Genomic DNA, 457,458 nt, shown 5'->3' on the forward strand with positions numbered 1-457,458 from the left:
GAAAACCTGCGGTGGTAATGCCGCCCGGCGTGGGATGGTTCGACATGGATGCCGTACCGGTGGCGACCTGCCAGAACGCGGGTGACCCGGCCGGTGGCGCGGGCGCACCCCGTGCCGGGAGGGCGGCTTCGACGAGGAGGGGCAGTGCCTATGCAGGCTCAGCGCAGGCCACCGCGCACGGAGCGGAGCCAGACCCGGGACGACCGGACCGGCGGCGGCATGACCGGGGCGGCCACGCCCCTGACGATCTGGGCCGCCGCCGTACTGCTCGGCCGGATCGGTGCCGGCGACGACGACGTCGAGGACGAACGGCACATCCTGCGCGGCATCGAGTGACTGCCGGCCGCGTTGTTCACAGCCAGCCGCGCCGCTTGAAGATCAGGTAGAGGGTGCCGCAGACCAGCAGCATCAACAGCAGCGCGAACAGGTAGCCGAAGCGCCAGTTCAACTCCGGCATGTGGACGAAGTTCATCCCGTAGACCGTGCCGATGAGCGTGGGAGCGAACAGGATCGCCGCCCAGGACGAGACCTTCTTCAGCTCCTCGTTCTGCGCGTAGCTGGCCGCCGTGAGGCTGCGCATCTCCTCGTTCTGTTGCTGCGAGACCAGGGTGGCGTTGACGGTGAGGATGTTCTGCAACAGGTGCCGGAAACCGTCCACCCGCTCGACCACCTGGGTCAGGTGGTCGGTCACGTCGCGCAGGTAGCGGCGCAGTTCCTCGTCGCCGCCGGCACTGCCGGCGCCGTCGGCCAGCGCGTCGAGCACGGTGAGCAGCGGGCGGGCGGCCCGCTGGAACTGGATGACCTCACGGCTGAGGCCGTAGATGCGCCGGCTGGCGTTCGGGTCGCCGCCGAACACCTGGGTCTCGATCTCGTCGATGTCGTTCTCCAGTCCGGCCACAACCGGCGCGTACCCGTCGACAACCTGGTCGAGGATGGCGTACAGAACCGCCTCGGGGCCCCGCGCGAGCATCTGCGCCTCGGTCTCCATCCGCCGCCGCACCGCGGCCAGATCCGGTGCCTCACCATGCCGGACGGTGACCACGAAGCCCGGCCCGATGAACAGGTGCAGCTCGGAGAACTCGACCTCCTCCCGCTGGTCGTCGTAGCGGGCGGCGCGCAACACCACGAACAGCGTGTGCCCGTACCGTTCCAGCTTCGGTCGCTGGTGGGCGTTGATCGCGTCCTCGACCGCCAGGTCGTGCAGCCGAAACTCCCGGGCCAGCGAGGTGACCTGGTCGATGTCGGGCCGGTACAACCCGATCCAGGCCATCGCGCCATCCTGCTCCTGCAGGCAGCGGTACGTCTCGGCGAGGCCGGACGGCGAGGCGAACCGGTGCCCTCGGATGTAGACCGCGCTGTCCACCAGGCCGCCGGCGGGCGGGGCGGACGACTCCGTGGGTGGCGGCACGCCGACCCTTGTCACGTACTCGTCGAGTTGGCGACCGAAGCCACCACCGGGGCGGGAGCGACGGCCACCGACCATGCGCTGTCCCTCCCCCGGTGACGTCTGGTCCGGCGCGTTCCCGCCAACCCGGGGCGCTGCTTCCCCGCTGCCTCCGACCCGAAACCCGTCGACGGGCCGCCCGTGGGGTGCCCGGCCAGGGTGGGTTCCGGGCACCGGCGGACGGATGCGGCCCGCCGGGCGGATACTCACGGAGACCATGGGCGGGATGACGGGGGACACGCCGATGGAGGTCGACAGGCGCGCCGGCCGGCTGCGGGAGTGGCTGCTCGACGCCGGCTCGGAGCAGGCCGTGCGGCACCCGGGCCCGCACCGGCGTCCGCCGGAGCACCGGCGCCACCCGTGGTGGAAGGTGATGTGCCTGACCGGCGTCGACTACTTCTCGACGCTGGGTTACCAGCCGGGCATCGCGGCGCTGGCCGCCGGGGCGCTCTCGCCGCTGGCGACCCTGGTCCTGGTGCTGGTGACACTGCTGGGCGCACTGCCGGTCTACCGACGGGTGGCGGTGGAGAGCCCGCACGGCGAGGGCTCGATCGCGATGCTGGTGCGCCTGCTGGGCTACTGGCCGGGGAAGTTGCTGGTGCTGGTGCTTCTCGGGTTCGCGGCCACCGATTTCATCATCACCATCACCCTCTCGGCCGCCGACGCGACCGCGCACATCGACGAGAACCCGTTCTGGCCGAGCGGGCTCAAGGGGCACGAGGTGCTGCTCACGCTGCTGCTGGTGGCGCTGCTGGGCGCGGTGTTCCTCAAGGGATTCACCGAGGCCATCGGGATCGCCGTCGTCCTGGTCGCGGTCTACCTCGGGCTGAACGCGGTGGTGATGGTCGACGCGCTGTGGCGGGTTGTGACGCACCCGAGCGCGGTCGGAGACTGGGCCACCACGCTGACCACCGGGCACGGCGACCCGTGGATGGTGGTCGGGCTGTCGCTGCTGGTCTTCCCGAAACTGGCGTTGGGCCTGTCGGGTTTCGAGACCGGGGTGGCGGTCATGCCGAGCGTGCGAGGTGACCCGCAGGACTCGGAGGATCGCCCGCTGGGCCGGATCCGGGGCGCACGACGGCTGCTCACCACCGCTGCGGTGATCATGAGCGTCTTCTTGATCACCAGCAGCGTGACGACCACCGTGCTGATCCCGCCGGAGGCCTTCCAACCGGGCGGGCCGGCGAACGGCCGCGCGCTGGCCTACCTGGCACACGAGCACCTCGGGGAGGTGTTCGGCACGGTCTACGACCTGTCCACCATCGCCATCCTCTGGTTCGCGGGGGCGTCGGCGATGGCCGGGCTGCTCAACCTCGTGCCCCGCTACCTACCCCGCTACGGCATGGCGCCGACCTGGGCCCGAGCCGTCCGGCCGCTGGTGCTGGTCTTCACCGCGGTGGCGTTCCTGATCACGGTCGTCTTCGAGGCCAGCGTGGACGCGCAGGGCGGCGCGTACGCCACCGGAGTCCTGGTGTTGATCACTTCGGCGGCGACGGCGGTGACGCTCGCGGCGGTGCGGCGGCGTCAGCGCGGACGCATCATCGCGTTCGGCGCCATCGCGGTGATCTTCGTCTACACCACGCTGGCGAACGTGGTGGAACGCCCCGACGGTGTCAAGATCGCGGCCTTCTTCATCGGCGGGATCATCGTGATCTCGCTACTCTCCCGGCTGTCTCGGGCCTTCGAGTTGCGGGTCGACCAGGTCGAGCTGGACCCGGCCGCGGCCCGGATGATCGATGAGCGCGCCGGACGGCGGATTCGCCTCATCGCTCACGAGCCCGACCACCAGGACGAGGCCGAATACCGCGCCAGGCTGGCGGAGGCCATGGCGGACAACGACTTCCCCGACGACAGCGACGTCATCTTCGTCGAGGTCCACGTCACCGACCCGTCGGACTTCGAGACCGAGCTGATGGTCCGCGGCAGCATGGTGGACGACCGCTTTCCGGTGCTCAGCCTGGCCAGTTCCTCGGTGCCCAACGCGCTCGCCGCCCTGCTGCTGGAGATCCGTGATCGGAGCCGTCGGCGCCCACACATCTACTTCGAGTGGACCGAGGGTGGCCCGGGCCGCAACGTCCTGCGGTACCTGGCGTTCGGGCAGGGTGAGATCGCCTCGGTCACCCGGGAGATCCTGCGTCGCCAGGAGCCCGACCGGCGCCGCCGGCCACACGTGCACGCCGGCTGACCGGTGGGCCGGGCACCCTGTCGCGGACGGTGAGCGTGGTCATAACCACTGGACGACCCACCCGTTCCTGCTGTTAACCTCGGCCCAGGTCATGAGCGCCAGCGCGAAGCCCCGGCTCGCTGGCCGGCAACCCTCCTCCGCGGTGGGGTGCCCCGGGTGAAGACCAGGCACCGGCACGACGTCGGTGCAAGCGTGGCCTGGCACCCAGGTCAGCACAGACCCGGGAGAACCATGCGCATCCTCAGCACCGCCCCACCGACCGACGTCGCGGAGCCCCGCGCCGGTCGCCCCTCGCCGGCACTGACCCGGCGACGGCACGTGGACATGATGCGAATGTGCAGCGCCGCCTGTCGCGGCACCACGCACTAGCGCAAACCTCTTCCCGAACCCCCTTCACCGGTACGCCCATCGGGCGCACCGTCGGCGACGCACGCTCGTGCGCGCCGAGACGCGACCTTTTCGGAGACACCCGTGCGATTTCTTCCTGCCCTGACCCGCGCCACCGCCCTGGGCGCGGCCGCGATCCTGGTCGCCACCGCGCTCACCGCCTGCGGCGACGACAGCTCGTCCGACGCCACCGCCAACCCGTACGGCCTGGCGCAGCCGGGCGTGCTGCGGGCCGGCACGCTGACCGACGCCCCGCCGAACGTGTACCTCAAGGACGGCAAGTTCACCGGCTTCGACAACGACCTGCTGACCGCCGTGGCCGGCAAGCTCGGCCTCAAGGTCGAGTTCGTCGGCACCGACTTCTCCGCGCTGCTCTCCCAGGTCAACAACCGCAAGTTCGACGTCGGCAGCTCCTCGATCACCATCACCGAGGCGCGGAAGAAGACCGTCGACTTCGGCAACGGCTATGACTTCGGCTACTTCGGCCTGGACGTCCCGGCCGGCTCGCCGATCACCGGCTTCGACCAGCTCGCCGGCAAGCGCGTCGTGGTGGTGCAGGGCACCGTCCAGGACGACTACGCCACCGGCAAGCAGCTCGACCCGGTGCGGGTGCCGGACTACAACGGCGCGATCAACCAGCTCAAGGCCGGCACGGCCGACGCGTGGATCGCTCCGGCGGAGATCGGCGAGAAGTCGGCCACCGACAGCAACGGCAAGATCACCGTGGCGGCCAAGCAGCTCAGCCCGGCACCGACGGCGTACGCCGTCGCCAAGGGCAGCGACAAGCTGCGCGAGGCGCTGAACAAGGGCCTCGACGAGGTCATCGCGGACGGCACCTGGAGCCGGTTGCAGGCGCAGTACTACCCGGGCCGGCCGATCCCGGCGGACTTCAAGCCGGGCAGCGGAACGGTGCCGGCGCCGTCGGCGTCCGCGTCGGCCGCGTCCTGAACCGGTGACGAGCGAGCAGGGCGGTAGGAGAGGCGACCGATGGATCCGTTGAGCACCCTGTGGGAGACCTTCTTCGACTGGGACGCGATGCGCGAGGCGCTGCCCGAGATGCTGACCGTCGGGTTGCCGAACACGCTGATCCTGGCGGTCTCCGCCGCCCTGCTCGGCTCGGTGCTGGGCCTGCTGCTCGCCGTCGCCGGCATCTCCCGCAGCCGGTGGTTGCGCTGGCCGGCGCGGGTCTACACCGACGTGTTCCGGGGGCTACCGGCAGCGGCGACCATCCTGCTGATCGGCGTCGGGTTGGCGCCACTGGGCATGCAGGTCTGGGGACCGGACCCCTACCCGCTGGGAATCCTGGCGCTGTCGCTCATCGCGGCCGCGTACATCGGGGAGATCTTCCGCTCCGGCATCCAGTCGGTGGAGGCCGCCCAGTTGGAGGGCGCCCGCGCGCTCGGCTTCTCCTGGGCCGACGCGATGCGACTGGTGATCATTCCGCAGGGCATCCGGCGGGTGCTGCCGGCCTGGGTCAACCAGCTCATCGCGCTGATCAAGGACTCCAGCCTGGTCTACTTCCTCGGCCTGGTGGCGAGCCAGCGCGAGCTGTTCCGGATCGGGCAGGACTACGCGGCCACCACCGGCAACGAGTCGGCGCTGCTACTGGCGGGGCTCTTCTACCTGGCACTGACCGTCCCGCTGACGCACGTCGTCAACTGGATCGACCGGCGGCTGCGCAACGGTCGGCCCGCCACCGCACCGTCCGACGAGGACGACGAGGACGACAGCCCGTCGGCGCTGTCCGCCACGACGGAAGGGAACCGGCGATGACCACCGGCACGACCACCTCGGTCAGCCTCGACGTACGCGACGTGCACCTCGCGTTCGGCCCGAACCGGGTGCTGCGCGGCGTCGACCTCACGGTGCCGCGCGGCGCGACGGCCTGCGTGATCGGCCCGTCCGGGTCGGGCAAGTCCACCCTCCTGCGCACCATCAACCGACTGATCGAGCCGGATCGCGGCGACGTGCTGCTGGACGGGCGCAGCGTCCTGAGCGACGACCCGGACGCGCTGCGGCAGCGGGTCGGCATGGTGTTCCAGCAGTTCAACCTCTTCCCACACATGAGTGTGCTGCGCAACGTCACCCTCGCGCTGCGCCGGCTCCGCAAGCTCGGCGAGGACGAGGCGGAGTCCGTCGCCCGGGCCCAACTGGAGTTGGTGGGCCTGGCCGCCAAGGCCGACGTGCGACCCGCGCAGCTCTCCGGTGGTCAGCAGCAGCGGGTGGCGATCGCGCGGGCGCTGGCGCTGCGGCCCGAGGTGATGCTCTTCGACGAGGCGACCTCGGCGCTCGACCCGGAGCTGGTCAAGGGCGTGCTCGGAGTGATGGCCGACCTGTCCGCGGCGGGCATGACCATGGTGGTGGTCACCCACGAGATGGGCTTCGCGCGGCAGGTCGCCGACACGGTCGCCTTCATGGACCGGGGCGTGGTGCTGGAGGCCGGCCCACCCGAGGCGATCTTCGAGCGGGCCGGGCACCCTCGGCTTCGCCGGTTCCTCGCCCAGGTGCTCTGAGCCGCGCCGGCCGGCGCGCCGCTGACGATCACTCGTTGGGCCCGCGTCCCAGCAGCCGGATCTCCTCGTTGTCCAGTGCGGCCTGGATCTCCTGCAGCACAAGGTCGTCGATCTCCCGGTTGTCCCGCAGGCGGGTGACCTCGCGCCGCTTGTGAGCGAGGACGCGAAGGCGCAGTTGGCGCTCCAGGCGGCGCTCCTCGGCGGTACGCCCGCAGCTCTCGTCGACGTCCTCCAGGTGCCTCTGGTACTCGGCCTGCAACCGCCGCACCGACTCCTCCCGGGCACCGATCTCGGCGGCGATCTGGGGCAGAACGGCCAGGCCTGCCTCGGTCGCCCGCCGTCGGGCGTGCCGGGCCTCCTCGACGCGTTCGGGGTCGCCGGCCAGCCGGGCCCAGCGCACCACCAGCGGCAGGGTGGTGCCCTGGAGAAGCATGATGAGGATGATCACCAGTGCGGTGACGAAGATGATCAGGTCGCGTTCGACCACCGGTCGACCGGCGACCGTCACCGTCGGGACGGCCAGTGCTGCGGCCAGCGACACGGCGCCCCGGAAACCGGACCAGCCGGCGACGGTTCCCACCCGCCAGTTCGGCGGCCCCTGGCCCGGGTCCGTGATCCGGCGGCGCCGCAGCCTCGCGGTCTGCGCGGTCAGGTAGACGAAGGCAAGTCGGGTGCCGAGGACGACCAGGGTGACCACCAGCACGATCACCAGAGCCCGCTGGGGTGAGGTGCTGGTGATGCCCCGCACCGCCCGGGGTATCTGCGTGCCGAGCAGAACGAACAGCCCACCGTTGATCAGGAACGTGGAGAGGTCCCAGAAGGCGTACGCCAGCACCCGGGACCGGGCGCGGATCACCCGTGGGCCGGCGTAGGACAGCACCAGACCCGCGACCACCACGGCCAGCACGCCACTGGCGTGCACCAGATCGGCGAGCAGGAACGCGGCGAACGGCGTCAGTACACTCAACGCGCCCTCGCGCAACGGGTCGTCGAGCCGCTTGCGGACCAGCACCACGGCGGCCCCGACCAGCAGACCGGCGACCACACCACCGACACTGGCCCCGACGAACTCCTCGCCGATGCCCAGCATGCCCGGCTGTGCGGCGCCGGTGAGCAGGCCCACGGTCACCGCGAAGATCACCAGGGCCGTACCGTCGTTGATCAGGCTTTCCGCGTGCAGGGTGGTGAGGAGTTTGCGAGGCAGCCGTTTGGCCAGGCCGGTGACCGCGGCGGCGTCGGTCGGTGCGAGAACCGCGCCGAGCACCCAGGCGGCGGCGGGGTTCACCCCGAACGCCTGCGCGGTGAACGACACCGTGACCATGGTGAGCACCACCAGCACCACGGCGAGCAGCCCGATCACCGGCAGGTTGGCCCTGATCTCGCGCAGGCTGATGGTGAGGCTCTCCCGGTACAGGATGGCCGGCAGGAAGATCAGCAGCACCAGTTCCGGTTCCAGGGTGAGCTCGGACAGCGGTGGCGCGAGCCCGAGCAGCACCCCGAACACGATGAGCAGGACCGGCGGGGCGACCCGGTACCGACCGCCGAGGGTGGTGCCGACGATGACGGTGACGCCCAGCACCACGATCAGGATGAGCACCTCCACGGCGCACTCCCCTCGATCGTCCGCCGACGGTGGACACGCCGGTGGTTCCATCTGACCCCACCCGCCGGTTGGTTCCCCCGAAAACCGGCAAGTCGCCGTGGGCGGGGAGCGGCGTCAGGACGAGGGGACGGCGGCGCGGCCCCGGGCGGTGACCGCGCGGGCGGCACGCAGGTGCCCGGCCGCTTCCTCGTCACGGCCCATCGCCCCGGCCAGGTCGGCGAGGTGCCCGGCCACCGGGCCGACGGTGAGCACCCCGCTGCCTGCGGCCACTTCGCCGGCGGCCGGCAGCAGCTCGACGTAGACCCGTTGCATCGTGACCCGGTCATCGAGGACGCGCGCCGCCCGGCCGACGAGGCAGAGTCGCACCTCCCGCAACAGATCGTGCGGCCCGTCCGGAAGAGTCCGCACGGCGGCTGCGGCAGCGTCCCGGTCGTTCTCGGCGAGCAGCAGGAGGGGCCGGACCCACGGCTCGTGCGGACCCCAGTCCAGGCCCGCCCAGTCCACACCGCCGGGCCCGGGGATCGGCCGGTCCGCACCGCCCGGCCCGGGCATCGGCCGGTCGCCGCCAGCGGCCTCGGCCAGACGCAGGCCGAGCAGGGCGAGCGGGAGCAGCCCGCGGGTCAGGCCGGGCATGTCGTCAGCGGTCAGCCGATCGGCGGCCGCCCGGTACGCGTCGGCAGCCGCGGACGACTCGCCGTCCAGCGCCAGGCGCAGCGCGGCGTACCACCGGGTGAAGACGCCGACCAGCGGCAGCTCGTACCGTTCGGCGAGGCGGTCGGCGGCGCGGGCGTGCGCGTCGGCGCCGGGCCGATCGGCCAGCGCGCAGCCTGCCTGGACCAGAACGAGATGGCCGAGCACCTCGAAGGTCACCAGCTGGTGCCGGGCGGCCAGGTCGACCAGTTCGGCGCCGATCCGGGCCCGTTCGGCAGCCAGACCGACGCGCTGGAAGGCGTGCATGAAGCGGGCGTTGAGCGCGAAGGCCAGCAGCCCAGGGTCGCCGACGGTCCGGGCGATCGTCTCGGCCTCGTCCGCCGCCCGGCGGCCACGATCGGTGGTGGTGCCCCGCAACTCCAGCGCGAGGGTGCTCAGCAACCGGCTGCGCTGCGCCGAGCCGGTCGAGCCGAGAGCGGTCAGGGCGTGCTCGGCTGATCGGACGATCTGCCCCGAGAGCAGGTCGTCGTCGTTGCGCGTCCAGATGGCGGGCACGTCGAAGCCCGCCAGCACCTCCTCGACCAGCAGGGGGTTGCCGACGGACTCGGCGGCGGCGATCGCCTCCGCTCGCCGCCTCCGCGCCTCGGCCAGCCGGCCCGTCACGGCCAGCGCGCGTCCCAGACCGAGCAACGCGGACAGCCGCTCGCGCTGCTCGACGCCACCGGCGCGGTCGTACGCGTCGATCGCCTGCCCCCACAACCGGGCCGCCTCGTGCGGGTTACCGCCCCGTTCGGCCTGCTCGGCGGCCGTGCGGGCGTACGCCGCGGCGCGGCCGGCGGCGACCGGTCCACCCGCGTGCAACAGGTGGTGCGCGAGCGCGGCGGGCTCGATGGGATCGCGTTGTCGCAGCACCTCGGCCACGGCCGCGTGCCAGGCGGCGCGGCGGGGCCCGGACAGGTCGGCGTAGAGCGTGTCGCGGACCAGGATGTGGGTGAAGCGCAGCCGACCGTCGATCTCGCGCTCGGTGAGGAAGCCGGCCTGCAGGGCACGGTCCACGGCGTCCAGCACGGTCGCGGAGTCACCGGCCAGCGCGCTCAGCACCTCCGGGTCGAGGTCCCGACCGAGCACGGCCGCCTGCCGCAGCACGGTACGCGTCGGCGCGGGCAGCTGCGCCAACCGGTGCCGGATCACGTCGCGCACCCCGGGTGGCACCGCCGCCAGTGCCGCCTCCCCCTGGCCCGCGTACAACTGGGCCAGCTCGCGGACGAAGAACGGGTTGCCGCCGCTGCGGTGGTGGATCAACCGGGTGGTGGCCGGGTCCAGTTCCGCCCCGACGACGGCGCGGGCCAACTCGCCGGTCGCCGGCGCGGACAGCCCGGCGAGATACTCCCGGATCGGTTCCAGCCCGGCGGCGCGGGCCAGGGCGGCGGTCAGCTCCGGGCTGATCTCGGTGGCCCGGTAGGTGCCGAGGACCAGCACCGGCCCGGTGGCCGGTTGCGGGCCGGTGAGCAGGGCGGTCAGCAGGTCCAGGGTGTCACCGTCGGCGCGGTGCAGGTCGTCGAGGACCAGGAGCACCGGCCCACGGTCGGCGACCGCCGAGACCAGCGACGCCACCGCCCGGTGTCGGCGGAACCGTGTCCCGGCGGGGTCAGCCGAGCCGTCGGCCGGCCCGGCGGCCTCGATGGCGTCGGCCGGCCCAGCGAGCGCGTCGGTGACCTGGGTCCACGGCCAGGCCGCCGGGGCGCCCTCGTACTCCGGGCTTCGTCCCCACGCCGTGGTCCAGCCCTCGGCGGCGAGCCGACGGGTCAGGGTCTCGGCCATCGCGGTCTTGCCGGCACCCGGGTCACCGCTGAGAAGTGCGAGGGTGGGCCGGCTGCGTCGGGACGCGGCCTCGGCGGCCCGCCGCAGCCGGTCCAGTTCCGCGTCGCGGCCGACGAACGGGCGCCGCCGCGTGCCCAATCCGGCGAGGTTGGTGGTGGCGGCACCTTCGAGGGCCGGGGTGAGGTGCGGCGCCTGGGCCAGGATGTCCCCTTCCAGCCTCCGCAGCTCGGGCCCCGGGTCCACGCCCAACTCGGTCACCAGGACGCTCCGGGCCTCGCGCAGCGCGGCCAGCGCGTCGCCCTGCCGGCCGGCGCGGTACCGGGCCACCGCGAGCAGCCGCCAGGCGTCCTCGCGCAGCGGATGTCTGGCCAGGTGGGCCGGCAGGTCGGCGGCGGCCTCGTCCGGCCGGCCCAACGCCAACAGCGCCTCCGCACGCCGCTCGACGGCGAGCGACCGCAACTCGTCCAGGCGGTTGATCTCCGCGACCGCCCAGGCCTCGTTCGCGCAGTCGGCGTACGCCGGCCCGCGCCAGAGCCCGAGTGCCATGTCCAGCGCGGCCAGGGCCGGCGCGGGACGTCCCGCCGCCAGCAGCCGGCCCGTCTCGCCGACCGCCGCCTCGAACTGTCCGGCGTCCACCGCGTCCGGGCCGGCCCGCAGCACGTACCCGGGTGGCTCGGTGACCAGGATCCGGGGCGGCTGCCGGGGCGGTCGATCGGGCTCCAGGGCCCGGCGCAGGTCGGCGACGAAGGTCCGGATCGCGCCCACCGCGCCGTCCGGCGCGACCTCCCACAGGTCGTCGACGAGACGATCCACCGGCACCACCCGACCGTGCGCGATCAACAGCCGGGCCAGCACCAGGCGCTGCCGGTGCCCCCGAAGCGGGACCGGGCCGCGCGCGGTCGCGGCGGTCACCGGCCCGAGTACGCCGAAGGTCACCGCGACCGGCGCCGTCAGCTCCCTGGTCATGGCATCAATCTAGGCGCGTCGGTCGGCCCGTACTGATTCGACGCTGACCGTCTGCTGATCACCAGCCGGCAGGCTCGACGACGTACGACGGCGACGGGCCACCGCCCCAGCCGGAACTGCTCACCAGGAAGGCTCCCCGTGGACCCCAGGATCAACGGATTCGACTACCGGCGCGTCACCGTCGCCGACGGTGTGACGCTCAACGCCGCCGTGGGCGGTTCCGGGCCGGCGATCGTGCTGCTGCACGGCTTTCCGCAGACCCACCTCATGTGGCGGCACGTCGCGGCCGACCTGGCCGCCGACCACACCGTGATCTGCCCGGACCTGCGCGGCTACGGCGACAGCGACAAGCCCCTCGACACCGACGGCAACGGGTACGCCAAGCGCACCATGGCCGAAGACGTCGTGGCGCTGGCCGGCGCGCTCGGCCACGAGCGGTTCGCCCTGGCCGGGCACGACCGGGGTGCGCTGGTCGCGTTCCGCGCCGGTCTCGACCATCCGGCGGCGATCAGCCAGCTCGCGCTGCTCGACGTGCTGCCCACCCTCGACATGTGGGACGTGTTGCACGGCACCTCCGCCGCGATCGCCTTTCACCTGTACCTGATGGCGCAGCCGCCCGGTCTGCCCGAGGAGCTGATCGGCGCCAGCCCCGACGCCTTCTTCGGTCATTTCCTGGACGTCTGGACCCGTGACCCGGCGGCGCTGCCGGCGGACGTACGGGCCGTGTACCTGCGTGCGTCCCGGAACGCGGTCACCTCGATCGTCGCCGACTATCGGGCGTCGGCCGGGATCGATGTCGCCCACGACACCGCCGACCGGGCGGCCGGTCGTCAGCTGCGGATGCCGGTGACCGTGCTGCAGCAGGACTGGGGCGCGGCGCTGGGCTATGACGCAGCCGGAGTGTGGCGGGCCTGGGCGCCGGACCTGGAGCACCGGACGGTCACCTGCGGGCACTTCATGGCCGAGGAGGCGCCGGCCGAGGTGGTTCGCGCGCTGCGCGCCCTGCTCGCCCGCTGATCGATCGGCGGCCCGACCACGCCAATCACCCTGGGTAAGATATCCGACATTTCTCGTCGTGGGTGATCTGGCCGGTCGGGCCGCCGCACTCCGTCGACCTACCGCTCATCCCACGCACAATAAGGCCCTGACCTGCGGATATGCGACCTTACACCAGGTGGACGCTAAGGGGTCATCGGTGATACACAGGCAGATATCGGCAGCCAACGGTGGCAGGCCGGCCACCTCCTCGACCATCGCCCGTTCTCCGTACCGCCGCCCACGGGCTCCGCCGCCGGACCTCATTCCGGTGGCGACTCTGCACACGGCACCGGCCACCGATCGCTGGCGATGGTCTTCGACCAGGGAGTTGCCGTGGGATATCTGCGTATCCGGTCCCGCCATCAGCCGTACGAGGTGGCTGTCCTCGTCGCGGCACCGGTCTGCGGCGTTCTGATGTTGACCCTCAATGTCCGGCCGATCTCCGTTCAGACGTCCATGCCGACGCCTGTCCAGGTCGCCTGGGAGATCGGTCTGATCGCGGTGGGTGTGGGCGGGTTGCTGGGCATCCTGTGGCCCGGCCGGCTCTCCACCGGGCTCGGCATCGAACTCGCGTCGGTCCTGCAACTCGGCACGATCACCGGGATGTACGCGGTGGCCCTGGTGGCCATGTCGGGCCGACAGTCCGTCGCCGCGACGTCGTTCATCCTCGCGGTGACCGTCGGATCGCTGTGGCGGGCGGCGCAGATCGCCGTCGACCTGCGCCGTCTGGCCCGGGCCTGCGAAGGCGTGAGCATCGAACAACTACAGGGGAGCGTTCCGTGATTACCTCACCGGCGCCCGCCGCACCACCCTGGGTGCAGGTCGCGCTCAGTGTGTTCGGCATCCTCGGCGGCTCGACCGGTCTGGCCGCCATCGCCACCGTCGTGGTGCAGCGGGGAAAGTTCAAGGCCGACGCGGCCGACACTCTCACCGAGGCGGCCCTGACCCTGGTGCAGCCGTTGCAGACCCGGATCACCGAGTTGGAGGGCGAGGCGCTGCACGCCCGCTCGGAGCTGGGGATTCTGCGCGAGCAGGTCAACCAGTTGCAGTTCGTCGTCCGGGTGCTCACCCGGACACTGGACCGCTGGAGGGCCGCGATCCGCGCGCCCGACGCCACCCTGCGCAAGGTCCGCGCGACCGTGGCGGAGACCGACCGGTCGCTCGAGAATACTTGATCGGCGCCGCCCAACGGTCTGGTCCCGCAGCCACGGCACCTCAGTGGGAGCCACGGAGACGGGCGGCGAGTTCACTCACGGCCGCCCGGAAATCGGGGTCCGACTCGCCCGGATGGTGGCCGCGCACGGGCGGTGGACGGCGCTCCCCCGGCGGCGGCAGCAGGTCCCGTGGGTCCCGCAACCGCCGGTCGACCCGGTCGGCCGGGTCGGCAGGGTCCGGCGGCGGATCGCCGGGTCGGTGCGCGGCGAAGATCCAACCACCGACGGGGTCGGTGTCCCGCCACAGGTTGAGCCACCGCCACCCGACCCGCTGCCCCACCTCGCGCAGCACCTCCTCGTTGAGATACGCCGGGAAGAGCCGGGCGTACAGGCGGTCCAGCGGCGACCCGTAGGTGAGCAGAGCGACCCGCTGACGCACCTGCGGGGGCAGCCGCAGCACCGCGAGGGCCAGCAGCACCGAGCCGTGGCTGTGCCCGCAGAGCAGCACTCCGGTGTGTCGCGCGGCCAGTTGGCTGATCCGGTCGGCCAGCTCCGGCACCGCGCGGTCGGCGTAGCTCGCGGGCGCGAACGGGTGGGCGGCCCGGGGCCAGAAGGTGCCCAGGTCCCACAGGATCCCGACGTGCCGACGGAACCAGGCCGTCCGGTAGGCGAAAACACCAGCCGCCAGCAGCGCGAGGAGCACCGCGGCGACGAGGTAGGCGCCCCCCGCCAGCCCCATTCCGACAGCTCCGGCCGGCAGCCCGACGAACTGCCACGCCAGCTCGTCCGGTTCACGCCCGGTCCCCCCGAGCAGACTCGTGGCCAGCCCGATCACCGCGAGAGCCGCGTACGTGGCGGCCAGCAGGCTCAGCCACTCGGTGAACCGCGCCCGAGCGACGGCCTTCGTGACCCGCCGGAGCCGCCCAACCGCCTCCATCGGAACGGCCGGGAAGTCGCGGGTGATGATCGCCGCCGCCGCGCGGCGCCGACGTCGCTGCGACAGGAGGGTCATCGCACCGCACAGCAGCACCGCCGCGACCACGTGCAGGAAGAAGGCCAGCAGCGTCCAGCGGTACGGCAGCGGCGGTCCACCGGTACCGCGGTAGCCGCCGAGCAGCTCCCCCGTCTGATAGACCAGGCCGGCGGAGAGCGCGCCGGCCAGGCCGACCGCGAGGGCCGCGATGACCGCCGCGCCCAGTCCGCTCGGCAGGGCGGACCGGCCGCCCGCACGACCGGGGTGCCACAGCACCAACCCGCTGAGCACCACCAGCAGTGCCATCTGGCCGAACAGCGTCCCACCCGCGATCCCGTCGTAGCCGGGGAGCCCGGCTGACGATGGCCAGCCACGCTCGTCGCGTGCGACGGTGACGAGGGTCGCCACCGTCAGACCGGCCGCCGCCACGCCCGTCGCGCGGGCGCTCCGGGTGGCCGTTCGCGCGGTCGCCGCCCGGTCGATCAGCCCCGGGGCGGCGAGCAGGCCGACGCAGGCCAGCAGCACCGCCGCACTGAACGCCAGCAGCAGCGTCGTCCCGAGCGTCGCGCCGCCGGCGCGACGGGCCGTGAGCAGCATGAGATTGAGGACGGCGAGCGCGGCGGCGACGTGGATCGCCCGCAGCCGCCCGACCAGCGGCTCCACGGCCCACAGCGGGTTGCCGGCCGGGCGGGACCGACGGGTGCCGAGCAGCCGGAGGAACGCGAGGGCGGCGATCGGCAGCAGCGCCAGCACGGCCAACCGCTGCCCGACGGGCCGGCCGTCGAGCCCGATCATCGTGTCGAAGGGTGCGCGGCAGCGGCCCAGGCCGAGACACCGCCAGGCGATCAGGTCGAGGGCGACCCCGGCGACGGAGACCACGTACAACACGGTGAGGTTGAGCGCGAGGAGCCGGCACAGCACGGTGACCCTGGCGGCGCTGCGGCGATCCGTCGGCCGCATCCACACCGCCACGTTGCTGAGCATGAACGGCAGCAGGAAGACCATGGCGAGGGTCCGGGCCACGGTGCCCGAGGGCAGGTCACCCCACCGGTACGCCTCGAGCGTCACCCCGTCCGCGTCGGTGTCGTCGGAGGCGTCGGCGCGGTGGAAGCCCCCGCGGTCGTCGCCGGCGACCTGCCTAACCTGTGCCCGGTCGAGGACGACCGCGGGCTGTGCCCCGGACACGCCGTGCACCCGCAACTCCACCACGTCGGGCCTTCGCGGTGGCTCGCCGTGGCGCCGTGTTCCCTCAGGCATCGCGGCAGCTACCCATGCCGCCGTTGGTCGGGCGCGTCGCCCACCAGCGCAGCCGGGCAAGGGAATACTCCAGCACCAGCGCGAGCGCCCAGAGCGCCTCGCGGGCCGGGGCGACGAACGCCCCGACCTCCAGGAACGACGTCCGGTGGGGGTTGTCCCGCCGCTGGAGCAGCCGCCCGGGGAGCCCGTTGGTCATCGCCCCCCTTCCCGGACGTCGCCTGCCGCACCAGTCGTACCACCCGGACGACCGGTCCCGGGCGGGTTCCACCAGGCCCCGCCGCGTCAATCAGCGGGCGTTGGCACACACCGGTGCACGGTCACCTGGTGCCCGCCGACGTCGGCGCGCTGGCCGCGAGCAGGCCGGTCGCCACATCCCAGAGCCGCTCGGCGTTGCCCGGATCGACCGCGTACGCCGCCACGCCGCTGTAGTCGGCGGGCCGCTCGGTGACGACCGGGGCCTGGGCGCAGTCCTCGAAGTAGCGACCGCCGACGCCCTCCAGCAACGGGGACGCGGCGAGCAGCACCGACGTGGCGGCCCCCTGCTGCGGGGTCTTCTGCCGTTCCTTCGGGGTACGCAGCCCACCGGTGTGCTTCTGCAGGCCGGTGGCGATCGCGCCCGGGTTCAACGCGTTGGCGTGGATGCCCTCGCCGGACCAGCGGCGGGTCGCCTCGACGGCGAGCAATGCCTCGGCGCTCTTGGACTGCCCGTACGCCAGCAGCGGGTCGTACGGCCGGAACGCGAAGTGCAGGTCGTCGAAGATCACCGGGGAGAAGAGGTTGCCGCTGGAGCTGACCGACACCACCCGGGCGCCGCCGGCAGCCGCGAGGGCGTCGTGCAGGCCGACGGTCAACGCGAAGTGCCCCATGAAGTTGGTGGCGAACTGCATCTCCCAGCCCTCGGCGGTGCGCTCCAGCTCGGGCAGCGCCATGATCCCCGCGTTGTTGACCAGGATGTGCAGCGGCTGGTCCCAGCCGGCGACGAACCGACGTACCGAATCCTGGTCGGCCAGGTCCAGCTCCCGGACGGTGACCCGGTTCGCGCCGATGCTGGCCGCGATGTCGGCCGCGGCCTGCTCGCCCGCGGCGGTCCGACGTACCCCGAGCACCACCTCGGCCCCGGCGGCGGCGAGCGAGCGGGCGGTCTCGACACCGATACCGGCGGCCCCGCCGGTGATGACGGCCCGCTTGCCGGTCAGGTCGACCCCGGCGACGACCTCGTCGGCGGTCGAGGCGAAACCGAAGGGAGTCCTGATCTGCTCTGTCATTGCTGCCCCGTCTCTCGATCACGCTTACCCAGACACTGTCACTCGGCCGGCGGGCGCTAGCCGGGTTCCTGGTTTTCCTGGTAGTGGCAGGACCAGGATGGGCGGCCCGTGAGCGCTCCTAGGATGGGCGGGTGAGCACGGCCGGCCCGCTCGGCGAATTCCTGCGTGCCCGGCGCGATCTGATCGGTCCGGGCGACGTCGGACTGCCCGCCCACGGCCGTCGGCGGGTGCCCGGTCTACGACGTGAGGAGCTGGCACTGCTCGCTGGTATCAGCGCCGACTACTACCTGCGACTGGAGCAGGGCCGTGACCGGCACCCGTCGACGCAGGTGCTCGACGCGTTGGCCCGGGCGCTGCGACTGGACGCGACCGCTACCGAGCACCTGCACGGCCTGGCCCGGCCGGCGCCGACCCGTCGCCCAGCCCCGCGGCCGGAGCGGGTGCCGGTGGGCATCCGGCAGCTCGTCGGCTCGTGGACCGGGACACCCGCCTTCGTGCACGGCAGGCACCTGGACGTGCTCTTCGCCAACCCCATGGCCACCGCGCTGGCGCCGATCTTCCGGGCCGGAGTGAACCTGCTGCGCGCGGTCTTCCTGGACCCGAGCGTGCCGACGCTCTACCCGGCCCTGACGGCGGTCGCGGCCAACGCGGTGGCCGGCCTGCGCGCACAGGTCGGCGCCGATGTCGACGACCCCCGGCTCACCGAGTTGGTCGACGAGTTGACGGCCGGCAGCGAGCGGTTTCGGCGGCTGTGGGCCCGGCACGACGTCACCGACCGCGCGGGCGGTGGATCACGGGTGTTCCAGCATCCCCGGGTGGGCGAGTTGGAGCTGCGCTACGAGAAGCTCGGCATCAGCGGCACCACCCAGTCGCTGATCGTCTATCACGCCGAGCCGGGCAGCCCGTCCGCGCGCTCGCTCGCGCGGCTGGCCCCGACGGCGGTGGGCAGCGCGGCCCAGTACCCCTGACCGGGCCGGGCTAGCCGGCGGTGGCCCGCTTGGCGACCACCACCGCGATCCCGTCGAGGACGCGTTGCAGGCCGAACTCGAAGGCGTACTCCGGCCCGTACGCGGCGCCGTGCTGCTGCCCGGCCGCGGTGCCGACCCGCGACGCGGTCGGGTAGCTGCCGGCCGTCATGAACGTCTCCAGCCAGGGCGCGTGCGACTGCCACCACTGGCCGTCGGTCATGCCGGTCTCACGCTCCAGGTCCACCAGCTCCGACGCGGCCCGCGCGGCGCTCTTCACGTGACCGAGGACGAGCGTGAGCACCGCGTCCATCTCGACGTCGGTGAGCCCGATGTCGACGACCGCACCGAGCTCGTAGTCGTACTTGGCGATCAGGTGCGGGCCGAGCACCGGCCGGGTCGTCTCGGCCCGCAGCATCCAGGGATGCCGCTGGTAGAGCGCCAGATTGTCGCGGGCGATCCGCTCCAGGCGGGCCCGCCAGTCTCCCTCGACGGCGGGGCGCGGCATCTCGCCGTACACGGTGTCGATCATGACGTCGACGAGTTCGGCCTTGCCCGGCACGTAGGTGTAGACCGACATGGTGCCGACACCCAGCGCCTCACCGACCCGGCGCATGGTCAGTGCGTCGAGGCCCTCGGCGTCGGCGATCTCGATCGCCGACCGGACGATCCGGTCGACACTGAGCCCGGGCCCGGCACTGCGGCTGGTCGGCTCCCGGGTGCGCCAGAGGATGGCCAGGCTGCGAGCCGGGTCCGCGGTCGCCTTGCGCTCACTCGCCATGGTGCGGCAATCCTAACAACGCGGGCGTACGCCGTACGCCGCGCTCCGGCCCGGCAGACGGTCAGTCGGTCGCCGGGGCGATCGATCGCAGCCAGCGGTAACCCGCCCCGAGCGTGGCCGCGAAGGCGATCACCACGGCGTACGACCAGGCGTCCGCGCCGGCGGTCAGGTCACCGAAGCGGTGGGCGAGGAAACCGACGAAGGTGGCCATGCCCAGCCCGGTCACCGCGGCGACCGCACGCAGATCGGCCACCACCGCCGCGTACGCCCCGGCGGCGACAGACATCACCAGCGTCCGGGCCGGCAGCTCCGCCGGGGAGAACAGCGCGCCCGCGAGCAGCGCCATGCCGATCATCACCACCCATCCGATCGCCACGCTGACCCCGGTCGGCGTCGACCCACCGACCATTGCGGTCCCTTGCTCCCGATCGACAACCACAGCACGCCTCCGGCGAGGGCGACGGCCCGTACCTCGGACCCGCCGAGGGCCATCGAAGCGTGGGGCATCCGGTGCCGGCGAGGGCGTTCACGCGTCTGCTACACGGATGGACGCGATTATGACGCCGCGTTCACACGCGTCCTCGACGGTCGCCACTCGGACCGGTCAGAGACCCTCGCGGGCGTCGGACAGTGCCGGACCGGCGGCGGCGGGCACCAGGTGTCGCACCTCCGGTCGGCCGTCGGTCAGCTCGCGGGCCCGTTCCTCGGCCTCGCGATCCTCGCCCGTCAACCGGCCGCCGTGCTGGCGCAGGTGCTCGTCCCAGGACGGCACGACGTACACCTCGACGAACCGGTCCGTCGTCTCGGCCGGCCGGAACAACCCCCAGCGCATCGCGCCGGTCCGCTGCCGCGCGCCGCGCACCAGGTCCATCGCCGCCAGGAACGGCTGTTCCCGCTCCGGGCGGACGGTGTACTGCACCATCACCAACACCGGTCCCACCCACGGGTCCGGCTCGCGCGCCAGGTGCAGTTCCGGCCAGTAGGAGGCCGGTTCGCGGTTCACCGACCGCAGGTCCGGCAACGGCCAGATCTGACTTGTCACGGTGCCGACCAGCATCAGCGCCGCCGCCACGAGGTAGGCGAGCAACAGCCCGCCCATGTCGGCCACCAACCCCCAGAGGAGCGCGCCGACGGCCTGCCCGCCGGCGAAACACACCTGGTAGACGGCCAGACCTCGGGCCCGTACCCAGGTGGGCAGGAAGAGCTGCATCTCGGCGTTGACGTTGGCCAGCACGGTCACCCAGGCCATCCCGGCGGGAAGCAGGGCGATGAGCACCAGCGGCACCACCCGCACGGTGCCGACCACGGTCAGCGCCACGGTGAACACCACCCCGGCGATCAGCAGGAGCTGGTTCGCCGACAACCGGGTGCGGATCACGGCCAGCAGCACACCACCCGCGATGGCACCCACCCCGAGGGCGGCCAGCAGCAGCCCGTACCCACCGGAGCCCAGCCCCAGCCGCCGGCTGGCCACCAGCGGCAGCAACGCCCACAGCGCGCTGGCCGGGACGACGAAGACCAGCGCGCGGCGCAACAGCCGGCGCACGGTCGGCGAGTGACGTACGTAGCGGCTACCGGCACGCAGCGCGGCGGTGAACCGCTCGGGCACCTCGACCGCGCGGGCGTTGCCGGGCCGCCAACGCCACAACGCGTACGCGAAGATCAGGAACGCGACGGCGTTGAGGCCGAAGACCGGGGCGACGCCGGCGCGGGCGATCAGCACGCCGGCCACCGCGGGCCCGACCGCCCGTGCCACGTTGACACTGATCGAGCCGAGCGCGGACGCCGACCGTAGCTGGCCCTGTGGCACCAGCTCCGGGATCACCGCCGCCCAGGCCGGCAGGGTGAGCGCCTGTCCGACCCCGAACGCGAAGGTGAGGGTGAGCAGCAGCGCCGGAGGCATCCGGTTGGTCAGGGTGAGCAACGTCAACGCCACCGCCACCGCCACCAGGAACAGCTGCACGGCGATCAGCAGGTGCCGGCGGTCGAAGTTGTCGGCCAGCACCCCGGCGGGCAACGCCAGCAGCAGCACCGGCAACAGGCTGGCGGTCTGCACCAGCGCGACCAGGGTGGAGGCGTTGGAGTGGTGGATCAGCAGCCACTGCGCGCCGACGGTCTGCATCCAGGTGCCGATGTTGGCGGCAAGCAGGGCCAGCCACAGGTTGCGGTAGACCGCCGTCCGCAGCGGCGCCCACGCCGAGGCCGGACGGTCGTCGGGCCCCGCTGCCGCCGTCACCACCGCCCGTCCGCGCGCAGCACGCGCTCACCGGAGACGTAGAGGTCGTCAGGTTCGAGCAGCAGCAACCGGACGACCTCGGGCGCGACCTGTTCGGGCAGGGCGTACACCTCGTCCAGGAACTCGGCACCGACCCGTTCCTGCAGGCGGGTCGGCATTGGCCCGGGATGTAGCTGCATCACCTTGACCCGGTTGCTGTGCTGGGCCTCGGCCAGGGAGTCGACCAGGCTGCTGCCGTAGCTCTTGGTGGCCCGATACACCGGGATGCCCGGTCGGGGCGCGGCCAACGCCAGCGCGCCGACGTACACCACGTTCCCGTGGCCCTGACGGTTCAGGTGCTCCACCGCCTCCCGGAGCAGGTACGTGATGCCCAGGACGTTGATCTCCACGGCCCGCCGGATGTGCTCCACCGGAAGGTCCATCAGGTCGCCGCCCGCCCACATCGACGCGCAGGCCGCCACCCCGTCGATCGTGCCGTAGCGCCCGACCACCTCGGCGAACCCGTCGCGGACCTGCTCGTAGGAGGAGACGTCACAGACCGCCCCGTCGCACCCCAGCTGATCGGTCGTCGCGGCGACCTCGGCCGGCACGTCGCCGAACACCACCACATGGTGCTCGTCGACCAGCAGCCGGGCCACCGCGAGGCCGAGCCCGCTGGTCCCGCCGACCACCACGAAGGTTCTGGCACCCATGTCTCTCCCGCCGCCGCCAGGACAGGCCACGCGCGTCGCGTGACGGCACGTTCTTCCCGTTTCCGAACCCCGCACACCCATTCGGCCGGTAGTGCTGGGCATACCTCGAAGAGTGGATTTGGACGGCTGGGGCGACCAGGTTGTCGCGATTAGCGTCTCCGGTATGACCCCGGAACCCCCTCGTCACCTGGCCGAGGCGCTGCGCCGCCGTGGCTGGCTGATCTCCGCCTGGCCATGGCGGGCGCTGGCCTACCTCGTCAGCACCGTGCCGATCGCGGGCCCGCTCGCCGTCGGGCTGCTCATCATCGGCGCACCCCTGCTGCCCGCCGTCAACGCCCTACTGCTGCACGACCGGCCACCCGGCATCGCGCTGCTGCTGTTCCTGGTGGCCGGCAGCGTCATCCTGGTGGCGCTGGCGCCGATCGTGAGCTACGGGGTGGCCGTCGTCGAGCGATGGCGGCTCAGGCTCGTCGACAGTCGCCCACTGCCCGCGTCGCCGTGGCCGGGCCTGGTCGCCCGCTACCGCAGCGCCGCGACCTGGCGGGAGGTGGCGTACCTGTTCTGGCTGGGCGGGTTCGCGCCGGTCGCGTACTGGGTCTTCCTGCTGCTGGTGCTGCTCGACCTCGGGATGGTCACCAGCCCCTGGCTGGTTGGCGACGCCGAACCGGTCGTCATCTGGCGCCCGATCGAAACCACCGGCGAGGCCATCCCGTACGCATTCGTGGCGGTGCTGCTTCTGCCGGTCCTGTGCTACGTGGCAGGTCTGCTCGCGGCCACCCAGGCCGCCGTAGCCCGGTGGGCACTGGCCTGGCCGGTCGACGCGACGGCGCTGCGCGAGGTCGCCCGGTCCCGCACCCGGCTGGTCGGCGCGTACGAGGCCGAACGCCGGCGCATCGAGCGCGACCTGCACGACGGCGCCCAGCCCCGGCTGACCAGCCTCACCCTCCAGCTGGGGCTGGCCCAGCTGGACGTACCCGAGGACTCCCCCGCCTCCCGACCGCTCGCGGTGGCGCACGACCAGGCCCGGGGCCTGATGGTGATGCTGCGGCAACTGGTGCACGGCATTCGACCGCAGAGCCTCACCGACCTCGGCCTGACCGGCGCCGTACGCGAGCTGGCCGACGCCGCCACCATCCCGGTCACTGTGCACGCCGACCCGCACGACGAGTTGCCGGAGATCGTGGAGACCACCGCCTACTTCGTGGTCTCCGAGGCGCTGGGCAACGTGGCCCGGCACGCCGGGGCGACTCGCGCCGGCGTACGCCTCACCCGGGCCGGCGGTGACCTCGTCGTCGAGGTGACCGACGACGGTCACGGCGGCGCCGACCCGGCCCGGGGCAGCGGCCTGACCGGGCTCGCCGACCGGGTCGCCGCCGTGGACGGCCGGCTGCTGCTGTCCAGCCCGCCCGGCGGCCCTACCCTGGTCCGGGTGGAGCTGCCGTGCCGTCGCTGACCCGGGTGGTGCTCGCCGAGGACGAGGTGCTGCTGCGCGAGGGTCTGGTCGCCCTGCTGACCCGCTTCGACTTCACCGTGTGCGCCGCCGTCGGGTCCGCGCCGGAACTGCTGGCGGCTGCCCGCGACCACCGACCGGACCTGGTGCTGACCGACATCCGGATGCCGCCGGGCCGCCGCGACGACGGGCTGCGCGCCGCCGTCGCGTTGCGCGCCGAGCGGCCCCACCTCCCGGTCGTGGTGCTCAGCCAGTACGTGCAGACCGGGTACGCGGCGGCGCTGCTGGACAGCGGCGACGGCCGGCGGGTCGGCTACCTGCTCAAGGACCGGGTGGCCGAGGTCACCGAGTTCGTCGACACGCTGCGGCGGGTCACCGCCGGCGGCACCGCCATCGACCCGGACGTGGTACGGCAACTCCTGCACCGCCCGCGTGATCCGCTCGCCGCGCTGTCCGCCCGGGAACGCGAGGTACTGGCGCTGCTGGCCGAGGGGCGTTCGAACGCGTCGATCGCCGGCCGACTGCACGTCAGCGAGGCGGCGGTCGGCAAGCACGTCGGCAACATCCTGCTGAAGCTCGACCTGCCGCCCAGCGACGACACCAACCGTCGGGTGCTCGCGGTCCTCACCTACCTGCGGGCCGACCCGGTGGGCTGACCAGCACCGGGCCGAAATCGGGCACGACCGCCCGGGGCGTAGATTCGATCAGCGGTACCGCTGTCACTCAGGGCGCGGACCGGGAAGACAGGGGTCAGGCATGGCGGAGGCGCTGCGGGTCGGTCTGCTGGGGTACGGGTTGGCAGGCCGGGTGTTCCACGCACCGCTGATCGCCGCGACCCCCGGGCTGCGTCTGGACGCCATCGTGACCCGCGATCCGCAGCGGCGCGAGCAGGCGCGACAGCACTTCCCGGACGCCCGCCTGGTCGACGACGCCGACGAGTTCTGGCGTACGCCGGACGCGTTGGACCTGGTCGTGGTGGCCACGCCGAACCGGCAGCACGTGCCGATGGCCCGGGCGGCGCTGGCCGCCGGGTTGCCGGTCGTCGTCGACAAGCCGCTGGCCGCGACGGCCGCGGAGGGCCGCGCGCTGATCGACGACGCGACCGAGCGTGGGGTGCCGCTCACGGTGTTCCAGAACCGGCGCTGGGATGGCGACTTCCTGACCGCCCGTCGCCTGGTCGAGCAGGGCGAGTTGGGGCAGGTGCTGCGCTTCGAGTCCCGGTTCGAGCGTTTCCGTCCGACGATCAAGCCGGGCTGGCGGGAGCTCGCTGGTCCCGAGGAGGCCGGCGGTGCCCTCTTCGACCTCGGCGCCCACCTCATCGACCAGGCGGTGCAGCTGTTCGGCCGGGTGGACCGCGTCTACGCGGAGGTGGACCGTCGCCGCGCGGGTGCGGCCGTCGACGACGACGCCTTCGTGGCGTTGACCCACGCCAACGGGGTGCACTCGCACCTGTGGATGGGCGCGGTGACCGCTCAACTCGGGCCCCGGCTGCGGGTGCTGGGTGACCGGGCCGGCTACACGACGTACGGGCTGGACGTGCAGGAGGCGGCCCTGCACGACGGCGGCCGACCGGACCAGCCGGGCTGGGGCGAGGTCCCGCCGGAGCGGTACGGCCTGCTCGGCGTCGACGGCGACCTGCGGCCGGTGCCGACCGAGCCCGGCGCGTACCAGAGCTTCTACGCGCAGGTGGCCGCGGCGCTGCGGGACGGCACGCCGATGCCGGTGGACCCACGGGACTCGGTCGCCACCGTCGAGTTGATCGAGTTGGCGCATCGGTCGGCGGCCGAGGGCGTGGTGCTGCCGGTCCCGAGCGCCTGACCGGCGCCGGCATCAGTGGTACCCGCCAGGGTGCGAGCGTGGGCGGTGATCGCGCCGCTGCTGCCCGACCGGCCCGTGCTCTCCTCAACGCTCGGGATGTCCCCGGTGCGCCGCCCACTCGGGCGCAAGGATCGACATCACCGTGGCGTCAATCCAGTCGTCGCCGTCGCGCAGGACCTGCCGCAGCACACCCTCGACGACGAAGCCGACCTTCTCGTACACCCGCCGGGCCCGAGGGTTGAAGGCGAAGACCTCCAGCGAGATGCGGTGCAGGCCGAGCGTCTCGAAACCGTGGCCGACGACCAGGCGTACCGCCTCGGTGCCCAGGCCGCGGTCGCGGCCGGCGGCGGTGAGCAGGGTGCGGAAGTTGCAGCTCCCGTTGGCTGGGTCCCAGTCGTTGAGGACCACCTCGCCGACGCAGGCCCCGGTGGCGCGGTCCACGACCGCCAGGTCGAGTCGGTCGGTCTGGGCGTTGCGGCTGCCGTACCAGGAACGCATCCGCTCCTCGTCGGGAGCGTCGTCGGCCGGGCTGCCGGTCAGCCGGGCCACCTCGGGGTCGGCCACCGCCGCCCGGAAGGTGGCCAGGTCGTCGTCGACGAAGGGACGCAGGATCACCCGCTCGCCGATGAGGGTGGGCTTGATTGAGAAGTCAGTGGTCGCCTGGTCGCTGGGCATCGACTGATCCTCGGCGTGACGCCGGCCACAGGCAACCCGTTTCCGGCTGTCGGCCGTCGGCGTCGCCGGGGCAACTGTCCCGCCACCCGGGCTCCTGAGGCGCACGCGAAAACCAGTGGAGCCGCGCCGCCGCGGCCATTACCGTGCTGCGGAACCAGGTCGTCTAGGCAAGGACGTGCCGTTGTACACCCTGTGAGACCTCCCGAGCGCTGATCTCGCGCGTCGCGCATGTGCGCCGCGCTCCTTCTTGCTGCGGACTTCTCACTGGAAACCGGTGTACCTCTGTGCTCATACATTGGGCCGTCGTGCCCACCTGCCTGCCACTCGTTCATCGCCGTTGCCACGCGTGCGCGTCCGAACGCCTTCGGCCGAGCGGTAAGTTCCGCGTCAACGCCAACCACAAGCTCCTCGACGCCTGGCTTCTCGCGCTCTGCACCGCTTGCGGGGAGACGGCGAAGCTCACGGTCCTGGAGCGGATGACGGTGCGCTCCATCCGACCCGAACTGCTGGACCGGCTGCACGACAACGACCCTGGCCTGACCGCTGAACTGCTCCAGGATCCGGCCGTGCAGCGCCGTAATCGATTCGACCTCGACTGGGACGACGCCTGGCGTCTCGACACCGGCGGATCAGATCACCTGGACCGCGACATGATCGACGTCGCGGTCCGCTTCGCGGCACGGATCCCGGTCCGGCCGGCGCGACTGATCGCTGAAGGTTGCCTTCTGTCGCGCGCCGAGGTCGACAGACTGATCACGGAAGGGAAAATCGTGTCGGCAGTCCGGCTGGGCGGCAAGCTCTCCGGCGACTTCACCTTCACGCTCAAGCGCTGAACTTCCTCGGCGACCAAGGGCCTGTCCGGCATGATCAGCCGGGCAGGCCCATCCGCGTCCTGCTCCGAGGAGGCGTCGTCCGGCCCCGGCCTGACGGCGGGGACACGGAACGCACGCGCTATCCCTTGATCAAGGAGAAGCGGTGACTCACGAGCCGTACGCCGTTCTGGCAGGGTGACGCGCGAGCGCCTTCGGTGGATGGGGGCCGAGCGCCGGGCCGGCCGGCGGCCGCGCCGGGCTGGAGCCCAGGAGCGTTGCCGGCCCGGCCCGGTGCCGGATCAGCGCTGCTTCAGCTCGCGCCAGGAAGGGTGGGTGCCGCGCCACGCGTCGGCGAGAATGGCCGCCGAGGCCCGGCTGGGGCACTGCTGCACCCGCTCACGACCCGACGCCCCACCGATCTGGGCGCGGACCTCCCAACCCTGCCCGTCAGTACGGATATACACGTCCCTGCGCCCGCGCGGGGTCGTGTCTCCGTTCCACCAGTGCTCCTCCACCTTCATTCGCCGACCGTATAGCAATTCCCGCGCCGAGGGTACGGCGCAGGAGGGCTCATACTGGGACAAGGGCCACATTCCAGACGTATTTCGGGCCAAGCGTTGGCAGTTCGAAACCACAACGGCGGCGCTCCCCCCTCCTGAGTTGCAGATCAGGAACGCCCTACCCACCATCCCTGCCGATCAAGAGGTTCGCGTCACGGAATCGCGCTCCCGATGACGCAAAACCTCTTGATCAACACCCAGAACGGGGGCGGGGGCGCAGAACGGGGGTCAGGGATTGGTTGTGAGCAGGTAGTCGTCGGCTTCGGGGCTCCACCGTAGGTCGAGCACGCCAGCGGTGGCGGCGGCCTTGCAGAACTGGAGGAAGCTGCGGTAGCCGAGCTTCTTCTCGCTGAAGTCGGGACGGGCCCGGCGCACCTGGTTCTTCAGGCCGGACAGGGCCACCGGGTTGCCGGCGCTGCCCAGGTCCGCCACGACGCCCCGGAGCAGGCCGAACGCCACCTCCCGGTCGCCGTGCTCGGGCAGCGAGACCTCGGGGTCACCCTTCGCGGGACCCTCGGCCAGCTCGATCACGTTGCGTTCGGCGAGATGGCGCAGCAGTTCGCCGAAGGTGCGGAAGCCGTAGTCGGACTCGCTGAACGTCGGGTCCTTGCGCAGCAGGGTGCGCTTGAGTCGGGAGGCGGTGACCTCACCGTTGGCGCTGCCCTGCAACCCGGCGACCGACTGGGCGACCAGCACGGCGAGGGTGTCCACGTCGCGGCCGGGCTCCTCCCCCGCCGGCCTGCGGCCCACCTCCGGCTCGTGCTCCCGCTCCGGCTCGGGCGGTCGCTGGTCCGGGCCGGCCTGCCGGCCGGTGGGACGAGCGCGCCGGCCACGGGCCGGTGGGATGTCCACGCCTTCCAGACGGTCGTAGTAGAGAAACTCGTCGCACGCCGGTGGAAGCAGCGCCGACGTCGACCCCTCGACCCCGACGCCGATGACCCGCTTGTTCAGCTCGCGAAGCTTGTGCACCAGCGGAGTGAAGTCGCTGTCACCACTGCAGATCACGAACGTGGAGATGTAGTCGCGCTCGAAGGCCAACTCGATCGCGTCCACGGCCATCTTGATGTCGGCGGCGTTCTTACGGGACGCGCCCATCCGTTGCGGGATCTCGATCAGCTCGACGTGGGACCGGGTGAGCATCCGGCGATCCTCGTCGAAGTAGGACCAGTCGGCGTAGGCCCGGCGCACCACGACCCGCCCCCGCTCGGCCAACGCGTCGGCGATGGGCCGGAAGTCGAAGGCCCCGCCGTCACGGTGGTCGCGTGCGCCCAACGCGAGGTTCTCGTAGTCGAGGAAAAGGGCGATCCGGTCTTCTTGATCCACGCGAATCAGCCTACGCCGGCCGCGGGCAGGCTGGTGGCAGGCGACGCGCGACACCTCAACTCGACGACCGTCCATTTCTTGCGGGCTGATTGTCGCTTCTTTTCGCTGTTCGATTGCCGTCTTGCAACGCAGTGTTCGGCGCTGGCATCATAACGATCAATGTCGGGCGTCGGGGGCGCCGGGCGGACCTCCCACCACCACCCACTGAGGAGGGTCACCGATGTTTCGGACCATCATGCCGGCACGGGGACGCCCAGGCCGGCCGGCCGCCACCGCAGTCGCGCTCGCGACCGGCCTCACCATGCTGGTCGTCGGCCCGAGCGTGGCCGTCGCCGGCCCATCCGTGTCCTCCGGCGCGACGCCGGTGGTCACCCGGGCCGCCCTCGATCCGGCGCTGGTCGCGGGGCGCGGCGCCAACGTCGACTTCGTCGAGCAGGAGGCGGAGAACGCCCGCACCACCGGCGAGATCATCGGACCTGACCGGTCCGCCTACACGCTGCCCGCGGAGGCTTCCGGCCGCCGGGCGGTCCGACTCGCCCCCGGCGAGTACGTGGAGTTCGTCCTGCCCAGCGCGGCGAACGGGATCACCGTGCGGTACAGCATCCCGGACGCACCACAGGGCGGTGGGATCACCGCCCCACTGCGGGTCGCGGTCAACGGCAAGCACGTGCGCACCATGACGCTGACATCCGAGTACTCGTGGCTCTACAACCAGTACCCGTTCTCCAACGACCCCCAGGCCGGGCTGCTGCACCCGGACTGGTGGATCACCGAGTGCCAGTGCGTGCCGTCGGCCACCACGCCGTACCCCAGCATCAGCACGCCGTTCCGCCCCAGCCACTTCTACGACGAACAGCGGCTCCTACTCGGACGCACCTACCGGGCCGGTGACAAGATCCGGCTCACCGCGCCGCCCGGCAGTGCCGCCGCCTGGACGGTCATCGACCTGCTCGACTCCGAACTGGTCGCGCCCCCGCGCGTCCGGCTGCTCGCCGCGAACGTGCTGGCCTTCGGCGCGGACCCCACCGGGCGGCGGGACTCCGCCGACGCACTGGACCGGGCCATCGCCTTCGCCCGGCGTACCCACCTGACGGTGTACATCCCGCCGGGCAGCTACCAGGTCAACCGGCACATCATCGTCGACGACGTGACCATCGAGGGCGCCGGCAGCTGGCACACCATCATCAAGGGCCGCGAGGTGGCCCTGCCGAAGCCCGCGCCGGACGGCTCGGTGCACACCGGCGTCGGGTTCTACGGCCGGGACGCCGCCGACGGCGGCAGCCGCAACGTCCACCTCTCCGGCTTCGCCATCGAGGGCGACGTCCGGGAGCGCATCGACACCGACCAGGTCAACGCGATCGGTGGCGCGATGAGCGACTCGACCGTCGACGGGCTCTACCTGCACCACACCAAGGTGGGCCTGTGGTTCGACGGGCCGATGCGGAACGTCCGGGTCACCAACAACATCATCGTCGACCAGATCGCCGACGCACTCAACTTCCACACCGGTGTGACCGACTCCGTCGTCGCGCACAACTTCGTCCGCAACACCGGCGACGACGGCCTGGCGATGTGGTCGGAGAAGACGGCGAACGCGCGGAACACGTTCGACCACAACACCGTGCAGTCGCCGACACTGGCCAACGGCATCGCCATCTACGGCGGTACGGACACCACCGTCTCGCACAACCTCATCGCCGACCCGGTCCGCGAGGGCAGCGGCATCCACGCCGGTTCCCGATTCGGCGCCGAGCCGTTCACCGGGCACCTGCGGTTCACCAGCAACACCACCGCCCGCGCCGGCACGTACGAGCTGAACTGGAACATCGGGCTGGGCGCGATCTGGATCTTCGCCCTGGACCGGAGCATCGACGCGAGCATCCAGGTGACCGGCGACACGTACCTCGACAACACGTACAACGCGATCATGCTGGTCAGCGACTGGCCGGTGAAGGACCTCTACTCGATCACCAACGTGCAGTTCCGGAACATCCGGGTCGACGGCACGGGCACCTCGGTGGTCAGCGCCCGCTCGGCGGGGTCGGCCTCGTTCGCCAACGTGGACGCGCGCAACGTCGGCGCGGTCGGCGTCAACAACTGCGGCTCGTTCCACTTCACCCCGGCCGGTTCGGAGTTCACCCTGACCGATCTCGGCGGTAACGACGGCGGGTGGCTCGCCCCGTGGCTGCTGCCCAACACCATCACCTGCGACGACCGGCCACCCGTGTCGCCGCCCCCGCCTCCGGCGAGCTGGTGAACGTGGTGGGCGGCCCGAGGAGTCGGGCCGCCCACCGTCGTCAGCTGCCCAGCCGCTGCCGGGCCAGGAACTTCGGCACCACCATCCGCCACGCCTCGGTGACCAGCTCGGTCATGTACCCGTGGTCCAGTCGTGCAGTGTGGCAGCACACCCAGTGGAAGCGCAGGTCGGCCTCTCCCGGCAGGAAGAACAGCTCCGGCTCGGCGGCGACCAGCGCGGCCCGCTCCTGCTTCGGGAACCCGAAGCCCATCGTTGCCTCGTCCCGTGAGAACGCGACATAGACGATCGACCCGACCCGGAACTTCACCCTGTCCCGGATCAGGTGCTCGCTGCTGCGCGGCAGCGTCCGAGCGAGAGCCCGCACGTCGGCGACGGTGACCATGTCCCGACCGTAACGGGCGGCCGGTCCGCCCGGCGACCGCGACCGGCGGACCGGGCCGCCGTAACGTCAGCGCTTGCGGGCGTACGCCAGCGGCACGCTCATCGGCTGCCCGTTCCAGCTGCCGAGCAGGGTAGGCCCGGCGGCGTCGGCAGCGCCGGGCCGGCGGACGACGACCAGCTCGACGGCATCGGTGCTGATCAGCGCGGCGTCCTCGTCGACCACCCGTCGCACGGCCCCGACCGGGGGCACGGCGGCGTCCCCGGCGTCGCTGACGACGACCGTCACCGTCGGCTCACGCACCTCGCGCCGGCCGTCGACCTCGAAGTACTGCTCGGCCTGGCCGGTGCCGGCGAGGATCGCGTGGGCGAGCGCGGCGGCGTACACCGGGTCGGCGCAGGCGTCGTACACCCAGCGCGTGCCGAGCACCGAATGCTCGGTGGTGCCGACCAGCCATTCGTCGGCAGCGTGCAGGGGCGCGGCACGGTAGGTGAGCGGGACCTGATGGACCGGCCCATCGGCGGCGCCGACCAGCATCGTCTCGATGCCGACCTCGCCGGTCGGGTCGTCGAAGCGGTATGCGCCCCGGCTCACCAGATCGACGCCCGCCGGCCCGGCGAACCAGGGTCGGCCGGGCAGCCAGGCCGCCAGCAGGTCGAGCTTCGTGGGACGCAGGGTAGCCCGGTGCAGCAGTGCCATGACGGCAGCCTAGATCAGAGGCCGGTACAGGGGTTACCGCCCACCGTGCAGGCCTCTGGTTCCCTGGCCTTCGGCCGGTTGTCCCGCACGTCGAAGTGGAATGTCTGCGACCCTCCGGCCGGTACGGCCGCCCCGGTGAAGGTGACCGCCTGGCCGGCCTGTCGCCAGTCCGCGCCGTCGACGTCGTCGACGGTGCTGCCCTCAGCGAGGTTGACCACCACGACCCAGTCTCCCACCGGTGTACCAGCAGGGTTGGTGACCACGACTCTGCCGGTGTAACCGAACAGCCGGCTGGAGTCGGTGTCGTAGCGGGCTGTCAACGGCGGCGGGGCCGCCGGTGCCGACGTGGCGGGCCGCGACGGCTTCACCGACGGGCTCCGGCTCGGGCGCGCGGTCGTCGACGCGACCGTCCGCGACGGGCGCACCGAGGTCGTCGCCTGTGGCGTGGCGGCGGGCGCGGAGGCCGTCATGGACAGCGACGACGACGGCGCCGAGCGCGGCGCGGCGCTGTGGTTCGACTCGGCCGGCAGTGCCACCCACGCCGCCACTCCTCCGACGACCGCCACTGCGACCAGCACCGCGACTATCTGGCGGCGACGCTGGCGGGCGCGGGCGGGCCCTTTGCCGAACGCGCCGATCAGCGGCAGTTCGGCGGTCATCCCGCCGTCGCCGCGGCGGAGGTCGACCTGCTGGAAGGCGAGCCAGTCGAGAATGGCCGGCAGCCGCACGGTCAGCGCCTGCCGGAGCTGCTGCTCGCGTGGTTCGTGCTGCTCGGCGGACCACGCGCCGTGCGTCGTGACCTCCCGTACCTCCAGCCGGCAGCCCTGCTTCGTGGTGGTGACCACGCAGGTCAGCTCGCTGAGCCGGCCGGCCTCGTCGCAGGCCAGCACGAGGAGTTCCGGCACCTGCCGCTCGGTCACCTCGACCTCGACGTTGGCCTCGAAGCCGGGCAACCCGGCCGTGTGCAGCAACAGCCGGTCCGGTACGCCCTCCACCGTCTCGGCCTCGGCGAACCACCGGCCGAGCAGCTCCCGATCCGTCAGTGCGAGCCAGACCCGGTCGGGCGGATGGGACAGGTCGACCTGCGCGCCGATCTCGATCACGGCGAGACTCTAACGGGTTTCCCGCCCGGCCTGTCCCACCCGCCCGTGCGGACTGCCGGTGCCCTGGTCAGCCCCAGCGGGTCGACCGCTCGACCGCCGCGGCCAGCGCGGCCCGGGCGCCCGCACTCACCTCGGCGACCACCTGGGCCGCCGGCAGGTCCCGGGCCAGCGGGTGCGCCTGCCCAGCCCACAGGTTGGCGACCGACGCGTCCCCCTCACGCCGGGCGGCGGCGAGCAGCGGACGCGTCAGGTTCAGCACCTGGGGGTAACCGCTCGGTGCCGCCGCGTCGTGCTGGCGCAGGAAGTCGTTGGCCACGCCACGGGCCCGCTTGCCGGTGTACGACCGAGTCAACGCCGTCGGCGCGGCACCGGCCACCGCCGCCCGGTGCATCGGCGAACTGCCCGCCTCCGGGCAGCGCAGAAAGGCCGTGCCGAGCTGTGCGGCGGCGGCACCGGCGGCCAGCACCGCGGCCACCGCAGGCCCGTCGACGATGCCGCCCGCGGCCACCAACGGCCGGTCGCAGCGGGCGGCGACCAGCCGGAGCAGCGGCAGCAGCGCGTAGTCGTCGTCGTCCGGCAGGCCACCGCGATGCCCACCCGCCTCGGTGCCCTGCACCACCAGCGCGTCCACGCCGAGTTCGAGGGCTGCCGTCGCGGCGTCCGGGCGGGTGATCGTGGCCCACACCTCGGTGCCCCGCTCGCGCAGGGCGGCCACCGCTGCCCGGTCGGGCAGCCCGAACACGAAGGACACGACCGGGACCGGGTCCGCGAGCAGCGCGGCCAACTTCTCCGGGTACGCGTCGTCCCCGCCCACCGGCTCGCCCAGGCTCACCCCGCGCTCGGCGGCCTGCGGGGCGAGCCGTTCGGCGTACGCCTGGATGGCGGCCTCGTCGACGACGCCGGGGTCGGGCAGGAAGACGTTGACGCCGAACGGCCGGTCGGTGCGCGCGCGAACCTCAGCGACGTCGGCGACCAACCGCGCGGTGTCGATCATCCCGGCGGCCAGGAAGCCCAGCCCACCGGCCGCGGAGACGGCCGCCGCGAGCGCCGGCGTGGACGGGCCGCCAGCCATCGGGGCGGCGATGATCGGGTGACGCAACGTGGACAGCACGGACATGCACCCATCCTGCCGCACCGCCCTGTTCGCTCACCGGCGCGCGGTATGCCTCCACCGCAGCACACCGGCCACCCCGAGCAGCGCCAACAGTGTCCCGGCGCCGGCGGCCAGCGGCCAGGTCCGGTTACCCGCGTCGCTGGCCTCCCCGGCGGCCGGACGGACCGCCGGGGACGTCGCCGAACCAGCGGACGCTGTCGGTACGGCGCTGGCCGTCCCGGCCATGGCCGGGTAGCGCAGGATCGTCGGACGGGTACCCGGCGGCTGGTCGGCGGATTCCGAAACGGTGAGCAATGACCGGCCGTCGCGACTGTAGGTGATCGACTCGCCCTGGGGTTCGTCCGGCAACGGGGTGATCCGCGGCGTGCCGGAGGTCAACGCGGCGACCACATCGGCATCGGGCACGTCGTACTCGAAGGCGTCGGCGTAGCTGCGCAGCACCACCCGACGCCCGTCCGGCGCGCTCGCCGCCCCGGTGATCACACCGCGCCCGAGGAACGAGAACGGGTTGCTGGTGCTGGTCGTCGGCAGAGTGACCTGCCCGACCGAGGCGAGCGGCGTCGTCGCGCCCGGCCGCAGCGCGGTGGTCGGCGTGTACAGGAAGACGGTGCCGCTGCCACCCTTGGTGATGATCAGCGGCCGGCCGGCCGCGTCGAGCAGCAACGCCTCCGCGTCGTGCGGGCGGTCCGGGTACGACAACCGGTGCAGCACCGGCTGGTCCGCCCCCGGCGCGAGCCGCCACACGGCGATCGTCGGTCGGGAGCGGTCGTTGTCGCCGATGTCGGCGACCCAGATGGTGCCGTCCCGGCCGATGGCCAGGTCCTCGGTGTCGCGAGGCCGGGACGGATAGGCGACCGTCCGGACCACCGCGCAGCGCTGGTCGAGGAAGAAGATCCGGCGACGGGCCTCGTCGTCGGCGCCGTCGTTGATCACCACGTACCCGTCGTCGGTGGCGGCCATCCCGGAGATCTCGCGGAGCCGGTCGTCACGCACCTGACACACCGGCGTGCCAGCCGCCGCCGCGCCCGCCGCCGCACCCGGCGTCAGTGCCACGGCCGGTGCCACCACACCGGCGAGCAGGGCGGTCAGCGCCGCCCCCGCACGGGCACGCCGCCCCCAGGTCAACCGCCCGCGTACCCGCATCGTCCACCCTCCTCGTCGCGGCCGTGACCCGGCCACCCGCCCATCCTGGCCGATTCCGACCACCGGCGGTGGTCATCACGGGTACGCGCCCGCAGCCTCTGTCGATGTAGTCTCGCCCCGCCTGATTCCGGATCCGAAGGGGTGGACATGTCCGCGACCGTCACCTCCGTGGCCCGCCGGTTCGGACAGCTGCCGCGCGGCCTCCTCGGCCGTCCGAGCAGGGGCGCCGCTGTTGTCTGGGTGCCGCTCGCCGCGGTCATCTGTGGCCTCTTCAGCGGCGCGTTGGCCAGCCGGGCGGCCTGGGAGACCTCTCGACCCCAACCCGACCGGGCCGAGGCCGCCACCATCCTGACCACGGTCTTTCCCGGGCACGACCTCGACGAGATCGACACCCCGCCCGCGCTCTTCGTCGTCTACGGGCACGCGCTACGCCTGAACACCGTCAAGACGCTGTTGCTCGGTGACGGCGGCGAGTATCAGGAGAGCGCCACCGGGGCCGCCGCTTTCGGAGCGCCGCCGGTGCCCGCCGAGCAGATCGTCGCGGTGGCCCGGGAACGCCTGACCGGTGCCGGCTGGCGGGTGTACGACCCGCAGGTGTCCGATGGCATCAGCTGCGCGGACAAGACGTGCGCCACCCCGCAGGCGATCACCGACACGACCCTGATCGCCCGACGTGGCGACACCATCCTGAACGCCTCGGTCTCCTCCCAGACAGCCGTCGACGCCACCTACCTGGCGGTCGAGGTGCATCGCGCGCCACCGCCGGCGGTGGTCCCCGCCGGGGTGCTCGGCACGCTGCTGGGCGCGGTGGCCGGTTGGCTGGTCTTCGGCTGGGCCAGCCGACGCACCGAGGGACGCCGTAGCCACGGCGCGGTGAACGTCCTGTTCGGTGTGGCCACGGTGTTGTGGTGGCTGCCGGTGCCGCTGGTCGCCCCGTCGCTGCTGCACCACCACCTCGGCGAGCCACACCCGGCCTGGCACCCGTTCTGGGAGTGGCTGGGCCAGCCGGCCGCCTCGCTGCTCTTCGTGGTCGGCGCGGTGTCCGCGCTGCTGGCACTGGGCCTGGCGGCCCTGCCCCGCCGAGACCGATCCCCCGTCACGCTGGCCAGCTGACGCGCCCACTCACCACATGGAATCGACGCCCGTCGAACCGTCGTGCGTTCCATCGCATGGTTGATCCCTCTCCTCGGCGGTCGTCCAAGGCCTCGGCCGGCGGAGGGTTACGCGCCGGCCGGCGCCCGGGTACGGTCCAGAATTGCCACGATCAATGCGTGTGCGGACGACGGCGGGCTCCTGTCCGGCACCGTCCGGCACACGGAGGGGAGCCCAGGTGCGGATCAGAGCGTGGTTGTGCGTCGCGGCGATGCTCGCCGCGGGGGTGGTGGCCGCCACACCGGCCGCCGCCGCGGCGGCCGACAGCGCCACCGTGGTGCCGATCCAGGTCACCGGGGACCCGGCGAAGCGGTTCAACCTGGTGCTGCTCGGTGACGGCTACACCGAAGCCGACCTGCCCACCTTCCGGTCGCACGTGGATCGGCACCTCAACACGTTGTGGACGATCGAGCCGTTCAAGTCCTACCGCAGCTACTTCAACGTCTACGCCGTGGAGATCGTCTCCGCCGAGTCCGGCGTGGACTGTGATCCGGGCCTGTCCGCGCCGCAGCGGAACACCGCGTTGGGCATGGGCTTCTGGGGTGGCTGCAATCCGGCCAGCGTGCAGCGGCTGTTGACGGTCAACGGCGCCGCGGCGAACGCGTACGCCGACCTGGCCACCGGGACCAACCGGGGTAACCGGCAGCTGATCGCCCTCGCCAACAGCGGCACGTACGGCGGCGCGGGCGGCAGCAACGCCACCGCCTCCGGGGGCAACGCGCTCTCCGCACTGATCAGCCCGCACGAACTCGGGCACTCCCTCGGCGGGTTGCAGGACGAGTACGACTACTACGGCCGTGGGGTGCCCGGCGACACGTACACCGGGCCGGAGCCCGACTCGGCACACCACACGGTGCTGACCGAGCAGCAGATGCGCGAGACGCGGGCCAAGTGGTGGCGCTGGCTGGGCGAGCCCAGCGAGGCCGGCGGGAAGATCGGCCGCTACGAGGGTGGGTTGTACCTCCAGCACGGCGTGTGGCGGCCGAGCCAGCACTCGATGATGAAGTCGCTGGGCTTCTACTTCGACCAGGTCGGCCGGGAGCAGATGACCGAGCGGATCGCCGACCGGGTCGGCATCATGCAGGGCGGTACGGCCACCGAGCAGCCGGTCGGCGCGGACCGGGTGCTGTGGGTGGACACCCTGCACCCGGTGAGCCACGCGCTGGCCGTCACCTGGTCGGTGGACGGCAAGGCGGTGCCGCGTACCGGTAACGCCCGTCACCTCGACCTGCGCAAGCTGCGGGTGGCACCCGGTCGGCACACGGTCACCGCCACGGTGACCGACCCGACCCCGTTCGTCCGCGACCCGGCGATCCGCAACTCGGCCGCGCTGACCCAGACCCGCTCCTGGACCGTGGACACCGGGGTGCGCACCCCGCCGGTGGCGGCGCCACTGGCGATCACCGGGTCCACCGCGACCGACCGACCGGTCGGCGCGGGTGACGTGGTGTACGTGCAGACGAGCCAGCCCACCGATCGCGTCCCGGGCGTCCGCTGGTCACTCGACGGCCGGCCGGTGGCCGACGCCGGCAACGATCGGGACCTGGACCTGGACACTCTGCGCCTGTCGCAGGGCACCCACCGGCTGACCGCACGGGTCAGCGACCCGGCGACCCGGGAGGCGGTGACGCGCACCTGGACGGTCGACGCGACCAGCCCCGACGTCGGGTACGCCCTCTCCGAGCCGCTGCTCACCCTCACCCGACCCGGCCGACCCACCGAGTACGTGTACAACGGCCCGTTCACCATGGGGTTGACCGGCACGGACGACAGCGCCGGGCAGGTCACCTCGGAGTTCCGGCTCGACGGCGACGGGTGGCACAACTACTACGGCTGGCCCACCGACGCCAGGTCGCCCTTCCTGTTCACGGCCACCGGCACGGATGTGGACGGCCTGGTCTACGGCAACCTCGGCTCGGGTGGTCTGTCGCTGTCCCCGTTCGCCGAACGGTCCCCTGGCTACGGCAGGCACACGATCGAATACCGGGGCATCGACGCGGTCGGCAACGTCGGCGCGGCCCGCGCATTCGTGGCCACGCTGATCCCGCCACCGCCGGCCTGCACCCGGGTGGTCTCCGGCCGGCACGCCGGCACGCTGGTGGTCACCGCCGGTGTCACCTGCCTGCGCGAGGCGACCGTGTCGGGCGGGGTCACCGTCCGGCCTGGCACCACCCTGGTCGCCGAGCGGTCCTCGATCGCCGGGAGCCTGGTATCGGCCGGTGCCACCGCCGTCGAGCTGCTGAACACCGACGTGCGGGGCGCCGTGACGCTGACCGGCACCACCGACCACGTCACGGTGGTGGGGGCACGGGTGACCGGTCGGCTGGCGTTGGTCAGCGCAGGCACCGAGACGGCGCCCATCCTCGCCGGCAGCCGGGTGGGATCGCTGGCCTGTTCCGGACCGGCCCCGGTCGATCTCGGTGCCGCCACCATCGTGCTCGGTGCGACCTCCGGCCGGTGCCACCTCGGGTCGAGGCCTGCGGCCTGACACCGCCTGCCCACGTCGGGGGGTCGGCGCGGGCCGGCGCTCGCGCCGCCTCTCCCCCGGGCTCCCGCGCCGGTTCGACGCCCTGGCCAGGCAACGGCCGAGAAGAACGACCAGATCGTGGCGCTCAGGCGTGACTGGAACGGTGACGGGTAGGCAGCGGCCCGGCGGCATGTCGACACCCGCCGGGCAGGAGGCTGCGATGAGCACGTTCCCGGACGACCAGGACGACCTGGCTCCCACGCCGGAGGCGGACGCCCTGGAGCAGCGGCAGGATGCCGTCGACTACGGGCCGCCGGACCGAATGTCAGGTGATGTGGACCCGGAGGCGTCCGAGGCCGATCTGGCCGAGCAGGGATCCCTGCCGGCGGGCACGCTCGAGGACGTGACGTCGCTGCCGGCCGACGCCAACCCGGCGGACGCCCTCGAACAGCGCCAGGAGATCCCCACCCGCGACGAGGGCCGGCGAACGTGACCCTGCCCGGGCACGGCCGGCTGAGCCGCGCCCGGCAGGGTTCAGTCGAGTTGCCGCAGTCGGCGGTTCCACCAGCCCGGCCGGCGACGCGCCATCTCGCGCAGCCGCCAGTGCTCGGCGTGCTGGCCAACGATGAACAGCGGCACCAGGCCGAGCGCCAGCAGCGGCAGGTAGCGCGGCGCCGAGCGGTTCTCGCGCAGGAGTGCGCCCAGCGCCGCCGCTCCCGACACGTACAGGATCGGGTTGTAGTACCGCATCAGATCCGGCCCCAGCCCTTCGCACTCGCGCAGCCAGGGCAGCCCCAGCCGGGTGCGTCGGTGCGGCCATCCCTGCAGGTGGGCGATCACCGCGGCCAGCCCGGCCCCGTTGCAGACGGCGAACACGACATCGCCGGACGCCGGACGGGTGCCGGCCGCACGCCACACCGTTCCCGCAGCTAGGGCCCACAGCCCGGCGGCGGGCACCGGGCCCAGGACGGAGGCCGTCGGCATGCCGACGCCGGCGCCCAGCTCGAAGAAGACGTGCGCCGCCAGGCCCGCCGTGGCGAGCCTGGTCAGCGGCCGGCGGCCCAGCGGATCCACCCACCCGATGCGATACGGCCCCACGACAGACTCCTTCCGCGGTACGGACGCTCAGCCGGTGACGCTTGCCCCGCCGACTCAGCCGGTGACGACCTGCCAGAGCAGGAAGGCGTTGAGCGCTACGACCAGCAGCGCCACCAGGGACGCGGCGGCGGTGGTGAGCGGGTGGTTGACCAGGTTGCCCATCAGGTCGTGGCGGCGGGTGAAGGCGACCACCGGGATCAGCGCGAACGGGATGCCGAAGCTGAGGATCACCTGGGACAGCACCAGCGCCTGGGTCGGGTCGAGACCGATGGCGAGCACGGCCAGAGCGGGCAGCAGGGTGACCAGCCTGCGCAGCAGCAGCGGAACCCGCCGCCGCAGGAAGCCCTGCATGATCACCTCGCCGGCGTAGGTACCGACGCTGGTGGAGGCGAGCCCGGAGACCAGCAACGCGACCGCGAACCCGAACGCGGCGGCGGTGCCGATGGTCTGACCGAGACCGGCGTGCACCCCCTCCAGGCTGTCCGCGCCAGCCGGGCCGCCGCCACGGAAGCTGGCCGCGGCGATCAGCAGCATGGCGAGGTTGACCGCGCCGGCCGCGCTCAGGGCGAGCAGTACGTCGGTGCGCTGGCCGCGGAACAGTGTCCGACGCTCGGTGTCGTCGGCAGCGGGGATGCGGTCGCGGGTCAGCGCGGAGTGCACGTAGATGACGTGCGGCATGACGGTGGCGCCGAGGATGCCGGCGGCCAGCAGCACGCTGTCGGTGCCCTGGAGCCGAGGTACCAGACCGGCCATGGCGGAGCCGGGATCGGAGCCGGAGGCGAGCAGGTTGGCGGCGAAGGCCAGGACGATCACGCCGAGCAGCACGGCGATGGCGATCTCGAAGGCGCGGTAACCGCGCGAGCGCAGGGCGAGCACGGCGAACGCGGCCGTGCCGATGATGATCCCGCCGGGCAGCAGGGGGATGCCGAAGAGCAGGTACAGGGCGACCGCGCCACCGATCACCTCGGCCAGGTCGGTGGCCATGGCGACCAGTTCGGCCTGCACCCACATGGCCCGGTTCACCGGCTTCGGCAGGCGTTCCCGGCACAGCTCGGGCAGGCTGCGCCCGGTGGCCAGACCCAGCTTGGCGGTGAGCGTCTGCACCAGCATCGCCATCAGGTTGGCCACCACCACGACCCAGACCAGCAGGTATCCGTAGCGGGCTCCGGCGGCGGAGTTGGTGGCGAAGTTGCCGGGGTCGACGTAGGCGACGGCGGCGACGAACGCCGGTCCGAGCAGGATCAGCCGTCCGCGTACCCGACCCCGGGCGCGGGCTACCTGTAGCGGCGTCGCCCTCGATGTCGTCAGTTCGTTGGTGACCATCGAACACCTCCCGTCCGCACGGATCGCGTGCTCTCCCCTTCCCGACCTGGTGACCCGTGGGTGCCAACCCCTGGCCTGCCGGTGCCAACGTCGCGACCCGTTCGGGTGACGTGCCGCGTCGCCCTTGACACCGGTGCCACTCCCGATAAAGCTGTCTATTAGTCCTACTGTCGTAGGACAACAGAAGGGATCATCACGAGTGATCGAGTTCGTGTTGGACAGCCGGTCGAAGGTGAACACCTACATGCAGCTCGTGCAGCAGGTGAAACAGGCGCTGCGGGTTGGCCTGCTGGTGCCGGGCGACCAGTTGCCGAAGGTCCGGGACGTCGCCCAGTCGCTGGCGATCAACCCGAACACGGTGCTGAAGGCGTACCGCGAGCTGGAGATCGAGGGTCTGGTCGGTGGCCGGCCGGGGGTGGGCACGTTCGTCCAGCGCACCCTGGCCGGCGCGTCCCTGCCCAACCAGGCCGAGTTGCGCGAAGACCTGGTGGCGTGGCTGCACCGGGCGCACGCCGCCGGCCTCACGGCCGAGGACGTCGTCGCCCTGGTGGAGACCACGCTGCGAGCCACCCTCGCCGACGACACCCCGCAGAAGGAGCCCGCGTGAGCGAACGCGAACGAGCGAACCATCAGGCACAGCAGCGAGCGCTGGCGCGGCCGCGAAGCGGTGGCGTGAGCGGGACGAGAGGACAGAGGATGGACATGGTCTTGGAGGCCGACCGGCTGGGCAAACGGTACGGCAGCACCTGGGCATTGCGGGACTGCTCGCTGCACCTGCCGGCCGGCCGGATCGCCGCGCTGGTCGGGCCGAACGGCGCCGGCAAGAGCACCCTGCTGCACCTGTCCGTGGGGCTGCTCAAGCCCGACGAGGGCGCGGTACGGGTGTTCGACAGGTCGCCGTACGGCGACACGGAGGGCCTCGCCGACATCGGGTTCGTCGCTCAGGACACCCCGCTGTACCGGGACTTCACCGCCGCCGAACTGGTCATCGCCGGCGGCAAGCTGAACAAGCGGTGGGATGCGGCGTTGGCCCGCCAGCGGCTGGCGCAGCTCGGCATACCGCCGGACCGGCCGGTCGGGAAACTCTCCGGCGGGCAACGCGCCCAGGTGGCGCTCGCCCTGGCACTGGCCAAGCAGCCCCGGCTGTTGCTGCTCGACGAGCCGGTCGCCAGCCTCGACCCACTGGCCCGGCGGGAGTTCCTCCAGTCGCTGATGGGCAGCGTCGCGGACTCGGGCACCACCGTGCTGCTCTCCTCGCACCTGCTGGCCGACCTGGAGCGCGTCTGCGACTACCTGATCGTGCTCAACGCCTCCCGGGTGCAGCTCACCGGCGCGGTCGACGACCTGGTCGCCGAGCATCGCCAACTGGTCGGCCCCCGGCACGACGGCGGCGCTATCGGGGGCGTCGCCGCCGTGGTCCGGGCCAGCCACACCGACCGGCAGTCCACACTGCTGGTCCGCACCGACGGGCCGGTCACCGATCCGGCCTGGACGATCCGCGAGGTGAGCCTGGAGGACGTCGTACTGGCCTACCTGGCCGACGGCACCACGCAGACCAGTCACAGCGAATGGGGGGTCCCGGCATGATCTGGCTGACCTGGCGGCAACACCGCAAGCAGGCGTTCTACACCCTGCTGGGGTTCGCGGCGCTCGCCGCCCTGCTGGTGCCGATCGGCCTGTCGATGCGGCACAGCTTCGCCGACCTCGGGCTGGCGGACTGTGCACGCCAGCTCGCAAGCACCGACGTGGCGGCGGCGACCCGGGAGACCTGCGACGCGGGCTTCCGCCGCTTCACCAACCGGTACGGCAGCCTGAACCTGGTGGCCGTGCTGCTGATCACCCTGCCGGCGCTGGTCGGCCTGTTCTGGGGTGCCCCGCTGGTCGCCCGCGAGGTGGAGCACGGCACGCACCGCTTCGTCTGGACCCAGGGCGTCGGCCGCACCCGCTGGGCGCTGGTGAAGTTCGGGCTGGTCAGCGCCGCCGTGATCGTCCTCGCGATCGGCTACGGGCTGGGCATCTCGTGGTGGGTCGACCCGCTCACCCAGGCCACGCACGAGGGCCGACTCGGCATGATCGTCTTCGACCTGCAGGGCATCGTCCCGATCGGATACACCCTCTTCGCGGTGGCGCTCGGCATCTTCGCGGGCACCGTGTGGAAGCGGATGCTGCCCGCCATGGGCATCACCCTCGCCGGGTTCATCGGCGTACGGGCGGCGGTGGAGATCCTGGCCCGACCGCACTACCAGCCCGCCCGCACCAAGACCTTCCCGATCGAGGGAGACGGGCCGCCGGTGATGAGCTGGGGTGACTGGATCCTCACCCAGGGCGTCCGGAACCCGGACGGGACGATGATCGCGGAGGACACCCGGATCCAGTGTCCGCCGGGCGGCAAGGGGCCGGACGGTCGGGTCTGCGGCGCCGAACTGGGCCTCGAGCCGGGCGCGTACAACTGGCAGCTGTACCAGCCGGCGGACCGGTTCTGGCTGTTCCAGAGCATCGAGACGGGCATCTTCGTCGCCCTCGCCCTGCTCCTGCTCTACTTCGCCGTGCGCCGGGTCCGCCGGATCGCGTAGCCGGATGACGGGTGCTCGTCGGGGCGCGGGGGCCTCGGCGATCACCCGTCAGCGCGGGCCCTCGACGGTCAGCGACAGCCAGGCCGCGAGGTCGTGCAGCTCGTCGTGCACGGCCCGGGTCACCTCGGGGGTGAAGGGCACATCCTCATGGATGGCGTGCACGGTGAGCAGGCCGTGGCGGCGGTCGGCCGTGGCGTCCACCTTTCCGACCAGCCGATCGCCGTGCAGGATCGGCAACGCGAAATAACCCCACCGTCGACTGGCCTTCGGCTTGTACATCTCCAGCACGTACTCGTACTCGAAGAGCTCCGCCAGGCGGACCCGGTCGTGCACCAACCGGTCGAAGGGCGACAGCAGCGCCGTGCGCCCGGTGAAGGGCTGCCCGAGCGCGGCCGGGTCCACCCGCCACACCCCCGGCACACCCTCGACGACCGCCGGATCACCGGCCGCACCGACATCCGCCGGCTCGCCGGGCACGACCACCGCCCTCTCCCGGGCGATGCCCAGCGCCCGCAGCCGCCGCTCGTTGCGGAGCAGCAACGCCTGCTCCAGCGGGACCACGGGGGTGTCGGGCGGGTAGACCCGCTCCGCCACGTCCCACAGCCGCTGTCGGCCCTGACGACCGGCGATGGCGACCTCGCCGCGGGCGCCCAGGAACTCCAGCATCTGCGTGACGTTGCGGTTGTTGGTCCAGCCGGACGACGGCCAGGGCACCGAGCACGTGTCCGGGATGTCGCGGGAGAGCAGTGGCCCGCAGCCCCCGAGCTGGTCGAGCACGTCCCGCCGGAACGAGTCGTTGCCGCGCAGCCACGCGCGCTGCCGCTCCTGACTGGGCCAGGCCGCCATCGCGGCCAGATAGAGCCCGAGATCGTCCATCGGACGCACCATCGCCTGGTGCTCGAAGAGCGTCCGGTCGCGTTCGAGGGCCTGGCGCAACTGCGCCGGCTGGTACGACGAGCCGAGCCGGCTCCAGCAGACGAGGTCGGCGCTGGGCGCGACGGCGGCCGTCGGGTCGATCTGCACGAGGGTCAGCTGCCGGACCACCGTGAGCAGGTCGGTCGGACGCGGAGCGGCCAGCAGCTGGGCATGGATGGCGATCCGCCGCGCCTGGGCCCGATCGAGTTGGTGCACGACCACGTCGTCGAGCCTAACGGCGACCCCCGACAGTGCGCCGGTCGCCGAAGTCGGATTCCGGCGCGTCGCCAACGCGACTCAACGTGCCCATCCGCTCACGCCCAGTGCTCCGATGTGGACGCCAGGCCCGGGTCGGCCGGGCCGCAGCGATGGGAGCCCACGCGTGAAGTCCAGAATCCTCCGTCGGGTCGGCGCGTCGGCCGTGGCGCTCGCCTGCGCCGTGCTGGGCGCGGTGGTGCTGCCGGCCACTTCGGCGACCGCCAGCCCGATCCGCAACGCGACCGCCTGGTCGGTACTGCTGTGCAAGTTCAGCGACAAGCCGGCCGAGCCACAACCGCCGTCGCACTTCGCCAACTTCCTCACCGCGGCCGGCGTCGGCACCGGCGGGGTGGCGGACTACCTGGCCGACCAGTCCGGCGGGCGGGTGTCGCTGGCCGGTTCGGTGGTCCGAGGCTGGTACACGATGCCGTACACGCTGGCGCAGTTCCAGACGACCGACCGGTGGACCCGGATCCAGCGCTGCGTGGACACGGCGGCGGCCGCCGGCTACGCGGTGCCCTCCGGCAACCGGATCGCGGTCATGCTCAACGACTGGGTGGACTCCGGCGCGGCGGGCGGTCGGGTGCTGCTCGACCCCGGCGCCTGGAACGTCGGCTTCGCCGCGCACGAGATGCTGCACGGCTACAACCTGGGCCACTCGTTCTCCAACGACACCACCTACCAGAACGCGCCCTGGTCCCAGCCGGGCGAGTACGACGACCCGTGGGACGAGATGAGCGCCATGCACATCTACGCGTTCAACACCGCGAACTACGGCACCAGCGCGGTCGGGCTCAACGGGCCCCACCGCGACGAGTTGGGCTGGCTGCCGAAGAACCGGATCTTCACCATGGCCGCGGACGGGGTCGGCTCGCGCAGCCTCACCCTGGCGCCGCTGGAGGTGCCCGCCGCGAGTGGCCCGCAGCTGATCCGCATCCCGTTCGACCCGGCCGACCTGTTCCACTACTACACGGTCGAGTTCCGTCGCAAGACCGGCTGGAGCGCGGGCATCCCCGCCGACACCGTGCTGCTGCACGAGGTCCGCAACGGCACGCCGACCCTGCTGCGCACCGGCCCCGGCGGCGGTCCGGCGCAGTCGCTCAATGCCAACGGCGTACAGATCGGCGTGAACTGGGTCTCCGGCAACGCCGCCTCGGTGACCGTGACCACCGATGTGGTCAACCGCTGCCTTCAGGGGTACGTCTGGCGCGAGGCCCGCGCGGGCGACCTGGTCTGCGTCACCGGCGCCACCCGCAGCCAGGTGTGGGCGGACAACGCGGCGGCGGCGAGCCGCTGGGTGAACGGCCCGTACGGCCCGCACACCTGCGTCGCCGGCTACGTGTGGCGCGAGGCGTTCGCCGGGGACGACGTCTGCGTCACCGGGGCACAGCGCACCCAGGCCGCCGCGGACAACGCCGCCGCCGCGTCCCGGCGCAACCCGGCCCGGCTGGTGTCCGGCCCGAACACCTGCGTCAGCGGGTACGTCTGGCGCGACGCCGACCAGTCCGACTACGTCTGCGTGACCGGCACGACCCGCTCCCAGGTGCTGGCGGACAACGCGGTCGCCGCGAGCCGCTGGGTCAGCGGCCCGTACGGCCCGCACACCTGCGTCGCCGGCTACGTGTGGCGCGAGGCGTTCCTCGGCGACGACGTCTGCGTCACCGGGGCACAGCGCAGCCAGGCGGCGGCGGACAACGCCGCCGGCCCGGGCCGGGTACTGCGTCCGGCCGGCTGACCGACGGCGCCCCCGGTGGCCGGGCCACCGGGGGCGCAACCGTCGGCGTCGACGCGCGAGGGAGCCAGCCGGGGGTACCCGGCGACCGAAGGGGTACGGAAGGGCCGATCGACTAGGTTCGGCGACATGTCGGTCTCATTGGACGGGCGGCGGTTCGCCGCCGTGGCGGATGTGGTTGCCGGAGAGGTGGGCACGGAGACCGTGTTCGCGTACCACGAGCGCGCTGGCGAGGTGTGGGCCGAGTACGCCGGGGGGTCCATCCGGCGCGGCCACCTCGTCGGCACCCGCGACGGTGACCGGCTGGACTTCCGGTACGTCCAGCTCAACGCCGACGGCCAGACGTCCTCGGGGCACTGCGTGTCCGAGGTGATGGTGCTCGGCGACGGCCGGCTCCGGCTGCACGAGACCTGGTCCTGGGAGTCCCGGCCGGGCAGCGGCACCAGCGTGGTGGAGGAGCTACCACCTGGGCCAACCCCGTGATCCACTCGACTTCGCCGATATCGGGATCACGGCACCGGCGCGCGCAGCGGCAGAAGTCGCGACTACGCAGGGTCGGCGGTGCCGACCTGGCCTGCCACGCCGACGTTCAGCGGGTCGGCCAGCAGCTTGTCGAAGGCCAGTTCGGCGGCACCGATCAGGACGGCGTCGCGGCCGAGTGCCGCCGCGCGCAGCCGAAGGTGCTCGCGGGAGGCCGGCAGCGGCATGGCGTCGAGTCGCCTGCGGACCACGTCCGCTCCGGCGGTGAAGATGTCGCGCAGCGAACCCCCGAACACCACGGCGTCCGGATTGACCACGTTGACCAGGTTGGCCACGCCGAAGCCGAGCCAGTCGGCGACCCGCTCGACCGCCTCCCGGGCGGTCCGGTCGCCGTCGGCCGCCGCGCGCAGCACCTCGGCCACCGCCGCGCGGTCACCGGGATCCCGGCCGGCGTGCCGCAACAGCGCGGCCTCACTGATCTCGGTCTCCCAGCAGCCGCGTGAGCCGCAGCCGCAGGGCAGTCCGTTGGGGTTGACGACCATGTGGCCGACCTTGCCGCTGTGGCCCCGGTGGCCGATGACCAGCCGGCCACCGACGATGATGCCGGCGCTGATCCCGACGTCGCCGTGCAGGTAGATGAGGTCGTCGACGCCCGCTGCCACGCCCCGTACGTGCTCGGCCAGCCCGGCGATGTCGGCCAGGTCACCGGCCACGAAGCCCGGGCAGGTGGTCAGTTCGGCCTCGAGCGCGGCGCCGAGGGTCGCCTCGACGCTGGCGACCCGGATCTCGCCGTCCGGGTTGCGGGTGGTGTCGGTCACCGCGACCGCGCCGCCGACCAGCAGCGCGTCGGGGGCCACCGCGCGTTCCATGTCGCGGACCAGGTCGGCGAGCGGCCCGACGGCGTCGACCGCCGACATGCCACTGGGCCGGGCGACCTCGCGCAGGTCGAGGATGCGCCCGCCGAGGCCGACCCGGGCGGCACGCAGCCGGTCCGCGTCGATGCTCAGGGCGTGCGCGTAGACCCGGTCGGAGCGAGGGCTGACCACCAGCGAGGGGCGTCCGGCGCGACGGGCCGTGGTGGGTGCCTCCTCGGTGACCAGGCCGCTGGCGACCAGGTCGGCGGCGAGGGCGCCGATGGTGCTGCGGTTGAGGCCGAGTCGACTGGTCAGCTCGGCCCGGGACGTTGGCCCGTGCAGGTGCACGTAACGCAGCACGGCGCCGAGGTTCTGCCGCCGGATCTCCTCCTGGCTGGCGCCGGGCACCGACGGCAGCGGGGATTCGGCGTTGCGGCCGACACCGGCTGGCCTGGACCGGTTGGGTGCTTCCACGGTCAGACCTCCTTCCGGGTCGTTGCCGGGTGGTGCGGGGGTACCAGGACGACGATGGGTCCCGGAAGAGAAGATCCGGGACCCATCGGCGTTGCTGCCTACCGTGTGGTGATTACTTGGTGAGCGGCGCGAGCTTCGGGTCGTTGGCGTACGCCTCAGCCGCGTTCGCCTTGGTGACGGCGACCGGCGGGAGCAGGTACGTGTCGACGACCTTGCTGCCGTTGTTGTAGGACTTGGTGTCGTTCACCTGCGGGGTGTTACCAGCCTGGAGAGCCTTGACCATGTTGATGGTCTCCTTCACCAGGTTCCGCGTGTCCTTGTTGATCGTCATGTACTGCTCGCCAGCCACGATCGACTTGACCGACTCAACCTCGGAGTCCTGACCGGTGACGATCGGGGTCGGCTTGCCAGCACCCTTGACCGAGGTCAGGATCGCGCGGGCCAGCGTGTCGTTCGGGGAGAGGACGCCGTCCAGCTCCTTGCTGCCGTAGGTCGAGGTCAGCAGCTGGTCCATGCGGGCCTGCGCACCCTCGGCCTTCCAGCCCTGGATGGCGGTCTGCTTGACGTCCTTCTGACCCGAGGCGACAACGACGTTGCCCTTGTCGATCTCCGGCTTGAGCACGCTCATCGCGCCGTCGAAGAAGACACCGGCGTTGTTGTCGTCCGGCGAACCGGAGAACAACTCGATGTTGTACGGGCCGTTCGGCTTCTTGGCCTTCATGCCGTCCAGCAGGGCCTGGCCCTGGAGCTGGCCGACCTTGAAGTTGTCGAACGCGACGTAGTAGTCGAGGTCCGGCGTGTTGGTGATGAGCCGGTCGTACGCGATGACCTTCGCGCCGGCCGCGTGGGCCGCGGCGACCTGGGTCGACAGCTGCGCGGCGTCGGTCGCGCCGATGACGATGACCTTGGCGCCCTTGGTGGTCATGGCGGTGATCTGGGCCTGCTGGTCGGCAACCGTGGTCGACGCGCCGGCGTACTGCACGTCAGCCTGGAAACCGGCCTCCTTGAGACCGTTGCTGAACAGGTCACCGGCGAGGACCCAGTTCTCCGAGGTCTTGGCCGGGAGGGCCACGCCGATCAGCGAGTTGGCCGGGAACCCCTTGGCGGCCTCGCCGCTGGAGCCGCTGTCACCGTCACGGCCGGAGCCGCAGCCGGCGAGGGCCAGCATGGCGGCGGCGCTGATGGCCACCACCGACGTGCCGAAGAATTTACGCATGGTGAGGACTTGCCTTTCTAGATGTGAGACGGGTGGAGAGGTCGGTGGCCGTCAGCCGGACACCGCTGCCTTGGCGGGCTCGCGCTCCGCGTCCGGCGGTGAGGCGGGTGGCGTGGAGTCCTCGCGACGGAACGGTCGCATCAGACTTCCGATGATGGAGAACCGCCCCTGGCTCTTGTTGTAGACGTCGATCGCGACGGCCAGCAGCAGGACCAGGCCCTTGATGATCTGGACGCGGTCGGTGCCGACGCCCATCAGTTGCAGGCCGTTGTTGAGCACGGCCATGACGAGACCACCAACGATCGAACCGCTGATGGTGCCGATACCGCCGGAGACGGCCGCGCCACCGATGAAGACCGCGGCGATGGCGTCCAGTTCCCAGCCGTTGCCGTCCTGCGGCCCGGAGGCCGCCGAACGGGCCACGAAGATCATGCCGGCCAGCGCGGCCAGGACGGACATGTTCATCATGACGAAGAAGTTGACCCGCTTGAGCTTCACACCGGACAGCTCGGCCGCCCGGGAGTTGCCGCCCACCGCGTAGATGTGCCGGCCACCAGCCGTGTTGCGGGTGTAGAAGGAGTACGCGATGACCAGGACCAGCAGGATGATGCCGGAGATCGGGAAGCTGGTGCCGACGCGACCGCTGGCGAAGCGCAGCGCGGCGAAGGCGATGACCCCGACCATGATGGCCATCCGCAGGATCGAGATCCACATGGGCGCCGGGTCGGCGTCCATCGCCCGACGGGTCTTGCGGGCCTGGATCTCGCGCCACACCACCGCCACCGCCGCGACCAAGCCGAGCAGCAGCGTGGCGTTGTTGTAGCCGGTGTTCGGACCGAACTCGGGCAGGAAGCCGGAGCCGATCTCCCGGAAGCCCTCCGGCACCGGGATCGTGTTGGCGTTACCGATGTACTGGTTGCCACCGCGGAACAGCAGCATGCCGGCCAGGGTGACGATGAACGCCGGGACGCCGATGTACGCCACCCAGAAGCCCTGCCAGGCGCCGATGATCGCGCCGATCGCGAGGCCGAGCAGGATGGCGACGGGCCAGGGCAGCGACCAGTCGGCCATCGACTTGGCCACCAGGATGCCCGCGAAGGCGGCGACGGAGCCGACCGAGAGGTCGATGTGCCCGGCGACGATCACCATGAGCATGCCGATGGCCAGAATCAGAATGTACGAATTCTGCTGGAACAGCGCGATCAGGTTGTCCGACCGCAGGGTGAGGCCGTCGGTCAGGATCTGGAACAGGACGACGATCGCCACCAGGGTGAAGATCATCCCGAACTGGCGAGCGTTGGAGGTGGTGCCTCCGAACAGGTTCTTCTGAAGGTCCTTCAATCGGCTCATCGTGTCAGCATCTTCTTCGTCGAGGTCATCTGCTTCATGAGGTTTTCCGGGGTGGCGTCGGCCCGGGCGATCTCGCCCGTGATGGCGCCTTCGAACACGGTGTAGATGCGGTCGCAGAGCCCGATCAGCTCAGGCAGCTCCGAGGAGATGACGACGACGCCCTTCCCCTGGTCGGCGAGCCGCTGGATGATGCCGTAGATCTCGTACTTCGCACCCACGTCGATGCCGCGGGTCGGCTCGTCGAGGATCAGCAGGTCCGGGTCGGTGAACATCCACTTCGCCAGGACGACCTTCTGCTGGTTGCCGCCGGAGAGCTTCGAGACGCTCTCGTCGACCGTCGGGGCCTTGGTCCGCAACTCCTTGCGGTACGCCTCAGCCGCCTGGTACTCCTCGACCTCGCTCAGGACGCCGTGGTGCGAGATCTTGGACAGCTTGGCGGCCACCGTCGACGACTTGATGTCGTCGAGCAGGTTGAGGCCGATCGCCTTGCGGTCCTCGCTGACGTACGCGAGCCCGTTGTCGATCGCGTCCGCGACCGACTTCAGGACGATCTCCTTGCCGTCCTTGATGATCGTGCCCGACTCGAACACCCCGTAGGAGCGGCCGAAGACACTCATCGCCAGCTCCGTGCGGCCCGCGCCCATCAGGCCGGCGAAGCCGACGATCTCGCCGCGACGCACCACGAAGCTCTCGTTCTTGCAGACCTGCCGCTCGGCGGAGATCGGGTGCCGGACGTTCCAGTTGCGAACCTCGAAGAAGACCTCGCCGATCTTCGGGGTGTGGTCCGGGAACCGGCTGCTCAGCTCGCGGCCGACCATGCCCCGCACGATCCGGTCCTCGTCGACCCCGTCCGCCTTGACGTCCAGGGTCTCCACGGTCCGGCCGTCACGCAGGATGGTGATCTGGTCGGCGATCGCCTCGATCTCGTTCAGCTTGTGCGAGATCATGATCGAGGTGATGCCACGGGACCGGAAACCACGCAGCAGGTCCAGCAGGTGCCGGGAGTCGGCCTCGTTCAGCGCAGCCGTCGGCTCGTCCAGGATGAGCAGCTTCACGTCCTTGGCGAACGCCTTGGCGATCTCCACGAGCTGCTGCTTGCCGACCCCGATGTCCTTGATCAGGGTGTCCGGGTCTTCCTCGAGACCGACCCGGGCCATCAGGTCCAGTGCCATCCGGTTCGCGGCCTTCCAGTCGATCGCGCCCCGCTTGCGCGGTTCGTTGCCGAGAAAGATGTTCTCGGCGATCGACATGCCCGGAATGAGCGCGAGCTCCTGATGGATGATCACGATTCCGGCGTTCTCGCTCGCCCGGATGTCGGAGAACTTGCTCTCCGAACCCTGGTAGACGATCTTGCCGTCGTAGGTGCCGTGCGGGTAGACCCCGCTGAGGACCTTCATCAGCGTGGACTTGCCCGCGCCGTTCTCGCCGCAGATGGCATGGATCTCGCCGGCGCGAACCACCAGGTTGACGTCGGAGAGGGCCTTGACTCCGGGGAACTCCTTGGTGATGGAGCGCATCTCAAGGAGGATCGGCACGTCGCTCATCGCTTGTACCACCTCACCAACGTCATCGGTTGCCTCCGGAAGGTTGAACCTTCACTTGGTTTTGTTGTTGACGGCAACGTATTGCGGCGGCGGGGCCATCCGCAAGGCGAGGGACTGTTGAAAATGTAACAATCCGGCAATATAGACGTGGCACAGTGTTCGCTCGTCACAGCGCCCCCCGCAGCCCCTCCCGGAACCCCGGACCGGCTTGCGACACCCCTCGTCGACCACCGACAGCACAGTGATCGACTGCGACCGCTGCCACAGCTCCGCCACCAGGCACGACCCGCTGCGGGCCGGACGAACGGTAGCGCACCGCCCGCCCCGCCCCATCGAATGATCTTGATCGGGCTCCCGTTCCGGAGCCGCACACAGGAACGCTCCGGCGGCCCCGGACCGCTGTGTGACCCACGCCTCTGCCGGAGGAACGGATCGACCAGGATCACCTGCCAGCATCGGGCGGCCGGAGGCGGATCAGTGCCTCGGCGTCCCATAAGTGCAGATCACGGCCGTACGCCATGCCGGCCCACGCCGGAGCCGACCGGTCAGCTGGGGCGCAGCACCACCTTGATCACGCCGTTCTCCCGGCGGTCGAAGCGGCGATAGAGATCGGGAGCGTCGGCGAGGGTGGCGTGGTGGGTCACGATCACGCTGGGCCGGGCGCGGCCCGCGACGACGAGGTCCCGCAGCAGCACCGTGTAGCGGCGGTCGTGGGTGCGGCCGAACCGGACCGCGACACCCTTGCTGAACAGCGTCCCCCAGGGCGCGACCAGATCCTCGCGGCCGTTCGCGCCGGCGCGGGGGTGCGGGTCCCTCTCCGGGTACACACCGGCGACCGCGATCGCACCGGCGGGGTTGACCAGCCGGGCCGCGTCGGAGATGACCTGGTCCGGGCGTTCCCGCTCCGGGCGTTCCCGATCGCGGGCCTGGAACCCGACCGCGTCGATGACCTTGTCGACTCCACCCAGTTTCTCCTCGCCGAGCGGTAGCCCGGCCCGGGCCCGGTCGGCGCGGATCTGCTCGACCGGGTCACCGCGGCGGAAGTCGATCGGCACCGCGCCGATCTCGCCGGCCATGTCGAGCCGGGCGTCGACGCCGTCGACGCAGTACACGACCCGGGCACCTCGCAGCAGCGCCGAGTAGGCGCCGAGTAGGCCGATGGTGCCGGCACCGAACACCGCCACCGTGTCACCGGGCTCGACCCCGGCGAGGGTCGCGGCGGCGTGCCACCCCGTGACGAACGCGTCGGCGAGCAGCACGAAGTCGTCCTCGTACGCGTCCCCTGGCTCGCCGGGCACGGGTACGCAGTTGGCGTCGGCCCACGGCACGCGCAGCAGGTCGGCCTGGGCACCCCGGTACGGACCCATGCCGGCGTAGCCATACGCGGCGCCCGGCCCCTCGGCCCGAACCCGCAGGCAGGCCGCCGAGAGCCCTCGGGCACACATCACGCACGTCCCGCAGAACAGATGTGTGGGGATCACCACGCGCGTGCCCGGCCGGACGGTCTGCACCGCGCTGCCCACCTCCTGGACCACGCCGAGCGGTTCGTGGCCGAGCACCAGCCCGGGCTGGGCGTCGGTCCGTCCGTCGTACATGTGCAGGTCGGTGCCACACAGGGCGGTGGAGGTGATCCGCACGAGCGCGTCGGTCTCCGCCTCCAGCGTCGCGTCGGGCACCTCCCGCACCGCGACGGTCCGGACGTCCGTGTAGACGACGGCTCTCATCCCGGCCCTCCCGTTCGGCATCGGAACAGCCGGTCTTCCCCCGACTGGGCCGTTCATGCCCCCGGGCCGGGCCAGAACACGCTCACGCCGGTGCTATCTTAGGGCGCCTAAGTTGTTTCCTAAGGAGGCAAGGTTTCGTATGCCACGGCAGGGTCTGACAAGCGCGCGCGTCTCGGCCGCCGCCGCCGAGCTGGCGGACTCGGTCGGTTTGTCGCGGTTGACCATTGCGGCCGTCGCCCGGCACTTCGGGGTCTCGGACGCCGCTCTGTACGTGCACGTCCGCAGTCGCGACGCGTTGATCGAGCACGTCGCGGTCCGGGCGGCGGCCGCGTTCGCCGACGAACTCGCGATCGCCGTGGCTGGTCGCGCCGGCCACCAGGCCCTCGTCGGGTTCGCCGACGCCTGGCGCGCGTTCGCCGTCACGCATCCGGGGCAGTACGCCGCGACCCAGCTCCAGTTACCGCCCGAGGTCGGCACGAGTTCGGCGGGGCACCTGCGGCTGATCGAGCTGAGCTACGCGATGCTGCGCGGGTACGGGCTCGACGAGCCGGCCCTGACCGACGCGATGCGATTCGTACGCAGCACCTTTCACGGCTTCGCGAGTCTCGAAGCCGCCGACGGTTTCGGCCATCCCCGCGCTGTCGACGCGTCGTGGTACTCGATCCTCGACGCGGTGCACACCACTCTGAGCAACTGGCCAACCGCAGAACGGGAGCAGAAGTGAGCAGCCACGATCAGTACCTCGAGTCGGCCGACGGGACCCGCCTGGTGGTTCGGCGCCTGGGTGCCGGCGACCCCGTCGTCCTCGTGCACGGCTCGGGTGGTGGGCTGCATTCATGGGCCGCCGTCGCGGAGCACCTCGCCCACGACCACGAGGTATGGATGCCGGCGCGACGCGGATACGGTCCCAGCGACGTCCCGCCCGGCACCAAGTCCTTCAAGGACGAGACCGCCGACCTGATCACCGTCATCGAGGCGGCACGTCAGTCCTCCGGCACGCCGGTCCATCTCGTCGGAGCGTCCTACGGAGCGACCCTGGCGTTGCACACCACATCGGCCGATCCGCGCGACGTACGCTCGCTGGCCATCTTCGAGCCCCCGCTCTTCGCGGCCGGAGCGGAGATCACACCCCTGCTCGACCGGTATCGTTCCGCCTTCGAGCGCGACGACGCCGAGGCGATGGCAGCGGCGTTGAACGACGTGACACGGGTTCCGGCGGAGATTGTCGCCGCCTTCGCTGCCGCAGCCGGCGACCGGAGGCCCGACCCGGTCGAGGCACGGCGTTCGGCGATTGGCTGGCTGCACGATCTTGAGGCCCTCGCCGAGGACAGCACGGACATCGCCCGGTGGTCCGCGATCAGCGTGCCGACCCTGCTGCTGGCCGGCGTCGACACATGGGAGCCGATGCCCACCACGATGCGCACCCTCGCGACGACGATTCGGGCGGCGCGCCACGTCGTCTGGCCGGGCCAGTCGCACTTCGTGACCATGACGGCACCCACTCTGGTCGCCGACGCTCTGCGCCAGTTCTTCGCCGAGATCTCGGCGTAGCCGAACTCGCCGGCCGTCGTCCGCTCGCCGACGGCGGTGGCCGGCGATCCACCGGCGCGAGAGGCGGTTGCCGCACCACTCAACCGACCCCGCGCGATGTGTCGCCGGCCGCCGCCGCGGAAGATCACCCACCAGCCGATGCGCGACTCTGCCGCACCGGCTGGTGGCCTGCGTCTACTCGGACACCTGAGCGCTCTGCTGCTGGCGGAACTGTTCGACCGGGAGGCCGCCTCGACCCCAGTTCTCGGTCTCGACCTCGTCGATCACCACGAAGGTCGACGTCAACGGCTTGTGCAGGACGTCGCGCAGCAGCTCGCTCACGCCCTTGATGAGGGCGGCCTTCTCCTCGGCGGTCGCGGCGGACGCGTCGGGCGTGCTGCCCTCGCGGGTGATCTGGATGGTGACGATCGGCATCGTCTGCTCCTTCTCCGGGGTTGGGACGGGGTCAGTGACCGGCGTTCTGGCCGCCGTCGACGTGCAGGATCTCGCCGGTGACGAAGGGCGCCGACTCGAGGTAGACGACAGCGTCGACCACGTCGCTGGTCTCGCCCATCCGGCCGACCGGGTGCAGGCCGGCGAGTGTCTGGTGCGTCTCGACCGGGTGCATCGGGGTCTTGATCACGCCGGGCGCGACGGCATTGACCCGGACGCCGCGAGCCGCGTACTCGATGGCCAGCGACTTGGTCGCCGAGCTGAGGCCGCCCTTCGTCAGCGACGCGAGCACGGACGGGACGTTCGAGTTGGGCTGGTCGACGAAGCTGGTCGTGATGCTGACGATGTGCCCGGCGCCGGTGGCCAGCAGGTGCGGCAGGACCCGCCGGGTGAGGTGGAAGAACCCGGCGAGGTTGATCCCGGTGACCTGGTCGAAGTCCTCGTCGGTGTAGTCGGTGAACGGCTTGGCGACGAAGACGCCGGCGTTGTTCACCAGGGTGTCGATGCGCCCGAAACGGTCGAGGGCGGCACGAACGACCCGCTCTGCCGTGTCCGCCTCGGCGATGTCGCCGCGAACGGTGACGATCTGCGGGTCGTCGGCGACGCCGATCGAGCGCGAGGTCGCCACGACGCCGTACCCGAGCTTGCGGTAGGCGTTCACGAGGTCGGCGCCGATGCCCTGCGAGGCACCGGTGATCACAACGACCTTCTGTCCCTGACTGGTGCTCATGAGAACCACTTCCTGACTGGTGGGGGCCTGGCGGCCCTGACCTCGACGGCCCGGCTCGACGACCACTAGACGACTGGTCTACTAAAAGCTAGCCGACCGGTCGTGTATCGTCGAGGCATGGGACGCACGAGTGACGCGCGGAACAAGATCCTGGACGCGGCCGCCACGCTGATCGAGCAGCGCGGCTACTCGGCGCTGGGCGTGGCCGAGATCTGCACGGCGGCGGGCGTGCCGAAGGGCAGCTTCTACTACTTCTTCGAATCCAAGCAGGCGCTCGCCCGCACCGTCATCGACGAGCACTGGGCCACCCAGCGCCGCCAGTGGGAGCAGTTGCTCGGCAGCGGGCACGACCCGCTGCGACGGCTACGGGACCTGTTCGAGGCCACCGAGGAGGTCCAGCGCGCCGGCCAGCAGAAGGCCGGCGTGGTCACCGGCTGCCTGTTCGGCAACCTCGCCCTGGAACTCAGCAACCAGGCCGAGGAGATCCGAGGTCGACTTCAGGAGATCTTCGAGGAGCAGATCAACCTCATCGAGCGGGTGGTCGTCGAGGCGAAGGAGCGTGGCCTGGCCGGCCCGTCGGTCGACACGCGGGACGCCGCCCGGTCCATCGTCGCCCAGATCGAGGGACGGGTCCTGCTCGCGAAGCTGCTCAACGACCCCGCCCAGCTGGAGACGCTGTGGCGCAACTGCCTGGACCTCCTCCAGGTGCCGGCGGAAGCGCGGACCGCGACCCACTGAGGGGCGGTGTCGACGCGCGCGGGGACGTAGCATCGGCGAGGCACGATGTTCAGGCGGCCCCCGCGACCGGATCGGGCACACGCGACATGACGACCGAGCAGACCTCTCCCCCGCGTACCGGCGTCGGCATCACGGCCAGCGGCCTGGGCCAGAGCGTCCGGGACGGCCGCCGGATCCTCGACGACGTCTCGTTGGCCGTCGAGCCCGGCGAGATGGTCGCGATCATCGGCGCCAGCGGCGCCGGCAAGACCACCCTGCTGGAGACACTCGCCGGGATCCGGCGACCGCTGTCCGGCACCGTGTCGTACGACGGCCAGGGCGCAATCGGGTACGTCCCGCAAGACGACATCATCCACCGGGAGCTGCCCCTGGACCGCACGCTACGGTACGCGGCTCGGCTGCGCCTGCCACCGGGGACCGGCCCGGTCGAGGCGGCCGACCGGGTCACCGAGGTGCTCGCCGAGCTGCGGCTGACCGAACGGGCCGCCGTCCCGGTGGGCCGACTCAGCGGTGGTGAGCGCAAACGAGCCAGCATCGCCGTCGAGCTGCTCACCCGGCCCGGCGTGTTCTTCCTCGACGAACCCACCTCCGGGCTGGACCCGGCGATTGCCGTGGAGCTGCTCCGGGTGCTCCGCGCCCTCGCCGACGCGAGGACCACCGTCGTGCTCACCACCCATCAGATCACCGACGTGGACCGCTGCGACCGGGTCGTCGTGCTGACCCGCCAGGGGCGTCTGGCGTTCACCGGCACGCCGGCCGCCGCGCGGGAGTTCTTCGGGCTGCCGTCCCTCGCGGAGGTGCACCTGCGACTCGACGAGGAGACGGACCCGGCGGCCTGGCCCGACCGCTTCGCCGCGTACCGCCACGGCGACCCGCCGGCCCGCAGGGCTGAATCGGGCGCCGGCAGGTCGGAGCGCCGGCAGGTCGGCCGGCTGCGCCAGTGGGCCGTTCTCACCGTGCGCGACGCGGAGGTCGTCGTCCGCAATCGGCTGACCCTGGCGATCCTGCTCGGCTCGCCGCTGATGGTGCTCGGCATGTTCGCCCTGCTGTTCCGTCCCGGGGCATTCGACCCGGCTCAACCGAGCCCGAACGTGACCGTGATGATCCTGTTCTGGATCGCGTTCGGCGGCTTCTTCTTCGGACTGACCTACGGGTTGCTGCAGATCTGCACCGAGCTACCGATCCTGCGCCGGGAGCGGCTGGCGGGTGTCCGGCTGGTGCCGTACCTGATGGGAAAGGTCGCGGTGCTGCTGCCGCTACTGGCCCTCGTGGACCTGGCCCTGCTCGGGGTGTTGCGCGGGATCGACCGGCTGCCACCGGTCGACGGCCCCGAGTTCGCCGCCCTGTACGCGACCCTGCTGCTCTCCTCGGCGGCGGCACTCGCCCTCGGCCTGCTGTGCTCCGCGGCCGTGTCCGACGCGGCCCAGGCGACACTCATGCTGCCGATGCTCTGTTTCCCGCAGGTGCTGTTCGTCGGTGCGATCCTGCCGGTGCCGTCCATGGCGGTCGGCGGGCAGTGGCTCAGCTACGCGATGTCGAACCGGTGGGCGTTCGAGGGGCTGGGGCACACCGCCGGGGTGGAACGGCTCTGGCGCGACGGCGGCTCCCCGCTCGGCCCGCCGCTGCTCGAGACCTACGGCGACAGCTTCTCCCGGCCGGTGTGGGTGAACTGGCTGGTGCTCGGCGGCTTCGTGGTGCTCTTCCTGGGTGCCACCTGGGCGGTGCTGGTCCGCCGGGGTGACCGTGGCACGACCTGAGCCGACGCAGCACACCTCCCCGACGGCACTGCCCGGATACCCGGCCACCGGCCGGATCGACGAACTGCGCGCCACCGAGTACCGCCACCTGGACCGGGACGGACGGGTCTACCTCGACTACGCCGGAGCCGGGGTGGTGGCGCAGGCCCAGGTACGCGAACATCACGATCGATTGCTCGCCGGCCTGTACGGCAACCCCCACTCGGAGAACCCGACCAGCGCGGCGGCCGGCTCGCTGGTCGAGTCGGCTCGGCGCACGGTGCTCGACTTCTTCCGCGCCGACCCGGCCGAGTACGCGGTCGTCTTCACCCCGAACGCCAGCGGCGCCTGCCGGCTGGTCGGCGAGGCGTACGACTTCGGCCGGACGGCGCCGTTGGTGCTGACCTGGGACAACCACAACTCGGTCAACGGCATCCGCGAGTACGCCCGGGCGGCCGGCGCGGCCGTGCGCTACGTACCGCTGAGTGGGCCGGAGCTGCGGATCGCCGAGTCGGATGTGGTGACGCTGCTCGACGCCGGCCGGAGCGGGCTGGCCGGGCGGTGGGGTCGGGTGGGTCGCCGAGGGTTGTTCGCCTACCCGGCGCAGAGCAACTTCTCCGGCGTGCACCATCCGCTGAGCTGGGTGGAGGTGGCTCACCAGCACGGGTACGACGTTCTGCTCGACGCCGCCGCCTTCGCGCCGACGAACCGGCTGGACCTCAGCGTCGTCCGGCCGGAGTTCGTGTGTCTGAGCTGGTACAAGCTCTTCGGCTATCCGACCGGGGTCGGCGCGCTGCTGGCCCGCCGCGACGCGTTGGCCCGGCTGCGCCGGCCGTGGTTCGCCGGCGGCACGATCCGGGCGGTCAGCGTGCAGGGCGACTGGCACCGGCCGATGGACGACGAGTCGGCGTTCGAGGACGGCACGCTCAACTTCCTGAGCATCCCGGACGTGCAGTTCGGGTTGCGCTGGCTCGACGCGATCGGGGTGGACCTCGTCCACTCCCGGGTCGGCCTTCTCACCGAATGGCTGCTGGAGCGGCTCACCACCCTGCGGCACGACAACGGTCGACCTCTGACCGAGGTGTACGGGCCGGCGACGGGAAAGGGGCGCGGCGGCACGGTGACGTTCAACCTCCGTGACCCGAATGGCGACCTGGTCGACGAGCGACTCGTCGCGCGGGAATCAGCGGCGGCCGGCTTCTCCCTACGTACCGGCTGCTTCTGCAACCCGGGCGCGGGGGAGGGCGCGTTCGGGATCAGCCGGGAGTCGGTACGACAGCGACTGCTGGCGCGGGTCGACACGATCGACCAGTACCTCACCGCGCTGCGCCTGCCGACCGGCGGCGCGGTCCGCGTCTCGTTCGGACTGGCCTCCAGCGCGACCGACGCGGAGCGCTTCGTCGCCTTCGCCCAGTCGACCTACCTGAACCGTGACGTCGGCGCCGCGTCACCTCTGCCACCCCGGCTGCGCTGTTGACCATGGCGCGCGGGGTGCCGTCGGCGTTCAGCTGACCTGGGCCACCGGTGCCGGGCGGTGCTTGATCTCCTCCATGAAGGGGAACCGGGCGGTCAGCTCGGCGACCGTCAGCCCGGCCCGCCAGGCCGAGGCCACCTGGGCGACCTGCGCCAGATCCATGACGTCGCCTCGCGCGAGGACCTCCCCCGCGACCCGAAGGTCGATCATGAAATATCGGGCCTGCGATCCCAGCTTCACGCAGACCACGCCCTGCTCGGAGTGCAACTCGGCGCAGGTGAACCGGCTCCGCCCCCGCTCGGGCGCGCTGACCTGGCCGACGTCGAGCCCGAGGCGGGTAGCGGTTTCGATGAGCGCGGGGGCCAGCCCACCCCGCTCGACCAGGTCCGGGTAGAGGCGCACACCCAGCGCCGTCGACGCGTCGCTCATGACTGACTCCCACTTCCTTGTGACAGAGACCAGCAGCGCGCAGGTTACGGAGAGGTTTCCGGCACGCCTCGCCATCCTGTCCCGCGTGGACGCCCCACGGCAATAGGAAGGGTCGATTCGACCGCTATCGAGTAACACCGGCCCGCGCCTCGATGAGCGCGTCGGCGACTCTTCCGACGGGCTGCGGCCGTCCATCTCGGAGGCATGGATCGGTGTCACGCCGTGGTCGGGCCGCGCCGGCCCGGCAGCCCGCCCCGTACTGGCCGGCATCAGGCGGTAACGGACGGTCGGTGTATTGGAAACACTCTTGACAGAAATCCATCATATCGACATGCTTCGTTATAGAGAGCGCTCTCCATTTCTCCGGCACGCACCCTCCGCCACCCCCTCGCTGAGGAGCCTCCCGTGTTCACAGCCCGCCCCAGACTCCGCTTTCGCCCCCTCGTGCTCGCGGCGGTCGCCCTCGTCGCGACCGCCGCGGCGCTCGTCTTCCCGGCACAACCCGACCGCGCCGAGGCCGCCATCGGCCCGATCACCTGGCAGGACGAGTTCAACTCCCCGGCCGGTACGCCCGTCGACCAGAACAAGTGGCGCTTCGACATCGGCGGCAGCGGCTGGGGCAACAACGAGCGGCAGTACTACACGAACAGCACCAGCAACGCCGTCCACGACGGGCAGGGCAACATGGTCATCACCGCCCGCCGGGACAACCCCAACAACTACCAGTGCCACTACGGGCGCTGCGAATACACCTCCGCGCGACTGCTGACAGCGGCCACCTTCACCCAGACGTACGGGCGATTCGAAGCCCGGATCAAGGTTCCGCGGGGTCAGGGCATCTGGCCGGCGTTCTGGATGCTCGGGACCGGCGGCGGGTGGCCCGACGCCGGCGAGATCGACGTCATGGAGAACATCGGCCGGGAGCCCAACACCGTCTACGGCACCGTGCACGGGCCCGGCTACTCCGGCGGCGGCGGCATCACCGGCAGCCGCACCCTCGGTGCACCGCTCGCCGACGGCTTCCACACCTACCGGGTGGACTGGGAACCGAACGTGATCACGTGGTATCTGGACGGGGTCCAGTACCACCGGGTCGATCCCGCCCGGCTCGGCGGCAACCGCTGGGTGTTCGACCACCCCTTCTTCATGATCCTCAACGTGGCGGTCGGCGGTAACTGGCCCGGCTACCCGGACGGCACCACACAGTTCCCGCAGCAGATGCTCGTCGACTACGTCCGGGTATCCAGCTACACCTCCGGTGGAGGCGACCCAGCTCCCGGCACCAGCCGGATCAGGGGAACGCAGAGCGGCCGGTGCATCGACATCCCCGGCGCCAACCCGGTCGAGGGCGCCAAGCTGCAGATCTGGGACTGCAACACCACCGCGGCGCAGAGCTGGACCTTCGCCGCCGACGGGACCGTCCGCGCGATGGGCAAATGCATGGACCCCGCCTGGGCCGGCACCGCCAACGGCACCGAGGTCAACCTGGTCAGCTGTAACGGCAACCCGGCGCAACGCTTCACCCTCAACGCCTCCGGCGACCTGGTCAACGTCAGCGCCAACCGGTGCGTGGACGTGCGGGACGCCAACCCCAACAACGGCGGCAAGCTGCACCTGTGGGACTGCATCGGCGCGGCCAACCAGAAGTGGACCCGCATCTGACGACGCCGACACGAGCGAGCGGGTGGGCCGTCCGAGCACAGCTTCGGGCGGCCCACCCGCCGCATGCCGCCCCTCCGCCACCCACCGGGCGAGCCCGGATTCTCCCGATGACGCGGCGCGCCGAGTCATGCCCGCTATGTTCGGATTAATCCAGAATCCAGCATTTCCGGGAGTGAGTTCATGTCCCACCACCTCGACACCCCCCTCGCCGCCCAGGGCGGCCAGCTCTATATCGACGACCTGTACGTCTTCAACGGCGACCGCGCCACGGTCTTCGTCATGGACGTCAACAGCTCGGTGACCAGGGCCGACATCAAGCGCGGCTTCCACGCCGAGGCGCGCTACGAGATCAAGATCCACGTCAACCGCGGGGAGATGGAGGAGCTGACCTACCGATTCGCCTTCGGCGAGCCGGACGGCGACGGCAAGCAGGCCCTCCAGTTGTACGAGCTCACCGGAGCGGATGCCCGCGACGACGCCGCGATGGGCACCCCCATCGCCGAGGGGCGGACCGGCGAGGTGTCGACCGGCGCCAACGTCCGGATCTGGGCCGGACGGATCACCGACCCGTTCTTCGTCGACCTCGACGAACTCGCCACCATCAACGGTGCGGTCAAGAACGGTTCGAAGGTGGACCGGTCAGCGTGGCGAGTCGACCAGGCCAAGAACAGCTTCGCCGGCACGACCGTCGAGTCGATCGTCCTCGAGGTCTCCCATGACGAGCCACTGCTGCGTGACGGCACCGAGATCGGCGTGTGGTGTCGCACCCTGCTGGCCACCGACGCCGGGGGATGGCGCCAGATCAACCGCGCCGGCCACCCGATGATGTGGCCGATCTTCTGGCCGCACGACACCGACTTCTCGGACCCGGCCAACTTCCGACACCCCGGCAGGGACCTCGCCGAGGACGGAGAGGAGATCGCCAACGCGGTCGCGGGCGTCGTCGCGGCGAACGGCACCGCACCGGACCCGCAGGCGTACGGCTGGAGCGTCGCCCGGCAGCTCTACCCCGACCTGCTGTCGTACACGGTCGGCACGGCCGCGAACTACGGCTTCGCGGTCCGCAACGGCCGCACCCTGGCCGACAACGCCCCCGAGGTGATGTTCTCCCTGATCCTCAACACCGGCACCACATCCGGCCTCACCTCGGACGTCACCAAGGCCGCCCGCGCCGCCGCCTTCCCCTACGTGGTGCCAGCCTGACGGCGGCTACGCCGCACGACGAAGCAGGCTCCAGTACCCCACGCTCGGCCGCATGCCGAAGGCCCGGTTGGCCCGCAGGATGGGCTCGTTTCCGTCGTCGTTGTGAGTGGTCACGGCCCTGGCGCCCGAGCGGTACGCCTGGTCGAGGGCGCCGGCCTTCAGCGCCGTCGCCACGCCCCGGCCGCGCCAGGCCACGGCGACCCCCGTGTAGACGGTGTACCAGTCGCCGGTGCCCGCCTGCGGGGTGACCACGGTCAGCCCACACGGCGGCACGCCGGGGGCGTCGCGCACCTCGGCCACCAGGACGGTCGCATCGTCCGGGATGACCCGGCGGGCGTGCGCGAGGTCCACCTGCTGGCCCTCAGCGCCGGGCACCGGCAGGCCGGGCAGCGTACGGCCGATGCACTCGACGATCGCGGCCTCCTCGGCCTTCAGGTCCGCGACACGGACCTTGACGCCGGCGGCATCGGCGGTGCGGGCCGCTCGCTCGGCGAGATCGTCGCCGTGCCCGGGGAGGTCGAACCGCCAGCCGACGCTGTGGCGGTTGACCACCAGGCCGTACCGCTGCGCGAACCGCCGACCACGGTCGAGGTCGTCGCGGAGCGTGCTGGTCACCACGTGTTCGGGGCCGAGGTGACGCTCCGCCCAGCCGGTCAGATCGGCGGCCAGGGCGGTGCCGACACCGCGCCCGCGGTCGGCTTCCGCGACGGCCACCAGCGCGGAGACCGTGCCCGGAAACGCCGGTTCCGTGGTCAGCTTGCCGGCGCCGACGATCACTTCTGAGCGCTCGGCGACGACGGCGTGGTGGATCTGCCCGGTTTCCGCACTGGCCAACTGGTCGAGCAGCCGATGCCGCTTGTCACCGCCTGCGGCGAGGACCAGCAGGTCGGTGGCGGCGGCGATGTCAGCCGTACGCAGGGGACGGATCGTGACGTCCGCCGGAGCTGTGTGCGCAGTCACGTGATCGGAAGCTACCGTGCGCGGCCGTCCTACCAGCAATGATCTGCACCACGCCGACGCCGACCCGCCGGAGAACCGGGCGACCGGAACGGAAACGGACTGACCTCGTCGGCGCGGTCGAGGTCAGTCCGTGGGAAGCGGTCGGCTGTCAGCCGTGGATGTCACGGGGGTCGCGGCTGCGGGGGTAGGTGTTCTTCTCCCCGATCGTGCCGTCCTGCTTCTTGATCACATGCTCGACGCCACGGTCGGCCGCCATCTCGCGGCCCTGGGCCTGCGCGTCGGCCTTCCCGTCGTGCGTACTGCTGGCGCGCTCGCCGCCCTCGGGCCTGTTCTTCCACTGCCCGTCCTCGTGGTACGTCTCGACGTCGCCCTTGACCATGACCGGCTCCTCCCTGTGCCTGGACTGTCCCCCGGATCAGTGCCCCGAGCCGGGCCGGGCAAACCGGCCGTCCTCAGGAGACGGCCGGCCGGCAGTTGTTGCTCGTCCGCTTGACCGTGTATTCGCGCTCGTCGGTGGTGATGCCCGACGGCGCCCCGTCGAAGTGGGTCTCGACCTTGTCCCAGCCCCGCCGCTGCTCGTAGTGCAGGTGCGGTGCGCCGGAGTTGCCGGTGCTGCCGAGTCGCCCGATCTGGTCACCCTGGGCGACCTTCTGACCGACAGTGACCAGCGGAGGTTCGAGCATGTGCAGGTACTGCGTCTCCCACTTGCCGCCGTGGTCGATCTTCACCCAGTAGCCGCCGCCGCGCCCCCGTGGGCCGTCCGGGTTCTCCGGCGTACGGCCGCCCAGCGACCCGTTGATTCCCGCCACGGTGACCGTCCCGGCGTAGGACGCGAGTACCGGCCGACCCCATGCCTCACCCTCGGTGGGGAACAGATCGACGTCGTAGTCGTCGTGGCCGGGGTAGGTGCCGAGCTGCCACGTCTCGCCGCAGGTGACCGGCATCTGGAAGAGCGGACGCGGCCCCGGCGGTCGCAGCATCGGCACGACGACCAGTGCGACGCCGAGGACGGCCGCCACCGCGACGAGCGCGAGCAGGACGCGGGCGGCGCGACTCCGGGGGCGGCGGTGGGAGCGGGCTCTGGTCGGGCGGCCGGTCGTCACCGGGCCGAGCATGGCAGATGCCGGCAACGCCCCGGCTCCGGGTCGGGCACCCGCGCGGGTTACATTGCAGTCGCATCGCAAAGGGGGTACGGTCAGATGCAATGCAGTTGTATTGCAATGAGAGTGGGCTCCCATGCACGTGATCGCGTTGTCCGAGGCGACCGCCGACATGATCAACCTGGTCGGCGGCAAGGCGGCCGGGCTGGGCGAGATGATCCGGCACGGCGAACGGGTCCCCGCCGGTTTCTGCGTCACCACCGAGGCGCACCGGCTCGGCGTCGTCCCGACGGCCGAGGTCGTCGCCGCGTACGAGCGGCTCGGCGCGGGCCCCGTGGCGGTGCGCTCCAGCGCCACCGCGGAGGACCTCCCGGACGCGAGCTTCGCCGGGCAGCAGGACACCGTCCTCAACGTCACGGGCACCGCCGAGCTGATCGCCGCGATCGAGAAGTGCTGGGACTCGCTGCACACCGACCGCGCCACCGCCTACCGCGACGCCCGCCAGATCGATCACCAAGCGGTGCGGATGGCCGTCGTCGTGCAACGCATGATCACGCCCACGGTGGCGGGGGTGCTGTTCACCGCGAACCCGCTGACCGGCCGCCGCGACGAGATGGCGATCGACGCCGCTCCGGGTCTCGGCACGACCGTGGTGGACGGCGCGGCAACCGTGGACCACTACGTCCTCGACGGCATGACGCGAAACGACACGGGATGTCTGACGTCCACGCACCTCGCCCGACTGCGCACCACCGGTGAGCGGTTGCAGGATCACTTCGGCTGCCCGCAGGACGTGGAGTGGGCGATCGACGCGGACGACGTGCTGTGGTTGTTGCAGTCGCGGCCGATCACCAGCCTGTTCCCCCTGCCGCCGGCCACCGACAAGCCCCTTCCCCGCGTCTACCTGGAGTTCGGGCACGTCCAGGGCATGCTGCAGCCGGTGACTCCGATGGGCATGGCGACCCTGCGGGCGCAGATCACCGCGATGCTCGCCGCGCTCGGCGTCCGGGTCGAGATCGTCGACATCGGCGGGCGCCTCTACGGAGACCTGACCGACCTGGCCAGGAGCAGGTCGTCGCGCAGACGGTTGATCAAGCTCATGGCCGTCGACTTCGGCCCCCGGGCGCAGGCGGTGATGCAGCACGTCCTGGAGGATCCGCGATTCGCCCCGACCAGCGGCGGCACCGGGCGCGGCGCGGCGCAGGGGGCGGCGTCGCTGCGGACGGCCGGCCGCGCGGTGGTGGGGATCGTGCGCGCACTGGCCCGCCCCGAGACGGCACGGATCCGGATGTTCGAGGCGATCGAGCAGATGAGAGTACGGTCGGCGGCTCCCGACGACCTGCGGACCGCCGCCGACCGGCTGCGCTTCCTGCAGGCGCGGGACGCCGGAGACAGCGCCGACGCGATCATGTGGCCGATCGTCGCGGGCATGCTCGCCGCCGCGCTGCCGGCCGCACTGCTCAAGGGTGTCGCCGGCCCGGACGAGATCCACGCCGTGCTGGGCGGGATGCCGCACAACGTCACCATCGACATGGACCTAACGCTGTGGCGACTCGCCCAGGGCGCGGGCGACCACCGCCAACTCCTGCTCGACACGCCGCCGGACGAGGTGGCCGCACGCTATCTGCGCGGAACGCTGCCCGACATCGGCATGACCGCCTTCCTGGACGCGTACGGTCACCGGGGCGTCGCCGAGGTCGACCTCGGCGTGCCACGCTGGGCCGAAGATCCCACACCGGTCTTCGCCGCGCTCGCCAACTACCTGCGCGTCACCGACCCGCGACAGGGCCCCGACCAGCGCTTCCAGCGGGCCGCCGCAGCGGCGGAGACGGCGCTGGAGGAACTGGTCACGCGAACCCGCCGTCGGCGGCCGGTACGCGGTCGATTCGCGGGATTCCTGCTGCGCCGGGCCCGGTCGTTGGCCGGCCTGCGCGAGGCCGGCAAGTTCGCCGGGTTGTACCCGCTGCGGGAGACGCGCCGGCAACTGCTGCTCATCGGGGCCGACCTGACCGGCCTCGGGCTACTGGAGCAGCCCGACGACATCATGTTCCTGACCCTCGACGAGGTGCACACCGCCGTACACCAAAATGTTGATCATCGCGGCGTGGTCACCTCCCGTCGGGCCGTGCACCGCCGGGAGCTGCGCCGCCGGTCGGTTCCGGTGGCGTTGCTGTCCGACGGCACGGACGTCGAGACGGTCCTGCCGGCGGCGCCCGCCAACGACGGGACGCTCGTCGGCGTGGGTGCGTCAGCGGGCCGGGTGACCGGCCCCGCCCGGGTCGTCCACGACCCGGCCACCGCCCACATCGAGCCCGGGGACGTCCTGGTCGTCGCGACCACCGACCCGGGATGGACCCCGCTCTTCCTCACCGCCGCGGCGCTGATCAGCGAGACCGGCGCGATCATGGCACACGGCCCGACCGTGGCCCGGGAGTACGGCATCCCCGCCGTCATCTGCGTGCCGGACGCCACCCGGACGATCTCCACGGGTCAGCTCGTCACCGTGGACGGCGGCGCCGGAACCATCACCGTCCACTGACCGTTCCGCCACCACCGAGAAGGACGACCATGACCGACACGAAGGCATCGACGAGAGCGCGGGTGGGCCCGCTGCTGCGGCGCGCGGCCGAGGCCGAGGCCGCGATGTGGCGCAGCCTGTACCTGTGGGCGCGACGGCGTCCCCTGCCGCTGGGGCCCGGCGACGAGCCGTTCGGCTACCTCGGGGTGGTCAAGCCGATCCTCGGCATCTTCATCGGCCTGTCGGTGGTCGAGATTCCGATCTTCGACCTCATTGTCACCCACGTGGTGCCGTGGCGGCCCGCCCGCTGGATCGTGCTCGGCCTCGGCGTCTGGGGTCTGCTCTGGATGATCGGCCTGTTCGCCAGCATGACGATCCATCCACACGTCGTGGGTGACCGGGGCCTACGCGTGCGGCTCAGCTCGGGCATCGACATCTGGATCCCGTGGACGGACATCGAGGCACTGCGCAAGCGCTACCGCTCACTGCCCTCCAGCAAGTCCGTCCAGGTCGAGCAGGAGGGCGACCGTCAGGTCCTGCACATCTCGGTCGGCAGCCAGACGAGCATCGACGTCCTGCTGCGCCGGCCGACGACCTTCGACCTGCCGAAGGGCCGGTCGACGCCGATGAACGAGCTGCGGCTGTACGCCGACGACCCGGACGGTCTCCTCCGCAGCGCGCGAGGAACGCCCGCGAGCAACACCGTCAGCCGGTAGCCGCCGCGCTGACGCGGCGCCCGGATCACCCACTGTGAAACGATCGAGGCCATGCCCAAGAAGGTCGATCACCAGGAGCGACGCACCCTCATCGCGGACGCGTTGATGCGGGTCGCCGCGGATCAGGGCCTGGAGGCCGTCAGCCTCCGTCACGTGGCTGCGGAGGCCGGCGTGTCCGCCGGCATGGTCCAGCACTACTTCCGCACCAAGGACGAGATGATGGCGTTCGCCTTGAGTGTGGTCCGGGAACGCAGCCAGATCAGGGTCACCGAAGCGATGGCGCGACTGGGCGAGGACCCCTCTCCCCGGCTGCTGCTGCGTACGTTCATCGCGGCGCTCCTGCCGCTCGACGAGGGGACCCGTGACGACGGGCGGGTGGCGCTCGCGTTCCTCGCCTACACGGCGGTGCGACCGTCAGCCGCGCCCAGCCTGCGCGAGGACACCGCGCAACTGACCAGCTTCATCGCCAGCGTCCTGCCCACGAAGGACGCCGCTGCGGCGTCTGGCCTGCTGGCGCTGATGGAAGGGCTCGGCGTCTACCTGCTGGGCGGGCAGTACACCCCCAGGCAGGCGTTGGACGCGTTGGACGCCCACCTCGACCTGCTCTTCGGCTGATCGGGCGCAGGTAAGCGCGTTGGCCCCCGACCGGGGTGGCGTACAGACCACAATGAGCCGATGAGTCGCGGCCCTCGGTCCCGGCCGGTGCTGGTGGAGGAGGCTCACCGGGCGACGACCTTCGAGATCTTCTTCGACCTGGTGCTGGTTTTCGCGCTGACGCGGCTCATCGGCTTCATGGCGGAGTCGCTGGGACCGCTCACCCTGTACCAGGGGCTGCTGCTTCTGCTCTGGTTCTGGTACGCGTGGAGCTGCTACACGTGGCTGGGCAATCAGGTCCGTGCGGACGCCGGCCTGGTGCGAGCCGGCATGACCGTGGCGATGGCCGCCATCTTCGTTGCCGCGCTGGTGATTCCCGAGGCGTGGCAGCGCCACGACGGCGCGGTGAATCCTCCGGTGACCCTGGCCGTCGCCTACGCCGCCGTCCGAGGGCTGCACCTCGCCCTCATGCTCTACGCCTCGTCCGGCGATCCGCAGTATCGCCGGCAGACGCTGCGCTTCGCCGCGTCCACCACCCTCGCCTGGCTTCCGCTGTTCGTCGGGGCCGCGCTCGGCGGAACCGCGCAGACCGTGCTGTGGACGGTGGCCTTCCTGATCGACTACGGCGGCGGTCGGATCGCCACCGCCGCCAGCTTCGGGGAGGTCCGCAGCGGGGCGCACTTCGCCGAACGCCACGGACTGGTGCTGATCATCGTGCTCGGCGAGTCCCTGCTGTCGGCGGGTGGCGACGCCGATTCCATGGTGATCCGCTGGCCGGTGCTGGTGGCCGCGCTGTTCGGCTTCGCCGCGACGGTGTGCCTGTGGCGGCTCTACTTCGTGGACGCCGCGCCGGCCGCGGCAAGGGCGCTGAGCGACGCGCCGCAGCGCAGTCGGGACCGCCAACGCCTGGCGTCGGACGCGTACACCCTGGCCCACCTGCCGCTGGTCGCCGGGGTCGTCTACTTCGCCCTGGGCATCCATCTGTGCCTCGGCAGCCTGACCGACGGGACCCAACCCGGGGACGGCGGTGCGGCGTCGATGGGCTGGGCCCCGGCGATGGTGCTCTACGGCGGGGTGGTGCTCTATCTCGTCGGCCGGTTCCTGTTCCTGCGGCTGACCGTGCACACGTCGCCGGGCCAGCTCGTCGCGGCCGGCATCCTGCTCCTGCTGCTGCCCGTCGCCCGGTTCCTTCCCGCGCTGCCCGCCCTGGGTCTCCTCACCACCTTCCTCGCCGTACTGACCTGGTACGAGCGCACGGCCTGGTCCGCGCGAGCCGAGAACCGGTGACCGTGCGCTCGTCGAGCCGTCGGATCCGTCAGCGTGCGGTGGGGGCGGCCCGCGCCTTGCGGCGGCGCAGCTCGTCGGCGGAGACGAGCCAGGTGGAGTTCGTCGCGCCGAGGCCGAGGAGCACCTGGTCGAAGGCGTTTCCGTCGTTGTCGTCGGTGTAGCAGAGGCTCACCTCGCCCCAGGGGGACGCGGCGACGGCGAGGTGCTCCTGCCGACCCGTCGTGGTCTGGCTCAGCGCCTGCGCCGCCAGTCGGCCGTCGAAGGTGCCGTCCGGGTTGAGGCCCCGGGCCCACACGTCCGGACTGGCGCCGGACGCCGTCCAGCCCACCACGACGTTGTCCTCGTCGTCGATGCCGACGCCGGGCGCGACGGCCCCGGTTCCGGTGGAGACCTGAACCTCGCCGTGCCGGGCGGTGCCGGCGGCGGTGAACGAACGCGCCCAGACACCTCGGGTGCCGGTGTGGTCGGATTCCCACCCGACGGTGAAGTCGCCGGCGAAGGTCGCCGCGACGGAGGCCCGCCGCTGCTGCCCGCCGCTCTGCGCGTTGGCCGTCCGCCGTGACAGCACCACCGCGCCGTTGGAGCGGGCCAGCCGGGTCAGACCGATGTTGTACGAGCCGTTCGCGTCGGCGTCCTCGTCCCAGACCACCAGCGCCTCGCCGGACGCCGACACCGCCACGTCGGGGCGGTGGTGGGCGCCGGTCGTCTGCGAGGCCGTCACCTCGTACGCCTTGGTGGTGGCGGCGGTGAAGCCGGCGGCCCTGACAGTGGCGGGAGCGGTCCCCTGCACGTCCTCCCAGACCACGGTGAAGCCGACCGCGGCGGCGTTGGTGGGCGCGCCGTCCGGGTCGACCGCCACCTTCGGCCAGATCTGCTGTCCCGCGTCGGAGGCGTTGGCCTGCCCCGAACCGAGCACCGCGCCGCTCGGCGAGACCACCCGGTACTGAATGTTGTAGACGCCGTTGCCGTCGCCGTCGGCGGCCCAGACCACCACCGCGTTGCCCTTGTCGTCGAGCCCCACGTCGGGGCTGATGTGCCGCCAGGCGGCCCCGCTGGTGCCTCCGGTAGACAGCTTCAGCTCGTAGCCGGGCGTGCCGTCGCGAAACAGGCGCAGGTAGATCTCGCTGTGGGTGTCGTCCTCCGGAGCGGTGCTGTCCCGGTCGTCCTCCCACACCACCGCGACGTGACCGTTGCGGTTCATGGCGATGGCGGGCAGGTCCTGGTCGCCGGTGGCGACGCTGTTCGCGGTGGTCCAGGTGACCGCCTCGGCGGTCATGGCGGTCGGGGCTGGCACCACGTTCGGGACCAGCAGGGACGCGGTGAGCAGTGCGGTGATTGCGGTCATGGTGGCTCTCCCCTACCCGGCCTGCAGGCCGGGCTGGCCGTCGAGGATGACGAACGAGCGCACGGTGGACGCCGCCGCGCCGTGCTCGGTCACCGTGTTCACCGCGCGGAAGTCCGCGCGGACCTGGCTGCGGCTGATCGTGGTGCGGACGTAGCCGCGCCGGTCCGAGTAGAACTTCAGGTGCGGGTTGGCCGCCGCGTTCGGCACGGTGGTGCTGCCGCTGCCGTTGCCGGTCGAGCTGATCGAGGTGCAGACCAGCTCGGTGCCGATGGTGGCCGAGGACGGGTTGGCGTAGTCGGCCTTCAGCTCGTTGGCCCACGACCGGTGCACGTCGCCGGTGAGCACCAGCGGGTTGCGCACCCCACGCTGCTGCCAGCCGGTCTGGATCCGACTGCGGGAGGCCCGGTAGCCGTCCCACGCGTCCATGCTCGCCGCCCCGTTCGCGTCGAGCTGCTGGGCGAAAAAGACCTGCTGACCGAGGATGTCCCAGGTGCCGTAGTGCTGGGCCAGCCCGTCCAGCAGCCAGCTCTCCTGGGTGGCGCCGGTCAGCGACCGGGAGGCCAGGTCCGCGTCCGCGCAGACCTTCCAGCCGTCACCGCAGGCCTGGTCGTCGCGGAACTGCCGCGTGTCGAGCATGTGGAAGGTGGCGAGCTGACCCCACCGGACGCGCCGGTACAGCGGGATGCTGTTGCCGTTCGCCGCCGAAGCCGGCCGCAGCGGCATGTTCTCGTAGTAGGCCCGGTACGCGGCGCTCCGCCGGGCGGTCCACTGCGCGGCGGTCAGCGTCGGGCTGCTGTCGTTGCGGACCATGGTGGCGTAGTTGTTCTCCACCTCGTGGTCGTCCGGCACGACCAACCAGGGCGCCGCCGCGTGTGCCGCCTGCAGGTCCGGGTCGGACTTGTAGAGCGCGTAGCGGCGGCGGTAGTCGGCCAGCGACACGATCTCGGCGCCGACGTGTTGCCGTACGGCGGAGGTGTTGACGCCGCCCTCGTAGATGTAGTCGCCCAGGTGCAGGATCAGCCCGGGATTGTCCTCGGCCATCCGCCGGTACGCGGTGTAGTAGCCCGCCTCGTAGTGGGCGCAGGAGGCGAAGGCCATCACCAGGTCGCGACCGAAGCTGCTCGGTGCCGGGGCGGTCCTCGTCCGCCCGACCGGGGAGATCTGACCCTGGGCGCGGAACCGGTAGTAGTAGTCGGAGTCGGCGGCGAGCCCGCCCGCGACCACGTGCACCGAGTGCGCGTCGGCGTAGCGGGCGACCACCGACCCGGACGCGACCAGCGAGGTGAACCGGTCGGTGGTGGACACCTGCCACTCGACGGTCACGTCGGCGTTGGCCATGCCGCCCTGCCCATCCGCGTTGAGCGGTGACGGTGCCAGCCGGGTCCAGAGGACCACGCTGTCGGGCGCCGGATCACCGGACGCGACACCAAGTTTGAAGGGGTACGGCACCGCGGCTCGGGCACCCACTCGGGGTGTCACCGCGATGCCGCCGGCCACGAGTCCACTGAGGACGAAGATGCGACGGCTCAGCCTTGTCATGAGCCATACCCTCGGAAACGTCGATGAACGGCGATGGGTGTGGCGCGGAAGCCGACATGACGGAATGCTGTCCGCACCAAGGCGGTCAGGTGAGCGGTGACGGGGATTCGGCGCCGGGGACCGTCAGCATCGGCGTACCGGACCCGTCCGCCGGGACACTCCAGACGTCGGGTTGGCCGTCGCTCTGGCGCAGCGTGTACGCCAGTGTCCCGCCGTCCAGCCAGGCGGCCTGGTCGTCCACGCTGTTGGTCTCGGCGGTCGCGGTGACCCGCATGGTCGCCAGGTCGAGGACCGACAGGCGCCAGCCCTTCGCCGGATCGGCGTCGATCGCCTCCTTGAACGCGACCCGGGTGCCGTCCGGTGACAGCGACGGGCACTCGACGTTCTCCTTCAACGTCTCGACCGTGCGGGCGGCGAGGTCACCCCGGACGAGGTACCTCCTGCCGCCGGTCGACATGGTCGCGTAGAAGCGGTTGTCGTCGGCGGTGAAGGTGACGCCCCAGTAGTTGACGTCCGGGTTGCGGTAGCCGCGGCCGTCCCGCGTGATCGCGAACTCTTCGAGCGAGGCCACCGTGGCGCCGGTGGTGGTGTCGAGGATCCCGGTGCGGGTGGAGAAGCCGCTGGAGGTGTAGGAGTCGCCACCGACGAACGTCGTCCAAGAGACCATCCGGCCGGAGGCCGAGACCCGGGCCCGGTTCGGCAGGCCGGGCACACTGACCGCCCGCGTCTGGCGCAGTGCCGCGTCGAGCACGACAACCTGGTACGACCATGCCGTCTCCGGTTTCAGGCAGACACCGGTACCGGCCGCGGCGTACACCCGGAGGCATTCCAGGCCGGAGACGATACGCGGCCCGGCGGGGTCGGTCGTGGCGACGGTGGAGACATGCCGGTCGGTGATCGCCAGCAGGCGCGGGCCAGGTGCCAGGGTGACCGCCTGCTGGCCGGTGACGGGCGGGGGCGTCCGGGCAGGTTCGGCCGCGGTGGCCACGTAGCCGGCCGCCACGCTGCCCAGCAGCACGGCCGAGGCGACCAGCACGCCGAGCTTCGCTCGGGTCGACATCGCGGTCATCGGGGCACCTTCCGGGTGGTGAGTCGGGACGGAGAGGCCAGCAGGAGCAGCGTGGCGACCAGGACGCCGGCGACGGCGAGGGCCGCCGCGCGGATCGCGTTCTCCGGCCCCCACGCCTGCCAGGCGAGACCGAACAGGACGGAGGAGACGAGGTACGCCAGGGCCTGCCCGGTCTGGACCAGCGCGATTCCGGTGGTCCGCAGCCGTGCCGGCAGCACCGGGCCGGCGAGCGCGATGAGCACGCCGTCGGTGGCCGCGTAGAACGCGCCGTACAGCGTCAGGGTCAGGGCGATCAGCGGCCAGCCGTCGACCGGGCCGGCCAGCAGCAGGTACGTCGCGCCGAGGGCTGTGTATCCGCCGATCACCACCGGCAGTCGGCCGATCCGGTCGGCGAGTACGCCGAGCGGGGCGGCGAGCACCAGGTAGGCAAGGCTGGTCCCCACCGCGAGCAGCGGAAACCAGCGCAGGCCGAGGTCCTCGCGGCGCTGCAGCAGCAGGTAGACGAAGCCGTCGCCGATGGTGGCCAGCCCGAGCATCGCCGCGGCCAGCACCAGCCGGCGGGCGGGTCCGCTGCGGAGCAGGCCGATCGCCTCGCGGACGGAGACCTTCGGGTCGTTCGGGCCGTCCGTCGCCGCACCGGGCGGCCGCTCGCGAACGAAGAGCACCAGCACCACGACGGCCAGGGCGGCGATGCAGAAGCTGGTGACGAAGACCGCGTCGTACGACTGCCCGACGACCAGCAGGACCGCGAACGCGGCCAGCGGCCCGAGGAAGGCACCTACGCTGTCCATCGCCCGGTGCACCCCGAACGCACGACCCAACGCCTCAGGTGGCGTGGAGAGCGTGATCAGCGCGTCGCGCGGCGCGCTGCGCACACCCTTGCCGAGCCGGTCGACGGCGATGACGGCGCCGATCGCCGGTATCGACCGGCCGGCGACCAGCAGACCGAGCTTCGCGACCGCCGAGAGCGTGTAGCCGACACCGGCGATCAGCTTGCGCCGTCGGAACCGGTCGGCAGCGAAACCACCGACGATCCGCAGCAGCGCGGTGGCCCCGGTGTGTACGCCGTCGAGCACGCCGAAGGCCACCGGACTGAGCTGCAGGCCCAGCACCAGATAGAGCGGCAGGACGGCGGCCACCATCTCGGCGGAGACGTCGGTGATCAGACTGACCGTGCCGAGGGCGACGACGTTGCCGCTGACCATCGCGAACCGTCGGCGCCGTGGCCCGGATTCGGGTGGTTCGGCGACCGGTCGGGAGACGGTCGACAGGTACACGAGCATCTCCTCGGATCGACGGCTGACGGTCAGCCATCGTCCGTACTCATCGGACCGCGCACAACGGACCCCGCGTGGCGGCCGGGCGAGGTACGGGTGAACGCACCCCCAACACCGAGGTGTTCGCCTGCCGGGACGCACTGTTCATCCACTCGTCGCCGGCCGGCTCATCGACCTTCCTACATTCCTTGCGCTCTTCCCCCGATACGAAGGAGTCCGGAGTGGACATTCGATTCCCCCGTCCGTCGGTGACACTGGGGGCGGTCGCGGTGCTCGTCGCCGCCACCGCCACCGTCGTCGTGACCGGCGCTGGCGCGGCGTCGGCAGCGAGCGTGACCTTCACGCCGGTCGCCGACACCTACGTCCAGAGCGACGCGGCCTCCACCAACTACGGCACGTCCACGCAGGTCGTGGTGGACAACTCGCCCGTGCGACGCTCGTTCCTGCGCTTCACCGTGAGCGGTGTCAGCGGCACGGTGACCAGCGCCAAGCTGCGACTGCGCACAATCAGCGGCAACAGCGGCAGCGACGCCGGTGGCACGTTCCGCCGGATGTCCAACACGACATGGTCGGAGACCGGCACCACCTGGAACAACCAGCCGGCCATCGACGGAGCCACGCTCGGCACGATCGGCGCGGTCAGCGGCAACACCTGGTACGAGGTCGACGTCACGGCCGCCGTCACCGGCAACGGCACGTACAGCTTCGGTGCGACCTCCGCCAGTGGTGACGGCGCCTACTACGACACCCGCGAGAGCGGAGCCGACGCCCCACAGTTGGTGGTCACCACCGGCACCACGACGCCCCCGTCCGGGGACCCGGTGTTCGTCGGTGCCGGCGACATCGCCAACTCCGGCTCCGGCGACAGCGCCACCGCGACGCTGCTCGACAGCATCCCGGGGACGGTCTTCACCACCGGCGACAACGTCTACGACGACGGCACCGCGTCGCAGTTCAACAGCTACTACGAGCCCACCTGGGGTCGGCACAAGGCGCGCACCCGTCCGTCGCCGGGCAACCACGACTACAACACCTCGGGCGCGACCGGCTACTACAACTACTTCGGTACGTCTGCCGGCCCGAGCGGGCGGGGCTACTACTCGTTCGACCTCGGCAACTGGCACATCGTGTCGCTGAACTCGAACATCAGCATGTCGGCGGGCTCGGCGCAGGAGCAGTGGCTGCGCGCGGATCTGGCCGCCAGCAGCAAGCCGTGCACCATGGCGTACTGGCACCACCCGCTGTTCACGTCCAGCTCCAACCACGCACCCTCGACGTCGACGCGTCCGCTGTACAAGGCGCTCTACGACAACAACGCCGACGTCGTGGTGTGGGGGCACAACCACGTGTACGAGCGGTTCGCCCCGATGAACCCGGCCGGTGACGCCGACGCCAGCCGGGGTCTGCGCAGCTTCGTCGCCGGGATGGGCGGTGCGAGCCACTACAGCTTCGGCACCATCCAGCCCAACAGCGAAGCCCGCAACAGCTCGGCGTACGGGGTCCTGAAGTTCACCCTGCACGCCAGCAGCTACGACTGGCAGTTCGTGCCGGTTGCCGGACAGACCTACAACGACAGTGGCACCGGCACCTGCCACTGACCGCGTGATCCCGCTGCGCCGATCGCGGCGCAGCGGGATCACCCCCGACCTCGCCGATCTTGCACTTCCTGTTCCCGCTTTTGCCGCATAAGCCGCAACACGTCAACACAAAGTGCAAGATCGCGGATCGGTTCCGCTCCAGCGTCAGCGGGCCGCGCCAGCGCGGCGCTTGTTGTAGACGTCGAAGGCGACCGCGACGAGCAGGACGAGGCCCTTCACCACCGACTGTGTCGACTGGTCGATGCCCATCAGCTGCATGCCGTTGCTCATCACCGCCATGATCAGACCGCCGACCATCGCGCCCACCACGGTGCCCACCCCACCGGTGACCGCCGCGCCGCCGATGAATGCCGCGGCGATCGCGTCCAGCTCGAACATGTTGCCGGCAGCGGGCTGCGCGCCGTTGGACCGCGAGGAGTAGATGACGCCGGCCACCGCCGCCAGGAAGCCCATGTTAACGAACATCCAGAAGTTGACGGTGCGGACCTTCACCCCGGACAGTGCCGCCGCGGACAGGTTGCCGCCGATCGCGTAGACCTGGCGACCGAAGACCGTACGCCGGGTGAGCAGGCCGTAGACCAGCACCAGGACCGCCAGGATGATCAGCACGATCGGCAGGCCACGGGCGTGCGCCAACTGCCAGGCGAAGTACATGAGCACCGCGCCGACCAGCACGACCCGGGCGACGAACAGCGGGAACGACTCGACGGGCTGCTGGTAGCGGATGCGGGCCACGCGGGTGCGGAAGCCGCTGACCGCGTACCCGGCCACGGCCACGGCGCCGATCAGCAACGTGAAGGCGTCGAAGCCGTTCCCGCCGAGCAGGCCGTTGAGGAAGCCCGCCGCGACCTGCTGGTACTCGGAGGGGAACGGCGACAGCGAGATGTTGTCGAGTACCCGCAGGGTGAGACCCCGGAACAGCAGCATTCCGGCCAGGGTCACGATGAAGGCCGGAATGCCGGCGTACGCCACCCAGAACCCGTGCCAGGCGCCGACCGCGACGCCGACGACCAGCGCGGCCACGACGCCGACCCACCAGGGATAGCCCTGCTGGATCACCAGGACTGCGGACACCGCTCCGGTCAGGGCGACGACCGACCCGACCGACAGGTCGATGTGCCCACCGATGATCAGGATGACCATGCCGATCGCGAGGACCAGGATGTACGAGTACTGAAGGACGATGTTGGTGATGTTGCCGGGGCTCAGCAACACCCCGTCGGTCAGGATCGCGAAGAGCCCGACGATGACGACCAGGGCGACGTAGATCCCGCTCTGCCGCAGGTTGTTCAACACCAGCGCCCGCAGGTCGCTCGTCCCGCTGTGCAGGGCGGCGGCGGGTGTGCTGTCCGGGGGCGTCGGGCGCTCCGTCGAAGGGGTCTTGATGCTGGTCATCCGACGAGCTCCTTGTCCTTGGTCATCAGCTCCATGAGGCTCTCCTGAGTCGCCTCGGCCACCGGCATCTCGCCTGTGATCCGGCCGGCGGCGAGGGTGTAGATGCGGTCGCACATTCCGAGCAGCTCCGGCAGCTCGGAGGAGATGACGATCACCGCCTTGCCGGCGGCCACCAGCCGGTTGATGATCGTGTAGATCTCGTACTTGGCGCCGACGTCGATGCCCCGGGTGGGTTCGTCGAGGATCAGCACGTCCGGGTCGGTGAACAGCCACTTCGACAGGACGACCTTCTGCTGGTTGCCCCCGGAGAGCTTGCCGACCACCGCCATGACGCTGGTCGTCCTGATGTTCATCTCCTGGCGACTCGCCTCGGCAACCTTGATCTCCTCGTTGCCGTTCACCCAGCCCAGGCGGGACAGCCGGTCCAACGCGGCGGCGGACACGTTGCGCCGCACGTCGTCGATGAGGTTGAGGCCGTACCGCTTGCGGTCCTCGGTGACGTAGGCGATGCCGTTGTCGATCGCCTCGGCGACGGTACGCGCCTGCACCTCCCGTCCGCGGACGAAGAGTCGGCCCCGGATGTCGCGCCCGTAGGACTTACCGAAAACGCTCATCGCCAGCTCGGTCCGGCCGGCGCCCATCAGACCCGCGATGCCGACGACCTCACCGGCGCGTACGGACAGGCCGACGCCCTCGACGACCATCCGGTCCTGGACCGGGTGCCGCACCGTCCAGTCCTCGATGCGGAGGACCTCCTCGCCGGGGGACGACTCGCGGTCGGGGTAGAAGCTGTCGAGGTCGCGCCCGACCATGCCCCGGATGATCCGCTGCTGGCTCACGTCGTCGGATTTCATGTCGAGCGTCTCCACCGCGCGCCCGTCCCGGATGACGGTGGTCGAGTCGGCGATGGCGGTGATCTCGTTGAGCTTGTGCGAGATCATGATGCAGGTGATGCCCTGCTCCCGGAGTGCCCGCAACAGGTCGAGCAGGTGAGCCGAGTCGATGTCGTTGAGCGCGGCGGTCGGCTCGTCCAGGATGAGCAGGCGCACCTTCTTCGACAGCGCCTTGGCGATCTCCACCAGTTGCTGCTTGCCGACACCGAGCTGGATGACCGGGGTCACCGGGTTCTCGTGCAGCCCGACGGAGGCCAGCAGCTTCCCCGCTTCGGCGTTGGCCAGGTTCCAGTCGATGAGCCCGCCTCGGCCGCGTCGCTCGTTGCCGAGGAAGATGTTCTCCGCGATCGACAGGTACGGCACCAGGGCGAGCTCCTGGTGGATGATGACGATGCCGTTGGCCTCGCTGTCGCGGATGCCACGGAACTGCACCGGTTTGCCGTCGAAGAGGATCTCACCGTCGTACGAGCCGGACGGGTGGACACCGGACAGCACCTTCATCAGGGTGGACTTGCCGGCGCCGTTCTCGCCGCAGATGGCATGGATCTCTCCGCGGCGCACCGCGAGGGTGACGTCCTCCAGCGCGGTCACGCCGGGGAAGGTCTTGGTGATGCGACGCATCTCGAGGATGGTGTCGTCCATGGTCACTGTCCTCCGTCAGGTCTGGACGCGGTACGCCCAGGCGTCAGGCCCGGCGGATGACCGCCGGGCCCGACGAGTGGCTTACTTCTTGGCCTGACCGGCGGCGACCTCTTCCGCCGTCCAGTAGCCGGAGTCGATCAGCGTAGCCTTGATGTCGTCCTTGTAGACGGTGGCGATCGGCAGCAGGTACGCCGGGACGACCTTGACGCCGTTGTTGTACGTCTGCGTGTCGTTGGCCTGCGGCTGCTTCTTCTGCAGGAACGCCTCGGCGGCGTTCACGGCCTGGTCGGCCAGCAGGCGGGTGTCCTTGAAGACCGTGGAGCTCTGCACGCCATCGTTGATCAGCTTGATCGAGGCGATCTCCGCGTCCTGACCGGTCACCACCGGGAGCTTCTTCGCGCCGCCGCCGTAGCCGGCGTTCTGCAGGGCGGTGATGATGCCTCGGGAGATGCCGTCGTACGGCGACAGCACACCGTCGACCTTCGAGCCGTCGTTGTAGCTGGAGGTGAGCAGGTTCTCCATCCGCTTCTGCGCGGTCTCCTGCTGCCACCGCAGGATGGCCACCTGCTCGGGGGTGGTCTGCTTGGACTTGACCCGCAGCGTGCCGTTGTCGATGAACGGCTTCAGCGTGTCCATCGCACCGCCGAAGAAGTACTGGGTGTTGTTGTCGTCCAGGGAGCCCGCGAACAGCTCGATGTTCAGCGGCCCCTTGGCCGTGCCCTTCGAGCCGTCCTTGTTCAGCAGGCCGAGACCGACGAGCAGCGCGGTGCCCTGGGCGACGCCGACCTTGTAGTTGTCGAAGCTGACGTAGAAGTCGACGTCCTTGCTGCCGCGGATCAACCGGTCGTAGGAGATGACCGGGATCTTCGCGGCCGCAGCGGCCTGTAGCTGGCTGCTGAGCGCCGTGCCGTCGATCGCCGCGAGGATCAGGACGTCCGCGCCCCGGGTGATCATCTGGTCGACCTGCTGCGACTGCGTGGGGATGTCGTCGCCGGCGTACTGGAGGTCGACCTTGTAGCCCTTCGCCTCCAGCTTCGACTTCACCGCGTTGCCGTCGGCGATCCACCGCTCGGACGTCTGGGTCGGCATCGACACACCGATGGTCAAGTCGCTGGGCTTGTCGCCGCCGGTGTTGCCACCGCTGCCCGCACCCTCGCCACTGCACGCCGCCAGGCTCAGCGCCAGCACCGCGCCGCCGAGAGCAACCAGGAATCTCCTGCCCACGGGCCTCTCCTCTCTGGACTCCCCCGTCGACTGCCGGGGCCAACTGTCATCTTTCGGGTAGTGTTAGCGCTCACATAGGGCACGTCAACACCTGATCCGAAATACCGGTGTCACGGTCTCGTAACGGAGGCGCTGTGGCAAGCGGGTCGGCGGGAGCGCTCCACTCGAAGCGCAGGTCGCGGCGACTCGCCGCCCCCGGCGGCTGGCCCACACAGACCGGTGCCCGCGGACGACGGCGTCGTCCGCGGGCACCGGCACTGCCGGAGGATCAGGTGGGCTGCCGCGACCGGGTCGGCCGGCGGAGCCGCCCAGCTACCGCTGCGACCACCGCTGGTTCGCCGCCGCGGTACAGGTCCAGAGGATCACCGTGGTGCCGTTGGCCGTGCCGTTGTTGTTGACGTCCAGGCAGAGCCCGGACTGCGCGGCGCTGATCGTGCCGTTGGCGTTGAGGGTCCACCGCTGGTTGGCCCCACCGTTGCAGTCCCAGATCTGCACCCGGGCGCCGGCCGTGGCGTTGACCGGCGCGTCCAGGCACTTGCCGAGAGCCTGCAGGGTCTGCCCGTTGACGGTCCAGCTCTGGTTGGCGGCGCCGTTGCAGTCCCAGATCACCGGCTGGGTGCCGTTGCTCGTGTTGCTCTGCGGGACGTCCAGGCAGCGACCCGAGGCGGCACTGACGAACGCCTTCGACGTCGGCGGCGTGGTCGTGCCGCCACCACTGACCCGGAACACCACCGTGCCGTGCCCGGGGACGCTGGCACTGATCGCCCCGCTGCTGGAGCTGGTGCCACCGGTCCACGCGTCCACCAGCGTGAACGACGTGCCGGACTTGCCGACGGCGGCGGCCGTGGTGGAGATCGTCGTCGTCGAGGAGCCCTGGTTGAACAGGGCGACGGCGACGTCACCGTTGGCGAGCCGCTTGGCCAGCACCCGACGCGTCCCGTCGAACGACACCTGCGTCCCCTGCAACCCGAGCGGGTCCTGGTTGATCGCGATCAGGTTGGCGTTCTTGAGGATGGTCTGGGTCGCGGAGTCCATGTTCCGGACGTCGTTGCCGGCGATCAGCGGCGACGCCATGACCGCCCACATCGCGAAGTGGCTGCGCATCTCCGTGTCGGTCATGCCGCCGCGACCGACCTCCATCATGTCCGGGTCGTTGAACCCGCCTGGGCGCGCGTACGACGCCAGCGGAACGGTCACGTTGATGATGTTCTGGATGCCCATCGGGTAGCCATTGGTCTGGCCGGTGTTCCACGCGTTGGTGATGTCCTCGGTGGTGCGCCACATGTTGGCCACGTCGCCCCAGTTGCGCTGCGGGCCGGTCTTGGCGTGGATGCTGTTGGAGTTGATGCTGTAGACGATCGGTCGGCCGGTGGCGGCCAGCGCGTCACGCATCCGGGCGAAGGTGGCCACCTGGTCGTCGATGCTGCCCTCCGGCGAGCACCAGTCGTACTTGAGGAAGTCGACACCCCAGGCGGCGAACTGGCGCGCGTCCTGGGCCTCGTGGCCTCGGCTGCCGGTCGCGCCCGGGTAGGCGCCGAAATACTGTGCGCACGTCTTGTCGACCGGCACCTGGTAGATGCCGAACTTCAGGCCCCGGGCGTGCAGGTAGTCGCCGAGCGCCTTCATCCCACTGGGGAATCGCCCCGGGTCCCCCTGGAGGTTTCCGGAGGCGTCCCGGTTCGGGTTGAACCAGCAGTCGTCGACCACGACGTACTGGTAACCCAGGTCCCGCATCCCGCTGCTGACGATCGCATCCGCTGTCTGCCGGATCAGCGTCTCGTTGATGTTGCAGCCGAAGGAGTTCCACGAATTCCAACCCATGGGTGGGGTGCGCGCCACCCCGTTGTCCAGTGCCTGCGCCGCTGGGGCGCGGAGGCCGACCAGAGCGCCGGCGAGTAGCAAGCCGGCCGCCAGCACGCTTCCCCAGCGACGACCTCGGGTGATGCGGTTCATCGAGCCTCCTTGTCGGCGGCGCCCGCCCATGACTACGATCTCTGGCCGGTAGGGCGATAGTTGGACGCCAATTGTTGTTAGCGCTAACAGAGACGTCCATCATGTTACGGCGGCATTTCCTGAGGTTCAATACCTTCCCACTCCCGCATCGCACAGCATCGATAGCCGATGACGCTGATCGATTGAGATGCGTCTTATCGACTGGGCAGAACCGGCATCGAGATGAGGTGATGCGTTGGCGCCCACCATCCGGAACGCACCGGGTGGCCGAGCATCGACCGGCACCCACCAGAAACGGGCGGTGACGTTGGCGGGACCCGTGCGAGCGGTTGCGCCGGGTGAGTTCTGGTTGGCCCCGGCCGTCAGCGCGGCGGTGGGGCGACGCTCTCGCGGGCGACCAGGGCCGGGGCGATGGTCTGCCGCAGCGCGCCGCCGGTGCCCGACTCGATCTGGGTCAGCAGCATCTGCAGGCTCGCCCGCGCCACCGCGTCGAAGTCCGGGCGGACGGTGGTCAGCGGCGGGATGAAGTATGCCGCCTCGGGCACGTCGTCGAAGCCGACCACGCTGATGTCGTGCGGGACGCGCCGACCGAACTCGTGCAACGCTCGCAGCACGCCCAGCGCGAGATGGTCGTTGGCGGTGAAGACCGCGGTCACCTCTGGCATCCGCGCCAACATCTGCCCACACCGGTAACCCGAGGCGGCGGACCAGTCCCCCGGCATCAGCGGCGGCGGATCCACCCCAGCCGCCAGCAGTGCCTCCCGCCAGCCGTCGATCCGGCCGACGCTGTCGAACCAGTCGGACGGCCCCGAGACGTGCCAGACGGTGCGATGCCCGGCGTCCAGGAGGTGCTGGGTCGCGGCCCGGGCACCCGCCACCTGGTCGACCGTCACCAACGGCACGGGCCGACTCGGGTCACCGTCGACGGTGACCAGCGGGACATCCTTCGGCAGGCGTTCCAACGCCTCACCCGCCGACTCCACGGGTGCGATGACCACGATGCCGGCGACCCGGTGCGAGAGGTGCCGCTCAACGGCGGCGGAGATGGAACGGTGGTCCAGGTTTCGTACGCTGCCGACACTGACCGCGAAACCCTCTGCCGCGGCGGTCTGCTCCAACGCGGCCAGCAACGAAGCCGGACCGTAGAGCGTCGTGTTCTGTGCGACCACACCGATGACCTGCGATCGACCGGTCACCAGGGCGCGAGCCGCGCCGTTCGGGCGGTAGCCGAGTTCGGCGATCGCCGCCCGCACCCGCAGCCGGGTCTGCTCACGGACGTTGGGATGCCCGTTGAGCACCCGCGACACCGTCTGATGGGAGACACCGGCCAGACGAGCGACGTCCGTCATCGCGGGACCGTGGACCGCCATTGCACTCCCCCCGCTACATCTCCGGCCCGCGGCCCGTCGACGTCGACTGGAGCGGCCCGGCCCGATCCCCCTCGCTCAGCCACCACGCCGGTGCTGAATCCCAGGTGACCAGCGCTGGATCGCCGATAGTCTACGCCAGCTACCGCCCCGGACACGGCACGGCTTTGCGGGGACTGCCGGACGCCACGACGCCACATGCCCCATGCTCCCGCGCCGAGCATTCAGCCGATCGGCGTGCGGCACGACCGCGGGCGGCACCCGGACCTGCTCCACGCTCCTGGACAGAGCGTGGAGCAGGTCGGCAGGGACATGACGTGGTGGTGCGGCCTTCACGTGCCGGACATGTACACGCTTGCCGGCGTCACCCGTCAGGCCGATCGCCGTGTGACTGGTGTCACGGGGTCGCCAGGTCGAACCGCCGTACCGTGACCGCACCGCCGAGCGCCTGGGTCGCGTGGTTGAAGATGGCGAACCGGTAGCCCATGAAGAACTGCCAGTTGTTGGCCAGGGTCAGGGCGTTGCCGAACGAGGTGAAGGTGACCCCGTCCGTGCTGTACGAGAAGCGGGCCTGTCGGCCGGAGCCGGGTCTGATGTCGGCGTTGGCGCGCAACCAGATCCGGCCACCGGAGACGGCGGTGCTCGCCACCTCGCTGCCGGTGCTGGTGGTGTTCCAGCTGCCGTCCATCGTGAGGCCGTTCTGCATGACCAGGCGTGTGATGCCGTTGTCGCGGCGGACCCCGATCCAGGCCGACGAGTTGCGCAGCACCGCCAGGCCGGTGCGGTCACCGTCGCGCATCGTGGAGTAGTCCAGCTCGATGGTGGCGGTGGAACTGGGCCCCTGGATCCGGTGGGTCAGCGTGTTGCGCGCGGCGTACAGGTCGCCGGTGACGGTGGCGGTCTGCAGGCGCAGCCCGTTGTTGACCGACCAGTTGTTGTTGTCGGGGTTGTGGTTCCACTCCCACTGCGGCCCGAGAGTGGTGCCGGCGAACGTGTCGGTGCCGGTGAGCGGCTTCACCGCCCGCGGCGGTGCGGGCAGGTTCGGCACCGGGTACGAGCTGCCCCAGGCGCCGTTGACGGTCTGCACCTGCGGCCAGCCGTCGCTGGTCCAGGTGATCGGGGCCATCGCCGGCATGCGGCCACCGGGGTAGGCGTCGACGAAGGCCATGTAGTACCAGGCGCCGTTCTGGGTCTGCACCAGCCCGCCCTGGTGCGGCACCCCGCCGCCGGAGATCGGGCCGGGCATGTTGAGCAGCACCTGACGCTGCTCGTACGGGCCGAAGGGGCCGTTTGTCGACTTCAGCACGTACTGGCCGTTGGCGGGGCGGGTGAGCCAGATGTAGTAGGCGCCGTTGCGCTTGTAGAACCGGGCGCCCTCCAGAGTCCCGATGCTCGACGGCGTCGTGTACACCTGCTGGGCGCGGACCTGGGATCGCCCGTCGGCGGACAGCTGCGCGACGCTGATGGTGCCGTTGCCGTACGCCACGTACATGGTGTCGTTGTCGTCGATCAGCATTCCGGCGTCGTAGTAACAGTTCGGAATGGTCGCGTGCCGGCTCCAGGTGCCGTCGACGGCGGACGCGGTGTAGATGTGGGTCTGCGCGAAGTCGATGCACCCGGCCCAGTAGAACGTCCGGTTGCTCGGCCGGAAGTTCAACGTCGAGGCCCAGATCCCGTTGACGTACGCCCGGCCGCCGCTCATGTCGTACTTCGACCCGAAGTCCAGCCGGGGTACCGAGTGACCGGCGAACTCCCAGTTGACCAGGTCGTACGAGCGCAGCACCGGCGCACCCGGCGAGTAGTGCATGGTGGACGCCGACATGTAGTAGACGTTGTCGACCCGGATGATGTCGACGTCGGCGAAGTCCTGCCACACGACCGGGTTCGGGTACGACGTGCCGGGGTTGCCGCCGCTGACGGCGACGAGCTGCCACTGCTGGTTGTTGCCACCCCAGTCGTCGTACTGCACCACGTTCCCACCATCGGCGGTCGAGGCGCTCTGCACCTCGACCGCCTTGTTGCTGTTCCGGTTGATCAGCCGCACGTAGCCGCCGGCCGAATCCGCCAACCGGAACTGCTGGTTGGTGCCGTTGCCGTCCGCCCACTGCACCACCGCGGCACCATTCGCGGTGGAGAAGTTGTAGATGTCGAGCACCTTGCCCGAGTGCCGCGACTTCAACCGGTAGTAACCGCCACCGGAGTCCACGAACTGCCACTGCTGCCACGCACCGTCGTTACGCGTCCACTGTGTGATCCGCGCACCGTCGTTCGTCGCCTGGTTGTACACGTCCAGCGCCTTACCGCTGTTGCGGTTCACCAACACGTACCAAGCGTTGGTGTCCACCGTCGCGGCCGACGCGGCCGTCGGTGCGACCGCCGCGAGAGCGCCGCCGACCACCACCGCGACCGCCGCGGCGGCGACGCGCGACAGCCACCCACGCCCCCGCACCGGTGGTGCTACCCAGGGAACCCGACCGATGGCAACCATGATCCTCCTTCGACGAAGTGAACCGAACGGTCTGGGTCGGTATCCGCGGCACCGGGCGGCGTGCCGAGCTGGCCGAATCGCAGAATGTGATCGCTAACATCACCGCCCGTGGCGTGCGGCACTGATCTGCCGGGCACGGGAAGAGAGATGATCGCGGCCGGGCCAGCCACAGACATCGACCGTCTTGGTTATAGACTGTGAGCGATAACACGCCCTTAGTCAAGACGTAACCCACACGGCTCGTGGTCGTGCTAGGCCGGCACGCAGACGGGTGGCCGGCCCCTGCCCGAGGGATGCAGGCAGGGACGGACCACCCGTCATGGACGCGGCGGGGCCGCGTGGGTCAGAAGCCGCGGGCCAGCCGGTAGTAGGCCTGGTTCCAGCGGATCTCGTCGGCGAAGCGGCGAGGCTCCGTCTCGGCGTCGATGACGACGAGTTCGGTGCGGCTCATCTCCGCCAGGTCGTGCAGCTCCTCCACGCCCACCGCCTGCGACAGCACAGTGTGGTGCGGGGCGCCCGCGGTGATCCACGCCTCGGCCGAGACCGGCAGATCGGGGCGCGGACGCCAGACAGCCCGGGCGACCGGCAGCCGGCGCAGCGGCTGCGGCGGGGACACCACGTCGATCTCGTTGGCCACGAGCCGGAAGCGCTCCCCCATGTCGGCCAGCCCGAGCACCACGGCCGGACCGGGCGCGGCGTCGAACACCAGCCGGACCGGGTCCTCCCGGCCACCGATGCTCAGCGGATGGATCTCCACGTTGGGCACGTCGGAGGCGATGGTCGGGCAGACCTCCAGCATGTGGGCGCCGAGCACCAGCTCGTTGCCCGGGGTGAGGTCGTAGGTGTAGTCCTCCATGAACGACGTGCCGCCGCTCACGCCCACCGACATCGCCTTGAGGGTGCGGACCAGGACCGAGGTCTTCCAGTCGCCCTCGCCGCCGAAGCCGTAGCCGTCCGCCATCAACCGTTGCACGGCGATGCCCGGCAGCTGACGCAGCCCCCCGAGGTCCTCGAAGTTCGTCGTGAAGGCCCGGAACCCGCCCGCGTCCAGGAAGGCGCGCATGCCCAGCTCCAGGCGCGCGGCGTACCGCAGCGAGTCGTGCTGCTCGCCGCCGGGCAGCAGCTCGCCGACGATGCGGTAGGTGTCCTCGTACTCCTTGACCAGGTCGTCCACCTGCGCGTCGGTGACCTCGCCGACCACCTCGACCAGGTCGTTGACGCCGTAGGTGTTGACCGAGACCCCAAACCGCAGCTCGGCCTCGACCTTGTCGCCCTCGGTCACCGCGACGTCGCGCATGTTGTCACCGAAGCGGGCCAGGCGCAGCGACCGCATCGCCGACCAGCCCAGCGCGGCGCGCGCCCACGCCCCGACCCGGGTGGTCACCCGCGGGTCGCTGACGTGCCCGGCCACCGTCTTACGGGCCACCCCGAGACGAGTCTGGATGTACCCGAACTCGCGGTCGCCGTGGGCGGCCTGGTTCAGGTTCATGAAGTCCATGTCGATGTCGTTCCACGGCAGCAGAACGTTGGCCTGGGTGTGCAGGTGCAGCAGCGGTGTCTGCAACGCATCCAGACCGGAGATCCACATCTTGGCCGGCGAGAACGTGTGCATCCAGGCGATGACCCCGACGGCACCCTGAGCGGCGGCGTCCCGGCAGACCTGCAGGATCTCACCGCTGTTGGTCAGGACGGGCTTCCAGACCACGCGGGCGGGAATCTGCGGCGAGTCGTCGAGCGCGGCCGCGATCTGACGGGACTGCTCGGCGACCTGCCGGAGCGTCTCCTCGCCGTACATGCCTTGGCTGCCGGTGAGGAACCAGATCTCGGGTTCGGTGTGTGGTGCCATGGGGTTGCCTTCCGCGAGAGGGGCGGTCACTTGTAACGGATTCCGATGAGGCGCTGCAGGAGGATGAATGCGAAGAGCAGACCCCCGATCACGATCTTGGTCCACCAGGAGTTGAGGCTCCCGTCGAAGGTGATGAGGGTCTGGATCACGCCCAGGACCAGGACGCCGAGCACCGTGCCGAAGACGTAGCCCGCGCCGCCGGTGAGCACGGTGCCCCCGATGACGACGGCGGCGATGACGTCCAGCTCCATGCCGACGGCGATCAACGGCGCGCCGGAGAGGGTGTAGAAGGACAGCAGGATCCCCCCGATCGCGGAGCACAGGCCGCTGATCGTGTAGACGGCGATCCGGGTCCGCCCCACCGGCAGGCCCATCAGCAGGGCCGACTGGGGGTTGCCGCCAATGGCGTACACGTTGCGGCCCAGCCGGGTGTAGGCCAGCGTGTACGCGGCGACGGCGAGCACGACGAAGGCGATCAGCACGCTGATCGACACGAAGTTGCCCCGGGGGTCGCCGATCCGCTCCTGCGACATCCTGGTCCAGAACCCGTCGGTGATCGGGATGGACGAGCCGGAGATGAACGTGCACATCCCCCGGGCGAAGAACATCCCGGCGAGCGTGACGATGAACGGCTGAATCTCGAAGAAGTGGATGACGCAGCCCATCAGCAGGCCGAGCGTCGGACCGATGAGCAGGGCGATGACGAGCACCAGCGCCGCCGGCAGCCCCTCCTGGAGCAGCCAGGCCGACACCATCGCCGTCATGGCGACGACGGACCCGACCGACAGGTCGATGCCGCCGGTGAGGATCACGAAGGTCATCCCGATCGCGACCACGAGCAGGAAGCCGTTGTCGATGAAGACGTTGAAGATGACCTGCACGTTGGAGAACGCCGTGTACTGGGACACGCCTATGCCGTACATGACCAGCAGTAGGGCGAGCGTGGCCAGCACCGGCACCTGCCGCCTCGGCAGCCGCAGCCAGCTCGGGCGCGCGGTGAGCGATCCAGTGGTCATGCCGGGACCTGCTCCTTCGGCTTGTCGGCGATGGCGCTGGGCGGCGGTGCGTTGCGCCTACGGCGGGCGAACCGGGCCCGGAAGGCCGGCGCCTGGATGAGGCAGACCGCGATCACGACGACCGCTTTGAACAGCAGCGCGGTCTGCGGGGAGATGTTCATGGCGTACACCGTGGTGGTCAGGGTCTGAATGATCAGCGCGCCGACGATCGTGCCGCTGAGGAAGAACCGGCCGCCCGCGAGGGACGTGCCGCCGATGACCACCGCGAGGATGGCGTCGAGCTCGACCCAGAGGCCGGCTGCGTTGCCGTCGGCGCTGGAGACGTTGGCCGTCATCATGAACCCGGCGATGGCGGCGCAGCCCGCGCTGAGCACGTACGCGAGGAAGATGACCCGGCCGGAGCGGATGCCCGCGAGTCGGCTCGCCTCGGCGTTACCGCCCACCGACTCGACGATCATGCCGAGTGCGGTGCGGCGGGTGAACGCGGCGACGAGCAGGGCCGCGGCGAGGGCGATGAAGATGGCCAGCGGCAGGGTCAGCAGGTGGCCCAGCCCGATCGCCCGGTACGGCTCGGAGTTGATGGTGATGATCTGACCCTCGGTGATCAGCTGGGCCAGCCCTCGGCCGGCCACCATCAGGATCAGCGTGGCGATGATCGGTTGGATTCCGATCACGGCCACCAGCACCCCGTTCCAGGCGCCGAGCACGAGCGAGACCCCCATCGCCATCGCGAGGGCGGTCAGGACCACGGTAAGGCTGTTCTGGTCGGGCTGCTTGCTGATGTACATGCAGGCGATCGCGCCGCTGATCGCGCAGAGCGAACCGACCGACAGGTCGATGCCACCGGTCGAGATGACCAGGGTCATGCCCAGCGCGACGAGGATCAGCGGCGCGCTCAGCCGCAGGATGTCGATCGGCGTGCCGTACAGGTGCCCGTCCTTGAGCTCGATGGACAGGAACCCGGGCCGGTAGATCGTGTTCGCGGCGAGCATGACGACCAGCACGGCGGCGGGCCAGAACAGCCGGTGACCGGTCAACGTCCGGTAACGGTCCATGGTGGCGTTCATCGGTCTGCCTCCTCCCGGTGGGACCCACTGGCGATGGTCTGCATGATGCGGTCGGCGTCGAGGCTGTCGTCGTTGGCGAGCTGCGCGACCATCTGCCGGTCCCGCATCACGGCCACCTTGTGGCTGAGGCGCAGCACCTCCTCCAGCTCGGCGGAGATGAACAGCACCGCCATGCCGCCGTCGGACAGCTGCGTCACGAGCCTCTGGATCTCGGTCTTCGCGCCGATGTCGATGCCCCGGGTCGGCTCGTCGAGGATCAGCAGTCGCGGCTCGGTGATCAGCCACCGGGCCAGGAGCACCTTCTGCTGGTTGCCACCGGAGAGGTTGCGTACCGGCACCTCCGGATCCGACGGCCGGATGTTGAGTGCCCTGACGTACTTCTCGACCAGCTCGTCCTGGCGACGACGCGGGATGGGCCGCAGCCAGCCGCGGGCAGCCTGCATGGCGAGGATGATGTTCTCGCGGACCGACAGGTCGGCGACGATGCCCTCCGCGCGGCGGTTCTCCGAACAGAAACCGACGCCATGCTCGATGGCCTGGGCGGGGGTACGCAGGCTGCTCGACGTGCCGTCAACCGCGACCTGCCCGCCGTCGGTCCGGTCGGCGCCGAACAGCAACCGCGCCACCTCGGTCCGCCCGGAGCCCAGCAGGCCGGCCAGGCCCACCACCTCGCCAGCGTGGATGGTGAGGCTGAACGGCTCGACCGCGCCCGCCCGGCCGAACTTCGAGACCGCCAGCAGGGGCGTGCCCTCCTCCAGCGCGGCCAGGTCCCGCCGGGAGTGCTCCTCGATGCCCTCCAGGACGTCGAGCTCCTTGCCGATCATCTTCTCGACCAGGGAGAGCTGGGGCAGCTCGCCGGTCGGGAACTCGCCGACGAGCCCACCGTTGCGCAACACGGTGATGCGGTCGGCGATCTCGTAGACCTGATCGAGGAAGTGGGTCACGAACAGGATGGCGATGCCCTCGTCGCGCAGTTGCCGCATGATGCGGAACAACTGCGCCACCTCGCCGGCGTCGAGGCTGGACGTCGGCTCGTCCAGGATCAGCACCCGGGCCTTGATGTCGATCGCGCGGGCGATGGCGACCATCTGCTGGATCGCGAGCGAGTACGACCCGAGCGGGGCGCTGACGTCGAGGTCGAGGTCGAGGCGGGCCAGCAGGGCCCGGGCACGGCGACGGACCTCACCCCAGCGGACGGCACCGAGCAGCCGGGGCTCGCGGCCGATGAAGATGTTCTCCGCCACCGAGAGGTTGGTGCAGAGGTTGACCTCTTGGTAGACGGTGCTCACCCCGGCGGCGGTCGCCTGCATCGGCCCGGTGAAGGACACCGGTTCACCATCGAGGGTGATGGTGCCGTCGTCGGTGTCGTAGACGCCGGTCAGCACCTTGATGAGGGTCGACTTGCCGGCGCCGTTCTCGCCCATCAGGGCGTGCACCTCGCCGGGAAAGAGCCGGAAGTTGACGTCGTGGAGTGCGCGCACCCCGGGGAAGGACTTGCTGATCCCGGTCATCGTCAGGACCGGACGGCTATCCGTCATCCCATCAGACCTCTTCTGGGTTGTCGACGCGGAAGGGCCGCTGCGCCCCCGCGCGCCCGCCCGGTCGTCCCTGCGGTCGCCCGGGCGGGCCTGGTACGGGGTGGTCGCGGGCCATGCCCGGTCCGTTGCGGGTAGGGGGCGACGCAGCGGGGCCGCCACGCGAGCGCGGCGACCCCCGGCGTCGGTCAGTACTTGCGGTTGGGCAGAGCCTCCTTGGCCTGCTCCTGGGTGAAGGTGGTCTCCTCGGTCTCGATCCGAGCCGGCACCTGCTCGCCCGCGTGGACCTTCTTCGCCAGGTCCATCAGCTGCGGGCCGAGCAGCGGGCTGCACTCCGCGATGAAGTTGAACTTCCCGTCGGCGAGGGCCTGCATACCGTCCTTGACCGCGTCGACCGTGATGATGGTGATGTCCTTGCCCGGCACCTTGCCGGCGGCGGTGATCGCCTCGAGCGCGCCCAGGCCCATGTCATCGTTGTGCGCGAACAGCACGTCGATCTTCGGGTTGGCCTTGAGGAACTGCTCCATCACGGCCTTGCCACCGGCCCGCGTGAACTCACCGGTCTGCGAAGCGATGACCTTCAGGTTCGGGTTGGCGGCGATCGCCTCGGCGAAGCCCTTCTTGCGGTCGTTCGCGGGGGCCGCACCGGCGCTGCCCTGCAACTCGACGATGTTCACCGGGCCCGACGCGGTCTTCTTCTGCTCGACCAGCCACTCACCGGCGAGCCGGCCCTCCTTGACGAAGTCCGAGCCGAGGAACGTCTTGTACAGGGACTTGTCGGCCGAGTCGACCGAGCGGTCGGTGAGGATGACGGGGATGCCGGCGTCCTTGGCCTCCTTGAGCACGGTGTCCCACCCGGACTCCACCACCGGCGAGAAGGCGATCACGTCGACCTTCTGCTGGATGTAGTTGCGGATCGCCTTGATCTGGTTTTCCTGCTTCTGCTGCGCGTCGTCGAACTTCAGCTCGATCCCGGCCGCGGCGGCGGCCTCCTTGATCGAGGTGGTGTTCGCGGTACGCCATCCGCTCTCCGCACCGACCTGCGAGAAGCCCATCGTGATCTTGCCGTCGTCCGCGGACCCGCCGCCGCCGGTGTCACTGTTGCCGCAGGCCGCCACGCCACCGACCAGCAACGCGCTGGCGAGGACCGCGACAGCGCGCCACCGAACGGACTGCGTTCGCATCTTTCCCATCGAATCTCCTTGGCTGGATGTGGTGGGTAACCGCGCCAACCGCCGGGGTGCGACAGAGCGGTGTACGCGGGTGGTGCGTGCTGGTGCGTCGTGGTGCAGACCGGCGGGTCCCGGATGACCGGGGAAGGGGTCAGGAACCCGCCGGTGCGACTGGTTGTTGGCCGTAGACGTTCTGGTAGCGGTCGTAGAGGGCATCGATGTCGGCCCGCGCCATCGGCACCGGCTGCCCGAGGGTGCGGGCCAGATGCGCGGTACGGGCCACGTCCTCGCACATGACCGCGGCCTTGACCGCCGCACGGGCGTCGCGTCCGATGGTGAAGACGCCGTGGTTACGCATCAGCACCGCGGGTGAGCGGTGACCGGCGAGCGTGGCGACGATGCCCTTGCCGATGTCGTCGCCGCCGATCAGGGCGAACGGACCGACCGGGATCTCCCCACCGAACTCGTCGGCCTGGGCGGTGAGGTGGCAGGGGATCGCCTCCCCACAGGCGGCCCAGGCGGTCGCGTACGAGCTGTGCGTGTGCACGACCCCACCGACCTCGGGCATGGCCCGGTAGACGTACGCGTGGGCAGCGGTGTCGCTGGACGGGGCGAAGTCGCCCTCGACGAGAGCGCCGTCGAGGTCGCACACCACCATCGTGTCCGCCGTGAGGTCGTCGTAGCTGACGCCGCTCGGCTTGATGACCAGGAGGTCCTGGCCAGGAACCCGCGCGGAGACGTTGCCGGAGGTCCAGGCGACCAGGCCGTAGCGGGTCAGCTCGGAGTGCAGGCGGGCCACGGTCTCGCGCAGCTCGCGGATCTGTCGGGTCACCTCGGTGTTCACGCAACGACCTCCAACACGGTCTCCTGGGCGGCCCCAGCGCTCTCGACTGCCGCGTTGCGGATCGCCCGCAGCCGGAGCATGACGTCGTTGCCGCCGCGACCGAAGTGGTCGTGCAGCCTCCGGTACTCGGCGTAGAGCGCGTCGTAGGCGCGCGCCCGCTCGGGATCCGGCCGGTAGACGGCCTCGTGCACCCGGCCCATCGCCTGCGACGCCTCGTGGACCGAGGGATATTCGCCGGCGGCGACGGCGGCGTGGATCGCCGACCCCAGCGCCGGCCCCTGCGCGGAGCCGATGATGTTCAGTGGCCGCTTGGTCACATCGGCGTAGATCTGCATCAGCAGATCGTTGTTGGTGAGACCGCCGGCGATCACCAGGTCGTTCACCGCGACTCCCGCCTCGACGAACGCCTCGATGATCATCCGGGTGCCGTACGCGGTGGACTCCAGCAGCGCCCGGTAGATGTCCTGTGGCCGGGTGGCCAGGGTCATTCCGACGATCATCCCGCTGAGGTCGTGGTTGACCAGCAGCGAGCGGTTGCCGTTCCACCAGTCCAGCGCGATCAGGCCGTGCCCGCCGACCGGTTGGCTCGCGGCCAGCTCGGTGAGACGTTCGTGCGAGGCGATGCCAGCCGGGGCGGCGTGCTCGACGAACCAGCCGAAGATGTCGCCGACGCCGCTCTGCCCGGCCTCGTAACCCCAGGCGCCGGGGCTGATGCCGCCGTCCACGACCCCGCACATCCCGGCCACCTCGGCAAGCTGCGCGCCGTTGACCACGTGGCAGGTCGAGGTACCCATGATCGCGACGAGCCGGCCGGGCTCCACGGCCTGCGCGGACGCCGCGGTGACGTGCGCGTCGACGTTGCCGACGGCCACCGCGATCCCCTCCGGCAGGCCGGTCCAGGCGGCGGCCCGTGCGGTGAGCGTGCCGGCCCGGGCGCCGAGGGGCAGCAACGGACCGTCCAGCTTGGCCACGAAGTCGCCAAAGCCCGGGTTGAGCGCGGTCAGGAAGGACTCGGAAGGGTACTGGCCGTCCTGCAGGATGCCCTTGTACCCGGCCGTACAGACGTTGCGGGTCTCGGTGCCGCTGAGCTGCCAGACGATCCAGTCGGCTGCCTCGATGAAGCGCTCGGCCCGGTGGTAGACCTCCGGGTCCTCCTCCAGCATCTGCAGGCCCTTGGCGAACTGCCACTCGGCGGAGATCTTGCCGCCGTACCGCCCGATCCACGGCTCGGCCCGCTCGTGGGCCAGCGCGTTGATCCGGTCGGCGTGCGGCTGCGCGGCATGGTGCTTCCACAGCTTGACCCAGGAGTGCGGCCGGTCGCGCAGCTCGGGATCCTCGCAGAGCGGGGTGCCGTCGGCGTCGGTCGGCAGCACCGTGCAGGCGGTGAAGTCGATGCCGATGCCGACGACCGCGGCGGGGTCGACCCCCGCGGCCGACATCGCCGCCGGGACGGCGTACCGCAGCACGTCGCGGTAGTCCTCCGGATTCTGCAGGGCCCAGTCCGGGGGCAGCGGGCGACCTCCCGGGAGTGCCGCGCTGATAACTCCGTCGCCGTACTCGTGCACCGCGGTCCCGAGTTCGGCACCATCACCGACCCGAACCACCAGAGCTCGCCCGGACAGGGTGCCGTAGTCGACACCGACGACGTAGCGGTCGTCAGCTCCGTCCACACGGTTCATGTTCACCTCCACCGTTAACGGGGATAGTGTTAACGCTCACATCCAGACTCGTCAAGACATCCGGCCGCAACAGCTCCGTAACGGAACGCGAGAGTACAACCGACTCGGGCGCGTCGATATCGGACCGGTGCAAAATGCGCGATTCCGGCGCCTGCCCCGCCGCGTGGTGACCGCAGGGGCGCCGTGCGACCCAACCGTCGACCGGGCACCCGCCAGGCAGGGCCACAGGTGCGGCCTCCCGCGTGGCCGTCCGAATACGACGGCGGGGCGACCGGCGGTCATGTCAGCGATAACATCACCGGAACCGCCACACCCTCATGATCAGATCTATGGAAGAGCCGCCCGCCGCTGCCGGGCTCAGGGCTGAGCGCCCGGCAGGCCAACACGGGCATCACGCGGCCGGACAGCAGAGCCGTGTTATCGATAACATTCGACGTTTCAAACCCCTCGCCCGACTCGTCATCCCCGCGCGTCGTGCGCCCGTGCGCCCCACGCGCCGTGAGCCTCCTCGCGTCGTGCGCGCGACGCGGGCACCCCGCGCGCCGTAGGACCCCGCGCCATGAGCACCCGCGCCGTGGGCAACCCGTGCGTCGTACGCATGCGCGCCCCGCGCGTCCCGTGACGTTCGTGCGCCCCGTCCGCCGTAGGACCCGAACCGCCGTACGCAGGAGCCGGAGTCCTGTTGATCGACTCGTGTTCCCTGAAGTCGTGGTATCCCAAGCGCAGCGACAGGCCGACTTCACGGAATCCGAGTAGATCATGCGCTCACGCCAAGCCGGGTCAGCGCCTCGGGCGGCCACGCGACACCATCGTCGGGGCGCGCGGCACAGACAGCAGGCGCGCGCGGCACGGACGACCGACGGCCCGACCCACAGGGCCGGACCGTCGGTCGCGATGGCTGGACGTGGAACGCCTGTCGGATCAGGCGGCCCGGTTGCGGTTGTACAGGGCCTTGGCCCAGAGGAAGCAGAGCACGCTGATGACGACGCACCAGACGACCGAGATGATCCCGTTGGCGCCGATTCCGGTGCCGAGAAGCAGGCCGCGAAGTGTCTCCATGACGGGCGTGAAGGGCTGGTAGTCGGCGAACCACCGCACCGGGGTCGGCATGGAGTCGGTGGGGACGAACCCGCTGCCGAGGAACGGCAGGAGCACCAGCGGCATGGGCAGGTTGCTCGCCGTCTCGACACTCTCGCTCACGAGGCCGAGGGCGACCGACAGCCAGGTGAGCGCAAAGGTGATCATGGCGAGGACACCGATCGCGGCGAGCCATTCGACCGGGTTGGCCGTGGGCCGGAACCCGACCAGCAGTGCCGCGCCGATGACGGCCGCGATGCCGAGCATCGTCTGGATCAGGCTGCCCAGCACGTGGCCGGTGAGGACCGACGGTCGGAAGATCGCCATGGTACGGAACCGGGCGATGATGCCCTCGGTCATGTCCATGGCGACCGAGATGGCGGTGCCCTGCGCCGCGCTGGCCACCGTGATCAGCAGGATGCCGGGGGTGACGTAGTTGGCGTAGTCGCCGCGGTCGCCGGAGGGGCCGAGGCCGGCGCCGAGCGTGCCACCGAAGACGAAGACGAAGAGCAGCAGGATGATGACCGGGATGCCGACGAGCATGAGGGTCATCGACGGGTAACGCCGCATGTGCAGGAGGTTGCGCCGCAACATGGTGCTCGAGTCGCGGACGGCGAGGGAGAGGGTGCTCATCGCGCTGCGGCCCTTTCGTGGTCGGGTCGGCCGGCCCGGGCATCGGGCTGGCCGGTGAGGGCGAGGAAGACGTCGTCGAGATCGGGGGTGTGCACGGAGAGACCGTCCACGCTGATCGAGGCGCGGTCGAGCTGGTCGAGCAGGGATCGCAGCGAGCCGACCCCGCCGTCGCTCGGCACCTGGAGAGTGAGCGCCGTGTCATCCCGGGTGGCGGTCGCGAACGTACGAGACGCCAGGTCGAGCCCCTCCTGGTCGGCGAACTGCAGCACCACGTGGCCGCCCGGGATGAGGCGCTTGAGCTCGTGCGGGGAACCTTCGGCGATCAGTCGGCCGTGGTCGAGGAACGCGACTCGGTCGGCGAGTTGGTCGGCCTCCTCCAGGTACTGGGTCGTGAGCAGGATGGTGACGCCCTCAGCGGCGAGTGCACGGATGATCTGCCACATCGCGCGGCGGCTGCGCGGGTCGAGGCCGGTCGTCGGCTCGTCGAGGAAGATGACGCGAGGTTCACCGACCAGGGTCATCGCCAGGTCCAGCCGCCGGCGCATACCGCCGGAGTACGTCGCCGCCGACCTGCCTGCCGCCTCCGCCAGGTCGAACTGATCGAGCAGGTCGGCGGTCCGTCGCCGCCCGGTCGCCTTGTCCAGGTGACACAGGTCGGCCATCAGGTTCAGGTTCTCCCGCCCGGTGAGCAGGTTGTCCACGGCGGAGAACTGACCGGTGACGCCGATGAGTCGGCGTACCGCGTCGGGCTCTCGGGTCAGGTCGTGGCCGAAGACGCGGGCGTGGCCGCTGTCGGCGTTGATCAGGGTGGAGAGGATCTGGACGGTGGTGGTCTTGCCGGCGCCGTTGGGGCCGAGCAACGCGAAGATCGTTCCCTCGCTGATCATCAGGTCGATGCCGTCGAGCACGACCTTGTCACCGTAGGACTTTCGCAGTTCGCCGGCGACGATCGCGGGCTTCATGGAGCTGGTCATGGTCTCCTCATTTGTGGACGGTGTCGTGGCGGATCAGGCGCGGCGGATCATGATGTCGCCGTAGGAGGTGTTGGCCCGGACCTCGACCGTCTCGTCGGTCTGTGCCGGGCTGTCGGTCGTCTCGAGGGCGTTGTGCACGCGGCCGTGCTTGGAGCTGACGTCGAGCCAGGCGGCAGTCCCACGACGGACGCCGACCTCGATGGCCCCGAACGAGGTGTCCAGCTCGATCGACCCCCGCACGATCTCGCCCAGCCGGACGTTGCCGTACGCGGTGCGTGCCGTCACCGAGGCCATCGGGGCGTCGACGGTGATGTCGCCGTACGCGGTGTTGACCCGAACGTCGCCGCCGCTCCGCCCGATCCAGCAGTCGCCGGAGGAGTTCTTGATCTCGGCGGCGCCGTCGACGGCACCGATGCGCACCTTGCCGGACGAGGCTTTCACCCGGGCCGAACCCACGACGCGCTCCACCGCGATCTCGCCGTGACTGCTGTCGATGTCGAGCGGCCCGGTCTCGTCGAGCCGGACCCCACTCCCGGTCTTGATACGACACTCGCCAAGGCGACCCTCGCAACGGAATGCCGCCCACGCCGACTCGGCGTGCACCCGCGACCCCGTCGGCAGCTCGATCAGGACATCGACCGACGGTCCGGACCCGAAGCCGTAGCGGCGCCAGCTCTTCGGCACCCTGATCAGCAGTTGCCCGGCGGTGTACTCGACTGTCGTCTGGTCCGCGGCGCTCACGTCGGCCTTGCTCGACGGGTCACGCGGTCGCACCGTCACCACCGTGTCGGCGCGGTCCGTCGCGGCGATCCACGCGTCACCGACGGGCAGCTCGAGCTGGACGGAGATCGGTTCTGGCGTATCGAAAAAAGGCATGGTGGTCTCCCGGAAGGTGGTCGGCGAATGTCGCCGCTGGTCAGCGGCGCGAGGAAAAGGGGGACGGTGAGTTAGCGGGCCCAGCCGGTGAAGTGCTGGCCGGAGCGCGGCTCCACCCGCCGGGGCGGGCGACGCTCCGTTTCGCCCGCCCCGATGGCGCCGGCGACAGCTCGCACCAGCCAGGCGTTGACGGAGAGCCCGGCCCGCCCAGCGGCCTCCTCGACGCTGGCCTTCAGGTGGTCGGGGAGCCGGAGGTTGATCCGCGAGGTGCCGCCCTCGTCACCCTCGGGCGCGGCCACCGGCACCGGCAGCGTCGGCGGGCCGCTGGCCGCGCCCCCCTCATCGGCCGGAGGGCTGGCCGGCAACACCACGAAATCGGGCTCGCGCCCGCGCAACCGGACGTGCACCGAGCCCGGTGCGAGCTCACGGGTGATCTCGTCGGCCGCGTCGGACAGCGCCTCGAGCAACGTGAGACGGGTGGCCGCCTCCAGCTGCGTGAAGAGCCGTTCGGCCAGCACCCGGGCTTCCGGTTCGACGCCCTCCGCAGCCACGGCGAACTCGTTACGCAGGTTCTCGACGTAAGACCTCAGCTCCATGACACCATCATGGCACCACTTTGGCTCAGCATGCAACACCTTGGCTCACGGCGGTGCCATCAGATCAGTCCCGCTGCGGGTCGTCGGACGCTCGCAGATCGCCGAACCTGCGGCGGACCAGGGAATTCGCCTCCTCCTGGGTCAGCCCGGCGGCCACCAGCAGGTCGCTGACAGTCGTACGAATCTGCGCCACCACGACGGCACCGGAGAAACCAACCCCCTCCCGGTACGCGTGGCCGGCCACCTGAACCGCCCGTAGCGCCTGCTCGCGCGCACGCTTCGGCTCATCACCGGCGGCGAACTGCCGCTTGAGCAACCGGACGGCCTCGGCGAGATCGGCCACCGCCCGCGGCAACGGCTCCGGAACCGGTTCGCCGTCCTCGATCAGCGTCACCGACCGACGGATCAACGTCCCGCTGTTGCGCATCGCCCGGTCGATCGGCTCTGCTGCCCGCACATAGTTCCCGGTTGGCCCCCGCCGTTCGTGCCAGTGCACCGGCGACAGGGTGCTGGCCTCCCGGGCGCCCTGGGCCGCCTCGACGAAAGCCTTCAGCTCATCCTTGCTCTGCCGCAGCTCGCTCCGGGCCGTACGCGCACGGGTGGCATCACCATCGGCCAGAGCGCCGGCGGTGGCGTCGAGCTGAGCGGCGAGGAGGTCCAACGCCGGCCGCGCGGCCCGGTTGAGCACCCGCAGCGGGTTCAGCGGCAGAAGCACGGCGGTAACCAGGAGTGCCACCCCTCCCCCGAGGAGCGCGTCCATGAACCGAGGGATCTCCAGATCGCGGACCGACGGGCTGAGCGTGGCGATGAGCACCGCCGTCGCCCCGGCCTGGATCACCACCGCCGCGCTACCGGCAAGGAACAACGCCACCACGATCGCCAGCACGACGATCAGTGCGAGTTGCCACCACCCGGTACCGATCACCACGAGCAGCAGGTCACCGACCAGCACCCCGACGGTGACGCCGACGATCAGCTCGACCGTGCGGCGCAGCCGTTGACCGACCGACGCGGCGAGGGTGGAGACGGCGGAGATCGGCGCGAACACCGGCTGCGATATGTGCACCAGTTCGTGCGCCACAAACCAGGACAACGCCGCCGCCAGGCCAGCCTGCACGGCGAGGCCGCCGAGGGCCCGTACCCGAGCGAACCGGTCCCGCAGCGTGGCCACCGCGCGGTCCCGGAGCCGGACCAGGGTCGCCTCCGGCCCATCTCGAACGCTGTGACCGGCCCGCGCCAACGCGCGCCCGACCGCTCCGCGCCGACCGGCAGCGACCATGGCGGCACCTACCCCACCGTGACCGGATCAATCCTTCCCACCGCCGGTGGATCGACCTCGAGCCGACAGCGAGGCGATCCAGACGTCGACCACGCCGAATGTAGGCTGCCCCACCGTGACGTTCGTTCGGCTGATCGAGGAGCACAGAGACGAGCTGACCGCCCACTGCTACCGGATGCTCGGCTCGTTCCACGACGCCGAGGACGCGGTGCAGGAGACGTTCGCGCGAGCCTGGCAGAGCCAGAACCGGTACGAGGACCGCGGCACTCTGCGCGCCTGGCTCTACAAGATCGCCACCAACCGCTGCCTGACCATGATCGAGGGCCGGGGTCGCCGCCGGGAGCTGCCGACCGACCTCACACCGGGGGCCGCGCCCGTGGCCGAGACGGCGTGGCTCGGGCCGTATCCGGATCGGCTCCCCGGAGCCGTCGAACAGCGGGATCCGGCGCAGCGGCTGGTCGAGAGCGAGCACCTGGAGCTCGCGTTCGTCGCGTCGCTGCAGCGCCTACCCGGCCGACAGCGGGCCGTGCTGCTGCTGCGGGAGGTGCTCGGCTACCCCGCCGCCGAGGTCGCCGACCTGCTCGGCACCTCGACCACGGCGGTCAACAGCGCCCTGCAACGGGCCCGCCGGGTGGTGGACGCGCTACGGCCGACCAGCAGCCAGCAGGTGGAGCTGAACGGCCTCGGCGACGAGAAGGTACGCGAGCTGGCGCGGCGATACGTGACCGCGTGGGAGCGGGCCGACATCGAGGCCATCCTGGCGATGCTCACCGACGACGCCCGGTACTCGATGCCGCCATTGCCGCAGTGGTACGAGGGCCGCGACGCGATCCGGCAGTTCCTGCTGGACGGCCCGTTGTCGCTGCGGTGGCGGTTCGTCCCGACCTACGCGAACGGGCAGCTCGCCTTCGGGACGTACCTCTGGAGCCCGGAGGCGTCCGTCTTCACCGCGGCGGCCCTGGACGTCGTCGCGCTGCGTGGCGCCCGGATCGCCGAGGTGGTGTCCTTCCTGACCCCGGAGACCCTGTCCCTCTGCAGCTTGCGGACGCAGCTCGACCAGGACGGAGAAAGTTGGTCGGCGCGCGGCGATGAGTTTGTCGGTCCACCCGGGTTGTAGAGGTGAGCCCAACCGACCGACGAGGGAGCACGATGGCCGACGACGAGACCCAGATCCGTGAGCTGATCCAACGGTGGACGCGGGCGGTCCACGCCGGTGACCTGCCCGGCGTCCTCGCCCACCACTCCGCGGACATCGTCATGTACGACGTCCCTCCGCCGCATCAGGGGGTCCGGGGCATCGAGGCGTACGAGCGGACCTGGCCAGACTTCTTCCGATGGCAGGCGTCGGGTGCCGCCTTCGAGCTGACCAGCCTCGACGTCACCGCGGGCGACACCGTCGCCTACGCCACCGCGCTCCTGCGCTGCGGCACTCCGGACGACCTCGCCAAACGGCCGGAGCTGCTGCTGCGCCTGACCCTCGGCCTGCGCAAGGAGAACGGCTCGTGGGTCGTGGCCCACGAACACCACTCGTTCGCCGATGACCGCGGCTCGGCCGACCGCGAGACCTCCGAGCGCGATGTGCGGGCGCTGCACCACCGCTGGTACGAGGCCACCGAGGCGAAGGACCTCGACGGGATCATGGCACCCGTCGCCGAGTCCGTCGTCTCGTACGAGCACGAGCAGCCGCTGGAGTACGTCGGCCGGGACCAGGTTCGCGAGGTCTGCGCGAACGGTCTCGACGTCAGCACCGGGACCGTCACCTGGACCGTTCCGGAGCTGGCGGTCATCGTCAGCGACGACCTGGCTGTTTCGTGGGGCCTGAACCGGATGACCGCGCAACAGCCGGACGGCGCCACGATCGTGAGCTGGTCCCGGGGCACCCGGGTGTTCCAGCGGGCCGAGCGGGGCTGGGAGATGATCCACCAGCACGTGTCGTTCCCCTTCGACCCGGACACCGGGCTGGCGAGGACCGACCTGACACCCGCCCGGGCGCACTGAGTCCTCGCCAGCCGTCGCCAACCGCGCTCAGCGCGGCGAGCGTCAACTGGCGCGGGACGCCCAGACCGCCGGTCGGAGCGTCGAGTGAGCGGTCGCCGCCTGCTGTCTGCCGCGATTGAGGCCGTCCGGTTCGGGTAGACCGCGGTCTGCCGCCGTCGGGTGGCTGTCCCGGCGTCTGATGGCGGGCTGGCCTCGGGCGGATCGCGTGACAAGGGGCTGCCCAGACGCCTCGGGGGGACGTCGGATGGATCAGCGCGGTTGAGCGGGCCGGACACCTCCGGCGGCGTGGTGGAGCTGCGGGTGCACGGAGTCTCCGGCGCGAGCGCCGGACAGGTGCTGGACCTGCAGGAGACGGCGCAGGTCGCGGGTGACCGCAACGGGGGCTTCTACCGGCCGCGCCCCCGGTGTTCGGGCGTGCAGGGGGTGACGCTGGAGGCGTACCGCTGGGGTGACCTGCCCTCCGGGACCGTGGCCCGCACCCTGGCGGTCGTCTTCCTGCTGCCGTTCATGCTGGTCAACGTGGCGATCTGGATGCGCCCGGCGAATCCCGGTTCCGAGTCGACGGTCAAGTCACTGTGCCGGTTGCTGGCGCTCACACTCACCGTGCTGTTCGTGCTCGCGATCGCGGGCGTCACCCTGGATCTGATCGGCTGGAAGTGCCTGTCCTCGCCACGCTGCCAGGCCGGGCGCAGTTGGTTGTCCTGGTTGGGCGGGCGGCCGGTCGGAGCGCGTCTGGCGGTGCTCGCGCTCATCCCGGCTGCCGCGATCGGCCTGGTCTGGCGGATCAGCAACCGCCCGGGACGGACGTTCGAGGCGTTTCGCGCACCGGACCAGGCCATCTCCGGGTCTCGGCTCGGCACGGTCGGTCAGTGGGACGCCGAGCCGCTGGTGGGCCGGCTGCGCTCCATCCACGTCGCCGCCGCGTTCGCGACACTGGACCTCACCCTGCTGCTGGCCCGAGCAGCCGGCGGCGCCACGGCCGCCACAATCGCGCTGACGGTGACCACCGGCGTGGTCCTGATCGGCTGCGTGGGCCTGCTCTGCACGCCCCCGGTGATCGACCGGGCCGCCGACGATCAGCGGCTCGACGGGGTCACCCGCACGCTTCGGACCGCCGCCATCGTCCTGACCATCGTCGTCGTGGTCTACGTGCTGAGCAGCCCGCAGCCGTGGCACGAGGGGCGTCAACTTCCCGGCCACGACACCGCCCTGACCGGGTTGTTCGTCGCCCAGACGACGCTGTTGGTGGCCCTGGGCGTGGTGCTGCTCTGGCACCGGGAGCGAGGAGCCACCCCGCTGTTCGGGCTGGGCGCGCTCGTGATCGCGGCCACCGGGATCAGCCTGGCGGTGGCGTACTCCGCGGAGTTGATCTACCGGGTGGCGGACTTCCTGGATCGTGACGTGCCGACCGGTGAGGGCATCGCCACCGGCCCGCCCGCGGCGTACACCTGGGCGATCTACGGCTTCTTGCGCGCGGTGCTGGTCACCCTGGTCGTCGCGGGTCTCGTCATCCTGATCTCCCGCCGCGGCCGACGCCGGGCTGCGGCAGCGATCGTCGCGTGCGACTACCCGAACCCGCCGCCGGAGGCCGGACCCCGACTACGACAGGTCCGAGACGCGATCGCCCGCGCCCGGTTCACCGAGAAACTGGTGCCGCTGGCCGTGCTCTACGGCTGCCTCGCCGGACTCACCACGGCCACCACCACGGTCGGCCTCCTGGGGCAGTTCCCGAGCGACGTCATCGAGCGGAACCTCCAGGTGCCGGCGGACGCGGTCACCTTCGGCATCGCGTTCGGCAGTTGGTTGATCGCGGCGCTCATCCTCAGCCTGATCATCGCAGGCATCTTCGCCTACCGGACCGTCCCGTTCCGGCGGCACGTCGGCGTCCTCTGGGACCTTGGCACCTTCTGGCCCCGGGCCGCCCACCCGTTCGCGCCACCCTGCTACTCCGAGCGGGCCGTGCCGGAGCTGGCCCGCCGAATCACGTACCTCGTCGAAGGCGGCAACGCGGTGCTGCTCACCGGGCACAGCCACGGCTCGGTTCTGCTCGCCGCGACGGTGCTCCAGTTGCCACCGCAGATCGGCAACCGGGTCGCCCTGATCACTCACGGGTCACCGCTGCGCCGGCTCTACGGGCGGCTGTTCCCCGCCTACGTCGACGACGCGGCACTGCACGAGATCGGCCGCCGGGTCGGTTGGCGGTGGGTGAACCTGTGGCGCGACACGGACCCGATCGGGGGCTGGATCTTCTCCGCGCACCGGTCACCCGCGTTGGCCACCACGTTCGACCCCACGGCAGCGGTGGACCGCCGACAGCGCGATCCCCGGGACGTGGTGACGCCGCCCAGCGACAGCGTCCCCCCGCCCATCCACGGGCACTGGCCGGACAAGTCCGCCGAGCCGTTCACCGATGTGGTGCGGGAGTTGGTGCGGCGCCTCGGTGAACGGACCGACCGGCCCGTCACACCGCCGTAGCCGACCGGGTCACTTCCCGCGGCTCGCCCGCGTACGCCAGTCGTCGAGGCGCGTACCGGCGATGCGGGCGCCATCGGCGGGGACGAGCGAGCGTTCGCCCAGTTCGGCGCCGAAGTATCTGGCGTCGGGATCAGCCACCACCGAACGCGGGTCTTGCCGCGCCGCGAGCACGGAGCGGCCCAGTTCGTCGAGGCGGAACTGCTCTGGACCGGCGACCTCGACCACACTGCTCGTGGGCGCGCCCACCACGACGTCGGCCACGGCTGCCGCGACGTCGTCCGCCGCCATCGGCTGGATGAGCACCGGCGCCAGGTGAACAGTTTCGCCGTCCGTGGCGGCGTCGATGATGCCCTGGACGAACTCGAAGAACTGCGTGGCGTGCACCAGTGAGTACGGGATCCCGGACGCGACGATGAGCTTCTCCTGGGCGACCTTCGCTCGCATGTATCCGCTGTCCGGGATCCGGTCGCAACCCACGATGGAGAGCGCCACGTAGTGGCCCACCCCGGCGTCCGCCGAAGCGGCGAGGAGGGTCCGGGTGGACGTCTCGAAGAACTCCAGCACCGCGGCGTCCTCGAACGACGGCGAGTTCGACACGTCGACGACGACGTCGGCACCGCTGAGCGCCTCGGCCACTCCTTCGCCGGTCAGTGTGTTCACGCCGGTCTTCGGTGAGGCCGGCACCGTCTCGTGACCCTGGGCGGCGAGGCTGTCCACGAGCTTGGAACCGATGAGGCCGCTGCCCCCGATGACGACGATCTTCATGATCGAACCAGTCCTGTCTGTGCTGGGTTGAGTCGTGCTGTCAACCAGTACAGACGGAAACCGTGCCCTGCTGCAGGACAATCGGCGGACGACCGCCCTGCGATAAGGACGACAGCCACTCGGCTGCCCTGGCCGCTTCCGCCGCTTCCCCGCGCCGGCAACCAAATGCCGCCATACGACACGCCTGGGGCGGTCGTGACGGCGAACCAATGCGGGAAATGCGAAACCAACAATCGCGAACGCGAAGCGGAATCCCATTTGCACTGAAGACGATTACTTATTCTTCCGTTTTAGGCGCATATGCGCGGTTGACGTGATGTGGTGGTCACCGCGCTTGTCGGCGCCATACAGGCCGTATCGCGCAGGACGCGGCTCGCGAGACGTCTCCTGCGAGTAGTTCCCACGGAGGGTGTTCTGTGACAGTTAAACCCAACCTTCGCCTACGGCGGCGGGTGGTCTTGCCTTCGCTCGCGGCTGCCGCAGCCGCGACCGTGGCGGCCAGCTTGCTGCTCTTCAGCTCGACTGCGGCCAATGCTCAGGAGGCACCGGTCAACCTGGGGACTGCGGCTGACTTCTCCGTCCTGGCCGGGGCCGAGCCCACCAACACCGGCCCCAGTTTCCTGGCCCAGAGTCTCGGACGGTTCCCGGGAAACACCGCGTCGGGCTTCGAAACGGCAACCATCGGCGGCGAGGTCCACCTCGGCGACGCGGTCGCTCTCCAGGCGCAGAGCGACCTGACCATCGCCTTCAACGACGCGGCCGGTCGGACCCCGTTCACCAACCTGCCCGCGGAGCTCGGCGGCAACACGCTCAACGAGGGGGTCTATCGGATCGGGGCCGCCCAGCTGACCGGGCCGTTGACGCTCAACGGCCAGGGTGACCCGTCGGCCGTGTTCATCTTCCAGGTCGACTCCTCGCTGACGACGGCGTCGAACAGCAGCGTCGTTCTGATCAACGGTGCGTCGGCCTGCAACGTGTTCTGGAAGATCGGCAGCTCGGCGACGATCGGCACGGGTACCACCTTCGTGGGCACCATCATGGCTCAGGCGGCGATCACGATGGCCACGGGCGCGACCCTCCAGGGCCGCGCGCTGGCACGAACCGCCGCCGTCACCCTCGACACCAACGTCATCACCGCACCGCTGTGCGCTGGGCCGACCGGCCCACCCGGACCGACCGGCCCACCCGGACCGACCGGCCCACCCGGACCGTCTGGCCCACCCGGGAGCCCTGGTGCACCTGGTAGCCCTGGAGCCCCAGGTAGTCCCGGAGCACCCGGCAGCCCCGGAGCGCCTGGAGCGCCCGGAGCACCCGGAGCACCCGGAGCACCCGGAGCACCTGGTGCGCCCGGTAGTCCCGGAGCACCCGGAGCACCTGGTGCGCCCGGTAGTCCCGGAGCACCCGGAGCACCTGGTGCGCCCGGTAGTCCCGGAGCACCCGGCAGCCCCGGAGCACCCGGCAGCCCCGGCGCCCCTGGCAGCCCGGGCGGCAAGGCCCCCATCCTGCCGGTGACCGGCGGAGGCGTGGTCCCGACCATGACGGGCGTGGGAAGTGCCATGGTCGTGCTCGGAGGGCTCGTGTTCTTCCTCGCCCGGCGTCGACGCCAGGAGTCCTGATCGGTGGCCCGGCCGGTGACCTGCCGGCCGGGCCCCACCATCCCGTCCACCGTCGGCCCACACTCAGCTAGAGGTGGGCCGACGGTGGCGTGTGCGAACTTGGCGCCTCCGCAAGCATTTGCCGGAGCCGTACACCCCGTGGATCAGGATGCGGCGCGGTGCGCTCATCGCGGCAGCGTACGTCGCGGAGGAAAATCGCTTGTCGTGCCCGGCGGGCTCCGCGAGAGTGACGTCCATGACGTACTGACGGACAACACCCCTTCTGCTCCACGCCACCGGTGCCGACTCCCGGGGGGCCGTGCTGCCGTCCGTTCCTACGTTCTCCGCGATAAGTGAGCATTCTTGTCCCAGCACCACTCCCCTCGGGAGTCCCTGCCCCCGTCCGCCCCTGCCACCGTCACGGTGTTCGCCTCCCCCGCGAGCTGGATCGAGTCCGAAGCGCTCGCACAGTGCCAGCAGGTGGCCGCCCTCGACGGCATGATCCACGTCGCCGCGATGCCGGACCTGCACCCCGGCAAGGGCGCGCCCATCGGTGCGGCCATGGCGTCGACCGTGCTGTACCCGTTCCTGGTGGGCTCCGACATCGGCTGCGGCATCGCCGTGTTCCCCATCAAGCTCAAGCGTGTCGTACCGGAGCGGCTCGTCTCCCGGTTTCCCGACCTCGACCGCGCCCTGGATCCGGAGCAGGACGCCGACGACCCGGCCTGGGCCGTCGTGCAGGGTGACGTTCCGGCCGGACACCTGGACGGTCTCGGGACGGTGGGCCGGGGCAACCACTTCGTCGAGCTGGCACGCGTCGACACCATCCTCGACTCGGTCCAGGCGAGTCGTCTGGGGCTCGATGCTGACGATCTCGTCCTCATCGTCCACAGCGGCTCCCGTGGTCTGGGCGAGCGGATCCTGCGGGCACACACCGAGGTCCACGGTGCCGGCGCCGCCCCCGATCCGGATGCCTACCTGAGGATGCACGACGACGCCGTGCGCTGGGGTTCGCTCAACCGCAGGGTGCTGGCCGCCCGGGTCGCGTACGCGCTGGGGGCTGCGCCCTCCGCACCGATCGTCGATCAGTGCCACAACCTGGTCGAGGTCCGCGACGGGGTCTACCTGCACCGCAAGGGTGCGGCGCCGGGTGACGGCCGCGACGTGCTCGTCGCCGGCACGCGGGGCACGGCGTCCTACCTGGTGGCCGCCCACGCCGGACCGGACGCCAACCATTCGGTGGCGCACGGCGCTGGCCGCAAGATGTCGCGCGCCGACGCCCTGCGGCGGGGCCGGGCCAAGCACACGGTCGAGGAGCTGCGCCGCACGCCCGTGGGCTCGCTGGTGGTGTGCGGCGACCGGCAACTGCTCTTCGAGGAGGCGCCCACGGCGTACAAGCGCATCGAGCAGGTGATCGCGGACCTTGTCGAGCACCAACTGGCCACGCCGGTGGTCCGCACGACTCCCCTGGTCACCTACAAGACACCCGATCTCGGGTCCACGTCGCGGCCGGACCGGCGGGGGCACCGCGGCAGGCGGGGGCGGTCGTGAGCGTCCTCCTCCTGCTGTCCGCGGGGCGTGGCCCCCAGGAATGCGCATGGGCACTGACCCAGCTACTGCACCGCCTCAACGCGGACGGCACCGGCCAAGGCCTGACGATCCAGCAGGTTCAGGCCGTGCCGGGTGACCGGCCCGGGACCTACCGATCGGTGCTCATTCAGATCTCCGGTGCTGGCGCGTACGCGTTCGCCGCCTCCTGGACCGGAACGCTGTGCTGGCAGGCACCCAGCCCGTACCGGGCGAGCGCCGGCCGAAAGAACTGGTACGTCACCGCCCAGCCGCCCCGATGCGACGCCCAGCCGATGACGTTCGCGGAGGCGGACGTCGACATCGTCGCCTGTCGTACCGGCGGGCCGGGTGGTCAGCACCGGAACAAGGCCAGTACGGCGGTACGAGCGACGCACCGTCCTTCGGGCATCGTCGTCGTGGTGGATGAGGAGCGGCAGTTCAGCCTCAACCGCCGTATCGCACTGCGTCTGCTGCGGCAACGCATCGAGCACGGCGACGAGGCGGCGCGGCGGGCCGTCATCACCGCCCGGTGGCGCATCCACGACGAGCTGGTACGCGGCGATCCCGTACGGGTGGAACGTCCGGAGCCTCAGCGACACGGCCGCCGGGGCTAGCGCGGGTCAGACCTCCAGCACCGCGTCCGCGAAGGCCCGCGGCGCCTCCTGCGGCAGGTTGTGCCCGACACCGCCCCCGACGGTCCGGTGCTCGTACTGCCCGGCGAACTGCTTGGCGTAGACGCTGGGATCCAGGTGCGGCGCGCCGTTGGCGTCCCCTTCCAGGGAGATGCTGGGCACCGTGATCTTCGGCTTTCCCGCCAGACGCTTCTCCACCTCGTCGTACTGTGGCTCGCCAGCGGCGAGGGCCAGCCTCCACCGGTAGTTGTGGATCACGATGTCGACGTGGTCCGGGTTGTCGAACGCCGCCGCGCTGCGGTCGAACGTCGCGTCGTCGAACATCCACTTCGGGGACGCGGTCTTCCAGATCAGCCTGGCGAAGTCGCGCCGGTTCCTGGCATACCCTTCCCGGCCGCGCTCGGTGGCGAAGTAGTACTGGTACCACCACGCGAGTTCCGCCTTCGGCGGCAACGGCACCTTTCCCGACTCCTGACCGTCGATCAGGTAGCCGCTCACCGAGACCAGCCCACGGCAGCGCTCGGGCCACAGCGCGGCCACGACGTCGGCCGTACGCGCACCCCAGTCGAACCCGGCCAGCTTCGCGGTGTCGATTCCCAGGGCGTCCATGAGGGCGATGAGGTCGAGCCCCATGGCCGCCGGTTCACCGTTTCGCATGGTGTCGTCGGAGAGGAACCGGGTCGTGCCGTAGCCCCGCAGGTACGGCACCACGACCCGGTAGCCGGCATCGGTGAGCAGCGGCACGACGTCGACGAAGCTGTGAATGTCGTACGGCCAGCCGTGTAGGAGGACCACGGCGGCGCCGTCCGGCGGCCCGGCGTCCACGTACCCGACGTTCAGGACCCCGGCGTCGACCTGTTCGACGTCATCGAACGATGCCATCGCACCGGCCCCTTCTTCGGCTCTGTCCCTGGCGAGTGCGGCGCGCGCGTGCCGGACAACCTCGAAGCGTAGGGATCACCGACGGGCACGAGGGCGGGTTACCGAAGGACCGGACCGCTGCTGGCCGGGTGGGTAAAATGCGCTGCGCCGCGCGGCCGGATGCACACCGGGGACGAGGCTCCTGATGGGCGAGGAACCGCGGTCACCCCGCGGCTCGTAGGGTGAGGGCATGGCTGAGCGACCTCTGACCCTGATGGCGGTACACGCCCACCCTGACGACGAGGCGACGAGCACGGGTGGCGTCCTTGCCCGGTACGCGGCGGAGGGGATCACCACGGTGCTCGTGACCTGCACCGACGGGCGGTGCGGTGACGGCCCCGGCGGGGTCAAGCCGGGCGATCCGGGGCACGACCCGGCCGCTGTGGTGGCGATGCGCCAGGCCGAGTTGGAGGCCAGCTGCGCGGCGTTGAAGGTCACCCACCTGGAGACCCTGGGGTACGCCGACTCCGGGATGATGGGCTGGCCGACCAACGACCTGCCGGGCGCTTTCTGGACGACGCCGGTGGCGGAGGCGGCGGGCCGGCTCGCGGAGCTGATCCGGCAGTACCAACCGGACGTGGTCGTCACCTACGACGAGAACGGCTTCTACGGCCACCCGGACCACATCCAGGCTCATCGGATCACCATGGCCGCCGTCGAGATGACGGACATCCCGGCAAAGGTCTACTGGACCACCGTGCCGCGCACGGCGTTCGAGGAGTTCGGCCGAATCATGCAGGAGCTCGGCGTCGAGTGGGCCGAGCCCGACGCGGCGACGGAGCCGGGGCCGCAGCTCGGCCTGCCCGACGACGAGATCACCACCTGGGTGGACACGCGCGGCTACGGCGCGCAGAAGTTCGACGCGCTGGCCACCCATGCCAGTCAGACCGAGAACATCTTCTTCCTGCAACTGGGCCAGGAGCGATTCACCGAGCTGATGGGCATCGAGACCTTCCTGCGAGTCAGTGACCGGACCGGCGCGCCGACACCCGAGGACGATCTCTTCGCCGGCCTGCGCTGAATCGCCGGCCCGCGCTGAACCGCCGGTCTGTTCCCGTGGCGGTGCCACACCCCCGGCCCCCCATCGTGCTGGACTGCGCCACCGGCTCCCGAAAGTTTCGACAGCGGAACGTTCGGGGCTCCGCAGCTCACGCGAAGAGTTTCCGGAAGTTTTCAGCGTTGACGCCTGGACATCGACCGCTTTAACGTTTCGAGCAGGTTTCCGGTTTCCGGCCGGAACTACCGGCTCCACCCCCGACCGACCCGACCCCGGGCCCCTCGCAATCCGACCCCCGCTCTCTCCGCCCGTCAGCACCGGACCCTCGATTTTTTGATCGACACATGTCTATTTCATGGTGTGGAAAGGAAGACACGTGAAGCTGAGACAGTGGACGACCGTCGCCGGGGTCGCCGTCGCGACCGCCGCGGCTCTGAACACGGTGCCGGCCACCGCGAGCCGGCCGTACGACCCCATGGCGCAGAGCCTCGCCACCCTCGGCCAGCGCCACGGCCTGCACATCGGCACCGCGGTGAACTCGGATGCCCTCAACGACGCCGGTGACCCGCAGTACCGTCAGTTGGTCTCCTCCGAGTTCTCCTCGGTCACCGCCGAGAACGTGATGAAGTGGGAGAGCCTGGAGCCCACCCGCGGCACCTACAACTGGGCGGCGGCCGACCAGCTCGTCGAGTTCGCCAAGCGCAACCGGCAGAGCGTGCGCGGCCACGTGCTGGTCTGGCACAACCAGCTGCCCGCCTGGCTGACCAGTGGCGTCGCCGACGGCTCCATCAGCAAGCAGGAGCTGCGCGACCTGCTGCGCAAGCACATCACCACCGTTGTCAGCCGCTACAAGGGCAAGATCTGGCAGTGGGACGTGGTCAACGAGGCGGTCAGCGACCCGTGGGACACCCCGTCGACCCTGCACTACAAGGGCTTCTGGGCACAGAACCTCGGGCCCGGCTACATCGCCGACTCGTTCCGCTGGGCGCGGGCCGCCGACCCCAAGGCCCTGCTGTTCTACAACGACTACAACATCGAGGCGTTCGGCTCCGGCAACCCGGCGGACGACAAGACCCAGTTCGTCTACGACATGACCAAGGGCCTGCGGGCCCAGGGCGTGCCGATCGACGGCGTCGGCTCCCAGGGCCACCTGGGCACCCAGTACGGCAACTACGACACCCTCCAGGTAACCGCCGCGCTGAAGAAGTTCGGTGGGCTCGGCGTCGCCACCGCGTTCACCGAGGTCGACGTCCGCAGCCAGATGACCGAGGGCGTCCAGGCCGGCAACTCGGAGGAGATCAACCCCCGACTGCAGGCGTCGGCAGCCAACTTCAGCGTGCTGATGAAGGCGTGCCTCGCCGTACGCAGTTGCCTGTCGTACACGGTCTGGGGTTTCAGCGACAAGTACTCCTGGGTGCCGGACTGGTTCGACGACCCGCCGGAGGGCCTGGCCACCATCTACGACGAGAACTACCAGCCCAAGCGGGCGTACCACGAGCTGAAGTCCGACCTGATCTTCGCTGGACCGCCGTACGTCCTGCCGCGCATCGCACCCAAACCGCGCCGCTGACCCGAAGGCTCGACTGAACCGACGGCGCGGACACCGCCAAGGGGGGCCGTGTGGGGCTTCACGAAGCCCACACGGCCCCTACGTCAGCACGGACGTCGGAATCCCACTCACGTTCAGCCGTCCCGCCGAGCCGTACGGACGCCATCGGGTTACTGGAGCCGGTTCTACCGGCTTATCGATGGTGTTGGTGTAACTATGGCAGGCGTGCCAACTGCGAAAACTGCCATGCCTGCGATCTCGCCGCTCACCGGCGACCCCATCAAGCGGGCCGATGCCGAACGGCTCGCCGGAGTGCTGAAGGCATTCGCCGATCCGGCTCGGCTCCGACTGCTCAGTCTGATCCAGTCCGCGCCGGAAGGTGAGGCGTCCGTGAGTGACCTCACCGCGGCGCTCAACCTCTCCCAACCGACCGTGAGTCATCACCTTCGGATCCTCACCGAGGCCGGCCTGCTGGAGCGTGACAAGCGCGGGGTCTGGGCGTACTACCGGCTGGTGCCCGCCGCGATCGCGCAGATCGCCGACCTGTTGACGCCGCCCCGAAAACGACCGACGAAGAGGGCTCGCTGATCCGGCAGGTCGCCGACTCGGCGTCTCCCACACATCACATCCGCTCAGGGGTTCGGATGCCGAGCAGGTGCAGCCCCTGCCGCAGGGTGCGGGCTGTCAGCTCGGCCAGCAGCAGCCGACTCTGCCGCAGCTCTTCCGGCGCACGCAACACCGGGCAGCGCTCGTAGAACACGTTGAACGCGGTCGCGAGCCGGTGCAGGTAACCGGCAAGGTGATGAAACTCGAGGTTCCGCTCCACCTCGCCAACGATCCCGGCGAAGCCGAGCAACTCGACCGCCAGCGCCCGCTCCACCGGCTCGGCGAGCACGATGGGCGTGTCCGGCCGCGCGGACGCCCCGGCCCGCCGGAACACCGACCGGATACGGGCGTACGCGTACTGGAGGTAGGGCGCCGTGTTGCCGTCCAGGGCGAGCATCCGCTCCCAGTCCAGGACATAGTCCTTGGTCCGATCGGTGGCCAGGTCGGCGTACTTGATCGCGCCGATACCGACCGCGCGACCGATCTCGGCGGCGGCCTCCGCGTCCAGGTCCGGGTTTCTGCTCCGGGCCAGCTCGGTGGCGCGGGCGACCGCCTCCTCCAGGAGCCCGACCAGTTTCACCGACTCGCCGGCCCGGCTGCGCAGCATCCGCCCGTCCGCGCCGAGGATCGAACCGAAGCCCAGATGCTCGGCCCGGGCCGGCGGGCACAGCCACCCGGCCGCTTCGGCAACGGCGAACACCATCGCGAAGTGCTGCCGCTGCGGCAGCCCGACGACGTACAACAGCCGGGTCGCGCCCAGCTCACCGACGCGCTGCCGCAGCGCGGCCAGGTCGGTGGCCGGATAGCCGTACCCGCCGTCGCTCTTGCGCACGATCAGCGGCAACGGCTCGCCGTCCCGGCCGGTGAACCCGGGCGGAAAGACACAGTCGGCCCCGCCGCTGGGCACCAGCATTCCCAGCCGGTCCAGGTCGTCGACGACGCCCGCGAGCAGGTCGTTGTAGGCGCTCTCACCCCGGAAGTCGTCCTCGGACAAGGTCACGTCGAGCAGGTCGTACACGGTCAGGAAGTACCGCTCGGACTGCGTCACCAGCAGCCGCCACAACCGCAGTGTCCGCTCGTCGCCGCTCTGCAGGGCGACCACCCGCAGCCGCGCCCGTTCCCGGAACGCCTCGTCGGCGTCGAACTTCACCCGGGCGGCCCGATAGAAGGTGTCCAGGTCGCCCATCGACAGATCACGCGCCGCCCCGGCCTCGCCAAGGTCGGCCAGGTGCTCGATCAGCATGCCGAACGGTGTCCCCCAGTCACCCAGGTGATTGACCCGCACCACCCGGTGCCCGAGCCAGTCCAGCAGCCGTACCGCCGCGTCACCGATGACGGTGGAGCGCAGATGCCCGACGTGCATCTCCTTCGCCACGTTCGGCGCCGAATAGTCGACCACCACCGTCTGCGGCGCCGCCGTCGACGGCACGCCGAGCCGGGCGTCACCAGCCACCTCGGAGACCATGTCGGCCAGTGCCCGCTCGGCAACGGTCAGATTGAGGAATCCCGGCCCGGAGACCTCCGCCGACACGCAGACGTCGTCGAGCACGGCGTGCTCCAGCACCGCGGCGGCGATGTCGCGCGGCGGGCGGCCGAGCCGCCGAGCCAGCGCCAGCGCCGCGTCGGACTGGAAGTCCGCGCGCGGAGACCGCCGCACGAGCGGGTCGACCGGGCCGCCGGCCACCGCCGCGAACGCCGGTGCCAGCCGGTCGGACAACAACATTTCAAGATCCATGAGGTACGCCGATCTCACTCGGACCCGCGCCGTCACGCGAGCCGTTGAATGGGGAGATGTGGGCGGACCGAGGACGACCAACTAATGACCGGCGGCTCGATCCGCCGGTCGCAGGGAACAGGTCAGCGCGGGCGGGCGACGGATCGCCGGCGTCGCCGCGCACCGACCTGGACGTCACACGACGGCCCGGTGCACGAAACGATCACGCTGGTCATGCGGGCAGCCTAACGGCCCGTTCGGTGTGACGACACCCCGTTTCCCGCCGGTCCGGTCGACGTCCGCCGGTTGCGTGTGGTCGTTTCGGACGGCTCGTCGCAGGGAACTGCCGGGGGATGGACGAGGGGTGCACATGAGCCGACAGACACCGCTACCGCCCGCCCGAACGCGGAGGCTGCTCGCGCTGATCCCGCTGCTCGGCACCATCGCGCTGGGGACTGCCTGCGCCGCTACCGAGGACTCACCCGATTCAGCCCCGTCGACCCCCACACCGACGACCGCGTCAGCGTCAGCGTCAGCGGACCCGACCGGCCAACCATCGCCGAGCGCGAGCGTTCAGGCCACCATCCCGACGTCGGCCTTCGTCGAGTTGCCGCCCGAGCTGCGAAAATCTCCCCGACGGGTGACGCCCGTCGCTGATGCCCTGCCGAAGCTGTGTGGCAACGAGTTCGGCACCGGCGGGCGACAGGTCACCGCGAGCGCGGCGATGACCGTCACCTACCGGAAGGCTGACGAGCCGCCGACCAACGTGCCGCAGGGAATGATCCACCAAACCATCTTCACCTTCGACGGCGACGGCGCCTCGGGGTACATGGGACGTCTGCGCTCCGCCGTCCAGGCGTGCCCCTCCTACGACCAGTCCGGCAACCCGGTCACCGTGAAGGGCCAGGCCCTGCCCGACGTCGGGGACGAGGCGCTGCTGCTGACCCGGACGTGGGCCGAGACGAGCCTGAACGGGGAACGCACCGGCGGCACAGCGTCCAGCCAGATCGCCGTGGCACGCGTCGACACCACGGTGACGGTCTTCGACGACCAGGGGTGGGAGGGCACCAGCGGTAACCCCGCCATCATGGACCGGGCCATCCGCGACGGCGTACGAACCATCGACGCCTGGCAGCGGTAGCCGGCGACGCCGGGTCCACCGATCGGCCCGGCCCAAGGTCGGATCATGGACAGGAGGACGCGGGTCGCGCTCGCATCCGGAGACTGGTAGCTCGGGTCCACAACGAAGCTACCGACCTGGATGTGGCATCTGATGAAGGTTCCTCCCCCGGGCAGCGGCACGCACCGCGCCGGCCCGCCCCATGCCGGCAAACTGTTCACCGACCGGGAGACCGAGTCACAGGCGTTCAAGTCGACGCTGACCCGCTTCCGCCGCCTGCTCGACAGCGAGGACGAGGCCGGGACCGCCCGCCACAACGTGCTGACCTTCTACGGCCTGGGCGGCATCGGCAAGACAGCCCTCTCCGAACGGCTGGAGGCCTGGGTCCGTCACGACCTCCCCCTCGTCAACGGCTGGGGGCCACCTCCGGCCACCAAGGTCGACGCGACCGCTCGCATCGACCTGCACGGCTCGGCCGGCCGTATGGACCTTCCGGCGGCCCTGCTCGCGTTACGGGCCGGCGTTGCCAGGATCCGTCGCCGTTGGCCGGTGTTCGATCTGGCATTCGCGGCCTACTGGTCGGCCATCCGTCCGGGCGAGCCGCTGCCCCGCTTCCGGGGGCGCGACGAACTCGAGAACTCCGTCGCGGAGACAACGGGCGAGGTGCTCAAGGACCTCGGCTCCCTCGCCGACCTCGCCGGTGGCACGGCCACCGCGCTCGGTGTGCGGGGCGTGCGCAAGGTGGTCGGCGAACTTCGGCGCCGACGCGATCTCCGGCTCGCCGTCGACGCGTACGCGGGCTTCGAGGACTTCCTGCTCCGCTGCGCCGACGAACCAAGCCCGACCGAGCCCCGGCCGGCCCTGGCCTGCGAGCTCGCCGCGGCGCTGTCCTGGGAGCTGGCCCAGATCGCTCCGTCACCGCTGGTGACGGTGTTCGTCGACACCACCGAGCGGCTGGCCCTGGACCCGCGTCGGGTCTCCGAGGAACACCTCAACCGGATGGTCCACGGCATGCCGAACGTCTTGTTCGTGCTGACCGGGCGCGATCTGCTGGACTGGTACGACGAGACCCGGATCGGCCTGCCCCATCGCGGTCCGTGGACCTGGCCAGGGCTCGTACCGGGCGCGCCGGTCAATCCTCGGCAGCACCTCGTCGGCAACCTCTCCCCCTCGGACACCCGAGCGTTGATCCTGCGTGGACGCGAGCAGCTCGCCCTGCCGATGAGCGACGACGTGGTCGAACACCTGGTCCGGTCGTCGGCGGGACTACCGCAGTACCTCGAACTGGCCCGTCAGGTCGCGATCTCGATCAAGGATGCCGGCACTGGACGAAGGGTCGAGGCCGCCGACGTGACGGGCTCGCTCGGCGCCCTGGTGATGCGCATCCTCGACGATGTTCCCGCCGACGAGCAACGTGCCATCCGGGCGGCATGCCTGTTCCGGGTCTTCGACACGCATCTGATGGCCGCCGCCGCGGATGTCGACCACGGATGTGCCGAGCGTGCCGTTCGGCGTCCAATGATCGACCACCACCACGGCGACCGCTTCCCGTACCGGATACATGACGCCGTCCGGGAGGCGATCCGCCGTGCCGATCACCAGATCGCCGGCGGTTGGTCCGAGCGCGACTGGGAGTTGGCCGCCGGCCGGGCTGCGGCGGCGGTCCGGCGTCTGCACGACGACGCCAAGGAGCGCGAGGACAATCGCGAGGTTCTGGACCTGGTCGGTGTCGCCATCGTGCTGGTGTGCGAACAGAACACGACGCTGGAGCCGGCGCCGAGTGAGAACTACGCGGACTGGCTGTCCCGTGCCATCGTCTTCAGCCCGTCCGTGCAGGGCCTGCGGTCCCGGGTGCCGGCATCGAGCCGCACCGAGTACGGCCGCCTCGTCCTGAACTTCATCGCGGCCAAGTCCATCGAGACGCCGGTGGAGGAACGGCTGAGCCTACTGCGCGAGATCTTCGACTCCGATCATCCCCTCCGGGCACCCGCGGGCCGGCATCTCGGCTACACCCTGCGGTTGCGGCACCGCTGGGACGAGGCACTCGCCGTCTTCGACGAGCTGGTCGCACGCAAGCCCACACCACTACACCTGGGCCAGCGTCCACAGGTCCTGAGTCTGGCCCGCCGTTTCACGGATGCTCACGAGGCGGCCCAAGGGCTGCCCGTGCAGAGCTTCATCACCCGGGTCGCGGAGTACGCCCACGGTCGTCCGGAGCGCTACTTCGCCGAGGTCCCCGACAAGATGGAACTACTGCGCGGCGCCGGCCGCCAGCGGGAGTACCTGGAAGAGGTCGGCACGCTGCTGATGCGACGGGCGTTCTTCCGCGGCGACGTGGACGACGACGAGATCGCGGACTTCGGCGATCAGGCGGACCTCTCCGGTCACCTGATCGCGACCCGCTCCGCACTGCTGACCACGGTTCTGCTGCGCAGGTCCGACCCGACCGACATCTCCCTGGCCATCGACCGGCTGCGAGTCCTCGACGAGGCGTCACTGGGCGAGATCGGGTACCGCTACGCATTTGCCGAGACCTGCGGCGCACTCCTGGCCGGCGATCGGGACCGTCTGGAACGACTGCGGGACGAGCTCAGCCGACTGAGATCGCGGAGTCGTTCGATGATCCCGGTCGAGTGCCTTCTGGAGTCGGCTGGTCTGCCACTACCCGATCAGCCAACTCAGTGGCTCGAACCAGCCGAGGACGTCGTCCGGCGCTGGGCCGATCACTTCGCGGCGTACGCGGCACGCCACGAGTGATCGCCGGCGGCAGCGCACCGATGCGATGATGCGGCCCGTGATCTCCTCGCCTTCGAGTCCGCTCGACTTCCGCGGCGTACGACGTGCCTACGACACGGTGGCCGAGGACTACGCCACCCATCTGCCGGACACCCGTGCCGAGGCTCCGCTCGACCTTGCCATGATCGACACGTTCGCCGAGGCGGTGACGTCGGACGGCCACGCGCTGGTTCTGGACGCCGGGTGCGGCTCAGGCCGGATGAGCAGGTACCTCACCGAGCGCGGGTGCCTGGTGCGGGGCATCGACCTGTCTCCGGGCATGGTCGCCATGGCCCGACGCGATCACCCTGACCTGGTGTTCACCGTGGGCTCGCTGGCCGACCTTCCCTACCCGGACGACCGGTTCGCCGGCGTGCTGCTGTGGTACTCCACCATCCACACACCTCCCGCCGGGCAGGCGCGCGTCTTCGCGGAGGCGGCCCGGGTCCTTCGCCCGTCCGGCCACCTGCTCGTCGGATTTCAGGCCGGCGAGGGTACGCGTGACGTGTCTGGGGCGTACCGCCGGTTCGGCCACGAGGTCCACCTTGAGCGTCACCTCTACACGGCGGACCAGGTCGCCGCCGAGATCGAGGCCGCAGGCCTGCGCGAGGAGTGCCGCCTGGTGCGGCGTGCTCGGGGCAGGGAGCGCGACGATCAGGCGTTCCTGCTGGCCAGAGCCCATTGAGCAGCGGTCACGGCGGCGGTCCGCTGCCGACATGCAGGTCAACGGCTCAACGCGACGTACAGCCCCAGGCCGAAGTTCACGACCAGGATGATCGCGCCGACGACGGCGAACCAGCGCTGCCATGCCGTCCATCGGACCGTCCTCTGGGACTCGACGAGGCCCGCCTCCTCCACCCGGGCCGCAGCGATCCTCTCCCGCTCACTGTCGTCCCGGCGATCCGAGGTGACGGTGGCGCTGAACAGGGCGACATTGGCGCGTAACTCCTCGGTGAGGATGTGCAGCGCCCGCGTCATCGAGTCGATCGAGCCGTTGATCTTTCGCAGGTGCTCATCGTGCCCCTGCAGACGCTGCTCGATCCGGCCCGCGTCGAGACCGCGGTTGTAGGCGGCCGCCAACTCCTCGGTGCCCTCAGGGCTTGTCATTGTGGTCTCGCCGGCCACGATGATGCGACACCGACCCCGCGCGAGGGTGCGACCCCGTGGCGGGCAGTTGGAAGGGTCGGGTGCCGAGAGATGGTGCTCCTGAGATGCATGACGGGACCTCCTACTGACCACCGCGCCACCCATGGTCGATGCATCAGTCGTACCACTCGCAGGCTGCGGATGCCACTGCTTGGATCTGGCAAAACCGCAGGTCAGAGCGCATTCGCAGGCCCACGCGCGAAGCACGGGTGCCGGACACCGGCCGGGTGGCTGTCGATTTGCCGACAGGCACCTACGAACGGGCGATACGCAACCGCTCCTCGGTGGCCCGTCGCCGGGCCTCCTCCTCCATCCGCTGTTCGGCGGCGACCGCCCGGGCCTGCGCTTCCGCGAGGTAGGCCCGACGGTTGCGGGTCACCCCGACGACGACCGCCACGAGCCAACCGGCGTGCAGCACCGTCGCCCCGTTCATGCCGTCCGTCGCTCCTCAGCGAGAGGTCGCGGTGTCCTGGTGCGGAAGCTGGGGATCCTCGCTCCGGTTGGCGTCGTAGCCGGCGGCCTGGAGGGCGAACAGTTCGGCGTACCGGCCGCCGGTGGCAACGAGGTCGTCGTGGGTGCCGGCCTCGACCAGCCGACCGTGGTGGAGGACGAAGATCCGGTCGGCGTGGCGGACGTTCGCGAGCCGGTGCGTGATGAGGATCGTGGTGGCTCGGCCTCGGCGGTCGCGGATGGCCTGGAACAGGGCATCCTCGGCTCGGGGGTCGAGGGCGGAGGACGGCTCGTCCATGATCAGCAGTTCGGCGTCGCGCAGGAACCCGCGGGCGGCGGTGATGCGCTGCCACTGCCCGCCGGAGAGGTCCTGGCCTCTCGCGAAGGTCCGGTCGAGCAGCGTCTCGTACCCGTGCGGAAGCTCGTTGATCATGTCGTGGGCGACCGCGCGGGCGGCGGCGGCCTCGATGAGGTCCTGCCGGGCCTCGGTGTCGACGTCGCCGATGGCGATGTTCGTCGCCGCGGTGAACGGCCACTTGTGGTATTCCTGCGTCACCACCGCGATCCGGGCCCGCAGCCCGGCGACGTTCCACTCCGGCAACGGTCGGCCGTTCCATTCGATGCTCCCCTCGGTGGGGGCGCGGAGGCTGGCGATCATCGCGGCGAGGGTCGTCTTGCCCGAACCGTTCTCCCCGACGAACGCGACCGTCTGACCGGCGGTGATCCTCAACGTGACGCCGTCGACGGCGGGGTTGTCCCGGTCGGGGTAGCGCAGGCTCACCTCGCTGACGGTCAACTCCCGCAGCCGTTCCGGACCGGCAGCGGCGTCGGGTCGCGTGGCGTCCGGTAGGTAGGCGCCGGCACGGGTCATGAAGCCGGTGTAGTCGCCGAAGTGCTGGCCCTCGGTGTAGACGTGGTCGACCTGGAAGGTGGCGATGGCCAGGGAGCGCTGCGCGGACTGCACCGCGATGACGCAGGTCGCCGCGGCGGCGAGCGGGATCTGCCCGTCCAGGAGCAGCAGGCCGAGCAGGGCGTAGACGGTGCCCGTGGCGAGACCGCCGACGATCGCCCCGACCGTGGTGGTCGTGGTGACCCGACGGGCCAGAGCGAGTTGGATGTCGGTCTCCACCTGCATCACCCGGTCGTACTGATCGAGCAGGAACCCGCGCAGCCCGTACGAGCGCAACTCCGGGGCCGAGGCCCGTTCGGCCATCAGCTTGTGCAGCAGCCACAGTCGACGCCTGCGCACCGAGCCGGCGGTGTACGTCTGGTACCGCAGGTGCCCGGCCCGCAACGACGCCCACGCGTTGGGCACCGTGGCCACCAGCAGTGCCAGCAGCAGCAGCGGGTGGATGATGACGACGGCGGCCGCCACGGCGAGCAGCCCGGCCAACCCGGCGAGCAGGTTCATCGACGCCTGCACCAGCCCGATCGTCGACTCGGTGCCCCGGGAGGCGCGTTCCATGTCGTCGGCGAACGCGTCGGCGTCGAACGCCTCCAACCGCACCGCCGTGGACACCTCGAACAGACCCCGTTCCACCTCGCGGCTCACCCGCGGCGTCAGCCCGTTCTGCGCGTACCCCGTGGCGATGCCCATCCCCGCACGCAGCGCTACCGCCGCCGCCAGCACGGCCAGCGCGGGCAGCGCCGCCCGCACCTTGTCCGCGGTCGGCCCGCCGGCGAACAACTCCACCAACACCCGCTGCGTCGCCAACAACCCGAAGGCCGCCATCACCCCCGCGCCGACCGTCGCCGCGGCCACCACGCCGGTACGGAGTCGGTCCGCCCGCCAACTGATGCCCAGGGCTGTCCGCACGAGCCGGGGCAGCTCCGCGAACACGGCGAGGACACCGGCCTCCGCTCGCGCCCGCACCCCCGTCTCCCACCACATCTCCCGCAGCTCCGGCAACACCGACTCCGCTCGCCCTGGGCGGGGTTCGCCGGGTGACGTGCGCGGGGTCCGTACGGTGGCGGCCTGGATCATGGACGTACCTCCCGGGCGGCGGAGCCGTCGCCATCTCGGCTGTGCAGCCAGCGTGGCGGGTTTCTGGAGGATTGGACCACCGGGACGTAGCTGTAGGCAATCGTCTACGCACTCGCAGTCACGATTGCTGCCTGGCCGCCACGGCGGCGGCCCGGCGATCACTCCTTGCGCAGGCTGTCCAGACGCGCCTTCAGCGCCGCGGCGATCTCGCCCGCCGCGAGGATCTGTTCCGGCGTGAGGGCATCGACGAAGAGTTCACGAATGGCGCGCAGGTGCGGAAAGGTCGCTGCCCGGAAAGCCTCGGCTCCGGTCGCGGTGAGCAGCACCTCCGCCCCTCGGGGGACGGTTGCGCACTCCTGGCGGCGGATGAGGCCGCGCCGCTCCATCCGACCGAGGTGGTGGGAGAGTCGGCTCCGCTCCCAACCAATGTGTGCCGCGAGTGCGGAGGAACGCATCGCCTGGTCCTGCGCCTCACTGAGAGCGAGCAGCACGGCGTAGTCCCCCGTCGAGAGCGAGGAGTCGCTCTGGAGACGGGACTCGAGCCGGGAACCCAACGCTGTTGTCGTCTCGATGAAGTCCCGCCAGATCCGTAGCTCCTCAGCGGTCGGGAGTTGACGCCCTCCCCGCCGGCCGGCTGTGGCCTCCGTCATCTCACTCTCCTGGAATTGACGTGTCAATCGCCAAGTTAGCATCATTGACACATCAACAGGTAGATCCGCTGCCGCGGGTCACCGGCGGGAAGAACGGGGAGGGGACGATGACAGCAGCAGACTTCGAGCTGGGGCTCAATTCGTTCGGGGAGGTGGCCACCGACGGCGGCCGGGTCCTGAGCGACGCCGAGACCGTGCGACTACTCGTGGACGAGGCACGACTCGCCGAGTCGGTGGGACTCGACGTGTTCAGCCTCGGTGAGCACTACCGGGAGGGCCACAACGACTCCGCCACGCCCGTGCTGCTCGCGGCAGCCGCGACGGCGACCGAGCGGATCCGCCTCGGCACCTCGGTCACGGTGCTCAGCACGAACGATCCGGTACGGCTCTACCACGAGTTCGCCACCCTCGACGCCGTCTCGAACGGGCGCGCCCAGATGGTTCTCGGACGCGCGTCGGCGACTGAGTCGTTTCCACTGTTCGGCTACGACCTGGCCGACTATGAGCGCCTGTTCGAGGAGAAGCTGGACCTCTTCCTACGGCTGCAGCGGGACGAACCGGTCACCTGGTCCGGTACGGTGCGAAGCCCGCTGACCGAGCAGCGCCTGCACCCACGAATGCAGCCTGACGGCATCCCGACCTGGATCGGTGTCGGAGGAAGCCCGAACTCGGTGATCCGCGCCGCCCGGCACGGACTTCCGCTCATGCTCGCGATCATCGGCGGTCGCCCCCAGCGCTTCGCCGGCCACGTCGACCTCTACACCAGGGCGCTCGAACAATTCGGGCATACCCCGCAGCCAATCGGGCAGCACTCACTCGGCCTGGTCGCAGACACCGACGAGGAGGCGGTGGAGACGTGGTGGCGATACTGGCAGCCGGTCGTGGCGGCCCTTGCCGCCGAACGCGGCTTCTACAAACCGGACCGCGCGCGCTACGAGGCCGAAATCGACCACGGGGCGCTCTTCGTCGGGTCACCCGAGACAGTGGCGCAGAAGATCGCGACAGTCGCCCGCGACCTGCGGCTGAGCCGCTTCGACCTCAAGTACGACATCATGCACCTGCCCCGCGAGGCACGCGCGCGCACCATCCAACTGCTGGGCAGTGAGGTCGCGCCGCGGGTCCGCGAGTTGCTCGCGAAGGAGCCCAACCATGTCTGATCTCATGTTCGGCCTCGACACCTTCGGCGACGTACCGGAGGACGACTCCGGCACCGTCGTTTCCCACGCCGCGGCGATCCGGCAGGTCGTCGACGAGGCGGTGCTCGCCGACGAACTCGGCGTCGATGTCATCGCCCTGGGCGAGCACCACCGACCGGAGTACTCGGTGTCGACGCCGGAGACGGTGCTGGCGGGGATCGCCACCCGTACCTCACGGATCCGGTTGGCCTCCGGGGTGACCGTGCTGAGTTCGGACGACCCGGTCCGGGTGTTCCAGCGCTTCGCCACGGTGGACGCGCTGTCGAACGGCCGCGCCGAGGTCATCCTCGGTCGCGGCTCGTTCACCGAGTCCTTTCCCCTCTTCGGCTACGACCTGCGCGACTACGACACGTTGTTCGAGGAGAAGATCGAACTGTTCGTGAAGCTGCTGGACGAGAAGCCGGTCACCTGGAGCGGCACCCTGCGTGCCCCGCTGGAGAACGCCGACGTCTTCCCGAAGACGGAGTCGGGGCACCTGACCACCTGGGTCGGTGTGGGTGGCTCGCCGCAGTCGGTCGTGCGTACCGCCCACTACGGCCTACCGCTCATGCTCGCCATCATCGGCGGGGCTCCCGAGCGCTTCGCGCCCTACATCGACCTGTACCGGAGGGCGGCCGAGCAGCTCGGTACGACCGCGCACCCGGTCGGGATGCACTCGCCGGGCTTCATCGCCGACACCGACGAGGAGGCCAAGGAGGTGTACTGGCCGCACTACCGGGTCATGCGGAACCGGATTGGCAAGCTGCGCGGTTGGCCGCCGATCCGGCGCGAGGAGTTCGACTCCGAGGTGGAGAACGGTTCCCTCTACATCGGCTCGCCGGAGACCGTGGCCCGCCGGATGGCCCGTGCGATCCGCAGCCTCGGCGTCGGCCGGTTCGACCTCATCTACACGGCCGGAGCGCAGCCGGTGAGCGCCCGGATGCGCGCCGTCGAACTGTACGGCGACAAGGTGATTCCCATGGTCCGCGACCTGCTGGCCTGATCAGCGCGTCATACCGAGAGGAAGACATGAACGACAACGACCGGAGCCGGCCCCAGACCCTCGGTGTCCTCGGGGCCGGCAAGGTGGGCACGGTGCTCGCTCGGCTCGCCGTCGCCGCCGGCTACCGGGTGCTGGTCGCCGGCTCCGGCGATCCGGCGAAGATCGCCCTCACCGTCGAGGTGCTGGCGCCGGGAGCGGCGGCAACCACCGCGGTCGACGCGGTCGCCGGCGCCGACATCGTCATCCTCGCCCTTCCGCTGGGCAAGTACCGCAGCGTTCCCGCCGAGGCGCTGCACGGCAAACTTGTCGTCGACGCCATGAACTACTGGTGGGAAATCGACGGCATCCGCGACGACCTCACCGACCCACGTACGTCGTCGAGCGAGATCGTCCAGGCGTTCCTGTCCGGCTCCCGCGTCGTCAAGGCGTTCAACCACATGGGCTACCACGACCTTGAGGACGAGGCGCGGCCGGCTGGAACAGCCGGCCGCAAGGGCATCGCGATCGCTGGCGACGGCGCCGCTGATCTCACCGCGGTCGCGACCCTTGTGGACGCGCTCGGCTTCGATCCGGTCGTCGCCGGCCCTCTCGCCGAGGGGGTACGGCTCGAACCGGGCAGCGAGTTGTTCGGCGCCAACGTGAGCGCCGACGAGGTGCGCGCTATGCTCGACCGCTTTCCCGAGTCGGAGCGTGGACGGACCATTGCCGCCGCCCGAGCCTCGACAGCGAACGAGGCGGCCCAGCCATGAGACTCCGGCAGGGCGTCGCTGGCCGCGCGACCGGCTGACGCCGGGACCCGTCAGGGTCGGCGGTCGTCGGCGAAGGCCTGACGGGGGTGGAGGAGCTGCCCTCGCGCGTACTCAGCATCGAAGACGGTGGGGCCGAGCGCCTCGATCGCGGCGGCGCGAATCTTGGCGAGGTCGGCCGCGTCGTCCGGGTCCGGCACCTGGCCGAGCGCCGCGAACGCGGCGTCCGCGACACCGATCATCCGCGCCGCCCGCGAATGATCGCCCTCGGCCGCCGCGAGTGCGGCACCGGCAACGCAGACGTACGGGACGAAGTCGGCCCAGTCGTTGCGGAACACCCGCTCACGGTTCTCGGCGAACAGTGTCCTCGCCGCATCGAGATTGCCCAGCCCCAGCTCACAGAACGCGAGGTTGTGATACTCGGAGTTGACCATTTTGGGCTGGTCGAGCGTCTCGTTGAGAGCGATGCTCTCCCGGTACAGGTCCCGAGCGCGAAGCAGGTCGCCGGACATGCGCGCGACGCCGGCCAGCACGTGCCTCGGCCGTTCCTCGAGGCTGCGGTCGCCGGAGCGCAGCGCCACCTCGAGAGCCTCCCGGGCCCGGGCTTCCCCGCCCGGCAGGTCGCCGCCGCGGATGGCGACCCGGGCAAGGCTGTACCGGGCCTCCACCTCGCCCGCCGGGTCGCCAGCCGCCTGGGCCCGCTCGATCTCGGCCTCGCTCATGCGCACCACGGCCGCGGTCTCACCACGCCGAAAGGCCGAGCGCACGCTCTCACTGAAGGTCATGATGCCTCCCACCCATGTGTCTGATCACCGCCGTGACGCGCGACAGCCTCGCCCGTCAGCGCGCTTGGAACACGGTCCAGGTCTCCACGAGCGCGAAGCCCATCGACTCGTAGAGTGGCCGGCCCATCGCGCTGCTCTGCAGGTAGGCGGCGTCCGCGCCGGCGGCGATGCCGTCCCGCAGAACCGTCTCGGTGAGCACCCGACCCAGGCCACGGCCCCGGGCGGACGGTACGACGGCGATGTTGAACACGCCAACCACGCCAGAGGTCCGCATCCCGAGCCCGGTGCCGGTGGGGCGGCCGGACTCCTCGGCCAGATAGCCGGTGAAGGGTGCGGCGTCGAGCACACCACCGCCCATCAATGAGCCGAAGACACCCTCGGGAGCCTCGAAGCTCTCGGTGAGGGTCTCGGTGTAGAGGTCATGCTCGGCCGCGCTGACCTGGCGCACGGACGGTCCCTGCGCTGCACGGGACCGGAACACGATGTCGGCCGCGTTGCAGGCCAGCATCGGCAGATCACTGCGTTCGAGCAGCCCGTGTCGAGCCGCGAGATCGGTGACCTCGTCGCCCGCCTCGCCACGCACCATGATCGACCAGTGCGCGGCCTGCCTGCCGACCTCGGTCGCCATCTCGTCGAGCGACCCGAGATCCGGCTCCGTTGTCGTGTCGTAGGCCGCGTTGAGCGTCGCGATACCAGCGTGGGTCACCGCCGCGCGAGCGGTGCCCCGCTCGGCGTACCAGCCCTTCGGGGTCACCTCGCAGAGGATCTCAATGGCGTCGAAGTACGCCGCCGCCATCCGATCGGCACTGATGTCCATGAATGCCCCCTAGAACGGTCGGTCTTTCTAGATCGACAACGTAGCCACTGGTCACGCGGGTCGGCAAGTTGTGGGGCACGAAGAAGAAAGAACGATCGGTCTGATAGGAAGGACGTGATGATGCCGAATCCCAGGCGATCAACCCGATCCCGAGAGCCCGGTGCGCCACGTTCGGCCGCAATGCGCGCTGGGTGGCCGGTCTGTGCTGAGGACGCGCCGTCCGGGTCTCCGGCCCGATGTCGTGCGGCTCCGCGCACCGATCAGGAATCGAGAAGCCCGACGGTGTCCTCCGGCCTAGCCTTTTCCCAGATGGCCGGCAGCACGCCGGACCTGACCCACGAGAGGGAGCCCGAGAATGTCCGCGAACACCTCCACGACCACGTCCGACGGCTTCAGCCCCGAGGAGCGGGCCGCGATGAAGGAGCGCGCCAGCGAGCTGCGCGCCGAGGGCAAGAAGGGTGCCAAGAAGGCCGACGGCCTGCAGGCGGTCCTCGACCGGATCGCGCAGATGGAGCCGGACGATCGTGCGCTCGCCGAGCGCGTACACGTGACGGTGACCGCTGCCGCCCCGGATCTGTCGCCGAAGACCTGGTACGGGATGCCCGCCTACGCGAACGCGGACGGCAAGATCGTCGTCTTCTTCCAGGACTCCGGCAAGTTCAACTACCGGTACTCGACCCTGGGCTTCCAGGACACGGCCAACCTCGACGACGGAGATCTGTGGCCGGTGGCGTACGCGCTGCAGAAGTGGAGCCCAGAGGTCGAGAAGAAGGTCATCGAGCTGGTGCGGGCCGCGGTTTCCTGACTGCGCCCACCGTGTCCCTCATCGCGCAAGGACCGCCTCTAGGGTTCATACATGTCGATCACGGACTCAGCATTGGCCATCGAAGCGGCGCAGGCCGGAGCTGAGGTCGTCCGCTCTCAGTACGGATCCTCGCTGGCACGGGTGCAGAAGACTGGAGGCGACTTCGCCACCTCAGCCGACGTCGAGGCGGAGAAGGCCATCCTTGACGTCGTGCGCACGGCGCGTCCGCACGACGTGGTGGTGGCCGAGGAGAGTGGGCGTACGGGCACCGCCGGTAACGGACGTACGTGGCTGGTCGACCCGTTGTGCGGAACGTTGAACTACGCCGTGCAGAGCATGCTGACCTCGGTCAACGTCGGGCTGCGGACCGGGACGCACGTCGCGGTGGCCGCCTCGGCGGACCCGTTCACCAGAGAGGTGTTCTGGACCGACGGCAGCGCCGCGCATGTCCGCCGTGATGGTCGGGACGAGCGACTTGCCCCGTCGGCCGAGTCGAGGCTGGTCGACGTCAATCTTGACCCGCCCTTCCCGCACCGGAACGTGTTCCTGGCCGCCCGGATGCTGGCCGACGATGGCTTCATCGAACAGTTCCGCCCACGGGTGGTCTCCACCACCCTGGCCGTGGCCTGGGTCGCCGCCGGTCGCCGCGCCGCCTACGTGACGGATGGCCACCACCTGGGCGACAGCGTTCACTTCGCGGCCGGAATCGCCCTCTGCGAGGCGGCCGGTTGCGTGGTCACCGGGATCGACGGCCAGCCGATTCGCGCCGGTGGGAACGGTCTCGTCGTGGCCGCCGACGAGCGGACGCATGCTGCTCTGCTGACTCTCATCCGGCAACAGCGCACCGGGAGGGATTGAGCCGGTTCTCTGACTCTCGGCGGCTCAGGACACGCGGACTCACCGCAAGCTCCGCGCGTGACCACAACCACCAGGTGGCGTGCGGATCGGCCCGCAACGGGATACTGGCCGCTGTGACGATCAAGGCGCTGATCTTCGACTTCGACGGTCTGCTGATGGACACCGAGACGACGCTGCTGGAGAGTTGGCGCTGGGAGTGGCGGCGGCACGGCCTGCGGCTCGACCTGGCAGGGTTCTTCGCCGACCACGGCGGCGATGCGAACGAGCCGCGTTACGCCGCGCTCGAGGCGGCGGTCGGGCCAGCCTACGACCGGGCGTCCAGCCACGCGCTGCGGATGGCGTACCGGGCAGAACTCAACTCGGCGCTCACGCCGGCGGCCGGCATCGTCGGGTGGCTGGACCGGGCCGCGCAGTTGGGGCTGCGGCTTGCCGTGGCGAGCAGTTCCCCGATCAGTCACGTAGGCGCCATGCTGGATCAGGCAGGGCTGCGGACGCGTTTCGAGGTGCTGGCGACCGGCGAGGAAGTGCCCGTACACAAGCCTGATCCGGCTGTCTACCTGCTGGCACTGGATCGGCTCGGGCTGCCTGCGGATCAGGCCGTCGCGTTCGAGGACACCGCGCACGGCGTGGCGGCGGCACATGCCGCTGGGCTCCGCTGCGTCGCGGTGCCGAACCCGCACGCCGACCACGCCCGCTTCACGGCCGCGGATCTGCTGCTTCCCAGCGCCGCAGACCTGCCCCTGGACGCGCTCCTGGACAGACTGGCTCCGCACGCGAGCAGCTTGACATGAAGTGCGGTTTAGGTTTTAGGGTCCCGTTCTGGATCACGTCGCGGCTCGGAAGACCGATCGGCGGCTGATCCGTCCCGCCCGGACGTTGGTCACCTCGTCGCTGTTGTCGGAAGGATCCTGATGAACCTGCCACGCCTTCTCCGCCCGCGCACCGTCGTGAGCGCACACTGCGATCTCCCCTGCGGGGTCTACGACCCGGCGCAGGCGCGCATCGAGGCGGAGTCGATCAAGGCGATCGCCGAGAAGTACCAGGCCAGCGACGATCCGGAGTTCCGGACGCGGTCGCTGATCATCAAGGAGCAGCGGGCCGAACTGGTCAAGCACCACCTCTGGGTCCTGTGGACCGACTACTTCAAGGCGCCGCACTTCGAGAAGTACCCGCAGCTACACGCGCTCTTCAACGAGGCCACCAAGCTGGCCGGCGCCGGGGGCGCGAAGGGAGCCGCCGACCCGGCCGTCGCGGAGCAGCTTCTCGGGAAGATCGAGGAGATCTCGAAGATCTTCTGGGAGACCAAGCAGAGCTGATCCGCCGGAACCGGGCGGTGCCTGCCGCCCGGTTCGCCACACCGTGTTCAGGAGGACCGCATGGCGTCGCGCACTGACCTCGTCGAGGAACTGATGAGCCGTTTCCCGCAGGTGCCGCGAGAGGCGGTCATCAAGGAGGACCTGCTGCGTGGCGGACTGGCCTTCGACGACGATGCACTGACCGACAACGAGAACGGAGACGTCAAGCCGAAGTCGTACTTCATCTTCTCGTTCGATCACCGGACGCTGCCGGAGTTGGGGACTGCCGCGCTACGCCGGCCGCCCGAGGAGATCGTGCTCAGCGGGGGGTCGTACGAACTGCGCCGCACCGTCGTCTCGGTCCGCATCAACCCCAGCTCGCCGTATCGCGTCCGCACCGACGGCGACGGCCGACTGCGCCTCTTCCTGGACGGGCGATCGATCGCCGATGTCGGACTGCCCCCGATGCCGGCCTACTACCGTCACACGCTCGCCAACGGGAAGTCGGTGATGGAGGTCGCCCCGACGATCCAGTGGGGCTATCTCATCTACCTGACCGCGTTCCGGGTCTGTCAGTACTTCGGCGCCAAGGAGGAATGCCAGTACTGCGACATCAACCACAACTGGCGGCAGCACAAACAGGCTGGTCGTCCGTACACCGGAGTCAAACCCGTAGAAGAGGTGCTGGAGGCTCTGGAGATCATCGACCGGCACGACACCGACCGGACCTCGCAGGCGTACACCCTCACCGGTGGCAGCATCACCTCACAGGTCGACGGGCTGGCCGAGGCGGACTTCTACGGCCGGTACGCCCAGGCGATCGAGGAGCGGTTCCCGGGGCGGTGGATCGGCAAGGTGGTCGCCCAGGCGCTGCCCCGAGCCGACGTGCAGCGATTCCACGACTACGGAATCCGGATCTACCACCCCAACTACGAGGTGTGGGACAAGCGGCTGTTCGAGTTGTACTGCCCGGGCAAGGAGCGCTACGTCGGTCGGGAGGAGTGGCACCGCCGCATCCTCGACTCCGCCGAGGTGTTCGGCCCGCGCAACGTGATCCCGAACTTCGTGGCGGGCGTCGAGATGGCCGCCCCGCACGGCTTCACGAGCGTGGACGAGGCGATCGACTCCACCGCCGAAGGGCTTCGATACTTCATGTCGAGAGGGATCACACCGCGGTTCACCACCTGGTGCCCCGAGCCCACCACGCCGCTCGGTCGGGCCAACCCCGAGGGAGCACCGCTCGAATACCATGTCCGCCTGCTTGAGGTCTACCGGGCGACCATGGACGCCCATGGCCTGTCCAGCCCACCCGGATACGGTCCGGCCGGGCCCGGTCGAGCGGTGTTCTCGGTGAGCTCCTTCATGGACACTCTGCCGTCGACGCAGTCGTGACGGGCGCCACCGGGCAGGGCGGGAGCGACGATCTCCGCCGCTTCCGCCACGCGCTGGCTGGCTGCTAGTGCGGTGTCCACGAACGTTCACCGGGTGTCCGGTGGTGGTTGTGGATCCTCGCCGTGTGGGCGAGCGACTCCCCTCCGGGTGGTGGGGCGGGCCTGCGCGGGCCAACTGATCCTCGCGCCGCCCGTGGGCGGCGGGGGTCACGCCGGGACTGGCCGGCACCGGGAAGGTGCCGTCCGGCTCGACGGTGCGTGAGCACCCCAGGCAGCACAGGAGCGGCTGTTGTGGGGGTGGTGGGTCCGCCGCCCGGGATACGGGTGGCGATGGTGGCAGCCGCGACCAGGTCACGGTGCCCGCAAAACCGGCAGTGCGGGCAGGACAGGGTCCGCCCACGGGGTTTCGGTACCCGCCGCTGGCAGGCAGGGCAGGTCGAGGACGTGCCACGTTCGTTCACGAGGCGCAGCGTGATGCCGGCCAGGGTGGCCTTATCGGTGAGGACCTGCAAGAGCCGGCCGATCTGCCACTGCCGCAACCGCAGGTTGTGCCGCCGCCCCGCCGCAATGTCGAGCACGCCGCGGGGGTCGCCGACGTGCAGCACCCCAACCCGCTGACCCACCGCCCAGGACACGACAGCGCGGGCGGCCTCATGCTGGGCCTGGCGGACCCGCCGTCCATGCCGGCCCTCCACCATCCGGGCGCGGCGCCGATACGTGCGCCACCGCCGCAAACCCCGCTGACCCGGCTTCGGCGCCCGCCGGGCGACCGCCCGGCGGCGGGCTTTCGTGTCAGCCAGATGCATGCGGTGCTCCGCCCGGATCGCCCGCCCCGACACCAGCAACCCCGCACCGTCCGGGCCCGCCACCGCATACGGGTGGATGACCCCCAGGTCCACCCCGGCGATCCGGCCCGGGTCCGGTCCCACGCCGGCCGGATAGGTCGCGACCGGAATCTCCGCACTCACGTCCAAGAACAACCGGCCGCCCTCACACAGCAACGTGATCGAACGGACCTGCTCCACCGGGTACGGCACCTCCCGCGCCAACCTCACCCACAACGGCGACGCGCCCTTGCCCATCGGGATCCGGACCCGACGCCCGTCCACGGCGAACGTGCCGTGATACCAACGCACCGGCACCAACCCCCGCCGCCGACGCGGGAACCCCGCCGACACGTCACCGGCCTTACGTCGCTTCGCCGCCGCGAACCACGCGTCGGAGAACCGGCGCAACACCGACCGGGCCCCCGTCGAGTCCAACTCGCCGAACGTGCCCGGCCCCGAGGCCGCCAACTCCCGACACAACTCCTGATAGCCGGACAACGGCGCGTCCCCGCGGCGACGCCGCCACGCGTTCACCTCCAACACACACGCCCACACATCACCACCCGAACGCAGCAACCCGAAACACCGCCGCCGCTGCCCTGGCGTCACCCGCAACGCCACCCGCGCGGTGCGATACACCACCCGAGGCGCGGCAGGATCCCGACGACGAGGCACCACCAAACCCAACACCATCGGTACGACAAAACCCCCGACCGCCAACCCGGCAAACGTTAGTGGACACCGCACTAGCTGGCGTACGTCTCGAACTCACCGACTCGCGGGGCGCCGCCCGAGCTGTCGATCCTGAAGGTGATCTTGCTCAGCGAGGTCGCGGCGAAGGCGATGGAACCGGCGCCACTGCCGGAGGCCAGGACGGCCCCCGTGTCGTGGTTGAGAAGCTGCCACGACCCGATCGATCCCTGGGTCCCCGACGGCTCGCGGATGATCACTCGGGAAACCCGGGTCGCGGAACCCCACTTGATCGAGATCGAGCCGGTCGATCCGACCGGCGACCAGTAGGTGCTGATGTTGCCGTCCCGCACGTTGCCGTAGCTCGTCCCGCTGGCCTTGCTGGAGCCGTCGGCGCCCGCGCCGAGGCTGAGGTTCGTCCCGCTGGGCGGCGGGGTGGTCGGCGGTGGCGTGGTCGGCGGTGGCGTGGTGGGCGGAGCCGTCGTCGGCGGCGGGGTCTGCGGTGAGCAGCTACCGTTCGACACCTGCAGGCCCGTGTTGGCGCCCACCGTCTGACGAACGACCTCCGGCACGCAACTCGCCCCGTCGAGGCTGTACGCGTACGGGATGCTGACGCTGGTGTTGGACGTCGGGTTGGGGCCGGCGGGGTAGTTCTCGCTGCCCGGGCTGGACCAGGTCACGTTGTCGAACGTGTTGCCGCTGACCTGCCAGTACCCGCGCTCGTTGGTGTAGAACGTGCCCAGGACGTCCTTGGAGTTCCGGAAGTAGTTGTTCTCCACCCTGGCCTTGGCCCCGGCCCGCGAGTTGATGCCCGACTCGTGGAGGCTCACGTAGTGGTTGTTGTAGATGTGTGCCGTCCCGCCGCGCAGCAGCGGCGTACGAGAGTCGATGTTCTCGTAGAGGTTGTGGTGGTACGTGATGAAGCCGTTCGAGAGGTCACTCTCGCTGGACCCGACCAGGCCGCCGCGCCCGGAGTTGCGCAGGATGCTGTAGGACAGGGTGACGTACTGGGTGTTGTCCTTCATGTCGAAGAGACCGTCGTACCCTTCGGACTCCCCGCCCGAGGCCTCCAGGGTGACGTGATCGACCCAGACGTTGCGGACCGTGCTCTCCATGCCGATGGCGTCTCCGCCGTTGGACGTGGGCGAGCCCGACTTCTTGACGTTCCGGACGGTCACGTTCTGGATGATGATGTTGCTGGAGTCGCGGATGTGGATGCCGAGCTGGTCGAAGACGGCTCCGCTGCCGACCCCGATGATGGTGACGTTGCTGATCTGCTTGAGCTCGATGACGCCGTCCGCGGTGTTGCAGCTCGCACCCGACACCTTGCTGGTGTTGCCGTGGTTGATGGTCCCCGTGACCTCGATGGTGATCGGGGTGCTGCTGCTCGCCCGACCGCACAGCGCCGCATGGATCGCCGTCCCCGTGGTGGCCCGCACCGTCTGCCCACCCGCGCCGCCGGTGGTGCCGCCGTTCTGGGTGGCGTAGCCGGTGGCGCTGCCGACCGCCGCCGACGCCTCGGGGGTCGGCAGGGTCACCCCGATCGCGATCCCAACGGCTGCCGTAGCCAGTGCCGCCTGAAGTCGTAGCGTGACTGGTCGTCTCATCTCGCCTCACCTTCGCATGATTGTGCCGGCGCCTGCGGCGGTCGTCGCGACCGCTCGCCCCTTGGACGCGAAGTCGGCACAGAAATTGGCGTGCATCAATTGCAATACCAGCAACGACATGGCTGTCGCCCTGGTCATCGCGGGGAGTCGTCGTGCAAGCGCATGCCCCATGGTGGCAATGCTCGATATGCGATCGCCCGGCCCGATGATGAAACATCGATGTAACGCAATCGTAGGAAAGCGGTTTCCCTCAAGGCAAGGGTTAGCGCTTGCAGGTTTGTTGCATTGCCCACGGAGGCCCGACCAGGAGGCGGCGCCTCCCGGGTTGGCCGGCCGCGAGGGCGAAGGCGGCGGAGCGGTCGGCCGCGGGCAGTCCCGGCTTGTCGCCCGCGCGGTATTGACACGGCCCGAACTGCCGCCGATGCTCTGCTAAATCAGTTTAGCGACTCACATTGCTCCACCCACCCCCGCCCAGAGATCGCTGACTGAGCACCGTCCCGAGAGAGGACCCCGCATGAGACTGCGAAAAGGACTGGCTCCGCTCGTCGCCACCCTCGTCCTGGTTAGCGCCTCCGGCACGGCATACGGCAGTGCGAGCGGCAGCCCGGGCACTGAGGACGGAATCCGCAGCATCACCCCGATCACCACCGTCTACACGTACGGCCAGAAGGTCTCCGCCGTCGCGATCGAGTACGGCGCGGCGGTCAATCCGCGCACCGTCGACACCGCCACGTTCTCGGTGGCCGACACCATCTACAACTTCCGGTTCAACCCCATCGAGGACCTACCGAAGCTCGCCGACCGGACCATCACCCACACCTACACCAACGGCGTACCGGGCACACGTACCGACCACCGGTCGGCACCGGGCAGGTACGTCATCGTCGAGCTCGACCCGGCCGACGTGGGCGGCTCGACGGTCATCGTCTCCAAGTGCCCGACCTTTCTCTGCACCGTGAAGGTCAACCCCGAGCTGCCGACCCGGGTGGTGCAACGCCGAGACGTCCACGGCCAGCCCGGGCGCGGGGTCGGCAAGGGGCCGGTGCTCGCCAGGGCCACCCCTCGTCAGTCCCGCCCGGTCACCGAGAAACCGGTCAACGAACTGGTCGACTCGTTCACCTACGGCTCGTTCCTCAGCGGCGGAATGGTGCTGCCCTACCACTACCACCTGCCGAAGAACTACCAGCCCGGACGCAGGTACCCGCTCATGGTCGTCCTCCCCGGTCACGGGATGGGCTGGGACGGCGACAACCTCGGCGTCCAACTCGCCGCCGACGTCCCGGCGACCGCATGGCTCCAGCCACGGTGGACCGGCACCTCCGAGGACGTGATCGTCCTGGCACCCCAGCACCAGCGGGTCGGCGGCGCCGCCGAGGCCGACCTGCTGATCAAGCTGCTCGATCAGTTCGTCGGCCAGTTCGCCGTGGACACGCGCAGGGTGTACGCGACCACGGTGTCGTACGGCTCCCAACTGCTGTGGGCGGCGTTCGCCAAGCGACCGGACCTGTTCGCCGGTGGGCTGGTGACCGGCGGCTTCCCGGTCAACGCCACGCAGGCGACCGCCATCGCGGCGGCCGAGGTGCCGATCTGGATCACGCACGGCGAGCACGACCACCTGCTCAACGTCACCGGGGCGCGAAACTCCTCGACGTTGCTGCGGCAGGCGTACGAGGCCCGGGGTAAGACCCCGGAGCAGGCCGCCGACCTCGTCCGCTACACCGAGTACGCCGACGGGGCCTTCTCGTTGCCGGACTACCACGCGGCGTTCGGTCCGACCTATGCGGACAGCGGCATCCTGCGCTGGCTGCTCGACCAGACCAAGGGTGCCAACGCGGGCGACTGACGCCTCAGCAGAAGGTGCGGGGCTTCTCGTGCGTCGACTCGCCGCCGTGGAGCCCCGCGCCGCTGCTGACGATGCGGGGTCAGCCCGCGTATCGGGTCATCGACCAGCGTCGCCGGGGTCGGGCTCACCGCGAGAGGATGCGCTGCCGACGAGCGCGGACTCCTGGACCTCCTGCCGGCCCTCCTCCCGGGCTCTGGCGAGCAGCCCGGCCAGCCGCCGCCGGCGGCGACGGGTCGCCACCCGAAGGCCGACGATCAGCGCGGCGAGAAGACACAGCAACGCGAGCTGCGCCCACGGCACGACCCAGGTGGTGACGGTGGCGGAGGCCGGCCGGAGATCGGCGCCGGCCTGGCCGTCGCCGAGCAGGGCCGGAGACGTGGTGACGGTCGTACGGAGGCGACCCAGCGCCCAGACACCGTCGGCGCGGGTCTCCACCTCGCGACTGCCACCCGGGAGCATCTCCTCGACAGCACTGGTGACGTCGTGGCTGGTCCGGCCAAAGAGGTCGGACACCGAGACGCGGCCCGTTCCGCTGACCCAGACGTTGCCGTCGTTCTGCACGGTGTAGCGGACCCGGACCGTGCCACCGGCGAAGGGGTTCCACGACGGAGCGTACGTCGCGCTGAGGCCGTTGACGGGCAGGGCTGCCTGGGCGGTTCCGTTGACCCGCACCATGACCCGGAAACCCACTCGGCTCTCGACGTTGACGGTGCCCCCGGTGCTGGTGACGGTCGCGGCGATGCCGGCCGGGTGGTCACCCGGCGTGGCGCCCTTGGGCACCGTGATCGTGAACGGCACCACCTTCGTCTCGTTGGGGCCGACGGTGACCCTCTCCTGCACGTCGATCCAGGTGCCGCCGTCGACCGAGGTGCGGTCGGAGGACAACATGTTGAACCGGCCCTTGTCGGTGAGGTAGCCGTCGGCGGCCTTCAGGGAGAAGGCGACAGCGTTGCGGCTGAAGTTTCGTACCGCCAGGTGCTCGGTCCGGGCCTCCCCCGGGTCGAGGCTCGCGTTGATCCACCGGCGTTGGTCCGGACCACTCGGGGTGGCCGGCTGGACCGTCCAGGTCAGGGCTTTCGGGTCTGGTTCCGCCGCCGCCGCGGCCGGCGCAGCCGCAACCGTGAGGGTCGTGACAGCCAGGATGGTGAGCGCCCGGCGCAGCGGGGAGACGGTCATGAGACGACGGCCCTTCGACACGGGGCCGGCGGGGGCCTGTTTCCAGGCCCCCGCCGAGCCACTACTCGAACAGTGAGAGCGTGAGCGTGGAGCTGTACTCGCCGGCGGCGACCTCGGCCGGGGTCCGCAGGTACAGATCGGCGTTGACGGAGTACGAGTCGCTGGCAACGGCCTCGGAGTCGAAGGCCGAGACCAACAGCTCCTGGTCGACGAGGCCGACGTTGTTGCCGGGCAGGGTCTCCTCGTCGAGGGCGGTCACGACCTCCTCACCTTCGGTGACCAGGCCGGTTTCCCCGCCGTCGAGCAGGCGTGGCTTCCAGCCGAAGTGGTCGGCGGTGATGGGTGCCTGACCGGTGCTGCCGGTGAAGTCGGTCGCGCTGCCGAGCACCGCCCAGGCGGCGCCGTCGGGCACCTCGTCGGCGACGCGGGTGTCGGTGACCGTCACCGTCGGCAGCGTACCGACGAACTGGCGAACCAGCAGGGTCGAGCCGTCCTCGGACAGCGCGACGGCGTCACCGGCGATCGACAGGGCGAGTACGCCCGGTTCCCTGATCTCGTCGATGTCGACCGTCACCCGCACGCTGGCGTCGTCGCCGGGCTCGGCCATCGCGGGCGACGGCGACACCGCCGCGCCGGACAGGACGGCGCCGACGGCGCAGGCCGCGAGCATCTGCCGCCGTTTATGTGTGTTCATGTGACCTCCGTTGTCATCCGTGATTGATGTGCCGGGTTGGTGGGTCATCCGCCGCAGGTGCCGGCAGGGTGCTCGACGGTGCGCACGGTCGTCACGTCCCTGCCACCGATCACCCCGGTCACCCGGACCGTCGCCGAACCAGCCGGAACAGACACCGCACGCGTGTTGAACGACTGATACGCACTCGCACCCGGCGCCACGGCCGCGAACGACCGCTCACCGTACGCAGTCTCCAGCGTCACGCCGACCGACCCGTCATGGTCGTTACGCGCCTGCACCGCCACGTACACCTTCCCGCTCAGGCACCGCGTCGAAGCGGTGACCGTGACGGGTAGCTCGGACTGGCCGGTGGCCGCTTCGAAGGCCCAGGAGTCGAGCTCGAAGAGGTCGGCGCCCGTCGGGCCGGTGACGGTGAAGTAGACGTCGTGCACGCCGGTGACGCCCTCAAGCTCGGCGGTCACCTCGGCCCACTGCCCGGACGGGGCGTCGACCGGGATGGTGCCGACAACCGGGCCGGTGACGTCGTCCAGCCGCACCTGGATCTGCGCGCCGGCAGTGAGCGCCCGCACCCGCGCCGTGACGCTCTGCGCGCCGTTGTCGCCGAAGTCCACCGACGACAGCGCGGTCCAGTCGCCGTTGTCGATGTCGCGTACCACCAGGTTCGGTGCCGCACCGCCGAACTGGGCGGAGTTGCCGTCGACCTTCGCGGTGGCGATGCCCTTGCTCCAGCCGAAGGTCTCGGCCTCGAAGAGGCGGTACGGATCGAAGTTCCGGACCTGGTTCACGCCGGCATAGGTACCGACGACCTGCTGGATGGTGCCGTCCGGGTTGAAGGCCAGCTCCTGGATGTGCGGGCTGCGGTACCCCTGCGTCGTGTTCCCGTTGATGCGCTTGTTCAACGTCGGGGCGTGGTAGGTGAAGTAGTACTTGCCCTCGAACTGGAACACCGACTGGTGGTTGTTGCCACCGGTGCCGGCGCCGAAGAACTGCGACTGGTTCGGGAAGAGCACGCCGGCGTAGGTCTCCTTCGGCCACGCCATCGGACCGTCGGAGATCATGTAGCCGATCTGGCCACCCCCGGGGTAGCCCGGCAGTGGCGTCTGGGGGCCGCCGAAGTCGTTACCGCCGAAGTGCGAGGAGTACGAGAAGTAGTACTTTCCCTCGCGCTTGAAGACGTGACCGGCCTCGAAGGCGACCGGGGCGTCGACCACCGCGGCCGTTCCCTGGGTCGCGACCATGCTGTCGTCGAGTTCGATCGAACGGATGTTCTTCGGGTTGTTGAAGCGCTCGGCCGGCGGCATGCTCGTCGACGCGGGACCACCACCGAAGTAGAGGTACGGCTGGCCGTTGTCGTCCACGAACGGGGCCGGGTCGAACTTCCACGCCACGTCCTCAGCGCCGGGGGTGCCGCCATTGATCAGTGTGCTCGTGCGCTCGCTGGTCCACGGACCGAGCGGCGACGCGCCGGTGATCACGTTGCTGGAGCCGCCACCGTTGGCGTAGTAGAGGAAGAACTTCTCCTGACCGTTCACCACCTTCTTGGTGATGCCCGGCGCCCACGAGTTGGCGGTGAACGGCGCCACCCCGTTCGGGCCGGCGACCTGGATCTCGCCGTGGTCCGTCCAGTTCACCAGGTCCTCCGAGGAGATCACCGTGATCTGGTTGATGTCGCCGTAGTTGATCCCCGGCGAGACGCCGGTGGCGGGGTTGGGGGCGTAGCCCTGGGTGTCGTTGGTCATGTACATGTACACCCGGCCGTCGTGCACGAAGCCGAAACCGTCGGCGCCGAACTTGTGCCCGATCAACGGGTTGTGCTCCCCGGGCAGCTTGCCGACGACCTCGATCGTCTTCGACGCCGGTGCGGGCGGCGCCGCGCCGACCACCGAGACGTCATCGAGCTTGAAGTCCATCAGGTGCAGGTCCGGATCGGTGGACGGCGTGCTCGTCCAGGGGGTCTCGAAGAAGAGCCGCGCCGTCGACACGACCTGCCCCGCCGGGATCGTGAAGGTCCCGTTGAACTGTGCCCACTGACCCTTCGTCGCCGTCACGCTGACGAGGTTGGTGTAGGTGCCACCGCCGTAGTGCATGGTGGCGAAGAACTGCTTGGTGGCCGGTCCGCTCGGGTTCTCGTACTTGATGCGGGCCGTGAGGGTGTAGGCCTGGCCGGCCTGCACCTTGCCGCTGAGGTCCTGCATCGGCCCGGAGCCGGTCGTCGTCCGGCTGGTGACGAGCGCGGCGTTCGCACCGGCGTAGGCATCCGACGTGGCCGACAGCTGGGCGCCGTCGGTGGCGTTTCCGTTGTTGACGAACCAGTTGGCCAGGCCCTCCTCGAACCCGCCGTTGACGATGAGATTCGTGTCGGCGGCCTGGGCAGGTGCCGACCCGGCTCCGAACGCCGCGGCCAGCAGCAGACCGACCGTCGCGATCGCCGCGACCCTTCCTCGGGTCGCCCGTCGCCTTCGTTGTTCCACGAGACATCCTCCTTCAACTCTGACGTGCGGTCATCGGTGTGCGGGGGATCGATGAATAGGCGTTCCTGGGTGGTCCGGACATCAGGGGCCACTGCCGCCACCGGCTCGACGCGGCCGGCGGCGCGGGACAGTTCCTGCTGGTCCGCGCCGCGCGGCCGGTCGCCGGTGGCTGGTAGGCGGTCGGGGTTATCCGCCGCAGGTGCCGGCAGGGTGCTCGACGGTGCGCACGGTCGTCACGTCCCTGCCACCGATCACCCCGGTCACCCGGACCGTCGCCGAACCAGCCGGAACAGACACCGCACGCGTGTTGAACGACTGATACGCACTCGCACCCGGCGCCACGGCCGCGAACGACCGCTCACCGTACGCAGTCTCCAGCGTCACGCCGACCGACCCGTCATGGTCGTTACGCGCCTGCACCGCCACGTACACCTTCCCGCTCAGGCACCGTGTCGAAGCGGTGACCGTGACGGGCACCGCCGCGAGCACTCCGAGGCGGGTCAGCTGATAGCTGAGTGCCCGCTCCGGCGCGTCGATCTGGTTCTGGGTCCCGAGCTGTCCGGCCCGCGCGGACCTGGCCGCCGCCAGTGCGGACTGTGCCGCAGCCCAGGCGTCGGCCGGGTAGTGGCGCCCGTCCAGGGTCTCCGCGTGGGCGATCGCGGCGTCGAGGGCACCGGTGTCCAGCGGCCGCGCCTGCGCGGTGAGCGTGTCGCTGAGCAGGTAGTGATCGAAGTCGACGCGCCCGCCGGTCTCCTGCGTCGCGTAGTTGAACAGGCCCACCCGGTGACCCATGAAGTGCGCGAGGCTGCCGTCCAGCGTCTGCGGGCCGACGCGGTTGCCCAGCCGGGTCCACTGCTGCCCGTCGAGGCTGTAGTAGAACGTCGTCCACAACTGGCCGACCGGCGAGGCGAAGTCGAGGTCCGCCTTCACGTGCACCTCGGTCGCGTCAGCCAACGCGACGGTCGTGCCCGGCACGAAGGTCTCCAGCGTCTGTTGGTCGAGGTCGACCGCGAACGGCTGCGACCGGTTGACGACGCCCAGGGTGTTGACACCGCCGACGCGTTTGACCGCCACGTACGAGAATCCGCGGTTGTAGGCCGCCAGGCCGGCGACGTCCCCGTTCTTCATTCCGGAGATGTCCATCCGGGTCTCCACCGACTGCCGTGGCCCGAACGTCCGCTGTGAGAGCGTGTTGCGGGCCTCCTCGAACCAGGCCAGCTCGGCCCGGTTGGACAGCTTCGTGTAGATGTACTGGCCGGTGACCACCTTGCCGGCCGTCAGCCGCAGCCATCCGTCCCGGTCGGTGAGCGACCAGTAGCGGTTGTCGGGGGCGTGGTTCCACTCCCACGCCAGGTCCAGCCGCGACCCGTTGGGGGCGATCTCGGCCTCGTCCAGCGGCGCCGGGATCGTCCACTGCTCGTCCTGGTACGCCTTGTGCGGCGCGTCGTTGGCGAAGTCGTCCGAGGCGACGATGCTCTTCTGCCGCTCGAACGCCTCCTCCGCCGGGCTGAGCCGGATCGGCTTGTCGAACAGGCCGTTGACCGGAACGACCCCGTTGGTGCCGAACGTCGGCCACCCGTCCCGCCAGGTGGCGGGGATGAGCGCCGGGATCCGCCCGATCGGGAACGTGTCGCGGAAGAACATGCCATGCCAGTCGGTCCCGCCGCCGGCACGGCTGATCGGAACGAGGCTGCCCTGCGCGAAGCCGTTCGAGTTGAGTACGCCGCGCGCCTCGTAGGTGTTGACCCCACCGGCCGAGGTGTAGCGCCCCAGCAGGTCCTTCGAGCGGAGCATGACGACCTGGCGGCCCTGCCCGGATGGCCACGTGATGATGACGGCGTAGTACCAGCCGTCGATGTGGTAGAACTGCGCGCCCTCGAACAGACCGCCGATGAACGGCTGGCCGGCGTAGTTGCTCGCCGTGAAGATGTTCGGGTAGTCCTGCTCGATCGCCGTCAGACCGGCGTTGAGGCGTACGGCGCTCGTGCCGCCGGAGCCGTAGAAGATGTACGGCGTGCCGTCGACGTCGAAGAAGAGTGACGGGTCGTGCAGGCCACGGCCGAGGGCGGTGCGCTGCCAGGCGCCGTTCTCGATGTCGTCGGTGCGGTAGAGGTACGCCCCGTTGAGGTTGTTGGTGTTGAAGGCGACGTAGAACATGCCGTCGTGGTAGCGCAGCGACGACGCCCACTGACCCTGGCCGTACGAGTTCTGGCCGTTGCGCAGGGAGAAGGAGTCGCCGATGCTCGCCCGGTCGAAGACGTAGTTGACGATCTCCCAGTTCACGAGGTCGTACGACTTCATGATCGGCGCGCCCGGGCTCAGGTGCATCGTCGTGCTGATCATGTAGTAGATGTCCCGGCCCTCGTCGTTCTCGGCGGCCGGTACTCGCTCCACGCTGATGTCCGGCACGTCGGCGTTGAGCAGGGGCACCGAGTACGTGCCGGCGCCGGTGTCGGTCGAGGTGTACGACGATCGGGGCGTCCATCCCTCGGCTGCCTGCGCGACGGCGGGTGTGGCCACCAGGCCGGCACCGACGACGACGGTGACCAATGCGAACGCACACAGTGGGTGGGGCCGACGCGGGTGCACTGTGGAGGCGAACACCTTCAGCGCTCCGACGGCACGGTGGACGGCATCGTTCAGGCAGTTCAGAGGGGATGTGCGGGCGAGACTGGGAACACGCGAGCGGATCGACACGGCCAAGGTGGGCTCCAAGCGCGAGAGCGGCGTGAAGGCCATCGTGTTATCGCTAACAAAGCCTGTCAAGACAATCAATGAAACGTGCCCGAAGTGTCCCCGTAACACCGTGGACCCACCAGAATGGACTGAGGTGCCACGGGTGGGAGCGCGGCCATGGATCAGCAGGCAGGCGACGCTGGCCCGGAGGCAGCTCCGTCTCAACCTCGGCGGGCTCCCCGGTGCCGTCCTGACGACACCGGGGAGCCGAGCGCGGGCCGGTCGCCTCAGGTGTCGAGGCAGGAGAGCATGGCGGCCGTGAGCCGGTTGGCGCGCTCGTCGCCCACCCCGCGCATCTGGTTGACCACGTAGCCGAATCCAACCTGATGCTCGGCGTCACCGAAGGCCAGATTCCCGCCGGCGCCGTCGTGGCCGAAGCTGCGCTCACCCAGCAGCGGTCGGGCCGGCGGCGAGTGCAGCAGAAAGCCCGTGCCCCAGCGTTGCCCGGTGTCCGGCGGCCCGTGTCGCTGCTGGCCCCGCGAACGGACCGCGACCGCGTCGTCCACCGACGCCGCCGAGAGCAGGGGTCCACCCTGGATGTCCGACACGCAGGCCGCGTAGAGGCGTGCGAGGCCGTCCGCGGTGCTCACCGCGCCGGCGCCGGGGACGCCGGCCGCCCGGATGGCGGGGTCGTTGAAGCTGACCAGGCCGTCCGTGTCGGCGGGAAAGGCGAACGCGCCACCCATGGTGATTCCCCGTTCGGCGACCGGGTCCACGAACGGATCGGCCTCCGGAGGTGGCGCCAGGCCCCAGGCGACACTGTCGCTCTCGACGGCGGGAAGCCCGAGCCAGGTGTGCAGGCCGAGCGGGTCCGCGACGGTGTCACGGAAGAACGCGCCGGGCAGTTGGCCGGTGATACGGCGGATCACCTCACCGATCAGCCAGCCGTAGGTCATCGGGTGGTAGCCGTGGGCCGTGCCCGGCTGCCACAGCGGGGCCTGCGCCTCGATCGCCTTGATGACCGGGTCCCAGGCCAGGACCTCGTCGAGGGTCAGGGGTCGGTCCAACGCGGGCAGGCCGGCCTGGTGCGTGAGCAGCCAGCGCACGGGGATGTGTGCCTTGCCGTGCTGCCCGAACTCCGGCCAGTAGCGCGTCACGGGAGCGTCGAGGTCGAGCCGGCCCTGCTGGACCAGCAGGTAGGCGCAGATCGCCAGGATACCCTTGGTACAGGAGAAGACGACGACCGGCGTGTGCGCCTCCCAGGGCCGTCCGGTGCGGGTGTCGGCCACCCCGCCGTACAGGTCGACGACCTTGCGGCCCTGTACGTAGACGGTGGTCGCGGCGCCGACCTCTCCGTGAGAGGCGAAGTTGTCGCGGAAGACGTCGGCGACGCGCCCGTAGCGTTCGTCGACGTCGCCGTGGATCTGCGGCTGTGCAACCACTGCCTATCCCTTCACTGATCCCTGGATCAGGGCCTTGATGAACTGTCGCTGGAAGATCAGGAACACGATGAGGGTGGGAGTGAGGATCAGCAGCGATCCGGCGCAGAGCAACACCAGATCGGTGCCCCACTGGCCCTGGAACGCGCCGAGCGCCCCGGCCATCGTGCGTTTGGTGGCGTCATCGACGAGGACGATGGCGAGGAGGAACTGGTTCCAGGTCCAGAGGAACAGCAGAATCGTCAGCGAGGCGATGGCCGGCCGGGCGAGCGGCACCTGGACCCGCCAGAACAACTGCCAGGTGCTGCTGCCGTCCACCCGGGCCGCCTCGGACAGCTCGACCGGCACGTTGGTGAAGTGCGCCCGCATCCAGAACACCGCGAACGGCATGTACAGCCCGATCAGCGGCAGGATGATGGCCCAGCGGGTGTTGAGCAGGCCGAAATCCTGCATCTGGTAGTAGAGCGGGGTGACCACGGCCTCGAAGGGCAGAGTCAGACCGAGGAGGAGGAGGCCGAAGACGAGCCGACCGCCGGGCACCCGGAGCTGACCGAGCCCGAACCCGGCCATGGTGGCGATGAGCACCGACACCGGCACGACACCGGCCACGATGAGCAGGCTGGAGCGCAGCAGAGCACCCATGTTGGCGGCTGTGAAGGCATCGGCGAAGTTTCCCCACTGCGGGTCGGACGGCCAGGCCAAGCCGCTGGGCACGGTGCCACGGGGCTGCAACGCCGCCGAGAGCATGCTCACGAACGGCAGCAGGGTGACGAGGATCAGGGCGATCAGGAAGACCCGGCCGGTCACCTGTTCACGTCGGCTCAGGTTCACGGCTTCTCCCCGCGGGTGAGTCGCTGGATCGGCAGCACGCACGCCAGCACCAGCAGCATGAGGACGACAGCGAGCGCCGAGGCGAGCCCGACCTGCCGCTGCGAGAAGGCCAGCCGATAGATCTCCAGGCCCGGCACGGTGGTCTGGAGGCCAGGACCGCCGCTGGTGGAGATGTAGACGATGTCGAAGCTGGCCAGAGCGGCGATGATCGTCACGGTCAGGCAGACCCCGATCTCCTGGCGCAGACTGGGGAGGGTCACGGCGAGGAACTCGCGGACCGGCCCGGCGCCGTCCAGACGGGCGGCCTCGTAGAGCGCCGGATCGATCTTGCTCATTCCGGTGACCAGCAGGATCGTGCAGAGGCCGAGCAGGACCCAGGCGCCGATCACGCCCACGGCAGGCAGCGCCGTGTCGAAGTCGCCCAGCCACGCGCGGGCGACGCCGCCCAGGCCGACCGCACGCAGCACCTGGTTGATCAGCCCGTTCGACGACAGCAGCCAGCTCCACGCGATGCCGGCCGCCACCAGGGGGATGACCTGTGGCAGGAACAGGATCGTCCGGACGACGGTCCCGAACGTGCCGGTGGTGATCCGGCGAACCATGCTCGCCACCAGCAGCCCGAGCGCGACGGGGATGAAGCTGAAGAAGACGATCAGGATGACCGCGTTGGCGATGATCTTCAGCAGGTCGCTGTCGGTGAAGACGGTGACGTAGTTGTCAAGGCCCGCCCAGCGGGCCACGCCGATGCCGTTCCAGTCGTAGAGCGAGTACTGCACGGTCAGCGCGAGGGGGCGTAGGACGAACACCGCGTACATCACCAGGGCGGGCAGGACGTACAACCACGCGGTCCCGGCCGCGCGGGCCCACCGGAATCGGTGAGCCCGCGCGGGGGTGGGACGGGCGGGACGATCCGCTGACGACACCCGATCGCCCCGCCCGGTTGGTGCGCTGCCGAGGGCAGACGTCATCGGGACAGTTCCTTCTCGTACTCCGCCTGGACGGCCTTCACGTACCCCTCCGGCGTCTGCTGGCCGGCGACGAGCTTCTGCAACTCCGGCGTGATCGCGGCGGCGAAGATGCCACCGGTGGCGTTCGCGGTGAAGTCCACCGCACCGTTCTCCGCCCCGAGCTGCTGCGACGCCTTGAGGGTCTCCGCCAGGACGGTGTTGGGGGCGGCGGCCGGCACCGGCAGGTCACTCGGGCCGCCCGGGCTCGATCCACCGACCGTGACCGCGATCTCGCGCGCCTTGGCGTTGGTGTGGACCCAGTTCAGGAAGAAGGCGGCGGCGTCCGGGTTCTTGGCCTTGGCGGAGACGCCGAACGTGTTGGGGGCGGACATCGCCACGTGCTTGCCGCCGGCGGTCTCGGCGGGGAAGAGGAAGAAGCCCACGTTGCCGGGCATCGACTTGTCGAGGTTGGCCGACTCCCAGTCACCGTTGAACATGAACAGGCCGTTGCCCTTCTGGAACTCCCCCACCATGCTCGCGTAGTCCAGAGCGTTGGCGTCCTTCGGGAAGTAGCCGGCCTGCGCCCACTTCTGGATGGTCTGGGTGGCCTTCAGAGCGGCCGGCGTGTCGAACGTGGCTCCCGGCTTCTGGAAGATCCAGTCGGCGACCTGGGTCGGGTCACCGAACTGGTTCTGCAGCGCCTGGTGCGGGAAGTTGATCCCCGCGGTGTTCTTGTTGAACTGCATGATCGGCTGGACCCCTCCGGTCTTCGCCTTCGCCAGCAGTTGCTCGAACTCGGCGACGGTGGCCGGCGGCTGGGTCATGCCGATCTGACTGGCCAGCTTCTTGTTGTAGAAGACGCCGGTGACGCTGTAGCCGAGCCCCATCCCGTACAGCGAGCCGGTGCCGCGGGTGTTGTCACCGACACGCAACTGCATGAGCTGCGAGGCCGGGAACCTGTCCCAGCCGTACGCGGTGAAGTACGGGTCGAGGTTCTTGAGCAGGTCGTCCTTGACCAGGTCGACCATGGTGGGGAGTCGGATGATGTCGGGCGAGTTGTCCGACGCCATCACGCGCGGCGCGTTCTCCACGATCACCGTGAACTGGTCCTCACGGATGTTGAACTTCACGTTCGAGTGCTGCTTGGAGAACTCGTCGGCCAGCGCCTTGGCCAGGGGGAAGCCGGTCTCGGCGTACATCTCCAGCGTGATCGGCGCGGTCCCGAGTTCGGTTTTGACGTCGGCGTCGGACTGGGCGGTCGACGACCGGCCCTCCCCCGGCGCACTGCAGGCCGTCGCGGTCAACCCGACCGCCAGCAGCGACGCGAGGATCACCGCTCTACGTCGCGGGATCTTTGTCAGCAATTCTGCCATTTCATGACTCCTTGACATCTCCGCGCGTCCCGCGACCCATGGCCGCGTGACGGCTCCACCGGGACCGCCGCGACGGGGGACAGCCACAACGTGCACGTCGTGACCGGTCGCCCGAGCACAGCGCCCGTACCGTCATCAAAATGAACCCGGCACGGCCACCGAAGGCGCCCTTCGAGGCACCAAAAGTGGTCGCTAAACTGATTTAGCAGAGCATGCGCGCGGCGCGGGAAGCTGTCAAGGACAACTTGGCAACGGTGCGGAAACACCGAGTTCACGCCACGCCCGGCATGACCGGCGCCGACCCCCGCGCGGCGACGCATCATGATGGGCAAGAGCGGCGCCTGTGGCACCGCGCCTGATTCGGAGGACAGATGGGCAGCAACAGAGCAACCCTTGCCGATGTCGCGCGGAGAGCCGGGCTGTCCAAGACCGCCGCGTCGATGGTGCTCAACGGCAGAGAGGGCACCCGGCTCTCGGCCGAGGCGCACCAGCGCGTGTTCGCCGCCGCCGAGGAACTCGGCTACCGGCCCAACCTCGCCGCGCGCAGCCTACGTACCCGCAAGACGGCCACCATCGCGTTCGTCTCCGACATCGTCGCCACCACCCGGTTCGCCGGCGGTCTCATCCGCGGCGCCCTCGACGCGGCCCGGGAACGGGACCACGTGCTGCTCATCACCGAGACGCAGGGCGACGCCACATTCGAGCAGTACGCCATCGAGGCCGTCCTCGACCGACAGGTCGACGGGGTGATCTATGCCGCGATGGCCACCAGACGGCTGACGGTGCCCCCGGCCATCCTCGGCGGCCCGGTGGTGCTGCTCAACGCCACGAGCGCCGACGGCCTGCCCAGCGTGCTTCCCGACGACGACCGGGCCGGCCGTTCGGTCGCCACCGCGCTACTCGAACACGGCCATCGCGACGCGATCGCGCTCATCGGCCGCAACCGCCTCAAGGAAGACGATCCGGAGGTCTCGCTCGCGGCGCGGGCACGTCTGCACGGCATCCAGCAGGTGCTGGGCGACGCCGGCGTCACACTCCTGGCCGAGTGCTTCTGCACCGAGTGGTTGCCCGAGCACGGCTACGCGGCCATGCGTTCGCTGCTGAACAAGCCGAAGCGACCCAGCGCGATCATCTGCATGAACGACCGGCTGGCCTTCGGCGCCTACCAGGCGCTCGGTGAGGCGGGGCTGACCGTCCCGGACGACATCTCGGTGATCTCGTTCGACGACGACCCGATCGCCGCCTGGCTGCGGCCCAGCCTCGCCACCACGGCGTTGCCGCACGAACAGATGGGACGCCGAGCGGTCGAACTGCTCCTGGACGGCGGCGCGACCGAGTCGTCGCTCGTCCCGATGCCCCTGCGCCGGCGTCGGTCCCTCGCCCCTCCGGCCGGGTGACCACCGACGGCCAACGCCACCACCTTGGCCTGACCTGATCCGCCGCTAAAACGGTTTAGTGCTAGGTTTCCGGCCATGCTTCGTCTACCCGACCACTGGGTGTGGGACAGCTGGTACGCGCGGGACGACAACGGCCTCTGGCACGTGTTCTTCCTGCGCGCGTCCCGTGCCCTGCACGACCCGCACCGCCGCCACCACCGCGCCACGATCGGCCACGCCGTCTCGGCGGACCTGCGCTCGTGGCGCCTGGTCGCCGACGCATTGGTTCCCGCCGACGCTCCCAGCTGGGACGACCTGGCGACCTGGACCGGCTGCACGGTCCGTGGGCCGGACGGACGCTGGTACCTGTTCTACACCGGGGTCGGTCGCGCCGAGGACGGCCTTGTCCAACGCATCGGCCTGGCCGTCTCCGACGACCTGACCACCTGGCACCGGCACGGCACCGAGCCGATCGTCGAGGCCGACCCGACCTGGTACGAGCTGCTCGACAGGGACCAGTGGTACGAGCAGGCCTGGCGTGATCCGTGGGTGTTTCCCGATCCCGACGGCGAGGGCTGGCACATGCTCATCACCGCACGCGCCAACACGGGACCGGCGAACACCCGTGGCGTCGTCGGCCACGCCACGTCCACCGACCTGGTCACCTGGACCGTTCAGCCACCGCTGTCGACACCGGCCGGGTTCGGCCACCTCGAAGTGCCCCAGGTCGCGGTCATCGACGGGCAGCCACTGCTGCTGTTCTCCACCGACGCCACCGGCAGCGCCCGGCGCGACGACCACCGGATCTGGGTGGCGACCGGCCAGAGCCTCCTCGGCCCGTGGGACATCGCGTCCGCCCAGCCGTTCACGCACCCACACCTGTACGCGCCCCGGCTGGTCCCGGGTCCCGCCGACGACTGGTCGCTCATCGGTTTCCTCGACCACGTCGACGAGACGTTCGTCGGGGAACTCACCGACCCCATTCCCGTACGGTACGAGGCATCGACCGGGCTGATCGTGGACACGGCGAGGACGGTCGCGGAACCGTGACCGCGCAGGTCCGGGCCGAGGGGAGTCGCCCCGGCCCGGACCTGTCGGTGTCCAGTTCCCAGGTCAGCTCCGCAGCTGCCACTGCTGGTTCGTGCCGCCGTTGCAGGACCAGAGGATCAACTTCGTACCGTTCGCCGTCCCGGCGCCGTTCGCGTCGAGGCACAGACCCGACTGCACTCCCGTGATCGTGCCGTTGGCGTTGATGTTCCACTGCTGGTTGGCCTGGCCGTTGCAGTCCCAGATCACCACCGTGGTGCCGTTGCTGGTGCCCTGGCCGGAGGCGTCCAGGCACTTGGTGCCGTAGACCATGAGCTGCCGGCTGGTGGTGTGGGTCCACCGCTGGTTGGTGGCACCACTGATGCAGTCCCAGATCTGGGCCTGCGTGCCGTTGGTCGTGCTGGAGCCGCCGATCTCGGCGCACCGGCCCGACTGGACGCCCACGATCTGGACGTTCTGCGGGTTGGTGCTGCCGCCGCTCTGGACACCGGCGGCGTTGATCACCGTCTGCGCGCCCGACGGCCAACTGCCTCCGGTGACCGTGACGTTGCCGTTGACGACGTTGCCGCGGTCCCCGTTGGTCACGTTCGTGCTGTTGTTGGTCGACCAGTTGTTGGTGACGGTGAAGTTGCCCATGTTCTCCGCGTACCAGTAGTTGGCGGTGGCCCAGGTGCCGGTGGAGGAGAACACGTTGTTGCGGGCGGTGTAGTAGCGGGAACCCTCGTCGAAGTAGAGGCCGAACCAGCCGTTGGTCCGCAGGCAGTAGTTCTCGTTGATGGTCCCGCCCGGGTTCGCCGAGAGCGTGTAGATGCAGCCGCCGTCGGTCATCTGCTGCATGACGTCGTGCACGTAGTTGCCGATGACCTGGTTGTTGGCCGCGGTGGTGGCCGTCGTGTACCGCGGCTGGTAGTTGTACAGGCCCCGGTTGGCGTAGTGCTCACTGCCGCCGGCGTCGTTGGCGCCCCAGCCGTACCCGACCGACAGGCCGGTGTACGGCATGTTGTAGACCTCGTTGTGCGAGATCAGCGCGGTGTTCACGTAGGTGGTCAGGATCGAGACGACGCCTCGGTACTCCAGGCCGAGATCGTGCACCCGGTTGTTGCTCACGGTGATGTTCCGGTTGACCATCCGCTGGTCGCTGGGGTGGTGGGCGTCGGCGCGTACGCCGCCGACCACGATGCCGCCGGCGGAGTTGCGGGCGATCTCGGAGCGGGTGACCGTGATGTTGCTGGCACCCAGGCCGACGCCGCTGGCGTGGGCGTTGGCGTCGTTGCCGATGCCGATCGCCGTCTGCCCGAGGTTGACGAACTGGGAGTCGCTGAAGGTGATGGTGTTGGCGGCGGAGACCTGCACGGCGGCGGGCATCTGGTTCCAGTTCGGCCGGGTGGCCTCGAACTGGGGGCAGCCGGCCTGGCAGGAGGTCAGCGCGTCCGACGGACGGGCCCAGGTGCCGGTGATGTGGGCACCGGTCTGCTGGTCGGCGAAACCGTTGCTGCTGCTGGGGCCGAGCCAACTGGTGCCCGTGAAGGTGATCCCGCTGAACGAGATGTGGTGCGCGGGCGCGTCGTAGGTGCCGCCGACGTTGACCAGGGACTGCAGTTGCGGCAACTCCACGCTGACCGAGCTCATGCTCTGCCCGGCGAGCGGGATGTAGTTGAGCTGACCGTTGCCCGGGTTGAGATACCACTCCCCCGGCGAGTCCAGGAACTCGTACGCGTTGGTCAGGTAGAACGGGCCCGCGCGGTGCGGGCTGGAGAGGGTGTCGAACCCGAAGGTGTTGTTGTTCCAGGCGGGCTGCTGCATCGTGAGGAAGTTCCCGCTGATGCTCTGCACCGGCGAGTACCGGTCGGTGAACGAGCCGACGCTCTCCACCTCGACCCGGTTCTGGTTGCCGAGGTTGTTGAGGTAGGCGAGCGCGCTGTTGCTGAACCGCATGCCGGTGGTGGTGAAGGTGAAGTCGGCCCGGTTCACGGCGGTACGCGCCCGCGTGGCGACAGCCCCGTTGACGTAGAGCTGACGGCTGTCGAGCCCGGCCCCGACGTTGGCTCGCCAGATGTTCTTCCCGGAGTCCGCGAGCGACCAACCGGTGACCGCCCGGGCTCCGGTGATCGTCGGACGTGCCGAGGCGGCCGCCCGCCAGATCACCTGGTACCCGTTGTTACCCGAGTCGGCCGCGGTCAGCCGCATCGGCGACGACAACCGGTACGCGCCGTCGGCCAGTTCCACGACGATGTCACCGGACATCGCGGCGTTGCGCGTCCGGACCGCGGCCTGCGCGCCGGTCAGGGAGCACGGTTGGCTGGCCGTGCAACTGGTGCCGGTGCCGGAGGGCGACGCGTAGAGGGTGGTGGTGGCCGCGTGGGCCGGGGACGCCGAGGCGGTCACCGCGACCAGCGCGGTCAACGCTGTCGCGGCGGCGCCGGCCAGCATTCGCCGCAGCGGCGGAATGGACGAGACGGACACGGGACGGTGCTCCTGACATGAAGAAGGGGTGGACGGAGGAAGTGGCGCCCGGTGGCGGTCAGCCGAGGATCTCCCGGAGGTGGCGCAGGCCGTCGGTGGCGAGACGGTCCTGCGAGGGGGCCAACGGACGCCAGATCGCCGCGGCGGTGGCGATGGTCTCGTTCTCCGCCGTGAACGACTCGATGCAGATCGCGCCCTGGTAGCCGGTGTCGCGCAGGACGGTGAAGAAGCGGGGCCAGTCGAAGTGGTCCGTGCCGGGAGCACCCCGATTGGTGCCGCTGACCTGGACGTGCTTGATGTGCGGGCCAGCGAGGGAGAGGGCCGCGTAGGGATCGGCCTCCTCGATGTTCATGTGATAGGTGTCGATCATGATGCCGACGTTCGGCGGCAGACCGTCGATCATTTCGACCGTCTGCTCGATCGTGTTGACGACGCTCGTCTCGTAGCGGTTCAGCGCCTCGACACCGATGCTCACGCCCCATTCGCCTGCCTGCTCCGCCACCGGGGCCAGGGCCCGCCGGAAGTCGGCGTAGCAGGCCGCGCGAGCCGCCGGCGACATCCGCCAGGTGCGGCCGACCGCGGCGTACACGGGACCGCCGACACACGGCGCGCCCACGGCCGCCGCGCTCGCCACGCACCCCGTGAGGTACGCGACTGTCGACTCCACGACGGCCGGTGCGGCGTCCACCAGGTCCCGTCCGGGCGGGGTGACCGCGCAGACGCCGGCAGCGACGAGACCGTGCGCCGCCAGCAGGTCCCGGGTACGGACCGGGTCCCAGTCACCGGGCTGCTCGATCGGCAGTTCGACCGCGTCGAAGCCGAACGAGGCGATCCGCGGGATCAGCTCGGCGAGGGCCTCGTCGTCGACGGGCGAGGTCCAGACCCAGGGGTTGACGCCGATGGCGTACACCGGAACCTACTTCCAGCGCTGCGGGTATCCGGGCAGGTCCGTGCAACCGCACATCGCGTAGTGCAGCGGCGGCATGCTCGGATCGAGGTAGCGGTCGAGGTTGTCCTGGGTGATGGTCGGCTGTGGCAGCTTCCACGGGTTGGACACCTGCTGGCCGTCGAGGATCTGCAACGCCGCGATGACCGGCGTACGCCACTGGTAGGTGGGGTAGGTCGGCGCGATCGCGGTGAGGTTCTTGTCCTTCCAGATTTTCAGGAAGTCGAGCTGGTCCTCGCCGTTCATCGGCGGCACGGGCTTGCCCGCGTCCTGGAACGCCTCGACCGCCGCGACGGCCACCGCTCCGGCGTCCATCCAGACACCGTCGATCGTGCCGTACCGCTGGATGTAGTCGTCGACGATCTTCTTGGTCTTGGCCGGATCGCCGTCGGTGAACTCGACGCCGACGACGTCGACCTTCGCCTTGTCGAACGCCACCTTCGCCGCCGACCAGCGGGTCTCCAGAACGTCGACGCCCGGCAGGATCCGCAGGGCGAGGACCTTCCCGCCCGGCTTCATCTTCTGACTGACGAACTCGGCGCCGACGTGGCCGAACCCGTAACCGCCGATGGGGTTGATGAACGTCACCGGGCACTTCGTGTTGACACCACGGTCGAAGACGACGACCGGCAGGCCCGCCTGGCAGGCCGCCTCGACGGCCGGGGTGAGCGTGGCGGTGGTGTTCGGCGAGACGATGAGCGCGTCGCAGCCCTTGCCGAGCAGGTCGTTGATGTCCGCGATCTGCTTCTGGTCCTTGCCCTCGGCGTCGACGTGCACGAACTCCTTGATGCGGCTCCGTTGCGCCTCGACCTCGGCCTGCATGGTCTTGAACCCGACCTGCCGCCAGGGGTTGTTCAAAGCCGCGTTGGAGAAGCAGATCTTGTGCGGACCGTTCTTCTTGAACTTGGCGGTGTCCACCAGCGTCGGGTTGAGTACCTGCTCCCACGGCTTGTCGGCGGGACCGGTCGGCGCCGCGTCGAGCAACGCCAACTCGGCGTCGTAGTCGGCCTGGACGAAGAACTTCGACTGCTCCCCGGTGCCGGAACCGGCGGCGGAGGCACTGCCCGAAGGGCCGGCGGCCGGCTCGTCGGTAGCGCAGGCAGTAAGGGACAGCAGGGTGACAGCGGCCAACGCCGCCATGGAACGTCGCACTATGGATCCCCTTTATCTCGACGAAGAACGCGTTGCCGAGACCGCCACGGCGAGCAGGATGATCGCGCCCTGGACGGTCGATCTGAGGGCGCCGGAGACGCCGTAGAAATTCATGAGGGCGAACAGCAGTTCGAGGGTCAGCGCGCCGAGCATCGCCCCGACGACCGCGCCACGACCTCCGCCCAGCGCGACACCACCGAGGACGACCGCGGTGATCGCGCCGAACTCCAGCCCCGCGCCGGCCTGGAACGACACGCCGCTGTAGCCGCCCAGGAGGATCGCCGCCACCGCCGCCGCGAGTCCGCTGAGGATGAAGGCGGTTGTCCGGGTACGCCAGACGCGTACCCCGCTCAACTCGGCGGTGCGGGGATTGTCGCCGACGGCGACCAGCGTCCGGCCGAAGTCGGACCGCATCAGCAGCACGGCCACCGCCGCCAGGACCAACAGGACCAGCAGGGCGTACGGCACACGGCCGAACACCGGCACGTCCTCGAACGCCCGCCGACCGAAACGCCGGAACTCCTCGGAGAGCCCACCCTTCGGGGCACCGTCGGACCACAGGTACACCGCGCCGACGAGGATCAGGAACATGCCGAGGGTGGTGATGAACGACGGCACCCGCAGACGTGTCGTGATCAGGCCGTTGACCAGCCCGACGAGTGCTCCGAAGGCGAGCAGGAGCAGCACCACCGGCCAGGTGCGCGCCGGGTCGCCGTCGATCAGCCGGGCGGCGACGACCACCTGCGCGGTGACCAGCGAGCCGACGGAGAGGTCGAACTCGCCGGAGACGATCACGAAGTACTGGCCGGCGGCGAGCAGGATGATCGGTGCCGAGCGGCCGAGGAAGGACATCAGCGACGGCGGCGCGAGGAAGTCGGGCTGCCGGATGCCGACGAGCACCAACAGGACCGCGAGAATCGTGAGGATCGGCAGGACGCCACCGGGTTGAACCCGCGGGAGACGCAGCGGCAGCGAACGGCGCTGGACGGTCTGCATGGCTAGGACCCCGCCTTTCGCATTGCCCGGCGGGCGTAGACGGCGACCGCGGCGATGATGATGGCGCCCCGGATCACCTGCTTGAAGAAGGCGTCGACCTCGAGCTGGTTGAAGATGGCGTCGATGCTGGCGAGCAGCAGCACCCCGCCGACCGTGCCGACGACGCCGCCGCGCCCACCGGCGAGCGCGGTCCCGCCGATCACCACGGCGGCGATCGACTCCAGGTCGTAGAGGCCCTCGGTGCCCACCCGGGGGGCGCCCGAGCCGAGCCGGCTGGCGAGATAGATACCGGCGAGCCCGGCACACATCGAGCACAGCACGTGGGCGGTGACGAGGATCCGGTCGTTGCGGACGCCGGAGAGCCGGGCCACCTCCGGGTCTCCGCCGACGGCGACCAGGTGGTGGCCGAACCGGGTCCGCGAGAGCGCGAACCAGGCCACGCCGGTCACGGCGACCAGCAGCAGGAACGACAGTGGCACCGGGCCGACGCGCTGGTAGCCGAGGGACTGCACGAGCGAGGGTGAGGTGGTGCCCGCCGGGCCGTCGTAGCCGTTGTCGAGGTACCCCTTGAGGAGCAGCCCGACGCCGAGGGTGGCGATGAACGCGTTGACCCGGAGCTTGGTGACGAGCAGCCCGTTGAGCAGGCCGACGCCGGCGCTGACGGCGAGCGCCAGGCCGATCGCCGGCACCAGCGCGCCGTCGCTGCCGTTCATCGTCTCGGCCGCCACGAGTGTGCTGAGGCTGATCACGTACGCCACGGAGAGGTCGAGCGAGCCGCCGAGGATGACCAGGGTCTGGCCGACGGCGACGAGCCCGAGCCCGGCCGCGACGTGCAGCAGGCTCACCGTCGTCGACTGGTTGAAGAGCTGACCGCCGTCGATCAGGACAACCAGCCAGCCGATCGCGAGGGTGAGGGTCAGGGCCACGAACACGCCCGGTACCGGGCGGCGGGCCGGCAGGAGCGACAGAGCGCTCATGCGGCGGCCTCCCGCACGGTGCCGACCGCGAGGGTGACGACGTCCTCCTCGGTCGCGCCGGCGGGCAACTCGCCCGCGATACGGCCGTCGCGCATGACGATGATCCGGTCGCTCATCCCGAGCAGCTCCGGCAGGTCGGACGAGATCATCAGCACGGCCGCGCCGTCGCGGGCGAGGCGGCGGACGAGGTCGTGGATCGCGGATTTCGCACCCACGTCGATGCCCCGCGTCGGTTCGTCGAAGAGCAGGATCCGCGGGTTGAGCGCGAGCCACCGGGCCAGCACGACCTTCTGCTGGTTGCCGCCGGACAGAAAGCGGATCTCCTGGTCGTCGCTCGCGGCGCGGACCTCCACGGCCGCGAGCAGCTCACGGACCCGAACGGTCCGGGCGGTACGACCGGACCGAGCGGCGAAGACGGCCCGGCTGGCGAGCAGCGCGTTGTCCAGCACCGACTGGCGGGGAACGATCCCCTCGCCCTTGCGGTCCTCGGTGACGTAGGCGATGCCGGCCCGCATCGCGGTGTGGGGCGAGCGCAGCCGGACCGGCCGGTCGTCGAGCGTGACGTCGCCGGTCGTGAACGGGGACACCCCGAAGATCGCACGGGCCAGCGCCGAGCGACCGGAGCCCTGCAGCCCGCCGATGCCGAGCACCTCGCCGGCGCGCAACTGGAGGTTGACGTCACGCAGCTTCCGGTTTCCCGCGTCGCGCAGGGTGAGCCGGACCGGACCGCGGTCCTCGGGTGCGGCCCGGTCCGGGTAGTAGCTGGACAGTTCCCGGCCGACCATGTGCCGCACCAACTCGTCGGCGCTGGTGTCCGCGGTGTCCACGGTGGTGACCCGGCGGCCGTCCTTGAGAACGGTGATCCGGCCGGACAGGTCGAAAACCTCGGTGAGCCGGTGCGAGACGTACAGCAGGCCGATGCCCCGATCCTGGAGTCGGCGCACCAGCCCGTAGAGCAGCTCGACCTCATGGTCGGCCAGCGCGGCGGTCGGCTCGTCCATGATCAGCAGCCGCGCGTCCAGGGCGAGTGCCTTGGCGATCTCGACGACCTGCTGCTGCGCGACGCCCAGCTGCCCCACCCGGGCGTCGGCCGGCAACGTGGTCTCACCGATCGAGGCGAGCAGTCGCGTGGTGCGGTCGAGCATCCCCCGACGGTCGACCAACCCGCGGCGGACCGGCTCGTGCCCCAGGTAGACGTTCTCCGCGACGGTGCGCTCCGGGAGCAGGTTGAACTCCTGGTGGATGATGCCGATGCCGGCCCGCTGCGCGTCGCGCGGACCACGGAACGTACGCGGTTCGCCGGCGAACTCGACGGTGCCCTCGTCCGGGACGTACGCGCCCGAGACGATCTTCATGAGGGTGGACTTTCCGGCGCCGTTCTCACCGACAACGGCGTGGACCTCGCCCGGTGCGACATCGAGGTCGACACCGTCGAGAACGCGTACGCCGAGGAATGACTTGCCGATGTTCCGAAGGGTGAGTAGCGGCACCGGCCGCGAGTCTGACATCCCGAGAGCCCTCACAGATAGTAGTTATCGACAAGATTCAATGCCACACTACGGCGGCTTCGAGGCGCCGGACAACAAACTTTCGTAGCAACGGCGAAGACTTACGTTCTTGCGGTGCAAACATTCCCTTGACATCGACGAAACATCACACGTATGAAGATAGATGTTTGGATGCGGGTCCGCAATCCTCGATCAAGCCCGACTGCCAGGCCGGGCCGCGATCGGCAGGCGGTGCCGCAGCGAGGGAGCCGAGCACGGGCGCCGTCCACCGGGCAGGACGTCGGACGTTCCATCATGAATTGACAGCCATCGATCTCTAGCTCATCCTGACCTCGTAGACCACGGGACGAGAACCACAGCCATCGTCACACTGTGTGACGTCCTGCGGGTCTGACTGCCGTTTCGGCGAACGGCATGAGGACGGACCAGCGCGCTCGCACCCCCTCACGCGTCCAGGTTCAACCTGACGCGTCGTAGGGCCCGTGGTCGCAATCCCTACGCCCGCCCAACCTAGGAGACGGCATGCGTCGTAACACATTGCTCATCTCAGTGATCGCCGGCCTGTTACTGGCGCTCGGACTCGCCCCACCCGCGTCGGCGGCCCCCGCCTTCCGCGCCCTGTTGTTCACCAAGACCGTCGGCTACCGGCACGACTCGATCCCCGCCGGGATCTCGATGTTCCAGCAACAGGCGGCAGCGAACAACTTCGAGCTGGTGCAGACCGAGGACTCGAGCGTCTTCACCCCCACCAACCTGGCGACCTTCGACGTCATCATCATGTTCCAGACCTCCGGCATGGTCTGGACGTCGGCGGCCCAACGCCAGGCGATGGAGGGTTATCTCGCCAGCGGCAAGGGCATCGTCGGCGTCCACAACGCCACCGACATGGGCATCGAGGCCGAGTACCCGTGGTGGGACCAGACCATCAACGGCGGCGCCCACATGCCCGAGCACTCCCCTGGAGTGCTGCCCGGCACCGCCATCGTCGCCGACAAGCAGCACCCGTCGACGGCCGGTCTGCCGGATCGCTGGAACCGCAGCGAGGAGTGGTACAACTTCGACGCCAACCCACGCGGCAACGTGCACGTTCTGGTGACCGCCGACGAGCGCACGTACAACCCGGGGTCCCGGGCGATGGGCCCGGACCATCCGATCTCCTGGTGCCGCAACGCCGGCGGTGGTCGGGTGTGGGCGACCGCGATGGGCCACGCCATCGAGTCCTACAGCGAGACGAACTTCCGCAACCACGTCCTGGGCGGCGTCCGGTGGGCCGCCGGCAACGCCGCCGGGGACTGCGGCGGCACCGTCTGGGGCAACTTCGAGAAGCGCACTCTCGACGACAACACCGTCGACCCGATGGCGATGGCCGTTGCCCCGGACGGCCGAGTGCTCTACGTCCAGCGCGGCGGGCAGGTGAAAATCTTCAAGCCCTCCACCAACAGCACCGTGACCGCCGCCACGCTGAGCGTCTACACCGGCGGTGAGGACGGTCTCACCGGCATGGCGCTGGACCCCAACTTCGCCACCAACGGGTACGTGTACCTGTACCACTCGCCGTCGAGCAGCACGACCGACGTCAACCGCGTCTCCCGCTACACACTCACCGGCGACACGCTCAACCTGTCCACCGAGGCCCGGATCATCGACATCCCGGCGTACCGTGACCGCACCTTCCCGGAGCCCGGCCACACCGGCGGGTACATCGAGTTCGGTCCGGACGGCAACCTCTACATCGGCACGGGTGACGACACGCCGCCGAACCTCGACCCCAACTGGCAGGGCTACGCCCCGCTGGACTGGCGGTCGGGCAAGTCCAACCTCGACGCCGCCCGGACCGCCGGCAACACCAACGACCTGCGCGGCAAGTTGCTGCGCATCCGCCCCTCGGCCAGCGGCGGCTACACCATCCCGACCGGCAACCTCTACCCGCAGGGTACGGCGCAGACCCGGCCGGAGGTCTACGCGATGGGCTTCCGCAACCCGTTCCGCTTCTCGATCGACCCGGCCAACGGCTGGGTCTACCTGGCCGACTACGGGCCGGACCGCAACCCGCCCACCACCAACCGTGGCCCGGAGGGCCTGGTCGAGCTCAACGTGATCAAGTCGGCCGGCAACTACGGCTGGCCGTTCTGCCACGGCGACAACCAGCCCTACGCGCCCTTCAACCCGGACACCGGCGTGGTCGGTGCGAAGTTCAACTGCAACGCACCGGTCAACAACTCGCCCAACAACACCGGTCTGGTGAACCTGAAGCCGGTCGTCGCCCCCAACATCTGGTACGGCTACGGCACCTCACCGACCTTCCCGGAGCTGGGCTCCGGCGGCTCCGCGCCGATGGGTGGGCCGGTCTACCGGTACGACCCGGCGAACCCGTCCGCGACGAAGTTCCCGCCCTACTACGACGGCGTGCACTTCTTCTACGAGTGGTCGCGCAACTACGTCAAGGAGGTGCACTTCGACTCGGCCACGGCGGTGACCCGCACCAACCCGTTCCTGCCCGGCGGGGGGTTCAACAAGCCGATGGACATGGAGTTCGGCAAGGACGGCTCGCTCTACCTGCTGGAGTGGGGCACCAACTTCGGTGGCGGCAACAGCGACTCCGGGCTCTACCGGATCGACTACATCCAGGGCGGCCGGTCGCCGATCGCCAAGGCCGCCGGCACCCCCACCAGCGGTAACGCACCGCTGACCGTCCAGTTCAGCAGCGCAGGCACGGCCGACCCGGACCCCGGCAACACGCTCAGCTACCAGTGGACGTTCGGCGACGGCACCACCTCCACGGCGGCCAACCCCTCACACGTCTACACCGCCAACGGCAACTACACGGCCCAGTTGAAGGTCACCGACAACACCGGCAAGACGGGCTTCGCCAACGTCCAGATCACCGTCGGCAACACCGCCCCGGTGGTCACCATCACCACACCAGCCAACGGCGGCATGCTCACCTTCGGTGACCGGGTGCCGTACCAGATCACCGTCTCCGACCCGGGGGGTGCCGCGATCGACTGCACCAAGGTCTTCCTCAACCCGGCGCTCGGTCACGACGACCACGCGCACGAGACCACGGAGTACCCGGGCTGCTCGGGCACCATCTCCACCGACCTGCTCGGCGGACACCCGGACGGCGCCAACCTGTTCTACGTGCTGAACGCGCGGTACACCGACAATGGCGGCAGCGGGGGTGCGGCCCCGCTCACCGGTACCGCGCAGGTGATCCTCCAGCCGAAGCACAAGCAGGCCGAGTACTACAGCAGCCAGTCGGGTACCCGGGTCGTCGACCAGGCCGGCGCGGAGAGCACCAAACGCGTCGGGGACATCTCCAACAACGACTGGATCGCGTTCACCCCGATGAGTCTGTCGGGTATCACGAACGTCAGTTACCGGCTGTCGTCGCCGTCCGGTGGCGGCTCGATCGAGCTACGCGCCGGCTCGCCGACCGGCACACTGCTGGCCACCACACCCGTGCCCAGCACCGGTGGCTGGGACAACTACCAGTCCACGCCACCGGTGAACGTCGCCGCTCTCGCCGGGACGCAGACGCTCTACCTGGTGTTCAAGGGCAGCACGAACAACTGGTTCGATCTCGACTCGCACACCTTCGGCGGCTCGGGCGTCGGCGTACCCACCACCGGCGGTGGCCTGGCGGGCAAGACCTGGACGGTCACGGCCCAGCACAGCGGCAAGCTGATGGACGTCAGCGGTGTCTCGACCGCCGACGGCGCCCAGATCACCCAGTGGGCGGCCACCGGCGCCAACAACCAGAAGTGGCAGGCCGTCGACGCCGGTAGCGGTGCGGTCTACCTCAAGGCGGTGCACAGCGGCAAGTGCGTCGAGGTGGTCGGCAGCTCCACGGCGGCGGGTGCCTTCCTCCAGCAGGCCACCTGCAACAACGGCAACCAGCAGAAGTTCACCGCCACCGCGACGGGAACCTCCGGGGTGTACACGGTGCGGAATGTGCTGAGCGGGCTGTGCGTGGACGTCAACGGTGCTGCCACCACCGACGGCGCCCGACTGTTGCAGTGGACCTGCCACAGTGCCGCCAACCAGCAGTGGCGGTTCACCCTGGCCTGACGATCCGCCGCAGTCGCGGTAGCCAGTGACGGTCCGGTCGGGACCGGCCTCCGACGAAGGAGCCGGTCCCGACCGGGGCGTCGCCATCAACCGAGATGGAGGCCGTCGCGCTGCCCGGGCGGCGCGGCGAGCAACCCCGCCGCCACCAGCGCGTCCCAGAGTTCCTCCGCCACGACGGCCTCGGAGCGTCGTACCGCCTCCGCGGCCTGCGGGCCGTTGCGCACGCCGACGACCGTCGACACCACGGCCGGGTGCCTGCGGACGAAGGCGAGAGCCGCCTGCGGCAGCGTGACACCGTACGTCTCACAGACCGCGGCGATCCGCCGCGCCCGCTCGATCAACTCCGCTGGTGCCTGCTGGTAGTTGTAGACCGCGTCAGCCGGTGGCCGGTCCCGCGACAGCAGCCCCGAGTTGTAGACGCCCGCGATGACCACACCCACCCCTCGGCTCTCGGCGGCAGGCAGCAGGTCATCGGCCGCACCCTGCTCCAGCAGGGTGTACCGCCCGGCACACATCACCACGTCGACGTCGGTCTCCCGCACGAACCGAGCCAGCATCGCGGACTGGTTCATGCCCGCGCCGATGGCACCCACGACGCCCTGATCACGCAGGTCGACCAGGGCGGGCACGGCCTCGCGGGCGGCCCACTCCCAGTGGTCGTCGGGGTCGTGGAGGTAGACGACGTCGACCCGGTCCAGTCCCGTGCGGTCGAGGCTGGCCTCGATCGAGCGAAGGACGCCGTCGCGGCTGAAGTCCCACACCCGCCGGTGACGTGCGGGAACATCGAACCCGTCGGAGTCCCGTAGGTGCGCGTCCTGGGGCGACGGCACCAGCAGCCGTCCGACCTTCGTCGACACGACGTACTCGTCGCGCGGCCGGTTCCGCAGCGCGACGCCGAGGCGGCGCTCGGACAACCCGAGCCCGTAGTGCGGCGCCGTGTCGAAGTACCGGACGCCGGCTTCCCACGCGGTGTCGACCGCCGAGCCGAACTCCTCGTCCGTCGTCGCCCGGTACAGGTTGCCCCCCTGGGCCGCGCCGAAGCCCAGCTCGGTGAGGCGTACCTCCGGGCGACGCGACAGTGCTCGCGCCCTCACGACGCCTCCAGCCCGTAGACGCGGCGTGCCGTGTCTCCCCAGACCTGTGCCTGGCCGGCCGGGTCCTGGTCCCCCAGCAACTCGGCCAGGGCCTCGACCCACCCGAGGTACGAGCTGGCGAGCAGGCAGACCGGCCAGTCCGAGCCGAACATCAGTCGGTCCGACCCGAATGCGTCGAGCGCGTCCTCGACGGCCGGTCGGAGGTCCTCCGACGTCCAGTGCGACCGGCCTACCTCGGTCACCAGCCCGGAGAGCTTCGCCGTGGTGTTGGGTGCGGCCGCCAACGCCCGCAGATCGCGGGTCCACTCCGCCAGCTCCGGACGGCCCAGCGCGGGCTTGCCCAGATGGTCCAGGACGAAGCTCACCTCGGGCAGGTCGTGCGCCAGACGGGCGGCCATGGGGAGCTGGTGCTGGCGAACCAGCAGGTCGAAGACCAGGCCGGCCGCGCCCACGGCCGCGATCCCCCGACGGACATCCGGGCGGTCCAGGTACGCCGGGTCGGTCTCGCTCTGCACGAGGTGCCGAATGCCGACGAGGCGTTCCCCGCCTGGCGCGGCCCGCAGGCGTCCGATGCGGGTGGCGACGTCAGCGGCGGTCAGGTCCACCCAGCCGATGACCCCACGGACGAGGGTGTCCTCGGCCGCGACGCCCAGCAGGTCCACCGTCTCCGCCTCCGAGGCGATGGACTGCACCACCACGGTCGCGGTGACCCCTGCGGCCCGGGCCAGCGGCGCGAGGTCCACGGGCTCGAAGTCGGCGTCGATGGCCGCCATCGTCACGGGGTCGATCCACGGCTGCGGGTGCCGTGCGCGGACCCAGAGGTGGTGGTGTGCGTCGACGATCCCGGAACGTCCGGGCTGCTCCCCCGTCATCGGCCCAGCCAACCGCCGTCGACGGGCAACACGATCCCGTTGACGTAGTCCGAGGCGGCCGATGCCAGGAACACCGTGGCACCGCCGAGATCGTCGGCCCGGCCCCACCGGCCGGCCGGGATCCGGCCGAGGATCGCCCGGTTGCGGTCGGGGTCCTCGCGCAGCGCCTGGGTGTTGTCGGTGGCGATGTAGCCGGGCGCGATGGCGTTGACGTTCACCCCGTGGGCCGCCCACTCGTTGGCCAGCGCCTTGGTCAGCCCGGCCACGCCCGACTTCGACGCGGCGTAGCCCGGGACGGTGATGCCACCCTGGAAACTCAGCAACGACGCGGTGAAAATGATCTTCCCTCGGCCGCGCTCGACCATCGTCCGGCCGATCTCCCGGCTCAGGACGAACTGGCTGCTCAGGTTCACCTCGATCACCTGGTCCCACATCTCGTCCGGGTGCTCCGCGGCCGGGGTCCGGGCGATCGTGCCGCCGTTGTTCACCAGGATGTCGACCGGCCCGAGGGCGATGATGTCGCGGGCCAACCGGTGCACGGCCGCCCGGTCACCGAGATCCACCCGCAGCGCGGTGAACCGGCGGCCGGCGGCGCGTACCCGGCGTTCGACCTCGCTGCCCTCCGATTCGAGCTGAGCGGAGACGCCGACGACGTCGGCACCGGCCAGGGCCAGGGCCTCGGCCATGGCGAGGCCGATACCGCGCCGCGCCCCGGTCACGACAGCGGTCTGGCCGGACAGGTCGAACAACGCCGTCACTGGTTACCCTCCCGAACATCGAGCAGCACCTTCATGACGCCGCCACCCTCCAGCGCCGCGAAGGCCGCGCTGGCCGCCTCGACCGGCTCGACCCGGGAGATCAGCTCCCCGGCCGGAATCTCACCCGAGGCGACCAGCCGGATCGCCTCCACCATGTCGTCGCGCTGGTACAGCCGGGCGCCGAGGAGTTCCAGCTCGCGCCAGAAGAACCGGTGCAGGTTGACCTCCCGGGGCTGGGGATGGATCGCCACCATGACCAGCCGCCCGCGGGTGGTGAGGACGTCGACCGCCGTGGTGACGCCGGCCGGGGAGCCGGACACCTCGAAGGCGATGTCGGCGCCCGCGCCGTCGGTACGGTCGTTGACCAACGCCACGACATCGGTCGATCGCGGGTCGACGGCCTCGATCCCGATCCCTTCCGCCACCTCGCGTCGGAACGGGTCGGGCTCGACGAGGAGCACCCGCGCGCCGCGGCCCCGCGCGACGGTGGCGATGAGGACCCCGACCGGCCCACCGCCGACCACGACCACCTGGTCGTCGGCGGTCACGTTCCCCCGGCGTACGTCGTGCACGGCGACCGCCACCGGCTCGACGAGCGCCGCGTGGTCGAGGGGCAACTCCTCCGGAAGCGGCAGGACCAGCTCCACCGGCACGGTCCAGGAGGACTGCATGGCACCCGGTGAGTCGATGCCGAGGAAGTTCATCGCGTGGCAGACGTGGGAGTTGCCCCGCTGGCAGGCCGCGCACCGTCCGCAGGGCCGGGTCGGCATCACCGTTACGGCCTGACCGATGTTCCAGCCGGTCACCTCCTCGCCGACGGCCGCGATCCGCCCGGACATCTCGTGCCCGATGATCGCGGAGTCGCCGACCCGGGCATCCATGTCCCCGTGGTAGATGTGCAGGTCGGTGCCGCAGATCCCGGTGTACGCCACCTCGATCCGTACCTGGCCACGACCCGGTGACTCCGGATCACGGTCCTCGATTCCGAGGTGTCGCGCCCCCCGGTAGACGACTGCCTTCATCGTTCCTCCGTCTCGACGGTCGGTACGTCGGTCGTGCCGACCGGGCAGGGTCGTGGGTGCACCGCCATCGCGATGCACCCACGCCTCCCTGTTCTGGTGGTCAGCTCAGTGCCGTGCGGTCGGCGACACCTCGTTGCGGGAGTTCAGCGACACGACGGGCACCTGGCGGGCCGGGAAGACGCCGTCGACCCCGGCCAGCAGCCGCCGTCCGGCCCGCTCCGGCCGGACGTTGGGGCTCTCGGCCGTGTGCGCCTGCGGGCGGTGGTTCGCGGTCCGGATTCGCTCCTCGTCGACGCGGACACCCAGGCCGGGTGAGTCGCCGAGGACGAAGGTGCCGTCCTCGACGTGCAGGTCGATGGAGACGCCGACCGGTGGACGCAGGTCCTGCAGCTCGCTGGTCAGGTGGTTCGGCACCGAGGTCGCGGCGTGCAGCAGCCCGACCGGGCTGTTGCCGATCGGGCTGACCGGCAGGTCGTGGGCGTGGGCCAGGGCGGACGCCCGCAGGAAGTGGGTGACCCCCCAGACGGCCGCCATCTGCACGATGTCGACCGCGCCGGCGGCGATCAGCGGACGGTACTGTTCGAGCCCGGTGAGGTTCTCACCGGTGGCCACCGACGCGGAGACGCCTCGGCTGACCGCGGCGAGACCCTCGGCGTCCCAGCGCCGGACCGGCTCCTCGATCCAGATGAGGTCCAGGGTGCGTTCGATTTCGCAGACATGCCGGACGGCCTGCTTGCGGGTCCACGCCTCGTTGACGTCGAGCATCAGGCCCGGCCGCCGGCCGTGCCCGGCGTCGGTGAGGACCTCCTTGACCAGGCTCAGGCGGTGTCGATCGCGCTCGATGTCGAGGCCGCCCTTGAGCTTGGCCGCCCGTAGGCCGTGGCTCGCGTAGACCTCGTACTCCGCGACGAGTTCGTCGTCGGTGAGCCCGATGTCCAGCCCGGACGCGTAGGCGGTTACCCGCCGGTCTCGCCCGCCCAGCAGCCGCCACAGCGGTTCACCGGCGGCCTGTGCCTTGATGTCCCAGAGGGCGGTGTCCAGAGCGCCGATGGTGCCGAACACCGGCCCGGCGTGGCCCGCCTTGAAGGTGTGCCGCAACATGCGGTCGTACAGGGACGTCACGGCCCGGGGGTCTTCGCCCTCGATAGCTGGGAAGATCCGCTCGATCTCGACGTGCGGCCCGAGGCCGACTCCCGAGATGCCCTCGTCGGTGTCGACGATGACGATCGAGACCGGGACCACCCCGTCGGCGAACACCCCGTTGGCGTCGCCGACGGGTCGCCCCCATTCCTGGACCGTGGTGAGCGTCCGATATCCCGTGATCCGCATGTCAACCCTTCGTGGAACCGGCGGCTACACCGTCGGCAATTTGGCGCTGGAGGAACAGGTAGACCAACAGGACGGGTATTGCCGCGATCAGCACCCCGGAGGCGAAGGTGGGGATGTTGTCGGAGTACTGCCCGCGCAACGAGGTCACCCCGATCATGAGCGTCCGGTGATCGGCCGACGGCATCATCACCAGCGCCATGAGGACGTCGTTCCAGCAGAACAGGGCGTTGAGGATGCCGACCGACAGCAGCGCCGGGGTGCCCAGGGGCAGCATGATCCGGCGGTACACGCCGTACACGGTGTTGCCGTCGATCCGGGCCGCGTCGACGATCTCCGGCGGAATGCCCTTGTAGTAACTCGTCATCAGGAAGACGGTGAAGGGCAGGAACTGGGCCACGTAGACCAGGATCAGGCCGGGGTACGTGTCGATGAGCGCGGTGTCGGCCATGATCCGAGCGAGCGGCACCATGATCACCTGGAACGGGATGAAGAGCCCCGCGAGGCAGCCCAGGAACAACGCCGACGAGCCGCGGAACCGCAGCTGGCTCAGGGCGAAGCCGGCCATCGACCCGAACAGCAGCAGCAGGAGGACCGACACCGTCACCACGAACAGCGAGTTCACGAAGTAGCGGCCCATGCCGACGCTGGTCCACGCCGCGCTGATGTTCTCCCAGCGCAGGGCGTCAGTCAGGCCGAACCGGTCGAGGATGTAGTCGCGCCGGGCCTTCATCGCGACATTGGCGGTGAACAGCAGGGGGTAGATCGTCGCCAGGGCGAGCAGCGACATGGGGATGGCGATCAGCCACCGTCCCAGGCGGAGGCGAGACATCAATCCTCCTTTCCGGATCGCTCGAGCAGTTTGATCTGAAGAAGCCCCACGACGAGCATGATCATGAAGAGGATCGTCGAGGCTGCCGACGCGAGAGCCGGACGGTTCATCTGGCCCTGCTGCTTCCAGATGTAGAACTCCGGTAGGTACGTCGACCCCTCCGGGCCGCCGCTGGTCATGACATAGAGGAGGCCGAACATCGAGGTCAGCATCCCGATCATCGTGGTCACGAAGACGAACTGGATGGTGCGCGAGAGGCTCGGGACGATCACGTGCCAGACGATCTGGCGGAGCGTCGCCCCGTCCACCCGAGCGGCGTCCAGGAGCGCGGCGTCCAGAGTGGCGAAGCCGGCGAGGAACACCACCAGGGCCATGCCGAAGGTGGCCCAGATGTGCACGCCCACCACCATGAACATGGCGAGGTCCGGATCCCCGAGCCAGTCCACCGGACTGACGCCGAACGACCCGAGGACGGCGTTGAGGGGGCCGTCGAAGGCGAGCAGCAGGTTGAAGATCGCGCCGACGATGACCGGCGAGAGCACCGCGGGAAAGAAGTAGACGCTGCGGTAGAAGCGGTGGCCCGGCACCCGAAGGTAGATGAACGTCGCGAGCAGACCGGGGATCGCCACCGCCACCGGAAGCAGCAGCACCAGCAGCCCGACGTTGCGCAGCGCGGTCTGGAACAGCGGATCGTCGAACAGCTCGCGGTAGTTGCCGAATCCGACCGTCGTCCCGTTCTGCGCACCGTCGCCGGTGAAGGAGAAGTTGACTCCGAGGATCAGCGGGTAGAGCCGCAGCGCCACGATGATCAGGACGGCCGGAGCGACCAGGATGTAGGGGGCGAAGCGTTCGGCCCCCAGGCCGCCGCGGGGGCGACGGGATCGAGCGACTCCCTGTTCCGCGGAGGGCTTGACCGCCGCCCCGCCGGCCCGTCCGGCCTGAACCGGACGGACCGACGGTTGCGTGTTTCCGATCTGCACGAGGTCAGCCCGCCTGGTCGGAAGCGGCCAACTGCTTCACCACCTCGTCGACGGTGATCGAACCGCTGAGGAGTTGCTGAGAGAGCCGCCCCATCAGGTCCAGCGTCTTCGACGACAACGCCACGTGCAGAGCGGGCTTGCCGCTCTTCAGCTCGCTGACGATCGTGGTGACCGCCGGCCCACCCTGCGACACGTCGATGGTGGTGTCGGCGGCGATCGCGCCAGCATCCGCGTAGAAGGCCTTCAACGCGTCGGCCGAGCTCAGGGAGCGCACCAGGTCGGCGGCCATCTTCGGGTCCTTCGTCCACTTGGCGACCGCGTAACCGATGCCACCGTCGTACGGGAGGCTCGGGGTGGTGCCGGCGGTGACGACCGGGGCCTTCATGACGCCGAGCTTCTCCGGAGTGAGGAACTCGTTGAAGTCCTGCCAGTGCCCCACGTCCGACATCAGACCCATGACGTGAGCGGCCTTACCGGACTGGAAGAGCGCGAAGGAGTCGTTGAACATCGCGGTCGAGTTGGCCCCGTCGCTGTTCATCTTCTTGTCGCCGGCCTCCTTCCAGAGCTGGAAGAGCCGCTTGACGTTGGGCGAGTTCCAGTCGCGCTTGCCGGCGATCCAGGCGTCGTACTCCGCAACGGTCAGGGTGGTCGACCCCAGGCTCGAGAGCCAGAACTGAATGCCGACGCCCTCCTTGTTGCCGAGGGCGAAGCACTTGGCGCCGGCCTTGGCAATGGCGGCGCAGTCGGCGGTGAACTTGTCCCATGTGGTGGCCGGGCTCGCCGGGTCGAGGCCGGCCTTCTCGTAGATCGACTTGCTGTAGTAGATGGGGTAACCCTGCAGCGTCACCGGGCCGGCGTAGATCTTGCCGTCCTTGGTGAACGCGTCCCAACCGGCCAACCGCTGCTTGTCCTCGGCCACGTAGTCGTTGAGCGGCACCAGCGCGTCCACCCGGTCGCGGATCTGGCCACCGCCGTTGAACAGCATGACGTCCGGGCCCTTGCCGGACTGGATGGCCGCACCGAGCAGCGTGTAGTACTGGTCGAAGGGCTGCGCGACGAACTCGACCGCGACATCGGGGTGCTTCTTCTTGAAGTCGGCCTTCGCCTTGTCCAGATAGGATTTGGCGAACGCCTCGCCGGACTTCCAGTCCCAGACGATCAACTTGCCGTCCGACCCGCTCGACGAGCCCGAATCGCTAGCACTTCCACAGCCGGCCACGGCAAGTCCCACAACGAGGACGGCCGACCATATTGCGCGCTGTCTCATCAGTTGTCACCTCTGAAAGTGGGGTGGCCGACGGGCGCGCCGCCGTGCCAATGTTGACCGGAACGTAACTCGTATGACGTGTGACGTCAATACTCGGCCGTACACTGAGCCAGACGTCGTGCCACGGCGAGCCATTCGGAGGGGACATGACGCCAGCGCAGGAGACAGCCCTGAATAGTTCGGCAACCCCGGCGTGGGTGCGTCGACCGACCAACCTCGCCAGAGCGGTCACCGCCGAGCTGGTGGAGCGCATCGTCCGTGGCGTACACCCGTCCGGGACGTCCCTACCCCCCGAGCCGATCCTCTGCGAGACCTTCTCCGTGAGCCGGACCGTCGTCCGGGAAGCGGTGAAGATCCTCCAGGAGAAGGGGTTGGTGCAGGTCCGCCAGGGCGCCGGCACCATGGTCACCCCACCGTCGCACTGGGACATGCTCGACGAACTCGTCCTCGCGGCGACCATCGCCGTGGACGACAGCCTCGCCATCCTCGATGACCTCGTCGTCACCCGGCGGGTGCTGGAGTCCGACATGGCGAACGTCGCCGCGCGCCTCGCCGACGAGGAGACCATCGACCGGCTGCGGGCCATGGTGGACCGGATGGACGAGCTCGTCGACGACCACGTCACGTACCACGACCACGACCGGGCCTTCCACGACACGATCATGCAGGCATCCGGGAACCGCATCGCTCGTGGCGTCGTACGCGCACTGGAGAGCCAGGTCATCAACACCGCCCGCTACATGGGCCGGACCGAACGCGCGCTGTGCGTGGCGTCCAACCAGGGCCATCGACGCATCTACGAGCGCATCGCCGCCCATGACTCCAACGGCGCGGCCGAGGCGATGTTCACCCACATCACCGAGGCCTGGCTGGTCCGCCGCAGTGGCTCGGGCAGCCCGGTTCGTCTCCAACGCTGACCGTTTCCGCAAGGCGGGACGGCGCCCACCCCAAGAGGTACGGGAGCAGGCGCCGCCACCGGAGGCCGACCAGTCTTACGAGAACTGGGCGAAGAACCTCCAGATCTCACCCTTGGTCCAGGTGGTGATGCCGCTCTCGGCGTAGGTGCCGTCGACCGGGCCCGGCATGTGACCGTTGTCGTACGCGGCCCACTGCACCGGATACCCGGCTCTGCAGCCGGAGTAGGTGGTCGTGATGTGCGTACGGCTGCCAGCCCCCGGCTCGGGCGGGTTCTGGGCGGTGCAACCGTTGTTGCGAACGAACGTGTCGCGCAGCGCCCTGCCCTGGGAGATGTTCAGGACGTTGTCCGAGATTCCGTGCAGACCGAAGTACGCGATCGGCTGCGTACCGCCGCTGCAGCCGCTGATCTGCGCGCCGGAGATGACCGCGACGGCCCGGAAGACGGTGGCCCGCGCGCAGGCGACGGCGTAGCTCATGCCGCCACCCCAGCTGAAGCCGAGCGCGAACCGCTGCCTCGGGTTGACGCAGAGGCTGCTCTCGATCCGGCTGATCATGTCGTCGACGAAGGTGATGTCCTCGCCGCCGGAGTTGCCCCAGCCGTTGCCGAATCCCTGGGGCGCCACCAGGATCGCGCTGTTGTTCGACTGCTCCTGCTGCCCGTAGTAGGACCACGCGGTCCCGCTGGTGCCGCCGGAGGAGATCTCCTGCATGGTGCCGCCCCGCCAGTGGAAGGCGAAGATCAGCCGGTAGGGGTTGCTGTTGTTGTAGTTGGCGGGCACCCGCAGGATGAACGTCCGGCTCTTGCCGTTGCTCTGGATCGTGTGCGTGCCGCTGGCCAGCGTCGGCGCCTTGCCGCACCCGCTACCACCCGACGGCGGTGGGTTGCTGCCGTCGACGGGAACGAGTTGCCACTGCTGGTTGGCGCCGCCCCAGTCGGCGTACTGCACGACGTTTCCACCGTCGGCGGTGGACGCGCCCTGCACCTCGACGGCCTTGTTGCTGTTCCGGTTGATCAGCCGAACGTGGCCACCGTCCGAGTCGGCCAGCCGGAACTGCTGGTTCGTCCCGTTGAGGTCCGACCACTGCACGATCGCGCCGCCGTCCGCGGTGGAGAAGCCGCTGACATCGAGCACCTTGCCCGAGTGTCGGGACTTCAGCCGGTAGTAGCCGCCACCCGAGTCCACGAACTGCCACTGCTGGTTGGCGCCGTTGTTACGCGTCCACTGGCTGATCCGCGCGCCGTCGTTGGTGGCTGACGCGTACAGGTCCAACGCCTTGCCGCTGTTCCGGTTCACCAGGACGTACCAGGCGTTGGTGTCCACGGTCGCCGCCGCCGCAGGTGCCGCGTCGACCACGACGAGCATGCTCGCCGCCATGACCCCGGCTGCCGCCGCGGCCAGCCCTGACCGCCAGCCACGTCTCTGTGGAGAGGCGGGACGAGCCTCACCGATGGCCTTCATGGTCCACTCCTTCGATCGGGGTCACCCACGAGCAGAACGCCCGCGCGTGCCCTGGCGTGCGTGCCGGCGTCTGGTGGTGGCGTCAGCACGTCTGGGGGTGTTGTGCGGGCGACTTGCGGCCAGCCACGCGCGTCGTTGGCGATGCCACGAACCGGGCTCGAAGCAGGCCCGCGCCGACCGCGCGGTGCGACACCCTGGCTCCCGGCAGCCACGTGGCCCGCGGGTGAAAATTAGCGCTAACGACGTCATACGTCAAACGATTGGTATCGATCGGATCCATTGACCGGCATCGAATCCACGGCCACCAGCCTGCGGAGCTGGATCGACTCTCTGGAATTGATCGTCGCGGCGGAGCGGACGACTTGACGGCGTGGATGTTATCGCTCACAGTCGATGAATGGAGACGAGGCGCGTGCGCTCGCTGACCGGGCGAGCCGCGCTGGTCGCGCCTCGCAGCATCACGTCCCAGGGCAGGCCGACGGTCGCGTCCGACGGTCGGCGGGGGCCGGGCGAGAGCCGCCGACGTTCCCCTTCGGCCGCGGATGGACATCCGCCGAAATCCCTGGACCTGACGGTTGTGGCGGCCCGCCCCGTCACTGCGGGCCGCCACGCTTACCACCTACCTCGTGACGGTCGCTATCCGATGCGGACCAGTTGCCACTGTTGGTTGGTGCCACCCCAGTCGGCGTACTGAACGACGTTCCCCCCGTCAGCGGTGGACGCGCCCTGCACCTCGACGGCCTTGCCGCTGTTGCGGTTGATCACACGCACGTAACCATCGGACGACGCGGCGAGCCGGAACTGCTGGTTCGTGCCGTTGCCGTCGCTCCACTGCACGATCGCCGCGCCGTCGGCGGTGGAGAAGTTGTACACGTCCAGCACCTTGCCCGAGTGTCGGGACTTCAGCCGGTAGTAGCCGCTCCCCGAGTCCACGAACTGCCACTGCTGGTTCATACCGTTGTTCCGCGACCACTGGCTGATCCGCGCCCCGTCGTTGGTAGCCGAGGCGTACAGGTCCAATGCCTTGCCACTGTTCCGGTTCAGCAGCACGTACCAGGCGCTGGTGTCCACGCCGGAGCCCGGCGTGGGCGTGGTGGGCGGGGTCGAGCCGGCGTTGAGGGCATCGAGGACGGCGTTGTACGCGGCCTTCTTGTTACCCGACCGATCGAAGAGCAGGGCGTCGTCGGATCCGCGCCAGGAGTCGCTGTCGCGGATGCCCCACACCGTGATGCCGTTGCAGCGCGCGACGGCCAGACAGGCGCGGGTGACCGAGGCGAAGATGTTGGCCTGGTTGCCGCCGGTCATGACGTCCAACTCGGTGATCTGCACATCCACGCCAAGATCGGCGAAACGCTGCAGATTGGCCTGGTAGTCCCCGGCCAACGTGGTGCCCAGGTGCGACTGGAACCCCACACAGTCGATCGGCACCCCACGCGACCTGAAGTCCCGCACCATGTTGTAGATGCCGGTCGACTTCGCGTTGATCCCGTCGGTGTTGTAGTCGTTGTAACACAACTTCGCACCCGGATCCGCCGCCCGCGCCGCCCGGAACGCCGCCTCGATCCAGTCGTTACCGGTGCGCTGCAGGTTCGAGTCACGCCGCCCGCCACTACCCCCGTCAGCGAACGCCTCGTTCACCACATCCCACGAGTGAATCCTGCCCCGGAAATGCGTCGCGACCTGGGTGACATGGTTGATCGCCGCGCTACGCAACGCACTACCCGACAAGCCCTGCGCCCAACCCGGCTGCTGCGCGTGCCACAACAGCGCATGACCCCGCACACTCATGCCATTGGCCTGCGCGTGACTGACCAGACGATCACCACCGGTGTAGCTGAACCGACCCTGCTGCGGCTCGGTGGCGTCCCACTTCATCTCGTTCTCGGCCACGACACTGTTGAACTCGCGGTTCAGGATTCCGACGTACTGACTGTCGGAGAGCTTGCCCGTCGCGACGGCGGCGCCGAAGTAGCGGCCCTTCTCGGCCGCCGCCGCCTTCAGGGTCGTTCCAGCGCCGCTGGCCATGGGGGCGAGTGCCGCCGTCATACCCGCGGTGAGTGCGACGGCGAGGGCCGCCGTCGCCAGCAAAGTTCTCTTGGGTTTCATGTCGTTCCTTCTCAGTGGTTGCATCGGTGGTGGTGATGTGCCACTTCGCTCAGGACAGCCTCTCCGGGACGGTCATCCAGGCCGCCCGGTACCGGCGCACGCAGCCCAGGAAGGCTGGCGCCGGCATCTGCTGAGCCCTGAGGTGACGTCCGCATGCCCTGGGGGGACGCCGTGATCGGAGGTACGACCAGCGCGGTTCGCCCGGTGAACCACGGGAACGGTCATCCTCTATATCGAGAGTGAGCGATAACATGTCGTTCGTCAAGACGTAACGAGCCCTTCATGCCAATCGCTCGGAACGCCTCGTTTCGCCCCGTAGTGGCCGCCCAACACCGGACCGTCTCCACCCGTGGCGCGACCAGCGGACGAGCCGCACCGCACTGACAGCGGGCGGCTCGACGGTAGTTCTGTTATCGCTCACAGGCGTCGGGCACGAGCAATCGACGGTCGCCGCAGCTCACGAGCACCCGGCGGCCGAGTGCCCTGCGCACGGTCGTCTGACACCTGCCCGACGTCGACGAGAACGTGCGCCGGCCACCACAGGGTGGTGACCGGCGCACAGGGTGTTCCGGCGCTGTCGCCAGGGTCAGCGGTATCCGGCGGTCACCACGTTGGCCTGCACGGCGTTCTCGGTCGCGTCGGACGGATAGCCGGCGACCATGGCCCCCTCGTAGAAGGTGCCGGCGCTCAGGTTCGCGCCGCCGTCGGGCTTGCAGCAGTCACCGCCACTGCCCAGGACGATCGCGCCCTGCTTCTTCATCGGGCTGTATCCCGGCGGAAGCGCACCGTCCCACAGCGTGTAGAGGCTGCCGGACTGGGCGTTGCTGCCCTTGATGGCGAAGCGGGTCGTGCCGTTGTTCTTGAGTGTCGCGGTGACGAACTTGCTGGTGAAGGAGCGCTGGTTCGGGTTCCAGGTCTGGCTGCCGCCGGGGAAGAGACCCCATTCCAGGTCTGCCTGCACCCAGGGGCCGGTGCCGGAGCAGCCGCCGAACCAACACTGCGTGCCGAAGTTGATGGCGTCCATCGCCCCGGCGGCGTCGGCCTTCCTCGTCGTCTCGCTGTTGCCGTAGTCGAAGCAGCAGCCGTTGTTGACGTGGGTTCCGCTGGTCACCATGTACATACCCTCGGGAGCGGCACCCGTCGGCACTCCGGTGAGGTGCCCGTCCCGCCAGTAGCTGTTACCAGGGTTGATGTAGAGCGAGTACGCCTTCGCGCCTCCCACGGTCAGCGACTCCGACGTGGCGATCGCGGGCCTGCTCTGCGGGGAGCCCGGAACCACGCTCGATCCCTGGTACCAGAGGTCGTTGCCGCGCCCGGACTGGTCGAAGACGACGGTGATCACGCACGTCGTGCCGGCGCAGAAGGAGTCCTGCGTCGCCGCGTTGGCGGTGCCGCCCGCGCCGGACAACCCGATGTTGCGGGTCGCGTTGTCGGACGAGCGTCGGACCTGGTAGAGGTTGCCGGCGTACGCCGCATAGAGTGCCCGGGTCGTGCTGTGTGCCGCTATGCACGGGGTGCCGCCGGAGGCGTAGATGTCGCACGGGCGCGTACCGGTCGGCGGCGGGGTGGTCGGCGAGGTCCACTGCTGGTTCGCGCCGCCGTGGCACGCCCACAGGTGGATCTTGGTGCCGTTCGCGGTGCCGTAGGCGCTGGCGTCGAGGCAGAGACCGGACTGCACGCCGGTGATGGTGCCGTTGGCGTTGACGTTCCACTGCTGGTTGGTCTGGCCGTTGCAGTCCCAGATGATCGCCAGCGTGCCGTTGGCGGTGCCCTGGCCAGAGGCGTCCAGGCACTTGGTGCCGTACACCGTGAGCTGCTTGCTCGATGTCCAGGTCCAGGTCTGGCCGGCGCCTCCCTGACAGTCCCACAGTTGCGTCTGCGTGCCGTTGACGGTGCTGGAGTTGGGAACGTCGAGGCAGCGACCGGACGGGGTGCCGATGATCGGCGTGCTCTGCCCCGGCTCGATGGCGGCCACCGATGACGGCGCCGCGGCCGCCTCGGCGGCGGGAGACGGGGTGCCGGGTGCGGCGCCGACGCCGACGAGGACGCCAACGAGGGCACCGGCCAGGAGGGTCAGACGTCGGGCGTGATGGCGTCTCGGAACGTGCTGGCGGGCCTTTCCTGGCCCACTACGGGACGGGGTTCGCACGAGGTGGCTCCTCGGGGTCGTGGGAAGCGCGGGGCTGGTCGACGCGCCACGGGCGGGTGGTGGCGGGCAGCGGCGGCGAATCGATTCGCAGCGATCGTAGGATTGCCAATACATTGATGTCAATAAATGGAATGGGCGGGAGATGCGCTGGCCGTCGGGCGGACGGCCAGCGCATCACCTCCCCCGAGCCCCTACCGACCCAGGACCCGCCACGTCTGGTTCAACGGGCTGCTCTGGCCGGCCGGGTTGCACGTCCACTGGTGGATCGGCGCCCCTGCGGCCGTGGAGACCGTGCTGACATCGACACACTTGCCGCTGTGCCGGGCGACGAGTTGGTAGTCGTGCGAATCGTTGCCCGCGTAGGTCACCTTGCGGAGGGTGAACTGCTGGTTGAGGCCGTTCAGGCAGGTCCACTGGTGCACGGCCGCGCCGTCCGCGGTGGACACACCGCTGACGTCGAGGCACTTGCCGCTCTGCTGGTTGACGACCGTGTACGTGTTGGCCACGCCGGCGACCGGGCGGAAGTTCCAGAGCTGCTGGTCACCGCCGTCGCAGTAGTTCTGCCGTTGGACGTTGCCGTCGGCGGTGACCAGGCCGGCGTTGTCCAGGCACTGCTGCGAGTGCTGGGCCACCGCCACCGACTGGAAACTACCGTCCGACGGTGGCAGCAGGGTGACGGTGTAGGTGTCGGTCTGGTTGGTGTACGGCAGGGTCACGGTGACGTTGTTGTTGGACACACCGACCAGGCTGTTCGAGACCGTGATCGGCCCCTGCACGGCGCCGCCGCCGTTGTGGGGAATGCGCTGGGTGAGGACCCGGACCTGGTTGTTCTGCACGATGCCGCTGGTGGTGTCCAGGCGTTGCAGGTTGACGGTCAGGTTTCCGGTGGTGCGGCCACCGCCGATGAGCACCTTCGCCACGCCGGTCGCCTTCGTGGCGAACGCGTCGTACGACTGGCTGGGGGTCACCGACGCGATCTGCCCGGTCTGGGAGGCGTAGTAGCGGTAGTTCCACCACTCGCCCTTGGGCTGGTGCTGGCCGGCCGAGTTACGGATCAGCAGGTTGCCGAGGTCGTTGTGCAGGCTGCCGCCGCTGGCCCAGTTCGCCCGCAGGCCGTCGGCGCGGGCGCGCTCCAGCCGTGCGATGTACCAGGCGCCGTCGGCGGGATTCTGTTCGTCGGGAGCGCCGTACTCGTTGATCTGGTACGGGCGCGGGTGGGCGATGCCGCGCGGGTCGAGGGTGGCGTTGGCGGCGGCGACGTTGGCTACCGGGTCACCCGGCAGCGAGTGCCAGCTGATGATGTCCGGCACCGTGTTGGTTGAGTGGACGAAGTCCAGGTACTGGTTCCAGAAGGTGTGCGTGGTCGACGGTACGCAGGCGCAGCTCGGCCCGACGATGGGCTGGTTGGGGAACTCCGCCCGAATGCGCTGGTAGGTGCGGCGCCACAGTTCGAGGTACTGCGAGATCGGGCGGTTCCAGAAGATGGTGATGTTGGGTTCGTTCCAGATGTCCCACTGCACGGACAGCCCGGACGCCCGGACGTCGTTGATGAGCCGGGTCAGGAAGTTGTCGTAGTCGGTCCAGTTGCCGTTGTCGCCGGGAAAGCGGGAGATCCCAGCGCCGTCCGCACCCCACAGGTCGTGCGGCAGGAGAATGAACTGACCGCCCAGGGCAACGGTCCGACGTGCCTGGGCGAGGGTGGAGTTCCAGCGACGGTCGTAGGTGCCGCCGACCCAGCCGCTCCCCGGGAGCTGCGCGCCGCCGGCGCGCATGTACTGGAACTTGACGTCTCGGTAGAAGTGGTCAGCCGGACCGCCAGCGTTCTCAGTCATGCCGTAGATCCAGCCGGACGCACGGTAGGTCGGCGTACCACTGGTCGTGGAGAAGTTGACGCTGATCGACTCATCGGCGGCCTGGGCCGGAGACGCGGCGACGGTTACGGCGGCGGTGGCGGCGAGAAGGCCGACCACGAGTCGGGCGACGATCGCGTGGGCTCGTCCTGACCTGCCGCGGGACGGGGTTTTCACGGGCGGCTCCTTGGTGGGGCGTGGGGGACGCTCTCCGGAGGGCTGCGCTTGCGAATCGATTCGCAGGGATCGTAGGACCGGGGACTGAACCGTGTCAATGAAGTGACGACGGGATGAAGCTGGTGTTTCCCGGCGATCCTCTCGGCGCGGCTGACATCTCTTGACCACGAGGCATGGACGGACCTATCTTCGTGCGAACCGATTCGTCGAATCGATTCGCCTCATAGTTGGACCATGTGCCAGCTCGCGACGGTCAACCCGCACACCCCACCCGACGATCGACTTGAAGTGAGGCACACATGACCGGACTCAGTCGGCGGCGGCGCCTGGCCGCCGTCGCCGTGATAGCGCTCGCCGCAGTGGCAGGCAGTGCCTGCTCGTCGTCCGCCGACAGCCCTACCGGCGGTGGCGCCTACCTCGTCTGGGACCCGTATCCGCAGTTCGCCGACGACTCCGAGTGGGTCGCGCTGCTCAAGAAGTGCGGTACCTCGGCAGGCGTGACGGTCGAGCGGACCGGCTACGACACCACCGACCTGACCAACAAGGCGCTGCTCGCCGCCCAGCAGGGAAACTCCCCGGACGTGCTGATCGTGGACAACCCGGTCATCTCCACACTGGCCGAGGCCGGCGCGCTCACCACCACCGACGACAACAAGCTGGACGTCTCGGCCATGGCGGCGAACCTGCTCGGCGCCGGCCAGAGCGAGGGCAAGACGTACGGCGTGCCGATCGGGGCGAACACCCTCGCGCTCTACTACAACAAGGACCTGCTCACCGCCGCCGGCGTCGATCCGGCCACCATCAAGGACTGGGCGTCACTGACCGCGGCGCTGGCCACGGTCAAGGCCAAGGGGAAAAAGGGCATCACCTTCTCCGCGATCGGCACCGAGGAGGGCAGCTTCCAGTTCCTGCCCTGGTTCTGGGGATCGGGAGCCCAACTGACCAGCCTGGACTCGCCGCAGGCGGTGTCCGCGCTGACCCTCTGGACGGACTGGCTCAAGCAGGGCCACGCCCCGAACTCGGTCATCAACAACACCCAGACCACGAGTTGGCAGGAGTTCGCCACCGGCGACTACGCGTTCGCCGAGAACGGCACCTGGCAGCTGGCCAACGCCGAGAAGCTCGGCTTCTCGTACGGCACCATCGCGATCCCGGCCAGCGCGGGCGGCCCGGCACCGGCGCCCACCGGTGGTGAGTTCGTCTCCATCCCGGTGCAGAAGGACACCGGCCGGTACGAGACGTCGCAGAAACTGGTCGCCTGTCTGACCAGCGCCGACAACCTCCTCACCACCGACACCACGCTCTCCTACGTCGCACCCGTCGCCGCCGTCCAGGACCGGCAGGCGGCTGCGGACCCCAAGCTCAAGGTCTGGGTGGAGGCGGTCCGGGCAGCCAAGGGGCGCACCGGCGACAACCTCGGCACGAAGTACCCGAAGATCTCCGAATCCCTGTGGACCGCGGTGCAGGCGGCCCTCAGCGGCGGGAAGTCGCCGCGCGAGGCGCTGACCGCCGCGCAGGCCGCGGCCACGACCAGGTAAGCGCGCCGAACCGACACCATGCTCCCCACGACACAGCGCTCCCCCTCCGCACGAGACCAGGGTGAGGCGGCGACGGCCGCCCCACCCGGGCCTCCCCCGTCCCGCGTACGTCGGCCCAGCCGATGGCTGGCGTGGGGCTTCCTGGCGCCGGTGACCGTCTACCTGGTGGCCTTCTACGCCTACCCGCTCTACCGCAATGTCGAGTTGAGCCTGCGTGAGTACACCGTCCGCTCCTTCGTGCAGGGTGGCGCGCCCTTCGCTGGCCTCGACAACTACCGCACAGTCCTGACCGACCCCGCCTTCGGGCCGACGCTCGCGCACACCCTGGTCTTCACCGCCGCGTCGCTCGCCCTCCAGTTCACCATCGGCATGGCCCTGGCGCTCTTCTTCCACCAGCACTTCCCGCTGTCGCGCACGCTGCGGGCGTTGATCCTCGTACCGTGGCTGCTGCCACTGATCGTCTCGGCGTCGACCTGGTCGTGGCTGCTCAACAGCGATTCCGGGCTGGTCAACGCGGCGCTCGGCGTGGTCGGAGTCGACCCGGTCAACTGGCTCACCTCGCCGGGCTGGTCACTCACCTCAGTGATCATCGCGAACGTCTGGATCGGTATCCCGTTCAACCTGGTGGTGCTGTACAGCGGCCTACAGGCGATCCCGGTCGAGATGTACGAGGCGTCCGCCCTCGACGGCGCGACGGGATGGCAACGATTCTGGTCGATCACCTTCCCGCTGCTGCGCCCCGTCTCCGCGATCACGCTGCTGCTGGGGTTGATCTACACCCTCAAGGTCTTCGACATCATCTGGATCATGACCAGGGGCGGCCCGACCGGCTCCTCGGCCACACTCGCCACCTGGTCGTACCGACTCGGCTTCGGCAACCTGCTGCCCGAGTTCGGACCGGGTGCGGCCGTCGGCAACCTGCTCATCGTGATGGCCCTGATCGCCGGGCTCATCTACATCCGGATCGAGCGGAGGCAGCAGCTGCGATGACCACCTCAACGCCTCGGGCCTGGTGGAAGACCGGCGTCGGCCTGGTGCTGACCGGGCTGATGCTCTTCCCCGTCTACTGGATGATCAACGTGTCGTTCACCCGGGACCAGGACATGCGGGCCAGTCCGCCGCACCTGATCCCGACCAACGGCACGTTGGACGGCTACCGGGCTGTGCTCGACCAGCAGCTCCCGTACCTCGGCACCAGTTTCCTGGTCGGCCTCGGCACGGTGGTGCTGACCGTGGCGTTGGCCGCCCCCGCCGGGTACGCACTGGCGAAGCTCCGGCCACCCGGCGGCCCGGCGCTGAGCTTCGTGCTACTGATCGCGCAGATGATCCCGGGAATCATCATGGCGATGGGTTTCTACGCCATCTATCTCACCATCGGTGTCCTGAACACGGTGCCCGGCCTGATCCTGGCCGACACGACGCTGGCGGTGCCGTTCGGCGTGTTGATCTTCACGGCCTTCATGTCCGGAATTCCCGACGAACTGCTCCAGGCCGCCGTGGTCGACGGCGCCGGTCGGCTGCGGACCTTCTGGTCGGTCGTGCTGCCGATCAGTCGCAACTCGATCGTCACGGTGTCACTGTTCGCGTTCCTGTGGTCCTGGTCGGACTTCATCTTCGCCTCGACCCTCGCCGGTGGCGGCGACCACCAGCCGATCACCCTCGGCATCTACCACTACATCGGCAACAACAACCAGCAGTGGAACGCCATCATGGCCACCGCTGTCGTCGCGTCCGTCCCGGCCGCCGTGCTGCTGGTCCTGGCCCAGCGGTACGTCTCGATGGGCGTGACCGCCGGCGCCGTCAAGGACTGACCCCCCGCACCACAGAAAGGCACCCGCCACCCATGACCGCCGCCCCGTCCGGTCCGGAGTTCCCCATCCAGGACATCCCGTTCAGCTACCGCGGATCCTGGTTCAACATCTCCCCGGTGGTAGCCGAGAAGACGTACGCCGACGATCTGCACCTGGTCTCCCACCAGACCGGCCTGCATCCTGTTCTGCGCCTCGCCCCCACGGTCGTCGGCAGCACGGTCGTCGCCACGCCCGCTCTGCTGACCTGGCGGAACGGCACCGACCGCATCGAGGCCGTCTACGACGGGCCGGAGACGCTGCGGATCCGGGGTCGGCGGCTCGGCCTGCGGGTGGCCGCTGCCGCGCGCACCCTCACCCCGTTCAGCGGCACCTACCTGTACCTCGACCCGGCCGACGGGTCACACGTGTTCACCTCGTACGAGACCGGCCGCCGCTACCGGATCACGGTGCTCTCCGGTGCTCTTCAGCGGACCGACGGCGTGGAGGCGCTCGGCACGGCTGACCGGTCTGTGGACCTCGCCGGCGACCAGCCCTGGGAGATCGCGATCGAGGAGTACGCCACCGCCCGCCGCCCGTACGCCGGGTCCGTCACCTTCGACCGGTTGTGCCGCGACCGGGTCGCCGACTTCACCGGGTTCGTCGACGCGGTCGCGCCGTGGCGCGGTACGGACACCCCGGCCGCTGAACTGGCCGCATACGTCCTGTGGTCAGCCACCGTCGCCCCGGCGGGCTTCGTCACCCGGCCGGCCGTCCTCATGTCCAAGCACTGGATGGACAAGGTCTGGAGCTGGGACCACTGCTTCAACGCGATCGCCCTGGCGGCCGGCGAGCCGGAGCTGGCCTGGCACCAGTTCCACCTGCCCTTCGACCACCAGGACGAGGCCGGCGCGCTACCCGACTCGATCGCTCACTCCGAGGTCCTGCACAACTACGTCAAGCCCCCCATTCACGGCTGGGCCCTACGGCACCTGCGCCGACGCCTTCCCCAGCCGCCGGACCGGGCGGCGCTCGCCGAGACGTACGACCGGCTGGCCCGCTGGACCCGGTTCTGGCTCGACGCGCGCCGGGCCCCCGGCCACGATCTGCCCCACTACCAGCATGGCAACGACAGCGGCTGGGACAACGCGACCACCTTCGACGACGACCGCGTCCTCCAGACGGCCGACCTCGCCGCGTTCCTGGTCTCGCAGCTTCGCTGCCTGGCCGACCTCGCCACCGAGCTGGGTGAGCCCGCCGAGCGGTGGTCCCGGGAGGCCGACCGGATCCGCGGGGCCATGCTCCGGGACCTGTGGGACGGCGAACGGTTCACCGCACGCAGCCCTCTCACCGGGCAACGGCGGGCGAGCCGCAGCCTGCTCGACCTGATGCCCGTCGCACTCGGGGCCGACCTGCCCGCGCCGGTCGCCGCGGCACTGGCTCGGGGCGTCGAAACCCACCTGACCACGCACGGGCTGGCCACCGAGCCGACCGAATCGGCCCGCTACCTCGCCGACGGTTACTGGCGTGGCCCGATCTGGGCACCCTCCACCGTGCTGGTCGAGGATGGACTACGGCGGGCCGGGCAGACCAGGATCGCCGACGACATCAGTCGACGATTCCTCGCGCTGTGCGAGAAGTCCGGGTTCGCGGAGAACTTCGACGCCGAAACCGGTGCCGGGCTCAGGGACCGCGCCTACACCTGGACCGCCAGCAGCTACCTCATCCTCGCCGCCGCCCAGGAGGAACGGCGAGCCATGGGTGGGTAGCCGCACCGACTGGGCAGACCCGGCCGGGGCCGCGTTTCGGGCTTGAGCCGGGTCAGCGGGACCAGACCGGGCCGGTGCTGGAGCGCAACGAGATGGGCGGACTGTACAGCCGGTGGCGGGGCACAGCCCCGGGCTCGGCGATGATCTCCAGCAGCAACGACACGGCCTCGGCGCCCATGTCGACCATCGGCACATCGGCGGCGGTCAACGGTGGGCGGAAATCCTCCGCCCAGTGCTGGGCGGCTACGCCGGTGACGGAGAAGTCGCCCGGCACGGACAGGCCGGCGCTGGTCAGTGCACGCTGCATTCCGGGTAGCGCGGCCTCGTTGATGGTGGCCACGGCCGTGACGTCCGGATGTGTCGCGAGTAGCTGTTCCACGCACGCCTCGCCGGCTGCCGTGTCGTCGCCGCAGCAGACCTCCACGCCGGTCAGGCCGCGCTCCTCCGCCGCCGCGCGGAAGCCGGCCAGCGCTCGATGGCTGGGGCCGTAACCCGCGGCCACCAACTCGGCGGAACGGTTCACGAGAGCCACGTGTCGGTGCCCCAGATCGGCCAGATGGTGCACGCACCGGGCGATCAGCCCGGCGTAGTCGATGTCGATCCAGCTCATGCCGTGCGGCTCGGCGGTCCGCCCGATCGTGACGAACGGCAGACCGGCCTTGGTCAGCCGAGTCACCCGGTCGTCCTCCAACCGGATCTCCATCAGGACCACGCCGTCCACCCGTCGCCCGGTGACGATCCGCTCGAACGACCGGTCATGGTCTCCACCAGACGGGGACAACAGCACATCGAGGTCATGGCGAGCGGCCGCCTCGACGACGCTGGCGACGAAGCCCAACTGCATGTCGGTCAACCGCTGGCTGGCCGGAGGGATCACCAGCCCGAGGGTGCGGGTGCGTCCTTCCTTCAGGGCGCGGGCGCTGGCGTTCGGTCGGTAGTCCAGCTCGTCGATGACCGCCTGGATCCGCTGCCGGGTCGCCTCCGACACCGTCCGCTTCCCGCTCAGCACGTAGGACACGGTGCTGCGGGACACCCCCGCCCGGCGGGCGATCTCCCCGATGTTCATCCACCGCCCCCGGATCGCTCCCTGCCCCGACTCGGGGACGCACCATGCTCGCTGACAAGCATATCCGTCCTGGATCCCGCCCTCGGCTCAGGAAAGGCTGGCCGAAGGAGTCCCGAATGCTTTCCCGGAGCCGTGTGAGCGCCGCCGCCTTTCACCGCTGCGACGATAGGCTTTCTGACTCGGCAAGGCGTCCCCGTGAGCCATCGCTCAGTGGCCGGCCTGACGGGTGGAACACGGGTCGGGGAGGGATCGGCCCCGTCGCGGCGAGAGATTTCTGCGGGGCCGTGTCGATCCGCGGGCCGCTCGTTCGACGTGGGGGTGCGAGGGCCGAGGCGGCCCGGCCGGATGAGGAGAACACGATGCCGAAGTACATGCTGATCATGCGGGGCACCGATGAGTCGAACGCGGCCCTGTTGGCCGGGTTCGAGGAGCTGGCGGCCTCGACCTACCAGTACATCGAGGACCTGATCAAGGCCGGCGTGTTCGTGGCGGCCGAAGGGCTGGACGATGCGGGTCAGGGCGTCGTGGTCGACTTCAGCGGCGAGACCCCGGTGGTCACGGACGGGCCGTACGGAGAGACAAAGGAACTGTTCGGGGGCTACTTCCTGCTCGATGTCGCCTCGAAACAGGAGGCGGTCGAGTGGGCCAAACGGATCCCGGCGGTCACCGGGTCCAAGATCGAGGTCCGGCGGGTGGCCGGCGACGACGAGATGCCGGAGGGCACCGCGGGGTCCGTCGAGGAACGGGCCCGGCGCGAGATCAACGGCCAGATCTGATGGGTACGGCCAACGTCGAGGCCGTCTGGCGGATCGAGTCGGCGCGGATCGTCGCCGCGCTGACCCGGTTCACCGGCGACTTCGCTCTGGCCGAGGACGCCGCCCAGGAGGCGGTGGCCCAAGCGCTGGTGTCGTGGCCGCTCGCCTCTCCGGCCAATCCGGCCGGCTGGCTGATGGCCACAGCCCGGCGGCGGGCCATCGACGCGATCCGCCGCCGGACCGCCCTCCAGGACCGGCACGTCCTGCTGGCGGTCGACCCGGCGGTCGACGAAGAAGTCGATCTCGACAAGATCGACGACGACGTCCTGGCGCTGATGTTCGTCAGCTGCCACCCGGTGCTCTCCCGCGAGGCCCGGGTGGCGCTGACCCTGCGCGTGGTCGGCGGCCTGTCCAGCGAGGAGATCGCCCGCGCGTTCCTCGTACCCGTGCCGACCGTGCAGGCCCGCATCACCCGGGCCAAGAAGACGATCGCGGCGGCCGGGGTGCCGTTCGAGCTGCCGCCGGCCGGCGAGCGCCGGGACCGGCTGGGCGGCGTGCTCAGCGTCCTCTACGTGATCTTCACCGAGGGGTCGACGGCCACGTCGGGTGACCGGCTGCTGCGCCCCGACGTCGCGTACGAGGCGATCCGGCTGGCCCGCTCGCTGGCCGCGCTGCAGCCGGACGAGCCGGAGGTGCACGGCCTGCTGGCGTTGTGCGAGCTGACGGCCGCGCGCTTCCCGACCCGGACCGACCCGGACGGTTCGCCGGTCCTGCTGGAGGACCAGGACCGGCGGCGGTGGGACTTCGCGGCGATTCGCCGTGGGCTGGCCGCGCTGGTCAAGGCATCGACTCGCGGCCTCGGCCCCTACGGCCTGCAGGCCGCGATCGCCGCCGCTCACGCGTCAGCGCCTTCGGTCGAGGCGACCGACTGGGACCGGATCGTGGTGCTCTACGAGGCGCTCGGCCGGGTCGCGCCCTCGCCGGTTGTCGAGCTCAACCGGGCCGTCGCCGTGGCCATGGCCTCGGGTCCGGCGCAAGCCCTGGCCATCGTGGACGAGCTGATCGCCCTGGACCGGCTGCCCGGTTCGCACCTGGTTCCGACCGTACGCGGGGAGCTGCTGGCCCGCCTCGGCCGGCGACCAGAGGCGCGCGCCGAGCTGGAGCTGGCGACCCGGCTGTGCGCCAATCAGCGCGAACGCTCGGTGCTGTTGCGAAAGGCGGCCGCGCTGGGCTGACTTCTCCAACCCGGCCAGCCGGGAATCGAGCGCGGCCGGATGCCGTCGATCGCGTCGGCCAGACGGCCAGGCGCAGCGGTGGCTCCCGGCCGTGCGGCGGGGTGTGAGCGTGGACAGCTCAGGCCGAGGCTTGGCTGATCGAACTCAGGTGAGGCAATGCGGCCTACGTGGCCGTGTCGCCCAGGGCTACCAGCACGTCGCGAAGGGCTTCGATGGCGGCGCGCGTCGTGTGCGGTGGCACGTCGCGTAGTGCGGCGGCCTGTGCGGCGCTGGCCGCGCGTACCGCCTCCTCGGCCACCGTCACGCCACGTGTCGAGAGCCGCACCCACGAGCTACGCGCGTCGGACGGGTCGGGGTCGCGCTCGATCAGGTCCGCGGCGGCGAGGCGGCGCAGCACGTTGCTGGTGCCGCCGGAGGTCAGGACGAGCCGCTGGGTCAGCACCGACGGACGCAGCCGGTAGGGCTGCCCGGACGCCCGGAGCACGGCGAGGATGTCGTACTCCGCCTTGGTCAGACCCAGCCGCGACAGCTCCGCCTCGACGGGCGCGCTGAGCAGTGCGGTCAGCCGGGCGGCCCGTTTGCTCAGCTCCAGTTCGGTGCCGACGACGCCGGGCAGCTCCCTGCCCCACGCATCGGCGATCTCGTCAACTGCATCCCTGGCCACCAGCACAGTGTACTTGCACCCAGAAAGCTTTACAGGTAGCTTTTCCAAAAGCTTTGAGGGGAGCAAAATGGATATCTGGATCAAGGGTGGCCATCTGGTGTCGGGGCACCGTGCCGACATTTTCATCGAGAACGGCGAGATCATCACGGTCGGCACCGGCCCGGTCGCGGACGGGGCCGAGGTGATCGACGCCGACGGGCTGGTGGTCGTGCCCGGTTTCGTCGACGGGCACCGTCACGTCTGGCAGGCGCCGCTTCGCGGGATCGGCCCGGACATGACGTTGCCCGACTATCTCGCTGACGTGCTCGGCCGAGCCCTTGACGGCTACGGGCCCCGCGAGGCCCACCACGCCACGCTGCTCGGTGCCGCCGAGGCCCTCAACGCTGGCATCACCACCGTCTTCGACTGGAGCAACGCGACCCGCACCCCGGAGCACACCGACGCCGTGCTGGACGCCTACACCACCGCCGGAATCCGCGCCGTCATAGCGCACGGCAACCCGGACGACGAGCGGGACGTGCGACGGGTCGCAGCCCTGCGCGGCCGGGTCACCGGCGCACTCGCGATCCTGGGCACCGATTACGGCCCATGGGACGAGGCCGTACGACAGATAGAACTCGGCCGGCAGCTCGGCCTCGTCGTCTCCATGCACGCCAGCGGCGGCCACAACTCACCACTGCGCCGCATGGACCACGCCGGCCTGCTCGGCCCGCACCTTCAACTCGTACACGTCAACAACATGACCGACGACGACGCCAAGCTGCTGGCCGACAACGGCGTCGGCGTCACCGTGACCCCGATCGTCGAAGCCACGATGGGCCATGGCGCCTCCGCCTTCAGCCGCTTCGCAGACGCGGGCGGCCGGGCTGGCCTCGGCACCGACGTCGTCGTCAACGCCCCGACCGACCTGTTCGAGCCGATGCGCGACACACTCCGATCACACCGCGCCCACACCGGCACCATGCACCCGGCCGGCAGCATCCTCGCCGCCGCCACCATCGACAGCGCAGGTGCCATCGGCCTCGGCGATGTCATCGGAACGGTCGCCGCGGGCAAACGCGCCGACCTCGTCCTGCTCGACGGCCTGACACACCTGCTCGGCACTGGTGACCTCACGGGTGCCGTCGTGACCTCACTCGGGCCCGCCGACGTACGCACGGTCGTGGTGGACGGATGCGTCGTCAAACGCGACGGCCACCTCGTCGGACTCGACCTGGCCCAACTACGTCGTTCGACCGCCGAACTGGCCCGACGCGCGAGGTAGACCCGGCGGGCCAGCGCAAACCGCGCCTCCTCCTTGACATCGCGCTTCAGGAGCAGTCGAATCGGTGGTCGTAGGGGCGCTCTGGGCAGGATGCGCAGACGAAGATGTAAACGCCTCCGGCGTCGCCGAGCATCAATCCGGTCGGGTTCTGAAGCGTGCGCCATGGATGCTCGTCCGGGCTGCCGAAGTCCCAGTCGATCATCGCGGGCCGGTCCTCCAGCGGAACCCAGCGATGCTCGTCGCCCCGGCTGAACTCCCAGCTGGCGACGGTGAGCAGGTGCTCCATCCGCACCCCGCACCCGCACATCGGCCAATCAGGCAACTGCGTCCAGCCGGGGTAACCGCCGACCTTGATCCCAGAGGCCACCGACAGGTCGGTGTCATAATCCCAGCCGTGGTCAGCCTCGACTCGGCGTGCCGCTTCCTGGACCTGTGGCCGCACCTCGTTGGGCAGGTCGTACGACGGGTACTCAAGCACCCGCTCGGGATCGATGACGCACGCGTCGGGCACATACCATGCCGCGGCGTCCTCGTGCGGTGCCGGCATTGTCGTCAGCCGGGGCCCGACCGCCGATCGTCGCCGCCATCTCACGTGAGGCTTCGGGGCGTCCCAGGGATCATGGTCGAACGGGCACCACAGCACCTGCAACACGTCCGAGCCCGCTGGGAACGGCAGGTCGGACACGTCGTCGGCGAGCAACTGCAGGACCGGCACGAGCGGGACGGAATGCTCGGCGGGATGGTCGTCCAGACCTCCACCGTCACAGGTCGGCCAGGGCTCGTTCGCCGGCCACAGCAGCGGCCCACCCACCGAGCTCTGCTCCGCCGACGGCGAGCCCTTGCGCGGATGCAGCCGGGTGGTGATCCGCGCAAACGCCTGCAACTGCGGGAAGACCGCGCCCATGTCGATCGGAGCCGGCGGGGTGGTGTGCACGGCCGAGATCGTACGGGCTCGCAGCCTCCCACCGTTCAAAGGCCGTCGCGACGTCATCAGCCGCTGACCGTTGTCCCCGGATGGCAGCCGTTCGAGGGCGTGGCTCCGCCCTTGCGGTTCGGGTCGGCGAGAGCGTCCCAGTCGTCAGCGTTCATCGGCGCCGGCGCCCAGTGCGGCAGGTAGAAGGGTCGTCGTGGTGGGTCGGCCACCGTGAACGGCTTGAACGCCGGGTCCGCGATCACCCGGTGGACGAACTCGGCCGTCGACATGTCGAACTGGTGCCACGGATCGGCTTCCCGCCGTGCAACAACAGGCCACCGGTCGGGCGTCACCGAGCGGTCCGCCAGCCAGTAGTACTCCCCTCGGTCTGATCGCTGCCCCACTGGATCAGCCCCGAGCCCTTGTCGGGCTCGTACATCTCGTACGGCTCCCACAGCCGCGCGGACTCATGCCCGCTCGCCCACTCACGACAGGAGGCCCACGTGCGAAGCAGCGGCTGCGCGTGGTCGTCGGTCGGCCGTAAGAGGTCCAGGTACGCGTAGAACGCCCCCGGGACGAACCGTCGGCACAGCTCCTTGAAGTCCGTCGGCAGCGTGAGGCCCAGCTCGGCTTCCACCTCGGCCCAGCTGACACCGTCCTCGGGCTCCTGGTGCCATCCGGTCACGTCGATGATCCGACCGATCCACGTCGGCTGATCGTCCACGGCCAGCAAGGTAACAGCAGGGACGGACAACTCCTCGCCGGTCGTCACCCGTCGGCTGACACGGAGGTGGCGTGGGGCGGGCCGAACCGCCCGGCCCACCCCAGGCCACCTGCGCCGTCAGGCCCGCATGAACTGGCTCACCGGCAGCGGTCGGTTCACCACCCGCATGTCACCGATCCAGCCGTAGAAGCCCTGCTCCACGATCCGGTCGTAGTGATACGCCCCGACCAGCCACGACTCGTTCGACGTGGCCAGGCCGATCGCCGGGGTGGACGGGTTGCGCAGCAGCTCGGCGCCGTCGACGTACAGGGTGGTGGTCTTCCCGTCGTTGACCACCGCGACGTGGAACCACGCGTCGGCGGGCATCTCGTGGCCCCAGTTGCTGGAGATGTCGTTCTGGTTGAGCGGGAAGACGGCCCACTGCAACGCCATGCCGTCCGACAGGCTCAGGGTGGCGATCGGCTCCGACGGGTCGCCGCCGGTCTTGCCCGCGTCCCGACCGGCGCCGAAGCGGCTCAGGATGCTCATCCACGCGTGGTTGCTCGCCCGGACGTCGGCGGGCAGCTTGACGAACGCTTCGATGGTGTAGCCGTTGCGCAAGGTCTCGGCGTTGAGCGGGGCGCCGTCGACGGTCCGCAGGTACGCGCCGCGTGCCGGCTTCTTGGCACCGTCGAAGCGGAGGCTGGCGTGGGCCGGCTGGTCGGGGTGGTGCTCGCCGGACCAGCGCAACGCCTCCGGCGCACTGCCGGCAAGGGTGACCCGGGTGAGATGGTTCCCGCGTCCGGAGAGATCCTCGATCCGGTCGCCGTCCGGCACCGCGACACCGTCGCCGCGCCCCCTGTCGAACCGCCAGTAGGCGAGCGTGCCGGGGACCAGCATGGTGGCAGGGTTGCGGGGCGCACGAGGCGGCACCGGGTCGAACCCGGCGAACCGCGCCGCGAAGTCGACCCCGATGCTGAACCGGTTGGTTGCGTCGGTCAGCTCCATCTCGCGCTGCTCCAGGACGTTGCGCTGCTCGGGCCGCTGCCCCAGGATCCACGGCGAGAGGGTCTCCACGTCGATCGTGTTGCGTGCCAGGTCGAACTGGTAGAGCCGGATCATCGCGCTGCCGCCGTAGTAGCGGTCCTGGTAGTTGGTGATGTGCAGGTGCACGTCGTGCTCGGCGGCGTTGCGCAGCACGGTCCGTCCGGGCGGCCAGTAGTGCCCGTTGAGGGTGAGGAAGATCTGGTCGCTCTCCGCGACGAGTTCGTCCCAGAGCCGCTGACCGTGCCCGGAGAGCGTCGCCGCTCCGCTGTCGTCCGCGTACACCATGTCGTGGGTGGTGAGGATGACCGGAGTGCGCGGATGCGCGGCCAGGACCGACTTCGCCCAGGCGAGACCGGCGTCCGACGGACGCCAGTCGAGCGCCAGCAGCAGCCACTGCCGCCCCGCGGCGGTGAAGACGTGGTACGTGTTGTAGCCGTCCTTGGTCGCCCCGCCGTACGTCGGCAGCTTCCGGAACCGCTGCGGCCCGAACACGTCGAGGTAGGGGCTCGGCCCCCGCTGGTCGGTCGTGGACGAGTTGATGTCGTGATTGCCGGCGAGCACGCTGTACGGCACCCGTCGACGGTCGAACGCCTCGAACACCTTGCCGGCAGCGGCGAGCTCGTCGGCGCGCGCGTTCTCCACGATGTCGCCGAGGTGAGCGGTGAAGACGATGTTCCGCTCCGCCTGGTTGTCGATGATCCAACGCAGACTCGCCGCCAACGGCGCCGGGTCACCGCGGTCGGCGTCGAAGAGGTACTGCGTGTCCGGGATGACGGCGAGCGTGAAACGAGACAGATCGGGGTCGGGCCGACCGTCGCCCTGCGCACTCGCCGACGCGGGGGCCTGTGCCCCGACGGTGCCGGCGGCGACCAGACCGGCACCGACCAGGCCGGCGCTCTGAAGGAATCGGCGCCGACTCGGACCTTCTTGCATGGACTGCTCCTCAGATCGGGTGATGCTCCAGGCTCAGTACGCCCCCCGACCACGAACGTTGATCATGGCGACCGGCAACGCCGGCCGAACTCCCCGTGAATCTCGGCTGAGGCACTGGCTGCTCCGGATCCCGACGACCTTGGTTGACGCGGCGAGCCATCGGCGGAGGACTGCTGCCTCTGCCTCCCAGTCCACCTGCTTCGGTCGGTTGCCGAGAGCAGGCACCCGGCCGTCAGCCCAGGATCGTCGCGGCCTGGGCCGGGCGGATGACCGCCTTTCTCCAAGGCGCTGTCCCGGGTGGACGTCACGCGGGTGACCATGCCCTTGTGGTCGAGTTCGAGCGCGGTGACTCCGAGCGGCATGCCCGAGCGGCCGTCACCGCCGCGCGCAACTCGGGATCGTTCATCACCAGCCACACCGCTGACGACGCACCAGGGCTTAGCCCGTCGCGCGGGTGCGTCGCGCGGCGACGTAGCGGCGGATCTTCTCGGAAGTTCCGCAGTCGTCCATGCTGCACCAGCGGCGACTGCGGTTCTTGCTCTCGTCGTTGAAGAGAAAGCGACAGCCTCCACATCCCTTGATCCGGTCCAGTGCGCCCGTGGTGAGAAGCTGGACCGCCGCGTGCACCACCGGCCGCAACGGCCGGGCAAGCGTCTGGTCGTCCTGCCACGTCCATCGGAACGTGCTTCCGCGGTCGAGCCGTGCGTGACCGAGCGCGTCCGCTTCGTCGTCTCGCAGCCGGGCCAGTACGGACGTGCTCGGGCTTTGGCCGGCAGCCACTGTCCGGAACACCTCGTCGAGATCGTCACGGATGCGCAGCGATCGCGTGAAGGCGGCGTGAGCACCGCCCGGATCGTCAAGGGACAGCCGGCGCAGCGCCTCCGCCTCCGGCTCGCTGAGTGCGCCCGCGTACGCGCCCCAGGCGACCAGCTCGGGGTAGCCGGTCAGCACGTCGTCGTCCGGGGGGCCGACGGGCGGACCGGCACGGGTGTTGATGAAGTCCAGGGCGAGGTTGCCGCCCACCAGGCGCATCCGCGTTACGCCCGCAAGTGTTTCCATCGAAACTCACTTTACCAGTTGACCCGCATCGAAGGACGCCACTAACGTGTTTCCATCATAACTGGTTTGACCGGTAACGACGGGAGAGTCTGATGGAACGCGGGCGGGCAGTGGGGGCGCTGATCGGCTTGTCCGGCGGGACGTTCCTCTACACCACCGCCGAGGCGCTGCCGATCGGGCTGCTGCTCCCGATGGCGGTGGACCTGGCCGTCTCGCCGCCGCAGGTGGGCATGCTCGTCACCGCGTACGGCGCGGTGGTGATGGTCGCCTCGGTCCCGTTGACGGCGCTGGTCCGCCGGGTCCCTCGCCGACGGTTACTGTCGGCGCTCCTGGTCGGCTTCGTCGTCAGCAACGCCATCACGGTGCTCGCAAGCACCTTCACGCTGCTACTGACGGCCAGGATGGTCACCGCAGCGACCCATGCGCTGTTCTGGGCGGTGGTGGTGCCGGCCGCAGCCGAGCTGTTCCGACCCGCACTACGCGGGCGGGTGGTCGCGGTCGTATTCGCCGGCGGCACCGCCGCGTTGGCCCTGGGAGTGCCCGCAGGCACCTGGCTGGGCGAGCGCGCCGGGTGGCGGGCCTCGTTCCTGGCGGTGGCCGGGCTCGGCGCGGTCGTGCTCGTCGTGGTGGCCACACTGCTGCCCTCGACGCGGCCGGAAGAGGGACACGCCGCCCGGGGTGCGACGCCCGACGTCCGACGCTTCTGGCTGCTGGTGGCGGTGGCCGTCCTGGCGACCGCCGGCGCCATCGCCGCGTACACCTATGTCGCCCTCTTCGTCACCGAGGTCAGCGGATTCTCCGCCTCGTCGGTCGGGGCCATCCTGTTGACGCGCGGCATCGCCAGCGTGCTCGGCATCCTCGCCATCGGCGCGATACTGGACCGCGGCCCGTGGCTCGCGCTGGTCACGACCGTCGCACTGCAATCGGCGGCACTGCTCGGGCTTTACACTTTCGGCCAACGGCCGTCGGTGTCCGTCGGCCTGATCGCCCTGGCCGGACTGGCGTTCGCCGCGTTCACCGCGGCGCTCGGCGGCCTCGTGCTGCAGGTGGCGCCCGGGCGCTCCGACCTCGCCGCCGCAACGGTCTCCGCCGCGGTCAACGTCGGCATCACCGCTGGCGCGTTCGTTGGCGGCCTCGCCCTGCCGAGCCACGGCGTGCGCAGTACGGTGCTGATCGGCGCCCTGCTCGGCGTCGTCGCTCTGGTGCTGGCTCTCGGCGAACGACTCATCCAGCCAACGGCCGGCGCACCGGAAGGACAACGCCGTGCAGAGCCGATCCCGTTGGCGCAATGACTACCATTGCCAGAATGCCGATCACGGCCCGTACGGTGCGGCTGCTCACGCCGCTGGCCGCGCTGCTGTTCCTGGGCCTCGCACTGCTGATCCGCGCCGTCGACGACGGGGCACTGCGCCAATACTCTGGCACCGCGCTGTACGCGTCGATGGTCTGGGCCGCGATGCTGTTTCTGAGGCCGCAGATGGCACCGGTGCCGGCCGGGACCGCCGCCACCGTCTTCTGCTGGATGGTAGAGCTCGCGCAGCTGACCGGAGTACCGGCCGAACTGTCGGCGCGGAGCCTGGCCGCGAGGCTGGCGCTGGGTGTGCAGTTCGACCCCGTCGACCTGGCCTGGTACCCGGCCGGCGTGGCTCCCCTGATGGTGCTGCACCATCTGGTACGCGCCCGCAACTTCCGCGCGACGTCCCCCCGGCGGCCGTCCGAGTTGATGCCGCGCGGCGTTACAGAGGTTGAAAGGTCAGGATTACCGCGTTCGAGATCGAGGGTCAGACCGGTGGGCCGAAGTAAGGATTGACCTCGCCGGGGTGACCCGGACGTCAGGATCGGTGCGGCTGGGCCGGCGCAGGCTACAGAGCGCTGCTCGGCCCCAGAAGACCGCTCTGACGCTGATCAGTTCCGCACCCTCGAGAAAGCCGAGGGTGGTCGTCCGCGCCGGCCAGCTGGTCGCCCAATCCACCATGTGCGCAGCCGGTACACATGCCATCGAGCCCACGGACGTGCACCGCGAGGATCGCCTGGCGGGTCGCGCGCGATCACATCGACTAGCTGCGAACCGGGTGGCCTCTTCGGCACGGACGCGCTACTGCATCAATTCCATTTGATGTAATCTGCTGATTGTGGCTTCGTCGAGTCAAGCTCCCCCACAGTTCGTGCGCTTGGCCGCCCATCCGCTGCGGTGGCGGCTGCTGACCGAGCTCGCTGACAGCGACTACCGGGTCCGGGAACTCGTGGCGCTGGTGGGTGAGCCGCAGAACCTGGTCTCCTACCATCTGCGGCTACTGCGTGACGGCGGGCTGGTCACCGCCGCGCGCAGCAGCTTCGACGGCCGCGACAGCTACTACCACCTTGCCCTGGAACGCTGCGCCGCCGCCCTGGCCGATACCGGCGCCACGCTGCACCCGGCGCTGCGCCGGCAATCGTCACCGCAGATTCCCCCGGTGGAAGACCTGCGGCGCTCGCCCCGCGTCGGCGTGCTGTTCGTGTGCACCGGCAACAGCGCCCGCTCAGTGATCGCCGAGGCCCTTCTGCGATACCGCACCGGCGGCCAGATCGAGGTGACCAGCGCCGGCAGCCAGCCCAGGCCCCGTCTTCACCCCAACGCCGTACGGCTGCTGCATGACGAGTTCGGCATCGACATCACCGGTCAGCGCCCCCGGCACGTGGACTCGTTGGTCGGCCGCCGGTTCGACCACGTGGTCAGCCTGTGCGACAGGGCACGCGAGGCCTGCCCTGATTTTCCGGACCGTCCCCGGCGGGTGCACTGGAGCATCCCCGACCCCGCCACGGCCGGCGACACCGACCAGGCCAGCTACCCCGCCTTCCAACAGACCGCAACCAACATCGACCTCCGCATCAGGCACCTGCTGCCTGTCCTCAGCGCCACCCGCTCTTGAAGGAGATTCAGTCGTGACAACGTTCGAGCAGTACGCCAGCGTCCGTTACCTCGTTGATGACGTCCAGACGGCCGTCGACTTCTACACCACCCACCTTGGCTTCACCCTGAACACCAGCGCCGCACCCGCCTTCGCCGACGTGGTGCGCGGCCCGCTGCGGCTGCTGCTGTCGGGGCCAGCCAGTTCCGGCGCCCGCGCTACCCCTAACGACGCCACCAGTCCGGGCCGTAACCGCATCCACCTCACCGTCGAGGACCTGGCCGACGAGATCGACCGACTCCGCGGCGCGGGACTCGTGTTCCGCAGCGAGCCGGTCTCCGGGCCCGGCGGGCGTCAGATCCTGCTCGCCGACCCCGCCGGTAACCTGATCGAGCTGTTCCAGCCCGCCCACAGATCCCCCGCCACACCAACCACCTGACCGCACCCCGCCATGAACGAAACGCCGGCGTGCGTGCCGATTGTCAGCGGCTGGGACGGGCGCGTACGGCGCACGGGAACTTGGTGCTCTCTACAGAGCAGACCCGAGCTTTGCATTCGTGTCCGCTGCGGTCAGCCAGTGCGGCGTGAACGGCCTTGTGCCGGTCAGAGCGGTCTGTCAAGATCCGCCGATGGATCACGTAGAGGTGGCAGAGATCGCGCCAGGTGAGTATTCCTTGTCGCTGGAGGCAGGAACCACCGACGTGGATGACTTGATCTCGGAGCTTGGCCACGAGCCCAACGGTTACTTCTGGGAAGGGATCGTTGAACTGCTCCTCACGACCGAGGCGCCCACCCTTGAAGGTCGCTTTTCGTCGGATCCAGAGGGCGGCGCCTTCTACGCCACCAGCAACGACCGAGTTGCGCTCGATGACTTAGCTGTCCTGCTCCGTGCGGTCGCGGCCGACAGGAATCGCCTGCGGCAGCTCATGGCGTTCGCCGAGGCCAGCGGTTTCGAATTTGACGACTAAACCGCCACGACGGCCGCAGGATCCGGTGCACTGCCATCGGCGGTTCCGCCTCCTGCGGCGATGTCTGCGTAATCAGTAGAGCCACCGGTCGAGCACTGCTGGCCAGAAGTGGGTCCGATGGTCGCCGTCCCCGAACGCGGGCGGGTCAAGGGCCGTGATCCGCTCCAACAGCTCGGCGAGTTCCGTGAGTGCTTCCTCTTCGGCCTGTCCGTCCTCGTCCCAGCGGCTGATGACGGTCGAGCTGGTCAGCCAGCCACCAACCATGTGCAGCGAACACAGCCAGTGGTTGATCGTCGAGTTGACGAACCAGGCACTTCCGTCCGCCGACCATGCCTGCACCTCACCGGTGCCCGGCGCAGCGCCGTACACCCAGTCGAGGTCGTCGGAGTTCGCCAACCGGTACATCGTCGGCTCTGCCTGGAATGACACCGCCTCCACGAGGCCATCGATCAGCGGTACGCCACAGGAGAGCAGCGCGGCCTTCTGCGGTCCGGGAAGCCTCCACCTCGCCACGTCCAAATCGGCGGCACGCACCACCCGGCCAGCACCAGCCCAGGCCGTGACCGCTTCGAACGCGGGAGGCAGCGGGAGATCCTCATCGGGCACGTCAATGAGGGTAGTCCGGGCCGGATGAGTGCCGTTGTTGGAGGTTATCTGACGCTGAGCGAGGCGACTGGGTCGAGTTGCACCCAGACCGCCTCGGGTTCACCGAACCGTGGAACGGGCTCTACAGCACCTGATCGCCGGGCACGCCCGGCATCGCAGCAGGTCAACACCGGTTGCTCGACACACACTCACATCGGCCATCCCAGACGGTGTCGGTGCGGTCAGTGGTTTTCGGCGTAGTGGGAATGCACGGCGGGTTGTCCGGTGTAGTTGGCACCAGCACGATCGTCGGCGCCGAGGTAGCCTGGCACGCTGGTCAACCACCGCACCACCGTCCCAGAGACAGCTCCGCAGACTGGCCCCCGACCAGCGGCACGTCCGGATGCCGAGCCTGCGATCGTTGTATCGGAAATGAACCTGCCGGGCTCCCACGCCGACTGAATAGGCGAAGGAGGGCCGATGAGCGATGAGTTGCTGGTGGTCCGCTGTCAGCTGGGTGAACGGGAGGCGTTCGCCGAGCTGGTGCAGGGCTGGCATCCGGCGGTCGAGCGGTACGTCGGGCGGATGCTCGGCGGGTCCGACGACGACGTGGTGCAGGAGATCTGGCTGGCTGTCTTCAAGGGGCTGCCGAGGCTGCGGCAGCCGGACCGGTTCACCCCGTGGCTTTTCGCCATCGCCCGGCGGGCGGTGATGAACCGGCTGCGGGACGCGTACGCCCGCCCGGATCCCGAGCCGATCGACGACATGCCGGGTGATGACGAGGCGGAAGGTGTCGTCAACCGGGAGGTGCTCGCCGGCGCGCTGGCGGCGCTTCCCGCTCGGGAACGGGAGCTGCTCTTCCTGTTCTACCTTGAGGATCTGCCGCTGGATGCCTGCGCGCAGATCTGCGCCGTACCCGTCGGCACCATCAAGTCACGGCTCAACCGGGCACGCAAGTTGTTACGCCTTGAACTGGTACGGAAGGGGTACGAAGCATGACTCCGGAAGAGGTGATGGCGCGACTCGACGCGCCGTTGTCACTGCGCAAGCGGGTCGGCTACCTGACCCTGGCTCTCACCGGTCTCACCGGGAGCGCCCTGATCGGCCTGCTCTGGGCCACCGAGCCCGGGCTACCGCTGCGGACGAACGTGGCCTTCGCAGTCCTGGTGGCGATCGGCTTGTGCTGGGCGGCGTTCGGCGGCTGGGCCGTGACCCGACGAACTCCGCTGTTCGCCCGGGATCGGGTGATCGCCGGCTGGCTCGGCGTCGGCGCCTGGCTGGCATTCACCGTTGGCGCGTTGATCATCACCCTCCTGCGGCACAGACTGGAGCCGACGCTGCTGGGCATTGTGCTCACGCTGGGTGTGGTGGCGGCCTTGAACCTGCGGGCCGCCCGCCGGGCGAGAGCGGCGCTGGTCCGCCGCAGGACCGCGCTGGGCGGGACAACGACACGCGATGAGTGAGCGGTCGAATCCCCGGCCATCACCAGCCCATGGGAGAAGCACCTGCTGACCGAGCCAGATCGACCGGTGGGGGCAGGCGGATCGCCTGCCCCCACCGGCGGCAGTCAGACCAGTCGGCGGCGAACCCACCAGAGGGAGAACAGGGACAGCGCGGCCGTCAGCGCGAACAGCACGCCGAACTCCCGCCACTGCAGGTGCCAGAACGTCGAGCCGGGCACGTAGATCACCTTCAGACTGAGGTTCTGCTTCTCCAACCACCTTGGGCACGTCTCGCGGTCACGGAGTGCCCCCGGACCGCACTGGGTCATGTCCGCCGGACCCCTGAACTCCGCTCCGGTCGCGGTGATCGCGGTGCTCGACATGACCCAGTCACCCCTGCGGTCCGGCTCGACGTGCAGCGTCATCTGCCCGGTGTCGGGGTTCATCGAGATCCCGTAATCACCGTCCACCTGCAGGGGGCTGACCGTGGTGACCGACTGGGCCAGCCAGGGGCGCACCACGAACGGCGCGGCGATCTGGAGGCTGACGACGACCAGCAGGGTCACCGCCATCGCGGCGAGGGTCCGCCGCAGCAGCAGCCCGGTGGTGACACCCACGACGAAGGCCAGCGCCGCGTAGCCGACCGGCACCATCCCCCGAGCCGCGAACACCAGCGGGTTCATCCGGTCCGCCGAGGCCCCGTCGATCGGCTGAGCCCACGCGGTCAGCACCAGGCTGAGCAGGCCGGCACCGAGCGCAGCGGCCCCGCCGCCGACCGCCAGCTTGACCAGCAGCCAGCGGCCGCGGCTGACCGACTGGCTGAAAACCATCCGGTACGTGCCGGACTCCAGCTCCCGGGCCACGAGCGGCGCGCCCCAGAAGATGCCCACCAGGGCGGGCAGCAGGTACAGGGCCGCGATGGCGGCGAGATGGAACTCGCTCGCCCATCCCGGTTGCAACGCCCGGAGGAAGGCGTCGCCGGCGGCGCGGCAGGCCTCGCCCTGGCAGCCGGTGTATCCGGTCTGCGCGGCCAGGTCCGTCACCTCAGCCCACGTCAGCGCCAGACCGCCCAGGACCAGCAGCAACAGGGCGCCGGTCGCGACGGCCGGGGTCCGGAACTGCCGCCAGGTCATCCAGATCATCGCTGTCCCTCCAGCACCCGATCCGGCCCGTTGCCGGCGGCTCCGCTCATGTACGCCAGCACGATGTCCTCAAGATTCAGCTGGTCGACCTGCCAGGTCGGGTCGACGATCGGTGCGGTGCTGCGTACCACCAGGGTCGACTGCACATCGGTGTGGCTCTGCTCCACCAATGCTCGCCCGGCGCCCAGGTCGGCGGTGTCGCGACGCTGCCCGACCAGGCGGTGGTGGGTGGCGAGCAGGTCGTCCACGTCACCGGCCACCCGGACCCGGGAGGCGACCAGCACGATCAGGTAGTCGCAGACCCGTTCCAGGTCGGCGACCAGGTGCGAGGACATCACGACGCTCAAGCCCTGCTCGGCGGTCAGCTCCATCAGTCCCTGCAGGAAGTTGCGCCGGGCGAGCGGGTCGAGTGCCGCCACCGGTTCGTCGAGCAGCAGCAGATGGGGCCGCTTCGCTGCGGCGACGGTCAGGGCCAACTGGGCGCGCTGGCCACCCGAGAGCCTGCCCGCCTTCTGTGCCGGGTCCAGACCGACCTGGGCGATCCGCCGCTCGGCGAGCGCACCGTCCCAGGACGGGTTGAGGTGCGCGCCCATCCGCAGGTGGTCCGCGACAGTCAGACCGGCATAGACCGGGGTGTCCTGCGCGACGAACCCGACCCTCGGCGACCCGCTGACCGGCCGCACGCCGAGCACCTCGATCCGCCCGGCGGTCGGGTCGAGCAGCCCGCAGGCCAGCTGCAGCAGCGTGGACTTACCGGCGCCGTTCGGCCCGACCAGGCCCACGACGTGGCCGGCCGGAATGTCCAGAGTGCAGTCCTTCAGAGCGGGACGCCGTCCGTAACGCTTGGTCAGACCGTCCGCGATCAGCGCGCTAGTCATGCTCTGGCCTCCGAAAACGCACGAAAACTGCTGAGGAACAGCGCCTCGATGCTCTCGTCGTCCAGGCCCGCCTCCCGAGCCTCGGTCAGCCAGCGCGTCAGGTCCTGCCGCAGCGGTTCGTGCTTGCTCAGCGAGTCGCTGCCCAGCGTGCGGGTGACGAACGTGCCCAGCCCCGGCCGGGCCGTGACCAGGCCCTCGTACTCCAGCTCGCGGTATGCCTTGGACACCGTGTTCGGGTTGATCGCGACCCGGGCCACCACCTCCTTGACGGTGGGCAGCTTGTCGCCCTCGTTCAGGACGCCGAGCCGGAGCGCGTGCCGCACCTGTCGGATGAGCTGCATGTACGGCGCAACCCCGGACCGCGAGTCCAGGTGAAACTCGATCACCTCGCCACCCCATTCCACTAGTTGCCTAGCACAATAGGTCCATCGGTGACCTGCTCGCTACCCGTTGGCGGATCCCGTCGAACCCGAACCTCCGCAGCCGGTGACTCCAGCGGCTGTCCCGCCACCGTTGATGGCTAGTGAACGACGCCGGGCGGTGTCTTGTGCCCCAACTGTGCCCCGAGCGCCTGCCGGGCGGCTTCGCCCATGGGGTCGTCACGGGTGGGCAGCCCCTGGACGGTCGGCAGCACCTCCTCCCGGAAGACGCCGTGCAGCCGGCGCAGTTCCCGCGCCGGATGCTCGGAGTCGTCGACCCGCACGTCCCACAGCGGATACGGCTGATCGCCGATCACCGTCACGGTCGCCGACCGTGCGCCGTGCCGGTCGCCGCCGGCCTCCTCGCCGGCCTCGATGGCCAGCACCAGCCGCTCCGCCAGGTCGAGTTCGCCACTTTCCTCGAACACCCGGACGATCTCCGCGAGGGTTTCCGGACCTACCAGGCGGTTGCCCTGCGCCGCGTAACCCGGCCCGACGCGATGCCCCGCCCAGTCCTTCGCCCGGGAGCCAGTGAAGGCGTGCGAGCGGCCCTGGCGGTCGACCATGCCAACCTGTCGTACCTCCCGACCCGGGTCCCGTGCCAGCAGCTCGGTCAGGACGTCCTGCGGCGAGCGACCCTCGCCGAGCAGCGGCAGGCCGTCGTAGGCCAAGAACGGGTTGGGGGTGGCCTGGGTGGCCACCGCACCACTGCCCGAGTGGACGTGTGCGACGAGCTTGCCGACAGCGGGTCTGGCCGTCAGGGCTCCCACCCCGAGCTGGCCGGTACGCGGACACCGTGCGGCGATCGAGAAGGTCACGCCCGGCAGGTACCCGGCCGAACGCCCGGCATACCGGAGGCCGCCTCGGCTTCTGTCACCGCCTCCGTCACTAGGACCCACGCACTACGGATCGGCTTCCCGGCGCTGGTTCACCACCGACCTGCCGTAATAGGCGGTTGTAAGTGGTAGTCGCCGGCCACCCGGCACACCGCTGGCCCGGGCGTTCGATTGGCGGCGGATCAGTGCCTCCGGGCGCGGCGTCAGGCCGGCCCGCACTGCGCTCAGAAGCCTCGAAAGACGCCGTCCGGGCCTGCCGACCGCGCAAACTCAAAGAAGTCCATGTTGGCGATCGAGAGGTTGTTCTCGATCGCCTGGACCTGCCGTGGCAGCGCCCTGAACGGTCCTGTCTCGTCCCCTTCGTTCAGATTGACGACGAGCAGGGGACGCTCCGACAGCGAAACGGTGATGGCGTCGACGACAAACACCACCGGGTGCCTGTACTGATGCGGGTAAGCGCGAGGATAGCCGGCCGCGATCGCCGTACCGCTGAGGCCAACCAGCGCTCGGTCCTCGACGAACTCGACACCGGCTACGAAGCCCTCTTCGGTGGGGCTGACGATTTCGTCCTTGATCTGCTCCCACACATCGTCGTCGCGGAAGTCCGCACGTACGACCGGAACGGACCATGTGTCTGGCAGATCAGCCACGGCCAAAGCATAGCGAAACCGGGCCCTCAGCCGGTCGCGATGGGTGGCGCGCCACGCTGCGTAAGGCGGGGTCTACAGCAGAAGAGGCTGACGGAAACGGCTTGCCGGATAGGCAGCACCGCTGCCATCCTCCGCCGTGATGACGACACGGAACGAACTTCTGGACTTGCACGACCAGCAGGTGCGGGGCACCATCGCCTCCCGGCTGCCGAACAACTGGAAGCCGTCGCGGGACGGCCCCGTCCTGCAGATTGCCACCCCCGCGCGAGGACTCGCCTTCGCCCAGGACCTCGATGGCCTCGGCGTCGAAGAACTGGACGCGCTCATCGGTCGCGTGCGTGACCGCTCCGCAGCGCGCGGCCAGGCGATCGAGTGGAAGACGTACGGCCACGACCGGCAGGATCTCACCGAGCGGCTGCGGCTGGCCGGGTTCGCGCCGGAGGACGAGGAAACGGTCGTCATCGGTTTGGCAGACGACCTGACCGCAGCCGGCGAAGCCCCCAACGGCATCGCCATCCGCGCGACGACCGACCTGACCGATCTGCACCGGATCGCGGTCATGGAGTCCGAGGTCTGGGGCGCCGATTGGTCGTGGCTGGCCGATGACCTACGCGACCGCATCGAATCGGCACCGGAGAACATCGTCGTTATCGTCGCGGAGGCCGCAGACGAGCTCGTGTCGGCCGCCTGGCTCGTCATCATCCCCGGCACCGAGTTCGCCGCACTGTGGGGTGGATCGACCCTTGTGCAATGGCGCCGAAAGGGCATCTACCGTGCGCTGGTCGCCCGGCGCGCGCAGATCGCCGCCGACCGGGGCATCAAGTACCTCCTGGTCGACGCGTCCAAGGACAGCAGCCCCATTCTTCAACGACTGGGGCTACACGCGGTGGGCACCACCACTCCGTGGGTATGGAGTCCGACCACCTGAGCGGGATACTCGCACAACAGGTTCGCGGCAAGTCCCCGGCTGCACCCGTTCCGGCCCTCGGCGGAAGCATCACGCTTCGTGCTGTGCGTGTCTGCGCGTCGACCGAGCTAAGCGGACGGTTGTGGGTTCCGAGTGAGGAGGCTGAACCGTGGGTATCGCGTGGCGTAACTCGCCGGAAGAACTGGTCGGGCTGTTACGCCGGCACGGCCTGACTCCGGAGCGGGTGGACAACGTCGAGGCGGCGTGGAAAGCGTTCCGCGAGTTTCTTGCCCAGCCGGTCGACGGCCTGGAGCCAGGGTCGGACAGCGACGCCGATGGCTTCATCGTTCAGTGGGGGCGGTACAGCTGGCACGACCGGCTTCCCAGCCTGAGCTTCACCCGACAGTTCGCCGTCGACGTGCGGGAAACCTGGACCGAGACCGACTGGTACCAGCCAGAATACTGGCAGGTGAGCCTGGACCTGGTCTTCCCAGACGCACCCGCGCTCGCCGATCTCGACCGGCTCAACGTGCGAAACACCGGGTTCGACTTCAACCCACCCGGTCCCCAACGTGACCATGCGATCGGTGAAGCGGAGTGGGAGGTGCAGCACTGCCCCACCGTGCAAGCACTGTGGGCGAGCATCCCGTTGCGCAGCGCCGTCACTCTCGGCCGTGCAGACTAATCACCCGAGCGCCGCAGCACATCCGGATACGGATGCCGGCGGGTATCTTCGCCGGCATGTCGCTGCCTGATCTGATTCCGATAGCGCACGAACCGGGGTACCACACCGACCGGGTAGGGCGATACGCCGACGGTCAGTTCTACGCGGGGATACACGGCGCGCATCGCGATGATGGCCATGCGTCGGATCCGGACCGGGAACGGATCCGCTGGTACGCCTACCTGCACCTGTTCGACGTCGACGGCCGCCACCGCCGGTCTGACATCTCGCTGGTGGCCACAGCTCCTTATCTACGAGGTGAGCTTGGCGACCAGGCCGAGGCCCGCTTGGCCGGCCTGCTCGATCAGCTACCTGAACGGCAGTACGGCGACATCGCCATCCAACTGTTTCGCGTGGTCCATGACGGTGTCACGTTCGGCTTGATTGACGAGTCTGACGCTGAGCGAGGCGACTGGGTCGAGTTGCATCCAGACGGCCTCGGGTTCACCGAACCGTGGGACGGGCTCTACAGCACCTGATCGCCGAGCACAGCCAGGTTGAATACGGTGATGATCACGAGCCGTTGGACGTACAGCCTCTCCGATAGCGCTGTCGTTGGCTACCAGTGCTCGCCTGATCGAGCGCGGGCGCCCGAGGCGGGAACGTGCTCGATCGTTGCGTGCAACGACGCAAGGAGCTGCAGCCGGTCCGCGTCGGTGCTGCCCGTCTCGGCGGTGAAGACCAGCATGAACGGGCCGGGACTGCCCGGCAGTGGGTACGTGTCCCAGTCCAGGACGATGTCGCCGACCCCGGGGGCCCGGAAGGTCTTGGTGCCGCTGACCGACTCGCGTACGTCGTGCCGGGCCCACAGCCGCCGGAACTCGGCGCTGCGGATGCTCAGCTCACCGACGATCGCGGTGGCGCGGGGATGGGTGGGGTCGGTGGCGACGGCGGCGCGCATCATGCCGATGTAGTCCAGGGCCTGCCGCTCCCACTCCGCGCAGCTCCGCTCGCCGGTCAGCGTGTCGTCGAACATCATCAGGAGCATGTTGAGCCGGTCGGGCGGGTAGGCGTCCGGGGCGCCGAGCAGCGCCTCCGCCATCGGATTCCAGGCGAGCAGGTCGAGGTGCCGGCCGAGTACAACCGCCGGGGTGTCCATCACCCGCAGCAGCCGCCGGGTGCTGTTCGGCACCCGTTCCGGCTCGCGGTTCACCCGGACGGGCATCGGCCGGCGGGCGGCGTGGGCCAGGGCGAACAGGTGCCGGCGTTCCTCCTCGTCGAGGCTGAGCGCGCCGGCGAGCGCGTCCAGGACGTCGTCGGACGGGCGTACCTCCCGGCCCTGCTCCATCCGCTGGTAGTAGTCGGTGCTCAGCCCGGCCAGCAGGGCCAGCTCCTCGCGCCGCAGCCCGGTGACCTTGCGCCGGCCGCCGGGCTCCAGGCCGACGTCGCGTGGACGCAGCCGGCCGCGCCGGGCGCGCAGGAAATCTCCGAGCTCACGAGCGTACGGACGAGGGCTGCTCATGCCGCAAGTGTGCCGCGGCGCCGACCGCCGAAGGTAGGTCGCTCAGACCTAGGCAACCGAGAACCACCGAGCCGTCCCCGATCGCTCCTAGCGTCGTGGGTCCAGCGCAGCGACACTTCCAGGAGCAGCAGATGACCGGATGGACCGCCGACCGAATCCCCGACCAGCGCGGCCGGGTCGCCGTCGTGACCGGCGCGAACTCAGGCCTCGGCCTGGTCACCGCCACGGAACTGGCCCGCCACGGCGCCCACGTCGTGCTCGCCGTCCGCAACACCGCCGCCGGCAAGGAGGCCGCCCGCCGGATCGGCGGCGACGTCGAGGTCCGCGAGCTGGACCTGGCCTCCCTCGATTCGGTACGCGCGTTCGCTGCGAAGCTGGTCGCCGACCACCCGGCGATAGACCTGCTGGTCAACAACGCCGGGGTGGTGCTACTCGGCCTGCGCCGCACCTCCGCCGACGGCTTCGAGCTGCACCTCGGCACCAACATGCTGGGCCACTTCGCGCTCACCGGCCTACTGCTGGGCAACCTGGCTGGGGCGAGGGAAGCCCGCGTGGTCAGTCTCAGCTCGATCACCCACAGGAACGCGCACCTCGACCTCGATGACCTGATGTTCGAGCGTGACTACCGGGCATCGGCCGCCTACGGCCGGTCCAAGCTCGCCACCACAATCTTCGGCATCGAACTGGACCGCCGCCTGCGCACCGCCGGATCGTCGATCGTCAGCGCGCTCGCCCACCCCGGTCTCACCCGCACCAACCTGACTCCGCGTGCCTGGGAGCACCGTGGCCGATTTGGACAGTTGATCGCGGGGCTCGGCCTGCTGGTCACCCAGCCGGTGGAGCAGGGCGCGCTGCCGCAGTTGCGCGCCGCGACCGAGCCCGGTGTGCGGGGCGGCGAGTTCTTCGGTCCGTCCGGGCTCTGGGAGACACGGGGCCAGGTCACCGAGGCCCGACTCAGCCGGGAGGCCGCCGATCCGGCCGTCGGCAAACGGCTCTGGGCGGCGGCCGAAGAACTGACCGGCGTCAGCTACCTCTGAACCCGACGGTCACCGGCAATCCGAGCGTCTCGAACGGCTACCCGTAGAAGGCACTCGGGTCGCTGGCGAGGGAGGCCTTGACATGGGCACTCCACTCGTCGGCGATCACCTCGATCCGGTCCTGCTCGAGCCCGTCCAGCGCGGTCCGCACGACCACCGCCGGATCCACCTTCGGCCCCTCGTAGTCAAGGGACATGTCGGTATCCGCGGCACCCAGGTGCAGGGCGGTCACCAGCGTCTTGTGGGGTGCGAGCTCCAGGCGTACACCGTTGGTCAGGTTCCACTCGGCCGCCTTCGCCGCACCGTACGCGGTGTGCCCGCCGTAGTTGAACCACGACATCGCGGACAGCACGTTGAGGATCGCGCCACCGCCGAGCCGAGGCGCGAACGCCCGGATCATGCCGAGCGTGCCCCAGAAGTGGGTGTCGATCTCGCGCCGAACAGCGTCGAGGTCGCCGGTGACGAGATTGGTGACGGTGTCCACGCCGGCGTTGTTGACCAGCAGCGTGACGTCCGGCGCGGCATCGGCGGCGGCAGCGATCGAGGCTGGATCGGTGATGTCCAGGCGCAGCACGTGTGCACCCGGAATGTCGACGAGCTCGGGGCGGCGAGCGGTGGCGTACACCTTGGCGCCCCGCTCCAAGAGCTGGCTTGCGAAATGCCGGCCGAGGCCGCGGTTGGCCCCGGTGACCAGGGCGACTGCTCCAGAAATCTGCATGCGACGTACGCTAAAACCTGACGTTGATGTCAGAGGCTACGGATTGTGGCGGGAGTCACCATGCGCATCGGCGACCTGGCTGCCAGCACGGGCGTGAGCGTGCGCGCCCTGCGCTACTACGAGCAGCAGGGGCTGCTCGCCTCCGACCGCAGCCCCCGTGGACAACGCCGCTACCCGGACGAGGCGGCAGATCGGGTGCGGCTGATCCAGCAGTTGTACGCGGCCGGCTTATCCAGCCGCACCATCGCTGACCTGCTGCCATGCGTGACCTCTCAGGTCAGCACGCCGGAGTCGCGGGCCCGGTTGGCCGCCGAGCGGGACCGGATCGACGCCCAGATCGCCCAACTGAAGGCGGCCCGCGACCGGCTGGACGCAGTCATCACGTACTCCACCAGCCCGCAGAGCGGCTGCCGCGTCGAGGCCGATCCGCCCACGGCCTGAGCCGTCAGGCCAAGCTGAGACCCCGGCCACCGAAGCTCGAACTCCGGAGCGTCACTGTGTCCGTCGCACACTCTTTGACCTGCAGGTGACTACGGGGTCAGTACGACCCTGCCGAAAACCTCGCCGGCGTCCATCTTCCGGTGCGCCACTACGGCGTGCTCCAGCGGCAGCACTTCGTGCACCACCGTCTGGAGGTCGCCGCGATCCGCGGCGGCGAACTGCTCCATCCGGACGGCATTTCGAATGGGCTCCGCGATCGTTGCAGCGCTGAAGGTGGCGAAGGACATCGACTTCTGGAATGCGGCCATCAACCTCGTGCCGAAGTCTGCCGGCGGCTGGCCCCCGACTGCGCCCACGACCACGAGTCGACCGTTGGGGTTGAGCCTGTCGAAGAACGAAGGCATCTCTTGACCTGCTACAACGTCGATGATGACGTCGTAGCTCGCGGGATCGTCCGGCCCTCCCACTCCGGAGCGGTCCAGTAGGTGGGTCGCACCGAGGTCGCGCAGCCGACGGCCACGTTCAGGAGAGGAGGTGGTGACGGCCACGGCGCTGGCACCACCGCGGTTCGCGAGTTGGACCGCCATGATCCCGATGCTGCCGGCCGCGCCGCGCACCAGCACGGTCTCGCCCGGAGAGAAGTGGGCTTGGGAGAGACCGAAATGGGCCACGACCCCGGAGCTCCCGAGCGTTACGGCGTCGACAGCGGAAAGGCCCGCCGGGAGGGGTACGACCTCCGCGATAGGCGCAATTGCCTGCTCGGCGTAGCCGCCGCCCGTACCGGCGAACGCCCACACACGCCGCCCGACCCATACGGGGTCGACGCCGTCGCCCACCGCGGTCACCGTTCCCGCGACCTCGCCGCCTGGGATATGCCCCTCCCGGAAGCCGTAGGCGGCGAGAGCACCGGTTCGGATCATGACGTCAACGCCTCCGACGCCGATCGCCTCGATGGCGACCAACACCTGTCCCCGAGTCGGAGTCGGGCCAGGTATGTCGACGACGGCAAGCCCCTCGGGAGCCCCGAACCTCTCAATCGCGACTGCCTTCACAGGTGTTCCTCCGTGAGCTGGACCAAAAGCCGCCGTGAGGCGACCCTGCTTGATTGGGACGCTAACGGACGCCGGCGTCCGTTTAGCTAATATGAGAGAGTGGTTAACCGTCTGCCTCAGAAGCTGCGTTCGGACGCCCTCGACAATCGTGAGCGCATCCTCGACACGGCTCGGGCGGTATTCGCCGCCGAAGGCCTGGACGTACCGATGCGCGCGATAGCCCGGCGCGCGGAGGTCGGCCCCGCCACCCTGTACCGCCACTTCCCCACCAAGCAGGCACTGGCCGCTGAGGCCTTCACCGAACAGATGTACGCGTGCCGCGCCATCGTCGAGGAAGGGCTCGCCGACCCCGATCCGTGGCAGGGCTTCTGCCGCGTGATCGAACAGCTCTGTGAGCTGCATGCACGGAACCGGGGCTTCATCACGGCGTTCACCTCGACCTTCCCCCGCGCCCTGGATCTCGCCGCAGGACGCGAACGCGCGCTCAGCTCGCTCGCCGAGCTCGCGCGCCGCGCCAAGGACACCGGCGCGCTGCGGCCCGACTTCGTCCTGGACGATCTCATCCTCATACTGATGGCGAACGGCGGCCTGCACAGCACATCGACAAACGCTCGGGTTGCTGCCTCCCACCGCTTCGCCACACTCGCGATCCAGGCGTTTCGTGCTTGATTGGCCTCACTGCGGTGCCCCGTGGTCCCGGCGAATTCAGCCCACGCCCACGAAAGCCGTGTCGAGGTCGGGATTTGCTTTCCGCATCGGGCCGTCAGCGCCGTCATCGGCGGATCCCGACACCTGAGTCGATACAACCTGCCATTCCGGCGGCACCACCCTCCACGACGTTGCCGGTGCCCTGACATGCCTCCGGAAAGGGTCAGATTGTGGCCCCTTCCCCGACCATGGCCGGTGCAGCCGCGGTCGCCTTCGGTGCCCGACGTCCGGGCATCCACCAGTTGGCCTTGCCGCACAGTTCCATCACCGCGGGGACGAGGACCATCCGGATGATGGTGGCGTCGATGAGCACGGCGACGGCCATGCCCAGACCTCCCTGCTTGACGGCGACGTCGGGGCCCAGCAGGGAGGTCGTGAAGACGGCGATCATGATGGCGGCCGCAGCCGTGATGACCTTGGCGGTCCGCGCCAGCCCGCGAGTGACGGCGATCCGGGTGTCGCCGGTACGCTCGTACTCCTCACGGACGCGCGAGATCAGGAAGACCTCGTAGTCCATCGACAGGCCGAACAGGACCGGGAACATCATCACCGGCACCCAGGTCGTAACCGGCATCTCGGTGGGGAAACCGAGGGCCGGGCCGAACCATCCCCATTGCACGATCGCGACGATCACGCCGTAGGCGGCGCCGATCGACAGCAGGTTCATCACGGCGGCCTGCAGTGCGATCGTGACCGACCGGACCAGGATGATCAGCAGCAGCAGGGACAGCACGATGACGACCGCGATCATCAGGGGCAGGCGTGAGCTGGTGTCCTCGGCGAGGTCGATCGTGCCGGCGTTCGGGCCGCCGACGTAGATCCCCGCGCCGCCGGCGGCCGTGGGCAGCACGTCGTCGCGGAGCTCGTGCACCAGGGCCGCGGTCGCCTCGTCCTGGTATCCGGTCTGGGGAAAGGCCATGAAGGTGGCGGCCTGTCCGTCGTTGCTGACCCGAGCCTGGGTGACGTAGGCGATGCCCTCGGTCTTGCTGACCGCCTCGATGACGGGCCGTAGATCGGCGTCCCTGGAGTCGATCGGGGTGGCGAAGATCAGGGGTGCGCCGTAGCCAGGACCAAAACCCTCCGAGATGATCTTGTGCGAGGTGTAGCTGCTCCTGTCACGGGGCTGGACACTTGCGTCGGGCAGGCTCAGCCGCATCGACAGCGTGGGGGCGGCCAGCACCAGCAGGGCCGCGCCGGCCAGGACTGCGGCGACGAGCGGCTTGCGCTGCACCACGCCGGCCCAGCGTTCGGCGAGGGTACGACGCTCGCGCGACGGGACGCCGTCGGGCTCGTGGCGGCGGGACCTGCGACGGGGCAGGCGCAGCGAGTTGATCTTGTGGCCGGTGAAGCCCAGGAACGCCGGCAGCAGGGTCACCGCGGCGATCATCGTCACCAGCACGATCACCGACGTGGCGACGGCCACGCCGGTCATCAACCTCTGTCCCATGACGACCAGGCCCAGCAACGCGATCACGACGGTCGTGCCGGCGAACAGCACCGCCTTACCTGCGGTGGTGATGGCCTTGACCGTGGCCCTCTCAGGAGCGTCCCCGTCCTGCAGGCTGTCCTTGTACCGGGTCACGATGAACAGTGCGTAGTCGATGCCGACACCGAGCCCTACCATCGCGGCGAGGATCACGGTGAAATCCGGCGAGGGGACCACGTGCCCCACCAGCTTCATCAGGGCGATGCCGCCGAGGATCGCCACCAGCGCGGTCACGATCGGCAGGCCCATCGCCACCAGCGACCCGAAGGCGATGAACAAGATCACCGCTGCCGCCAGGACGCCCACGCTCTCGCCCGGACCCTGCGGAGGTGTCTCAGCCTTTTCCGCCTTCTCCCCGCCCAGCCCCAGTGTCACGCCGCCGCCGGAGGCTTCCTTGACCGTGTCCACCAGAGGCTTGACCTCGGTCTTCGCCACATCCTTGTCGGTCAGCGGGATGGTCGTACGGGCGATACGACGATCTTGTGTCACCAGATTCTGGTCGTCGTACGGCGAGGTCACCGGCCCGGTAATGGGTGAGGCGTCCAGGGCGGCGATGATCTTCTCGATCTTCTCCCGGGCGGCGGGGTCGTCGATCCCCTTCTCCGCCTTGATCGCGAGAGTCAGCGTGTCCCCTTGCTGCTCGGGGAAGTGTTTCTCGATCAGCTTTTGCGCCTTGGCGGAGTCGGAGCTTCCGCCGGAGAAGTCGTTGTCGGGGGCGGCTCCGTAGCCGAAGCCGACGATCGCCACGGCGATTACGCCGACGATCCAGGTCAGGAGGACCAGGCGGCGGCGCCGGTAACAGAACCGGGCTAGTCTCGCCAGAGTTCCGTCCGTACGAGGCGTTTCGGTAGTCATCATCTTCCTCAGGTCGCCGTTAACCATCTATTTATTCCGGCATCGAAAATGCGCGTCAGCCGATGACGGCTGGGCTGTACCGGTGGACCAGGGCAAGGAGGTCCGACTTGAGACCGTCCGCGAACCCGCCGGGCCGACGAGCGGCGCGGGCTGGATCAGTGGCCATGACCTGCGCTTTCGCCGCGCGAGCCGCCGAATGGCGTCGTGACGCCGTCGTAGCGGAGCCGCAGCATCATGCCCTGATGCGCGTGGGGCAGGTTGTGGCAATGGTTCATCCAGATTCCGGGATTCGTGGCGCGGAATACGACCTCCCACGTCTCGCCCGGCCGGACGTCGAATGTGTCCACCCACAGCGGGCTGCCCGTCGACGGCGTCCCGTCCCTGCTCAGGATCAGCACGGAATGGCCGTGCAGGTGCCAGGGGTGCGTTTCCAGGCTTCGGTTGACGACGCTGAACCGAACGATGTCGCCTTCGGTCACGAGCTGGTCGGGGATGGAGGGGTGGCCTCGGCCGTTGACGGTGTGCGCGTACGCCGGTCGGCCGTCGACCATGGCCACTCCGCGGTCGAGGACCATGGTGAAGTGCCGGTCGGCCTTGCGGGTGCCGAACGGCACGGCGGCCGGAACTCCGTACCGCAGCAGGTCAAGCTCCGGCAAGCTGGACGTGCCCTCGATGCGCCCTTCATCGGGGGCGTCGGCATGCGGGCGCAGGCGCAGTCCGCCGTCACGATCATCGTCGACGACGAGCGCCACGGGCGCGTCCGGCATCAGGAACACCAGGTCGAATCGCCCGCCTGCGGGCAGGTGCAGTCCGACGTCGCTGACCTCGCCAGGCTGGTTGATGTCTCGGCCGTCGACGGCCACCATCCGGAACGGGGTTCCGGCGAGGACGATCCGGTGCGGATCCGAGTCGGTGTTGATCAACCGCAGCCGCACGGGTGCACCGGGTGGTGCGGGGTGTTGGGTCTGGCCGTCCCTGCCCGCGACCACGACGGTGCCGTCGAAGGTGTGCACGGGCAGGGTCAGGTCCACCTGCTCCGCCGCGGAGTGGCCGTCGGCTCGCTGTCCGTCACGCGGTTTCACGACGAGGGTTCCGTACAGCCCCTTTTGCACGCCGACGTGGGACGCGTAATGGGTGTGGTACCAGTAGGTTCCCACCTGGTCGGCGCGGAACCGGTAGACGAAGTCCTCACCGGGTCCCACGGCCATCTGGGTCACACCCGGCGCACCGTCCTCGCCGCACGGTACGTCGTAACCGTGCCAGTGCAGGGTCACGCCACCCTCGACGTCGGCGTTGCGCAGCCGCACCTCGATCAGGTCACCCTCGGCCGCGGTGATCGCCGGGCCCGGGACCTCGCCGTTGTAGGTCCACGCGTCGATCTCTCGTCCGGACGGAAGCCGTACGGTGGCCTTCCTCGCGGTGAGCACGTGCCGCCGCACCATGCCACCCGGCGCCGGTGAGCCGGAACCCCGTAGGTCGGCTATCGACACGGCCGCTCGGGACGAGCGCCCGGAGCCGCCTCCCGTGGTCACCGATTCGGCAGGCAGGAACGACAGCCCGGTGCCGGCACCGGCCGCGGTCACCACGACCGCGCCACCGGTCCAGCCGAGGAACCGGCGGCGCGAGATCGCGCGTCGACCCTCCGGTGCCTGAACGACGCCCGCATCAGCGGTGTTCTCGGCAAGAGGCGCGACCACACGCGCGGTCAACAACGCGCCGGCGCACACGAGCGAGATCGTGATCAAGGCCGTGCTCAAGGTGAGCGGGTACCCGACCAGGAAGGTCACCACCAGACCGGCCAGCGCCGCGTAAGCCGCGGTGAGCACCGAGACCACGCCGCGTGCCGACCCTCCAACGCCTCGCCCCCGCCTCGCCGCGAGCAACTGCGGGCCGGCGAGCAGCACGGCGACGGACCCGGCGGCTGCCAGCATCGGCAGCCCCAGTAGCACCTTCTCCTGTACGAACCACCAGCCCCGGCCCGCCAGTATCGCCACGGTGACCACCCGGACCAGCGTCACGAGCACCGCCGCGACGAGGACGGCGAGCGCCAGCCGGGTGCGCCGGAGCACCAGGGTGACGCCGGCCGCGAACCACAAGGCGATGCTCAGCAGCGCGACGACGTGGTCCAGGATGATCCACAGCCCGGTGGTCATGGCGCCTCTCGCGCCGGTGCGGCTGGCCCGGCCAGCTGCCTGGCCTGGCGGATGATCCTCCCGGTCACCGCCACGATGGCGAGACCGTTCACCGCGTGCAGACCGAAGACGAGCCCTCCGGCGGTCGAGCTGCCGCCGGTGCCGTCGAGCGCGGTGGCGATCGCCTTGATCACGAACTGGACAACCGCGAGCCCCGCGACAAGGCCGCTCATCCCGATGAGCCGTCCGGGCATCCGGGCTATCGCGGCGACAACCGTCACCAGAACCGCGATCAGGACGACTCCGCCGCCCAGCATGCGGTGCCCCCGGAAGGACTCGTCGTGGGGTGCCGTGTCGAACGCGCCGCTGGCAGCCAGGAAGAACTGCGCGACGACGGCCAGCATCAGCAGGGCCGCCAGGCCGGCGAAGAATCTACGCATGGCGCGCTCCTCGATGTGAGCGGAGGTAATCGTTCATGGCGATGATCGTCGCGGCGGTGCGGCTGCCGCCGCCTCTGACAGCGGACGGCTTCGGCTACGCAATTGGGCGTAGCCGGGTCCTGTCTCGCTACGCCTGCCGGCGTAGCAGGTCGCGCGCCTGCGCGGAGTGCCGCCTGTGCGGGAGAAACTAGGATCACGGCATGAGACAGCGGGCCGTATCGTTTCCCTTGCGCGTGATCGCGCAGGACGTGGTGCTCGCGCTCTTCATCACCGTGATGCAGGTGCAGGGCACTGTCGCCCGCGTGGCCATCGAAGGGGCCCAGCGTCCGCTCAGCGCCTTCGGAAACCTCGGATTCGCGCTGCTGGCGGTAACTGGCCTGGTCCTGACCGTCCGCCGCCGGTGGCCGGTTCCGGTGTTCGTCACCGTCGCACTCGCCAGCTTGGTGTACTACAGCCTCGACTTTCCGGACGGGCCCGGCTGGCTTGGACTCTTCGTCGCCCTCTACACCCTCGCCGCGTACGGTGACGGGCGCCGGTCGCTGGTGGTAGCCAGCGCGGGTACCACGGTGCTCGCCGTCGCATGGCTGGTCGCCGCGGCCGACATCGAGCCCCGCGCCGCCATCGGCTGGGTGTTCTTCCGGATCGGCGCGTCGGTCATGAGCGCAGCCCTCGGCGAGTCCGTCCGGTCCCGGCGGGTCATCGCGGCCGAAGCGCAGGAACGCGCCGAGCTGGCTGAACGGACACGCGAGGAGGAAGCGCGAGCGCGGGTCGACGCCGAACGGCTCCGGATCGCACGCGAGGTTCACGACACGGTTGCTCACGCCATAGCAATCATCAACGTCCAATCCGGTGTCACCGCGCACGTACTAGACAAGAGGCCGGAAGTGGCACGCGAGGCGCTGCAAGCCATCGAGCAGACCAGTTCCCGTGCGCTGCGAGAGATGCGGGCCATCCTCGGCGTACTCCGTGACGACAACGACGAGCGCGCGCCCTACCCGGGGCTCGGGCAGATCGACGAACTCACCGCCAAGGCGCGCGATGCCGGACTCGACATCAACCTCGAGCAGACCTCGCCCGCGACGCCGTTGCCCAGCGCGGTGGGAAGTGTCGCCTACCGAATCCTGCAGGAATCGATCACCAACGTGATCCGCCACGTCGGCCCGACCCGGGTGACGGTAGCGCTGAACCCAGGAATCGACGCCTTGGAGATCCGGGTGACCGATGAGGGCCGCCGTGCCGCCCCAGGCGATGACCCCGCCGGCCCGCACCTACCGGTCCAGCATCCGCCCGGCACCGGCAGCTCGGCCAGGACCGGCCGCGGGATCCTCGGAATGCGGGAGCGCTGCCAACTGCTGGGCGGAGAACTCGACGCCAAACCGACTCCAGGCGGAGGGTTCGAAGTCACGGCCCGGCTGCCCCTCGCGCCGACCGGGTCGCGCCTGTGAACGCGTCGGCCGCGTCCCCGTCCACCAATGCCCCGATCAGGGTGCTGCTCGCCGACGATGAGGGTCTCGTGCGATCCGGGTTCAAGGTTCTGCTCGACGTCGAAGACGACGTCACGGTGGTGGGAGAAGCCACCAACGGCGCCGAAGCCGTCGAGCGGGCCCGCGCCACCCGCCCCGACGTCGTCCTCATGGACATCCGCATGCCGAGGCTGGACGGGATTCAAGCCACCGCCCAGATCACCGAGACGCACGGGTTGGAGCAGGTCCGAGTCCTCATCCTCACCACCTACGACACCGACGAGTACGTCTTCGATGCGTTAGAAGCCGGCGCCAGCGGCTTCCTGCTCAAAGACGCCGGACCGGCCGAACTCCTGCATGCCATCCGGGTGGTCGCCGCCGGAGACGCGCTGCTCGCGCCGCGGATCACCCGACGCCTCATCGGCCAGTTCACCGCGCAACGAACAGCTACCCGGACCGCGGAGGACCGGCTCGCCGTGCTGACCCAGCGCGAACGCGAAGTGCTGGCCCTGGTGGGACAGGGGCTGAGCAACAACGAGATCGGTACCGAGTTGTTTCTCAGCCCGGCCACCGCGCGCACCCATGTCAGCCACGCGATGGCGAAACTCGGTGCACGTGACCGCGCGCAACTGGTCGTCATCGCCTACCAAACAGGACTGGTCAGCCCCGGCAAGGCATGAAAGCGCGCTACGGGCGGAGCCGTGCACCGCGTCCGCGTCCGAATTCAATCGTTCCCGGTAACCGCTCTTCAACAGATCCGGGCGCCTGCGGCGCGCCAACTACCGTCACGGTGTCTGACGTGTGGATTGCAACAGATGCGCGCAACCGATCATGGTGGAGAGCCGTGGCTACACTGCACCACCATGCGCTCCGCCGAGATTCTCGACCAGCTCGACACCGCGGCCGGAGACTTCAGGTTTCCGGACCTGGGCCACGGCTACTACTACGCGGTCGATGCCCGGCTTCACGCCTACCGCGATGCGCAGCGATGGGCGCTCATCATTGAGGCGTTGGGATACTCGCCCAGGGCTGGCAACCTCATCGACGTCCTTCACGTCTTCGGCAACTGTCTGACCGAGGGCGAACCGGGCTACGGCACCGAAGACTTCCTCAGCCGGGTCGACAACTGGGACGAGATCGAGGACGTAGACGAGCCCGAAATCTACAGCGGAACGTCGATTGTGGTGCGAGGGCGGCGGATCGCGGTAGCCGCCGAGAGGGGCGAGGAACTGGTTGACGTGCTTCGCCGGCTCGTCCCGGACCACCGGGAACTGCTCCTGGCCGACGAAGTCGAGCTGCGACGGCGGATCCCGGCCGACATCCCAGAGATCATGCGACTGGATCGGTGGCATCACCCAGACCTTCTCCAGGACACACTTCCCAGTCAGTCAATGACCTTCTGCCAGCTCGCCGACGTGCTGACGACAGGCGACGTGCGACGGTACGCACCAGACATGCCACCCAACACGCACTGGTCCAACTGGCCAGAGTCCGGGAACCTGTAGCCGGGCCGATCGCGGCAAAAGAGTGCGCCGCCAGCGATTCGTCATGCCGTGCGGTTGTGGGCTTCGGCCAGATTCTTGATGTGGGCCGCACGCCGCTTCAGCAGCTGTCGCAGATACGGCGCGATCAGCACCCGGGTCACCGCTGCTCCCAACGGTCCCATGGGTGCGCTGATACTCAGGCGGTCAGTCATCTTCGTTCCGCCGCAATCGAGGTCCTGGAAGTGGTGCTCGTGACGGAGGGCGCTGAAAGGACCCTGTGTCTGCTCGTCGACAAAGCGGTATGGGCGTTCATAGACGGTGATACGGCTGGTCATGCACCAGCGCAGACCGAGATGACGAGCGCGGAAGGTGACCTCGTCCCCGAGGGTAAGGTGGCGCCGGCCCGTGCTGGTTGTGGCCGTTTCCTGGCTGCCCTCTAGGGATGCGGCGTGAACGTCTACGTCAAGTTCCAGGTCGAACACCACGTGCGGGGCAGCGCCGATGACGGACTCGATCTCAATCAGCGTCGGCACGTCGGCAGCCTAGATCACCACGACAAAGCCAGCAGAGGGTGCTTGCTCCCCTGACTGGTCGAAGCGCCCGGTCGGCGGCAGAAGAGGATGCCTTGCCGCCGTCAGCGAACGCATATGACACCGGAATCGAGGCGATAGGGTGGCGCGGTGTTCTCCGTCGGCAGGCGTGACTCGATCCGGGAACAGTTGCTCGCCTTAGCCGAAGATGATCCCGCCGTCGTCGGGGCCGCCATCACCGGATCCCACGCCGTCGACGACGGCGACCGATGGTCGGACATCGACTTGGCGTTCGGTATCGAAGGTTCGCTGGATTCAGCGATGCATCGCTGGACTGAACTGCTCTACCGTGACTTCGCCGCCGTTCATCACTGGGACTTGCCGTCCGGCTCGGCGGTCTATCGGGTGTTCCTGCTTCCCGAAATGCTCGAAGTGGACATCGGGTTCACCTCGGCTGCGGAGTTCGGACCGCACGGTCCGAACTGGCGTACCGTCTTCGGGCATCCCGCACCGGCGAAGGAGGATCCGTTCCCCTCTCAGCGGACTCTGGCCGGGTTGGGATGGCACCATGCCCTGCACGCGTGGATATGCATCCAACGACACCGCTGGTGGCAGGCCGAGCAGTGGATCAGCGCCCTACGCGGCCAGGTTCTCGCCTTGGCCTGCTTGCGCCTCGGCCATCCCACCAGCTACGCGAAAGGCGCCCACCTGCTTCCCTCAGAAGTGACCGCGCCGCTGAACACCACCCTGGTCCGTGCGCTCGACGAGGCCGAGCTCACCCGCGCTCTCTCCGCAGCCACGGCTGCTCTGATCGCGGAACTCATGCTCGCCGATGCAGCTCTTGCAGCCCGACTCGCCTCCATCCTCAGCGACCTGCGCGTCGATAGCCGCCCACCAGGCTCAAGCATTCCGCTCTGCTAGCGGCTTTCGCTCATCGGCTACTTGTTTCATTGACCTACGACCGCGGCCCGGCCAGGCTTCGGATGTGGCGCCCGGGCTGTCGCTCACTCATCGGCCGCGCACGCGCTCGATGCGGCATGTGAGTGCGTCATGGTCGGATGATGCGGGGTGCGCCGAGGTCTTGATTATCGATGTGGACGTCGGCACGCTCATGCGGTCTGCAGGCTTTGAAGTAGATACGTTGCGCGTCCACGTAGCGGCGGATGCTCGGGTGTGCGGGATCGGGATGTGTTCCGTCGCGCATCGCCATGCGCTTTGCTGTCTCGGCAAAAGGCACGTCCAAGAATATCGACAGGTCCCAGGCCGTGACCAGCTCGTCGCGGAGCAGAAAGAGTCCGTCGACGATGAGTACGGCCCCTGGCGCGGCAACAAGCGGTTCAGGGTAGAGAGGGGCATCGGTGGCGAGGTCGTGTGCGACGGGCCGGTAGAGCCGTGTGCCGCCCGGGCGGAAGGGTTCGAGGACGTCGCTGCGGAACCTCCGATAGTTGAAGGCGTTAAGCCAGAAGCCCTCCGGTGACTCCCGTCCTCGTTGGTATCGGACCGCTCGCGGATTGTGGAAGTCGTCGAGGGAGATCCGAACGACAGGGCGGCCGGACGCGCGGACATCGGCGGCAAGCGCATCGGCGAACATCGTCTTACCGGATGCATCCGGACCATCGACCGCCACGCGAGCACCAGCACCGGTTTGTGATGCGAGAATCAAGCCCGCAACCTGCCGGATGACGTCGCATCGCTTGGCTGGACTGGTCACCCGGCAACAATCCCATGCTGACCTTCGGCCGGCCCGCAACCGCTCATCGACACGAGTGGACGCCGCCCTACCGCCTCCGCGGGGGCGCCAATGCTGACGCCTTCGGACCCGCCGAAAGGTCGCGACGATGGATGCGCTCACGGTGGACGGCACCAACAGCAGCCTGGACGGGCCGGAGCCGTTGCCTTGATTCCGGTTACGCAGCCCCGCGTCGCCGTACGTGCGGCGGTGGCTCAGTGGCCACGGAACGCCTCCTCCAGCCACCATGAGCCGCGCGCCGCGCAGACCTTGGCGTCGACCACCAGCGGCTGGGTACGGAGACCAGCGAGCCAGCGGCGTACCGGCCCGAGATCGTCGACGGTTCGGACGGTCAACCCGTCGCAGCCGTAACCGCGGGCGATCGCGGCCAGGTCGGTCTCCGGGAAGGTGACCGTCTCCAACGGGTGCCCGTCCGGGCCGAAGTGGTGCACCTCGGCGCCGTACGCCGCGTCGTCGTAGATCACCACGAGGAGGGGTAGCGCCAGTCGGACGGCGGTGATCAGTTCGGCCGCGGACATGACGAAGCCACCGTCGCCGACCGCGGCGACGGTGAGCCGGTCCGGCCGGGCGACCGCCGCCCCGAGCGCACTGGCCAGGCCGAGCCCGACCGACTGGAACGCCTGGGTGAAACAGAACCCGGCCACGTCCGGCACGTCGAGCCACATCGACGGGTAGCCCATGAAGTTGCCGGAGTCGACCACCACCGTCCGGTCGGGTGGCAGCAGGTCGTCCAGGGCGGCCGAGAGCGTCCTCGGGTCGATCGTCGCCGGGGCGCCGGCCCGCGCCGATCCACCCTCGTCCCGGTACGGGACCGTCCGCCACCGGCCGTGGTCGCGAATCCGTTGTGCCAGCTCCGGCGTACGCCAGCCGCCGGTCCCGGCGTCCACAGGCCCCGCGGAGCCGGTACCCAGCCGACCGAGCACCGCCTCGGCGACCGCCGCCACCTCGCCGGCCACCGTCAGGTCAACCGGGCGGTTCACCCCGAACGCGGCCGGGTCGTGGTCAACCTGGACGACGACGGCGGAAGGCGGGATCAGTTCGCCGTGCCGGGTGGTCCACATGTTCAGCGTGCTGCCCCACGCGACGACCAGGTCCGCCGCGCCGATCAGCTCGGCGGCGAGCGGGGTCGCGAAGCCGCCGGCCACGTCGATGTTCCACGGATTCCCTGCGAACAGTCCCTTCGCCGCGGCCGAGACCGCGAGCAGCGCGCCGCACGCGTCGGCGAGCCGGGTCAGCTGTTCCCCGGCTGCTCGGGCGCCCCGACCCGCGATGAAGACCGGTCGACGTGCGGCCTGGAGCGCGGCCAGCAACGGCTCGACCTGCGGGGCGGTGGCCGGGGTCGGCACGACCGCAGGGACCGGGCCGGACCACGGTTCGATCACGCTGCGCTGCACCTCCAACGGGAGGCCCAGCACCACCGTCGCGCCCCGGGCGGCGGCCCGGTACGCCGCGCCCGCGTCCTCGGCCGCGTGCGTCGCGCGTACCCTATGGAAGTCGGCCCCGACCGAGGCGGCGAGCGCCGGCAGGTCGATGAAGAAGTTCGACCGGGGCGCGGTCGCCTCCGGGGCCAGGACCACCATCGGGGTACGGCTCTTCGCAGCCTCGGTAAGGCCGGTCAGCGCGTTGGTGACGCCCGGACCCTGGTGCACCGAGAGCATGCCCACCGTCCCGGACGTGCGGGCGTACCCGTCGGCCATGCTCGCCGCGCCGCCCTCGTGAGCCGCCGCCACGAACCGGGCGCCGGCCGCCACAAGCGCGTTCGTCACATGGAAGTTGCCGCTGCCGACCACCCCGAAGACGTACCGTGCGCCGTGTCCGTACAGAACCCGCCCGACCACCTCGGCTACCCGCATCGGTGGCCCGGTCCTACCGTTCGACCAGCGCGAGGACCCGACACGGGCTGCCGGACCCGGAGACGATCGGCAGCGGTCCGGCGATCACCACCGCGCCCGTCGCCGGCAACTGCACCAGGTTACGGAGCTGGGTCAGGCCGTACTTGTCCTGGCCGAGCAGGAACGAGTGGCACGGGAACGGCGGATCGAACGAATGCGCGGCACCCGCGTCGGTCCCGACCGTCTCCACCCCGACGCCCTGGATCGGCGACTCGTCGGCCAGCCAGCGGGCACACTCGACGGAGATACCCGGGGTACGCCCGGCGTTGGCGTACCGCTCCGGGTCGTCGCCGTACGCGTCCCAACCGGTGCGGTAGAGCAGCCAGCCACCGGTGGGCAGGGCACCATGCTCCGCCTCCCACGCCTTGATGTGCTCGATCTCGAGCAGGAAATCAGGGTCGTCGGCCGCGTCGGCGGCGTGGTCGATCACCACCGCCGGGGCGATCAACTGGCTCACCGGGACCTGCGACACGTCCGCGCCCTGTTCACCGGTGACCCAGTGCACCGGGGCATCGAAGTGGGTGCCGGTGTGCTCGCCGGTGGAGAAGTTGTTCCAGTACCAGGCCGGACCGCGATCGTCGTACCGGCTGATCTCGCTGAGCCGGAACGGCCAGGTCTGGCCGAACTGCTCAGGCAGACCCAGGATCGGGGTCTGGTCCGAGAGCGGAGCGGTGAGGTCGACAACCTGGATCCGGCCGCTGGAAAGAGCGGCGACAAACTCCTGCAGCACCGTCATGCGGTGACGGTACACCGCACTCCCGCTCCACCATGGACTTCCGGACGGGGCCGTGTCGGCGGCGCTGGCCCTCGTCCTACCGGGGCCCCGCACGGTCACGCACCTGCCCAGCGGCGTGAGCACGCACAGCCGGACCCATGTCCGGCTGTCATTGACTCCGCAGTGGATGGCACATCGAGGCCGTACGGGGAATCGAACCCCGGTGCGCGGTTTTGCGGACCGCTCCCTCACCACTCGGGCACACGACCAGGTCTGATCTCGGTAGGCGCCCGCTCTATCCGCTGCGCTACGCGGGCATACGTGGGAGCGGAGAGATTCGAACTCACTCAGCGCGAACGCACCGGGGTTACAGCCCGGCCCACCTCACCATCGGTGGCGCGCTCCCTTGGGGTGGCTGGCCGGTACTGACCCGGCATCTGCGGGACCACAACCCGCCGCTCTACCACTGAGCTACAGCCACAACTACGGCCCGAAGGCCAGTGCCCGTGGAAGGTGTCGAACCTCCGACCCCCTGGGTGTAAACCAGGCGCTCTTCCGTTGAGCTACACGGGCTTGGCTCCCCTGCCTGGACTCGAACCGGTTAACAGCCGGCCGCTCTACCTTTGAGCTACAGGGGAATGGCAGCGCGGACGGGACTCGAACCCGCAACGTGTCCCGGGTGAAAGCCGGGCGACTCTTCCATTCGTCCACCGCGCCAGGTGGGTGCGTGCCGCGAGCTGGGATCGAACCAGCGGCCTACGCCTTGTCGAGGCGTTGCTCTCCCGCTGAGCTACCGCGGCGGGAGCGGGGGCGGGATTCGAACCCGCGGTCTCCGGCTTATGAGGCCGGCGAGGACGACCGAACTCCTCTACCCCGCAGTGCCGCCCGAGGGAATCGAACCCCCGCAGTCCGGAGTAAAAGTCCGGAGCCCGGCCATCAGGCGCGAGCGGCGTGAACGTCCCCCGGGCAGGACTCGAACCTGCGACATTCCGATTAAGAGTCGGAAGCTCTACCAACTGAGCTAAAACGGCGCATGGCGGGGCGTAAAGGAGTTGAACCCTCGGGCTTTCACCCGGTGCCGGTTTTCGAGACCGGTTGCGGACCTGTTCCGCACTACACCCCATGAGTCGGGTACGAGGGAATTGAACCCCCGGCCTCCGCGTCCCGAACGCGGCGCTCTCCCAAGCTGAGCTAGTACCCGTTGAGTCGGGATAGCCGGATTCGAACCGACGACTTCCGGTCCCCCAGACCGGAGCGCTACCTGACTGCGCCATATCCCGTAAGAGCCCCCGACTGGAATCGAACCAGCGACACCGAGATCCGTAATCTCGTGCTCTATCCACTGAGCTACGGGGGCAAGATTTGTTGCGTGCCGACGGCTGGATTCGAACCAGCGGCCCCCGACTTATCAGGTCGGTGCTCTACCCAGGCTGAGCTACGACGGCTTGGCGGAGGGACCGGGATTCGAACCCGGGCCGGGTTTCCCCGGTCTGCCTTAGCAGGGCAGCGCCATAGACCGCTCATGCCACCCCTCCGTGCGCGCTGACGACGGGACTCGAACCCGCGGCCTTCCGGCTGACAACCGGATGCTCTTGCCACTGAGCTACGCCAGCATGTACCGATCGGCGCTGTCCCGGGAGCGACCCGGGTTCCGGGGCTAAGGGGCCCCGGCCAGGCTGGGCGCGACCTGCGTACCATCGCGCCAATCGGTGAGTGGAGACGGGCGGAATCGAACCGCCGACCTTCTGAGTGCGAAACAGATGCTCTACCAACTGAGCTACGACCCCAAGATGTTGCTGCGTGCGCTCGGGGAGAGTCGAACTCCCACGCCTTTCGGCACCGGCTTCTGAGGCCGGCGTGTCTACCAGGTTCCACCACGAGCGCGTGATGTGCGTGCGTGCCGACCCCGGTGTCGAACCGGGGGCCTTCCCGTTATGAGCGGGACGCTCTGACCACCTGAGCTACGTCGGCGAGAGAGCCACCGGTCGGACTCGAACCGACTGCCTACGTCTTACGAGGACGTTGCTCTACCAGGTGAGCTACGGCGGCATGGTGTGGAGCCGGCGGCCGGGATCGAACCGGCCCGCTCGCGCTTACAAGACGCGCGCTCTACCAACTGAGCTACGCCGGCAGGGATGTGGCGGGGCCGCACCTTGCGGGCCTGATGGACGGGGCGTCTTTCAGGCCATCCGCGATACTTCACCCCGGCTGCCGCAGTGCCGGTCAAGCCGGCCTGCCGCCCTGGAAAATAGCCACCTAGCGATCTTCGGGGTGCGGCCCCACCTGCGAATTTACTGCGTGCCCCCGACAGGATTCGAACCTGCCCTACACGGCCCCTCAGACCGTCGCCTCTACCACTGGGCTACGAGGGCTCACGCTGGGAGCGGAGGACTCGAACCTCCAACCTTCCGGGTCAGAACCGGATGTGCTGCCAGATTGCACCAGCTCCCATCGGGACCGGCGGACCGCGGTGGGTCCGCCGGCCGGGTCAGCGGTGCGCCAGCGACCCCCACGCGGGCACGAGCGGGCTGATGCGGAGCACCATGCCGGCCTCGGCCGGGGTCCGGTCGACCTTGCGCTGGTTGCAGGGCGCGCACGCGCTGACGGTGTTCCGCCACGTGTTCTGCCCACCCCGGGAGCGGGGCAGGATGTGGTCGACCGTCGCGGCCGGACCCGAGCAGTAGCCGCACCGGCGGCCGTCGCGGGCCAGGACACCACCCTTGGACCAGGCGGGGCCCTTCGTGTACCGCCACCGGGTGACGACGTACCGGATGAGCCGGACGACGCGGGGCATCGGGAACACGCCCAGGTGGCGGTCGGGCTCCGCTTCGTGGATCTCGGCGACCCTCCGGCACAACATGCGGATCGCGTGAGCGACCGTGACCCTGTGGAGGGGTCCGAGGTCGGCGTTGATGACGAGTACGGCGTCCACCAGATCCCCTCCCTTCTTCCAACGAAACTCGGTGTACTTGACAGGTGACCTGTCAAGACGGTGATGTTGCAATCGTCGAGCGGCTACCGGGACTTGAACCCGGATCTTCGCCATGGCAAGGCGACGCTCTGCCGTTGAGCCATAGCCGCGAGTCAGTTCGGTTCGAGGTCGTAGTCCTTGGCGAACCGCACCTTGGAGACGTGGCCGTTTTTCGCCGGGGCCAGACGCAGCGCCAGGTATACCCGGTTCAGCTCGGAGCAGTAGAACCGAAGAACTCCGACCCCGCTTCTTTGTGTGAAAGACCGACGTGTCCGCCGAGTGTTCACCACGGCCGCAGGGCATCCTGCTGCGTAGGCCGTACGGGGTTCGAACCCGTAACCTCCTGGCTGAGAACCAGGTGAGCTGCCAGCTTGCTCCAACGGCCCCTGTTGCACCCCATGGTCCGGGACCGGGGTGTCGAACCCCGTGTCTCTCGCTCCCAAAGCGAGCGGGTCATCCGTCGCCCTCGTCCCGGGAGTGTTGCCCCCGGCCGGCCCATGGAGGCGCCGGCCGGAGTTCTTTCTACGCCATCCACTGTGGAGTTGAGAATTTGCTACGCCGCCGGCCGCAGCCGGGACGAAAAGCAGGGGCGGCAGGACTCGAACCTGCGACCTTCGGTTTTGGAAACCGGCGCTCTACCAGTTGAGCTACGCCCCTATGAAGTTGTTCGGGTAACAAGAAAGCCGCCCTATCCCTGTCGGGGTGGGCGGCTTCGCAGCTTTCGCTGGCGCTATTCGCGCCGCCACCCTGGCTTCCAGTTCTGCTCGCTCGCGCAGAGGTCGTGGGCTCGCCCGATCGAGGGCAGCACGACACCGCCGCGCGGCATGTACCGCGTGGTTTCGGTGGATGCGTACTGCAACACGGGGAGCTCCTCGGGTTGGTCGGTTTGACCTTGCTCATTGAAGGTAGGCGCGGTGTCCACCATTGGCAACGGATATTCCGACGAGGACGGTGTGTGCGACGGGCAACGGGCTGGCACCGGTTGCAGCGGCGGTAGTTCAGGCCGCCCTGTGCTTGCTTGCCGTAAGTCCACTCGGCGAGGTGGCACCCGGCCCACGTGATGTTCCCCTACCATCTCAGCCTGTCGCCGGTTCCTCCCCCGATTGCCGAAGGACCGCCTTGCCTTCCGTGCCGAGTTCTTCCCGCTGGTCTCGCCGACCGGCCCTTCTCGTCGGTGGCACGGTGCTCATGCTGCTGGTTGCCTCCGTGCTCGTTGTGCTGTCACGCGAGGATGGCGAGTCCCCGGATGTCGCGGGAGGAGGCCCCTTTCGACTGGCGCCTGCGTGGGACGTGGAGGTCAACGGCCTGCCGGTGGCGTACCACTCGGACACCGGCACGGTTCTGCTCTGGGCGTCCGACCCGGAGTTGGAGCCGCAAGGACCGCACTTCCTCTCTGCACGTGATGTCCGCACCGGTGAGCTGAAGTGGCGGAGCGGCCCGGAGGGTTGGGACGTCAGCATCGACTACCTGCGCGGCGGCAAGCTTTCGACCTCTGCCGTGATCGTCCAGTCAAATCCCAACCGTGGTGCTCCGGGGATCGCCGCCCTGAGGGTGACCGATGGCGCGGTCCTCTGGCAGGTCGAGACACCCGGGCAGTTCTCGCGGCCGACGGCCGTGGCGGCGGACGCCCTCGCCGTGGTGTGGAATGACACCACGGTGCGGGGAATGAGCGCCTCGGACGGCCGTACTCTCTGGCAGAGCGCGGCTCCCGCCGGCTGTACCGCCGATGAGGTCGCGGCGGACGGCGATCTCGCAGCGATCGAGTACGTGTGCGGGGACCGGCGCCACGTCCACCTTGTTGGCGCGACCACCGGTCAGGTGCTCTGGCAGCGTGACGTGTGGAACCTGGGAGAGGTGACCAGCGACAACCTTCGGGTCCAAGGCGATGCGGTCCTGATCCGGAATGCGGAGCGTCTACAGGTTCTCAACCGTTCCGGCGCGGTCCTTTTTGAGCAGACGTCGCGCGACATCGGCGATGTGCGTTTCGTCGCCGATGCCAATCTCGCCGTGGTGAGCCATCGCGACCAGGCGAAGCACGACCTTCTCACCGCTGTTGATCTTAATAGCGGGGCGGTCCGCTGGCAGCAGCCCCTGGCAGTCGCCAGCCTCGTCCGCTCACGCACGGCGGTGTATGCACTGAGCCGCCTGGAGCCGCTGCTACCGATCGGGCTCGCGGCGATCGTCCCGGCGAACGGGCGGCACAGTGTGGCAATGACTCACCTGATCGGCGCCGACTACGACAGCCTGGTCGCACTGGACGACGGATTCGTCGTCACCTACTTCTGGGTGGGGCGTCAGGCGCATCTCGCGGGCCATCGGATGCAGCCCCAAACCGCGCCAATGGGAGCGGCCGGTGGAGCGCCGGATGAGGAGTGGCCCGACGGCTGTTCGGTGCTGGATCCGGCGGAGTTGACCGTTGCGGTCACCACCGTCACGTACACCGCGCGCCGGGATGACGGCCACGTCTCCTGTCAGTATCGACCCTCCTCCGTCAGCGCACCCGTGATCACGGCCGGCGTGGCTTGGGTAGGGGTTGATACGGAGCAGTCCGTGCAGCTGATGGACCGTCTTACCCGCAGTCGCGAGGCCACCGCACTTCCCGGTATCGGGGACCAGGCGCTTGAGGTGATCGAGGAAGGCGAGAACGAGCGGAAGGTTCAGGTCTACTTCAGAGTCGGCCGGCGGATCGGCCTGGTCTCCCTCCCGGACGACACCGAGCGGGCGCGAGCCCTGGCGCGGAGCGGTGCCGCGCGGTTGGGCTAGCAGGGTGTGACGACCATGCATCAGACGAATCAATGGTGGTGTCGATGGCTAGGAAACGGTCCGGTAACAGGGCGGCGAACCAGCGCCCGAGGGACGCCGAGGAACCCGGAATCCTCCGCCGACACGTGGGTAAGGCGCTGGCTGCCGCCGGTGTCATCATCGTCGGAGCGGCGACGACGCTGGTGACCGGCATCGCAGAGGGCGCCGCTACCTGGGTCGTTGGCCGTCTGCCGGCGAGCGAGACCAGCAGCACCTCCGGGCCACCGGGATTGTCGCCGGAACCGTTGACGGTGGCCGTGACCACCGACATCGGCAACGCCGGGGACCGTTTCGCGCTCGCCTCCAAGCTGACAGACGGACCCGCGGCGGTCGCGCTGATGGCTGGCGATCCCAACGACTCCTGGCCGGCCTTTCTCGACGAGCACGGCGGCGCACCGGTCGGCTCGCTGGCGGTGAAGATGGTGTTCACCGGCCAACGCGACCCCCAGGTACGTGTGACGGACATCCAGGTGTCCAGGGCGGAGAACCGACCGGTGCTCAACGGCAGTGTCATCGAACTGAGCATCCAGGGCGAGGCGGAGAGCATCAAAATGTCCGCGAACCTCGACGAGGCCAGGCCACGGATCTTCGGTGAGGACGGCAAGCCATACTTCTCGAGTGGCGGCAACATCGACCTGAAGAAGGGCGAGCAGCAGACCCTCCAGCTCACGCTCACCGCCGAGGAGCGATTTCATCGATGGAGCTTCGTCATCGACTACGTCGATGAAGAGGGCCAGCCGCAGCGCGTCTTCGTCGATCGGCTGGGCCGGATCTCACGGTCAGCGCCCACCAGCGAGCTGTTCACGCTGACCGGCCCGGCTAATGGTTACGGCACGACGTGGGTGGAGAACTTCCCTTTCGAAGGCTTCCGCCAGCGGTGAGCACGTCACCGTAGGCACACCATGATGTCGCTCGTCAGCTCGGTCGAGGGTCAGTCAAGGAAGGATCTCGACGTACCCGTCGCTGCCGTGCACGCGGATCCGCTGCCCATCGGAAATCAGCCGGGTGGCATCCAGGACACTGACGACAGCCGGCAGGCCATACTCGCGTGCGATCACTGCGCCGTGTGTCATCAGTCCTCCGACCTCCGTCACCACTCCTGCGATGGCGACGAAGAGGGGCGTCCAGCTCGGGTCGGTGTGGGCGGTGACGAGGATGTCACCCGGTTCGAGATCAGCCTGGGCCATGTCCCGGATGACGCGGGCGCGCCCTTCGATGGTCCCTGCGGAAACCGGCAGGCCGATCAGGGCGCCGGTTGGCACGTCGTCGCGCCGGTACGCCCCGGTGATGACTTCGCCATCCGATGTCAGCACCCGGGGCGGCGTGAGCGCGTGGTACGACCGGAACGCGTCCTTGCGCTGCTGGATCAACGTGTCATCCACCTGGTTCGAGCGCACAACGTCGTGGAACTCCTGGAACGTGAGGTAGAAGACGTCCTCCTTCTCGCGGAGCACGTTGGCCCGCACGAGGCGCTCGGCCTCTTCGAGCAAGGCCTGCTTGTAGACGTAGTAGCGGCTGATGATGCCGTACTTCGGGTACTCCCGGTAGCCGATGAAGGTCCGGACCCGATCGATCATCCGCTTCGTCTCGTCGGCCTTCTGCGTCCCGTCCGGCAGAGCCCGCAGGCGTTCAAGCACCTCCTGCGCCTTCTTCTGCGCCTCCTGCCGTCCATGTTCGAAGCGCCGCTTGGCGGCACCCGGCTCGAAGTTCCGGACGTTGTCGAGAATCGCGGGCACGAGCGTGGTGGGGCGCTCGCGCCAGCGTGGCCTCGTGATGTCGATCTCGCCGACGCAACGCATGCCGTACCGGTCGAGGTAGGCCTCGATGGCGTCGCGCGCGTCGGTCCCGCCCGCGAGCTTCGGCAGCTCGTCCAAGAAGCCTTCGTCCTCGACGCCCTGGAGGAACGCCACCACCTCCGGATGCGGGCGGATCACGTCCGCGACGTCGAGCAGCGCCAGGCCCATCTCCGACGTGATGTTGCCGGGGGCGGACAGCGTGAGGGTGTCGGCCGCGTTCTTCTCACCCAGCCACTCATACAGCTTGTCGTTGAGCCACCAGGTGGCCTCCATCCCGGCCATGATTGCCTGCATGTTCAAGGGGTCACCGAGGACCCGCTTGTGTTCCTGGAAGGCCGTCAGCAGGAAGTCGAACAGCGCCGGTCCGGTCTTCGCCCGGATGTCGCCCCGCAGGGCGGCGATGGACGCCTGGCTGCGCTCGATCAGCTCGGTGACGATGGTCGGATCGGTGTCGATCGGGGCGGGCGAGCCGCCGGCGCGCGGCCCCGCCAGAGGCTGGTCGGGGACCGACGAGACGACGTCAATCCGGTCGATCACGGTCTCCAGCGCGTCCCTGGTCAACGGATCGGACCTCCCCGCGTTCTCCAGGAGACCGGCGCGGCTCGCGGGCGTGGCCAGGTGTCGGGTGACATCGACGAACAGTCTTCCGCCGGCCTCGTGCATCGGCGCCATGGCCGTCAGCTGCCACATGGAGTAGCCCAGTGGCTTCATGGGGTCGGTCATCATCTGCTGATGACCGACGGAGAGGTAGACGTGATTCTCCCGGTCGTGGGCCGCCGGGATGGGAAACAGCGTGGTGATCGGCCGGCTCTGCACGATCTGGAAGTCATCGTCGACCAGGCACCATTCGATGTCCTGCGGGCGGCCGAAATGCGCTTCAATCCGCCGCCCGAGCTGCACGAGCCGCACGACCTGCGCATCCGTCAGCGCCGGCTGCTCCTGCTGCCGCGGGTCGATCGCCACTTCCTGCGTCCCGCCCGTCGGCAGGGCGTGAACGGCACGCTGTTTGGTGGCGAGCGTCTTGGCGACGATCTCGCCGTCGCGCACCGTGAAGACGTCCGGGTTCACCAGGCCGGAGACCAGGGCCTCGCCGAGGCCGAAGCTGGCGTCCACGGTGGCGACCTTCCGGTTGCCCGTAACGGGGTCGGCCGTGAACAGGATGCCGGCCGCATGCGAGAAGACCATTTGCTGTACGACCACGGCCATCAGGACCTTCCGGTGGTCGAAGCCGTTGCGCAGCCGGTAGGTCACGGCCCGCTCGGTGAACAGCGATGCCCAGCACCGGCTGACCTGGTGGAGGATCGCCGCCGGTCCCACCACGTTCAGGTACGTGTCCTGCTGGCCCGCGAAAGAGGCCGTCGGCAGGTCCTCTGCCGTCGCGCTGGAACGCACGGCGTAGGCGGCATGCTCGTCGAGCCGGCCAAGTGCCCGGGTGATCGCCGCCGCCAGATCGCCCGGGATGGCAATCCCTTCGATGCCCCGGCGGACCTCCGCGCTGAGCGTGCCGATCGCCTTCCGGTCATCCGGGTTCAGGCGCGACAGCTGATCGAGCCGATCGCCGATCGACGGCGTTTCCGCCACGATCCGCCGGAAGGCGGCCGTCGTCACGCAGAACCCGGCCGGCACCTGGATGCCGTCGATCCGCGACAGCTCGCCCAGGTGCGCGGCCTTGCCGCCCACGACCGCGACCTGTGTCTCGTCAACCTCTTGAAGATCCAGAACGTACTGCTCGATCACTACGTCGCGCCCCGATTTCTCGACGGTGTTAAGTCCGGCCGCCGATTCTGCGGCACCACCCGGGTCTTGCGGCAAGGCCCCCTATGCGCTATATGTTAGAAGTGGCAGGGAGGACGACCTCCTTGCCTTTGCTTTTGTCGTCCTCCGTGAGCAGCGGTTTTTCGACCGCCTGAAGCGCGTCGAGCACCTCCTGGAGTGCCGGTCCCCGCAAGCGCCTGCGTCAGACTGCGCATCGACACGGCATCGCGGTGATCGGCTCGGAGATGACGGAGATCGCGATTACCACGAGGACCAGCAGTGCCTGTTCGCGCGCCGGTGAAGACCGGGCCGATGACAGCTACCCGAGAGTGTCCCGGGTGCGTGCCGCGATGCGGGTGGTGGTGCCTGCGGGTCCGCTGACCACGAGGAGGTAGTCGGCCATGTGCCCGACCACCCAGAGGCCCATTCCTCCCGTTTCGACAGCGGCGGTCGCTCGGCGCGCGGAACGTAGTGCGCAGTGTTGAAGCCCAGCCCGTGGTCGGTGACTTAACAGGTGAGCTGGCCGTCGAGCAGCAGGCGTATGCACCTCTGCCGCCCGTAGCTTCCTGATAGGCACCAACCTGACTCGGCGGGGTTGCGGAAAATAGGAGCGTCCACTTCGCCGGCAGCCCGATGTCCGGTCTCAGGACCTCCGTGACAAATCGGTATCAGGACTCGGGTGACACCTGGCTTGGGTTGGCCGGGGCCTCGGCGATCAACCACGATGAGCGAGTGATCGAGCGGGGAATCGAGCAGCGACCGATCAACGTCGTCCGTCGGCGCGTGATGGCAATCGTGCTCACCGGCCTGGTCGTCGTTGCGGTGCCAGCCGTGCTCGTTGCCCGGCGCAATCCGTGGCACTACGTACACCTGATGCCGTTCGGCCGGTCGTCAGTCGTGGCGACCGTGCTGTTCGCAGCACCGGTGCTGTTCGGCATCGCGGCGTGGCTTGTTCTGCAGCCAGCGCTGGCGCGGGCGGTGGCCGTGGTTTCCGCAGCCCTGGCGTTGGTGGTGCCTTGTAGTGGCCTCCTACTTTTCCCGGGGCCGTCGCTCTACGGCCTCCACGGCGTGGAGCCACACGGGGACAGCGAAGTCGTAGCCCTCTCCCCAGGCGGTTCGTTCGAGGTGGTCCTGCTGCGCTACCACGAATTTATGACAGGCTTCGATGTCTTACGGGTGCGATCACGGGTTGGACTGAGGAGTCGGGAAGCCAACCAGGACCTCGCATGCTTCGCCACGCCGTTCGATGGGCTCGGCCCCGAGGACACCTTCGATGCCGCTCGATTCGTGAGCAACCACGAGATTGAGGTCCGCACCGAGGCAGGCCAGCCCTGGAGGACAACGTTTGACCCGGACACCCTCCTAGCCGCCTCCATCCTGTCCCACGGCTGCCAATAGACGGCGATCTAGCCGCACATGTCACCCACCTCCCGAGACTGATTTGTCACGGAGGTCCTGAGACCCGACATCGCCGGCAACCGTCGCTGTAGTGGAACTTCTCGTCACCCGGCCGCAGGATGCTCATCGGGTCCAGCCGAGGAATCGGTATGCAGGTGGCCGGCGGGAACGTGGGCCAGGTCCTGGGCAGCGTCGACGAGATGGGCGGCCAGGTAGAGAGCCAGTGACACCGGGGCGCGGTCGGGGCCTCGACATGCATCGACAACTATTTGCGCCGCTTCGAGTGGGGCAGTCGTCGGCATGCTTGGGTGCGGACGGGCCTCGCCAGCAAGATCGTCTCCCAGATTTCTCCCGACGACCATCGTGGCGCAGCAACTCTACGAGGCGGCACCATGCGTGTCGGACAGGCCGGCATGACGCGAGCCGCCCGCCCCTTCCTGCGCAGCCCGCTCGATCTTCGCCCGGTACGCCTCGCGGGCCGCCGTGTCGATCTGCTCCTCGTACTCAGGCCTCAGCCCGGTGCGGCCATCGAGTTGCTCACGCAGGATGTCGGCGTGTCCGGCATGCCGGGTGGTCTCCTGAAGGACGTGGATCATGATGTCGAACAGCTTGACGTCCGACCGCGACCACCACGGCACGTGGCCGGGCGCGTCGAGGGAAAGCGCTTGAATCGTCGCGTCCGCATGCCCCCAGGCACGCTGATAGAAGTTGATGATCTGCTCGCGGGTCTCGCCCGGGGCCACCCACAGGTCGCTGCCGTCCGCGTCCTGCCATCGTCCAAGCTCATCCGGGGACGGGCGGCCGAAGACCTCACCGAAATACCAGGCCTCCAACGTCGCCATGTGCTTCACCAGGCCGAGGAGGTTGGTCCCCGTCGCTGTCAGGGGACGCCGGATGTCGTACTCGGACAGGCCGTCGAGCTTCCAGACCAGTGCCTCCCGGATCCCCCTGAGCCGGCCATGCAGGCAGTCCTTCGCGAAATCATCGATCATGGGACACGAGCTTGCCATCCGACAGCGAGCGGAGCACTTCGGGGACCTCACAGCGCCGTGGTTCGTAACTCGCCGACAAGAATCCGAGGACGATCCGCAGTGCCAGGCCCGAGGTTCAACCCAGGCGCCTTGGTGCTCCGCTTCGGCACGTCTTCATCGAGCAGTGCGAGGCCGACGTCTAGTCAACGCGACCGGGGCGCCGAGGCGCATCGCGCACGGTCGCGGCATGAGCGCGCACCACGGCGGCCCGATCGGCGGAACGTATCTCAGCGGATAGCGGGTCGGGTGGCACCTTATGTGGGACCGCGGGGTGGGGCGAGCCGTTGCCGAGGCAATCGAGGCCGCTGGTGCTTCACGGGTGTGGGGCAGACTGATCGCATGGGCATCCCCTACCCGTGTGTCTGTTGCGGCTACCGAACCTTGGGAGAACCGCCGGGCTCACACGAGATCTGTCCGGTGTGCCGGTGGGAGGACGATGTTTACCAGTTACGTTGGCCTTATCGGGCGCGAGGTGCGAACAAATCCTCGTTGATCGACGCACAACGCAACTTCGGCATGTACGGCGCCTGCGACGAGGAAGGCCTCAACGAGCATCGGGCCGACCCGGCCGACTACAGCCGAGAACCGCACTGGCGGACGATCGACCAGCGGGACCGTTTCGAGCCAGCCGGTGGCGCCTTGGCGGGATGGCCGGACGATCGGACTGTCCTGTACTGGTGGCGCCAACGCAGAGGCCGGGCTTGGTGGGGCGACGAGCAGGCCGTCGATCTCCCCGAACCAATGGACGACACCGAGCCAACCGCCTTCTCCGAGGCAGTCCGCGCAGTCGCAGCCGTGGCAGTCCCCGCCGATCCGGACAACCTCTCCGGCATGGCGATCGACTTTGACCATTACCTTGCCCGGTGCCCTTCGATCCGGGAGGTGACCGTGACCACAGCTACCAACTGGGACCAGCAGATCACTGCTGTCTGTATTGCCGAGCCAGCGACATCACCCGCCCGGGTCGCACAGCAGGTCGAGCAAACCTGGCTACGCGACCTGCGATACGGCCACTGGGAAGTCCACCGCCTACGCACCACGGCGGTCTCTGTCGAACTCGACGTTGCCACCCGCGTCGATGAAGACGGTTACTACATCACAGGACTAATCGTCGTGCGGTGGTCGCCGGCCCGGGGCAAGGACCGCTCCTGAGAGCAGGCTTGCGCGATGTCTCTCCCACTCGCGGTGGCTGATGGAGACGCTGTCGGCATCCTTAACTCGGCACCCCAGGGCAGCACCCGAACCGGCGCGACGGAACGCTGCGGGCGCGCCTCGCGGCATGTGCGGACGCTGTCGGTGCGCTCAGTGGTTTTCGGCGTAGTGGGAATGCACGGCGGGTTGTCCGGTGTAGTTGGCACCAGCACGATCGTCGGCGCCGAGGTAGCGGTACGGGAGTCGGACGTCACGACGACCGGTGCAGCTGATCCGGCGGCGACGGGAGTCGTAGGAGAACCCGGCGGCGCGGAGCCGGGCGGTGAGGCGCTGCCCAGCGGGTCGCCCGTCAGGAAGCCGAATGCTGGACAGGTCCAGGTCGGCCACGAGCCGGCCGGTGGGAGTCAGCCAGCCGGCCGCCCGGGTCAGAACGGCGAGCTTGTCTCCGACGTAGTGCAGTCCGTGCAGACAGGTGATCAGATCGAACGTCCTCGTCGGTGCCCAGTTGGCCACGGAGGCGCAGACCAGCTCCAGGTTCAGGGTTGGTGCCGGTACGGGATCAAAGGCGTCGACCAGGTCCACCCCGACGAGGGCTGCCCGCTCGGTCAACCCTGCCAGGCGCAGCTCTCCGGCAGCCTGGATCAGCGCCCGACCAGCGCCGCAGCACAGATCCAACCAACCAGCGACCGCCGAGGGTTCGGCCCAGCCGGCGCCGGCAAGGCCGGCGGTGAGAACGTCGAGAGGGTTGAACCCCAACTCCCGGGTGTAGCTGTTGACCCCGGACAACTGCCGCTCCCGGTTCATGGCGCAGTTGGCCACCACGGCCGACTGCTCCAAGTCGTCGCTGCCGAGCAGGTCGAAACTGGCACGCTGGTCAACCACACCGACATCATCCCAGGCGCAGCTCTTCAGGCCGAGCCCTCAACCAGCGGCATGAAAGTGCGTTGCGTCCTGAGTGGGTGGTCGGCGTGAGCGCGCCCGCGATGATCGTTGGGTTGGCGCAGGAGGTCCCCATGATCGAGTGGCTTGACGATGTCTGGTCTCGGGCACACGCCGTGCAGATTGTCGAAGGTGGTGAGGACAGGGGTCCTCTTGCCGGACGTGAAATTATGGCCGAGCTCCGGGATGCCGGGTCGGTTGACACGGCGCGCGTGTTGACCACGACGGGTCGCTTCATCGGTGACATCTGTCGTTGTCACGGTGGGCCGACGGTCGTGCTCCGCGATGTGGCAGGCGAGGTGCTCGCCAGCGCTGGTTTGCATGGCCACGGCTCGGTCAGTTGGGAGCGGTCGCGATTCCGTAACGACCTCGTCGTGGCAGATCCTAGGGCGCTCCACCTGTTTCTGGCGGGGCTCGGTGTACCGGATCAGCTGACGTCATTCCTGGCGCCCTTGGCCGACCTGCTGAACCTGCAGGAGGGCCGCCCGCAGTTCCGGCCCACCGGGCGAGAGGGCAAGCGGTACCTGATTGAGCGTGGGGTTCCTAGCGTGCTGCATCCCGTGTTGGTCGCCGCCACCGGTCAGCAATGCGGCGAGCTGTCCGATACGCACGTCGACGATGTCCGTCGACGGCTCACCGCCGCCACGCCCTCAGCCACCGGCAGGGCGGTGATCCTGCTGTCCTGGCTGGGCCGGCTCCCCATTCCGGCAGAGGCATTCTGGGGCGAAGGTGTCCTGGTGCGGCAGTTACTCGCCGATCTCGCACTGCCCGACATCGCGGCAGCAGCTGCCGAAACCCGCACCGGCGACGTCGCAACGGGGGTGGTCAACCTGGTCATGCACTCCGGCGACGACGGCACGCTGGCCACCGCCATCGGTCCGACGCTGCGTCAACTGTTCCCACCGGCACCTGCGCCGAAGACCACGCGCTAGCCGTCAATCATCCGGTCGGCGAAACTGCTCGCGGACGCAGGCCGCCTATCCGCCATCAGGTGCGCGACCGAGCGCTCCGCCGCTCAGCGGCAGATCAGTGCCTTCACAAGGGCAGGGCGGCCACGCGGGAGTGGACCACCGAGCCGGGGACGGCTCCACCCGACGTGCACGACTTCGCGCATGGCGGATGCAGCGGAGTCCCGACGATCCGGCTGAGCCGGGACCGTAGCTGCTTAGCAAAGGCAAAGAACTCAGGACCAGCACGCGGGCCATAAGATTCGCTTCTATGGTCCGCACCACGCCTCCGCGTCCCCTAGACATCACCGCACTCTTCCCCGAACTGCGGGAACATTCCGTCACGGCTACCCGCCTGCATCCCCGACCCGGCGCTCCGACCGTTACGGACAGCTCGGTCGGCGGACCGCTGCTGTGGCCGGCCGACGAGGTATGGCCGGTCTGCGACGACGCCGGGGCGCACGAGCCATGGGGCCTGACGACCCCGGCCGCCCTGCACCGCAGGCGGGAGATCCTCGCGACCGCAGAAGCCCGGGAGCCGTTGCCGGGCGGGGACTTCTTGACTGTGGAGGAGCGGGCCGAGCTCGATGCGGCCGATGCTCTGGACTTGGACGACCTCATCGAGGATCCGATCCCGTTGGTCCCGGTCGCACAGCTGTACCGACAAGATATCCCGGACTACGCCGGTCCGGACGGCACCGACCTGCTCCAGGTGCTGTGGTGCCCGGTAGACCACTCGGACCGGCACTACAGCCCTCGCGTCTTCCTCTACTGGCGCGACAGTTCCGCCGTCGGCCCACTGCTCGAAGCGCCTCCCGAGCCGCCGGTGATCAGCGACATGTACCTGCCGGTTCCGTGCGTGGTGCACCCCGAGCAGGTCCGCGAGTACCAATACGCCGATCTGCTCCCCGATGACCTACGCGAGCGGCTCGACGAATGGGATGACGACGAAGACGAGAGCCGTCCCCACTATCAGACCGACTTGTCGCTGGCGCCGGGATGGAAGGTCGGCGGGTACGCGAACTGGTCACTGACCGATCCGTACCCGATGGATTGCGCTGCCTGCGGCACCACGATGACCTTGATTCTCACCGTGGACTCAGGCGACTGGAACGGCATGCATTGCAGCTGGCGCCCGTCCGAGGAGAACCCGACCGCGTCGCCAGACATCGTCGGTGTGCAAATTGGGCGCGGCTACTCGCTGTACACCTTCCGCTGCCCCGAATCATTCGATCACCCCCCGGCCACCGCTGTGCAGTGACGCGGCTGCCCTCCATGGCTTGCCAGCCTCCGAAACGCACTCAACTCGACGTGAGTGGACGCCGCCGGACTGACGACCGGGAGCAAACTGGCTGACCTCTTCGCTGGCACCAGTGCTGACCCAGCCGCATCGGCCGATTGGAAAGCACGCTCACGCGCGCCGCGCCTTGTCAGCGGCATGAGCGCGTGTCGGCTCAGTCGGCTGGGGAGCCCCACATCGCGGTCATGGCAGCGATCCGCGCGGTAACCGCGTCTGGAGCGACGAGTTGGTGCAGATGTCCACCGGGCACCTCGGCTACGTCCCAGCCGCGCTTGCGCGACTCCTGCGCCATGCGGCCGTACGGCGGCCGAACAGCAGATACCCGCATGGCCGATGGTCCCAGCCGGCGGGGACAGGAATTTGTTGCTCGTAGTAGCTGATGGGGAGCCTCGGCTGCTCGGCCGAGACGGCCCACCTGGTCTGCGGATCGGGGAACAGCGTTGCGACGTCTTTTTCGTTCCACCACGTCGTCCACTGCGGCAGCCGGCCCCGCGTGACCTTCGTCCGCAGGTAGGCCAGCCGCTCGGGCGATGCGGCGGGCGTGGATCCGGCCCGCGGGGGCAGACGGGCATCGACGAAGAGACACCCGACGACCGGACGCCGCACCGCCTGCACGACAACCGGAACCAGCAGGCCGGCGTTGCTGTGCGCTACCAACACGATTGGCTGACCCCGCGGTAGGTGGGAGAGGCTTTCGTTGATGGTCGCGCTGACTCGCGGCCAGAACGGTGGGTCGTCTCCGTCGACCACGTCGATCAGTGACGGCACCACCGTCTCGGCACCCAGAGCTTCGAGCCGGGCCGCCACGGGCGTCCACGTCCGAGGACCCAGCAACAGGCTGTGCACCAGCACGAACCCAGGCATCACCCGTTCAGCATCGACGACGCTGCCTGCCGTCCGCTACCCGAGCCGTCCATGCCGAATGGAACAGAATCGCACCCGCATCTCCTCCTAGCACGCAGCGCCCGCTCGTCGGCACGACAGGGCGGTGCCGGACGCGCGGTCAGCGGCAAACCGGATGCCGGACGGGAGCTGTCGGGACGGTCGCTGGGTGGACCGCTTACAGATCCATCACGTAGACCCGGACCTGGCGGCCGGTGTCCGGCTGCACGGTCTCGCGTTCCAGCGTCATGCCCAGCTTGACCATCACTCGCGCCGACGCCTCGTTGCCGACAACGTGGATGCTGACCAGCCGTCGCAGTCCGAGCCCGGCACGAGCGTGGACGACCACGGACTGGGCCGCCTCGGTGGCCAGGCCCCGGCCCCAGTGCGCGCGGCCGAGCCGCCAGCCGATCTCCACGGCCGGCATGATCTCGGGCAGGAAGGTTGGCACCGCCAGCCCGGTGAAACCGGCCAGCTCGCCGGTCTCCTTGATCTCCACCGCGTACAGGCCGAAGCCGTGCTCATCCCAGTGCCGCTGATAGGTGGCCAGGCGCTCCGCGGTCGCGGCCCGGTCCAGGGTGCGACCGTCATGGATGTAGCGCATCACCTCGGGCTGTGCGTTTACCGCGGCGAAGCCGTCCAGATCGTTGCTTTGCCAGCGGCGCAACAGCAGCCGAGGAGTTTCCAGGGACGTGGCATCAAGGGAACTGGTCATGTCAGGCACGTCCCTTCGTAGCATTCCGGCGCTAACGGGGCGATGGATTATCCAGCCGGGAAGCTGCCGGTCAGCCGAACTAGTCTGAAGGGGTGCCGATTCGGTCGGACCAGGTGCGAACGCCAGGGTCACGTCCGCGCTGGTGGTGTGGGAGACGGCCATCGTCGGATCCGGTTTGATGTTAGGCGGCAATCTGGGTCGGGTCTGGATGGTTGGTGGTGTGTTGGTCTGGCTGGACGGTGACGAGGCGGGCTTTGGCGAGTAGTTCGATGCCCATGTAGCGGCGGCCTTCGGTCCATTCGTCGGTCTGCTCGGCTAGGACCGCGCCGACGAGGCGGATGATCGCCGGTCGGTTGGGGAAGATTCCGACGACGTCGGTGCGGCGGCGGATCTCCTTGTTCAGCCGCTCTTGCGGATTGTTCGACCAGATTTGGCGCCAGATCTCGCGAGGGAATCCGGTGAAGGCGAGGAGGTCGTCGTGGGCGTCGGCGAGGTGTTCGGCGGCGGCGGGGAACTTCGTGTCGATGGTGGTCACGACGCGGTCGAACTGGGCTCGGACGGCGTCGGCGTCGGGTTGGTCGAAGATCGTCCGGACGAGGGTGCGATCCACGGCTGGGCCGACTTGGGGACCTTCGTGAGCAGGTTGCGCAGGTAGTGGGTGCGGCAGCGCTGCCAGGCCGCGCCGGGCAGGGCGGCGCCGATCGCGGCGACCAGGCCGCGGTGGGCGTCGGAGATGACCAATTGGACACCGGACAGGCCGCGGGCGGTCAGCGACCGCAGGAACGCCAGCCAGCCGGCGCCGTCCTCGTCGGAGGCCACGTCCAGGCCAAGGACTTCGCGTTGTCCGTCAGCGTTGACGCCGACGGCGATCAGCGCGTGGACGTTGACGGTGCGCCCGTGCTCGCGGACCTTCATCGTCAGGGCGTCCATCCACACGAACGTGTAGTGGGCGGCGTCCAGCGGCCGATTGCGGAACGCCTCGACCTGCACGTCCAGGTGCGCGGCCATCTCCGACACCTGCGACTTCGATAGCTGCCGGATGCCGAGTTGCTCCACCAGCTTCTCCACCCGACGAGTCGAGACGCCGAGCAAATACGAAGTCGCCACGACCGAGACCAGGGCCTGCTCGGCCCGCCGGCGATGCGTCAGCAACCAGTCCGGGAAGTAGCTGCCAGAGCGTAGTTTCGGGATCGCCAGGTCGATCGTCCCGGCGCGGGTGTCCCATTCCCGCACCCGGTATCCATTGCGGGAGTTGACCCGCTCCTCGCTGCGTTGCCCGTAGCCGGCGCCGCAGACCGCGTCCGCCTCGGCGGACATCAACGCCTGCGCAAACGTCTTCACCATCGCCTGCAACACGTCCGGCGACGCGCCCTCGATCTGCTCGCGCAGCAGCTCAACAGGGTTCACACTCTCAGATGCGGCCATCGCGTTCTTCTTCCTTCTCTGACTTGGTCGTCTTGAAGGATCACGCGATGGCCGTCTCCTATCTACGCAACACGCCCATCACGGGCAAGTCGTACACCACTCCCGTGGACGCAACCAACGCCAGCAACAGTTGCCGGGACATCGCTACTGGTCAGCGGCATGGCCGCGACACGATCGGTTGAGCTCTTCGGAAGGGCGACCACTTCGCCGGTCTGCACCCAATCTGCTACCAACGCAAGCCCCAGCCGCTCCACCCAGTCCTTACCGCGCCGACCTGCTCGCACTCCCCCACCAGCCACCATTGACAGCGCTCGACGTCTGCCCGGGAGCTGTTGAGTACTCCGCGGTGGCCGTACCCACTCTGAGCTGGGCAAACGCATAGTCGTAGGCAGGGGTGGGTGTAGTTGAAGGCCGTTCGACCTCGGCTGCCGACGGCGCCGGCTCCCGCAGCCAGATCGGTCGAGTGGGCAACGCGCTCAGGGGCACCGCGCCTTGTCTCCGGCATGAGCAGATATGAGCCGGACCAGCGGCGTAGCTCGCACCGGCGGGCACTGGGTTCTACCGTCTCTGCCTACGGTGCAGGTTCCAGTACGACGACCGGGATCTGGCGGGTGGTATTCCGCTCGTAGTCGGCAAAGCCTGGATACGCGGCCTTCTGCGCGCTCCAGATCCGTTCCCGCTCGTTCCCGGCGGCAACTCTGGCGACCAACTCGAACTTATCCGTACCGATCTCCGCTTGGGCCTGCGGATGAGCGAGCAGGTTGTAGTACCAGTCGGGATTACTGGGCGCACCGCCCTTGGACGCGAACACGGCGTAGCCGCCGTCCACCTTCTGGTACATCACCGGGTTCACGCGAGGCTGGCCGCTCTTGGCCCCGAGCGTGTGCAACAGCAGCAGCGGCGCGCCAGCGAACTGACCGCCCACCTGCCCACCGTTAGCGCGAAACTCAGCGATGATCTTGTCGTTCCAGTCGCTCATGCCTTCTCCTTGCCTCCGCGCACCGGCTCCTTAAACACGATTCTGACAGTCTCAACCGGGGGCGTGACACTGCGAGCACGCACCAACGAGCCCGGCGGCGACAATGCGTAGCGCTCGGTTCGCGGCAGGCGCGGACGTCGAAGGCTGCGATGTTTGGCTTCCGTGCGGCCGAAGGTGCTGGCTGGCTCAGCGCTTGCAGGTCCTCGGGCCGTGCAAAATTCCGGTGCCGATGGGTACAGCGGTGGCTAGCGTACGCAGATGAGCACTATCCCGATGGCCGGACTGCGGCTGCGGTTCTTCACCGATCCGGGCGAGTTCCTGGCCGCTGCGGGTGACTACCTGGGCACCGATCCGGTCGTCAGCACAGTCGTGACCACCGTCGCGCACCGGCTGTTGTCGCAGCGGGCCGAGGGGATCTCGCAGCCCGACCGCAACTGGTGGCTGGTGGTCAGCGATGATTCCGGCGCCGTGGTCGGTGCCGGGATGCGCACCGCGCCGTATGCCCCCTACCCGCCATTCCTGCTGCCCATGCCCGACGAGGCGGCCGTTGCGCTGGCCCACGCATTGCACGAGCGCGAGGAGGAGGTACTCGCGGTCAACGGAGCCCTGCCTGCCGTTGAACTGTGCGCCGCCGAGCTGGCCCGGCTCGGCGGGGGTCGAGTCCAGGTCACCCAGCACACGCGGCTGCACGAACTCGGCGAGCTGGCGTGGCCGCCACCTGTGCCTGGCGGCTTGGTGGTCGCGACCCAGGACGACGTGGGACTGGTCACGCAGTGGTTCGCCGGATTCATGGGCGACGCCGACGAACAGGCGGGTCGCCCGCGCGGTACCAGTGCGCACGAAGTGCCCGACCGGTCGGAGATGCTGCGCCGGCTCCAGGCCGGACGGCTGTGGTTCTGGGTCGACGAGACTGGGGAGCCGGTGCACCTCACCGGAGCCAACCCACCGGCGTTCGGGGTGGCCCGCGTGGGCCCGGTGTACACGCCGCCGGCCCAGCGCGGGCGTGGTTGGGCCAGCAACGCGGTCGCCGAGGTTTCCCGTCGAATCCAGGCCGAGGGCGCGCGGGTCTGCCTGTTCACCGACCAAGCCAACCCGACCTCGAACAAGATCTACGCCGCCCTCGGCTACCGGCCGGTCGTCGACATGGCCAACCTTGTCATCGTCCGCTGACGCCGAATGCATCGCGGCTACTTATCTAACTAGATCTACGACCCGTGCCCGGCCAGGCTGGGTCGAGGTAGCTGGCGGGTTCGCTCTCTTCGCCGCTGTCCACCGGATCCGGGGGTAAGCAGCACAGGCGAGGCTCCCGCTCGGGGCATCGGATCTTGGTCGACTGCGGTCTTACCTGGAGCCTCGCCTTCATCGATCTTCGGGCTCGCCGCACCCCTGGGCTGAAAGGTATTTCACGGTGGTCCACATCATGTTGTAGGTGCACCGGTAGGACGACGACGGCGCTGCCATGTCGACCAATCCTGGTTGCCCCTAACCTAATTCACGTTGTCGGTCACCGCGATCAGCTGCGGAGGGTGAGGTCGTTGGCGAAGCTCAGCCGGCGGCTGGTGGCCCATGGCACCGCGTGTGCCTGTCAGTTTGTCCGCTCGGCCGGCACCCGGCCCATAGCCTGGCTTCATGACCGAATCGGACGGGCAGTCGCAGAGCGTCCGCACGGTGATCGTGGCCGGTGCCGTCAACGTCGCTGTCGCCGCGGCCAAGGTGGTTGCGGGTCTACTCTCGGGTTCGGCGGCCGTGCTGTCGGAAGCCGCGCATTCGTTCGCCGACACCACAACCGAGGTGCTGCTGTTCGTGGCGCTGCGTCGTGGCGGCCGCCGGGCCGACCCCGGGCGCCCTTTCGGCTACGGTCGGGAGAGCTACATCTGGGCGCTCCTCGCCGCGGTCTTCACCTTCGTCAGCGGTGCCGGCTTCTCCATCACCCACGGCGTGCACGTCATCGCATCGGCCAAGGAGACTGGAGATTACACCGTCTCGTACGCGGTGCTGGTCGTCTCCTTCGTCCTGGAGTCGGTGTCCCTGATGCGGACGGTGCGGCAGGTACGGCGCCGGGCCAAGCGCTGGGGCATCAGTCCAGCTAGGGTCCTGCGGCGCACGCCCAACACCGCCATCAAGGCGTTGTTCCTGGAGGACAGCGCCGCCCTGATCGGCCTGGGATTGGCCGGTGCGGGCCTGGGCCTCGCCGAGCTGACCGGTGACCCGGTTTGGGATGGCATCGCATCGGTCGCCATTGGTGTACTGCTCCTCGTGGTGGCCACCATTCTGGCCCGCAACAACCTCGCCCTGCTCGTCGGCCGGTCAGCAAGGGAGCCAGTTCAGGACGAGATTCGCCGGGAACTGGCCGCCCTGCCCAACGTGCAAGGCATCGTGGAGCTGCTGACCCTGCAGCTCGGTCCCGACGACATTCTCGTTGTCGCGAAGATCGATTTCGCCGACCAAGTCAGGGCCGCCGACATCGAGGACGTGGCCGACGAGGCCCGACGACGGCTCACCGCGCGTAACCCGGCGATCCGGTTCGTCTTCCTCAACCCGACGGGCGCCGGCTCCTAACCCGCGGGCAGTTGAGGATGGACCATTGACGACCTGGCCAAGGAGCGACCGGCGCAGTCAGGCAGCACCTGGCGACGTAGCGCGAGCGGCAGACGCCGACCATTTGAACCGTGAGAGGTCCGAGCTCGTCGCAGCAACCGTGGCAGGCTGCCGTGACGACATGCGCCGCTGATCCCCGCATTGAACTCCTGAAGTGCTTTCAGTGTGGCCAGGAGCAGGTCGAGGTCGGTACTGCCGGGTGACAGGTCCGAGACCTGGGTATACGACCTGCATTGTGGACCGGCGAGTGGGCGGACCACCGGACCGGCCGCCATGAGTCAGCCCCTGAGCCATAGCCCGGGGGCACCCTCTCGTCACGCGGCACCGGTAGCGGTCGGCCCAACTCCTCAACTGGCCAGCAGGCCCGCTCGATACCGCCAATCAGGCCACTCAGCCGGGCGGGTCCATAGCCGTCCGCATCGAGAACCAGCCGCGCTGCTCCCAATGTAAGCCGTCCATACGGATAAGCCCGTTACCAGCTACTCCGGCAACGGGCTACTGACCTGCTCAAACTGAGGGTGGGCGATGCTGGTATCGAACCAGCGACCTCTTCGGTGTGAAACAGGACGCCGCACCGACTCTGACGTGCGGCAACGTGGAGCCGCAGGCAGGGGTGGGTGCAGTTGAGCGCCGTTCGATGCCGTTGGACGCAGTTCAAGGCCGTTCAGGGCACCCCGCTGCTCCCAACCTGCTCCCCCCACCGGGCTCGCACCGGGCCGCCGACCGATCGTGAGCTGCCAGCCCAGTGCCTTGGTTGGCACCAGCGCTGGCTCCCGCAGCCGCATCGGTCGATCGGGGACTACATTGTTTCCCCAACGCTGTCCGTGGTGAGCGTGCGCAACGCCCTGGATGGCACGACGATCGGTCCCACCTCGGTGCAGGGCGTGACGGTGAATCCGCTGATCGGCTGGTGCCTGACCTACCTCTACAACTTCACCGGCCACCCCGCTATCTCGATCCCCGCTGGTTTGTCCAGCAACGGCCTGCCCGTCGGTGTGCAGATCGCCGGCAGAGGGTGGGCTGACCGTGCCGTCCTCGCGGCGGCCGCCGTCATCGAACGCCGACGGCCCTGGGCCTGCCTTCGCGGAAATTGCGCTCTTTCGATTTCTCACGCGGGCGTCCGCTACCTACCGGATCCGGCCGGGTTGCTCAGCCGGCGGGGGACCGGCGCGGGGTCCACGCCCCGGCCCGGTGGATTGGTGTGGAGCAATCTGGGAGATGCGGGGCCTCCCGAACTTTGCCAGAATTACCGTCGTTGTCAGACGGTTGCCCGCCTCGCCGCGCGTCACCCGCCGGCTCCGCCGCAAAGGAAATTGATCGTGTCGAGGGCACCTCTTGGCGCAATTTCTTGGGCCGCCGTCGGGATGTTTTCCGGTGGCCTTCTGCCCGGCGCAACATTGCTCTGCTCGCTCGGTTGAGCAATTTCTGTGAACGGTCGGAATGGTCCGTCGACTGCACGGCCGAATGGTTCTCGGCCCGTCGGCTGGGACGCTGTCAGCGTTGCTTCAGCGCCGGCCGGTCGACCGGCCGGCGGCGGTGCGCTCGAGCGTGCGCAGCAGCAACCAGTCCAGCAGTCGATCGGGCAGTAGCCGGGAAGCGGTGACGACGCTGCCGGCCTGCGCGCCCACGGCGTACCGGGTGCGGGGCCGACGGGCCGTCAGCGCCGCCAGGACGGCGCGGGCGACGGTCTCCGGCGGACTGCCGTGCCGCGCGTGGTTCTCCGCGAGGGCCCGGCCGTAGCGCAGGAAGGTGTCGCCGTAGTGCTGCCGGGCCACCGGGGGCAGCTCCGCGTACGCGGCTTCGACGTCGCGCATCAGCACGGCGGGAAGCTCGGTGGCAATGGCGCCGGGCTGGACCACGCTGACGTGCACGCCCGACGGCCGCAGCTCCCGCCGCAGCGCGTCCGACAGCCCTTCCAGCCCGTGTTTCGCGGCGCTGTAGGCCCCGATGAAGGGCGAGGCCACCCGACCGGAGACCGAGCTGACGTTGACGATCCGGCCGCGGGCGGCGCGCAGCAGCGGCAGGAACGCCTGCGTCACCACGAGCTGCCCGGTCAGGCCGACCTCCAGTTGGTGTCGGAAGTCGGCGGCCCGCATGTGCTCCAGCGGGGCGGGAAGCACGATCCCGGCGCTGTTGACCAGGCCGTACAGCTCACCGTCGGCGAGGTCAGCGGTCACCTGGTGTGCCGCTGCCTCGATCGATCCGGCGTCGGTCAGGTCCAGTCGGAGCGGGATCAGGCCCAGGGTGCGGGCCTCGTCGGCGTCCCGTGCCGCCCGCACCGCCGCATAGACCCGGAAGCCCTCGCTGCTCAGCCGGACCGCTGACACCGCGCCGATGCCACGGGACGCGCCGGTCACGACGACCGCGCGGCCGTTGCCGGCGGTAGGCGCCGCTTTCATGTCATTTCCCTTCCCCATGAGTGGGCGTCGACGGGGGGTCGTTGCCGCCCGTTCCAGGTGTCGTGCGTCGGCGTCAGGGACAGTGCGGGGGATTTCCAGGAAATCGCCAGGTGTATTTCTCGCCGGTCCGGAGATAAATTTATCAAGGACACTGTGATGAACGCCAGCTCCCCTCTACCATTCCCTTATGGAATCGACCGACTGTGCCGTCGTGATCGGCGCCAGCATCGGCGGGCTCGTCGCGGCTCGCGCCCTCAGTGACACCTACGCGCGGGTCGTCGTCGTCGACCGCGACACGCTTCCCGACCAACCGGTGACCCGCCGAGGAGTCCCGCAGGGGCGACACCTGCATGCCCTGCTCGCCGGTGGCCTGCAATCCCTGGAACGGCTCTTCCCCGGCCTGCGGCGGGACCTGGTCGCCTCCGGCGCGCCGATGGGGGACCTGCAGGGCGAGCTCTACTGGTACAACGACGGGCACCGGCTCTGCCCGGCCACCACCGGTCTGACCATCCTCGGCGCGAGTCGCCCGCTGCTCGAACACGCCATCCGGGCCCGGGTGGCGGCTCTGCCCGGCGTGGAGATCGTCGAGCGGTGCGAGGTGCTGGGTCTTACCACGACGCCCGACCGCATGCGGGTCACCGGCGTACGGATGCTGCCCGTGGGAACGGATGCGACGGAGCAGCGCGTCCCGGCCGACCTGGTGGTGGACGCTGGTGGCCGCGGCTCACGCAGCCCGGTCTGGCTGGAGGCGTTGGGTTACCAGCGTGCGCCAGAGGAGACGGTGCGCATCGACGTGACCTATGTGACCCGCTACTACCGGCGCGAGCCCGGTCACCTGCGGGGCAACTTCGGCGCGGGCGGAGGCGCGTATCCTGGCGTGCCGCGGGCCGGCGGGGTGTTCGCCCAGGACGGCGACCGGTTCGCCCTCTCGCTGACCGGGATGCTGGGCGAGGAGCCGCCGACCGACGACGCCGGCATGGCCCGGTACGCCGACAGCCTGCCCGCTCCGCAGATCGCTGAGATCATCCGGTCCGCGACTCCGTTGGACCCGCCCCGCAAGATGCGGTACCCGGCCAGCACCCGGCGGCGCTACGAGCGGTTGCGCCGCTTCCCCGAGGGCTATCTGGTCATGGCCGACGCCCTGTGCAGCTTCAACCCGATCTACGGCCAGGGCATGACGGTCGCCGCGATGGAGGCGTTGCTGCTGCGGCGGCTGCTCACCGCGGGCACTGGTCAGCTGGCGAAGCGGTTCTTCCGGCAGGCAGCGGAGATCATCGACAATCCGTGGTCCATCGCGGTCGGCGCCGATCTGCGCTTTCCCGGGGTGCAGGGGCGGCGCCCGCCGCTGCAGCGCCTGACCAACGCCTACATCGGTCGTTTCCACGCCGCGGCTACCCGCGACCCCGCCCTGGGTGCGGCCTTCCTGCGGGTCATCAACCTGATCGATCCACCGACGCGGCTCTTCGTGCCCGAGGTGGTGGCGCGCGTCCTCCGTGCCTCCCGGCAGCGCCCGGCGTCGGCCTGAACGGCCGGACGACCCGGATCGACGGCCGGGCGGACGACGGGTCGGGCACGGCTCAGGGCGACGGCGGTCCGGCCGCCTCCAGGGCGGCCTTGAGCCGGACCAGCGTGTGTCGCATCGTCTCGCGGTTGTGCTGCTGCCGGTCACGGACCCCGGAGGTCAGCGCACCGATCCGGCGTCGAGCCGGGCCGCGGTGGTCCTGCCAGGACTGGACGACCTCGGTCCCGCTGCCGTCCGGCGCGGCGACCAGGTCGAAGCGCCAGGTGGAGACCAGTCCACCCAGCCGGACGTCGAAGGCGAAGCTGTACCGTGTCAAAACCCCGTTCATGGCCGGACCTGGCACTTTGAAGATCGCGTCAAGCTGCCCGGTGGTACTCGTCGATCGAACCGCCGAGGCGTCGCCGGCGTCGTACAGGAGCATCCATCGCGATGACGACAGCCGGATCAGGGTTCGGCGGCAACTGCTGCCGGCCTTGATGCGGGCGGTGATCATTGAAGTGGTTCACGTACTCGCCGACCATGGCGAGGGCGTGTCGTTCGTGGTAGATCAGCAACCGGTCGGTGCATTCCTCGCGCAGGCTACGGCCCCAGCGTTCGATGAAACAGTTCGCCCGTGGTGTCCGCGGCGGGATCTTGACCGCCTCGATGCCCTCGGCGGCGAACACCTCATCGAACGTGCTGGTGTACTTGCCGTCGCGGTCGCGGATCAAGAACCGGAACCGGCTGGTCCGCACGCCGAGGTCCATGACGACGTTGCGGGCTTGCTGGACCACCCAGGTACTGTCCGGATGCGCGGTGATGCCGAGCAGGTGTACGCGGCGGGTGGCGACCTCCATCACGACCAGCACGTACAGCCGCTTGAGCAGGATCGTGTCGACGTGGAAGAAGTCGATCGCCAGCAGGCCGTGGGCTTGGGCGCGCAGGAACGTTCGCCAGCTGGTGTCTATCGTTCGCGGTGCCGGGCCGAGCCGCCGGGCGGCGAGGATGCGGCGGATGGTGCCCGCGCCGACGTGGTGGCCCAACTGCTGTAATTCGCCTTGGATGCGGCGGTGCCCCCAGCGCGGGTTGTCTTGTGCCAGCCGCAGGACCAGGTCCCGGACCTCGTCGTTGACCGGTGGCCGGCCGGCCTTATGCGGATGGGTCCAGTGTCGGCGGAGCAGCCGCCGATGCCAGCCAAGCAGCGTCGTTGGGGTGACCAGCCGGTGGGCCCGGACCGCTGTAGGTAGTAGCCGGGCCAGGGCGGACAGGATCGCCCGGTCCGGCCAGGACAACCGGGCTGGCCCTTGAGCTGTCGCCGCAGCACCGCCACCTCATGGCGCAGGGCGAGGACCTCGGCCAGCACCGCGGTGTCGCTTCGGATCAGCAGGCCGAGAGCACCGACGAGCCGGATCATCATCAGGTACAGCAGTCGAATCATCACACCGATGGTCGTTACCGTGGACCGGTAAATTCCAGCTCACCGTCTGTGCGACAAGTTCTGGCACGGTACAGGTTGGTCGGTCGCTGACCTGCCCGTCGCCGAGTTCGATGACCCGCCATACGCCGTCCGTTCGCAGGGCGAGGTCCACGATGACGAAGGGCAGGCCGAGCCCGGCGATCAACGGTGCGACCGGGGCCAGGTCGACCTCGACTGGCGCCGAATCGTTCGGGCTGTCGGGATGCGCTCCGCGTGCTTTTGTCCGCGTCCCGAACAGCGGAATCTCAGGATCGTCGGCGTGTTGCGGTGGCCATGCCGGGCAAGCCGCGCCAGCCAGCGTCGGAGCCCCGAGATCACCGTAGAGGTGCGTACTCCCTGACCTGCTTGTTCAAGGGTTAAGTCCAGATTCTGTTTGGTGCGCATGTACCCATCAGAGGTAGAACAGCGGCTCGTTTGACCCGTGTCCGTACGCTCGCGAATGTTTCGAGCACTATCGGGAGGACGATCTATGTCGATGTCACGGGCCGCGAGTGGGGACTTCGCCCGCATGCTCGATGCCACTGTCGGTGCCCTTCGGGCGGTGAGCCCACCGCCGGAAGACGAGGAAGCCTCCCGGCAGCGGCGGATCGGCGAGGCAGCGGATGGCCTGGTCTGTGCCGAGTTTGGTGCCGACGGTCGGCTTTCGTCGCTTGCCGTGGATCCGCGCTTAATGCGCCTGAGCTCCGCCGAGCTGTGTGACCGGATCGTCGAGGCGGTCAATACGGCGATCGACTCCATGCGTAGTGGCGCCTCCGCGCCGGGCGCTGCGGACCTTACGCAGCTCACCGAGCAGCTGCAACAGGTCCGGGATACGGCGGTGCCGCGGCTGAGCACGTTTCTGCAGACATTGACCGAGGCGCAGGCCCGGATGTCCGGCGGGAGTGCTAACCGGTGAACGGCTTCGAGGTGGAGCCCGCGGCCCTGCGGGCAGGCGGTGATCAGGTGATCGCCGCGGCCGAGCGGTTCATCGGGCAGCTGGAGAGTTTCGAGGCGCAGATGGCCGGCTACGGCGAGCCCTGGGGCGGCGACGACATCGGCTCGCTGATCGGGGTCGTGTACACCGGGGTCTCGGCCTGGGTGCTGGACTGCATCGGTGTGGCTGCCGAGGAGATCGGCGCGGCGGGCAGCGATCTGACCGTGATGGCCGACAACTACGAGTCGGTTGAGCACGAGACCGCGAACGCGATGCGCGACATCCTCGGAATTCTGGGGTGAGGGATGGGACTTCAGCTGCCGGGTGAGCTGGTCACCGCCCTCGGTTGGATCGGCTTTTCCTGGCCGGAGGGTGACGAGGAGAAGCTGTTCGAGATGGGGCAGGCCTGGATCAACTTCGCCGGGACGGTCGCCGACGCCTCTGGGGAGGCTGGCGCGGCCGCTGCGGCGGCGATGTCGCAGCAGAGCGGCGAGGCGATGCAGGCGTTCGCCCAGTGGTGGGCGAAACCGGAGAGCGGGCCAGGCACCCTCCCGGACTACGCGCAGGCGGCGATGCTGGTCGGCACCGGCCTGATCATCTGCGCCGGGATCGTGCTCGCGTTGAAGATTCAGATGATCGTGCAGCTGGCCATCTTTGCCTTCCAGGTGGCGCAGGCCATCGCAACCGCGGTCGTCACCTTCGGCGCGTCGCTGGCTGAGATCCCGATTTTCCAAATCATCACGCGGGAGATCGTCGGTCTGCTGATCGACCAGGTGATTGGGGAGCTGATAAGTGGCTAGCCGGGGCAGGGAGGGTGGCCGAAAGCGAGGTGGCGCGGCCAAGCCGAAGGAGGGCAACCTCGTCGGCGCGGCGGTGAAGAAGGCCTCCGCACCCCCGGTGAGGCGCAACAATGATCTTCCCGAGGTCACCATCCGGGTCCAGCGCAAAAGCACGCACCACCGCACCGACTTCGACCGCAAGATGGCCGCCTTGAAACGGCTGAGCGATCAGGGAAAGCTGTTCAAGCAGGCGAACCCGGTAGCGCGCGACACCAGCATTACCGGCGGGTTCAAAGACCGGATCATCCGGAAGATCCACAACAAGTACGTCAAGAACAACAAGGGCAGCGACGCGCAGAAGGCCAAAGACCGTGAAGCGGCCGAGCGGATGAAGCAACGGGTGCGCGACCAGAACCCCGATCATGTCTGGGAGCTGCAACTTGGCGGTCCTGACGAGGTCAGTAACCTGAAGCTGATGGACGCCGACACAAACCAGGACATCGGCACCCAGATCCGGGTGCAGATCATGAACCTGCCGGACGGCACGCCGATCCGAATAGAGGTAGTGGATTGAACCCCGATCTGCGGGAACTCATCGAAGAGCTGCGCGCCGACCTGGTGGCGGACGAGGACAACACCGTCAGCTGGGGAGAGATCAGCGCGGGCGCGCCGACCGACAAGATTCCGGAAGAGGTACCGCAGCCGGTACGCGAGCTGATGGAGGTCGCCGAGAGCATCGCGGCCGGCGGGTTCTACCTGCCCGGCATCTCCTCCTCAGCCCGTATGCAGAGCGGTCTGAAGATCATGCCGGAATACACCGGCGTCAGCGCCGAGCCCGACGAGTGGTTCTACCTCGGGCGCCTCAAGGAAGAGCCGCTGCTGCTGCGGCGCGACTCCGGCGCGGTCTGGTACTTCCCGCAGATCAGCACCGACGAGTGGTTCATGCGCGAGGCTTTCCAGGAGATCGCCCCGGACCTGGACTCTTTCCTCGCCTATTACGTGTTCGGCGCGGGCTACGCCGAAATCGGCTATGACGATGACGACTGGTGGCGGTTCCTTGAGGAGCAGGACCTGACCGCCCCCGGCGAGCAGGAGGACGAATGAGCGTGTCGCTGGCGGAACTCACCGCGCTCTGGGGCGCGGACGGCGTGATCGAGGTCCCGGCCGACCTGCTCGGCGACGTGCTCACACCGGGAGTCCTGCCGGCCGGTGCCGCTCTCCCGGTCGAGGTGCCGATCCTGTTCACCGCGGACGTCACCGCCCCGGGCATGACGCCGTTCGGCAAGCTGAAGATCGAGATTGGCGACGAGGGCCCGCGGATGTACGTCATCCTCGGCAGCTCGCCCGATGACGCCCAGATGCTCTACATCCTTGACTCGCAGAACGGTTCGGTCATCCTGCTGGACCTCGCGACGCCGAACTTCGAGCACGTCAACGCCTCGTTCGCTGCGTTCGTCGAGTTCCTCTATAAGCTCGGGCAGCTTATCGACACCGACCCGGGCGGCAGTGCCCGCGCCGAGCTCGCCGCGGCCATCCGCGCCGAGCTGACGCGGGTCGACCCGTCCGCATTCACCGATCCAGAATCGTGGTGGAGCATCGCCTTCGACCAGCTCGAGTCCACCGCCGCCTGACGCACCGAACGCGCGACCGTCAGCGTACGAGCTCAGCGACGAACGAGCTGCGCTGAAATGCGTGCCGGACGGCGGCCTCACCAATATCCCGAACGGGTAGCGCCGAGCGGGCCGGCAGACCTCCGGTCAAACGCAGGTCTGCCGGCCCGGCCGCTTACGCGCGAGTGGCAGAAGCCGCTGAGCGTCGTGATCACAGCCGGTCAGCGGGGTGACTCGCCACAATTCGAGCCGGTCCTGCAAGCCATCCGGGTACCTCGCCTTGGTCCGGGCAGGCCCCGCAGGCGGCCGGACCGGGTGCGGGCCGACAAAGCGTACGACTCCCGCCGCAGTCCTCGGCCGTCATCGAACACAAGCAGCACCGGCCCGACATTGAGTTCGTCGGGTTCGCCCGGCCGATGCCAGGCCAGCCGCACGACTTTCACGAGCCTGCGACCGACCAGCGTGTCCATCTGCGACCCTTCCTACTTGATGGGCACCTTACCGGCCATGCTGACATCTGGAGCAGTTCGCGCACCTCGACACGTGCGTGCAGGGGGCGCCACCAGGCGCGTACGGAGAGCGACGGAAGTTCATGCCTCTCAGCGCGCACGGTCGGCGGCAGATGAGCGCGCCCGCTAGTGGCGCCGTTCGGCCGGCCAGGACCCGAGGCGGGGTATTTCTTGACTCTCGACCCGGTCGAGGGCTGACCCTTCCTGGGTGACGTCTGAAAAGCGCGACCAACGATCAGTCCCTCTCGCGATTGACCTGGAGATGCTGCGACCGGTACTGCGCCGCGGCTGGGGAGCGGATACCTGCGACCCGCACGATGTGCAGGATTGGCACGCCGGCAACGCAGCCCGTGGTCAATGCGGGGTGACTGCCTTGATCATTCAGGACCTGCTCGGCGGAGAGCTGATCCTCGGCGAGGTCCTCGCCGGAGACGCCGAGGTCGGCTACCACTACTGGAATCGATTGGCCGACGGCCGCGAGGTCGACCTGACAGCTGACCAGTTCCAGCCACCGGAAGTCGTTGTCGGCGGTCAAGTCCAGCAACGCCCGCCGGGCCCACCTGAGCGATGCCGCCAGCAGTACGAGATCCTGCGGGACCGCGTCTTCGCAGCCCTCTACGGCGGCGATCCAACGCAATCCACGCAACAGTGACCGCCGGCGAACAGGCCGAGCGCACGAACGGCGGCATGAGCGGATGCCAGATCGCGTGCTGGTGCCAGCGCGGTATCAGGAGCCTTGTGCCTGGTCGACCAGGGCCTGCCCGAGCCCTTCAAGAAGCTTTTGACTGAAGACACTGTCGTGCGACGCTGAATGGAAATTGTGGAGGTTGCCCGCAGCCGCTCGGGCCATGGTCAGGATTTCACGTCTGCCATCAAGCGAGCATCCTCAATTCGGCAATAGCGGATGCCCAGCATCTGACGTCGGCATCGCCGGCAACGCAGATCGTGGCCGTATCCGGCGCCGCCGGTGTTCTATGGGATCAACTCAGCCACGGAAAGTGCTTCGTCCAGCCGACCAGCGGCCAGGTCGTCGTGACGGATCACGAAACTCCCGTCACTCCGGTAATAGAGCTCGTTGTCTACGGGAAAGTGGGCGAGCGACACCCACTCACTCGTCAGCCGGTGCGTTTCCTTCTCCACATGGGAATACCATTTCGCGACCGGGATGACGATCTCGCCGGTCTTCTCGCGCCACGCGAGGGTCTGCTCCGCAAAACTCTTGATTACCTCCTCGTCGGCATACCCGCCGATATAGGCGCTGGCGTACCCGTTGTCAGGCGGCCAGAGATCGTTGGCCAGAGCACAGAGTTCGTCAAGGTGCGGCAGGTCACGCTCGAGGTCACGGGCCAACTGCTGCTGGAAGGGCGACAGGTCGTCGTCGCCCTCCTCGTCCTCGTCGTCCGCCCCGAACCAACCGGGGAACTCCGCGCGCAGCGTGGCGACGACGTCGTACTGCTCGCCGACGAACGCGTCGTCGGTGGATCCTGCCGCCACCTCGGTATCGGTACCGGCCGGCACATACACGACTCGCCCGTACCTTCGCTCCCCGGTGGCAGCGGCCTGCTCGTGGTTCAGGAAGAACAGCAGCGAGCCGTCTGCCGGCAGGCCGAAGCCGTCGACTCTTGGCAGCACCGCACAGTCGACCGAGAAGATGAACGGCAACGGACTGACCCCGTCGGACGGCCAGTCCACGCCCACCGGCAGCCGGGGCAACCCACCGAACTGCCCCACCGGAACACCGCTGGATCCTCCGCTCAACCGGATCGACAAACGGAGGTGCTGGATGAATCGGCTGACCTCGTCGTCCGGGATGCCCAACGCGAGCGCTGCACGACGAAGCTGCCCCTGATGATCCATAGCGCAACATGGTGCCACGAGGGCGAGCCCGGCGACCGGGTGCCCCACGGCCCGCATGCGCTGTCGTCGGCATCGCTGCCGCCGTGATCGAGTGCGCACTACTCGGCATGAGCGGACGCCGCCCGACTGACCACTGGGAACACCATGGCTGACGCCTTCGGGTTCGCCGAAGAGGTCAATCCAGGAGAATCAACGACGCAGCATGCCCGTTACCTGGGCAAAGTAGAGACCCCCGGCGTGGCCACGGGGCCCGTTGAGCACCGTCTAGTGATCCCAGCCGCTCCCAACATGCTCCCCCTCCCCCATTCAGCGTCGACGACGAGGGCCTCGGTGCACGAGCAGGATCCCGAACGGCAGAGCGCGGGCCAGACGTCGAGCCGGTCTCCCACACAGCACCTGCCAGGCCTACCTGACCTCGGGAGTACGAGCTAGACCGTCTCGGTGCTAGGCCTTTCCGCCTGCCGCACCTGGTCTGCGCCTGAATGGAGGAACCCGACCAACAGATTGCCTTGATGCGCGATCGGATAGCTGGTCTTGCGGTCGGCCCTCGTGAAAATCGCGTTGTCCGGGTATGTCAGCCACTGATCGATGCGAGCAGCCTCAATCGGAGCACTCGCCCCTTCTGACAACATGATCACGAATGGCCGGAACACAATCGCCCAAAACGGAGTCGCCCTTGGACCCCGCTGGCTCGATCTATCGACAGTCACCGCCAGCACGGAATCGGTGAAGTAGGCCAACGTCCCCGTATCCGCGAGTGCCACATGCAAGCTATGCCTGGTGAGCGAAGCAGGACCCTTGGACTCGTAGGCAGCAATCAGCTCCGGGCGTTCATCTCGAAGCTGTCGCGTGCCCTGCACGGCGAGAATCATGCCGATGACCTGCCGCGCAATCCGCCCCGGGTGCAGGCTGACTCCGCCGCCAGCGGCGATGCCCCTGCCATGCTCCATCGGTAGCCAAAACGCTTCAGTCTCTGACTTAGCGAGTAGCCAAAGATCGTTGTGATCCCAGCCGAAAGCCGCGTGCATGGCGGCAGCCGACTGGCCAAGCAGTCCGAAAACATCTTCTCGCCAGGTTGCGTACGCCTGAGGAAGTCCCCGCTTGCTGGCGCCACCGTTGCAGTCGAGGCATAGGGACGGGATGGTGTGCCCTTTGTCGTAGCTCCGCAAGACCTTCAGCGCGCCGTTCACCTCGTTGTAGACCGTGATCGGCTCAGCGTTGCCAGCGGATTTTGGTGGCAAGTGCTCCTCGGTCATCCGAGCCTCAGCGCCGCAATGACGACACCAGTCCACTTTGATCACCAGACCAGACTACGCAGCGTCCTTTGCAATGCCCAGCGACTATGGTTCCGGGAAAGGCGGGGACCACAATCGCTGCTCAGGTGACAGATGCTGAGGAGACTTCCCTCGGGCCGCAGAAGGCGACGACCCCGCCTACCTCCCCTGCCGAGGGGTTGATCTGACCCGGCAGCATCACCATGATCGATGGGATGTTACTCCCACAATCTCCGGCGCCTGCACGTGCAAGGCGTCATGGGGCACGAGCGGCCGTCGACCACGCTCAACCTCTACACCCACCGATCGGAGGGGCGAGATCAGCGCATCCGCGACGCGTTCGCTGACTCATAGCTGACTCATGACCATGGCCAACAGGCCAGTCAGCAGGAAAGGCACCCCCCGTAGGGGGTGCCTTTCCTGCGTATATAGAGGGTGGGCGATGCTGGTATCGAACCAGCGACCTCTTCGGTGTGAACGAAGCGCTCTCCCACTGAGCTAATCGCCCTCAGCGCCACTGACTCTACCCGATCGTGGAACCGGACCGGAAATCCGGGGTCAGTGCGTCGCGAGGTACTGCATGACCTTGGCCACCAGATCGATGCCGAGGCTGTACTTGAGCGACAGCCAGACCACCGTGGCCACGAAGACCAGGCCGACAGCACCGAGCGCGATTCGCACCGCCAGTGACTGGCGGGTCACCCACTGCGTCCAGCCGTGTACGTGTCGGCGGGTGAAGCCGAGCAGCCGGCGCGCCCAGTGGTATTCGACGGCCCAGATGCCCAGCCCGGCGATGACCAGCAGCCAGCCCGGCCCGGGCAGCGGGATGAGGGCGATGCCGATGGTGACCACGAGCGCCCCGGCGATCGTAATGAAGATCTTGAGGGCGATCCGGCCGGTGGGGTTGGCTCGGATCAGGTCGAGGGTCATCGAGATTCGTTCCCGCCAGCGAGGGCGGCGCGGCGGGTCCTGCACGACGGTTGCGCCACCGCCACGACCAGGGCCGTCGAACGACCGGCCCGCGTCTCCATCCCGGCCCGGATCGCTGTGCGACCGACCGGCGTCGCCACCACTGCGGCGATCAGCGCCGGACCCCGGCCGACCGGCCCGTTCGGGCTGCTCCATCGGCACTCCGTACCCCCGCTTTTCGGCTGCTCGGACCACGACGTTCGGCGGGCTGGGCGCCGCCGACGGATCCACTGAGGATCGCTTCGTCACCATTTCACCCCCCAGTGTCGCGCGGGCCCGTCACTGCAACGGCCGACTGGACGTTACCGGAGTAAGTCGACGACTGAACCACCCGATGCCGGGCGGGATCACGCACTGGGCAGAACCGGAAATCCTACATGAATCCTCACATTCACGCGGCCTTTCCGTCCCCCTTCCCACCACTGGGTGAAGTCAGCGTATGGCGGAGCGTAGCCAGGAGTAGCACCTGAGTATGGGAAAAGCGGGACACGCGCGTTCCGCAGCGGTGCCGGGGGGAGAACGTCCATGAGTGTCATCCGACCGACGACCGTAGAGGTCGAGACGTCGCTAAGGCTCGTCGCACCTGACGCCACCGCTTTGCCGGTGCGTGCCAGTCTGCGTTACGACCCTGCTGACCCGTATGCGGTCCATGTCCTGTTCCATGCCGAATCTGCCGGCGGCGAGGCGGTGAGCTGGTCCTTCGCCCGCGAACTGCTGGTCACCGGCCTGGATGAGCCAGCCGGCATCGGGGATGTGCGGGTCTGGCCCTGGGCCACACCGCGCGGCGACTTCGTCGCGCTGGCCCTCTCGTCACCGGACGGCAACGCCCTCTTCGAGGTGCCGCGCAGCGTCCTGGTGCGTTTCCTTCGACGGACCTACGTCGTCGTCCCGCGCGGCCGTGAGGCCGAACACCTGGACGTCGACACGGCGGTGAACCGGCTGCTCGCCGGTCGCTGATCACCGCCCGAACGGGCAACACCGGCCAACCCGGGGCCGCGCGGATCTGCCGAGTCCGCGCGGCCTCGACACACCCTGGGGGTACGCGGGCACGCCCGCCCCGGGTCGGCCGGTGCTCAGCCGTGCGTGGTGATGCCGCCGTCGACGGGAATGACCGCACCGGTGAGGTACGCGCCGGCGCGCGACGACAGGTAGATGGCCGTACCGGCCATGTCCTCCGGGCGCCCGATGCGGCCCAGCGGCACCTGCTGTTCGATGGCGGCCCGGCTCTCCGGGTCGTCCAGCGCGAATGCCATCATCTTGCTCTCGAACGGGCCAGGCGCGATCGCGTTGACGGTGATCTGCTCGCCGGCAAGTTGGTGGGCCAGGCTGCGGGTGAGCATGTGCACGGCCGCCTTGGTGGCCGAGTACGCGTACACCTCCATCCACGGCACCCGAATGCCGTCGATCGACCCGATGTTGATCACGCGAGCCGGGTCGTCGGCGCTGGCGGCGGCGCGCAGCGCCGGCAGCAGCGCGGTGGTGAGCCGGAAGACGGCCTTGACGTTGACCGCCCAGAGCTTGTCGAACGCGGCCTCCGGGTAGGTCTCCAGCGGCGCGCCCCAGGTCGCCCCGGCGTTGTTGACCAGCACGTCGAGCCGGGGGAAACGGTCGCGCACGGCGGCGGCCAGGGTTTCGGCCCCGGCGTCGTCGCTCAGGTCGGCGGGAATGGCCTCGCAGCGGCCCTCGGCTGAGAGTTCCCTGGCGACCGCCTCGCAGACGTCCGCCTTGCGGGACGAGATGATCACATGGGCGCCGGCCCGGACGAAACCCTGGGCGATCATCAGACCGATCCCCCGCGAGCCGCCGGTGACCAGAACCGTCTTGCCTTCGACCGAGAACAGCTGCGTCATGCCCATCCCATCGGAGTCGGCGGGGTCCACCGGTCGGTCAGGCAACCGGCGGGGCGCCGGGCGGACCACGGACCGGACGGCGCTACCGCCGGGTAACGTAGCCCGGTGGCCGGGATGGGGACAAGCCCGATGACGCCGCGCCCGCGCCACCAGGCACCCCGACCGGGATGCGGTGACCTGCGGTTCGGGCTACCGTCGCAGGCGATGGTCTCCACCGATCCCTCCCCCGCGCCGCCGATCAGAACGACGTCACCCGCACCCGACGAGATAGCCACGTTCGCCCTGGCCGACCTCTCCGCCGACCCGGGCTGGCGTCGGCCGGTCATCGTCGAGCGGGAGTTGCTGATCCTCACCACGCGTCGGCACGGCGACGCCGAGCTCGACTTTCACCTGCTGCCGTGCCGGCCCGGCACACTGCTGCGGGTGCGCGCCGGCCAGGTGCTGCGCTGCCCCGGCCCCCAGTTCGACGCCACCGTGGTCTCCTTCGACCCCGAGGCGCTGCGCGGCTTCGACGTCGACCTGGACGAGCCCGTCACCTGGCGGCAGTTGGCCGGTGAGGACGAGGACGCGGTGATCACCGAGGTGAGCCAGCTGGCGGTGGACTGCCAGCGGCACCCCGACGGACGTACCGCCCGCGCGCTGCTCCGCCATCAACTGGCCGTGTTGCTGCTGCGGCTTGCCCTGGCCAATCCCGACCGGTCGACGCGCCGGCCTGAGGAGGAGACGTTCCGCCGGTTCTGCCGGGAGGTGGAGCACGGTTACCCGCACTCCCGGCGGGTGGAGGATTACGCCGCCGAGCTCAACTGCTCGGTGCGGACGCTGACCCGGGCCTGCCTGGCCAGCACCGGCCGCAGCGCCAAGCAGGTCATCGACGAGCGGGTGGCGTTGCAGGCCGCCCGTCTGCTCGCCGCGACCGACGAGCCGATCGCCCAGATCGGCCGGCAGCTCGGCTTCTCCGAACCCACGAACTTCGGCCGCTTCTTCGCCCGTGAGATCGGGGTCAGCCCCGGCGCGTTCCGGGCCGCGCGCGATCAGCCGGCGGCCGGCCGGGTGGTCCGACCCCGACCGCCAGCCGACCCGGCGGGCGCCAACGGCGGCCGATTCCGCCCCACCGCCCTTGCCGAACCGGCCAACGGCGGGCACACCACGCGACCCGGGTCGCCCGCCGGACCGGCGGCCGGCACCAGCCGGGCATGATGACAGGGTGCAGATTTCCGCGCGCGGCGACTACGCGGTACGAGCGGCGCTGAGCCTCGCCTCCGCGTACCCCTCGCTGCTGTCCACCCAGGCCATCGCCGCCGAGCAGGACATGCCCCGAAAGTTTCTCGAGGCGGTCCTGGCGGATCTGCGCCGGGCCGGCGTCGTGCGCGCCCAGCGCGGCGCCGAGGGTGGATACACGTTGGCACGCCCGCCGCGCGAGGTGACCGTCGGCGCCGTGCTGCGCGCCGTGGAGGGCCCGCTGGCCGGGGTACGCGGCCTGCGCCCCGAGGAGACCCAGTACGAGGGCGCGGCGGAGAACCTTCCCGGACTGTGGGTGGCCGTGCGCGCGGCGGTGCGGCGTGTGGTCGACGAGGTGAGCCTCGCCGAGATCGTCAGCGGTCGGCTGCCCGCCCACGTCCGCAAGCTCACCGCGCTGCCCGACGCGTGGGAACCACGCTGACGCGGTGCCACGTCACAGCGTCCGCACCACCTCCGAGGTGCTGAGCCGGGGCGGCCGCTCCCGCCAGGCGTCCGGGCCGGGACGGCCCACGTTCATCAGCAACAGTGTCTGGTGCCGCCCGTCGGGAAAGAACTCCCGGTTCACGGCGGCGGCGTCGAACCCGGTCATCGGGCCGGCGGCCAGCCCCGCCGCACGTACGCCCACCAACAGGTAACCGATCTGCAGGGCCGCGTTGAACCGGGCCTGCTCAGCCCGCACAGCCCGATCGGTGAGCCAGTCACGGGCCTGCGGGCGGTGCGGGAACAGCTCGGGCAGGCGCAGGTGGAAGTCCACGTCGGCGGCGAGGATCGCGGTCAGCGGGGCGCTGGCCGTCTTGGCCCGGTTGCCGCTGGAGACGTACGGCAGCAGCCGCGCCCGGGCCGCCGCGGAGCGGAGCAGCAGCACCCGTAGCGGCTGACCGTTGAGCGCGGTCGGCCCGTACCGGATCAGGTCGTGGATCGCCGCGACCTGGGCGTCGGTGACCGGCTCGTCGGTGAACGTGTTGGCGGTTCGGGCCGCCCGGAACAGCAGGTCCTGGGCGGCCCGGTCCAACGCGAGCAGGTCCGGTGTGGTCGGTGCACTCACGCCGGCACCGGCGGGACCGCCGTGGTGTACCCGCCCCGGTGGTGCACCAGGGGTGCGCCGTCGCCGCCGTCACCGAGCGCCAGCGGCTCGGCGATCACCAGCGTGTGGTCGCCGGCCGGCACCCGGTGCACCACCCGGCAGAGCAGCCGGGCCAGCACTCCGGTCAGCAGCGGCACCCCGAACGGTCCGGGCGTCCAGTCCCGGTACGCGGCGAACCGGTCGATGCCGCTGGTCGCGAAGACCGCTGCCGCCTCCCGCTGCCCCACGCCCAAAAGGTGCACCGCGACGTGCTCGGCGCGGGCGAGCACCGGCCAGCTCGACGACGCCACCCCGAGGCAGAACGAGACGAGCGGCGGGTCCAGTGACACCGACGTGAACGACGTGGCGGTGAACCCCGCCCGGATCGGCGCGCCGATCCCACCCAGGCAGGCGGGGTCGGTGGCGCGGGCGACCGCGGTGACCACGGTGACGCTGGTGGCCTGCCGCCGCAGCAGAGCGCGGAACAGGTCCTGGTTCACCGGTCGCAGCCCGGCCGCGTCCACCGCGGGGCGCTCCACGGTGGTCACGCCGACACCAGGGTCGACGCGGCGTACGCGCTGACCGGTCGGGGCAGGCCGTAGTGCTCGCGCAGCGTCCGGCCGGTGTACTCGCTGCGGAACAGCTTGCGGGCGCGCAGCACCGGCACCACGTGGTCGACGAAGTCGGCGAGCCCGCCGGGCAGGTGCGGCGGCATGATGTTGAAACCGTCGGCGGCTCCCTGGGTGAACCACAGCTCGATCTGGTCGGCGATCTGCTCCGGCGTGCCGGCGACCACCCGGTGACCCCGGCCGCCGCCGAGCCGGCCGATCAACTGCCGGACGGTGAGCCCTTCCCGTCGGGCCAGCTCGGTGACGAGCTGGTAGCGGCTCTGGTGGGCCTGCACGGTGTCGGCGTCCGGAAGCTCGGGCAGCGGTCCGTCCAGCGGCAGGCCGGTCAGGTCGATGCCGAGCATCCCGGAGAGCTGGGCGAGGGCGTACTCGGGGACGATCAGCTCCTCCAGCTCGGCGGCGAGGGCCTGCGCCTCGGCCTCGGTGCCGCCGATCACCGGGGCGATGCCGGGCAGGACCTTCACCAGGTCGGGGTCCCGGCCGGCGGCGGAGACCTGCCGCCGCAGCTCGGCGTAGAAACCCTGACCGTCGGCGAGGGTCTGCTGCGCGGTGAAGACCGCCTCGGCGTAGCGGGCGGCGAAGGCGATCCCGTCCGGCGACGAGCCGGCCTGCACCAGCAGCGGGCGGCCCTGCGGCGGGCGGGGGATGTTCAGCGGGCCACGGACCTGGAACTCCGGCCCACGGTGCGCCACCTCGTGCACGCGGTCGGTGTCGGCGAACACCCCGGTCGCGGTGTCGAAGACCAGCGCGTCGTCCTCCCAGCTGTCCCAGAGTTTGATCGCGACGTCGACGAACTCGGCGGCGCGCCGGTACCGGTCGGCGTGCGCGGGGTGGCTGTCCCGGTTGAAGTTGACCGCCTCCCGAACCTGTGCGGAGGTGACGATGTTCCAGCCGGCCCGGCCGCCGCTGAGGTGGTCCAGCGAGGCGAACTTGCGGGCGGTGTGGAACGGCTCGTTGTAGGTGGTGGAGACCGTGGCGATGAGACCGATGTGTTCGGTCACGGCGGCGAGCGACGCGAGCAGGGTCAGCGGTTCGAAGACCGCCTGGATGTTGTGCCGGGGGTTCGGCCCGACCGAGAGCCCGTCGGCGAGGAAGAGCGAGTCGAGGGTGCCGCGCTCGGCGATCCGGGCCAGCTCCTGGAAGTGCCGCACGTCGGTGACTCGACGCGGGTCGGTGCGGGGGTGCCGCCAGGCGGCCTCGTGGTGGCCGACGCCCATCAGGAACGCGTTGAGGTGCAGGGTACGAGTCATTGGTGTCTGTCCTATCCGGCGGAGACGTCGACGCGCCAGGTGGAGAAGCGACGTTCGAGGGCGACGAGGAGCTGGTTGACGACCAGGCCGATGGCGGAGATCGTGATGATCCCGGAGTACATGTCGGGGATCGCGAAGTTGTACTGCGCGTAGTTGATGAGGTAGCCGAGGCCGGCCTTCGCACCGACCATCTCGGCCGCGACCAGCACGAGGATCGAGTACGCCCCGGCCAGCCGGACGCCGGTGAAGATGGTCGGCACCGCGGCCGGCAGGATCACCTTCTGGAACAGCCGCAGGTGGTTGAGCCCCATCGAGCGGGCCGAGCGGATCAGTAGCGGGTCGACGCCCTTCACCCCGGCGATGGTGTTCAGCAGGATCGGCCAGGAGCACGCGTACAGCACCAGGGCGATCTTGGACGTCTCCCCCAGGCCGAGGATGAGCACGAAGACCGGCAGCAGGGCGAGCGCGGCGGTGTTGCGGAACACCTCCAGCAGGGGGCTGAGCAGCTCGGCGAGCGGCCGGTACCAGCCGATCAGCAGCCCGAGCGGGATGGCGGTGAGCACGGCCAGGCCGAGCCCGGCCAGCGACCGGGTGAGGCTCGCACCGACGTGCTCGGCGAGCTGACCGCTGCGCAGCAACTCCCACCAGGCCACCAGCACCTCGGACAGCGGGGGCAGGAAGACCCGGTCCACCAGCCCGAGCCGGGGCGCGCCCTCCCAGATCGCGGCCAGCGTGGCGATCGCGACGCTCCGGTGCAGCACCTTCCCGGTGCTGCCGAGCAGCCGAGCGACGAGGCCGGGAGCGCCGCCGTCGGCCGCCGCTCCGGGCGCGGTCGGTGGGCTCGCGAGTCGGGTGGGACGTTCGGCGATGTCAACCAACGCGGGCCTCCTCGGTGTGGCTGGCGCGGGTGCCTTCGGCCGCCTGGGCGGCGCGCACCTCGTCGCGCAGCAGGGTCCAGATCTGGTGCCGGTGGTGGCGGAACGCGTCGGTGGAGCGGACGTCCTCGACCGCGTCCCGATCGCCGAGGTCGATGTCGATGACTTCTTTGAGCCGTCCCGGCCGGGAGGTCAGCACCGCCACCCGCTGACCGAGGTACACGGCCTCGTCGATGCCGTGGGTGATGAAGACGATGGTCTTGCCGGTGCGGGCCCAGATCCGCACCAGCTCGTCCTGCAACGAGTCGCGGGTCTGCGCGTCCAGGGCGGCGAACGGCTCGTCCATCAGCAGCACGTCCGGGTCGTACGCGAGGCTGCGGGCGATGGCCACCCGTTGTTTCATTCCGCCGGACAGCTCGTGCGGGTAGCGGTCGGCGAACCCGCGCAGGCCCACCAGGTCCAGGTGGTGCTCGATCAGGGCAGCACGCTCGCCCCGGGGCACCCCCTTGGCCTCCAACCCGAACGCGACGTTGCCGGCGGCGGTGCGCCACGGCAGCAGCGCGTACTGCTGGAAGACGATGCCCCGGTCCAGGCCGGGGCCGGTGACGGGTCGACCGTCGACCAGCACCTGCCCCGCCGTCGGCTGGGTGAGGCCACCGAGCAGGTCGAGCAGGGTGGACTTGCCGCAGCCACTGGGGCCGACGACGACCAGGAACTCGCCGGGGCGTACCCCGAGGGTGACCTGGTCCAGCGCGGTGACCGCGCCGGCGCCGCCGCGCCGGGTGGCGCGGACCGGGAAGGTCTTGCTCACCCGATCAAAGAGGATCTTGTCGGTGCTCACGCGCCGCCGCCGTCCACGAAGGGGTTGAACCGGTTGGTGTAGAGGTCAACGGGCTTTGGCCGATCGCCCTTGAGCTCGCCCTCGGTGGCGAGCCAGTCGATCCAGGTGCCGAACTCCTGCTCGCTGATCACGCCGCCCCGACCGGCGACGCCGCTGCTCTTCCAGTACGCGACCAGCGACGGATCCTCGTTGCGGCCCCGTTTGGTGATGATGTCCCGCAGTCGGGCCACCACGCTCTCCCGGGGTTGGGTGCGGGCCCACTCGATGGCCTTGCCGACCCCGGTGACGAACGCCTTGACGGTCTCCGGGTTGCGTTTGATGAAGTCGTCGCGGAACACGTACGTACCGGCGCTGAACGCGCCGAGCAGCTCGTAGTCGGTGAACACGGTGCGGATGCCGCCGCCGGCGACCGCCTTGTCCCGGATGACTCCGCCGAGCACCGCGACGTCGATCTGCTTCTGTCGTAGCGACTGCTCGGTGTTGACCGGCGGCAGGGCGACCAGCTCGACCTGCTTGATCTCGGCGGGGGTGAGGCCACCGCGGGCGAGCCAGGTCTTGAGCACGGCCTCGGCGTGCGCGCCGAGGGTGTTCATGCCGACCTTCCTGCCGATGAGGTCACGAGGACTGCGAATCGGGCTGTCGTCGAGCACGTAGTAGCCCTGGAAGGTCTGCGCGTCGGAGCCGTAGTAGCTGACCACGGCGGTGATCGGGGCGTTGGCGGCGGCGAGCTTGACGATGGCGCCGTTGAACGCGCCGCCGAAGTCGCTCTGCCCGGTGGCGGTGGCCTGGATGTCCTGCGGGCCGCCGGTGACGTTGCCGATCCATGTGAGCCGGACGTCGCCGAGGTAGCCGAGGTCGGCGGCGAGTTCGGGGAGGGTGACCTGACCGACCGAGCCCTGGTAACGCAGCTCGGTGGCCTGACCGCCGCCGGCTGCGGCGTCACCACCGCACCCGGCCGTGCCGGTGAGCAGAGCCAGCGTGGCAGCGGTGGCGAGGGTACGCAGGGCAGTACGACGGGGTGGGGACATGAGGAGTCTCCTGATCTGTCCACGGTGGGAGCGAGAACGCCCGAATGCGAGCGCGAAGGCACGCCGCTCCGCGATGAGCGGGCGAGCGGTGTGAGTGCGGCGATGGAGCCGAGCCGGATGGACCGGTCAGCTCAACAGAGCGCGCTCGCGTGCCGGACCAGGTCGACGTGCACGCAAGCGGTGAGGAGAAGCTCATCCCGCTGCGACATGACCTCATGCTGCCGGGGGTTGGATCGACCGGTCAACGGTCTTCCAGAAGGTGAGACTTCTATCGCTGCCGATGTTACGAAGCGCCCCGAGCAGCGTTTACCGTGCCGCAACACCTATCTGTTGACTAGAGATTCTGGTGCGTGGCGGGCACCGTCCAGGACAGACAGCGAGAGGGTTTCAAAAGCTACCGGTTCGGGCATGTTCGATCTCGACACGGCAGGGAACGGTGACGAGGGGAGTCCTCCGATGGGCCTCATGTTTCGTAAGCGCAAGAAGTACGGTCCGATCATCCTGAACTTCACCGAGAACGGCTTCTCCTCGTGGAGCATCAAGATCGGGCGCTGGTCCTGGAACTCCAAGGCTCGGGCACACCGGGTCGACCTGCCGGGTCCGCTGTCCTGGAAGCAGGACAAGTCCCGGTCGTAAGCCTCCCGGGAGTCGAGCGGGGTGCCGGTGATTCACCGGCACCCCGCTCGGCGTCTGCGGGGTGGGGCGCTCAGCGCGCCAGGGTGATGATCTCGTCCCCGGCGAGCCGGCCGGATGCGCGGTCGCGTCGCACGTCGCCCGCGTCGAGCAGGTCGGCGAGCGCCCGGTTGGCGTCGGCGGCCCGGTAGACGGTCGTGGTCAGGGTGTGCCGGCGCAGCTCGGTGACCAGCCGCGGCCCGCCCGCCCGCAACTCGGCCAGCAGCTCGTGGGCCAGCGGTTCGAGGTCGGGATCGCCGACCACGTCGACAGTTGCGCCCATCGGGTCGGCCGGGTCGCGGTAGTTCACGTCGAGGTCCGCGCCGACCGCCCAGAGCGCGTCGCGGACCGCCTCCAGGCTCCGGTCGGAGCGGCTGCCGAACGCGATCACACCGGCGGCCTCGCCGCCGGGCAGCACCGGTGCCACCTCGGCGACCAGGGGGAAGCCGGCGGAGACGAGCGCGTCTCGGGCGCTGTCGCCGGTGTGCAGCAGCAGCTCTCCGGTCCGGCCGTTGGTCGCGGCGGTGAGCAGCTTCGGCGTCACCGCGCCGGGCAGGTCCACGAAGGTGAACAGCGGCGCGCCGGCCGCCCCGGCGGCCTTCACCGCGACCGGCAGCCGGTACGGGTCGCCGGGCAGCAGGTGCACGGTGACCTCGGCGGGCAGCTCCGCCTCGATCGGGCCGAGTCGGGCCGGCAGGTCGGCGGCGGCGTCGGCCAGCACCAGCACCGTCACCTGCCGGCCGCGCACCTGGTCGCCGTGCGTGGCGACCAGGCGCAGCACGGCCTCCGCGCTGCCCGCGTCGGCGCCCGCGAGGGCGATGGTCGCCCGCCGGGAGCGGTGCAGGGCCGCGGGCAGCCAGGTCGTCAACTGGCGGACCAGCAGCTCGCGGAGGAAATCAGTGGTCCGGTCGGTCGGCATCGGTCCGTTCTACCGTACGGGCGGTCAGGCCGGGACGGAGATCCCCACCCCGCCGCGGGTCTGCCCGCCGTAGCGTTGCCGCTCGGCGTCGAGGTCGAGCCGGCCGATCTGCTTGCGGGCGGCCAGCGTGGCGTCGTCGAGCCGGTCGGCCGGGACCAGCCAGACCACCTCGAACTCCAGGCCGTCCGGGTCCTGCCCGTAGAGGCTCTTGGTGGTGCCGTGGTCGGAGGTGCCGACCAGCGCGCCAGCGGCGGTGAGCCGCTCTGCGGTGGCAGCCAGCTCGTCGAGGGTGTCCACCTCCCAGGCCAGGTGGTAGAGGCCGACCGTGCCCCGGCCGGCGGTCGAGCGCCCGGCGCCGGCACCGATCTCGAACAGCCCGAGGTCGTGGTCGTTGGTGGAGTCGGGCGCCTGGAGGAAGGTGGCGCCCCGAAAGCCGTCCGGGGTCATCGCCACCGGGCGAAAGCCCAGCACGTCGCGGTAGAAGGCGACGCTGCGGGTGAGGTCACTGACGTAGAGGACCGCGTGGTTGAGCCGGTGGATTCCCATGAACCGAGGCTAGCGCGTTTTAGTTGAGCGTTCAACTATCGCGAGTATGATGGCGGTCATGACCCGCTGGCTCGACTCCGACGAGCAGCGCACCTGGCGCGCGTTCCTCACCGCCTCCCGGGCGCTGATGGACACGCTCGACCGCGAGCTGCAACGCGACGCGGGCATGCCGCACGCGTACTACGAGATCCTGGTCCGGCTCTCCGAGTCTCCCGGCCGTCGCCTGCGGATGAGCGACCTGGCCGAGGCCGCCGGGTCGTCACGCAGCCGGCTCTCGCACGCCGTGGCCCGGCTGGAGGCGGCCGGCTGGGTTCGCCGCGAGGAATGCCCCACCGACCGACGCGGGCAGGTCGCGCTCCTCACCGACGAGGGTTTCGCCACCCTCGCGGCCGCCGCACCCGGCCACGTCGCGGGAGTACGCCGGCACCTGTTCGACGCGTTGAGCCCGGCCCAGGTCGACCAGCTGCGCCGGATCAGCGAAACGTTGTCCGAGCACCTGACCGGATCCTGACCAATCGACATCGTCGCGGGTCTTGTACTTACCGTCGTCAGATGAGCACGATGGGGCGTGTCTTCCGGCTTCGGTGAACTGACTGATCAGGCGCACCACCTCGTGTCAGCCGGCGATCTCGCCGGCGCGCAGCAGCTACTCTCCGACGCGCTCACCGACGCCGATCCCCGCCCCGCCAACGCCACCCCCGAGCTGGCCGAGGCGGCCAGCCTCCAGGCACGGGTGCTGATCGCCCTCGGTGAGCCGCACTCGGCCCGGGGATGGGCTGCCTTCGCGTACGCGGCCACCACCCGACTGCACGGCCGCTCCGACCCGCGCACGGTGGCCACCGCGGCGACCCTGGCCGCGGTGCTGCACCGGGTCGGCAGTCACTCCCGGGCCGCCCGGCTCTACCAGGACGTCATCATCGAGCTGACCGCGCAGGACGGCCCGGAGTCGCTGCGGGTGCTCGCCGCGCACGCCGACCTGGCCACCGTCGAATACGCGCGCGGTCAGTGCACGGTGGCCCGTGACCGACTCCAGGACGCCTGGGAGCTGCACCGCGAGGTGTACGGCGACGGGCACCCCAGCGGCATCAAGATGCTGGCACGGCTGGGAGCCATGCAGCGTGACTGCGGCCAGTTCGCCGAGGGACACGACAACCTGGCGTTGGCCCGTGAGCTGTGCCGGCAGCACCTGCCCGCCGACGACCCGCTGGCCGCGCAGGTGGCGGCCCTGGCGCGGGCGGCCGCCAATCCCGACCACGCCTGCGCCGACAATCCGCCCACAGCCCGGGACACGCCAGTGGTGCCGGCGGCCCGCGTCGCGCCGCCCGAGAATGGGCGGGCCGAGACCGGCTACCACCCGCCAGCGCCGCCACCAGCACACGCTGGACCGTCGGCGGCGGGAGGGACGGTCCCGAATCCCCGAGCGCCAGCCGACGAACCAGTCGGGTCGACGGGCACCAGGTGGCCGCCCGAGCCGGCGGACGAGCCCGCTTCCCACGCCACCGACACCCCGGTGCCCCCGTCGGTGGTCGGGCTGGCCGGCGGCGCGGAGGAGCAGTCCGGCGTGTACCGGCTACGCCGACCCGACGCGCGCCCCGACCCATACACGCCGTCTGACCCGTACGCGCCGCTCGAGCCGTACACGCCGTCCCGTTTGCTGCCGGTGCCCGTGCATCGGGCGCCGCCGGCGCAGCGCAACCGGCTGGTGCCGGTGCTGGTGGCCGGCGTGGTCGTGGTGCTGCTCGGCGCGGCCGCGGTGATCGCCGGGGTGGCCCGGGTCGACGGCGACGACGAGCCGACCCCTCCACCGGCGAGTGTCTCCCCCACCGCCGGTTCGCCGGTCACCACGGCGCCCGCCCCGGCCGGCTCCGCGGCCACGTCGGCTCCCGTCGCAGCACCGCCCGGCAGCCCGCCCGGTGCGGTCACCCTGCGCGACACCCGGGACAGCATCGCGCTGCGCTGGACCTACCCGGCCGGCAGCGAGGGCCCGGTGGTCATCGCGGGCGGCCGCACCGGCCAGGAGCGCAACGTCTTCGCGACACTGCCCGCCGGCACCACCAGCTACGTCATCTACGCGCTCAACCGCACCAACGACTACTGCTTCACCGTCGCCGTCGTCTGGTCCACCGACACCGTGGCCAGCTCCGAGCAGGTCTGCACCCGCCGCCGCTGACCCGCCCCGGGTGGGCGGGGCACGGCCGCCGTCACGGCGCGTCGATTGCCGGCTCCGGGTCATTTCCGGCCGGCAATGCCGGCAGCAGCAGGCACACCCGTAGCCCTCGCTGCCCCGGGGCGTCGGTCAGGGTGATGCTGCCGCCGGCGCGTCGCACCAGTTCCCGCACGATGGCCAACCCCAGACCGGCACCGCCGTCGTCGCGGGCCCGTCCGTCATCCAGCCGGGTGAACCGGTCGAAGACCCGCTCCCGGTCCGCCGCCGGGATACCCGGGCCGTCGTCGGTCACCGTCACCAGGTGGAAGGCCGCGGCCCCCGGCCCGATCGACCGCCACACCGCCGCCGGCACCGCCTCGGCGGCGAGCACAACGCTGCCGTACGCGTGCCGGACCGCGTTGTCGACCAGATTGGCCAGCACACGACGCAACTCGTCGACGTTCCCGGTCGTCCAGAGCGGGCCCAGCGGCAGCGCCAACCGCACCGGCGGCGACGGGTAGCGGGCGGCGACCTCGGCCAGCAACGCGCCCAGCTCCACCGGGCCGGTCCCACGGGCCGGTGGAGTCTCGTCCAGGCGGGCCAGCAACAGAAGGTCGTCGACCAGTCGGCTCAGCCGGTCGGTGTCGGCGAGCAGGTTGGCGGTCACCGCCGTCCAGTCCGTCCGGTCGGCGAGACGCTGGGCCACCTCCAACTCGGTCCGGATGTTGGTCAACGGGCTGCGCAGCTCGTGTGCGGCGTCGGAGACGAACGCCCGCTGCCGGAGCCGGGCCGATTCCAGCCGGTCCAGCATGCCGTTGAGGGTGACCGCCAGCCGGTGGATCTCATCGGCCGACGCGGGCACCGGCAGCCGGCCGGCACCGGCCCGCCCGGTGATCTCCTCAGCGCCTCGACGTAGCGCCTCGACCGGCCGCAGAGTCGCGCCCACCACCCGCCACGCCACCCCGGCGAGCACCGCCACCAGCAGCGGAAACGCCACCAGCAGGATGGCCCGGACCACGTGGGTGCTGTGCCGCACGTCGGCCATCGAGCGGGCGACCAGCACGGTGAGCGGGTCCGCCGCGGTGCCGGCGGGTACGGTGACCACCCGCACCGGGCCGGCGAGCCCGACCCGCTCCGCCGGCACCTCCAGCCGCTGCCGATGGTCGCGGTCCAGCCGCTCCGGGCGGACCATCGGCACCAGCCGGTCGGCATCGATCGAGGCGGCCCTGATCCGCCCCTGCGCGTCGACGACCTGGACGCGGACCTGCCCACCGGCCACCGGCAGCGGGTCGGGCAACGCGTCCTCGGCGGCGAGCAGGGCGACGGCGTCGGCGGTCCGGAACGCCTCGGTGTCGACCGTCCGTTGGAGCACGAAGCCGAGCGCGCCGAGCAGCACCACCCCACCCAGGGCCAGCCCGACGGTGAGACCGAACACTCCGATCGCCATGAGCCGCCCCCGCAGCCCGAGCACCGGCACCCAGTGCCACGGCCGGCGGGCGCGCGCCGGGCCGTCGACGGTCACGTCGCCAGCCGGTAACCGGCACCCCGGACCGTCTCCAACCGGTCCCGGCCGAGCTTGCGGCGCAGGTAGCCGACGTACACCTCGACTGCGTTCGGCGCGGTGTCCAGGCTCGCGTCCCAGACGTGGTCCAGCAACTCGGTCTTGGAGACCACCTGGCCGGGCCTGCGCATCAGGTAGTCCAGCAGCGCGAACTCCCGCGCGGTCAGCGCCACCTCGGCGTCCGCCCGGGTCACCCGTCGACGGGCCGGATCGAGTCGCAGGTCACCGACCGCCAGCACCGTCGGACGTTCCGGCGCGCCCCGACGCAGCAGCGCCCGTAGCCGGGCCAGCAACACCACGTACGAGAAGGGTTTGGTCAGGTAGTCGTCGGCGCCGCAGTCGAGGCCGTCGGCCTGGTCGTACTCGCCGTCCTTGGCGGAGAGCATCAGCACCGGCAACCAGTGCTGCTCCGCGCGCAGCCGCCGGACCAGCTCGTAGCCGGAGAGGCCGGGCAGCATCACGTCGAGGATCATGGCGTCGTACCCGCCGTGCCGGGCCGCGTCCAGGCCGGCCGGGCCGGTCCCCGCCACATCCACCGCGAACCCCTCCGCCTGCAAACCACGTTGCAGGGCAGCCGCCAACCGGGCCTCGTCCTCCACCACCAGCAACCGCACGAGTCAAGGGTGCCACCCGGGTCAATCGTGGCGGTTCGGCGTCCTCAGCACGTTCACAGCGCCGAGGGGGCAGGATGGCCGAAGGAGGTGCCACACCATGTCCGTTCTGAGAAGCCGTCCCGTCCTTCGTTGGCTGGTCCCGGCCACCGCGGCCGTCGCCGTCATCGGCGGTGGCGCGGCGATCGGCACGTTCGCCGCCGAGGCCGAGCCGAGCCTGCCGCCCCGTACCGCCGCTCAGCTCCTGGTCGACCTGCAGACCTCCCGGCTGGAAGGTCTGTCCGGGACCGTCGTGCAACGCGCCGACCTCGGCCTGCCACCACTCGTCGGGCTGGTCCCCGGCAACGAGCTGACCACCCTGCTGACCGGCACGCACACCCTGCGGGTCTGGTATTCCGGCCCGGATCGCCAGCGGGTCGCGCTGCTGGACACCCTCGGCGAGCAGGACGTGATCCGCAACGGCCGGGACCTGTGGACCTGGCAGAGCCGTACCAACACCGCCAGCCACCGCACGCTGGGCGACGCCGGGGCCGAGAAGCCGGCTCCGGATGCCGTGCCGAGCATGCCGGCCACCCCGCAGCAGGCCGCCGACCTGGCGTTGGGCGCGATCGACCCGAGCACCGAGGTCAGCGTCGGCCGGTCGGCCACCGTCGCCGGGCAGGACGCGTACGAGCTGGTGCTCCAGCCGCGCGACAGCGCTTCCCTGGTGCACCAGCTGCGGATCGCCATCGACGCCAAGCAGCACGTACCGCTGCGCTTCGAGGTGCTCGCGAAGGGCAGCGACCAGCCGGCGTTCGAGGTGGCCTTCACGCAGGTCGACTACCGCCGCCCCGACGCCGACCAGTTCACCTTCAACCCGCCGCCCGGTGTGACCGTCACCGAGGAGAAGACGGAGCGGCCGGCCGCGGGCAAGCCCGCCCGCGTCGGCCCGGCGGGTGATCCGCAGGTACGCGCAGTGGGCTCCGGCTGGACCACCGTGCTGGTCGCCCGTCTCGACCGTGCCCTGGGCGGCAAACCGGCCGACGCGAAGCCGGGTGTGCCACCGGCTGCCGGCGCGCCGGACGTGGACGTGGACGTGGACGTGCCCAAGCTGCTCGGAGCGCTGCCGGCGGTCAGCGGCGACTGGGGCAGTGGTCGGCTGCTCACCGGCAAGCTGTTCAGTGTCCTGCTCACCGACGACGGCCGGGTGCTCGCCGGCGCCGTCACGCCGGAGCGGCTCTACCAGGTCGCCCGCGGCTGACCTGACTGTGAGCATGGCGGGGTCGGTTCAGCAGTGGTGAGCTGATAGCTGGCAGTGGTGGGCGTGACTCTTGGCCTGACTGGCTTTGTGCCTTTGGCTGGACTTGTCCGTCCGCTGCTGCCGGCGCCGGCCCGGCGGGAGACGTTTGGCCTGATCAGGAGCTTGACCGCCAGTTAGCGGCTGGCGTGTCTCATCACAGTCCTGCCATCTCCGCACCGGACCGGACCTTTGCGTCCCCACGGTGAGGAGAGAACGCATGTCCATGCTGGCAGATCTGGTCGAGGTCGTCATCGGCGTCGACACGCACAAAGACACCCACACCGCTGCGCTGCTCGATACCCGCACCGGCGGGGTCTTGGCGCGGATCACGGTCAACACCGACGCAGACGGCTACGCGCAGCTGGTGGCCCTGGCCGGACAGCATTCAGGGCTGCGGGCCTGGGCCCTCGAGGGCTCCGGCGGCTACGGCGCCGGCCTCGCCCGACACCTGGCCGATGCCGGTGAGCTGCTCGTCGAACTGGACCGGCCGCTGCGACCGGCCCGCCGGGCCGGGGCGAAGTCTGACCCGATCGACGCCGAACGCGCCGCCCGCGACGCCCTGGCCCGCACGCGGCTGGCGCAGCCCAAGACCGGCGCGCAACGAGCAGCACTGCAGGTGCGGCTGACCGCCCGCCGAGCGGCCGTGGAAGCCAGTGCTGACGCTCAGCGGCAGCTGCACGCGTTGGTGATCACCGCTCCCGAGGTGGTGCGGGCCCGCTTCCGCGGCCAGAGCACCCGGGCCATGCTCACCACCGCCACCCGACTACGCCCCTCCAGCAGCGCGGATATCGACGTGTTCACCTGCCTGACCGTGCTGCGCGACCTCGCTCGCCGCGTCCGCTTCCTCGAAGCCGAAGCCGCCGAACACGAAAGGGCGATCCGCACGATCGTCCGCTCCTGGCGACCCGACCTACTCGACCTCACCGGAGTCGGACCGATCGTTGCCGCCACCGTGCTCACCGCCTGGTCCCACCCCGGACGCTGCCGAAACGACGCCGCGTTCGCCATGCTCGCCGGCGCCGCCCCGATCCCCGCATCATCAGGAAAGACCATCCGCTACCGGCTCAACCGCTCAGGCGACCGCCAACTCAACCGCGCCCTGCACACCATCGTCCTGACCCGCCTACAACGCGACCAGGACACCCGCGCCTACGCCGAACGGCGCCGCGCCCAAGGCAAAACCGACCGAGAGATCAAACGCTGCCTCAAACGCTACGTCGCCCGCGAAATCTACCGACGCCTCGAAACCCCACCCCAAACACTTGACCCGGCATAGGAGCGTCCTACCGGTGCTCGCGCGCCGGGTCGACCCACCGGTCGGCCCGGCGTCGTCGTGTCCGGCCGGTGCCGGAGTCAGGGGATGGCGGTGGCGCCGAGGGCGGTGAGGTAGGCGTCGGCGAGCACCGCGTGGCCGGGCAGGTGCGGATGGACCCGGTCGTCGGCCCAGCGCTTCGCCGGGCTGACCGCCAGCACCCGGTCGAACGCAGCCTGGTTGGGCACGTGCACCGCGTCGAACTCGGCGGCCAGCCCCGCCACCACGGCCGCGTACCGGTCGGTTTCGGCGCGTTGCGGGTCGCGACGGTCCGCCTCGATGAGGAACGGGTCACCGAGGATCAGCCGGCAGCCGGTGGCGGCAACCGCCCGACGAAGCAGGTCACGCAGGGTGCGCTCGTACTCGTCGATGCCGACGGCCTCGTCCGACCGGTCGCCGTAGCGCCGCCAGATGTCGTTGATACCGATCAGCACCGAGAGCCAGTCGGGGCGCTCGGCGATGGCGTCGTCATCCCAGCGGGCCGCCAGGTCGCGGACGGTGTTGCCGCTCACACCCCGGTTGATCCACTCCAGCTCCAGCTCGGGGTGCCGCGCGCCGACCAGGGCACGCACCAGGCTGACGTAGCCGCTGCCGTAGGGCGCGGCGGCGTCGCGCCGGCCACAATCGGTGATGCTGTCGCCGATGAAGACCACCCGTTGCCCGGTTCGCAGGAGCATCCGCCGTCACCTCGCGATCACCGGCGCGCCGACCCGCCCGGCTTGGTGAGAACCGACGGAACGCGCTATCTTCAACAGTTCGAGGACACAAAAAAGAACGGCTAAAAGCCGTTCCTGCAAACGATTCTAATCTTTAGGGAGACGGCTTGTCAAGGCACTCCGGCGGTTCCGGCGAATTGCCGCTCGACGACGAGATCGGTCGCGAGCAGGAGTACGTCTCGATGCTCTACGACCGGCTGGACGGGCTGCGTGAGCAGGCCGCCCACCGGCTCACCGCCGAGCTGCGCAACACCGGCGGCACCCTCCAGGACCGCTCGCAGCGGGACAGCTCGGTAGCGATGTACGCCGATCAGGTCGAGCAGTTCTCCGCCGTGGAGAACGGGCTCTGCTTTGGCCGCCTCGACGGCGACGACGACTCCCGCCACTACATCGGCAGGATCGGCATCTTCGACACCAGTGGTGACTACGACCCGCTGCTGATGGACTGGCGGGCCCCCGCCGCCCGCCCGTTCTACCTCGCCACCGCCGCCAACCCGCAGGGCGTACGCCGCCGACGGCACCTGCGCACCCGCCAGCGCAAGGTGACCGGCCTCAACGACGAGGTGCTCGACATCGACACCGCCTCCCCCGGCGCCCACGAGGAGCTGACGGGTGAGGCGTCGTTGCTCGCCGCGCTCAACGCGGGTCGCACCGGCCGGATGCGCGACATCGTCGAGACCATCCAGGCCGAACAGGACGAGATCATCCGTGCGGAGCTGCCGGGCGTGATGGTCGTCCAGGGCGGTCCTGGCACCGGCAAGACCGCCGTCGCGCTGCACCGGGCGGCGTACCTGCTCTACACGCACCGCCGCGAACTCTCCAGCCGGGGCGTGCTGCTGGTCGGCCCGAACGCGACCTTCCTGCGCTACATCTCCCAGGTGCTGCCGACGCTGGCCGAGACCGGCGTGCTGCTGCGTACCCAGGGCGACCTCTTCCCGGGGGTGAGCGCCCAGCGCGCGGAGCCCGCCGAGACGGCCGCCCTCAAGGGCCGGGCCGTGCTGGCCGAGGTGCTGGCGCTGGCCGTACGGGACCGGCAGTGGGTGCCCGACGAGCCACTGGAGATCGAAGTCGAGCGGGAGGTGCTCACCCTCGACCCGGAGACCGTGCGCACCGCCCGGGACCGGGTCCGCCGCACCGACCGGCCGCACAACCTGGCACGGGCGCTGTTCGACGTGGAGATCGTGCACGCGCTCGCCGATCAGGTTGCCGAGCGGATCGGCGCCGACCCGCTGGGTGGGGACAACCTGCTCGACGAGGCCGACCGGGCCGAGATCCGCCGGGAGCTGCGCGACGAACCGGAGATCCGGGCCGCCCTCGACCGGCTGTGGCCGGTGCTCACTCCGCAGCGCCTGCTCGCCGACCTGTACGCCGACCCGGACCGGATCGCCACCGCCGCGCCGATGCTCACGGCTGAGGAGGGGGCGTTGCTCCATCGGCAACCGGGTGGCTGGACGCCGGCCGACGTACCGCTGCTGGACGAGGCCGCCGAACTGCTCGGCGAGGACGAGCGGGCCGCCGCCGCCCGCCGGGATCGCATCCGCATGATGGAACGGGAGTACGCCGAGGGCGTGCTCGAGATCGCCCGGGGCTCCCGTTCGATCGACGTCGAGGACGAGGCCGAGGGCGGTGAGATCCTCGGCGTGACCGACCTGATCGACGCGGACCGGCTGCTGGAACGGCAGGAGGAGTCCGACCGCCTCACCACCGCGCAGCGGGCCGCCGCCGACCGGACCTGGGCGTTCGGCCACGTCATCGTGGACGAGGCGCAGGAGCTGTCCCCGATGGCCTGGCGCCTGCTGATGCGCCGCTGCCCGAGCCGGTCGATGACCATCGTCGGGGACGTCGCGCAGACCGGCGCGCTCAGCGGCACGCCGTCCTGGGCGGACGCCCTCAGCCCGTACGTGGCACAGCGGTGGCGGCTGACCGAGCTGACGGTCAGCTACCGCACCCCCGCCGAGATCATGGCGGTCGCCGCCGACGTGCTGGCCGAGATCGACCCGACACTGCGGCCGCCGCGCTCGGTGCGGGAGAGCGGCGTACCCCCGTGGGACCGGGCGGTGCCCGACGAGCAGTTGGCGGCGGAACTCGTCTCGGCGGCCGCCCGGGAGGCAGCCGGGCTGACCGAGGGCCGGCTCGGTGTACTCGTGCCGGCCGGTCGGGTCGACGAGTTGGGATCGGCGGTGACCGCCGCGTTGCCGGAGGCCGCCGTGGGCGAGCATCCGGAGTTGGAGAGCCGGGTGGTGGTGCTGACCGTCGCACAGGCCAAGGGGCTGGAGTTCGACTCGGTGCTGGTCGTCGACCCGGACCGGATGGTGGCCGAGTCGCCACGCGGACGCAGCGACCTGTACGTCGCGCTCACCCGCGCGACCCAACGCCTGGGCATCCTGCGCCCCAGCAACTGACCGGACCCCGAGAGCCGCGCCGCCCCCGCCGAACGAGTAATCGGCGGGGGCGGCGCGGTGGCGTCGCTCGGTAGGTCAGTCGCCGACCGTCCGGTCCCTGATGGACTTGGCCGGACCGGTCGCGGACGTGGACTGGTCGCTGGTGCCGCCGCCCATCGGGGTGCTCAGGCCGCCGGTGGTGGCATCGCCGGTCGTCGTCGGGGCGACCTTGCCCCGGTGCCGCTCCGGCTGCCGCGCCACCCGGCGCACGCTCGCCGGACCGGCGGTGCCACCGGTGGTGGTGACCGCGCCCTGCCCCCCGACGGGGCCACCGTCGCGCAGCACCTGCGGATCGACCCGTACCTTCGCCGGATCGTCCGGGTCGTCGCGCTGGATCTGGCTCTGCACATCGGTGCGAGGCACCGTCACCTCGTCGACGGCGCCCTTGCCGTACACGCCGCCAGCGATCCGATCCTCGGCCTGGCGGGCGGCATCCTGCCGCATGTCGTCCTCACGCACGTCCATCACCTCGCAGAAGCTGTGGAACTGACTGCGTGCCCGACCACCGGCCGGCCAAACCCGGTGTGACCGGGAGGTGGTCCACGGCGGTTCACCGCCACGCCGCCCGCTGGCCGCCTGCACGCCGCCGACGATGTCCATGCTGTCCGGCGACCGGTGGGAGATGCCCGCCGACAGGAGGGAATGACAGCGTGCGCACAGTACGGCGTACCGCAGTCGCGGCCCTGGTGGCCGCGACCGTGACGACCGGGCTCGCGGTGCCCGCCCAGGCGAAGCCGCGACCGGACCGGACATTCGACGTGCAGGCCCACCGGGGCGGCCTCGGGCTGCGGGTGGAGAACACCCTCGCCTCCTTCGGCAACGCCCTCCAGCTCGGGGTGAGCACCCTCGAACTGGACGTGCAGATCACCGAGGACGGCCAGGCCGTGGTCACCCACGACCGGAAGATCAGCGGCACCAAGTGCGTCGACACCACCCCGGTGACGCCCGGCGACCCGGAGTTCCCGTACGTCGGGAAGTACGTCAACACGCTCACCCTGGCCCAGGTGCGCTCACTCGACTGCGGCTCGAAGACGCTCTCGGACAAGCCCGGCCAGGTGGCCGTCCCGGGGGCCCGGATGCCGTTGCTGCGTGAGGTTTTCGCGCTGGTCAACCGCTACCAGGCGAAGGACGTGAAGCTCAACGTCGAGACCAAGGTGGAGGCCGGCGCGCCGACCGAGACCGCGCCCCGTGAGCAGTTCGTCCGGGTCACCGCGGCCGAGGTCCGTGCCGCCGGGCTGCTCAAGCAGGTCACCATCCAGAGCTTCGACTGGGGCGCGCTGATGCGCATGCGCCAGGTCGAGCCGAAGCTGCCGCTGGTGGCCCTGACCAACTACGACTTCCTTCAGACCGGCCAGCCGGGCGCCTCGCCGTGGCTCGGCGGGCTGGACATCGACGACTTCGGCGGGGACCCGATCCGGGCCATCCGCAGCTTCGGCGCCAGCGCCTTCTCGCCGGTGCACGGTATGCCGCAGAACGGCACGGTCACCGACCCCGGCTACAAGCCGTACGTCACCAAGGAGATGGTCGCCCAGGCGCACCGCTACGGGATCAAGGTGATCCCGTGGACGGTCGACGACGTGCCGACCATGGCCAAGCTGATCGACGACGGCGTGGACGGCATCATCACCGACTACCCGGACCGGCTGCGTGGCCTGCTGGCGCAGCGCGGCTACCAGCTGCCGAAGGCGTACACGGCGCCGTTCGACATCCAGGCGCACCGCGGCGGTCGGGCCACCCAGCCGGAGAACACCCTGCCGGCGTTCTCGAACGCGCTGTCCAACCGGGCCATCTCCACGCTGGAGCTGGACACCGGCGTGACCGCCGACGGCAAACTCGTGGTGCTGCACGACCGCACCGTGAACGGGTCGCACTGCATCGACACCGCCCCGGTACGCCCCGGTGACCCTCAGTTCCCCTACGTGGGCAAGCCGGTACACGAGCTGACCCTGGCGCAGCTCAAGACCGTCGACTGCGGCACGAAGACCCTGCCCGAGCTGCCCGCGCAGGTGCCCGCGCCGGGTGCCCGGATCCCGACCCTGGACGAGGTCTTCGCCCTGGTGAAGGCAAGTGGCCGCACCGACGTCGGAATGAACATCGAAACGAAGATCAGCCCGGTGGTGAACGACACCGAGCCGTACCGCAGCTTCACCCGCAAGCTGGTCGACGCGGTCCAGCGTGCCGGTTTCACCAACCGGGCCACCATCCAGTCGTTCGACTGGCGCACCATCACCTACGCCCGCCAGCTCGACCGGCGGATCGGCACGGTCGGCCTGGTCTGGCAGTACGGCCCGGCCGAGTGCGCGACCCTCGCTGACGAGTGCTCGCTGCAGGCGGTCTACGGCAACCCCTCGGTGAAGAGCCCGTGGACCGGTGGACTGGACTGGTGGAAGTACCAGGACCTGGGCAAGCTGACCCGGGCCGCGGGCGCCGGCACAGTGTCCGCCAACTGGCAGGTGCACGACCCGAAGCAGGGCACCGTGGCCTCGGCCGACTGGTACCTGCGGGAGAACCCGGCGTACTTCCACGGACCGGACGTCCGGACCCTGCAGACGCGGTACGACCTGAAGGTGATCCCGTACACCGTCGATGACGCAAAGGTGATGCAGCGGGTCATCGACCTGGGCGTCGACGGCATCATCACCGACGACCCGGACCTTCTGGTGAGCGTCGCGATCCGCAACGGCCTGCGCTGACCCGCTGACCACCCGACCGCCGGCCGGATTTCCGGCCGGCGGTCGGTGTTACCTGCTGCCGGGCCTCGGGTAGTCGGGGGGTGTCCCCGCCGTGAAAGCGAACCGTGCCGTGGCCGAAACGCGGTAGCGGGGCGAGGGAATGCAGGTACGACTCATCGCATCCTGAGGAGGACCAGATGAGCACGCAGGCTGCTTCCACCCGGCCGATGAACCGGCCCATGAACGACCCGCAGCATCCCGCCGCGATGCGGGAGACGCAGCAGATGCCGATCATGCACGACGGGCGTCGCAACGACATGCAGGCACCCGGTACGGAGACCAAGCAGGCGTTCAAGACCACCGAGTTCTGGATCTACCTGATCGCGGTGGCCGCCGTACTGGGCGCCTCGCAGGTCGTCGGGAAGAACTCGGCTGGGGTGGACATCTTCCGGGCCGACAACGCCTGGTTCCTGATCACCCTGCTGACGCTGGGCTACCTCGGTAGCCGAGGCCTGGCCAAGGCCGGCAGCAACTGGCGCAGCGGCGAGGAGCGCAAGGCCCGGCACTGACCGGTTCACAGCGCACGGTGGCCTCCGGGAGAACTCTCCCGGAGGCCACCGTCGTCTGTGTGCGACTACTACTCGTCGCCGCCGAAATCTCCGCCGAAGTCGCCTTCGAACGCGTCCTCGATCATCTCGCCCGCGATCATGCCGCCGGCGACGCCGAGCGCCGCTCCGGCGACCATTCCGCCCATCCCGTGCCCACGGCTGTGGCCGTGCCCGTGGCTCGGGCCGTACTGAGAGCGCAGGCTGCCGTAGCGGGACGTGGTCTCCCGCAGCCAACCGTCGACGACCTGCGCCCAGTCCACCCGGTCAGCGTCGGTGTGCGACACCTGGTAGCGGCCGAAGGCGTCGTGCCCCGCGCTGAGGAACCCGCCGCGCTTGTCGCACTCCAGGATGACCTCCACACCGCGCTGGCTCGTCACGAAGGTCAGCTCGACCTCGCGGATCGTGTTCGCGTACTGCGGGGAGGCGAAGAACTCGATCTCCTGGTAGAACGGCAGCGTCTGCTGGACGCCCCGGATGTGGCCACGCTCCAGGTCGGCGTGCTTGAACCGGAAGCCGAGCCGCTGGAACGCCTCGAGGATCCGCTCGTGCACCGGCAGCGGGTGCACGGCCACCTGGTCCAGGTCGCTCTTGTCGACCGCGCGGGCGATCGCCAGCTCGGTGCGCAGGCCCATCGTCATGCCGTGCAGGCGCTGGCCGTACACGTCGGTGATCGGGGTCTCCCACGGCACCGGCAGCTGGAACGGGATCGAGAGCTGCTGCTTCGGCGCGAGCTGGAGTGGACCGCTGACCGCCATTCGGTGGAACTCCATCGTGCCCGCGTACTCGGTGTCGTGTCCTTCGACCTCGACCCGGGTGACCAGGCCGATCACCACCTGCTCGATGGCTGCCTCGGCGTCGCCGCCGACGAGGTTGACCTGCCCGTCGAGGGTCAGGCCGGGCCGGGTGTTGGGGTTGGTCAGCACGGTGTCCACGCTGGGACCGCCCACACCGAACGCGCTCAACATCTTCTTGAAGACCATCGGAACTCCTGTGCGACGCCGACCGCTCCAGGCTGGAGTCGGACGTTGACTCGAACGGCACCCTATCCAGCACCCCTGTGAGGTGGCTGTGAAGTGCCGTCCGGCCGGCGCGTCCGTCAGCGCCACTTGATCGACTCGGGTTCCGGGAAACCGGGGCATCCCCACGAGCCGGACACCCCGACTTCCGTGAACCCGAGTCGGTCAGACGCGCTTTCGCGACTTCCTCCACCACAACTCCGCGATCGACGCGGACTGGCTCGCCTAGCCGGGCTCGACAACCACCAGCTCACCGACCTGTTCGCCGATCGTGGTGCGCGCCTCGGCCGGTAGCCCGACGTCGGTGATCAGCACGTCGGCGGCCTCCAGCGGGGCGATGGTGGCGATGCCGATGGTCTCCCACTTGGTGTGGTCGGCGAGCACCACCAGCCGGCGGGCGGCGCCGATCAGGCAGCGGTTGACCCCGGCCTCCAGCAGGTTCGGCGTGGTGAACCCGGTCCGTGGGCTGAGCCCGTGCACACCGAGGAAGAGCAGGTCGACGTTGAGCGCGCTGATCGCCGCCTCGGCCACCGGCCCGGTCAACGCGTCCGACGGCGTGCGGATACCACCGGTCAACACGACAGTCTGGTCGGCGCGCGGATTCTGGTAGAGCGCGTCGGCCACCGGGATCGAGTTGGTCACCACGGTCAGCCCTCGTACGTCGGAGAGCAGTGTCGCCAGCGCGGCGGTGGTGGTGCCGGCGGAGAGCGCGATGGCCATTCCCGGCTCCACCATGGTCGCCGCCCGCTCGGCGATGGCCCGCTTCTCCGCCTGCTGGCGGATCGACTTCGCCGCGAAGCCGGGCTCCTCGGCCGAACCGGGCCCGGCGAGCGTCGCGCCGCCGTGCACCTTGTCCACCAGGCCGCGCTCGGCCAGTACCTCCAGGTCACGCCGGATCGTCATGTCGGACACGCCGAACCGGCTGACCAGTTGGCTCACCCGTACACCGCCGCGTTGACGGATCAGATCGAGGATGGCGGTCTGCCGTTGCTGGGCGAGCATCTGGGAAAACCTCCTTCGCGCCGTGGCTGTCGCCGGGGTGGTCAGGCCGGGTCGTCGGTCCGATCCTCGCGGACGACCGCCACCTCACCGGCCGGCAGCGTCAGCTCACCGGTGCAGTGCGCCCCGGTCAACAGCTCGATGCCGTGCACCGGAAGCCGTACCTCCGCCTCGGTGTGGTTGATCGCGAACAACCAGGTCCGGTCGCCGTCCCGCCGGCGTACCACCTCGACCCCGGTCGGCGCCTGCGCCGCCGGGCGGACGCCGGCCTCGGCGACGAGCCGGGCGACCAGCCGGTCCGTGGCCGGCTCGTCCAGCCGGGTGCCGACGTACCAGGCGGCGCCGTCGCCGACCCGGTGCCGGGTCAGCGCCGGCACACCCGGCAAGGGCCCGTCGGTGTACGACGCGAGCACCTGGGCGCCGTCGGGGTGCAGCCACTCGGTCCACACGTCGGCGGTGCTGCCGTCGTCCAGTCGGACCTGCTCGCCCTCGCGCAACGGGAAGAACTCCTCGGTCCGTACGCCGAGCAGCTCCCGGAACGCGCCCGGGTAGCCGCCCAGCCGGATGTGGTCGTTCTCGTCGACGATGCCGCTGAAATAGGTGACCGCGGCGGTGCCACCGGCCTCCACGTACCGGCGCAGCGCGTCGACGTCGGCGTCCCGGACCAGGTAGAGGGTCGGCGCCAGAACCAGGCGGTAGCCGCTGAGGTCCGCCGACGGGTGGATGATGTCGACGGTCACGCCGGCCCGCCACAGCGCGCCGTAGAGAGCGGTCAGGCGGTCGGCGTAGCGCACGTCGACGCTGGGGTGCGAATCCAACTCGACCCCCCACCAGGCCTCCCAGTCGAACAGGATCGCCACCTCGGCGTCCACCCGACTGCCGCGTACCTCGGCCAACGCCCTGAGGTCCGCGCCGAGCTGGCAGACCTCGCGGAACACCTTGGTGTCCGGCCCGGCGTGCGGCACCAGCGCGGAGTGGAACTTCTCGGCGCCGGCCCGGGACGCGCGCCACTGGAAGAACAGCACCCCGTCGGCGCCACGCGCGACGTGCGCGAGGCTGTTGCGGCGCAGTTGCCCGGGCAGCTTGGCCACGTTGCGCGGCTGCCAGTTGACCGCGCTCGTGGAGTGCTCCATCAACAGCCAGGGATCGCCACCGGCGACGCCCCGGGTGTGGTCGGCGGAGAGCGCCAGCCCGAGGTGCGCCTGCGGGTCGGCGGCGGTCAGGTAGTGGTCGTTGGAGACGAGGTCCACATCGGCGGCCCAGGAGTGGTAGTCCATGTGCTTGACGCCCGTACCGATCATGAAGTTGGTGGTCACCGGCTGGCGGACCAGCTTGGCGAGCACGTCCCGTTCGGCGCGCAACTGGGCGCGTTGCTCGTCGGAGGAGAAGCGCAGGAAGTCGAGCTGCTGCGTGGGGTTGGCGAAGGTCGGCGCGGTGCGCGGCGGGTTGATCTCGGCCCAGTCACCGTAGCGCTGGCTCCAGAACGCGGTGCCCCAGGCGGCGTTGAGCCGGTCCAGGTCGCCATGGCGCTCGCGCAGCCAGCCACGGAACGCCTCGGCGCTGACGTCGCAATAGCAGTGCACGTTGTGGCAGCCCAGCTCGTTGGAGACGTGCCACATCACCACCGCCGGGTGCTCGGCGTACCGGCCGGCGACCGCCCGGACCAGCTCCAGCGACCGCTCCCGAAAAACGGGGGAGCTGGGGCAGTACGCCTGTCGCCCACCCGGCCAGAGGATCGCGCCGTCGGCCCGGCGGGGCAGCGTCTCCGGGTACGCGCGGGCCAGCCACGGTGGCGGGCTGGCGGTGGCGGTGGCGAGGTCGACCTGGATGCCGCCGTCGTGCAGCAGGTCCAGCACCCGGTCCAGCCAACCGAACTCGAACCGGCCGGGAGTGGGCTCCAGCAGGGCCCAGGAGAAGATGCCGACGGAGACCAGGTTGACCCCGGCCCGACGCATCAGCTCGACGTCCTCGGACCAGGTCTGCTCGGGCCACTGCTCGGGGTTGTAGTCGCCGCCGAAGTAGATGCCGTCACCCTGCCATCGCCGCATGAGAGCTGAGGGTGCACCTGACGGGACACCAAAGTCAACAGGTTCCAACATCGATTTCTTTCCAACGTTTACCTTGTAACGGCCGTGTCACGACTGGGTTATCAGAGGCGAACTGCCCTCTTGACAGCGCACGACTGACGGGTAGCTTGAGGCCCCAATGGCCGTTCGTGTTCGCCAATGTGGATTCTCGGTGGATCCCAATGTGTGATCACGACGCCGGACCTGCCTTCACCACCCCGAAGACCCTTGGGCGTAGCACCTCTTCATCCGCAGGAGGCACAGATGTCCCGTCCCCAATCCCAAGCCGAGTACCTGGCTCGGCTCGTACCGTCATCCGTAGCCGGCATCAACCGACGCTCGCTGCTGGCCGGCGCGGCCGGCACCGGCGCGCTGCTCGGCACCGGCCTGCTCGCCGGCTGCGGCGACGACTCCGGCTCCGGCGGGTCCAGCAAGGACGTGTCGCTCGGCTCGAACCAGTCGGACCCAAAACCGAAAGACGTCCTCGCCAAGGTCACCGACGGGTTCAAGACCTCGTCGGGCGTCCAGGTCGCGGTGAACACGGTCGACCACAACACGTTCCAGGAGAACATCAACAACTACCTGCAGGGCAAGCCGGACGACGTGTTCACCTGGTTCGCCGGCTACCGGATGCGCTTCTTCGCCCAGAAGGGCCTGGCCGGCGACATCAGCGACGTGTGGGGCAAGCTCTCCGGCTATTCCGACGCCTTCAAGAAGGCATCGACCGGCGACGACGGCAAGCAGTACTTCGTTCCGGCGACGTACTACCCGTGGGCGGTCTTCTACCGCAAGTCGGTCTGGCAGCAGTACGGCTACCAGGTGCCGAAGACCATCACCGAGTTCACCGACCTCGGCGCGCAGATGAAGAAGGACGGCCTGACCCCGATCGCCTTCGCCGACAAGGACGGCTGGCCGGCGATGGGCACCTTCGACATCCTCAACCTGCGGATCAACGGCTACCAGTTCCACATCGACCTGATGGCCGGCAATGAGGCGTGGACCTCCGACAAGGTCAAGAAGGTCTTCGACACCTGGGCCGGCCTGCTTCCGCTGCACCAGCCGGACAGCCTCGGGCGCACCTGGCAGGAGGCCGCGCAGTCGTTGCAGCAGAAGAAGAGCGGCATGTACCTGCTCGGTCTCTTCGTCGGCCAGCAGTTCAGCAACGACGAGCAGGACGACCTCGACTTCTTCACCTTCCCCGAGATCGACCCGTCCATCGGCGCCAAGGCGCTGGACGCCCCGATCGACGGCTACATGATGGCCCGCAAGCCCAAGAACGAGGACAACGCCCGCAAGCTGCTGGAGTACTTCGGCGGCAAGGCCGCGGCGGACATCAACCTCAAGAACGACCCGGCCGTCCTGGTCGCCAACACCGGTGCGGACGTCGGCGCCTACACCGCGTTGCAGAAGAAGGCCGCCGAACTGGTCGGCTCGGCCACCGAGATCGCCCAGTTCCTCGACCGGGACACCCGGCCGGACTTCGCCTCCACGGTGATCATCCCGGCGCTCCAGCAGTTCATCAAGGACCCCAAGGACATCAGCGGGCTCACGTCGTCCATCGAGAACCAGAAGAAGTCGATCTTCACTGACTGACGGCGGAAGGGGGAGGACATCGTGTCCGACCTGCCCCTGATCCAAACGGATCACGCCGTGCCACCGCCGGCCGCGACCCCCTCCACGGGTGGTCGTCGCCGGCGGCTACGGCTCCTGTCCCGCACCGACCGCGTGGTCATCACGCTGATGGTGCTCGTCCCGCTGCTGCTCGTCACCGGGTTCGTCTGGCTGCCGGCGGCGGCCACCGTCCTGCTCTCCGGCACCAACTGGGACGGCATCGGCCCACTCAACGAGATCGAGTTCGTCGGCGCGCGCAACTACAGCGACGTGGTGAACATCTACCCGCCGTTCGTGCCGGCGGTACAGCACAACCTGCTCTGGCTGGCGGCGCTGTTCGTGGTCGCCACCCCGTTCGGCATGTTCCTGGCCGTCCTGCTCGACAAGGAGCTGCGCGGCAGCCGCTTCTACCAGACCGCGCTCTACCTGCCGGTGGTCCTCTCACTTGCGCTGATCGGCTTCGTCTGGCAGCTGCTCTACTCCCGCGACCAGGGTCTGATCAACGCCGTGTTCGGCAGCAACGTCGACTGGTACGGCGACTCGAACGTCAACATCTGGGCGGTCCTGGTCGCCTCCGGATGGCGGCACGTCGGGTACATCATGCTGCTGTACCTGGCCGGGCTGAAGGGTGTCGACCCGTCACTGCGGGAGGCCGCCGCGGTCGACGGCGCCTCGGAGGCCCGCACCTTCTTCCGGGTGGTGTTCCCGGTGCTACGGCCGATCAACATCATCGTGCTCGTGGTGACGGTGATCGAGTCGCTGCGCGCGTTCGACCTGGTCTGGGTGGTCAACAAGGGCCGCAACGGGTTGGAGCTGATCTCCGCGCTGGTCACCCAGAACGTCGTGGGTGAGGCGAGCCGGATCGGGTTCGGCTCGGCGCTGGCGACGATCATGCTGATCGTCTCGCTGGTCTTCATCACCATCTACCTGGCGACCGTGATGAGGGAGAACCGGCAATGAGCGCCGCGACCATCACCCGACGTACCGAGGGCGGGCCCGACGCACCGCAACGCCGCCGCAGGATGACCCCGCTGCGGATGCTGCTGCACGGTTTCCTCATCGCCGTCTCGCTGGCCTGGCTGTTCCCGATCGCCTGGGCGGTGCTGACCTCGCTGCGCTCGTACGACTACACCGCCGCCAACGGTTACGTCTCGTTCGGTGGCTGGACCTTCGACAACTACGTCACCGCCTGGCGGACGGCGGAGTTCGGCCAGCACTTCCTCAACTCGGTGTACATCACGGTGCCGGCGGTGCTGCTGACCCTCTTCCTCGCCTCCTGCGTGGCGTTCGTCATCGCGCGGTTCAGCTGGAAGCTCAACATCGTGCTGCTCGGGGTGTTCACCGCGGCCAACCTGCTGCCCCAGCAGGCGCTGCTCATCCCGCTGTTCCGGCTGTTCACCGAGGTGCCGTTGCCGGAGTTCATGAGCGACTCGGAGTTGCTCTACGACAGTTACTGGGGCCTGATCCTGATCAACGTCGCCTTCCAGTGTGGATTCTGCGTCTTCGTGCTCAGCAACTACATGAAGGCGCTTCCCCGCGACCTGTACGAGGCGGCGATGGTCGACGGGGCGAGCATCTGGCGGCAGTACTGGCAGGTCACCATGCCACTGTGCCGGCCGGCCCTGGCCGCGCTGGCGACTCTGGAGGTGACCTGGATCTACAACGAGTTCTTCTGGGCCACCGTCCTGATGCGCACCGGCGACAAGTTCCCGGTCACCAGCTCGCTCAACAACCTGCGCGGCGAGTTCTTCACCGACAACAACCTGGTCTCGGCGGGCAGCGTGCTCGTCGCGATCCCCACCCTGGTGATCTTCTTTATGCTCCAGCGGCACTTCGTTCGGGGCCTGACCTTGGGAGCCTCCAAAGGATGACCATCCTGCACCTGCGCCGCGCGCGGACCAGCCTGGTGCTCGACGCGCGCGGCCCGGGGCTGCCCCGGGTCGCGCACTGGGGCGGCGACGTCGGCGACCTCGACGACGAGGGCCTGCGCCAGCTCGCCGACGCGACCGTACCGCCGCTGGTGCCGAGTAGCTTCGACGAGCCCGCCGTGCTGTCCCTGCTGCCGGAACCGAGCGCCGGCTGGGGCGGCCGGCCCGGCCTGGCCGGGCATCGCGACGGCACCGGCTGGTCCACGGCGTTCCGGCTGGACGGCCTCGACGTCGGCCAGCCCGCCGAGGCCTCGGCGCGGGTGACCGTCCGGGCCAGCGACCCGAGCGCGCAACTGTCGCTGGCGGTGGAGATCGAGGTGGACCCGACCGGGTTGCTGCTGCTGCGCCACCGGCTGCGCAACGACGGTGACAGCGCGTACGAGCTGCGCGAGCTGATTCCGGTGCTGCCGGTGCCGGCGGTCGCCACCGAACTGCTCGACCTGACCGGCCGGTGGTGCCGGGAACGCTCCCCGCAACGGCACTCGTGGCAGCAGGGCAGCTGGGTCCGGGAAGGCCGGCACGGGCGCACCGGGCACGACGCCACGTTGCTGCTGGTGGCCGGTACCGCCGGGTTCGGCTTCGGCCACGGTGAGGTCTGGGCGGTACACACCGCGTGGAGCGGCGACCACGTCACCTTCGCCGAGCGGCGGCCCACCGGCGAGTCGACCCTCGGCGGTGGTGAACTGCTGGCTCCCGGTGAGGTGCGGCTCGGCCCCGGCGAGTCGTACGACACTCCCCTGCTCTACGCGGTCTGGTCCGACGCCGGGCTCGACGGGCTCAGCGACGTCCTGCACACCCATCTGCGGGCCCGCCCCGGGCACCCGCGCTCCCCCCGCCCGGTCACCCTCAACGTCTGGGAGGCGGTCTACTTCGACCACGACCTGGACCGGCTGCGGACGCTCGCCGACCGGGCCGCGCAGATCGGCGTGGAGCGGTTCGTGCTCGACGACGGTTGGTTCCGCGGTCGGCGCGACGACACCGCCGGCCTCGGCGACTGGTACGTCGACGACGGCGTCTGGCCCGACGGCCTGCAACCGCTGATCGACCACGTGACCGGCCGGGGCCTGCAGTTCGGCCTCTGGGTCGAGCCGGAGATGGTCAGCCCCGACTCCGACCTGTTCCGCGCTCACCCCGACTGGCTGCTGGCCGTACCGGGACGACTGCCGCCGTCGTGGCGCAACCAGCAGGTGCTCGACCTGGGCCGCCCGGAGGCGTACGACTACGTGCTGGAACGCCTCGACACGCTGCTCAGCGCGCACCCCGGCATCAGATATCTCAAGTGGGACCAGAACCGGGACCTCACCGAGGCCGGGCACCACGGCCGCCCCGGGGTGCACGGGCAGACCCTGGCGGTCTACCGGCTTCTCGACGAGCTGCGCCGACGCCACCCGGGCGTGGAGATCGAGAGCTGCTCGTCCGGCGGCGCCCGGGTGGACCTGGCCATCCTGGCCCGCACCGACCGGGTCTGGGCCAGCGACTGCAACGACGCCCTGGAACGGCTCAGCATCCAGCGCTGGACGGGGCTGCTGCTGCCGCCGGAGCTGATCGGCACGCACATCGGCCCGGAGCGCTCGCACACCACCAACCGGGTGCACGACCTCGGCTTCCGGGCCGCGACCGCGCTCTTCGGCCACCACGGCATCGAGTGGGACATCGCCTCGATCAGCACTGACGACCAGACCGAGCTGGCCGCCTGGGTGGCGCTGCACAAGCGGCTCCGCCCGCTGCTGCACGCCGGCCGGGTGGTCCGGGTCGACCACCCGGACCCGGCCGTCTGGGCACACGGCGTGGTCGACCACGACAACGGCCGGGCGGTGTACGCGGTCGCTCGGCTGGTCACCTCGGTGGCGCAGGCTCCCGGTGCGGTACGCCTGCCCGGCCTCGACCCGGGTCGGCGTTACCGGGTGCGGCCGGTGTCCGGCGTACCGGCCCCGGCGACCATCGACCGGTCCGCGCCGGCCTGGCTGGGCGCCGGTGTCACCCTCACCGGGGCGGCACTGGCCCGGGTGGGCGTGCAACTTCCCGCGTTGCACCCGGAGCAGAGCCTGGTGCTGGAGGTCGACGCCGTCGACTGAAAAGATTCCGGGGAATCTTCTGCCGGGGTGTCGAGAAGGGTGCCGCCTGCTTCTACCTCAGGGTGAGAGCACCGAGGATGGTGCGCAGGCGTGAGGAGCGAGACGATGAAGTACATGCTGCTGATGCAGTTCAGCGCTGCCGGGACCGACTTCCCGAGCATCGACACCTGGACGCCCGAGGAGATCCAGGCGCACATCGCGTTCATGGGCGAGGTCAACGACAAGCTCACCGCCGCCGGGGAGTGGGTCGACGGCCAGGGCCTCGGCGGCCCGCAGCAGGCCCGGATCGTCCGTGCCGGTGAGGGCGGGACGCCGGTGGTCACCGAGGGGCCGTTCGCCGAGACGAAGGAGTTCCTGGCCGGCTTCTGGATCGTCGACTGCGACAGCCCGCAGCGGGCGGTGGAACTGGCCGCGTACATCTCCACCGCACCCGGCCCCGGCGGCCGGCCACTGAACATGCCGATCGAGGTGCATCCGGTGATGTCCGCCCCGGCACCGGAGCTGTGACGGCTGACCACCACCGATCCCCGCATCGAGGACCTGCTGCGCGAACTCGCGCCGCAGGTCCTCGGCGTGCTCGCCCGTCGTTTCGGTGACTTCGCCACCGCCGAGGACGCGGTGCAGGAGGCGTTGCTGGCCGCGGCCACCCAGTGGCCGGCCGAGGGGCTGCCGACGAACCCGCGCGGTTGGCTGATCCAGGTCGGTTACCGCCGGATGATCGAGCTGGTCCGGGGTGAGCAGGCCCGGCGCCGCCGGGAGGACCTGGTCGCCCGTCGGGATCCGGACGACCGGCAGTACGCACCGGCCGCGGACGAGGAGTTGACCGCCGAGCGGGACGACACCCTGGTCCTGCTGATGCTCTGCTGCCACCCCGCGCTGTCGACGTCCTCGGCTGTGGCGCTGACCCTGCGGGCGGTCGGCGGGCTGGGCACCGCCGAGATCGCCCGCGCGTTCCTGGTGCCCGAGGCGACCATGGCCCAGCGGATCAGCCGGGCCAAGCAGCGCATCCGCTCCTCCGGGCTGCCGTTCCGGATGCCGGAGCCGCCGGAGCGGGCGGACCGGTTGGCCGCCGTACGGCAGGTGCTCTACCTGATCTTCACAGAGGGGCACACCAGCAGCGCCGGTCCGGGCCTGCGCCGCATCGACCTCGCGGCCGAGGCGATCCGGCTGACCCGCGCGCTGCACACCCTGCTGCCCGGCGACAGTGAGTCGGCCGGGTTGCTGGCGCTGATGCTGCTCACCGACGCGCGCAGCCCAGCTCGGACCGGTCCGTCCGGCGAGCTGATCTCACTGGCCGATCAGGACCGCAGCCGCTGGGACACGGCGGCCATCGCCGAGGGCGTCACGCTGGTCACCCGGGCGCTGCCGCGCGGGCCGGTCGGCCCGTACCAGGTGCAGGCCGCCATCGCCGCGCTGCACGACGAGGCGCCCAGCACAGCGGAGACGGACTGGCCGCAGATCCTCGCGCTCTACGAGGTGCTGGAGCGGCTGACCGGCAGCCCGGTGGTGGCGCTCAACCGGGCCGTGGCGGTCGCCATGGTGCACGGGCCGGCCGCCGGACTGGCCGCCCTCGACGCGCTGATGCACGACCCGCAGCTGGTCGGACACCACCGGCTGGCCGCCGCCCGCGCCCACCTGCACGAGATGGCCGGCGACCAGGCGCAGGCGATCGCCGACTACCGGACCGCTGCCGCTCGCACGAGCAGCCTTCCCGAACAGCGCTACCTGAGCATGCGGGCGGCCCGGCTCGCCGCCGCATCCGGAGACGCTCTACCTCCGCCGGCCGCGGTCGAGCCTTAGGAGGCAGCGGCTCGGCCATGGCCCGCAGCTCGGCCCCGAGGCGCGGCTCGGCCCCGGGGCGGCTCGGTCAAGGCGCGGGCTCGGCCAAGGCGGGCGCGGCCAAGGCGCCGGCGCGGGCTCGGCCAGGGGCGGGCTCGGCCAGGGGCGGGCAGGTGTCCGGGCCGTCCTTTGGAGCTGATGCCGTAAACGATTCATCCACCGGGACGGGTGCCGGCCCCGCGCATCCGATTAGTTTGTGACATCAGCTCCACAGGAGCCGGATGACAGACGCCGGGGCCGCACGGACGCCGCGACGACGGGTCGGCCGGGCGCTGGCGTCGCCGCCACTAACCTCAGCAGCGACGCGTTCATCGACCACCGACGACCAGGGGGACGCATGGCGTACGTGCTGCTGGGAATCGCCATCCTCGCCGAGGTGCTGGCGACCAGCCTGATCAAGAGCACCGCCGGGTTCAGCCGCCTCTGGCCGACGCTGGGCTGCCTCGGCGGTTACGCGCTGGCGTTCCTCCTGCTGGCCCAGGCCGTCAAGGAGATACCGGTGGGCGTCGCGTACGCCCTCTGGTCGGGTCTGGGCACCGCGGCCATCGTGGCGATCGGGACGGTGTTCCTGGGTGAGTCGGTGGGGCTGGCCAAGCTCACCGGCATCGCCTTGATCGTCGCCGGGGTCGTCATCGTGAACCTGGCTGGGGAGCACTGACCACGACGGGTTCCGGTGGCCGGGCCCGTCGCGGACCTGGCCACCGGCCCGGCGGTCAGGTCGCGGTGCAGCTCACCTCCGGTTTGGCGTTGGTGCCCGTCCAGCCGCCGAGGAAGCCGAAGCTGGCGCTGGCTCCGGCCGCGAGCCGGCCGTTGTAGTCCGCGTTGCGCGCGGTCACCGTGTTGCCGCTGCTGGTCAGGGTCACGTTCCAGGACTGGGTGACGCTCTGGCCGTTGGCGAAGGTCCACCGGGTGGTCCACCCGGTGATCGCGGTGGCGCCGGCGGTGACGCGTACCTCGCCCTGGAAGCCGCCCTGCCACTGGTTGGCGATCGTGTACGTCGCGGTGCACCCGCCGGCCGGCGGCGGCGTGGTGGTGGGCGGCGGCGTGCCACCGAAGACGCTGGCCTCGCGGGCGGTCTGCCTGATGCCGTTCGCACCGTTGAAGATCCGCTGGCCCCAGGTCGTCAGGCTGGCCGGGTTGAAGGCGGTGGCCATGTCGAGATATTCCACGCCACCGCTGTTACCGCTCCACGACCAACCCAGCCAGCCGATCCCGTTGGCCTGGCTGTACGCGAGGATGGTGTCCTCGTCCGGGTCGCCGTCGGAGTGGTTGAAGCCGAACTCCCCGACCACGATGGGCAGCCCGGCGGTGCGGAAACGGCCCAGGTAGTCGGTGATCTCCGCGGCGGTGTCGAAGACGCCGTACATGTGGACGGAGAAGACGGTGTTGCGGGCCGGGTCGGCGGCGAAGACCGACGCGGCGTTGTCGCGCATGGTGAACGACCAGTCCTGCCCCCAGTTCGGCGCGTCCACCATGATGGTGTGGGTCAGCCCACCGGCGCGCAGACGCTTGATCGCGTTGGCGTTGTCGGTGGCCCAGGAGGCATAGCCCTGGTTGCCGTACGGCTCGTTGCCGATGTTGACGATGACGTATCTTTCCTGGCCGGTGAGGACGTCGGCGAGGCTGAGCCAGTAGTCGACGGCCCGGGCGAGGGTGATCGCCCCGCTCTGCTCGCCGTACCCGGTGGTGTCGTGCACCTCGAGCACACAGATCAGCCGGTTGGCCTTGCACAGCGAGATGACGTTCGCGACGTCGGCGTTGGTGTTGCGGGTCCAGCGGTCGCCGCTGGAGAGCACCACCCGCACCGTGTTCGCACCGAGCGCCTTGACGTCGGGGAACGTGCTGGTCTGCTGCGGGTACCAGGTGTGCGCGTGGTTGACGCCACGCATGACGAATTCGGTGCCGTTGGCGTCGTACAACGTGCCGTTCGCGACGGTGAAACCGGCCGCGGCGTGCGCCGGCTGGCCGAACGCCAGCAGGGCGACGAGCAAAGCGAGCAGAGCCGCGCCGGCGGCGGAGAGTCGAGTCTTCATGGCCTTCCTCAGGGAGGACCCCCGGTGCCCGACAGGGGTGGGACGTGACAGGGAAGGCGGCTGCAGCCCGGCAGCCGCCGCCCGGCTCCCGGCGGCAGGCATCAGCGTAGGACGATGAACTGGTCGGCGCAACCGGTTCAGTGACCGGGGCCGAGCTGCACACAGCCGTGACGGCCCACGCAGGCGCGGGCCGTCACGGGGCGATCATCCCCACCACAGGATGTGCGCCACACCCCGGCTCTTAACCGGTTAAGAGCGACGGTAGGCAGGCCGCCGCCGTCCGTCAAGCAGTGCCGGGGGCCGAACCGGACGGGAGGGTTGACCGCTGTCGACCTGGGTATCCCGGGAACGATCCGTCGGTGGAAGGGGAACCAGGATGGTCAGCGTCGGCTACACCCTGATGAGCGAGCAGGCCGGACCCAAGCAACTGGTCGACCATGCGATCCGGGCCGAGGCGGCCGGTTTCGACCAGTTGGTGATGTCCGATCACTACTACCCCTGGTTGGACTCCCAGGGCCACTCCCCGTACGCCTGGTCGGTGCTCGGCGCGGTCGCCCACGCCACCTCCCGGGCGCAGCTGATGTCCTTCGTGACCTGCCCGATCCGCCGCTACCACCCGGCCGTGGTCGCGCAGAAGGCCAGCACGATCGGCGCGCTCTCGGACGGCCGGTTCACCCTCGGCCTGGGCGCCGGCGAGAACCTGAACGAGCACGTGGTCGGCGGCTGGCCACACGTACAGCAACGGCACGAGATGTTCGAGGAGGCGCTGCAGATCATCCGGCCGCTGCTCAACGGCGAGACGCTGACCTTCTCGGGCAACCACTTCGACGTGCCCGACGCCTATGTCTGGGACCGCCCGGAACGCCCGGTCCCGATGGCCGTCGCCGCATCCGGTCGACAGTCCGCGACGCTGGCCGCCGAATACGGCAACGGCATCATCTCCACCGAGCCCGACCCCCACATCATCGAGATGTACGACGACGCCGGCGGTGCCGGCCAGCCCCGCTACGGACAGGTGGCCATCTGTTACGGCCCCGACGAGGCGGAGTGCCGAAAGATCGTGCACGACCAGTTCCGCTGGTTCGGGATGGGCTGGAAGGTCAACGCCGATCTGCCGGGCCCGGAGTCCTTCGCCGCCGCCACCCAGTTCGTCCGGGAGGAGGATGTCGCCGAGGGCATCTCCTGCGGCCCGGACGTGGACGCGCACGTCGAGGCGTTCCGCAAGTTCGTCGACGCGGGCTTCACCCACGTGGCGATCGTCCAGGTCGGCGGTGAGACCCAGCCGATGTTCCTGGACTGGGCGCAGGAGCAGCTGCTGCCCCGGTTGCGCGAGCTGTGAGCCGAGCTGGGACCGATCGACCAGGCGGCTCGACCCGACTCACCCGCGCCGGCCGGTTCGGGCTGACCGAGCTGCGGCTCGCCATGGCCGCGCCCCGACCGGCCGCCGGACTCACCAGCGAGTGGCGGCTCGTCGGCGGACTACGCACCCACACCCGGCGCGGTGCGGACCCGGGGACCGGGACGCCGCCCGTGGTGCTGGTGCACGGCCTGGCGGTGTCGCACCGTTACCTCACCCCGCTGGCCGTCGCGCTCGCCACCACCCATCCGGTGTACATGCCGGACCTGCCCGGCTTCGGGCTGACCGAACACCCCCACGGCGCGTACGACGTACGCGGGCACGCGGATCACCTGGCCGCCTGGCTGGCCGCGTACGGATTGCCGCCGGTCTGCCTGCTGGGGCACTCGTTCGGCGCGGAGGTGGCCGCCTCGGTCGCCGCGAACCACCCGGGCGCGGTACGCGCGCTGGTGCTGGCCGGGCCGACCAGCGACCCGGCGGGCCGGTCCCGACGAACACAGGTCGGCCGGTGGCTGGTGGACACCCTGCGCGAGGCGCCGTTGCAGGCGCCGATCCTGGCCCGCGACGTGTGGAACGCCCGACCCTGGCGGGTCTTCGCGACGCTGTCGTACTCGGTGCGCAACGCGATCGAGGCGGACCTCGTCCGCATCACCACGCCGACCCTCGTCCTGACCGGTGATCGCGACCCGGTCGTGCCGGCACGATGGCGGGACCAGGCCGCCCGGCTGGTGTCGGACGCCCACCGGGTGGTCGTTCCCGGCGCCGCGCACAACGTGGTCACGACCGCCCCGACGGCGGTCGCGACCGCGATCCGCCACACCCTCGCCCTCGCTCCCGCACTCACGGACAGGTGAACCTCATGCGCTTCGGCAACGTGGAGATCCGCCCGCTCGGCGGTGGCCTCGGCTGCCTCCTGATGATCCTCTTCTCGATCGTCGCCTCGGTGGTGCTGACCGTCCTCCTCAACCTGCTGCTGTGAGCCGTCAGCCCCGGGCGGCTCGGCGGGTCAGCGGCGCAGGCCCAGGGCGCTGAGCACCTCCCGGGAGGCGAGCCGGGCCGGATCGAGCACCGAACGGCGGGTCCAGCGGGCCGCTGGCGCGACCGTGGCCCGCCAGGTTGCCCGGATGCCGTGCGCCAGCGGCACGACCGTCACCGACCAGACCCAGCGGACACCCCGCGCCAGCGGCCGTACGGTGTGCCGCCACAACCAGCGCAACCCCCGCCCGATCGGGCGCAGCAACAGTCGGTAGAGCACCCGCAGCACCCATCCGGCCGTCCACCACGCACCGGCCACCGCGGCGACGACCAGCCGGCCGAACCCCACCACGACCCACCAGATCCCCCGGGCCAGCGCGGTGAGCGCGGCACTCAGCGCACCAGCGAGCACGCCCACGCCGCGCCACAGCAGCCGGCCGACGGGCGTGAGCGCCGCGCCCAGCCACCGCAACGGCCGCAGGACCAGGTGTTCGGCGAGCCAGACCACCACGCGGCCCAGGCCGACGAGAGGCGGACGCAGCACCCTGTGGGCCAACCAGACCAGCGGTGCCCAGAGCACCGTGCGGGCCACCCACGCGACGGAGTACGCCAGCCACACCAGCGGACGCCAGATCAGGGTGCGGGCCACCCACGCGAGGCCGCGCGCCAGCCACACCAGTGGGAGCCAGACGAGGGTGCGGGCCGCCCACGTCACGGGGAGCCAGAGCAGGTTGCGGGCGCACCAGAGCAGCGGGAGCCAGACCAGTCGGTGCAGGGCCCATGCCAACGGGGAGAGCAGCCACCGGCGCAGAAACCGGCCAGCCGGGCCGAGCAGGTGCCGGTGCAGCAACCGGCCGGCAGCCGCGATCAGCTCCCAGAGCAGGCGTACCGGCAGCACCACGACCAGCGCCACACCCCGCGCGACGGCCGCGACGAGCGGGAGCGCGACGGCGTCCGGCTCCGCCGTGTGCACGGGTGGCGAGTCGGGGGCGGGCCGCGCCACCGCCGGGGCGGTCGGGCGACCGCTCGGTGCACCGGGCAGTGGCGGGCGGATGATGGGGCGATCGGTCACGGTGGGCACCGTAGCCGGCGCGCGCCACGCCGTGGGCCCCTCGACGACAGCCGTCAGCCGACGCTCAACTCGAGCGTGGTCAGGAGCGGATAGTGGTCGGAGGCCGTGTCCGCCGCTCCGCCACGGATCACCCGACAGTCGCGGACCCGCTCAGCCAGCGCGCGGGTGCCGAGCAGGTAGTCCAGGCGCATCCCGGCGAACTCGGCCCCGCCGAACCGGGTGGGGACGGTGAGGCCGTCGGCCTCCGGCGCCGCGACCGCGAACGAGGACCAGAGGTCGACCAGGCCGGCGGCGAGCAACCGGGCGATCGCGCGGGTGTCCACGGTGCCACCGGTGCGGCGCAGGTGCCGTCGCCGGTAGAGGGTGGGCATACCGGCCAGGCGTGCGGTGTGGTCGACGGTCGGGTCGAGCGAGTTGAGGTCACCGGCGACCAGCGTCAGCGGCCCCTGGGTGCGCCGCATCGCGGCGACCAGCCAGTCGACCTCCATCCGCCGTCGTCCCCCGGAGTACGGGTGGAGATGGGTGCCGAGCACGGTGAGCGGGCCGGCGGACGTGGCCACCACGACGCGGGCGGCGGCGTGGTGGAACGGCCGGCGCACCGCCCCCGCGTCGACGACCTGGAACGGCGGCCGGACCAGCACCGCCACCGGCTGCCCGAAGCAGGATCGGGCCAGGTGGGGCGTCATCCCCACCCGACCCGCCACCTCAGCCATCAGCCCGTCGCGGTCGAAGCCGCGCAGTTCCTGGAGGGCCAGCACGTCCGGTTCCTGCTCGTTGACGACCTGGACCACCTGATCCAGCCGGTCGGGGGCGCCGCGATCCCGGCCGCCGGTGCGGATGTTCCAGGTCATCACCCGCAGCACGGCGGCGCTCAGTCGGCTCGGCCGGCCCGCGCCAGCTCGTCGTCGAGGGTGTCCACGTTCTCCGACTCGATGGCCGGCTGGTTGCCGTCCGTCAGGTCGGCGTTCGGGCGGATCACGAGGTAGAGCAGCCCGATCCAGAGCGCGGAGAGCAGGATCGCGCCCATGAAGTCGGTCGGGTGGTGCATCCCCCGGTACATGCGGGAGGTGGCCACCCCGACCGGCATGAGCACCGCCAACGCCACGAGGACCCAACGCCACCAGCGGTCGGCACGCGGGAACACGATGAGGGTGATCGCCAACCAGACGCAGATCGTGGCCGCGATGTGCCCCGACGGGAACGACGAGGTGGGCATCTGCCCGTCCAGGTTCTCCACGGCCGGGCGCGGCCGGTCGACCGCCCGGGCCGAGGCGAGGAAGAGGGTCAGCTCACCCACCATCGCCAACGCCACGAAGAGCACCGGCCGCCAGCGCCGCCAGACCGCCAACACCAGTGGGCAGAACACCAGCGAGATCAGCAGGATCGCGTGGGTGTCACCGAACTTGCTCCACCACCAGCTCACCTCGGTCAGCACCTCGGTGTGCCGCTCGGCGAACCAGCGCGGCACCTCCGTGTCGAGGGTGTCGAAGAAGGTGCCCTTGGCGTAGTAGCTGACGTACATGCCGAAGCCGTACAGCGCCCCGAACACGAGCACCCAGCCGACCAGCAGCTCAGCCACCGCCGAGCGGGGATGGGCCAGCACGTGCTCCTCGGCCGGGGCGGGGGCGATGTCGTGCCCCGCCTCCGGCTCCAGGCCCTCGGTCAGCGGTGGCACCGGCCGCCCCCGCTCGCGCCGCCACAGCCGGAAGGCGTACGCCGTGACGCCCAGCCACGCGGCGCCGAGCAGCCAGCCGGCCAGCACGTCCGAGATGAAGTGCACGCCCAACGCGATCCGGGTCAGGCCGACCAGCGCCACCAGCACGCCGACGCCGACGATCGCCGGCTTGCGCGAGCGGGGCGCCATTGCCGGCAGGAAGACCAGCAGCAGAGCCCCGTACGCGACGAACGAGCCCAACGCGTGCCCGCTCGGGAAGCTGTTGCCCGGGGCGCTGGCGATCGGCACGTCCACGACCGGGCGAAGCCGGCCGACCAGCGTCTTCAGTGACGGGTCGAGGATCAGGCCACCGACCCCGGTGATGATCAGGTAGACGGCGAGTCGTGGCTGGCGCCGGATCAGCAACCCGACCACGGCGATGGTGACCAACCAGATGAGGATCGGCCGGCCGCCCAGGTCGGTCACCGCCTGGAGGACGGTGACGAGTGCGTGGTGCGGGGCGACGAGCCCGTTGAACCACTCGGCGACGGCGTGGTCGGCGTCCTGCAACGGGCTCCACCGCACCCGGACGAGCAGCAACAGCAGCCCGAAGGCCACCCCGGCGCCGGTGACGGCCACCAGGCCGGCGATGCTCCGTTCGGCGAAATGACCGATCGGACGCCGCGTCACCTCTTTGACCGCGGTCACCCCGCACCTCCCTTGTCTGTCTGGCGAGGCGCTTTACCCGATCCGCGTGGCGCGTACACGTGAGGTGCCGCTAGAGCGCCGTCATGTCCCCGGTGTCCAGGAGCTCGACGCGGTCGGGGTCCGGCTCCCACAGGTCCGGTTGGGCCGGGTCCTGCACACCGATGCGCAGCGCCTCCAACTGGGCGGCGAAGGCCAGCCCGCCGAAGAGCGCCATCCCGGTCAGGTTGGCCCAGAGCAGCAGCGCCATCATGCCGGTCAGCGCGCCGTAGGTCTGCCCGAAGCCGTCGCTGAACCGCACGTACGCGGCGAGCAGCAGACTGGCCAGCCACCACAGGGCGGTGGCGATCCCGGCACCGAAGAACAGCCAGGACAGGCCGGGCTGGTTACGGCGTGGTGCGTGCCGGAACAGCACGGCGACGGCGAGGACGGTCAGCCCGAGGCTCAGCGGGAAGCGGACCACGTCCCAGATGCCGTGGGCGAGCCCACCCCACTGGTAGTGCTCGCGTACCGAGTCGCCCATCGCGCCGCCGCCCACCAGGATCAGGAAGCCGGCGAGCGCGGGCAGGCCGGCGGTGACCGCCAGCACGGCGGCGCGGAGGTATTTGCGCAGCGCGGGGCGGTCCCGCTCGACGCCGTAGATGCGGTTGGCGCCCCGTTCGATCTGCGCCATCGTGGTGGTCAGCGCGACCAGCCCGGTGAGCAGACCGAGGGTGAGTGCCAGCTCCCCGGCATCCTCGACCCGTTCGCCCTCGCCGAGCAACTCGGCGACCACGTCCGCGCTCTGCCCGGGGGTGAGCGCCAGGACGGTGTCGGCGACGACCTGGCCGCCCTCCTCGACGCCCAGCTCGCTGATCAGGCCGGTGAGGGCGATCAGGAACGGCACCACGGCGAGGCACAGTTGCAGCGCGAAGGCCCGGGCGTGGCTGAACCCGTCGCCGTAGCGGAACCGGATGAAGGCGTCCCGCAGCAGGTGCCAGCCGCCCTGACGGCGCAGTGTGTGCCAGGCATCGTCGGCGGACAGCTCCTCGTCGGCCATCAGCCGGGTCTCCGGCACGATCCGGGTGCTACTCACGGCGCGCTTCCTTGATCAGCCGCTCGCCCCGCTCCCCGGCGCCGTGCGCGTCGACGGCCAGGTCGGGGGCGGCCTCGGGCTGTGGGACGCAGAGCCAGAGCGCCTCGGGCCGAACCTCCGCCCGCAGTTGCCGGCCCGGAGCGATGAGGTCGCCGTCCAACTCCCGGGGCTGAGCCCGGTTGCTGGTGACCACGACACGCCGGCCCCGGAACACCTCCATCCGTGGCACCTGGCCGTTGCGGCGGATGACGGCCCAGCCGAGCGCCAGCCAGTGCCGCAGGTTGCGCGGGGTCAGCACGGCGACGTCGAGCCAGCCGTCGTCCGGTTCGGCCTCGGTGAGCAGGCGTACGCCGCCTTGGAGCCGGCCGACGTTGGCAATCAGGACCGAGCGGGCCCGGCGCCGCACCGGCGGCCGGTCGTCGATGCGGATCTGCACCCGCATCGGCCGGTCGCGCAGGTGGCGGGCGGCGCCCACCACGTACGCCGGCCAGCCGATGCGGGCCTTGGTGGTCTCGGAGGTGGCGGCGAGCATCTGGGCGTCGAAGCCCATGCCGGCCATCACGGTGAAGTACCGGTCCTCGACGGCACCGACGTCGAGCAACCGTCGCCCCCGCTCGACGGCGACCTGCAACCCGGCGGCCAGGTCGGTGGAGAGCCCCAGGTTGGCGGCGAGCAGGTTGCCGGTGCCGTGCGGCAGCACCGCGAGGGCCACGTCGGTGCCGACGAGCCCGCTGACGCAGGACATCACCGTGCCGTCGCCGCCGCAGGCGAAGACCAGGTCGACACCGGCCTTGACGGCCTGCTCGGTCTGACCGCGGCCCGGGTCTTCGACTGTCGTCTCGTACCACTGCGGGGCGGGCCAGCCGGCGGCGGTCAGCGCGTCGTCGACGGTGCGGCGCAGTTCGTCGAGATCGTCGACCTTCACCGGGTTGACCACCACGGCGGAGCGCAGCCCACCGTCGCCGCCTGCGGGCCGCCTGTCGTGTCCAGCATCCACGGCGCCAGTGTGCAGCACCCGGACGCCGTCAGCGACCCGGCGACCGGCCGGCGTCGGAAGTGCCACAGACAGGTTTCAACCCGACCACACCCGTCAGGCCGCCGCCCGTAGCGCGAGCTCCACCCGTCGACGCAGATCGTCGAGGTCGACCCCGGACTCGGTGAGCACCAGCGCCCCCAGCCCGTGCCCTTCCCGGAGCACCCCGAGCAGGATGTGTTCGGTGCCGATGTGGTGGTGGCGCAGCCGCAGCGCCTCCCGCAGTGACAACTCCAGCGCCTTCTTGGAACGGGGCGAGAACGGGCCGCCGAGGTACCGCTTGCGCCCCCAGCGGCGGCGCGGTGCCGGCACGGCCTCGCGCAGCGCGTCCGGACCGAAGGACTGCTCGATGCGGGCCACGATCGCGGCCAGGTCGATGCCGATCTCCCGCAGGGCTGCGGCGTCCGCGTCACCGAGGCCGGCACCGCCGCTCGCGGTGTGCCGCCGGACGCGCTCGCGGAGGTCGTCGGCGCGTACCCCGGCGTCGGTGAGCACCCGGCTGGCCAGGCCGGCGTCGTCGGCGAGCAGGGCGAGGAGCAGGTGCTCGGTGCCGACTGGGCGCTGGCCCTCGGCCCGCGCCTCCTCCAGCGCCCGTCGGACCACGCCGCGCGCCCGGTCGGTGAACCGTTCGAACATCACGCCTCCCAGGATGAGTTGACCGCCGGTCGCCCGGCGTGCTTCTTGTGCACCGCCTGCCGGCTGACCTCGAGCGCGTCGGCGATCTCCTGCCAGGACCAGCCCTGCCGACGGGCGTTGTCCACCTGGACCACCTCAAGCCGCTCGAGCAGCCGGCGCAGCGCGCGGACGGCGCGGAGCCCGACCCGAGGGTCGGTGCTGCCGGCTGCCGCCGCGAGTTCTGTCGCCTGACTCATGCCGTCAACATACGTTGACACCGCCACGCGTGTCAACCCCAGTTGACGAACGCCTGCCTGCTCCGTCCGCCGCATTCCGCCCTCGCGATTTGACAGCGCCATAGCTAGCCGTTATCTATTAACGATCTAGACGAAGGGTGCGCTTGGGTGCAGGACGTGGTGCTGGCCATGCTGGCGAAGGAGCCGGCGCACGGGTACGAGCTGCGCAGCCGGCTGCGTGCCGCGCTCGGCCCGCTGGGCGAGGCGATGAACGCCGGGCAGATCTACGTGACGCTGACCCGCCTGGGCAAGGCCGGGCTGGTGACCTCGCAGCGGGCCGAGGGCCTGCCGGACCGGCCCGAACGCCGGGTGTACGCGTTGACCCCGGAGGGCCAGCAGCGAGTCGCCAACTGGCTGACCGAAGTGAGCTGGCCGAAGCCGGACCTCGCGGAGTTTCATCTCAAGTTGGTGGCTGCCGCGACCGCCCGGCTGGCCGATCCGGTGGCCCTGGTTGACGCGCAGCGGCGTGAGGTGCTGCGCCGGCTGCGCGACGCCCAGCGGGCCGCGTTGGACCGGTCGGTGGATCCGGTTGCCGGACTGCTGCTGGAGGGTGTCGTGCTGCGGCTGCGGGCTGACCTGGAATGGCTGGAGGCGTGTGAGCGCCTGTGGACTGAACGTGGTCCGACCGGACGGAAGGCGGGGGCATGACCGGGTCGACGGTGTTGCAGGCGCGTGGGCTGAGCATGCTGTACGGCGACGAGCACGCGCTGGTCCGCGCGGTCGACGAGGTCGATCTGACCGTGCCGGCCGGGCAGTCGCTGGCGGTGATGGGGCCCAGCGGCTGCGGCAAGTCCACCCTGCTGTACCTGCTCGGCGGGCTGCAACGCCCGACCGGCGGGCAGGTGTGGCTGGCCGACCGTCGGATCGACACGATGAGCGAACGGGCCCTGGCCCGGCTGCGGCGTGGCAGCCTCGGGTTCGTCTTCCAGTCGTTCCACCTCATGGACGAACTCACCGCGGTGGAGAATGTCGAGCTTGCCGCGCTGCTGGCCGGCCAGTCACCGGGGCGGGCCCGCAAGCGGGCGATGTACCTGCTGGACCGGGTCGGGCTGGCCGACCGCGCTACGCACCTGCCCTCGGCGCTGTCCGGTGGGCAGCGCCAGCGGGTCGCCATCGCCCGCGCGCTGAGCAACGAGCCGCTGGTCGTGCTGGCCGACGAACCCACCGGCAACCTGGACAGCGCCGCCACCCTGGACGTGCTGCGGCTGTTCGAGGAGCTGCGCACCGCAGGACAGACCCTCGTGGTGGTTACCCATGACCCCCGCATCGCCGCGGTCGCCGACCGGGTGATCGCCATGCGCGACGGCGCGTTCGTCGACGACAACGGACTTGCCAGCACGGCCCCCGGCACCCTCTACGACGGGCGGCGCTGACATGGCCGGCCGCCTCCTGCTCGTCTGCCGGCTGCTGATGCGGGACCTGCGCCGCCGCCGAACCGAAACCGTCCTGCTCCTGACCGCAATCACCGCCGCCACCGCCACACTGACCGTCGGCCTCACCCTCAACGAAATCGCCGACCGGCCGTACCAGCAGACCCGGACCGCCACCGCCGGCCCGGACGTGATCGTGACACCCCGGGCCACCGGCCAGGCCGCACTGGACGAGCTCGCATCGCTGACCACCGGGGCCGGCGTCGCCGATCACAGCGGCCCCTTTCCGATCGCCTACCTGACGATGACGGCCCGCGGCAAGTCCGCGCACACCGTCGTAGCGGGCCGGGACACCACACCCGCATCGATCGACCGGCCCGCCGTGACCGACGGCACCTGGGTACGCCCCGGCGGCGTGGTCGTCGAGCGCGCCTTCGCCGACGCCCTCGGCATCCGCACCGGCGACACGGTCACCATCGACGGCCATCCGCTGCGCGTGATCGGGACCGCGGTCACCGCCGCGAGAGCGACGTACCCGTACGCCGGGTGGCACTACCCCGGCAGCATCCTGGTCGAGCGCGGCGGCCTGGTCTGGGTCGACCACAGCGACATCGCCACGCTCGCGGGCAGCCAGCCGCTGTCGTACGCCCTCAACCTCAAACTCGCCGACCCGGCGGCCAGCAGCACGTACACCGTCGGCGACCAACTCACCACCTGGCAGGAGATCAGCTACCTCAACGGTCGGCTGTACAGCGACGCGCAGGTCGCTCTGCTCGTCGGCAGCTGGCTGCTCAACGGCCTTGCGCTGGCCGGCGTCGCCGGCATCGTCGCGGGCCGGATCATCGGTCAGCGGCGCCGGGTGGGACTACTGAAGGCCGTCGGCGCCGGCCCGGCCATGATCGCCGCCGTCCACCTCGCCGAGTACCTCGTGATCGGGCTTGCCGCCGCCACCACCGGCCTCGCCGCGGGCTGGTTCGCCGCACCCGCGCTGATCCGCCCCAGCGCCGGACTCATCGGCTCCGTCAACGCCCAGCCACCTGCACTGCGCATGGTGATCACCGTCCTGGCCCTTGCCCTCGCGATCGCTGTGGCGGCGACTCTGGTACCGGTGTTGCGCGCCGCCGCCACCAGCACCGTTCACGCGCTGGCCGACGCCGCAACACCACCGCGGCGCCGGCGGTGGCGCATCTGGCTGTCGCGGCGGCTGCCCACCGCCCTACTGATCGGGGTGCGCATCAACGCGCGCCGGCCCCGCCGCGCCCGCCTGGTCACCGTGAACACCCTGATCACCACGACCACGCTCGTCGGCATACTCATGGTCAACACCCAGGCGGTGCACTTCGACCTCGGCTACACCGAACTCGCCAATCCCCGGGTGGAACGGGGCGAGCAGGCCACGCTCGTGCTCACCGTCGTGCTGTGCGTTCTCGCGCTCATCAACGCCGTCGTGAGCACCTGGAGCGCGGTCCTCGACGCCCGGCAGCCGCTGGCCGTCGCGCGGACGCTCGGTGCCACGCCCGCGCAGGCCGGCGTGGGTCTGGCGGTGGCGCAACTGCTTCCAGCCATACCCGGCGTCGCCGTGGGGATCCCGGCCGGCATCGGGCTTGTCGCGTTCGTCAGCACCGGCGAGGTCCGGTACCCACCCGATTCCTCGCTGCTCGCCACCGCGCTCGGAGTCCTGCTCGCCATCGCCGCGCTCACCGCCATCCCCGCGACGGTTGCCGCACGGCGCCCGGTCGTGGACACACTCCGGTCCGCACCGACCTGACAGCCGAGCCACCCGATCCGGCCCGCCGCCGCGCCCATCCGACTACCCTCGGTCAGGGACAGCTTGGTCGTGCCGGGCGCGACGCCCGGGAGGTGATATCGGATGGCCGCACCCGCCGACGCAGCGGTGCTGGTCGGCCTCGGGTCGAACCTCGACCTCCCGGTCGTCGAACAGGCCGCGCAGGAGGCCGCCGGGCACGGCCGGCCCCTGCACCTGCTGCACACCTTCGACTGGCAGGCGGCGTTCGCCGCGGACACCGTCGCCGCGCCCCGCGACGAGGCCGAGAAGCTGATCACCCGGGCCGCCCAACTCGCCCACCAGACCGAGCCAGGGCTGACCGTACGCGGCGAGATCGTCGAGAGTGCCCTGCTGCCCACCCTCATCCGCCGCTCGGAGACGGCCTTCCTGCTGGCCGTCGGCGACAGCGGAATGGCGGGCAGCGGCCAGTGCGTTCCCGCCGAGACGTCCGCCGTGCAGTTGGCCGCACGGGCCGGCTGCCCCCTGCTGGTGGTCCGCCGCGAGCCGCCGCCACAGGGCCCGGTGCTGGTGGGGGTGGACGGCTCACCCAGCTCACACCTCGCTCTGCAGTGGGCCGTGGAGTGCGCGGCCCGCAGGGGCGCCCGACTGGTGGCGCTGCGGGTGGTGGAGTACGACGAGGACACCGACGCGGTCGCCGAGCAGCTCAGCGAGGCGCTGGCCCAGCACACCGGCCGCCACAGCGCGGTGGCCACCGAATGCCGCGTCGTGCGCGGAGACCCCGGCCAGGTGCTGGTCGACACATCCCGCAGCGCGCAGGTGGCGCTGGTCGCCGCCCGTGGCGACGAACCGGGACGGGCGATGCTGGGCGCGGTCGCCCAATCCCTGCTCTACCACGCTCCGGCCCCGGTGATCGTCGTCCGCGGCCTGGCGGAGGTGCCACTGACCGGGCCGGACGCCCGCCAGGCGCGGGACCAACGGCCCTGACCCGGGGCGTCCGCGGCGGCGAAGCTGGACGCCGGACGCCCCACCCCGACCCGCGAGAGGCAGCATGATGGACACCGCTCTCGACGTGCACCGCGCCCTCACCGACGACGAGCTGCGCCGGCTGGACGCCTACTGGCGCGCCGCGAACTACCTCACCGTCGGGCAGATCTACCTGCTCGGCAACCCGTTGCTGCGCGAGCCGCTGACCCGCGACGACATCAAGCCTCGGCTGCTGGGGCACTGGGGCACCAGCCCCGGGCTCAACCTGATCTACGCCCACCTCAACCGGGTGATCGTCGCGCGCGACCTCAACGCCATGCTGGTGACCGGCCCCGGCCACGGTGGCCCGGCCATCGTGGCCAACACCTGGCTGGAGGGCACCTGGTCGGAGCGTTACCACGACGTGGCGCGCGACGAGGCCGGGATGAGCAAGCTCTTCCGCCAGTTCTCCTTCCCGGGCGGCATCCCCAGCCACGTCGCGGCGGACGTGCCGGGCTCGATCCATGAGGGCGGCGAGCTGGGGTACGCGCTGAGCCACGCCTACGGCGCCGCGTTCGACCACCCGAACCTGGTGGTGGCCTGCGTGGTCGGCGACGGCGAGGCGGAGACCGGGCCGCTGGCCGGCAGCTGGCTCTCCGACGTGTTCCTCAACCCGGCACGCGACGGTGCGGTGCTGCCCATCCTGCACCTCAACGGTTACAAGATCGCCAGTCCGACCGTGCTGTCCCGGATCCCCGAGGCCGACCTGCTCGACCTCATGCGCGGATCGGGCTACCAGCCGTACGTGGTGGCCGGCGACGACCCCGCCCAGGTGCATCGCGCCCTCGCCGCGACGATGGACCGGGCTCTGGACGAGATCGCCGAGATCCAGCGCCGGGCCCGCTCCGGGGGCGTCGTCGAACGTCCCCGCTGGCCGATGATCATCCTGCGGACGCCGAAGGGGTGGACCGGCCCGCGCGAGGTCGACGGCAGCCAGGTAGAGGGCACGTACCGCGCCCACCAGGTGCCGCTGTCGGGGGTACGCGACAACCCGGCACACCTGGCCGAGCTGGAACACTGGCTGCGCAGCTACCGGCCGGAGGAACTGTTCGACGCCACCGGCGCGCCGGTGGACGAGCTGCGGACGTTGCCACCGCGCGGTGACCGGCGGATGAGCGCCAATCCGGTCACCAACGGCGGCCTGGTGCTGCGCGACCTGACCCTGCCGGACTTCCGCGACTACGCCGTGGAGGTTCCCGAACCGGGCCAGCCGATGGCCGGTGCGACCGGGGCGCTCGGCCCGTGGATCCGCGACGTCATCACCGCCAACCCGCAGACGTTCCGGCTGTTCGGCCCGGACGAGGTCGCCTCCAACCGGTTGGGCGCCGCGTTCGAGGTGACCGACCGGGCGTGGGTGGCCGCCAGGGTGCCCGGCGACGACCACCTCTCCCCCGACGGCAGGGTCATGGAGGTGCTCTCGGAGCACCTGTGCCAGGGCTGGCTGGAGGGCTACCTCCTGACCGGCCGGCACGGCGTGTTCACCAGCTACGAGGCGTTCATCCACATCGTCGACTCGATGCTCAACCAGCACGCCAAGTGGCTCAAGGTGACCCGCGCCATTCCCTGGCGGCAACCGATCGCCTCGCTGAACTACCTGCTGTCCAGCCACGTCTGGCGGCAGGACCACAACGGCTTCTCCCACCAGGACCCGGGCTTCATCGACCACGTGGTCAACAAGAAGGCCGAGGTGGTACGGGTCTACCTGCCACCGGACGCCAACACCCTGCTCGCCACGATGGACCACTGCCTGCGCAGCCGGCACTACATCAACGTGGTGGTGGCCGGTAAGCAGCCGGCGCCGAACTGGCTGACGATGACCGAGGCGATCCAGCACACCCGCCGTGGCCTGGGCATCTGGGAGTGGGCCAGCAACGACGGCGGCAGCGAACCGGACGTGGTGCTCGCCTGCTGCGGGGACGTACCCACCCTGGAGGCGCTGGCCGCCGTCGAGCTGCTGCGCCAGCACCTCCCGGAGTTGAAGGTACGACTGGTCAACGTGGTCGACCTGATGCGACTCCAGCCGGCCACCGAGCACCCGCACGGCCTGACCGACAACGAGTTCGACACCATCTTCACCGAGGACCGGCCGATCATCTTCGCCTACCACGGCTACCCGTGGCTGATCCACCGGCTCACCTACCGTCGCACCAACCACGACAACCTGCACGTGCGCGGCTACAAGGAGGAGGGCACCACCACCACACCGTTCGACATGGTGATGCTCAACGACCTGGATCGCTTCCACCTGGTCACCGACGTCATCGACCGGGTGCCCGGCCTGGCCGCCCGCGCCGCGCGCCTACGCCAGCGGATGGTCGACGCCCGGCAGTCGGCCCGCGACTACACCCGCCAGTACGGCGAGGACGACCCCCAGGTCGCCGAGTGGCGCTGGGTCCGCGAAACCGGCCCGACCAATCCCTGAGGAGGACGACGTGCGCGACGCGGAGATCCTGGTCGGCTACGACGGCTCCACCGACGCCTCGGTAGCCGTGAACTGGGCGCTGGAGGAGGCTCGGCACAGCGGCCAACCGGTACGCCTGGCGTACGTCTTCGAGTGGCTGACGGTGGCCGGCTGGGTCGGCCCGGGGGTGGCGCCCGGGGTCTGGCCGGACGACACCGCCCGCCGGCAGGTCGAGGAGTTGGTCCGCAACGCCGCGGCGGACGCCGTCGGCGCGTACCCCGGCCTGACGGTCACCGGCGAGGTGTACGACGGGCCGCCCGCCCTGGTGTTGCAGGAACGCTCGGCCGAGGCCGGGATGCTGGTGCTCGGCAGCCGAGGCCACGGCGGTTTCGGTGGCCTGCTGGCCGGGTCGACGGCGGTGTCGGTCGCCGCCCACGCACACTGCCCGGTCGTGGTGGTCCGGAACGGGGCCGGCAGCGCCCGAACCGACGCGTCGACCGGCCCGGTGGTGGTCGGTGTGGACGGCTCGGAACCGTCGCTGGTGGCGCTCGGCTTCGCGGCCGAACGGGCGGCGCAGCGGCAGGTGCCGCTGCGCGTGCTGCACGCCTGGACTCCGGGCCCCGGCGGGGCCGCCGGGCTGCCCGACGAGCGGGCCGCGGTGGAGCAGGCACTGGAGCCGTGGCGGCGGACGTTCCCAGAGCTGGACGTGACCGTCGACCTGGCCCCGACCAGCCCGGCGGCGATCCTGATCGAGGCGAGCCGCGACGCGCGGCTGGTGGTGGTCGGCAGCCGGGGCCGGGGTGGGCTGGCCGGGATGCTGCTCGGTTCGGTCAGCCAGCAGTTGATCCAGCACGCCCACTGCCCGGTCGCGGTGGTCCGGGAACGCTGACCAGGACCGTCGGCCGACGAGCGTCCGGCGCCGGGTGATGACGTGAACCGGCCTCAGCGGGTGGGCGGCGGAGCGAAGCGCATGCTTTCCAGCCAACGCGGAGTTCGACGTGCCGCTGATTTGTGAGCGATCGCGGTGCTGGGAGCGCGAACGGAGGCGGGAGCCGCTGAGGACTCGCGTCGGACGGTCGACGAGTGCTGGCTTACTCGCACAGCGAGTCGCTACCGGCCGGCCGGGTGGGCCCTCAACGCGAGGGCCCACCCGGCCCGTAGCCGGGTCTTCTACAAACTCACCGAACTTATTCGCTGATTCCGCAGTCGACACTTTGACGGCGTAGCGACGAGACGTTCAGGCAACCGATCGAAATTCGACCTCTACCAACCACGCCTTGACTACGACATCGAAGTCATTCGAACTTACTACCAGAGCTGCCTGCCTCGCAGCGTCGAGGGCCAGATCGACCGCAGATTTTGCGGCAGCAGCATTCGGTTGGTTGTCGAACGGCCACACCAGCGGTAGACGCACACCTGCAATCAGTTCCAATATCCGCGGTTCGGCTGACTCCTTTGGCAGAGCAGAGAGCAGATACAACCTCTCGCTGACGTCCTCGCTGCTGGCGCTGTCAGCGAAAATCTTGAACTTCCAGAGCCCATCTCCGGCGGACAGTCGCGCGATGCCCTCGATCGGACCATCACGCCAGTCTGTGATTACTACCGCTTGCAGCCTCAGCAACCCGCGTTGGGCCGCTGTTAGAAGTTCGTCGGTCTCGGTCACCGACGTCTACCAAAAAGCACGTTGAACCCCCTCGCGACACCGGAGTCTACGGGTTTCGGAAGCTCCAGCGTATGGTGCGTCGAGTCGTTCCTCGTCGGCGTGTACCTCAGGCTGAAGCCAGCCTCTTCTATCTCCTGTCGTGTAGCCGTGCTCGCGCCTTCTGCCGTACGAGTTGTCACCGAAACGCCGTGACCAAACCTGCCGCTATCTTCCGCAGCAGCAGCCGATCGTTCAAGGCGCGCCGTACTTTCCCAACTGGTGCCGAGTCTGGTGAAGCTCTGGTCCGCGCTACATGTGCACGCCGTGCCAAACTCCTGCCCAGGTCCGCAATTGTGGACAAGTACCGGAGTATTGCCGGCCACGACATAGTACGTGTGGATGTCCGCGACCGTGAGGTCGTGCATCGACTTCAGGCCAGCATACGACCGGACGGCCTGGACGGTTACCGCCTTGCCATCCAGGGCCCGCAGCGACTCACCGACCTGCACATCCGCAGCGTCGATCCAGTCCTTCCGGTCCTCGCTCCAGAACGGATGGTGCTGGGTCGTCTTGATGACAGAAGCCTCGGCGCCGGCCACCGCGACCGTCAGGTCCGTCAGGTCCGCATCCTCGTTGCGGTGGGTGCGGGTGACCTCACGAGCCGCGGTCTCCCCGGTCTCCGGGTCGGTGGCCAGGACCAGGTCGCCTTCTTGCAGCTCCTCAATGGCCTTGTAACCACCGCTGGCCAGCACGACCTTCGTCCCCGGCGCAAAACTGTGCCGCTTGATCAGGCAACTCTCGGCTGCCTCCAGGACGTCGTCGGCCCATTTCGTGTCCTGAGACCATTTCACCAGGGCCTTCGCGGCCTTGCCGAGGACCTTGGCCATCGGTTTGGCCTTGCGAATGACCTGAGCGGCCTTGCCCCAGGGCAGCATGCCGGCGAGCGAGTAGACGCAGGCCATCAGATTGCCGTGGATGCAATCCAGGATGTCGTTGATGCCGAAGAACTCGAGCAGAAGCTGACCACCAGCTTTGATGATGATCGAGATGGCGTTCTGCTTCTTAACTTCCTTAGCCCGCTTGATCTCCTCGTCGGTCGGGCCGCCGTTCTTGCCGCCGCCCTTGCCGCCCTTATCGCCACCGCCGCCGTTGCCGCCACCAGCCTCATGCGCGGCGTGGGCCTCTGCCCAGTCGTCATCGCCGCAACTGCCGCCGCAACCGTCGTTGTCGCCCTCGATCTCGTGGTAGTTGCCGTACATGTCCTCGTAGTCGGCGCCCGGGCCACAGGCGTCGTCGGAACAGGCCCGGAGGCCGCTCGGGTCGGAGAACGTGATCGGGCTGTTGTTGCTGTAGGCGTAGGCGTTCCACTGCTGCGGGTCGGCCAGGTCCTGCACCGGGTCAACCGAGATGAACCGCCCGAGACCGGTGTCGTACTGCCGGGCCCCGATGTTGGTCAGGCCGGTCGGATCCTTGTCGCCTCCGACGAAGCCCTTGCTGTTGGTCCACTGCGGTTGGCTGCCGCGAGGATCGCCGTACGGGGTCTGGCGGCGTACGGTGACCGCCTGGGACGCCGCGTTGATGCCGGTCTGCTGGGTGCCCTGGTGGTCGGAGTAGAGCCAGGTCAGCGCGCTCGGCGTACGGTTGGCGACCATCTTGCCGGCGAAGCTGTAGTAGCGGGTGCCGGTGATGACGGAGTTGTTGTCCCGCCGGATCTCCTGGCCCGGCAGGTAAAGCGTGCTGCCGGTGGCGTCACGCCGGATCAGGCGCGCGCCGTCGGCGTCGTAGATGTTGGTCTCGACGGTCTGTCCGCCGACTTTCACCGTGGCGAGCTTGCCCTCGGCGTTCCACGTGAGGGTCTGCGAGTTCGCCGCCGTCGCGCAGTTGTTCGCGGTGGTGGCCGCCGGCCGGCAGGTCATGTTGCCGACGTTGTCGTAGGCGTACTGGGTCGTGACGGCGGGTTGGCCGGGTGCCTCCGTGGCGACCGAGGTGACGGCGTGCGGCCGTACGACGTCCTTGCCGCTGGTCGGCGTCGTGTAGTCGCGCTTGGTGTCGCCCGCCGCGGTGTGCACCTTCTCCGTGCTGCGGTTGCCGACCGCGTCGAGGGTCCACTCGTGCCAGTACGGTGCCGGCCCACCCAGGTTGGGCACGCTCGGATCCGCCGCGCAGTCGACACCCGTTTTGGGCGTCCAGGCGTTGGTCATCCGACGCAGGTCGTCGTAGCGGAAGCACTGGGTGTCCGCCGTACCGACCTGCGGGGTGTCCTTGATCCAGAGGATGTTGCCGGCGGCGTCACGCTTGTAGTTGGCGTCCACCACCGTGCCGGCGCCGGTCTCCGGCTTGACCGTCATCCGGTCGACGCGCCGGGTGGTCAGGTCGTAGTAGGTGTTGTCCTCGACGTACACGCCGCCGTCGGTCTTGCGGGTGGTGAGGGTCGGCTCGCCGTACTGGGTGTACTGCTGGCCGATCACGTAACGGCCCACGTTGATCAGATTGGTGGCCAATTCCGTGGGCAGGCCGGTCGTCGAGTCGTACTTCGTCTCCACCTTCTCGGTGGTCAGACCGCCGCCACCGGGATAGGTGATCGACGTCGGGCTGCCGTCGTACGGGGAGTATCCGTAGGCGTAGGACCAGGTGCCCGCGAGGTTCTGAGCCTCGTTGGTGGGAATGACGTAGTTCGCGCCGTCCGGCTGGTAGCGGTCGGTGAAGTCGGTCACCTGCCACTTGTAGGCGTTGGCCGATCCTGCGGACTCGTACCGGATGCTCTCGGTCAGTTGACCGCGGACCGTCTTGCCGCTGTAGAGCTTGTCGTACTTCCACTCGGCCAGCTTGTTGCCGGCCGCGATGCTGCCGACGTAGAGGCCCTTGCGCCGCCCCAGGGCGTCGTACTCGTTCACCAGGACGTTGTTGGCGTCGGTGGTCTTCTCCACCTGGTCGTACTGGGTGTACGACGTCGTGGTGGTGCCCTTGTCCGGGTCCTTCGCGCTGATCTGGCGACCCTTGACGTCGTACGTGTTCACCCACTCGTTCCCGCCGGTGTCCCGGACGAGGGTGAGCTGGTTCTTGCGGTTGTAGGTGTAGGTCGTGACGATGTCCGGCTTGACCTGGGTCTTGTCGGCCCGCTGCCGCAGCTCGACCGTCCGGCCCTGCACGTCGGTCTTGGCGGTGGTGACGGTGCCACCCTCCGGCGGGGTCACCACGGTGGAGTCGCCGAGGTACTCGGTCCTGGTGCGCCACTTCTCGACGAGGTTGGTGATCCCGTCGGTTCCGAAGAAGACCTGGTCGGTCGCGCGGGAGGCGTTGTCGTAGACGGCCTTCGACACGGCCGGCACCGACCACTCCGGCTCCCACCAGAGCGCGCCGGCGGGCGGGCCCGGCTCGGCATGCGCCTGGTAGGTGGTCACGGCCCGACCGGTCGCGTCGTAGAGCGTGTCGGTGACCACCCGGTCGCCGCCGACCCCGGCAGTCTGCGTCTGGCGGGGCCGCAGGAAGGCGTCCTTGATGTCGTACGAGGTCAGGTAACCGCCGCCGGCGTTGAGCACCCGGCTCCTGGTGTACGGGTAGGCGTCTCGGTTGGGCGCGTACGAGTAGGTGTAGTCGACCGACGGGCTGGTCGGGTGGGCAGTGCGCGGCCAGCCGACCGCCCAGCCCTTGGCGAGGCGACCCATCGGGTCGTACTCCATGTCGGTGAGCCGACCGTTGTAGTCCTTGGTCTGGATCGGCTGACCCCAGTAGGGCCGCGTCTCGATGGTGTTGACCCAGTCGACGCTGCCGCCGTTCGGATCCGGGGTCTTGGTGGTCACCGTCGTGACCGGCCCACCGGTCGCGGGGGTGTACTCCGTCGTCACCGTACGGCCACGCGCGTCGGTGGTGGTCTTCGGCCGCCCGTACGCGTCGAAGGTGGCCTGGCTCAGGGTCTGCCAGGCGGTGCCACCGCCGACCGACCAGTCCTTGAGCCGGTCGATCCGGGTGACCTCACCCCGGCTCGGTGGGGTGTCGACACTCGTCGCGCCGTCGTAGAACTTGCGCTCGTCGGCGACGATGTCGTCCTGGCTGGCCGGCGCGGTGGCGCAGGGCACCGCCTTGACGGTGATCTGCTTGACCGTCTGGATCAGGTTGGCGCCGGTGTTGCGGTTGTAGAGGTAGGTGGTGCACGTCTCGTCGCCGGTCTTGGCGACGTCACCGTCGGACTGGATCGTCTTCGTGCTGCCGTAGGTGCCGTCGAAATCCGACACGCTGCGCGACGTCCGCCAGCCGGAGGCGCCGTTGACTCCGAGCGCCACGGCGTTGTAGGTGATCGCCGTGTTGACGTACCGGGCGGTGACCGTGTCCTTGTCGATGGTGCGGGTCGCGGTCGCATCCGAACGCCACGGCACATTGACCGTCTTGCTGACCGGCTTGGTCTTGGTGCCGTTATAGACGACCTGCTCGCGGACCATGCCGGCGAACTGGTCCTCGTCGTACACCGTCTCACCGCCGAGCGAGGCACCCACCGTGACGGTGCGGGTGCCACCGCTCGCGTTCAGCCGGTCACCGTGCATGCCCCGCAGGAAGGTCGTCTCGGTCAGGGTCTGTGCCGGGGCGTCGCCCTTGCGTACCTGCACCTGGCCGTAGCCGCGGAACTGGTTCCACGTCTTGTGCTTCGGCTTGACCAGGCCGTTGTCGTCGGCGTAGTGCCAGGCCGGGTTGCCGATGTAGTCGTAGTACGTGTTCTGCACCGGCTGGCCGTGGTCGGTGCCGTCGACCTTGACCATGATGTCGGATTCGGAGACCTGCGTGACGACGTACTTGTGCCAGTACTCGGTGAGTTCCTTACCCGGTTCGTACGGGTCCGGCCCGACCACCGGGTAGCAGAGGCGGGTGTTGTTCTCCGGGGAGGACGGTAGGCTGCTGCTGTTGCAGTCCTCCTGGCTGTACGTGACCTGGATCTTCCCGCCGGTCTCGGTGATGATGTTGCCGATCCGCATCCGGTTGTTACTGGTGTTGTTCTTGCTCAACACCCGGTTCCGCTTCGAGATCGGCTCGAAGGTCACCGGCGGCATCGCCACCGTGCTCCCGACCAGGCCCTTGTGCACCAACGAGTCCAGCCACATCCCGGCGTGGTCGCTGCCGTCACCCACCGGCGGGTAGGTGTGGCCCAACGTCCAGGAGTCGACCGGCTGCCAGTCGTCGGGTGTCTTGGTGGTGTCCCAGACCTTCGTGGTGACCGTCGACAGCCGCTTGGTGGTCCAAAACGTCGGGCCGTAGTTCTCCTTGCAGTCCGCCGCCGCCGCCGTGCACTCCTGGTCCCAGGGAACGTCCTTCCAGTTGCCCCGGTTCGCGCAGTCGACGGTGCAGCGGTCAGCGACGTCGAGGACGACCTGGGCCAGCGGCTGGACCGAGCGGTCGGTGGTGCCACGGTCCCAGGTGCCGTAGTCGATCCGCAGCAGCGAACCGCCCCGGGTGTAGAGCGCCTTGTTGGTGGACGTAGCGTTCTTGGCGTAGTAGTTGTCCTCTTTCTCGTACCAGTACGACAGCGTGTTGCCACGGGGGTCGACGACGTAGTCGAGGTTCCACCGCCAGGTCTGGTCGCAGAACGACGAGGCGAACGTGTCCGCGTTGCACGGCTCGTTGGTGTGGTTGCCGGCGACGGGGACGTTCCACGCGGAGTTCGTCGTGGTGCTCTGCCCCGGCAGGCTGTTGAGGCCGAAGAAGTACTGCATGCCGTCGGGCGTCGTCACCTTCCAGTGTTCGCCGTCGTCATCGCCGTTGGCGGCATTGAGCTTTTTCTCGATCTTCGAGCCGTCCTCGTTGCGGCTGTGCCAGCCCTTGCCGGTTTCGAAGATCAGCTCCCCGCCGCGGCCGTTCAGCGACATGGTGGCGTTGTCCGACCGCCAGCACTGGTCCCCGGTGCGATTGGTGCTGTTGTTTCCGCCGCTCATATCGTCGGCACACGGCACGTAGCTGCGCTCGATGTAACCGGACCAGAGGCTGAAGCCCTCGCCGGCCCAGGACGGCTGACTGTTTGACGCGTCGGACTGCCCGTCGACGGCGTCGGAGGTGTAGGAGAGGCCGAGGCTGGGTGCCGGGCCGCCGATCGCCGGCGGCATCCGCATCGGGTACGACCAGGAGAAACCACCGGTCGACGTGCCCGCGGACCAGGTGGCGCTGGCCGCCATCGGCGTGGCGGAGAAGTCACCCTCCGGACCCGAACTGCCCGCGGCGAGCGCGACCAGTGTGGACGCCGCCCCGGTGGAACGCGCCGTCGAGGCGCCGACGGTGACCGGCACCTCGGCGCTGACCGAGCCACCGTCGTTGTGGGACACCAACGGCGTAGCGGCACACTCGGCCCGCTCCGGGGTGCGCAGTCCACACTCCGGCACCTGGAACAGCCGCAACCGGGATGCCCAGTCGCCGCCGAAGGCGTCCCGGAAGCTCCGGTAGTCCACCGAGACGGTGGCCGCACCCGGCTGACCAGGGGCTGCGGACGGGGTAGCCGCCGAGCCCTGACCGGCATCGTCGATCCGCAGCACCAACCCGTCGCGCCACCGCGCCGGCACCGTCGCCCGGTTGAGCAGCTCGACCGAGACCGCAGAGGTCCGGGCACCCGCCGCGCCGGCCGCCCGGGTGACCGACACCGGCAGCGCACCGACCCGTACCGCCGCCGGCGCGGATCGGCGCTGCCCCGCCGGGGCTTCCGCTGGCAGCGTCACCGTGGCCTCGCCCGGCCTCGGCCACACCGGCGCGGCCGGCTTCGCGCTCGGCACCTTCCGCGTGGGCCAGGCCTGACCGTCGGCCGTGGCGCCGTCCTTGTCGAGCTTCTCCCGTTGACCGGTCTGGGGCTTGGGGCTGGTCGGCGCAGCCTGCGCCGGGACCGACAGCCCGGTTACGACGAGCGCCCCACTGAGGATCCCTGCGACGATCGTGTGCATCCGGTTATACGGCTTATACGTCATTTTGGCCCGGTTTTTGGGGTAGCGAGTCACCATGCCTCCACTCACGAGGTGTCGTGCTACGGATAGCTGAGGGGTACGAGAGCGTCAGTCCTCGGGTGCTTCCACCGACGCCGGTGACTCCGCGTCGAAGAGCGTCTTGACCGCCACGTCGGTCAGCGCCCCCTGATAGAGGCCGAGCTTGTCGATGTCGCCCCGCCAGAGGTCGACCCACCGCGGCGTCCCGCCCACCGGGGTGAAGCGGCCGGCACCGACAACGAGCGGGCCGGTCGCGTCGAAGGCGCCGGTGAAGCTGCTGCTGCCGTAGCCCTTGACGCCCTCCTGCTTACCGTTGACGTAGAGCCGAACCTCCCGGCGGGACACGTCGTAGACGGCGACCAGATGCGTCCAGCGGGCCCGGTCGTCCTCGGTCAGGACCCGCGACGTCATCGGGACCTCCACGGTCTGGCCCGAGATGACGTCGTCGTCGACACCGAAGACGCTGAGACACCAGCGGTGCTCGACTGTGCTGCCCACCGTGAAGGCGCGCTGGCCGAGGTAGAAGGCCGACTGTTGACTGCCGGCCTGGCTGACGGCGGTCAGGGTGCCCAACGCCTCCGCGTCGGGTCGCACCCAGACCGACACGCTGAAGGACTGATCGGTACGCAGCACACGGCCGTCCTGCCAGACCGGGTTCTGCGGCTCGGCGAGATTGTCCTGTGAGCGCCCGTACTCAACGGTCTGCTGGGCGGGATCCTCGATGCCCTGCCGGTCCAGCGCCAGGAACTTGTCATCGGACAGCGAGCCGAAGTCGACGCCCTGGGTCAGCGCCAGTCGGCGGCCGAACTGGCCGTCCTCCGGCGCGCTGCACAGCGTGGGGTCGGACGACTCCTCGTAGCAGGGCATGCCGTTGGCGAAGCTCCAGTCACCCACCTTGATCGCCGCGAGCATCCCCGGCTCGTCGAAGCCACCGGAATCCGGGTCCTCGGCGAGCTGACCGGTGAAGTCGTGCGCGACCAGCACCCGGTCATAGACCTGCACGTCGGCCAGGTTGCCCTTGAACCAGTTGATCGGAGAGCCCGCCCACCCGCGGCCGACCGTGAAGATGCCGCCCGCGCTCCAGGCCGTCGCGGTCCGGTCCACCTCGCCGGTGAGCGTGCCGTTGACGTACAGCCGGACCTTTCCGGCGGTCTTGTCGTAGACGCCGGCGAGGTGCGTCCACCGACCGACGTCCGCGGCGGTCAGGGCGGTGCTGACCGCGGGTCGGCTGGTGCTGGTCGCCAGGTCGGTGTCCTTCATCATGAACGACCAGCGGGGCGTCGCCGGGGAGCCCTCCAGTCGGGTCCCCAGCTGGAACCCCGTGGTGTTGGTGCCCGCCTGCGCGGCGACGACCATGTCGCTCGTGGTCGGGAGCGCCCCCAGTCGCACCCAACCCGCCACGCTGAACGACTTGGTGGTGTCCAGCACCGGTCCGGCCGTGGCCAGGGCCGACGAGGTGCCGTTGAACGAGGCGGTCTCACCCCGGATCATCCGGAGGTCTCCCGTCCACGAGACGCTCCCCGACGACAACGGGGTGCTGCCCGACGGCGGCGACTGTTGCATATCGTCGAGCGCGTTCGTCGCCGTGACGCCGGGATAGGTTTCCAGACCCCAGCGGGCGACGGCCGGGGCCGGACGCGCGGCGGTGAACTCCACCGAACCACGGCCGACGTTGCCGGCGCCGTCGGTGGCCGAGAGGTAGAGGGTGTTCAACCCGTACTTAGGCACCACGAGCGAGACGACCGCCTGCATCACGGGCACCCGGAAGCCCAGTGGGTCCTGCCAAATGCCGCTGGTCGCCGCGATCTGCGTGGTGGCCGGGCTGACCCAGCCGTACGCGAACTTCGTCACCGTGAGGTCGGTGGACCGGATCGTGAAGGTGGCCGTGCTGCCCGGCACCGTCGACCCCCCGGTCGGCGTCGCGGTGACCGGGGGGACCTTGGTGTCCGCCAGGAACGTGCACCAGTCGGACCAGACGCTGGTCTGGCTGTACGGCGCGGGGTCGGTGGCCTTGGCACGGAACGCGTACTTGACGCCCTCGCCGGCTGTCACCGCGGCCGAGGTCGAGCGCCCGCCGGCGGGGACCGACGCCCCAGCGGGAGCGGCCCGGCGCGGCGTCGAGGCATCGATCAGACCGTTGGCGGGCACCTGGACCCACTCGTACCCCGTCGTCAGCGCCTGCGTGCCGTCGGCGTCCGGGAAGATCGCGGAGAAGGTCGGCTTCAGCGTGCCGATGACGAGCGTCGTGTTGGCCGGGCAGGCGACACCCGCGACCTGCAGGTTGTTCGGCTTGCCGGGGATCGAGTCGAAGTCGACCACCAGCTTGGCGTTGCCGGGGAAGAACTTCTTGTACCGGTCGGTGGTGCTCTCGCCCGAGCCGTCGGTGGCGCTACAGGCGCAGAAACCGAAGGTGATGTTGGTGGCGCTGCTCGTCGCGGACGACTGGATCACGCTGGTCACCGCGGACCCGGTGAAGTTGACGGTCATGTCGGGTTGCGGGGAGTCGGAACACCCGGAGCCCTCGTTGGCGTGCGAACTGGCCGAGGACTTCAGGCCGATCAACTTCGGTGCCCAATTGGTGCGCGGCGTCGAGGCGATACCCCCCGAGTGGTACAGGTAGGTCGGGGTGTTGCCGCAGGACCAGGAGTGGTCCACCTTCATCTGCACGTACGCCGACTCGATGTGCTTACCCCGGACAGTGGTCAACGGGAAGTCGAAGTAGGACCGGTACAGCTTTCCCGAATCCGGGTCTCTGCCCACCCGGGCGACCGAGGTATCGGTGTTGTTGCTGTTGTTGTTCGTCGAGTACGCCCAGCGTGACTTGCCGGTGGACCAGGCGGGGTCGATGTAGACCGGGAAGATGGCGTTCCCCGGTGCGAGCAACGTGGTGTCCGGACGCAGGAACAGGTCCCCGTCGGCGACCTCGACAACGACGGCGGCGATTCGTGCCGCGTCACCCGGCGCCGCCGCTGACGACGGCCCACCACCGGAGCCCGAATCCGCCGCTGAGGTCTGCGCCGAGCGGTTGCCCGCCGGCCCGGTAGCGGCACGGGAGTCCCACATGACGGCGTTCTCCGCGGCGGCGAGGACCTCGCCGCCCGCCACGGCGGACAGGTTGCCGTCGCGCCCTCGTACCACCCGCGCGTCTCCACCCAGGTCGAAGCGGAGCTCGCGCAGGCGCGGATCCGCTGCCGCCTCGGGGGTCTTGACCACGAAGACGTGCGTGAAGCCCGTCCGGGTGGCGCGCAGCACGAGGTCCGTGCCCGGCAGCACCTCCGCGTAGGTCGCGGCGTCGCCGGACACCGACGGGCGCGGCAGGCCGCCCGGCCACGACAGGGAGAACGACCTGCCCTGCCGGGACAGGACCACCGCCGCGGCGGCTCCTCCGTCAGAGAAGCGCACGTCCGCGACCGACGCCGCAGGCCGCCAGCTACCCGAATCCCGGATGAGCGTGAGGTCCACGTCAGCCCAGGAGCCGTTGGGCCGGTGCACACGCTGCGGCTGCACCGCCATCTCGGCGGTGAAGTCGCCCGACGGATTCGCGAAGACCTGGGTCAGCTCGGTTCGGGCCGACGCCACCTCCACCCGCTGGCCCGAGCGGCGCGCCGCAGCCGCGGCGGACCCCGCGTCGGCCGCCTCGGAGACCCCGGTGGGCTGCCGCGCCGCGGCGGGCGGCGCCGCCTGCGCTGGCACCGCGAGGCTCGACGCGCCGAGCAGCGCGACCACGGCACCAACAACCAGTCGAGACGGTCCAGAAAGGAACGCAGGCAGCAGCCAGCGGCTAGCAGTCATCAAAGATCCCCCGTGGCAATGAGAACTAGTCGGCCGAACTGTAGGGATGCCGCACAGGTTTGTCTATGCCGATGACCATGCGTTATGGCAAATGGGACGAGAGCCCTTAATGATCACTCAATCTGCACCCGACGTCACCGATTCCCTGTGCGGCGAGCACCGCCGCCTCCCGGGTCGGGTCCAGCCCGATCGAGCTGCGATGTGGTCGCCCGGCGCGAGACGGAACCGTACCGACCTCGCGCAGCCACCGCCAGGTGTCGTCAACGGTTTCGGCCACCGGCCGGCAGGTCAGCCCGGCGGCGAAGGCGCGGCTCACGTCCCGCTCCAGCAACCCTCGGTACGGGTGGCCGACGGGCAGCCAGATCGGCAGGTCGCTCCAGGGCTCCACGCCGGCGGCGAGGATCGGCGCCGGATCGGTCCAGCGCAGCCGGGCGTCGGCACCGGTGGCAGCCACGCATGTGTCGAGCAGCTCGCCCATCGTGGTCTGAGCGGGACGACCGATCGCGTTGAACGTGCCGCCCAGCCGCTGGGCGCCCGCGTTCAGCATCCACCCCGCCAGGTCGCGCACGTCGATGTACTGCACCGGCAGGTCGGCCGGCCCGGGGGCGAGCACGTCCCCGCCCCGCTCGATCCGCCGCAGCCACCAGGGCAGCCGGCCGACGTCCTCCCCCGGGCCGATGATCAGACCGGCACGGGCGACCAGCGCACGGCCGCCGAAGACCTCCCGCACGGCACGCTCGGCACCGGCCTTGAGCTGCGGGTAGTCGCCGTCGGCGGAGCCCGGGTCGGCGTCCACCACCGGGGAGTCCTCGTTCAGCCCGAGGGCGGCCGGGTCGCGGTAGACCGACCCGCTCGACACGTACACGTAGTGGCCGACCGCGTCGACCAGGGCGCGGGCGGCGTCCCGGGCAGCGCGCGGCGCACCGTCCCAGGTGTCCACCACCACGTCCCACTCGCCGCCCGCCAGAGCCGCCAGACCGTCCGGTGCGGTGCGGTCACCCCGCAACCGGTGTACGCCGTGCGGCACCGTGCCGTGCAGCCCTCGGTTGAACACCGTCACCGACCAGCCGCGACGCACGGCCTCGGTGACCGTCGCCCCGCCCACGAAACCCGTCCCGCCCAGCACCAGCAGTCTCATGCGCTCCACCCTGCCGGCGTAGGCGGGCGGACGACATCCCTGTTCACCGGTAGCGGATCTGCCTGCGGCAGAACCGTCAGGTCAACAGCCGATCCAGTGGCTGTGGGATGCGCCCCCTCAGATATTCCGCGTCATCTCGACAGGCTGCGCCGCAGCACTCGCCGACGCGTCCGGGTAGTCCGTGGAACGGCTGACATCGGCCCACTGCCGGGCCTCCGCGAGCCGCTTCTCGCCCGACTCGAGAGCGAGCCCCAGGGCGTCGCCGCCGAGCAGCAGCCGACGCGGCGGCCCTTGGAGTCCACCACGTCGATGATCGCCCGGGCCATGCGGGCGGGGTCGCCCGGCTCGTTGCCGGCGTAGTCGGCGAACATGGCCCGCCACTGTCCGACGATCTGCTCGTAGTCGGCCTGGATACTGCCGGACGCCAGCGCCGCGCCCCCGGCCCAACCGGTGCGGATGCCGCCCAGCTCCACGATGGTCACCCTGATGCCCAGCGGGCCTACCTCGTTCGCCAGGACCTCGGAGAAGCCCTCAACCCCGAACTTCGCGGTCTGGTATGCGCCGAGTCCGGGAGTGCCTCCGACGCGGCCGCCGATGGACGAGATCTGCACGAAGTGCCCCGAGCGCTGGCCCCGCAGGACCGGCAGCGCTGCCCGGGTCACGTTGATGACGCCGTACAGGTTTGTCTCTATCTGCGCACGGAGCTCATCCTCCGGGAAGTCCTCCAACGAATTGCTGGTGGCGTAACCGGCGTTGTTCACGACCACGTCGAGGGAACCGAAACGCTCGACCGCCGCCGCGACCACGTTTCGGGCCTCTGCGGGTGACGTGACGTCCAGCGCCACCGTCTCCAGCCGCTCGGGGTGCTCCGTCTTCAGATCGGCCAGCGCCTCCGGCCGACGCGAGGTCACCATGACCTGATCACCCGCAGCCAGCACCGCAACCGCCAACGCCTTCCCCAGTCCCTGGGACAGTGTCTCGTGCCCCCTGTGTGCCCCAGACAGCCGCGCCGACCAAGGGTGAGACCTGGCAGGATCAGCCCGGTGATGGGTTCCGTCGGGTTGCTGCGCTGCGAGGCGATCGCATGGGTCGACGAAGACTGGCCGGGGTGGGTCCGTGTGCGGCTGGTCGACGCCGACGGACGAAGCTGGTTCTTCGTCGACAAGGGTCCCGATCTTCTTCATGGATGGCGGCATCCTTCCTGGCGCCTCTCTCCCCCGGCCAGGGTTCGTGCGGTGCTACGTCGTCGGCCAGCAGGAGGACCAGGTCCTTGTCGTTAGCACTGATCCGGACCACGTGGAAGCTGAGGACGGAACCACCCAGTTCCGGGTCCGCCCGAATCAGCTAGAGCGGACGAGCCCCACCCGATCAACTTGAACTCTCAGCTTGGGAATCGGTTTGAGTCGCGGCCCACGGGCGTCGTGCCACCTGGTCACGGGAGCATGGACGCGGCGGCCAAGCGTTGCGGGCGAACCTCCGCTGGCCGATGTTGACCGCTGCATCGGGCACGGATCGGGCACGGCTCCCAGTCATGGCCGAGCAGGCGCGGGTACCGGACGAGGGCGCCGATGGTCAGGAATTCATCAACTTCGGGCACACCTACAACGGCTACGAACTGCACGGCGGCTTGGATGCCTCGCCGCCATGGTGCAGGCCCTACAGGCTCACTGGCACCGGACCGGAGAGCTCATTGGGGATGTCGACGAGCTGCGAGCTGCGCCTGACCTGCTCGCCGGGTGCGATGATCATCCTCGTGTCTTCGCTGCCTGCCATGGAGTGAGAGGACGAGAAGACGTGGATGTGTATGAAGCCGTGGACAGTCGCAGGGCAGTGCGGGCATTCAGCGATGAGCCGGTGCCCAGAGAGGTACTCGAACGAGTGCTGGCAGCAGCGACGCGGGCCCCGTCGAGTGGGAACCTCCAGCCGTGGCATGTGTATGTCGTGACCGGCGAGCCCTTGATAGAGCTGAAGAGGCGTGCGACGACCAGGGCCTTGGCGGGAGACCCGGGTGACGAGCGGGAGTATCCGATGTACCCGGCCGAACTGACCTCACCGTATCTGGACCGTTTTTCTGCCGCGGCCGCCCAGCGGTACGCAGCGCTGGGAATCGAGCGCGACGACCTCGACAGGCCCAAAAAGATCGCCGCCTTGAACTCGGAGGCGTTCGGCGCGCCGGTCGTACTGTTCTGCTACCTCGACCGGACGATGGGGCCCGGGCAGTGGGCGGACGCGGGGATGTACTTGCAGACGGTCATGCTGCTGCTGAGGGCGGAAGGGTTGCACAGCTGCCCGCAGGTGATGTGGACGATGTATCGCGAGACCGTCAGCGAGATAGTCGGAGCCGACGACGGGTTCGTGCTGTTCTGTGGTGTCGCGGTGGGATTCGAGAAGAAAGGCGTGCCACGGCTGCGTACCGGGCGGGCGGACATGACAGAAACGGTGAGCTTCATCGGAGCGTGACCCATCTATCCCGCGCTGTGCGGCCACTCCGGCACCTCGGTCACCGGGAAGGCCTACCGTCACCAGCTCCGGCCCATACTGCTGACGGGGGCAGCCGCGATGGATCGGATCTTCGGTGAGGACGCCAGTGCTGGGGCTTAGAGCTCCTAACGAAATGATGTTGGGCGTAACCCTGGGACGTGAGGGTCGTTCTGTCTGAACGTGAGGAGGGGTGAGCAGCCGCCGTGGATCGTCTCGGACGACCTGTGGGCCGAGATCGAACCGCTGCTGCCACCTCGACCACCGCGCCGCCAACGGTTTCCTGGCCGTAAGCCGCTGGATGATCGCAAGGTGTTGTGCGGGATTCTGTTCGTGCTCTACACCGCGATCCCGTGGGAGTACCTTCCCCAAGAACTCGGGTTCGGGTCGGGGATGACCTGTTGGCGCCGGTTGCGGGACTGGAACGACGCCGGCGTGTGGCAACGCCTGCACGAGGCACTGCTCGGCAAGCTGCGGGCCGCCGGGCAGTTGGACATGTCGCGGGCGGTGATCGACGGCTCTCACGTTCGGGCGCTCAAAGGCGGCCCAAAACCGGTCCGAGCCCGGTCGACCGCCGCAAGCCAGGCTCGAAACACCACGTCATCACCGACGCGGGCGGCATCCCTCTCGCCACGGCGCTGACCGGCGGCAACCGCCACGACGTCACCCAACTCATGCCCCTGGTCGACAAGATCCCACCGATCAAAGGCACCCGCGGCCGACCCAGACAGCGACCAAAGCACATCTACGCCGACCGCGGCTACGACTACGACTGCTACCGCCGCGACCTACGCGACAGGGGCATCACCCCGGTCATCGCCCGACGCGGCACCGACCACGGCTCCGGACTCGGCACCCGACGCTGGGTCGTCGAACAGACCATCGCCCTACTGCACTGGTTCCGCCGCCTACGCATCCGCTGGGAGATCCGCGACGACATCCACGAAGCCTTCCTCACCCTCGCCTGCGCCATCATCTGCTGGCGCCGACTCCAACACTCAAAGAGTTAGGAGTTGTTAGTCACCCGGTTAGTCACTCAGCAATGGAAAGAGGCCACATCCATCGATGGGATGTGGCCTCTGAGCTGGTGGGCGATACTGGGTTTGAACCAGTGACCTCTTCCGTGTCAGGGAAGCGCGCTCCCACTGCGCCAATCGCCCGTGGTGACCGCCCGACCCGGAAGCCAGGCCCTGAGGGGCGGATCGCGAGCGGACGACGGGATTCGAACCCGCGACCCTCACCTTGGCAAGGTGATGCGCTACCAGCTGCGCTACGTCCGCACGTCCCCGACAACCGCCGGCGACAGGTGAACTCTACCCGATGCCAAGATCGCTTGGCGCGGCACCCTGGACGGCGGCGATTGCGCTGGTCGGCAGTGGGGTACTGAAGAACCTCGACAGCGCACCACATCCCCTAAGGAGGCTGTCGTGGGTATCGGCACCAGCATCTTCCTGATCGCGCTCGGCGCGATCCTCACCTTCGCGCTGGACGCGAGCATCGGCGGCATCGACCTCGACGTGGTCGGCTGGATCCTGATGGGGGCCGGCGTGCTCGGCCTGATCATGACCACGCTGATCTGGGGCCGCCGCCGCGAGGTGGTCACCACCAGTGAGCAGCCGGTGGAGTACCGGCGGGTCGAGGAGCGGCGGGACATCGCCCCGCCGCTGTAGGGACTCAGCGCCCCGAGCCGGCCGCCTCGATGCAGGCGGCCGGCTCGTGGCACCGCACCCCGCAGGAGGCACCGCCTCCGAGCGCGAGGCAGCCCTCACCGCATCAGCGCGTTGAGCGTGCCGTAGTCGAGGGCGTCGGCGAGCGCGCCGTACGTGCCCGCGCCGAACGCCTCATCCGCCGCCCGGCGGGCAACCGTGTACGAGGCCTCCGCGACCGACGAGCCGAGGCTCACCCGGGCCACCCCCAGCCGGGCCAACTCCCCAACGGCAGGCGCACCCGGCCCGGCGAGGACGTTCAGCGGCGCCGGCACGGCCCGCACCAGCGCGCGGATGGTCACCGGGTCGACCACTCCGGGCACGAAGATGCCGTCCGCGCCGGCCGCGAGATAGGCGGTGGCCCGGGCCACGGTCTCGTCGAGGTCCCCGCCGCCGGCGAGGAACGTGTCGATCCGGGCGTTGACGTAGAGCGGCAGCCCCGCCGCGTCGGCCGCGCCCCGCACCGCACCGATTCGGGCGCACTGGTCGGGCACGTCCCGCAACGGTGGGCCGGCCTCCCGTCGGGCGTCCTCGACGTTCACACCGACGGCATCGGCGTCGAGCACCGCGCGGGTGGTCACGCCAACCTCCGCCGGTGTCGCCCCGTACCCGGACTCGATGTCCGCGGTGACCGGCAGCGACACCGACGCGGTGACCCGGCCGACCAGGTCGACGGCCGCGTCGCGGCCGAGGACGTCGCCGTCGGGTGCACCCAGGCTCCAGGCGACGCCGGCGCTGGTGGTGGCCACCGCGCGGGCACCGGCGGCCGCCACGATGCGGGCGCTCGCAGCGTCCCAGGCGTTGACCAGCACCAGCGGCGACCCGGGGGTGTGCAGGGATCGGAACAGTTCAGCTCGGGTGTGTTGTTCGCTCACCCGGCAAGTCTCAATCGACCCCCGCCACCGCAGTAATGTTTCAGTCCCAGCTGAATCCACCGGGGGTGCCGTGGTCGCCATCAGCCTGTCGGCGGGCGCGGTCGCCCGCATCCGCTTCGCCGTCTCCTGCCTGTGGGAGGTCGTCGCGAGCGTCCGGGTGCTGCGCGACCCCGGGGACCACGCCGTCCACCTGCCCTGGGTGCGCCGGGTCCGTCCACCGCTGGTCGACGCCGGGTTGGTCGGCCCGGACGGCGGGCTGCTCTGGCAGCTGGTGCCAGCCCGCCCCGGCTACCTGGCCGACTTCCTCACCCCGCCGCCCGCCGGCTTCATCCCGGACCTGGCCGCCGAACTGACCGCCCTGCGCGCCACCCCGGCCGCCACCGTCCGCGCACACCTGGACCTGTACCCGGGCGAGCGCACGCCGGCGCTCGCCGCCCTGTACGCCGACCCGCCGGCCGGACTGCGCCGGCTGACCGAGGAGATCGAGGCGTACTGGCGGACCGCCCTGGCCCCGCACTGGCCACGGATGCGGCTGCTGCTCGACGCCGACGTCACCGCCCGCGCCCGCATCCTCGCCGAGGACGGCGCGGCGGTGCTCCTCAACGACCTGCACCAGCAGGTCCGGTGGGAGGACGACACCCTGCTCGTCACGCAGCGGCACTGCCTGGCCCCGGACGTCCCGGACGGCCCAGGTCTGGTGCTGGTCCCGTCGGTCTTCGTCTGGCCGTCGGTGGCGAGCGTGTCCGCCGGGGACGCGCCACAGCTCGCCTATCCCGCCCGTGGGCTCGGCAGCCTCTGGGAGCGCCCGAACGGCGTCCCGGAAGCGCTGGCCGCCGTGATCGGTCGCGGGCGGGCCCGGCTGCTCACCGAGCTGATCTCGCCGGTCAGCACCACCGAGCTGGCCCGGCGTAGCCAAATGTCGCCCAGCGGGGTCTCCCAACACCTCACCGCGTTACGCGCGGCCGGCCTGGTGGTGACCCACCGGCGGGGCCGGACGCTGCTCAGCGCCCGCACCGACCTCGCCGAGGCGCTGCTCTCCGCGACCGCGTAGGCGTCGCCGCGCGGGTGGGCCAGCGCGTTCCGGTGGTGCGGCTGGCGGCGTCAGAACTCGATGACCAGCCGGCCGCGTACCCCGCCGGCCTCCAGGAGCTGGTGCGCGCGGGCCGCCTCCTCCGGTGGGAACCGGCCGGCGACGCGCAGGGTCAGGGCGCCGGCCTCGGCCATCTGCCGGAGCAGGTCGAGCTTGTCGCGGCGTCCGTCGTACTCGTGCACGTACGCGGACACCATGGCGATCCCCCGTCGGTCGGCCAGCTCCCGCAGCGCCGGATCGGGGCCACCACGCAGCAGCGCCACAGCACCACCGTCGCGAACGGCCGGCACCAGCGCAGCGCCGATCAGCGCGGCGTCGACGGCAGCGTCCACACCATCCGGGGCGTGCTCGCGGAAACGCTCGGCGACGCCCGGCCCGCGCGTCACGGTCACGTCCGCCCCGAGCGCGCCGACCAGGTCGGCGTCGTCCGGCGCCGCGTCGGCCAGCACCCGATGACCGGCAGCCTTGGCGAGTTGTACGGCGTATCCGCCGACGGCACCGGCCGCGCCGGTCACGGCGAGGGTGCTGCCGGGCGACAGTCGCAGTTGGTCCAGCGCGTGCAGGGCGGTCAGCCCGTTCAACGGCAGGGTGGCCGCCTCGGCGAGGGACACACCGGCCGGCGCGGGCACCACCCAGGCCTCCGGGAGCACGACCCATTCGGCGTACCCGCCAGCGGCGGGCCGGGTCGGGTTGATCATGGCCATCACGGGGTCACCCGGGGCGAGAGCACCGCTGGTGCCGGGGCCGACCTCGTCGATCGTGCCGGCGACGTCCTGGCCGGGCAAAAGCGGCACGGTCCCACGGATCCGTACCGGCGTCATACCGGCCCGGATCAGCGTGTCCGACGGGTTGACCGCCGCGGCGCGTACCCGGATGCGAACCTCCCCGGTCCCGGCGTGCGGCGTCGGCAGCTCGACCACACGCAGCACCTCGGGCCCGCCGTAGCGCAGCAGTCCAACCGCTCTCATTGTCGACTCCTCGTCATGGGGGGGCAGTCAGTCCAGGCAGGTGAGCGCGACCTCGGCGTAGCGCGTGAGCGCGGCTCGGTCCGGGTTGATGGCGCCCATCACCCGCAGGCCCTGGAGGCTGGTCACCAGGAAGCCGGCGAGGTCACTGGCGCTGCGGTCGGCCGAGATCTGGCCCCTCAGCTGTGCCTCGGCGAGCAGGTCGTAGAGCGCCAACTCCAGGGACTGGGTGGTCGAGCGGAGCCGCTCGGCGACCCGCACGTCCTGGTGCGCCCGCTCCATCGACGCCCCGACGATGAGGCAGGAAAGGTGCTGGCCGTCGCCGGTGATGTCGTCCACCGTGCCGATGAACACCTCGCGGATGACCGCTCGGGCGTCGTTGCCCGAGCGCAGCAGATCGACCATCGGTGCGGCGTAGCGCTGCCGGTACAGGTCCAGCACCGCCAGGTAGAGGCCGTCCTTGCTGCCGAACGCGGCATAGATCGAGCCGCTGCCCAGGCCGGTCGCCTCCGCGAGGTCGCGCATGGAGGTGCCCTCGTAGCCCTTGCGACGAAACACCTCCATGGCCGCGGAGACCGCAGCGTCGAGGTCGAACTCCCGGGTACGTGCCATGCCTGAACGCTACCCGCTATCTGGAACGTTCGACAAAGTACCGCCGGTCACAGGCGCCGACACGAGTCGTTTCCCCTGGTTGATCGGGGTCGCAGGGCTCCGCGCTACCATCCGGATCATGGAGTCTCTCGACACGGTGCTGGCCGCCCATCGGGCGTACCTGCTGGGTTGGAACATCGGCGCGGCCGGTGGCCCGGACCTCCCGACCTACCGCAGCGACGTGCCGCACCCGCCCCTCAACGGCGTGCTGCGCGTCGCCGGACGCACACCGCAGGACGCGCTCGCCGAGGCCCGCCAGCGCCTGCACGGCGTACCCCGAATCTGGTGGGTGGGCCCGGACAGCGACGCCGGCACCGCCGACGGCCTGGTCTCCCTCGGCGCCACCGAGGTCGCCCGCATGCCGATCATGACCGCGGTGATCGGCGAAGCCGCCGACGCTCCGACGCCGGCCGGCCTGCACATCGCCGAAACCACCGACCTGGACACGTTCGTCCCGGCGTACGCCCGGGTGTCCGGAATCCCGGCGGACGGCGTGCCGGCGACGATCGAACGGGAGAAGGCGTTCACCGGCGACGGCACCGTGATCCGGCTGGCCGGCCGCCTCGACGACGGCCAGATCGTCGGAACGGCCGTCGCCTGGCTCAGCCACGGTCTGGTCACGCTCTACTTCGTGGGTACGCAGCCCGAGCAGCGCCGGCAGGGCATCGGCGCCGCCATGACCAGTGCGGCACTCGGTCTGGCCGCCGAGCGGGGCGCCCGCACGGCCGCCCTCACCTCGTCGCCCATCGGCGAGTCGGTCTACCGCCGCCTCGGCTTCCAACCCGTGGGCGAGTTCCGACTGCTGACCTTCTGAGCCCGTCCGAAAGGCGATGGCCGTCTGAAGAAACCATTGACTACGGGGGTCAGACAGCGTTGTCTTTCACGTGGTGCCTGGGGAGGGAGAGCCGTGGTCGAAGACATGTCCCTCGTGTTCTGCGTAACCGCTGACGTGTCGGTGCGCGAGCGGATGGTTCGGCGCCTTGACGGGCTCGGCACCCTGGTGATCTGCACCGACCTCGCAGAACTGCAGGCGATGATCGGCCCGCCCACGATCGGCGCATCAGCCCCGTTCCTCGGCTCCGCGACCACCCCCGCCGCCGCACCCGCCGCCACCACCGCTGCCGAGCCCGCCTCCGGTCGGATCAGCCTCCGCGACCTTGAGATCGACCCGCTCGACCACCTGGTGACCTGGCGCGGACAACCACTGCCCCTGACCCGACTCGAGCGCAGCCTGCTCACCCAGCTCGCCACACCACCGGTCGGAGTCTGGACGTACGAGAGACTCTTCGAGTCGGTCTGGGGCTGTGCGTACCTTGGCGACACGTCGACCCTGCACTCGGCCGTGAAGCGCTTACGCCGCAAACTGCGCGCCGCCGACGACACCCTGCGCGTGCACACCGTACGCGGGATCGGCTACCGGCTCATCCTGCTGTGAAGCCTCGCCCCGGCTGTCGCGGCTCTCGTGCGGGAGCAGCGAAAGCGCGATGTAGGGATGCGGGAGGCGCCGCCTGCCAGGAGGAAGGGTTCAGGCGGCCAGGGGGCGCTGCTCGGTGAAGCCGACGATGAGCAGCCGTTCGGCGAACAGCCACCTTCCGTCGACACGTGCGAACGTGTCGCGGTAACGAATGGTCATCGCCGTCAGGGTTCGTTCGCCGGCTGCGTTGGCCACCATGTGGGCAATGCAGTAGCTCTCGCCCATCGCCTGGTCACCGCTCAGCGTCAACACCGTGCTCTGACCGTTGAAGTGAAAGGTCTGCTCGAAATCCTGCAACGTCGCCGTAATGCCGGATTCGATCTCGTCCCGGCCGGTCAGCACCTGGACGGGTTCACTCTTGCTGGGGTCGGCGGTGTAGACAGCGACCCGACCATTCTCTGTGTACAGCGCCGCCTGCCCCTTGTAATCACTCACGTCTGCGCGACGGGCATAGGCATCGACCAGATCGCGCAGGGCGTAGCGGTCGGCGAACTGCTGTAGAGAAACTTCTGAAGACATGATTATTCCTTTACGGATGTCCATGGGTGACGAGATAAATGATCCTCAGAGGGCCTGGCCGCGTCCAACACCTATTTCCTGTGGCGACCACAGTCTGATCCTGTTCTCGCTGCCGACTGCCCCGAGGGGGACGGCTCGCAGAAGGCGGCGTCAGGGTGACGCCAGCGTGTTGTGCCGTGCGGGCCTCAAGAACGGGCGGGATGCCGGGGATCATCACAGGTGCAGACTGTCACTGCCCCAGGAAGTAAGTGTTGGACTGTTCCGCGCGCCTGTAATCAGAATGGTTCTCGAAAGCAGTTACAGAGAACCGACACCGATCAGGAGCAAAAGAAATGACAGGTCAAACCCAGGACCGCGTGTGGCTTATCACGGGGTGCTCAAGCGGTTTCGGCCGTGAGATCGTTCGCGCCGCAGTGGCCGCAGGTGACCGGGTGATGGCGACAGCGCGCCGTCCGGAGACTCTCCAAGTCCTCGCCGATCTCGGCAACGGACAGGTCAGCACCTGCGCTCTGGACGTCACCGATCCCGACTCCGTTCAGGCTGCGGTAAAGGCGACGCTGGCACTGTTCGGCCGGATCGACGTCCTTGTCAACAACGCCGGATTCCTCATGATGGGCGCCGTCGAGGAAGTCACCATGGAGCAGCTGCGTGAGCAGATGGAGGTCCTGTTCTTCGGCGCCGCCCAGACAACGAAGGCCGTCCTGCCGAGTATGCGCGAGCAGGGTAGCGGAACGATCGTGCAGATGAGCTCGATGGGTGGACAGACAAGCTTCCACGCCTTCGGGGCCTACCACGCCGGAAAGTTCGCCCTGGAAGGCCTGTCCCAGACTCTGGCGGGAGAGGTCGCCCCATTGGGAGTGCGCGTCATGATGGTGGAACCGGGAGCATTCCGCACCCAGATCAACAGCAGCAAGAGCGAGGCATCGGTCATCGACGCCTACAGCGAGACGGCCGGGGCGTTCCGCGCCTACGTCAATGCGATGCAGGGCTCCGAGGAAGGCGACCCCGCCAAGGCCGCCACTGCCATTGTCGCCGCGGTTGACAGCGACAATCCGCCCCTTCGACTCGCCCTGGGTGGTGACGCGATCGACGGGCTCCGCGCCGAGCTCGAATCGCGTCTGGCCGACCTGACTGCCTGGGAAGAGCTGAGCCGCTCGACCGCGGTGTCCTGACACGCCGCACGCGTGGCTGAGCCTGCTGGCCGGCCCTACTACCGGGACGGTGTTGTCGGGCTCCCGGTCCAGGCTTCGCGGTGCGGGTGCCGCCACCAGAGTGTGGCGGCACCCCACGCGCCGGTTTCGGGCGCAAAACTCCCAATGTGCTCGCCGCCACCGCGAGGGAGCAACCAGAACGGCTCGTCACCGGATCCTCCGGTAACGAGCCGTTCGACGTGCTCATCCAACTGGTGGGCGATACTGGGTTTGAACCAGTGACCTCTTCCGTGTCAAGGAAGCGCGCTCCCACTGCGCCAATCGCCCGTGCTTGTTGCCGAGGTGGGGACGGGATTTGAACCCGCGTACACGGCTTTGCAGGCCGTTGCCTCGCCTCTCGGCCACCCCACCGAGGTTGCCCCCGTCATGCGTGGCGGCAGCTCCGAGCGGACGACGGGATTCGAACCCGCGACCCTCACCTTGGCAAGGTGATGCGCTACCAGCTGCGCTACGTCCGCACGCCCCCGGACGTTCCCGGGTGACGGATGAGAACTTTAGCGGAGCGGGTGAACGACTGCCAACTCGGGGCCCCCTCGGCGCGTCCCACCGTGTCACCGACGGGGGCCGAGGTCACCACCTGCACGCTTCCTAGGGGGCTGACCTGGTTCCTGGGCCACTGCAGGCCGTCACACTCCGGCGTCGCCACATCATGATCACCGCCAGCTTGTGGGATGCCCGCGGACGGACCTCTTTGCGCGCCGGCGAGGCGCGTCGGACCTCGACGAACACTCCCAGGAGAACGATCCACGGCGCCCTGGGGAAGTGTCCGGCTTCCGACTGCCGGCTGGCGGATCGGACGGTAGCGGTAACTGTTCGTGTTCAGTCGGATGGGCTACGGTAACGGTCGTGACGAGACGTGCGGCCGAGATCCGCCTGGATGCCCTGCTGCGCACCGCCTGTGACGTGATCGTGGAGCGCGGGCTGGCCAACACCCGGACGGCGGACGTGGCGCAGGCCGCCGGCGTGAGCCAGGCGTTGGTTTTCTACCATTTCGCCACCAAGGAGCGGTTGCTCGCGCAAGCCTTCGCGTACGCGGTCGAGCAGGATCTGGCCCGGCTGGACGCGGTGACCCGGTCCTCCGCCTCGCCGCTGACCAAGCTCCGCCGGATCCTCAAGCTCTACACCCCGGCCGGGCGGGCAACCTCCTGGTCGATGTGGATCGACGGCTGGTCCGAGTCGCTGCGCACCCCGGAGTTGGAGAAGGTCTCCCGCCGGCTCGATCTGCGCTGGCGTCAGGACCTGGCCGCCGTGATCTCCGCCGGGGTGGCCGACGGCACCTTCCAGTGCGCCGACCCGGACGGGGCCGCCTGGCGGATCAGCGCGGTGATGGACGGCCTCGCCGTACAACTCGCCGTGCACGACCGGGTGATCTCCCGCCGGCAGTTCGGCGAGTGGGTTCGACTGGTCACCGCGCGGGAGCTCGGCCTCGACCCGGCCGACCTGGACTGAGCCGGGCGGCCAGCCACCGATCCCCCACACCAGGCCGGGCAAAACGGCTCGGCCCGCCCCGCCGACCGGAACAATCGGCGGCATGGACCTGCTGGAGGCGTACCGCCGGAGCCTGGCCGAGTTCATCGACCGGGTGGATCAGATCGAGCCCGGCCAGTGGTCCGACCCGACACCGTGCCAGGACTGGGACGTGCGCACACTTGTCAACCATGTGGTGAGTGAGGACCGGTGGAGCGTCCCGCTGCTCGCCGGCCGAACCATCGACGAGGTCGGCGACCGGTTCGACGGGGACCAGCTCGGCGCCGATCCGATCGCGGCGGCGCGGGAGGCGGCCGCACAGGCCGAGATCGCCGCGACCCATCCGGGCACGATCGACCGCACCGTGCACCTCTCCGGTGGCGACTCCCCGGCCGCGGAATACCTCCAGCAGCTTCTTGCCGAGCACCTCATCCACGGTTGGGACGTGGCGGTGGCGATCGGGGCGGACCCGCGGTTCGACCCGGACGCGGTGCACGCGGCCGCCCGATGGTTCACCGACCGGATCGACGACTACCAGCGCGACAACCTCGTCCAGACCGGGGTGCGGGTGCCAAACGACGCCGACGAGCAGGACCACCTGCTGGCCGCCTTCGGCCGCGACCCCGACTGGGCGCCGAGCGACTGAACACGCTCAGCTCCGGCTCCGGCGGTGGACGTGGCCCGCGTGCGGTCGCCGTCGTGGTGGGCGAGCGCCCGGCGGTCCATCACCCGCCGCCACAGTGGTGGCACCAGTGCGACGACCACCATGGTGGCGTACCCGGCCGGCAGCTGCGGTGAGGTGTCGAAACTGCGCAACGTCTGGTAGCGACGCAACGGGTTCGCGTGGTGGTCGCTGCCCTTTTACAGGAGAGCGGCTTTTGTAAAGTCGACTTCATCTCGATCAATTGGCGCGTCGCCACCCCCAGACCTTGCCGCCATCACGACCCGGCTGATATCCACAGATGCACATGCGTCACCGCGCAGCGTCGGCCGGCGACCGCCGGCCATCCCGCTCCCACGAGGAGGTCCCGTGCCACAACCGGAGTGGTCACCCCCGATGAGCCGGCGTCGACGCCGGCTCATCGCCATCCTGGCGACGACGGCGACGGCCGCCGCGCTGCTCCCCACCAGCGTGAGCACCGCGGCCCCCACCGGCAGTGCGGGGTCCGCCGAGCGCCGGTCCGGACCGTTCGCCGAGGGGCAGCACGAGCCCGCCGATGTCGACAACCGCGCCGGTACGGCGGCACCCGACGCCCGCCAGCGCGGCCTGGCCCGCGCCGCCGACCCCGACGTCCGGTGGAACCGGCTCGGCACCCCGCAGGCGCTCGGCCCCGGCCGCGCCCCGCTCGCCACCGGGCTGCCCTCCGACCCGGAGGCCGCCGCCCGCGCCTACCTGACCGGCAACCGCGACCTGTTCGGAATGGACGCCGCCGCGGTGGCGGAGATGGAACGGGTGCTGGTCCGGCCGATCGGCGGGGGTGCCGTGGTCACCCTCCGGCAACGCTTCGGCGACCTGCCCGCCGGGCCGGACGGCCTCGTCACCCTCGCGGTCGCCGACGGCACGGTGCTCTCGGTCAGCTCCTCGCTGGCCCGGAACACCAGCGCACCCGCACCGGCCACCCGCACAGCCGAGCAGGCCTACGCCGCCGCGCTCGCCGACGCCAAGCTGACCCCGGGCACGGTGACCAGCCACACCGTCCGGGCGGTGGCCGTACCCACCCCGGTGGACGGGCCCCGGGCCGCCTACGAGGTGACCATGATCGGCGCGGACACCGACCACCCGGCGGCGTTCACCAGCTACGTGGACGGCATCACCGGGCAGGTGCTGGTCCGCGAGGACCTCGTCGACTTCGACTCCGACAACCCGAGTTGGGCGGTCTTCCCGGCCACCCCGCCCCGCGACCTCGGCCCCGGCCAGGATCCCCGGGTGCGCTGGTGCGGCGACCCCGCAGCCGGTTGCCAGGCCGCTTTCCGCGACCCGGCCACCGGCCAGCCGTGGGACATCGACGCGGCCACCGGCACGCCCACCTTCACCTCGCGCGGCAACTCGGCCAACACGGTGCTCTCCTGGGGTGCCGCCACCCCGGTCGTCCCGGCCACGCCCAGCCCGGAACGCCGCTACGAGTACCCGTTCACCGACCAGTGGCACCAGGCGAGGTGCAACCCGGAGGTGTTCACGTCCACGCAGCGCAACGACGCGGACGCGGCGATCGGCAACCTCTTCGCCATGCACAACCGGATGCACGACTGGGCGTACCAGTTGGGCTTCACCGAGTCCGCGTGGAACCTCCAGGCGGTCAACCTCACCCCGGCCGGGCTGGGTGGTGACGCCGAGCAGGGCCGCGCCCAGCAGGGGGCGCTGACCGGCAACCGGAACAACGCCAACCAGGGCACCCCGCGCGACGGGCTCCCGCCGACCACCAACATGTACCTGTGGCAGCCGCAGGCCGGCGGGCCGTACCCGCCGTGTGTGGACGGCGACTACGACATGACGGTGATCGGCCACGAGTACACCCACGCGATCACCAACCGGATGATCGCCGGCCCGGACAGCGGGATCGGCGGCCACCAGGGCGGGGCGATGGGTGAGTCGTGGAGCGACCTGCTCGCCGCCGAGTACCTCTTCCAACACGGGCTGCGCGCACCCGGTGAGACGCCGTTCGTCACCGGCGGCTACGTCACCGGCAACCTGGTGAGCGGCATCCGCAACTACGACCTCAGCCGCAGCCCGCTCAACTACTCCGACATCGGCTACAACACCGGTGGCCCCGCCGTGCACGCCGACGGAGAGATCTGGGGCGCCACCAACTTCCGGGTACGCTCCGCACTGGTCAAGCGGTACGGCCTCGGCACCCCGCAGCGGCAACTCGAGTGCGCGCAGGGGAAGGTCGCCGTCGACAACTGCCCGGGCAACCGGCGCTGGTCGCAACTGGTCTTCGACTCGTTCCTGCTCCAGGCCGCCAGCCAGGTCAGCATGCTCGACATGCGGGACAACATGCTCACCGCCGACCTGCTCCGCTTCGGCGGCGCCAACCAGGACCTGATCTGGGCCGAGTTCGCCCGGTCCGGGATGGGCCGGGACGCCGCCACCAACGGTGCCGCCGACACCGACCCGACGCCGAGCTTCGCCTCGCCGCGCGGAGGCAACGCGACGCTCACCCTGCGCCCGCGCGGGGACAGCGCCGACGCGCCGATCCGCGTGTACGTCGGGGCGTACGAGGCGCGGGCCATGCCGGTGGCCGACACCGACCCGGCGACGCCGATCCCGGACACCGTGGAGCTGGTGGCCGGCACGTACGACCTGCTCGCGGTGGCCCCCGGTTTCGGGCACCAACGCCTCAGCGTGACCGCCAGGGCGGGGCAGGACGGGTACGTGGACCTGCGGATGAGCCGCAACCTCGCGTCCACCGCGTCCGGCGCCACGATCACCGGTGACGGGGTCAACCTGGACCGGGTCGCCGACGACACCGAGGCGACGAACTGGGCGTCCCTCGACGGGGTCGCCGGGCGGCAGCTCACCGTGGCGCTGCCCGGGGACGCCCCACAGGTGGTCAAGCGGGTGAACGTCAGCGCGATGCTGCGCCCGGCGATCACCGGCGACGCCGACACCGGCAGTCAGAACGCGCTCAGTGCGCTGCGCTCGTTCGCGGTGTCCGCCTGTAACGCGAAGACCACCGACTGCGCGGACCCGGCGCGCTGGCAGCGCATCTACACCAGCGCGGGCGACGCGTTCCCCGGCGGGGCGTACCGGGCGTACAGCCGGGACATCAACCTCCGGACGTTCGCCGTGCCCACCACCCTCGCCACCCACCTTCGAGTCGAGGTGCTGGCGAGCCAGTGCACCGGCGGCCCCCAGTACGCCGGTGAGCAGGACGACGACCCGGCCACGACGACGGACTGCGCGACTGCCAGCCCGGCCCGGAACCAGGTCAGGATCGCCGAGTTCCAGGCGTTCTCGAAGTGACACCGTGAGGGCCGGCGGACTGTCCGCCGGCCCTCACGGCCCTCGATCAGCGACGAGCCGGTCGCCAGCGGCCGGCCGGAGCTGGACGCTCCCAGCGGCGGTCCACCGGTGGATCGTCCGCCGCGCCGGCCGCGGGCCGGGTCAGGTGACGCAGCCGCAGCAGCAGACCCACACCGAGCGAGAGCAGCAGCCCGCCGAGCAGGAACGCGGCCTGCACCGCGCCGAACCCGCCGGACTGCGAGACCGGGCGGCCGGCCGCCGGTGGTGCGGCGTCGACCGGTTGGTCAGCGACCGGCTCCTCCACCGGCGTGCCCTCCTCCTCGGCCGGTTCACTGGGCTCCGGCGCCGTCGCGGTCGGCTTCGGCGTACCGGTCGGGGTGCCGCCCGCCCCCACCACCGAGCGGGTGGCGGTCTGCCGGGCCAGCAGACGCAGGTTGGCGTCGTACGCCTCGGCGGCGAGTGTGACCCGCCCCTGGGTGACGTCGTCGGCGAAGGCCACCCGGTAGCGGGCGGTGACCGTGCGGTCCGGGCAGAGCGTGCCCGGGTCGAGCTGCCGGTCGGTCAGCCGGGCGACGTCGCCGTCGGTCTGGATCTCCAGGGGGAAGTCACCGTTCTCCTCCACCCGATCCATCTTCACCTGGTCGAGCCGGATGCCCTGCACGCTGAGCACCATCGACCAGCGCACCTTCACGCAGCCGCCGCGCCGGTCGGTCCGGGAGACCACGGCGGACACCGTGCGCACCTGGTCGCCGGCGGTGAACCGGGCCGGCAGCCCATTCAGCTCGGTGGTGAACGCCGCCTGTGCCGGGGCGGCCAATGCCAGCTCCACCCCGCTCAGACAGGCCAGCACCACCCCTACCCGCAGCGCATACCGCCACACCGTCACCACCGCCGCCCTCCGTTCGGTCGCCTCCACCCCGCAACGCTAGGAGCGGGGCGTCGACCCCAACAGACGGGTGTGTTCGCACCGTGCGGTAAGGACAGGGCGGCTTTTCACCGACGGTGGTGAACCGGTCACCGCTCCCCCGCGACACGCCGGTAGGCGGGCCGCTGGAACAATCGGCGACGTGTCCGAGCTCTCCAGCACGTTCGTCCGGCTGCACGCCCGGCTGGCCCCGGTCCCCTTCGTCCCCGAGGTGCGGCTGCACCAGGCGGACGAGCCGATCGGGCTGTGGGAGTTGACCGAGGGCGAGTTCTCCAGTGACCGGCCGCCGCCGTTCTGGGCGTTCGCCTGGGCCGGCGGGCAGGCGCTCGCCCGCTACGTGACCGACCATCCGGAGCTGGTCGCCGGCCGCCGGGTGCTCGACCTCGGCTCCGGCTCCGGCCTGGTGGCCATCGCCGCCGCCCGCGCCGGCGCGGCGTCGGTACGGGCCGTCGAGGTGGACGAGTTGGCGGTGGCGGCGGTGGCGCTCAACGCCGAGGCCAACGGGGTACGCGTCGACGCCGAGTTCGGCGACATCCTCGACGGCGACGCCGGGGACGCCGAGGTCGTGCTCGCGGGAGACCTCTTCTACAGCGAGGCGATGGCCCGCCGGGTCCTGCGGTTCCTTCTGCGCGCCGCCCGGGCCGGCGCACCGGCGCTGGTCGGCGACCCCGGCCGGGCGTTCCTGCCCCGGGACCGCTTCGACGAGCTGGCGGCGTACGACGTGCCGGTGCCGGAGGCGCTGGAGAGCGTCCGGGTGAAGCGCACCACCGTATGGCGGCTGCGGGCCGGGCTTCCCGGGGCCGCCAGCTAGCGTGTCCGGGTGCTGTTCCGCAGCTGGGCGCAGGTGGCCGACCCCGCATGGCCGGACGTGGCCCGGGTGCCGGACCACGTCGGCGGCACACACCTGGTCATCACCCGGCACGCGCTGGTCCGTCAGGTCCTCTCCGACCCGGTCACCTACCGGCCGGACAACGCGCTGGACGCGGTGACGCCGATGCCGGTGACGGCGCTGCGGGTGCTCGCCGGGCACCGGTTCCGACTGCCGCCGACCCTGGCGAACAACTCGGGCGCCAGTCACCCGCAGATCCGGGCGATCGTCGCGGACGCGTTGCACCCCGCCCGGGTCGCCGCGCAGCGGCCCTGGCTCACCGCGCTGGTCCAGGACCGGGTCGCCCGGCTCGGCGCCGCGCTCGACGCCGGTGAGCCGGTCGACCTGTACGCGGACCTCGCCGCCGACCTGCCGCTGCTGGCGCTGGCCCGGCTGGTCGAGCTGCCGGACGCGCCGGTCGGCGCGGTCAAGGAGTTCGCCCGCGCCGCACTGGAGTTGTTCTGGGCACCGCTGGACGCCGACCGGCAACTGGCGCTCGCCGCCGAGGTGGGCCGGTTCCACCGCGTCCTGCGCGACTTCGCGGCCACCGGCTCCGGGCTGGCCGCCGAGCTGCGCGCGGCCGGGCACGCTCCGGACGTGGTGGTCGGCGCGCTCTTCTTCCTGCTGGTGGCCGGGCAGGAGACCACCTCGCAGTTCCTCACCCTGCTGCTGCACCGGTTGACCGGCGAGCCCGCGGTGCGGGCGGGCCTGCGCACCGGCGAGGTCGCGGTCGCCGACGTGGTCGAGGAGGGGCTGCGGTTGGAACCGCCCATCGTCACCTGGCGGCGGGTGGCGACGGCGGACAGCGTGTTGGGCGGGACGGTCGTGCCGGCCGGCACCAGTCTCGTGCTCTGGCTGGGCCGCGCCGGCCGGGACCCGGCGGTCGTCGAGTCGCCCGACGAGTTCCGCCCGGGCCAGCGCGGATCGCGCCGGCACCTGGCCTTCGGGGCGGGTGCGCACCGCTGCGTCGGTGACGTGCTGGCCCGGATGGAGGCGGCCGTGGTGGTGGCCGAGGCCACGCCGCTGCTGGACGGGGTGACCGTGGTCCGCCCGCCCTGGTGCCCGGACAATCTGACCTTCCGGATGCCGGACGCCTTCGTCGTGCGGCGCTCTTCGGGGGGCACCGGGCTGACCGGATCCTGACATCACCTCGGTAGGTTTCCGGGCGTGTCAGCCACCCCCACTCGTCGGATCCTCGCCGTCGTCCCGCTGCTGACCCTCCTGGCGCTGAGTGCCTGCACAGTCGGTCCCGCGTTGCACGCCCGACGGATCACGACGGAGCAGCCGACCCCGTCCGCCCCGCTCCCCACGCCGTCGACCGCACCGTCCGGCACGGGGAAGGCCGTGCCCGGGAGCATCGAGTGGTACCTGTCCCAGGTGCCGACCTTTCCCGAGGCGCCGCCGCCGCAACCGGTGCAGCTGCCCGCGACCGGCGCGGCCCCGTTCTGGCACCGCCTGCCGACCGACCAGAAGGTCGCCTTCATCACCATCGACGACGGTGGGCTGGCCCGCCCACCCGCGGTGATCGACTTCATCTGGGAGGCGCGAATCCCCGTCACGATGTTCCTGAACTCACCGGCGGCCGAGGAGCACACCGACTACTTCCGCCAGATCGAGGCGGTGGGCGGGGTCGTCGAGAACCACACCATCTCGCACACCTCGCTGGCCGGCCGGTCGTACGACTACCAGCGGCAGGAGATCTGCGGTGCGGCGGACCGGCTGGAGGCGCTGTTCGGCAAGCGACCGACCCTGTTCCGCCCACCGTTCGGCAACCACGACGCCACCACGTTGCGGGCCGCACACGACTGCGGCTCGAAGGCGGTCTTCCACTGGTCCGAGACCGTCCACGAGGGGGTCGTGCGCTACCAGACCCCGGAGAAGGTGGTACGCCCCGGCGACGTACTGCTCATGCATTTCCGGCCGGCGCTCATGGACGACCTGCTCGCGGCACTGAAGGCGATCCACCGGGCCGGGCTCACACCGGCACTCCTGACGGACTACGTACGGTGATCGAGCCGCCGCCGGCATGACGAAAGTCAGGGTCGGGTGGCGCCGTTCGGGCGCGGTGGGGCAAGGGGCCGTGCGCCTAGCGTCAGCGCATGATCACATTACGTGGGTTGACGAAACGGTTCGGGGCGACCGTCGCGGTCGACGCGTTGACCGTCGACATCGCGCCCGGCCGGGTCACCGGCTTCCTCGGCCCCAACGGCGCCGGCAAGTCCACCACCATGCGGATGATCCTCGGGTTGGACCGGCCCACCGCCGGGCAGGCGCTGGTCGGCGGGCGCGCGTACCGGGAGTTGCGCCGGCCGCTGCACGAGGTCGGCGCGCTGCTCGACGCCCGGGCCATCCACCCGGCCCGGTCCGGCCGGGCACACCTGCTCGCCATGGCCCACAGCAACGGCATCCCCGCCCGCCGGGTCGACGAGGTGCTGGACGCCGTCGGGCTGGACGGACGCGCTGCCGGGAAACCAGGGCGGACCCTCTCCCTCGGCATGGGTCAACGGCTCGGCATCGCCGGCGCGCTGCTCGGCGACCCGCCGGTGGTGATGTTCGACGAGCCGGTGAACGGCCTCGACCCGGACGGGGTGCGCTGGGTACGGCAACTGACGCGCTCACTGGCCGACCAGGGGCGGACGGTCTTCGTCTCCAGCCACCTGATGAGCGAGATGCAGCTCACCGCCGACCAGCTCGTGGTGATCGGCCGGGGACGACTGCTCGCCGACGCGCCGATCGACGAGGTCATCGCCGGCAGTACGGTCGCGGTCCGGGTCCGCAGCCCGCACCCGGACGGACTGTCCACCCTCGCCGCGCGCCTCACCGCCGCCGGGGCGACCGTCGAGGCGGCCGACCGGAACGAGCTGACCGTCACCGGTACCACCGCCGAGCGGGTCGGGGACCTCGCGTACGAGCTGGGGATACGACTGCACGAGCTGAGCCCGCACGGCGCGTCGCTGGAGCAGGCGTTCATGGACCTGACCGCCGACAGCGTCGAGTACGCGGGCGGCCCGACCGGAGGTGGGGCGCGATGAGCACCAGTACCCGCAGTGGCGCCGTGGCCGCCGAGTGGACCAAGCTCTCCTCGGTGCGGAGCACCTGGTGGACGGCACTGGCCGGGTTGCTGGTGATGGCCGCGAGCGCGGGCCAACTGGCCATCTACGCCGCCAACGCCAACACCAACGACGACCCGGCCGACGACCGGGGAATCGTCACCGTCGGGAGCGTGCTGATCGACTCGGTCGAGCTGACCCAGTACGTGGTGTTGGCGCTGGGCCTGCTGGCGATCACCGCCGAGTTCACCAGTGGCACCATCCGGACGACGTTGCAGTGCACCCCGTCGCGCGGTCGCGTGCTGCTGGCCAAGGCCGTGGTCGCCGGCACGGTCACCTTCGCCCTCGGGCTGCTGCTCGGCGGTGTCGGCGCCCTGGTCGCCCGGCCGGTGCTCGGCGAGTGGGGCAGCGCCCCGGCCGCCGGCACGTTCGGCGACATCGTGGCGGTGGCGACCTACCTGGCGCTGGTCGGCGTGCTCGCCCTGGGCCTCGGCGCCGCGCTGCGTAGCGCGGTGCTCACGATCACCGTGCTCCTCGCCACCCTGATGATCGTGCCGCTGTCGCTGCAGGAGCCGGACATCGACGTGCTGAACCGGATCGCCGACGTGTTCCCCGGTGTGGCCGGCGGCCACTTCCTGGCCGGCGACAGCGACCCGTACCCGAGCCTGGTCGGGCTGCTCCTGCTCGCCGGGTGGGCCGGTGCCGCGTTGCTGCTGGGCCGCGCCGCGCTGCGCCGCCGCGACGCGTAGAGGCGTGGGCTGAGCGGGGGCCGTACGGGCTCCCGCTCAGCCGTCGACCAGGCCCGCCTCGTACGCGAGGATCGCCGCCTGCACCCGGTTGCGCACGTCCAGCCGGGTGAAAATGCTGGTCAGGTAGCTCTTCACGGTGCCCTCCACCAGGTGCAGCCGGCGGGCGATCTCGGCGTTGGACAGCCCCGCACCGACCAGGGCCAGCACCTCCCGTTCCCGCTCGGTCAGTCCGGCGGTACGGTCCCGCGCGGCGGGCCGGCGGGCCAGCCGCCCGGCGCCCAGCTCGATCACCCGGCGAGCCACCCGAGGCGACAGGTACGCACCGCCGTCGGCGACGGCGTGCACACCGGCGATCAGTTCACGCGGGTCGCCGGCCTTGAGCAGGAAGCCGCTGGCACCGTGCCCGAGTGCCCGCGCCACGTGGTCGTCCTCGCCGAACGTGGTCAGCATGATCGTCGCGGTGTCCGGCACGACCCGGCGGATCTCGGCGGCGGCCGCCAACCCGTCCAGCCGCGGCATCCGGATGTCCAGCAGCGCGACCCGGGGTCGGTGGGCTCGGACCAGCTCCACCGCCGTGTGCCCGTCGCCGGCCTCGGCAACCACCTCGATGCCGGGATCGCTGGCGAGGATGGCCCGGACACCGGCCCGGATCATCGCCTCGTCGTCGGCCAGAACGACCCGGATCGGCGGTGCCCCCGTCGTGTCGGTGTCCACTAGGCGATCCACTCCTTGCTGACCAGTCGGCCATCGGTGAAGCAGAGCCGCCAGGTCGGCTCCGCGAGAGGGAAATTGCCGTCGGTGTAGTACTCGCAGCCGGCCCGGCCAACCGCCGAGGGGGCTTCCAACTGCCGCCGGGGCAGCCCGGTCAGCTCCGACCGGGCCGTGCCGACGCGCATCCGGTCGAAGGTGGCCCGGTCCAGCACCGTCCCGGCGGTCGCCACCGGGTAGTAGACGAACGAGAGCACCAGGCCGAAACCGACCGGTGCGACGAGCGCCACCAGCAGACTGCGCCGAACCCGCCGCCGGGCGTCGTGCAGCCGCCGCTCGGCATCCACCGGCCGCTCCGCCGGACCGGGTCGCTCGTCGGACCATGACGTCAGCCCGACCTCGGCCGCCGACCCGATCGCCTCCGGCGGCGGCGCGGTGGCCGGCAACACCGCCCGTACCGCGAACCCGCCGTCGGCGCGGTGGCCGGCATCGAGCGTCCCACCGGCGAGGCGGACCCGCTCGGCGAGGGCGAGCAGCCCGCTGCCCTGCGACGGCGGGGCGGGCAGCGGCCCGGCCGGCGGAGCGTCGTTGACGACGGTCACCTCGACCCGGTCACCGTCGCGGGTGAGGCGCACGTCGACCGGGGCGCCCGGCGCGTATCGGGCCGCGTTGGTCAGCGCCTCACGAACGATCCGGTGCGCCGCGTGATCGGTCATCGCCGGTAGCTCCGCGACCGCCGGGGCGGCATCCAGCCGTACCGCCATGCCGGCCTCCCGGGCACCGTCGACCAGGTCGGCGACGGTCTCCCCGCTCGGACGCAGCGACCCGCCCGCCTCCTCGCGGAGCACGCCGATGATCTCGTGCAGTCGCTCGGTGGCGGCGGAGACGCTGGCCCGCAACTCCCCCGCCGCGGCCCGGTGCCGGTCGTCGAGGTCGGCGGCGACCTCCAGGGCGGCGGCGCGCAACGCGATCAGGCTGAGGTCGTGACCGAGCGAGTCGTGCATCTCCCCGGCGATCCGGGCCCGTTCCCGCAGCCGGATCCGCTCGGCGGCACCCCGCTGCTCGCGGGTCAGCGCGTCGACGTGCCGGCGACCGGCGTCGGTCAACTCCTGCTGCTGGCGGCGGTACCGGCCGACCAACCAGGGGAACACGGCGGCGAAGAGCAGCACCGAGGCGAGCAGGAACCAGGTGGCCGCGCCGGCGCCGAGCAGCCCCAGGTTGAGCGCCGTGCCGCCGGCCGTGATCAGCACGAAGACCATGATCGCCGGACCCGCGGTGGCGCTGCGCCGCCCGGCGAGATAGCTGAAGACCGGAATGGCGAAGACGAAGTTGCCATCGACCAACGACCCGAGCACCACCAGCACCAGGGGGACCAACGGCTGACGTCGACTCGCCACCACCGCCACAACGAGCAGCAGCAGCTTGCCGACCAGCAGCAGCAACGTGTATCGCGAATAGGGCGGGCTGGCCTCGGCGTAGCCGACCGGGGCGGCGACCACCGCCCAGAGCAGCACGTCCAGCAGCAGGTGACGCCACCGGTGCAGCCAACCCGGCGGCAAGGAGTCGACGATCCGCACGGCGGCCAGGCTACCCACGCCCGACCTGCGCGGACACCGACGAAAGTCAGGTGTTCAGGCTGCTCTCCCCGGCCCAGACCCGCCGGTCGTCGATCCCGTCTTTGGATTAGCGAGCTAATCTAAACGACACAAGCTCGTACGCCGGACGGCGCGGAAGGAGACGCTCGATGGGCAGATCGTCACGTGCCGACGCGGCGAAGCATCGCGAAGAGGTGGTGGCCGCGACCTCACGACTGTTGCGGGAGCGCGGCGCCGCCGGCATGAGCGTGCAGGACCTCATGGCGGCGGCAGGGCTCACCCACGGCGGGTTCTACAAGCACTTCAGCTCGAAGGAAGAGCTGGTGGGCATCGCCACCGGGACGGCTCACCACGAGATCCAGAGCTTGCTGGACAAGCTCCTCGGGGAGATCCCCGATCGGACGGAAGCCCGCGCCGAGCTCCTCGACCAGTACCTCGCCGCCACGCATCGCGACTCGCCGGGCAACGGGTGCTCCATAACGGCGCTGGCCTCCGACGCCGCCCGAGGGCCGGCCGAAGGCCCCCTGAGGAAGGCGTACGTGGCCGGGCTGGAGACCATTCTCGGCCAGGTTGCCGAGTACCAGGACGCGGAGGCCGAGGAAGCCCGCCGCCGTGCGATCGTCGATCTGACGTCGATGGTCGGGGCGCTCACACTGGCCCGGGCGACGAGTGGCACACCGTTGTCGGACGAGATCCTCGACGTCGTCCGCGACGCCCTCATCGCACAATCGCGGTAGGTCCCACCCCGTTCCCGAGAGAGCCCCGGCCGGCAGGAATCGGCTCGGGGCTCGGGCTCGACCGCGCCCACGCGTGGCGCCCTCCCGATGGCCGCGCCCCCGCTCGCGCTGACACATCGGCGTCCTCGCATCTGAGATTTAGATTACGCGTGCAATCTTACTGCCCGTGTTAGATTACGGTCGTCATCTAATTGAGTGGGTCGCGGCCACCTTTGTCGTCGACCGCCCGGGGAATGCGCCGAGCTGCGGCGAACGCGCACCTCGTCCGGATCAGATCAAACGGGAGAAGTCATGTCATTGCTCACCGCGCCGAACCAGACCATCCAGGCTGGCAACGGGACGACCTACACATACCGGAGATTCGGCAAGGCGGGTGGCACGCCCGTGGTCTTCCTGCAGTGCTTCCGGGGCAACATCGACATCTGGGACCCCGCCCTGGTGGACGACATCGCCGCCGAGCGCGAGGTCATCCTCTTCGACGCCAGCGGTGTCGGCGGATCGACCGGGCAGGTGCCCAACACCGTACGGGAGTTCGCTCGCGACGCGATCGCGTTCATCGACGCACTCGCGCTGACCAGCGTCGACCTGTTCGGCTTCTCGCTGGGCGGCTTCGTCGCACAGAGTGTCGTCCTGCAGCGCCCCTACCTGGTGCGTCGACTCATCCTCGCCGGTACCGGACCGGAGGGTGGACGTGACTTCCACGCCTGGTCCGAAGAGACCCGGGCACACGCCTACCGAGAGGCGCAGGACGCCGAGGACCTGCTCTACCTCTTCTTCTCCCCGTCCGAGGAGAGCCGGGCCAAGGGCATGGAGTACGTCGGCCGTATCTTCACCCGCCAGGAGGACCGCGACGCGCCCGCGACGCTCGCCGTACGGGATGCGCAGGCCGAGGCGATCGCCGACTGGGGCATCCCCAGTGTCGCCAAGTTCGAGCGGTTGGCCGCGATCCAGCAGCCCACCCTGGTGGCGAACGGCAACCACGACGTCATGGTGCCCACCTCGAACTCGTACCTGCTCGCCGGGCACCTGCCGAACGCGGAGCTGATCATCTACCCCGACGCGAACCACGGGTTCCTCTTCCAGTACCCGCACGAGTTCGCTGGTGAGGTCAACCGGTTCCTGTCCGCCGCATGACCACGTCCCCTGCGCTCTGACGTTCGGCCTCCCCGGTTGCGGGCTGACCACGGCCCGCAACCGGGAACGAGCCCGACCTGGGCGGACACCGACCAAGGTCAGGTGTTCAGCCGCTCTCCTCGGCCCACACCCGCCAGTCGTCGAGTACGCCGTGCAGGTCCGGGGTGAGCCAACCCGGCGCGGAACGCCGGAACACGCCCGGATCCATCGCGCCGGCTCCGTCGGGCACCGCGCCGAGCAGGTTCGGCACCAGGTCGGTCACGTTGGTCCAGTGCACCAGCTCCGGTCTTGTCGGCCAGGCGCCGATCACCACGCCGGCCGGCACGGCACGCCGATCGAGTGCCTCCAGGGTCAGCGCGGTGTGGTTGAGCGTGCCCAACCCGGCGCGGGCGACCACCACCGCGGGCGCGCCGAGCGACACCGCCAGGTCAGCCATCGTCCACGGCTCGCCGGACGGACGCAGGCCCATCGGAACCAGCAGCCCACCCGCGCCCTCGATCAACACCAGGTCGTGCTTGTCGGTCTCGTCACGGACGGCGTCCACCGCCGCGTACAACTCCAGCGGCGGCAGGTCGGCGACCCGGGCGGCGGTCAGCGGAGCGAGCGGGTCCGGATAGCTGGCCAGGGTCCGTCCGGTCAGCGGGGCAGCCAGCCGGTTGACCGCGTCCACGTCGCCGGGCTCACCGCCGGCCGTACCCGTCTGCCCCGGTTTCACCACGGCCACCCGCAGCCCGGCGGCCTGCGCGGCGGCCGCGATCGCCGCGGTCACCACGGTCTTGCCGACCTCGGTGTCGGTCCCGGTGACCAACACCGGCCCCTGCCACCCGGTCATGCCGCCACCCCGGCTCGCGACTGCGGGGCTCGCAAACCCGGCTCACTCCTCGCGCTCGTGGGGGCGCACTCCACGATGACGTCCAGGGCCCGCTCGAACGCCGCCCGGGGCACCCCTGCGCTGACCGTGAGCCGCAGGCGGGAGCGGCTGTCCGGGGTGGACGGCGGCCGGAAACAGCCCACCGCGACGCCCCGGTCCAGGCAGTCGGCGGCCCAGGCGGTCGCCGCGTCCGGCCCGGGGGCCGTCACCGAGATCACGGCCGCGTCCGGCGCGGAGACGGCCAGCCCGGCCGCCCGCAGTCGTCCGACCGCCAACCCCACCCGATCGGACAGCTCCGCGCGCAGGTCGTCGCCGACCCGGGCCAGCCGCAGCGCGGCGTGCACGCCGGCGGCGACCGCCGGCGGCAGCGCCGTGTCGAAGATGAACGTCCGCCCGGTCTCGACCAGGTGCCGCACGTACTCGGCCGGGCCGGCGACCACGCCACCCGCACCACCGAGCGCCTTGGACAGGGTGGCGGTGACCACCACGTCCGGCTCGCCGGCCAGCCCGGCGGCGGCCACCCCGCCCGCACCGGCCGGACCGGTCACGCCGAGCGCGTGCGCGTCGTCGACCAGCAGGAGCGCGCCGTGGCGGCGGGCCACCGCGTGCAGCCGGGCCAGCGGGGCGAGGTCACCGTCGACCGAGAAGACCGACTCGGTGACCACCACCGCCGGGCGGCCGGGAGCGGCCTCGAGTGCGGCGGCGACCGCGTTCACGTCGGCGTGCGGGGTGACCACCGTCTCCGCGCCGGAGATGCGGCAGCCGTCGATCAGGGAAGCGTGGTTGTGCGCGTCGGAGACGAGCAGCGTCCGAGGCTGGACGAGTGCCCGCAGCGCGCCGAGATTGGCCAGGTAGCCGGAGGAGAAGACGAGGGCACGGTCGGTGCCCAGCCACTGCGCCAGCTCGTCCTCCAGCGCCTGGTGTGCGTCGGTCGAGCCCCGCACCAGGCGCGACCCGGTCGCCCCCAGCCCGTACGCCGCCAGTGCCGCCGTGGCCGCGGCGGTGACCTCCGGGTGGGTGGCCAGGCCGAGGTAGTCGTTGCCCGCCAGATCCGTCATTCCGTCGCCGGCCGGACGCGGGTGCAGCCGCCGGGTCAGCCCGGCCTTCGCCCGCAACTCCGCGCGGCGGTCGAGCGCCGCCAGCCAGTCCGCCACCGTCACCCCTTCGCCGCTGTCCGCGCCGGTCGCGCCGACACCCGCCGGGCGAAATTACCACCCGCCGCCACCGGCCCGACGCATCCACTCGGTGTGCGGGGGTCGACGGCTGCCAGGCCGTTCCGGCTGATCGGGGGGCCCAAGGCCTGTGCGAGAGCCCCTGGCCGGCCTGCGACGGAGTCCAGACAACGCCGCGTTGGATGTTCGTCTGGATACAACACCGGTATCCAGACGAACATCCGCCTTGCCGGACCGCCGCCTGGACTCCGTCTCGGCTCGACCGGGGGCTCTCGGACAGGCCTAGTAGGGTACGAGCCATGCCAGAGATCCTCGACCAGGCCCGGACCCAGGTCCTGGGTGACGGTGTCGGCCTCGACCAGGCCGGCATCCTCGCCGTGCTGAACCTGCCCGACGAGCACCTGCCCGCCGCCCTGCAGCTCGCTCACGAGGTGCGGATGCGCTGGTGCGGCCCGGAGGTCGAGGTCGAGGGAATCGTCTCGCTCAAGACCGGCGGCTGCCCGGAGGACTGCCACTTCTGCTCCCAGTCCGGCCTGTTCACCTCTCCGGTGCGCTCGGTCTGGCTGGACATCCCGTCGCTGGTCGAGGCGGCGAAGCAGACCGCCAAGACCGGGGCGACCGAGTTCTGCATCGTCGCCGCGGTGCGCGGCCCGGACGCCCGGCTGATGAAGCAGATGCGTGAGGGCGTCGCCGCCATCAAGGCCGAGGTCGACATCCAGGTCGCCGCGTCGCTGGGCATGCTCACCCAGGAGCAGGTGGACGACCTGGTCGACATGGGCGTGCACCGCTACAACCACAACCTGGAGACCTGCCGGTCGTACTTCCCCAACGTGGTCACCACCCACTCCTGGGAGGAGCGCTGGGAGACGCTGCGGATGGTCCGCGACTCCGGCATGGAGGTGTGCTGCGGTGGCATCCTCGGCCTCGGCGAGACCGTCGAGCAGCGCGCCGAGTTCGCCGCGCAGCTCGCCGAGCTGGCCCCGCACGAGGTGCCGCTCAACTTCCTCAACCCGCGCCCGGGCACCCCGCTCGGCGACCGCCCGGTGGTGGAGGGCAAGGACGCGCTGCGGGCCATCGCCGCGTTCCGGCTGGCCATGCCCCGGACCATCCTGCGGTACGCGGGTGGCCGCGAGATCACCCTCGGTGACCTGGGCACGCGCGAGGGTCTGCTCGGCGGCATCAACGCGGTGATCGTCGGCAACTACCTCACCACACTGGGCCGGCCGGCGACCGCCGACCTGGACCTGCTGGAAGAGCTGAAGATGCCGGTCAAGGCCCTCTCCGCCACGCTGTGACGACCATGACGACGACGGAGCTGTGGTGCGACCGGTGTGGTGAGTCGGCGACGGCCACCCCCCACCCGGCCTGCGCCTCGGCCCGCCAGTTGGAGCCGCCCCGGTTCTGCCCCCGGTGCCGCCGCCGGATGAAGGTGCAGGTACTGCCGGTCGGCTGGTCGGCGGTCTGCGTCGAGCACGGCGAGATCCGGGGCTGAGCCGGTGCTGCGCGGGCGGGCGGTGACCCTGCGACCGGCGATGGTCGCGGACGTGCCGGTCCTCGCGGCGATCCGCGCCGACCCGGAGGTACGCCGGTGGTGGCGGGGCGGCGACGACCTGACCGATGCCGTCCGCGCCGACCTGGCCGACGACGACCTGCACGTGTACGCGATCGAGCACGACGGCCGGGTGGTCGGTGCGATCCAGTGGTACGCCGAGCCGGACCCGGACTACCGGCACGCCAGCCTGGACGTCTTCCTCGACCCGGCGGTGCGCGGTGCCGGCCTCGGCGGTGACGCGATCCGCACCATGGCCCGGCACCTGATCGACGAGTACGGTCACCACCGCTTCACCATCGACCCGGCCGCGGCGAACAGCGCCGCCATCCGGGCGTACGCCAAGGTGGGCTTCCGGCCGGTCGGGGTGCTGCGCCGCTACGAGCGCGGCGCGGACGGGCGCTGGCACGACGGCCTCCTGATGGACCTGCTCGCTGAGGACCTCGCCGGCTGACGCCGCCGTGCCCACTCGTAGATCTTGGGCATTTGATGTCCCCGGAAAACGGAAAGTGTCCAAGATCTGGTCGCGCTTCGCCGGCGCTGCGGCAAGAGTCCCAGGAATGCTTCCCGCCGACGACGCCGACGCGCTCGACTGGCTCGCCTTCGAGCAGGCGGGCGTGCTCACCACCGCGCAGGCCACCCAGTTGTTGAGCCAGGGCACTGTGCGCGGTCGGATCCACTCCGGACGCTGGCGGTCGATCTGTCGAGGAATTCTGCTGACCGGTAATGGCCGGCTCACCCGGGACCAGCAACTGTGGGTCGCGGTGCTGGCCGCCGGGACGGGCGCGGTGCTGGCCGGTGTCACCGCCGCGACCGAGGCCGGGGTACGCGGACTGCGGCGCGAGCCGCTGCACGTGCTGGTGCCGGCCGCCCGTCGCGCGGCGCGCACCTCGCTGCGTCGACTGCCGATCGACATGCCCGCCGTCGTGGTGCACCGTACGTCGGTCCTCCCGGCGGACCATCTTCAGCTTGGCCGCCCGGCGCGTACCACGACGGCGCGTGCCCTGGTGGACGCGGCGGGCTGGGCGGGCGGCGTGGACGAGGCGCAGGCGGCGCTGGCCGCGGGGTGTCAGCAACGCCGGGTGCTGCCCGAGGAGTTGGACGCCGTGCTCGACGTCCTGCCCCGGGCTCCCCGTCGGCGGCTGATCCGGCAAACCGTCGGTGACATCGCGGGTGGTGCGCAGGCTCTCTCCGAGATCGACTTCCTGCGGCTGTGTCGTCGCCATCGGCTGCCCGCCCCTGACCTGCAGGAACATCGGGTGGACGCGGCGGGCCGGACCCGCTGGTTGGACGCGTACTGGCGGGAGTGGCGGCTGCAGGTGGAGATCGACGGTGCGCACCACATGGATGCTCGGCAGTGGGCCGCCGACTTGCGGAGGCAGAACGATGTCTGGACCAGCGGCGACCGGATTCTGCGCTTCCCCGCCTGGCTGATCCGTGCCCGCCCCGACGAGGTCGCCGAGACCGTCCGCCGCGCCCTCGTCGCGGCCGGCTGGGTCCCGTCGCCGCCCCGTTCTCGTCAGCCAAGGTAGATCTTGGACAGTTGACGTTCCCCCAGAACGTCAACTGTCCAAGATCTCGGCTCAGGCGAGGGTGCAGGGGGAGTTGTTGAGGGTGAAGGCGGTTGGCTTCGGGTTGGTGCCGGTGTGGGTGCCGTTGAAGCCGAAGCTCACCGACGCCCCCGGCGCGAGCGTGCCGTTGTAGGAGGGGTTCGTCGCGGTGACCGCCGCTCCGGTCTGGCTGACCGTCGCCGACCAGCCCTGACCGACGGTCTGCCCACCGGGCAAGCTGAACCGCAACGTCCAGCCGTTGATCGCGGTGGTGCCGGTGTTGGTGATCGACACCGTGGCGGTGAAGCCGGTGCTCCAGTCGTTGGTGGCGTACCCCACGGTGCAGGTGCCACCGACCGGTGGGGGCGCGGTGGTCATCGCGACCGGCGCGGACGCCGCGGAGGTGTTGCCGGCCGCGTCCACGGCCACCACGGAGAACTGGTACGCCGTCGAAGCGGTCAGCCCGGTCACCGCCAGTGTGGTGCCGGTCGGTGAGCCGACGAGTGGGTCGGTCGCGCCAGCCTCGCGGTAGACGCGGTACCCGGTGACACCGACGTTGTCGGTGGACGCCGCCCAGGTCAGGGTGAGCCCGGTGGCGGTGACGGCAGACGCGACCGGGGTGCCGGGTGTGCTCGGCGCGGTGGTGTCCGGTACGACCGGTCCCGGCTCGTCACCCCAGACGCGGGTGGTACCGGAGTAGAGCGGGACCTTCCGGTTCGGCCCGGCGGTGGCCTGGTAGGACGGGTCGTTGGTCGGGTCCCAGGTGCCGCCCTCCGGCACGCCGATCTTGAACTGGACCTCCATCCGGTGCTGCGACTGCCCGGCGGGGGCGATGGTGTGGCCGGTGCAGTCCACCTCGACGTACCAGATGTCGCCGCTGAACTGCCGGGCGGTGGTCGGGGACGGGCAGCCCTGGGTGTAGCCGGCGGTGACCTGCACCGGGCCGGTGCCGTCGGGCCGGAAGTAGTACCGGAACCGGCCGTCGGTCAACGCGCGGGCCGGGAACGCCGACTTGTTGTAGATGATCGCCTTGAGCCCGGTGGCCCGGGGCTCGGCCTGCATCACCGTGGTCTCCACGGTCAACTCGTCGATGTCCGGCGTCTCGGCGACCGGGAAGCCGGCGAGCGGGGTGCCGCCGTACTCGGAGACCAGCCGGACCAGCGCGGACGTGAAGCCGGCGTTGTAGTCGGTGGCGACCTCGTTCATCACGTAGTCCGAACGGCTGTCGGTGTACGCGTCGTTGGCCGCGGACGGGCCACCGACCAGCGCCCCGTAGAGGGTGTGCCGGGTCTCGACGGGCACGGTCTGGCTGTCCCACCAGGAGCCGTGCGCGGTGCGGTGGTGCGGGTTGCGCGGTGCGTTGGCGCCGAAACCGATGACGTAGCTGGAGCTGCGCGGGTTGTCGCCGAGCGCGTAGTTGATCTGACGGACGGCGAAGTCGTGGTAGCGCGCCTTGCGGGTGGCGTCGGTGGTCTTGTCGCTGTAGACCAGCGCGGCGAACGAGGTGTTGGCGGCGTAGCGCAGGGCGCCCCAGGCGTCGAGCACGGCCATCCCACCCGGCGAGTACGGCACCCGCTGCCCGTTCACCCCGACGGTCCAGTAGTCCAGCCAACGGTTGGCGTCGTCGACGTACTTCTGCTTGCCGGTCAGGTTGGCCAGCAGCACGTACGCCCCGAACTGCTTGTTGTCCCAGGCGATGGTCCACTTGTAGGAGCGGGTGGTGGTCTGGTTCTCGGTGCCGAGCTTGTCGTACTCGCTCTCCGCCTTGGCCAGGTAGCTGGCCTCGCCGGTGGCCCGGTGCAGCCAGATCGCGGCCCAGACCAGCTCGTCCTGCCAGCCGCTCCACGAGCGGTAGAAGCTCGTCGCGTCAGTGATGCACTCGTGGTAGGACTTCCGCACCGTGTCGGCGAAGGTGTAGAGCTGCCGGGCGTGCTCGAGCAGCCGGTCGGCGTAGGCCGCGTCGGTGGGCCGGAACACCATCGAGGAGGCGGCCATCGCCGCCGCCGTCTCCCCCGCCAGGTCCGCGCCGCCACAGCTCGCATCGATCTTGTACGCGGGCCGCGCCATCGCCATCACCTCGGCAGGGCCCCACCACTTGTGGTCGTCGTCGCCCTTGCCGACCTGTCCGTAGAGGACGTTGGCCGACGGGTGCGCCTTGATGAAGTAGTCGTTGACGTAGCGCAGGTTGTTGAGCAGGTGCGGCAGTTGCCCGGACGCGCTGTAACCGCTGCGGTACTCCACCGCGCCCCAGGCGAGCATCGTGGCGCTGAACGCCATCGGGAAGCCGAACTTGACGTGGTCGCCGGCGTCGTACCAGCCGCCGGTGAGGTCCAGCCCGACGTCCGATCCGTCGGTGAGCGCGCTGTCGCCGCGCCAGGAGACCCGGTTCCAGTCGGGCAGCCGGCCGGACTGCTGCGCCTCGTAGAAGAGCAGCGACTTCTGCAACGCCTCCGCGTAGTTGAAGGCCGGCGCGGCGGACGCGGGCCGGGACGGCGGCGCGGCCACCGCCAGGGCGAGCCCGGCGAACAGGGCGACGCCGGCGGCCAGCAGCCGGCGTGGCCAGGGCTGGTCGGTGGCCGGTGGCCGGAAGCGGCCGGGGACCGGCCGGGTGGGGTGGCGCATGGCGGTCTCCTGTCGGAGGTGCCGCCAGCGGTCGCACCGGCGCGGGACGGCGTCGGACGGCACGGCCACTGGCGGCGGGGGTGGCGGTGTGTGCCATGGAAGCGCTCCCATGGATGACTGCCAATGTAATGTGCGCACCGCCGGTTGGGAAGCCCGCGCGCCTCGCAGCGCCACAGCGCCCGTACGCGTTACGGCGACACGCGCATGATCACACCGAAAGTCGGCCCGGAACCAACTTCTTGTCCGGCACGTCGTCCCAGCTCAAGCCGATTGACCGATGTCGCCGACCGGTCCCGTGCATGGGATCATGGGCCGCCCCCTCGATCAATCCGAAGGAATCCTCATGCCCCAGCGTCGGCGCCTCGCACGTGCGGCCGTCTGCACGGCCGCCGCCACGGCCAGTCTCGCCATCGCCTCCCCGGCCGCCTGGGCACTGGGCAGCGTCCCACTCAACCCGGCCCACGTCGGCGCGACAGCCGGAAACTTCCAGCAGGAGTGCAAGGACCCCCGGTTCGCGGCCCTGCCCTCCGGGCAGGACGGCTGGCACTTCGTCCTGCCCACCAACCGGGCCGGCGACTTCCAGAGCCTGACCCTCACCTACCGGAACACGGCGGGCACCTCCGTGACGGTGAAGGTGCCGGACCCCACGGACCCGTACACCGACCTTCTCGCTGCCAACGGCGGCGGGGACAAGCAGGTCAAGCACGCCTACCTCTTCACCCCGGCGGGGTGGACGTTGATCGGCGGCACCGCCACGGTCAGCGGCGAGGGCGACAAGTTCAACCTGAGCCACACCTGTGCGGGCACCGGGTCAAGCCAGTCGCCGACCCCCACCCCGACCACCGGCTCGCCGACGCCGTCGGGTTCCTCATCGCCGTCGGAGTCGACCGCCCCGGCAGGGTCCTCCACCCCGTCCTCCGGTGGCGCGGGCGGCGGCGAGGATGACGGCAGCCTGCCGGTCACCGGCGCGGCTGCCACCAGCATCGCGTTGGGCGGTCTCGCCCTGATCGGCGGCGGCGCCCTGCTGATGATGCGGCGCCGCCGGGACCGGATCACCTTCACCAGCTGATCACCGCACGCCTCGACCGGCCGCCGGACACTGTCCGGCGGCCGGTCGCGTTACCCGGCGCTCGGTCCACTTCGACCACCCGTACGCACTGACGGGCAGCCCGATCGGCGCCGCCCGGAGCTAGGTCACATCATCGATGATCGACGATACGGTTGCCGACATGCCCCCTGCTGGGACGGTGTGCCTCCCTCTGGATCGCCGGCCCGTACGAGCATCACAACGTCCAGCCATACAAACGTACTGTTGCTGACCCACTACCCGGCGCGAGACAGTACCGATCACCAGCGGTGCCATCGACGCCGCCGCTCCCCGGTCAACCCTGAGGAGAACGCGATGGCACTACGACTCGCCGAGGGCACCGCCTGGTCCGAGGTCCTCGCCCGCGCGGTGGCCGCCACCCCCGAGGCGTTCGGCGCCGAGGTCGACGGCGTCACCACCCTGCACAACCTGGTCGAGGGCGACTGGCGGGCGGGCGGTCAACCCGCCCCGGTCCGCACCCCGGTGGACAACACCGTCGTCATCAACCTGCCCCGACTCGACGCCGACGCCGCCCGCGCCGCGGTCGCGCACGCCGCCGCCGCGCACCGGGCCTGGGCCCAGACCCCGCTCGCCGAGCGCAAGGCCCGGGTCGGCGAGGCACTGGACGCGCTCACCGCCCACCGCGACCTACTCGCGCTGCTGCTGGTCTGGGAGATCGGCAAGCCGTGGCGGCTGGCCTGCGCCGACGTGGACCGGGCGCTGGACGGCGTCCGCTGGTACGCGGGTGAGATCGACCGGATGCTCGCCGACGGCCGCGAACCGCTGCCCGGCCCGGTCAGCAACATCGCGTCGTGGAACTACCCGATGAGCGTCCTGGTGCACGCCGAGTTGGTGCAGTTGCTCGCCGGCAACGCGGTGATCGCCAAGACGCCGTCCCAGGGCGGCGCGGTCTGCCTCACCGTCGCGCACGCGCTGATGCGCCGGGCCGGGCTGCCCGCGACCCTCGTCTCCGGCGGCGGCGAGGAGTTGTCCGAAGTGCTCGTCCGGGCACCGGAGATCGGTGCGGTGGCGTTCGTCGGCGGGCGCTCCAACGGGGGCAAGGTGGCCGCCGCGCTGCTCGACAGCGACAAGCGACACTTCATCGAGCAGGAGGGCCTCAACGCCTGGGGCATCTGGAACTTCTCCCAGTGGGACCTGCTCGCCACGCACCTCAAGAAGGGCTTCGAGTACGGCAAGCAGCGTTGCACCGCGTACCCCCGGTTCGTGGTGCAACGCGACCTGGTCGACGAGTTCCTCGACATGTACCTGCCGGTCGTGCGCTCGGTCCGCTTCGGCCACCCGCTCGCCGTCGGCGACGACTGGGCCACCGGCGACCCGCTGCCGGAGCTGGACTTCGGGCCGCTGATCAGCGCCGCCAAGGCCGACGAGCTGCACCGCAAGGTCGACGAGGCGGTTCGCGGTGGCGCGGTGCCCCTGCACCGGGGCAAGCTGACCGGCGCGCCGTTCCTGCCCGGGCAGGACACCTCGGCGTACGTGGCACCGTCGGTGCTGCTCGCCCCACCCGGCCGGTCCCGGCTGATGCACGCCGAGCCGTTCGGACCGGTCGACACGATCGTGGTGGTGGACACCACCGACGAGTTGCTCGCCGCGATGAACGCCTCCAATGGCGCACTGGTGGCGTCGCTGGCCTGCGACGACACCGACGAGGCCGGCAAGCTCGCGGTGGACCTGCAGGCGTTCAAGGTGGGCATCAACAAGCCGCGCTCGCGGGGTGACCGGGACGAGCCCTTCGGCGGGCGGGGCGCCTCCTGGAAGGGCGCGTTCGTCGGCGGCGACCTGCTGGTGCAGGCGGTCACCGTGGGCGGCGACAGCCGCCTCTACGGCAACTTCCCCGACTACAGCAGCTACCCCACCACCTGACGGCGGTGCGAGGAGGGGCCCCTTGTTGACGCCTGGTGCACGGCAAGGGGCCCCTCCTATGCACCAGGCGTCGAGAAGGTGCCCTTCCGTTGCCCTGCGGCCGGGACGGTGAGGGTCAGCAGCGCGCCGTCGCGCTCAGCGGAGCTGGGCCGGTCCAGCCGTCGCAGGGTACGCAGCATCGGGGTGTTCTCGGCCTGGACGTGCAGCACCAGCGCCGCGTACCCGGCTCGATCGGCATGCCGGGCCAGCCGGCGCAGCAGCGCCGAGCCGAGCCCCCGCCGCTGCCAGTCGTCACGCACCAGCAGCGCCACCTCGGCCTCGTCACCCTCGCCGAGCAGGTTCGCCATGGCGACCACCGACTCCGCACCGCCGTCGTCGATGGCCGTGGCGATGAGGGTCAGCCCCCGGCTGGGCTCGAGCAGCCGACGCAGTCGGGCCGGCTGCGGCAACACCGCCCCGCCCAGGTAGCGCCGCTGCCGGCTGCGCGGCGAGCACGCCTCGTGCAGCTCCAGCACGCCCGACAGGTCGTCCGCGCAGGCCGGCCGGACGGCCAGCTCGGCGCCGTCGGGCAGCACCAGAGTGACCTGTTCGGCGGCCCGGCGCGCCACGGTGGCGGCCAACTCGACCAGGGCCTGAGCCCGGGCGTACTCCGCCGGGGTGAAGGCGGGCGCGGCTCGACGCAGCGCGAACGAACCGCCTGCCGGGTCGGCCAGCAGCATGCTGGTGTCGGTGATCCCCCGCTCGACGCCGGTCGACGCGGGTCGCCAGCTGACCGAGTCGGCGCCGAGCAGGGTCCGCAGCGCCTCGCCCGTCGCGTCCGGGTCACGCACCAGCCGGTTGGCCAGCCCGAGCACCCGGGTGGGCTGGTCGGCCAGGCCGCGCGCCTCACTGCGCGCCACCCAGCAGTCCCGGCCCCGACCCCGCTCGACGGCGGCGATCAGCTCGGCCTCGTCGAGCGCGTCCGGCGCGTCGACCAGGAAGTCGTCCACCGCACCCTGCTCGGTGGGCTGCACCTGCACGGTGAGGATGTTGACCCCGCGCAGCGCGAGGCTCGCCGTGAGCACCGACAGGTAACCCGGCCGGTCGTCCACGGTGGCTCGAATCCGCCACAACGTCATGGTTGGCTCCCTTCCCCGGTAAGAGCCTCACCCCCGCCTGTTGCCGCCCGGTTGCTCAGCGGTGTCGGCCCGGGAACTCCTCGGGCTGCTCAGGGGCCGGCGACCACCGGGGGCGCGCCGACCAGGTCCAGCCGGTCACCGAGGATCACCGCGCTGGCCCGGACGAGCTGGGTGAGCCGGTCCACCTCGGTGCTGTGGAACGCGGCGGCGGAGAGGGTCTCGCTGTGCTCGCGGGCACCCACCAGCACCAGGCCCGCCCGGCCGAACGGCGCGATCGCGTGGTGGGTGCCGTCGGGAGTGGTCGTCGACCGGCCGCGCAGCGGGGTCACCTCCGGCAGCCGCAGGGGTACGGGGGCACGCCAGCTCGCATGCCCCACGGTCGCCCCGCCACCGCCGGTCCGTGAGGCCCAGTCGACCGGCACCACGGCGGCGACGGCCCAGTCGGCGGCCAGCAGCCCGGGCACCGCGTCGACCAGGGTGGCCAGCCCGTCGGCGGGGTTGGCCGCGACCTGGGCCAGCAGCTCCGCGTCCTGGCCGGTGGTGGTGGGCGCGCCGATCGCCCGCCACACGCCGTCCACCCGCACGCCCGGTATCGCCGCGAGGCCAGCCAGCAACCGCTCCACCCGTGCCGCGCCCGGCCAGACCACCGTGAAGTCGTCCACCGCGCGCCCGCCGAGCCGTTCGAGGACCACCACCTGGACGATGTCCGCCCCGGAGACGCCCAACGTGCGGGCGACCTGGCCGAGGGTGCCCGGACGGTCCGGCAGGGTGACCCGAACTCGCAGCAACATGTCTGTCCCTCCGCTCGGCGGGCCGGCGTAGAGCGGCCGGCAGGCTGGACCCAGCCTGGTCGTTGACCATTTCGTCCCTGTTGCAGAGGCATGTCCCGAGGGGAAAATCTGACCTTGACAACGTGAGCGAGCTGCCATCAACTAGTCGGATGAGTGACCCGGCCGTCGATGCACTGCGGCCGGAGGCCGTCCCAGCCTCCCCCGCCGGGCTGGCCCTGGACCGGCTCGCCGACTATCTGGCCCGGCACCGACCCGGTCTCGCCGTCGGGCCGCTGCGGGCCGACGTGATCGCGGGCGGCAAATCCAACCTCACCTACCTGCTGCACCTCGGCGACCGCGAGGTCGTGCTGCGCCGCCCCCCGCTGGGGCACGTGCTGGCGACCGCGCACGACATGGCCCGAGAGTTCCGGGTCATCTCGGCGTTGGCGTCGACCGAGGTGCCCGTGCCGGGCGCGCTGCTGCTCTGTACCGACCCGGAGGTGATCGGCGCGCCATTCTACCTCATGGAGCGGATGCCCGGCGAGGTGTTCCGCACCCGCGCACAGACCGACCCGCTGGGCGACGAGCGACGCCGGGCCCTCGCGATGGCGATGATGGACACGCTCGCCGCGCTGCACCGCGTCGAGCCGTCCACGGTCGGGCTGAGCGACTTCGGTCGCCCCGAGGGCTACCTGGCCCGGCAGGTGCGCCGCTGGGGCGGGCAGCTCGACCGCTCGCGCAGCCGCCCGCTGCCCGGTATCGACGAGCTGCGTGACCTGCTCGCGGCGACCGCCCCGGAGGGCGCGAACGCCGGCCGGATCGTGCACGGCGACTACCGGTTGGACAATCTCCTCGCCTCGGCCGAGCCGGTGGTCGTGCACGCGGTGCTCGACTGGGAGATGGCCACCCTCGGCGACCCGCTCGCCGATCTGGGGCTGCTGCTGACGTACTGGGATGTGCTGGGTGGCAGCGACACCGCCGAGGGCAACCCGGTCGCGGACGGGCTCGGCCCGCGCGCCGGCTTCCCCACCGGTGCCGAGCTGATCGACCGGTACGCCGGGCGCAGTGACGTGGACGTCGGGCCGCTGCACTGGCACGTGGCGCTCGGCTGCTTCAAGCTCGCGGTCATCTGCGAGGGCATCCACTACCGCCACACGCTCGGGCAGACGCTCGGCGAGGGCTTCGACCGGATCGGCGAGATGGTGGCACCGCTGGTCGCGCACGGGCTGACCGCCGCCAGGGAGCGGTGATGGACTTCTCGTACGACGCCCGGACCGAGGAGCTGCGCGACGAGCTGACCCGGTTCCTGACCGAGCACGTCTACCCGGCCGAGGCCGTGCACGCCGAACAGGCGGCCGCCGGTGACCCGTGGTCGCGTACCCCGGTGCTGGCCGAGCTGAAGGCGGAGGCCCGCAAGCGCGGCCTGTGGAACCTCTTCCTGCCCGATCCGCGCTACGGCGCCGGCCTGACCAACCTCCAGTACGCTCCGCTCGCCGAGCTGACCGGGCGCAGCCCGCACCTGGCGCCGGAGGCGCTCAACTGTGCGGCACCGGACACCGGCAACATGGAGCTGCTGGCCGAGTTCGGCTCGAACGCGCAGCGAGAGCGGTGGCTCATGCCGCTGCTGGAGGGCGAGATCCGCTCTGCCTTCTGCATGACCGAGCCGGACGTCGCGTCCTCCGACGCCACCAACATCGCCACCCGGATCACCCGGGACGGCGACGAGTACGTGATCAACGGGCGCAAGTGGTGGTCGTCGGGTGCGATGGACCCGCGCTGCGAGATCTTCATCGTGATGGGCAAGACCGACCCCTCCGCCGACCGGCACCGGCAGCAGAGCATGGTGCTCGTCCCCCGGGACACCCCCGGTGTGACCGTACGCCGGGGCATGACCGTCTTCGGCTACACCGACGGTACGCACGGTGGGCATGCCGAGATCGACTTCACCGACGTCCGGGTGCCGGCGGAGAATCTGATCGGCGCCGAGGGCACCGGCTTCGCCATCGCCCAGGCCCGGCTCGGCCCCGGCCGGATCCATCACTGCATGCGGCTGATCGGGATGGCCGAGCGGGCGTTGGAGCTGCTCTGCCGCCGGGCCAACGAGCGGATCGCGTTCGGCCGGCCGCTGGCCGAGCAGGGCGTGGTCCGGGAGTGGATCGCCGAGTCGCGGGTGCGCATCGAGCAGGCCCGGCTGCTGGTGCTCAAGACGGCCTGGTTGATGGACACCGTCGGCAACAAGGGCGCGCACACCGAGATCCAGGCCATCAAGATCGGCACCCCGGCGATGGCGGAGTGGGTGATCGACAAGGCCATCCAGGGGTACGGCGGCGCTGGCGTCAGTCAGGACACCCCACTGGCTGCCCTCTGGGCACAGACCCGCACCCTGCGCCTCGCCGACGGCCCCGACGAGGTCCACCGCAACTCCCTCGCCAAGCGCGAACTCCGCCGCTGGACCCCGTAACCCCGCTGGTTGATCATGAAGTTGTTGCCCCCACACCGGTGTGTCAGGGCAATAACTTCATGATCAACGGAAAAGCCCTCGGGGAGGGTCAGGCGGAGGCGCGGTAGATCAGTTGGGTGTCCAGAACGATGTGGGAGGCGGGGAGGTCCTCACCGCGGATGCGGGCGACCAGCAGGCGGGCCATCTGCCGACCCATCTCCTCCACCGGCTGGAAGACCGTGGTCAGCGGCGGGTCCGCCTGTCGGGCGATCGTCGCGTCGTCGAAGCCGATCACCGCCACGTCCTCGGGCACGCGCCGGCCGGCCTCGCGCAGGGTACGCAGCGCGCCGAACGCCATAAGGTCGGACGCCACGAAGACCGCGTCCAGGTCCGGGCAGGCGTCCAGTAGCCGGCGCATGCCGGCCACGCCGCTGCTCTCGCTGAAGTCGCCGTACGCGATCAGGTCGGGGTTGACGCCGGCCCCGGTGGCCTTGACCGCCTCGGTGTAGCCGGCCAACCGGGCCAGGCCGGCACCCATGTCCTGCGGCCCGGCGATGGTGGCGATGCGTCGCCGCCCCTGCCTCGTCAGGTACTCCACCGCCTGCCGGGCCCCGCCAACGTTGTCCACGTCGACAAACCAGGCCGGCTGCGCACCGGGTTGCAGCATCCGGGCGGGCCGGCCGCCGAGCACGGCGGGCAGGCCGCGCTCCTCCAGCAGCGTCGGCAGTGGGTCGGAGTCGTGCAACGACAGCAGCAGTACGCCGTCGACGTGCTGGTTGGTCAGGTGGTGCTCGACCCGCTCCCGCTCCACCGGCGACTGGGCCATGGCCAGCCAGAGCTGCATCGGCGTCTCCAGCAGAGCGGAGCTGATCCCCCGTACGATGCTGGCGAAGAACGGCTCGGTGAAGACCCGCTCGCCGGATTCGGACACCACCAGCGCGACGGAGTCGGTCCGCTGGGTGACGAGCGCACGGGCGGCCCGGTTCGGGACGTACCCCAGCTCGGCGATGGCCTGCTGGACCGCGGCCCGGGCCTCCGGGCTGACCTGGGGCGAGCCGTTGACCACGCGGGAGACCGTGCCCCGGCCGACGCCGGCACGAGCCGCGACCGCATCGAGGGTCGGGCGCCCGAGCGACCGGGTGCGCTGCGTTGTCATCGTCTGCTCCTCCGACGGCGGGCGGACCCGGCGCCACCTGCGAGAGGTGGACGCTCGGGCCGTCCTGATGGCTGGCCCGAGCCTATTGTGCGGCCAGACCGTTGCGCCGGATCACCGAGGCGTACCACTTGGCGCTGGACTTGGGGATACGGACCTGGCTGTCGTAGTCGACGTGGATCATGCCGAACCGCTTGGTGTAACCCCAGGCCCATTCGAAATTATCCATCAGCGACCAGGCGAAGTATCCCCGCAGGGGCACCCCGGCGTTGATCGCCTCGTGCGCGGCCCTCAGATGGGCGTCGAAGTAGGCCAACCGGTCGACGTCGTCGACCTGCCCGTCGACCACCGTGTCGACGAAGGCGGAGCCGTTCTCGGTGACGTACAGGGGCAGATCGGTGTAGTCGTGCACCCGGAGCAGCGTCTCGACCAGGCCCGGGGCGTCGATCTCCCAGCCCATGTCGGTGACCGGGACACCCCGGGTGACGAACCGGACGTCCCCGCTGCCCGGCCAGCAGGTGGGGGCTGACGCCGCCTCCGCGCCGCCGGTCGGGGCCGCGACCACGTGCCGGCTGTAGTAGTTGACCCCGACCATGTCCAGCGGCGTGGAGATGGTCGCCAGATCACCGTCGTGCACGTGGTCGAAGTCGGTCACCGCGCTGAGGTCGGCCACCAGATCCTCCGGGTACGACCCGCGCAGCAGCGGGTCGAGGAAGAACCGGTTGGCCAACCCGTCGATCCGCCGGGCGGCGTCCACGTCGGCGGAGGCGTCGCTGGCCGGGTCGACCGGGTAGAGGTTGACCGTCACCCCCACCTCGGCGGTCGGCCGGGCGGCCCGCAGCGCCTGCACGGACAGGCCGTGACCGAGCATCAGGTGATGCCCGGCGCGGACCGCGTCCGCCCCGTTGGTGCGGCCGGGCGCGTGCACACCGGAGCCGTAGCCGAGGAACGCCGAGCACCACGGCTCGTTCAACGTGGTCCAGTAGCGCACCCGGTCGCCGAGCGCGTCGGCGACCAGCGTGGTGTAGTCGGCGAAGCGGGCCGCGGTGTCCCGGGCCGGCCAGCCGCCGGCGTCCTCCAGGGGCTGCGGCAGGTCCCAGTGGTAGAGGGTCAGCCACGGCTCGATGCCGTTGGCCAGCAACTCGTCGACCAGCCGCTGGTAGAAGTCCAGGCCCTTCGGGTTGGCCGCGCCGGTGCCGCCAGGCTGCACCCGGGGCCAGGAGACCGAGAAACGGTACGACTTCAGGCCCAGCTCCGCCATCAGCGCGACGTCGTCGCCGAGCCGGTGGTAGTGGTCGCACGCCACGTCGCCGGTGTGCCCGGCGACGACCCGGCCATCGGTGTGGCTGAAGGTGTCCCAGATCGACGGGGTGCGGCCGTCCACGGCCGCCGCCCCCTCGATCTGGTAGGCCGCGGTCGCGGCCCCCCACAGGAACCCGGGTGGGAAGGTCAGCCCGGGGCGCTCGTCGAGGACGCTGACGGCGGGTGGGCTGGCGGGGTTGCTCACGACTTGACGGCACCTTCCATGATCCCGCCGATGATCTGGCGGCCAAACAGGAGAAAGACGAGCACCAGGGGGATGGTGCCGATCGCCGTGGCGGCGAACACCTGGGAGTAGTCGGTGTAGTAGGCGTACGAGAGGAAGGAGAGCGAGACCTGCAGGGTCGGGTTCTCCGGGGAGAGGATGGCGTACGGCCAGAGGAACGAGTTCCAGGTCTCCATGAAGGTCAGCAGACCGAGGACGCCGGCGGCGGGGCGCAGCGCGGGCAGCACGATGCTCCAGTAGATCCGGAACGTGCTCGCCCCGTCGACCCGCCCGGCCTCGATCAGCTCGTCGGAGATCGCCTGGCTGGCGTACTGCCGCATCATGAACACGCCGAAGGCGCTGACCAGGAACGGCACGGTGACCGCGTAGAGGGTGTCGTACCACCCGAGGTCCTGCATCATGCCCCAGAGCGGGATGAGGCCCATCTGGGTCGGGATCATCATGGTGACGATGATCGCCAGCAGGAGGGCGTTGCTGCCCCGGAACTTCAGCTTGGCGAAGGCGAACCCGGCCAGCGAACCGGTGAGCACCACCGACAGGGTGACCACCGAGGAGACGATGATCGAGTTCATCATGCCGGTGAGGAAGTTGGCGGCGTCGTTGTCGAGCACCCGCCCGAAGTTGTCACCGAACGCTCCGCCGGGGGTCAGCGGCGGCGGCACGTCGTTGATGGAGTCCAGGCTGCGAGTGCCGATCACCATCATGTAGTAGAACGGGTAGATCGACAGCAGCGCCGCAAACACGAGTGCCAGGTACGTCAGTGGGCTGGTGCGCCACAGGCGCTGGGAAGCCGAGATCATCGATCTCTCCTCACTTCGCCGAGCGGCGGACGAGTAGGAAGTTGAACAGCGACACCACGACAATGATCATGAAGATCGCCCAGGCGACCGCAGCTCCGTAGCCTGCGGTGTTCAGGTTCTGGATGCCCATCTCGTACATGTACATGGCCAGCGTCTGGAACTGCCGCTGGTTGCCGCCGAGGATGTTGCCGTTGGCGAAGAGCAGGGGCTCGGTGAAGAGCTGCATGCCACCGATCGTGGACAGGATGACCACGAAGATGAAGGTGGGCTTGAGCATGGGCAGGGTGATCTGCCAGAACTGCCGCCACTGGCTGGCGCCGTCGATCGCCGCCGCCTCGTAGAGGTCCTTCGGGATCGCCTGCATCCCGGCGAGCAGGATCAGGGTGTTGTACCCGGTCCACCGCCAGTTGACCATGGAGGAGATGGCCATCCAGGAGCTCCACCGCTGCCCGTCCCAGTCGACCGCGTCGACACCGACGAAGCTGAGCAGCCAGTTGAAAAGCCCGAACTCCCGCTGGAAGAGCATCCCGAAGACGATCGCGACCGCGGCCACCGAGACCACGTTCGGCATGAAGATGGCCATCCGGAAGAAGGTCTTCGCGCGCAGGAAGGTCCGGTTGAGCAGGTTCGCCAGGAAGAGGGCGAGCAACAGCTGCGGGATGGTCGACAGGGCGAAGATGCCGAACGTGTTGACCAGCGCGTTCCAGAAGTACTCGTCGGAGAACAGCCGGGTGTAGTTGTCGAAGCCGATGAACGAGTGCTCGCCGATCATGTCCCAGTCGTGCAGCGACATCCAGGCGGTACGCACCATCGGGTACAACCCGAACGCGCCGAAGATCAGGAAGAACGGGGCGATGTAGAGGTACGGCGAGTACTTGACATCGAGGCGGTTGAGTAACCTTCCCCGGCTGCGTCGGGAAGAGACGTCGGGAGAAGGCGGTGCTGCTGGCGACGGCGGTGCCGTCGTGGCCGACAGGCTCATGCGAATTTCCTTTTCCGGCGAGGCCCGGGGGCCCTCGCGCAGGGCGCTACGCGGAGGGGACCGGCCGGTGGCGTCCGGGAAGCCCCGAACGCCACCGGCAGGGAATCACTCAGAAGGCACCCTGAGTCTTGGCGTCCTTCGTGAACTGCTCCCAGGCCTTCGCCTTGTCGGCCTGCCCGCTCTCGAACGCCCGCAGGGCCGGCTCGAGTGCGTTCTCCTTGATCGCCTGGTGCTTCGGGCCCAGGTGGGTCGGCTGGATCTTGGCGACGCTCTCCCCGAAGATCTTGCCGGTCGGCGCGTTGCTGAAGTACTCGTTGGTGTAGCTGATGAACGCGTCGTTCTTCAGCGCCTCCAGGTTCGTGGGCAGCGGGCCCTTGAGCTTGAAGGCCTCGACCTGGCTCTTCGCGTTGGTCAGGTACTCGGCGAGCTTCGCCGCCTCCTTCGGGTACTTGCTCTGCGCCGGAACCGCGAGCCACGAGCCGCCCCAGTTACCGCCGCCGCCCGGCACGGACGCGACATCCCACTTGCCCTTGTTGGCCGGACCGGAGTTGTCCGACACGATGCCGAGCATCCAGGACGGGCAGAAGGTGGCCGCGAAGGTGCCCTGCTTGAAACCACCCGACCACTCCGGCGACCAGGTCTGCGCCTTGGCGGAGATGTCCGCCATCGACGTGGCGGTCTCCCAGGCGTTCTTCACCGCGGGGCTGGTGTCCGCGATGATGTTGTCTTCCTTGTCGTAGAACAGGTCACCGTTGCCCTGGAACATCACGCCGTTGGAGACGGCGGTGATCGAGTCGATGAACGCCTTGCCGCCGCTGCCCTGCTTGTACTTCAGACCGGCGTCGTGGAAGCCCTTCCAGTCCGGCCAGAGCGCCGACACCTGGTCGCGCTCGGTGGGCAGACCGGCAGCCTGGAACAGGTCCTTGCGGTAGCAGACGGCGAGGCTGCCGACGTCGGTCGGGAGGCCGATCAGCCGACCGTCCGGCGCCTTGCCCAGCTCCCACTTCCAGGGCAGGTACTCCTTGGAGTGGTCGGCGACCAGCGGCGCGAGGTCGGCCCAGTTGCGCGCGTTGGGCTTGAACTCGTTGAGGATGCCCTCTTCCAGGGCGGTGACGTCCGCCGCGCCCTTGCCGGTGGCCAGGTAGCGGACCAGCTTCGGCCGGTACTCGGCGAGCTGCGCGGTCTTGCGCAGCTCGACCTTGATGCCGGTGTCCTTCTCGTACTGCTTGACGAGCTCGTCGTAGCCCATCTCGCCGAAGGTGTCGACGACCAGCTTGGCCGGCTTCTCGCCGGCCGCCGGCTTGTCGTCGTCGTTGCCGCAGGCCGCGAGACCGCCGATTGCGGTGATCGCGGCCAGGGCAGCGGCCGCCAGGCGGGTACGCCGCGTGGTGACACTCATTCGCTGACCCCTCTTTCCGGTGGTGAGGCTGGGTGGGTGTGGTGGGGGTGCTCATCGCGCCAGGCCGGGGGATGCGTGAGTGACCCATGCCACCTCCGGGAGCGCTCCCATGAGATTGCCGCCGGGTAACGGGGGTGTCAATAGGGCGATGGGAGCGTTCCCAGATCGTTACCGCCAGCACCCTCTCCCAAAACCCCACCCCCGCTCCCACTCCCCCATCTCCGGGTTGATCAAGAGATTTCGGTCAGGAATCGCGTCTCTGCTGACGCAAAACTCTTGATCAACCCGAGCAGGGGTGGGGTGGGATGGGGGTTAGGCGAAGCGGCGGAGGAGGGTGGTGGTGCGGTCGGGGTCGAAGTGGGACGGGTCGAAGGTGGGACCTGCCCAGTCGCGCAGCATCGCGTGCTGCGGGTCGGCGTGGCCGGCAGGGTCGCCCTGATCCGCCAACGCGACCAGTAGCGTCTGGTAGCCCGGCGGCCCACCGACACCCTCCGGCGGGCAGGCCCGCTCGCCGTCCAGGCAGACCGGGTACCGCTCGTCGGGGTCGGCGGTCAGCGCGTCCTCCACGACCAGGTCGTGCTCCCACCAGTCGCCGAAGTCGTACGTGTAATAGAACCGGCTGCCCTTGCCGAGAACCGCGTCCAGTCGCACGTCCAACTCGTCGTGCAGCGCCAACTCCCCATCCGGGTCGGGCTCGCCGTACTGCACGGCGTCGATCTCAAAAGAGTGCAGGTGGCAGTCCCGCCACCCCATCGCGTGCTGCACCACCCGGTGCAGGCGGTCCAGCGTGTACCCAGCCGGCACGAGCACCCGTCGCCACACCGGCGGGCGGACGCCGGCGAGGGACATCTTCAACTGGAAGATCTGACGCGGCATGCTGTCCTGTCCTCCCGCGGCTTAGGCTGCGAGCATGATCTGCCGAGCGTGCCGGGCCCGGCGACACGACGACTGCCCGGGCCGGAACTGGTGTGACTGCCAGCACCGTACCGCCGAACCGACCCCTCCGGTCACCGGTCCGGCCGGCGAATGACCGTCGGAATCCCGATCCGGCGGCTCTGGCCCGAGCCGTCGGCGCAGCCGCTCGACGACGCCGCGCTGACCGCTCTCTACGGCCGCGCCGACGGGCCCCGGCTACGGGTCAACTTCGTCGCCAGCCTGGACGGCGCGGTCACCGTGGACGGCTACTCCGCCGGGCTCTCCGGCGAGCCGGACAAGCGTGTGTTCGGCCTGCTGCGGATGCTCTGCGACGCGCTGGTGGTGGCCGCCGGCACGCTTCGCCACGAGGGGTACCGGGCGGTCCGGCTCAACGAGCGTCGCCGCGCCTGGCGTCGCGAGCACGGGCTGGCCGAGTACCCGACGCTGGTGGTCGTCTCCGACTCGCTCGCTCTGGACCCGGCGCAGGCCGCCTTCGCCGACGCGCCGGTCCGCCCGATCGTGCTCACCCGCACCGACGCCGACCCGCCGCCCGGGCTGACCGACGTCGCCGACCTGCTGCGCTGCGGCGCCGAGCGGGTCGACCTGGCCGCCGGCCTCACCGAGCTGCACCGACGCGGGCTGACCCAACTGCTCTGCGAGGGCGGCCCGCACCTGTTCGGCGCGCTCACCGCGGCCGACCTGGTGGACGAGCTGTGCCTCACCGTCTCTCCGCTGCTCGCCGGGCCCGGCCCCGGTCGGATCACCGCCGGCGACGCCGCAGCGCCCCGGCACCTGCCGCTGCGGCACGTGCTCGCCGCCGACGACGGCGTCCTCATGCTCCGCCACGCCCGTCCGTGACGGGCCGTCGCCCATCCGCACACCAAGCGTCGTGAGTGTGACGGCGCATGGTGTCGTCCGCCGCGTCGCGTGGCGACCTGTCGTACTCCTCGGGCAGGATGCACGTCATGCGCGCCGACCGTGAATCCCGACCGACCCGAGTCGCCCGATGACCGACGCCGGCCCGGACAGCCCTGGCGAGGCGGTCGGGCGGGTGCTGGGCACCGCCGACGCCACCCCGCTGCAGTTCTGGACGGCCGTGGCGCCGGGCAGCTACCTCCAGCTCGACGACGTGGTGGTCACCCGCCGGGAGTTGCCCGACCGGGAGCCGGTGACGATCGCCGGGGTGGTCACCCAGGTCCGCGCTCGGCACGAGGGCGCCCAGTTCGACTCCGACGTGTTCGCCATCGCCGACGGCACGCTGCCCGCGCAGGTGCAGGAGGCGGCCGAGGTGACGACGACCCGGGTCGATCCGGAGCTGTACGTGCCGCCAACCCCGGGCGCGGTGGTGCACCGGGCCGAGGGTGACGCCCGGGCACGCGCGCTGCACTTCGACCGGATGGAGCGGCGCATCCCGATGGGGATGGGTCGCGACGGGGTGCCGGTCTACCTCAACGCCGACTTCCTCGACGGCAGCCGGGGCGCGCACGTCTCCATCTCCGGCATCTCCGGGGTGGCCACCAAGACCAGCTTCGCCACCTTCCTGCTCTACTCGGTCTTCCGCTCCGGTGTGCTGGGTGGCGACGCGGTCAACGCCAAGGCGTTGATCTTCAACGTCAAGGGTGAGGACCTGCTCTTCCTCGACCACCCCAACACCCGCCTCGACGAGCCCACCCGCGCGGCGTACGCGAAGCTCGGGCTGAGCGCCGGCGCGTTCCCCGACGTACGGGTGTACGCCCCGCCCCGCGTCGGCGACGCCGCCGGCACACCGGACGTGAGCAGCCGGCTCACCGGGGTGGATTCGTTCTACTGGACGCTGAGCGAGTTCTGCGCCGACCGCCTGCTGCCGTACGTCTTCGCCGACGCCGACGACGAGCGCCAGCAGTACACGATGGTGGTCCACTCGGTGGCCGCGCACCTGGCCCGCTACGCCCAGCCCGCCGACGGCGGAGTGAGCATCGACGGGGTGCGGCTCGGCTCCTACGGCGACCTGGTCGACCACATCGTCGACCAGCTCAACGACGACGAGACCCGCTCGGACTGGGCGGGCAGCGCGGTCGGTCTCGGCACCGTCAACGCGTTCGCCCGGCGGTTGATCGGCAGCAAGAAGGACCTCGCCCGGCTGATCCGCGGTGATCTGGCCACCCGCCGCCCGCACTCGATCAACACCAGCGAGTCGGCGCAGGTCACGGTGGTCGACCTGCACAACCTGCCGGACCGTGCGCAGCGGTTCGTGGTCGGTGTGACGCTCAAGAGCGAGTTCGAGCGCAAGGAGAAGTCCGGCACCGCCAAGCCGCTGCTCTTCGTCGTCCTCGACGAGCTCAACAAGTACGCCCCCCGGGAGGGCTCCTCCCCCATCAAGGAGGTGCTGCTCGACATCGCCGAGCGGGGCCGCTCGCTCGGGGTGATCCTGATCGGCGCGCAGCAGACGGCGAGCGAGGTGGAACGGCGGATCGTCACCAACTCGGCGATCCGGGTGGTCGGCCGGCTCGACCCGGCCGAGGCCTCCCGCCCGGAGTACGGTTTCCTCCCACCCGCGCAACGACAGCGGGCGTTGCTGGCCAAGCCGGGCACCATGTTCGTCAACCAGCCGGACATCCCGGTGCCGCTCTGTCTGGAGTTCCCGTTCCCGGCCTGGGCCACCCGGGTCTCCGAGGCGGGCCGCGCACCATCGGAGACGCTGCGCTCGATCACCCAGTCCGCCGACCCGTTCGCCGTGGTGGGCTCCGGCGGCGGCACCGACGACGACATCCCGTTCTAGGTAGGGGCCGGCACAGCCATGAAGATCCTGCACACCTCCGACTGGCACGTGGGAAAGGTGCTCAAGGGGCAGTCCCGGGCCGAGGAGCACAAGGCCGTGCTGGCCGGGGTGATCGACATCGCCCGCGCCGAGCAGCCGGATCTGGTGATCGTGGCCGGCGACCTCTACGACACCGCCGCGCCCACCTCGGAGGCGACCCGCCTGGTCACCCGGGCGTTGACCGCGCTGCGGCGCACCGGCGCGGACGTGGTCGCGATCGGCGGCAACCACGACAACGGCCCGGCGTTGGACGCGCTGCGCCCATGGGCGGACGCCGCCGGCATCACGCTGCGCGGTGGGGTACGCGAAAACCCGGACGAGCACGTGATCGACGGCACCACGGCGGGCGGCGAGCGGTGGCAGCTGGCCGCGCTGCCGTTCCTGTCCCAGCGGTACGCGGTACGCGCGCTGGAGATGTACGAGCTGACCGCCGCGGAGACCAACCAGACGTACGCCGACCACCTGGGCCGGGTGCTGGGCCGACTGACCGAGGGCTTCACCGAACCGGACCGGGTGCACCTGGTCACCGCGCATCTGACGGTGACCGGCGCGGCCACCGGCGGCGGCGAACGGGACGCGCACACCGTGCTCGGCTACGCCGTTCCGGCCACCGTCTTCCCGGCGACCGCGCACTACGTGGCGCTGGGCCACCTGCACCGGGCGCAGCGCGTCGAGGGCCCCTGCCCGGTGCGGTACAGCGGCAGCCCGCTCGCGGTCGACTTCGGTGAGCAGGAGAACGTCCCGTCGGTGACGCTGGTCGAGGTGACCGCCAGCACCGCCGCCCGGGTGCGAGAGGTGCCGGTGACCGCGGCGAGTGCGCTGCGCACCGTGCGGGGCACCCTGGCCCAGCTCGCCGAGATCGAGGCACCGGACGCCTGGCTGCGGGTGTACGTACGGGAGCAACCCCGCGCCGGCCTGCGCGAGGAGGTCCAGGAGCTGCTCCCCCGGGCGCTGGAGATCCGGATCGACCCGGAGCTGTTGGCCGCGGCGGGCAGCGGCGCGCGCATCGCGCAACGGTCCGGCAGGTCCCCCCGCGAGTTGTTCGCCGACTACCTGGACAGCCGGGGCCACGCCGACGAGGGCGTCCGGGAGCTCTTCGACGAGCTTTTCGAGGAGGTCGATCACTGATGCGTCCGATGCGGTTGGACATGGCCGGGTTCACGGTCTTCCGCGACGAGACCACCGTCGACTTCACCGACGCCGACTTCTTCGCCCTGATCGGCCCGACCGGTTCGGGCAAGTCCACCGTGCTGGACGCCATCTGCTTCGCCCTCTACGGCACGGTGCCCCGGTGGGGTGGCGCCCGGGGGTTGGCGAACGCGCTCGCACCGTCGGCGACCGAGGCCCGGGTGCGGCTGGTGTTCGAGTCCGGCGGGGCGCGGTACGTGGCGACCCGTGTGGTCCGACGGGACGGCCGGGGCAACGTCAAGACCGCGAACGCCGGGTTGCAGCAGATGCCGGCCGGTTTCGACGTGACCAAACTGGACACCGGGTTGAGCCCCGAGGACCTCGGTGAGGTGGTGGCTGGCACCCCCGCCGAGATGGAGCAGGCGGTGCTGGAGGCGGTGGGGCTGCCGTACGAGCAGTTCACCAGCTGTGTGGTGCTGCCGCAGGGGCAGTTCGCCGACTTCCTGCACGCCAAGCCGGCGACCCGGCAGCAGATTCTGGTCAACCTGCTCGGCCTCGGGGTCTACGAGGACGTGCAGAAGCGGGCGACGGCGCGGGCGGCGCAGGCGGAGGCCCGGCTGGAGGCGGTCGACCAGGTTCTCGCCGGGCTCACCGGCGTCGACGACGAGGCGTTGGCCGAGGCCGACGCCCGGGTCGACCGGATGGCCGAGCTGGCGGCCGCGGTGACCGCGGCGGTGCCGGAGCTGGCGACGGCCCGGGCCGCCGCGCGGGAGGCGGCGGCGACGCTGACCGCCCTCGACGACGAGCTGACCGTGCTGACCGGGGTGCGGGCGCCGGGCGGGGTGGCCGAGGTGGCCCGCGCGGTGACCGCGGCGCGGGCCGAGGCCGAGGCGGCGGCGGTCGGGGTGTCGCTGGCCGAGGAGCGCGAGGAGAAGCTGCGCGGCGAGCTGGCCGGCGCCGGGGACGAGAGCGCGGTGCGACTGCTGCTGCGGGCGTACGACGATCGGGACCGGCTGTCCGGCGAGGCCGAGACGGTCCGCGCGGCGGTGAGCGCGGCGAACGACGAGCACGTCGCGGCGGTGGCCGCGCTGGCCGCCGCCCGCGCGGCCGCGGAGCGGGCCGACGCCGAGCTGGAGGCGGCCTTCCGCGCGCACGAGGAGGCGAAGGCCACGGACCTGGCGGTCAGCCTGCGGGTGCACCTGCACCCCGGCTCGGCCTGCCCGGTGTGTGCGCAGCCGGTGGCTGAGGTGCCGGCGGTGCCGGCCGATTCGGCGGTGGCGTCCGCGACGGCGGCGGGCAAGGCGGCGCGGGCCGCGACCAAGGCCGCGCAGGCGACCGTGCAGCAGCGGGACGCGGCGGCGCGTGACCTGGAGCGGCTGCTGGTGCAGGCGCGGGCCCGGCAGGAGCAGGTGGAAGCCCGGCTGGCCGAGCTGGACGGGCAGCTCGCCGATGCGGCCGAGCCGGCCGTGCTGCGCCGGGAGCTGGCCGAGCACGCCCGGTTGCGGCGCGCGCTGGAGGAGGCGGCGACCGCCGTTCGGGCCGGCCGCGAGACCGCTCGCCAGACCCGGGCCGGGGTGGACGCCGCCGAGGAACGACTGCGCGCCGCGTGGCGGGCCTTCGACACCGCCCGCGACGGGCTGGCCCGGTTCGGCCCGCCCGCGACCGATCGGGACGACATGGCCGCCGCGTGGGCGGCGCTGACCGGCTGGGCGACGACCGAGGCGGACCGCCGCCGCGCCGACCGGGCCGGGCGGGCCGAGGCCGTGGCCAAGGCCGAGTCGGTGGCCGACGCGGTGCGGCGGCGTATCGCCGACATCTTCGCGGCCGCCGAGGTGCCGGTCGGTGACGACCCGGTGCACGCCGCGACCGTGGCGGTGGAGCGGGCCGACGCCGACCGGCGGCGGCTGCGGGAACGCCGAGAGCAGGCCGGCACGCTACGCGAACAGCGGACCGGGCACGAGCGGGAGGCCCAGGTGGCGCGCGCGCTCGCCGGGCACCTGCGGGCCAACAACTTCGAGCGGTGGTTGCTGGCCGAGGCGTTGGACCTGCTCGTCGACGGTGCGTCGGGAATCCTGCGGGAGCTCTCCTCCGGCCAGTACGAGCTGGTGCACGACAAGGGCGAGTTCTTCGTGGTCGACCACCACGACGCGGGGCTGCGCCGGGGCGTACGCACCCTCTCCGGCGGTGAGACGTTCCAGGCGTCGCTGGCGTTGGCCTTGGCGCTCTCCGAGCAGTTGGCCGGGATGTCCACCACGGCGGCGAGCCTGGAGTCGATCGTCCTGGACGAGGGCTTCGGCACGCTGGACGCCGCCACCCTGGACACGGTGGCCGCCACCCTGGAAAACCTGGCCGCCCGGGGCGACCGCATGGTCGGCGTGGTCACCCACGTGTCGGCGTTGGCCGAGCGCATCCCGGTCCGTTTCGAGGTGCGCAAGGACGCCCGTTCGGCGCGGGTGGAACGGACCGGCCGGTGAGCGCGAGGAGCGACGCGGCGTTCTTCGTCGACTCGTGGGATCCGGCGTACGGGGCGTCGTTCGAGGCGTCCGCCGCCGGCCCGGCCGCGCCGAGCAGCGCGCAGGTCGACGCGGGCGCGGAGCTGCCGGCCGTGGACTGGCGGGCGATCGGGGTACGCCCCGGGGTGCGGGCGCCCGACGTGGTGCTGCTGGTCGACGGGGTCCGACGAATCGACGCGAGCATCTGGACGGCCGAGACCGACGGCGGGTCGTTTCCCGGGTTGGCCGCCTCGTACGCGGCCGGGGTGGTCCGGTGCGACCTGGGCCGGGGGGCGGCGCAGTTGGCTGGCACCCGGGTTGGCCGGGGTCTGTTCACCGCGAGCCCGTCGGCTCAGGACGTGGTGGCCGGTGCGATCCGTTACCCGGTGCACCGGGTGGGTGGCACGGGTGAGCTGGCGAAGCTGCCGGCCGCGGTGCAGGGCCCGCTGACCGCGCTGGAGGTGGCGGTGTCCGATGCCGCCCGGGTCGATGGTGACCTGCTGGTGGTGGACGGTCCGTTGCGCAGCCGCCGGCAGTTGCCGCGCACGCTCGGCTACATCAAGACCCAGCACAGCCAATACCTGGACGCCCGGCTGACCGCCGTGGTGACCGGCCTGGCGTCGGGTGAGCGCTCACCGGTGTTCCGGCTCGGCACCGCCTGGGGTGGCTGGTCGTGGTATCTGCGGCTGCCGGTGGCGGTCGGCGCGCCGTGGGCCGGCATCGTCCGGGTGGAGTGCTCCGCCGACCTGCCCGTCGAGGCGGCGATCGAGCTGGCCGACCTGTCGCTGGTCACCCTGCCCCGGTTCGCCTCCACCCCGTACAAGGATCCGCGGGCCCCACAGAACCTGATCCCGATCGCCGGCCTGGAGCGTCGACTGCGGGCCCTGCTCGGTGATTCCCGGCTGCTGCACCGCGCGTTGACCGCCGCGGCCCGCGCCGCCCGGTGAACGCGGATACTGGTCGCGGTGGGACGTAAACGGGCGGGTGACCGGGTGGTCGAGCAGGTGGACACCGGGCAGGCGGAGCTCATTCCGGATCCGGACCGGGCCGGTTCGTGGACGCTGCTGCTGGACGGCGCGCCGCAGTCGCACGTCGACCTGACCGACCCCACCCACCTGGAATTCGAGTACGTGCGGCGGCTGGCCGCCGCGGTGGACCTGATCGCACCGGCCGGTGAGCCGCTGCGGGTGCTGCACCTCGGCGGTGGTGCCCTGACCCTGCCCCGGTACGTGTCCGCCACCCGGCCTGGCTCCACCCAGCGGGTGTCCGAGGTGGACGGCGCGCTGGTGGAGCTGGTTCGCCGGGCGCTGCCCTGGCCTGCCGACACGCGGCTGCGGGTCCGCGTCGAGGACGCGCGGGCCGTGCTGGGCTCCAGCCGGGACGCCAGCTACGACGTGGTGGTCGCCGACGTGTTCGCCGGTGCCCGTACCCCGGCCCACCTCACGTCGGTGGAGTACGCGGCCGAGGTGGCTCGGGTGCTCCGCCCCGGGGGCTGGTATCTGGCGAACCTGGCCGACGGCCCGCCGCTGCGGCACGCCCGTGGGCAGGTCGCCACGGTCCGCTCGGTGCTGCCGCAGGCCTGTCTGATCGGGGACGCGGCAGTGCTGCGCGGCCGCCGGTACGGCAATCTGGTGCTGGTCGCCGGGCGGGCCACACCGCCGGTGCCGGAGCTGACCCGGCGCGCTGCCGGCGACTGGTTCCCCGGTCGGGTGGTGGCCGGCGACGAGCTGGACCGTTTCGCCAGCGGCGCGCAGGTGGTCCGGGACGCGGACGCCACCGGTTCCGATCCGCCACCGCCGGGGTTGTTCTCCGTACGCCGCTGACCGTCCACCCACGGCAGTGCGGAACTTTTTTCGCGGTTCGTTGATCCGCTCGGGGCGGTGCTGCGTACCACCGGGCGGCCCACCTCGTGGGCCGGCGTTGGTCACGGACATCCCGGAGGTCTGCATGCACGCGGTGGCGGCCGGTTGGCATGGCGACGCGGTACGCGCGGACTGGTTGTCGGCGCGGTCCTCGTCTCGGCCAACCTCGTCTGCCCGGGGGGTCGACGCGCGCGCGACGTCTCGCCAGAATGGTCCGGTGACGCCGCGACCGGCGCCCGGGCGCCATCAGGCGACGTCATCCGAGGCGAGCCACTCCGACCAGTTGATCCGGCAGCTCTATGCCGAGCATGCCGGCCCGTTGCTGATGTTCGTCATGCGCCTCACCGGGGGGGACCGGCAGCGCGCGGAGGACATCGTCCAGGAGACGCTGCTGCGGGCCTGGCGCAACGCGCACCGCCTGGGTACGCAGGGGCAGGGTTCGTTGCGGCCGTGGCTGGTCACGGTGGCACGTCGGATCGCCATCGACGAGCACCGCAGCCAGGAGGCCCGGCCGCCGGAGACGTACGACCGGGATCTCACCGCGTTCGCCGAGGCGGACAGCACCGACCGGGTGCTGCGCACCATGACGGTGGCGGACGCGCTGCGTACGCTCAGCCAGTCGCACCGGGAGATCCTCATCTCGACGTACTTCCGGGGGCGGACGGTGCCGGAGGCCGCCGAGGAGTTGGGGCTGCCGCTCGGCACCGCCAAGTCGAGGGTCTACTACGCGCTGCGCGCGCTGCGCACGGCTCTGCAGGAGCGGGGGGTGACAGAATGAGCCGGCCGGACCACATGGACGTCGCGGCGTACGCGCTCGGTGTGCTCGACGAGCAGGACACTGAGCGGTTCGAGGAGCATCTGGCCACCTGCTGGGCGTGTGCGGCCGAGTTGGAGACGATGGTGCCGGTGGTGGGGCTGCTCTCCGACATCGACGGCGAGACGATGATGGCGCTGGAGCAGACCGCAACCGACCCGGCGCTGCTGGACCGGACGCTGGGCGCGGTCCGCCGCGACCGGCGGCGGACCCGGTTTCGTCAGTTGCTCGCGACCGCCGCCGCGGTGGTGGTCTTCGGCGGTCTGACCGGGTACGGCTTCGTCAGCGTGACCGGCAGCGAGCCGCCGCCGGGCGTGCTCGCGGATTCGACGCCGAGCGCACCGAACGACCCGGCGACGAGCGGGCCGACGGCCCCGCCGAGCGGGCCGGGTGTCGGCGGCACCGAGGAGGAGGGCGACCAGGTCGAGGCCACCGACCCGACGACCGGTGTGCAGACCACCATGTTCCTGGTGACCAAGGATTACGGCACCCGGATCAACTTCAGCCTGCGGAAGCTGCCCGGCCCACGCACCTGCCGGCTGGTGGTGGTGCGGAAGAACGCCAGCCCCGAGGTCATCTCGACCTGGTCGGTGCCGGACAGCGGATACGGCACCAACACCCGACCGCAGGGTCTGGAATTGAGTGCCTCGACGTCGGCCCCGGTGGCTGACATCAAGCAGCTCCAGGTGCAGTCGGTGGATGCCAACGGTGTCGCGAGTCCGCTGGTCACCGTGTCCATGTAGCCTCGCTCACCCGATCGGCGCCGGCCATTGTGACAATGGCCGGCGCCGATCTGTTTTTGCCGAAAGCATCCCGTGCGAGGGCGTACGGATGGCAGCCCGAATCGGTTCAATCAATTCACGTGAAATTGACCACTGTTAAAGCTTCAACCTTGACAGCCTGCCCGCCGTACCTATGGGTGAACTGCCAAGAATGAGGAGGGCACGTGGCACAGATGAAGCGGACCGTCATCGTCGCGAGCGCGATGGTCGCACTAACGGCCTGCGCTCCCGCGGGTTACGACGGGGCGAACTCGAGCGCGGTTGAGCCGGTCGCCGTCGCCGCGGCCGAGCCCACCGCGACGGTTGAACCCGAGGCCTCGGCGTCCGCGGAGGCGCCGGTCGCCGACGCGCCGCCCGCGAACGTGGACCTGACCGAGCAGTTGATCGGCAAGAGTGTCGCCCGAATGGGCAAGGTGGTCACCGACCAGGACGGCTGGATCCTGTACCGCTTCGACAAGGACACCGCCGACCCGCCGTCGTCGAACTGTGTCGACAAGTGCGCCGAGGTGTGGCCCCCGGCGCTGACCGACGGCAACCCGCAGCTCACCGGCGTCTCCGACGACAAGGTCGGCAGCGTGACCCGCCAGGACGGCACCCGTCAGCTCACCGTCGGCGGCTGGCCGGTGTACCGGTACATCGGCGACAAGAAGCCCGGCCAGTGGAAGGGCCAGGCGGTTGGTGGCACCTGGTTCGTGGTCCAGCCCGACGGCAAGAAGAACCTGAGCTGCCTGCCCACCTCCACGCCGAAGGCGGTCGCACCGCCGGCGGACAGCGGGTCGAGCGACGCCGGAGGCTCCGGCTACTCGTACTGAGGCCGTTCGCCACGAGGACACGGTGGTCGGTCGTCGCCGGAGAGGGCGCGGCCGGCCATCGCCGTGCGCGGGATGTCGGCATACCGGTGGTGCCGGCGTCCCGCCCCGCACGTGGCAGAGTTGGCGGGTGACCGAGACCGAACCTGCCGCGACCAGGGTGCTGCACCCGCCGGTCGGCTACCGGCTGGCCGCTTCGGTCCGCGCGCTCACCTTCAGCCCGTACGACCCGTGCGCCCGAGTCGCCGCTGGCACCTTCTGGTGGGCCACCCGCACCCCGGACGGGCCGGCCACCCTGGCGCTGCGGCCCGCCGGTGGCGAGCTGCTCGCCGAGGGCTACGGGCCGGGCGCCGAGCATGTCCTGGACCGCGCCGACGCGATCGCCGGGCTGCGCGACGACCAGACCGGCTTCGCCGAGCTGGCCGCGGCGCATCCGCTGGTCGCCCGGCTGGCCCGCGAGCACCGGGGGCTACGGATGCCCACGACCGGGCAGGTCTTCCCCCGGCTGCTGCGCGCGGTCTTCGAGCAGAAGGTCACCGGCAAGGAGGCGTACCGGGCGTACGCGGCGACCGTGCGGCACTTCCGGGAGCCGGCGCCCGGTCCGCTGCAGCCGCTGCTCCTGCCGCCCGAGGCCGCCGCGGTGGCCGCGACCCCGTACTGGGTGTTCCACCCGTTCGGGGTGGAGCAACGCCGGGCCGACACGCTGCGTCGCGCCGCCGCACTCGCCGACCGGCTGGAGCGCAGCGCCGACGCCACCGAGGCCACCCGCCGGCTGACCGCCATCCCCGGCATCGGGCCGTGGACGGCCGCCGAGGTGGTCCGGATCGCGTACGGGGACTCGGACGCGGTCAGCGTCGGCGACTACCACATCCCGAACACGGTGGCCTGGGCGCTCGCCGGCGAGCCGAGGGGCGACGACGCCCGGATGTTGGCCCTGCTGGAGCCGTTCCGGGGTCACCGGGGCCGGGTGTGTCTGCTGTTGGAGGCCGCCGGCATCCAGGCACCGAAGTACGGGCCCCGCGCCCCGATCCGCTCGTTCGCCCGGTTCTGACCGCTGCGCAGAGGTCAGCGGCCCGCGCAGAGCCGGCGCAGGGTGCGGCCGAGCCACCAGGCGTAGGTGTGCTGCACGGCCCGCGTGGCCGGGCCGGCGGCGCGGGTGAACCAGCGGTCCGGGCGGCTGAACGCGCGTACCTCGAACCAGACCCCGCCGGCGTCGTCGCGGCCGACCACGAACGCCTCCTCGCCCCGCTCCGGGTGCCCGGGCAGGGTGCCGTAGCCGAAACCGACGAGCCCCGGCGACTCCTCGCTCCAGATCACCTGGCAGGGCCCCCAGATGCGGGCCGGGCCCACGCCCAGCCCGGCGCTCACCAGCACGCCCTCGGTGGCACGCGGGGCGTCCGTGCGCATCCGGACCCCGGCGGCGCGGTGCAGCCGCCAGCTCAGCACCGCCTCGGCCGCCGTGTTGAAGCAGCCGGCCGGCAGCGGGTACCGGTGGCGCAGGTGGTGGTACCCGCCGGGCAGAGACCCGTGCCGGGTCCGGCCCACCTCCGGGTACGTCAGCTCGGCCACCGATCCCCCTTCGGCTCGTCCGGACACGGGCCAGGGTACGGCCGCCCGTCAGCCCTGCTCGCAGCGACGCCTGAGCCCGTCGGCCTCCAGGCGCAGGTAGCGACGGAGCAGATCGCGGTACAGCCAGCCGACCGGCCCAGCCAGCGGCCCGGACTGCACGATGGCCAGCTCGACCCGGGTACGTCCGGCGGGCAGCGACAGCAACCGGTGTTCCGCGCGGGTCCGCACGCCGGGGGCCTCGGAGACCCAGGTGAAGTCGCGCCCCTCGGTCAGCTCGGTGACCCGCCAGAGTGCCGGCCGCAGCTTCGGTTGGGTCAGCCGGGCCGTCGCGCCGACGGTGAGCGGCCCCGGCTCTCCCCGTTCGACCTGGCTCACCGAGGCCGTCCACTCCGGTCCGGCCACCGCTGCACGTCGACCAGCACCGCCCAGACCAGCTGGGGGTCGGCGGCGATCTCCGTACCGGCTTCGAACCGCATCGCGTCTCCTCCCCGGGCGGCGCCGCCCGGGGGCGCCGCGTCATGGAGACGAGGGTGCCTGACGGATCGTGACACCGGTACCCACCAGCGCGGAATCAGGCGGCCTCGTGCAGGTCGGCCAGGGTGAGCGGGGTACGCCGGCGCAGCAGCTCCTCCAGCTCCGGCACCGAACCGACCTCGCCGAGCACGTTCCGCCCGCCGCCGAACCGCTCCGGGTAACGGCGGGTCAGCCGGTAGCGGTAGCGGCCCCGGATCAGCTCGACGCTCACCCGCCACCGCCCACAGCAGTCACAGACCCACTCGGACACCTCGCGAAATTAGCTCTGACCTGCGGTTATCCGATTCGCCCGGCGGGGACGAGCGGCGCGCGGGCGGACACGCCACCCGCGCACCCACGGTGATCTGCCTCACGGCTGGCGGTGCCGTCTGGTTGACTGGTCGCCGTGGACCTGCCGATCAACCCACCGGTCGAGCCGATGCTGGCCAAGAGCGTCGCCAAGCTGCCCACCACGCCGGGGGTGACCTACGAACCGAAGTGGGACGGGTTCCGGTGCATCGTGTTCCGCGACGGCGACGAGGTCGAGCTGGCAAGTCGGGGCGGCAAGTCGATGACCCGCTACTTCCCCGAGGTGGTCGAGCAGGCCCGCCGGCAACTGCCCGAGCGGTGCGCGGTCGACGGTGAGCTGATCGTCATCCGGCGCGACGGGCCGAGCGGGCAGCCCCGGTTGGATTTCGAGCTGCTGGCCCAGCGCGTCCACCCGGCCGCGTCCCGGGTGAAGATGTTGGCCGAGACCACACCGGCCGACTTCGTCGCCTTCGACCTGCTGGCCATCGGCGACGAGGCGTTGCTCGACCAGCCCTACCCCCGTCGCCGGGAGCGGTTGGTCGAGGCGCTGGCCGGGGTGCGTCCACCGGTGCACGTCACCCAGGTCACCACCGATCCGGACACCGCGCGCCGCTGGTTCGACGTCTTCGAGGGCGCCGGGCTGGACGGGCTGATCGTCAAACCGGCCGACCTGCCGTACGAGCCGGGCAAGCGGCTGATGTTCAAGGTCAAGCACGCCCGCACCGCGGACGCGGTGGTCGCCGGCTTCCGGTGGCACAAGTCCGGCCCGGTGGTGGGCTCGCTGTTGCTCGGCCTGTACGACGACGCCGGGGTTCTGCACCACGTGGGGGTGAGCGCCTCGTTCAGCATGGCCCGTCGCGCGGAGTTGCTCGACGAGCTGGCGCCCTACCGGGACACCGGCGGCGAACACCCGTGGGTGCATGGTGACCACGAGCGGGGCCAACGCATCCCGGGCGGGGTGAGCCGGTGGACCGGCACGAAGAACCTGGAGTGGGAGCCGGTGCGCCCGGAGCTGGTGGTCGAGGTGGGCTACGACGCGATGGAGGGCGAACGGTTCCGGCACACCGCCCAGTTCGTCCGCTGGCGACCGGACCGCGATCCGCGATCCTGCCGCTACGACCAGCTCGACCGCCCGATCCGCTTCGATGTGGACCAGGTGCTGCGCGGCGACCCGACGGCCACCGTGGACCGGGCCGCCAACGGCTCGGCGTAGCCTGGCCGTCGACCCGAGCTCGGAGGACCCCGTGACCCGCACCGCCGACCAGCTTCGGATGGCGACCAGTCGCCGGGTCCGTCGCACTCTGGCCGCCTTCGCCGTGGCCGCGCTGCTCACCGCCGGCTGCACGCTGCCCGCGTTCGCGCCACGCACCGACGTGGAGGGTGCGGCCGCTCCGACCGGTAGCGCGCCGACCTGGCGGCCCTGCCCGGACATTCCGGAAGAGTTGGTCGGGCGCGGCGCACCGGACATGCGTTACGAGTGCACCCGGATCGCGGTGCCTCGCGACTGGGGCACCGGCAGTGGGGCGACGGCCGGCCCGGGCGCCGGGCAGACCTTCGAGATCGCCCTGCTGCGTGCCCGGTCCACGAAGCAACGGGACCGGATCGGCTCGTTGGTGGTCAACCCGGGCGGCCCTGGCGGTTCCGGCGTCGACACCGCCGTCTACCTCTCCTTCGGCACCCAGTTCGGCGGGCTGCCCACCTCGATCACCGAGCGCTTCGACATCGTCGGCTTCGACCCGCGCGGGGTCTCCCGGTCCAGCCCGGTGAAGTGCATCTCCGACGCCGATCTGGACGCCAGCTTCGGCTACGACCCGGACCCGGCTAGCCAGCCGGCGTTCGACGGCTTCGCCGGTCTGAGCCAGCGGATCGGTCGCGGCTGTGGCGATCGGTACGGCGACCAGTTGCCGCTCTACGGCACCGAGCAGGCTGCCCGGGACATGGACGCGGTACGCGCCGCCGTGGGTGACGACAAGCTCACCTACCTGGGCTATTCCTACGGCACCCTGCTCGGCGCCACGTACGCCCAGCTCTACCCGCAGCGGGTGCGGGCGCTGGTGCTCGACGGCGCGGTCGACCCGCAGCAGCGGCTGGTGGAGGGCTCGGAGAGCCAGGCCCGCGGCTTCGAGCGCGCGTTCAACAACTTCACCCGCTGGTGCGCGGCGACCGCCGACCGTTGCCCGATCGCTCCGGACGCACGCGCCGCGGTCACCTCGGCCATCGACAAGGCCAAGGTCTCCCCGGTACGCGGGGCCGACGGGCGAGAGGCAACCGCCGGCTGGGTGTTCTACGCGGTCATCTCGTCGCTCTACACCGAGTCCGGCTGGCAGGAGCTGGCCCAGGCGATCGACCGGCTGGCCGAGGGCGACCCGAAGGACGTGTTCCGGCTCGCCGACGCGTACGCCGGCCGGGGCGACGACGGCCGCTACTCGAACCTGTTCGACGCCAACCTGGCCATCAACTGCGCCGATGAGACGGAGAAGCCGAGCCGGGAGCAGATTCGGCAGTTGCAGTCCGAGTGGCGCGGGAAATACCCGCTGTTCGGGCCGGCGCTCGCGGTCGGCATGTTGAGCTGCGTCGAATGGCCGGGTGGGCGTGACCCGTACCCGACCGGCCGCGCGAACGGCGCACCGCCGATCGTGGTGGTCGGCACCACCGGTGACCCGGCGACGCCCTATGAGCAGACCCCGCGGCTCGCCTCGATGCTGGGCGTCGGTCGGGTGCTCACCTGGGAGGGCGAGGGGCACACCGCGTACCCGCAGACCTCCTGCATCACCGCGGCGGTCGACGCCTACCTGATCGACTTGACCGTTCCCAGGGAGGGGCTTCGCTGCCCGGCCCGGTGACCGGCCGGGTCGGTGGCAACGGCGGTAGCTCGATGCCCTGCCGGGTGGCCAGTTCCTCCAGCAGCGCCCGCATCCGGCGCACGTCGGCCTTGAGCTGTTCCTGTTCCTCGTGCTCGAAGGCGTCGTCGTCGACGATGAGCCGGCTGGCGAAGTGCGCGGTGATCAGCGGGATGACCAGCAGCACCATGGTCGAGATGAGCAGTGCGGCGAGCACGCGCCCGGCCCAGCTGGTCGGTGAGATGTCGCCGTACCCGACGGTGGACGCGGTCACCACCGCCCACCAGACCGCGTCGGCGGGGTTGCGCTGCTCGACCTCGCCGTAGATGATCCCGGCCACCACGATCATCAGCAGGTACGACGTGATCAGGGTGCGCGGCGAGTTCGCGAACCACACAAGCGCCCGGTAGATCCAGCGGAACGGCAGCAGCAGAACCTCCATGCCGCCATGCTGCCCCCCGGGAGCAACGGGCACCGGCCCATCCGCCCATGTCGGTGTGCCAGGCTCACCGGCATGACCGATGTGATCTACCGCGAGGCGATCCGGGCCGACCTGCCCGCCGTCATCGCCCTGCTCGCCGACGACGTGCTGGGCAAGGCCCGCGATTTCACCGAGGTCGACGAGGCCTACGAGAAGGCGTTCGCGGACATCACCGCCGACCCGCGCAACCAACTGATCGTGGCCGAGCAGGACGGTGTGCTGGTCGGCTGCCTCCAGATCACCTACATCCCGGGCCTGGGTCGGCACGGCACCGAGCGGTCCCTCATCGAGTCGGTCCGGGTCCGCTCGGACCGGCGTGGCCAGGGGCTGGGCCGGGACCTGATGACCTGGGCGATCGACCAGGCCCGGCAGCGCGGCTGCGGCCTGGTGCAGCTCACCACCGACAAGACCCGCGAGGACGCGCACCGCTTCTATCTGGGTCTCGGCTTCGTGGCGAGCCACGAGGGCATGAAGCTCGCGCTCTGACGGACGCGGTCAGCCGTCGACCAGGTGGCCGTCGCGCAGGACGAGCACCCGGTCGGCGAGGTCGATCAGGGCCGGGTCGTGCGTGGCCACCAGCGCCGTCATGCCACGGGAGTGCACCACCGCGCGCAGCAGGTCCATGATCGACCGGCCGGTCTCCGAGTCCAGCTGACCGGTGGGCTCGTCGGCGATGAGCAGGTCCGGCTCGTTGGCCAGCGCGCGGGCCACCGCGACCCGCTGCTGCTGCCCACCGGAGAGTTCGTACGGGCGTTGTGCCGCGTGCCCGCCCAGGCCGACCAGTTCCAGCAGCACCGCGACCCGCTGCTCCCGCTCCGCGGCCGGCACCTGTGCCAGCCGCAACGGCACGCCGACGTTCTCGGCGGCGGAGAGGATCGGCACCAACCCGAAGGTCTGGAACACGAACCCGACGGTGCCCCGGCGCAGCCGCAGCAGCTCCGCCTCACCGGCCCTGGTCACCTCGTGCCCGGCCACCACCACCTGACCGCTGTCCGGCCGGTCCAACCCGCCGATCAGGTTCAGCAACGTGGTCTTGCCGGCCCCGGATCGACCCCGGATGGCGACCAGCTCGCCACGGTTGGCGCTGAACGACACGTCCCGCACCGCGTGCACGGCGTGCTCGCCCCGGCCGAAGGTCCGGCTCACGCCACTGACCCGGACCACCTCGTCAGAGTGCGTCGCTGGCACACCCCCGAACCCGGCCGAGCCGGTCACCACCATGTCCCGACGGCTCACGCCCGTGCCCCCCGCTCGTTCGAAGCCCGGTCACCGGGCCGTACCTGCACGTGGTCCGGCTCCAGGTCGAGCCGGACCCGCTCCTTCAACGAGAGCGCGTCGACGAACGCGGCCGGTAGTTGCATCCGGCCGTTCCGGTCGAGCACCGCGTACTCCTCGCTGATCAGCTCGGTGTTGCCGTCCGCGTCGATCCGAGCGGTCCGGCGTACCTCGGAGGCGGTCCGGCCGTCGCGGATCGCGACGGTCCGGCGGACCTGCGTGGCCACGGCGTGGTCGTGGGTGACGACCACGATGGTCACGCCCAGCTCGGCGTTGATGGTGCGCAGCGCCGCGAAGACGTCCGCGCCGGTCGCCTCGTCCAGTTCACCCGTCGGCTCGTCGGCGAAGAGCACCTCCGGGTCGTTCGCCACCGCCACCGCCACCGCGCACCGCTGCTGCTCGCCGCCGCTGAGCTGCCCCGGCCGCCGGTCCGCGCAGTAACCCACGCCAACCATGTCGAGCAGTTCCCGGGCCCGCTCACGGCGGGCCTTCCGACTGCGCTTGCCGGCCAACTGCATCGGCAGCTCGACGTTCTCCAGCGCGCTGAGGTACGGAAGCAGGTTGCGGCCGGTCTGTTGCCAGACGAACCCGACCAGCTCCCGTCGGTAGCTCAACCGCCGCTTGGCGGACAGCGAGAGCAGGTCGTAGTCGGCCACCCGGGCGATGCCGGCGGTCGGCGTGTCCAGGCCGGAGAGGATGTTGAGCAGGGTCGACTTTCCCGAGCCGGAGGCGCCGACGATCGCCACCAGCTCACCCCGGTCGATGACCAGGTCGAGCCCCTGCAGGGCGACCACCTCCACCCCCTCGGTCTTGAAGATGCGCACCAGGCCATCGCAGACGATGTGCCCGCGCAGCCGGTCCTGCCCGCCGGCCCGCTCGGCGGCGCGTTGTGCGGCCCGCTGTTGCAGGGCGGCCAGGTCAGGCACCAGTGGAGTCTGGGCGGTAGCGGTCATCTCAGCTCTCCTCTCCGAGCCGGAGCACCTCACCGAGGCGCAACCGGCGGTTGTTCAGGGCCTCGACGGCGACCGCGAAGCCGAGGGCGACCGCCCCGAGCGCGAGCACCGCGGCGACCAGGCTGGGCTCGAAGGCCACCTGGACGGGCACACCACTGGTGAACGCGGACAGGCCGAGCACCGGGTTGAGCAGCAGGGGCAGCACCGCACCGACCAGCGCACCGGTCAGCACCGACACCGCGACCAGCGGGGTCAACTCGACCAGCAGCAGCCCTCGCCACTGCCGGCGGGACAGGCCGAGGGTACGCAGCCGGGACAGCACCTGGCCCCGGGCCCGCGCCCCGGCCAGCACGGTGAAGGCGATGGCCAGCAGCCCGAGCGCGGTGCCGCCGACGGCGCCGGCCACGAACCCGAAGGCCAGCACTCCGTTCGCCCCGCCGTTACCGAGATCCCGCCGGACGCCCGCCCGGGTGTCGACGGTGACCCCGATCGGCCGGTCCTTGCCGGTCACCGCCCCGGTGCGCTGGTACCGCTCCTGGCCCTGGTCGCCGGCCCGGCGTAGCGCCTCCGCGTTCAGCGGGTCGCCAGCGATCAGCAGGCTGGTCGGCGCGGGCGTGGTGTTTCGCGCCGGCAGCGCCTGCCAGGGCAGGATCACGAACCGGCTGGCGTCCGCCGACAGCAGCGGGAAACTCTCCTCGGTGCCGGCCACCCGGAACTCGTACCGCTGGCCCTGTACCGAGATGAAGGCGGACCGGTCCAGTCCGGCCTTGGCCAGGTCGGCGGCGACCGCCGGGGAGACGACCGCCGGCAGCGCCCCCGGGCCGGGCCGGGCGGTGCGCAACGCGGCCGGAACCGGCAGGTCCACCCCGGATTCGCGGACCACCGCGTCCAGTCCCGCGCCGTCGACCAGCAGCACTGACGTCTGGGCGAGCCGCGCGTCGGTGCCGACCTCGTCGGCCGCCACCCGCTCGTCAGACTCGTACAGCACCCGCGTGACGGCCTGGACCCCCGGTAGGCGACCGACCTCGTCGACGGTGTCGGGTGCGAAGCGCTCCCCGCGGATCACCGCGTCGGCGGGCACGATCTGCTGGGCGGCCCGTTCCCGGCTCGCGTCGACGCCGGCGGCGACGACCGCGCAGAACGCCGCGGTACCGATCGCCAGCACGACGACGACCAGCGGTGCGGCGACCGCCGACCGGCCGGCCCGCGCCGTGCCGAGGAAGGTGACGCTGCCCCGGGTCCGCGCGGCCAGCCGGCTGACCAGCAGCAACGGCCAGGGGTACGCCCGCAGCGCGAGCACCGCCGCGGCGACCGCGAGCAGCACCGGCACCGACACCAGCAGCGGGTCCACTTCACCGAGGGTGAGGCCGCGCCGGCGCAGCAGCACCGCGGCGAGCCCGGCCAACAGCAGCAGGGAAACCTCGACGGTGAGCCGACGAGCCGACGGGCGCACCCGGACCAGGTCCCGGCGGGCCGCCCCGGCGACCGGTACGGCCAGTGTCGCCACCGGCAGTGCCAGGGTGACCAGCACGGTCGCCGCGATGGCGTACGGCGTGGTGGGGTCCGGGTCACCAGGGAACAGGGTGCCCAGCCACCAGCCGAGCGCGGCGGCGACCGGCACCACCAGCAGCGACTCGGCGAGGCTACGCCGGGCGCCGGCGGTGGCCGCGCCGCCACGGGCGCGCAGCAGCACGAACTCCGAGCGACGCCGTCGGGTGGCGAGGGTGGCCGCGAGCACGATCAGTCCGGCCAGGGTGGCCAGTACGCCGGCCGCGATCACCGCGAGCAGGGTACGGGCGGCGTTCACCTGGGCGGCGAACGCGCGCAACGGAACATCGACGCCCTGGGTCAACGTGAGACCCGACGGCTTCTCGCGCTGCATCACCTGCAGGCCGTCGATCACGTGGTCCAGGTGGCGTGCGTCGATGGTGTCGATACCCAGTCGGTACCGCCAGGTGGACTGGATCGGCCAGCCTTCCGCAGCCCGCTTGTTGAAGACCGACTGAGCGACCACACCGACGACGATGAACGGCTCACCGTCGCCGCGCGGTTCGGTGATCCGCAGCAGCGGTGGCAGCCCGTCCCAGATGCCGTTCGCGCGGTCGGTGGGGCGGAACAGCCCGGCCACCACCACCGGGGCGGCGTCGAAGAGATTGCCCTTGCGATCGGCGTTGCCGATGCGCAGTTGGCTGCCGGCGCGCAGGTTGAGCTTGCCGGCCACGTCGGCGTCGAGCGCCACCTCGATCGGTCGTCCGGGCACGTACGTCTCGCTCGGCCACGCCCCCTCGACGAGGGTGCTGGCGTCCTGGATGTCGGGCACCACCCGGAGGCCCAGGTCGACGAGCAGCTTGCGGGCCGCGAGGTCCGGCCCGACCACGCGGGCCGCCGGGTTCTCCACGGTGTACCACCGCTCGGTCACCGCCGAGCGCACCTGCGGCGGCATCTCCGCAGCCAAGGCGTCGAACCGCCCGGCGGCGTTGCCCATCGCCGTGTTGCTCGACGTCGCGGTCACCACACCGGTGGCGTACGAGATGTCTCGGCGGGCGGCCGGCTCGCTGGTCAGCTGCGCCCGCAGCCCCTGCTCGGCCAGCCGGTTGACCAGCCGGGGCACCCCGCTGATCAGCAGCGTGACCACCAGGGTCAGCACCGCCAGAAGCAGGAACTGCCCGCCGTACGCCCGGACCCGCCGGACGGCCGCGCCGACGCTCATCGTTCTCCCCCGATTCGCAGCTGCACCGCCGCCACCCGCTGTCGGATGCCGGTGGCGATGAACGCGCTGAAGGCGAGCGCCGCCAGCAGTAGACCGACCGCGGTCAGGCCGATCGGCACCCAGGGCAGCGCGAACGTCGCCGGGGGAATCGGCCGGCCGGCGGCCGGGGTGAGGACGACCAGTGGGGCCATGGTTGCGCCGACGGCGGCGCCGAGCAGCAGCCCGACCCCCACGCCGATGCCGGCGAGGAAGGTCTGTTCGGCCAGCAGCGCCCGGGCCAGCAGCCGAGGCGTGGCGCCGAGGGTGTGCAGCACCGCGAACTCGCCGAGCCGGTGCCGCGCCGTGGCCCACACGTCCACCATCAGCCCGACGAGGGCGAGCAGCACCGCGCCGAGCGCGGCGGCGAGCATCCCGGTACGTGAGCCCTGCCAGTACGGGTCGTCGGCGGCCGACTCGATCACCGCCTCCCGGTTGAGCACGGTGACTCCCGGCAGCTCACCGGCCGCTCGGGCGGCGGCCGTCGCGTCGTTGGCGCCGACCCACCACTCCGGTACGGGTCGTACGGAGCCGCTGTCCCGAATCAGCGTGTCGACCGCGCTGGGCAGGTCCAGCAGCACGCCTTCCCCGGTGGTGGTCGGCACGGCGGTCAGCTCACCGACCAGGTGGACCCGCAGCGTCGCACCGGAGAGGGTCAGGTCGACGGTGTCGCCGACGCCCAGGCTCAGTGCGTCGCGTACCCGGGGGGTCATCAGCACCGGTACGGGCTTGTTCTCTCCCGCCGGCACGACGGCGAACCGGGTGGGCGGCTGGTACGCGAACTGCCCGCCGGGAATCACTTCCACCGCGTGGGCCGCGTCGAAGCCGGTGGCGGTGGGCTGCACCCGCGTGGGTTTCTCGCCGGGGGCGGTCATCACCCAGTCGCCGCTCAGCCCGGCGGGTCGGGTCGTGCCGTCGGCACCGACCACCGTCAACCCGTCCACCTGGAGCCGGTACGAGTTGCCGGCGGCCAGCCCACCGTCGGCTTCGAACCCGGCCAGCCGCAGTCGCGCCCCACCGACGTCGGGCAGTTGCACGGTGAACCGGGTGGCCCGGCCGTCGCTGTCGGCGTCGGCCGCCGGCAGCCGCAGGGCGAGCCCGTCGGAGCTGGTGACCAGCAGCGTCACCGCGACCCGGAGCGGCCGGACGGCCTGGGTCACCGGGGTACGGACCGTGCCGGTGATGGCGCGCGCGTCGGCGGGCAGCTCGACGCCCGCGGGGATCCCCCGCGCGCCGACCATCCGCTTGTACTGCTCCGACGCTGATCCGTCGGCGAGGCGGTCGGCGAGGCGAACGACGCCGGGGGCGCTGGCGGGGTCGACACCGATCACGGTCACCGGCAGGTCCTCCCGGCCGACGCGTATCTCGTCCCGCCAGGCCGGAAGCACCCGGTCCACACCCGGTAGCGCGGCGAGTTGACCGGTCCTGGTTGGTGGGGCGGACCCGGCCCGTTCGGTCACCCGGAGGTCGGCGCCGACCGTGTGACCGGCCTGCTCGACCTGGGACCGCTCGCCGGTGCTGATCAGCGACCAGGCCAGGGTGCTGCCACCGACGGCGAGGGCGAGCAGCAGCACCGGGCCGGCGTGCGGACGCCGACCGGCCTGCCACATGCCGAACATGGTGGCCGTCCAGGGGCGTCGGTCGACGAACCGCTCGGCGAACCGGGTGAGCGGCGGAAGCACCCGCAGCGCCAGTACGGCACCGGCCAGGACGCCGAGCGTCGGGGCGGCGACCAGCAGCGGGTCGAGCCCGAGTCCGTTGCCCGAGCCGGCCAGCGGGGAGGCGTACCGCCGCAGCTGCACCCAGGCGAGCACGGCGAGCGCCACGAGCACCAGATCGACGCTGGCACGCTGGACGCTCGCCGCCCGGTTCGGCCGGGACCGTGCGGCCATGTCGGCCACGTACGTGCCGGCGCTGCGCAGCGTCGGGAGAACCATGGCGACAAGGCAGCCGGCCGCGGTGGCGGCGGCCACCGCCCAGACCAGGGTGGTGTTGCCGCCGGCGGTGGAGAGGTCAGACGACCCGCCGGGTCGGATGTACCGCAGCGCCTCACTGGCGATCAGCGGCCCGAGCAGGGCGGCCGGGGCGACCACCAGGGTCGCTTCGCGGGCGGCCAGGCCGGCCAGCTGCGCGCGGGCAGCGCCCCGGGCACGCAGCAGCGCGGTCTGCGGACGGCGGTCCTCGTGCAGCAGGGCGGCGACCAGCACCAGCGCGTACCCACCGAGCACCAGGATGAGCAACAGTGGGGTGGCCAACGAGGAGCGACCCACCAGGTCGGCGCGGGCGATCCGGTCCAGCAACTGCTCCATCTTCGTCACCACCTGCCCGGAGCTGCCCAGTTCAGCGGCCTCGGGCACCGCCGTGGCGGCCTCGGTGAGGGCTTTCCGCACGGCGGGCAGGTTGGCGGTGTCGACACCGCCGAGGTCCGGTTCGGCCAGCCAGGACGCCGACACCGAGCCTGGGAAGGTGGCCGCGAAGTCGGCCGGATCGAGCCCGAACGGCCCGTACGAGGTGCCGGAGCCGGCGCTGCCCGTCCCCACCCCGGGGGCGAGCAGCCAGTACGCGTCCGCCGGGTCGCGGGGCCGCCAGGTGCCGGCCAGGACCAGTTCGCCACGTCGTTCGGTGGCCCGGTCACGCACGGGGATGCGTTCGCCGACGCTCAGGCCCAGCGCGCCGGCGACCCGCTCCGGCAGGCTCACCTGGATCGGGTTCGCCCCGGGGCGGGGCCACGCTCCGCTGGTCAGCTCCGCGTGCCCGGCGAGGTCGTCGAGGGTCGCCAGGTTCGCGAAGATCGGATCGTCGTCCGGGCGGGGGGCCGATCCGAGGTCGCCGGTCAGCTCCCGGCCGGTGCCGTACCGGGCGACGGCGATGCTGACCGGGACGCCGGCGAACCCGTCGCCGAACTCGTCCCGTACCGCCTTGTCGCGGGTGGCGAACTCGGCCGCGTCGCGTCCGCCGGAGCCACTGACCAGCAGACCGCGTTCCTCCGCTGGCGAGGCGGCGACCAGCGCGCGCTGCCCGGCATCCACCGCCCGACGGTTGTAGTCGGACAGGCCGGTGACCAACGCGACGGCGACGAGGGCGGCGATCACCGCGGCAACCAACAGCCCTCGCGCCTCGCGGGCCCGCCTCCACACCAGCTTCATCCGACGCCTCCCCTGGCCCTGGCGGGCCGACGACCATCAAGACAGGCCACCTACCAGGAAAGGTTCGCGCCCGTTACATGATCGTTATTCCGAGGAGGGTCAGCTCCGGCTGGCCCCGCGCGCCCGGGCGGTCAGCTGCCGCCCCGAACGTTTCGGATGCCGAACGCGACCGCGCCGATCACCAGCACGACGCCCAGGAGCTGGAGGCCCGGCGAGTCGTCGGCCTCCCCGAGCGCGATGCCGGCGACGCCGAGCGCGACCCCGAGGACCGCGAGGACAGTCAGGACGTACCTCATGAGGTTTCCTCCCCCTCAACCCACTCGAGCAGGTCCCCGGGCTGGCAGTCGAGCACCCGGCACATCGCTTCCAGCGTGCTGAAGCGGACGGCCTTGGCACGGCCGTTCTTCAGCACCGCGACGTTGGCCGGTGTGAGCCCGACACGCTCGGCGAACTCACCGACGCTCATCTTGCGCTTGGCCAACTCGACGTCGATGCGGACGACGATGGGCATCAGATCACCGCTTCCATGTCGGTCCGCAGGGTGGTTGCCTGCCGCAGCAGCGCACGCATCACGACCATGAGAAGCCCGAGTACGGTGACCCCCACGGTGAGCAGGAAGAGCACCAGCGGCAGCCCTGGATCATCCGCGTTGAACCCCACCCAGAGGAAGACCCCCACGAGCACCACCCACGCGGCGGCTATGGCCCACACGATCGCGTCCACCCACTTCAGGGAAGCCTCGGTGAAGATGCGGTCCTTCTTGACCAGGCTGAGCAGCTGCCACGTAGCGACGATGACCACCTGAACGCACAGCACCCAGAACACCGTCACGGCGGTCGCCGGCCACCGGAGGTAGGCGTCCTGCGGCGACTCCTTGGCCATGTACGCGAACTGCCCTGGCAGCGAGAGGGTCTGAAACACCACCAGGACCCCGAACAGCACCACAAGGAAAACTCGGAGAGCGGCTACCGCTCGATGCTCTGTCACCATGCATCGAGTTTCGCTCGTTACCTATCGAATGTCAATCGGTCTGCTAGTCGTCGACGTCAGCGTGCCGGTCCTGCAGCGGGACGAGGCGGGGCAACGCGTCACAGGTTGTCGATGTAGATGACGACCGCGTCCGGCGGTGGCGCCGGCCGCAGCTGCGATGCCGGCTCGACGTCGGCGTAGAGCCACATCCGGTGCGCTGTCCAGTTCAGGACTCCGCCGGTCTCGCGGGAACCGCCCTCAGTTGTCGAATCGCGCGCGGAGCGTCCGATAAGGACCCCGGCCTACGTTCGTCGGTGGTAGCGGTTGCGGCGCGGGAGCCGGTCGGGGTCGAGCCAGGCCGGCGGTACGAACTCCGGGTGGCCGTCGTCGCCGAGCCGGACGGCCCAGTCCGACTGGTGGACGTGCCGGTGGTGGTGACCGCAGAGCAGGACGGCGTTGTCCAGGCTGGTCGGCCCGCCGTCGGCCCAGTGGCGGATGTGGTGGGCGGCGCACCAGCGTGGCGGCCGGTCGCAGCCCGGGAAGGCGCAGCCCCCATCGCGCAGCACCAGGGCACGGCGGAGCGGGCCGGTGACGAGGCGGCGTTGCCGGCCGACGTCGAGGACCTGGCCGGCGCCGCCGAGCACGGCGGGCAGGATCGCGGCGTCGCAGGCGAGCCGGCGGACCGTGTCGGGAGCGAGCCGCAGGCCGATGTCGAGGGCGCCGGCGCCCAGCTGCCGCGTCAGCCCGTCGTAGCTGGTGGTGACGACGATCTGGGCGGGATCGCCGCCGCTCTCGGGTAGCTCACCGGTGCGCAGCGCGAGCCGGCACACGTCGGCGAGGGCGTCGTGGCGGCGCTGCTCGGCGGAGCGGGTGTCGTCGGGCCCGGCGGGTGGGCTCAGCGGGTCGATGACCGCGCGCAGCAGCGCGGCGGCCTCCGCGTCGAGGGTGCCGGTGAGCCGTAGCCGCCCGCCGGTCTGCTCGGAGATGGTGACGTGCCGGTCGCGGGCAGCCCGAGCAGCCTCGGCGGCGAGGGCCGCCGCAGCGGCGGCGTCGGCGATGTCGGGAGCGACATGGTCGAGAATCCGGGTGCCCATTCTGCGCAGCAGGGTGGGGTCGAACTGCCCAGCCCACTCGACCAGCACACCAACGGCCTTGTCGGCGACCTCGGCACCGGCGCACGCCGACACCGTTGCGGCCGTGTCGGCGATGACCCGGGCCTGCTCCACACTGACCGCCCCGTCCGCCAGGGCGCCCCGCACGGCGGGCGGGGCGGCGTCGACCGAGGCGGCGAGGCCGACCAGCCGACGAGCGGCGGAGATGTCGAGCCGCAGGCGGTGGCGCAGCCACACGGCAGTCGAGGAGGCGCCCTGCGCGACCGCGGTGCCTCGACCGTCCAGCTCCCGGACGACCGCCAACTGCGCCGACGCCAGCCGCTGCTGGAGCCGGTGCGTGACCTCGAGCGCCGCGATCAGATCGTGCTCGGAGAGGGGCCACGTGGCGGCGTCGGTGCAGGCCGCCACCGCACTCTCCGCCCGCGCCAACTCATCGATCACAGACAAATTTTAGAACAGACGTACGACAGCCTCGGGCCGGCCGAGCATCGACGGGAAACACCGGTCGAGTGAAGGACCTCGGTCAGGTGCTCTCGTCGCCGGGGGTGCGCTTGGCGCGGCTCGGCTGCACCCGCTTGGGCTCGCCGGGCATCTTCGGGTGGTCCGGCGGGTACGGCAGGTCGCCCTGACCGGCGGCGGCGTCTCGTTCGGCCCATTCCAGCAGCGGGGTGATGTCCCACGGGGCGTCGTCGATGCCGGCGTGCGGGTCGCCGCGCTCGGCCAACCGGGCCGGGACGGTACGCAGGTCGAAGTCGTCCGGGTCGACGTCGGGCAGCTCGTCCCAGGTCACCGGGGTCGAGACGGTCGCCCGCGCGTTGGCCCGTAGCGAGTACGCACAGGCGATCGTCCGGTCCCGGGCCATCTGGTTGAAGTCGACGAAAACCCGGCTGCCGCGCTCCTCCTTCCACCAGGCGGTGGTGACCAGGTCGGGGTGGCGACGCTCCACCTCACGGGCGAGCGCGATGGTCGCCCGGCGCACCTCGGTGAACGTCCAACGCGGCTGGATGCGCAGGTAGATGTGCACGCCTCGGCCACCGGAGGTCTTCGGCCAACCGGCCACACCCAGCTCGTCGAGGAGCGCCCGGACCTCCCCGGCGGCCCGTGCCGCGTCGGCGAAGTCGGTGCCGGGTTGTGGGTCCAGGTCGATGCGCAGCTCGTCGGGTCGATCGACGTCGGCGGCACGCACGGGCCACGGGTGGAACACGATCGTGCCCATCTGCGCCGCCCACGCCACGTGCGCCAGATCGACCGGGCAGAGCTCGGCCGCGCTCCGACCGCTCGGGAAGGTGATCTCCGAGGTCGCCACCCACGGGGGTACGCCTCGAGTGGGCACCCGCTTCTGGAAGAACATCTCGCCCTCGACGCCCTCGGGGAAGCGTTGCAGCGTAGTGGGCCGGTCCCGCAGGGCACGCATGATCCCGTCGCCGACCGCGAGGTAGTAGTGGAAGACGTCCGCCTTGGTGAAGCCCCGCTGCGGGAAGATCACCCGATCCGGACTGCTCAGCCGTACGCTGTGCCCGGCCACCTCGACCTCGGTGACCGCTGCCTTGGTGCCAGCCATCTCGCGACCATATGCCACGACCCCGACGTTCGACGTACCGTTGACGGGTGAGTCTTGACGACAACGAGCTGCCCCGCACCGAGGACGAGTGGCGGGTCCGACTGTCACCCGAGGAGTTCCACGTCCTACGGGAGGCCGGCACCGAACGCCCGTGGACCGGCGAGTACGTGGACACGAAGACCCAGGGGGTCTACCACTGCCGCGCCTGCGGGTTGGAGCTCTTCTCCAGCGACACGAAGTTCGACTCGCACTGCGGCTGGCCGAGCTTCGACGACGCCATTCCCGGCCGGGTCAAGGAAATCGAGGACCGCAGCCTCGGCATGGCCCGTACAGAGATCCGCTGCGCCCGCTGCGACAGTCACCTCGGGCACGTCTTCCACGGTGAGGGCTTCACCCCGAAGGACACCCGGCACTGCGTCAACTCGGTCTCCATCCGGCTGGAACCCCGCTGACCTGAGCTGTCCGGCGGGCCCGACGCGCTCACGGCGTACCGCTGAGCAGCTCCACCTCGGCGGTCCGGGACTGCTCGATCCGCCGGGCCAGGTCGCGGACCCGCTCGTTTCGACCGACGCCGACCTGGGCTCGCGCCAGGTCGGCCGCCGAGCGCTGGTGGTCGGCGAGCACCTCGCGCAGCACTCGATCGACGTCCGCGTCCGGCGCGGTCCGCAGCCGGTCGAGCGCGGCGTCGTCGCCGTGTCCTTCGTGCTGGTGTGCCGCCGCGCTGGCGCCTGGCCCGGCCGTGGGCAACCAGCCCCGCATCGCGGCCAGCTCGTCGGCCTCGGTCGCCTCGATGGCGGCAGCGAGGGTCCGCAGTGCGTCGTCGCGCACCCGGTCCCGGGCCAGCCGGACGATCTGCAGGGTGCGTTCGCTGTGTCCGACCATGGTGCTCAGGAACACCACGTCGATGCCGCTCATCGCGTCACCGTCGGCCGTGGAGCCGGCGCCCCCGGACCCGGCGCCGGCGGATCCGGCGACCGACCCGGCCGGGGACGCGGGAGCCGGTTGCGGCATGGCTGACGGGGTCGACGTGGGCGATCCGGCGCAGGCGCCGGTGAACAGCAGAGCGGCGAGCAGGGACGCCAGCTGGGTACGGCGGGGCATGCTGGGTGCTCCGTTCACGCGGGGGTGGCGACACGGGTGCGACCGGGGGCCGCACCCGTGCGGTCAGACCTGAAGCCAGAGCGCCGGTACGTTCGGCGGCTCCCACCCGGGGATCGCCGTGTGCGCCTGCCGGCAGCGGTACGTCAGCCCGCCGTAGGTGACCTGGTCGCCGACCTGGTACGCCCGACCCGTCGTCCAGCTGCCACCCGTGGCGGGCGGAGTGGTCGGCGTGGTGGTCGGGGTGGGCCGTGGGGTGGGTGAGGTGGTCGGGGTGGGGTTGGTGCCGCCTCCGCCGCCGATCTGCACGTCGATGCAGGAGTAGAAGGCGTTCGCGGTGTCGGAGATGTTCCACACCGCGAGGATCTTCTGCCGGCCGCTGAAGCCGCCGAGGTTGACGGTGTGCGAGACGGTGGCGCCCGGCTGCTGGCCGTTGCCGTTGACCACGCCGACCCGGGTGTTGCCGATCCAGTACTCCCAGTTGCTGGTGGCGTGGCGGGCGGTGTTCACCCAGGTGAAGGTCAGCGAGCTGCCGACCGAGGTGGCCGGCCAGCCCCGGCCGTCATCATTGAGGACGGCGAACTGGGCGATTCCGGCGTGGCAGCTGCGCAGGCCCTTGGGCCCCTCGACGCTCTGCGGCTCGTACTTGATCTGCCCGCAGTCGGGCACCCGGCCCTGCGCGCAGAGCGCCTGCCGGCTCGGTGGGGCGGAGACGTAGCCGTGCGCCTGCGCGGGGGCGGCGACGGTGAGGGTGGCGGCGACAGCACCCGCCGCCACCAGCGGGACAGTCATTCTTCGACGCATCGGGGCAGCTCCTTCTCCAGGTCCGGTGGGTGCCCCTCAACGTAATTTAAACATTGTTAACAGTAAAGACCCCCATCGATAAATCCATCGATGGTGACGAGTTTTCTGTCAGAGGCGGAGCAGACTGCCCCGATCGTCGACATGGTCGGCTGATTCGTCGTCCAGCCAGACGCCGCCAGCAGCGAGATAGCGGAACCGGTACTCCCCCGGCGGAAGCTTCACGGTCACCGTCCGGGTGCCGTCGCGGCGGGTCACCAGCTCGTGCCGGCCCGGCTCCCAGCCGTTGAAGCAGCCCACGACGCTCACCGGGCCGGCCGGGGCATCGCGGGGCAGGCAGAAGGTGACGCGGGTCTGGCTGCCGAAGAGCTTGTTGCGCTTGATCACTGTGATCCTCCGGGGGTCGCGGCGGTTCACCCGGCATAACGGACGACACGCCGAGCCGACACGCCGCCAAGACCGGTGGACAACGACATTTCGCCCCTCCGCCAACTCAAGTCAGGGAGTCTGTACTTACATGTCCTGATACGGGGGGTTTTCCGTGGCAACCTGCGAGGTCTGCGGCAACGACTACTGGATGACGTTCGAGGTGCACACCGTCAGCGGCGACGTGCACACCTTCGACTCGTTCGAGTGCGCGATCCACCGGATGGCACCGGTCTGCGAGCACTGCCAAGTCAAGATCGCCGGGCACGGCGTCGAGGTCAACGGTCGGTTCTTCTGCTGCGCACACTGCGCCCGCGCGGTCGAGGGCGCGGAGGGCGCCAAGATCCGCGACGCCGTCGGCGCCCGCCCGGCCTGACCGCACGCCCGGCCTGACCGCGGTTGTGCGGTACGGTCGACCCCATGCGGCCGTTGCTGGGCGTTCTGCCCCCGCCGCGCTCCTGACCGGAGCGCCGCGCCTTCCACCGAGCGGGTGACTGACCCGGCTCGGCCACCTCGCCGTACGCGCTCCGTCGACGTCGTCCCCGTCAACGGCTCACCCTTCGGAGCGCATTCGTGTCCACCTCTCGTACCGCGCGTCCGGCCGCCCTGGCGCCGGCCGTCCACCGGGCCCGCACCGGCCTGATCCAGATCACCGTCACCGGCGTGCTGTGGGGCACCACCGGCGTGGCGGTGCAACTCCTGCGCGAGAGCACCGGGCTCAGCCCGGTGAGCATCGGCTTCCACCGCCTCGCGATCGCCGCGCTCGTGCTGCTGGCGTGCACCGCCGGCCGGCTCGGCGCGATCCTGGCCGCCCTGCGCGCGGCGCCCGTACCGCTGCTGCTCACCGGCGTCGGCCTCGGCCTCTACCAGGCGCTCTACTTCGCCGCCGTGGCGTGGGCCGGCGTCGGCGTGGCCACCGTTGTCAGCCTGGGTCTGGCCCCGGTGCTCGCCGCGACCTGGGAGTCGGTACGCGCCCGACGGATCCCCGGCCCGCTGCGACTCGGCACGCTGGTCGCGGCCGTGGCCGGTCTCGTCCTGATCACCAGCGCCACGGCAGACCCCAGCGCGGCGGCGCCCGCCCCGCTGCTCGGCCTGCTCGCGGCGGCCGGCTCCGGCCTCGGGTACGCGGTGACCACCCTGATCAGCCGGCAGGTGTCGCAACGCACCGCGCCGATGACGCTGACCACCATCTCCACCGTGGTCGGTGCGCTGACCCTGGCGCCGTTCGCCCTGGTCGCCGGGGTCGGCGTGCCGGTACGCCTCGACACCGTGGCACTGCTGCTGCACCTCGGCGTGGTCACCACCGCGGTGGCGTACGCGCTGTTCTACGCCGGGCTGCGTACCACCCCGGGCAGCGTGGCCGCCGTGTTGACCCTGCTCGAACCGCTCACCGCCGCGGCGCTGGCGGTGGCACTGCTGCACGAGCCGCTCCCGCTGCCGGTCATCGTCGGCGGCGTGCTGCTGCTCACCGCCGTGGCCGCCACCTACCTGGCACCGGCCCGACCGGACACACCGTGAACGGGGGCGGCCGCGCGGCACGGCCTACCATCGGTGGATGCCCCAGCAGACCACCGAGATCCGGACGGCGTCCTTCGCCGACCTGAACGCCCGCACCTTCCACGACCTGCTCAAGCTGCGCATCGACGTGTTCGTGGTGGAGCAGGACTGCCCGTACCCGGAACTCGACGGGCGGGACGTGGAACCGGGCACCCGGCATCTCTGGCTGACCGACGGCGACGGGCCACTGGCGTACCTGCGGATCCTGGCCGACCCGGACGGCACCGCCCGGATCGGCCGGGTGGTGGTGGCCCCGGCCGCGCGCGGCGGCGGGCACGCCGGCCGGCTGATGACCGCCGCGCTGGAGGTGGTGGGCAACCGGCCCTGCGTGCTGGAGGCGCAGTCACACCTGGTCGCCTTCTACAGCCGGCACGGCTTCGCGGTCAGCGGCCCCGAGTACGTCGAGGACGGCATCCCGCACACGCCGATGCGCCGGGACGTCATTGACGTCTGACGATCAGCCTGGCATCGTGCCGGGTAGAGCCATCGCGGGAGCCTGCGAGTAGGCACGGGAGTGGGCAACTCCCGGCGGTCCGGGTGTCGTCGTCCGACCTCATCCCCCGGGGGCTCCGTGTCCACTCTCACCCGATCACGACGCGTGCTCTGGTTGTTCGCCATCGCGGCGGCCACCACGCTCCTCCTGACGACCGCGCTGGCGACCGCGCTGGTCCGACCCGCCACCGCGCACGGGTCGGTCGTCGACCCCGCCTCGCGTAACTACGGCTGCTGGCAGCGCTGGGGCGGCGACTTCCAGAACCCTCGGATGGCCACCGAGGACCCGATGTGCTGGCAGGCCTGGCAGGCCGACCCGAACGCCATGTGGAACTGGAACGGCCTGTTCCGCGAGGGTGTCGGCGGCAACCACCAGGGCGCCATCCCCAACGGCCAGTTGTGCAGCGGCGGGCGCACCCAGAGCGGTCGCTACAACGCCCTGGACACCATCGGCGCCTGGAAGACCACCTCCGTGTCGAACAACTTCCGGGTCCGCTTCTTCGACCAGGCCAGCCACGGCGCCGACTACATCCGGGTGTACGTGACCCGGCAGGGCTTCAACGCGCTCACCGAGCCGCTCGGCTGGGACGATCTGGAGTTGGCCGGTCAGATCGGCAACACCCCGGCGTCGCAGTGGGATCCGGACACCGGTGGTGTCTCCATCCAGATCCCGGCCAGCGCGCCGGGCCGCACCGGCCGGCACATCGTCTACACCGTCTGGCAGGCCAGCCACCTGGACCAGTCGTACTACCTGTGCAGCGACGTCGACTTCGGCGGCGGGACGACCACCCCGCCCACCACGCCTCCGCCGACGACCCCGCCGCCCACCACGCCCCCGCCCACCACGCCCCCGCCGACCACCCCGCCGCCGGCCGGTGCCTGCACGGCGACGTACCAGGTCACCGGTCAGTGGTCCGGCGGCTTCCAGGCTGACGTGAAGGTGACCGCAGGCGGTTCACCGACCCGGGGCTGGTCGGTGAGCTGGAACTACAACAACGGTCAGCAGGTCACCTCGTCGTGGAACGCGACGGTCAGCACCAACGGCACACTGGTCACCGCGCGTAACGCCAACCACAACGGCACGCTTGCCGCCGGAGCGAGCACCACGTTCGGGTTCCTCGGCTCGTGGAACGGCAGCAACCCGGTTCCGCTGGTCTCCTGTACGACGACCAGTTGATCCCCGTCCGGCGCCGCACCCGGGCGGGGGCGCGGCGCCGGACGGCGGGGATCAGACCAGGCAGTTGACGATCTCGGCGATCGAACGGCGGCGGCCGGTGTAGAAGGGGACCTCCTCGCGGACGTGCCGGCGGGCGCCGGAGGCACGCAGGTCACGCATCAGGTCGACGATCCGGTGCAACTCGTCGGCCTCGAAGGCGAGCATCCACTCGTAGTCACCCAGCGCGAACGAGGCCACGGTGTTGGCCCGTACGTCCGGGTAGCCGCGGGCCATCTTCCCGTGCTCGGCCAGCATCTCGCGCCGCTCGGCGTCGGGCAGCAGGTACCACTCGTACGAGCGGACGAACGGGTAGACGCAGATGTAGGGGCGGGCCTCCTCACCGGCCAGGAACGCCGGGATGTGGCTCTTGTTGAACTCCGCCGGCCGGTGCAGCGCCATCTGCGACCAGACCGGGGTCATCGCCCGCCCCAGGATGGTGCGGCGGAACCGCAGGTACACGTCCTGCAGCGCGTCGCTGGACGCGGAGTGCCACCAGATCAGCACATCCGCGTCGGCGCGCAGACCGGCGACGTCGTACACGCCCCGGGTCACCACGTCCTTGCCGGCCAGCTCCTCGAAGAGGGCCTCGACCTCACCGGTGACGTTGTCCCGCAGCGCCGGCAACGGGGCGCTGGCCCGGAACACCGACCACATCGTGTAGCGGATGCTGTCGTTCAGCTCCCGCAACCGGGCCGCGTTGGTCTGCTCGGTCATGTCGCCGATCCTCCCAGTGCTGTGATGATCTCGTCGGCCGCCGTCTCGCCCGAGCGGACGCAGACCGGGATGCCGACGCCGTCGTAGCCGGCCCCGGCGAGGACCAGAGTGGGGTGTTCGGCCCGCAACGCCGCTCGCGCGGCGGCCAGCCGGTCGGCGTGCCCCGGGGCGTACTGGGGCAGCGCGCCACCCCACCGCTGCACGTGCCCGTCGACCGGGGCGGGCAGCGGTTCGCCGAGCACCGCCGACAACTCCCGGTGCACGGTCGCCGCCAGGTCCGCGTCCGGGCGTTGGAGCTGCGCCTCCTCGCCGTACCGGCCCACCGACGCGCGCACCAACGCCAACCCGTCCGGCCCGCGCAGGTGCCCCCACTTGGTGGTGAAGAAGGTGGCGGCCTTGATCAGCAGGCCTTCGGTGCTCGGCACCAGGAAGCCGGAGAGTTCGGGCAGCCGCGGCTGCGGCAGCGCCAGGGTGACCAGGGCGACGCTCGCGTAGTCCAGTTCGCCGACACCCGCCGCCGCCGCCGGGGCTGGGCCGGCGAGCAGCCGGGCCGCCGGTCGGGCCGGCACCGCCAGCACCACGGCGTCCACGTCGACCAGCGCCGGGTCGCGGGTCGGGCCGACCGTGAGCCGCCAACCCGTGTCGGTCGGGGTCAACTCGCGGACGGCGGCGTCCCGCCGTACCGTCGCGCCGCTGGCCGTCACCGCCGCCTCGACCAGGGTGCTGAGCCCACCGACCAGGGTGCCGAAGACCGGAGCGCCGGGCGCACGCGGCGCGGCGGCCTGCGCGGCCCGGACGGCGCCGGTCAGGGTGTGCTCCACCCGGGCCGCGCGGGCCAGCGCCGGCATCGTGGTGACCAGGGAGAGATCGTCGGCGCGGCCCGCGTACACGCCGCCCAGCATCGGGTCGACCAGCCGCTCGACCACCTCGTCACCGAAGCGGGACCGCACCAGCGCGCCCACCGAGACGTCCGCGTCGGGCCCGACCAGCGGCCGACCGCCGTCGGTGTCGGCGTCCGCGGTCGGGCGGGCGACCGTGGTCACCCGGTCCAGATCCCCGGGTACGCCCACCAGGGTGCCGCCCGGGATGGGGCGCAGCCCCCCGTCGATCACCAGCGCGGCCTGCCCCACGGTGGGGTGCACGATCCGGTCGGCCAGCCCGAGCCGCCGAGCCAACGCCACCGCAGCGCTCTCGGCGCCCGTCGGGTCGCGCATCAGGAACGACTCGGCGCCGAACTCCACCGGCTGGCCGGCCAGCTCGCCGGTGCGCAGCTTGCCGCCCAGCGCACCGGACTGCTCGTACACCGTGATCTCGGTGCCGGCCGGTGCGCGGTCGCGCAACCGGACCGCAGCGGCCAGGCCGGCGATCCCGCCGCCGACCACCGCCACCCGCCAGGGCTGCCGCATCGCCGGTCAGCCCTGGTCGGCCCGGCGGCTGGAAAGCTCGTGCACCAGCGCGACCACCCGGGTCAGCACCTCGGGGTCGGTCTCCGGCAGCACACCGTGGCCCAGGTTGAACACGTGCCCGGGGGCCGCCCCGCCCTGGTCCAGGATTCGGCGCACCTCGGCCTCCACCACCGGCCACGGCGCGAGCAGCACGCACGGGTCCAGATTGCCCTGCACCGCCTTGTCCGGGCCGATCCGGCCGGTCGCCACGTCCAGTGGGGTACGCCAGTCGACGCCGACCACGTCCGCGCCGGCCTCACCCATCGCACCGAGCAGCTCGGCCGTGCCCACCCCGAAGTGGATCCGCGGCACCCCGGCGTCGGCCAGCGCGCTCAGCACGAAGGTCGAGTGCGGCAGCACGAATCGCCGGTAGTCGGCCTCGGAGAGCGCGCCGGCCCACGAGTCGAAGAGCTGTACGGCGGACACGCCGGCCTCGATCTGCACCCGCAGGAAGGCCAGCGTCACCTCGGCCAACCGGCCGCAGAGCTGGTGCCACAGCTCCGGGTCGCCGTACATCAGCGCCTTGGTCTTCGCGTGGGTTCGGGACGGGCCGCCCTCGACCAGGTAGCTGGCCAGGGTGAACGGCGCGCCGGCGAAACCGATCAGTGGGGTGTCACCCAGCTCGACCACCAGCTGCCGGACGGCCTCGTCCACGTACGGGACGTCGTCGCGGCTGATCGGGCGAATCCGGTCCACGTCGGCGGCGGTACGGATCGGCTCGGCGACCACCGGGCCGGTGCCCGGCACGATGTCCAGATCGACTCCGGCCGCGGCGACCGGCACCACGATGTCGCTGAACAGGATGGCCGCGTCCACCCCGTGCCGGCGTACCGGCTGGAGGGTGATCTCGGTGACCAGCTCAGGGCGGCGGCAGGACTCCAGCATCGGCACGCTCGCCCGGATGTCCCGGTACTCCGGCAGTGAGCGGCCGGCCTGGCGCATGAACCAGACCGGGGTGTGCGGGCCGGGCCGGCGTCGGCAGGCCCGGATGAAGGGCGAGTCGGCCGGTCCGCCGGGGCGGGATTCTCCGTCTCGGGCGACAGTGCCCGTGGTGTCCGTGGTCATCGCCGCAATCGTGCCACGCCCACCACCCCCACCCGGGTGGGGGTGAGAGGAAGGGCACCGTTCCTTACGCCCGCGTCGGGCAGGTGCCCCTTGGTGAGCGTCGGCGCGCCGTCGAAGCGGGCGGGCGGGCGTCGGCATAGGCTGCCGACATGGCCCCCCCGATCGCGCTCCCGGAGACGTTCGCCCGCGCGGTCGCCGGGCTGCGGTCGGCGGCGCCCCGGCCGGAGATCGCCCTGGAGGAGGTCGGCGCTCCCCAGCGACTGGCCCCGTACGCGTTCGCACTCTCGGCGACCGTGCTGCGCGACGGCGACGAGGTGGCCACCGGCCGGCTGATCCTGCTGCACGACCCGGCCGGCCACGAGGCGTGGCAGGGCACGCTGCGGTTGGTCACCTACGTGACCGCCGAGTTGGAGGTCGACCTGGCCTCCGACCCGCTGCTGCCCGGCGTCGGCTGGACGTGGCTGACCGACGCGTTGGACGCCCAGGACGCCGGCCACCGGGCGATCGGCGGGACGGTGACACAGACCATGTCGACCCGGTTCGGCGACCTTGCCGGCCCACCGACCGTCGGCGACATCGAGATCCGCGCCTCCTGGACACCGGTCGACGACGACCTGACCCCACACCTGCTCGGCTGGTGCACACTGCTCGCCTCCACGGCAGGCCTGCCCCCGCCCGGTGTCACGGCCCTGTCCGACCGCCGCCCCGCCGGCGCCGCCTAAACCCACCAAGGCACCGGCGAGGCTGGCAGGTCAGAGGTAGTTCTCCGCCTCGTCGCAGACCTTGTCGAGGCCCTTCATCGCCGCGTCGTAGGCACTCTTGTTGCCGGCGGCCGCCGCTCCCAGCGCGGTGGTCAGCTTGTCCAGGCAGTTGGCGATGACCACCTTCTGCCGGGCCTGCTCGTCGCGGTCGTTGCGGGTGCCGGTCAGGTCCTGCTCGGTGTTGTCGAGCTTCTCCTGCATGGCCTGTAGGTCGGTCTTCAGCTTCGCGATCTCCGTGGTGTTGGTGGCGATGGTGGCGTCGCGCTGGCTGACCTGACCGGTGAGACGCTTCTCGGTGCGGTTCAGCTCGTTGTTCTTCGTCACGAACAGCCCCGTCATCACCCCACTGACGACGAAGAGCAGCGCGGCCACCAGAGCCAGCGCCAGCACCGCGCGACCCCGACCGGCAGCCGGCGCACCGGTCGGGCCGTACGGCGGCGCCATCCCGGGCGGGGCGGACATCGGCTGCCCGTAGCCGGGGCCGGAGGTCGGCGGCGCGGAGACCGGCCCGTAGCCGGGGCCGGAGGTCGGCGGCGCGGACACCGGGCCGGCGTACGGCGGGGCGCTGGCCGGGTAGCCCTGCGCAACGCCGTACTGCGGCGGGACCGGAGCGGGCCCGCCGTGCTGCGGCGGGACCGGAGCATGCGCACCGTACTGCGGCGGGACGGGAGCGGGCGCACCATACTGCGGTGCGGGCTGGCCCGGGGCGTACGGCTGGGGTGCGGGCTGCTGTGGCACGGTCGGGTCGGCACCGGACGGGCCGGCGGGCGGACCCGCGGCGTACGACACGGTCGGGTCGGAGTCGGCCGGCGCCGGGGAGGCCGGCGGCAGACCCTCCGGGGTGTGCGGTGGTTGGGACATCGTCGTTCCTTCGGGTGGGCGGGTCCGCGCCGGCCGGCGCGGCGGTGGTGCTCAGCAGATCTTGAAACCGTCGCAGGCGACCTTGATCGGCACGGCCAACCCGATGCCCTCGGCGTCGCGAGCCTTGGCGGTGGCGATGCCGACCACCTGCTTGCTGCCGTTGATCACCGGCCCGCCGGAGTTGCCCGGGTTGATCGGGGCGTCGAACTGGATGGCCGGACCGGCCCCGCCCTGTGCCGGGCGCAACGCGCTCACCACACCGGTGGTGACGCTGTCCTCCAGGCCGAGCGGAGCGCCGACGACGACGATCTGCTGGCCGGACTTCGCCGCGGCGGGCGCGGTGACCAGGCCGGTGAACTTGCCGCTGGCGCGCAGGTGGGCCACATCGTTGGCCTTGTCCACCTTGACGATGGTCGCCGGGAAGCGCTGGTCGGTGCGCTCCAGGAAGACCTCGCGGCCACCGCTGTCCCAGACCGCCTCGACCACGTGGAAATTGGTGAACAGGTTGGTCCCGCCGCCGGCCGCCGGCTTGCCCACCGCGAACGCGGTGCCGGTGAACTGGCCGGCTCGGACCCGGAACACGCTGGGCAGCACCGCGCTGGCCACGGCCTCCGGGTTGAAGGCGGCACCGGCCTGCTTCTCCAGCGCCTCGGCGCGCTTGTCCAGGCCGTCGAGTCGGGCGACGTCGGCGTCCTGGGCCTGTGCCAGCCGTCGGTCGGTGTCGGCGAGGCGGTCACCGAGCCGGTCGAGCTGGTACGCCTGGAGCCCGGCCACCGCGGCGAGCACGACGACGGCCACCGTGGCGAGCACGGCCGGCCAGCGGCGGCGGGTAGGCCCGGCGGCCGACTGCGGTGCGGCGGCCGACTGCGGTGCGGCGGCCAGGTGCGGTGCGGGGGCCAGGTGCGATGCGGCCGGCCAGCCGGGCTGTGCGGGGCCGCCGGGGTGCCCGGCGGTCGCCGAAGGCGGGGCGCCGGACGGGCCACCGGGCGACGGGTAGGCCGCGCCCGGGAAACCCGGTGCGGCCGATGGGTAGCCGGCGGGGCCTACGGCCGGCGTCGGAGCGCTCGCGCCGTACGGCGCGGCGGTGCCGAACGGGGCCGGCGAGGCGCCCCACTGGCCGGCCTGGGGCGGGGCGGGCCGGTCAGCGCGGGGTGCCGGGACCGGCCGGGACGGGTCGGTGCCGCCGGTCGGGGGCGTGGGCCAGGTCGATCCGGCGCCCGGGTGCGGCTCGATGCGCGGTGGCAGCGGCCCGGGCCGCCCCGCCACCGGCCCACTCACGTCGTCGGGCTCGGCGCCCGCCGGTCGCCCGTCCCCCGAACCGAAGCCAGCCGTCATGATCGTCGTGCCTTTCCCCGTGGTCTGAGCCGCCGCCGTCAACTCGCATGTCACGTGTCGCGGGGCGGCGGCTCGATGGACCGTACCTGCGCGAACGGGCTTTGTCTCCCCCAATGTCCGGCATCCGAAAGGACACCTTGTGGACACCTGACCGACACACGCCGGACCGGCTGCACCCACCGGATCACCGCGCGCACTAGGGTTGGCAGGTGACCGACGAACCACCCCTGCGCCGTCGGCCCACCGAAGAACTTCCGGGTAACGCACCCCAGCACCCGCCGTCGGCCCAGCCGCAGCCGGCGGGCGAGGGGGCCGACCCGGCCGACGGTGGGCCCGTTCCGCTGATCGCCCCGCGTGACGGCACCCCTGATCCGGTGGCCGCTCCGGCCGAGCTCGCCGAGGTCGTGGCCCGCTTCGCGGCGGGCACCGGGCCGGTCGCCCTCGACGCCGAGCGGGCCTCCGGGTACCGCTACAGCCAGCGGGCGTACCTGGTGCAACTACGCCGGGCCGGTGCGGGTACGGCGCTGATCGACCCGCTGCCCCTACCTGACCTCAGTGCGCTGGACGCGGTGATCGGCGAGGCCGAGTGGGTGCTCCACGCGGCCAGCCAGGATCTGCCCTGCCTGGCCGAGGTGGGGCTGCGCCCGCGCCGGTTGTTCGACACCGAACTGGCTGCTCGGCTGGCCGGGTTCGAGCGGGTCGGGCTGGCCGCGCTGACCGAACAGCTACTCGGGTTCACCCTGGAGAAGCACCACTCGGCCGCCGACTGGTCGAGCCGACCGCTGCCGGAGTCGTGGCTGACGTACGCCGCCCTCGACGTGGAGCTGCTCACCGACCTGCGCGACGCGCTCGACGCCGAGCTGGCCCGGCAGGGCAAGTCGGAATGGGCCGCGGAGGAGTTCGCCGCGCTGGTCCGCACCGGGGCACGCCCACCGCGGGTCCGCGCGGAGCCCTGGCGGCGTACCTCTGGCATCCATCGACTGCGCGGGGCGCGGGCCCAGGCCCGCGTCCGCTCGATGTGGTACGCCCGGGACCAGATCGCGGCCCGGCGGGACGCCGCGCCCGGTCGGGTGTTGCCCGACGCGGCGATCATCGCCGCGGCCGAGTTGGACCCGAAGGACGAGAAGACCCTGCTGACCCTGCCCGGCTTCGGCGGTCGGTCGGTCCGCCGGTTGGCCCGCACCTGGCTCGCCGCTCTCGACGAAGCCCGGCAGCTGCCGGAGGATTCGCTGCCGGTCTCCCCGGCCGTGGAGGGCCCGCCCCCGCCGCACCGGTGGGCCGAACGGGACCCGGTGGCGGCCGGTCGGCTGGCTCGCTGCCGGGAGGTGGTGATCCGTATCGCCGGGGAGTACAACTTGCCGCCGGAAAACCTGATCACCCCGGATTCGGTCCGCCGGCTGGCCTGGACCCCGCCGGAGGAGCTCACCGAGGAGACGGTCGCGGAGACCCTGCGCGGCTTCAACGCCCGTGAATGGCAGATCGCCCTCCTGACCCCACATCTGACCCCGGCCCTGTCCCCGGAACCGCCGACCTCCTGACCCCGGCGGGTGTGGGGTGGGCCACAGCGGGGGGTTGGGACGGGGTTGGTTACTGGCGAGTAGCATCCGGGGGAACGTGCCCGTGTCGGCGACCCTCATTCGTTCCGGAGTGCCGCCCGCCGGCACGAAGGCCGAGTGATGGTCGAAAAGGAGGCTCAAGTGCCCCGTGAAGTTCGGGATGTCGTCTTCGTCGACGGCGTCCGTACCCCGTTCGGCAAGGCGGGTGGCATGTACGCCAACACCCGCGCCGACGACCTGGTGATCCGCTGCATCCGTGAACTGCTGCGCCGCAACCCGCAGCTGCCCCCGGAGCGGGTCGAGGAGGTCGCCATCGCGGCCACCACCCAGATCGGCGACCAGGGCCTCACCATCGGGCGCACCGCCGCGCTGCTGGCGGGTCTGCCCAAGACCGTTCCCGGCTTCGCCATCGACCGGATGTGCGCCGGCGCGATGACCGCGGTGACCACCGTGGCCAGCGGCATCGCGATGGGCGCGTACGACATCGCCATCGCCGGCGGCGTCGAGCACATGGGCCGCCACCCGATGGGTGAGGGCGTCGACCCCAACCCGCGCATCATCGCGGAGAAGCTGGTCGACCCGTCCGCGCTGGTCATGGGCGCGACCGCGGAGAACCTGCACGACCTCGTCCCGCACATCACCAAGGCTCGCACCGACGCGTTCGCCCTCGCCTCCCAGCAGCGGACCGCCAAGGCGTACGCCAACGGCAAACTCCAGGACGACCTGGTGCCGATGTCCATCCGCGACGCGGAGGGCGGCTGGGGTCTGGCCACGGTGGACGAGGCCCCGCGGGACACCTCACTGGAGAAGCTCGCCACCCTGAAGACCCCGTTCCGCCCGCACGGCAAGGTCACCGCGGGCAACGCGGCCGGCCTGAACGACGGTGCCACCGCGAGCCTGCTCGCCGACGAGGCCACCGCTCGCGAGCTGGGCCTCCCGGTCGCCATGCGGCTGGTGTCGTTCGGGTTCGTCGGCGTGGAGCCGGAGGTGATGGGCGTCGGCCCGATCCCGTCGACCGAGAAGGCGCTGCGCCTCGCCGGGCTCAGCATCGACGACATCGGCCTGTTCGAGCTGAACGAGGCGTTCGCCGTGCAGGTGCTCGCCTTCCTCGACCACTTCGGCATCGCCGACGACGACCCGCGGGTCAACCCGTGGGGCGGCGCGATCGCCATCGGGCACCCGCTCGCCTCCTCCGGCGTGCGGCTGATGACCCAGCTGGCCCGCCAGTTCGCCGAGCACCCCGAGGTGCGCTACGGCCTCACCGCCATGTGCATCGGCATCGGCATGGGCGGCACGGTCATCTGGGAGAACCCGCACTGGACGGAGGGCGACAAGTGAAGGCACCGAACGAGGTCGTCACCAAGGCGCTGCTGCGCCAGGTGAACGTGCCGGGGCTGGACCGTCCCGCCGCCCTGATCACGCTCGACAACGGCTTCGACCACACCAAGCCGAACACCTTCGGCCCGGGTGGGCTGGCCAGCCTGGACGAGGCGATCAGCGCCGCGCTCGCCGCCGACCCGGCGTTCATCGCGGTCACCGGCAAGCCGTACATCTTCTGCGTGGGCGCGGACATCGTCGGCCTGCCGCAGCTCGCCGACCGCGCGCAGGCGCTGGAGATCGGCCGGCTCGGCCACCGGGTCTTCGCCCGACTCAAGGACAGCGCCGTCCCCACCTTCGCCTTCATCAACGGCGCGGCGATGGGCGGTGGCCTGGAGTTGGCGCTGCACTGCCACTACCGGACGCTCTCCGGCGGCGCGGCGGCCCTGGCCCTGCCCGAGGTCTCCCTCGGCCTGGTGCCCGGCTGGGGCGGCACCCAGTTGCTGCCGAACCTGATCGGCATCCCCGCCGCCACCCAGGTGATCATCCAGAACCCGCTCATGCAGAACAAGATGCTCAAGCCGAAGCAGGCCGCCGAGCTGGGCATCGCGGACGTCCTGTTGGAGCCGGCCGACTTCCTGGAGCGATCCCTGGAGTGGGCCGCCGGCGTGGTCCGGGGTCAGGTCACGGTGACCCGGCCCGAGGTCGACAGGGACATGTGGGCGGGCGTGCTCTACTTCGCCCGGGAGACGCTGAACCAGCGCCTGCACGGCGCGGTCCCGGCCGCGTACAGGGCCCTCGATCTGCTGGAGACGGCGAAGGACGCCGACTTCGCCGCCGGCACCGCCGCCGAGGACGAGGCCCTCGCGGACCTGGTCTTCTCCGAGGAACTGCGCAGCGGTCTGTACGCCTTCGACCTGGTGCAGCGGCGGGCCAAGCGGCCGGCCGGTGCGCCGGACAAGGGTCTCGCCCGCACGATCACCAAGGTCGGCATCGTCGGCGCCGGCCTGATGGCCAGCCAGCTGGCGCTGCTGTTCGCCCGCCGCCTCCAGGTGCCGGTGGTGATGACCGACCTGGACCAGTCCCGCGTGGACAAGGGCGTCGGCTACGTGCACACCCAGATCGAGAAGGCCGTCACCAAGGGCCGGATGGACAAGGGCACCGCCGCCAAGCTGTACGGCCTGGTCAGCGGCACGGTCGACAAGAGCGCCTTCGCCGATGCGGACTTCGTCATCGAGGCGGTCTTCGAGGACCTGGGCGTCAAGAAGCAGGTCTGGGCCGAGCTGGAGAAGATCGTCTCCCCGGAGGCGGTGCTCGCCACCAACACCAGCTCGCTCTCGATCACCGAGATGGCCGCGGAGCTGGAGCACCCGGAGCGGGTGGTCGGCTTCCACTTCTTCAACCCGGTGGCGGTACTGCCGCTGCTGGAGATCGTCCGGGGTGAGCGGACCGACGACGCCACGCTGGCCACCGCGTTCGCCGTCGGCAAGCAGCTCAAGAAATCGAGCGTGCTGGTCAAGGACGCCCCGGCGTTCGTGGTGAACCGGCTGCTCACCCGCTTCCTGGGCACCGTCTTCGCCGCTGTCGATCAGGGCACCCCGCTGGACGTGGCGAACAGCGCACTGGACCCGCTGGGTCTGCCGATGCGCCCGCTCGCCCTGCTCCAACTGGTCGGCCCGGCCGTCGCGTACCACGTGGGCGGCACCCTGCACGCGGCGTACCCGGACCGGTTCGGCGTCAGCGAGAACCTCAGGCGGATCGCCGACTCGGGCCAACCGATCGTGGTCGACGACCAGGTCAACGACGAGGTCGCCAAGCTGCTCGTCGTCGGTGACCAACCGCTGACCGGCGAGCAGGTACGACAGAACGCGCTCGACGCGCTCGCGCAGGAGATCCGGCTGATGCTGGACGAGGGTGTGGTCGCCGAGGCACAGGACATCGACCTGTGCATGATCCTCGGCGCTGGTTGGCCGTTCCACCTGGGCGGTGTCACGCCGTACCTGGACCGGACCGGCACCAGCGAGCGGGTCACCGGCCGGCGGTTCCTGCCGCGCGGAGCCGCGAGCCTGCCCGCCTGACCGATCGCAGCCCCACCGTCGCGGTGGTCGGACCGTCCCTGATGGACGGGCCGACCACCGCGACCGTTTGTGATCAGTCGGCCGCCGAAGGGGGCGTGTGCAGGGGCAACGCCGGGATCCTCACCGCGTTAAGATCACGCACTTTGCATCCTCAACTTGGAGCTGACTGATGTCCCAGCCGCCGGCCAACCCCTACGGCCCGCCGCACGATTCCCCCAACCCGCCGCAGCAGCCCGGTGGTTGGCCGCAGCAGCAGGGCTACCCGCCGGCGCCGCAGCAGCCCGGTGGTTGGCCGCAGCAGCAGGGCTTCCCGCCTGCGCAGCCGGGTCAGCCCTACGGTGACCCGAGCCTGACCGCCGGCCCGCCGCCAGCGAAGAAGTCGAAGGCCGGCAGGATCGTGCTGATCGTGCTGGCCGTGGTTCTGGTGCTCTGCCTCGGCGGCGCGGCGATCACCTGGTTCGCGGTGAAGGACGACGTGGGCGACGTCGTCGACGCCACCAAGACCCGGGTGGTCGCGCCGGCCACCCTCGCCGGCCGGCCGAAGATCACCGATCCGCAGCTGCAGACGGCCGCCGACCAGTTGGTCGCCGGGATGAAGGCGGAGGTGCAGGGCGAGACCAGCACCGTCGGCGCCTTCTACGGGGATCCGACCAAGCAGGACATGGTCATGATCGCCGGTGTGTCGGGGCTGCTGGCGGACCCGAAGAAGGAGTTGGACGGCGCCATCGACGGTCTCTCCAAGGAGCTGACGCTGACCAACATGGCGCCGGTCGAGGCCGGCCCGCTCGGCGGTGAGGCGCGCTGCGGCGACGGCAAGGCCGAGAGCGTGCCGCTGGGCATCTGTGTCTGGGCCGACAAGGGCAGCCTGGGCATGGTGGTGATGTACTTCAAGTCCGCCGACCAGGCGAAGGCCGAGTTCACCACGATCCGGGGCCAGGTCGAGCAGCGCTCCTGAGCCGTACGACCGGGGCCCCGGCCACCTTCGGGTGACCGGGGCCCCGTGCCGTCCGCCAGCGGTCAGGCCGGTTCGGCAACCTCCGCTGCGGCCCGCGCCGCCGCTGCCGCCGCCCGCTCGGCCGCGTTGCCGAGCACGCAGAACTCGTTGCCCTCCGGGTCGGCGAGCACCACCCAACCCCCACCGGTCGGGCCGACGTGATCGGCCACGTGCACCGCGCCGATGCCGAGCAGCCGCTCGACCTCCTCGGCCCGGGTCCGGTCGGCGGGTTGCAGGTCCAGGTGTAGCCGGTTCTTCACCGTCTTACCCTCGGGCACCGCGATGAACAGCACCTCCGGGCCGCCCGGCGGCAGGAGCATCGCCTCCGGGTCGCCGGGGAAGTCGTCCGGCTGCCGGGGGCAGTCGAAGACCTGCGACCAGAAGCCGGCCAGCGCGTACGTGTCGTGACAGTCGATGCTGATGTTATGGATGATCGAACTCACGGCTGGTCCTCCACAGTGGTGGATGAGACACGCTCCCCGGCGCTGCGGAGCACGCAGAACTCGTTGCCTTCCGGGTCGGCGAGCACCGCCCAGCCGGTCCCGTCGGCGTTCCGTCGGTCGGTGACCATGGTGGCTCCGAGGCCGAGCACCCGCTCGACCTCCTCGTCCCTGGTCCGATCGGCAGGTTCCAGGCAGATGTGCAGCCGGTTCTTGGTCACCTTGTCTTCCGGCACCTCTTGGAAGAACAGGTTGGGGGTGGCGTCGTCCGGCGGCAGCAGGGCCGCCTCCGGGTCACCCGGGGCGTCCTCGGAGTGCCGGGCGTACCCGAGCACGGCGGCCCAGAAGCCGGCCAGAGCGTACGTGTCGTGACAGTCGAAACTGATGTTGCGGATCCGTGGATACACGGGTGTTCCCTCCGTGCTGGATGGGACGCTCCGCCTCCGGGGGTCAGCCGAGGGAGACCCGGGGTGCGGAGCCAGGAATGGTGGACATCGACGCACCCCCCTTCGACCTCGAGCTGACCCCACGGATCTTGCCATCGGCCGAGCGCCAGACGCAACCCGTTCAGCCGGGGATGGACACCGGGCCGTTCACCGCCGGAGCGTCCGCCGACGGCAGGGTGACCGTCACCTCCAGGCCACCGCCGGGCTGCGCGATCACCCGTACCGTGCCGCCGTGCGCGTCGCAGACCGCCCGGACGATGGACAGCCCCAGGCCGGAGCCGCGGGCTCCGGTGCGTTCCCGGCCGCCGCGCCGGAACGGCTCGAACAGCCCTGGCACGTCGGCCTGGTCCACCTCGAAACCGGTGTTGCCCACCACCAGCCAGGACCGGTCGCCGTCGGTGCCGGTACGCACCCAGAGCCGGCCATGCAGGTGGTTGTAGCGGACCGCGTTCTCGATGAGGTTGCCGGCCAGCCGGTCGAGCAGCCCCGGGTCGCCGACCACCGGTGCGGACTCCAGTGACGTCTGCACCCGCAGGCCGATCCGTTCCACCTCACGGCGCATCGCCGACAACGCGTTGGCGGTGCCGGCGGCGAGGTCACACTCGGTGCGCCGGCCCAGCCGCCGCCCGGCCTGCGCCTCGCTGCGGGCCAGCACCAGCAGCGCGTCCACCAGGCCGTTGGCCCGCTCGGACGCGTCGCGGACCACGGTGGCCATCCGGCGGTACTCGGCGGTGTCCGCGTCGTCGTCGCTGAGTGTCACGTCGATCTCGGTCCGCATCACGGCGAGCGGGGTACGCAACTCGTGCGAGGCGTTCGCCACGAAACGCTTCTGCGCCTCGAACGCGGACGCGATCCGGTCCAGCATGGCGTCGAACGTCTTGGCCAGCTCGGCCACCTCGTCGTCGGCGCCCGAGTAGCCGATCCGCTGGTCCAGGGTCGCCTCGCCGAGCCGCTGGGCGGTCGCGGTGACCTGGTGCAGGGGGCGCAGCGCCCGACCGGCCACCGCGTACGCGCCGGCCACCCCGACCACGCTGATCGCCAACAGCGCGACCAGCCCCTTGGCCAGCAGTTCCCCGGACGCGGCGTCGACCAGTTGCCGCTGCCACTGCGCGGCGTCCAACGACCGACCGTCGGCGAGCACCACGGTCGTGCCCGGCAGCAGCTCGTCGGTGGGACGCAACGCGTCACGAACCAGCAGCCAGGCCAGCAGCACGAGGATCGCCCCCGCGCCGATCAGCAGCACCCCGTTGAGCAGGGTCAGCCGCAACCGCAGGGTGGGCCGCAACCGGCGGCTCATGCCCCCACCTCGGCCGTGCGGTAACCCGCGCCGACCACCGTCTCGATCAGCGGCGGGTCACCGAGCTTCCGGCGCAGCGTCATCACGGTGACCCGGACGATGGTGGTGAACGGGTCGGTGTTCGCGTCCCAGACCCGTTCCAGCAGTTCCTCGCTGGAGACCACCGCGCCGCGCGCCTTGAGCAGCTCGCTGAGCACCCCGAACTCCTTGTTGGTGAGGTCGACCGGCACCCCCGCCCTCGTGGCCACCCGGCGGGCCGGGTCGAGCACCAGGTCGGCCAGTTCGAGCACCGGCGGAGCGGCCGGGGTGGCCCGCCGGCCCAGCGCCTGCACCCGGGCGACCAGCTCGTCGAAGGCGAACGGCTTGGGCAGGTAGTCGTCCGCGCCGAGCTGCAAACCCTCCACCCGGTCGGCGACGGTGCCGCTCGCGGTGAGCATCAGCACCCGGGTCAGCGCACCGGAGGCGGCCAGGTCCGCGCAGATCTGGTCACCGTGCACGCCGGGCAGGTCGCGGTCCAGCACCACCACGTCGTACCGGGTGACGAACGCCGCCTCGTGACCGGCGTCCCCGTCGTACGCCACGTCGACGGCCATTCCCCGCTTGCGCAACCCGCGCACGATCGCATCGGCGAGGTTGCGCTCGTCCTCCACCACCAGTACCCGCATCCCGGCCTCCTCGCTGCTGACCACCGACAACCTAGTGCCGGCTGGCAAACCATCGTCCCTCGCCGCCCGCGCCGGTCGGCGTTGCGGACCATCGCGGCGTACGCGATGCTGTCCGGCACCGAGCGACGGACGGACCTGTCATGACCATCGCGGCACCACCCACCCGGCGGAACATCGCCTACCGGGGCTTCCACCTGCCGGCGGACACGACGGCCGGCAGCGCCGTGGGCCTGCTCGCCACCGCCCGGGGGCTGGCCCTCGACGGTGCCGTCCAGCGGGGCAGGTGGACGTCACCGCCGGTGCGGGTCGGCTTCACGGTTGCCGAGGTGGTGCCGTCCTGGACCGCCGACACCCCGGACGGCTGCTGGATCGAGGTCGAACTGCGCGGCTGGCACGGTGACACGCCCCGCACCGACTGGTACCGGCTGGCCCGCTGGGCGGCCGACGACAACGCGGTACGACGCACGTCGGTGCCCGGGCAGCGCGACGGCGACGCCCGGGTCGACACCGACACCCTGATCCTGACCGGGGCGACGGTCACCGGTTGGCAGGCGCGGGTGACCCTGTGCCGGCCGCCCGGCAGCCCGACCGGCCCGCTGCTGCGCAGCATCGGCGCGGTCGCCACCGGCCCCACCCTGACCGGCCCGACCGACGAGCGGGAGCCCGCCTCGACCGCCGCCCGTGGCCGGGTGCTGGACGTTCCCCGCTACTCGCAGCGGCTGCACGCCGGCCAGTACCCGCAGTGGGGTGGTGGCGGCGACTCCTGGTGCAGCCCCACCTGCACGTCGATGGTGCTCGCCTACTGGGGTGCCGAGCCGGCGCCGGAGCACTACGCCTGGGTGGAGCCGTCCGGCCCGCGTCCGGTGGTGGTGCACGCCGCCCGGCACTGCTACGACCACGCGTACGCCGGGGCCGGCAACTGGCCGTTCAACACCGCGTACGCCGGTCTGCACGGGGTGGACGCGTTCGTCACCCGGCTACGGTCGCTGGTCGAGGCGGAGGCGTTCATCGCCGCCGGGATCCCCCTGATCGTCTCCGCCGCGTTCCGGGCCGACGAGGTGCCGGGGCTCGCCTACGACACCGGTGGGCACCTGATGGTGCTTGTCGGTTTCACCACCGACGGCGACCCGGTGCTCAACGACCCGTACGCCCCGGACGACGACACGGTCCGTCGCACCGTGCCCCGACGGCCGTTCGAGGCGGTCTGGCAGCGCGGCAGCGGAGGCGTGGCGTACGTGCTGCGACCCGCGTCGGTGCCGCTACCCCCGCCGCCCGCCCAGGCCAACTGGTGATCAGTCGGGCAACTCCCACACTTTGAACGAGGCGTCCACGTGCCGGCACCGTAGTTGGTCGGCGATCACCTGACACTCGCCGGTGGCATCCGGGAGCACGTCCAGCATGCGCGCTGTCCCGGCACGGACGTCCAGCTCCGCGACGAGCAGCCCACCGTCCGGGTGCCGGCGCACGCCGATCAGCGGGCCGTCGCGGCCGAACTGGGCCAGCTCCCAACGGCCCAGCTCGGCCAACACCCGGCCGGTCATCGGATCGAGCACGACGAACTGCTGAAGCGCGGTCTCCGAACTGTCCAACGTGCTGGTCAGCAGCCGTCCATCGAGTGGGGACGCCCACGCCCAGCGGTCGCCGCGCCACCGCAACTCACCGGTCGCGCGGTCGACCGCCCGCAGCTCGGCGGTGCGGCTCTGCAGACACAGGACCGGGCCGCAGTCCTCCACGAAGTCGACTCGGCCGAATGTGCCGCTCCAGCGCCGATCCAGCCCGTCCAGCCCGTAGGCGGTGACCCTGACCGGGTCTTCACCGACGGTCAGCAGCAGATCGTTCACCACCGCCACGTACCCGAGCGTCCCGCCGCCGGCCGGGCGCAGGTCGGCCCGGGCCAGCACGGCGCCGGTGCTCGCGTCGCGTACCTCGGTCGGGCCGTCCACCCGGTTGAGCACCACCCGGTCCACCCCGGGGCCGGTGTCCCGGACATCGATCCAGTCGGCGGCGTCGGGTAGTTGCCAGCGCACGGTGCCACAGCAGGGGTCGACCACGCGCAGGCTCTGCGGCTCGTCATCGCCGCCGGTCTGCAGCAGCAGGTTGCCGTCGGCCAGCCTCCTGGCGCTGCCCGGTTGCTGCCACCGGTACGCGCCGGTCGCCCGGTCCAACGCCACCGTGAGGGCACCCTGACTCTCGGGGCCGATCTCGTACCCGGTGGCCAGCAGCATCCCGGCCAGTGGTGCGACTGCCCAGTACCGCGCCGCCGTCGGCAGCGACGCCTGCCAGACCGGGTCGCCGCCGGGCAGCCGAAACGCGGTCAGCCGCTGCGGCTTCTGTACGTCGTTGGCCCCATCAATGGCCACGAGCAGGTCACCGAGGACCACGACGTCAGCCCCGGCCGAGCCCGGCAGCGTCACCACAGCCCGCCGGGGCGGCGGCGCGGCGGCGGAGGCGAGGGTGGCCAGGACGAGCAGCAGGACCAGCGCGAGACGCAGCGGTCGGCCGTTGGCCCGGGGTGGTCGGGGCAGTGGAATCGGGTCCTGCCCGTGCCGCAGCTCGCCGAGGTCGATGATCGACAACGACCGTCCTTCCGTCACCGTGTACGGCTGGCCGACGGGTCATCGTCCGGCAAACCGACCGTGGGCACACTGGCCCGGCAAAAGCGACGCAACCTCGCCTGTACGATGGCGCGTCGTGGCCGTGCCGGTGGTAGACCCTTCGCTGAATTCCGTGACCGACGTCGACCCGGCCGAGGTCGCGCCGACACGGCGGCCTCGACGCCGCCCGGCCCGAGCCGACCTGTTGGCCCTCGGAGCCTATGTGCTGCTGGGCATCTTCGTCTGCCTCAACTACTGGGGTGACGTGACCGGTCGGGTCTCCTCGCACCTGCCCACCGACCACAGCTGGTTCGAGTGGCTGTTCGCGCACGGCGCGTACTCGGTGCGGCACCTGGAGAACCCGCTGTTCACGGCCCAGCAGAACGCCCCGGACGGGGTGAACATGATGGCCAACACCTCGCTGCTCGGGGTGACCCTGCCGCTGGCCCCGCTGACCATGCTGCTCGGCCCCCAGGTGATGTACGCGCTCTACCTGGGCGGGGCGTTGGCGGCCACCGCCGGCACCGGCTACTGGATGCTCTCCCGCCACCTGGTGCGCTCCCGGGCGGCGGCCTTCGTCGGAGGTGCCTTCCTCGGTTTCGCGCCGGGAATCATCCACCACGCCAACGGCCAGCCCAACTTCGTGTCCAACTTCCTGCTGCCGCTGATCGTGGTGCGGGTGCTGCGCCTGGGCGAGCCGGGTCGCTGGCGGCGCAACGGGCTGGTGCTCGGGGCGCTGGTGGCGTACCAGATCTTCATCAACGAGGAGATGTTGCTGCTCACCGCGCTGGCCTGCCTCGTCGTCGTGCTGGCGTACGCCGTGCAGCGGCCGGCGGCGACGTGGGCCGCCGCCGGCACGTTCCTGGCCGGGCTCGGCGTCGCCGGTGGGCTGGCCCTGCTGCTGACGGCGTACCCGATCTGGTTCCAGTTCAATGGCCCGCAGTCCTACCGGGGTCTGCAGGGCGGCGTCTTCCACAACTGGGGCGAGGACCTGGTCGCCTTCGTCACCTTCGCCCGCGACACCTGGGCCGGTGACCCGGCGGTGGAGAAGACGATCGGTCTGACCGAACAGAACACCTGGTTCGGCTGGCCGCTGGTGCTGCTCTCGCTGGTGGCTCTGGTGCTGCTGGTGCGCCGGTCGCTGGCCACGCGGATCGTCGCGGTACTCATCGTGGTGTTCACCGTGGCCGCGATCGGGCCGTGGGTGCGCTTCAACGGCGTGGAGACCGGCGTGCGCGGCCCGTGGTCGTACGTGCCGGACGACCTGCCGCTGGTCGAGATGATGATGCCCACCCGGTTGACGCTGGTGGTCGCCGCCGCGGTGGGCGTACTGCTCGCGCTGACCTGGGACGCCGCGCACCGCCAGGGGCGCCCGGTGACCGACGGGCCCCGGGTGCCGGCCCAGCGTGCGGGCGAACCGGCCCCGACGACGTCCGACGAGCCGGCCACGCCCGCGCCGGCCACGGCGCGCCGTCGGTGGCTGCGCCCGGTGGGGTACGCGGCGGTCGCCCTCGCCGTGCTGCCGCTCTTCCCCCGGCCGCTGCCCGCCCAGCAGGTGGACCCGCCGCCGCACTTCATCACCGCCGGTGGCTGGCGGTCGTACGTACCGGCCGGCCGGACCCTGGTACCGGTGCCGATCCCGAGCAACGTGCACGGCCTGCCGACGCTGCGCTGGAGTGCGCTGACCGGGCAGGAGTTCCCCGTCCCGGGCGGCTACTTCATCGGCCCGAACGAGGTGGGCGAGGGGGTCTTCGGCGCGCCGAACCGGCCCACCAGCAGTCTCATCTACTCCACGATGGACCGGGGCACGGTCCCGGTGCTCACCGACGAGAACCGCCGCCAGGCCGTCGAGGATCTGCGCTTCTGGCGCGCGTCGGTGGTGGTCCTCGGGGCGCACCCGCGCGAGGCGGTGCTGCGCGAGCTGGTCACCGGCCTGATCGGGCCGCCGCAGCGGGTCGACGACGTCTGGGTCTGGGACGTCCGCGCCCTGGTGGGTTAACCGACCCGGTCCCGGACGTCCCACAACCAACCGCCGTCGACCGGCCGGCCTGGGCCCAGCAGGTCATCGACGGTACGGCGGACCGGACCGCCGTGCTCCAGCCGGCCGAGCACCACCACGGCCGCACGCCAGTGCCGCAGGTCCTCGACGGCCTGGCGACGGTCGGTGTCGCTGAGTACCGGCACCGCGCCGGTCTCGGCCACCCGGCGTAGCAGCACCGACGTGGGTCGGTCCGGTGCGCCCCAGCGGGCCGCCGGGTCGTCCGGGCCGCTGGGGCCGATGAAGTAGCCGCCCGGTGCGGGGAACGCCAGACCGGTACGGGCGGACCAGAGCATCACCGGGCTGCGCCCGGCACCGGTGACCGGAGGCACCGCGACCACCGTCCGGCCGGGCGGCACCAGCGGACGCCAGCCGCCGTCGGCGATGAACGCCGGCACCGGCGCGACCGGCACCGTCCGGATCGGCGTCGGCACCAGGGGCAGCAGCGCGGCGGCCACCGCACCGGCCCACAGCAGCCGTACCGGCAGCCCCGGCGCGGTAGCTCGGCGCACGGCCCGGACCCGGTCCAGGGAGAGCGCCACCAGAACACCCAGCACCGGTACGCAGACCAGCGCGAACCGGGCCGGCACCGCGAGGTCGAGCAGTGGCAGCTCGGCGACCAGCCGGTACGGCCCCGGAACACCGGTGGCGTTGCCGTCCACCCGCACCTCGGTGCCGAGCGAGAGCAGGGCGAAGACCACGCCACAGCCGGCCAGCGCCCGGACCAGTGGTCGTCGCCCCAGCCACATCACGATCACCACGGCGAGCACCAACAACCCCGGGCCGAAGAACGAGTTCTCCTCGGTCGGGTTCGGCGCGAGCAACCCCGGCAGCCAGTCGTCACCGAGCACGGTCTGCCGGGCCGACGCGGTGAACGACGCGGCGTCCAACTGGAAGGCGTGCGTGGCGAACGCCATCCCCGAGTAGTACTGCGGGCCACGGAACTGAAACCACAGCGGATACGCCAACAGCACCCCCGCCACCCCGGCCGCCACCGCCAGCCGGCCGAGGAGAGCCGGTGCGAGCCGCCGGGCGGCCGCCCGGTCGGCGAGCGCGTAGCCCAACGCGAACACCCCGGCCGCGAGTGCCAGAAAGACCAGCACCTCCTCGCCGATGAAGACCTGCCAGACGAGCAGCAGCCCGAGGCCGACTCCCGGTCGCCACACCCCGTCGGGTTGGCCCTTCCCGTCGGGTTGGCCCTTCCCGTCGGGCGGGGCGGGGCGGAACACCAGGGCGAGGATCGGGGGCACCAGGAACTGCGCGGCGATGTGCAGGTGCGCGCCCGCCTGGGCGATCATGCCCGGGGCGAAGCCGCAGATCAGCCCTCCGGCCACGGCAGCGCTGCGGCTGGTGACCAGCCGGCGGCGCAGCAGCGCGTACCAGGCGGCGGCGGTGCCGGCGAGACAGCAGACGACCGCCACGCAGAACGCCGCCTGCGAGCCGAAGAGCAGGGTGACCGGGGTCAGCGGGACACCCAGGCCGAGCACCGAGGTGTTCGCCATGAGGTTGACCCCGTCGGGCGCGTTCAACCCGGCACTGTAGAGCGGGTTCTGCCCCTCCACCACCGCGTGGGCCGCGTGGGCCAGCATCCACTCGAAGAGGATCTGGTCACCCGCCTGGTGGAACAGCCGCCACGGGTGACCCCACTGCGTGCTGGTCAGCACCATGGCCAGGCCCAGATAGCCGACCACCACCAGCACGTCCGGAAGCCAGGCCGGCCGGGACGTACGGCCCGCCGCCGGAGTCGACGTGGCCGGGGACGTCGTCCCGGTGGTCATCAGACCGAGCGGTCGGTGAGCGCCCGGACGTCCCAGACCCAGACATCCAGCTCCTGGCGCCCCGGGCCGACCAACTCCTCGACCGTACGCCGCAGCGGCTCCGCGTTCTGCTGCCGCACCGGCAGCACCAGGATCGCCGCCCGCCAGTGCCGCAGCTCGTCGGTGAATCGACGGCGCTGCCGGTCGTCGAGCTTGGGCGTACGACCGGTCGTCGCCACCTCCTCCAGCATCTGGCCCACCCCACTGGGTCGGCCACCGAACCGTCCCGGGTCACCGGTGTTGCCGTTGCGGGGCGCGAGGAAGTACCCGCCGGGGATCTTGAAGTCGAGGTTGGTGGCCGCCGCCCAGCGCATGCCGTGCGTGTTGCCCATGCTGGGCACCGGGATCGGCACCAGCGTCTGGTCCGGCCCGACGTACGCCCGCCAGCGGTCGGCGGTGATGAAGTCCGGCACCGGTGGCCGGCCGACCATCCGCAGCGGCATCGGCGCGATCGGCAGCAGCGCGAACGCCAGGCCCGCGGCGGTGAGCATCCGTACGGTGCGCCGGTCGGCCGGGCGCAGCGCCCAGGCCCGCTCCACGGCGAGCGCGAGCAGCAGACCGATCACCACACTGGTGATCAGACCGAACCGGGTCGGCACCACGGCATCCAGCAGCGGCAGGTGGACCAACCACTGCCACGGCCCGGTGACCAGTTCCCGGTCCCACCAGGAGACCCGCTCGCCGAGGGAGAGCACGGCGAAGAACACGCCGGTCACCGCGAGCGCGCGGACGATCAGCTCCCGGCGCAGCCAGACCACGATGCCGATGGCGAGCATCGACAGGCTCCAGCCGAAGAAGGCGTTCTCCTCGGAGTAGTTGGGCGCCAGGTTGATGTTGGCTCGCTGGTTGCCGCCGAGGGTGGGCGAGCCGGGGGCGAAGAAGGCGGCGATGTCGTTGCCGTAGTCCTTCACCGCGTCGCTGAGCCCGTGGTAGGCCATCGGCCCGGCGAACTGCACGTACAGGGGGTACGCCAGCAGCGCCCCGGCCAGCAGCGCGCAGGTCACCACGCCCGCGCCCAGGGGCCGCCAGGCCGTCCGCCAGCGGGCCGGCTCCTGGACGAGCACGGCCAGCAGGAACACCCCGCAGGCCAGCGCCGTGAAGAGCAGGATCTCCTCGTTGATGAACGCCTGGGCGGTGACCAGCAGAGCGAGCAGCGCCCCGTCCCGGACCGGCCGGCGGGACCGGGTGAGGACCAGTACCCGCCAGACGATGAACGGCAGCAGGAACTGGCTGATGATGTTCGGGTGCCAACTGGCGTGCGAGAGCATCGCGGGCGAGAACCCGCAGAACCAACCGCCGACCGCCGCCGCGAGCGGGGTACGCACCAGGTGGCGGGAGAGCATGAGGTACCAGGCCATGGCGGTGCCGGCGAGACCGAGCGTCACCAGCACCACAAAGGAGACCGCCGGCCCGAAGAGCAGCGTCACCGGGACCATCGGGATGCCCAGCGCCAGCACGGCCGTGTTGGCCATCAGGTTGACGCCGTCGGGGTAGTTGAACTGCTCGGTGTAGAAGGGGTACTCGCCGTGCAGCACCACGCGTACCGAGTGGGCGAGGAAGAACTGCACCTGGGCCGGGTCCCCGGTGTAGAGCGAGGCCACCCGGCCGGACGGGTCCAACCAGATCCGGCTGGTCACCCAGAGCGCGGCGAGCAGGAACAGCCCGCCCACCGCGAGGTGCTGCCGGCGCCGAGTCCACCGCCACCGCCACCGCGTCGGTACGGCCGCAGTGTCCTCGGCCTGCGCCGTGTTCTCGGCCGGCGTCTCGTCTTCGGCCGGCGTCTCGTTCTCGGTCGGCGTCTCGTTCTCGGTCGGCGCTGCGGGCTCGACCGGCGCCTCGGTGGGGGCCGGCGCGGCGGTCTCGGCAGGCGCGGCGAGCGTGGAGCCGACGGAGTCGCGGGGCTCGGCCGGTGCGACGGATGTGCTGGTCAGCGCGGCGGGGCCGGCGAAAACGCCAACCGGAGTGCGGTAACTCACCATCTCATCGGAGCCGGCTGCGGCCTCCGGGTGCGGCGCGGGCAGGGCGCGGGACTCGGCAGGCGTCACAGTCGGCGGAGTCTACCGGAGCAACGAAAACACCCTAAAGCCCCGGTGGTGTCCAATGTGGTGGGTCGGGCGACGGCCACCTGAGGCCCCGCATCGGACATCTCGTACTATGGCGCTTTCCGACAGCGACGGCGAGGCGATCGGAGGCGGGCCAGGTGACTCCAGGCCGTCGGTACGGCAGGGCGCTTCCCGTCCTGCTGAGCGCGCTACTGGCCACCACGGCCTGCGGTCCGGTAGCGGACCGGAAGCCGCAGGACCTGCGGGTCGGGTACGACAGCCTGGACGGCGCGCTGGCAGTGTGGCCTCCCCGAGGCGACCTCTCGGATGACCGCGCGGCGACGGCAGCCATCACCCGGGCGGTGCGTGGCTGGCGGTCGCCGGCCGACGACCGCGCGCACCTACCCTCGTCCGGCATCCTCTTCTCCGGCCGGGTCGACGGCGCCCCGGTGGCCCTCGTGGCCGCCGACGTCCCCGGCGAGAGCGCGTCCTGGCTGCTGCAACTCACCCGCGACGGCGACCGGTACGCGGTGACCCGCGCCAGCGAGTACACCGACCCGGGTTACCTCGTCTACTCCGACGTACTGCCGGTGCAGACAGCCGGCGGCCGGCGTTACCTGGTCTCCGCCCGGGTGCAGACGCTGGTCGGGCCACAGAACCGGACGTTGACCGTCGCCGACGGCCTCAGCGCGCCGGTCGACGTGCCGTCCTGCACGGCTGTCGCGGTGATCGCGACCCTGCGGACCACCGAGTCACTGCCCCGTGGACGGGCCGCCGATCGGCTGCTCGACCTGGGCACCGGCACCGTCGATCCGCGCTACCCACTGGTCCGCGACGAGTCCGGCACGGGCCGGCGGGCACTCACCGGCCTGGACACCTGCGTGCTGGCGGGCGACCGGGGCCCGTTCGGCAGCATCCCGCGCCGGATCGGTGACCGGGAGGCGCCGCGCTCGGTGCCGACGTCCTGGCCGATGGCGAAGCTCACGGTTCGCTCGCTCGGCGAGGTCGCCCTCGGCGGTGGCGAGGCAGCCGAGTTGCAGCAGCTCAGCTGGGACACGGACGCCGGCGCGATGACCGCGGTGGTCTACCGGCCGGCCGACGGGAGCGCGCCTGTCGTCTCGCCCGCCGACCGGGCCACCCCGTTGCAGGCGTACCAGTTGCCGGTGCCCGGTCAGCCGCTGGTGGTGCTCAGCTGGCGCCCCACCCGGGACAGCTCCCTGTCCGTCCCACCGGGCACTCCCCTGCTGGTCGAACGCCCCGGCCTGGCGGTCATCCCCAGCCCGCCGCGCACCCAGACCTACAGCCTCGCCAACACCGACAAGACCCACTACCGCTCAGTAAAACCCAACTAACCCCACCCCCACCCCCGCGATCTTGCACTTTCTGTCCCGACAAGTAGGGCAAAGCACGCGTCGCGGCGACAGAAAGTGCAAGATCGCCGCAGCAGAGGGGGCAGGACCGGGGCGGGCGCGGAAACGCGACGGCGGGCGGCCCCGGGAGGGGTCGTCCGCCGTCGTTGCGCCGTGGATCAGTTCTGCGCGGAGGCGTTGCTGGTGGGGGTCAGGCGGTCCGGGGTGGCGTCCAGGCCGGAGATCCAGCCGGTGACGTCACGGGCCACATCCTGGGCGGTCAGGCCCAGGTCCGCGAGAATCTGAGCGCGGGTGCCGTGTGGGTGCCAGTCGGCCGGTACGCCCAGGTCCTTGAGCGGTACCCGGACGTCGGCGTCGCGCATCGCCTGGGCGAGCGCGTCGCCCACCCCGCCGACCCGGACGCCGTCCTCGACGCTGACCACGAGCCGGTGGCGGGCGGCCAGGTCGACCAGCTCCGCCGGGACCGGGCGCACCCAGCGCGGGTCGACGACGGTGACCCCGTAGCCCTGCTCGGCGACCCGGGCGGCCACCTCCATGCCCAGCTGGCCGAAGGAGCCGACGGCGACGAGCAGCACGTCGGTACGCGCCGACTCGGCCAGCACGTCGACCGGGCCGACCCGGCGCAGCGCCGGCAGGTCCGCGGCGACCGCACCGGTCGGGAAGCGCACCACGGTGGGGCCGTCGTCGACGGCCACCGCCTCGCGCAGCTCCTCCCGCAGCGTGGCGGCGTCGCGGGGAGCGGCGATCCGCAGCCCGGGCACCACCCCGAAGACCGACATGTCCCAGATGCCGTAGTGGCTGGGCCCGTCCGGGCCGGTGATGCCCGCCCGGTCCAGCACGAAGGTCACCGGCAGCTTGTGCATCGCCACGTCCAGCAGGACCTGGTCGAAGGCGCGGTTGAGGAAGGTGGCGTAGACCGCGACCACCGGGTGCAGGCCGCCGAGCGCCAACCCGGCCGCCGAGGTGGCGGCGTGCTGTTCGGCGATGCCGACGTCGTACACCCGCTCGGGGTACTTGCGGGCCAGCTTGGCGATGCCGGTCGGCTCGGCCATCGCGGCGGTGATGCCCACCACGTCCGGCCGCTCGTCGGCGACGGCCAGCAGCTCGTCGGCGAAGACGTGGGTCCACTTCACCGACGGGGCGGCCAGCAGCGCACCGGTCTCGACGTCGAAGGCGCTGCTGGGGCCGTGCAGGCAGTCCGCCTCGTCCTCCTCGGCCGGGCGGTAGCCGTAGCCCTTGCGGGTGACCGCGTGCACGATCACCGGGCCGCCGAAGTTCTTCGCGGCGCGCAGCGCCGACTCGACGGCGGCCACGTCGTGCCCGTCCACCGGGCCCACGTACTTGATGCCGAGGTCCTCGAACATGGCCTGCGGGGCGACGGCGTCCTTGATGCCCTTCTTGACCGCGTGCAGCACCTCGTACATCGGCTTGCCGACCAGCGGGGTCGAGCCGAGGGCGTCCTTGACGGTGTCGAGGACCTTCTCGTAGCCGGGGTTGAGCCGCAGCGAGGAGAGGTGGTCGGCGAGGCCGCCGATGGTCGGCGAGTAGGACCGGCCGTTGTCGTTGACCACGATCACCAGGGAGTTGCCGGCGGTGGCGATGTTGTTCAGCGCCTCCCAGCACATGCCACCGGTGAGGGCACCGTCGCCGACCACGGCCACGACGCTGCGCGCCTCACCGCGCAGGGCGTACGCCTTGGCCAGGCCATCGGCATAGGAGAGCGCGGTGGAGGCGTGCGAGTTCTCGATCAGGTCGTGCTCGCTCTCCGCCTGGCTCGGGTAGCCGGAGAGGCCACCGCGCTGGCGGAGCTTGTCGAAGCCGGCCTGGCGCCCGGTGAGGATCTTGTGCACGTACGCCTGGTGGCCGGTGTCGAACAGGAGCCGGTCCCGGGGGGAGTCGAAGACGCGGTGCATGGCCAGCGTCAGCTCGACCACACCGAGGTTGGGTCCGACGTGCCCGCCGGTGCGGGAGACCTTGGCGATCAGGAAGTCCCGGATCTCCGCGGCGAGGACGTCCAGTTCCTCGCCGGACATCCGCTTGACATCCTGCGGACCGCGCACCGTCTCCAGCAGCCGGCCGTGGTTGGCCGTGTCCTCTTCAACACTCATGACCGGAGAGTCTATCGGCCGGCCGGTACTCCGCAGCCTGGCCCGAGCCCCGCGCATCCGGACCGGGTCCGGACCCGGCGGTTGAGCACCTGGTCAGGCACCTCCCGGTCGGTTCCGGGCGATCCGGCGGCGCGCCTGGTCAGGGTCGGCCGCACCGCTGGTCAGGCCCGGATGCGCAGGCGGCGCGGCGGGTCGGCCGGGCTGCCGGGGTACGCCGGCCCGGCCGGTGTCCACGAACCGAGCACGGCACCCCGGGTGGCGCCGGTCACCGACGGGATCGAACCGGGCAGCCCGTGCCAGGACAACCAGCCGAGCAGCGCGAAGGCGTACGCCTCCTTGGCCTGCGCGGGGACACCCAGCTCGTCGCTGCCGCGCAACCGCCACCGGCCGGCGCCCAGGGCGCTGAGCCGTCCCAGCAGGGTGGGGTTGCGCACACCACCACCGGCGGCGACCACCTCGACCACACCGTGCCGGTCGCACTCGGCGGCGACCACCCGCGCGGTCAACTCGGTCAGCGTGGCCAGCAGGTCGTCCACCGGCACCGGCGCACCGAGCGCGGCAAGATGCCGGTCCAGGTAGCCGGCGTGGAACAGCTCCTTGCCGGTGGACTTCGGCGGCGCCGCCGCGTAGTACGGCTCGGCCAGCAGCGCGGCGAGCAGCCCGGGGTGCACCCGGCCGGCCGCGGCCCGCTCGCCGTCGAGGTCACACGGGCGGTCCAGGAAGCGTCGGGCCGCCGCGTCCAGCAGGGCGTTGGCCGGGCCCACGTCGTACCCGAGCACCGGGGCCCCCGGCGCGACCACGGTGAGGTTGGCGATGCCGCCGAGGTTCAGCGCCGCACGCGGCCCGGCGGCACCGTCGAGCAGCAGCGCGTCGAAGGCCGGCACCAACGGCGCGCCCTGCCCGCCGACGGCGATGTCCGCCGATCGCAGATCACTGAGCACCGGTACGCCGACCCGGGCGGCCACCCGGGCCACCGCGCCCAGTTGCAGGGTGCCCAGGGCCACCCCGTCGGCGATCCAGTGGAAGACCGTCTGACCGGGTGAGACCACCGCGTCGGCCCGCCCACCGGCCAGTTCGAGGCCGACCGCTGCCGCCTCGGCGAAGACCTCGCCCAGACGGTTGTCGAGCCGGCAGACGGCCTCGATGGTGGTGGCCGCCGGAGGCAGGAGCGCGGCGATCTCGGCGCGCAGCCCCTCGTCGTAGTCCAGGCCGCGGTGCCCCAGCGGACGCAGCCACAGGGTGTCCCCCTCGGTGGTGAACTCGGCAGCCACCACGTCCACCCCGTCGTACGACGTCCCCGACATCAACCCGACGATCCGCATCAACGAAGGGCCCCCGGTCGACTCTCGGAAGGCGGGAGCAGCAGCCCGACCAGCTCGTCGGTCCGGACGGCTCACAAGCCGTCCCACCGGCGAGCCGCCTGCCGCAGGGTGTCGCGGAGCACGGTGACGGCCGGGTTTCCCGGGGCGCCCCGGCGGACGGTGAGGTAGAGGGTGTTCAGCGGGGCCACTTCCGGTTCGTGGAGCTGCACGACCGTCCCGGAGTGCAGTGCGGGCGCGGCGATGTAGCGCGGCAGGACCGAGATCCCCGCGCCTGTGACCACCGCCTCCAGGACCGCCCGCAGGTCGGAGACGACGAACGCCACCGGATTCGGCGGGCGCCGGCCGAACTCACTGCGCCAGTAGCGCCGCACGATGGGCAGCTCGTCGGCATACGCCACCAGCGGGAGGTGCGCCAGCGCCGCCACCGGTTCCCGGCCCAGCCGCTCGGCGTCTACGGTGTGGGCCATCGCGGGCGGCGCGACGAGCACGAACTCCTCGTCCAGGAAGGCCTCCGCGTGGAGGGTGTCATGGGTGGGCCGTACCGCCGAAACGACCAGGTCCAGCCGGTCGGCCGCCAGTGCGGACAGCAGGTCGTCGGCGAGGCCGAGCACGGCGTGCACGCGTACCCCCTGCCGGGCCAGGTCGGCCAGTACCGGGGTGGCGCGGAGCGTCATGAACTCGGCGGCGGCACCGACGCGCACCGTCCCTCCGAGCAGCGGTTCGTCGGACGGTCCCAAAGCGCTGCGGAGCCCGTCCACGTGTCCGCTGACGCGTGTGGCAAGCATCGCTGCCCGCTGTGTCGGTGTCACGCCTCGGGAGGAGCGCACGAACAGGGGCTCGCCGAGCTGCTCCTCCAGGCGTGCGAGCTGGCCGCTCACCGCCGGCTGTGTGAACCCGAGGCGTTGCGATGCCGCCGACACTGACCCGGCCCGGTAGACCTCCAGGAAGGTCAGCAACAGATCGAGACTCGGCAGGCCGCCGCGTTTTTCCTGTACCACCCGCACAGCAAAGCACGAGGTTTGTCGTTCGTCCCGCCGCACCCGGGCCGCGACGCTCCTCCTGGCCGCGGCAGCCCTCCGTCCTCGGGCTGATCGTCTACGTGGGTCTCCTCGGCCTTGACGGGGGCACTGCCATAAGAATTCTTATGACCCGCTGGATGCGGCAGAACTAATTCCCAGGGAGGCTGGTGTTGCCACGAGCACTGCAGCCACCAAGCGCATGAAGCAAGGCTGCGACTCCCTCTCACACTGGAGTAAGACAATGCCGAAGATCCTGATGATCCTCTCGGGTGCGGACAGCATGACGCTGGCGGACGGTTCCTCGCATCCCACGGGCTACTGGGCCGAGGAGGTCGCCGCCTCCCACGAGGCTCTGATCGCCGCAGGAGCCGACGTGGCGGTAGCGACGCCCGGCGGGGTGATGCCGACCGTCGACGCGCTCAGCCTCGACGAGCGCGGAGGCGTTTCGGCGGAGGACGCGCGGCGGTTCCGTGCCTACCTCGACGGCATCGCCGATCAGCTCGGCACCCCGCTGCCCCTGGCCGAGGTGCGACTGGACGAGTACGACGCGCTCTACATTCCCGGTGGACACGCTCCGATGGTCGACCTCGCTGGTGACAGCGACCTGGGGCGCCTCCTCAACGACGCCAATGCACGGGGAAGGTTGGTGGCCGCCCTGTGCCATGGTGTGGCGGCGTTGCTCAGCGCGTCCCAGTTGGACGGCTCCTTCGCGTTCGCCGGCCGCGCCCTCACCTCGTTCACCGACGAGGAGGAGCGTCAGGGCGGCCTCGGCGACAACACCCCGTACTTCGTGGAGAGCCGCCTCCGTGAGCAGGGAGCCGACGTCCGGACCGGCGCACCGTGGAGCGACACGGTCGTCACCGACGGCAACCTCGTGACCGGGCAGAACCCGCAGTCCAGCACGTCCACAGCCCAGGCGGTCCTCAAGGCTCTCGCCGGCTGACGAGGCTGACCGTGCCCGCGCGGCGGAGGGCTACGCGGTCGCTTGGCCGCACATCGCCCGTCACCTTCTGCCCACCATGTACCCGGCCATGTCGGGCGGCCTCATCTGAGATGAGAACCCCATGACCGATAACGCCCTGAACAAGGAACTGGACCACATCGCGATCCGCGCCTACGACCTCGACGCCTCGGTCGAGTCAACGTCCTCAGCGGGGTGCGGCTGGCGCGTCAGTACATGCCGGGGATGATGGAGCGCGGTTTCGGACGCGTGGTGTTCGTCTCCAGTGAGACGGCTGTGGACACCCCGCTGGACATGGTCCACTACGGCGTGACCGAGACCGCGCTGCTGGCGGTGGCCAGCGGGCTGGCAAGGCGGCGGCAGGCACCGGCGTCACGGTCAACTCTGTGCTGCCCGGTCCCACGCACACCGAGGGCATCGAGGAGTACATCACCGCTCTGATTCCCGAGGCGGCGTCCTTCGACGCCGCGCAGCGGGAGTTCATCGCAAGCTACCGCCCGACGTCGCTGCTACAGCGGTTGATCCGGCCGTCCGAGGTCGCCGACCTGATCGTGTTCGCCAGCTCTGCGCAGGCGTCGGCGACCACGGGCGCCGCGCTGAAGGTCGAGGGCGGCACCCTCAACTCCCTCACCCCGTGACGCACAACGGGAGACCTGGTGTGGTTTCGCGCCCGAACCCCGCTGGGTCTCCCGCCCGTACTCCTCGCCGGAGGATCACGCTCCGCACCCTTCACGGGCCGTCGCCGATCCACACCAGTGACAAGGCACCGTCCCGGCTGCCAGAGAGGCGCCAGCAGCAGGCGAGCCAATCGAAGTCGCAGGTCAAACGGCCTTTGCGGCCGGTTGAAGGATCGCGACGCACTCCACGTGCTGCGTCATCGGGAACAGGTCGAAAACGCGCAGCGCCTCCAGCCGCCAGCCCAGCTCGGCGAACGTCCGCACGTCCCGGGCGAAGGCGGCCGGGTCGCAGGCCACGTACGCGACCGCCCGCGGGCCGGCGGCGGCCAGTGCGCGCACCACCGGGGCGCCCGCGCCGGAGCGCGGCGGGTCGAGCACCACCACGTCGACCGGGCCGGTGATCCGTCGGCGGGCCAGCGCGGTCTCCACCCGGGCCGACACCACCTCGACCGTGGGCAGGTCGGCCAGGTTCTCCCGGGCGGCGGCGACGCCCTGCGCCGCGGCCTCCACGAGGGTCACCCGGCCGGTCGCACCGACCCGAGCGGCCAGCCCGGCGGCGAACAGCCCGGCGCCGCCGTAGAGGTCCCAGGCGACCTCGCCCGGCTGTGGGTCGAGCAGCTCCAGCACCGCCGTGGACAGGGTGTCCGCCGCAGCCGGGTGCACCTGCCAGAACGCGGACGCGGGCAGCGTCCAGTCCCGTCCGGCGGCCACCTCGCGAACCTCGGTCGGCCCGCTCACCGGGGTGGGCACGCCGTCGCGGACCTCGGTGACGGTCACGTCCCCGCCGGTGCTGGCGACGGTCTCCACCGCCTCGGCGGCGGTCCAGTGCGCGCCGGTCGGGGTGAGCACCGGCAACTGCTGGATGGCCGGATGGGCGATCCGGCAGCGGTCGATCGGCACCACCTCGTGCGAGCGGTGTTTGAGCAGGCCGGCCCGGTCCGCGGCGTCCACCGCGTAGCGGACCCGGGAGCGCCAGCCCAGCAGCCCGCCGGGCAGCGCCTCGACCCGGACGCCGAGCCGGTCCAGTTCGGCGTCGGTCAGCCCGCCGAGGCGGACCAGCTGTTCCCGCACCACGGCGGCCTTCCAGGCCAGTTGCGCGTCCGGGGCGACGTGCTGCAGGTCGCAGCCACCGCAGGCGCCCGGCTTCGCGTACGGGCAGGGCGGCTCGACCCGGTCCGGTGAGGGCTCCAGCACGGTCACCGCGTCGGCCCGGACGAACCCCCGGTGCACCTCGGTGACCTCGACGACGACCCGTTCACCGGGCAGCGCGTGCCGAACGAAGACCACCTGCCCGTCCACCCGCGCCACGCAGTGCCCGCCGGGGGCGACCGCGTCGACGGTCAGCTCGACCCGTTCCGCCTCGGCCAGGCCACGCTCGGGTGCCGAGGGTGCCGAGGGTGCCGAGGGCGTCGCGGTCCCCTGCCCGCCCGGCTCAGTCACGGCCGTTCCCCGCTGTTCCGCTGTCCACCGGACCACCCTCGCCGGGCGACGGGGCGGAGACCACCGGCGGGGCGGCGACCAGCGGTGGCACCGCGCCCCGCGGCCCCCGCGCCGGGGTCCGGGACAGCATGGCGTCCAGCCGGTCCAGGTTCTTGCTCGCTGTCGACGCGAGCTGCCACGGCACGCTGACCACCATCACCCCCGGTTCGAAGAGCAGCCGGCCCTTGAGGCGCAGGGCGCTCTGGTTGTGCAGCAGGTTCTCCCACCAGCGGCCGACCACGTACTCGGGGATGAAGACGGTGACCACGTCCCGGGGCGACTTGCGGCGGGTGGAGGCGACGAAGTCCAGGATCGGTCGGGTGATCTCCCGGTACGGCGAGTCGATCACGGTGAGCGGGATGGCCATCTCCCGCCGCTCCCAGTCGGCCTGCAGGTCCCGGGTGTCCTTCTCGTCCACGTTCACGGTCACCGCGGTGAGCGTGTCCGGCCGGGTGGCGCGGGCGTACGCGATGGCTCGCAGGGTCGGCTGGTGCAGCTTGCTGACCAGCACGATCGCGTGGTTGCGGGCGGGCAGCACGGCGCGCCCCTCGTCCGGCGGGGTCAACTCCCGGGCGACCCGGTCGTAGTGCCCACGGATGGCCAGCATCAGCACGTAGATCACCGCCATCGCGGCGATCGCGATCCAGGCGCCGAGCAGGAACTTGGTGACCAGCACGATCACCAGCACCGTGCCGGTCAGGCCCGTGCCGAACGTGTTGATGGCCCGGGAACGGTACATCCGGCGGCGTGCCTCCGGGTCCCGCTCGGTTCGCAGGTGCCGGTTCCAGTGCCGGATCATGCCGGCCTGGGAGACGGTGAACGAGACGAAGACGCCGACGATGTAGAGCTGGATGAGCCGGGTCACCTCGGCCTGGAAGCCGACGATCAGCACGATCGCGAAGAGGGCGAGGAAGACGATGCCGTTGGAGAACGCCAGCCGGTCGCCGCGGGTGTGGAACTGCCGGGGCAGGTAACGGTCCTGCGCGAGGATCGAGCCGAGCACCGGGAAGCCGTTGAACGCGGTGTTCGCGGCCAGGAACAGGATCAGCGCGGTCATCCCGGCCACGACGTAGAGCAGGATCGAGCCGGAGCCGAAGACCGTCTCGCCGAGCTGGGTGGTGACGGTCTTCTGCACGTACCCCTCGGGGCCGGAGACGATCTGGAGGGCCGGGTCCTCGACGAACTGCAGGTGGGTCAGCCGGGCCAGCCAGATGATCCCGACGAGCAGGCTCACCGCGATCGCACCCAGGAGCAGCAGCGTGGTGGCCGCGTTGCGGCTCTTCGGCGCCTTGAACGCCGGCACGCCGTTGGAGATCGCCTCGACTCCGGTGAGCGCGGCGGCGCCCGAGCTGAACGTCCGTAGCAGCAGGAAGATCAGCGCGAAACCGGTCACGCTGTGCTCTGCCTGGATCACCAGGTCGGCGCTCGGCGCGCGGAGTTCGTCGCCCAGCACGAAGACCCGGACCAGCCCGGTGAGCAGCATTCCGCCCATCACGATCACGAAGCCGTAGGTGGGGATGGCGAACGCGGTGCCCGACTCGCGCAGCCCGCGCAGGTTGACCGCGGTCAGCAGGACCACCGCGATCACCGCGATCATGACCTTGTGGGTGGCTACGAACGGCACCACCGAGCCGAGGTTGGCCACCCCGGAGGAGACCGACACCGCCACCGTGAGCACGTAGTCGACGAGCAGGGCGCTGGCCACGCCGACACCGAACTTCGGGCCCAGGTTGACCGTGGCCACCTCGTAGTCGCCACCGCCCGAGGGGTAGGCGTGCACGTTCTGCCGGTAGCTGGCCACCACGGTCAGCATGACCACGACCACCGCCAGCGCGATCCATGGCGAGAAGACGTACGCCGAGGCTCCGGCGATGGAGAGGGTCAGCAGGATCTCATCGGGCGCGTACGCGACGCTGGACAGCGCGTCGGAGGCGAACACGGGCAGCGCGATGCGCTTCGGCAGGAGGGTGTGCTGCAGTCGGTCGGACCGGAACGGTCGACCGAGGAGCAGTCGCTTCAACAGCGAGGTGGGACTGGCCACGAACGCCAAGAGTACGACCACCGTGGCGGGAGCGCGGGGGTGGGCGATCTCGGCCGTTTGGCACGACGGGGTACGGTCGGTCCCCGCTCCCCACCGGGACGTGGCAGGCTCGCACTCGGAAGGCCACCGGCAGCGGGAGCGGTACGCACCTTGGGAGGGACAGCGTGCACGTCGTGATCATGGGGTGTGGCCGGGTCGGGTCGACCCTCGCCCACAGCCTGGAGTCCCGAGGGCACTCGGTGGCGGTGATCGACCAGGACGCCGACGCCTTCCGTCGGCTCGGCCCCGACTTCGCCGGGATCACGGTGACCGGGGCCGGCTTCGACGGTGAGGTGCTGCGAGAGGCCGGCATCGAGCGCGCGGACGCCTTCGCGGCGGTGTCGAGCGGTGACAACTCCAACATCATCTCGGCTCGGCTGGCCCGCGAGACGTTCGGCGTGTCCCGGGTCGCCGCCCGCATCTACGACCAGCGCCGGGCGCAGGTCTACGAGCGGCTGGGCATCCCCACCGTGGCGACCGTGCGCTGGACGGCCGACCGGATGCTGCGGCACCTGGTGCCGGAGGGCAACGTGGAGATCTTCCGCGACCCCACGAGCACTGTGTCGATCGTCGAGGTGCCGGTGCACAAGGAGTGGATTGGCCGGTCGGTACGCACGCTGGAGGACGCGGCCGGCGCGCGGGTGGCCTACCTGATCCGCTTCGGCATCGGCACGCTGCCCACCGGCTCCACCGTCGTGCAGGAGGGTGACCAGGTGTTCATGCTGGTCAGCGATGACATCGTGGCGACGGTCACGTCGGTGGCGGCGACGCCGCCGGAAGGGGGGCAGTGAGCCATGCGGGTCGCCATCGCGGGTGCGGGCAACGTGGGCCGCTCGATCGCCCAGGAGCTGATCGACAACGGCCACCAGGTGATGCTGATCGAACGCCAACCCAAGATGCTGCGCCCTGACCGGGTGCCGGCCGCCGAGTGGGTGCTGGCCGACGCGTGCGAGCTGGCCAGCCTTGAGGAGGCCAACGTCGCCGGGTGCGACGTGGTGGTCGCGGCGACCGGCGACGACAAGGTCAACCTGGTGCTCTCACTGTTGGCCAAGACCGAGTTCGCGGTGCCCCGCGTGGTCGCCCGGGTCAACCGGGCCGAGAACGAGTGGCTGTTCACCGAGCAGTGGGGCGTGGACGTCGCGGTGAGCAAGCCGCGGGTCATGGCCGCGCTGGTCGAGGAGGCGGTCACCGTCGGCGACCTGGTCCGGTTGATGACCTTCCGGCAGGGCGAGGCGAACCTGGTCGAGATCACCCTGCCGCCGACCGCGCCCTACGTCGGTCAGCCGATCCACGCGGTGCCGCTGCCCCGCGACGCCGCGCTGGTGGCGATCCTGCGCGGCAAGCGGGTCCTGGTGCCCAGCCCGGACGACCCGATCGAGGCCGGCGACGAGTTGGTCTTCGTCTGCACCGCCGAGGTGGAGGACCAGGTCCGTGCGGTGATCCTCGGGCCGGACAGCGTCGAGCGGACCCGCGGGTCACGCTGAGCCGGGCGGACGCGCGCTGGGCGGCCGGGTGGCCGGGTGGCCCAGCGCCGCTCAGGCGCCGGGCAGCGGGGTGGGCTGTGGCTCCCGGGTGACCCGGCGCACCGTCCACACCGTGATCAGCAGCAGCAGCGCGTACGGCGGGTAGCCCAGGACCAGCCGGGCCAGGCCCAGCGCCGTGTCCTGGTGGGCCAGGTAGAGACCGGCCTGCACGCCCACCTTGGCCAGCCAGACCACCCCCCAGAGCACGGTCAGCTGGGTGAAGGTGCGCACCAGCTTCGGGTCGTGCCGCCACTCCGAGCGGCCCTTGGCGACGAGCACCGACCAGATCCAGCCCACCAGCGGCTGCCGGATGGCCGCCGAGACCAGCAGAGCGATGCCGTAGCCGATGCCGTAGAGGATGCCGGGGAGGTAGAAGTCCCGTTCGTCGCCGGTGCGCCAGGCGATGGCCGCCCCGACGCCGACGCCGAACAGCCCGTTGACGGCGTGCCGGATCGGCCGGCGCTGGGCCAGCCGCAGCCCGGCGATCAGCAGCGCGACCGCGACCGAGGCGATCACCGCCGGCCGCAGCTCGCCGATGATGTTGGCGATGACGAAGACCACGACCGGGATGCTGGACTCGACCAGCCCTCGCCAGCCGCCGAGCTGATCGGCCATCTGCTCGGCGATCGTCGGCAGTCGCTCCTCGTCCTCGGGGCCGGTCTCCGGCTGTGCCGCCCGGTCCTGTCCCGTCGTCATCGCCGGCCTTCCGTTCGCAGCGCCCTCACTTCGGCAAGTCCAGCTCGTAGTAGGGGTTGTAGATGACCTTGTGGTCGTCACGCACCGCCACCCGGCCACGGGCGGTCAGGTGCCGGCCCGGCTCGATCCCGGCGATGTGCCGTCGACCCAACCAGACCAGGGTGACCACGTCGGTGCCGTCGTACAGGTCGGCCTCGAGGGTGGGCAAATTGGTGCGCGGCGTGTAGACCACCGTGCGCAGCCGGCCAGCGACCGAGACCAGCTGACCCCGGGAGCACTGCTGGGCCGGGATGCCGCCGCACTCGGCGCTCTCCCGGCGCAGCTCCTGCGCGTCGATCTCGGCCTCGCTGGCGGTGAACCGTTGCAGGATCCGCCGCAGCGACACCCGGCTCTCGTCGGTCGTCATGACCTCCGCGTCACCCTCTCCACGCTCGCCGAACCCGGCCGGCCCCGGCGGCGCCGGAACCGTGCCGCCAGCGTACGCCGACGGGGCTGGTTCCGGCGGGCCGGTGCGCGCGGGTCAGACCTGGCGCGGCTCGGCGGCGTCGGCGCCGGCCTCGGCCTGGTCCGCGATCTCCCGGGGCAGCCGCAGCGGCAGCGGCTCCCGGACCGGCTTCGCTTCCTGGCCACGGTCGACCACCAGGCCGTCCAGGCACTCGACGAGCGGCCCGGCCGCGGCCGGATCGGTGGCCACCGGGCCCTGGAACACACCGCGGACCATCCAGCGCGGCCCGTCGACGCCGACGAACCGCAGGTTCGTCGGACCGTCCGGGGTACCCACCTGGGCGTGCAGCTCCGGGCCGTACTCGCCCTCGACCTCCTGCGCGCTCGCCCCATCGCGGAGCAGCGACTGGCGGATCTCCTCGCGCACCTCGTCCCAGATCCCCTCGGACCGGGGGGCGGCGAAGACACCCAGCTGGAGAGCGTTGTCCCCGTGCACCAGCACCACCTGCTGGATCACGCCCTGCGGGTCGGCCTGCACCCGCACCTCCACCTCGGCGATCGCCGGGATGTGCAGGCTACCCAGGTCGAGCCGCTGCACGTCGGCGTAGCTCTCGGAGATGTCGTACGGGCCGCGCACCAGCGCCGGCGCCGCGTCGCCCTGGTCGGGGACCTCGGCGGCCCGCTCGTCGCGGGTGCCCCGCTCGGCGTCGACCCGCTTTCGGGAGAAGATCACTGCGCCCACCCTCCGCTGTTCACACTCACCCTGCCACCTCTTCCGTCCGCCCGCGGCCCGGCTCGTCTGGCCGCTGCTCGACCCGGTCCTGGCCCGCCGGCGACGGCACCAGCCCGGCGTGCCCACCGGTGGACCCGTGCCCACCGGTCCCGCGCCGGGACGCGGGCAGCTCGGCCACCGGTTCGAACCGCGCCCGTGCGACCCGCTGGACCACGAGTTGCGCGATCCGGTCGCCGCGGGAGATCTTCGCCGGCACATCCCGATCATGGTTGATCAGGTTGACCAGGATCTCACCCCGGTAGCCGGCGTCGACCGTACCGGGCGCGTTGAGCACCGTCACGCCGAGCCTGGCGGCCAGACCGGAGCGGGGGTGGACCAGGCCCACGTACCCCTCCGGCAGGGCGATGGCGACGCCGGTGGGCACCAGGGCGCGGCCACCGGGTGGCAGCTCCACGTCGGCGGCCGCCACCAGGTCGGCCCCGGCGTCGCCGGGGTGGGCGTACGTGGGCAGCGGCAGCTCGGAGTCGAGCAGCTGTACGGGCACGGGTACGACGTCGGTCACGGGTCCCCTCTCCTGTCCGGTTCTCGGGGTGACCCTGCCATCCTGCCGGTTCGCCGAGCCGCCGTGCGCCGTACCCTCGCAGGAGTGAGCATGTCGCCCTCCCCGTCCGCCGATCAGCCGCCGGTCGCCGCCCGCACGGCGTACGCCGAACGGCTGGATCTTCCGTGGTGGCTGTGGCTGGTCGCGCTGCTGGCCGCCGCGCTGCTGGCCGCCGAGATCTGGATGGGCGCCTCCGGCGTCCGCGCCTGGCTGCCGTTCGCGGTGCTGCTGCCGCTCACCGCGGTCGGGTTGTGGTGGCTGGGCCGGGTCCGGGTCGCGGTCACCGACTCCGAGCTGCTGGTGGACGACGCCCGCCTGCCGGTGCGCTTCGTGGCCGACGTGGTGCCACTGGACGTGGCCGGTCGCCGTGAGGTGCTCGGGGTTGGTGCGGACCCGCTCGCCTTCGTGGTGCAGCGACCGTGGGTCAGCGGCGCCGTGCAGGTGGTGCTCGACGATCCGGCCGATCCGACCCCGTTCTGGGTGGTGAGCACGCGACACCCGGTCGAGCTGGCCGACGCGGTGCTGACCGCGCGGGACGCCATCCGCCCGCGCGTCGACCGGGCGGCCGGCGACCCGGCCTGATCGCGCCGTGGGCGGCCGTCAGGTGCCGGTCGGCGGGCCCGGCAGGGCCTGCGGCGGCGCGGGCCGGGCGATGCCCCGTCTGCGCAGGTCGACCTGAAGCTGGCCGGCCATCTGCTGCGTGGCCCGGCGGTTGAGGAAGCTGGCCACCGCCGCGCCGGTCAGGAACGGGCCGAGCGTGGTGAGGTTGCGGCCGAAACGCCGCAGCAGCATGTCGCGCAGTTCCTTGCGGGCGGCGGTGCCGAGCACCGCGCCCACCCCCACGCCGGGCACCATCGGGTTGACCCCGCGCTGGGTGGCCCAGGAGTGCACCAGGGCGACCGCCCGTTGGCTGCTGCCGCTCGGCAGCGCCACACCGTGGAGCTCGTGCAGCTCACCGACCAGCTTCAGCTCCACCGCCACCACGGCGACGGTCTCGGCGGCGAGCAGTACCGGAGCGGAGAGCAGGGTCGGGGCGACCGTCCACTCGACGGCGGCGACTCCTCCGCCGGCCGCGCCGATCGCGGCGGTGGTCCGGGACGCGTTGCGGATCAGCCTGTCGGCCAGGGCGTCGTCGTCCAGGCCGGGGAAGTGCCGGCGCAGGGTGTCCCGGTCCCGCACAGGTACGTGCGGGGCGATCTCCGCGACGGTGTCGACCATCCAGCGCACGGCGGCGCGGGGTTTGAACAGGTCGGAGATGCCCCGGGCACGGGCCTGACCAACCATGCGGGTCAGCAGTTGACGGCGTCGGGCCGGCGCGATGTCGTCCGCGGTCAACGCCGCGACGGTGGCGCCGAGGTCATCCGTGCCACCCTCGGTGGCACCGAGTTTGTCCGTGCCGCCCTCGGTGGTGCCGCCTCGATCGCTCATGGCTCGGACCTCCCGGTGCTGTGGCTACCCGCTACGAGTCAAGCAGGTACCCACCGCTGCCGCATGCCTACACCGGCAGCGGCGGCCCCGTTCAGGGAGCCGCCGCCGGTGTCGTGAATGTCAGACGCACTCGCGGCAGATCAGCTCGCCGTTACGCTCGACTGCCAGCTGGCTACGGTGGTGGACCAGGAAGCAGCGGGCGCACCGGAACTCGTCCTGCTGCATCGGAAGCACCTTGACCGTGAGCTCCTCGTCGGCCAGATCGGCACCGGGCAGCTCAAAGCTCTCGGCCACCTCGGCCTCGTCGACGTCCACCGCGCCCGACTGTGAGTCGACGCGCCGTGCCTTGAGCTCTTCCAGGCTGTCCTCGCCGAGGTCGACCTCGTCGCGACGCGGGGCGTCGTAGTCGGTGGCCATCGGTTGTCACTCTCCCATATCGATGTTGTCGCTTCCGGTTGTAACGCCGGACGACGCTGTTTCGGTTCCGCTGGCCGGCCACCACTTGTGTCGGGCACCCGACCCGAGGACCGAACGGGTCGAGCTCGCTGGGGCGACTCCCCTGCGAGCGCGGAACCTTACCCCCCCTTGGGCGAGGCATGTATACCGCCCTTGCGGCTGAGATGTACGCCCCCGCACGCGAAGTTGTTCCCAATGTGATTCAGGCGACACGAAGATAGGGGTAGTAGTACCCGGTTCGCGGTCGGCGCGCCGGCATGTCGGGCTGTTTCCACGCGACGGCCGGACAACCGTTAACCTCAGCGGCGTATTCGACGGCCGGCGGCCAGTCCGATCGTTGCCGGCCGCCGCCACCCACCTGATGTCCCGGGAGCGCCCAGATGAGTTTTGCGCGAGTGCGAGCACTCGTCGTCGTCGGCCTGCTGGGGGTGCTGGCCCTGGCATTCGTGGTCACCGCGATCGTCCGGGACAGCCAGGGGAAGGCAGGCACGGCCGAGGGCTGCCCGGACGGTTGGCCGCTGGCCGACGTGACCCTGCACGAGCCCAAGGACGTCAAGATCAATGTGTTGAACGCGACCGACGAGCCCGGCCGGGCCGGCAGCGTCGCGGACGACTTCCGCAACCGCAAGTTCCAGGTCAAGAAGGTCGGCAACGCCCCCAAGGGGATCGACGACGTGGCGGTCCTGCGGTACGGCCCGAAGGGTGTCGGCTCCGCGCACCTGCTGCAGGCGTACTTCCTCAACAACGCCGTGCCGGGCTACGACGAGAAGCGCACCGACGACGTCGTGGACGTGGTGTTGGGCAACGGCTTCCAGCAGCTCGCCACCACGACCGAGGTCAACCAGTCCCTCGGTGACATCGGCGCGCCACGGGCACCCAAGGGCTCCTGCCCGTCCCCGGTCGCCAAGTGACGGCGTAGCCGGTCCGCCCCACCGCCGGGTCGACCGGTCAGGGGCCGCCGGCGGCGTCCAGCGCGGCCAGCCGGTCGTGCAGTGGCGCGAAGAGCGCGGGCGGGGCCGCGACCACCAGGTCCGGCCCCGGCGGCCCACCGGCCAGGCCGGCGACCCGCACACCCGCCTCGGCGGCCACCAGCCCGCCGGCCGCCAGGTCCCAGGCGGCGAGACCCTTCTCGAAGTACGCGTCGAGCCGGCCCTCCGCGACCAGGCAGAGGTCCAGCGCGGCCGCGCCGAGCCGGCGGATGTCCCGTACGTGTGCGATCAGCCCCGCCACCACCTGCGCCTGGTGCGCGCGGCGGGCCGCGTCGTAGCCGAAGCCCGTGCCGACCAGCGCCTGCCCCAGGTCGGCCTCGCCGGAGCAGCGCAGCCGGATTCCGTCGCGCCAGGCGCCACCGCCGGCCGTGGCGGTCCACTCCTCGCCGGTGCTCACGTTGCGCACCACGCCGGCGACCACCACCCCGTCCACCTCCGCGGCCAGCGACACCGCGCTGTACGGCAGCCCGTACAGGTAGTTGACGGTGCCGTCGATGGGGTCGACGATCCAGCGCACGCCGCCCGACGCGACCGGCCCGGTGTCCACCGTGCCGTACTCCTCGCCGAGCACCGCGTCGTCGGGCCGTACCCGCTTCAGCGCGTCGAGCACCTGCCGCTCGACCGCCCGGTCGGCCGCGGTGACCACGTCGGTGACCGTGCTCTTGGTCGCCGCCACCGACACGCCCTCGACACGCATCCGATACGCGGTGGCGGCCGCGTCGCGGGTAACGTCGAGGGCGATCGCCAAAAGTTCCAGTGGTGACGGCGCCGAACGGTCCATCCCAACGTCCCCTTCCCGCGCGACCGGGGTGTTCCGGGTCACGCGCGAGTATCATCCTTACAAAGTCCACATCAGCGCCGAATCGGCGGTCCCACCGCCGTTACGCAGTGCGGCGCAGGATGATCGCCGCAGACGGCGTTACAATTCACCCCTGCCCACGCGCCACGGACCGCCGACCCCCGGCCGGTCCGCGACACGAGGGTCCCTCAACCACATCGCCCGGCCCGGTTGCCCCACGCTGTGCCGGACGACCCGGCCGTGCCCGCTCTTCGCCTCCGGAAGGTCATTCGTGACAGAACCCCGCCAGACCGGCGCCGACGTTCGCTCGCTCACCGACACCCTGATCGCCCACGCGCAGAGCGCCGGTGGTCAGCTCACGTCGGCCCAGCTCGCGCGCACCGTCGAGTCCGCCGAGGTGACTCCGGCCCAGGCCAAGAAGATCCTGCGGGCGCTCTCCGAGGCGGGAGTGACCGTAGTGGTGGACGGCTCGGCGAGCACTCGCCGCCGTGTCGCCGCCGCCCGCTCGACCACGCCGGCGTCCCGGGCCACCACCGCCAAGACCACCAAGAAGGCCGCCGCGCCGGCCCCGAAGCAGGCGCCCGCATCCGACGACGCGCCGTCGACGCCCGCTCCTCGGAAGGTGGCCGCGGCCAAGGCCACCGGCAGCACCGCCGCGGCGGCGACGCCCGCGAAGGCAACCCGGTCGACCCGGGCCACCAAGGCGACGGTTGCCGCCGCTGCCGGCGCCAAGCCGACCAAGGCCACCGGCAAGGCCAAGGGCGAGGGCGCCGAGGGCGAGATCGACCCGGAGGAGCTGGCCGCCGCGATCGAGGACGTGGTGGTCGAGGAGCCGGCCGAGCTGGCCCAGGCCGCCGAGACCGACGCCGCCGCCTCGGCGACCGACAACGACTTCGAGTGGGACGACGAGGAGTCCGAGGCCCTCAAGCAGGCCCGGCGGGACGCCGAGCTGACCGCCTCCGCCGACTCGGTCCGCGCGTACCTGAAGCAGATCGGCAAGGTTCCGCTGCTCAACGCCGAGCAGGAGGTGGAGCTGGCCAAGCGGATCGAGGCCGGGCTGTACGCCGCCGAGCGGCTGCGTGCGGCCGACGAGGGCGAGGAGAAGCTCGTCCGGGAGATGGTCCGTGACCTGGGCTGGATCTCCCGTGACGGCGAGCGGGCCAAGAACCACCTCCTGGAGGCGAACCTCCGACTGGTGGTGTCGCTGGCCAAGCGGTACACGGGGCGCGGCATGGCCTTCCTCGACCTGATCCAGGAGGGCAACCTCGGCCTGATCCGCGCGGTGGAGAAGTTCGACTACACCAAGGGCTACAAGTTCTCCACGTACGCCACCTGGTGGATCCGCCAGGCGATCACCCGCGCGATGGCCGACCAGGCCCGCACCATCCGCATCCCGGTGCACATGGTCGAGGTCATCAACAAGCTTGGCCGCATACAGCGCGAGCTGCTCCAGGATCTGGGCCGCGAGCCCACTCCGGAGGAGCTGGCCAAGGAGATGGACATCACACCGGAGAAGGTGCTGGAGATCCAGCAGTACGCCCGGGAGCCCATCTCTCTGGACCAGACCATCGGTGACGAGGGCGACAGCCAGCTCGGTGACTTCATCGAGGATTCCGAAGCCGTGGTCGCGGTCGACGCGGTCTCGTTCTCGCTCCTGCAGGACCAGCTCCAGCAGGTGCTGCAGACGCTCTCCGAGCGTGAGGCGGGTGTGGTACGCCTGCGCTTCGGCCTGACCGACGGCCAGCCGCGGACGCTGGACGAGATCGGCCAGGTCTACGGGGTGACCCGGGAGCGGATCCGGCAGATCGAGTCCAAGACGATGTCCAAGCTGCGTCACCCGTCCCGGTCGCAGGTCCTCCGGGATTACCTGGACTGAGCGGGTTTCGTCAACCGAACGTGTCGTTTTGACCACCTGGTGTGCAACACCAGATGGTGATCGTCCGGATGCACGAATGTGATCGTTGACGTGGCACCCTGGATGCACGGCACACTGTCCCTGCCAGGTGTGACCTCGGTCCCCCGCGGGCACACAGGGAAGGCAGTGCCGAGCAAGGGTGTTGCACGATAGGTGAGCAACGACCGAAGAGATTGTTCATCGGTGACGACCAGAGGAGGAAGGCGATGACCCCGACCCTCACGCCGCCGCCCGAGACGGTGGCGCCCCCAGCCGCCGATGAACGGTGCGACCGCTGCAATGCTGCCGGGAAGCTCCGGATCACTCTGGCGGGTGGGAGCGAGCTGGTGTTCTGCGGGCACCACGCGAACAAGTACGCGGAGGATCTCGTGAAGATCACCGAGCGGTTCGCAACGGAGCCCGATTTCAGCTGGCGTGGCGCCGATCTGATGGCGAACTAAATCCGCAAACCGACATAGCCGGCCGGAGGCACCCCGAGGGTGTCTCCGGCCGGCTTTTCTCTGCCCGATACCCGCGCCGCGCGCCCCGTGCCATGCGCCCCGCAGAGGGCATCCGCGGCGTCCTGGGCAGGCAATCTCCGGTGCCGCCCAGGACACACCCCCGTGAACCACTCGGTTTCGCTGAAGTCGGGCCTTCCACCTCGCTCGGACACCGCAGTTTGGAAGAAGCCGAGTGGATCACGCCGCAAGCGCGGACGCAGGTCACCCCAAGCACGGGCACGCCACCCCAAGCGCGGACGCAGGTCACCCGAGGCGCAGCGCCGCCCGGCCCGGTCAGCGCCGCTTGGTCCGAGCCGCTTGGTCCGAGCCCACGTGCGTCGGATGGTGCCGTTTGAGGTGGGCGGGCCCAGAGGGCTGCGTTGTGACGATGCTTTCCGCACGCTGCTCGCCGGTGGGGTGGGCGGGTCTAGAGGGTCTGCACGGTGGCGATGCGTTCCTCGAGCTGCTCGATGGTGGCCTGGGCGCTCGGAGGGCCACCGCAGAGTCGGCGCAACTCGGCGTGGATCTTGCCGTGTGGCTGGCCGGTGCGGTGGTGTCGGGCGGCCACCAGAGCGTTCAGTTGGCGCCTGAGTGCCACTCGACGCTGAGCGGCACTCATGGGTGCGGGTGGCGCCACGGTGGGCGCACCGGCCGGCTGAGCGGCCCGCTCGGCGGTACGGCGGCGCTGGGCGGCGAGTTGTTCGGCCTGCCGCTTCGTCAGGAGCAGGGAGACCTGGTCGGCGGTGAGCAGGCCGGGCAGGCCGAGGTATTCCTCTTCCTCGGGGGTGCCCGCCTGGGCCGCGGTGCCGAACGACGCCCCGTCGAAGATCACCTGATCCAGCTCGGCGGTGGCCGAGAGCGCGGCGAACCGCTTCTCCAACTCTCCGCTGGCCTGATCGTCGCGCTGCGCCCGTTCCAGCAGGTCGTCGTCGAAACCGTCGGATTCCTTGGGTTTGCCGAGCACGTGGTCCCGCTCGGTCTCCATCTCGCTGGCCAGCCCGAGCAGGTGCGGCACGCTGGGCAGGAAGACCGACGCGGTCTCCCCGGGCCGGCGGGCCCGCACGAACCGGCCGATCGCCTGGGCGAAGTAGAGCGGCGTGCTGGCGCTGGTGGCGTAGACCCCGACCGCGAGTCGCGGGATGTCGACCCCCTCGGACACCATCCGCACCGCGACCAGCCACCGCTGGTCGGACGCCGCGAACGTCGCGATCCGGGCGGACGCGCCCAGGTCGTCGGAGAGCACCACGGTGGCCTTCTCGCCGGTCACCTGCTCGATCAGCTTCGCGTACGAGCGGGCGGTCTGCTGGTCGGTGGCGATGATCAGACCACCGGCATCGGCCATACCCGCGTTCCGCAGCACGGTGAGTCGGGCGTCGGCGGCCCGCAGCACCTGCGGCATCCAGTCCCCGGCCGGGTCCAGGGCGGTGCGCCACGCCTGCGCCACCAGATCCTGGGTCATCGGCTCGCCCAGGCGGGCGGCCAA

General features: G+C 70.6%; 402 protein-coding genes, 33 tRNA genes, 6 pseudogenes and 1 riboswitch (1 of these 442 running past the window's edge). Of the genes and pseudogenes, 189 read left to right on the top strand and 252 right to left on the bottom strand.

The window, feature by feature from the left end:
• Positions 1-144: 144 nt before the first annotated feature.
• Positions 145-336: a hypothetical protein gene (locus ACQEUX_RS15195; RefSeq protein ID WP_433047355.1), complete on the top strand. Its 192-nt coding sequence runs from the start codon at positions 145-147 to the stop codon at positions 334-336.
• A gap of 16 nt (positions 337-352) precedes the next feature.
• On the opposite strand, the gene corA is transcribed toward ACQEUX_RS15195, so the two are convergent.
• Positions 353-1,483, bottom strand: a complete 1,131-nt coding sequence (gene corA, locus ACQEUX_RS15200; protein WP_433047358.1) for a magnesium/cobalt transporter CorA — start codon at positions 1,481-1,483, stop codon at positions 353-355.
• Positions 1,484-1,670: 187 nt separating this feature from the next.
• On the opposite strand from corA, the gene ACQEUX_RS15205 reads away from it, so the two are divergent.
• From ACQEUX_RS15205 to ACQEUX_RS15220, 4 genes are all read left to right on the top strand, one after another.
• Positions 1,671-3,629 (top strand): amino acid transporter, encoded by a 1,959-nt coding sequence (locus ACQEUX_RS15205; RefSeq protein WP_433047361.1) that lies wholly within the window; start codon positions 1,671-1,673, stop codon positions 3,627-3,629.
• Positions 3,630-3,716: 87 nt separating this feature from the next.
• Positions 3,717-3,828, top strand: a riboswitch (SAM riboswitch).
• A gap of 272 nt (positions 3,829-4,100) precedes the next feature.
• Complete coding sequence (locus tag ACQEUX_RS15210) at positions 4,101-4,964, top strand: ABC transporter substrate-binding protein (RefSeq protein ID WP_433047364.1); 864 nt, start codon at positions 4,101-4,103, stop codon at positions 4,962-4,964.
• A 39-nt stretch (positions 4,965-5,003) separates the two neighbouring features.
• Positions 5,004-5,789, top strand: coding sequence for an amino acid ABC transporter permease (locus tag ACQEUX_RS15215; protein WP_433047368.1), 786 nt, complete (start codon positions 5,004-5,006; stop codon positions 5,787-5,789).
• The gene (locus ACQEUX_RS15220; RefSeq protein WP_433047371.1) at positions 5,786-6,529 is read left to right on the top strand and encodes an amino acid ABC transporter ATP-binding protein; all 744 of its coding nucleotides are present in this window, start codon (positions 5,786-5,788) and stop codon (positions 6,527-6,529) included. The genes ACQEUX_RS15215 and ACQEUX_RS15220 overlap by 4 nt, the downstream gene beginning before the upstream one ends.
• A 28-nt stretch (positions 6,530-6,557) precedes the next feature.
• Here ACQEUX_RS15220 and ACQEUX_RS15225 read toward each other — a convergent pair whose 3' ends face one another.
• Together ACQEUX_RS15225 and ACQEUX_RS15230 are read right to left on the bottom strand one after the other, a co-directional pair.
• Positions 6,558-8,132 carry a Na+/H+ antiporter gene (locus tag ACQEUX_RS15225; RefSeq protein ID WP_433047374.1) on the bottom strand — a complete coding sequence of 525 codons (1,575 nt, stop codon included), beginning with the start codon at positions 8,130-8,132 and terminating at the stop codon, positions 6,558-6,560.
• Between the two features lie 114 nt (positions 8,133-8,246).
• On the bottom strand, positions 8,247-11,570 hold the full coding sequence (locus tag ACQEUX_RS15230) for a BTAD domain-containing putative transcriptional regulator (RefSeq protein ID WP_433047377.1): 3,324 nt from the start codon (positions 11,568-11,570) through the stop codon (positions 8,247-8,249).
• A 138-nt stretch (positions 11,571-11,708) separates the two neighbouring features.
• Between ACQEUX_RS15230 and ACQEUX_RS15235 the strand changes: the two genes are divergently transcribed.
• The 3 genes from ACQEUX_RS15235 to ACQEUX_RS15245 all read left to right on the top strand — a co-directional run bounded on the left by ACQEUX_RS15235 (position 11,709) and on the right by ACQEUX_RS15245 (position 13,783).
• Entirely contained in the window at positions 11,709-12,587 is an 879-nt protein-coding gene (locus ACQEUX_RS15235; RefSeq protein WP_433047380.1) for an alpha/beta fold hydrolase, read from the top strand.
• Positions 12,588-12,941: 354 nt separating this feature from the next.
• Positions 12,942-13,391, top strand: a complete 450-nt coding sequence (locus ACQEUX_RS15240) for a hypothetical protein (protein WP_433047383.1) — start codon at positions 12,942-12,944, stop codon at positions 13,389-13,391.
• Entirely contained in the window at positions 13,388-13,783 is a 396-nt protein-coding gene (locus ACQEUX_RS15245) for a hypothetical protein (protein ID WP_433047386.1), read from the top strand. Before ACQEUX_RS15240 ends, ACQEUX_RS15245 begins: the two co-directional genes overlap by 4 nt.
• A gap of 40 nt (positions 13,784-13,823) precedes the next feature.
• Here the strand turns inward: ACQEUX_RS15245 and ACQEUX_RS15250 are convergent, their stop codons facing one another.
• The 3 genes from ACQEUX_RS15250 to ACQEUX_RS15260 form a co-directional block, all read right to left on the bottom strand.
• A complete protein-coding gene (locus tag ACQEUX_RS15250; protein WP_433047389.1) occupies positions 13,824-15,992 on the bottom strand; it encodes a hypothetical protein in 2,169 nt (722 codons plus the stop codon).
• Positions 15,985-16,188, bottom strand: coding sequence for a hypothetical protein (locus ACQEUX_RS15255; RefSeq protein WP_433047392.1), 204 nt, complete (start codon positions 16,186-16,188; stop codon positions 15,985-15,987). Before ACQEUX_RS15255 ends, ACQEUX_RS15250 begins: the two co-directional genes overlap by 8 nt.
• A 121-nt stretch (positions 16,189-16,309) precedes the next feature.
• Positions 16,310-17,257 (bottom strand): SDR family NAD(P)-dependent oxidoreductase, encoded by a 948-nt coding sequence (locus tag ACQEUX_RS15260; protein WP_433047395.1) that lies wholly within the window; start codon positions 17,255-17,257, stop codon positions 16,310-16,312.
• Positions 17,258-17,388: 131 nt separating this feature from the next.
• Between ACQEUX_RS15260 and ACQEUX_RS15265 the strand changes: the two genes are divergently transcribed.
• Positions 17,389-18,225 (top strand): helix-turn-helix domain-containing protein, encoded by an 837-nt coding sequence (locus tag ACQEUX_RS15265; protein WP_433047398.1) that lies wholly within the window; start codon positions 17,389-17,391, stop codon positions 18,223-18,225.
• 10 nt (positions 18,226-18,235) lie between these two features.
• Here the strand turns inward: ACQEUX_RS15265 and ACQEUX_RS15270 are convergent, their stop codons facing one another.
• From ACQEUX_RS15270 to ACQEUX_RS15285, 4 genes are all read right to left on the bottom strand, one after another.
• The gene (locus ACQEUX_RS15270) at positions 18,236-19,003 is read right to left on the bottom strand and encodes a TetR/AcrR family transcriptional regulator (RefSeq protein WP_433047401.1); all 768 of its coding nucleotides are present in this window, start codon (positions 19,001-19,003) and stop codon (positions 18,236-18,238) included.
• 61 nt (positions 19,004-19,064) lie between these two features.
• Positions 19,065-19,412 (bottom strand): hypothetical protein, encoded by a 348-nt coding sequence (locus ACQEUX_RS15275; protein WP_433047404.1) that lies wholly within the window; start codon positions 19,410-19,412, stop codon positions 19,065-19,067.
• 195 nt (positions 19,413-19,607) lie between these two features.
• The gene (locus ACQEUX_RS15280; protein WP_433047407.1) at positions 19,608-21,239 is read right to left on the bottom strand and encodes an MFS transporter; all 1,632 of its coding nucleotides are present in this window, start codon (positions 21,237-21,239) and stop codon (positions 19,608-19,610) included.
• Entirely contained in the window at positions 21,236-21,931 is a 696-nt protein-coding gene (locus ACQEUX_RS15285) for an SDR family NAD(P)-dependent oxidoreductase (RefSeq protein WP_433047410.1), read from the bottom strand. Before ACQEUX_RS15285 ends, ACQEUX_RS15280 begins: the two co-directional genes overlap by 4 nt.
• A 163-nt stretch (positions 21,932-22,094) precedes the next feature.
• Here ACQEUX_RS15285 and ACQEUX_RS15290 point away from each other — a divergent pair, with 163 nt between their 5' ends.
• From ACQEUX_RS15290 to ACQEUX_RS15300, 3 genes are all read left to right on the top strand, one after another.
• Complete coding sequence (locus ACQEUX_RS15290; protein WP_433047413.1) at positions 22,095-23,384, top strand: sensor histidine kinase; 1,290 nt, start codon at positions 22,095-22,097, stop codon at positions 23,382-23,384.
• A complete protein-coding gene (locus ACQEUX_RS15295; protein WP_433047416.1) occupies positions 23,372-24,037 on the top strand; it encodes a response regulator transcription factor in 666 nt (221 codons plus the stop codon). Before ACQEUX_RS15290 ends, ACQEUX_RS15295 begins: the two co-directional genes overlap by 13 nt.
• Positions 24,038-24,137: 100 nt before the next feature.
• Positions 24,138-25,199: a Gfo/Idh/MocA family oxidoreductase gene (locus ACQEUX_RS15300; protein ID WP_433047419.1), complete on the top strand. Its 1,062-nt coding sequence runs from the start codon at positions 24,138-24,140 to the stop codon at positions 25,197-25,199.
• 84 nt (positions 25,200-25,283) lie between these two features.
• On the opposite strand, the gene ACQEUX_RS15305 is transcribed toward ACQEUX_RS15300, so the two are convergent.
• The gene (locus ACQEUX_RS15305; RefSeq protein ID WP_433047422.1) at positions 25,284-25,874 is read right to left on the bottom strand and encodes a GNAT family N-acetyltransferase; all 591 of its coding nucleotides are present in this window, start codon (positions 25,872-25,874) and stop codon (positions 25,284-25,286) included.
• 305 nt (positions 25,875-26,179) lie between these two features.
• On the opposite strand from ACQEUX_RS15305, the gene ACQEUX_RS15310 reads away from it, so the two are divergent.
• The gene (locus ACQEUX_RS15310) at positions 26,180-26,707 is read left to right on the top strand and encodes a DUF1062 domain-containing protein (protein WP_433047425.1); all 528 of its coding nucleotides are present in this window, start codon (positions 26,180-26,182) and stop codon (positions 26,705-26,707) included.
• Between the two features lie 278 nt (positions 26,708-26,985).
• On the opposite strand, the gene ACQEUX_RS15315 is transcribed toward ACQEUX_RS15310, so the two are convergent.
• Positions 26,986-27,207: a hypothetical protein gene (locus ACQEUX_RS15315; protein ID WP_030335934.1), complete on the bottom strand. Its 222-nt coding sequence runs from the start codon at positions 27,205-27,207 to the stop codon at positions 26,986-26,988.
• A 267-nt stretch (positions 27,208-27,474) separates the two neighbouring features.
• Positions 27,475-28,569: an NYN domain-containing protein gene (locus tag ACQEUX_RS15320; protein ID WP_433047429.1), complete on the bottom strand. Its 1,095-nt coding sequence runs from the start codon at positions 28,567-28,569 to the stop codon at positions 27,475-27,477.
• Between the two features lie 220 nt (positions 28,570-28,789).
• On the opposite strand from ACQEUX_RS15320, the gene ACQEUX_RS15325 reads away from it, so the two are divergent.
• Complete coding sequence (locus ACQEUX_RS15325) at positions 28,790-30,826, top strand: glycosyl hydrolase family 28-related protein (RefSeq protein ID WP_433047431.1); 2,037 nt, start codon at positions 28,790-28,792, stop codon at positions 30,824-30,826.
• 40 nt (positions 30,827-30,866) lie between these two features.
• On the opposite strand, the gene ACQEUX_RS15330 is transcribed toward ACQEUX_RS15325, so the two are convergent.
• From ACQEUX_RS15330 to ACQEUX_RS15350, 5 genes are all read right to left on the bottom strand, one after another.
• Positions 30,867-31,208: an MmcQ/YjbR family DNA-binding protein gene (locus tag ACQEUX_RS15330; protein WP_203176144.1), complete on the bottom strand. Its 342-nt coding sequence runs from the start codon at positions 31,206-31,208 to the stop codon at positions 30,867-30,869.
• 66 nt (positions 31,209-31,274) lie between these two features.
• Complete coding sequence (locus tag ACQEUX_RS15335; RefSeq protein ID WP_433047434.1) at positions 31,275-31,904, bottom strand: CG0192-related protein; 630 nt, start codon at positions 31,902-31,904, stop codon at positions 31,275-31,277.
• Between the two features lie 14 nt (positions 31,905-31,918).
• On the bottom strand, positions 31,919-33,007 hold the full coding sequence (locus ACQEUX_RS15340) for a cellulose binding domain-containing protein (RefSeq protein ID WP_433047437.1): 1,089 nt from the start codon (positions 33,005-33,007) through the stop codon (positions 31,919-31,921).
• Between the two features lie 67 nt (positions 33,008-33,074).
• Positions 33,075-34,124, bottom strand: coding sequence for a nitronate monooxygenase (locus ACQEUX_RS15345; protein WP_433047440.1), 1,050 nt, complete (start codon positions 34,122-34,124; stop codon positions 33,075-33,077).
• 30 nt (positions 34,125-34,154) lie between these two features.
• A complete protein-coding gene (locus tag ACQEUX_RS15350; RefSeq protein WP_433047443.1) occupies positions 34,155-35,264 on the bottom strand; it encodes a hypothetical protein in 1,110 nt (369 codons plus the stop codon).
• Positions 35,265-35,411: 147 nt separating this feature from the next.
• On the opposite strand from ACQEUX_RS15350, the gene ACQEUX_RS15355 reads away from it, so the two are divergent.
• The 3 genes from ACQEUX_RS15355 to ACQEUX_RS15365 all read left to right on the top strand — a co-directional run bounded on the left by ACQEUX_RS15355 (position 35,412) and on the right by ACQEUX_RS15365 (position 39,376).
• Entirely contained in the window at positions 35,412-36,377 is a 966-nt protein-coding gene (locus ACQEUX_RS15355) for a hypothetical protein (RefSeq protein ID WP_433047446.1), read from the top strand.
• Positions 36,378-36,594: 217 nt separating this feature from the next.
• A complete protein-coding gene (locus ACQEUX_RS15360; protein ID WP_433047449.1) occupies positions 36,595-38,904 on the top strand; it encodes a M64 family metallopeptidase in 2,310 nt (769 codons plus the stop codon).
• 199 nt (positions 38,905-39,103) lie between these two features.
• Positions 39,104-39,376 carry a hypothetical protein gene (locus ACQEUX_RS15365; protein ID WP_433047452.1) on the top strand — a complete coding sequence of 91 codons (273 nt, stop codon included), beginning with the start codon at positions 39,104-39,106 and terminating at the stop codon, positions 39,374-39,376.
• 41 nt (positions 39,377-39,417) lie between these two features.
• Here the strand turns inward: ACQEUX_RS15365 and ACQEUX_RS15370 are convergent, their stop codons facing one another.
• Both ACQEUX_RS15370 and ACQEUX_RS15375 read right to left on the bottom strand, forming a co-directional pair.
• Positions 39,418-39,981: a hypothetical protein gene (locus ACQEUX_RS15370; RefSeq protein ID WP_433047455.1), complete on the bottom strand. Its 564-nt coding sequence runs from the start codon at positions 39,979-39,981 to the stop codon at positions 39,418-39,420.
• Positions 39,982-40,035: 54 nt separating this feature from the next.
• Positions 40,036-41,304, bottom strand: a complete 1,269-nt coding sequence (locus ACQEUX_RS15375) for an Nramp family divalent metal transporter (protein WP_433047458.1) — start codon at positions 41,302-41,304, stop codon at positions 40,036-40,038.
• Between the two features lie 199 nt (positions 41,305-41,503).
• Between ACQEUX_RS15375 and ACQEUX_RS15380 the strand changes: the two genes are divergently transcribed.
• The 3 genes from ACQEUX_RS15380 to ACQEUX_RS15390 all read left to right on the top strand — a co-directional run bounded on the left by ACQEUX_RS15380 (position 41,504) and on the right by ACQEUX_RS15390 (position 43,877).
• Positions 41,504-41,911 (top strand): GntR family transcriptional regulator, encoded by a 408-nt coding sequence (locus ACQEUX_RS15380; RefSeq protein WP_433047461.1) that lies wholly within the window; start codon positions 41,504-41,506, stop codon positions 41,909-41,911.
• 89 nt (positions 41,912-42,000) lie between these two features.
• The gene (locus ACQEUX_RS15385) at positions 42,001-42,891 is read left to right on the top strand and encodes an ABC transporter ATP-binding protein (protein WP_433047464.1); all 891 of its coding nucleotides are present in this window, start codon (positions 42,001-42,003) and stop codon (positions 42,889-42,891) included.
• Positions 42,888-43,877 carry an ABC transporter permease gene (locus ACQEUX_RS15390; RefSeq protein WP_433047467.1) on the top strand — a complete coding sequence of 330 codons (990 nt, stop codon included), beginning with the start codon at positions 42,888-42,890 and terminating at the stop codon, positions 43,875-43,877. Before ACQEUX_RS15385 ends, ACQEUX_RS15390 begins: the two co-directional genes overlap by 4 nt.
• Positions 43,878-43,925: 48 nt before the next feature.
• Here ACQEUX_RS15390 and ACQEUX_RS15395 read toward each other — a convergent pair whose 3' ends face one another.
• On the bottom strand, positions 43,926-45,014 hold the full coding sequence (locus ACQEUX_RS15395; protein ID WP_433047470.1) for a DNA glycosylase AlkZ-like family protein: 1,089 nt from the start codon (positions 45,012-45,014) through the stop codon (positions 43,926-43,928).
• A gap of 160 nt (positions 45,015-45,174) precedes the next feature.
• On the opposite strand from ACQEUX_RS15395, the gene ACQEUX_RS15400 reads away from it, so the two are divergent.
• Positions 45,175-46,785 carry a hypothetical protein gene (locus ACQEUX_RS15400; RefSeq protein ID WP_433047473.1) on the top strand — a complete coding sequence of 537 codons (1,611 nt, stop codon included), beginning with the start codon at positions 45,175-45,177 and terminating at the stop codon, positions 46,783-46,785.
• Positions 46,786-46,911: 126 nt separating this feature from the next.
• Positions 46,912-47,265 (top strand): hypothetical protein, encoded by a 354-nt coding sequence (locus ACQEUX_RS15405; protein WP_433047476.1) that lies wholly within the window; start codon positions 46,912-46,914, stop codon positions 47,263-47,265.
• A gap of 62 nt (positions 47,266-47,327) precedes the next feature.
• Here the strand turns inward: ACQEUX_RS15405 and ACQEUX_RS15410 are convergent, their stop codons facing one another.
• The 5 genes from ACQEUX_RS15410 to ACQEUX_RS15430 all read right to left on the bottom strand — a co-directional run bounded on the left by ACQEUX_RS15410 (position 47,328) and on the right by ACQEUX_RS15430 (position 54,424).
• Complete coding sequence (locus tag ACQEUX_RS15410) at positions 47,328-48,590, bottom strand: ROK family transcriptional regulator (RefSeq protein WP_433047479.1); 1,263 nt, start codon at positions 48,588-48,590, stop codon at positions 47,328-47,330.
• A gap of 112 nt (positions 48,591-48,702) precedes the next feature.
• Positions 48,703-49,806, bottom strand: a complete 1,104-nt coding sequence (locus tag ACQEUX_RS15415; protein ID WP_433047482.1) for a substrate-binding domain-containing protein — start codon at positions 49,804-49,806, stop codon at positions 48,703-48,705.
• 51 nt (positions 49,807-49,857) lie between these two features.
• Positions 49,858-51,156, bottom strand: a complete 1,299-nt coding sequence (gene mmsB, locus ACQEUX_RS15420) for a multiple monosaccharide ABC transporter permease (protein ID WP_433047485.1) — start codon at positions 51,154-51,156, stop codon at positions 49,858-49,860.
• On the bottom strand, positions 51,153-52,700 hold the full coding sequence (mmsA, locus tag ACQEUX_RS15425) for a multiple monosaccharide ABC transporter ATP-binding protein (RefSeq protein ID WP_433047488.1): 1,548 nt from the start codon (positions 52,698-52,700) through the stop codon (positions 51,153-51,155). The genes mmsB (ACQEUX_RS15420) and mmsA (ACQEUX_RS15425) overlap by 4 nt, the downstream gene beginning before the upstream one ends.
• A gap of 545 nt (positions 52,701-53,245) precedes the next feature.
• A complete protein-coding gene (locus ACQEUX_RS15430) occupies positions 53,246-54,424 on the bottom strand; it encodes a glutathione-independent formaldehyde dehydrogenase (protein WP_433047491.1) in 1,179 nt (392 codons plus the stop codon).
• 139 nt (positions 54,425-54,563) lie between these two features.
• Between ACQEUX_RS15430 and ACQEUX_RS15435 the strand changes: the two genes are divergently transcribed.
• Positions 54,564-55,148 carry a TetR/AcrR family transcriptional regulator gene (locus tag ACQEUX_RS15435; RefSeq protein ID WP_433047494.1) on the top strand — a complete coding sequence of 195 codons (585 nt, stop codon included), beginning with the start codon at positions 54,564-54,566 and terminating at the stop codon, positions 55,146-55,148.
• Positions 55,145-55,975, top strand: a complete 831-nt coding sequence (locus ACQEUX_RS15440) for an alpha/beta fold hydrolase (protein ID WP_433047497.1) — start codon at positions 55,145-55,147, stop codon at positions 55,973-55,975. Before ACQEUX_RS15435 ends, ACQEUX_RS15440 begins: the two co-directional genes overlap by 4 nt.
• 174 nt (positions 55,976-56,149) lie before the next feature.
• On the opposite strand, the gene ACQEUX_RS15445 is transcribed toward ACQEUX_RS15440, so the two are convergent.
• Both ACQEUX_RS15445 and ACQEUX_RS15450 read right to left on the bottom strand, forming a co-directional pair.
• Positions 56,150-56,389, bottom strand: a complete 240-nt coding sequence (locus ACQEUX_RS15445; RefSeq protein ID WP_433047500.1) for a tautomerase family protein — start codon at positions 56,387-56,389, stop codon at positions 56,150-56,152.
• A 31-nt stretch (positions 56,390-56,420) separates the two neighbouring features.
• Positions 56,421-57,137, bottom strand: a complete 717-nt coding sequence (locus tag ACQEUX_RS15450; RefSeq protein ID WP_433047503.1) for an SDR family NAD(P)-dependent oxidoreductase — start codon at positions 57,135-57,137, stop codon at positions 56,421-56,423.
• 117 nt (positions 57,138-57,254) lie between these two features.
• On the opposite strand from ACQEUX_RS15450, the gene ACQEUX_RS15455 reads away from it, so the two are divergent.
• From ACQEUX_RS15455 to ACQEUX_RS15465, 3 genes are all read left to right on the top strand, one after another.
• A complete protein-coding gene (locus tag ACQEUX_RS15455) occupies positions 57,255-57,875 on the top strand; it encodes a TetR family transcriptional regulator C-terminal domain-containing protein (RefSeq protein ID WP_433047506.1) in 621 nt (206 codons plus the stop codon).
• An 86-nt stretch (positions 57,876-57,961) separates the two neighbouring features.
• Complete coding sequence (locus tag ACQEUX_RS15460; protein WP_433047509.1) at positions 57,962-59,632, top strand: ATP-binding cassette domain-containing protein; 1,671 nt, start codon at positions 57,962-57,964, stop codon at positions 59,630-59,632.
• Positions 59,619-61,088 (top strand): aminotransferase class V-fold PLP-dependent enzyme, encoded by a 1,470-nt coding sequence (locus tag ACQEUX_RS15465; RefSeq protein ID WP_433047512.1) that lies wholly within the window; start codon positions 59,619-59,621, stop codon positions 61,086-61,088. The genes ACQEUX_RS15460 and ACQEUX_RS15465 overlap by 14 nt, the downstream gene beginning before the upstream one ends.
• Before the next feature lie 27 nt (positions 61,089-61,115).
• Here ACQEUX_RS15465 and ACQEUX_RS15470 read toward each other — a convergent pair whose 3' ends face one another.
• Positions 61,116-61,514, bottom strand: a complete 399-nt coding sequence (locus ACQEUX_RS15470) for a hypothetical protein (protein WP_433047515.1) — start codon at positions 61,512-61,514, stop codon at positions 61,116-61,118.
• A gap of 405 nt (positions 61,515-61,919) precedes the next feature.
• On the opposite strand from ACQEUX_RS15470, the gene ACQEUX_RS15475 reads away from it, so the two are divergent.
• Positions 61,920-63,176: a family 16 glycosylhydrolase gene (locus ACQEUX_RS15475; protein ID WP_433047518.1), complete on the top strand. Its 1,257-nt coding sequence runs from the start codon at positions 61,920-61,922 to the stop codon at positions 63,174-63,176.
• A 180-nt stretch (positions 63,177-63,356) separates the two neighbouring features.
• Positions 63,357-64,379 carry a DUF4331 family protein gene (locus ACQEUX_RS15480; protein WP_433047521.1) on the top strand — a complete coding sequence of 341 codons (1,023 nt, stop codon included), beginning with the start codon at positions 63,357-63,359 and terminating at the stop codon, positions 64,377-64,379.
• Between the two features lie 6 nt (positions 64,380-64,385).
• On the opposite strand, the gene ACQEUX_RS15485 is transcribed toward ACQEUX_RS15480, so the two are convergent.
• The 3 genes from ACQEUX_RS15485 to ACQEUX_RS15495 all read right to left on the bottom strand — a co-directional run bounded on the left by ACQEUX_RS15485 (position 64,386) and on the right by ACQEUX_RS15495 (position 66,454).
• Positions 64,386-65,339, bottom strand: coding sequence for a GNAT family N-acetyltransferase (locus tag ACQEUX_RS15485; protein ID WP_433047524.1), 954 nt, complete (start codon positions 65,337-65,339; stop codon positions 64,386-64,388).
• Between the two features lie 148 nt (positions 65,340-65,487).
• Positions 65,488-65,718, bottom strand: a complete 231-nt coding sequence (locus ACQEUX_RS15490) for a DUF2188 domain-containing protein (protein WP_433047527.1) — start codon at positions 65,716-65,718, stop codon at positions 65,488-65,490.
• 73 nt (positions 65,719-65,791) lie between these two features.
• Entirely contained in the window at positions 65,792-66,454 is a 663-nt protein-coding gene (locus tag ACQEUX_RS15495; RefSeq protein WP_433049865.1) for a M23 family metallopeptidase, read from the bottom strand.
• Positions 66,455-66,575: 121 nt separating this feature from the next.
• Here ACQEUX_RS15495 and ACQEUX_RS15500 point away from each other — a divergent pair, with 121 nt between their 5' ends.
• The 4 genes from ACQEUX_RS15500 to ACQEUX_RS15515 are packed head-to-tail and all read left to right on the top strand — an operon-like array spanning position 66,576 to position 71,554.
• On the top strand, positions 66,576-68,978 hold the full coding sequence (locus ACQEUX_RS15500; protein ID WP_433047530.1) for a PEP/pyruvate-binding domain-containing protein: 2,403 nt from the start codon (positions 66,576-66,578) through the stop codon (positions 68,976-68,978).
• 29 nt (positions 68,979-69,007) lie between these two features.
• A complete protein-coding gene (locus ACQEUX_RS15505; protein WP_433047533.1) occupies positions 69,008-69,673 on the top strand; it encodes a PH domain-containing protein in 666 nt (221 codons plus the stop codon).
• Between the two features lie 51 nt (positions 69,674-69,724).
• A complete protein-coding gene (locus ACQEUX_RS15510) occupies positions 69,725-70,288 on the top strand; it encodes a TetR/AcrR family transcriptional regulator (protein ID WP_433047536.1) in 564 nt (187 codons plus the stop codon).
• A gap of 60 nt (positions 70,289-70,348) precedes the next feature.
• Entirely contained in the window at positions 70,349-71,554 is a 1,206-nt protein-coding gene (locus ACQEUX_RS15515; RefSeq protein WP_433047538.1) for a low temperature requirement protein A, read from the top strand.
• 28 nt (positions 71,555-71,582) lie between these two features.
• Here ACQEUX_RS15515 and ACQEUX_RS15520 read toward each other — a convergent pair whose 3' ends face one another.
• The 4 genes from ACQEUX_RS15520 to ACQEUX_RS15535 form a co-directional block, all read right to left on the bottom strand.
• Positions 71,583-72,899 (bottom strand): hypothetical protein, encoded by a 1,317-nt coding sequence (locus ACQEUX_RS15520; protein WP_433047541.1) that lies wholly within the window; start codon positions 72,897-72,899, stop codon positions 71,583-71,585.
• Between the two features lie 12 nt (positions 72,900-72,911).
• Positions 72,912-74,438, bottom strand: coding sequence for an alkaline phosphatase D family protein (locus tag ACQEUX_RS15525; protein WP_433047544.1), 1,527 nt, complete (start codon positions 74,436-74,438; stop codon positions 72,912-72,914).
• Positions 74,439-74,523: 85 nt separating this feature from the next.
• Complete coding sequence (locus tag ACQEUX_RS15530; RefSeq protein ID WP_433047547.1) at positions 74,524-75,507, bottom strand: TolB family protein; 984 nt, start codon at positions 75,505-75,507, stop codon at positions 74,524-74,526.
• Positions 75,504-76,784 carry an MFS transporter gene (locus ACQEUX_RS15535; RefSeq protein WP_433047550.1) on the bottom strand — a complete coding sequence of 427 codons (1,281 nt, stop codon included), beginning with the start codon at positions 76,782-76,784 and terminating at the stop codon, positions 75,504-75,506. Before ACQEUX_RS15535 ends, ACQEUX_RS15530 begins: the two co-directional genes overlap by 4 nt.
• Before the next feature lie 221 nt (positions 76,785-77,005).
• Here ACQEUX_RS15535 and ACQEUX_RS15540 point away from each other — a divergent pair, with 221 nt between their 5' ends.
• Positions 77,006-78,382 carry a CBM96 family carbohydrate-binding protein gene (locus tag ACQEUX_RS15540; protein ID WP_433047553.1) on the top strand — a complete coding sequence of 459 codons (1,377 nt, stop codon included), beginning with the start codon at positions 77,006-77,008 and terminating at the stop codon, positions 78,380-78,382.
• A 144-nt stretch (positions 78,383-78,526) separates the two neighbouring features.
• On the opposite strand, the gene mmsB (ACQEUX_RS15545) is transcribed toward ACQEUX_RS15540, so the two are convergent.
• From mmsB (ACQEUX_RS15545) to ACQEUX_RS15630, 18 genes are all read right to left on the bottom strand, one after another.
• Positions 78,527-79,777 carry a multiple monosaccharide ABC transporter permease gene (mmsB, locus tag ACQEUX_RS15545; protein WP_433047556.1) on the bottom strand — a complete coding sequence of 417 codons (1,251 nt, stop codon included), beginning with the start codon at positions 79,775-79,777 and terminating at the stop codon, positions 78,527-78,529.
• Positions 79,774-81,312, bottom strand: a complete 1,539-nt coding sequence (mmsA, locus tag ACQEUX_RS15550; RefSeq protein WP_433047559.1) for a multiple monosaccharide ABC transporter ATP-binding protein — start codon at positions 81,310-81,312, stop codon at positions 79,774-79,776. Before mmsA (ACQEUX_RS15550) ends, mmsB (ACQEUX_RS15545) begins: the two co-directional genes overlap by 4 nt.
• An 81-nt stretch (positions 81,313-81,393) precedes the next feature.
• Complete coding sequence (chvE, locus tag ACQEUX_RS15555; RefSeq protein ID WP_433047562.1) at positions 81,394-82,536, bottom strand: multiple monosaccharide ABC transporter substrate-binding protein; 1,143 nt, start codon at positions 82,534-82,536, stop codon at positions 81,394-81,396.
• A gap of 312 nt (positions 82,537-82,848) precedes the next feature.
• The gene (locus ACQEUX_RS15560; RefSeq protein ID WP_433047565.1) at positions 82,849-84,489 is read right to left on the bottom strand and encodes a glycoside hydrolase family 27 protein; all 1,641 of its coding nucleotides are present in this window, start codon (positions 84,487-84,489) and stop codon (positions 82,849-82,851) included.
• A 362-nt stretch (positions 84,490-84,851) separates the two neighbouring features.
• On the bottom strand, positions 84,852-85,838 hold the full coding sequence (locus tag ACQEUX_RS15565) for a LacI family DNA-binding transcriptional regulator (protein ID WP_433047568.1): 987 nt from the start codon (positions 85,836-85,838) through the stop codon (positions 84,852-84,854).
• A gap of 415 nt (positions 85,839-86,253) precedes the next feature.
• Positions 86,254-88,344: a family 43 glycosylhydrolase gene (locus tag ACQEUX_RS15570; RefSeq protein ID WP_433047571.1), complete on the bottom strand. Its 2,091-nt coding sequence runs from the start codon at positions 88,342-88,344 to the stop codon at positions 86,254-86,256.
• Positions 88,345-88,687: 343 nt separating this feature from the next.
• Positions 88,688-90,190 (bottom strand): L-arabinose isomerase, encoded by a 1,503-nt coding sequence (gene araA / locus ACQEUX_RS15575; protein ID WP_433047574.1) that lies wholly within the window; start codon positions 90,188-90,190, stop codon positions 88,688-88,690.
• A 26-nt stretch (positions 90,191-90,216) separates the two neighbouring features.
• Positions 90,217-91,206: a galactofuranose ABC transporter, permease protein YjfF gene (gene yjfF / locus ACQEUX_RS15580; RefSeq protein ID WP_433047577.1), complete on the bottom strand. Its 990-nt coding sequence runs from the start codon at positions 91,204-91,206 to the stop codon at positions 90,217-90,219.
• On the bottom strand, positions 91,203-92,273 hold the full coding sequence (locus ACQEUX_RS15585; protein ID WP_433047580.1) for an ABC transporter permease: 1,071 nt from the start codon (positions 92,271-92,273) through the stop codon (positions 91,203-91,205). Before ACQEUX_RS15585 ends, yjfF begins: the two co-directional genes overlap by 4 nt.
• A complete protein-coding gene (locus ACQEUX_RS15590) occupies positions 92,270-93,811 on the bottom strand; it encodes a sugar ABC transporter ATP-binding protein (protein WP_433047583.1) in 1,542 nt (513 codons plus the stop codon). The genes ACQEUX_RS15585 and ACQEUX_RS15590 overlap by 4 nt, the downstream gene beginning before the upstream one ends.
• 185 nt (positions 93,812-93,996) lie before the next feature.
• On the bottom strand, positions 93,997-94,992 hold the full coding sequence (locus tag ACQEUX_RS15595) for an ABC transporter substrate-binding protein (protein ID WP_433049868.1): 996 nt from the start codon (positions 94,990-94,992) through the stop codon (positions 93,997-93,999).
• Between the two features lie 139 nt (positions 94,993-95,131).
• On the bottom strand, positions 95,132-95,824 hold the full coding sequence (locus ACQEUX_RS15600; protein WP_433047586.1) for an L-ribulose-5-phosphate 4-epimerase: 693 nt from the start codon (positions 95,822-95,824) through the stop codon (positions 95,132-95,134).
• On the bottom strand, positions 95,821-97,503 hold the full coding sequence (gene araB, locus ACQEUX_RS15605; protein WP_433047589.1) for a ribulokinase: 1,683 nt from the start codon (positions 97,501-97,503) through the stop codon (positions 95,821-95,823). The genes ACQEUX_RS15600 and araB overlap by 4 nt, the downstream gene beginning before the upstream one ends.
• Before the next feature lie 921 nt (positions 97,504-98,424).
• Entirely contained in the window at positions 98,425-99,213 is a 789-nt protein-coding gene (locus tag ACQEUX_RS15610; RefSeq protein WP_433047592.1) for an ABC transporter permease, read from the bottom strand.
• Positions 99,210-100,187 carry an ATP-binding cassette domain-containing protein gene (locus tag ACQEUX_RS15615; RefSeq protein ID WP_433047595.1) on the bottom strand — a complete coding sequence of 326 codons (978 nt, stop codon included), beginning with the start codon at positions 100,185-100,187 and terminating at the stop codon, positions 99,210-99,212. Before ACQEUX_RS15615 ends, ACQEUX_RS15610 begins: the two co-directional genes overlap by 4 nt.
• A gap of 33 nt (positions 100,188-100,220) precedes the next feature.
• Positions 100,221-101,063 carry a DUF4097 family beta strand repeat-containing protein gene (locus ACQEUX_RS15620; protein WP_433047598.1) on the bottom strand — a complete coding sequence of 281 codons (843 nt, stop codon included), beginning with the start codon at positions 101,061-101,063 and terminating at the stop codon, positions 100,221-100,223.
• A 71-nt stretch (positions 101,064-101,134) separates the two neighbouring features.
• Positions 101,135-101,659, bottom strand: coding sequence for a hypothetical protein (locus ACQEUX_RS15625; protein ID WP_433047600.1), 525 nt, complete (start codon positions 101,657-101,659; stop codon positions 101,135-101,137).
• A gap of 64 nt (positions 101,660-101,723) precedes the next feature.
• Positions 101,724-102,938 (bottom strand): FUSC family protein, encoded by a 1,215-nt coding sequence (locus ACQEUX_RS15630; RefSeq protein ID WP_433047603.1) that lies wholly within the window; start codon positions 102,936-102,938, stop codon positions 101,724-101,726.
• Between the two features lie 115 nt (positions 102,939-103,053).
• On the opposite strand from ACQEUX_RS15630, the gene ACQEUX_RS15635 reads away from it, so the two are divergent.
• The 3 genes from ACQEUX_RS15635 to ACQEUX_RS15645 all read left to right on the top strand — a co-directional run bounded on the left by ACQEUX_RS15635 (position 103,054) and on the right by ACQEUX_RS15645 (position 107,411).
• Complete coding sequence (locus ACQEUX_RS15635) at positions 103,054-104,055, top strand: sigma-70 family RNA polymerase sigma factor (RefSeq protein WP_433047606.1); 1,002 nt, start codon at positions 103,054-103,056, stop codon at positions 104,053-104,055.
• 32 nt (positions 104,056-104,087) lie between these two features.
• Positions 104,088-104,936: a YybH family protein gene (locus ACQEUX_RS15640; protein WP_433047609.1), complete on the top strand. Its 849-nt coding sequence runs from the start codon at positions 104,088-104,090 to the stop codon at positions 104,934-104,936.
• 258 nt (positions 104,937-105,194) lie between these two features.
• Complete coding sequence (locus ACQEUX_RS15645; RefSeq protein WP_433047612.1) at positions 105,195-107,411, top strand: hypothetical protein; 2,217 nt, start codon at positions 105,195-105,197, stop codon at positions 107,409-107,411.
• Between the two features lie 9 nt (positions 107,412-107,420).
• Here ACQEUX_RS15645 and ACQEUX_RS15650 read toward each other — a convergent pair whose 3' ends face one another.
• A complete protein-coding gene (locus ACQEUX_RS15650) occupies positions 107,421-108,176 on the bottom strand; it encodes an SDR family oxidoreductase (protein ID WP_433047615.1) in 756 nt (251 codons plus the stop codon).
• Between the two features lie 491 nt (positions 108,177-108,667).
• Here ACQEUX_RS15650 and ACQEUX_RS15655 point away from each other — a divergent pair.
• Positions 108,668-109,252, top strand: a pseudogene (locus ACQEUX_RS15655) (ice-binding family protein); the annotation flags it as partial.
• Between the two features lie 55 nt (positions 109,253-109,307).
• Here the strand turns inward: ACQEUX_RS15655 and ACQEUX_RS15660 are convergent.
• Entirely contained in the window at positions 109,308-109,631 is a 324-nt protein-coding gene (locus ACQEUX_RS15660) for a hypothetical protein (RefSeq protein ID WP_433050017.1), read from the bottom strand.
• A gap of 503 nt (positions 109,632-110,134) precedes the next feature.
• Between ACQEUX_RS15660 and ACQEUX_RS15665 the strand changes: the two genes are divergently transcribed.
• Entirely contained in the window at positions 110,135-111,322 is a 1,188-nt protein-coding gene (locus ACQEUX_RS15665; RefSeq protein WP_433047618.1) for an RNA ligase RtcB family protein, read from the top strand.
• Positions 111,319-111,954, top strand: a complete 636-nt coding sequence (prfH, locus tag ACQEUX_RS15670; protein ID WP_433047621.1) for a peptide chain release factor H — start codon at positions 111,319-111,321, stop codon at positions 111,952-111,954. Before ACQEUX_RS15665 ends, prfH begins: the two co-directional genes overlap by 4 nt.
• Before the next feature lie 6 nt (positions 111,955-111,960).
• Here the strand turns inward: prfH and ACQEUX_RS15675 are convergent, their stop codons facing one another.
• On the bottom strand, positions 111,961-112,854 hold the full coding sequence (locus ACQEUX_RS15675; protein ID WP_433047624.1) for an alpha/beta fold hydrolase: 894 nt from the start codon (positions 112,852-112,854) through the stop codon (positions 111,961-111,963).
• Positions 112,855-113,083: 229 nt separating this feature from the next.
• On the opposite strand from ACQEUX_RS15675, the gene ACQEUX_RS15680 reads away from it, so the two are divergent.
• The 3 genes from ACQEUX_RS15680 (at position 113,084) to ACQEUX_RS15690 (ending at position 116,027) form a co-directional block, all read left to right on the top strand.
• Positions 113,084-113,914, top strand: a complete 831-nt coding sequence (locus ACQEUX_RS15680; protein ID WP_433047627.1) for a PIG-L family deacetylase — start codon at positions 113,084-113,086, stop codon at positions 113,912-113,914.
• Between the two features lie 352 nt (positions 113,915-114,266).
• The gene (locus ACQEUX_RS15685; RefSeq protein ID WP_433047630.1) at positions 114,267-115,460 is read left to right on the top strand and encodes an endo-1,4-beta-xylanase; all 1,194 of its coding nucleotides are present in this window, start codon (positions 114,267-114,269) and stop codon (positions 115,458-115,460) included.
• A gap of 225 nt (positions 115,461-115,685) precedes the next feature.
• A complete protein-coding gene (locus ACQEUX_RS15690) occupies positions 115,686-116,027 on the top strand; it encodes an ArsR/SmtB family transcription factor (protein WP_433047634.1) in 342 nt (113 codons plus the stop codon).
• Positions 116,028-116,061: 34 nt separating this feature from the next.
• Here the strand turns inward: ACQEUX_RS15690 and argS are convergent, their stop codons facing one another.
• On the bottom strand, positions 116,062-117,780 hold the full coding sequence (gene argS, locus ACQEUX_RS15695; RefSeq protein WP_433047637.1) for an arginine--tRNA ligase: 1,719 nt from the start codon (positions 117,778-117,780) through the stop codon (positions 116,062-116,064).
• Between the two features lie 349 nt (positions 117,781-118,129).
• On the opposite strand from argS, the gene ACQEUX_RS15700 reads away from it, so the two are divergent.
• From ACQEUX_RS15700 to ACQEUX_RS15710, 3 genes are all read left to right on the top strand, one after another.
• Positions 118,130-118,900, top strand: a complete 771-nt coding sequence (locus tag ACQEUX_RS15700; protein ID WP_433047640.1) for a hypothetical protein — start codon at positions 118,130-118,132, stop codon at positions 118,898-118,900.
• A 132-nt stretch (positions 118,901-119,032) separates the two neighbouring features.
• The gene (locus ACQEUX_RS15705; protein WP_433047643.1) at positions 119,033-121,636 is read left to right on the top strand and encodes a hypothetical protein; all 2,604 of its coding nucleotides are present in this window, start codon (positions 119,033-119,035) and stop codon (positions 121,634-121,636) included.
• A gap of 28 nt (positions 121,637-121,664) precedes the next feature.
• Entirely contained in the window at positions 121,665-122,339 is a 675-nt protein-coding gene (locus ACQEUX_RS15710; protein WP_433049871.1) for a class I SAM-dependent DNA methyltransferase, read from the top strand.
• Positions 122,340-122,377: 38 nt separating this feature from the next.
• On the opposite strand, the gene ACQEUX_RS15715 is transcribed toward ACQEUX_RS15710, so the two are convergent.
• The 4 genes from ACQEUX_RS15715 to ACQEUX_RS15730 form a co-directional block, all read right to left on the bottom strand.
• Positions 122,378-122,761: a hypothetical protein gene (locus ACQEUX_RS15715; protein ID WP_433047646.1), complete on the bottom strand. Its 384-nt coding sequence runs from the start codon at positions 122,759-122,761 to the stop codon at positions 122,378-122,380.
• Positions 122,762-123,053: 292 nt separating this feature from the next.
• Positions 123,054-123,233 carry a hypothetical protein gene (locus ACQEUX_RS15720; protein ID WP_433047649.1) on the bottom strand — a complete coding sequence of 60 codons (180 nt, stop codon included), beginning with the start codon at positions 123,231-123,233 and terminating at the stop codon, positions 123,054-123,056.
• A gap of 15 nt (positions 123,234-123,248) precedes the next feature.
• The gene (locus tag ACQEUX_RS15725) at positions 123,249-125,234 is read right to left on the bottom strand and encodes an ABC transporter ATP-binding protein (protein WP_433047652.1); all 1,986 of its coding nucleotides are present in this window, start codon (positions 125,232-125,234) and stop codon (positions 123,249-123,251) included.
• Between the two features lie 158 nt (positions 125,235-125,392).
• The gene (locus ACQEUX_RS15730; RefSeq protein WP_433047655.1) at positions 125,393-125,884 is read right to left on the bottom strand and encodes a MarR family winged helix-turn-helix transcriptional regulator; all 492 of its coding nucleotides are present in this window, start codon (positions 125,882-125,884) and stop codon (positions 125,393-125,395) included.
• Positions 125,885-125,991: 107 nt separating this feature from the next.
• Between ACQEUX_RS15730 and ACQEUX_RS15735 the strand changes: the two genes are divergently transcribed.
• From ACQEUX_RS15735 to ACQEUX_RS15745, 3 genes are read left to right on the top strand one after another with little or no spacing between them, the layout of a single operon-like run.
• Positions 125,992-127,041: an LLM class flavin-dependent oxidoreductase gene (locus ACQEUX_RS15735; RefSeq protein ID WP_433047658.1), complete on the top strand. Its 1,050-nt coding sequence runs from the start codon at positions 125,992-125,994 to the stop codon at positions 127,039-127,041.
• Positions 127,034-128,062, top strand: coding sequence for an LLM class flavin-dependent oxidoreductase (locus ACQEUX_RS15740; RefSeq protein WP_433047661.1), 1,029 nt, complete (start codon positions 127,034-127,036; stop codon positions 128,060-128,062). The genes ACQEUX_RS15735 and ACQEUX_RS15740 overlap by 8 nt, the downstream gene beginning before the upstream one ends.
• Positions 128,063-128,088: 26 nt before the next feature.
• A complete protein-coding gene (locus ACQEUX_RS15745) occupies positions 128,089-128,811 on the top strand; it encodes an NADPH-dependent F420 reductase (protein ID WP_433047664.1) in 723 nt (240 codons plus the stop codon).
• A gap of 50 nt (positions 128,812-128,861) precedes the next feature.
• Here ACQEUX_RS15745 and ACQEUX_RS15750 read toward each other — a convergent pair whose 3' ends face one another.
• Together ACQEUX_RS15750 and ACQEUX_RS15755 are read right to left on the bottom strand one after the other, a co-directional pair.
• Positions 128,862-129,593, bottom strand: a complete 732-nt coding sequence (locus ACQEUX_RS15750) for a tetratricopeptide repeat protein (protein WP_433047667.1) — start codon at positions 129,591-129,593, stop codon at positions 128,862-128,864.
• A gap of 55 nt (positions 129,594-129,648) precedes the next feature.
• A complete protein-coding gene (locus ACQEUX_RS15755) occupies positions 129,649-130,410 on the bottom strand; it encodes a GNAT family N-acetyltransferase (RefSeq protein ID WP_433047670.1) in 762 nt (253 codons plus the stop codon).
• A 355-nt stretch (positions 130,411-130,765) separates the two neighbouring features.
• On the opposite strand from ACQEUX_RS15755, the gene ACQEUX_RS15760 reads away from it, so the two are divergent.
• From ACQEUX_RS15760 to ACQEUX_RS15780, 5 genes are all read left to right on the top strand, one after another.
• Positions 130,766-131,215, top strand: coding sequence for an iron chaperone (locus ACQEUX_RS15760; RefSeq protein WP_433047673.1), 450 nt, complete (start codon positions 130,766-130,768; stop codon positions 131,213-131,215).
• 51 nt (positions 131,216-131,266) lie between these two features.
• Complete coding sequence (locus ACQEUX_RS15765) at positions 131,267-132,073, top strand: inositol monophosphatase family protein (RefSeq protein WP_433047676.1); 807 nt, start codon at positions 131,267-131,269, stop codon at positions 132,071-132,073.
• A 113-nt stretch (positions 132,074-132,186) separates the two neighbouring features.
• Entirely contained in the window at positions 132,187-132,864 is a 678-nt protein-coding gene (locus ACQEUX_RS15770) for an HAD family hydrolase (RefSeq protein WP_433047679.1), read from the top strand.
• A 120-nt stretch (positions 132,865-132,984) separates the two neighbouring features.
• Positions 132,985-133,389, top strand: a complete 405-nt coding sequence (sodN, locus tag ACQEUX_RS15775) for a superoxide dismutase, Ni (RefSeq protein ID WP_433047682.1) — start codon at positions 132,985-132,987, stop codon at positions 133,387-133,389.
• A 60-nt stretch (positions 133,390-133,449) separates the two neighbouring features.
• On the top strand, positions 133,450-134,760 hold the full coding sequence (locus ACQEUX_RS15780; protein ID WP_433047685.1) for a radical SAM protein: 1,311 nt from the start codon (positions 133,450-133,452) through the stop codon (positions 134,758-134,760).
• A 64-nt stretch (positions 134,761-134,824) separates the two neighbouring features.
• Here the strand turns inward: ACQEUX_RS15780 and ACQEUX_RS15785 are convergent, their stop codons facing one another.
• Both ACQEUX_RS15785 and ACQEUX_RS15790 read right to left on the bottom strand, forming a co-directional pair.
• Positions 134,825-136,225 (bottom strand): RNA-guided endonuclease InsQ/TnpB family protein, encoded by a 1,401-nt coding sequence (locus tag ACQEUX_RS15785; protein WP_433047688.1) that lies wholly within the window; start codon positions 136,223-136,225, stop codon positions 134,825-134,827.
• Between the two features lie 107 nt (positions 136,226-136,332).
• A complete protein-coding gene (locus tag ACQEUX_RS15790) occupies positions 136,333-137,883 on the bottom strand; it encodes a pectate lyase family protein (protein WP_433047691.1) in 1,551 nt (516 codons plus the stop codon).
• A 514-nt stretch (positions 137,884-138,397) separates the two neighbouring features.
• On the opposite strand from ACQEUX_RS15790, the gene ACQEUX_RS15795 reads away from it, so the two are divergent.
• On the top strand, positions 138,398-139,726 hold the full coding sequence (locus ACQEUX_RS15795) for a hypothetical protein (protein WP_433047694.1): 1,329 nt from the start codon (positions 138,398-138,400) through the stop codon (positions 139,724-139,726).
• Between the two features lie 96 nt (positions 139,727-139,822).
• Here ACQEUX_RS15795 and ACQEUX_RS15800 read toward each other — a convergent pair whose 3' ends face one another.
• From ACQEUX_RS15800 to ACQEUX_RS15835, 8 genes are all read right to left on the bottom strand, one after another.
• Positions 139,823-140,902, bottom strand: a complete 1,080-nt coding sequence (locus ACQEUX_RS15800; protein ID WP_433047697.1) for a WxL protein peptidoglycan domain-containing protein — start codon at positions 140,900-140,902, stop codon at positions 139,823-139,825.
• Between the two features lie 61 nt (positions 140,903-140,963).
• Positions 140,964-141,596, bottom strand: coding sequence for a hypothetical protein (locus ACQEUX_RS15805; RefSeq protein ID WP_433047700.1), 633 nt, complete (start codon positions 141,594-141,596; stop codon positions 140,964-140,966).
• 44 nt (positions 141,597-141,640) lie between these two features.
• Entirely contained in the window at positions 141,641-144,067 is a 2,427-nt protein-coding gene (locus ACQEUX_RS15810; RefSeq protein WP_433047703.1) for a family 43 glycosylhydrolase, read from the bottom strand.
• Between the two features lie 186 nt (positions 144,068-144,253).
• Positions 144,254-146,671, bottom strand: a complete 2,418-nt coding sequence (locus ACQEUX_RS15815; RefSeq protein WP_433047706.1) for a glycoside hydrolase family 43 protein — start codon at positions 146,669-146,671, stop codon at positions 144,254-144,256.
• 359 nt (positions 146,672-147,030) lie between these two features.
• On the bottom strand, positions 147,031-148,185 hold the full coding sequence (locus ACQEUX_RS15820; RefSeq protein ID WP_433047709.1) for a serine hydrolase domain-containing protein: 1,155 nt from the start codon (positions 148,183-148,185) through the stop codon (positions 147,031-147,033).
• A gap of 3 nt (positions 148,186-148,188) precedes the next feature.
• Positions 148,189-149,013 carry a carbohydrate ABC transporter permease gene (locus ACQEUX_RS15825; protein WP_433047712.1) on the bottom strand — a complete coding sequence of 275 codons (825 nt, stop codon included), beginning with the start codon at positions 149,011-149,013 and terminating at the stop codon, positions 148,189-148,191.
• Complete coding sequence (locus ACQEUX_RS15830; protein WP_433047715.1) at positions 149,010-149,981, bottom strand: carbohydrate ABC transporter permease; 972 nt, start codon at positions 149,979-149,981, stop codon at positions 149,010-149,012. Before ACQEUX_RS15830 ends, ACQEUX_RS15825 begins: the two co-directional genes overlap by 4 nt.
• Entirely contained in the window at positions 149,978-151,333 is a 1,356-nt protein-coding gene (locus ACQEUX_RS15835) for an ABC transporter substrate-binding protein (RefSeq protein ID WP_433047718.1), read from the bottom strand. The genes ACQEUX_RS15830 and ACQEUX_RS15835 overlap by 4 nt, the downstream gene beginning before the upstream one ends.
• Positions 151,334-151,704: 371 nt before the next feature.
• Here ACQEUX_RS15835 and ACQEUX_RS15840 point away from each other — a divergent pair, with 371 nt between their 5' ends.
• Together ACQEUX_RS15840 and ACQEUX_RS15845 are read left to right on the top strand one after the other, a co-directional pair.
• Positions 151,705-152,730: a LacI family DNA-binding transcriptional regulator gene (locus ACQEUX_RS15840; RefSeq protein WP_433047721.1), complete on the top strand. Its 1,026-nt coding sequence runs from the start codon at positions 151,705-151,707 to the stop codon at positions 152,728-152,730.
• A 60-nt stretch (positions 152,731-152,790) separates the two neighbouring features.
• Positions 152,791-153,759, top strand: a pseudogene (locus ACQEUX_RS15845) (family 43 glycosylhydrolase); the annotation flags it as partial.
• Positions 153,760-153,822: 63 nt separating this feature from the next.
• Here the strand turns inward: ACQEUX_RS15845 and ACQEUX_RS15850 are convergent.
• Genes ACQEUX_RS15850 through ACQEUX_RS15875 form a run of 6 tightly spaced genes read right to left on the bottom strand, consistent with a single transcriptional unit; the run spans position 153,823 to position 161,798 of the window.
• Positions 153,823-156,219 (bottom strand): ricin-type beta-trefoil lectin domain protein, encoded by a 2,397-nt coding sequence (locus ACQEUX_RS15850; protein WP_433047724.1) that lies wholly within the window; start codon positions 156,217-156,219, stop codon positions 153,823-153,825.
• A 58-nt stretch (positions 156,220-156,277) separates the two neighbouring features.
• Positions 156,278-157,129 (bottom strand): sugar phosphate isomerase/epimerase family protein, encoded by an 852-nt coding sequence (locus tag ACQEUX_RS15855; protein WP_433047727.1) that lies wholly within the window; start codon positions 157,127-157,129, stop codon positions 156,278-156,280.
• Between the two features lie 6 nt (positions 157,130-157,135).
• A complete protein-coding gene (locus ACQEUX_RS15860) occupies positions 157,136-158,317 on the bottom strand; it encodes an ABC transporter substrate-binding protein (protein WP_433047730.1) in 1,182 nt (393 codons plus the stop codon).
• A 12-nt stretch (positions 158,318-158,329) separates the two neighbouring features.
• Entirely contained in the window at positions 158,330-159,313 is a 984-nt protein-coding gene (locus tag ACQEUX_RS15865; RefSeq protein ID WP_433047733.1) for an ABC transporter permease, read from the bottom strand.
• A 2-nt stretch (positions 159,314-159,315) separates the two neighbouring features.
• Positions 159,316-160,290, bottom strand: a complete 975-nt coding sequence (locus tag ACQEUX_RS15870) for an ABC transporter permease (protein ID WP_433047736.1) — start codon at positions 160,288-160,290, stop codon at positions 159,316-159,318.
• Entirely contained in the window at positions 160,287-161,798 is a 1,512-nt protein-coding gene (locus tag ACQEUX_RS15875) for a sugar ABC transporter ATP-binding protein (RefSeq protein WP_433047739.1), read from the bottom strand. Before ACQEUX_RS15875 ends, ACQEUX_RS15870 begins: the two co-directional genes overlap by 4 nt.
• 522 nt (positions 161,799-162,320) lie before the next feature.
• Between ACQEUX_RS15875 and ACQEUX_RS15880 the strand changes: the two genes are divergently transcribed.
• Positions 162,321-165,869, top strand: coding sequence for a ThuA domain-containing protein (locus ACQEUX_RS15880; RefSeq protein ID WP_433047742.1), 3,549 nt, complete (start codon positions 162,321-162,323; stop codon positions 165,867-165,869).
• Between the two features lie 86 nt (positions 165,870-165,955).
• Here the strand turns inward: ACQEUX_RS15880 and ACQEUX_RS15885 are convergent, their stop codons facing one another.
• The 8 genes from ACQEUX_RS15885 to ACQEUX_RS15920 all read right to left on the bottom strand — a co-directional run bounded on the left by ACQEUX_RS15885 (position 165,956) and on the right by ACQEUX_RS15920 (position 173,915).
• The gene (locus tag ACQEUX_RS15885) at positions 165,956-166,963 is read right to left on the bottom strand and encodes an aldo/keto reductase (RefSeq protein ID WP_433047745.1); all 1,008 of its coding nucleotides are present in this window, start codon (positions 166,961-166,963) and stop codon (positions 165,956-165,958) included.
• Complete coding sequence (locus tag ACQEUX_RS15890; protein ID WP_433047748.1) at positions 166,960-167,835, bottom strand: amidohydrolase family protein; 876 nt, start codon at positions 167,833-167,835, stop codon at positions 166,960-166,962. The genes ACQEUX_RS15885 and ACQEUX_RS15890 overlap by 4 nt, the downstream gene beginning before the upstream one ends.
• Positions 167,832-168,593, bottom strand: a complete 762-nt coding sequence (locus tag ACQEUX_RS15895; RefSeq protein WP_433047751.1) for an SDR family NAD(P)-dependent oxidoreductase — start codon at positions 168,591-168,593, stop codon at positions 167,832-167,834. The genes ACQEUX_RS15890 and ACQEUX_RS15895 overlap by 4 nt, the downstream gene beginning before the upstream one ends.
• On the bottom strand, positions 168,590-169,615 hold the full coding sequence (locus ACQEUX_RS15900) for a zinc-dependent alcohol dehydrogenase (RefSeq protein ID WP_433047754.1): 1,026 nt from the start codon (positions 169,613-169,615) through the stop codon (positions 168,590-168,592). The genes ACQEUX_RS15895 and ACQEUX_RS15900 overlap by 4 nt, the downstream gene beginning before the upstream one ends.
• Before the next feature lie 105 nt (positions 169,616-169,720).
• Positions 169,721-170,944: a mandelate racemase/muconate lactonizing enzyme family protein gene (locus ACQEUX_RS15905; RefSeq protein WP_433047757.1), complete on the bottom strand. Its 1,224-nt coding sequence runs from the start codon at positions 170,942-170,944 to the stop codon at positions 169,721-169,723.
• Position 170,945: 1 nt separating this feature from the next.
• Positions 170,946-171,773 (bottom strand): carbohydrate ABC transporter permease, encoded by an 828-nt coding sequence (locus ACQEUX_RS15910; protein WP_433047760.1) that lies wholly within the window; start codon positions 171,771-171,773, stop codon positions 170,946-170,948.
• A complete protein-coding gene (locus tag ACQEUX_RS15915) occupies positions 171,773-172,753 on the bottom strand; it encodes a carbohydrate ABC transporter permease (protein ID WP_433047763.1) in 981 nt (326 codons plus the stop codon). Before ACQEUX_RS15915 ends, ACQEUX_RS15910 begins: the two co-directional genes overlap by 1 nt.
• 4 nt (positions 172,754-172,757) lie before the next feature.
• On the bottom strand, positions 172,758-173,915 hold the full coding sequence (locus tag ACQEUX_RS15920) for an ABC transporter substrate-binding protein (RefSeq protein WP_433047766.1): 1,158 nt from the start codon (positions 173,913-173,915) through the stop codon (positions 172,758-172,760).
• Between the two features lie 302 nt (positions 173,916-174,217).
• Here ACQEUX_RS15920 and ACQEUX_RS15925 point away from each other — a divergent pair, with 302 nt between their 5' ends.
• The gene (locus ACQEUX_RS15925) at positions 174,218-174,937 is read left to right on the top strand and encodes a FadR/GntR family transcriptional regulator (protein WP_433047769.1); all 720 of its coding nucleotides are present in this window, start codon (positions 174,218-174,220) and stop codon (positions 174,935-174,937) included.
• Between the two features lie 75 nt (positions 174,938-175,012).
• On the opposite strand, the gene ACQEUX_RS15930 is transcribed toward ACQEUX_RS15925, so the two are convergent.
• From ACQEUX_RS15930 to ACQEUX_RS15945, 4 genes are all read right to left on the bottom strand, one after another.
• Entirely contained in the window at positions 175,013-176,398 is a 1,386-nt protein-coding gene (locus ACQEUX_RS15930) for an RICIN domain-containing protein (protein ID WP_433047772.1), read from the bottom strand.
• A gap of 636 nt (positions 176,399-177,034) precedes the next feature.
• Positions 177,035-178,504, bottom strand: a complete 1,470-nt coding sequence (locus tag ACQEUX_RS15935) for an endo-1,4-beta-xylanase (protein WP_433047775.1) — start codon at positions 178,502-178,504, stop codon at positions 177,035-177,037.
• Positions 178,505-179,090: 586 nt separating this feature from the next.
• A complete protein-coding gene (locus tag ACQEUX_RS15940; RefSeq protein ID WP_433047778.1) occupies positions 179,091-180,653 on the bottom strand; it encodes an arabinofuranosidase catalytic domain-containing protein in 1,563 nt (520 codons plus the stop codon).
• Positions 180,654-180,844: 191 nt separating this feature from the next.
• Positions 180,845-182,680: an RICIN domain-containing protein gene (locus ACQEUX_RS15945; RefSeq protein ID WP_433047780.1), complete on the bottom strand. Its 1,836-nt coding sequence runs from the start codon at positions 182,678-182,680 to the stop codon at positions 180,845-180,847.
• A gap of 299 nt (positions 182,681-182,979) precedes the next feature.
• Between ACQEUX_RS15945 and ACQEUX_RS15950 the strand changes: the two genes are divergently transcribed.
• The 4 genes from ACQEUX_RS15950 to ACQEUX_RS15965 all read left to right on the top strand — a co-directional run bounded on the left by ACQEUX_RS15950 (position 182,980) and on the right by ACQEUX_RS15965 (position 187,774).
• Entirely contained in the window at positions 182,980-184,218 is a 1,239-nt protein-coding gene (locus ACQEUX_RS15950; RefSeq protein WP_433047783.1) for a sugar ABC transporter substrate-binding protein, read from the top strand.
• A 150-nt stretch (positions 184,219-184,368) separates the two neighbouring features.
• A complete protein-coding gene (locus ACQEUX_RS15955; RefSeq protein ID WP_433047786.1) occupies positions 184,369-185,208 on the top strand; it encodes a carbohydrate ABC transporter permease in 840 nt (279 codons plus the stop codon).
• Complete coding sequence (locus tag ACQEUX_RS15960; RefSeq protein ID WP_433047789.1) at positions 185,205-186,029, top strand: carbohydrate ABC transporter permease; 825 nt, start codon at positions 185,205-185,207, stop codon at positions 186,027-186,029. The genes ACQEUX_RS15955 and ACQEUX_RS15960 overlap by 4 nt, the downstream gene beginning before the upstream one ends.
• Positions 186,030-186,061: 32 nt before the next feature.
• Positions 186,062-187,774, top strand: coding sequence for an amylo-alpha-1,6-glucosidase (locus ACQEUX_RS15965; protein WP_433047792.1), 1,713 nt, complete (start codon positions 186,062-186,064; stop codon positions 187,772-187,774).
• 52 nt (positions 187,775-187,826) lie between these two features.
• On the opposite strand, the gene ACQEUX_RS15970 is transcribed toward ACQEUX_RS15965, so the two are convergent.
• Positions 187,827-188,840, bottom strand: a complete 1,014-nt coding sequence (locus tag ACQEUX_RS15970; protein ID WP_433047794.1) for a LacI family DNA-binding transcriptional regulator — start codon at positions 188,838-188,840, stop codon at positions 187,827-187,829.
• 359 nt (positions 188,841-189,199) lie between these two features.
• On the opposite strand from ACQEUX_RS15970, the gene ACQEUX_RS15975 reads away from it, so the two are divergent.
• Together ACQEUX_RS15975 and ACQEUX_RS15980 are read left to right on the top strand one after the other, a co-directional pair.
• Complete coding sequence (locus tag ACQEUX_RS15975; protein WP_433047797.1) at positions 189,200-189,616, top strand: YciI family protein; 417 nt, start codon at positions 189,200-189,202, stop codon at positions 189,614-189,616.
• A complete protein-coding gene (locus tag ACQEUX_RS15980; protein WP_433047800.1) occupies positions 189,616-190,830 on the top strand; it encodes an RNA polymerase sigma factor in 1,215 nt (404 codons plus the stop codon). The genes ACQEUX_RS15975 and ACQEUX_RS15980 overlap by 1 nt, the downstream gene beginning before the upstream one ends.
• Before the next feature lie 163 nt (positions 190,831-190,993).
• Here the strand turns inward: ACQEUX_RS15980 and ACQEUX_RS15985 are convergent, their stop codons facing one another.
• The gene (locus tag ACQEUX_RS15985; RefSeq protein ID WP_433047803.1) at positions 190,994-191,494 is read right to left on the bottom strand and encodes a MarR family winged helix-turn-helix transcriptional regulator; all 501 of its coding nucleotides are present in this window, start codon (positions 191,492-191,494) and stop codon (positions 190,994-190,996) included.
• A 67-nt stretch (positions 191,495-191,561) separates the two neighbouring features.
• Between ACQEUX_RS15985 and ACQEUX_RS15990 the strand changes: the two genes are divergently transcribed.
• Complete coding sequence (locus ACQEUX_RS15990) at positions 191,562-192,758, top strand: amidohydrolase family protein (protein WP_433047806.1); 1,197 nt, start codon at positions 191,562-191,564, stop codon at positions 192,756-192,758.
• A 46-nt stretch (positions 192,759-192,804) separates the two neighbouring features.
• Here ACQEUX_RS15990 and ACQEUX_RS15995 read toward each other — a convergent pair whose 3' ends face one another.
• The 5 genes from ACQEUX_RS15995 to ACQEUX_RS16015 form a co-directional block, all read right to left on the bottom strand.
• Positions 192,805-193,692, bottom strand: coding sequence for a hypothetical protein (locus ACQEUX_RS15995; protein ID WP_433047809.1), 888 nt, complete (start codon positions 193,690-193,692; stop codon positions 192,805-192,807).
• A 56-nt stretch (positions 193,693-193,748) separates the two neighbouring features.
• Positions 193,749-193,961, bottom strand: a complete 213-nt coding sequence (locus ACQEUX_RS16000; RefSeq protein WP_433047812.1) for a hypothetical protein — start codon at positions 193,959-193,961, stop codon at positions 193,749-193,751.
• A gap of 59 nt (positions 193,962-194,020) precedes the next feature.
• A complete protein-coding gene (locus ACQEUX_RS16005) occupies positions 194,021-194,395 on the bottom strand; it encodes a hypothetical protein (protein WP_433047815.1) in 375 nt (124 codons plus the stop codon).
• A 117-nt stretch (positions 194,396-194,512) separates the two neighbouring features.
• A complete protein-coding gene (locus tag ACQEUX_RS16010) occupies positions 194,513-196,354 on the bottom strand; it encodes a LamG-like jellyroll fold domain-containing protein (protein ID WP_433047818.1) in 1,842 nt (613 codons plus the stop codon).
• Between the two features lie 438 nt (positions 196,355-196,792).
• Complete coding sequence (locus ACQEUX_RS16015) at positions 196,793-197,413, bottom strand: CGNR zinc finger domain-containing protein (RefSeq protein ID WP_433047821.1); 621 nt, start codon at positions 197,411-197,413, stop codon at positions 196,793-196,795.
• 92 nt (positions 197,414-197,505) lie between these two features.
• Here ACQEUX_RS16015 and ACQEUX_RS16020 point away from each other — a divergent pair, with 92 nt between their 5' ends.
• The 5 genes from ACQEUX_RS16020 to ACQEUX_RS16040 all read left to right on the top strand — a co-directional run bounded on the left by ACQEUX_RS16020 (position 197,506) and on the right by ACQEUX_RS16040 (position 201,269).
• Positions 197,506-198,705, top strand: a complete 1,200-nt coding sequence (locus ACQEUX_RS16020; protein WP_433047823.1) for an MFS transporter — start codon at positions 197,506-197,508, stop codon at positions 198,703-198,705.
• A gap of 14 nt (positions 198,706-198,719) precedes the next feature.
• On the top strand, positions 198,720-199,223 hold the full coding sequence (locus ACQEUX_RS16025; protein ID WP_433047826.1) for a DUF2809 domain-containing protein: 504 nt from the start codon (positions 198,720-198,722) through the stop codon (positions 199,221-199,223).
• A gap of 355 nt (positions 199,224-199,578) precedes the next feature.
• Positions 199,579-200,322 (top strand): ArsR family transcriptional regulator, encoded by a 744-nt coding sequence (locus ACQEUX_RS16030; protein WP_433047829.1) that lies wholly within the window; start codon positions 199,579-199,581, stop codon positions 200,320-200,322.
• A 13-nt stretch (positions 200,323-200,335) separates the two neighbouring features.
• Positions 200,336-200,740 carry a VOC family protein gene (locus tag ACQEUX_RS16035; RefSeq protein ID WP_433047832.1) on the top strand — a complete coding sequence of 135 codons (405 nt, stop codon included), beginning with the start codon at positions 200,336-200,338 and terminating at the stop codon, positions 200,738-200,740.
• 118 nt (positions 200,741-200,858) lie between these two features.
• The gene (locus ACQEUX_RS16040) at positions 200,859-201,269 is read left to right on the top strand and encodes an Imm51 family immunity protein (protein ID WP_433047835.1); all 411 of its coding nucleotides are present in this window, start codon (positions 200,859-200,861) and stop codon (positions 201,267-201,269) included.
• 72 nt (positions 201,270-201,341) lie between these two features.
• Here the strand turns inward: ACQEUX_RS16040 and ACQEUX_RS16045 are convergent, their stop codons facing one another.
• Complete coding sequence (locus ACQEUX_RS16045; protein ID WP_433047838.1) at positions 201,342-201,875, bottom strand: SUKH-4 family immunity protein; 534 nt, start codon at positions 201,873-201,875, stop codon at positions 201,342-201,344.
• Positions 201,876-202,334: 459 nt separating this feature from the next.
• Between ACQEUX_RS16045 and ACQEUX_RS16050 the strand changes: the two genes are divergently transcribed.
• Both ACQEUX_RS16050 and ACQEUX_RS16055 read left to right on the top strand, forming a co-directional pair.
• Entirely contained in the window at positions 202,335-202,853 is a 519-nt protein-coding gene (locus ACQEUX_RS16050) for an RNA polymerase sigma factor (protein ID WP_433047841.1), read from the top strand.
• Entirely contained in the window at positions 202,850-203,317 is a 468-nt protein-coding gene (locus ACQEUX_RS16055) for a hypothetical protein (RefSeq protein ID WP_433047844.1), read from the top strand. Before ACQEUX_RS16050 ends, ACQEUX_RS16055 begins: the two co-directional genes overlap by 4 nt.
• A 104-nt stretch (positions 203,318-203,421) precedes the next feature.
• Here the strand turns inward: ACQEUX_RS16055 and ACQEUX_RS16060 are convergent, their stop codons facing one another.
• From ACQEUX_RS16060 to ACQEUX_RS16080, 5 genes are all read right to left on the bottom strand, one after another.
• Positions 203,422-204,438 (bottom strand): ABC transporter permease subunit, encoded by a 1,017-nt coding sequence (locus tag ACQEUX_RS16060; RefSeq protein ID WP_433047846.1) that lies wholly within the window; start codon positions 204,436-204,438, stop codon positions 203,422-203,424.
• A complete protein-coding gene (locus tag ACQEUX_RS16065) occupies positions 204,435-205,316 on the bottom strand; it encodes an ABC transporter ATP-binding protein (protein WP_433047848.1) in 882 nt (293 codons plus the stop codon). Before ACQEUX_RS16065 ends, ACQEUX_RS16060 begins: the two co-directional genes overlap by 4 nt.
• Entirely contained in the window at positions 205,313-205,702 is a 390-nt protein-coding gene (locus ACQEUX_RS16070; protein WP_433047851.1) for a GntR family transcriptional regulator, read from the bottom strand. The genes ACQEUX_RS16065 and ACQEUX_RS16070 overlap by 4 nt, the downstream gene beginning before the upstream one ends.
• A gap of 134 nt (positions 205,703-205,836) precedes the next feature.
• Entirely contained in the window at positions 205,837-206,553 is a 717-nt protein-coding gene (locus ACQEUX_RS16075) for a DUF1028 domain-containing protein (RefSeq protein ID WP_433047854.1), read from the bottom strand.
• 242 nt (positions 206,554-206,795) lie between these two features.
• Positions 206,796-207,221 carry a DUF6924 domain-containing protein gene (locus ACQEUX_RS16080; RefSeq protein WP_433047857.1) on the bottom strand — a complete coding sequence of 142 codons (426 nt, stop codon included), beginning with the start codon at positions 207,219-207,221 and terminating at the stop codon, positions 206,796-206,798.
• Positions 207,222-207,360: 139 nt separating this feature from the next.
• Between ACQEUX_RS16080 and ACQEUX_RS16085 the strand changes: the two genes are divergently transcribed.
• The 3 genes from ACQEUX_RS16085 (at position 207,361) to ACQEUX_RS16095 (ending at position 209,331) form a co-directional block, all read left to right on the top strand.
• Entirely contained in the window at positions 207,361-208,149 is a 789-nt protein-coding gene (locus tag ACQEUX_RS16085) for a GNAT family N-acetyltransferase (RefSeq protein WP_433047860.1), read from the top strand.
• A 148-nt stretch (positions 208,150-208,297) separates the two neighbouring features.
• On the top strand, positions 208,298-208,813 hold the full coding sequence (locus ACQEUX_RS16090; RefSeq protein WP_433047863.1) for a hypothetical protein: 516 nt from the start codon (positions 208,298-208,300) through the stop codon (positions 208,811-208,813).
• A 56-nt stretch (positions 208,814-208,869) separates the two neighbouring features.
• Positions 208,870-209,331, top strand: coding sequence for a hypothetical protein (locus ACQEUX_RS16095; protein WP_433047866.1), 462 nt, complete (start codon positions 208,870-208,872; stop codon positions 209,329-209,331).
• Positions 209,332-209,411: 80 nt separating this feature from the next.
• Here ACQEUX_RS16095 and ACQEUX_RS16100 read toward each other — a convergent pair whose 3' ends face one another.
• Positions 209,412-210,314 (bottom strand): helix-turn-helix transcriptional regulator, encoded by a 903-nt coding sequence (locus tag ACQEUX_RS16100; RefSeq protein WP_433047869.1) that lies wholly within the window; start codon positions 210,312-210,314, stop codon positions 209,412-209,414.
• 131 nt (positions 210,315-210,445) lie between these two features.
• On the opposite strand from ACQEUX_RS16100, the gene ACQEUX_RS16105 reads away from it, so the two are divergent.
• Positions 210,446-211,351, top strand: coding sequence for an oxidoreductase (locus tag ACQEUX_RS16105; protein WP_433047872.1), 906 nt, complete (start codon positions 210,446-210,448; stop codon positions 211,349-211,351).
• Positions 211,352-211,388: 37 nt separating this feature from the next.
• On the opposite strand, the gene ACQEUX_RS16110 is transcribed toward ACQEUX_RS16105, so the two are convergent.
• Positions 211,389-212,069, bottom strand: coding sequence for an SDR family oxidoreductase (locus tag ACQEUX_RS16110; protein WP_433047875.1), 681 nt, complete (start codon positions 212,067-212,069; stop codon positions 211,389-211,391).
• A 60-nt stretch (positions 212,070-212,129) separates the two neighbouring features.
• Between ACQEUX_RS16110 and ACQEUX_RS16115 the strand changes: the two genes are divergently transcribed.
• Positions 212,130-212,510, top strand: a complete 381-nt coding sequence (locus tag ACQEUX_RS16115) for a MerR family transcriptional regulator (RefSeq protein WP_433047878.1) — start codon at positions 212,130-212,132, stop codon at positions 212,508-212,510.
• A gap of 89 nt (positions 212,511-212,599) precedes the next feature.
• On the opposite strand, the gene ACQEUX_RS16120 is transcribed toward ACQEUX_RS16115, so the two are convergent.
• A complete protein-coding gene (locus ACQEUX_RS16120; RefSeq protein WP_433047881.1) occupies positions 212,600-213,562 on the bottom strand; it encodes a zinc-dependent alcohol dehydrogenase family protein in 963 nt (320 codons plus the stop codon).
• Between the two features lie 99 nt (positions 213,563-213,661).
• Here ACQEUX_RS16120 and ACQEUX_RS16125 point away from each other — a divergent pair, with 99 nt between their 5' ends.
• The gene (locus tag ACQEUX_RS16125; RefSeq protein ID WP_433047884.1) at positions 213,662-214,231 is read left to right on the top strand and encodes a TetR/AcrR family transcriptional regulator; all 570 of its coding nucleotides are present in this window, start codon (positions 213,662-213,664) and stop codon (positions 214,229-214,231) included.
• A gap of 202 nt (positions 214,232-214,433) precedes the next feature.
• Here the strand turns inward: ACQEUX_RS16125 and ACQEUX_RS16130 are convergent, their stop codons facing one another.
• The 3 genes from ACQEUX_RS16130 to ACQEUX_RS16140 all read right to left on the bottom strand — a co-directional run bounded on the left by ACQEUX_RS16130 (position 214,434) and on the right by ACQEUX_RS16140 (position 219,183).
• Positions 214,434-216,503, bottom strand: coding sequence for an MMPL family transporter (locus ACQEUX_RS16130; protein WP_433047887.1), 2,070 nt, complete (start codon positions 216,501-216,503; stop codon positions 214,434-214,436).
• Positions 216,504-216,766: 263 nt separating this feature from the next.
• Positions 216,767-218,764 (bottom strand): multicopper oxidase family protein, encoded by a 1,998-nt coding sequence (locus ACQEUX_RS16135; protein ID WP_433047890.1) that lies wholly within the window; start codon positions 218,762-218,764, stop codon positions 216,767-216,769.
• The gene (locus ACQEUX_RS16140) at positions 218,761-219,183 is read right to left on the bottom strand and encodes a DUF6220 domain-containing protein (protein ID WP_433047893.1); all 423 of its coding nucleotides are present in this window, start codon (positions 219,181-219,183) and stop codon (positions 218,761-218,763) included. Before ACQEUX_RS16140 ends, ACQEUX_RS16135 begins: the two co-directional genes overlap by 4 nt.
• 200 nt (positions 219,184-219,383) lie before the next feature.
• On the opposite strand from ACQEUX_RS16140, the gene ACQEUX_RS16145 reads away from it, so the two are divergent.
• The 3 genes from ACQEUX_RS16145 (at position 219,384) to ACQEUX_RS16155 (ending at position 222,151) form a co-directional block, all read left to right on the top strand.
• Positions 219,384-220,628, top strand: a complete 1,245-nt coding sequence (locus tag ACQEUX_RS16145; protein ID WP_433047896.1) for a sensor histidine kinase — start codon at positions 219,384-219,386, stop codon at positions 220,626-220,628.
• 35 nt (positions 220,629-220,663) lie between these two features.
• Complete coding sequence (locus ACQEUX_RS16150) at positions 220,664-221,326, top strand: response regulator (protein WP_433049874.1); 663 nt, start codon at positions 220,664-220,666, stop codon at positions 221,324-221,326.
• A 183-nt stretch (positions 221,327-221,509) separates the two neighbouring features.
• A complete protein-coding gene (locus ACQEUX_RS16155) occupies positions 221,510-222,151 on the top strand; it encodes a DUF7003 family protein (protein ID WP_433047899.1) in 642 nt (213 codons plus the stop codon).
• Between the two features lie 41 nt (positions 222,152-222,192).
• Here the strand turns inward: ACQEUX_RS16155 and ACQEUX_RS16160 are convergent, their stop codons facing one another.
• Entirely contained in the window at positions 222,193-222,663 is a 471-nt protein-coding gene (locus ACQEUX_RS16160) for an SRPBCC family protein (protein WP_433047902.1), read from the bottom strand.
• A gap of 147 nt (positions 222,664-222,810) precedes the next feature.
• On the opposite strand from ACQEUX_RS16160, the gene ACQEUX_RS16165 reads away from it, so the two are divergent.
• Complete coding sequence (locus tag ACQEUX_RS16165; protein ID WP_433047905.1) at positions 222,811-223,581, top strand: hypothetical protein; 771 nt, start codon at positions 222,811-222,813, stop codon at positions 223,579-223,581.
• A 127-nt stretch (positions 223,582-223,708) separates the two neighbouring features.
• Here the strand turns inward: ACQEUX_RS16165 and ACQEUX_RS16170 are convergent, their stop codons facing one another.
• From ACQEUX_RS16170 to ACQEUX_RS16320, 31 genes are all read right to left on the bottom strand, one after another.
• The gene (locus tag ACQEUX_RS16170) at positions 223,709-224,371 is read right to left on the bottom strand and encodes a uridine kinase (protein ID WP_433047908.1); all 663 of its coding nucleotides are present in this window, start codon (positions 224,369-224,371) and stop codon (positions 223,709-223,711) included.
• 233 nt (positions 224,372-224,604) lie between these two features.
• Positions 224,605-226,263 (bottom strand): thiamine pyrophosphate-binding protein, encoded by a 1,659-nt coding sequence (locus tag ACQEUX_RS16175; protein WP_433047911.1) that lies wholly within the window; start codon positions 226,261-226,263, stop codon positions 224,605-224,607.
• 13 nt (positions 226,264-226,276) lie between these two features.
• Positions 226,277-227,038, bottom strand: a complete 762-nt coding sequence (locus tag ACQEUX_RS16180; protein ID WP_433047914.1) for a cyclase family protein — start codon at positions 227,036-227,038, stop codon at positions 226,277-226,279.
• A 177-nt stretch (positions 227,039-227,215) separates the two neighbouring features.
• Positions 227,216-227,286 (bottom strand) — tRNA-Cys (locus ACQEUX_RS16185).
• A gap of 53 nt (positions 227,287-227,339) precedes the next feature.
• Positions 227,340-227,423: transfer RNA gene (locus tag ACQEUX_RS16190), tRNA-Tyr, on the bottom strand.
• A 1-nt stretch (position 227,424) separates the two neighbouring features.
• Positions 227,425-227,498 (bottom strand) — tRNA-His (locus tag ACQEUX_RS16195).
• Positions 227,499-227,518: 20 nt separating this feature from the next.
• Positions 227,519-227,590 (bottom strand) — tRNA-Val (locus ACQEUX_RS16200).
• 1 nt (position 227,591) lies between these two features.
• Positions 227,592-227,655, bottom strand: a tRNA-Asn gene (locus ACQEUX_RS16205).
• A 1-nt stretch (position 227,656) separates the two neighbouring features.
• Positions 227,657-227,734, bottom strand: a tRNA-Glu gene (locus ACQEUX_RS16210).
• 11 nt (positions 227,735-227,745) lie between these two features.
• Positions 227,746-227,817: transfer RNA gene (locus tag ACQEUX_RS16215), tRNA-Val, on the bottom strand.
• A gap of 2 nt (positions 227,818-227,819) precedes the next feature.
• A tRNA-Met gene (locus tag ACQEUX_RS16220) sits at positions 227,820-227,895 on the bottom strand.
• A gap of 1 nt (position 227,896) precedes the next feature.
• A tRNA-Lys gene (locus tag ACQEUX_RS16225) sits at positions 227,897-227,968 on the bottom strand.
• A 10-nt stretch (positions 227,969-227,978) separates the two neighbouring features.
• Positions 227,979-228,040 (bottom strand) — tRNA-Lys (locus ACQEUX_RS16230).
• Positions 228,041-228,051: 11 nt separating this feature from the next.
• A tRNA-OTHER gene (locus ACQEUX_RS16235) sits at positions 228,052-228,139 on the bottom strand.
• A gap of 5 nt (positions 228,140-228,144) precedes the next feature.
• A tRNA-Pro gene (locus ACQEUX_RS16240) sits at positions 228,145-228,218 on the bottom strand.
• Positions 228,219-228,223: 5 nt separating this feature from the next.
• Positions 228,224-228,297, bottom strand: a tRNA-Pro gene (locus tag ACQEUX_RS16245).
• Between the two features lie 4 nt (positions 228,298-228,301).
• Positions 228,302-228,374: transfer RNA gene (locus ACQEUX_RS16250), tRNA-Arg, on the bottom strand.
• Between the two features lie 13 nt (positions 228,375-228,387).
• Positions 228,388-228,462: transfer RNA gene (locus ACQEUX_RS16255), tRNA-Ile, on the bottom strand.
• 1 nt (position 228,463) lies between these two features.
• A tRNA-Ser gene (locus ACQEUX_RS16260) sits at positions 228,464-228,552 on the bottom strand.
• 5 nt (positions 228,553-228,557) lie between these two features.
• A tRNA-Asp gene (locus ACQEUX_RS16265) sits at positions 228,558-228,630 on the bottom strand.
• 101 nt (positions 228,631-228,731) lie between these two features.
• Positions 228,732-228,804 (bottom strand) — tRNA-Ala (locus tag ACQEUX_RS16270).
• A 14-nt stretch (positions 228,805-228,818) separates the two neighbouring features.
• Positions 228,819-228,901: transfer RNA gene (locus ACQEUX_RS16275), tRNA-Leu, on the bottom strand.
• Positions 228,902-228,915: 14 nt separating this feature from the next.
• Positions 228,916-228,988, bottom strand: a tRNA-Met gene (locus ACQEUX_RS16280).
• A 5-nt stretch (positions 228,989-228,993) separates the two neighbouring features.
• Positions 228,994-229,066: transfer RNA gene (locus ACQEUX_RS16285), tRNA-Thr, on the bottom strand.
• Between the two features lie 6 nt (positions 229,067-229,072).
• Positions 229,073-229,148 (bottom strand) — tRNA-Thr (locus ACQEUX_RS16290).
• A gap of 168 nt (positions 229,149-229,316) precedes the next feature.
• Positions 229,317-229,389 (bottom strand) — tRNA-Leu (locus ACQEUX_RS16295).
• A 5-nt stretch (positions 229,390-229,394) separates the two neighbouring features.
• Positions 229,395-229,468, bottom strand: a tRNA-Gln gene (locus ACQEUX_RS16300).
• A gap of 37 nt (positions 229,469-229,505) precedes the next feature.
• On the bottom strand, positions 229,506-229,949 hold the full coding sequence (locus ACQEUX_RS16305; RefSeq protein ID WP_433047917.1) for an HNH endonuclease: 444 nt from the start codon (positions 229,947-229,949) through the stop codon (positions 229,506-229,508).
• A gap of 78 nt (positions 229,950-230,027) precedes the next feature.
• Positions 230,028-230,098, bottom strand: a tRNA-Gly gene (locus ACQEUX_RS16310).
• Between the two features lie 202 nt (positions 230,099-230,300).
• A tRNA-Glu gene (locus ACQEUX_RS16315) sits at positions 230,301-230,374 on the bottom strand.
• A 198-nt stretch (positions 230,375-230,572) separates the two neighbouring features.
• Positions 230,573-230,645, bottom strand: a tRNA-Trp gene (locus tag ACQEUX_RS16320).
• 531 nt (positions 230,646-231,176) lie between these two features.
• Between ACQEUX_RS16320 and ACQEUX_RS16325 the strand changes: the two genes are divergently transcribed.
• Positions 231,177-232,751 carry a PQQ-binding-like beta-propeller repeat protein gene (locus tag ACQEUX_RS16325; RefSeq protein WP_433049877.1) on the top strand — a complete coding sequence of 525 codons (1,575 nt, stop codon included), beginning with the start codon at positions 231,177-231,179 and terminating at the stop codon, positions 232,749-232,751.
• A 125-nt stretch (positions 232,752-232,876) separates the two neighbouring features.
• Positions 232,877-233,671: a hypothetical protein gene (locus ACQEUX_RS16330; RefSeq protein WP_433047920.1), complete on the top strand. Its 795-nt coding sequence runs from the start codon at positions 232,877-232,879 to the stop codon at positions 233,669-233,671.
• Between the two features lie 54 nt (positions 233,672-233,725).
• On the opposite strand, the gene rph is transcribed toward ACQEUX_RS16330, so the two are convergent.
• A complete protein-coding gene (rph, locus tag ACQEUX_RS16335) occupies positions 233,726-236,323 on the bottom strand; it encodes a rifamycin-inactivating phosphotransferase (RefSeq protein WP_433047923.1) in 2,598 nt (865 codons plus the stop codon).
• Positions 236,324-237,073: 750 nt separating this feature from the next.
• On the opposite strand from rph, the gene ACQEUX_RS16340 reads away from it, so the two are divergent.
• The gene (locus ACQEUX_RS16340) at positions 237,074-237,739 is read left to right on the top strand and encodes a hypothetical protein (RefSeq protein WP_433047926.1); all 666 of its coding nucleotides are present in this window, start codon (positions 237,074-237,076) and stop codon (positions 237,737-237,739) included.
• Between the two features lie 377 nt (positions 237,740-238,116).
• On the opposite strand, the gene ACQEUX_RS16345 is transcribed toward ACQEUX_RS16340, so the two are convergent.
• The gene (locus tag ACQEUX_RS16345) at positions 238,117-238,731 is read right to left on the bottom strand and encodes a DinB family protein (protein WP_433047929.1); all 615 of its coding nucleotides are present in this window, start codon (positions 238,729-238,731) and stop codon (positions 238,117-238,119) included.
• Positions 238,732-239,109: 378 nt separating this feature from the next.
• Between ACQEUX_RS16345 and ACQEUX_RS16350 the strand changes: the two genes are divergently transcribed.
• Positions 239,110-239,922 carry a CPCC family cysteine-rich protein gene (locus ACQEUX_RS16350; RefSeq protein ID WP_433047932.1) on the top strand — a complete coding sequence of 271 codons (813 nt, stop codon included), beginning with the start codon at positions 239,110-239,112 and terminating at the stop codon, positions 239,920-239,922.
• 150 nt (positions 239,923-240,072) lie between these two features.
• Here the strand turns inward: ACQEUX_RS16350 and ACQEUX_RS16355 are convergent, their stop codons facing one another.
• On the bottom strand, positions 240,073-240,804 hold the full coding sequence (locus tag ACQEUX_RS16355; RefSeq protein ID WP_433047936.1) for a class I SAM-dependent methyltransferase: 732 nt from the start codon (positions 240,802-240,804) through the stop codon (positions 240,073-240,075).
• A gap of 86 nt (positions 240,805-240,890) precedes the next feature.
• Between ACQEUX_RS16355 and ACQEUX_RS16360 the strand changes: the two genes are divergently transcribed.
• The gene (locus ACQEUX_RS16360) at positions 240,891-241,793 is read left to right on the top strand and encodes a hypothetical protein (RefSeq protein ID WP_433047943.1); all 903 of its coding nucleotides are present in this window, start codon (positions 240,891-240,893) and stop codon (positions 241,791-241,793) included.
• A 286-nt stretch (positions 241,794-242,079) separates the two neighbouring features.
• Positions 242,080-243,069, top strand: coding sequence for a hypothetical protein (locus tag ACQEUX_RS16365; protein WP_433047946.1), 990 nt, complete (start codon positions 242,080-242,082; stop codon positions 243,067-243,069).
• Positions 243,070-243,363: 294 nt separating this feature from the next.
• Here the strand turns inward: ACQEUX_RS16365 and ACQEUX_RS16370 are convergent, their stop codons facing one another.
• The 3 genes and pseudogenes from ACQEUX_RS16370 to ACQEUX_RS16380 form a co-directional block, all read right to left on the bottom strand.
• A complete protein-coding gene (locus ACQEUX_RS16370; protein WP_433047949.1) occupies positions 243,364-243,975 on the bottom strand; it encodes an alpha/beta fold hydrolase in 612 nt (203 codons plus the stop codon).
• 193 nt (positions 243,976-244,168) lie between these two features.
• The gene (locus ACQEUX_RS16375; protein ID WP_433047952.1) at positions 244,169-244,705 is read right to left on the bottom strand and encodes a GNAT family N-acetyltransferase; all 537 of its coding nucleotides are present in this window, start codon (positions 244,703-244,705) and stop codon (positions 244,169-244,171) included.
• Between the two features lie 181 nt (positions 244,706-244,886).
• Positions 244,887-246,130: pseudogene (locus tag ACQEUX_RS16380) on the bottom strand (IS256 family transposase).
• Positions 246,131-246,177: 47 nt separating this feature from the next.
• Here ACQEUX_RS16380 and ACQEUX_RS16385 point away from each other — a divergent pair.
• The gene (locus tag ACQEUX_RS16385; protein WP_433047955.1) at positions 246,178-246,312 is read left to right on the top strand and encodes a hypothetical protein; all 135 of its coding nucleotides are present in this window, start codon (positions 246,178-246,180) and stop codon (positions 246,310-246,312) included.
• Between the two features lie 389 nt (positions 246,313-246,701).
• Here ACQEUX_RS16385 and ACQEUX_RS16390 read toward each other — a convergent pair whose 3' ends face one another.
• Positions 246,702-247,109 (bottom strand): nitroreductase family deazaflavin-dependent oxidoreductase, encoded by a 408-nt coding sequence (locus ACQEUX_RS16390; protein WP_433047958.1) that lies wholly within the window; start codon positions 247,107-247,109, stop codon positions 246,702-246,704.
• 258 nt (positions 247,110-247,367) lie between these two features.
• On the opposite strand from ACQEUX_RS16390, the gene ACQEUX_RS16395 reads away from it, so the two are divergent.
• From ACQEUX_RS16395 to ACQEUX_RS16405, 3 genes are all read left to right on the top strand, one after another.
• Positions 247,368-248,279: a GNAT family N-acetyltransferase gene (locus tag ACQEUX_RS16395; protein ID WP_433047961.1), complete on the top strand. Its 912-nt coding sequence runs from the start codon at positions 247,368-247,370 to the stop codon at positions 248,277-248,279.
• 459 nt (positions 248,280-248,738) lie between these two features.
• Entirely contained in the window at positions 248,739-249,668 is a 930-nt protein-coding gene (locus ACQEUX_RS16400; protein WP_433047964.1) for a cation diffusion facilitator family transporter, read from the top strand.
• A gap of 656 nt (positions 249,669-250,324) precedes the next feature.
• Positions 250,325-251,125, top strand: a complete 801-nt coding sequence (locus tag ACQEUX_RS16405) for an amidase family protein (RefSeq protein WP_433047967.1) — start codon at positions 250,325-250,327, stop codon at positions 251,123-251,125.
• An 87-nt stretch (positions 251,126-251,212) separates the two neighbouring features.
• Here ACQEUX_RS16405 and ACQEUX_RS16410 read toward each other — a convergent pair whose 3' ends face one another.
• On the bottom strand, positions 251,213-252,106 hold the full coding sequence (locus tag ACQEUX_RS16410) for an SDR family NAD(P)-dependent oxidoreductase (RefSeq protein ID WP_433047970.1): 894 nt from the start codon (positions 252,104-252,106) through the stop codon (positions 251,213-251,215).
• A 187-nt stretch (positions 252,107-252,293) separates the two neighbouring features.
• Between ACQEUX_RS16410 and ACQEUX_RS16415 the strand changes: the two genes are divergently transcribed.
• Complete coding sequence (locus tag ACQEUX_RS16415) at positions 252,294-253,631, top strand: FAD-dependent oxidoreductase (RefSeq protein ID WP_433047973.1); 1,338 nt, start codon at positions 252,294-252,296, stop codon at positions 253,629-253,631.
• Between the two features lie 52 nt (positions 253,632-253,683).
• Here the strand turns inward: ACQEUX_RS16415 and ACQEUX_RS16420 are convergent, their stop codons facing one another.
• Genes ACQEUX_RS16420 through ACQEUX_RS16430 form a run of 3 tightly spaced genes read right to left on the bottom strand, consistent with a single transcriptional unit; the run spans position 253,684 to position 255,382 of the window.
• Entirely contained in the window at positions 253,684-253,956 is a 273-nt protein-coding gene (locus tag ACQEUX_RS16420) for a hypothetical protein (RefSeq protein ID WP_433047975.1), read from the bottom strand.
• Between the two features lie 28 nt (positions 253,957-253,984).
• The gene (locus tag ACQEUX_RS16425) at positions 253,985-254,899 is read right to left on the bottom strand and encodes an integrase core domain-containing protein (RefSeq protein ID WP_433047977.1); all 915 of its coding nucleotides are present in this window, start codon (positions 254,897-254,899) and stop codon (positions 253,985-253,987) included.
• 39 nt (positions 254,900-254,938) lie between these two features.
• Complete coding sequence (locus ACQEUX_RS16430; protein WP_433049880.1) at positions 254,939-255,382, bottom strand: ATP-grasp domain-containing protein; 444 nt, start codon at positions 255,380-255,382, stop codon at positions 254,939-254,941.
• Positions 255,383-255,553: 171 nt separating this feature from the next.
• Between ACQEUX_RS16430 and ACQEUX_RS16435 the strand changes: the two genes are divergently transcribed.
• The 7 genes from ACQEUX_RS16435 (at position 255,554) to ACQEUX_RS16465 (ending at position 259,547) form a co-directional block, all read left to right on the top strand.
• The gene (locus ACQEUX_RS16435) at positions 255,554-255,979 is read left to right on the top strand and encodes a YbaB/EbfC family nucleoid-associated protein (protein ID WP_433047980.1); all 426 of its coding nucleotides are present in this window, start codon (positions 255,554-255,556) and stop codon (positions 255,977-255,979) included.
• Complete coding sequence (locus ACQEUX_RS16440; RefSeq protein WP_433047983.1) at positions 255,976-256,299, top strand: WXG100 family type VII secretion target; 324 nt, start codon at positions 255,976-255,978, stop codon at positions 256,297-256,299. The genes ACQEUX_RS16435 and ACQEUX_RS16440 overlap by 4 nt, the downstream gene beginning before the upstream one ends.
• A 3-nt stretch (positions 256,300-256,302) precedes the next feature.
• Positions 256,303-256,797: a hypothetical protein gene (locus ACQEUX_RS16445; RefSeq protein WP_433047986.1), complete on the top strand. Its 495-nt coding sequence runs from the start codon at positions 256,303-256,305 to the stop codon at positions 256,795-256,797.
• The gene (locus ACQEUX_RS16450; protein ID WP_433047989.1) at positions 256,790-257,350 is read left to right on the top strand and encodes an endonuclease; all 561 of its coding nucleotides are present in this window, start codon (positions 256,790-256,792) and stop codon (positions 257,348-257,350) included. Before ACQEUX_RS16445 ends, ACQEUX_RS16450 begins: the two co-directional genes overlap by 8 nt.
• Positions 257,347-257,880 (top strand): SUKH-4 family immunity protein, encoded by a 534-nt coding sequence (locus tag ACQEUX_RS16455; RefSeq protein ID WP_433047992.1) that lies wholly within the window; start codon positions 257,347-257,349, stop codon positions 257,878-257,880. Before ACQEUX_RS16450 ends, ACQEUX_RS16455 begins: the two co-directional genes overlap by 4 nt.
• Positions 257,877-258,407, top strand: a complete 531-nt coding sequence (locus ACQEUX_RS16460) for an SUKH-4 family immunity protein (RefSeq protein WP_433047995.1) — start codon at positions 257,877-257,879, stop codon at positions 258,405-258,407. The genes ACQEUX_RS16455 and ACQEUX_RS16460 overlap by 4 nt, the downstream gene beginning before the upstream one ends.
• Before the next feature lie 696 nt (positions 258,408-259,103).
• Positions 259,104-259,547 (top strand): YunG family protein, encoded by a 444-nt coding sequence (locus tag ACQEUX_RS16465; protein WP_433047998.1) that lies wholly within the window; start codon positions 259,104-259,106, stop codon positions 259,545-259,547.
• A gap of 320 nt (positions 259,548-259,867) precedes the next feature.
• Here the strand turns inward: ACQEUX_RS16465 and ACQEUX_RS16470 are convergent, their stop codons facing one another.
• The 4 genes from ACQEUX_RS16470 to ACQEUX_RS16485 form a co-directional block, all read right to left on the bottom strand.
• Positions 259,868-260,752, bottom strand: a complete 885-nt coding sequence (locus ACQEUX_RS16470; RefSeq protein ID WP_433048001.1) for a DUF1963 domain-containing protein — start codon at positions 260,750-260,752, stop codon at positions 259,868-259,870.
• 428 nt (positions 260,753-261,180) lie between these two features.
• The gene (locus tag ACQEUX_RS16475) at positions 261,181-262,053 is read right to left on the bottom strand and encodes a hypothetical protein (RefSeq protein ID WP_433048004.1); all 873 of its coding nucleotides are present in this window, start codon (positions 262,051-262,053) and stop codon (positions 261,181-261,183) included.
• Positions 262,054-262,462: 409 nt separating this feature from the next.
• Positions 262,463-262,534 (bottom strand) — tRNA-Val (locus tag ACQEUX_RS16480).
• A 50-nt stretch (positions 262,535-262,584) separates the two neighbouring features.
• On the bottom strand, positions 262,585-263,247 hold the full coding sequence (locus ACQEUX_RS16485; protein WP_433048007.1) for a TIGR02611 family protein: 663 nt from the start codon (positions 263,245-263,247) through the stop codon (positions 262,585-262,587).
• Between the two features lie 273 nt (positions 263,248-263,520).
• Between ACQEUX_RS16485 and ACQEUX_RS16490 the strand changes: the two genes are divergently transcribed.
• Positions 263,521-263,952, top strand: coding sequence for an SsgA family sporulation/cell division regulator (locus ACQEUX_RS16490; protein ID WP_007457244.1), 432 nt, complete (start codon positions 263,521-263,523; stop codon positions 263,950-263,952).
• A 116-nt stretch (positions 263,953-264,068) separates the two neighbouring features.
• Here ACQEUX_RS16490 and ACQEUX_RS16495 read toward each other — a convergent pair whose 3' ends face one another.
• On the bottom strand, positions 264,069-264,845 hold the full coding sequence (locus ACQEUX_RS16495; RefSeq protein ID WP_433048014.1) for a glucose 1-dehydrogenase: 777 nt from the start codon (positions 264,843-264,845) through the stop codon (positions 264,069-264,071).
• A gap of 204 nt (positions 264,846-265,049) precedes the next feature.
• On the opposite strand from ACQEUX_RS16495, the gene ACQEUX_RS16500 reads away from it, so the two are divergent.
• Both ACQEUX_RS16500 and ACQEUX_RS16505 read left to right on the top strand, forming a co-directional pair.
• Positions 265,050-266,042 (top strand): helix-turn-helix transcriptional regulator, encoded by a 993-nt coding sequence (locus ACQEUX_RS16500; RefSeq protein WP_433048017.1) that lies wholly within the window; start codon positions 265,050-265,052, stop codon positions 266,040-266,042.
• Between the two features lie 7 nt (positions 266,043-266,049).
• Positions 266,050-266,505 (top strand): RrF2 family transcriptional regulator, encoded by a 456-nt coding sequence (locus ACQEUX_RS16505; RefSeq protein WP_433048020.1) that lies wholly within the window; start codon positions 266,050-266,052, stop codon positions 266,503-266,505.
• A gap of 12 nt (positions 266,506-266,517) precedes the next feature.
• Here the strand turns inward: ACQEUX_RS16505 and ACQEUX_RS16510 are convergent, their stop codons facing one another.
• Genes ACQEUX_RS16510 through ACQEUX_RS16535 form a run of 6 tightly spaced genes read right to left on the bottom strand, consistent with a single transcriptional unit; the run spans position 266,518 to position 271,770 of the window.
• Entirely contained in the window at positions 266,518-267,129 is a 612-nt protein-coding gene (locus ACQEUX_RS16510; RefSeq protein WP_433048023.1) for a malonic semialdehyde reductase, read from the bottom strand.
• Positions 267,126-267,695 (bottom strand): flavin reductase family protein, encoded by a 570-nt coding sequence (locus tag ACQEUX_RS16515; protein ID WP_433048026.1) that lies wholly within the window; start codon positions 267,693-267,695, stop codon positions 267,126-267,128. Before ACQEUX_RS16515 ends, ACQEUX_RS16510 begins: the two co-directional genes overlap by 4 nt.
• Complete coding sequence (locus ACQEUX_RS16520) at positions 267,692-269,026, bottom strand: LLM class flavin-dependent oxidoreductase (RefSeq protein WP_433048029.1); 1,335 nt, start codon at positions 269,024-269,026, stop codon at positions 267,692-267,694. Before ACQEUX_RS16520 ends, ACQEUX_RS16515 begins: the two co-directional genes overlap by 4 nt.
• Before the next feature lie 11 nt (positions 269,027-269,037).
• On the bottom strand, positions 269,038-269,904 hold the full coding sequence (locus ACQEUX_RS16525; protein ID WP_433048032.1) for an ABC transporter permease: 867 nt from the start codon (positions 269,902-269,904) through the stop codon (positions 269,038-269,040).
• Positions 269,897-270,742, bottom strand: coding sequence for an ABC transporter ATP-binding protein (locus ACQEUX_RS16530; protein ID WP_433048035.1), 846 nt, complete (start codon positions 270,740-270,742; stop codon positions 269,897-269,899). Before ACQEUX_RS16530 ends, ACQEUX_RS16525 begins: the two co-directional genes overlap by 8 nt.
• Positions 270,739-271,770: an ABC transporter substrate-binding protein gene (locus ACQEUX_RS16535; RefSeq protein WP_433048038.1), complete on the bottom strand. Its 1,032-nt coding sequence runs from the start codon at positions 271,768-271,770 to the stop codon at positions 270,739-270,741. Before ACQEUX_RS16535 ends, ACQEUX_RS16530 begins: the two co-directional genes overlap by 4 nt.
• Before the next feature lie 456 nt (positions 271,771-272,226).
• On the opposite strand from ACQEUX_RS16535, the gene ACQEUX_RS16540 reads away from it, so the two are divergent.
• Positions 272,227-272,406, top strand: coding sequence for a DUF4236 domain-containing protein (locus ACQEUX_RS16540; RefSeq protein ID WP_030333600.1), 180 nt, complete (start codon positions 272,227-272,229; stop codon positions 272,404-272,406).
• Positions 272,407-272,476: 70 nt separating this feature from the next.
• Here the strand turns inward: ACQEUX_RS16540 and ACQEUX_RS16545 are convergent, their stop codons facing one another.
• Together ACQEUX_RS16545 and ACQEUX_RS16550 are read right to left on the bottom strand one after the other, a co-directional pair.
• Complete coding sequence (locus tag ACQEUX_RS16545) at positions 272,477-273,361, bottom strand: hypothetical protein (RefSeq protein ID WP_433048042.1); 885 nt, start codon at positions 273,359-273,361, stop codon at positions 272,477-272,479.
• A gap of 24 nt (positions 273,362-273,385) precedes the next feature.
• A complete protein-coding gene (locus ACQEUX_RS16550; protein ID WP_433048045.1) occupies positions 273,386-273,907 on the bottom strand; it encodes a VOC family protein in 522 nt (173 codons plus the stop codon).
• Positions 273,908-273,956: 49 nt separating this feature from the next.
• On the opposite strand from ACQEUX_RS16550, the gene ACQEUX_RS16555 reads away from it, so the two are divergent.
• Together ACQEUX_RS16555 and ACQEUX_RS16560 are read left to right on the top strand one after the other, a co-directional pair.
• On the top strand, positions 273,957-274,418 hold the full coding sequence (locus tag ACQEUX_RS16555) for a MarR family winged helix-turn-helix transcriptional regulator (RefSeq protein ID WP_433049883.1): 462 nt from the start codon (positions 273,957-273,959) through the stop codon (positions 274,416-274,418).
• Positions 274,419-274,475: 57 nt separating this feature from the next.
• Positions 274,476-276,077 carry a tetratricopeptide repeat protein gene (locus tag ACQEUX_RS16560; RefSeq protein WP_433048048.1) on the top strand — a complete coding sequence of 534 codons (1,602 nt, stop codon included), beginning with the start codon at positions 274,476-274,478 and terminating at the stop codon, positions 276,075-276,077.
• 31 nt (positions 276,078-276,108) lie between these two features.
• Here ACQEUX_RS16560 and ACQEUX_RS16565 read toward each other — a convergent pair whose 3' ends face one another.
• Both ACQEUX_RS16565 and ACQEUX_RS16570 read right to left on the bottom strand, forming a co-directional pair.
• Positions 276,109-277,500, bottom strand: a complete 1,392-nt coding sequence (locus tag ACQEUX_RS16565) for a sensor histidine kinase (RefSeq protein WP_433049886.1) — start codon at positions 277,498-277,500, stop codon at positions 276,109-276,111.
• A 71-nt stretch (positions 277,501-277,571) separates the two neighbouring features.
• Positions 277,572-278,228 (bottom strand): response regulator transcription factor, encoded by a 657-nt coding sequence (locus ACQEUX_RS16570; RefSeq protein WP_433048051.1) that lies wholly within the window; start codon positions 278,226-278,228, stop codon positions 277,572-277,574.
• Between the two features lie 97 nt (positions 278,229-278,325).
• Here ACQEUX_RS16570 and ACQEUX_RS16575 point away from each other — a divergent pair, with 97 nt between their 5' ends.
• Both ACQEUX_RS16575 and ACQEUX_RS16580 read left to right on the top strand, forming a co-directional pair.
• On the top strand, positions 278,326-279,465 hold the full coding sequence (locus tag ACQEUX_RS16575) for a LolA family protein (protein WP_433048054.1): 1,140 nt from the start codon (positions 278,326-278,328) through the stop codon (positions 279,463-279,465).
• 256 nt (positions 279,466-279,721) lie between these two features.
• Positions 279,722-280,780 (top strand): IS110 family transposase, encoded by a 1,059-nt coding sequence (locus ACQEUX_RS16580; RefSeq protein WP_433046162.1) that lies wholly within the window; start codon positions 279,722-279,724, stop codon positions 280,778-280,780.
• Positions 280,781-280,857: 77 nt separating this feature from the next.
• On the opposite strand, the gene ACQEUX_RS16585 is transcribed toward ACQEUX_RS16580, so the two are convergent.
• Positions 280,858-281,493: an SGNH/GDSL hydrolase family protein gene (locus tag ACQEUX_RS16585; protein WP_433048057.1), complete on the bottom strand. Its 636-nt coding sequence runs from the start codon at positions 281,491-281,493 to the stop codon at positions 280,858-280,860.
• A gap of 146 nt (positions 281,494-281,639) precedes the next feature.
• Here ACQEUX_RS16585 and ACQEUX_RS16590 point away from each other — a divergent pair, with 146 nt between their 5' ends.
• Complete coding sequence (locus tag ACQEUX_RS16590) at positions 281,640-283,934, top strand: HelD family protein (protein ID WP_433048061.1); 2,295 nt, start codon at positions 281,640-281,642, stop codon at positions 283,932-283,934.
• 75 nt (positions 283,935-284,009) lie between these two features.
• On the opposite strand, the gene ACQEUX_RS16595 is transcribed toward ACQEUX_RS16590, so the two are convergent.
• A complete protein-coding gene (locus ACQEUX_RS16595) occupies positions 284,010-284,432 on the bottom strand; it encodes a hypothetical protein (RefSeq protein WP_433048064.1) in 423 nt (140 codons plus the stop codon).
• A 191-nt stretch (positions 284,433-284,623) separates the two neighbouring features.
• Here ACQEUX_RS16595 and ACQEUX_RS16600 point away from each other — a divergent pair, with 191 nt between their 5' ends.
• Positions 284,624-286,666 (top strand): glycerophosphodiester phosphodiesterase family protein, encoded by a 2,043-nt coding sequence (locus tag ACQEUX_RS16600; RefSeq protein WP_433048067.1) that lies wholly within the window; start codon positions 284,624-284,626, stop codon positions 286,664-286,666.
• A 263-nt stretch (positions 286,667-286,929) separates the two neighbouring features.
• Positions 286,930-287,214, top strand: a complete 285-nt coding sequence (locus ACQEUX_RS16605) for a hypothetical protein (protein ID WP_433049889.1) — start codon at positions 286,930-286,932, stop codon at positions 287,212-287,214.
• A 68-nt stretch (positions 287,215-287,282) separates the two neighbouring features.
• Here ACQEUX_RS16605 and ACQEUX_RS16610 read toward each other — a convergent pair whose 3' ends face one another.
• From ACQEUX_RS16610 to ACQEUX_RS16620, 3 genes are all read right to left on the bottom strand, one after another.
• The gene (locus ACQEUX_RS16610) at positions 287,283-288,233 is read right to left on the bottom strand and encodes a sporulation protein (RefSeq protein ID WP_433048070.1); all 951 of its coding nucleotides are present in this window, start codon (positions 288,231-288,233) and stop codon (positions 287,283-287,285) included.
• Between the two features lie 261 nt (positions 288,234-288,494).
• Positions 288,495-289,271 carry a DeoR/GlpR family DNA-binding transcription regulator gene (locus tag ACQEUX_RS16615; RefSeq protein WP_433048073.1) on the bottom strand — a complete coding sequence of 259 codons (777 nt, stop codon included), beginning with the start codon at positions 289,269-289,271 and terminating at the stop codon, positions 288,495-288,497.
• Between the two features lie 41 nt (positions 289,272-289,312).
• The gene (locus ACQEUX_RS16620; protein WP_433048076.1) at positions 289,313-291,316 is read right to left on the bottom strand and encodes a beta-galactosidase; all 2,004 of its coding nucleotides are present in this window, start codon (positions 291,314-291,316) and stop codon (positions 289,313-289,315) included.
• Positions 291,317-291,598: 282 nt separating this feature from the next.
• Here ACQEUX_RS16620 and ACQEUX_RS16625 point away from each other — a divergent pair, with 282 nt between their 5' ends.
• From ACQEUX_RS16625 to ACQEUX_RS16655, 7 genes are all read left to right on the top strand, one after another.
• Positions 291,599-292,927, top strand: a complete 1,329-nt coding sequence (locus ACQEUX_RS16625; protein WP_433048079.1) for an ABC transporter substrate-binding protein — start codon at positions 291,599-291,601, stop codon at positions 292,925-292,927.
• 21 nt (positions 292,928-292,948) lie between these two features.
• Complete coding sequence (locus ACQEUX_RS16630) at positions 292,949-293,905, top strand: carbohydrate ABC transporter permease (RefSeq protein WP_433048082.1); 957 nt, start codon at positions 292,949-292,951, stop codon at positions 293,903-293,905.
• Entirely contained in the window at positions 293,902-294,816 is a 915-nt protein-coding gene (locus tag ACQEUX_RS16635; protein WP_433048085.1) for a carbohydrate ABC transporter permease, read from the top strand. The genes ACQEUX_RS16630 and ACQEUX_RS16635 overlap by 4 nt, the downstream gene beginning before the upstream one ends.
• Positions 294,813-296,948 carry an alpha-galactosidase gene (locus ACQEUX_RS16640; RefSeq protein ID WP_433048088.1) on the top strand — a complete coding sequence of 712 codons (2,136 nt, stop codon included), beginning with the start codon at positions 294,813-294,815 and terminating at the stop codon, positions 296,946-296,948. The genes ACQEUX_RS16635 and ACQEUX_RS16640 overlap by 4 nt, the downstream gene beginning before the upstream one ends.
• A 105-nt stretch (positions 296,949-297,053) precedes the next feature.
• Complete coding sequence (locus tag ACQEUX_RS16645) at positions 297,054-297,455, top strand: YciI family protein (protein ID WP_433048091.1); 402 nt, start codon at positions 297,054-297,056, stop codon at positions 297,453-297,455.
• 24 nt (positions 297,456-297,479) lie between these two features.
• A complete protein-coding gene (locus ACQEUX_RS16650) occupies positions 297,480-298,748 on the top strand; it encodes an RNA polymerase sigma factor (RefSeq protein WP_433049892.1) in 1,269 nt (422 codons plus the stop codon).
• A gap of 376 nt (positions 298,749-299,124) precedes the next feature.
• Entirely contained in the window at positions 299,125-299,445 is a 321-nt protein-coding gene (locus tag ACQEUX_RS16655) for a DMT family transporter (RefSeq protein ID WP_433048094.1), read from the top strand.
• A gap of 55 nt (positions 299,446-299,500) precedes the next feature.
• Here the strand turns inward: ACQEUX_RS16655 and ACQEUX_RS16660 are convergent, their stop codons facing one another.
• Positions 299,501-300,820: a cellulase family glycosylhydrolase gene (locus tag ACQEUX_RS16660; protein ID WP_433048097.1), complete on the bottom strand. Its 1,320-nt coding sequence runs from the start codon at positions 300,818-300,820 to the stop codon at positions 299,501-299,503.
• Between the two features lie 376 nt (positions 300,821-301,196).
• On the opposite strand from ACQEUX_RS16660, the gene ACQEUX_RS16665 reads away from it, so the two are divergent.
• Positions 301,197-302,159, top strand: a complete 963-nt coding sequence (locus ACQEUX_RS16665; protein ID WP_433048100.1) for a TIGR03557 family F420-dependent LLM class oxidoreductase — start codon at positions 301,197-301,199, stop codon at positions 302,157-302,159.
• Positions 302,156-303,031, top strand: a complete 876-nt coding sequence (locus ACQEUX_RS16670; RefSeq protein WP_433048103.1) for an alpha/beta fold hydrolase — start codon at positions 302,156-302,158, stop codon at positions 303,029-303,031. Before ACQEUX_RS16665 ends, ACQEUX_RS16670 begins: the two co-directional genes overlap by 4 nt.
• Positions 303,032-303,183: 152 nt before the next feature.
• On the opposite strand, the gene ACQEUX_RS16675 is transcribed toward ACQEUX_RS16670, so the two are convergent.
• The 7 genes from ACQEUX_RS16675 to ACQEUX_RS16705 form a co-directional block, all read right to left on the bottom strand.
• Positions 303,184-304,224: a hypothetical protein gene (locus ACQEUX_RS16675; protein WP_433048106.1), complete on the bottom strand. Its 1,041-nt coding sequence runs from the start codon at positions 304,222-304,224 to the stop codon at positions 303,184-303,186.
• A gap of 53 nt (positions 304,225-304,277) precedes the next feature.
• A complete protein-coding gene (locus tag ACQEUX_RS16680) occupies positions 304,278-305,087 on the bottom strand; it encodes an endonuclease/exonuclease/phosphatase family protein (protein WP_433048109.1) in 810 nt (269 codons plus the stop codon).
• 8 nt (positions 305,088-305,095) lie between these two features.
• The gene (locus ACQEUX_RS16685) at positions 305,096-306,586 is read right to left on the bottom strand and encodes a phosphatase PAP2 family protein (RefSeq protein WP_433048112.1); all 1,491 of its coding nucleotides are present in this window, start codon (positions 306,584-306,586) and stop codon (positions 305,096-305,098) included.
• 70 nt (positions 306,587-306,656) lie between these two features.
• Positions 306,657-307,658 carry a YihY/virulence factor BrkB family protein gene (locus ACQEUX_RS16690; RefSeq protein WP_433048115.1) on the bottom strand — a complete coding sequence of 334 codons (1,002 nt, stop codon included), beginning with the start codon at positions 307,656-307,658 and terminating at the stop codon, positions 306,657-306,659.
• Positions 307,651-308,655, bottom strand: a complete 1,005-nt coding sequence (locus ACQEUX_RS16695; RefSeq protein WP_433048118.1) for a diacylglycerol/lipid kinase family protein — start codon at positions 308,653-308,655, stop codon at positions 307,651-307,653. Before ACQEUX_RS16695 ends, ACQEUX_RS16690 begins: the two co-directional genes overlap by 8 nt.
• 93 nt (positions 308,656-308,748) lie before the next feature.
• Entirely contained in the window at positions 308,749-309,327 is a 579-nt protein-coding gene (locus ACQEUX_RS16700) for a Clp protease N-terminal domain-containing protein (RefSeq protein WP_433049895.1), read from the bottom strand.
• Positions 309,327-309,563 carry an HTH domain-containing protein gene (locus ACQEUX_RS16705; RefSeq protein WP_007457155.1) on the bottom strand — a complete coding sequence of 79 codons (237 nt, stop codon included), beginning with the start codon at positions 309,561-309,563 and terminating at the stop codon, positions 309,327-309,329. Before ACQEUX_RS16705 ends, ACQEUX_RS16700 begins: the two co-directional genes overlap by 1 nt.
• A 147-nt stretch (positions 309,564-309,710) precedes the next feature.
• Here ACQEUX_RS16705 and ACQEUX_RS16710 point away from each other — a divergent pair, with 147 nt between their 5' ends.
• The 6 genes from ACQEUX_RS16710 (at position 309,711) to ACQEUX_RS16735 (ending at position 317,032) form a co-directional block, all read left to right on the top strand.
• Positions 309,711-310,250 carry a PadR family transcriptional regulator gene (locus ACQEUX_RS16710; protein WP_433048122.1) on the top strand — a complete coding sequence of 180 codons (540 nt, stop codon included), beginning with the start codon at positions 309,711-309,713 and terminating at the stop codon, positions 310,248-310,250.
• Complete coding sequence (locus ACQEUX_RS16715) at positions 310,247-310,975, top strand: ABC transporter ATP-binding protein (protein WP_433048125.1); 729 nt, start codon at positions 310,247-310,249, stop codon at positions 310,973-310,975. Before ACQEUX_RS16710 ends, ACQEUX_RS16715 begins: the two co-directional genes overlap by 4 nt.
• A gap of 1 nt (position 310,976) precedes the next feature.
• Positions 310,977-312,740 (top strand): FtsX-like permease family protein, encoded by a 1,764-nt coding sequence (locus tag ACQEUX_RS16720; protein ID WP_433048128.1) that lies wholly within the window; start codon positions 310,977-310,979, stop codon positions 312,738-312,740.
• A 102-nt stretch (positions 312,741-312,842) separates the two neighbouring features.
• On the top strand, positions 312,843-313,703 hold the full coding sequence (locus tag ACQEUX_RS16725; protein ID WP_433048131.1) for a universal stress protein: 861 nt from the start codon (positions 312,843-312,845) through the stop codon (positions 313,701-313,703).
• 67 nt (positions 313,704-313,770) lie between these two features.
• On the top strand, positions 313,771-316,164 hold the full coding sequence (locus ACQEUX_RS16730) for a phosphoketolase family protein (protein WP_433049898.1): 2,394 nt from the start codon (positions 313,771-313,773) through the stop codon (positions 316,162-316,164).
• 10 nt (positions 316,165-316,174) lie between these two features.
• On the top strand, positions 316,175-317,032 hold the full coding sequence (locus ACQEUX_RS16735) for a universal stress protein (protein WP_433048134.1): 858 nt from the start codon (positions 316,175-316,177) through the stop codon (positions 317,030-317,032).
• Positions 317,033-317,380: 348 nt separating this feature from the next.
• Here the strand turns inward: ACQEUX_RS16735 and ACQEUX_RS16740 are convergent, their stop codons facing one another.
• From ACQEUX_RS16740 to ACQEUX_RS16760, 5 genes are all read right to left on the bottom strand, one after another.
• A complete protein-coding gene (locus ACQEUX_RS16740; protein WP_433048137.1) occupies positions 317,381-317,806 on the bottom strand; it encodes a hypothetical protein in 426 nt (141 codons plus the stop codon).
• Positions 317,803-324,693, bottom strand: coding sequence for a polymorphic toxin-type HINT domain-containing protein (locus tag ACQEUX_RS16745; protein WP_433048140.1), 6,891 nt, complete (start codon positions 324,691-324,693; stop codon positions 317,803-317,805). Before ACQEUX_RS16745 ends, ACQEUX_RS16740 begins: the two co-directional genes overlap by 4 nt.
• A gap of 108 nt (positions 324,694-324,801) precedes the next feature.
• Positions 324,802-328,524 (bottom strand): LamG domain-containing protein, encoded by a 3,723-nt coding sequence (locus ACQEUX_RS16750; protein ID WP_433048143.1) that lies wholly within the window; start codon positions 328,522-328,524, stop codon positions 324,802-324,804.
• A gap of 106 nt (positions 328,525-328,630) precedes the next feature.
• On the bottom strand, positions 328,631-329,662 hold the full coding sequence (locus ACQEUX_RS16755; RefSeq protein ID WP_433048146.1) for an NAD-dependent epimerase/dehydratase family protein: 1,032 nt from the start codon (positions 329,660-329,662) through the stop codon (positions 328,631-328,633).
• Positions 329,663-329,793: 131 nt separating this feature from the next.
• The gene (locus ACQEUX_RS16760; RefSeq protein WP_433048149.1) at positions 329,794-330,576 is read right to left on the bottom strand and encodes an SDR family NAD(P)-dependent oxidoreductase; all 783 of its coding nucleotides are present in this window, start codon (positions 330,574-330,576) and stop codon (positions 329,794-329,796) included.
• Positions 330,577-331,193: 617 nt separating this feature from the next.
• On the opposite strand from ACQEUX_RS16760, the gene ACQEUX_RS16765 reads away from it, so the two are divergent.
• The 4 genes and pseudogenes from ACQEUX_RS16765 (at position 331,194) to ACQEUX_RS16780 (ending at position 333,150) form a co-directional block, all read left to right on the top strand.
• Positions 331,194-331,442, top strand: coding sequence for a hypothetical protein (locus ACQEUX_RS16765; protein WP_433048152.1), 249 nt, complete (start codon positions 331,194-331,196; stop codon positions 331,440-331,442).
• 14 nt (positions 331,443-331,456) lie between these two features.
• The gene (locus ACQEUX_RS16770; RefSeq protein WP_433048155.1) at positions 331,457-332,122 is read left to right on the top strand and encodes a nitroreductase; all 666 of its coding nucleotides are present in this window, start codon (positions 331,457-331,459) and stop codon (positions 332,120-332,122) included.
• Positions 332,123-332,137: 15 nt separating this feature from the next.
• Positions 332,138-332,263: pseudogene (locus ACQEUX_RS16775) on the top strand (site-specific integrase); the annotation flags it as partial.
• An 87-nt stretch (positions 332,264-332,350) separates the two neighbouring features.
• A protein-coding gene (locus ACQEUX_RS16780; RefSeq protein WP_433049775.1) for an IS5 family transposase occupies positions 332,351-333,150 on the top strand; the annotation gives its coding sequence in 2 pieces (ribosomal slippage) (positions 332,351-332,687 and positions 332,687-333,150; 801 coding nt in all).
• Between the two features lie 75 nt (positions 333,151-333,225).
• Here the strand turns inward: ACQEUX_RS16780 and ACQEUX_RS16785 are convergent.
• A tRNA-Val gene (locus ACQEUX_RS16785) sits at positions 333,226-333,300 on the bottom strand.
• A gap of 47 nt (positions 333,301-333,347) precedes the next feature.
• Positions 333,348-333,420, bottom strand: a tRNA-Gly gene (locus ACQEUX_RS16790).
• 147 nt (positions 333,421-333,567) lie between these two features.
• On the opposite strand from ACQEUX_RS16790, the gene ACQEUX_RS16795 reads away from it, so the two are divergent.
• On the top strand, positions 333,568-333,810 hold the full coding sequence (locus ACQEUX_RS16795; protein WP_433048158.1) for a DUF6458 family protein: 243 nt from the start codon (positions 333,568-333,570) through the stop codon (positions 333,808-333,810).
• A 95-nt stretch (positions 333,811-333,905) separates the two neighbouring features.
• On the opposite strand, the gene ACQEUX_RS16800 is transcribed toward ACQEUX_RS16795, so the two are convergent.
• A complete protein-coding gene (locus ACQEUX_RS16800) occupies positions 333,906-334,721 on the bottom strand; it encodes an isocitrate lyase/PEP mutase family protein (RefSeq protein WP_433048161.1) in 816 nt (271 codons plus the stop codon).
• A gap of 70 nt (positions 334,722-334,791) precedes the next feature.
• Here ACQEUX_RS16800 and ACQEUX_RS16805 point away from each other — a divergent pair, with 70 nt between their 5' ends.
• Positions 334,792-335,772, top strand: coding sequence for a helix-turn-helix domain-containing protein (locus ACQEUX_RS16805; RefSeq protein ID WP_433048164.1), 981 nt, complete (start codon positions 334,792-334,794; stop codon positions 335,770-335,772).
• Positions 335,773-335,822: 50 nt separating this feature from the next.
• On the opposite strand, the gene ACQEUX_RS16810 is transcribed toward ACQEUX_RS16805, so the two are convergent.
• Positions 335,823-336,779 (bottom strand): NADP-dependent oxidoreductase, encoded by a 957-nt coding sequence (locus ACQEUX_RS16810; RefSeq protein ID WP_433048167.1) that lies wholly within the window; start codon positions 336,777-336,779, stop codon positions 335,823-335,825.
• A 27-nt stretch (positions 336,780-336,806) separates the two neighbouring features.
• A complete protein-coding gene (locus tag ACQEUX_RS16815; RefSeq protein WP_433048171.1) occupies positions 336,807-337,388 on the bottom strand; it encodes a TetR/AcrR family transcriptional regulator in 582 nt (193 codons plus the stop codon).
• A 118-nt stretch (positions 337,389-337,506) separates the two neighbouring features.
• Between ACQEUX_RS16815 and ACQEUX_RS16820 the strand changes: the two genes are divergently transcribed.
• On the top strand, positions 337,507-338,241 hold the full coding sequence (locus tag ACQEUX_RS16820; RefSeq protein WP_433048174.1) for a GNAT family N-acetyltransferase: 735 nt from the start codon (positions 337,507-337,509) through the stop codon (positions 338,239-338,241).
• A gap of 135 nt (positions 338,242-338,376) precedes the next feature.
• Entirely contained in the window at positions 338,377-338,862 is a 486-nt protein-coding gene (locus tag ACQEUX_RS16825; protein ID WP_433049901.1) for a winged helix-turn-helix domain-containing protein, read from the top strand.
• Positions 338,863-338,952: 90 nt separating this feature from the next.
• Here ACQEUX_RS16825 and ACQEUX_RS16830 read toward each other — a convergent pair whose 3' ends face one another.
• Positions 338,953-339,420, bottom strand: a complete 468-nt coding sequence (locus tag ACQEUX_RS16830; RefSeq protein WP_433048177.1) for a nuclear transport factor 2 family protein — start codon at positions 339,418-339,420, stop codon at positions 338,953-338,955.
• Positions 339,421-339,752: 332 nt separating this feature from the next.
• On the opposite strand from ACQEUX_RS16830, the gene ACQEUX_RS16835 reads away from it, so the two are divergent.
• Positions 339,753-340,592: an oxidoreductase gene (locus ACQEUX_RS16835; protein WP_433048180.1), complete on the top strand. Its 840-nt coding sequence runs from the start codon at positions 339,753-339,755 to the stop codon at positions 340,590-340,592.
• Positions 340,593-340,823: 231 nt separating this feature from the next.
• Here ACQEUX_RS16835 and ACQEUX_RS16840 read toward each other — a convergent pair.
• The 3 genes from ACQEUX_RS16840 to ACQEUX_RS16850 all read right to left on the bottom strand — a co-directional run bounded on the left by ACQEUX_RS16840 (position 340,824) and on the right by ACQEUX_RS16850 (position 341,089).
• Positions 340,824-340,898, bottom strand: a tRNA-Val gene (locus ACQEUX_RS16840).
• A gap of 13 nt (positions 340,899-340,911) precedes the next feature.
• Positions 340,912-340,982, bottom strand: a tRNA-Cys gene (locus ACQEUX_RS16845).
• 34 nt (positions 340,983-341,016) lie between these two features.
• Positions 341,017-341,089, bottom strand: a tRNA-Gly gene (locus ACQEUX_RS16850).
• Positions 341,090-341,477: 388 nt separating this feature from the next.
• Between ACQEUX_RS16850 and ACQEUX_RS16855 the strand changes: the two genes are divergently transcribed.
• Entirely contained in the window at positions 341,478-342,080 is a 603-nt protein-coding gene (locus ACQEUX_RS16855; RefSeq protein WP_433048183.1) for a TetR/AcrR family transcriptional regulator, read from the top strand.
• Positions 342,081-342,162: 82 nt separating this feature from the next.
• A complete protein-coding gene (locus tag ACQEUX_RS16860; RefSeq protein ID WP_433048185.1) occupies positions 342,163-342,744 on the top strand; it encodes a TIGR03086 family metal-binding protein in 582 nt (193 codons plus the stop codon).
• Here the strand turns inward: ACQEUX_RS16860 and ACQEUX_RS16865 are convergent.
• A pseudogene (locus ACQEUX_RS16865) lies at positions 342,630-342,953 on the bottom strand (hypothetical protein); the annotation flags it as partial. The gene ACQEUX_RS16860 and the pseudogene ACQEUX_RS16865 sit on opposite strands and share 115 nt — an antisense overlap.
• Before the next feature lie 175 nt (positions 342,954-343,128).
• Here ACQEUX_RS16865 and ACQEUX_RS16870 point away from each other — a divergent pair.
• Positions 343,129-346,062, top strand: a complete 2,934-nt coding sequence (locus ACQEUX_RS16870) for a M36 family metallopeptidase (protein ID WP_433048188.1) — start codon at positions 343,129-343,131, stop codon at positions 346,060-346,062.
• Positions 346,063-346,108: 46 nt separating this feature from the next.
• On the opposite strand, the gene ACQEUX_RS16875 is transcribed toward ACQEUX_RS16870, so the two are convergent.
• Positions 346,109-346,978: a hypothetical protein gene (locus ACQEUX_RS16875; RefSeq protein WP_433048191.1), complete on the bottom strand. Its 870-nt coding sequence runs from the start codon at positions 346,976-346,978 to the stop codon at positions 346,109-346,111.
• 151 nt (positions 346,979-347,129) lie between these two features.
• On the opposite strand from ACQEUX_RS16875, the gene ACQEUX_RS16880 reads away from it, so the two are divergent.
• From ACQEUX_RS16880 to ACQEUX_RS16900, 5 genes are all read left to right on the top strand, one after another.
• Complete coding sequence (locus ACQEUX_RS16880; protein WP_433048194.1) at positions 347,130-347,798, top strand: class I SAM-dependent methyltransferase; 669 nt, start codon at positions 347,130-347,132, stop codon at positions 347,796-347,798.
• Between the two features lie 9 nt (positions 347,799-347,807).
• On the top strand, positions 347,808-348,998 hold the full coding sequence (locus ACQEUX_RS16885; protein WP_433048197.1) for a cytochrome P450: 1,191 nt from the start codon (positions 347,808-347,810) through the stop codon (positions 348,996-348,998).
• A gap of 24 nt (positions 348,999-349,022) precedes the next feature.
• Positions 349,023-349,865: a polysaccharide deacetylase family protein gene (locus ACQEUX_RS16890; protein WP_433048200.1), complete on the top strand. Its 843-nt coding sequence runs from the start codon at positions 349,023-349,025 to the stop codon at positions 349,863-349,865.
• An 89-nt stretch (positions 349,866-349,954) separates the two neighbouring features.
• A complete protein-coding gene (locus ACQEUX_RS16895; RefSeq protein ID WP_433048203.1) occupies positions 349,955-350,887 on the top strand; it encodes an ABC transporter ATP-binding protein in 933 nt (310 codons plus the stop codon).
• On the top strand, positions 350,884-351,654 hold the full coding sequence (locus ACQEUX_RS16900) for an ABC transporter permease subunit (protein ID WP_433048206.1): 771 nt from the start codon (positions 350,884-350,886) through the stop codon (positions 351,652-351,654). The genes ACQEUX_RS16895 and ACQEUX_RS16900 overlap by 4 nt, the downstream gene beginning before the upstream one ends.
• Before the next feature lie 36 nt (positions 351,655-351,690).
• Here ACQEUX_RS16900 and ACQEUX_RS16905 read toward each other — a convergent pair whose 3' ends face one another.
• Both ACQEUX_RS16905 and ACQEUX_RS16910 read right to left on the bottom strand, forming a co-directional pair.
• Positions 351,691-352,368, bottom strand: a complete 678-nt coding sequence (locus ACQEUX_RS16905; RefSeq protein WP_433048209.1) for a response regulator — start codon at positions 352,366-352,368, stop codon at positions 351,691-351,693.
• On the bottom strand, positions 352,368-353,939 hold the full coding sequence (locus ACQEUX_RS16910; RefSeq protein WP_433048212.1) for a sensor histidine kinase: 1,572 nt from the start codon (positions 353,937-353,939) through the stop codon (positions 352,368-352,370). Before ACQEUX_RS16910 ends, ACQEUX_RS16905 begins: the two co-directional genes overlap by 1 nt.
• A gap of 167 nt (positions 353,940-354,106) precedes the next feature.
• On the opposite strand from ACQEUX_RS16910, the gene ACQEUX_RS16915 reads away from it, so the two are divergent.
• The gene (locus tag ACQEUX_RS16915) at positions 354,107-354,694 is read left to right on the top strand and encodes a TetR/AcrR family transcriptional regulator (protein WP_433048215.1); all 588 of its coding nucleotides are present in this window, start codon (positions 354,107-354,109) and stop codon (positions 354,692-354,694) included.
• A gap of 291 nt (positions 354,695-354,985) precedes the next feature.
• Positions 354,986-355,828 (top strand): alpha/beta fold hydrolase, encoded by an 843-nt coding sequence (locus tag ACQEUX_RS16920; protein ID WP_433048218.1) that lies wholly within the window; start codon positions 354,986-354,988, stop codon positions 355,826-355,828.
• A gap of 106 nt (positions 355,829-355,934) precedes the next feature.
• Here the strand turns inward: ACQEUX_RS16920 and bioD are convergent, their stop codons facing one another.
• Positions 355,935-356,660 (bottom strand): dethiobiotin synthase, encoded by a 726-nt coding sequence (gene bioD, locus ACQEUX_RS16925; protein WP_433048221.1) that lies wholly within the window; start codon positions 356,658-356,660, stop codon positions 355,935-355,937.
• 59 nt (positions 356,661-356,719) lie between these two features.
• Positions 356,720-357,853 (bottom strand): annotated as a pseudogene (locus ACQEUX_RS16930) (8-amino-7-oxononanoate synthase); the annotation flags it as partial.
• A gap of 317 nt (positions 357,854-358,170) precedes the next feature.
• Here ACQEUX_RS16930 and bioB point away from each other — a divergent pair.
• From bioB to ACQEUX_RS16950, 4 genes are all read left to right on the top strand, one after another.
• Positions 358,171-359,166, top strand: a complete 996-nt coding sequence (bioB, locus tag ACQEUX_RS16935; protein ID WP_433048224.1) for a biotin synthase BioB — start codon at positions 358,171-358,173, stop codon at positions 359,164-359,166.
• Between the two features lie 5 nt (positions 359,167-359,171).
• Positions 359,172-359,363, top strand: a complete 192-nt coding sequence (locus tag ACQEUX_RS16940; RefSeq protein WP_433048227.1) for a hypothetical protein — start codon at positions 359,172-359,174, stop codon at positions 359,361-359,363.
• Between the two features lie 4 nt (positions 359,364-359,367).
• On the top strand, positions 359,368-359,874 hold the full coding sequence (locus tag ACQEUX_RS16945) for a GNAT family N-acetyltransferase (RefSeq protein ID WP_433048230.1): 507 nt from the start codon (positions 359,368-359,370) through the stop codon (positions 359,872-359,874).
• A 106-nt stretch (positions 359,875-359,980) separates the two neighbouring features.
• Positions 359,981-360,952, top strand: a complete 972-nt coding sequence (locus ACQEUX_RS16950; RefSeq protein WP_433048233.1) for a hypothetical protein — start codon at positions 359,981-359,983, stop codon at positions 360,950-360,952.
• A 51-nt stretch (positions 360,953-361,003) separates the two neighbouring features.
• Here ACQEUX_RS16950 and ACQEUX_RS16955 read toward each other — a convergent pair whose 3' ends face one another.
• The gene (locus ACQEUX_RS16955) at positions 361,004-363,592 is read right to left on the bottom strand and encodes a glycoside hydrolase family 9 protein (protein WP_433048236.1); all 2,589 of its coding nucleotides are present in this window, start codon (positions 363,590-363,592) and stop codon (positions 361,004-361,006) included.
• Between the two features lie 343 nt (positions 363,593-363,935).
• On the opposite strand from ACQEUX_RS16955, the gene ACQEUX_RS16960 reads away from it, so the two are divergent.
• The gene (locus ACQEUX_RS16960) at positions 363,936-364,661 is read left to right on the top strand and encodes an LPXTG cell wall anchor domain-containing protein (protein ID WP_433048239.1); all 726 of its coding nucleotides are present in this window, start codon (positions 363,936-363,938) and stop codon (positions 364,659-364,661) included.
• Between the two features lie 333 nt (positions 364,662-364,994).
• On the top strand, positions 364,995-366,560 hold the full coding sequence (locus ACQEUX_RS16965) for an aldehyde dehydrogenase family protein (RefSeq protein WP_433048242.1): 1,566 nt from the start codon (positions 364,995-364,997) through the stop codon (positions 366,558-366,560).
• Between the two features lie 56 nt (positions 366,561-366,616).
• Here ACQEUX_RS16965 and ACQEUX_RS16970 read toward each other — a convergent pair whose 3' ends face one another.
• Both ACQEUX_RS16970 and ACQEUX_RS16975 read right to left on the bottom strand, forming a co-directional pair.
• Positions 366,617-367,678 carry a GNAT family N-acetyltransferase gene (locus ACQEUX_RS16970; protein ID WP_433048245.1) on the bottom strand — a complete coding sequence of 354 codons (1,062 nt, stop codon included), beginning with the start codon at positions 367,676-367,678 and terminating at the stop codon, positions 366,617-366,619.
• An 89-nt stretch (positions 367,679-367,767) separates the two neighbouring features.
• Complete coding sequence (locus tag ACQEUX_RS16975) at positions 367,768-368,469, bottom strand: amino acid-binding protein (protein WP_433048248.1); 702 nt, start codon at positions 368,467-368,469, stop codon at positions 367,768-367,770.
• Between the two features lie 149 nt (positions 368,470-368,618).
• Here ACQEUX_RS16975 and ACQEUX_RS16980 point away from each other — a divergent pair, with 149 nt between their 5' ends.
• The gene (locus ACQEUX_RS16980) at positions 368,619-369,698 is read left to right on the top strand and encodes a phosphotransferase family protein (RefSeq protein WP_433048251.1); all 1,080 of its coding nucleotides are present in this window, start codon (positions 368,619-368,621) and stop codon (positions 369,696-369,698) included.
• Positions 369,698-370,909: an acyl-CoA dehydrogenase family protein gene (locus tag ACQEUX_RS16985; protein WP_433048254.1), complete on the top strand. Its 1,212-nt coding sequence runs from the start codon at positions 369,698-369,700 to the stop codon at positions 370,907-370,909. The genes ACQEUX_RS16980 and ACQEUX_RS16985 overlap by 1 nt, the downstream gene beginning before the upstream one ends.
• Positions 370,910-370,997: 88 nt before the next feature.
• Here the strand turns inward: ACQEUX_RS16985 and ACQEUX_RS16990 are convergent, their stop codons facing one another.
• The 6 genes from ACQEUX_RS16990 to ACQEUX_RS17015 all read right to left on the bottom strand — a co-directional run bounded on the left by ACQEUX_RS16990 (position 370,998) and on the right by ACQEUX_RS17015 (position 377,644).
• Positions 370,998-372,044, bottom strand: coding sequence for a LacI family DNA-binding transcriptional regulator (locus tag ACQEUX_RS16990; RefSeq protein ID WP_433048257.1), 1,047 nt, complete (start codon positions 372,042-372,044; stop codon positions 370,998-371,000).
• An 82-nt stretch (positions 372,045-372,126) separates the two neighbouring features.
• Positions 372,127-373,548, bottom strand: coding sequence for a GH1 family beta-glucosidase (locus tag ACQEUX_RS16995; protein ID WP_433048259.1), 1,422 nt, complete (start codon positions 373,546-373,548; stop codon positions 372,127-372,129).
• Positions 373,545-374,387: a carbohydrate ABC transporter permease gene (locus tag ACQEUX_RS17000; RefSeq protein WP_433048262.1), complete on the bottom strand. Its 843-nt coding sequence runs from the start codon at positions 374,385-374,387 to the stop codon at positions 373,545-373,547. Before ACQEUX_RS17000 ends, ACQEUX_RS16995 begins: the two co-directional genes overlap by 4 nt.
• Before the next feature lie 10 nt (positions 374,388-374,397).
• On the bottom strand, positions 374,398-375,369 hold the full coding sequence (locus ACQEUX_RS17005) for a carbohydrate ABC transporter permease (protein ID WP_433048265.1): 972 nt from the start codon (positions 375,367-375,369) through the stop codon (positions 374,398-374,400).
• 109 nt (positions 375,370-375,478) lie between these two features.
• The gene (locus ACQEUX_RS17010; RefSeq protein ID WP_433048268.1) at positions 375,479-376,768 is read right to left on the bottom strand and encodes an ABC transporter substrate-binding protein; all 1,290 of its coding nucleotides are present in this window, start codon (positions 376,766-376,768) and stop codon (positions 375,479-375,481) included.
• 312 nt (positions 376,769-377,080) lie between these two features.
• Entirely contained in the window at positions 377,081-377,644 is a 564-nt protein-coding gene (locus ACQEUX_RS17015; RefSeq protein WP_433048271.1) for a plasmid pRiA4b ORF-3 family protein, read from the bottom strand.
• Between the two features lie 150 nt (positions 377,645-377,794).
• Between ACQEUX_RS17015 and ACQEUX_RS17020 the strand changes: the two genes are divergently transcribed.
• The 10 genes from ACQEUX_RS17020 (at position 377,795) to ACQEUX_RS17065 (ending at position 389,418) form a co-directional block, all read left to right on the top strand.
• Positions 377,795-378,541, top strand: a complete 747-nt coding sequence (locus tag ACQEUX_RS17020; protein WP_433048274.1) for a pyrimidine reductase family protein — start codon at positions 377,795-377,797, stop codon at positions 378,539-378,541.
• Between the two features lie 148 nt (positions 378,542-378,689).
• Positions 378,690-380,441, top strand: a complete 1,752-nt coding sequence (locus tag ACQEUX_RS17025; RefSeq protein WP_433048277.1) for an ATP-binding protein — start codon at positions 378,690-378,692, stop codon at positions 380,439-380,441.
• Positions 380,442-380,459: 18 nt separating this feature from the next.
• A complete protein-coding gene (locus ACQEUX_RS17030) occupies positions 380,460-381,608 on the top strand; it encodes an exonuclease SbcCD subunit D (protein ID WP_433048280.1) in 1,149 nt (382 codons plus the stop codon).
• A complete protein-coding gene (locus ACQEUX_RS17035; RefSeq protein WP_433048283.1) occupies positions 381,608-384,082 on the top strand; it encodes an AAA family ATPase in 2,475 nt (824 codons plus the stop codon). The genes ACQEUX_RS17030 and ACQEUX_RS17035 overlap by 1 nt, the downstream gene beginning before the upstream one ends.
• Positions 384,079-385,047: a hypothetical protein gene (locus tag ACQEUX_RS17040; RefSeq protein ID WP_433048286.1), complete on the top strand. Its 969-nt coding sequence runs from the start codon at positions 384,079-384,081 to the stop codon at positions 385,045-385,047. Before ACQEUX_RS17035 ends, ACQEUX_RS17040 begins: the two co-directional genes overlap by 4 nt.
• Before the next feature lie 18 nt (positions 385,048-385,065).
• The gene (locus ACQEUX_RS17045; protein ID WP_433048288.1) at positions 385,066-385,923 is read left to right on the top strand and encodes a spermidine synthase; all 858 of its coding nucleotides are present in this window, start codon (positions 385,066-385,068) and stop codon (positions 385,921-385,923) included.
• A gap of 124 nt (positions 385,924-386,047) precedes the next feature.
• Entirely contained in the window at positions 386,048-386,740 is a 693-nt protein-coding gene (locus ACQEUX_RS17050) for a sigma-70 family RNA polymerase sigma factor (protein ID WP_433048291.1), read from the top strand.
• Complete coding sequence (locus ACQEUX_RS17055) at positions 386,737-387,519, top strand: anti-sigma factor family protein (protein ID WP_433048294.1); 783 nt, start codon at positions 386,737-386,739, stop codon at positions 387,517-387,519. Before ACQEUX_RS17050 ends, ACQEUX_RS17055 begins: the two co-directional genes overlap by 4 nt.
• A 203-nt stretch (positions 387,520-387,722) precedes the next feature.
• Positions 387,723-388,370: a hypothetical protein gene (locus tag ACQEUX_RS17060; RefSeq protein ID WP_433048296.1), complete on the top strand. Its 648-nt coding sequence runs from the start codon at positions 387,723-387,725 to the stop codon at positions 388,368-388,370.
• A gap of 127 nt (positions 388,371-388,497) precedes the next feature.
• Positions 388,498-389,418 carry a DNA-3-methyladenine glycosylase family protein gene (locus ACQEUX_RS17065; protein WP_433048299.1) on the top strand — a complete coding sequence of 307 codons (921 nt, stop codon included), beginning with the start codon at positions 388,498-388,500 and terminating at the stop codon, positions 389,416-389,418.
• Positions 389,419-389,432: 14 nt separating this feature from the next.
• On the opposite strand, the gene ACQEUX_RS17070 is transcribed toward ACQEUX_RS17065, so the two are convergent.
• The 3 genes from ACQEUX_RS17070 to ACQEUX_RS17080 form a co-directional block, all read right to left on the bottom strand.
• Positions 389,433-389,936, bottom strand: a complete 504-nt coding sequence (locus ACQEUX_RS17070) for a DUF1990 family protein (RefSeq protein WP_433048302.1) — start codon at positions 389,934-389,936, stop codon at positions 389,433-389,435.
• A 48-nt stretch (positions 389,937-389,984) separates the two neighbouring features.
• Positions 389,985-390,311 (bottom strand): SRPBCC family protein, encoded by a 327-nt coding sequence (locus ACQEUX_RS17075; protein ID WP_433048305.1) that lies wholly within the window; start codon positions 390,309-390,311, stop codon positions 389,985-389,987.
• Between the two features lie 196 nt (positions 390,312-390,507).
• Positions 390,508-390,720, bottom strand: coding sequence for a hypothetical protein (locus ACQEUX_RS17080; RefSeq protein WP_396781646.1), 213 nt, complete (start codon positions 390,718-390,720; stop codon positions 390,508-390,510).
• 135 nt (positions 390,721-390,855) lie between these two features.
• Here ACQEUX_RS17080 and ACQEUX_RS17085 point away from each other — a divergent pair, with 135 nt between their 5' ends.
• A complete protein-coding gene (locus ACQEUX_RS17085; protein ID WP_433048309.1) occupies positions 390,856-391,971 on the top strand; it encodes an ATP-dependent DNA ligase in 1,116 nt (371 codons plus the stop codon).
• Between the two features lie 58 nt (positions 391,972-392,029).
• A complete protein-coding gene (locus tag ACQEUX_RS17090; RefSeq protein ID WP_433049904.1) occupies positions 392,030-393,601 on the top strand; it encodes an alpha/beta hydrolase in 1,572 nt (523 codons plus the stop codon).
• Here ACQEUX_RS17090 and ACQEUX_RS17095 read toward each other — a convergent pair.
• Positions 393,528-394,040, bottom strand: a complete 513-nt coding sequence (locus ACQEUX_RS17095) for a potassium channel family protein (protein ID WP_433048312.1) — start codon at positions 394,038-394,040, stop codon at positions 393,528-393,530. The genes ACQEUX_RS17090 and ACQEUX_RS17095 overlap by 74 nt on opposite strands.
• Positions 394,041-394,112: 72 nt before the next feature.
• Between ACQEUX_RS17095 and ACQEUX_RS17100 the strand changes: the two genes are divergently transcribed.
• Positions 394,113-394,565, top strand: a complete 453-nt coding sequence (locus tag ACQEUX_RS17100; RefSeq protein ID WP_433048315.1) for an N-acetyltransferase family protein — start codon at positions 394,113-394,115, stop codon at positions 394,563-394,565.
• 9 nt (positions 394,566-394,574) lie between these two features.
• On the opposite strand, the gene ACQEUX_RS17105 is transcribed toward ACQEUX_RS17100, so the two are convergent.
• The 9 genes from ACQEUX_RS17105 to ligD all read right to left on the bottom strand — a co-directional run bounded on the left by ACQEUX_RS17105 (position 394,575) and on the right by ligD (position 405,841).
• Positions 394,575-395,300 (bottom strand): ABC transporter ATP-binding protein, encoded by a 726-nt coding sequence (locus ACQEUX_RS17105; protein WP_433049907.1) that lies wholly within the window; start codon positions 395,298-395,300, stop codon positions 394,575-394,577.
• 11 nt (positions 395,301-395,311) lie between these two features.
• Entirely contained in the window at positions 395,312-396,307 is a 996-nt protein-coding gene (locus ACQEUX_RS17110; protein ID WP_433048318.1) for an ABC transporter ATP-binding protein, read from the bottom strand.
• A 1-nt stretch (position 396,308) separates the two neighbouring features.
• Positions 396,309-399,017 carry an FtsX-like permease family protein gene (locus ACQEUX_RS17115; protein WP_433048321.1) on the bottom strand — a complete coding sequence of 903 codons (2,709 nt, stop codon included), beginning with the start codon at positions 399,015-399,017 and terminating at the stop codon, positions 396,309-396,311.
• Positions 399,014-402,199 carry an FtsX-like permease family protein gene (locus tag ACQEUX_RS17120; RefSeq protein WP_433048324.1) on the bottom strand — a complete coding sequence of 1,062 codons (3,186 nt, stop codon included), beginning with the start codon at positions 402,197-402,199 and terminating at the stop codon, positions 399,014-399,016. Before ACQEUX_RS17120 ends, ACQEUX_RS17115 begins: the two co-directional genes overlap by 4 nt.
• Before the next feature lie 131 nt (positions 402,200-402,330).
• The gene (locus ACQEUX_RS17125; RefSeq protein WP_433048327.1) at positions 402,331-402,495 is read right to left on the bottom strand and encodes a hypothetical protein; all 165 of its coding nucleotides are present in this window, start codon (positions 402,493-402,495) and stop codon (positions 402,331-402,333) included.
• Positions 402,492-402,710, bottom strand: coding sequence for a helix-turn-helix domain-containing protein (locus ACQEUX_RS17130; RefSeq protein WP_433048330.1), 219 nt, complete (start codon positions 402,708-402,710; stop codon positions 402,492-402,494). Before ACQEUX_RS17130 ends, ACQEUX_RS17125 begins: the two co-directional genes overlap by 4 nt.
• The gene (locus ACQEUX_RS17135) at positions 402,710-403,123 is read right to left on the bottom strand and encodes a DUF2975 domain-containing protein (protein ID WP_433048333.1); all 414 of its coding nucleotides are present in this window, start codon (positions 403,121-403,123) and stop codon (positions 402,710-402,712) included. Before ACQEUX_RS17135 ends, ACQEUX_RS17130 begins: the two co-directional genes overlap by 1 nt.
• 347 nt (positions 403,124-403,470) lie before the next feature.
• Positions 403,471-404,721, bottom strand: coding sequence for a DUF222 domain-containing protein (locus ACQEUX_RS17140; RefSeq protein WP_433048336.1), 1,251 nt, complete (start codon positions 404,719-404,721; stop codon positions 403,471-403,473).
• Positions 404,722-404,803: 82 nt separating this feature from the next.
• Entirely contained in the window at positions 404,804-405,841 is a 1,038-nt protein-coding gene (gene ligD, locus ACQEUX_RS17145; RefSeq protein WP_433048339.1) for a non-homologous end-joining DNA ligase, read from the bottom strand.
• A 47-nt stretch (positions 405,842-405,888) separates the two neighbouring features.
• On the opposite strand from ligD, the gene msrB reads away from it, so the two are divergent.
• Complete coding sequence (gene msrB / locus ACQEUX_RS17150; RefSeq protein WP_433048341.1) at positions 405,889-406,293, top strand: peptide-methionine (R)-S-oxide reductase MsrB; 405 nt, start codon at positions 405,889-405,891, stop codon at positions 406,291-406,293.
• A gap of 28 nt (positions 406,294-406,321) precedes the next feature.
• Here msrB and ACQEUX_RS17155 read toward each other — a convergent pair whose 3' ends face one another.
• The 3 genes from ACQEUX_RS17155 to ACQEUX_RS17165 all read right to left on the bottom strand — a co-directional run bounded on the left by ACQEUX_RS17155 (position 406,322) and on the right by ACQEUX_RS17165 (position 408,127).
• Positions 406,322-406,942 (bottom strand): DUF305 domain-containing protein, encoded by a 621-nt coding sequence (locus ACQEUX_RS17155; RefSeq protein WP_433048344.1) that lies wholly within the window; start codon positions 406,940-406,942, stop codon positions 406,322-406,324.
• A gap of 63 nt (positions 406,943-407,005) precedes the next feature.
• On the bottom strand, positions 407,006-407,743 hold the full coding sequence (locus ACQEUX_RS17160; RefSeq protein WP_433048347.1) for a lytic polysaccharide monooxygenase: 738 nt from the start codon (positions 407,741-407,743) through the stop codon (positions 407,006-407,008).
• Between the two features lie 108 nt (positions 407,744-407,851).
• Positions 407,852-408,127 carry an isoamylase early set domain-containing protein gene (locus ACQEUX_RS17165; RefSeq protein WP_433048349.1) on the bottom strand — a complete coding sequence of 92 codons (276 nt, stop codon included), beginning with the start codon at positions 408,125-408,127 and terminating at the stop codon, positions 407,852-407,854.
• A gap of 154 nt (positions 408,128-408,281) precedes the next feature.
• Between ACQEUX_RS17165 and ACQEUX_RS17170 the strand changes: the two genes are divergently transcribed.
• From ACQEUX_RS17170 to ACQEUX_RS17185, 4 genes are all read left to right on the top strand, one after another.
• The gene (locus tag ACQEUX_RS17170) at positions 408,282-408,542 is read left to right on the top strand and encodes a Prokaryotic metallothionein (protein ID WP_433048352.1); all 261 of its coding nucleotides are present in this window, start codon (positions 408,282-408,284) and stop codon (positions 408,540-408,542) included.
• Positions 408,543-408,739: 197 nt separating this feature from the next.
• On the top strand, positions 408,740-409,684 hold the full coding sequence (locus tag ACQEUX_RS17175; protein ID WP_433048355.1) for a DMT family transporter: 945 nt from the start codon (positions 408,740-408,742) through the stop codon (positions 409,682-409,684).
• A gap of 37 nt (positions 409,685-409,721) precedes the next feature.
• Positions 409,722-410,177, top strand: a complete 456-nt coding sequence (locus tag ACQEUX_RS17180; RefSeq protein ID WP_433048358.1) for a GNAT family N-acetyltransferase — start codon at positions 409,722-409,724, stop codon at positions 410,175-410,177.
• Between the two features lie 153 nt (positions 410,178-410,330).
• On the top strand, positions 410,331-411,392 hold the full coding sequence (locus ACQEUX_RS17185; RefSeq protein WP_433049910.1) for a lytic polysaccharide monooxygenase auxiliary activity family 9 protein: 1,062 nt from the start codon (positions 410,331-410,333) through the stop codon (positions 411,390-411,392).
• A gap of 51 nt (positions 411,393-411,443) precedes the next feature.
• Here the strand turns inward: ACQEUX_RS17185 and hemQ are convergent, their stop codons facing one another.
• Genes hemQ through hemE form a run of 3 tightly spaced genes read right to left on the bottom strand, consistent with a single transcriptional unit; the run spans position 411,444 to position 414,655 of the window.
• Positions 411,444-412,145: a hydrogen peroxide-dependent heme synthase gene (gene hemQ, locus ACQEUX_RS17190; protein ID WP_433048361.1), complete on the bottom strand. Its 702-nt coding sequence runs from the start codon at positions 412,143-412,145 to the stop codon at positions 411,444-411,446.
• Positions 412,142-413,551 carry a protoporphyrinogen oxidase gene (gene hemG / locus ACQEUX_RS17195; RefSeq protein ID WP_433048364.1) on the bottom strand — a complete coding sequence of 470 codons (1,410 nt, stop codon included), beginning with the start codon at positions 413,549-413,551 and terminating at the stop codon, positions 412,142-412,144. Before hemG ends, hemQ begins: the two co-directional genes overlap by 4 nt.
• A gap of 6 nt (positions 413,552-413,557) precedes the next feature.
• Positions 413,558-414,655, bottom strand: coding sequence for a uroporphyrinogen decarboxylase (gene hemE / locus ACQEUX_RS17200; protein WP_433048367.1), 1,098 nt, complete (start codon positions 414,653-414,655; stop codon positions 413,558-413,560).
• A gap of 149 nt (positions 414,656-414,804) precedes the next feature.
• Between hemE and ACQEUX_RS17205 the strand changes: the two genes are divergently transcribed.
• Positions 414,805-415,377: a DUF3000 domain-containing protein gene (locus ACQEUX_RS17205; protein ID WP_433048370.1), complete on the top strand. Its 573-nt coding sequence runs from the start codon at positions 414,805-414,807 to the stop codon at positions 415,375-415,377.
• 30 nt (positions 415,378-415,407) lie between these two features.
• Here ACQEUX_RS17205 and ACQEUX_RS17210 read toward each other — a convergent pair whose 3' ends face one another.
• A complete protein-coding gene (locus tag ACQEUX_RS17210; RefSeq protein ID WP_433048373.1) occupies positions 415,408-416,277 on the bottom strand; it encodes a hypothetical protein in 870 nt (289 codons plus the stop codon).
• A 51-nt stretch (positions 416,278-416,328) separates the two neighbouring features.
• Positions 416,329-417,612 (bottom strand): trypsin-like peptidase domain-containing protein, encoded by a 1,284-nt coding sequence (locus tag ACQEUX_RS17215; protein WP_433048376.1) that lies wholly within the window; start codon positions 417,610-417,612, stop codon positions 416,329-416,331.
• A 209-nt stretch (positions 417,613-417,821) separates the two neighbouring features.
• Between ACQEUX_RS17215 and ACQEUX_RS17220 the strand changes: the two genes are divergently transcribed.
• The 4 genes from ACQEUX_RS17220 to ACQEUX_RS17235 all read left to right on the top strand — a co-directional run bounded on the left by ACQEUX_RS17220 (position 417,822) and on the right by ACQEUX_RS17235 (position 423,518).
• The gene (locus ACQEUX_RS17220) at positions 417,822-419,150 is read left to right on the top strand and encodes a ribonuclease D (protein WP_433048379.1); all 1,329 of its coding nucleotides are present in this window, start codon (positions 417,822-417,824) and stop codon (positions 419,148-419,150) included.
• Positions 419,151-419,309: 159 nt separating this feature from the next.
• Complete coding sequence (locus ACQEUX_RS17225; protein WP_433048382.1) at positions 419,310-420,506, top strand: thiolase family protein; 1,197 nt, start codon at positions 419,310-419,312, stop codon at positions 420,504-420,506.
• Positions 420,503-422,563, top strand: coding sequence for a 3-hydroxyacyl-CoA dehydrogenase NAD-binding domain-containing protein (locus ACQEUX_RS17230; protein ID WP_433048385.1), 2,061 nt, complete (start codon positions 420,503-420,505; stop codon positions 422,561-422,563). Before ACQEUX_RS17225 ends, ACQEUX_RS17230 begins: the two co-directional genes overlap by 4 nt.
• A gap of 169 nt (positions 422,564-422,732) precedes the next feature.
• On the top strand, positions 422,733-423,518 hold the full coding sequence (locus ACQEUX_RS17235; protein WP_433048388.1) for a hypothetical protein: 786 nt from the start codon (positions 422,733-422,735) through the stop codon (positions 423,516-423,518).
• A gap of 62 nt (positions 423,519-423,580) precedes the next feature.
• Here ACQEUX_RS17235 and ACQEUX_RS17240 read toward each other — a convergent pair whose 3' ends face one another.
• The 4 genes from ACQEUX_RS17240 to ACQEUX_RS17255 form a co-directional block, all read right to left on the bottom strand.
• Complete coding sequence (locus ACQEUX_RS17240) at positions 423,581-424,000, bottom strand: VOC family protein (protein WP_433048391.1); 420 nt, start codon at positions 423,998-424,000, stop codon at positions 423,581-423,583.
• Positions 423,997-424,404 carry a VOC family protein gene (locus ACQEUX_RS17245; protein ID WP_433048394.1) on the bottom strand — a complete coding sequence of 136 codons (408 nt, stop codon included), beginning with the start codon at positions 424,402-424,404 and terminating at the stop codon, positions 423,997-423,999. Before ACQEUX_RS17245 ends, ACQEUX_RS17240 begins: the two co-directional genes overlap by 4 nt.
• A gap of 160 nt (positions 424,405-424,564) precedes the next feature.
• Positions 424,565-425,740, bottom strand: coding sequence for a sensor histidine kinase (locus tag ACQEUX_RS17250; RefSeq protein ID WP_433048397.1), 1,176 nt, complete (start codon positions 425,738-425,740; stop codon positions 424,565-424,567).
• On the bottom strand, positions 425,737-426,405 hold the full coding sequence (locus tag ACQEUX_RS17255) for a response regulator transcription factor (RefSeq protein WP_433048400.1): 669 nt from the start codon (positions 426,403-426,405) through the stop codon (positions 425,737-425,739). Before ACQEUX_RS17255 ends, ACQEUX_RS17250 begins: the two co-directional genes overlap by 4 nt.
• A gap of 140 nt (positions 426,406-426,545) precedes the next feature.
• Here ACQEUX_RS17255 and ACQEUX_RS17260 point away from each other — a divergent pair, with 140 nt between their 5' ends.
• Complete coding sequence (locus tag ACQEUX_RS17260) at positions 426,546-427,697, top strand: peptidase C39 family protein (RefSeq protein WP_433048403.1); 1,152 nt, start codon at positions 426,546-426,548, stop codon at positions 427,695-427,697.
• On the opposite strand, the gene ACQEUX_RS17265 is transcribed toward ACQEUX_RS17260, so the two are convergent.
• Entirely contained in the window at positions 427,698-428,981 is a 1,284-nt protein-coding gene (locus ACQEUX_RS17265; RefSeq protein WP_433048406.1) for a PQQ-binding-like beta-propeller repeat protein, read from the bottom strand.
• Between the two features lie 115 nt (positions 428,982-429,096).
• On the opposite strand from ACQEUX_RS17265, the gene ACQEUX_RS17270 reads away from it, so the two are divergent.
• Positions 429,097-430,998, top strand: coding sequence for a hypothetical protein (locus ACQEUX_RS17270; RefSeq protein ID WP_433048409.1), 1,902 nt, complete (start codon positions 429,097-429,099; stop codon positions 430,996-430,998).
• On the opposite strand, the gene ACQEUX_RS17275 is transcribed toward ACQEUX_RS17270, so the two are convergent.
• Together ACQEUX_RS17275 and ACQEUX_RS17280 are read right to left on the bottom strand one after the other, a co-directional pair.
• Positions 430,995-432,815: a hypothetical protein gene (locus tag ACQEUX_RS17275; protein ID WP_433048412.1), complete on the bottom strand. Its 1,821-nt coding sequence runs from the start codon at positions 432,813-432,815 to the stop codon at positions 430,995-430,997. The two genes, ACQEUX_RS17270 and ACQEUX_RS17275, sit on opposite strands and share 4 nt — an antisense overlap.
• Positions 432,815-434,899 (bottom strand): hypothetical protein, encoded by a 2,085-nt coding sequence (locus ACQEUX_RS17280; RefSeq protein ID WP_433048415.1) that lies wholly within the window; start codon positions 434,897-434,899, stop codon positions 432,815-432,817. The genes ACQEUX_RS17275 and ACQEUX_RS17280 overlap by 1 nt, the downstream gene beginning before the upstream one ends.
• Before the next feature lie 155 nt (positions 434,900-435,054).
• Here ACQEUX_RS17280 and ACQEUX_RS17285 point away from each other — a divergent pair, with 155 nt between their 5' ends.
• A complete protein-coding gene (locus ACQEUX_RS17285) occupies positions 435,055-436,248 on the top strand; it encodes a hypothetical protein (protein ID WP_433048418.1) in 1,194 nt (397 codons plus the stop codon).
• 176 nt (positions 436,249-436,424) lie between these two features.
• Here ACQEUX_RS17285 and dxs read toward each other — a convergent pair whose 3' ends face one another.
• From dxs to ACQEUX_RS17300, 3 genes are all read right to left on the bottom strand, one after another.
• Positions 436,425-438,374: a 1-deoxy-D-xylulose-5-phosphate synthase gene (dxs, locus tag ACQEUX_RS17290; protein ID WP_433048421.1), complete on the bottom strand. Its 1,950-nt coding sequence runs from the start codon at positions 438,372-438,374 to the stop codon at positions 436,425-436,427.
• Positions 438,375-438,535: 161 nt separating this feature from the next.
• A complete protein-coding gene (locus tag ACQEUX_RS17295) occupies positions 438,536-439,696 on the bottom strand; it encodes an anhydro-N-acetylmuramic acid kinase (RefSeq protein WP_433048424.1) in 1,161 nt (386 codons plus the stop codon).
• A gap of 71 nt (positions 439,697-439,767) precedes the next feature.
• On the bottom strand, positions 439,768-440,694 hold the full coding sequence (locus ACQEUX_RS17300; protein WP_433048427.1) for a LysR family transcriptional regulator: 927 nt from the start codon (positions 440,692-440,694) through the stop codon (positions 439,768-439,770).
• Between the two features lie 262 nt (positions 440,695-440,956).
• Between ACQEUX_RS17300 and ACQEUX_RS17305 the strand changes: the two genes are divergently transcribed.
• From ACQEUX_RS17305 to ACQEUX_RS17315, 3 genes are all read left to right on the top strand, one after another.
• Complete coding sequence (locus ACQEUX_RS17305) at positions 440,957-441,658, top strand: type 1 glutamine amidotransferase domain-containing protein (RefSeq protein ID WP_433048430.1); 702 nt, start codon at positions 440,957-440,959, stop codon at positions 441,656-441,658.
• Between the two features lie 246 nt (positions 441,659-441,904).
• A complete protein-coding gene (locus tag ACQEUX_RS17310) occupies positions 441,905-442,117 on the top strand; it encodes a hypothetical protein (protein WP_433049913.1) in 213 nt (70 codons plus the stop codon).
• On the top strand, positions 442,063-442,314 hold the full coding sequence (locus tag ACQEUX_RS17315; protein WP_433048433.1) for an SDR family oxidoreductase: 252 nt from the start codon (positions 442,063-442,065) through the stop codon (positions 442,312-442,314). The genes ACQEUX_RS17310 and ACQEUX_RS17315 overlap by 55 nt, the downstream gene beginning before the upstream one ends.
• A gap of 183 nt (positions 442,315-442,497) precedes the next feature.
• On the opposite strand, the gene ACQEUX_RS17320 is transcribed toward ACQEUX_RS17315, so the two are convergent.
• A complete protein-coding gene (locus ACQEUX_RS17320) occupies positions 442,498-443,721 on the bottom strand; it encodes a class I SAM-dependent RNA methyltransferase (RefSeq protein ID WP_433049916.1) in 1,224 nt (407 codons plus the stop codon).
• 64 nt (positions 443,722-443,785) lie between these two features.
• On the bottom strand, positions 443,786-445,873 hold the full coding sequence (locus ACQEUX_RS17325; RefSeq protein ID WP_433048436.1) for an APC family permease: 2,088 nt from the start codon (positions 445,871-445,873) through the stop codon (positions 443,786-443,788).
• 164 nt (positions 445,874-446,037) lie between these two features.
• On the opposite strand from ACQEUX_RS17325, the gene ACQEUX_RS17330 reads away from it, so the two are divergent.
• Complete coding sequence (locus tag ACQEUX_RS17330) at positions 446,038-446,703, top strand: potassium channel family protein (RefSeq protein WP_433048439.1); 666 nt, start codon at positions 446,038-446,040, stop codon at positions 446,701-446,703.
• A gap of 3 nt (positions 446,704-446,706) precedes the next feature.
• Positions 446,707-447,396, top strand: coding sequence for a potassium channel family protein (locus ACQEUX_RS17335; protein WP_433048442.1), 690 nt, complete (start codon positions 446,707-446,709; stop codon positions 447,394-447,396).
• A gap of 51 nt (positions 447,397-447,447) precedes the next feature.
• Here the strand turns inward: ACQEUX_RS17335 and ACQEUX_RS17340 are convergent, their stop codons facing one another.
• The 4 genes from ACQEUX_RS17340 to dut form a co-directional block, all read right to left on the bottom strand.
• The gene (locus ACQEUX_RS17340; protein ID WP_433048445.1) at positions 447,448-448,131 is read right to left on the bottom strand and encodes a DUF3159 domain-containing protein; all 684 of its coding nucleotides are present in this window, start codon (positions 448,129-448,131) and stop codon (positions 447,448-447,450) included.
• A 25-nt stretch (positions 448,132-448,156) separates the two neighbouring features.
• Positions 448,157-448,537, bottom strand: a complete 381-nt coding sequence (locus ACQEUX_RS17345) for an OB-fold nucleic acid binding domain-containing protein (protein WP_433048448.1) — start codon at positions 448,535-448,537, stop codon at positions 448,157-448,159.
• Positions 448,538-448,651: 114 nt separating this feature from the next.
• Positions 448,652-449,308, bottom strand: a complete 657-nt coding sequence (locus tag ACQEUX_RS17350) for a DUF3710 domain-containing protein (RefSeq protein WP_433048451.1) — start codon at positions 449,306-449,308, stop codon at positions 448,652-448,654.
• A gap of 25 nt (positions 449,309-449,333) precedes the next feature.
• Positions 449,334-449,870, bottom strand: a complete 537-nt coding sequence (dut, locus tag ACQEUX_RS17355; protein ID WP_433048454.1) for a dUTP diphosphatase — start codon at positions 449,868-449,870, stop codon at positions 449,334-449,336.
• A gap of 90 nt (positions 449,871-449,960) precedes the next feature.
• Here dut and ACQEUX_RS17360 point away from each other — a divergent pair, with 90 nt between their 5' ends.
• Entirely contained in the window at positions 449,961-450,491 is a 531-nt protein-coding gene (locus ACQEUX_RS17360) for a DUF3093 domain-containing protein (RefSeq protein ID WP_433049919.1), read from the top strand.
• Between the two features lie 18 nt (positions 450,492-450,509).
• On the opposite strand, the gene ACQEUX_RS17365 is transcribed toward ACQEUX_RS17360, so the two are convergent.
• Together ACQEUX_RS17365 and ACQEUX_RS17370 are read right to left on the bottom strand one after the other, a co-directional pair.
• On the bottom strand, positions 450,510-451,337 hold the full coding sequence (locus ACQEUX_RS17365; RefSeq protein WP_433048457.1) for a hypothetical protein: 828 nt from the start codon (positions 451,335-451,337) through the stop codon (positions 450,510-450,512).
• Positions 451,338-451,457: 120 nt separating this feature from the next.
• Positions 451,458-451,754: a DUF4193 domain-containing protein gene (locus ACQEUX_RS17370; RefSeq protein WP_007075406.1), complete on the bottom strand. Its 297-nt coding sequence runs from the start codon at positions 451,752-451,754 to the stop codon at positions 451,458-451,460.
• A 434-nt stretch (positions 451,755-452,188) separates the two neighbouring features.
• Here ACQEUX_RS17370 and ACQEUX_RS17375 point away from each other — a divergent pair, with 434 nt between their 5' ends.
• Entirely contained in the window at positions 452,189-452,704 is a 516-nt protein-coding gene (locus tag ACQEUX_RS17375; protein WP_433049922.1) for a LytR C-terminal domain-containing protein, read from the top strand.
• Positions 452,705-452,741: 37 nt separating this feature from the next.
• On the opposite strand, the gene ACQEUX_RS17380 is transcribed toward ACQEUX_RS17375, so the two are convergent.
• A complete protein-coding gene (locus tag ACQEUX_RS17380; protein ID WP_433049925.1) occupies positions 452,742-453,563 on the bottom strand; it encodes an inositol monophosphatase family protein in 822 nt (273 codons plus the stop codon).
• Positions 453,564-453,852: 289 nt separating this feature from the next.
• Between ACQEUX_RS17380 and ACQEUX_RS17385 the strand changes: the two genes are divergently transcribed.
• Together ACQEUX_RS17385 and ACQEUX_RS17390 are read left to right on the top strand one after the other, a co-directional pair.
• Complete coding sequence (locus ACQEUX_RS17385; RefSeq protein WP_433048460.1) at positions 453,853-455,457, top strand: RNA polymerase sigma factor; 1,605 nt, start codon at positions 453,853-453,855, stop codon at positions 455,455-455,457.
• Positions 455,458-455,702: 245 nt separating this feature from the next.
• On the top strand, positions 455,703-455,936 hold the full coding sequence (locus ACQEUX_RS17390) for a DUF7455 domain-containing protein (protein WP_030337431.1): 234 nt from the start codon (positions 455,703-455,705) through the stop codon (positions 455,934-455,936).
• 466 nt (positions 455,937-456,402) lie between these two features.
• Here the strand turns inward: ACQEUX_RS17390 and ACQEUX_RS17395 are convergent, their stop codons facing one another.
• Positions 456,403-457,458 carry the 3' portion of a DEAD/DEAH box helicase gene (locus tag ACQEUX_RS17395; protein WP_433048464.1) on the bottom strand. 678 nt of this gene lie beyond the right edge of the window, so 1,056 of the gene's 1,734 nt are visible here — the last part of the coding sequence; its start codon lies beyond the right edge, outside the window — the gene reads right to left on this strand; its stop codon occupies positions 456,403-456,405.

Origin of the sequence: Micromonospora sp. CA-259024 (assembly GCF_050936255.1) — a bacterium.
Lineage (GTDB): Bacteria > Actinomycetota > Actinomycetes > Mycobacteriales > Micromonosporaceae > Micromonospora.

What these genes read in the sequence shown, in the direction of transcription:
- ACQEUX_RS15680 (WP_433047627.1), top strand. Translation starts at nt 113,084, where the DNA reads ATGGCTGAGCGACCTCTGACCCTGATGGCGGTACACGCCCACCCTGAC.
- ACQEUX_RS17000 (WP_433048262.1), bottom strand. Translation starts at nt 374,387, where the DNA reads ATGATCTCGGCTTCCCAGCGCCTGTGGCGCACCAGCCCACTGACGTAC.
- ACQEUX_RS15270 (WP_433047401.1), bottom strand. Translation starts at nt 19,003, where the DNA reads ATGGCGAGTGAGCGCAAGGCGACCGCGGACCCGGCTCGCAGCCTGGCC.
- ACQEUX_RS17210 (WP_433048373.1), bottom strand. Translation starts at nt 416,277, where the DNA reads ATGTCCCAACCACCGCACACCCCGGAGGGTCTGCCGCCGGCCTCCCCG.
- ACQEUX_RS16705 (WP_007457155.1), bottom strand. Translation starts at nt 309,563, where the DNA reads ATGAGTCAGGCGACAGAACTCGCGGCGGCAGCCGGCAGCACCGACCCT.
- ACQEUX_RS15275 (WP_433047404.1), bottom strand. Translation starts at nt 19,412, where the DNA reads ATGGTCGGTGGGTCGACGCCGACCGGGGTCAGCGTGGCGATCGGATGG.
- ACQEUX_RS16175 (WP_433047911.1), bottom strand. Translation starts at nt 226,263, where the DNA reads ATGCGGGTAGCCGAGGTGGTCGGGCGGGTTCTGTACGGACACGGCGCA.
- ACQEUX_RS15565 (WP_433047568.1), bottom strand. Translation starts at nt 85,838, where the DNA reads ATGACGGACGTCGCTCGTCTGGCCGGTGTCTCCCATCAGACGGTGTCG.
- ACQEUX_RS15950 (WP_433047783.1), top strand. Translation starts at nt 182,980, where the DNA reads ATGACCGGACTCAGTCGGCGGCGGCGCCTGGCCGCCGTCGCCGTGATA.
- ACQEUX_RS16410 (WP_433047970.1), bottom strand. Translation starts at nt 252,106, where the DNA reads ATGAAAGCGGCGCCTACCGCCGGCAACGGCCGCGCGGTCGTCGTGACC.
- ACQEUX_RS15230 (WP_433047377.1), bottom strand. Translation starts at nt 11,570, where the DNA reads ATGACCAGGGAGCTGACGGCGCCGGTCGCGGTGACCTTCGGCGTACTC.
- ACQEUX_RS15765 (WP_433047676.1), top strand. Translation starts at nt 131,267, where the DNA reads ATGTCGATCACGGACTCAGCATTGGCCATCGAAGCGGCGCAGGCCGGA.
- ACQEUX_RS15735 (WP_433047658.1), top strand. Translation starts at nt 125,992, where the DNA reads ATGACAGCAGCAGACTTCGAGCTGGGGCTCAATTCGTTCGGGGAGGTG.
- ACQEUX_RS16145 (WP_433047896.1), top strand. Translation starts at nt 219,384, where the DNA reads ATGAGACAGCGGGCCGTATCGTTTCCCTTGCGCGTGATCGCGCAGGAC.
- araB (WP_433047589.1), bottom strand. Translation starts at nt 97,503, where the DNA reads ATGAACCGTGTGGACGGAGCTGACGACCGCTACGTCGTCGGTGTCGAC.
- ACQEUX_RS17390 (WP_030337431.1), top strand. Translation starts at nt 455,703, where the DNA reads ATGACCCCGACCCTCACGCCGCCGCCCGAGACGGTGGCGCCCCCAGCC.
- ACQEUX_RS15495 (WP_433049865.1), bottom strand. Translation starts at nt 66,454, where the DNA reads ATGCTCGGCCCGGTGACGACCGGCCGCCCGACCAGAGCCCGCTCCCAC.
- ACQEUX_RS15355 (WP_433047446.1), top strand. Translation starts at nt 35,412, where the DNA reads ATGTCCGCGACCGTCACCTCCGTGGCCCGCCGGTTCGGACAGCTGCCG.
- ACQEUX_RS15620 (WP_433047598.1), bottom strand. Translation starts at nt 101,063, where the DNA reads ATGCCTTTTTTCGATACGCCAGAACCGATCTCCGTCCAGCTCGAGCTG.
- ACQEUX_RS15935 (WP_433047775.1), bottom strand. Translation starts at nt 178,504, where the DNA reads ATGAAACCCAAGAGAACTTTGCTGGCGACGGCGGCCCTCGCCGTCGCA.
- hemG (WP_433048364.1), bottom strand. Translation starts at nt 413,551, where the DNA reads ATGCGGCAGCCCTGGCGGGTGGCGGTGGTCGGCGGCGGGATCGCCGGC.
- ACQEUX_RS16015 (WP_433047821.1), bottom strand. Translation starts at nt 197,413, where the DNA reads ATGGAAACACTTGCGGGCGTAACGCGGATGCGCCTGGTGGGCGGCAAC.
- ACQEUX_RS15965 (WP_433047792.1), top strand. Translation starts at nt 186,062, where the DNA reads ATGACCGCCGCCCCGTCCGGTCCGGAGTTCCCCATCCAGGACATCCCG.
- sodN (WP_433047682.1), top strand. Translation starts at nt 132,985, where the DNA reads ATGAACCTGCCACGCCTTCTCCGCCCGCGCACCGTCGTGAGCGCACAC.
- ACQEUX_RS15720 (WP_433047649.1), bottom strand. Translation starts at nt 123,233, where the DNA reads ATGAACGGGGCGACGGTGCTGCACGCCGGTTGGCTCGTGGCGGTCGTC.
- ACQEUX_RS17365 (WP_433048457.1), bottom strand. Translation starts at nt 451,337, where the DNA reads ATGAGCGATCGAGGCGGCACCACCGAGGGCGGCACGGACAAACTCGGT.
- ACQEUX_RS15215 (WP_433047368.1), top strand. Translation starts at nt 5,004, where the DNA reads ATGGATCCGTTGAGCACCCTGTGGGAGACCTTCTTCGACTGGGACGCG.
- ACQEUX_RS16610 (WP_433048070.1), bottom strand. Translation starts at nt 288,233, where the DNA reads ATGGTCTTCAAGAAGATGTTGAGCGCGTTCGGTGTGGGCGGTCCCAGC.
- ACQEUX_RS15470 (WP_433047515.1), bottom strand. Translation starts at nt 61,514, where the DNA reads ATGAGCGACGCGTCGACGGCGCTGGGTGTGCGCCTCTACCCGGACCTG.
- ACQEUX_RS15740 (WP_433047661.1), top strand. Translation starts at nt 127,034, where the DNA reads ATGTCTGATCTCATGTTCGGCCTCGACACCTTCGGCGACGTACCGGAG.
- ACQEUX_RS15705 (WP_433047643.1), top strand. Translation starts at nt 119,033, where the DNA reads ATGAAGGTTCCTCCCCCGGGCAGCGGCACGCACCGCGCCGGCCCGCCC.
- ACQEUX_RS15865 (WP_433047733.1), bottom strand. Translation starts at nt 159,313, where the DNA reads ATGCAGACCGTCCAGCGCCGTTCGCTGCCGCTGCGTCTCCCGCGGGTT.
- ACQEUX_RS15455 (WP_433047506.1), top strand. Translation starts at nt 57,255, where the DNA reads ATGGGACGCACGAGTGACGCGCGGAACAAGATCCTGGACGCGGCCGCC.
- ACQEUX_RS15480 (WP_433047521.1), top strand. Translation starts at nt 63,357, where the DNA reads ATGTCCCACCACCTCGACACCCCCCTCGCCGCCCAGGGCGGCCAGCTC.
- ACQEUX_RS16990 (WP_433048257.1), bottom strand. Translation starts at nt 372,044, where the DNA reads ATGACAACGCAGCGCACCCGGTCGCTCGGGCGCCCGACCCTCGATGCG.
- ACQEUX_RS16810 (WP_433048167.1), bottom strand. Translation starts at nt 336,779, where the DNA reads ATGAGAGCGGTTGGACTGCTGCGCTACGGCGGGCCCGAGGTGCTGCGT.
- ACQEUX_RS17015 (WP_433048271.1), bottom strand. Translation starts at nt 377,644, where the DNA reads ATGCCGCGTCAGATCTTCCAGTTGAAGATGTCCCTCGCCGGCGTCCGC.
- ACQEUX_RS16955 (WP_433048236.1), bottom strand. Translation starts at nt 363,592, where the DNA reads ATGCGCCACCCCACCCGGCCGGTCCCCGGCCGCTTCCGGCCACCGGCC.
- ACQEUX_RS17010 (WP_433048268.1), bottom strand. Translation starts at nt 376,768, where the DNA reads ATGAGTGTCACCACGCGGCGTACCCGCCTGGCGGCCGCTGCCCTGGCC.
- ACQEUX_RS15595 (WP_433049868.1), bottom strand. Translation starts at nt 94,992, where the DNA reads ATGCGAACGCAGTCCGTTCGGTGGCGCGCTGTCGCGGTCCTCGCCAGC.
- ACQEUX_RS17050 (WP_433048291.1), top strand. Translation starts at nt 386,048, where the DNA reads ATGCACGCGGTGGCGGCCGGTTGGCATGGCGACGCGGTACGCGCGGAC.
- ACQEUX_RS15430 (WP_433047491.1), bottom strand. Translation starts at nt 54,424, where the DNA reads ATGAGAGCCGTCGTCTACACGGACGTCCGGACCGTCGCGGTGCGGGAG.
- ACQEUX_RS16390 (WP_433047958.1), bottom strand. Translation starts at nt 247,109, where the DNA reads ATGAGCGACTGGAACGACAAGATCATCGCTGAGTTTCGCGCTAACGGT.
- ACQEUX_RS17370 (WP_007075406.1), bottom strand. Translation starts at nt 451,754, where the DNA reads ATGGCCACCGACTACGACGCCCCGCGTCGCGACGAGGTCGACCTCGGC.
- ACQEUX_RS17095 (WP_433048312.1), bottom strand. Translation starts at nt 394,040, where the DNA reads ATGGAGGTTCTGCTGCTGCCGTTCCGCTGGATCTACCGGGCGCTTGTG.
- ligD (WP_433048339.1), bottom strand. Translation starts at nt 405,841, where the DNA reads ATGGCTGGCACCAAGGCAGCGGTCACCGAGGTCGAGGTGGCCGGGCAC.
- ACQEUX_RS15460 (WP_433047509.1), top strand. Translation starts at nt 57,962, where the DNA reads ATGACGACCGAGCAGACCTCTCCCCCGCGTACCGGCGTCGGCATCACG.
- ACQEUX_RS17055 (WP_433048294.1), top strand. Translation starts at nt 386,737, where the DNA reads ATGAGCCGGCCGGACCACATGGACGTCGCGGCGTACGCGCTCGGTGTG.
- ACQEUX_RS16445 (WP_433047986.1), top strand. Translation starts at nt 256,303, where the DNA reads ATGGGACTTCAGCTGCCGGGTGAGCTGGTCACCGCCCTCGGTTGGATC.
- ACQEUX_RS17250 (WP_433048397.1), bottom strand. Translation starts at nt 425,740, where the DNA reads ATGAGCCGCCGGTTGCGGCCCACCCTGCGGTTGCGGCTGACCCTGCTC.
- ACQEUX_RS16580 (WP_433046162.1), top strand. Translation starts at nt 279,722, where the DNA reads ATGTCCATGCTGGCAGATCTGGTCGAGGTCGTCATCGGCGTCGACACG.
- ACQEUX_RS16665 (WP_433048100.1), top strand. Translation starts at nt 301,197, where the DNA reads ATGGTCAGCGTCGGCTACACCCTGATGAGCGAGCAGGCCGGACCCAAG.
- ACQEUX_RS15930 (WP_433047772.1), bottom strand. Translation starts at nt 176,398, where the DNA reads ATGAAGGCCATCGGTGAGGCTCGTCCCGCCTCTCCACAGAGACGTGGC.
- ACQEUX_RS16550 (WP_433048045.1), bottom strand. Translation starts at nt 273,907, where the DNA reads ATGGGAATCCACCGGCTCAACCACGCGGTCCTCTACGTCAGTGACCTC.
- ACQEUX_RS16105 (WP_433047872.1), top strand. Translation starts at nt 210,446, where the DNA reads ATGACCGGATGGACCGCCGACCGAATCCCCGACCAGCGCGGCCGGGTC.
- ACQEUX_RS15515 (WP_433047538.1), top strand. Translation starts at nt 70,349, where the DNA reads ATGAGTCGCGGCCCTCGGTCCCGGCCGGTGCTGGTGGAGGAGGCTCAC.
- ACQEUX_RS15390 (WP_433047467.1), top strand. Translation starts at nt 42,888, where the DNA reads ATGATCTGGCTGACCTGGCGGCAACACCGCAAGCAGGCGTTCTACACC.
- ACQEUX_RS16180 (WP_433047914.1), bottom strand. Translation starts at nt 227,038, where the DNA reads ATGACGGTGCTGCAGGAGTTTGTCGCCGCTCTTTCCAGCGGCCGGATC.
- ACQEUX_RS16420 (WP_433047975.1), bottom strand. Translation starts at nt 253,956, where the DNA reads ATGAACGGGGTTTTGACACGGTACAGCTTCGCCTTCGACGTCCGGCTG.
- ACQEUX_RS15205 (WP_433047361.1), top strand. Translation starts at nt 1,671, where the DNA reads ATGACGGGGGACACGCCGATGGAGGTCGACAGGCGCGCCGGCCGGCTG.
- ACQEUX_RS15630 (WP_433047603.1), bottom strand. Translation starts at nt 102,938, where the DNA reads ATGGTCGCTGCCGGTCGGCGCGGAGCGGTCGGGCGCGCGTTGGCGCGG.
- ACQEUX_RS16540 (WP_030333600.1), top strand. Translation starts at nt 272,227, where the DNA reads ATGGGCCTCATGTTTCGTAAGCGCAAGAAGTACGGTCCGATCATCCTG.
- ACQEUX_RS15780 (WP_433047685.1), top strand. Translation starts at nt 133,450, where the DNA reads ATGGCGTCGCGCACTGACCTCGTCGAGGAACTGATGAGCCGTTTCCCG.
- ACQEUX_RS16730 (WP_433049898.1), top strand. Translation starts at nt 313,771, where the DNA reads ATGGACACCGCTCTCGACGTGCACCGCGCCCTCACCGACGACGAGCTG.
- ACQEUX_RS16715 (WP_433048125.1), top strand. Translation starts at nt 310,247, where the DNA reads ATGACCGGGTCGACGGTGTTGCAGGCGCGTGGGCTGAGCATGCTGTAC.
- ACQEUX_RS16640 (WP_433048088.1), top strand. Translation starts at nt 294,813, where the DNA reads ATGACCATCCTGCACCTGCGCCGCGCGCGGACCAGCCTGGTGCTCGAC.
- ACQEUX_RS16470 (WP_433048001.1), bottom strand. Translation starts at nt 260,752, where the DNA reads ATGGATCATCAGGGGCAGCTTCGTCGTGCAGCGCTCGCGTTGGGCATC.
- ACQEUX_RS16520 (WP_433048029.1), bottom strand. Translation starts at nt 269,026, where the DNA reads ATGACTCGTACCCTGCACCTCAACGCGTTCCTGATGGGCGTCGGCCAC.
- ACQEUX_RS17335 (WP_433048442.1), top strand. Translation starts at nt 446,707, where the DNA reads ATGCGGGTCGCCATCGCGGGTGCGGGCAACGTGGGCCGCTCGATCGCC.
- ACQEUX_RS15960 (WP_433047789.1), top strand. Translation starts at nt 185,205, where the DNA reads ATGACCACCTCAACGCCTCGGGCCTGGTGGAAGACCGGCGTCGGCCTG.
- ACQEUX_RS15220 (WP_433047371.1), top strand. Translation starts at nt 5,786, where the DNA reads ATGACCACCGGCACGACCACCTCGGTCAGCCTCGACGTACGCGACGTG.
- ACQEUX_RS16415 (WP_433047973.1), top strand. Translation starts at nt 252,294, where the DNA reads ATGGAATCGACCGACTGTGCCGTCGTGATCGGCGCCAGCATCGGCGGG.
- ACQEUX_RS16555 (WP_433049883.1), top strand. Translation starts at nt 273,957, where the DNA reads ATGGCGGTCATGACCCGCTGGCTCGACTCCGACGAGCAGCGCACCTGG.
- ACQEUX_RS15610 (WP_433047592.1), bottom strand. Translation starts at nt 99,213, where the DNA reads ATGAGCACCCTCTCCCTCGCCGTCCGCGACTCGAGCACCATGTTGCGG.
- ACQEUX_RS16815 (WP_433048171.1), bottom strand. Translation starts at nt 337,388, where the DNA reads ATGGCACGTACCCGGGAGTTCGACCTCGACGCTGCGGTCTCCGCGGCC.
- ACQEUX_RS15830 (WP_433047715.1), bottom strand. Translation starts at nt 149,981, where the DNA reads ATGACGTCTGCCCTCGGCAGCGCACCAACCGGGCGGGGCGATCGGGTG.
- ACQEUX_RS15500 (WP_433047530.1), top strand. Translation starts at nt 66,576, where the DNA reads ATGCACGTGATCGCGTTGTCCGAGGCGACCGCCGACATGATCAACCTG.
- ACQEUX_RS17120 (WP_433048324.1), bottom strand. Translation starts at nt 402,199, where the DNA reads ATGAAGCTGGTGTGGAGGCGGGCCCGCGAGGCGCGAGGGCTGTTGGTT.
- bioD (WP_433048221.1), bottom strand. Translation starts at nt 356,660, where the DNA reads ATGACCGGGTGGCAGGGGCCGGTGTTGGTCACCGGGACCGACACCGAG.
- ACQEUX_RS17260 (WP_433048403.1), top strand. Translation starts at nt 426,546, where the DNA reads ATGACCATCGCGGCACCACCCACCCGGCGGAACATCGCCTACCGGGGC.
- ACQEUX_RS16115 (WP_433047878.1), top strand. Translation starts at nt 212,130, where the DNA reads ATGCGCATCGGCGACCTGGCTGCCAGCACGGGCGTGAGCGTGCGCGCC.
- ACQEUX_RS16025 (WP_433047826.1), top strand. Translation starts at nt 198,720, where the DNA reads ATGCCGATCACGGCCCGTACGGTGCGGCTGCTCACGCCGCTGGCCGCG.
- ACQEUX_RS15840 (WP_433047721.1), top strand. Translation starts at nt 151,705, where the DNA reads ATGGGCAGCAACAGAGCAACCCTTGCCGATGTCGCGCGGAGAGCCGGG.
- ACQEUX_RS16375 (WP_433047952.1), bottom strand. Translation starts at nt 244,705, where the DNA reads ATGACCAGTTCCCTTGATGCCACGTCCCTGGAAACTCCTCGGCTGCTG.
- mmsB (WP_433047556.1), bottom strand. Translation starts at nt 79,777, where the DNA reads ATGACCAGCATCAAGACCCCTTCGACGGAGCGCCCGACGCCCCCGGAC.
- hemE (WP_433048367.1), bottom strand. Translation starts at nt 414,655, where the DNA reads ATGACCACGGACACCACGGGCACTGTCGCCCGAGACGGAGAATCCCGC.
- ACQEUX_RS17030 (WP_433048280.1), top strand. Translation starts at nt 380,460, where the DNA reads ATGAAGATCCTGCACACCTCCGACTGGCACGTGGGAAAGGTGCTCAAG.
- ACQEUX_RS15650 (WP_433047615.1), bottom strand. Translation starts at nt 108,176, where the DNA reads ATGAAGATCGTCGTCATCGGGGGCAGCGGCCTCATCGGTTCCAAGCTC.
- ACQEUX_RS15490 (WP_433047527.1), bottom strand. Translation starts at nt 65,718, where the DNA reads ATGGTCAAGGGCGACGTCGAGACGTACCACGAGGACGGGCAGTGGAAG.
- ACQEUX_RS17205 (WP_433048370.1), top strand. Translation starts at nt 414,805, where the DNA reads ATGGCCCCCCCGATCGCGCTCCCGGAGACGTTCGCCCGCGCGGTCGCC.
- ACQEUX_RS16700 (WP_433049895.1), bottom strand. Translation starts at nt 309,327, where the DNA reads ATGTTCGAACGGTTCACCGACCGGGCGCGCGGCGTGGTCCGACGGGCG.
- ACQEUX_RS16350 (WP_433047932.1), top strand. Translation starts at nt 239,110, where the DNA reads ATGGGCATCCCCTACCCGTGTGTCTGTTGCGGCTACCGAACCTTGGGA.
- ACQEUX_RS16500 (WP_433048017.1), top strand. Translation starts at nt 265,050, where the DNA reads ATGGTCTCCACCGATCCCTCCCCCGCGCCGCCGATCAGAACGACGTCA.
- ACQEUX_RS15305 (WP_433047422.1), bottom strand. Translation starts at nt 25,874, where the DNA reads ATGCCCAGCGACCAGGCGACCACTGACTTCTCAATCAAGCCCACCCTC.
- mmsB (WP_433047485.1), bottom strand. Translation starts at nt 51,156, where the DNA reads ATGAGCCGATTGAAGGACCTTCAGAAGAACCTGTTCGGAGGCACCACC.
- ACQEUX_RS15675 (WP_433047624.1), bottom strand. Translation starts at nt 112,854, where the DNA reads ATGGCATCGTTCGATGACGTCGAACAGGTCGACGCCGGGGTCCTGAAC.
- ACQEUX_RS17215 (WP_433048376.1), bottom strand. Translation starts at nt 417,612, where the DNA reads ATGACGGCTGGCTTCGGTTCGGGGGACGGGCGACCGGCGGGCGCCGAG.
- ACQEUX_RS15970 (WP_433047794.1), bottom strand. Translation starts at nt 188,840, where the DNA reads ATGAACATCGGGGAGATCGCCCGCCGGGCGGGGGTGTCCCGCAGCACC.
- ACQEUX_RS15585 (WP_433047580.1), bottom strand. Translation starts at nt 92,273, where the DNA reads ATGAACGCCACCATGGACCGTTACCGGACGTTGACCGGTCACCGGCTG.
- ACQEUX_RS16460 (WP_433047995.1), top strand. Translation starts at nt 257,877, where the DNA reads ATGAGCGTGTCGCTGGCGGAACTCACCGCGCTCTGGGGCGCGGACGGC.
- ACQEUX_RS17025 (WP_433048277.1), top strand. Translation starts at nt 378,690, where the DNA reads ATGACCGACGCCGGCCCGGACAGCCCTGGCGAGGCGGTCGGGCGGGTG.
- ACQEUX_RS15450 (WP_433047503.1), bottom strand. Translation starts at nt 57,137, where the DNA reads ATGAGCACCAGTCAGGGACAGAAGGTCGTTGTGATCACCGGTGCCTCG.
- ACQEUX_RS16950 (WP_433048233.1), top strand. Translation starts at nt 359,981, where the DNA reads ATGCTTCCCGCCGACGACGCCGACGCGCTCGACTGGCTCGCCTTCGAG.
- ACQEUX_RS16110 (WP_433047875.1), bottom strand. Translation starts at nt 212,069, where the DNA reads ATGCAGATTTCTGGAGCAGTCGCCCTGGTCACCGGGGCCAACCGCGGC.
- ACQEUX_RS17115 (WP_433048321.1), bottom strand. Translation starts at nt 399,017, where the DNA reads ATGAGCGTCGGCGCGGCCGTCCGGCGGGTCCGGGCGTACGGCGGGCAG.
- ACQEUX_RS15690 (WP_433047634.1), top strand. Translation starts at nt 115,686, where the DNA reads ATGCCTGCGATCTCGCCGCTCACCGGCGACCCCATCAAGCGGGCCGAT.
- ACQEUX_RS15725 (WP_433047652.1), bottom strand. Translation starts at nt 125,234, where the DNA reads ATGATCCAGGCCGCCACCGTACGGACCCCGCGCACGTCACCCGGCGAA.
- ACQEUX_RS15745 (WP_433047664.1), top strand. Translation starts at nt 128,089, where the DNA reads ATGAACGACAACGACCGGAGCCGGCCCCAGACCCTCGGTGTCCTCGGG.
- ACQEUX_RS15715 (WP_433047646.1), bottom strand. Translation starts at nt 122,761, where the DNA reads ATGACAAGCCCTGAGGGCACCGAGGAGTTGGCGGCCGCCTACAACCGC.
- ACQEUX_RS15625 (WP_433047600.1), bottom strand. Translation starts at nt 101,659, where the DNA reads ATGGAGCTGAGGTCTTACGTCGAGAACCTGCGTAACGAGTTCGCCGTG.
- ACQEUX_RS15795 (WP_433047694.1), top strand. Translation starts at nt 138,398, where the DNA reads ATGAGACTGCGAAAAGGACTGGCTCCGCTCGTCGCCACCCTCGTCCTG.
- ACQEUX_RS15255 (WP_433047392.1), bottom strand. Translation starts at nt 16,188, where the DNA reads ATGACCAACGGGCTCCCCGGGCGGCTGCTCCAGCGGCGGGACAACCCC.
- ACQEUX_RS15730 (WP_433047655.1), bottom strand. Translation starts at nt 125,884, where the DNA reads ATGACGGAGGCCACAGCCGGCCGGCGGGGAGGGCGTCAACTCCCGACC.
- ACQEUX_RS17105 (WP_433049907.1), bottom strand. Translation starts at nt 395,300, where the DNA reads ATGGTGGTGACCGGCTCGGCCGGGTTCGGGGGTGTGCCAGCGACGCAC.
- ACQEUX_RS16345 (WP_433047929.1), bottom strand. Translation starts at nt 238,731, where the DNA reads ATGATCGATGATTTCGCGAAGGACTGCCTGCATGGCCGGCTCAGGGGG.
- yjfF (WP_433047577.1), bottom strand. Translation starts at nt 91,206, where the DNA reads ATGACCACTGGATCGCTCACCGCGCGCCCGAGCTGGCTGCGGCTGCCG.
- ACQEUX_RS15805 (WP_433047700.1), bottom strand. Translation starts at nt 141,596, where the DNA reads ATGAACACACATAAACGGCGGCAGATGCTCGCGGCCTGCGCCGTCGGC.
- ACQEUX_RS16365 (WP_433047946.1), top strand. Translation starts at nt 242,080, where the DNA reads ATGGTCCGCACCACGCCTCCGCGTCCCCTAGACATCACCGCACTCTTC.
- ACQEUX_RS17295 (WP_433048424.1), bottom strand. Translation starts at nt 439,696, where the DNA reads ATGCGGATCGTCGGGTTGATGTCGGGGACGTCGTACGACGGGGTGGAC.
- ACQEUX_RS16085 (WP_433047860.1), top strand. Translation starts at nt 207,361, where the DNA reads ATGACGACACGGAACGAACTTCTGGACTTGCACGACCAGCAGGTGCGG.
- ACQEUX_RS17160 (WP_433048347.1), bottom strand. Translation starts at nt 407,743, where the DNA reads ATGCGTCGAAGAATGACTGTCCCGCTGGTGGCGGCGGGTGCTGTCGCC.
- ACQEUX_RS15700 (WP_433047640.1), top strand. Translation starts at nt 118,130, where the DNA reads ATGAGCCGACAGACACCGCTACCGCCCGCCCGAACGCGGAGGCTGCTC.
- ACQEUX_RS16100 (WP_433047869.1), bottom strand. Translation starts at nt 210,314, where the DNA reads ATGAGCAGCCCTCGTCCGTACGCTCGTGAGCTCGGAGATTTCCTGCGC.
- ACQEUX_RS15835 (WP_433047718.1), bottom strand. Translation starts at nt 151,333, where the DNA reads ATGGCAGAATTGCTGACAAAGATCCCGCGACGTAGAGCGGTGATCCTC.
- ACQEUX_RS16750 (WP_433048143.1), bottom strand. Translation starts at nt 328,524, where the DNA reads ATGACTGCTAGCCGCTGGCTGCTGCCTGCGTTCCTTTCTGGACCGTCT.
- ACQEUX_RS15910 (WP_433047760.1), bottom strand. Translation starts at nt 171,773, where the DNA reads ATGTCTCGCCTCCGCCTGGGACGGTGGCTGATCGCCATCCCCATGTCG.
- ACQEUX_RS16985 (WP_433048254.1), top strand. Translation starts at nt 369,698, where the DNA reads ATGGACTTCTCGTACGACGCCCGGACCGAGGAGCTGCGCGACGAGCTG.
- ACQEUX_RS17090 (WP_433049904.1), top strand. Translation starts at nt 392,030, where the DNA reads ATGGCGACCAGTCGCCGGGTCCGTCGCACTCTGGCCGCCTTCGCCGTG.
- araA (WP_433047574.1), bottom strand. Translation starts at nt 90,190, where the DNA reads ATGGCACCACACACCGAACCCGAGATCTGGTTCCTCACCGGCAGCCAA.
- ACQEUX_RS15760 (WP_433047673.1), top strand. Translation starts at nt 130,766, where the DNA reads ATGTCCGCGAACACCTCCACGACCACGTCCGACGGCTTCAGCCCCGAG.
- ACQEUX_RS16535 (WP_433048038.1), bottom strand. Translation starts at nt 271,770, where the DNA reads ATGTCCCCACCCCGTCGTACTGCCCTGCGTACCCTCGCCACCGCTGCC.
- ACQEUX_RS17345 (WP_433048448.1), bottom strand. Translation starts at nt 448,537, where the DNA reads ATGACGACCGACGAGAGCCGGGTGTCGCTGCGGCGGATCCTGCAACGG.
- ACQEUX_RS16960 (WP_433048239.1), top strand. Translation starts at nt 363,936, where the DNA reads ATGCCCCAGCGTCGGCGCCTCGCACGTGCGGCCGTCTGCACGGCCGCC.
- ACQEUX_RS17035 (WP_433048283.1), top strand. Translation starts at nt 381,608, where the DNA reads ATGCGTCCGATGCGGTTGGACATGGCCGGGTTCACGGTCTTCCGCGAC.
- ACQEUX_RS17130 (WP_433048330.1), bottom strand. Translation starts at nt 402,710, where the DNA reads ATGCCCATCGTCGTCCGCATCGACGTCGAGTTGGCCAAGCGCAAGATG.
- dxs (WP_433048421.1), bottom strand. Translation starts at nt 438,374, where the DNA reads ATGAGTGTTGAAGAGGACACGGCCAACCACGGCCGGCTGCTGGAGACG.
- ACQEUX_RS15640 (WP_433047609.1), top strand. Translation starts at nt 104,088, where the DNA reads ATGGCCGACGACGAGACCCAGATCCGTGAGCTGATCCAACGGTGGACG.
- ACQEUX_RS16485 (WP_433048007.1), bottom strand. Translation starts at nt 263,247, where the DNA reads ATGGTGACGAAGCGATCCTCAGTGGATCCGTCGGCGGCGCCCAGCCCG.
- ACQEUX_RS15905 (WP_433047757.1), bottom strand. Translation starts at nt 170,944, where the DNA reads ATGCGGATCACGGGATATCGGACGCTCACCACGGTCCAGGAATGGGGG.
- ACQEUX_RS16490 (WP_007457244.1), top strand. Translation starts at nt 263,521, where the DNA reads ATGAGTGTCATCCGACCGACGACCGTAGAGGTCGAGACGTCGCTAAGG.
- mmsA (WP_433047488.1), bottom strand. Translation starts at nt 52,700, where the DNA reads ATGAGCGACGTGCCGATCCTCCTTGAGATGCGCTCCATCACCAAGGAG.
- ACQEUX_RS16860 (WP_433048185.1), top strand. Translation starts at nt 342,163, where the DNA reads ATGGACCTGCTGGAGGCGTACCGCCGGAGCCTGGCCGAGTTCATCGAC.
- ACQEUX_RS16725 (WP_433048131.1), top strand. Translation starts at nt 312,843, where the DNA reads ATGGCCGCACCCGCCGACGCAGCGGTGCTGGTCGGCCTCGGGTCGAAC.
- ACQEUX_RS16980 (WP_433048251.1), top strand. Translation starts at nt 368,619, where the DNA reads ATGAGTGACCCGGCCGTCGATGCACTGCGGCCGGAGGCCGTCCCAGCC.
- ACQEUX_RS16975 (WP_433048248.1), bottom strand. Translation starts at nt 368,469, where the DNA reads ATGTTGCTGCGAGTTCGGGTCACCCTGCCGGACCGTCCGGGCACCCTC.
- ACQEUX_RS17125 (WP_433048327.1), bottom strand. Translation starts at nt 402,495, where the DNA reads ATGAGGTACGTCCTGACTGTCCTCGCGGTCCTCGGGGTCGCGCTCGGC.
- ACQEUX_RS15710 (WP_433049871.1), top strand. Translation starts at nt 121,665, where the DNA reads ATGCGGCCCGTGATCTCCTCGCCTTCGAGTCCGCTCGACTTCCGCGGC.
- ACQEUX_RS15570 (WP_433047571.1), bottom strand. Translation starts at nt 88,344, where the DNA reads ATGGTTGCCATCGGTCGGGTTCCCTGGGTAGCACCACCGGTGCGGGGG.
- ACQEUX_RS16325 (WP_433049877.1), top strand. Translation starts at nt 231,177, where the DNA reads ATGCTGCTGGTTGCCTCCGTGCTCGTTGTGCTGTCACGCGAGGATGGC.
- ACQEUX_RS15750 (WP_433047667.1), bottom strand. Translation starts at nt 129,593, where the DNA reads ATGACCTTCAGTGAGAGCGTGCGCTCGGCCTTTCGGCGTGGTGAGACC.
- ACQEUX_RS15290 (WP_433047413.1), top strand. Translation starts at nt 22,095, where the DNA reads ATGACCCCGGAACCCCCTCGTCACCTGGCCGAGGCGCTGCGCCGCCGT.
- ACQEUX_RS16495 (WP_433048014.1), bottom strand. Translation starts at nt 264,845, where the DNA reads ATGACGCAGCTGTTCTCGGTCGAAGGCAAGACGGTTCTGGTCACCGGC.
- ACQEUX_RS15325 (WP_433047431.1), top strand. Translation starts at nt 28,790, where the DNA reads ATGTTTCGGACCATCATGCCGGCACGGGGACGCCCAGGCCGGCCGGCC.
- ACQEUX_RS16765 (WP_433048152.1), top strand. Translation starts at nt 331,194, where the DNA reads ATGGCCGAGCAGGCGCGGGTACCGGACGAGGGCGCCGATGGTCAGGAA.
- ACQEUX_RS16565 (WP_433049886.1), bottom strand. Translation starts at nt 277,500, where the DNA reads ATGGCGATCGGAGTGTTCGGTCTCACCGTCGGGCTGGCCCTGGGTGGG.
- ACQEUX_RS16400 (WP_433047964.1), top strand. Translation starts at nt 248,739, where the DNA reads ATGACCGAATCGGACGGGCAGTCGCAGAGCGTCCGCACGGTGATCGTG.
- ACQEUX_RS15590 (WP_433047583.1), bottom strand. Translation starts at nt 93,811, where the DNA reads ATGACGGATAGCCGTCCGGTCCTGACGATGACCGGGATCAGCAAGTCC.
- ACQEUX_RS15800 (WP_433047697.1), bottom strand. Translation starts at nt 140,902, where the DNA reads ATGACCGTCTCCCCGCTGCGCCGGGCGCTCACCATCCTGGCTGTCACG.
- ACQEUX_RS15530 (WP_433047547.1), bottom strand. Translation starts at nt 75,507, where the DNA reads ATGACCGCGATGTCGACCCGAGCGAAGCTCGGCGTGCTGGTCGCCTCG.
- ACQEUX_RS15560 (WP_433047565.1), bottom strand. Translation starts at nt 84,489, where the DNA reads ATGAACCGCATCACCCGAGGTCGTCGCTGGGGAAGCGTGCTGGCGGCC.
- ACQEUX_RS16060 (WP_433047846.1), bottom strand. Translation starts at nt 204,438, where the DNA reads ATGATCTGGATGACCTGGCGGCAGTTCCGGACCCCGGCCGTCGCGACC.
- ACQEUX_RS16575 (WP_433048054.1), top strand. Translation starts at nt 278,326, where the DNA reads ATGTCCGTTCTGAGAAGCCGTCCCGTCCTTCGTTGGCTGGTCCCGGCC.
- ACQEUX_RS16055 (WP_433047844.1), top strand. Translation starts at nt 202,850, where the DNA reads ATGACTCCGGAAGAGGTGATGGCGCGACTCGACGCGCCGTTGTCACTG.
- ACQEUX_RS16635 (WP_433048085.1), top strand. Translation starts at nt 293,902, where the DNA reads ATGAGCGCCGCGACCATCACCCGACGTACCGAGGGCGGGCCCGACGCA.
- ACQEUX_RS15385 (WP_433047464.1), top strand. Translation starts at nt 42,001, where the DNA reads ATGGACATGGTCTTGGAGGCCGACCGGCTGGGCAAACGGTACGGCAGC.
- ACQEUX_RS16835 (WP_433048180.1), top strand. Translation starts at nt 339,753, where the DNA reads ATGACAGGTCAAACCCAGGACCGCGTGTGGCTTATCACGGGGTGCTCA.
- ACQEUX_RS17255 (WP_433048400.1), bottom strand. Translation starts at nt 426,405, where the DNA reads ATGCGGGTACTGGTGGTGGAGGACGAGCGCAACCTCGCCGATGCGATC.
- ACQEUX_RS17360 (WP_433049919.1), top strand. Translation starts at nt 449,961, where the DNA reads ATGTCGCCCTCCCCGTCCGCCGATCAGCCGCCGGTCGCCGCCCGCACG.
- ACQEUX_RS15525 (WP_433047544.1), bottom strand. Translation starts at nt 74,438, where the DNA reads ATGACAAGGCTGAGCCGTCGCATCTTCGTCCTCAGTGGACTCGTGGCC.
- ACQEUX_RS16900 (WP_433048206.1), top strand. Translation starts at nt 350,884, where the DNA reads ATGAGCACCAGTACCCGCAGTGGCGCCGTGGCCGCCGAGTGGACCAAG.
- ACQEUX_RS16655 (WP_433048094.1), top strand. Translation starts at nt 299,125, where the DNA reads ATGGCGTACGTGCTGCTGGGAATCGCCATCCTCGCCGAGGTGCTGGCG.
- ACQEUX_RS16615 (WP_433048073.1), bottom strand. Translation starts at nt 289,271, where the DNA reads ATGCTCGCCCAGCAACGGCAGACCGCCATCCTCGATCTGATCCGTCAA.
- ACQEUX_RS15300 (WP_433047419.1), top strand. Translation starts at nt 24,138, where the DNA reads ATGGCGGAGGCGCTGCGGGTCGGTCTGCTGGGGTACGGGTTGGCAGGC.
- ACQEUX_RS16065 (WP_433047848.1), bottom strand. Translation starts at nt 205,316, where the DNA reads ATGACTAGCGCGCTGATCGCGGACGGTCTGACCAAGCGTTACGGACGG.
- corA (WP_433047358.1), bottom strand. Translation starts at nt 1,483, where the DNA reads ATGGTCGGTGGCCGTCGCTCCCGCCCCGGTGGTGGCTTCGGTCGCCAA.
- ACQEUX_RS15330 (WP_203176144.1), bottom strand. Translation starts at nt 31,208, where the DNA reads ATGGTCACCGTCGCCGACGTGCGGGCTCTCGCTCGGACGCTGCCGCGC.
- ACQEUX_RS16755 (WP_433048146.1), bottom strand. Translation starts at nt 329,662, where the DNA reads ATGAGACTGCTGGTGCTGGGCGGGACGGGTTTCGTGGGCGGGGCGACG.
- ACQEUX_RS16605 (WP_433049889.1), top strand. Translation starts at nt 286,930, where the DNA reads ATGCCGATCATGCACGACGGGCGTCGCAACGACATGCAGGCACCCGGT.
- ACQEUX_RS16625 (WP_433048079.1), top strand. Translation starts at nt 291,599, where the DNA reads ATGTCCCGTCCCCAATCCCAAGCCGAGTACCTGGCTCGGCTCGTACCG.
- ACQEUX_RS17100 (WP_433048315.1), top strand. Translation starts at nt 394,113, where the DNA reads ATGACCGATGTGATCTACCGCGAGGCGATCCGGGCCGACCTGCCCGCC.
- ACQEUX_RS16895 (WP_433048203.1), top strand. Translation starts at nt 349,955, where the DNA reads ATGATCACATTACGTGGGTTGACGAAACGGTTCGGGGCGACCGTCGCG.
- ACQEUX_RS15415 (WP_433047482.1), bottom strand. Translation starts at nt 49,806, where the DNA reads ATGCGTAAATTCTTCGGCACGTCGGTGGTGGCCATCAGCGCCGCCGCC.
- ACQEUX_RS16830 (WP_433048177.1), bottom strand. Translation starts at nt 339,420, where the DNA reads ATGTCTTCAGAAGTTTCTCTACAGCAGTTCGCCGACCGCTACGCCCTG.
- ACQEUX_RS16135 (WP_433047890.1), bottom strand. Translation starts at nt 218,764, where the DNA reads ATGACCACCGGGCTGTGGATCATCCTGGACCACGTCGTCGCGCTGCTG.
- ACQEUX_RS16645 (WP_433048091.1), top strand. Translation starts at nt 297,054, where the DNA reads ATGAAGTACATGCTGCTGATGCAGTTCAGCGCTGCCGGGACCGACTTC.
- ACQEUX_RS17235 (WP_433048388.1), top strand. Translation starts at nt 422,733, where the DNA reads ATGTCCCAGCCGCCGGCCAACCCCTACGGCCCGCCGCACGATTCCCCC.
- bioB (WP_433048224.1), top strand. Translation starts at nt 358,171, where the DNA reads ATGCCAGAGATCCTCGACCAGGCCCGGACCCAGGTCCTGGGTGACGGT.
- mmsA (WP_433047559.1), bottom strand. Translation starts at nt 81,312, where the DNA reads ATGGACGACACCATCCTCGAGATGCGTCGCATCACCAAGACCTTCCCC.
- ACQEUX_RS17380 (WP_433049925.1), bottom strand. Translation starts at nt 453,563, where the DNA reads ATGGACCGTTCGGCGCCGTCACCACTGGAACTTTTGGCGATCGCCCTC.
- ACQEUX_RS15755 (WP_433047670.1), bottom strand. Translation starts at nt 130,410, where the DNA reads ATGGACATCAGTGCCGATCGGATGGCGGCGGCGTACTTCGACGCCATT.
- ACQEUX_RS15345 (WP_433047440.1), bottom strand. Translation starts at nt 34,124, where the DNA reads ATGTCCGTGCTGTCCACGTTGCGTCACCCGATCATCGCCGCCCCGATG.
- ACQEUX_RS16140 (WP_433047893.1), bottom strand. Translation starts at nt 219,183, where the DNA reads ATGCGTAGATTCTTCGCCGGCCTGGCGGCCCTGCTGATGCTGGCCGTC.
- hemQ (WP_433048361.1), bottom strand. Translation starts at nt 412,145, where the DNA reads ATGACCGAGCAGACCAACGCGGCCCGGTTGCGGGAGCTGAACGACAGC.
- ACQEUX_RS15520 (WP_433047541.1), bottom strand. Translation starts at nt 72,899, where the DNA reads ATGACCGCAATCACCGCACTGCTCACCGCGTCCCTGCTGGTCCCGAAC.
- ACQEUX_RS16915 (WP_433048215.1), top strand. Translation starts at nt 354,107, where the DNA reads ATGGGCAGATCGTCACGTGCCGACGCGGCGAAGCATCGCGAAGAGGTG.
- ACQEUX_RS15615 (WP_433047595.1), bottom strand. Translation starts at nt 100,187, where the DNA reads ATGACCAGCTCCATGAAGCCCGCGATCGTCGCCGGCGAACTGCGAAAG.
- ACQEUX_RS16020 (WP_433047823.1), top strand. Translation starts at nt 197,506, where the DNA reads ATGGAACGCGGGCGGGCAGTGGGGGCGCTGATCGGCTTGTCCGGCGGG.
- ACQEUX_RS15900 (WP_433047754.1), bottom strand. Translation starts at nt 169,615, where the DNA reads ATGAAGGCAGTCGTCTACCGGGGGGCGCGACACCTCGGAATCGAGGAC.
- ACQEUX_RS15505 (WP_433047533.1), top strand. Translation starts at nt 69,008, where the DNA reads ATGACCGACACGAAGGCATCGACGAGAGCGCGGGTGGGCCCGCTGCTG.
- ACQEUX_RS17005 (WP_433048265.1), bottom strand. Translation starts at nt 375,369, where the DNA reads ATGAGCCTGTCGGCCACGACGGCACCGCCGTCGCCAGCAGCACCGCCT.
- ACQEUX_RS16435 (WP_433047980.1), top strand. Translation starts at nt 255,554, where the DNA reads ATGTCGATGTCACGGGCCGCGAGTGGGGACTTCGCCCGCATGCTCGAT.
- ACQEUX_RS15260 (WP_433047395.1), bottom strand. Translation starts at nt 17,257, where the DNA reads ATGACAGAGCAGATCAGGACTCCCTTCGGTTTCGCCTCGACCGCCGAC.
- ACQEUX_RS15435 (WP_433047494.1), top strand. Translation starts at nt 54,564, where the DNA reads ATGCCACGGCAGGGTCTGACAAGCGCGCGCGTCTCGGCCGCCGCCGCC.
- ACQEUX_RS16920 (WP_433048218.1), top strand. Translation starts at nt 354,986, where the DNA reads ATGTCATTGCTCACCGCGCCGAACCAGACCATCCAGGCTGGCAACGGG.
- ACQEUX_RS17155 (WP_433048344.1), bottom strand. Translation starts at nt 406,942, where the DNA reads ATGCCCCGCCGTACCCAGCTGGCGTCCCTGCTCGCCGCTCTGCTGTTC.
- ACQEUX_RS16745 (WP_433048140.1), bottom strand. Translation starts at nt 324,693, where the DNA reads ATGCACACGATCGTCGCAGGGATCCTCAGTGGGGCGCTCGTCGTAACC.
- ACQEUX_RS15890 (WP_433047748.1), bottom strand. Translation starts at nt 167,835, where the DNA reads ATGACGGGGGAGCAGCCCGGACGTTCCGGGATCGTCGACGCACACCAC.
- ACQEUX_RS16585 (WP_433048057.1), bottom strand. Translation starts at nt 281,493, where the DNA reads ATGCTCCTGCGAACCGGGCAACGGGTGGTCTTCATCGGCGACAGCATC.
- ACQEUX_RS15875 (WP_433047739.1), bottom strand. Translation starts at nt 161,798, where the DNA reads ATGTCAGACTCGCGGCCGGTGCCGCTACTCACCCTTCGGAACATCGGC.
- ACQEUX_RS16000 (WP_433047812.1), bottom strand. Translation starts at nt 193,961, where the DNA reads ATGTCGACGGCCGAGTTCGTCCACCGGGTGATCGCGGACCCGGCGTTC.
- ACQEUX_RS17340 (WP_433048445.1), bottom strand. Translation starts at nt 448,131, where the DNA reads ATGACGACGGGACAGGACCGGGCGGCACAGCCGGAGACCGGCCCCGAG.
- ACQEUX_RS16395 (WP_433047961.1), top strand. Translation starts at nt 247,368, where the DNA reads ATGAGCACTATCCCGATGGCCGGACTGCGGCTGCGGTTCTTCACCGAT.
- ACQEUX_RS17305 (WP_433048430.1), top strand. Translation starts at nt 440,957, where the DNA reads ATGCCGAAGATCCTGATGATCCTCTCGGGTGCGGACAGCATGACGCTG.
- ACQEUX_RS16050 (WP_433047841.1), top strand. Translation starts at nt 202,335, where the DNA reads ATGAGCGATGAGTTGCTGGTGGTCCGCTGTCAGCTGGGTGAACGGGAG.
- ACQEUX_RS15285 (WP_433047410.1), bottom strand. Translation starts at nt 21,931, where the DNA reads ATGGGTGCCAGAACCTTCGTGGTGGTCGGCGGGACCAGCGGGCTCGGC.
- ACQEUX_RS16970 (WP_433048245.1), bottom strand. Translation starts at nt 367,678, where the DNA reads ATGACGTTGTGGCGGATTCGAGCCACCGTGGACGACCGGCCGGGTTAC.
- ACQEUX_RS15365 (WP_433047452.1), top strand. Translation starts at nt 39,104, where the DNA reads ATGAGCACGTTCCCGGACGACCAGGACGACCTGGCTCCCACGCCGGAG.
- ACQEUX_RS15790 (WP_433047691.1), bottom strand. Translation starts at nt 137,883, where the DNA reads ATGAGACGACCAGTCACGCTACGACTTCAGGCGGCACTGGCTACGGCA.
- argS (WP_433047637.1), bottom strand. Translation starts at nt 117,780, where the DNA reads ATGGATCTTGAAATGTTGTTGTCCGACCGGCTGGCACCGGCGTTCGCG.
- ACQEUX_RS15315 (WP_030335934.1), bottom strand. Translation starts at nt 27,207, where the DNA reads ATGAAGGTGGAGGAGCACTGGTGGAACGGAGACACGACCCCGCGCGGG.
- ACQEUX_RS15405 (WP_433047476.1), top strand. Translation starts at nt 46,912, where the DNA reads ATGTCGGTCTCATTGGACGGGCGGCGGTTCGCCGCCGTGGCGGATGTG.
- ACQEUX_RS16940 (WP_433048227.1), top strand. Translation starts at nt 359,172, where the DNA reads ATGACGACGACGGAGCTGTGGTGCGACCGGTGTGGTGAGTCGGCGACG.
- ACQEUX_RS16010 (WP_433047818.1), bottom strand. Translation starts at nt 196,354, where the DNA reads ATGCAAGAAGGTCCGAGTCGGCGCCGATTCCTTCAGAGCGCCGGCCTG.
- ACQEUX_RS16820 (WP_433048174.1), top strand. Translation starts at nt 337,507, where the DNA reads ATGGAGTCTCTCGACACGGTGCTGGCCGCCCATCGGGCGTACCTGCTG.
- ACQEUX_RS15510 (WP_433047536.1), top strand. Translation starts at nt 69,725, where the DNA reads ATGCCCAAGAAGGTCGATCACCAGGAGCGACGCACCCTCATCGCGGAC.
- ACQEUX_RS17275 (WP_433048412.1), bottom strand. Translation starts at nt 432,815, where the DNA reads ATGACCACCGGGACGACGTCCCCGGCCACGTCGACTCCGGCGGCGGGC.
- ACQEUX_RS17180 (WP_433048358.1), top strand. Translation starts at nt 409,722, where the DNA reads ATGCCCCAGCAGACCACCGAGATCCGGACGGCGTCCTTCGCCGACCTG.
- ACQEUX_RS16660 (WP_433048097.1), bottom strand. Translation starts at nt 300,820, where the DNA reads ATGAAGACTCGACTCTCCGCCGCCGGCGCGGCTCTGCTCGCTTTGCTC.
- ACQEUX_RS15350 (WP_433047443.1), bottom strand. Translation starts at nt 35,264, where the DNA reads ATGCGGGTACGCGGGCGGTTGACCTGGGGGCGGCGTGCCCGTGCGGGG.
- ACQEUX_RS16760 (WP_433048149.1), bottom strand. Translation starts at nt 330,576, where the DNA reads ATGGTGACCTCGCGTCGGCCGGAGGCGCTGGCCGATCTGAAGACGGAG.
- ACQEUX_RS15990 (WP_433047806.1), top strand. Translation starts at nt 191,562, where the DNA reads ATGGATATCTGGATCAAGGGTGGCCATCTGGTGTCGGGGCACCGTGCC.
- ACQEUX_RS17020 (WP_433048274.1), top strand. Translation starts at nt 377,795, where the DNA reads ATGACCGTCGGAATCCCGATCCGGCGGCTCTGGCCCGAGCCGTCGGCG.
- ACQEUX_RS15880 (WP_433047742.1), top strand. Translation starts at nt 162,321, where the DNA reads ATGCGTCGTAACACATTGCTCATCTCAGTGATCGCCGGCCTGTTACTG.
- ACQEUX_RS16620 (WP_433048076.1), bottom strand. Translation starts at nt 291,316, where the DNA reads ATGCGGCGATGGCAGGGTGACGGCATCTACTTCGGCGGCGACTACAAC.
- ACQEUX_RS15375 (WP_433047458.1), bottom strand. Translation starts at nt 41,304, where the DNA reads ATGGTCACCAACGAACTGACGACATCGAGGGCGACGCCGCTACAGGTA.
- ACQEUX_RS15975 (WP_433047797.1), top strand. Translation starts at nt 189,200, where the DNA reads ATGCCGAAGTACATGCTGATCATGCGGGGCACCGATGAGTCGAACGCG.
- ACQEUX_RS15250 (WP_433047389.1), bottom strand. Translation starts at nt 15,992, where the DNA reads ATGCCTGAGGGAACACGGCGCCACGGCGAGCCACCGCGAAGGCCCGAC.
- ACQEUX_RS15445 (WP_433047500.1), bottom strand. Translation starts at nt 56,389, where the DNA reads ATGCCGATCGTCACCATCCAGATCACCCGCGAGGGCAGCACGCCCGAC.
- ACQEUX_RS17110 (WP_433048318.1), bottom strand. Translation starts at nt 396,307, where the DNA reads ATGACCGCTACCGCCCAGACTCCACTGGTGCCTGACCTGGCCGCCCTG.
- ACQEUX_RS15870 (WP_433047736.1), bottom strand. Translation starts at nt 160,290, where the DNA reads ATGAGCGCTCTGTCGCTCCTGCCGGCCCGCCGCCCGGTACCGGGCGTG.
- ACQEUX_RS15980 (WP_433047800.1), top strand. Translation starts at nt 189,616, where the DNA reads ATGGGTACGGCCAACGTCGAGGCCGTCTGGCGGATCGAGTCGGCGCGG.
- ACQEUX_RS16545 (WP_433048042.1), bottom strand. Translation starts at nt 273,361, where the DNA reads ATGCCGACCGACCGGACCACTGATTTCCTCCGCGAGCTGCTGGTCCGC.
- ACQEUX_RS16095 (WP_433047866.1), top strand. Translation starts at nt 208,870, where the DNA reads ATGTCGCTGCCTGATCTGATTCCGATAGCGCACGAACCGGGGTACCAC.
- ACQEUX_RS17310 (WP_433049913.1), top strand. Translation starts at nt 441,905, where the DNA reads ATGGAGCGCGGTTTCGGACGCGTGGTGTTCGTCTCCAGTGAGACGGCT.
- ACQEUX_RS16965 (WP_433048242.1), top strand. Translation starts at nt 364,995, where the DNA reads ATGGCACTACGACTCGCCGAGGGCACCGCCTGGTCCGAGGTCCTCGCC.
- ACQEUX_RS16720 (WP_433048128.1), top strand. Translation starts at nt 310,977, where the DNA reads ATGGCCGGCCGCCTCCTGCTCGTCTGCCGGCTGCTGATGCGGGACCTG.
- ACQEUX_RS16385 (WP_433047955.1), top strand. Translation starts at nt 246,178, where the DNA reads ATGGCCGTCTCCTATCTACGCAACACGCCCATCACGGGCAAGTCGTAC.
- ACQEUX_RS16155 (WP_433047899.1), top strand. Translation starts at nt 221,510, where the DNA reads ATGCGCTCCGCCGAGATTCTCGACCAGCTCGACACCGCGGCCGGAGAC.
- ACQEUX_RS15335 (WP_433047434.1), bottom strand. Translation starts at nt 31,904, where the DNA reads ATGGCACTGCTGCACCGGGCTACCCTGCGTCCCACGAAGCTCGACCTG.